401 protein-coding genes, 2 tRNA genes, 1 other RNA gene, 7 pseudogenes and 2 riboswitches (2 of these 413 cut by a window edge) are annotated in these 455,062 nt (G+C 63.1%); of the genes and pseudogenes, 219 read left to right on the top strand and 192 right to left on the bottom strand.

Annotated elements, in window-relative coordinates; genetic code table 11:
* The 12 genes from nadA to ACLGL5_RS11330 all read left to right on the top strand — a co-directional run.
* Positions 1–685, top strand: partial view of a quinolinate synthase NadA gene (nadA, locus tag ACLGL5_RS11385; RefSeq protein WP_069091028.1) — the 3' portion only. The gene continues 290 nt to the left of window position 1, outside the view; only the last 685 of its 975 coding nucleotides appear in the window; the start codon falls outside the window, past its left edge; it ends in the stop codon at positions 683–685.
* Positions 682–2,223: an L-aspartate oxidase gene (locus ACLGL5_RS11380; protein WP_069091027.1), complete on the top strand. Its 1,542-nt coding sequence runs from the start codon at positions 682–684 to the stop codon at positions 2,221–2,223. Before nadA ends, ACLGL5_RS11380 begins: the two co-directional genes overlap by 4 nt.
* 1 nt (position 2,224) lies before the next feature.
* On the top strand, positions 2,225–3,106 hold the full coding sequence (nadC, locus tag ACLGL5_RS11375; RefSeq protein WP_069091026.1) for a carboxylating nicotinate-nucleotide diphosphorylase: 882 nt from the start codon (positions 2,225–2,227) through the stop codon (positions 3,104–3,106).
* A gap of 503 nt (positions 3,107–3,609) precedes the next feature.
* Positions 3,610–4,605: a biotin synthase BioB gene (gene bioB, locus ACLGL5_RS11370; RefSeq protein ID WP_069091024.1), complete on the top strand. Its 996-nt coding sequence runs from the start codon at positions 3,610–3,612 to the stop codon at positions 4,603–4,605.
* The gene (locus ACLGL5_RS11365; protein ID WP_069091023.1) at positions 4,602–5,741 is read left to right on the top strand and encodes an 8-amino-7-oxononanoate synthase; all 1,140 of its coding nucleotides are present in this window, start codon (positions 4,602–4,604) and stop codon (positions 5,739–5,741) included. Before bioB ends, ACLGL5_RS11365 begins: the two co-directional genes overlap by 4 nt.
* Positions 5,738–6,373: a dethiobiotin synthase gene (bioD, locus tag ACLGL5_RS11360; protein WP_027033152.1), complete on the top strand. Its 636-nt coding sequence runs from the start codon at positions 5,738–5,740 to the stop codon at positions 6,371–6,373. Before ACLGL5_RS11365 ends, bioD begins: the two co-directional genes overlap by 4 nt.
* Complete coding sequence (locus tag ACLGL5_RS11355) at positions 6,373–7,638, top strand: adenosylmethionine--8-amino-7-oxononanoate transaminase (RefSeq protein WP_069091022.1); 1,266 nt, start codon at positions 6,373–6,375, stop codon at positions 7,636–7,638. The genes bioD and ACLGL5_RS11355 overlap by 1 nt, the downstream gene beginning before the upstream one ends.
* Positions 7,635–8,618: a 3-oxopimeloyl-[acyl-carrier-protein] synthase BioZ gene (gene bioZ, locus ACLGL5_RS11350; RefSeq protein WP_069091021.1), complete on the top strand. Its 984-nt coding sequence runs from the start codon at positions 7,635–7,637 to the stop codon at positions 8,616–8,618. Before ACLGL5_RS11355 ends, bioZ begins: the two co-directional genes overlap by 4 nt.
* 58 nt (positions 8,619–8,676) lie before the next feature.
* A complete protein-coding gene (gene panD, locus ACLGL5_RS11345; RefSeq protein ID WP_069091020.1) occupies positions 8,677–9,129 on the top strand; it encodes an aspartate 1-decarboxylase in 453 nt (150 codons plus the stop codon).
* Between the two features lie 1,454 nt (positions 9,130–10,583).
* The gene (groES, locus tag ACLGL5_RS11340; protein ID WP_006333965.1) at positions 10,584–10,880 is read left to right on the top strand and encodes a co-chaperone GroES; all 297 of its coding nucleotides are present in this window, start codon (positions 10,584–10,586) and stop codon (positions 10,878–10,880) included.
* Positions 10,881–10,945: 65 nt separating this feature from the next.
* Positions 10,946–12,604, top strand: coding sequence for a chaperonin GroEL (gene groL / locus ACLGL5_RS11335; protein WP_069091019.1), 1,659 nt, complete (start codon positions 10,946–10,948; stop codon positions 12,602–12,604).
* Between the two features lie 549 nt (positions 12,605–13,153).
* Complete coding sequence (locus tag ACLGL5_RS11330) at positions 13,154–14,647, top strand: NAD-dependent succinate-semialdehyde dehydrogenase (RefSeq protein WP_069091018.1); 1,494 nt, start codon at positions 13,154–13,156, stop codon at positions 14,645–14,647.
* A 304-nt stretch (positions 14,648–14,951) separates the two neighbouring features.
* Here ACLGL5_RS11330 and ACLGL5_RS11325 read toward each other — a convergent pair whose 3' ends face one another.
* Together ACLGL5_RS11325 and ACLGL5_RS11320 are read right to left on the bottom strand one after the other, a co-directional pair.
* The gene (locus ACLGL5_RS11325) at positions 14,952–15,635 is read right to left on the bottom strand and encodes a transposase (RefSeq protein ID WP_083246542.1); all 684 of its coding nucleotides are present in this window, start codon (positions 15,633–15,635) and stop codon (positions 14,952–14,954) included.
* 626 nt (positions 15,636–16,261) lie between these two features.
* On the bottom strand, positions 16,262–17,347 hold the full coding sequence (locus ACLGL5_RS11320) for a cytochrome-c peroxidase (protein WP_069091016.1): 1,086 nt from the start codon (positions 17,345–17,347) through the stop codon (positions 16,262–16,264).
* Positions 17,348–18,134: 787 nt separating this feature from the next.
* On the opposite strand from ACLGL5_RS11320, the gene ACLGL5_RS11315 reads away from it, so the two are divergent.
* A complete protein-coding gene (locus ACLGL5_RS11315) occupies positions 18,135–18,395 on the top strand; it encodes an XRE family transcriptional regulator (protein ID WP_027033144.1) in 261 nt (86 codons plus the stop codon).
* 1,020 nt (positions 18,396–19,415) lie between these two features.
* Here ACLGL5_RS11315 and ACLGL5_RS11310 read toward each other — a convergent pair.
* Positions 19,416–20,831, bottom strand: a complete 1,416-nt coding sequence (locus ACLGL5_RS11310) for a mannose-1-phosphate guanylyltransferase/mannose-6-phosphate isomerase (RefSeq protein ID WP_006334012.1) — start codon at positions 20,829–20,831, stop codon at positions 19,416–19,418.
* Complete coding sequence (locus tag ACLGL5_RS11305; RefSeq protein WP_069091014.1) at positions 20,831–22,264, bottom strand: phosphomannomutase; 1,434 nt, start codon at positions 22,262–22,264, stop codon at positions 20,831–20,833. The genes ACLGL5_RS11310 and ACLGL5_RS11305 overlap by 1 nt, the downstream gene beginning before the upstream one ends.
* Positions 22,265–22,772: 508 nt before the next feature.
* Between ACLGL5_RS11305 and ACLGL5_RS11300 the strand changes: the two are divergent.
* The 11 genes and pseudogenes from ACLGL5_RS11300 to ACLGL5_RS11250 form a co-directional block, all read left to right on the top strand.
* Positions 22,773–22,880, top strand: a pseudogene (locus ACLGL5_RS11300) (hypothetical protein); the annotation flags it as partial.
* Between the two features lie 86 nt (positions 22,881–22,966).
* Positions 22,967–23,239, top strand: coding sequence for a hypothetical protein (locus tag ACLGL5_RS11295; protein ID WP_069091012.1), 273 nt, complete (start codon positions 22,967–22,969; stop codon positions 23,237–23,239).
* A 526-nt stretch (positions 23,240–23,765) separates the two neighbouring features.
* Positions 23,766–24,464 carry a 7-cyano-7-deazaguanine synthase QueC gene (queC, locus tag ACLGL5_RS11290; protein ID WP_069091011.1) on the top strand — a complete coding sequence of 233 codons (699 nt, stop codon included), beginning with the start codon at positions 23,766–23,768 and terminating at the stop codon, positions 24,462–24,464.
* Positions 24,464–24,820: a 6-carboxytetrahydropterin synthase QueD gene (queD, locus tag ACLGL5_RS11285; protein WP_069091010.1), complete on the top strand. Its 357-nt coding sequence runs from the start codon at positions 24,464–24,466 to the stop codon at positions 24,818–24,820. The genes queC and queD overlap by 1 nt, the downstream gene beginning before the upstream one ends.
* Positions 24,817–25,554 (top strand): 7-carboxy-7-deazaguanine synthase QueE, encoded by a 738-nt coding sequence (gene queE, locus ACLGL5_RS11280; protein ID WP_069091009.1) that lies wholly within the window; start codon positions 24,817–24,819, stop codon positions 25,552–25,554. The genes queD and queE overlap by 4 nt, the downstream gene beginning before the upstream one ends.
* A 278-nt stretch (positions 25,555–25,832) precedes the next feature.
* A riboswitch (TPP riboswitch) is annotated at positions 25,833–25,944 on the top strand.
* A gap of 107 nt (positions 25,945–26,051) precedes the next feature.
* Positions 26,052–27,902 (top strand): phosphomethylpyrimidine synthase ThiC, encoded by a 1,851-nt coding sequence (thiC, locus tag ACLGL5_RS11275; protein WP_069091008.1) that lies wholly within the window; start codon positions 26,052–26,054, stop codon positions 27,900–27,902.
* Positions 27,899–28,900 (top strand): glycine oxidase ThiO, encoded by a 1,002-nt coding sequence (gene thiO, locus ACLGL5_RS11270; RefSeq protein WP_069091007.1) that lies wholly within the window; start codon positions 27,899–27,901, stop codon positions 28,898–28,900. Before thiC ends, thiO begins: the two co-directional genes overlap by 4 nt.
* Positions 28,869–29,066, top strand: coding sequence for a sulfur carrier protein ThiS (thiS, locus tag ACLGL5_RS11265; RefSeq protein WP_006334020.1), 198 nt, complete (start codon positions 28,869–28,871; stop codon positions 29,064–29,066). The genes thiO and thiS overlap by 32 nt, the downstream gene beginning before the upstream one ends.
* 1 nt (position 29,067) lies before the next feature.
* Complete coding sequence (locus ACLGL5_RS11260) at positions 29,068–29,841, top strand: thiazole synthase (RefSeq protein WP_069091006.1); 774 nt, start codon at positions 29,068–29,070, stop codon at positions 29,839–29,841.
* A complete protein-coding gene (locus ACLGL5_RS11255; protein WP_069091005.1) occupies positions 29,838–30,443 on the top strand; it encodes a thiamine phosphate synthase in 606 nt (201 codons plus the stop codon). Before ACLGL5_RS11260 ends, ACLGL5_RS11255 begins: the two co-directional genes overlap by 4 nt.
* Entirely contained in the window at positions 30,434–31,204 is a 771-nt protein-coding gene (locus tag ACLGL5_RS11250; RefSeq protein ID WP_069091004.1) for a hydroxymethylpyrimidine/phosphomethylpyrimidine kinase, read from the top strand. Before ACLGL5_RS11255 ends, ACLGL5_RS11250 begins: the two co-directional genes overlap by 10 nt.
* Positions 31,205–31,463: 259 nt before the next feature.
* Here the strand turns inward: ACLGL5_RS11250 and ACLGL5_RS11245 are convergent, their stop codons facing one another.
* From ACLGL5_RS11245 to ACLGL5_RS11225, 5 genes and pseudogenes are all read right to left on the bottom strand, one after another.
* Positions 31,464–32,492, bottom strand: a complete 1,029-nt coding sequence (locus tag ACLGL5_RS11245; protein WP_069091003.1) for an LLM class flavin-dependent oxidoreductase — start codon at positions 32,490–32,492, stop codon at positions 31,464–31,466.
* A gap of 126 nt (positions 32,493–32,618) precedes the next feature.
* On the bottom strand, positions 32,619–33,728 hold the full coding sequence (hisC, locus tag ACLGL5_RS11240) for a histidinol-phosphate transaminase (RefSeq protein WP_069091002.1): 1,110 nt from the start codon (positions 33,726–33,728) through the stop codon (positions 32,619–32,621).
* Positions 33,729–33,925: 197 nt separating this feature from the next.
* Positions 33,926–34,103: pseudogene (locus ACLGL5_RS11235) on the bottom strand (helix-turn-helix domain-containing protein); the annotation flags it as partial.
* 1,018 nt (positions 34,104–35,121) lie between these two features.
* A pseudogene (locus tag ACLGL5_RS11230) lies at positions 35,122–35,944 on the bottom strand (IS3 family transposase); the annotation flags it as partial.
* Between the two features lie 640 nt (positions 35,945–36,584).
* Entirely contained in the window at positions 36,585–37,637 is a 1,053-nt protein-coding gene (locus ACLGL5_RS11225) for a hypothetical protein (RefSeq protein ID WP_069091000.1), read from the bottom strand.
* A gap of 593 nt (positions 37,638–38,230) precedes the next feature.
* Here ACLGL5_RS11225 and ACLGL5_RS11220 point away from each other — a divergent pair.
* Entirely contained in the window at positions 38,231–38,692 is a 462-nt protein-coding gene (locus ACLGL5_RS11220; protein ID WP_348628492.1) for a toll/interleukin-1 receptor domain-containing protein, read from the top strand.
* A gap of 918 nt (positions 38,693–39,610) precedes the next feature.
* Here ACLGL5_RS11220 and ACLGL5_RS11215 read toward each other — a convergent pair.
* The 3 genes and pseudogenes from ACLGL5_RS11215 to ACLGL5_RS11205 all read right to left on the bottom strand — a co-directional run.
* Positions 39,611–40,411: pseudogene (locus ACLGL5_RS11215) on the bottom strand (transposase); the annotation flags it as partial.
* Between the two features lie 218 nt (positions 40,412–40,629).
* Positions 40,630–42,468 (bottom strand): ATP-binding protein, encoded by a 1,839-nt coding sequence (locus tag ACLGL5_RS11210; protein ID WP_069093269.1) that lies wholly within the window; start codon positions 42,466–42,468, stop codon positions 40,630–40,632.
* Complete coding sequence (locus ACLGL5_RS11205; protein WP_069090996.1) at positions 42,458–43,501, bottom strand: SIR2 family protein; 1,044 nt, start codon at positions 43,499–43,501, stop codon at positions 42,458–42,460. The genes ACLGL5_RS11210 and ACLGL5_RS11205 overlap by 11 nt, the downstream gene beginning before the upstream one ends.
* A gap of 485 nt (positions 43,502–43,986) precedes the next feature.
* Here ACLGL5_RS11205 and ACLGL5_RS11200 point away from each other — a divergent pair, with 485 nt between their 5' ends.
* The 8 genes from ACLGL5_RS11200 to ACLGL5_RS11165 all read left to right on the top strand — a co-directional run bounded on the left by ACLGL5_RS11200 (position 43,987) and on the right by ACLGL5_RS11165 (position 51,135).
* On the top strand, positions 43,987–45,636 hold the full coding sequence (locus ACLGL5_RS11200; protein WP_069090995.1) for a hypothetical protein: 1,650 nt from the start codon (positions 43,987–43,989) through the stop codon (positions 45,634–45,636).
* A 195-nt stretch (positions 45,637–45,831) separates the two neighbouring features.
* Positions 45,832–46,083, top strand: coding sequence for a hypothetical protein (locus ACLGL5_RS11195; protein ID WP_141700887.1), 252 nt, complete (start codon positions 45,832–45,834; stop codon positions 46,081–46,083).
* Between the two features lie 226 nt (positions 46,084–46,309).
* Complete coding sequence (locus tag ACLGL5_RS11190) at positions 46,310–47,071, top strand: UvrD-helicase domain-containing protein (RefSeq protein ID WP_083246540.1); 762 nt, start codon at positions 46,310–46,312, stop codon at positions 47,069–47,071.
* On the top strand, positions 47,026–47,247 hold the full coding sequence (locus tag ACLGL5_RS11185) for a hypothetical protein (RefSeq protein WP_083246539.1): 222 nt from the start codon (positions 47,026–47,028) through the stop codon (positions 47,245–47,247). The genes ACLGL5_RS11190 and ACLGL5_RS11185 overlap by 46 nt, the downstream gene beginning before the upstream one ends.
* 159 nt (positions 47,248–47,406) lie before the next feature.
* Positions 47,407–47,844 carry a UvrD-helicase domain-containing protein gene (locus ACLGL5_RS11180; RefSeq protein WP_171903240.1) on the top strand — a complete coding sequence of 146 codons (438 nt, stop codon included), beginning with the start codon at positions 47,407–47,409 and terminating at the stop codon, positions 47,842–47,844.
* Positions 47,845–47,989: 145 nt separating this feature from the next.
* Positions 47,990–48,613, top strand: coding sequence for a 3'-5' exonuclease (locus tag ACLGL5_RS11175; protein WP_245307025.1), 624 nt, complete (start codon positions 47,990–47,992; stop codon positions 48,611–48,613).
* 172 nt (positions 48,614–48,785) lie between these two features.
* The gene (locus tag ACLGL5_RS11170; protein WP_069090994.1) at positions 48,786–49,919 is read left to right on the top strand and encodes a DUF4238 domain-containing protein; all 1,134 of its coding nucleotides are present in this window, start codon (positions 48,786–48,788) and stop codon (positions 49,917–49,919) included.
* Positions 49,920–50,049: 130 nt separating this feature from the next.
* On the top strand, positions 50,050–51,135 hold the full coding sequence (locus ACLGL5_RS11165; protein WP_069090993.1) for a hypothetical protein: 1,086 nt from the start codon (positions 50,050–50,052) through the stop codon (positions 51,133–51,135).
* Between the two features lie 266 nt (positions 51,136–51,401).
* Here the strand turns inward: ACLGL5_RS11165 and ACLGL5_RS11160 are convergent, their stop codons facing one another.
* Positions 51,402–52,157 carry a DUF1889 family protein gene (locus ACLGL5_RS11160; protein WP_069090992.1) on the bottom strand — a complete coding sequence of 252 codons (756 nt, stop codon included), beginning with the start codon at positions 52,155–52,157 and terminating at the stop codon, positions 51,402–51,404.
* Positions 52,158–52,534: 377 nt separating this feature from the next.
* Between ACLGL5_RS11160 and ACLGL5_RS11155 the strand changes: the two genes are divergently transcribed.
* On the top strand, positions 52,535–54,361 hold the full coding sequence (locus tag ACLGL5_RS11155; protein ID WP_069090991.1) for an anti-phage protein Upx-like protein: 1,827 nt from the start codon (positions 52,535–52,537) through the stop codon (positions 54,359–54,361).
* Between the two features lie 254 nt (positions 54,362–54,615).
* Here the strand turns inward: ACLGL5_RS11155 and ACLGL5_RS11150 are convergent, their stop codons facing one another.
* Positions 54,616–55,404: an NYN domain-containing protein gene (locus tag ACLGL5_RS11150; protein WP_210184867.1), complete on the bottom strand. Its 789-nt coding sequence runs from the start codon at positions 55,402–55,404 to the stop codon at positions 54,616–54,618.
* A gap of 1,081 nt (positions 55,405–56,485) precedes the next feature.
* Here ACLGL5_RS11150 and ACLGL5_RS11145 point away from each other — a divergent pair.
* Both ACLGL5_RS11145 and ACLGL5_RS11140 read left to right on the top strand, forming a co-directional pair.
* Positions 56,486–57,223 (top strand): hypothetical protein, encoded by a 738-nt coding sequence (locus ACLGL5_RS11145; RefSeq protein ID WP_019863198.1) that lies wholly within the window; start codon positions 56,486–56,488, stop codon positions 57,221–57,223.
* A gap of 42 nt (positions 57,224–57,265) precedes the next feature.
* Positions 57,266–57,460 carry a hypothetical protein gene (locus ACLGL5_RS11140; RefSeq protein ID WP_167470462.1) on the top strand — a complete coding sequence of 65 codons (195 nt, stop codon included), beginning with the start codon at positions 57,266–57,268 and terminating at the stop codon, positions 57,458–57,460.
* Positions 57,461–57,886: 426 nt separating this feature from the next.
* On the opposite strand, the gene ACLGL5_RS11135 is transcribed toward ACLGL5_RS11140, so the two are convergent.
* Complete coding sequence (locus ACLGL5_RS11135; protein WP_069090988.1) at positions 57,887–58,480, bottom strand: DJ-1/PfpI family protein; 594 nt, start codon at positions 58,478–58,480, stop codon at positions 57,887–57,889.
* A gap of 201 nt (positions 58,481–58,681) precedes the next feature.
* The gene (locus tag ACLGL5_RS11130; protein WP_069090987.1) at positions 58,682–59,383 is read right to left on the bottom strand and encodes a GntR family transcriptional regulator; all 702 of its coding nucleotides are present in this window, start codon (positions 59,381–59,383) and stop codon (positions 58,682–58,684) included.
* A 203-nt stretch (positions 59,384–59,586) separates the two neighbouring features.
* Between ACLGL5_RS11130 and ACLGL5_RS11125 the strand changes: the two genes are divergently transcribed.
* From ACLGL5_RS11125 to ACLGL5_RS11100, 6 genes are all read left to right on the top strand, one after another.
* Positions 59,587–60,813, top strand: coding sequence for an iron-containing alcohol dehydrogenase (locus ACLGL5_RS11125; protein WP_069090986.1), 1,227 nt, complete (start codon positions 59,587–59,589; stop codon positions 60,811–60,813).
* Between the two features lie 16 nt (positions 60,814–60,829).
* Positions 60,830–62,317 (top strand): NAD-dependent succinate-semialdehyde dehydrogenase, encoded by a 1,488-nt coding sequence (locus tag ACLGL5_RS11120; RefSeq protein WP_069090985.1) that lies wholly within the window; start codon positions 60,830–60,832, stop codon positions 62,315–62,317.
* 10 nt (positions 62,318–62,327) lie between these two features.
* On the top strand, positions 62,328–63,152 hold the full coding sequence (locus tag ACLGL5_RS11115) for an alpha/beta hydrolase (protein ID WP_064982374.1): 825 nt from the start codon (positions 62,328–62,330) through the stop codon (positions 63,150–63,152).
* Between the two features lie 178 nt (positions 63,153–63,330).
* Positions 63,331–63,771, top strand: a complete 441-nt coding sequence (locus ACLGL5_RS11110; protein ID WP_027047749.1) for a hypothetical protein — start codon at positions 63,331–63,333, stop codon at positions 63,769–63,771.
* A 322-nt stretch (positions 63,772–64,093) separates the two neighbouring features.
* On the top strand, positions 64,094–64,513 hold the full coding sequence (locus tag ACLGL5_RS11105; protein WP_027047748.1) for a hypothetical protein: 420 nt from the start codon (positions 64,094–64,096) through the stop codon (positions 64,511–64,513).
* A 380-nt stretch (positions 64,514–64,893) separates the two neighbouring features.
* On the top strand, positions 64,894–65,238 hold the full coding sequence (locus tag ACLGL5_RS11100; protein ID WP_010913447.1) for a hypothetical protein: 345 nt from the start codon (positions 64,894–64,896) through the stop codon (positions 65,236–65,238).
* A 45-nt stretch (positions 65,239–65,283) separates the two neighbouring features.
* Here the strand turns inward: ACLGL5_RS11100 and ggt are convergent, their stop codons facing one another.
* The 3 genes from ggt to ACLGL5_RS11085 all read right to left on the bottom strand — a co-directional run bounded on the left by ggt (position 65,284) and on the right by ACLGL5_RS11085 (position 70,617).
* A complete protein-coding gene (gene ggt / locus ACLGL5_RS11095) occupies positions 65,284–67,023 on the bottom strand; it encodes a gamma-glutamyltransferase (protein WP_069090984.1) in 1,740 nt (579 codons plus the stop codon).
* A gap of 99 nt (positions 67,024–67,122) precedes the next feature.
* A complete protein-coding gene (gene rhaI, locus ACLGL5_RS11090; protein WP_069090983.1) occupies positions 67,123–68,415 on the bottom strand; it encodes an L-rhamnose catabolism isomerase in 1,293 nt (430 codons plus the stop codon).
* Between the two features lie 99 nt (positions 68,416–68,514).
* Positions 68,515–70,617 (bottom strand): bifunctional rhamnulose-1-phosphate aldolase/short-chain dehydrogenase, encoded by a 2,103-nt coding sequence (locus ACLGL5_RS11085; protein WP_069090982.1) that lies wholly within the window; start codon positions 70,615–70,617, stop codon positions 68,515–68,517.
* A gap of 184 nt (positions 70,618–70,801) precedes the next feature.
* Between ACLGL5_RS11085 and ACLGL5_RS11080 the strand changes: the two genes are divergently transcribed.
* The 7 genes from ACLGL5_RS11080 (at position 70,802) to ACLGL5_RS11050 (ending at position 77,936) form a co-directional block, all read left to right on the top strand.
* The gene (locus tag ACLGL5_RS11080) at positions 70,802–71,605 is read left to right on the top strand and encodes a DeoR/GlpR family DNA-binding transcription regulator (protein ID WP_494372905.1); all 804 of its coding nucleotides are present in this window, start codon (positions 70,802–70,804) and stop codon (positions 71,603–71,605) included.
* Between the two features lie 54 nt (positions 71,606–71,659).
* Positions 71,660–72,655: a rhamnose ABC transporter substrate-binding protein gene (gene rhaS / locus ACLGL5_RS11075; protein WP_010913442.1), complete on the top strand. Its 996-nt coding sequence runs from the start codon at positions 71,660–71,662 to the stop codon at positions 72,653–72,655.
* A gap of 83 nt (positions 72,656–72,738) precedes the next feature.
* Complete coding sequence (locus tag ACLGL5_RS11070) at positions 72,739–74,280, top strand: sugar ABC transporter ATP-binding protein (RefSeq protein WP_069090981.1); 1,542 nt, start codon at positions 72,739–72,741, stop codon at positions 74,278–74,280.
* Entirely contained in the window at positions 74,277–75,254 is a 978-nt protein-coding gene (locus ACLGL5_RS11065; RefSeq protein WP_019863182.1) for an ABC transporter permease, read from the top strand. Before ACLGL5_RS11070 ends, ACLGL5_RS11065 begins: the two co-directional genes overlap by 4 nt.
* Entirely contained in the window at positions 75,251–76,246 is a 996-nt protein-coding gene (locus tag ACLGL5_RS11060; RefSeq protein ID WP_069090980.1) for an ABC transporter permease, read from the top strand. The genes ACLGL5_RS11065 and ACLGL5_RS11060 overlap by 4 nt, the downstream gene beginning before the upstream one ends.
* The gene (gene rhaM, locus ACLGL5_RS11055; protein ID WP_069090979.1) at positions 76,246–76,563 is read left to right on the top strand and encodes an L-rhamnose mutarotase; all 318 of its coding nucleotides are present in this window, start codon (positions 76,246–76,248) and stop codon (positions 76,561–76,563) included. Before ACLGL5_RS11060 ends, rhaM begins: the two co-directional genes overlap by 1 nt.
* Positions 76,560–77,936, top strand: a complete 1,377-nt coding sequence (locus tag ACLGL5_RS11050; RefSeq protein WP_069090978.1) for an FGGY-family carbohydrate kinase — start codon at positions 76,560–76,562, stop codon at positions 77,934–77,936. Before rhaM ends, ACLGL5_RS11050 begins: the two co-directional genes overlap by 4 nt.
* Here ACLGL5_RS11050 and ACLGL5_RS11045 read toward each other — a convergent pair whose 3' ends face one another.
* From ACLGL5_RS11045 to galE, 3 genes are all read right to left on the bottom strand, one after another.
* Positions 77,937–79,763 (bottom strand): alanine racemase, encoded by a 1,827-nt coding sequence (locus tag ACLGL5_RS11045; RefSeq protein WP_069090977.1) that lies wholly within the window; start codon positions 79,761–79,763, stop codon positions 77,937–77,939.
* Between the two features lies 1 nt (position 79,764).
* Positions 79,765–81,015 carry a D-amino acid dehydrogenase gene (locus ACLGL5_RS11040; RefSeq protein WP_069090976.1) on the bottom strand — a complete coding sequence of 417 codons (1,251 nt, stop codon included), beginning with the start codon at positions 81,013–81,015 and terminating at the stop codon, positions 79,765–79,767.
* 101 nt (positions 81,016–81,116) lie between these two features.
* On the bottom strand, positions 81,117–82,112 hold the full coding sequence (gene galE, locus ACLGL5_RS11035) for a UDP-glucose 4-epimerase GalE (RefSeq protein ID WP_038644497.1): 996 nt from the start codon (positions 82,110–82,112) through the stop codon (positions 81,117–81,119).
* 278 nt (positions 82,113–82,390) lie between these two features.
* Here galE and hemA point away from each other — a divergent pair, with 278 nt between their 5' ends.
* Entirely contained in the window at positions 82,391–83,668 is a 1,278-nt protein-coding gene (hemA, locus tag ACLGL5_RS11030) for a 5-aminolevulinate synthase (protein WP_019863175.1), read from the top strand.
* Positions 83,669–83,712: 44 nt separating this feature from the next.
* On the opposite strand, the gene ACLGL5_RS11025 is transcribed toward hemA, so the two are convergent.
* Entirely contained in the window at positions 83,713–84,879 is a 1,167-nt protein-coding gene (locus ACLGL5_RS11025; RefSeq protein WP_069090975.1) for a pyridoxal phosphate-dependent aminotransferase, read from the bottom strand.
* Between the two features lie 231 nt (positions 84,880–85,110).
* Positions 85,111–85,530, bottom strand: a complete 420-nt coding sequence (mscL, locus tag ACLGL5_RS11020; RefSeq protein WP_027047745.1) for a large conductance mechanosensitive channel protein MscL — start codon at positions 85,528–85,530, stop codon at positions 85,111–85,113.
* 250 nt (positions 85,531–85,780) lie between these two features.
* Here mscL and ACLGL5_RS11015 point away from each other — a divergent pair, with 250 nt between their 5' ends.
* Positions 85,781–89,290 (top strand): PAS domain-containing hybrid sensor histidine kinase/response regulator, encoded by a 3,510-nt coding sequence (locus ACLGL5_RS11015; RefSeq protein ID WP_494372904.1) that lies wholly within the window; start codon positions 85,781–85,783, stop codon positions 89,288–89,290.
* Positions 89,291–89,323: 33 nt separating this feature from the next.
* On the opposite strand, the gene ACLGL5_RS11010 is transcribed toward ACLGL5_RS11015, so the two are convergent.
* Entirely contained in the window at positions 89,324–89,959 is a 636-nt protein-coding gene (locus ACLGL5_RS11010) for a TetR/AcrR family transcriptional regulator (RefSeq protein WP_069090973.1), read from the bottom strand.
* A 93-nt stretch (positions 89,960–90,052) separates the two neighbouring features.
* On the opposite strand from ACLGL5_RS11010, the gene ACLGL5_RS11005 reads away from it, so the two are divergent.
* Both ACLGL5_RS11005 and ACLGL5_RS11000 read left to right on the top strand, forming a co-directional pair.
* Positions 90,053–90,709, top strand: a complete 657-nt coding sequence (locus tag ACLGL5_RS11005; RefSeq protein WP_069090972.1) for an O-methyltransferase — start codon at positions 90,053–90,055, stop codon at positions 90,707–90,709.
* 142 nt (positions 90,710–90,851) lie between these two features.
* Positions 90,852–92,129, top strand: a complete 1,278-nt coding sequence (locus ACLGL5_RS11000; RefSeq protein WP_245307024.1) for an MDR family MFS transporter — start codon at positions 90,852–90,854, stop codon at positions 92,127–92,129.
* Here the strand turns inward: ACLGL5_RS11000 and ACLGL5_RS10995 are convergent.
* A complete protein-coding gene (locus tag ACLGL5_RS10995; RefSeq protein ID WP_069090971.1) occupies positions 92,120–93,079 on the bottom strand; it encodes a LysR family transcriptional regulator in 960 nt (319 codons plus the stop codon). The two genes, ACLGL5_RS11000 and ACLGL5_RS10995, sit on opposite strands and share 10 nt — an antisense overlap.
* Positions 93,080–93,213: 134 nt before the next feature.
* Here ACLGL5_RS10995 and ACLGL5_RS10990 point away from each other — a divergent pair, with 134 nt between their 5' ends.
* Positions 93,214–94,722: an MFS transporter gene (locus ACLGL5_RS10990; RefSeq protein ID WP_069090970.1), complete on the top strand. Its 1,509-nt coding sequence runs from the start codon at positions 93,214–93,216 to the stop codon at positions 94,720–94,722.
* Between the two features lie 17 nt (positions 94,723–94,739).
* Here ACLGL5_RS10990 and ACLGL5_RS10985 read toward each other — a convergent pair whose 3' ends face one another.
* Together ACLGL5_RS10985 and ACLGL5_RS10980 are read right to left on the bottom strand one after the other, a co-directional pair.
* The gene (locus ACLGL5_RS10985) at positions 94,740–95,399 is read right to left on the bottom strand and encodes a response regulator transcription factor (RefSeq protein WP_069090969.1); all 660 of its coding nucleotides are present in this window, start codon (positions 95,397–95,399) and stop codon (positions 94,740–94,742) included.
* Between the two features lie 182 nt (positions 95,400–95,581).
* On the bottom strand, positions 95,582–96,016 hold the full coding sequence (locus tag ACLGL5_RS10980) for a hypothetical protein (protein ID WP_069093267.1): 435 nt from the start codon (positions 96,014–96,016) through the stop codon (positions 95,582–95,584).
* A gap of 107 nt (positions 96,017–96,123) precedes the next feature.
* Between ACLGL5_RS10980 and ACLGL5_RS10975 the strand changes: the two genes are divergently transcribed.
* Together ACLGL5_RS10975 and ACLGL5_RS10970 are read left to right on the top strand one after the other, a co-directional pair.
* On the top strand, positions 96,124–96,474 hold the full coding sequence (locus tag ACLGL5_RS10975; protein WP_038644484.1) for a DUF952 domain-containing protein: 351 nt from the start codon (positions 96,124–96,126) through the stop codon (positions 96,472–96,474).
* Complete coding sequence (locus tag ACLGL5_RS10970) at positions 96,471–97,550, top strand: quinone-dependent dihydroorotate dehydrogenase (protein ID WP_069090968.1); 1,080 nt, start codon at positions 96,471–96,473, stop codon at positions 97,548–97,550. The genes ACLGL5_RS10975 and ACLGL5_RS10970 overlap by 4 nt, the downstream gene beginning before the upstream one ends.
* On the opposite strand, the gene ACLGL5_RS10965 is transcribed toward ACLGL5_RS10970, so the two are convergent.
* Positions 97,543–98,883: an MATE family efflux transporter gene (locus tag ACLGL5_RS10965; RefSeq protein WP_069093266.1), complete on the bottom strand. Its 1,341-nt coding sequence runs from the start codon at positions 98,881–98,883 to the stop codon at positions 97,543–97,545. The genes ACLGL5_RS10970 and ACLGL5_RS10965 overlap by 8 nt on opposite strands.
* 133 nt (positions 98,884–99,016) lie before the next feature.
* Here ACLGL5_RS10965 and ACLGL5_RS10960 point away from each other — a divergent pair, with 133 nt between their 5' ends.
* Complete coding sequence (locus ACLGL5_RS10960) at positions 99,017–99,919, top strand: histone deacetylase family protein (protein ID WP_069093265.1); 903 nt, start codon at positions 99,017–99,019, stop codon at positions 99,917–99,919.
* Positions 99,920–100,023: 104 nt separating this feature from the next.
* On the opposite strand, the gene ACLGL5_RS10955 is transcribed toward ACLGL5_RS10960, so the two are convergent.
* Positions 100,024–100,287: a DUF6460 domain-containing protein gene (locus tag ACLGL5_RS10955; protein ID WP_027047739.1), complete on the bottom strand. Its 264-nt coding sequence runs from the start codon at positions 100,285–100,287 to the stop codon at positions 100,024–100,026.
* Positions 100,288–100,721: 434 nt separating this feature from the next.
* Here ACLGL5_RS10955 and ACLGL5_RS10950 point away from each other — a divergent pair, with 434 nt between their 5' ends.
* The 9 genes from ACLGL5_RS10950 (at position 100,722) to ACLGL5_RS10910 (ending at position 109,695) form a co-directional block, all read left to right on the top strand.
* Positions 100,722–101,339, top strand: coding sequence for an outer membrane protein (locus ACLGL5_RS10950; RefSeq protein WP_069090967.1), 618 nt, complete (start codon positions 100,722–100,724; stop codon positions 101,337–101,339).
* Between the two features lie 178 nt (positions 101,340–101,517).
* The gene (locus tag ACLGL5_RS10945; protein ID WP_064984677.1) at positions 101,518–101,904 is read left to right on the top strand and encodes a hypothetical protein; all 387 of its coding nucleotides are present in this window, start codon (positions 101,518–101,520) and stop codon (positions 101,902–101,904) included.
* Between the two features lie 49 nt (positions 101,905–101,953).
* A complete protein-coding gene (locus ACLGL5_RS10940; RefSeq protein WP_038644477.1) occupies positions 101,954–102,628 on the top strand; it encodes a response regulator transcription factor in 675 nt (224 codons plus the stop codon).
* Positions 102,625–104,055, top strand: a complete 1,431-nt coding sequence (locus ACLGL5_RS10935) for a sensor histidine kinase (RefSeq protein ID WP_069090966.1) — start codon at positions 102,625–102,627, stop codon at positions 104,053–104,055. Before ACLGL5_RS10940 ends, ACLGL5_RS10935 begins: the two co-directional genes overlap by 4 nt.
* Before the next feature lie 110 nt (positions 104,056–104,165).
* On the top strand, positions 104,166–105,191 hold the full coding sequence (locus ACLGL5_RS10930; protein WP_019863154.1) for a glycosyltransferase family 2 protein: 1,026 nt from the start codon (positions 104,166–104,168) through the stop codon (positions 105,189–105,191).
* A gap of 151 nt (positions 105,192–105,342) precedes the next feature.
* The gene (locus tag ACLGL5_RS10925) at positions 105,343–106,944 is read left to right on the top strand and encodes a hypothetical protein (RefSeq protein WP_245307023.1); all 1,602 of its coding nucleotides are present in this window, start codon (positions 105,343–105,345) and stop codon (positions 106,942–106,944) included.
* Positions 106,945–107,049: 105 nt separating this feature from the next.
* Complete coding sequence (locus ACLGL5_RS10920) at positions 107,050–108,936, top strand: acyltransferase family protein (protein ID WP_069090965.1); 1,887 nt, start codon at positions 107,050–107,052, stop codon at positions 108,934–108,936.
* Positions 108,937–109,033: 97 nt separating this feature from the next.
* A tRNA-Gly gene (locus tag ACLGL5_RS10915) sits at positions 109,034–109,107 on the top strand.
* 138 nt (positions 109,108–109,245) lie between these two features.
* Positions 109,246–109,695, top strand: coding sequence for a hypothetical protein (locus ACLGL5_RS10910; protein ID WP_069090964.1), 450 nt, complete (start codon positions 109,246–109,248; stop codon positions 109,693–109,695).
* An 84-nt stretch (positions 109,696–109,779) separates the two neighbouring features.
* Here ACLGL5_RS10910 and ACLGL5_RS10905 read toward each other — a convergent pair whose 3' ends face one another.
* The gene (locus tag ACLGL5_RS10905) at positions 109,780–110,769 is read right to left on the bottom strand and encodes a LysR family transcriptional regulator (protein WP_038652073.1); all 990 of its coding nucleotides are present in this window, start codon (positions 110,767–110,769) and stop codon (positions 109,780–109,782) included.
* A 312-nt stretch (positions 110,770–111,081) separates the two neighbouring features.
* Between ACLGL5_RS10905 and chvE the strand changes: the two genes are divergently transcribed.
* The 4 genes from chvE to araD1 all read left to right on the top strand — a co-directional run bounded on the left by chvE (position 111,082) and on the right by araD1 (position 116,414).
* Positions 111,082–112,152, top strand: a complete 1,071-nt coding sequence (gene chvE / locus ACLGL5_RS10900) for a multiple monosaccharide ABC transporter substrate-binding protein (RefSeq protein ID WP_010913404.1) — start codon at positions 111,082–111,084, stop codon at positions 112,150–112,152.
* Positions 112,153–112,313: 161 nt separating this feature from the next.
* Complete coding sequence (gene mmsA / locus ACLGL5_RS10895; protein WP_038644461.1) at positions 112,314–113,846, top strand: multiple monosaccharide ABC transporter ATP-binding protein; 1,533 nt, start codon at positions 112,314–112,316, stop codon at positions 113,844–113,846.
* Complete coding sequence (mmsB, locus tag ACLGL5_RS10890; RefSeq protein WP_019863148.1) at positions 113,843–115,129, top strand: multiple monosaccharide ABC transporter permease; 1,287 nt, start codon at positions 113,843–113,845, stop codon at positions 115,127–115,129. The genes mmsA and mmsB overlap by 4 nt, the downstream gene beginning before the upstream one ends.
* 289 nt (positions 115,130–115,418) lie before the next feature.
* Positions 115,419–116,414 carry an AraD1 family protein gene (gene araD1, locus ACLGL5_RS10885; RefSeq protein WP_038652072.1) on the top strand — a complete coding sequence of 332 codons (996 nt, stop codon included), beginning with the start codon at positions 115,419–115,421 and terminating at the stop codon, positions 116,412–116,414.
* Positions 116,415–116,589: 175 nt separating this feature from the next.
* Here the strand turns inward: araD1 and ACLGL5_RS10880 are convergent, their stop codons facing one another.
* Positions 116,590–117,363 carry an ABC transporter substrate-binding protein gene (locus ACLGL5_RS10880; protein ID WP_069090963.1) on the bottom strand — a complete coding sequence of 258 codons (774 nt, stop codon included), beginning with the start codon at positions 117,361–117,363 and terminating at the stop codon, positions 116,590–116,592.
* Between the two features lie 101 nt (positions 117,364–117,464).
* Complete coding sequence (locus ACLGL5_RS10875; RefSeq protein ID WP_069090962.1) at positions 117,465–118,559, bottom strand: 2'-deoxycytidine 5'-triphosphate deaminase; 1,095 nt, start codon at positions 118,557–118,559, stop codon at positions 117,465–117,467.
* Positions 118,560–118,697: 138 nt separating this feature from the next.
* A riboswitch (SAM riboswitch) is annotated at positions 118,698–118,775 on the top strand.
* Positions 118,776–118,830: 55 nt separating this feature from the next.
* Here ACLGL5_RS10875 and ACLGL5_RS10870 point away from each other — a divergent pair.
* Positions 118,831–120,021 (top strand): O-succinylhomoserine sulfhydrylase, encoded by a 1,191-nt coding sequence (locus ACLGL5_RS10870; protein WP_019863144.1) that lies wholly within the window; start codon positions 118,831–118,833, stop codon positions 120,019–120,021.
* A 32-nt stretch (positions 120,022–120,053) separates the two neighbouring features.
* Here ACLGL5_RS10870 and ACLGL5_RS10865 read toward each other — a convergent pair whose 3' ends face one another.
* Positions 120,054–121,202: a ceramide glucosyltransferase gene (locus ACLGL5_RS10865; protein ID WP_069093264.1), complete on the bottom strand. Its 1,149-nt coding sequence runs from the start codon at positions 121,200–121,202 to the stop codon at positions 120,054–120,056.
* Between the two features lie 279 nt (positions 121,203–121,481).
* On the opposite strand from ACLGL5_RS10865, the gene apaG reads away from it, so the two are divergent.
* Positions 121,482–121,874: a Co2+/Mg2+ efflux facilitator ApaG/CorD gene (apaG, locus tag ACLGL5_RS10860; RefSeq protein WP_019863142.1), complete on the top strand. Its 393-nt coding sequence runs from the start codon at positions 121,482–121,484 to the stop codon at positions 121,872–121,874.
* Positions 121,875–121,911: 37 nt separating this feature from the next.
* Here apaG and ACLGL5_RS10855 read toward each other — a convergent pair whose 3' ends face one another.
* The 3 genes from ACLGL5_RS10855 to ACLGL5_RS10845 form a co-directional block, all read right to left on the bottom strand.
* Positions 121,912–122,943: an Hsp33 family molecular chaperone gene (locus ACLGL5_RS10855; RefSeq protein WP_081296126.1), complete on the bottom strand. Its 1,032-nt coding sequence runs from the start codon at positions 122,941–122,943 to the stop codon at positions 121,912–121,914.
* A gap of 129 nt (positions 122,944–123,072) precedes the next feature.
* The gene (argF, locus tag ACLGL5_RS10850; protein ID WP_064984661.1) at positions 123,073–123,984 is read right to left on the bottom strand and encodes an ornithine carbamoyltransferase; all 912 of its coding nucleotides are present in this window, start codon (positions 123,982–123,984) and stop codon (positions 123,073–123,075) included.
* 16 nt (positions 123,985–124,000) lie between these two features.
* Positions 124,001–125,200 carry an aspartate aminotransferase family protein gene (locus ACLGL5_RS10845; RefSeq protein WP_069090961.1) on the bottom strand — a complete coding sequence of 400 codons (1,200 nt, stop codon included), beginning with the start codon at positions 125,198–125,200 and terminating at the stop codon, positions 124,001–124,003.
* A 358-nt stretch (positions 125,201–125,558) separates the two neighbouring features.
* On the opposite strand from ACLGL5_RS10845, the gene ACLGL5_RS10840 reads away from it, so the two are divergent.
* Complete coding sequence (locus ACLGL5_RS10840) at positions 125,559–126,077, top strand: GcrA family cell cycle regulator (RefSeq protein ID WP_019863137.1); 519 nt, start codon at positions 125,559–125,561, stop codon at positions 126,075–126,077.
* Between the two features lie 116 nt (positions 126,078–126,193).
* On the opposite strand, the gene ACLGL5_RS10835 is transcribed toward ACLGL5_RS10840, so the two are convergent.
* From ACLGL5_RS10835 to ACLGL5_RS10825, 3 genes are all read right to left on the bottom strand, one after another.
* Positions 126,194–127,201, bottom strand: coding sequence for a magnesium and cobalt transport protein CorA (locus ACLGL5_RS10835; RefSeq protein WP_010913391.1), 1,008 nt, complete (start codon positions 127,199–127,201; stop codon positions 126,194–126,196).
* A gap of 96 nt (positions 127,202–127,297) precedes the next feature.
* The gene (gene phoU, locus ACLGL5_RS10830) at positions 127,298–128,023 is read right to left on the bottom strand and encodes a phosphate signaling complex protein PhoU (RefSeq protein ID WP_019863136.1); all 726 of its coding nucleotides are present in this window, start codon (positions 128,021–128,023) and stop codon (positions 127,298–127,300) included.
* Positions 128,024–128,128: 105 nt separating this feature from the next.
* Positions 128,129–129,397, bottom strand: a complete 1,269-nt coding sequence (locus ACLGL5_RS10825; RefSeq protein WP_494372903.1) for an ATP-binding protein — start codon at positions 129,395–129,397, stop codon at positions 128,129–128,131.
* A gap of 113 nt (positions 129,398–129,510) precedes the next feature.
* Here ACLGL5_RS10825 and ppk2 point away from each other — a divergent pair, with 113 nt between their 5' ends.
* A complete protein-coding gene (ppk2, locus tag ACLGL5_RS10820) occupies positions 129,511–130,419 on the top strand; it encodes a polyphosphate kinase 2 (RefSeq protein ID WP_019863134.1) in 909 nt (302 codons plus the stop codon).
* A gap of 58 nt (positions 130,420–130,477) precedes the next feature.
* On the opposite strand, the gene ACLGL5_RS10815 is transcribed toward ppk2, so the two are convergent.
* From ACLGL5_RS10815 to ACLGL5_RS10805, 3 genes are all read right to left on the bottom strand, one after another.
* Positions 130,478–131,242, bottom strand: coding sequence for an enoyl-CoA hydratase-related protein (locus tag ACLGL5_RS10815; protein WP_019863133.1), 765 nt, complete (start codon positions 131,240–131,242; stop codon positions 130,478–130,480).
* Positions 131,239–131,877, bottom strand: coding sequence for an acyl-homoserine-lactone synthase (locus tag ACLGL5_RS10810; protein WP_064984659.1), 639 nt, complete (start codon positions 131,875–131,877; stop codon positions 131,239–131,241). The genes ACLGL5_RS10815 and ACLGL5_RS10810 overlap by 4 nt, the downstream gene beginning before the upstream one ends.
* A gap of 98 nt (positions 131,878–131,975) precedes the next feature.
* Complete coding sequence (locus tag ACLGL5_RS10805) at positions 131,976–132,707, bottom strand: helix-turn-helix transcriptional regulator (protein ID WP_019863131.1); 732 nt, start codon at positions 132,705–132,707, stop codon at positions 131,976–131,978.
* 299 nt (positions 132,708–133,006) lie between these two features.
* Between ACLGL5_RS10805 and ACLGL5_RS10800 the strand changes: the two genes are divergently transcribed.
* Entirely contained in the window at positions 133,007–133,819 is an 813-nt protein-coding gene (locus ACLGL5_RS10800) for an ABC transporter substrate-binding protein (protein WP_494372951.1), read from the top strand.
* Positions 133,820–133,850: 31 nt separating this feature from the next.
* Here ACLGL5_RS10800 and ACLGL5_RS10795 read toward each other — a convergent pair whose 3' ends face one another.
* Positions 133,851–134,264, bottom strand: coding sequence for a tellurite resistance TerB family protein (locus tag ACLGL5_RS10795; protein WP_038644445.1), 414 nt, complete (start codon positions 134,262–134,264; stop codon positions 133,851–133,853).
* Between the two features lie 157 nt (positions 134,265–134,421).
* Between ACLGL5_RS10795 and ACLGL5_RS10790 the strand changes: the two genes are divergently transcribed.
* Positions 134,422–136,068, top strand: coding sequence for a lysine--tRNA ligase (locus ACLGL5_RS10790; protein ID WP_020629132.1), 1,647 nt, complete (start codon positions 134,422–134,424; stop codon positions 136,066–136,068).
* On the opposite strand, the gene ACLGL5_RS10785 is transcribed toward ACLGL5_RS10790, so the two are convergent.
* The 8 genes from ACLGL5_RS10785 to ACLGL5_RS10750 all read right to left on the bottom strand — a co-directional run bounded on the left by ACLGL5_RS10785 (position 136,034) and on the right by ACLGL5_RS10750 (position 145,528).
* Positions 136,034–136,894: a thermonuclease family protein gene (locus tag ACLGL5_RS10785; protein WP_348628491.1), complete on the bottom strand. Its 861-nt coding sequence runs from the start codon at positions 136,892–136,894 to the stop codon at positions 136,034–136,036. The genes ACLGL5_RS10790 and ACLGL5_RS10785 overlap by 35 nt on opposite strands.
* A gap of 9 nt (positions 136,895–136,903) precedes the next feature.
* Entirely contained in the window at positions 136,904–137,542 is a 639-nt protein-coding gene (locus tag ACLGL5_RS10780) for a S24 family peptidase (protein WP_019863126.1), read from the bottom strand.
* 137 nt (positions 137,543–137,679) lie between these two features.
* Positions 137,680–138,225, bottom strand: coding sequence for a thioesterase family protein (locus tag ACLGL5_RS10775; RefSeq protein WP_019863125.1), 546 nt, complete (start codon positions 138,223–138,225; stop codon positions 137,680–137,682).
* 9 nt (positions 138,226–138,234) lie between these two features.
* Entirely contained in the window at positions 138,235–140,454 is a 2,220-nt protein-coding gene (locus ACLGL5_RS10770) for a 3-hydroxyacyl-CoA dehydrogenase NAD-binding domain-containing protein (RefSeq protein ID WP_069090957.1), read from the bottom strand.
* Between the two features lie 13 nt (positions 140,455–140,467).
* Positions 140,468–141,676: an acetyl-CoA C-acetyltransferase gene (locus tag ACLGL5_RS10765; protein WP_069090956.1), complete on the bottom strand. Its 1,209-nt coding sequence runs from the start codon at positions 141,674–141,676 to the stop codon at positions 140,468–140,470.
* 33 nt (positions 141,677–141,709) lie between these two features.
* Positions 141,710–142,879, bottom strand: coding sequence for an acyl-CoA dehydrogenase family protein (locus tag ACLGL5_RS10760; RefSeq protein ID WP_027047733.1), 1,170 nt, complete (start codon positions 142,877–142,879; stop codon positions 141,710–141,712).
* A 102-nt stretch (positions 142,880–142,981) separates the two neighbouring features.
* Positions 142,982–144,772, bottom strand: coding sequence for an acyl-CoA dehydrogenase (locus ACLGL5_RS10755; protein WP_019863121.1), 1,791 nt, complete (start codon positions 144,770–144,772; stop codon positions 142,982–142,984).
* 294 nt (positions 144,773–145,066) lie between these two features.
* A complete protein-coding gene (locus ACLGL5_RS10750) occupies positions 145,067–145,528 on the bottom strand; it encodes a MerR family transcriptional regulator (protein WP_081296132.1) in 462 nt (153 codons plus the stop codon).
* Between the two features lie 453 nt (positions 145,529–145,981).
* Between ACLGL5_RS10750 and ACLGL5_RS10745 the strand changes: the two genes are divergently transcribed.
* The 4 genes from ACLGL5_RS10745 (at position 145,982) to ACLGL5_RS10730 (ending at position 153,387) form a co-directional block, all read left to right on the top strand.
* Positions 145,982–150,049 (top strand): peptidoglycan-binding protein, encoded by a 4,068-nt coding sequence (locus ACLGL5_RS10745; protein ID WP_069090955.1) that lies wholly within the window; start codon positions 145,982–145,984, stop codon positions 150,047–150,049.
* Positions 150,050–150,240: 191 nt separating this feature from the next.
* Positions 150,241–151,164 carry a sulfite exporter TauE/SafE family protein gene (locus ACLGL5_RS10740; RefSeq protein ID WP_064984650.1) on the top strand — a complete coding sequence of 308 codons (924 nt, stop codon included), beginning with the start codon at positions 150,241–150,243 and terminating at the stop codon, positions 151,162–151,164.
* On the top strand, positions 151,164–151,955 hold the full coding sequence (locus ACLGL5_RS10735) for a TIGR02186 family protein (protein WP_064984648.1): 792 nt from the start codon (positions 151,164–151,166) through the stop codon (positions 151,953–151,955). The genes ACLGL5_RS10740 and ACLGL5_RS10735 overlap by 1 nt, the downstream gene beginning before the upstream one ends.
* A 175-nt stretch (positions 151,956–152,130) precedes the next feature.
* Positions 152,131–153,387, top strand: a complete 1,257-nt coding sequence (locus ACLGL5_RS10730; protein WP_069090954.1) for an Hsp70 family protein — start codon at positions 152,131–152,133, stop codon at positions 153,385–153,387.
* On the opposite strand, the gene ACLGL5_RS10725 is transcribed toward ACLGL5_RS10730, so the two are convergent.
* Complete coding sequence (locus ACLGL5_RS10725) at positions 153,388–154,287, bottom strand: LysR family transcriptional regulator (protein ID WP_069090953.1); 900 nt, start codon at positions 154,285–154,287, stop codon at positions 153,388–153,390.
* A 278-nt stretch (positions 154,288–154,565) separates the two neighbouring features.
* Here ACLGL5_RS10725 and ACLGL5_RS10720 point away from each other — a divergent pair, with 278 nt between their 5' ends.
* The 3 genes from ACLGL5_RS10720 to ACLGL5_RS10710 are packed head-to-tail and all read left to right on the top strand — an operon-like array spanning position 154,566 to position 159,165.
* On the top strand, positions 154,566–157,496 hold the full coding sequence (locus ACLGL5_RS10720) for a molybdopterin oxidoreductase family protein (protein WP_069090952.1): 2,931 nt from the start codon (positions 154,566–154,568) through the stop codon (positions 157,494–157,496).
* Positions 157,493–158,227 carry a 4Fe-4S dicluster domain-containing protein gene (locus ACLGL5_RS10715; protein ID WP_069090951.1) on the top strand — a complete coding sequence of 245 codons (735 nt, stop codon included), beginning with the start codon at positions 157,493–157,495 and terminating at the stop codon, positions 158,225–158,227. The genes ACLGL5_RS10720 and ACLGL5_RS10715 overlap by 4 nt, the downstream gene beginning before the upstream one ends.
* Before the next feature lie 2 nt (positions 158,228–158,229).
* Entirely contained in the window at positions 158,230–159,165 is a 936-nt protein-coding gene (locus ACLGL5_RS10710; protein WP_069090950.1) for a dimethyl sulfoxide reductase anchor subunit family protein, read from the top strand.
* A 5-nt stretch (positions 159,166–159,170) separates the two neighbouring features.
* On the opposite strand, the gene pdeM is transcribed toward ACLGL5_RS10710, so the two are convergent.
* The 5 genes from pdeM to ACLGL5_RS10685 all read right to left on the bottom strand — a co-directional run bounded on the left by pdeM (position 159,171) and on the right by ACLGL5_RS10685 (position 165,205).
* Positions 159,171–159,887 carry a ligase-associated DNA damage response endonuclease PdeM gene (gene pdeM, locus ACLGL5_RS10705; RefSeq protein WP_069090949.1) on the bottom strand — a complete coding sequence of 239 codons (717 nt, stop codon included), beginning with the start codon at positions 159,885–159,887 and terminating at the stop codon, positions 159,171–159,173.
* Positions 159,884–162,418 (bottom strand): ligase-associated DNA damage response DEXH box helicase, encoded by a 2,535-nt coding sequence (locus ACLGL5_RS10700; protein ID WP_064984639.1) that lies wholly within the window; start codon positions 162,416–162,418, stop codon positions 159,884–159,886. The genes pdeM and ACLGL5_RS10700 overlap by 4 nt, the downstream gene beginning before the upstream one ends.
* A gap of 107 nt (positions 162,419–162,525) precedes the next feature.
* Complete coding sequence (locus tag ACLGL5_RS10695) at positions 162,526–163,386, bottom strand: C40 family peptidase (protein ID WP_069090948.1); 861 nt, start codon at positions 163,384–163,386, stop codon at positions 162,526–162,528.
* Positions 163,387–163,417: 31 nt separating this feature from the next.
* Positions 163,418–163,768 carry a MarR family winged helix-turn-helix transcriptional regulator gene (locus ACLGL5_RS10690; RefSeq protein WP_010913361.1) on the bottom strand — a complete coding sequence of 117 codons (351 nt, stop codon included), beginning with the start codon at positions 163,766–163,768 and terminating at the stop codon, positions 163,418–163,420.
* A 72-nt stretch (positions 163,769–163,840) separates the two neighbouring features.
* On the bottom strand, positions 163,841–165,205 hold the full coding sequence (locus ACLGL5_RS10685; protein WP_083246535.1) for a leucyl aminopeptidase family protein: 1,365 nt from the start codon (positions 165,203–165,205) through the stop codon (positions 163,841–163,843).
* Between the two features lie 131 nt (positions 165,206–165,336).
* Between ACLGL5_RS10685 and ACLGL5_RS10680 the strand changes: the two genes are divergently transcribed.
* Positions 165,337–166,158 (top strand): tetratricopeptide repeat protein, encoded by an 822-nt coding sequence (locus ACLGL5_RS10680; RefSeq protein ID WP_069090946.1) that lies wholly within the window; start codon positions 165,337–165,339, stop codon positions 166,156–166,158.
* An 88-nt stretch (positions 166,159–166,246) separates the two neighbouring features.
* Here the strand turns inward: ACLGL5_RS10680 and ACLGL5_RS10675 are convergent, their stop codons facing one another.
* The 9 genes from ACLGL5_RS10675 to ACLGL5_RS10635 all read right to left on the bottom strand — a co-directional run bounded on the left by ACLGL5_RS10675 (position 166,247) and on the right by ACLGL5_RS10635 (position 175,367).
* Positions 166,247–167,266 (bottom strand): type II secretion system F family protein, encoded by a 1,020-nt coding sequence (locus ACLGL5_RS10675; RefSeq protein ID WP_019863105.1) that lies wholly within the window; start codon positions 167,264–167,266, stop codon positions 166,247–166,249.
* 9 nt (positions 167,267–167,275) lie between these two features.
* Entirely contained in the window at positions 167,276–168,289 is a 1,014-nt protein-coding gene (locus ACLGL5_RS10670) for a type II secretion system F family protein (protein ID WP_019863104.1), read from the bottom strand.
* Positions 168,290–168,312: 23 nt separating this feature from the next.
* Positions 168,313–169,821, bottom strand: a complete 1,509-nt coding sequence (locus ACLGL5_RS10665) for a TadA family conjugal transfer-associated ATPase (RefSeq protein ID WP_019863103.1) — start codon at positions 169,819–169,821, stop codon at positions 168,313–168,315.
* 24 nt (positions 169,822–169,845) lie between these two features.
* The gene (locus ACLGL5_RS10660) at positions 169,846–171,135 is read right to left on the bottom strand and encodes a CpaE/TadZ family protein (protein WP_020629131.1); all 1,290 of its coding nucleotides are present in this window, start codon (positions 171,133–171,135) and stop codon (positions 169,846–169,848) included.
* A gap of 52 nt (positions 171,136–171,187) precedes the next feature.
* Positions 171,188–171,925, bottom strand: coding sequence for a CpaD family pilus assembly protein (locus ACLGL5_RS10655; protein WP_069090945.1), 738 nt, complete (start codon positions 171,923–171,925; stop codon positions 171,188–171,190).
* 14 nt (positions 171,926–171,939) lie between these two features.
* Entirely contained in the window at positions 171,940–173,466 is a 1,527-nt protein-coding gene (locus ACLGL5_RS10650; protein ID WP_027047728.1) for a type II and III secretion system protein family protein, read from the bottom strand.
* Entirely contained in the window at positions 173,463–174,278 is an 816-nt protein-coding gene (gene cpaB / locus ACLGL5_RS10645) for a Flp pilus assembly protein CpaB (protein WP_010913352.1), read from the bottom strand. Before cpaB ends, ACLGL5_RS10650 begins: the two co-directional genes overlap by 4 nt.
* Positions 174,279–174,493: 215 nt before the next feature.
* Positions 174,494–175,012, bottom strand: a complete 519-nt coding sequence (locus tag ACLGL5_RS10640) for an A24 family peptidase (RefSeq protein WP_027047727.1) — start codon at positions 175,010–175,012, stop codon at positions 174,494–174,496.
* 178 nt (positions 175,013–175,190) lie between these two features.
* The gene (locus tag ACLGL5_RS10635) at positions 175,191–175,367 is read right to left on the bottom strand and encodes a Flp family type IVb pilin (protein WP_019863098.1); all 177 of its coding nucleotides are present in this window, start codon (positions 175,365–175,367) and stop codon (positions 175,191–175,193) included.
* Between the two features lie 356 nt (positions 175,368–175,723).
* On the opposite strand from ACLGL5_RS10635, the gene ACLGL5_RS10630 reads away from it, so the two are divergent.
* The 3 genes from ACLGL5_RS10630 (at position 175,724) to ACLGL5_RS10620 (ending at position 177,534) form a co-directional block, all read left to right on the top strand.
* A complete protein-coding gene (locus ACLGL5_RS10630) occupies positions 175,724–176,146 on the top strand; it encodes a pilus assembly protein N-terminal domain-containing protein (RefSeq protein ID WP_019863097.1) in 423 nt (140 codons plus the stop codon).
* A 139-nt stretch (positions 176,147–176,285) separates the two neighbouring features.
* Positions 176,286–176,876 carry a TadE/TadG family type IV pilus assembly protein gene (locus ACLGL5_RS10625; protein ID WP_019863096.1) on the top strand — a complete coding sequence of 197 codons (591 nt, stop codon included), beginning with the start codon at positions 176,286–176,288 and terminating at the stop codon, positions 176,874–176,876.
* 34 nt (positions 176,877–176,910) lie between these two features.
* Positions 176,911–177,534 carry a TadE/TadG family type IV pilus assembly protein gene (locus ACLGL5_RS10620; RefSeq protein WP_069090944.1) on the top strand — a complete coding sequence of 208 codons (624 nt, stop codon included), beginning with the start codon at positions 176,911–176,913 and terminating at the stop codon, positions 177,532–177,534.
* A gap of 6 nt (positions 177,535–177,540) precedes the next feature.
* Here the strand turns inward: ACLGL5_RS10620 and ACLGL5_RS10615 are convergent, their stop codons facing one another.
* Positions 177,541–178,464: a phosphate/phosphite/phosphonate ABC transporter substrate-binding protein gene (locus ACLGL5_RS10615; protein ID WP_069090943.1), complete on the bottom strand. Its 924-nt coding sequence runs from the start codon at positions 178,462–178,464 to the stop codon at positions 177,541–177,543.
* A gap of 277 nt (positions 178,465–178,741) precedes the next feature.
* Between ACLGL5_RS10615 and ACLGL5_RS10610 the strand changes: the two genes are divergently transcribed.
* The 9 genes from ACLGL5_RS10610 (at position 178,742) to ACLGL5_RS10570 (ending at position 188,417) form a co-directional block, all read left to right on the top strand.
* Positions 178,742–179,983, top strand: coding sequence for a phosphopentomutase (locus tag ACLGL5_RS10610; RefSeq protein WP_069090942.1), 1,242 nt, complete (start codon positions 178,742–178,744; stop codon positions 179,981–179,983).
* A complete protein-coding gene (gene mutM / locus ACLGL5_RS10605) occupies positions 179,976–180,866 on the top strand; it encodes a bifunctional DNA-formamidopyrimidine glycosylase/DNA-(apurinic or apyrimidinic site) lyase (RefSeq protein WP_019863092.1) in 891 nt (296 codons plus the stop codon). Before ACLGL5_RS10610 ends, mutM begins: the two co-directional genes overlap by 8 nt.
* 31 nt (positions 180,867–180,897) lie before the next feature.
* Positions 180,898–181,671: an enoyl-CoA hydratase gene (locus ACLGL5_RS10600; RefSeq protein WP_069090941.1), complete on the top strand. Its 774-nt coding sequence runs from the start codon at positions 180,898–180,900 to the stop codon at positions 181,669–181,671.
* Positions 181,672–181,852: 181 nt separating this feature from the next.
* Positions 181,853–182,119 (top strand): 30S ribosomal protein S20, encoded by a 267-nt coding sequence (rpsT, locus tag ACLGL5_RS10595; RefSeq protein WP_019863090.1) that lies wholly within the window; start codon positions 181,853–181,855, stop codon positions 182,117–182,119.
* Between the two features lie 856 nt (positions 182,120–182,975).
* Complete coding sequence (gene dnaA / locus ACLGL5_RS10590) at positions 182,976–184,520, top strand: chromosomal replication initiator protein DnaA (protein WP_494372902.1); 1,545 nt, start codon at positions 182,976–182,978, stop codon at positions 184,518–184,520.
* A gap of 304 nt (positions 184,521–184,824) precedes the next feature.
* Positions 184,825–185,943, top strand: a complete 1,119-nt coding sequence (dnaN, locus tag ACLGL5_RS10585; RefSeq protein ID WP_010913340.1) for a DNA polymerase III subunit beta — start codon at positions 184,825–184,827, stop codon at positions 185,941–185,943.
* Between the two features lie 59 nt (positions 185,944–186,002).
* Entirely contained in the window at positions 186,003–187,142 is a 1,140-nt protein-coding gene (recF, locus tag ACLGL5_RS10580; RefSeq protein WP_038652060.1) for a DNA replication/repair protein RecF, read from the top strand.
* A 31-nt stretch (positions 187,143–187,173) separates the two neighbouring features.
* Positions 187,174–187,926: a molybdopterin-synthase adenylyltransferase MoeB gene (locus ACLGL5_RS10575; protein ID WP_019863087.1), complete on the top strand. Its 753-nt coding sequence runs from the start codon at positions 187,174–187,176 to the stop codon at positions 187,924–187,926.
* A 14-nt stretch (positions 187,927–187,940) separates the two neighbouring features.
* Positions 187,941–188,417 carry a GNAT family N-acetyltransferase gene (locus tag ACLGL5_RS10570; protein ID WP_038653806.1) on the top strand — a complete coding sequence of 159 codons (477 nt, stop codon included), beginning with the start codon at positions 187,941–187,943 and terminating at the stop codon, positions 188,415–188,417.
* 51 nt (positions 188,418–188,468) lie between these two features.
* On the opposite strand, the gene ACLGL5_RS10565 is transcribed toward ACLGL5_RS10570, so the two are convergent.
* Positions 188,469–189,470, bottom strand: a complete 1,002-nt coding sequence (locus tag ACLGL5_RS10565) for a 2-hydroxyacid dehydrogenase (RefSeq protein WP_019863085.1) — start codon at positions 189,468–189,470, stop codon at positions 188,469–188,471.
* 148 nt (positions 189,471–189,618) lie between these two features.
* Here ACLGL5_RS10565 and ACLGL5_RS10560 point away from each other — a divergent pair, with 148 nt between their 5' ends.
* Positions 189,619–190,179: an SH3 domain-containing protein gene (locus ACLGL5_RS10560; protein ID WP_038652052.1), complete on the top strand. Its 561-nt coding sequence runs from the start codon at positions 189,619–189,621 to the stop codon at positions 190,177–190,179.
* On the opposite strand, the gene ACLGL5_RS10555 is transcribed toward ACLGL5_RS10560, so the two are convergent.
* Positions 190,169–190,618 (bottom strand): DUF4260 domain-containing protein, encoded by a 450-nt coding sequence (locus tag ACLGL5_RS10555; RefSeq protein WP_141700886.1) that lies wholly within the window; start codon positions 190,616–190,618, stop codon positions 190,169–190,171. The genes ACLGL5_RS10560 and ACLGL5_RS10555 overlap by 11 nt on opposite strands.
* Positions 190,615–191,046, bottom strand: a complete 432-nt coding sequence (gene irrA / locus ACLGL5_RS10550) for an iron response transcriptional regulator IrrA (RefSeq protein WP_010913333.1) — start codon at positions 191,044–191,046, stop codon at positions 190,615–190,617. The genes ACLGL5_RS10555 and irrA overlap by 4 nt, the downstream gene beginning before the upstream one ends.
* Before the next feature lie 242 nt (positions 191,047–191,288).
* Between irrA and fabA the strand changes: the two genes are divergently transcribed.
* The 4 genes from fabA (at position 191,289) to ACLGL5_RS10530 (ending at position 195,617) form a co-directional block, all read left to right on the top strand.
* Positions 191,289–191,804: a 3-hydroxyacyl-[acyl-carrier-protein] dehydratase FabA gene (fabA, locus tag ACLGL5_RS10545; RefSeq protein ID WP_010913332.1), complete on the top strand. Its 516-nt coding sequence runs from the start codon at positions 191,289–191,291 to the stop codon at positions 191,802–191,804.
* Positions 191,805–191,853: 49 nt separating this feature from the next.
* Positions 191,854–193,074 carry a beta-ketoacyl-ACP synthase I gene (gene fabB, locus ACLGL5_RS10540; protein WP_010913331.1) on the top strand — a complete coding sequence of 407 codons (1,221 nt, stop codon included), beginning with the start codon at positions 191,854–191,856 and terminating at the stop codon, positions 193,072–193,074.
* Positions 193,075–193,105: 31 nt separating this feature from the next.
* On the top strand, positions 193,106–193,909 hold the full coding sequence (gene fabI, locus ACLGL5_RS10535; RefSeq protein WP_019863081.1) for an enoyl-ACP reductase FabI: 804 nt from the start codon (positions 193,106–193,108) through the stop codon (positions 193,907–193,909).
* 163 nt (positions 193,910–194,072) lie between these two features.
* Complete coding sequence (locus ACLGL5_RS10530; RefSeq protein WP_494372901.1) at positions 194,073–195,617, top strand: putative bifunctional diguanylate cyclase/phosphodiesterase; 1,545 nt, start codon at positions 194,073–194,075, stop codon at positions 195,615–195,617.
* Positions 195,618–195,622: 5 nt separating this feature from the next.
* Here ACLGL5_RS10530 and ACLGL5_RS10525 read toward each other — a convergent pair whose 3' ends face one another.
* From ACLGL5_RS10525 to rimP, 10 genes are all read right to left on the bottom strand, one after another.
* Complete coding sequence (locus ACLGL5_RS10525; RefSeq protein ID WP_069090939.1) at positions 195,623–196,633, bottom strand: class I SAM-dependent methyltransferase; 1,011 nt, start codon at positions 196,631–196,633, stop codon at positions 195,623–195,625.
* A gap of 123 nt (positions 196,634–196,756) precedes the next feature.
* Entirely contained in the window at positions 196,757–198,904 is a 2,148-nt protein-coding gene (gene pnp, locus ACLGL5_RS10520) for a polyribonucleotide nucleotidyltransferase (protein WP_038652046.1), read from the bottom strand.
* Between the two features lie 400 nt (positions 198,905–199,304).
* Positions 199,305–199,667, bottom strand: a complete 363-nt coding sequence (rpsO, locus tag ACLGL5_RS10515; protein WP_372951934.1) for a 30S ribosomal protein S15 — start codon at positions 199,665–199,667, stop codon at positions 199,305–199,307.
* Positions 199,668–199,757: 90 nt separating this feature from the next.
* A complete protein-coding gene (gene corA, locus ACLGL5_RS10510; RefSeq protein WP_064984625.1) occupies positions 199,758–200,852 on the bottom strand; it encodes a magnesium/cobalt transporter CorA in 1,095 nt (364 codons plus the stop codon).
* Between the two features lie 44 nt (positions 200,853–200,896).
* Complete coding sequence (gene truB / locus ACLGL5_RS10505) at positions 200,897–201,874, bottom strand: tRNA pseudouridine(55) synthase TruB (protein WP_038652041.1); 978 nt, start codon at positions 201,872–201,874, stop codon at positions 200,897–200,899.
* The gene (gene rbfA / locus ACLGL5_RS10500; protein WP_069090938.1) at positions 201,874–202,329 is read right to left on the bottom strand and encodes a 30S ribosome-binding factor RbfA; all 456 of its coding nucleotides are present in this window, start codon (positions 202,327–202,329) and stop codon (positions 201,874–201,876) included. The genes truB and rbfA overlap by 1 nt, the downstream gene beginning before the upstream one ends.
* Positions 202,330–202,503: 174 nt before the next feature.
* Complete coding sequence (gene infB, locus ACLGL5_RS10495) at positions 202,504–205,086, bottom strand: translation initiation factor IF-2 (RefSeq protein WP_069090937.1); 2,583 nt, start codon at positions 205,084–205,086, stop codon at positions 202,504–202,506.
* Positions 205,083–205,733: an RNA-binding protein gene (locus tag ACLGL5_RS10490; RefSeq protein ID WP_019863073.1), complete on the bottom strand. Its 651-nt coding sequence runs from the start codon at positions 205,731–205,733 to the stop codon at positions 205,083–205,085. Before ACLGL5_RS10490 ends, infB begins: the two co-directional genes overlap by 4 nt.
* 38 nt (positions 205,734–205,771) lie before the next feature.
* Positions 205,772–207,367, bottom strand: a complete 1,596-nt coding sequence (nusA, locus tag ACLGL5_RS10485) for a transcription termination factor NusA (protein WP_010913320.1) — start codon at positions 207,365–207,367, stop codon at positions 205,772–205,774.
* Positions 207,368–207,416: 49 nt separating this feature from the next.
* Positions 207,417–208,064 carry a ribosome maturation factor RimP gene (gene rimP / locus ACLGL5_RS10480; RefSeq protein ID WP_494372900.1) on the bottom strand — a complete coding sequence of 216 codons (648 nt, stop codon included), beginning with the start codon at positions 208,062–208,064 and terminating at the stop codon, positions 207,417–207,419.
* Between the two features lie 286 nt (positions 208,065–208,350).
* On the opposite strand from rimP, the gene ACLGL5_RS10475 reads away from it, so the two are divergent.
* Positions 208,351–208,515, top strand: a complete 165-nt coding sequence (locus tag ACLGL5_RS10475; protein ID WP_019863068.1) for a hypothetical protein — start codon at positions 208,351–208,353, stop codon at positions 208,513–208,515.
* 23 nt (positions 208,516–208,538) lie between these two features.
* Here ACLGL5_RS10475 and trmB read toward each other — a convergent pair whose 3' ends face one another.
* From trmB to ACLGL5_RS10385, 18 genes and pseudogenes are all read right to left on the bottom strand, one after another.
* The gene (gene trmB / locus ACLGL5_RS10470) at positions 208,539–209,240 is read right to left on the bottom strand and encodes a tRNA (guanine(46)-N(7))-methyltransferase TrmB (RefSeq protein WP_069090936.1); all 702 of its coding nucleotides are present in this window, start codon (positions 209,238–209,240) and stop codon (positions 208,539–208,541) included.
* Between the two features lie 26 nt (positions 209,241–209,266).
* A complete protein-coding gene (gene metK, locus ACLGL5_RS10465) occupies positions 209,267–210,532 on the bottom strand; it encodes a methionine adenosyltransferase (RefSeq protein WP_010913316.1) in 1,266 nt (421 codons plus the stop codon).
* A gap of 168 nt (positions 210,533–210,700) precedes the next feature.
* Positions 210,701–211,120 carry a helix-turn-helix domain-containing protein gene (locus ACLGL5_RS10460; protein WP_027047724.1) on the bottom strand — a complete coding sequence of 140 codons (420 nt, stop codon included), beginning with the start codon at positions 211,118–211,120 and terminating at the stop codon, positions 210,701–210,703.
* Positions 211,121–211,258: 138 nt separating this feature from the next.
* The gene (gene lnt / locus ACLGL5_RS10455; protein ID WP_069090935.1) at positions 211,259–212,851 is read right to left on the bottom strand and encodes an apolipoprotein N-acyltransferase; all 1,593 of its coding nucleotides are present in this window, start codon (positions 212,849–212,851) and stop codon (positions 211,259–211,261) included.
* 99 nt (positions 212,852–212,950) lie between these two features.
* Positions 212,951–213,420 (bottom strand): annotated as a pseudogene (locus ACLGL5_RS10450) (VOC family protein).
* A gap of 13 nt (positions 213,421–213,433) precedes the next feature.
* On the bottom strand, positions 213,434–214,528 hold the full coding sequence (locus tag ACLGL5_RS10445) for a hemolysin family protein (protein WP_069090934.1): 1,095 nt from the start codon (positions 214,526–214,528) through the stop codon (positions 213,434–213,436).
* Positions 214,529–214,555: 27 nt separating this feature from the next.
* Positions 214,556–215,056, bottom strand: a complete 501-nt coding sequence (ybeY, locus tag ACLGL5_RS10440) for an rRNA maturation RNase YbeY (RefSeq protein WP_019863064.1) — start codon at positions 215,054–215,056, stop codon at positions 214,556–214,558.
* A 19-nt stretch (positions 215,057–215,075) separates the two neighbouring features.
* A complete protein-coding gene (locus ACLGL5_RS10435; protein WP_019863063.1) occupies positions 215,076–216,068 on the bottom strand; it encodes a PhoH family protein in 993 nt (330 codons plus the stop codon).
* Positions 216,069–216,151: 83 nt separating this feature from the next.
* Complete coding sequence (gene miaB, locus ACLGL5_RS10430; RefSeq protein WP_038652024.1) at positions 216,152–217,561, bottom strand: tRNA (N6-isopentenyl adenosine(37)-C2)-methylthiotransferase MiaB; 1,410 nt, start codon at positions 217,559–217,561, stop codon at positions 216,152–216,154.
* A gap of 75 nt (positions 217,562–217,636) precedes the next feature.
* Entirely contained in the window at positions 217,637–218,437 is an 801-nt protein-coding gene (gene olsA, locus ACLGL5_RS10425; protein WP_038652022.1) for a lyso-ornithine lipid O-acyltransferase, read from the bottom strand.
* A 130-nt stretch (positions 218,438–218,567) separates the two neighbouring features.
* Entirely contained in the window at positions 218,568–219,062 is a 495-nt protein-coding gene (rimI, locus tag ACLGL5_RS10420) for a ribosomal protein S18-alanine N-acetyltransferase (RefSeq protein WP_069090933.1), read from the bottom strand.
* The gene (gene tsaB, locus ACLGL5_RS10415; protein ID WP_038652020.1) at positions 219,062–219,739 is read right to left on the bottom strand and encodes a tRNA (adenosine(37)-N6)-threonylcarbamoyltransferase complex dimerization subunit type 1 TsaB; all 678 of its coding nucleotides are present in this window, start codon (positions 219,737–219,739) and stop codon (positions 219,062–219,064) included. The genes rimI and tsaB overlap by 1 nt, the downstream gene beginning before the upstream one ends.
* 96 nt (positions 219,740–219,835) lie before the next feature.
* Positions 219,836–220,939, bottom strand: coding sequence for a DUF1513 domain-containing protein (locus ACLGL5_RS10410; RefSeq protein ID WP_069090932.1), 1,104 nt, complete (start codon positions 220,937–220,939; stop codon positions 219,836–219,838).
* 2 nt (positions 220,940–220,941) lie between these two features.
* A complete protein-coding gene (locus ACLGL5_RS10405) occupies positions 220,942–222,021 on the bottom strand; it encodes an imelysin family protein (protein WP_019863058.1) in 1,080 nt (359 codons plus the stop codon).
* Complete coding sequence (locus ACLGL5_RS10400) at positions 222,021–223,622, bottom strand: di-heme oxidoreductase family protein (RefSeq protein ID WP_069090931.1); 1,602 nt, start codon at positions 223,620–223,622, stop codon at positions 222,021–222,023. Before ACLGL5_RS10400 ends, ACLGL5_RS10405 begins: the two co-directional genes overlap by 1 nt.
* Before the next feature lie 12 nt (positions 223,623–223,634).
* Positions 223,635–224,120 (bottom strand): bacterioferritin, encoded by a 486-nt coding sequence (gene bfr / locus ACLGL5_RS10395; protein ID WP_019863056.1) that lies wholly within the window; start codon positions 224,118–224,120, stop codon positions 223,635–223,637.
* Positions 224,086–224,397: a (2Fe-2S)-binding protein gene (locus tag ACLGL5_RS10390; protein ID WP_038652007.1), complete on the bottom strand. Its 312-nt coding sequence runs from the start codon at positions 224,395–224,397 to the stop codon at positions 224,086–224,088. Before ACLGL5_RS10390 ends, bfr begins: the two co-directional genes overlap by 35 nt.
* Positions 224,398–224,509: 112 nt before the next feature.
* Entirely contained in the window at positions 224,510–225,799 is a 1,290-nt protein-coding gene (locus ACLGL5_RS10385) for an imelysin family protein (protein WP_069090930.1), read from the bottom strand.
* A 434-nt stretch (positions 225,800–226,233) separates the two neighbouring features.
* Between ACLGL5_RS10385 and ACLGL5_RS10380 the strand changes: the two genes are divergently transcribed.
* Positions 226,234–227,487 carry an NAD(P)/FAD-dependent oxidoreductase gene (locus tag ACLGL5_RS10380; protein WP_069090929.1) on the top strand — a complete coding sequence of 418 codons (1,254 nt, stop codon included), beginning with the start codon at positions 226,234–226,236 and terminating at the stop codon, positions 227,485–227,487.
* Positions 227,488–227,598: 111 nt separating this feature from the next.
* Here ACLGL5_RS10380 and ACLGL5_RS10375 read toward each other — a convergent pair whose 3' ends face one another.
* Positions 227,599–228,876, bottom strand: coding sequence for a 4-aminobutyrate--2-oxoglutarate transaminase (locus ACLGL5_RS10375; protein ID WP_027047720.1), 1,278 nt, complete (start codon positions 228,874–228,876; stop codon positions 227,599–227,601).
* Positions 228,877–229,101: 225 nt separating this feature from the next.
* On the opposite strand from ACLGL5_RS10375, the gene ACLGL5_RS10370 reads away from it, so the two are divergent.
* Genes ACLGL5_RS10370 through ACLGL5_RS10360 form a run of 3 tightly spaced genes read left to right on the top strand, consistent with a single transcriptional unit; the run spans position 229,102 to position 234,403 of the window.
* Positions 229,102–230,241 (top strand): efflux RND transporter periplasmic adaptor subunit, encoded by a 1,140-nt coding sequence (locus ACLGL5_RS10370; RefSeq protein ID WP_064984603.1) that lies wholly within the window; start codon positions 229,102–229,104, stop codon positions 230,239–230,241.
* Positions 230,238–231,308 carry an efflux RND transporter periplasmic adaptor subunit gene (locus ACLGL5_RS10365; protein WP_069090928.1) on the top strand — a complete coding sequence of 357 codons (1,071 nt, stop codon included), beginning with the start codon at positions 230,238–230,240 and terminating at the stop codon, positions 231,306–231,308. Before ACLGL5_RS10370 ends, ACLGL5_RS10365 begins: the two co-directional genes overlap by 4 nt.
* The gene (locus tag ACLGL5_RS10360) at positions 231,308–234,403 is read left to right on the top strand and encodes an efflux RND transporter permease subunit (protein WP_069090927.1); all 3,096 of its coding nucleotides are present in this window, start codon (positions 231,308–231,310) and stop codon (positions 234,401–234,403) included. Before ACLGL5_RS10365 ends, ACLGL5_RS10360 begins: the two co-directional genes overlap by 1 nt.
* Positions 234,404–234,443: 40 nt before the next feature.
* On the opposite strand, the gene ACLGL5_RS10355 is transcribed toward ACLGL5_RS10360, so the two are convergent.
* The 12 genes from ACLGL5_RS10355 to ffs all read right to left on the bottom strand — a co-directional run bounded on the left by ACLGL5_RS10355 (position 234,444) and on the right by ffs (position 246,083).
* Positions 234,444–235,190, bottom strand: a complete 747-nt coding sequence (locus ACLGL5_RS10355) for an ABC transporter ATP-binding protein (RefSeq protein ID WP_027047718.1) — start codon at positions 235,188–235,190, stop codon at positions 234,444–234,446.
* Positions 235,187–236,023, bottom strand: a complete 837-nt coding sequence (locus ACLGL5_RS10350) for an ABC transporter ATP-binding protein (protein ID WP_069090926.1) — start codon at positions 236,021–236,023, stop codon at positions 235,187–235,189. The genes ACLGL5_RS10355 and ACLGL5_RS10350 overlap by 4 nt, the downstream gene beginning before the upstream one ends.
* The gene (gene nikC / locus ACLGL5_RS10345) at positions 236,020–236,940 is read right to left on the bottom strand and encodes a nickel transporter permease (protein ID WP_019863045.1); all 921 of its coding nucleotides are present in this window, start codon (positions 236,938–236,940) and stop codon (positions 236,020–236,022) included. The genes ACLGL5_RS10350 and nikC overlap by 4 nt, the downstream gene beginning before the upstream one ends.
* Positions 236,937–237,998 carry an ABC transporter permease gene (locus ACLGL5_RS10340; RefSeq protein WP_019863044.1) on the bottom strand — a complete coding sequence of 354 codons (1,062 nt, stop codon included), beginning with the start codon at positions 237,996–237,998 and terminating at the stop codon, positions 236,937–236,939. The genes nikC and ACLGL5_RS10340 overlap by 4 nt, the downstream gene beginning before the upstream one ends.
* An 18-nt stretch (positions 237,999–238,016) precedes the next feature.
* Complete coding sequence (locus tag ACLGL5_RS10335; RefSeq protein WP_027047717.1) at positions 238,017–239,660, bottom strand: ABC transporter substrate-binding protein; 1,644 nt, start codon at positions 239,658–239,660, stop codon at positions 238,017–238,019.
* A gap of 260 nt (positions 239,661–239,920) precedes the next feature.
* Positions 239,921–241,213, bottom strand: a complete 1,293-nt coding sequence (locus ACLGL5_RS10330) for a lytic murein transglycosylase (protein WP_019863043.1) — start codon at positions 241,211–241,213, stop codon at positions 239,921–239,923.
* Between the two features lie 26 nt (positions 241,214–241,239).
* Positions 241,240–241,845 (bottom strand): recombination mediator RecR, encoded by a 606-nt coding sequence (gene recR, locus ACLGL5_RS10325; protein WP_019863042.1) that lies wholly within the window; start codon positions 241,843–241,845, stop codon positions 241,240–241,242.
* Positions 241,846–242,012: 167 nt separating this feature from the next.
* Entirely contained in the window at positions 242,013–243,005 is a 993-nt protein-coding gene (locus ACLGL5_RS10320; RefSeq protein ID WP_064984597.1) for a cell wall hydrolase, read from the bottom strand.
* Positions 243,006–243,234: 229 nt separating this feature from the next.
* A complete protein-coding gene (locus ACLGL5_RS10315; RefSeq protein ID WP_027047715.1) occupies positions 243,235–243,642 on the bottom strand; it encodes a hypothetical protein in 408 nt (135 codons plus the stop codon).
* A 76-nt stretch (positions 243,643–243,718) separates the two neighbouring features.
* Positions 243,719–244,042 carry a YbaB/EbfC family nucleoid-associated protein gene (locus ACLGL5_RS10310; protein WP_019863040.1) on the bottom strand — a complete coding sequence of 108 codons (324 nt, stop codon included), beginning with the start codon at positions 244,040–244,042 and terminating at the stop codon, positions 243,719–243,721.
* A 23-nt stretch (positions 244,043–244,065) separates the two neighbouring features.
* A complete protein-coding gene (locus tag ACLGL5_RS10305; protein ID WP_038651993.1) occupies positions 244,066–245,883 on the bottom strand; it encodes a DNA polymerase III subunit gamma/tau in 1,818 nt (605 codons plus the stop codon).
* Between the two features lie 103 nt (positions 245,884–245,986).
* Positions 245,987–246,083, bottom strand: an RNA gene (gene ffs / locus ACLGL5_RS10300) — signal recognition particle sRNA small type.
* 144 nt (positions 246,084–246,227) lie between these two features.
* On the opposite strand from ffs, the gene ACLGL5_RS10295 reads away from it, so the two are divergent.
* From ACLGL5_RS10295 to ACLGL5_RS10285, 3 genes are all read left to right on the top strand, one after another.
* Complete coding sequence (locus ACLGL5_RS10295; RefSeq protein ID WP_019863038.1) at positions 246,228–246,647, top strand: HIT domain-containing protein; 420 nt, start codon at positions 246,228–246,230, stop codon at positions 246,645–246,647.
* A 70-nt stretch (positions 246,648–246,717) separates the two neighbouring features.
* Positions 246,718–247,665 (top strand): NAD(+) diphosphatase, encoded by a 948-nt coding sequence (gene nudC / locus ACLGL5_RS10290; RefSeq protein WP_019863037.1) that lies wholly within the window; start codon positions 246,718–246,720, stop codon positions 247,663–247,665.
* A gap of 21 nt (positions 247,666–247,686) precedes the next feature.
* On the top strand, positions 247,687–247,992 hold the full coding sequence (locus tag ACLGL5_RS10285; RefSeq protein WP_069090925.1) for a Dabb family protein: 306 nt from the start codon (positions 247,687–247,689) through the stop codon (positions 247,990–247,992).
* Positions 247,993–248,066: 74 nt separating this feature from the next.
* On the opposite strand, the gene ACLGL5_RS10280 is transcribed toward ACLGL5_RS10285, so the two are convergent.
* Together ACLGL5_RS10280 and ACLGL5_RS10275 are read right to left on the bottom strand one after the other, a co-directional pair.
* On the bottom strand, positions 248,067–248,930 hold the full coding sequence (locus ACLGL5_RS10280; RefSeq protein WP_019863035.1) for a prephenate dehydratase: 864 nt from the start codon (positions 248,928–248,930) through the stop codon (positions 248,067–248,069).
* A 37-nt stretch (positions 248,931–248,967) separates the two neighbouring features.
* Complete coding sequence (locus tag ACLGL5_RS10275; RefSeq protein WP_038651988.1) at positions 248,968–249,696, bottom strand: 3-deoxy-manno-octulosonate cytidylyltransferase; 729 nt, start codon at positions 249,694–249,696, stop codon at positions 248,968–248,970.
* Between the two features lie 193 nt (positions 249,697–249,889).
* Here ACLGL5_RS10275 and ACLGL5_RS10270 point away from each other — a divergent pair, with 193 nt between their 5' ends.
* From ACLGL5_RS10270 to ACLGL5_RS10240, 7 genes are all read left to right on the top strand, one after another.
* Positions 249,890–250,564 (top strand): c-type cytochrome, encoded by a 675-nt coding sequence (locus ACLGL5_RS10270; RefSeq protein ID WP_019863032.1) that lies wholly within the window; start codon positions 249,890–249,892, stop codon positions 250,562–250,564.
* Between the two features lie 170 nt (positions 250,565–250,734).
* On the top strand, positions 250,735–252,612 hold the full coding sequence (locus tag ACLGL5_RS10265; protein WP_069090924.1) for an extracellular solute-binding protein: 1,878 nt from the start codon (positions 250,735–250,737) through the stop codon (positions 252,610–252,612).
* Positions 252,612–254,480: an extracellular solute-binding protein gene (locus tag ACLGL5_RS10260; RefSeq protein WP_069090923.1), complete on the top strand. Its 1,869-nt coding sequence runs from the start codon at positions 252,612–252,614 to the stop codon at positions 254,478–254,480. Before ACLGL5_RS10265 ends, ACLGL5_RS10260 begins: the two co-directional genes overlap by 1 nt.
* 30 nt (positions 254,481–254,510) lie before the next feature.
* Entirely contained in the window at positions 254,511–255,605 is a 1,095-nt protein-coding gene (locus ACLGL5_RS10255) for a microcin C ABC transporter permease YejB (protein WP_064984589.1), read from the top strand.
* Positions 255,605–256,750, top strand: a complete 1,146-nt coding sequence (locus ACLGL5_RS10250) for an ABC transporter permease (protein WP_064984588.1) — start codon at positions 255,605–255,607, stop codon at positions 256,748–256,750. The genes ACLGL5_RS10255 and ACLGL5_RS10250 overlap by 1 nt, the downstream gene beginning before the upstream one ends.
* Positions 256,747–258,378 carry an ABC transporter ATP-binding protein gene (locus ACLGL5_RS10245; protein ID WP_019863026.1) on the top strand — a complete coding sequence of 544 codons (1,632 nt, stop codon included), beginning with the start codon at positions 256,747–256,749 and terminating at the stop codon, positions 258,376–258,378. The genes ACLGL5_RS10250 and ACLGL5_RS10245 overlap by 4 nt, the downstream gene beginning before the upstream one ends.
* 29 nt (positions 258,379–258,407) lie before the next feature.
* Positions 258,408–259,349 (top strand): 2-hydroxyacid dehydrogenase, encoded by a 942-nt coding sequence (locus tag ACLGL5_RS10240; RefSeq protein WP_202360930.1) that lies wholly within the window; start codon positions 258,408–258,410, stop codon positions 259,347–259,349.
* Positions 259,350–259,357: 8 nt separating this feature from the next.
* Here ACLGL5_RS10240 and ACLGL5_RS10235 read toward each other — a convergent pair whose 3' ends face one another.
* From ACLGL5_RS10235 to ACLGL5_RS10225, 3 genes are all read right to left on the bottom strand, one after another.
* Positions 259,358–259,885, bottom strand: a complete 528-nt coding sequence (locus ACLGL5_RS10235) for a P-loop NTPase family protein (RefSeq protein ID WP_069090922.1) — start codon at positions 259,883–259,885, stop codon at positions 259,358–259,360.
* A 68-nt stretch (positions 259,886–259,953) separates the two neighbouring features.
* The gene (locus tag ACLGL5_RS10230) at positions 259,954–260,316 is read right to left on the bottom strand and encodes a hypothetical protein (protein ID WP_064984586.1); all 363 of its coding nucleotides are present in this window, start codon (positions 260,314–260,316) and stop codon (positions 259,954–259,956) included.
* A 108-nt stretch (positions 260,317–260,424) separates the two neighbouring features.
* A complete protein-coding gene (locus ACLGL5_RS10225; protein WP_069090921.1) occupies positions 260,425–261,342 on the bottom strand; it encodes a class I SAM-dependent DNA methyltransferase in 918 nt (305 codons plus the stop codon).
* Positions 261,343–261,492: 150 nt separating this feature from the next.
* Here ACLGL5_RS10225 and ACLGL5_RS10220 point away from each other — a divergent pair, with 150 nt between their 5' ends.
* Complete coding sequence (locus ACLGL5_RS10220) at positions 261,493–262,500, top strand: ligase-associated DNA damage response exonuclease (protein WP_069090920.1); 1,008 nt, start codon at positions 261,493–261,495, stop codon at positions 262,498–262,500.
* Between the two features lie 4 nt (positions 262,501–262,504).
* Complete coding sequence (locus ACLGL5_RS10215) at positions 262,505–264,106, top strand: cisplatin damage response ATP-dependent DNA ligase (RefSeq protein WP_069090919.1); 1,602 nt, start codon at positions 262,505–262,507, stop codon at positions 264,104–264,106.
* 3 nt (positions 264,107–264,109) lie between these two features.
* On the opposite strand, the gene ACLGL5_RS10210 is transcribed toward ACLGL5_RS10215, so the two are convergent.
* Entirely contained in the window at positions 264,110–265,255 is a 1,146-nt protein-coding gene (locus tag ACLGL5_RS10210; protein WP_064984580.1) for a hypothetical protein, read from the bottom strand.
* A 289-nt stretch (positions 265,256–265,544) separates the two neighbouring features.
* On the opposite strand from ACLGL5_RS10210, the gene ACLGL5_RS10205 reads away from it, so the two are divergent.
* From ACLGL5_RS10205 to ACLGL5_RS10165, 9 genes are all read left to right on the top strand, one after another.
* A tRNA-Thr gene (locus ACLGL5_RS10205) sits at positions 265,545–265,620 on the top strand.
* A gap of 137 nt (positions 265,621–265,757) precedes the next feature.
* On the top strand, positions 265,758–265,946 hold the full coding sequence (locus tag ACLGL5_RS10200; RefSeq protein WP_038651973.1) for a YodC family protein: 189 nt from the start codon (positions 265,758–265,760) through the stop codon (positions 265,944–265,946).
* A gap of 216 nt (positions 265,947–266,162) precedes the next feature.
* Positions 266,163–266,600: an EF-hand domain-containing protein gene (locus ACLGL5_RS10195; RefSeq protein ID WP_069090918.1), complete on the top strand. Its 438-nt coding sequence runs from the start codon at positions 266,163–266,165 to the stop codon at positions 266,598–266,600.
* 45 nt (positions 266,601–266,645) lie between these two features.
* A complete protein-coding gene (locus ACLGL5_RS10190; RefSeq protein WP_083246532.1) occupies positions 266,646–267,182 on the top strand; it encodes an RNA polymerase sigma factor in 537 nt (178 codons plus the stop codon).
* A 119-nt stretch (positions 267,183–267,301) separates the two neighbouring features.
* A complete protein-coding gene (locus ACLGL5_RS10185) occupies positions 267,302–267,748 on the top strand; it encodes a hypothetical protein (protein ID WP_245307021.1) in 447 nt (148 codons plus the stop codon).
* A complete protein-coding gene (locus ACLGL5_RS10180; protein ID WP_010913241.1) occupies positions 267,745–268,200 on the top strand; it encodes a periplasmic heavy metal sensor in 456 nt (151 codons plus the stop codon). The genes ACLGL5_RS10185 and ACLGL5_RS10180 overlap by 4 nt, the downstream gene beginning before the upstream one ends.
* Before the next feature lie 110 nt (positions 268,201–268,310).
* Complete coding sequence (locus ACLGL5_RS10175) at positions 268,311–268,586, top strand: GCG_CRPN prefix-to-repeats domain-containing protein (RefSeq protein ID WP_032921488.1); 276 nt, start codon at positions 268,311–268,313, stop codon at positions 268,584–268,586.
* A gap of 115 nt (positions 268,587–268,701) precedes the next feature.
* Positions 268,702–270,177, top strand: coding sequence for a DUF1800 domain-containing protein (locus ACLGL5_RS10170; protein ID WP_069090916.1), 1,476 nt, complete (start codon positions 268,702–268,704; stop codon positions 270,175–270,177).
* Positions 270,178–270,216: 39 nt separating this feature from the next.
* A complete protein-coding gene (locus ACLGL5_RS10165) occupies positions 270,217–271,476 on the top strand; it encodes a DUF1501 domain-containing protein (RefSeq protein ID WP_069090915.1) in 1,260 nt (419 codons plus the stop codon).
* A gap of 86 nt (positions 271,477–271,562) precedes the next feature.
* On the opposite strand, the gene ACLGL5_RS10160 is transcribed toward ACLGL5_RS10165, so the two are convergent.
* The 7 genes from ACLGL5_RS10160 to ACLGL5_RS10130 all read right to left on the bottom strand — a co-directional run bounded on the left by ACLGL5_RS10160 (position 271,563) and on the right by ACLGL5_RS10130 (position 282,315).
* Entirely contained in the window at positions 271,563–271,805 is a 243-nt protein-coding gene (locus ACLGL5_RS10160; RefSeq protein ID WP_155249154.1) for a GCG_CRPN prefix-to-repeats domain-containing protein, read from the bottom strand.
* A 157-nt stretch (positions 271,806–271,962) separates the two neighbouring features.
* The gene (locus ACLGL5_RS10155) at positions 271,963–275,370 is read right to left on the bottom strand and encodes an acyl-[ACP]--phospholipid O-acyltransferase (RefSeq protein ID WP_069093262.1); all 3,408 of its coding nucleotides are present in this window, start codon (positions 275,368–275,370) and stop codon (positions 271,963–271,965) included.
* A 268-nt stretch (positions 275,371–275,638) separates the two neighbouring features.
* On the bottom strand, positions 275,639–277,222 hold the full coding sequence (locus tag ACLGL5_RS10150) for an indolepyruvate oxidoreductase subunit beta family protein (protein WP_069090914.1): 1,584 nt from the start codon (positions 277,220–277,222) through the stop codon (positions 275,639–275,641).
* Positions 277,215–279,368, bottom strand: a complete 2,154-nt coding sequence (locus tag ACLGL5_RS10145) for a thiamine pyrophosphate-dependent enzyme (protein WP_038651967.1) — start codon at positions 279,366–279,368, stop codon at positions 277,215–277,217. The genes ACLGL5_RS10150 and ACLGL5_RS10145 overlap by 8 nt, the downstream gene beginning before the upstream one ends.
* A gap of 44 nt (positions 279,369–279,412) precedes the next feature.
* The gene (locus ACLGL5_RS10140; protein WP_069090913.1) at positions 279,413–279,895 is read right to left on the bottom strand and encodes a MarR family winged helix-turn-helix transcriptional regulator; all 483 of its coding nucleotides are present in this window, start codon (positions 279,893–279,895) and stop codon (positions 279,413–279,415) included.
* Entirely contained in the window at positions 279,895–281,466 is a 1,572-nt protein-coding gene (locus tag ACLGL5_RS10135) for a phytoene desaturase family protein (RefSeq protein WP_069090912.1), read from the bottom strand. The genes ACLGL5_RS10140 and ACLGL5_RS10135 overlap by 1 nt, the downstream gene beginning before the upstream one ends.
* Before the next feature lie 57 nt (positions 281,467–281,523).
* Complete coding sequence (locus tag ACLGL5_RS10130; RefSeq protein WP_069093261.1) at positions 281,524–282,315, bottom strand: cyclase family protein; 792 nt, start codon at positions 282,313–282,315, stop codon at positions 281,524–281,526.
* 119 nt (positions 282,316–282,434) lie between these two features.
* Here ACLGL5_RS10130 and ACLGL5_RS10125 point away from each other — a divergent pair, with 119 nt between their 5' ends.
* The 13 genes from ACLGL5_RS10125 to ACLGL5_RS10065 all read left to right on the top strand — a co-directional run bounded on the left by ACLGL5_RS10125 (position 282,435) and on the right by ACLGL5_RS10065 (position 296,283).
* Positions 282,435–284,009: a phytoene desaturase family protein gene (locus ACLGL5_RS10125; RefSeq protein WP_069090911.1), complete on the top strand. Its 1,575-nt coding sequence runs from the start codon at positions 282,435–282,437 to the stop codon at positions 284,007–284,009.
* Positions 284,010–284,120: 111 nt separating this feature from the next.
* Positions 284,121–285,650, top strand: a complete 1,530-nt coding sequence (locus ACLGL5_RS10120; RefSeq protein ID WP_019863002.1) for an ABC transporter substrate-binding protein — start codon at positions 284,121–284,123, stop codon at positions 285,648–285,650.
* Positions 285,651–285,741: 91 nt separating this feature from the next.
* Positions 285,742–286,749 carry an ABC transporter permease gene (locus tag ACLGL5_RS10115; RefSeq protein WP_019863001.1) on the top strand — a complete coding sequence of 336 codons (1,008 nt, stop codon included), beginning with the start codon at positions 285,742–285,744 and terminating at the stop codon, positions 286,747–286,749.
* Positions 286,715–287,584, top strand: coding sequence for an ABC transporter permease (locus ACLGL5_RS10110; protein ID WP_171903239.1), 870 nt, complete (start codon positions 286,715–286,717; stop codon positions 287,582–287,584). Before ACLGL5_RS10115 ends, ACLGL5_RS10110 begins: the two co-directional genes overlap by 35 nt.
* A complete protein-coding gene (locus tag ACLGL5_RS10105) occupies positions 287,581–288,459 on the top strand; it encodes an ABC transporter ATP-binding protein (RefSeq protein WP_069090910.1) in 879 nt (292 codons plus the stop codon). The genes ACLGL5_RS10110 and ACLGL5_RS10105 overlap by 4 nt, the downstream gene beginning before the upstream one ends.
* Positions 288,452–289,288 (top strand): ATP-binding cassette domain-containing protein, encoded by an 837-nt coding sequence (locus ACLGL5_RS10100; RefSeq protein ID WP_069090909.1) that lies wholly within the window; start codon positions 288,452–288,454, stop codon positions 289,286–289,288. Before ACLGL5_RS10105 ends, ACLGL5_RS10100 begins: the two co-directional genes overlap by 8 nt.
* A 77-nt stretch (positions 289,289–289,365) precedes the next feature.
* Complete coding sequence (locus tag ACLGL5_RS10095) at positions 289,366–289,965, top strand: VOC family protein (RefSeq protein ID WP_069090908.1); 600 nt, start codon at positions 289,366–289,368, stop codon at positions 289,963–289,965.
* 143 nt (positions 289,966–290,108) lie between these two features.
* Complete coding sequence (locus tag ACLGL5_RS10090) at positions 290,109–292,403, top strand: bifunctional salicylyl-CoA 5-hydroxylase/oxidoreductase (protein WP_019862996.1); 2,295 nt, start codon at positions 290,109–290,111, stop codon at positions 292,401–292,403.
* Positions 292,400–293,173, top strand: coding sequence for an SDR family NAD(P)-dependent oxidoreductase (locus ACLGL5_RS10085; RefSeq protein WP_069090907.1), 774 nt, complete (start codon positions 292,400–292,402; stop codon positions 293,171–293,173). The genes ACLGL5_RS10090 and ACLGL5_RS10085 overlap by 4 nt, the downstream gene beginning before the upstream one ends.
* Positions 293,167–293,637 carry a MarR family winged helix-turn-helix transcriptional regulator gene (locus tag ACLGL5_RS10080; protein WP_010913223.1) on the top strand — a complete coding sequence of 157 codons (471 nt, stop codon included), beginning with the start codon at positions 293,167–293,169 and terminating at the stop codon, positions 293,635–293,637. Before ACLGL5_RS10085 ends, ACLGL5_RS10080 begins: the two co-directional genes overlap by 7 nt.
* Positions 293,634–294,446: an enoyl-CoA hydratase family protein gene (locus ACLGL5_RS10075; RefSeq protein WP_064984552.1), complete on the top strand. Its 813-nt coding sequence runs from the start codon at positions 293,634–293,636 to the stop codon at positions 294,444–294,446. Before ACLGL5_RS10080 ends, ACLGL5_RS10075 begins: the two co-directional genes overlap by 4 nt.
* Positions 294,447–294,656: 210 nt before the next feature.
* Positions 294,657–295,805, top strand: a complete 1,149-nt coding sequence (locus ACLGL5_RS10070; RefSeq protein ID WP_069090905.1) for an acyl-CoA dehydrogenase family protein — start codon at positions 294,657–294,659, stop codon at positions 295,803–295,805.
* 64 nt (positions 295,806–295,869) lie between these two features.
* Positions 295,870–296,283, top strand: a complete 414-nt coding sequence (locus ACLGL5_RS10065) for a RidA family protein (RefSeq protein ID WP_019862992.1) — start codon at positions 295,870–295,872, stop codon at positions 296,281–296,283.
* Here ACLGL5_RS10065 and ACLGL5_RS10060 read toward each other — a convergent pair.
* A complete protein-coding gene (locus ACLGL5_RS10060; RefSeq protein WP_069090904.1) occupies positions 296,280–297,374 on the bottom strand; it encodes an LLM class flavin-dependent oxidoreductase in 1,095 nt (364 codons plus the stop codon). The genes ACLGL5_RS10065 and ACLGL5_RS10060 overlap by 4 nt on opposite strands.
* A 123-nt stretch (positions 297,375–297,497) precedes the next feature.
* On the opposite strand from ACLGL5_RS10060, the gene ACLGL5_RS10055 reads away from it, so the two are divergent.
* The 4 genes from ACLGL5_RS10055 to ACLGL5_RS10040 all read left to right on the top strand — a co-directional run bounded on the left by ACLGL5_RS10055 (position 297,498) and on the right by ACLGL5_RS10040 (position 301,616).
* Entirely contained in the window at positions 297,498–298,259 is a 762-nt protein-coding gene (locus ACLGL5_RS10055; RefSeq protein WP_083246918.1) for an HpcH/HpaI aldolase family protein, read from the top strand.
* Positions 298,260–298,654: 395 nt separating this feature from the next.
* Positions 298,655–299,452, top strand: coding sequence for an ABC transporter substrate-binding protein (locus tag ACLGL5_RS10050; RefSeq protein WP_019862988.1), 798 nt, complete (start codon positions 298,655–298,657; stop codon positions 299,450–299,452).
* A gap of 150 nt (positions 299,453–299,602) precedes the next feature.
* Positions 299,603–300,277 carry an amino acid ABC transporter permease gene (locus tag ACLGL5_RS10045; protein ID WP_019862987.1) on the top strand — a complete coding sequence of 225 codons (675 nt, stop codon included), beginning with the start codon at positions 299,603–299,605 and terminating at the stop codon, positions 300,275–300,277.
* Positions 300,278–300,326: 49 nt separating this feature from the next.
* On the top strand, positions 300,327–301,616 hold the full coding sequence (locus ACLGL5_RS10040) for a cysteine desulfurase-like protein (protein ID WP_069090902.1): 1,290 nt from the start codon (positions 300,327–300,329) through the stop codon (positions 301,614–301,616).
* A 36-nt stretch (positions 301,617–301,652) separates the two neighbouring features.
* Here the strand turns inward: ACLGL5_RS10040 and ACLGL5_RS10035 are convergent, their stop codons facing one another.
* The 5 genes from ACLGL5_RS10035 to ACLGL5_RS10015 are packed head-to-tail and all read right to left on the bottom strand — an operon-like array spanning position 301,653 to position 306,896.
* Positions 301,653–302,486, bottom strand: coding sequence for a dipeptide ABC transporter ATP-binding protein (locus tag ACLGL5_RS10035; RefSeq protein ID WP_019862985.1), 834 nt, complete (start codon positions 302,484–302,486; stop codon positions 301,653–301,655).
* Entirely contained in the window at positions 302,483–303,334 is an 852-nt protein-coding gene (locus tag ACLGL5_RS10030) for an ABC transporter ATP-binding protein (protein WP_019862984.1), read from the bottom strand. Before ACLGL5_RS10030 ends, ACLGL5_RS10035 begins: the two co-directional genes overlap by 4 nt.
* Positions 303,334–304,245 (bottom strand): ABC transporter permease subunit, encoded by a 912-nt coding sequence (locus ACLGL5_RS10025; protein WP_019862982.1) that lies wholly within the window; start codon positions 304,243–304,245, stop codon positions 303,334–303,336. The genes ACLGL5_RS10030 and ACLGL5_RS10025 overlap by 1 nt, the downstream gene beginning before the upstream one ends.
* Positions 304,245–305,252 carry an ABC transporter permease subunit gene (locus ACLGL5_RS10020; protein ID WP_038651941.1) on the bottom strand — a complete coding sequence of 336 codons (1,008 nt, stop codon included), beginning with the start codon at positions 305,250–305,252 and terminating at the stop codon, positions 304,245–304,247. The genes ACLGL5_RS10025 and ACLGL5_RS10020 overlap by 1 nt, the downstream gene beginning before the upstream one ends.
* A gap of 45 nt (positions 305,253–305,297) precedes the next feature.
* On the bottom strand, positions 305,298–306,896 hold the full coding sequence (locus ACLGL5_RS10015; RefSeq protein ID WP_069090901.1) for an ABC transporter substrate-binding protein: 1,599 nt from the start codon (positions 306,894–306,896) through the stop codon (positions 305,298–305,300).
* Between the two features lie 467 nt (positions 306,897–307,363).
* Between ACLGL5_RS10015 and ACLGL5_RS10010 the strand changes: the two genes are divergently transcribed.
* Positions 307,364–309,391 (top strand): long-chain fatty acid--CoA ligase, encoded by a 2,028-nt coding sequence (locus tag ACLGL5_RS10010; RefSeq protein ID WP_069090900.1) that lies wholly within the window; start codon positions 307,364–307,366, stop codon positions 309,389–309,391.
* A 16-nt stretch (positions 309,392–309,407) separates the two neighbouring features.
* The gene (locus tag ACLGL5_RS10005; protein WP_244748310.1) at positions 309,408–310,229 is read left to right on the top strand and encodes a class I SAM-dependent methyltransferase; all 822 of its coding nucleotides are present in this window, start codon (positions 309,408–309,410) and stop codon (positions 310,227–310,229) included.
* Here the strand turns inward: ACLGL5_RS10005 and ACLGL5_RS10000 are convergent.
* Positions 310,213–310,935 carry an HAD family hydrolase gene (locus ACLGL5_RS10000; RefSeq protein ID WP_038651935.1) on the bottom strand — a complete coding sequence of 241 codons (723 nt, stop codon included), beginning with the start codon at positions 310,933–310,935 and terminating at the stop codon, positions 310,213–310,215. The two genes, ACLGL5_RS10005 and ACLGL5_RS10000, sit on opposite strands and share 17 nt — an antisense overlap.
* A 5-nt stretch (positions 310,936–310,940) precedes the next feature.
* On the bottom strand, positions 310,941–312,584 hold the full coding sequence (pgi, locus tag ACLGL5_RS09995) for a glucose-6-phosphate isomerase (RefSeq protein ID WP_038651932.1): 1,644 nt from the start codon (positions 312,582–312,584) through the stop codon (positions 310,941–310,943).
* A gap of 303 nt (positions 312,585–312,887) precedes the next feature.
* Between pgi and pdxR the strand changes: the two genes are divergently transcribed.
* On the top strand, positions 312,888–314,381 hold the full coding sequence (gene pdxR / locus ACLGL5_RS09990; RefSeq protein ID WP_010913204.1) for a MocR-like pyridoxine biosynthesis transcription factor PdxR: 1,494 nt from the start codon (positions 312,888–312,890) through the stop codon (positions 314,379–314,381).
* A 193-nt stretch (positions 314,382–314,574) separates the two neighbouring features.
* Entirely contained in the window at positions 314,575–316,164 is a 1,590-nt protein-coding gene (locus ACLGL5_RS09985) for a trimethylamine methyltransferase family protein (RefSeq protein ID WP_494372899.1), read from the top strand.
* A 42-nt stretch (positions 316,165–316,206) separates the two neighbouring features.
* On the opposite strand, the gene ACLGL5_RS09980 is transcribed toward ACLGL5_RS09985, so the two are convergent.
* The 4 genes from ACLGL5_RS09980 to ACLGL5_RS09965 all read right to left on the bottom strand — a co-directional run bounded on the left by ACLGL5_RS09980 (position 316,207) and on the right by ACLGL5_RS09965 (position 320,907).
* Positions 316,207–316,605, bottom strand: a complete 399-nt coding sequence (locus ACLGL5_RS09980; RefSeq protein WP_027047704.1) for a hypothetical protein — start codon at positions 316,603–316,605, stop codon at positions 316,207–316,209.
* Positions 316,606–316,669: 64 nt separating this feature from the next.
* Complete coding sequence (chrA, locus tag ACLGL5_RS09975) at positions 316,670–318,061, bottom strand: chromate efflux transporter (RefSeq protein ID WP_019862972.1); 1,392 nt, start codon at positions 318,059–318,061, stop codon at positions 316,670–316,672.
* Positions 318,058–318,876 carry a chromate resistance protein ChrB domain-containing protein gene (locus ACLGL5_RS09970; protein ID WP_027047703.1) on the bottom strand — a complete coding sequence of 273 codons (819 nt, stop codon included), beginning with the start codon at positions 318,874–318,876 and terminating at the stop codon, positions 318,058–318,060. Before ACLGL5_RS09970 ends, chrA begins: the two co-directional genes overlap by 4 nt.
* Before the next feature lie 225 nt (positions 318,877–319,101).
* A complete protein-coding gene (locus ACLGL5_RS09965) occupies positions 319,102–320,907 on the bottom strand; it encodes an IlvD/Edd family dehydratase (RefSeq protein WP_019862970.1) in 1,806 nt (601 codons plus the stop codon).
* 149 nt (positions 320,908–321,056) lie between these two features.
* Between ACLGL5_RS09965 and ACLGL5_RS09960 the strand changes: the two genes are divergently transcribed.
* Entirely contained in the window at positions 321,057–321,506 is a 450-nt protein-coding gene (locus ACLGL5_RS09960) for an SRPBCC family protein (protein ID WP_019862969.1), read from the top strand.
* Between the two features lie 16 nt (positions 321,507–321,522).
* On the opposite strand, the gene ACLGL5_RS09955 is transcribed toward ACLGL5_RS09960, so the two are convergent.
* Positions 321,523–322,695, bottom strand: coding sequence for an Mrp/NBP35 family ATP-binding protein (locus tag ACLGL5_RS09955; RefSeq protein WP_069090898.1), 1,173 nt, complete (start codon positions 322,693–322,695; stop codon positions 321,523–321,525).
* Between the two features lie 207 nt (positions 322,696–322,902).
* Between ACLGL5_RS09955 and ACLGL5_RS09950 the strand changes: the two genes are divergently transcribed.
* Positions 322,903–323,280: a VOC family protein gene (locus ACLGL5_RS09950; protein ID WP_064984538.1), complete on the top strand. Its 378-nt coding sequence runs from the start codon at positions 322,903–322,905 to the stop codon at positions 323,278–323,280.
* A gap of 16 nt (positions 323,281–323,296) precedes the next feature.
* Here the strand turns inward: ACLGL5_RS09950 and ACLGL5_RS09945 are convergent, their stop codons facing one another.
* Both ACLGL5_RS09945 and ACLGL5_RS09940 read right to left on the bottom strand, forming a co-directional pair.
* Positions 323,297–324,301 (bottom strand): inorganic phosphate transporter, encoded by a 1,005-nt coding sequence (locus ACLGL5_RS09945; RefSeq protein ID WP_038651914.1) that lies wholly within the window; start codon positions 324,299–324,301, stop codon positions 323,297–323,299.
* 3 nt (positions 324,302–324,304) lie between these two features.
* The gene (locus ACLGL5_RS09940; RefSeq protein WP_027047702.1) at positions 324,305–324,946 is read right to left on the bottom strand and encodes a DUF47 domain-containing protein; all 642 of its coding nucleotides are present in this window, start codon (positions 324,944–324,946) and stop codon (positions 324,305–324,307) included.
* A gap of 169 nt (positions 324,947–325,115) precedes the next feature.
* On the opposite strand from ACLGL5_RS09940, the gene ACLGL5_RS09935 reads away from it, so the two are divergent.
* From ACLGL5_RS09935 to ACLGL5_RS09885, 11 genes are all read left to right on the top strand, one after another.
* Entirely contained in the window at positions 325,116–326,015 is a 900-nt protein-coding gene (locus ACLGL5_RS09935) for a LysR family transcriptional regulator (RefSeq protein WP_038653788.1), read from the top strand.
* 135 nt (positions 326,016–326,150) lie between these two features.
* Positions 326,151–326,630 carry a formate dehydrogenase subunit gamma gene (locus tag ACLGL5_RS09930; RefSeq protein WP_019862961.1) on the top strand — a complete coding sequence of 160 codons (480 nt, stop codon included), beginning with the start codon at positions 326,151–326,153 and terminating at the stop codon, positions 326,628–326,630.
* Positions 326,627–328,183, top strand: coding sequence for a formate dehydrogenase beta subunit (locus ACLGL5_RS09925; protein ID WP_069090897.1), 1,557 nt, complete (start codon positions 326,627–326,629; stop codon positions 328,181–328,183). The genes ACLGL5_RS09930 and ACLGL5_RS09925 overlap by 4 nt, the downstream gene beginning before the upstream one ends.
* Positions 328,184–328,193: 10 nt before the next feature.
* Positions 328,194–331,109, top strand: coding sequence for a formate dehydrogenase subunit alpha (fdhF, locus tag ACLGL5_RS09920; protein ID WP_019862959.1), 2,916 nt, complete (start codon positions 328,194–328,196; stop codon positions 331,107–331,109).
* 31 nt (positions 331,110–331,140) lie between these two features.
* Positions 331,141–331,365 carry a hypothetical protein gene (locus ACLGL5_RS09915; RefSeq protein WP_019862958.1) on the top strand — a complete coding sequence of 75 codons (225 nt, stop codon included), beginning with the start codon at positions 331,141–331,143 and terminating at the stop codon, positions 331,363–331,365.
* Complete coding sequence (gene fdhD, locus ACLGL5_RS09910; RefSeq protein ID WP_064984532.1) at positions 331,365–332,192, top strand: formate dehydrogenase accessory sulfurtransferase FdhD; 828 nt, start codon at positions 331,365–331,367, stop codon at positions 332,190–332,192. Before ACLGL5_RS09915 ends, fdhD begins: the two co-directional genes overlap by 1 nt.
* Positions 332,182–332,490 carry a formate dehydrogenase subunit delta gene (locus ACLGL5_RS09905; RefSeq protein WP_019862956.1) on the top strand — a complete coding sequence of 103 codons (309 nt, stop codon included), beginning with the start codon at positions 332,182–332,184 and terminating at the stop codon, positions 332,488–332,490. Before fdhD ends, ACLGL5_RS09905 begins: the two co-directional genes overlap by 11 nt.
* A gap of 114 nt (positions 332,491–332,604) precedes the next feature.
* Positions 332,605–334,158, top strand: coding sequence for an alpha/beta fold hydrolase (locus ACLGL5_RS09900; protein ID WP_069093260.1), 1,554 nt, complete (start codon positions 332,605–332,607; stop codon positions 334,156–334,158).
* A 108-nt stretch (positions 334,159–334,266) separates the two neighbouring features.
* Positions 334,267–334,746 carry a carboxymuconolactone decarboxylase family protein gene (locus tag ACLGL5_RS09895; protein WP_019862954.1) on the top strand — a complete coding sequence of 160 codons (480 nt, stop codon included), beginning with the start codon at positions 334,267–334,269 and terminating at the stop codon, positions 334,744–334,746.
* A gap of 84 nt (positions 334,747–334,830) precedes the next feature.
* Positions 334,831–335,193: a nuclear transport factor 2 family protein gene (locus ACLGL5_RS09890; protein ID WP_027047699.1), complete on the top strand. Its 363-nt coding sequence runs from the start codon at positions 334,831–334,833 to the stop codon at positions 335,191–335,193.
* A 37-nt stretch (positions 335,194–335,230) separates the two neighbouring features.
* Positions 335,231–335,545 carry a hypothetical protein gene (locus ACLGL5_RS09885; protein ID WP_010913185.1) on the top strand — a complete coding sequence of 105 codons (315 nt, stop codon included), beginning with the start codon at positions 335,231–335,233 and terminating at the stop codon, positions 335,543–335,545.
* A 209-nt stretch (positions 335,546–335,754) separates the two neighbouring features.
* Here the strand turns inward: ACLGL5_RS09885 and ACLGL5_RS09880 are convergent, their stop codons facing one another.
* The 6 genes from ACLGL5_RS09880 to ACLGL5_RS09855 form a co-directional block, all read right to left on the bottom strand.
* Positions 335,755–337,167, bottom strand: coding sequence for a gamma-aminobutyraldehyde dehydrogenase (locus ACLGL5_RS09880; RefSeq protein ID WP_069090896.1), 1,413 nt, complete (start codon positions 337,165–337,167; stop codon positions 335,755–335,757).
* 26 nt (positions 337,168–337,193) lie between these two features.
* The gene (locus ACLGL5_RS09875) at positions 337,194–338,009 is read right to left on the bottom strand and encodes an ABC transporter permease (RefSeq protein ID WP_069090895.1); all 816 of its coding nucleotides are present in this window, start codon (positions 338,007–338,009) and stop codon (positions 337,194–337,196) included.
* Positions 337,999–338,949 (bottom strand): ABC transporter permease, encoded by a 951-nt coding sequence (locus tag ACLGL5_RS09870; RefSeq protein WP_208645779.1) that lies wholly within the window; start codon positions 338,947–338,949, stop codon positions 337,999–338,001. Before ACLGL5_RS09870 ends, ACLGL5_RS09875 begins: the two co-directional genes overlap by 11 nt.
* 14 nt (positions 338,950–338,963) lie before the next feature.
* Positions 338,964–339,962: an ABC transporter ATP-binding protein gene (locus tag ACLGL5_RS09865; protein WP_069090893.1), complete on the bottom strand. Its 999-nt coding sequence runs from the start codon at positions 339,960–339,962 to the stop codon at positions 338,964–338,966.
* A gap of 193 nt (positions 339,963–340,155) precedes the next feature.
* Positions 340,156–341,310, bottom strand: coding sequence for an ABC transporter substrate-binding protein (locus tag ACLGL5_RS09860; protein ID WP_027047698.1), 1,155 nt, complete (start codon positions 341,308–341,310; stop codon positions 340,156–340,158).
* Positions 341,311–341,525: 215 nt separating this feature from the next.
* Positions 341,526–342,416: a class I SAM-dependent methyltransferase gene (locus ACLGL5_RS09855; RefSeq protein ID WP_236952169.1), complete on the bottom strand. Its 891-nt coding sequence runs from the start codon at positions 342,414–342,416 to the stop codon at positions 341,526–341,528.
* Positions 342,417–342,447: 31 nt separating this feature from the next.
* Here ACLGL5_RS09855 and ACLGL5_RS09850 point away from each other — a divergent pair, with 31 nt between their 5' ends.
* Positions 342,448–342,930: a helix-turn-helix domain-containing protein gene (locus ACLGL5_RS09850; RefSeq protein WP_069090892.1), complete on the top strand. Its 483-nt coding sequence runs from the start codon at positions 342,448–342,450 to the stop codon at positions 342,928–342,930.
* A 6-nt stretch (positions 342,931–342,936) separates the two neighbouring features.
* On the opposite strand, the gene ACLGL5_RS09845 is transcribed toward ACLGL5_RS09850, so the two are convergent.
* From ACLGL5_RS09845 to ACLGL5_RS09835, 3 genes are all read right to left on the bottom strand, one after another.
* Entirely contained in the window at positions 342,937–343,842 is a 906-nt protein-coding gene (locus tag ACLGL5_RS09845) for a LysR family transcriptional regulator (protein WP_069093259.1), read from the bottom strand.
* A 74-nt stretch (positions 343,843–343,916) separates the two neighbouring features.
* Complete coding sequence (locus ACLGL5_RS09840; RefSeq protein WP_038651885.1) at positions 343,917–344,534, bottom strand: DedA family protein; 618 nt, start codon at positions 344,532–344,534, stop codon at positions 343,917–343,919.
* The gene (locus ACLGL5_RS09835; RefSeq protein ID WP_245307019.1) at positions 344,531–345,031 is read right to left on the bottom strand and encodes a class I SAM-dependent methyltransferase; all 501 of its coding nucleotides are present in this window, start codon (positions 345,029–345,031) and stop codon (positions 344,531–344,533) included. Before ACLGL5_RS09835 ends, ACLGL5_RS09840 begins: the two co-directional genes overlap by 4 nt.
* A 390-nt stretch (positions 345,032–345,421) precedes the next feature.
* Here ACLGL5_RS09835 and ACLGL5_RS09830 point away from each other — a divergent pair, with 390 nt between their 5' ends.
* From ACLGL5_RS09830 to ACLGL5_RS09815, 4 genes are all read left to right on the top strand, one after another.
* Positions 345,422–346,096 carry a response regulator transcription factor gene (locus tag ACLGL5_RS09830; RefSeq protein WP_038651880.1) on the top strand — a complete coding sequence of 225 codons (675 nt, stop codon included), beginning with the start codon at positions 345,422–345,424 and terminating at the stop codon, positions 346,094–346,096.
* A 10-nt stretch (positions 346,097–346,106) separates the two neighbouring features.
* Complete coding sequence (locus tag ACLGL5_RS09825; protein WP_069090890.1) at positions 346,107–347,468, top strand: sensor histidine kinase; 1,362 nt, start codon at positions 346,107–346,109, stop codon at positions 347,466–347,468.
* Positions 347,469–347,535: 67 nt separating this feature from the next.
* A complete protein-coding gene (locus ACLGL5_RS09820; protein ID WP_038651875.1) occupies positions 347,536–347,985 on the top strand; it encodes an RrF2 family transcriptional regulator in 450 nt (149 codons plus the stop codon).
* Complete coding sequence (locus ACLGL5_RS09815) at positions 347,975–348,874, top strand: NAD(P)/FAD-dependent oxidoreductase (protein ID WP_069090889.1); 900 nt, start codon at positions 347,975–347,977, stop codon at positions 348,872–348,874. Before ACLGL5_RS09820 ends, ACLGL5_RS09815 begins: the two co-directional genes overlap by 11 nt.
* On the opposite strand, the gene ACLGL5_RS09810 is transcribed toward ACLGL5_RS09815, so the two are convergent.
* The gene (locus ACLGL5_RS09810; RefSeq protein WP_069090888.1) at positions 348,871–349,647 is read right to left on the bottom strand and encodes a DeoR/GlpR family DNA-binding transcription regulator; all 777 of its coding nucleotides are present in this window, start codon (positions 349,645–349,647) and stop codon (positions 348,871–348,873) included. The genes ACLGL5_RS09815 and ACLGL5_RS09810 overlap by 4 nt on opposite strands.
* A 425-nt stretch (positions 349,648–350,072) precedes the next feature.
* Between ACLGL5_RS09810 and ACLGL5_RS09805 the strand changes: the two genes are divergently transcribed.
* Positions 350,073–350,960 (top strand): phosphotransferase family protein, encoded by an 888-nt coding sequence (locus tag ACLGL5_RS09805; protein WP_019862935.1) that lies wholly within the window; start codon positions 350,073–350,075, stop codon positions 350,958–350,960.
* Positions 350,957–353,410, top strand: a complete 2,454-nt coding sequence (locus ACLGL5_RS09800) for a GcvT family protein (RefSeq protein ID WP_069090887.1) — start codon at positions 350,957–350,959, stop codon at positions 353,408–353,410. Before ACLGL5_RS09805 ends, ACLGL5_RS09800 begins: the two co-directional genes overlap by 4 nt.
* Here ACLGL5_RS09800 and ACLGL5_RS09795 read toward each other — a convergent pair.
* On the bottom strand, positions 353,407–354,039 hold the full coding sequence (locus ACLGL5_RS09795) for a class I SAM-dependent DNA methyltransferase (protein ID WP_019862933.1): 633 nt from the start codon (positions 354,037–354,039) through the stop codon (positions 353,407–353,409). The genes ACLGL5_RS09800 and ACLGL5_RS09795 overlap by 4 nt on opposite strands.
* Before the next feature lie 103 nt (positions 354,040–354,142).
* Between ACLGL5_RS09795 and ACLGL5_RS09790 the strand changes: the two genes are divergently transcribed.
* A complete protein-coding gene (locus ACLGL5_RS09790; protein WP_069090886.1) occupies positions 354,143–355,045 on the top strand; it encodes a phosphotransferase family protein in 903 nt (300 codons plus the stop codon).
* 28 nt (positions 355,046–355,073) lie between these two features.
* Here the strand turns inward: ACLGL5_RS09790 and ACLGL5_RS09785 are convergent.
* From ACLGL5_RS09785 to ACLGL5_RS09775, 3 genes and pseudogenes are all read right to left on the bottom strand, one after another.
* Positions 355,074–355,546, bottom strand: a pseudogene (locus ACLGL5_RS09785) (DUF805 domain-containing protein).
* Between the two features lie 268 nt (positions 355,547–355,814).
* Positions 355,815–356,738, bottom strand: a complete 924-nt coding sequence (locus ACLGL5_RS09780; protein WP_019862930.1) for a DMT family transporter — start codon at positions 356,736–356,738, stop codon at positions 355,815–355,817.
* Positions 356,739–356,845: 107 nt separating this feature from the next.
* The gene (locus ACLGL5_RS09775) at positions 356,846–358,126 is read right to left on the bottom strand and encodes an amidohydrolase family protein (protein WP_069090885.1); all 1,281 of its coding nucleotides are present in this window, start codon (positions 358,124–358,126) and stop codon (positions 356,846–356,848) included.
* 152 nt (positions 358,127–358,278) lie between these two features.
* On the opposite strand from ACLGL5_RS09775, the gene ACLGL5_RS09770 reads away from it, so the two are divergent.
* Positions 358,279–360,033 carry an ABC transporter ATP-binding protein gene (locus tag ACLGL5_RS09770; RefSeq protein ID WP_069090884.1) on the top strand — a complete coding sequence of 585 codons (1,755 nt, stop codon included), beginning with the start codon at positions 358,279–358,281 and terminating at the stop codon, positions 360,031–360,033.
* Between the two features lie 80 nt (positions 360,034–360,113).
* Here the strand turns inward: ACLGL5_RS09770 and ACLGL5_RS09765 are convergent, their stop codons facing one another.
* Positions 360,114–361,049, bottom strand: coding sequence for an IS110 family RNA-guided transposase (locus tag ACLGL5_RS09765; RefSeq protein ID WP_010910050.1), 936 nt, complete (start codon positions 361,047–361,049; stop codon positions 360,114–360,116).
* Between the two features lie 295 nt (positions 361,050–361,344).
* Positions 361,345–363,189 (bottom strand): dihydroxy-acid dehydratase, encoded by a 1,845-nt coding sequence (gene ilvD, locus ACLGL5_RS09760; protein ID WP_069090883.1) that lies wholly within the window; start codon positions 363,187–363,189, stop codon positions 361,345–361,347.
* A 196-nt stretch (positions 363,190–363,385) separates the two neighbouring features.
* Between ilvD and ACLGL5_RS09755 the strand changes: the two genes are divergently transcribed.
* From ACLGL5_RS09755 to ACLGL5_RS09745, 3 genes and pseudogenes are all read left to right on the top strand, one after another.
* Positions 363,386–363,730 (top strand): ArsR/SmtB family transcription factor, encoded by a 345-nt coding sequence (locus ACLGL5_RS09755; protein WP_019862926.1) that lies wholly within the window; start codon positions 363,386–363,388, stop codon positions 363,728–363,730.
* 73 nt (positions 363,731–363,803) lie between these two features.
* Positions 363,804–364,163: pseudogene (locus tag ACLGL5_RS09750) on the top strand (SRPBCC domain-containing protein); the annotation flags it as partial.
* A 216-nt stretch (positions 364,164–364,379) separates the two neighbouring features.
* Entirely contained in the window at positions 364,380–364,850 is a 471-nt protein-coding gene (locus tag ACLGL5_RS09745) for a VOC family protein (RefSeq protein ID WP_019862924.1), read from the top strand.
* A gap of 174 nt (positions 364,851–365,024) precedes the next feature.
* Here ACLGL5_RS09745 and ACLGL5_RS09740 read toward each other — a convergent pair whose 3' ends face one another.
* From ACLGL5_RS09740 to ACLGL5_RS09730, 3 genes are all read right to left on the bottom strand, one after another.
* Positions 365,025–366,617 (bottom strand): peptide chain release factor 3, encoded by a 1,593-nt coding sequence (locus tag ACLGL5_RS09740; protein WP_019862922.1) that lies wholly within the window; start codon positions 366,615–366,617, stop codon positions 365,025–365,027.
* Positions 366,618–366,717: 100 nt separating this feature from the next.
* Positions 366,718–367,647 (bottom strand): haloalkane dehalogenase, encoded by a 930-nt coding sequence (locus tag ACLGL5_RS09735; protein WP_083246529.1) that lies wholly within the window; start codon positions 367,645–367,647, stop codon positions 366,718–366,720.
* Positions 367,644–368,240, bottom strand: coding sequence for a TetR/AcrR family transcriptional regulator (locus tag ACLGL5_RS09730; RefSeq protein ID WP_019862920.1), 597 nt, complete (start codon positions 368,238–368,240; stop codon positions 367,644–367,646). The genes ACLGL5_RS09735 and ACLGL5_RS09730 overlap by 4 nt, the downstream gene beginning before the upstream one ends.
* Before the next feature lie 126 nt (positions 368,241–368,366).
* On the opposite strand from ACLGL5_RS09730, the gene ACLGL5_RS09725 reads away from it, so the two are divergent.
* Positions 368,367–369,440 (top strand): NAD(P)/FAD-dependent oxidoreductase, encoded by a 1,074-nt coding sequence (locus ACLGL5_RS09725; protein ID WP_019862919.1) that lies wholly within the window; start codon positions 368,367–368,369, stop codon positions 369,438–369,440.
* On the opposite strand, the gene ACLGL5_RS09720 is transcribed toward ACLGL5_RS09725, so the two are convergent.
* From ACLGL5_RS09720 to ACLGL5_RS09710, 3 genes are all read right to left on the bottom strand, one after another.
* Positions 369,434–370,807, bottom strand: coding sequence for an amidase (locus tag ACLGL5_RS09720; RefSeq protein ID WP_069093257.1), 1,374 nt, complete (start codon positions 370,805–370,807; stop codon positions 369,434–369,436). The genes ACLGL5_RS09725 and ACLGL5_RS09720 overlap by 7 nt on opposite strands.
* A gap of 320 nt (positions 370,808–371,127) precedes the next feature.
* A complete protein-coding gene (locus tag ACLGL5_RS09715; protein WP_019862917.1) occupies positions 371,128–371,928 on the bottom strand; it encodes a class II glutamine amidotransferase in 801 nt (266 codons plus the stop codon).
* Between the two features lie 15 nt (positions 371,929–371,943).
* Positions 371,944–372,192 (bottom strand): DUF6356 family protein, encoded by a 249-nt coding sequence (locus ACLGL5_RS09710; RefSeq protein WP_038651849.1) that lies wholly within the window; start codon positions 372,190–372,192, stop codon positions 371,944–371,946.
* A gap of 113 nt (positions 372,193–372,305) precedes the next feature.
* Between ACLGL5_RS09710 and ACLGL5_RS09705 the strand changes: the two genes are divergently transcribed.
* The 5 genes from ACLGL5_RS09705 (at position 372,306) to ACLGL5_RS09685 (ending at position 375,924) form a co-directional block, all read left to right on the top strand.
* Complete coding sequence (locus tag ACLGL5_RS09705; RefSeq protein WP_038651846.1) at positions 372,306–372,776, top strand: Lrp/AsnC family transcriptional regulator; 471 nt, start codon at positions 372,306–372,308, stop codon at positions 372,774–372,776.
* Between the two features lie 96 nt (positions 372,777–372,872).
* Positions 372,873–373,358, top strand: coding sequence for a dUTP diphosphatase (gene dut / locus ACLGL5_RS09700; protein WP_069090882.1), 486 nt, complete (start codon positions 372,873–372,875; stop codon positions 373,356–373,358).
* Positions 373,358–374,017 (top strand): HAD family hydrolase, encoded by a 660-nt coding sequence (locus ACLGL5_RS09695; RefSeq protein WP_069090881.1) that lies wholly within the window; start codon positions 373,358–373,360, stop codon positions 374,015–374,017. The genes dut and ACLGL5_RS09695 overlap by 1 nt, the downstream gene beginning before the upstream one ends.
* 172 nt (positions 374,018–374,189) lie before the next feature.
* Positions 374,190–375,044: a hypothetical protein gene (locus ACLGL5_RS09690; protein WP_069090880.1), complete on the top strand. Its 855-nt coding sequence runs from the start codon at positions 374,190–374,192 to the stop codon at positions 375,042–375,044.
* Positions 375,045–375,120: 76 nt separating this feature from the next.
* A complete protein-coding gene (locus ACLGL5_RS09685; protein WP_069090879.1) occupies positions 375,121–375,924 on the top strand; it encodes an isocitrate lyase/PEP mutase family protein in 804 nt (267 codons plus the stop codon).
* 27 nt (positions 375,925–375,951) lie between these two features.
* Here the strand turns inward: ACLGL5_RS09685 and ACLGL5_RS09680 are convergent, their stop codons facing one another.
* Entirely contained in the window at positions 375,952–376,650 is a 699-nt protein-coding gene (locus tag ACLGL5_RS09680; protein ID WP_064984513.1) for a sulfate transporter family protein, read from the bottom strand.
* A gap of 94 nt (positions 376,651–376,744) precedes the next feature.
* Positions 376,745–377,647 carry a DMT family transporter gene (locus ACLGL5_RS09675; RefSeq protein ID WP_069090878.1) on the bottom strand — a complete coding sequence of 301 codons (903 nt, stop codon included), beginning with the start codon at positions 377,645–377,647 and terminating at the stop codon, positions 376,745–376,747.
* A gap of 243 nt (positions 377,648–377,890) precedes the next feature.
* On the opposite strand from ACLGL5_RS09675, the gene ACLGL5_RS09670 reads away from it, so the two are divergent.
* Complete coding sequence (locus tag ACLGL5_RS09670; RefSeq protein ID WP_494372898.1) at positions 377,891–378,883, top strand: adenosine kinase; 993 nt, start codon at positions 377,891–377,893, stop codon at positions 378,881–378,883.
* A gap of 272 nt (positions 378,884–379,155) precedes the next feature.
* Positions 379,156–379,848 carry an antitoxin Xre/MbcA/ParS-like domain-containing protein gene (locus ACLGL5_RS09665; RefSeq protein WP_064984511.1) on the top strand — a complete coding sequence of 231 codons (693 nt, stop codon included), beginning with the start codon at positions 379,156–379,158 and terminating at the stop codon, positions 379,846–379,848.
* Between the two features lie 12 nt (positions 379,849–379,860).
* Here the strand turns inward: ACLGL5_RS09665 and ACLGL5_RS09660 are convergent, their stop codons facing one another.
* Complete coding sequence (locus ACLGL5_RS09660) at positions 379,861–380,946, bottom strand: sensor domain-containing diguanylate cyclase (RefSeq protein ID WP_069090876.1); 1,086 nt, start codon at positions 380,944–380,946, stop codon at positions 379,861–379,863.
* A 177-nt stretch (positions 380,947–381,123) separates the two neighbouring features.
* Positions 381,124–383,403 (bottom strand): NADP-dependent malic enzyme, encoded by a 2,280-nt coding sequence (locus tag ACLGL5_RS09655; RefSeq protein ID WP_019862900.1) that lies wholly within the window; start codon positions 383,401–383,403, stop codon positions 381,124–381,126.
* Between the two features lie 214 nt (positions 383,404–383,617).
* Here ACLGL5_RS09655 and mutS point away from each other — a divergent pair, with 214 nt between their 5' ends.
* Positions 383,618–386,344 carry a DNA mismatch repair protein MutS gene (gene mutS / locus ACLGL5_RS09650; RefSeq protein WP_069090875.1) on the top strand — a complete coding sequence of 909 codons (2,727 nt, stop codon included), beginning with the start codon at positions 383,618–383,620 and terminating at the stop codon, positions 386,342–386,344.
* Here mutS and ACLGL5_RS09645 read toward each other — a convergent pair whose 3' ends face one another.
* From ACLGL5_RS09645 to ACLGL5_RS09635, 3 genes are all read right to left on the bottom strand, one after another.
* Positions 386,345–387,190: an aldo/keto reductase gene (locus ACLGL5_RS09645; RefSeq protein WP_069090874.1), complete on the bottom strand. Its 846-nt coding sequence runs from the start codon at positions 387,188–387,190 to the stop codon at positions 386,345–386,347.
* An 89-nt stretch (positions 387,191–387,279) separates the two neighbouring features.
* Positions 387,280–387,669, bottom strand: a complete 390-nt coding sequence (copM, locus tag ACLGL5_RS09640) for a CopM family metallochaperone (RefSeq protein WP_019862897.1) — start codon at positions 387,667–387,669, stop codon at positions 387,280–387,282.
* Positions 387,670–387,712: 43 nt separating this feature from the next.
* Complete coding sequence (locus ACLGL5_RS09635) at positions 387,713–390,232, bottom strand: heavy metal translocating P-type ATPase (RefSeq protein WP_494372897.1); 2,520 nt, start codon at positions 390,230–390,232, stop codon at positions 387,713–387,715.
* 305 nt (positions 390,233–390,537) lie between these two features.
* Here ACLGL5_RS09635 and ACLGL5_RS09630 point away from each other — a divergent pair, with 305 nt between their 5' ends.
* From ACLGL5_RS09630 to ACLGL5_RS09595, 8 genes are all read left to right on the top strand, one after another.
* Positions 390,538–391,335, top strand: a complete 798-nt coding sequence (locus ACLGL5_RS09630; RefSeq protein WP_069090872.1) for a glycosyltransferase family 25 protein — start codon at positions 390,538–390,540, stop codon at positions 391,333–391,335.
* A gap of 90 nt (positions 391,336–391,425) precedes the next feature.
* Positions 391,426–394,227 carry a [protein-PII] uridylyltransferase gene (locus tag ACLGL5_RS09625; protein ID WP_019862894.1) on the top strand — a complete coding sequence of 934 codons (2,802 nt, stop codon included), beginning with the start codon at positions 391,426–391,428 and terminating at the stop codon, positions 394,225–394,227.
* Positions 394,228–394,273: 46 nt separating this feature from the next.
* On the top strand, positions 394,274–395,854 hold the full coding sequence (gene murJ / locus ACLGL5_RS09620; RefSeq protein WP_019862893.1) for a murein biosynthesis integral membrane protein MurJ: 1,581 nt from the start codon (positions 394,274–394,276) through the stop codon (positions 395,852–395,854).
* Positions 395,855–396,035: 181 nt separating this feature from the next.
* On the top strand, positions 396,036–396,566 hold the full coding sequence (locus ACLGL5_RS09615; RefSeq protein ID WP_019862892.1) for a dTDP-4-dehydrorhamnose 3,5-epimerase family protein: 531 nt from the start codon (positions 396,036–396,038) through the stop codon (positions 396,564–396,566).
* 1 nt (position 396,567) lies between these two features.
* A complete protein-coding gene (locus tag ACLGL5_RS09610) occupies positions 396,568–397,869 on the top strand; it encodes a glycosyltransferase family 2 protein (RefSeq protein ID WP_069090871.1) in 1,302 nt (433 codons plus the stop codon).
* A gap of 151 nt (positions 397,870–398,020) precedes the next feature.
* Entirely contained in the window at positions 398,021–399,088 is a 1,068-nt protein-coding gene (gene trpS / locus ACLGL5_RS09605) for a tryptophan--tRNA ligase (protein WP_019862890.1), read from the top strand.
* 281 nt (positions 399,089–399,369) lie between these two features.
* Positions 399,370–399,861, top strand: a complete 492-nt coding sequence (locus ACLGL5_RS09600) for a universal stress protein (RefSeq protein ID WP_010913128.1) — start codon at positions 399,370–399,372, stop codon at positions 399,859–399,861.
* Positions 399,862–400,007: 146 nt separating this feature from the next.
* Positions 400,008–400,577, top strand: a complete 570-nt coding sequence (locus ACLGL5_RS09595) for a NifU family protein (RefSeq protein WP_069090870.1) — start codon at positions 400,008–400,010, stop codon at positions 400,575–400,577.
* 152 nt (positions 400,578–400,729) lie between these two features.
* Here ACLGL5_RS09595 and ACLGL5_RS09590 read toward each other — a convergent pair whose 3' ends face one another.
* Complete coding sequence (locus tag ACLGL5_RS09590; RefSeq protein WP_019862886.1) at positions 400,730–401,347, bottom strand: L,D-transpeptidase; 618 nt, start codon at positions 401,345–401,347, stop codon at positions 400,730–400,732.
* Positions 401,348–401,573: 226 nt separating this feature from the next.
* Between ACLGL5_RS09590 and cueR the strand changes: the two genes are divergently transcribed.
* From cueR to ACLGL5_RS09575, 3 genes are all read left to right on the top strand, one after another.
* Entirely contained in the window at positions 401,574–401,996 is a 423-nt protein-coding gene (cueR, locus tag ACLGL5_RS09585; protein ID WP_027047690.1) for a Cu(I)-responsive transcriptional regulator, read from the top strand.
* Between the two features lie 119 nt (positions 401,997–402,115).
* On the top strand, positions 402,116–402,499 hold the full coding sequence (locus tag ACLGL5_RS09580) for a sunset domain-containing protein (protein ID WP_494372896.1): 384 nt from the start codon (positions 402,116–402,118) through the stop codon (positions 402,497–402,499).
* Positions 402,500–403,298: 799 nt separating this feature from the next.
* Positions 403,299–403,466: a hypothetical protein gene (locus ACLGL5_RS09575; RefSeq protein ID WP_019862884.1), complete on the top strand. Its 168-nt coding sequence runs from the start codon at positions 403,299–403,301 to the stop codon at positions 403,464–403,466.
* 73 nt (positions 403,467–403,539) lie between these two features.
* Here the strand turns inward: ACLGL5_RS09575 and ACLGL5_RS09570 are convergent, their stop codons facing one another.
* Positions 403,540–403,926: a hypothetical protein gene (locus tag ACLGL5_RS09570; protein WP_069090869.1), complete on the bottom strand. Its 387-nt coding sequence runs from the start codon at positions 403,924–403,926 to the stop codon at positions 403,540–403,542.
* Positions 403,927–404,083: 157 nt separating this feature from the next.
* Here ACLGL5_RS09570 and ACLGL5_RS09565 point away from each other — a divergent pair, with 157 nt between their 5' ends.
* A complete protein-coding gene (locus ACLGL5_RS09565) occupies positions 404,084–404,584 on the top strand; it encodes an MmcB family DNA repair protein (RefSeq protein ID WP_171903238.1) in 501 nt (166 codons plus the stop codon).
* 17 nt (positions 404,585–404,601) lie between these two features.
* Here the strand turns inward: ACLGL5_RS09565 and nhaA are convergent, their stop codons facing one another.
* From nhaA to ACLGL5_RS09540, 5 genes are all read right to left on the bottom strand, one after another.
* Complete coding sequence (gene nhaA, locus ACLGL5_RS09560; RefSeq protein WP_069090867.1) at positions 404,602–405,798, bottom strand: Na+/H+ antiporter NhaA; 1,197 nt, start codon at positions 405,796–405,798, stop codon at positions 404,602–404,604.
* 224 nt (positions 405,799–406,022) lie between these two features.
* On the bottom strand, positions 406,023–406,586 hold the full coding sequence (locus ACLGL5_RS09555) for an ActR/PrrA/RegA family redox response regulator transcription factor (RefSeq protein ID WP_019862880.1): 564 nt from the start codon (positions 406,584–406,586) through the stop codon (positions 406,023–406,025).
* A gap of 64 nt (positions 406,587–406,650) precedes the next feature.
* Positions 406,651–407,982 carry an ActS/PrrB/RegB family redox-sensitive histidine kinase gene (locus ACLGL5_RS09550; RefSeq protein ID WP_038651796.1) on the bottom strand — a complete coding sequence of 444 codons (1,332 nt, stop codon included), beginning with the start codon at positions 407,980–407,982 and terminating at the stop codon, positions 406,651–406,653.
* 26 nt (positions 407,983–408,008) lie between these two features.
* On the bottom strand, positions 408,009–410,471 hold the full coding sequence (gene hrpB / locus ACLGL5_RS09545; RefSeq protein ID WP_069090866.1) for an ATP-dependent helicase HrpB: 2,463 nt from the start codon (positions 410,469–410,471) through the stop codon (positions 408,009–408,011).
* A gap of 49 nt (positions 410,472–410,520) precedes the next feature.
* Complete coding sequence (locus ACLGL5_RS09540; RefSeq protein WP_027047686.1) at positions 410,521–411,411, bottom strand: DMT family transporter; 891 nt, start codon at positions 411,409–411,411, stop codon at positions 410,521–410,523.
* Positions 411,412–411,438: 27 nt separating this feature from the next.
* Here ACLGL5_RS09540 and ACLGL5_RS09535 point away from each other — a divergent pair, with 27 nt between their 5' ends.
* The 14 genes from ACLGL5_RS09535 to dhaK all read left to right on the top strand — a co-directional run bounded on the left by ACLGL5_RS09535 (position 411,439) and on the right by dhaK (position 424,200).
* Positions 411,439–412,137: a PIG-L deacetylase family protein gene (locus ACLGL5_RS09535; protein ID WP_069090865.1), complete on the top strand. Its 699-nt coding sequence runs from the start codon at positions 411,439–411,441 to the stop codon at positions 412,135–412,137.
* Positions 412,138–412,369: 232 nt separating this feature from the next.
* On the top strand, positions 412,370–413,701 hold the full coding sequence (locus ACLGL5_RS09530) for an ABC transporter substrate-binding protein (protein ID WP_069090864.1): 1,332 nt from the start codon (positions 412,370–412,372) through the stop codon (positions 413,699–413,701).
* Positions 413,702–413,811: 110 nt separating this feature from the next.
* Positions 413,812–414,759: a carbohydrate ABC transporter permease gene (locus ACLGL5_RS09525; protein ID WP_064984712.1), complete on the top strand. Its 948-nt coding sequence runs from the start codon at positions 413,812–413,814 to the stop codon at positions 414,757–414,759.
* Entirely contained in the window at positions 414,756–415,706 is a 951-nt protein-coding gene (locus ACLGL5_RS09520; protein ID WP_019862873.1) for a carbohydrate ABC transporter permease, read from the top strand. The genes ACLGL5_RS09525 and ACLGL5_RS09520 overlap by 4 nt, the downstream gene beginning before the upstream one ends.
* The gene (locus ACLGL5_RS09515; protein WP_083246524.1) at positions 415,703–415,909 is read left to right on the top strand and encodes a hypothetical protein; all 207 of its coding nucleotides are present in this window, start codon (positions 415,703–415,705) and stop codon (positions 415,907–415,909) included. The genes ACLGL5_RS09520 and ACLGL5_RS09515 overlap by 4 nt, the downstream gene beginning before the upstream one ends.
* A gap of 2 nt (positions 415,910–415,911) precedes the next feature.
* A complete protein-coding gene (locus tag ACLGL5_RS09510; RefSeq protein WP_069090862.1) occupies positions 415,912–417,024 on the top strand; it encodes an ABC transporter ATP-binding protein in 1,113 nt (370 codons plus the stop codon).
* Complete coding sequence (locus ACLGL5_RS09505) at positions 417,017–418,030, top strand: ABC transporter ATP-binding protein (protein WP_038651779.1); 1,014 nt, start codon at positions 417,017–417,019, stop codon at positions 418,028–418,030. The genes ACLGL5_RS09510 and ACLGL5_RS09505 overlap by 8 nt, the downstream gene beginning before the upstream one ends.
* A gap of 70 nt (positions 418,031–418,100) precedes the next feature.
* Entirely contained in the window at positions 418,101–419,744 is a 1,644-nt protein-coding gene (locus tag ACLGL5_RS09500) for a dihydroxyacetone kinase subunit DhaK (RefSeq protein ID WP_069093256.1), read from the top strand.
* Positions 419,745–419,816: 72 nt separating this feature from the next.
* A complete protein-coding gene (gene dhaL / locus ACLGL5_RS09495) occupies positions 419,817–420,419 on the top strand; it encodes a dihydroxyacetone kinase subunit DhaL (protein WP_019862867.1) in 603 nt (200 codons plus the stop codon).
* Positions 420,416–420,805 (top strand): dihydroxyacetone kinase phosphoryl donor subunit DhaM, encoded by a 390-nt coding sequence (gene dhaM, locus ACLGL5_RS09490; RefSeq protein ID WP_019862866.1) that lies wholly within the window; start codon positions 420,416–420,418, stop codon positions 420,803–420,805. Before dhaL ends, dhaM begins: the two co-directional genes overlap by 4 nt.
* A gap of 20 nt (positions 420,806–420,825) precedes the next feature.
* Positions 420,826–421,128 (top strand): HPr family phosphocarrier protein, encoded by a 303-nt coding sequence (locus ACLGL5_RS09485; protein WP_019862865.1) that lies wholly within the window; start codon positions 420,826–420,828, stop codon positions 421,126–421,128.
* Positions 421,129–421,169: 41 nt separating this feature from the next.
* Positions 421,170–422,744, top strand: a complete 1,575-nt coding sequence (gene ptsP, locus ACLGL5_RS09480; protein ID WP_069093255.1) for a phosphoenolpyruvate--protein phosphotransferase — start codon at positions 421,170–421,172, stop codon at positions 422,742–422,744.
* Between the two features lie 11 nt (positions 422,745–422,755).
* Entirely contained in the window at positions 422,756–423,181 is a 426-nt protein-coding gene (locus ACLGL5_RS09475) for a hypothetical protein (protein ID WP_019862863.1), read from the top strand.
* 32 nt (positions 423,182–423,213) lie between these two features.
* Positions 423,214–424,200, top strand: a complete 987-nt coding sequence (gene dhaK / locus ACLGL5_RS09470; protein ID WP_069090861.1) for a dihydroxyacetone kinase subunit DhaK — start codon at positions 423,214–423,216, stop codon at positions 424,198–424,200.
* Positions 424,201–424,679: 479 nt separating this feature from the next.
* Here dhaK and ACLGL5_RS09465 read toward each other — a convergent pair whose 3' ends face one another.
* Positions 424,680–424,910 carry a hypothetical protein gene (locus tag ACLGL5_RS09465; RefSeq protein WP_038651769.1) on the bottom strand — a complete coding sequence of 77 codons (231 nt, stop codon included), beginning with the start codon at positions 424,908–424,910 and terminating at the stop codon, positions 424,680–424,682.
* Positions 424,911–425,062: 152 nt separating this feature from the next.
* On the opposite strand from ACLGL5_RS09465, the gene ACLGL5_RS09460 reads away from it, so the two are divergent.
* Together ACLGL5_RS09460 and ACLGL5_RS09455 are read left to right on the top strand one after the other, a co-directional pair.
* Entirely contained in the window at positions 425,063–426,970 is a 1,908-nt protein-coding gene (locus ACLGL5_RS09460; RefSeq protein ID WP_038651768.1) for a propionyl-CoA synthetase, read from the top strand.
* A gap of 134 nt (positions 426,971–427,104) precedes the next feature.
* Positions 427,105–428,187, top strand: coding sequence for an acyltransferase family protein (locus tag ACLGL5_RS09455; protein WP_069090860.1), 1,083 nt, complete (start codon positions 427,105–427,107; stop codon positions 428,185–428,187).
* Positions 428,188–428,246: 59 nt separating this feature from the next.
* Here ACLGL5_RS09455 and ACLGL5_RS09450 read toward each other — a convergent pair whose 3' ends face one another.
* From ACLGL5_RS09450 to ACLGL5_RS09425, 6 genes are all read right to left on the bottom strand, one after another.
* On the bottom strand, positions 428,247–430,634 hold the full coding sequence (locus ACLGL5_RS09450) for a polysaccharide biosynthesis tyrosine autokinase (protein ID WP_038651763.1): 2,388 nt from the start codon (positions 430,632–430,634) through the stop codon (positions 428,247–428,249).
* A gap of 284 nt (positions 430,635–430,918) precedes the next feature.
* A complete protein-coding gene (locus tag ACLGL5_RS09445; protein WP_019862855.1) occupies positions 430,919–431,815 on the bottom strand; it encodes a UTP--glucose-1-phosphate uridylyltransferase in 897 nt (298 codons plus the stop codon).
* Between the two features lie 74 nt (positions 431,816–431,889).
* Entirely contained in the window at positions 431,890–432,873 is a 984-nt protein-coding gene (locus ACLGL5_RS09440) for a glycosyltransferase family 2 protein (RefSeq protein ID WP_069090859.1), read from the bottom strand.
* A complete protein-coding gene (locus tag ACLGL5_RS09435) occupies positions 432,863–433,813 on the bottom strand; it encodes a glycosyltransferase family 2 protein (protein WP_019862853.1) in 951 nt (316 codons plus the stop codon). Before ACLGL5_RS09435 ends, ACLGL5_RS09440 begins: the two co-directional genes overlap by 11 nt.
* On the bottom strand, positions 433,813–434,802 hold the full coding sequence (locus tag ACLGL5_RS09430) for a glycosyltransferase family 2 protein (protein WP_019862852.1): 990 nt from the start codon (positions 434,800–434,802) through the stop codon (positions 433,813–433,815). The genes ACLGL5_RS09435 and ACLGL5_RS09430 overlap by 1 nt, the downstream gene beginning before the upstream one ends.
* A 15-nt stretch (positions 434,803–434,817) precedes the next feature.
* Positions 434,818–435,990, bottom strand: coding sequence for a glycosyl transferase family 1 (locus ACLGL5_RS09425; RefSeq protein ID WP_069090858.1), 1,173 nt, complete (start codon positions 435,988–435,990; stop codon positions 434,818–434,820).
* Positions 435,991–436,177: 187 nt separating this feature from the next.
* Here ACLGL5_RS09425 and ACLGL5_RS09420 point away from each other — a divergent pair, with 187 nt between their 5' ends.
* Entirely contained in the window at positions 436,178–437,674 is a 1,497-nt protein-coding gene (locus tag ACLGL5_RS09420; protein WP_069090857.1) for a lipopolysaccharide biosynthesis protein, read from the top strand.
* Between the two features lie 53 nt (positions 437,675–437,727).
* Positions 437,728–438,750 (top strand): phosphoribosyltransferase family protein, encoded by a 1,023-nt coding sequence (locus tag ACLGL5_RS09415; RefSeq protein ID WP_069090856.1) that lies wholly within the window; start codon positions 437,728–437,730, stop codon positions 438,748–438,750.
* Between the two features lie 124 nt (positions 438,751–438,874).
* Here ACLGL5_RS09415 and ACLGL5_RS09410 read toward each other — a convergent pair whose 3' ends face one another.
* The 8 genes from ACLGL5_RS09410 to ACLGL5_RS09375 all read right to left on the bottom strand — a co-directional run bounded on the left by ACLGL5_RS09410 (position 438,875) and on the right by ACLGL5_RS09375 (position 447,308).
* Positions 438,875–439,954 carry a glycosyltransferase gene (locus tag ACLGL5_RS09410; RefSeq protein ID WP_019862848.1) on the bottom strand — a complete coding sequence of 360 codons (1,080 nt, stop codon included), beginning with the start codon at positions 439,952–439,954 and terminating at the stop codon, positions 438,875–438,877.
* Positions 439,955–440,019: 65 nt separating this feature from the next.
* Positions 440,020–440,469: a hypothetical protein gene (locus tag ACLGL5_RS09405; RefSeq protein ID WP_038651740.1), complete on the bottom strand. Its 450-nt coding sequence runs from the start codon at positions 440,467–440,469 to the stop codon at positions 440,020–440,022.
* Between the two features lie 13 nt (positions 440,470–440,482).
* Positions 440,483–441,925, bottom strand: coding sequence for a GMC oxidoreductase (locus ACLGL5_RS09400; protein ID WP_069090855.1), 1,443 nt, complete (start codon positions 441,923–441,925; stop codon positions 440,483–440,485).
* A 64-nt stretch (positions 441,926–441,989) separates the two neighbouring features.
* The gene (locus ACLGL5_RS09395; protein WP_019862845.1) at positions 441,990–443,321 is read right to left on the bottom strand and encodes a UDP-glucose dehydrogenase family protein; all 1,332 of its coding nucleotides are present in this window, start codon (positions 443,319–443,321) and stop codon (positions 441,990–441,992) included.
* Between the two features lie 49 nt (positions 443,322–443,370).
* Positions 443,371–444,252: an endo-1,3-1,4-beta-glycanase ExoK gene (gene exoK / locus ACLGL5_RS09390; RefSeq protein ID WP_019862844.1), complete on the bottom strand. Its 882-nt coding sequence runs from the start codon at positions 444,250–444,252 to the stop codon at positions 443,371–443,373.
* A 154-nt stretch (positions 444,253–444,406) separates the two neighbouring features.
* A complete protein-coding gene (locus ACLGL5_RS09385) occupies positions 444,407–444,808 on the bottom strand; it encodes a hypothetical protein (protein ID WP_019862842.1) in 402 nt (133 codons plus the stop codon).
* A gap of 288 nt (positions 444,809–445,096) precedes the next feature.
* Positions 445,097–446,119, bottom strand: coding sequence for a glycosyltransferase family 2 protein (locus ACLGL5_RS09380; protein WP_083246523.1), 1,023 nt, complete (start codon positions 446,117–446,119; stop codon positions 445,097–445,099).
* Between the two features lie 64 nt (positions 446,120–446,183).
* Entirely contained in the window at positions 446,184–447,308 is a 1,125-nt protein-coding gene (locus ACLGL5_RS09375; protein WP_069090854.1) for a nucleotidyltransferase family protein, read from the bottom strand.
* Between the two features lie 517 nt (positions 447,309–447,825).
* Between ACLGL5_RS09375 and ACLGL5_RS09370 the strand changes: the two genes are divergently transcribed.
* The 6 genes from ACLGL5_RS09370 (at position 447,826) to ACLGL5_RS09345 (ending at position 453,713) form a co-directional block, all read left to right on the top strand.
* Positions 447,826–447,978: a lasso peptide gene (locus tag ACLGL5_RS09370; protein WP_010913078.1), complete on the top strand. Its 153-nt coding sequence runs from the start codon at positions 447,826–447,828 to the stop codon at positions 447,976–447,978.
* A 136-nt stretch (positions 447,979–448,114) separates the two neighbouring features.
* Entirely contained in the window at positions 448,115–448,414 is a 300-nt protein-coding gene (locus tag ACLGL5_RS09365; protein WP_069090853.1) for a PqqD family protein, read from the top strand.
* Positions 448,415–448,511: 97 nt separating this feature from the next.
* Positions 448,512–448,913 carry a lasso peptide biosynthesis B2 protein gene (locus ACLGL5_RS09360; RefSeq protein WP_245307017.1) on the top strand — a complete coding sequence of 134 codons (402 nt, stop codon included), beginning with the start codon at positions 448,512–448,514 and terminating at the stop codon, positions 448,911–448,913.
* Positions 448,910–450,832: a lasso peptide isopeptide bond-forming cyclase gene (locus ACLGL5_RS09355; RefSeq protein WP_069090851.1), complete on the top strand. Its 1,923-nt coding sequence runs from the start codon at positions 448,910–448,912 to the stop codon at positions 450,830–450,832. Before ACLGL5_RS09360 ends, ACLGL5_RS09355 begins: the two co-directional genes overlap by 4 nt.
* Positions 450,829–451,860, top strand: coding sequence for a phosphoenolpyruvate carboxykinase (ATP) (locus tag ACLGL5_RS09350; protein WP_069090850.1), 1,032 nt, complete (start codon positions 450,829–450,831; stop codon positions 451,858–451,860). Before ACLGL5_RS09355 ends, ACLGL5_RS09350 begins: the two co-directional genes overlap by 4 nt.
* Positions 451,861–451,868: 8 nt before the next feature.
* Positions 451,869–453,713, top strand: a complete 1,845-nt coding sequence (locus ACLGL5_RS09345; RefSeq protein ID WP_069093253.1) for an ABC transporter ATP-binding protein — start codon at positions 451,869–451,871, stop codon at positions 453,711–453,713.
* Between the two features lie 24 nt (positions 453,714–453,737).
* Here ACLGL5_RS09345 and ACLGL5_RS09340 read toward each other — a convergent pair whose 3' ends face one another.
* On the bottom strand, positions 453,738–454,013 hold the full coding sequence (locus tag ACLGL5_RS09340; protein ID WP_010913072.1) for an exopolysaccharide production repressor protein: 276 nt from the start codon (positions 454,011–454,013) through the stop codon (positions 453,738–453,740).
* A 601-nt stretch (positions 454,014–454,614) separates the two neighbouring features.
* Here ACLGL5_RS09340 and ACLGL5_RS09335 point away from each other — a divergent pair.
* Positions 454,615–455,062 carry the 5' portion of a sugar transferase gene (locus ACLGL5_RS09335; RefSeq protein ID WP_027047680.1) on the top strand. 230 nt of this gene lie beyond the right edge of the window, so only the first 448 of its 678 coding nucleotides appear in the window; its start codon is at positions 454,615–454,617; its stop codon lies beyond the right edge, outside the window.

Genomic DNA, 455,062 nt, shown 5'->3' with positions numbered 1-455,062 from the left:
TCCGGACAAGACCGTGCTCATCCCGGATCTCGGCGCCGGCTGTTCGCTGGCCGAGTCGATCACCGCCGAAGACGTGCGCCTGATGCGGCAGCGTTATCCGAGCGTTCCAGTGGTGACCTACGTCAACACCTCCGCCGCGGTGAAGGCTGAATCCGACATCTGCTGCACCTCGGGCAATGCGCTCGCGGTGGTGAAATCGCTCGGCGCGCCGCGTGTGATCATGCTGCCCGATGAATATCTGGCGAAGAACATCGCGGCGCAGACCAAGGTCGAGATCATTGCCTGGAAGGGGCGCTGCGAGGTGCACGAACGCTTCACCGCGGCCGACATCCGCGAGCTGCGTGAGGCCCATCCCGGCATCAGTGTACTTGCCCATCCCGAATGTCCGCCTGAAGTGGTCGCGGAAGCCGACTTCGCCGGCTCGACGGCGGCGATGTCCGACTATGTCGCGCGGCATAGGCCGGCGCGTGTGGTGCTGATGACGGAATGTTCCATGAGCGACAACGTCGCGGTCGAGCATCCGGAAGTAGATTTCGTGCGCCCATGCAATCTGTGCCCGCATATGAAGCGCATCACACTTCGTAACATCCGGACCGCGCTCGAGGAGAACCGCCACGTCGTCACGATCGATCCTCATGTCGCTGAACGGGCCCGCTGGGCTGTGGAACGCATGCTCTTTGTATGACGGCGGACATCCATCACATTGGCGGAGCGCCGGTCATCATCGGCGCTGGTATCGCCGGGCTCATGACGGCGCTACACTTGGCGCCGCAACCAGTCGTCCTTCTGTCAAGGACCTCGCTCGGAACCGAAGCCTCGAGCATTCTAGCCCAGGGCGGGCTCGCAGCGAGTCTGGGGGAGGACGACAGCCCCGACCTGCACCTCGCCGATACGCTTGCTGCCGGCGATGGGCTTTGCGACGAACAAATGGCCAGGCGGGTGGTAGAGGCCGCACCTCAAGCCGTCGAGAATCTCATTCGTCTTGGTACTCCTTTCGACCGCTCGCTAGACGGGAGGCTGCAGCTGGGCCTGGAAGCGGCGCATTCGCGTCGCCGCATCGTGCACGCCGCCGGCGACGCAACCGGCCGCGAGTTGTTTCGGGCGCTACTCGGCGTGGCGCGGCGAACCCGTTCGATCACGATCATGGAAGGCATGACAGCGCTTCGCTTGGTTGTCGCAGAGGGCAGCATTGTTGGCTTGCTGACTGTCCTGCATGGCGCCGTGTTCGCATTGCCCACACGCCGCGTGGTGCTGGCGACCGGTGGTATAGGCGGCCTGTTTTGCGATACAACCAATCCGCTCTCCTCATTCGGGCACGGCCTGGCGCTTGCAGCCTGTGCTGGAGCGGAACTAGCCGATCTCGAATTCGTGCAATTCCACCCGACGGCCCTCGACATTGCGCGCCGGCCAATGCCGCTTGTCAGCGAAGCAGTGCGTGGCGAAGGCGCGGTGCTGATCGATGAGCACGGCCATCGCTTCCTGGCAGACACGCCCGGGGCAGAACTCGCATCGCGCGATGTGGTCGCGCGGGCGATCTCCGATCAGCTCGCAGCCGGGCATGGCGTCTATCTCGATGCCCGACATTGTCTCGGGCAGAAATTCGCAAGACGCTTTCCGGCAATCGACGCTATTTGCAAGCATGCCGGCATCGATCCGGCGGTGGAACCCATTCCCGTACGGCCCGCTGCTCACTATCACATGGGCGGCGTGGCCGTTGACGCCGAGGGGCGAACTTCCGTTAGCGGCCTGTGGGCCTGTGGCGAAGTCGCATGCACAGGACTGCATGGCGCCAACCGGCTTGCCAGCAACTCGCTGACCGAAGCGGTTGCAACCGCCGCCTGGGTGGCTGAAAGCGTCGCGGGTACCTCTGCGGGTTGGCAGTGGCCTAGGCTTCCGGCAACTGTTCCCATCCGGCCCGACCCTTCACCTATTCGCACGATTGTGTCCAATGCGCTTGGCATTGTTCGGAATGGGAAATCATTGTGCGACACGGTCGCGACACTGCTGCCGATCTCTGTTTGCGAGACGGCCGCGGCCGATCCGGCCCTGGTGGCATTGTTGATGGCGATCGCCGCCCTTCGGCGCGAGGAGAGCCGCGGCTCCCACTTTCGATCCGATTTCCCCGGGCGCGATGCCGCCGCCCTCCCCTCACGATTGACGCTCTGCACAGCTTTTGAGAATGCCGTCACGCTCAGATGGCAAGCATCCGAACGGAGCCGTTGACATGACTTCACTTGCACCACTTCCCCAGATCATCATGGAGCCCATCGTGCGTTCTGCCCTGCTTGAAGACCTGGGCAGAGCCGGCGACATCACGAGCGATGCGATCATCCCCGCCGATTGCAAAGCGACGCTGGCGTTGAATGCCCGGCAGGCAGGCGTTGTTGCCGGGCTCGACTTGGTCATGTTTGCCTTCCTGCTGGTCGATCCCGGGATCAGCATCCAGCTGCGGTGTCCTGAGGGCGGCAAGGTTTCGGCCGGCCAGACCATCGCGATCGTAAACGGGCCGGCGCGCAGCCTGCTGACGGCGGAGCGGACGGCGCTCAATTTCTTATGCAAACTCAGCGGCATCGCGACGGCAACGGCTACGCTCGTAAACGCGGTGAGGGGCCATAACGCAAAAATCGTGTGCACACGCAAAACGACGCCCGGCCTGCGTGTCCTGGAAAAGTATGCGGTACGAGCGGGCGGCGGTGCCAATCACCGCTTCGCGCTCGACGACGCCATGCTGATCAAGGACAACCACATCGCCATTGCCGGCGATATCCGCACCGCAATCGAGCGGGCGCGCAGCGCCATCGGTCACATGGTTAAGATCGAGGTCGAGGTCGACAGGCTGGACCAGTTGGAGATCGCGCTTACAGCGGGCGTCGACGCCGTGCTCCTCGACAACATGTCGGTCGAGGACCTTGCGCAGGCTGTGGCTATGGTCGGGGGCCGCGCGATCACCGAGGCTTCGGGCCGGGTAACGCGGGCGAGCGCCCCGGCAATTGCGGCGACCGGCGTCGACCTCATATCGGTCGGCTGGCTTACCCACAGCGCGCCCATTCTCGACATTGGTCTCGACATGCCGGCCGACCGAAATTGCAACAGGCATCTGAACTGATGGAGAGGACATGAACCGGGATCGCAGGAACTCCTTTGGTCGCAGGCTAACCTGCGTCAGCACGTCCCCGGTTCCACCAATAGCCGACGCAAGCCTTCTCGGCGCCAGGCGACACGCTTCAACAACGGAGGCGGGAGGGACGGACCAGCAAGGCACAGAAAGCCGCGTCGCAGTCCTTGGCGTCATCATCTGCCGACTCGACGAGATGCGCCAGTTGGCGGCCTCTCACGGGCTGGAACTTCTGAGTTATCTGCTGGACGTCGCCTTCACCGAATCCTGCGACGCGATCAGAAAGGAGCATTCCTGTGCTCACAGTAAAATAACGGAAACCGTAATCCCCACGGATGACGTGAGTTGAGCCTGTGGGCAGCAGTTGGAGAGTCCGCTCAAGAGCGCCACCAGTCGCGTTTCGATAGAAGACTTCCCGCTGGCATGCGCCTTGTCTTCAGCATCCACTGCAACGCTCCAGGTCAAGGACGGAAGATTATGGAGAACAAGACCTTATGAACGAACTCAGCCCAGACCTGACCTCGGATCCAATCGGTTGGGCGCTTCCCCCTTGGACGCGAGCGGAAGCCCAAGCGCTCCACGACGCGCCATTCAACGACCTTTTGTTTCAGGCGCAGACCGTTCACCGGCAGAACTTCGATCCCAACAAGGTCCAGCTGAGCCGGCTTCTCAGCATCAAGACCGGCGGATGCCCGGAGGATTGCGGCTATTGCAGCCAATCGGCACATCACGAAAGCGGGTTGAAGGCGTCAAAGCTGATGGAGGTCCGGCGCGTCATCGCCGAGGCGACCAAGGCACGCGATGCCGGCGCCACCCGCTATTGCATGGGCGCGGCCTGGCGAAACCCGAAGGCGCGCGACATGGACGCGGTGGTGGCGATGGTCGAGGGTGTCAAGGCACTCGGCATGGAGACCTGCATGACGCTCGGCATGCTCGATCTTGAGCAGGCCGCTCGTCTGAAACAGGCCGGTCTCGACTACTACAACCACAACATCGACACCTCCGAGCGCTATTACTCAGAGATCATCTCGACCCGCACGTTTGCCGACCGGCTGGATACGCTGGCCAATGTCCGCGACAGCGGCATTAAGGTCTGCTGCGGTGGTATTGTCGGCATGGGCGAAGAGCCGGTGGACCGGATCGACATGCTGGTGACGCTGGCCAATCTGCCGGAACATCCCGAAAGCGTTCCGATCAACATGCTGATCCCGATCGAAGGCACCCCGCTTGGCGACGCCAGGCCGATCGAGCCGATCGAATTCGTGCGCGTGATTGCGCTGGCGCGCATTATGATGCCGAAATCGCATGTCCGTCTCTCCGCCGGCCGCACCGCCATGACCGACGAGATGCAGGCGCTGTGCTTCTTTGCCGGCGCCAACTCGATCTTCGTCGGCGACACGCTGCTGACCGCGGACAATCCCGGCGAAAACAAGGATATTCTGCTGTTCCGGCGCCTCGGCATCGAGCCGATGGAACTCGAGGCGCAATGAGTGGGGCACCGCTTGCCCGCTATGACGCGACCTTGCAGGGGCTGGCGCGCAGGGACCGGCTACGGACGCTGTCACCGCGCGCCGGGCTCGACTTCTCGTCGAACGACTATCTCGGGCTTGCCGCCTCCAAGAGACTTGGCGACGCAGTTGCGGCGGCGATCGCGCTGGGCACACCGGTCGGCGCCACCGGATCGCGGCTGTTGCGCGGCAACGCGCCGGAACACGAGCAACTGGAGGCGGACGCAGCCGCGTTCTTCGGGGCCGACCGCGCGCTGTTCTTCGGCAGCGGCTATATCGCCAACTTCGCTCTGCTGACCGCGCTGCCGCAGAAGGGCGACCTATTGATCCTCGACGAACTCGCCCATGCCAGCATGCACGAGGGGGCGCGGGCAGGACGAGCCGAGTTCAAGCTGGTAGCGCACAACGACGCCGATGCTTTCGAGGATGCGATCACGCGCTGGCGCGCCGAAGGCGGCACCGGGCGCGTCTGGATCGCGGTCGAAAGCCTCTACAGCATGGATGGCGACCGCGCCCCGATGGCGCGCCTTATCGCGCTTGCCGATCGGCACGAGGCATTCCTCGTCGTCGACGAGGCGCATGCCACCGGCATCTGGGGACCGGACGGCCGCGGGCTGGCCGCCGCTTTCGAGGGCCGCGACAACATTGTCGCACTTCACACATGCGGCAAGGCGCTCGGCGCGTCCGGCGCACTCGTCACCGGGCCGGGAACGCTATGCGACTATCTCGTCAACCGCTGCCGGCCATTCATCTACGCCACCGCGCCGTCGCCTCTGATGGCGGTGGCAGTGCGCGAAGCGCTGGCCATGCTGTCCGACGAGCCCCAACGCCGTGTCCAGCTGCAGGAGCGCGTAGCCTTCGCGGGCCGCCAATTGGCCGAGCGCTGCGGCGTGAAGCCCAGCGGCTCGCAGATCCAGTCCTTTGTCATCGGCGACAACAGGCGCACCATGGCGGTGGCGGCGGCGCTGCAGGCGCGCGGCTTCGACATACGCGGCATTCGTCCGCCGACCGTACCCGAGGGCACATCGCGACTGCGCATTTCGCTGACGCTCAACGTCGACGAAGCCGACATTTCGGCCATGCTCGAGGCGCTCGTCGAGGTGCTGGCCTCGACATGACCAAGCGCATCGTCATCACCGGAACAGATACCGGAATCGGCAAGACGGTGTTTTCGGCGGGATTGGCCGGCTTCCTCAACGGCTTCTACTGGAAGCCGGTGCAGTCGGGCCTCGACGGCGAGACCGACAGCGAGGTTGTTGCGCGGCTTGCCGGCCTTCCGCCGGGGCGCGTGCTGCCGGAAGTGTATCGCCTGAAGGAGCCGCTGTCGCCGCATCGTTCGGCCGAACTCGATGGCGTCGCGATAGACGTGGCAAGGCTCTCGCTTCCGGACTTGCCGGGTCCGATCGTCATCGAAGGTGCCGGGGGACTGATGGTGCCGCTCAACCGGCGGACCAAGTTCATCGACATATTTGCTCAGTGGCGGGTGCCGGTCATCCTGTGCGCCCGTACCAAGCTCGGCACCATCAATCACACCTTGTTGTCGATCGAGGCCCTGCGGGCTCGCTCGATCCCGCTCGTCGGCATCGCCTTCATCGGCGATGAAGTGGCAGATACGCAAAGGACAATCGTGGAATTCAGCGGCATACGCCAGCTTGGCAGGCTGCCGCTGCTCGATCCGCTGACGAGTGAGACGCTGAGGGAAGCGATGGTTGCCGGCTTCGACCTCGCAGCGATCGCAGGAGGCGAGTGATGTCGCAGTCTCAAGTCTGGCATCCGTTCACCCAGCACGCGCTCGAGCCGGCTATCCCTGAAATCGTCAGGACGGAAGGCGCCTACCTCTACAAGGCTGACGGCACACGTATCCTGGACGCCATTTCGTCCTGGTGGGTCGTCACGCATGGCCACCGCCATCCCCGCATCATCAGGGCCATCGAGAAGACCGCGTCGAGCCTCGACCAGATCATCTTCGCGGGCTTCACCCACGAGCCAGCCGAACGCTTGGCCAGGGCGCTTGTCGGGCTCGCTCCCACCGGTCTCGACTGGGTGTTTTATTCCGACAGCGGCTCGACCTCAGTCGAAGTCGCGCTGAAGATGGCGCTCGGCTATTTCCGCAACATCGGCGCGCCGCGCTCGCGCATCGTCGTCATGGAGCACAGCTATCATGGCGACACCATCGGCACGATGAGCGTCGGCGCCCGAGGCGTGTTCAACGCCGCCTACGAGCCCTTGCTGTTCGAGGTCGACACAATCCCCTTCCCGGCCGCCGGGCGCGAGCAGGAAACGCTGGATCGTTTCGAGGTCGTCAGCCGTGACCGGCGCGCGGCCGCGCTGATCGTCGAGCCGCTCGTGCTTGGCGCCGGCGGCATGCTGATGTATCCGGCCTCGGTTCTCACCGAATTGAAGAAGATCGCAGAAACCTCCGGCACTCTGCTGATCGCCGACGAAGTGATGACCGGCTGGGGGCGCACCGGGACCATGTTCGCCTGCGAGCAGGCGTCCATATCTCCTGATATCCTGTGCACCTCGAAGGGCTTGACCGGCGGTGCCATCCCGCTGGCCGCCACACTTGCCACCGATGCCATCTTCCAGGCCCATTATTCCGAGGACCGCACGAAGACGTTCTTCCACTCGAGTTCCTACACCGCCAATCCGATTGCCTGCGCGGCAGCACTTGCCAATGTCGAGATCTGGCGCGACGAGCCGGTGACTGAGCGGATCGCGGCCCTAAGCGCAAAGCAGGCCGCCGGGCTTCAACGCTTCCGGGACAATCCATATTTCTCCGACAGCCGGGCGACCGGCACGATCGCGGCACTCGATCTGCGCACCGGCTCAGCCGGCTATCTGGCCGAGATCGGGCCGAAGCTCCGCGCCTTCTTCCTCGAGCGCGGCCTGCTAGTGCGCCCGCTCGGCAATGTCCTCTATCTTCTGCCGCCCTATTGCATCACCGGCGAGGAATTGGACGGGCTCCATGACGCCATCGAGGAGGCCGGCGAACGCTTCGGCACAAAGCCATGAGCCGATCGTCGCGCGTCCTCGGGTTTGGTCATCATGCGCCGTCGCGCAAGGTCGAGAACCCGGAAATCGAAAACCGTCTCGGGCTAGAACCCGGCTGGATCGAGCGGCGCACCGGGATACGCTCGCGCTTCTGGGCAACGGACCAAGACACGCTGTCTGGTCTTGCCACGCAGGCTGGCGACATGGCGCTGGCGAACGCCGGTATTGACCGCAGCGACATAGGGCTGCTGTTGCTTGCCACCTCGACGCCCGACCACCTTCTGCCGCCCAGTGCACCCTTGGTCGCGCACAAGCTCGGCCTTGGCCGCCCAGGCGCGGTCGATCTAACCGGCGCCTGCGCCGGCTTTATCTATGCGCTGATGTTCGCGGACGGGTTCACCCGCCTGCACGGCAAACCAGCGCTGGTCATCGCCGCCAACATCCTCAGCCGCCGCATCAATCCAGCCGAGCGCGCGAGCTCAGTCCTTTTCGCCGATGCCGCCGGCGCCCTGGTGATTGGTGCGTGCGAGGACCCTGATCTAGGTATTCTCGGCGCTTCGGTGGATTCGGACGGCTCGCGCTACGGGCTGATCCAGATCCCGGCCGGCGGAAGCAGCATCCCATTCCATGACGATCTGGATCTCGGGCAAACTCGGATGACGATGACCGACGGACGCGAAGTGTTCGCCAAAGCTGTTGAGATGATGACCGATTGCTCTACAAGCGCGCTTGCCGTTGCCGGAGTGCGACCACAGGACATCGATCGGTTTGTGCCGCACCAGGCCAATGCCCGCATTTTCGATGCGGTCGGGCGAAACCTCGGCATCGCCGATGAAGCGATCGTCAAGACGATCGCCGAGTATGGCAACTCTTCCGCCGCGACGATCCCGCTCTCGCTGTCGCTCGCCCATCGGGCGGCGCCGTTCCGGCCGGGGGAGAAGGTTCTTCTGGCGGCCGCGGGTGCGGGTCTTAGCGGCGGTGCGATCGTCGTTGGAATTTAGCCGCGCGAACCGAACTGCCAAGACTGACCTTGAACGATGAATACAGGGACAACGACCAATGCGAAAACTAGTCGCCGGCAAGCTGCACGGCATCCACGTCACCGAAGCGAACCTCAACTACCATGGTTCGATAACGCTCGACCCCGACCACTGCGAGGCAGCCGGGATCCTGCCGATGGAATTCGTGGAGATATGGAACAAGAATTCCGGTGCGCGGATTTCGACCTATGTCATCCTCGGCGAGCGCGGTTCACGGTGCTGCATCCTCAACGGAGCGGCGGCTCGCACCTGTCAGCCCGACGACCCAATTATCGTCTGCAACTCCATCTACCTGGACGAAGCGCATATCACCTCGCTGAAGCCGCGCATCGTCACGTTCGACCAGGATAACTGCATACTCGACCGCCTGAGCTACTCCGTCGATCTTGACACAGACGGCCGTTACAGTTTCTCGATCCTTGATGAGGCGAATGAAGCTTTGGCAATTCCAGCCTTGGTTTCCGGGGCGTGAGCCGCGCTCCGCAGATGTGCGAGCCTCGGCACTGAAGAGCGTCTGGTCTAAGACTCGACGAAGTTGCTGAAAAAGGGCCGATGCCCACTGCGCCTTGGGCACCGTGGGCCTTCGTGGGATGGCGCAATGTCTCGCAGCTGCTGATCCGCGAACAGCGGTTTGCATGTCTGACCCTTGTCTCAGGTTACTTGCGGTGGCGGCTTGCAAATTCTTTCTGCTTTCTCAAGCGCCGCGGCTGGGTCCTTGACGACCTGGCTTTTCATGATCTTTGCCGCCGTGTCGATCAAGCAGGCCACCGTCCTCCGCATCGGCAGCGGTGCCAACCATCATCGCGAATATGGCTAGCCGAACGGCCGCAAGCAGCATTGAGGTGGGCCTTCGGCAAAGTGTTTCCCGCCGGCGCCAAGGCTCGCCAGCCATCCGACGCCTGATCGCGTTACATATCAGGTTCGTCGATCGGTGGCTTGGCAGCAAGACCGAGCCTGGCTCGTTGGCCATCGGCGTAATTTTCGGCGGGAAACTGTGTCTTGAACCGAAGAACTGTCAGTTTGCCGTCCTCGACAATATGAACAACCCATCCCCCACTACAACGCTTGACCCGCACGTCATTAGGTTCGCCAGCCACCATTGCTGCCCCTCATTTTCGTTGCCTTGGGCTGAGACTGGAAGTCGTTCCCGCACATCGGAAAACATAGGACCTTACGTAACGTCAAGCCCCGATTTTGGGATAGCCGATGCCTTGTCGATTTCAGGGTGACGGCGATTCTGGTCCGCAACGTCCGTGATTGCTCAAATCGATTTAGATGCGCAGATTTTGCATGTTAATTCAGCCTTGTTATCCACAACTAACGTGAATGGGAACGCGTATTCAGTCCGAGTACCTCTGCAAAAAATCTGCCGCTCTGGTGAGGGGAGCGGGCGATCAGGGCGTGTGAGGTGCTGACGTCAAACGCGAGATTCCGGAAGATTGATAAAATCGTTTGTTTCGATGAGATGCATCCACCCTGTGGATAGAAATACAGTCCCATGAACGGGCAAGCCTCTGGTGCGGGAGATGATGCTAAAGGAGACATCCGGCATGGCCACTCCACGCAAAAGCTCGGCACGTCTCGGCGCTACCAAATGCTCAGCCCCTCACCTCGCTCTCTACGGTGCGACGAAGCGCGCTGGCAGATCGCGGAAGGCACAATGGTTACCGATCCGCAGGGTGGATTCATCCTGTGGGTCGAGCCTCCGAACACCATCGATTGGCTCGACTCTTTCAGGGCTGCATCGTCCGGAAAATCGTGATCGCCCACCCTCTTGTCTTGACTAGCCCCAGCCTAGGGCTTATCTCGTCGCATTGTTAGCGCTCGCCCTTGGTGAGTGCTAACCGCAGGCCGGCATAGCCGAGCTTTGTAAGTTATCCGGCGTCGCCGGACGCTTTTCTCACCGTTCTCATCGAGGAAGAAAAAATGGCAAAGTCGAAGTTCCGCCCGCTTCATGACCGCGTGGTCGTTCGCCGGGTCGAATCCGAATCCAAGACCGCCGGCGGGATCATCATCCCGGATACGGCAAAGGAAAAGCCGCAGGAAGGCGAGATCATTGCTGTCGGCTCCGGCGCTCGTGACGAAGCCGGCAAGCTGGTCCCGCTGGACGTCAAGGCTGGCGACCGTATCCTGTTCGGCAAGTGGTCGGGCACCGAAGTCAAGCTCAATGGCGAAGACCTTCTGATCATGAAGGAAGCCGACATCATGGGCATCATCGGCTAACACGCCGCTGCCTTTCATCCGTACCATCCAATCTGAATTTCGGGCGAAATGCCCAGGAGTACAAAATGGCTGCCAAAGACGTAAAATTCTCCCGTGACGCCCGCGAGCGCATGCTGCGCGGTGTCAACATCCTTGCCGACGCGGTGAAGGTCACGCTCGGCCCCAAGGGCCGCAACGTCGTTATCGACAAGTCGTTCGGCGCCCCGCGCATCACCAAGGACGGCGTCACCGTCGCCAAGGAAATCGAGCTTGAAGACAAGTTCGAAAACATGGGCGCACAGATGGTCCGCGAAGTTGCTTCGAAGACCAACGACATCGCCGGCGACGGCACCACGACCGCGACCGTTCTGGCGCAGTCGATCGTCCAGGAAGGCCACAAGGCGGTTGCCGCCGGCATGAACCCGATGGACCTGAAGCGCGGCATCGATCTTGCCGTGACCGACGTCGTCGCGACGCTGATCAAGAACGCCAAGAAGATCAAGACCTCGGAAGAGGTTGCCCAGGTCGGCACGATCGCCGGCAATGGCGACGAGTCGGTCGGCAAGATGATCGCGGAAGCGATGCAGAAGGTCGGCAATGAAGGCGTCATCACGGTCGAGGAAGCCAAGACTGCCGAGACGGAACTCGAAGTCGTCGAAGGCATGCAGTTCGACCGCGGCTATCTCTCGCCCTACTTCGTCACCAACGCCGACAAGATGGTTGCCGATCTCGAGGACGTCTACATCCTGCTGCACGAGAAGAAGCTCTCCAACCTGCAGGCCATGCTGCCGGTTCTCGAAGCCGTCGTGCAGACCTCGAAGCCGCTGCTCATCATCTCGGAAGACGTCGAAGGCGAGGCTCTGGCCACGCTGGTCGTCAACAAGCTGCGTGGCGGCCTGAAGATCGCCGCCGTCAAGGCGCCGGGCTTCGGTGATCGCCGCAAGGCCATGCTGGAAGACATCGCCATCCTCACCGGTGGCCAGGTCATCTCCGAAGACCTCGGCATCAAGCTCGAGAACGTCGGCCTCAACATGCTCGGCCGCGCCAAGAAGGTGTCGATCTCCAAGGAGAACACCACCATCGTCGACGGCGCCGGCAAGAAGGAAGGGATCCAGGGCCGCGTTGCCCAGATCAAGCAGCAGATCGAAGAGACCACGTCGGACTACGACAAGGAGAAGCTGCAGGAACGTCTCGCGAAGCTCGCGGGCGGCGTTGCGGTGATCCGCGTCGGCGGTGCGACGGAAGTCGAAGTCAAGGAAAAGAAGGACCGCGTTGACGATGCGCTGAACGCGACACGCGCGGCCGTGGAAGAAGGCATCGTTCCCGGCGGCGGCGTTGCCCTGCTGCGCGCTTCGCTGAGCATCAACGCTGTCGGCGCAAACTCCGACCAGACCGCTGGCATCAGCATCGTGCGTCGTGCGCTGCAGGCTCCGGCCCGCCAGATCGCGGCCAACGCCGGTGCGGAAGCTTCGATCGTTGCCGGCAAGATCCTTGAGAACAAGGGCGCGACCTTCGGTTTCAACGCCCAGACCGGCGAATATGGCGACATGATCGCCATGGGTATCGTCGATCCGGTCAAGGTCGTGCGCACGGCTCTCCAGGACGCGGCCTCGGTCGCCGGCCTGCTGGTCACCACCGAAGCCATGATCGCGGAGGCTCCGAAGAAGGAGTCGGCTGGCGGCGGCGGCATGCCTGGCGGCATGGGCGGCGGCGGCATGGGCGGCATGGGCGGCATGGATTTCTAATCTAGCCTCTATCAGCTTTCGGATACCGAGAGGGCGGCAGCGATGCCGCCCCCTTTTTTTGGGACGGAGCCGGTCGGAAAAGGTTTGGGCTCGCGTGATATTGTAGTGCGCGCGCCTACACGGCCACACTACATCGTCGCAGTGGAGCTTTCGGGTGGCGAACTGAACAAACATGGCTTTGTGCGCGACTATCAAGACTTAGCAGCGCTCAAGCCACTACATCGATGGCACGTTCGACCATGGCGGTCGGTTTTCGATATGCCTGATATGAGCGGCCGTGGAAGCCGCTCAAAGAATGATACCGCAGTGCTGTTGCCAACGTCGGCGATTTCGATGATCGACTCCGCCTATGCCAGCTCTTCACGAGCTCTATCCGCGCTTCCTGTCATGGAGCGAAAGCCTTAGCGCGACTCGTGATTGAGGCTGTCATTGCTATGGGCTAATCAGTCGGGAAGCTGCGCTTGCAATGACGGAGGGCCGGAACGATCTCGTCCGATCATCTGGCACAAGGTGTGCTTATTAGTACGTTGCGAAGCTAGTAACTTAACCATGAAGGGGGACGACGGTTTGACCGTGACACAGTCGCTGACGAGACGTCTCAAAAATCCCGAGCTATTTGACGATCTGGCCGGTGTGCCTGGTCGGAAGGCGGAGCAATCCACGAGGCGTTTTTCGGTGTTCAATCCCTCAACAGGCGAGCTGTTGGCTGAGCTTCCAGATATGGATTTCCGGGACGTTTCCAAGGCAATCGATAAGGCTGAAGCTGCGCAGGAACATTGGGCGGCGCTCACCGCGCGCGAGCGCTCCGACATCTTATGGGAATGGCACCAACTGATCCTCGACCACAGCGAGGATCTTGCAGCCATTTTGACGGCTGAAATGGGTAAGCCGCTTGCAGAGGCGAAGTCTGAAATCGCCCATGCCGCAGCCTACCTCCAATGGTATGCCGAGGAGGCCAATCGCATCTATGGCGAGACGATTTCGCCGCCTTCTAACGACAGGCGTATGCTGGTAATCAAACAGCCGATCGGTGTTGTCGGCGCCATTACTCCTTGGAATTTTCCCGCCTCGATGGTGGCTCGCAAGATTTCGCCTGCGCTTGCCGCCGGCTGCGCGATTGTTCTGAAACCCGCGGAGCAAACACCGCTTGTCGCGGGTGCTATGTTCACGCTTGCCCGGATGGCAGGTTTTCCCGATGGCGTTCTAAACTTGATCTACGCATCGGAAGGCGATGCGGTTGGGCGTGAACTTTGCTCGAACCCGAAGGTCCGCAAGATCAGCTTCACTGGGTCGACCGAGGTCGGGCGGCTGCTCATGAGGGAGTGTTCGGATCAGATCAAAAGAACCAGCTTCGAACTTGGTGGTAACGCTCCTTTCATTGTTTTTGATGATGCAGACGTCGACGCTGCCGTCGATGGTGCGCTACAGGCAAAGTTTCGGAATGCAGGCCAGACCTGCGTTTCAGCCAATCGGCTTTACGTACAGTCCAGCGTGTATAATGAATTCTGCGACAAATTCACCAACCGCGTCAGTGCATTGCGCGTCGGTGACGGTTTCGAGCCAGAAGTTGCGATCGGTCCCCTGATCGATAAGTGCGCGCTTGCAAAGATTGAAGATCATATTCGCGATGCTGTGCGGCAGGGTGGGAAGATCCGTTGCGGTGGCAACCGTATCGGCGAATCGGGAACCTTCTTCGAGCCCACGGTGATCACCGACGTCGAAAGGACAATGCGGGTCGCTCAGGAAGAAACCTTCGGACCGCTGGCTCCCATAATCCGCTTCAACGATCCCGACCAGGTGGTGCGCGAGGCGAATGACACGATTTACGGTCTTGCAGCCTACTTCTACGCTTCCAATCTAAAGCGCGTGTGGCGCGTGGCTGAAGCCCTCGAATACGGAATGGTCGGCATCAATACGGGACGCATGTCATCCGAGGCCGCACCCTTTGGCGGAATGAAGCAATCAGGGATCGGTCGTGAGGGGTCGCGCCACGGCCTCGAGGATTATCTCGAAATGAAGTACCTGTGCATGGGTGGGCTATAATCCCACAGCATCCATCCCATTGACTTCGCCCTGACAATCCACCGCGGCCATCGATGGAATGGTGGCCTTCGATCAAGGCCCAGCGTAAAACCTTGATGCTGTCATCCTTGCCTTCGGCCGCATTCACCCATCCCTGATTGACACGTGCTTGCCATGTACCGCTTCAATCCGCCGGGAGTGGTTTTTCCTGTCTCGGCCGCGACAGATCAGGGTGCTGGTGCGCAAAATCTCCGTCCATCCGACAGCCGGCGAGCCTTCGATCACAGTTCTTCCGTCTGGTCGAATGGCGGCATCTTCTGAAGCCTTATTGCAGCCCTAGCTTCCTCTTCAGTTCCGCGTTCTCTGTGCGCAGGCGTTCCGCGAGCAGGCTCTTCAATCGCTTGTTTTCTCTCTCGAGGGCGACCAGGTCCTTCAGATCGTCGCCATCGGATCTAGGCGCCGCGGCCTTCTTCCAGTGATAATAGGTCTGTTCCGATATACCCGCCTGCTTTACGGCGCTCTTGAGAGTGGTGCCGCCGCTGATCGACGTCTCGACCTGAGCGAGCATTTGGGCGCGCTCTTTTCCGGAGTAGACCTTCCGGGCGCTCCGCACGGCCGCTGCTGTTGCTGTTGCTTCCGCCGGGGACGCCGTATTGGCGCCATTCTTGCGACCAGGCTCAGTCTTGGCCTTCCGCGAAGGTTGGGTTTTCTTCTTCGTTTCAGGCGTCCTTCCTTTGGGAGCGTGTTCGGTTGCAGCTTCTACTGATTCAGCGTCTAGGGGATTTGCCATGAGATACTCCGCTTGCGGTTTGTGCGCGTGTTCAGCATCAAGGGCTATGACATTAGAGTCAATCAGCCGACGATTTGGCAGATCCATATCTTTGAGCTCCCTTGTTGTGTCGGCTATAGCCGCGGAGAGATCGACATCGCTCCAGATGGAATGGCCCCGTTTTTGATAATTGCGCTTTTGTTTGACCTCCACAGTGAACGGTCGGGTCTGCCGCCTCATAGTTTCTTCCTTGTTAGAACGAATTGCACAGGAGGTCGCGGCTGACGATGACTGAACAACTGGCGCTTCCTCTGTTGCGCCGAGCTATATGGATGAGATAGTCCGAGAGCAAGCGGCACTTGCGGTGTGCATTGACAAATGCTCGGGCCACGTCGCTGGCTGACCGCAGCTTTGTTTTCATATCGATGCGTTTGCAGAGCTGGAACAGCGGCTCGCGCGTCGCAACGCCATCGAGCACGTTTTGAAGGGGTGGATCTGAAGGCATCCGGTTTCTGCTGGGCGCACGCCAGCGGCTCGCGGAATATTATCCGCGATGGCTCGATCAGGTGGTTGCGAGCTTGTCAGCGAATCTAAAGCGGGGGTAGGGGGTACATGGAACGACACATCACGACACAGTCGGCTAGTCGGTGCGTCTGATCGACGTGGCCGGCAAGGCGGGTCATGCTGTCGTGACGCAAGTGGGCGTCGACGGGTCAGGTTTTCATTTAGCGTTTCAATTGAATTCGGAAATGAAAGTCCCCCTAGCTTTCCAGTTGGATAGGCCTCGCCGGAAGTCATGATCGTCTCGTCCCAGTGAAGGTCGCAATCATTCGTGATTGCGACCTTCACTAGCCAGCTCCGGCCAATCATTGCGGGAGGATATGCAATACAGGTCGAGGCGTTGTCGGCGTTTCGGCGGGTAAGACGGGATAGGCGACCTCCGGTACTTTTCCGGTCAGCGAATTAAGGAAGGCAACGAGCAGGTCGACTTCTTTTTCCGTCAATTCTTGGCCGAGCTGGGTGGTCCCCATAATGGCGACGGCCTGTTTCAGATCCCAAACCTTGCCCGAATGAAAGTATGGCGCGGTGAGTGCTACGTTGCGCAACGGCGCCACGCGGAAAACATAGGAATCGTCGGCTTCATGGGTCACGGCAAATCGGCCTTTGTCGTTTTCCGGCAGGACATCGGTGTTGGGCTTTTCAACGAGGCCGAATGGGGAATAGCCCTCCCCACCCACGTTGATACCGCCGTGGCAGGACGAGCAGCCTTTGTCCATGAAAAGCGTCAGGCCCTGTTTCTGTTCGGAAGTCATAGCGGCGTCATCGCCGTTGAGGAAGGCATCGAAGGGCGCCGGTGTGACCAGTGTCGCCTCAAAGGCTTCGATTGCCTTGGCGACGTTTTCGAAGGTGACGCGATCGGCTTCGCCCGGGAAAGCTGAATTGAACCAGTCGACATATTGCGGCATCGACTTGAGCGTGGCGATGAGTTGACCTGGTGTGTTGGCCATTTCGACAGCGGCTTGGATCGGTGCCTTGGCCTGAACCTTCAGGTCTTCAGCACGACCATCCCAGAACTGCGCTATGTTGAAGACAGCGTTCAGTACCGTCGGCGCGTTACGCGGTCCCTTCTGCCAACCATGGCCGATCGAGCTTTCTTGATTGTCGTCGCCCCCGGTGGCCAAGTTGTGGCACGAATTGCACGACAAGACGCCTGACGCCGAGACGCGTGGATCGAAGAACATTGCCTTGCCCAGGGCTATCTTCTCCGGTGTGATCGGGTTGTTGGCGACTGTCGGCGTGATGGATGGGAGAGGCTTGAAGGTGGCCCGTGCTGTTTCTCTGAGGTATACGGGGATCGTTTGCGCAGCAAAAGCGATGGCCGGCAACGCGACAGCCACCGCAGTGAATAGGATTTTCACAAGTGATCTCCCTGCGTTTTGCACGGAAGCCATTGTTGATATGCGGTTCGTGAACGCCTTGCGCTAAAGGCGGCAATCCTCTTTGAATAAAATCGATTCTGACGCGGACCTGACATATTGTCTTCCTTCGTTGCATTGCGCGATATCACCCACGATGAACGCCAGTCGGTATCTCCTGTCGCCTCTCGAGAAGCATCAAAAGTCGTGCCAACTGAGCAGAAGGAACCTCCGGGGATTTTCTGGTCATCATTCAATAGGTTGAAGGAATTCGCAGCAAAGCGCAGCCCTACTCCGGTGTCGCAGATCTGACAGCCAACAGTCGGGCTGAAACAGAGAGATGTTGGTCCCTCAGCGTCTTGTCCGATGGGGACCGGCCTCCTGCATGGGCGGGAGGGGACCACACGGTATTAAAGCTCAAGTTGAACGCCGCCGGCAAGCATCGCTAGACAGTCCCCGCAGATACTTTGACGCTGGTCCGCGAGCTGGTGCGCCTAGTGCCCGACCGCCAGATCGCGGCTCCTCAATCGCGCCGCAAGCCGACGGCGCGTTAAAGCGGCCGCGCAATCATCGATGTGAGCGCGATCACGGCGCTGCGCACTTTGTCGTCGAATTGTGGCTACTGGAGCAATCCTCGTAAAGCGAGCCAAGGTTCTTGATCTAAACGGCGGCGGCCGCCATATTAGCGTAGCGCCTCTCACACGTTCGAGAGTGATCGCATTTTTGGATGCCGCCGGCTCGGGCTGTTTCGGCATCCTATTTCAACATCGGCCGCCGCTTGTTTCGAGTTATCGAATGGCCGTTCTCTGCATTTGGAGGCAAAATGACCGCAACGCCTTTCGCGCTGCCCGAGGCAGTGCTTACCGCAATCTCAAACGGAAAACCCGTAATCCAGGCATGTCGGGAACATCTTGGCTATTCGACCGAGGACGTTGCCGTGACCAGCGGTCTGACAGTCGAGGAGGTCGGGCTGATCGAATCTGGCCATTGTTTCGACAAGGGCTATCGCGATCGGATCGCTCGGGCGCTTGGCTTGGCTGAGAGTATCTTCGATGAAATCTGGGGTATCCCGAACGCTGCCTGACGTCGGCCTCTGAAGATTACCCGCCGCCTGCCAGGTCGGATCAAAATCCCAAGGGTATATCAATACCCTTACGGCGGCGCGGCGGCAGAATTCTTATTTCTACGGAGTCGATTCGCTCTGCGGAAGATCGGCCTCATGCTGGGCGACACGGATGTAACCTTGGCCCGCACGAGAGGCCAGATCTGTGGAAAGAGAGAACCGGCTAGCCGGTTGATGGTACGAGGGCATGTGGACAAAATATCCCTACTCCGATGGTGGCGCCGAACTACGGCACAACGATCAGCGCTTGCGAAGTCGAGCGCTTAGACGAAAAGATTTCGGCGAAACCACCCGAGGCCATCAGGAAGGTTCGTCACGATGAAAGCGATCCCTTGCCCGTTCTGCACAAGCTGCGAGGTTAGGCCATATGAGACGGACGAGGCGCGCGTTGTGATGAAATGCGAGGACTGCGGTGCATCGGGGCCGGTCTGCATCGACGAAGTCAACGCCGTCGAAAGCTGGAATTACCGTCCATCTGCCCAGCCCGAATAGGATTGTCCACGTGGCATGGCGATAGCGATGCGCCTACGCCTAATGGCCCCGGTCCGTCACCGGCGCGCAGGAGCGTATTATCTTCGTCAGCCGGTGCCGCGTTTCTCTTCCGAGCCCCCGCCAGTCAGGCCCGGCGCATGCTGGCCTACCCCGTCAGAGTGCCAGGCCGCTCATGTCGCGCCTGCCGTACATGGCAACGAACCTTATCGCGCACCTGATCGACTGATATTGCCGATCACCTTCCGCAACTCGAGCGGCTGTAGCAGCGCATGCCGTTACATCGGATGCGCAAGTGTCGTCTGACAATCTCGCCGGAAAACTGCCGTCTCAACAATTCGGCCAGCCTGTCGTTGCGACATCGCTCACTAGCCATACTCATAAAACCTGTTCTGGTTTGCCTCGCCTTGCCTAGCCGCCGGTCGCCTGACAGCCCACATGCCGACGCAGGTTCGGTCTGCCAGCCACCGCAGGGCATGTGACGTGGGACTGTCAGGTTCGACCGTATACGTCCTCAAGCCGCACGATGTCATCTTCGCCGAGATACTCGCCGCTTTGGACCTCGATCATCACCAGTCCGATATTGCCGGGGTTTTCGAGCCGGTGTTTGTGGCCGCAAGGGATATAGGTGGATTGATTAGTGGTCAGGAGTAGCTCCTGGTCGCCGTTGACTATTTTCGCAGTGCCGCTGACCACGACCCAGTGCTCGGAGCGGTGATGGTGCATCTGCAGGCTCAAGCGTCCGCCCGGCTTCACCTCGATGCGCTTGATCTTGAAGCGCTCGCTTTCCTCCAGAACCGTGTAGGTGCCCCAGGGCCGGTGCACGGTACTGTGAAGCAAGTGCGCTTCATGTCCCGCAGCCTTGAGGCCCTCGAAGAGTTTCTTGACGTCCTGGACGCGATCGCGGGATGCAACAAGCAATGCATCGGGGGAATCCACGATCACCAGGTCGCTGATGCCGACGGTGCCGATGACGCGTTTGTCCGAGCTTATGTAACTGCCCACGGTGTCGACCACATGGACATCGCCGCGAATCCTGTTGCCGCTCCCGTCAGCGGCGACCAGTTCGGCCATTGCGTTCCAAGATCCAATGTCGTTCCACCCCATTTCGCAGGGAACGACAGCGAGATTGTGGGTTTTTTCCATCACCGCATGGTCGAGTGAAATACGCGGCGCCATGGCGAAGTGCTCAGATGAGAGTTCGACGCTGGCAACATGTTCGCCGTGGCTGACGCGAGCGTTATCATAGCTATCGAGAACGGCATCGATCACCTGCGGGCAATGCGCAGCCATTTCGTCGAGCATGACCTGCGCCTTGAAGCAGAAGATGCCGGCGTTCCAGAAGAAACGTTTGGACGCGACATAAGATTTGGCAGTCTCGGCGTTCGGTTTCTCGACGAACCGGACAACTTTCTCACCGTCGGCCTCGATGTAGCCGAATGCGGTGTCTGGCCTATCCGGGGTTATGCCCAAGGTTGCAATACGCCCCTGCTGCGCCTGTTCGATTGCCCGGTTCATGGCGGTTTGAAATGCGGGCAGATCACCAATCATATGGTCGGCGGGAAAAACACACAGAACAGCATCGGGACCCTGTGTTGCCTTGGCATGGACGGTTGCCGCAGCGACGGCGGCGGCGGTATCCCGACCCTCAGGCTCAAGCAGAAAGGTGCGTGGCAAAACAACGGAATCCAGCTCGTCGAAAACGTCTTTCGTAAGGAAGAGGTGCCCCGTGGACGTCACGGTAACAAGCTCCACGACATGCTGCATCGAAGCGGCGCGCAACACGGTGTGCTGGATGAGCGAAAGTCCATCCGCCACCTTGAGGAAAGGTTTGGGGTGCGATTGCCTTGAGGCGGGCCAGAGCCGCGAACCAGCTCCACCGCTAATGATGACCGGAACCACTTTCATCAAAGGTCCTCTATCTCGTCTGTAAGCGCGAACGCATGTGCCCCTTGCAGCGTCGAGGCGACGATCGCCATGGCCCTGCTCTCGGTCGAAGCTTCCGAGTAGCAGCGCAGTTCCGGGGCATTGCCGGAAGGCCGCAGATGTATGATCTCACCTGAAAGCATCCGCGCCCTGAGGCCATCGGTTTCGTCAATTTCGGCGACGGTCCCGAACGAGGCAAGAAAGTGCTGCAGTGCGTTCCGGCTTGCGAGATGATCCATCAATCTGCGCGAACTTTCCGCGGGGAAGTTCTGAAGCCGGTCACTGGCGCACACAGGAAGATTCCAAAGCCCGCGCAGTCGCGACAGCTTCTTTTTTGTCGACGCCATGGTACTGAGGACGGCCAAAATCGGGAGGAATGAGTCCCGCGTCGGCAGTGCAGTCAATGTCTTCCCATTCACCACACAATCCGAGCCCAGCAGAACACCACCATTGGCCTCAAAGCCGACGATGACGCCGCCGGCGCCGTTTAATGCTTCCATTGCTTCAATGACAAATGGGGACCCGACTTTCGTCCTCTGGACCGCGAAACCAAAGGCCTTCGAAATTCCCGAATTGGAGGTCACTGGCGTCACGATCGTGTCTGCCTTCAGGAAAAGAGCCGTTGCAAGCCCAACCAGGTCGCCGCGAAGAAGATCGCCATTTTCATCAGCGATGAGTGGCCGATCAGCGTCCGCATCGGTCGACACGATGGCATCGAGACCGAATTCGCGGACCCACTTCTTCAATTTTGCGATTGTTGCTGCGTCCACGGCTTCGGTATCGACAGGTACGAAGGTCCCGGTTTTCCCGACGGCGACCACGCTGGCACCGAGCGATCGAAGAACCTGTACCAACAGTTCCGCCGCGACCGAACTGTGCTGATAGACACCAAGTCTCATGCCGGAAAGTGAGCCCGGCTCCAGCATGTCATGGGCGCGCTCTCGATAAGAGGCGATCGCTTCTTCACGGTGCATAGGCCACGTCGTTCCCAGACAAGCCGTTGGTAAGCAATACGCAATTGATCTTTCGGCTACAAAGCGCGTAATCGCGGCCTCATCCGCCTTGCTGATTTCACCATTCGGGCCATAGAATTTGATGCCATTGCGATCGGCTGGAATGTGCGACCCGGTGACCATAAGAGCCGCCGCGCCGTGTTTGCATGCATATAGTGCCAGGGCAGGCGTGGGTATGGTGCCGCAATCGATCGGCTGGAAACCATTTGCGGCCAACGCCGCCATGCAATTGTTGGCTATCGCCTGACTGCTGTCACGTAGGTCGCGGCCTATGAAGACCGAACTATTCGGCTGAACCCGGCTGGAAATCAAACGCCAAGCGAAAGCTTCGGTATAAAGTCCGCTGGCCTTGCCGACCAATTCCGAAGCCAAACCTCGAACGCCGCTTGACCCGAATTTCATGATTTCGCTTTGCTAGTGGACAGGCAGGGTGGGGTAATGTTGCAATGGGCTAGTACTTTCTACTGCAAGCGCCATCGTTCTCAGGCACCTGCTGTTCAGGTATGCGGTCTCTACAACACGGTGTGGCGTAAGGACCCCTCAGAGTTCCGCCGAACAGCAGGGCATCCACTGGCACAGGGGCATCCACAGTTCTCCTTCTAATGGTATCTTTTGGCGCGCTCATCTAATGATCAAGGAAGTGGAGTGATCGATCGGTGCCTGCCGGTATTTCGCTATGCAGCATCATGACAGGTCCGTAAACTTGGTTGTTTGGATGGAACGCATCCATGGCATGGATAGGGCTAGAAAGCCGTCTCGATCAGCGCAATGGAACCCTGTGATTCTTGGGTAATGGATTAAGGTCAGCCAGAGCGCTCGCCGACCATGGCGTCGCCTAGGGCGCTGGACCCAAGCAGGAACCGATGCTTGGATCAGTTGGGGCGACGATCAGCGCCGACAATGTCTTGCCTTGCGACGCCTTCAGAAAGTTGTTTCTGGAATTGCGTTCGATCAAGGCCCAGCGCAAAACCTTGATGCAGTCGTCGCCGCCGCAATCTTCGCCTTCGGCTTTGTCTACATCCATCCGTTCGAGGACGGAAACGGCCGCATTCACCGCTACCTGATCCACCACGTCCTTGCCATGCACCGCTTCAATCGCCGGGAGTGGTGTTTCCCGTCTCGGCCGCGATCCTGGACCAGATCGACGAGTACAGGCGCGTGCTGGAGAGCAATTCGAAGCGCCTTCTGCCATTGGTCGAATGGGAACCGACGCCGCAATTCAACGTCCGGGTGCTGAATGACACCGGGGATTTCTACCGATACTTCGATGCAACCCCGCACGCCGAATTTCTTTATGCCTGCGCTCGGCGGACGATCGAACGGTACCTTCCTGGCGAAACAGCTTTTCTGCAGCGCTACGATCAATTCCGGCAATAGGTGAATGCCTTTATCGACATGCCCGAGCGGCTGATCGATCTGCTCTTCCGTTTCCTTAACCAGAATGGTGGCCCCTATCGAGCCGCGCCCTCGGAAAGGAATTCCCAGCTCTGACCAATGACGAGGCGCGGCGGCTCGAGACGATCTATGCGCAGACCAGAAAACGGCAAAGCACGAGGCAGAAGCCTTTCACTGGACTGCCGGTCGACCCTTGCGTTGTCGCCGAAACTCGGGACGTCATGTTCTGGGGCAAACCGGACAAGCCGAAGGTGTGTCGGGAATGCTGCTGGGCCACGGCAGTGATTTCTGCATCGTCTATACGCCTATATACGCAGTGCCGGCGTCAGCACCCCAGCGGTCGAAGATACGCGACAAGTCGCGTGCAAAGTCATCCTGGGGACGCTGACAACAAGGTACGTGGGCTCAATCGCGTGCACCCCATTCACAAAACCGGCTCCGTGGAGTAGTGGGAACGCAGAGAAATCTCCGGTCGCAGCCTTACCCGGTCAAAACAAGGATTCAAACCATGAATGCCCTCGTCATCTGCTCCGGCGGATTGGACTCTGTTTCGCTCGCTCACAAGGTGGCGACCGAGCAGAAACTCATTGGCCTGCTTTCGTTCGATTACGGCCAGAGGCACAAAAAGGAACTCGGCTTTGCCGCTATGTGCGCCAAGCGGCTGGGTGTTCCGCACCAGATCGTCGATATCCGCGATGTCGGCCGGAACCTGAGCGGCTCGGCGCTGACTGATAATGTGGACGTGCCCGACGGGCACTATGCCGAAGATTCCATGAGAATCACGGTGGTGCCGAACAGGAACGCCATCATGCTGGCTATCGCCTTCGGGGTTGCCGCCGCGCAGAAGGCCGATGCGGTGGCCACTGCCGTCCACGGCGGAGATCATTTCATCTATCCCGATTGCCGGCCCGCTTTTATTGACGCCTTTCAGACGATGCAGAACCATGCGCTCGCAGGCTACGCCGATATCCGCCTTTACGCTCCCTATGTGAATATGTCGAAGGCCGACATCGTCAGTGAGGGGGCAAGGTACGCCACACCGTTCGAGGCGACGTGGTCCTGCTACAAGGGCGGTGCACGTCATTGCGGTCGCTGCGGGACATGTGTCGAACGGCGCGAAGCATTCGATCTGGCCGGCATTGCCGACCCGACAGATTATGAGGACGCGGACTTCTGGCTCCACGCTATCCAGACAAGGAGCGCGTGATGTTTCGCATTACCAAAGAGTTCCACTTCTCGGCCTCGCATCAGCTCACCTCCTTGCCACCAGATCATCAGTGCGCGCGTCTACACGGCCACAACTACATCGTCGTAGTGGAGCTGTCAGGTGGCGAACTGGACGAGCATGGCTTTGTGCGCGACTACCAGGACCTGGCTTCGCTCAAGCACTACATCGATGCGACGTTCGACCATCGGCATCTTAACGACGTGCTGGGGCATGACCGTGCCACAGCGGAATGTCTGGCCAGGCACTTCTACGACTGGTGCAAGGTGCGGCTACCACAAACCTCCGCCGTGCGCGTGAGCGAGACGCCGAAAACCTGGGCGGAATACCGGCCATGACGTGCGCGTCGCATCCCGGAATCCGCGTGAGCGAGATTTTTGGGCCGACCATTCAGGGCGAAGGCATGCTGATCGGCTTGCCGACGGTGTTCGTAAGAACGGGCGGGTGCGATTATCGCTGTTCCTGGTGCGACAGCCTGCATGCGGTGGACAGTCGCTTCCGCCATGATTGGGAGATGATGTCAACCGATGCGGTCTGGCAAAAGGTCATTGCGCTTTCCAGTGGTCAGCCCGTGATGGTGTCGCTGTCGGGCGGCAATCCGGCCATCCAACCGCTTGGCGGGCTGATCGACCGCGGGCATAGTGAGGGCTACCGTTTTGCATTGGAAACCCAAGGCTCGGTGCCTAAGGAATGGTTCGCCGATCTCGACGTGCTGGTGCTCAGCCCCAAGCCACCCTCAAGCGAAATGACGACAGATTGGGCCGCGTTCGACACTTGCGTCGAGGCGGCGCAGAATAAGCCGCGGATGGCGCTCAAGCTCGTCGTCTTCGACGATGATGACTATGCCTATGCCAAGGACGCCGCGGCGCGCTACCCGCAATTACCCGTCTATCTGCAGCCCGGCAACCACACGCCGCCGCGTCCCGGTCACGAAGACGATTTCATCGACATGGCCGGTGTGATGAAACGCATGGAATGGCTGGTCGAAAAGGTGACCCGTGACAGGTGGTTCGAGGCGCGTGTACTGCCGCAACTTCATGTTCTGCTTTGGGGAAACAAACGGGGCGTCTAGCCCACGCGGAAGGATTGCCGATGACGAGCAAGACAGACATCTAAAGCAATCTCATCCAATTGGGCGATAGCAACGTCGGTCCAAGAAAGCCCGAAAATGCCGTGCTGGAAAATGTTTCGAATTCGCATGATGGCTCGGCTATCGTGGGCGCTTCGCCGCTCCTATAGGCGTGAGTTGCTCTCGAACGAGCGCGAGCTTTCTGCCCGGTTTATTTGGCCGCCGATCAACGCTGCGGACCGAATGCGCTTGACAAGATAGCGCCGGCCCGTTCAATTCCAAGCATTCACCAGGGGAGTCCCGGCAAGGGGCTGAGATACTGCTAGAGCGCGCAGTGACCCGTTGAACCTGATCCAGTTCATACTGGCGTAGGGACGGTGCAAGCGCTTTGCGGGAGTTCACGCCCGAAGTCCTGTTTCCAAGCAGGGCGACCAAAGCGTCTTTTCATCCTTCCGGCACAGAACTGGGTCTCCAATGCATGAGCAAAGGAAGCCCTCTAGATGAATGCCCTCAACCCAGCCGTCTCGACGGGACCGCTGCCCGCCTCGCGGAAAATCCACAAATCCGGCGTCCTCCACCCGCAGATCAGGGTGCCGATGCGCGAAATCTCCGTCCATCCAACGGCCGGCGAGCCGCCCGTCATCGTCTACGATCCGTCCGGCCCCTATACCGACCCGACAGTCGAAACCAGCATTGAGAACGGCCTTGCACGGCTTCGCCATGAATGGATTATCGCGCGCGGCGATGTCGAAGCTTATGATGGCCGCCATGTCCAGCCGGAAGACAACGGATTCGCGGTGGGCGAGCGCCTGACGCCGGAATTTCCCATTCGCAACCGGCCGCTCAGGGCCAAGGCCGGCAAGGCGGTGACACAGCTTGCCTATGCGCGCGCCGGCATCATCACGCCCGAAATGGAGTTCGTCGCCATCCGCGAGAACCTTGGCCGCGAGAACCTCGGCCGCGAGATCTTGCGCGGCAAGCTTCAACGCGACGGCGAAGCCTTCGGCGCGGCGATCCCCGACTTCGTCACGCCGGAATTCGTGCGCGACGAGGTGGCTCGCGGACGCGCAATCATTCCCGCCAACATCAATCATCCCGAAAGCGAACCGATGATCATCGGCCGCAATTTCCTGGTGAAGATCAACGCCAATATCGGCAACTCGGCGGTCACCTCTTCGATGGCCGAGGAAGTGGAAAAGATGGTCTGGGCGATTCGCTGGGGCGCCGACACGGTGATGGACCTGTCGACTGGCCGCAACATCCACAACATCCGCGACTGGATCGTGCGCAACGCGCCGGTGCCGATCGGCACGGTGCCTCTCTATCAGGCGCTCGAAAAGGTCAACGGCATTGCCGAGGATCTGACCTGGGAGGTGTATCGAGACACGCTGATCGAGCAGGCCGAACAGGGCGTCGACTATTTCACCATCCACGCCGGCGTGCGGCTGCACTACATCCCGCTGACCGTCGACCGGGTCACGGGCATCGTCTCGCGCGGCGGCTCGATCATGGCCAAATGGTGCCTGCATCATCACCGGGAGAGCTTCCTCTACGAGCATTTCGCCGAAATCTGCGACATCTGCCGCGCCTATGATGTGTCCTTTTCGCTCGGCGACGGCCTTCGTCCGGGCTCGATCGCCGACGCCAATGATGCGGCGCAATTCGCCGAGTTGGAAACGCTCGGCGAACTGACGAGAATCGCCTGGGCAAAGGATTGCCAGGTGATGATCGAGGGGCCCGGCCACGTACCGATGCACAAGATCAAGGAGAACATGGACAAGCAGCTCGCTGTGTGCGGCGAGGCGCCATTCTATACGCTTGGACCGCTGACGACCGACATCGCGCCGGGCTACGACCACATCACCTCAGGCATCGGCGCCGCCATGATCGGCTGGTTCGGCACCGCCATGCTCTGCTACGTCACGCCCAAGGAGCATCTCGGCCTTCCCGATCGCAACGACGTCAAGATTGGCGTGATCACCTACAAGATCGCCGCCCATGCCGCGGACTTGGCGAAGGGCCATCCGGCAGCGAAAACCAGGGATGATGCCCTTTCGCGCGCGCGCTTCGAGTTCCGCTGGGAAGACCAGTTCAACCTGTCGCTCGACCCCGAAACCGCGCGATCCTTCCACGATCAGACCTTGCCCAAGGAGGCCCACAAGCTGGCGCATTTCTGCTCGATGTGCGGGCCGAAATTCTGCTCCATGCGCATCTCCCACGACATCCGCGCCGAGGCACAGAAGGAGGGCATGGCCGCGATGGCTGCGAAATACCGCGAGGGCGGTGATCTCTACATGCCGGCTGACGAGACCGGCGTACCGCTCATGCCGGAGGCGCCCGAACCGTCATGAGGGTGCTTGTCAAAGGGGCCGGCATCGCCGGCCTCACCGCGGCCTTCGAACTCGCCGCCCGCGGCGCGACGGTCACAGTCGCCGAGATCCGGCATGGCCTTGGCGGCAATGCATCGTGGTTCGCCGGCGGCATGCTGGCGCCATGGTGCGAACGTGAAAGCGCCGAGCAGCCGGTGCTGGATCTCGGACGCGACGCCGCCGACTGGTGGGATGCGGTACTGCCGGGTCAGGTGACACGGGCCGGAACACTGGTCGTGGCCATGCCGCGTGATGCAGGTGAGCTTGACCGGTTCGCCAGTCGCACGTCGGGGCATCGGCGTGTCGAGGAGAACGAAATTGCGATCCTGGAGCCCGGCCTCGCCGGCCGCTTCCGGTGCGGATTGCTGTTTCCCGATGAGGCTCATCTCGACCCGCGCCAGGCGATGGCGGCACTTCAAGGCAGGCTCGCGGCCATGGGTGTCGAATTCCACTTTGGCGCCGACGCCGGGCATGTTTCCGGTTTCGATCGTCAGATCGACTGCACGGGATTGGCAGCAGCCGATGACAGGCTGCGCGGCGTTCGCGGCGAGATGCTGATCCTGCGCACGCCCGATATCTCGCTGTCGCGCCCGGTCAGGCTGCTGCATCCGCGCTTTCCGCTCTATGCGGTGCCGCGCGCCGAGCATCGTTTCATGATCGGCGCGACGATGATTGAAAGCCAGTCCGCTGGACCAGTGACGGCGCGTTCGATGATGGAGCTTTTGGGCGCGGCCTATGCTCTCCATCCGGCCTTCGGCGAGGCTGGCATCATTGAGACCGGCGCCGGCGTCCGTCCGGCCTTTCCCGACAACCTGCCGCGCGTCGAAGCGAGCGGCAACACGGTCGCGATCAACGGGCTTTATCGCCATGGCTTTCTTCTCGCGCCCGCCATGGCGCGCCAGGCTGCCGACCTGGTTTTCAATCATGACGGAACCAAGGAGCTAGCTCATGAAACTGTTGGTCAACGGCGAAGCGCATGAGGTTGCCGCCAACACCCTGGCCGAGCTGCTTGCCGCGCTCGACTATGAGGGCGATTGGCTGGCGACCGCAGTCAACAGCGACCTCGTGCACAAAGCCAACCGGGCGGAATTCCGGTTGAGCGACGGCGATCGGATCGAAATCCTTTCGCCGATGCAGGGAGGCTAGCATGTTCGAGCTTCTCGGGACGACGCTTCCTTCCCGCCTGCTTCTCGGCACCGCGCAATATCCTTCGCCGGCCATCCTTGCCGATGCGGTCAAGGCATCGGGCACGTCGGTGGTGACCGTCTCGCTGCGCCGTGAGATGGCAGGCGGTCGGGCCGGTGAGAAATTCTGGTCGTTGATCCGCTCGCTGGGCGTCAGAATCCTGCCCAATACTGCTGGCTGTCATTCCGTCAAGGAAGCGGTGACCACTGCGAAAATGGCGCGCGACGTCTTCGGCACGAGCTGGATCAAGCTCGAAGTGATCGGCAACCACGACACTCTGCAACCGGACGTGTTCGGCCTGGTCGAAGCCGCCCGCATCCTGTGCGAGGACGGTTTTGATGTATTCCCCTATACCACCGATGACCTTGTCGTCGCCGAGCGGCTGCTGGAGGGGGGCTGCAAGGTCTTGATGCCGTGGTGCGCACCGATCGGTTCCGCCCTCGGGCCGGTCAACGTGATGGCACTGCGTTCGATGCGCGGCCATCTCCCTGGCGTCCCGCTGATCGTGGATGCGGGGCTCGGACGGCCGTCGCACGCGGCCACCGTCATGGAACTCGGCTTTGACGCCGTGCTCCTGAATACGGCGGTCGCCAAGGCGGCCGATCCGGTCGGCATGGCCCGTGCGTTCGGCAAGGCGGTCGCCGCCGGTCGCGAAGCCTTCAGTTCGGGAATGCTTGAACCGCGTGACGTCGCCGTGCCCTCGACACCGACGATCGGCAGGGCGGTTTTCTCATGAAGCTCGATCCCTTCTACCTGATCGTCGACAGTGCCGCCTGGATTGGGCGGTTGGCACCACTCGGCGTCAAGCTGGTTCAGCTTCGCATCAAGGACATGGGCGAGGACCGACTGCGCGCCGAAATCCGCAAGGCAAAGGCCTTGTGCGACGAGCACCAAAGCCAGCTCATCGTCAACGACCACTGGCGCCTGGCAATCGAGGAAGGCTGCGACTTCGTTCATCTCGGCCAGGAGGATCTACAAACCGCCGACCTCTTGGCGATACGGGCGGCCGGCATGAGGCTCGGGCTCAGCACTCATGATCATGCAGAATTGGAAACGGCCATAACGGCCATGCCCGACTACATCGCACTCGGTCCGATCTATCCCACCATCCTGAAAAAGATGAAATGGGCGCCGCAAGGGCTCGAACGGATCAGAGAGTGGAAGCATCGGGTAGCGCCAATCCCATTGGTCGCCATTGGCGGTCTCAACCCTGACAGGCTCGACGGAGTTTTCGCGGCTGACGCCGACAGCGCGGCGGTGGTCACCGACATCACGCTGAATGCCGATCCCGAAGGGCGCACACGAGAATGGATCGAAAAGACGGAGCGATGGCGCTGAGGCGAGAACCCCATGTGCTTGTCGTTGGCGGGTCGGACTCCAGCGGTGGAGCTGGAATTGCCCGCGATATAGAAACGGTTTCCGCCTTCGGGCTGCGCAGTTGTCTTGCCATCACCGCCGTGACAGTCCAGACGCACTCGGCTGTCGAGCACGTCAAGCTTGTGCCGTCGGAGCTTGTCGCCGCTCAGATGCGCGCCGCGTTCGCTGCCAACGCTGTGGCGGCCGTCAAGATAGGCATGATTGGGACATCGGCGGCTGTTGAGGCAGTCGGCGCTGTTTTGGTCAACCGCCAAGTGCCTGTGGTACTCGACCCGGTCCTGGCCTCTACCTCGGGACGCAATCTGCTGGCGGACGATGCCATTAATATGCTGCGCCACGATCTGATGCCGATCTGCCGGCTTGTAACGCCTAACCTGGTCGAGCTGGCTGCGTTTAACGGCTCGTCACCGGCCGCGGACGAAGAAGGGGCTTGTCGTCAGGCTGAAGAGCTATCGAGGACGGTGAGGACCGCCGTACTCGTCAAGGGCGGCCATGCACAAGGAACCCGTTGCGTCGACGTGCTTTTGCAGCCGAACCAACCTGCCGTTCGGTTCGAGGCGCCCCGCTTGCCGCGTGGGATGCGCGGAACGGGTTGCATGATGGCCAGCGCAGTCGCCGCCTCGCTTGCTCTTGGAGCGTCGCTGGAAGCGAGCGTGCGCCAAGCCAAGCAACATGTTTTCGATGCGCTTGCCGGATCGAAGGACATCGGGCCGATAAGCTGATCGGGCCGAACGTATCCAACGCTCCGATCAAGTCTGGCAGGCGATCGTGGGTCTACTCCTAGGACATGAAGGCCCTATCCGAGGGGTGAAAATGCGGCATACACGGTCGCTTTCGCCCATGAACAACACGCCGCTTTGAGGAGGAGCCGTATGCCTCTGTGCCAACAGTTTGATGGGTCATCCGAACCCGCACCTAGTCGTCGCTAGCGACCGCATGCCGCTTGGCACGTTGTTGGGTGAGCGAACGTTCGAACCGGGTTTAGCCAACTCGAGCCATAATTGCGGATTGAATCGCCGTTGCGGTATATAGGGAAGCATCTAACGACAGATTCCCAAACGCCGGTTGACAAAGGAGGTAGTTTGCACCTGCCGCTTCCAGCTGATCAAGAAGAGCTTGTCCCGCAGAAGCTGCCGTTCCTACTACGCACAATTCCTTCTCGATTGCTGCATCGAAGGTCAGCGGCAGGTTTGGTGGAGTCGGCATGCCATTGAGATCATAAAGGAATTTAAAGCTCTTTAGCCACCGTTCGTAAGCAGGTGCGGCGAGTGAACGTGCATCTGTTTCAGAACGCCCAATCACGACCATTCGGAGCAATCCAAGAAATGGCGTTTGGTCGTCCGCCTCACTGGTGTGCTCTCGACCGGCGCGGAAGGCATCAGTGATTCTTCGAACGGAAGAGGAAGGTCCCACGCACGCGATGTTCACGCCATTCGCAGCGGCCCAGACTGCCGATTCCGGTCGATTGGTGGCGATCCAAGTCGGCGGATGTGGACGCTGATGAGTTCTTAGCGTCAGCGGAACGCTGTTCAACTCAAAATGGCGACCTTGATAGGATAGCGTGCCGCCCTTCAGCGCATTGATAAGAATTTCGCTGGCTTCCGCATAGTGGTTTGGCGCCGCGTCCGAGCCAATCCCGAAGTAACCCAATTCGATCGGGAGCGAGCCGCGCCCTATCCCAAGTTCGAGCCTGCCACCGCTCAATTGGTCCAGCATACAGATCTCTTCGAACGCACGTAGCGGATGATAGAGGGCAAGCAGCATTACCAACGGGCCGACACGAAGGCGCCGGGTTCGCTGGGCTACGCTCGACAAGAACAGATTCGGTGAGGGACCTCTCCCATGTGGGGTACAATGGTGCTCTGCGAGATGATATGCATAGAACCCAAGGTGATCGCACGCCTCCGCTAACATCAGGCGATCTTCGTACTGTCGGGCGATATCGGGGCCGTCCTCGTCCAGATGATCGAAGATGCCGACAGCTAGGCCTGAAGGAAAGGCCTTATCCATGATATTGTCTCCATTTTTGACGCAACAAGTCCGGTTGCTTGCGTATTGCAAGCCATTTAAAGATTTCTCGCTCGTGTAATCGCTCGGATTATTGCCTGCGAAATGCTAAAGCAGAACCTTAGCAACCTAATGCGGGGGTGTTGACATATTCAATATTCTGCTAATACGACTAGCGGCACGAAGAAACGCATCCATTTGCTCTTTTGTACCGATGCTGACGCGGATGTAATTTTCCAAACCTTTATCTGGAAAGACGGCAACAAGTATTTTTTGCCTTGCGAAGGCTGATTGCCACCATGAGCCGTCCTGTCCCGTTGGCACGCGGGCAAGCAAGAAGTTTGCGTGGGAAGGGATTACGGAAAATCCAAGTTGCGACAGCGCGAGCGTCACTCGCCGTCGTTCATGCCTGATGTGTCTGTGGTTGTCTGCATAGGCGGCGCGGTGCGCAAGGACGCTGATACCGACCGCCTGCCCGATCACATTCATGTTGAAGACGTTCTGGATGTTGCGTAGCCTGCCGATAATTTCAGGATGACCGAAACCGAAACCGACGCGAACGCCGGCGGCAGCATAGCTTTTCGAAAATGTCCTTAAGACCAGAAGGTTCGAATAGCGATTGATGAGGCGTAGACCATTCTCGGGTGCAAAGTCGACGTAGGCCTCATCCAGCACGATCAAGCGGTCCGATTTCGCCACCAGGCGTTCGATATCGGCCACCGGAACGAACGTTCCAGTCGGATTGTTCGGATTGGCTAGCAGAATGAACTTGGCGTCCTTTGCAGGACCGCAGAGCAATTGCTCCATCGGCAAGGAATGATCTTCGCTAAATTCGATTTCGACAAATTGAGCACCCTGCAACGTTGCAAGTTTGCGGTTGAACGAAAACCCTGGCGACATCATCGCCACGCTATCCCCCGGGGCAAGGAAAGCTCTGTAGACAAGTCCAAGCAGTTCAGACGATCCGTTGCCGGCGATCACCTGATCCATGGAGACGCTGTAGGCATTCGCGGCTGCTTCCCTCAAGCTGATGTTATCGTCTTCTGGATATAGATACTGCCGTTCGAGAGCTGCAATCGCGCTTTGCATTATGATTGCTGGAAGCGGGAACGGGTTCTCATTCGTGTTTAGTTTTACCCAACCTGAATCCGGCGCTGGTCTATCGGATGGCAGAGCATCTAACTGTCTCGCCACTTGCGAAAGAGACGAAAGCACACTCTGAAGTTTTGCATCGGACATGTTTTTCTCCGTTTCAGTCGCAGAGGGAAGCCGCGATGAACTGATGGTCTAGAGCACATGGCCGACCGACGGTGCGTTCACACCGCCGTTGTCAGCACATTGACCCTCGAGGTCGGGCGGGCTGTCCTCCCGGGTCGGATTGACCCGACGCTCAGGTCCGCATCCACTCGTCATCGGGCCAAGGCTCCGCCTAACCACTAACTTGATTTGTCCCTGATATTTGCCTCGGTCGGCCTTTCAAGAACGCTTGATCTGATGCCGTATTTCCTCAGCGGGTATCCAATCTGGCGCGGCGTCAGTCCAAGCAGGCGCCGCCTTTGCCTGCACCGAGCCACATCTCTCCACGGCCGCGATGACACGCTCGCGATTTGACATACTCGCACCGCGGATTTTGACCGGTCACGGGCAAGCGCGAAAAATGCCCTGGCCGTAAGTCGGGGCGCCGCGACGTGTCGAGTGCACAGCGGTGTGATGCCTGGCCATGGGTTTCCTTTCATGAATCGCGACCGTCGACTGACTTCTCCAGGCCGCAACCGCACGTTGATTCACGAGACCGGAATGGGGCGGGCGAGTCAATCGAGCTTTCTTTCATCCGCGAAAGGAAACTCTGCGCTCATGATAGAATTCCATCAGTTTCATATACCTCCGGTAGATGATATCGAACGGCAGAATGTCTGCCCCGGCGTCCCCGCGGTGCCGGTGCTGATGGCCCGGGCCATCAGTCTAATCAGCTCCTGGCAAAGCTGGCGCAGTGGCGTGGCGACCGCCATCGCGACGATGTCATCTACGAGGGCCGACCGCGACTCCGGCGTGATTTCATCAAAATCGCGACAAGGTCTTGACCTTTGCCCACCTCGCGGAGCGGCTGATGGCCCCCTGTCCCGCCGACCAGCTGCGCTGCGCCGTTTCCCAAACGTCTAGGTCACATTTTCGAAGTGCGTGTTGGAATCGGTGATTCCGTATCACATTATCGCCACGTTTTAGCCGCGACGTGGTCGCAATCTCCCACCAGAAAGCCGGCGTTGCCCTGAGACGGTTCGGTCCGGCATCGACTCAAACCAGCCCCCCGCTTAAGGGTCAGTGCCGGATCGAACGCTTCTTGCATCTCTTTTTGAAGGAAATCAGGTGCGACGCCCGAAAAGCAAACGGCGGCCATTAGAAGCAAGCTGATCCGCTCCATTGATCGATACATGGTCCGCCAAATTGCACAGCGCGCCAAGGATCTGCAAATCAACGATGGTTTGAGGCGGCGGCTGCCAGGCGAGACACATCTCGGGCCGGTAGGGCCATTGCAGCATCATGACGGATCGGTAAACTTGATTGTTTGGATATAGTGCATCCATGGAGTGGATATGCGGGCCATGCCCACTCCGTCTAGCCCGCTGTCGTTGCCTCCAGTTTTTATCCAGTTTTGAGTTCGTTTCCGGCGTGGGTTGTGCCCTACTGGGCGGGTGAAGCGACCGGCGGCTGGCGCGGAGCCTTTGGCATAGCGCAGCGCGAGCGTCCGTCGCGGAGTGAAGGTGGTGGCGAACTCGGCCGGGTGTCTGCCAGGCGATTTGGGAGTGCGGCCGCGCGGTGTTGTAGTCGGCGCGCCACAGGGCGATGGCTACGCGCGCCTGAGCCAGCGAGGTAAACAGCGTCTCGTTGAGCAGTTCATCGCGCAGTCGGCCGTCGAAGCTCTCGATGAAGCCATTCTGCATCGGCTTGCCGGGCGCAATGTAATGCCATTCGACGCGGTTCTGATCCGCCCAAGAGAGGATGGCGTTCGAGGTAAACTCGCTGCCATTGTCGCTGACGATCATCCTCGGCCGGCCGCGCTCGGTGATGAGCCGGTCCAATTCGCGGGCAACCCGCATGCCCGAGAGAGACGTATCAACGATGAGTGCCAGGCACTCTCTCGTGCAGTCGTCGACGACGGCCATGATGCGGAAGCGTCGTCGCCCGTCGGTGAGCTGGTCCGATACGAAGTCGAGCGACCAGCGCTCGTCGGGCCTCAGCGGCACCAGCATCGGCGCCCTGGTCCCGATCGCCCGTTTGCGGCCGCCACGGCGGCGAACGGCGAGCTTCTCCTCCCGATAGAGCCGGAACAGCTTCTTGTGGTTCACGACCAGGCCCTCCCGCCTCAGCATCACGAGAAGACGCCGGTAGCCGAACCGGCGACGCTCCTGCGCGATCGCCTTCATCCGCTCGCGAACCTCGCGGTCGTCCGGCCTGCTTCCAAAGGTAGTTGCTCGGTAGTGCAGTCGTTCCAGCGAACCGGTGTCGACTCTATCGGTCTTCATGTCGCTGACTTATGAAGCATTCCGGCCATCGGATTGTTTGGTCCCACGAAGCCAGAGGAGTGGGGTTTCCGATTTTCCGACAAGGGCGTGCGCCTCGACGGAAGCGGCAGCATGCACAACATCTCAGTGGAGCAAGTTGTCTCCGCCTTCAGTTCGCTTCAAATGGATGGCGCGCGTCAGAGCCTATAGCTTGTCAGAGCCTCCTCGTCGCATCAGTTAGAATCTCACACCATTGCAGAGGTTGTGCGCACGAGGCGGACACCAAGATCGCCCAATCCGCGCAGTATGCAGTCGGGCTGGTGCACGAACTGCTGGTGTCCGAGGAATTGGCCGCGGAAATCTCCCCGGGCTTCGAGGTCAAGCCTTCCGAGGCCTCCCTGGCATACCCATCAATCCGCTTCATGCGCCCGGTGGTCCGGGTGTTCACTGATTTTCTCGTCCCGGCGCTGCGCGGGCAGAGACATAGCCCCTTGACACAAGGCATCATAATCCTGGGGTCGGGGGTTCAAGTCCCTCTCCCGCTACCACTGGGGGCTGTTGATGAAACGATCCGTCATCATCAAACTCAATCCGATTACCTACCGAGAGCCATCAGAAAAGCATCCATAAGCTCGAAAAGTCTATTTTCAGGATTATCGCCTTTAGTTGCTCCTTCAAGCATCGTGCAGAGATCAGCGCGCGAGATGGTTAGGATGAACTTTCCATTTTCCCGGAGTGCCCCCTCTGCCGCAGCGGTGGCGCTCTTCGACGCGCCTTCTCGAGCGATGACGATCGCCACAGTTCTCAGGCCATTGGCCATGAGATATTTCTCGGTGATCTGGATTTGCTGCCCAATCGGCTCGTCGTGGTTCTTGGCTTCGAAGACCACATATCTGGTCGAGAAGTCGGCCGCCAAATCGGACCAGAACGATGCCCCGGCCGACTTAATCCTGCCGACAAGGTCCATACGGTTTAGATCGTCGTTGGTTCGTTGCTGACGAGAAAGGTTTGAGAGGTGGGCGCTGAACAGGAAGCGAATTGCTTCTTCGCAGGCAATTTCAAACGCCTGCCAGCCTTTTTGCCCTGGTTCGATTGAACGGAGTTTGGCCGCCAGAATGCTTCCTTGATTGGGTGAACCTGACGCCGGTCTTTCGACGACGGCGTCAATGACGGTATCAGCGATCAGGTCCTCCAGCTGTTCAGCAAGGTCGTCATCATCAGCGACAATCTTGCGTAGGTCACTGAGTCCCCAAACCTCGACCTCGCCATCCAACCCTGATGTGTCGACGCGACTGCGATCCGCGTCGCTCAAATCTTTTGTCAGGATCAGGATTCCGCGTGAGTAAGGCCCGCGGACTACCACCTGACGCAAGTGGCTGTGCGCATCTCTCACCCACGTGTGCCAGTCGTGCTGCCAACGGAGTATCTTGATTTCAACGGCGACCGGCTTGGTTTCGTCTGCCGGTGTGAATGAGAGATCAGGCTCCCATCGGAACATCTCCCATTCCTCTTCCGAATCCGGGGACTCCTCCGGCTTCATCCGACCAGCACGACCAACGTCGGTTTGCGACAATGCCCGCCTGAGAAACTCTTCCCAGTCGCGACCAAGATTCATCAACTCAATCTGCAGTTCCTTCATTTTGCCCATGACCGAATCCGCATAGTTTGACGGCAATTCATGGGGCAGACGCAGGCGTCGGTGGCACAATAGCGGGGGAAGTCACGCGATGCCAGAAATCGCCGATCAGTTGCCCAAGTGCCGACGGCAATTTCAGCAGACGCGCACAATGCCTTGCCTGCCATGTTCGTCGTGGGGTGGCAAGCGGACTCGCGGGTTTCGGGCGGCTAAGTCGAAAGAGCTAACCTTCACCGAGTGAACGAGCTTCGGCGGCAACGCGACACAAGTCGAATCGTTCGAGCGTGAATCGACAGCTGCCTATAGCGGTCGGCTGCTCACCCCTTCCAGATGTTCCCATTTTGTGCTAGCTCAGCCGCATGGCTAGATGCACAGCACCAGTAAGAGGTCATATACGCGGCGGCGGAGCGGATTGCCCAGTGTGCGGCCCCCGCTATCGCGGCTATAGGTCATCTTACACCTCGTCCTATATCCCGTCCTACACACCTTCTTACTCATCGTCGGGAAGCAGTGGGGGCGGTCGGAGTAGCGGTGGCGGATCTCGTCGTACCGCAAAGCCACGCTGGTCAGGAGCTGGCTCGAGCCAGTTCTACACGCCGGAAGAAGTGCGGGCGCTCACCCCGATCCGAGAAACCGTAGAAAGACGAGCGCCGCTACCCGATCTTCGGCACATCTTCTTGTGCCACGCATGGGACGACCGGCAGGGGCCCGCCAAGGAGCTGAATGACCTTCTCGTCGGGCAAGGGGTGTCGGTCTGGTTTAGTGAGAATGACATCGGACTTGGCGAGCCATTTCTCCGCGCCATCGACAAGGGGCTGGCGAAGTCGCGGATTGGGATCGTGCTGGTGACTCCCTCTCTGCTGAAGAGCCTTCCGTCTGGGGGCGTCGCAGACAAGGAGCTTTCCGTGCTCCTGCAGCGCGATCAACTTGTTCCCATCATCCATAACACCACCTACGATGCTCTCCGCGAAGTCAGCCCTATGCTCGCCTCGCGGAACGGGCTGGACACAGCAGAAATGCCGATGACAGATGTAGCGGCCAAGCTAGCTGAACTGGTCACCACCTAGCATCAACGCGCCGGGTGGGCGAAGCGCCGAAGGTCAGGTGTTCCGGACATGAGCACCAGCGACCTGCGGCAGTTACATGTACGATGAACCCACCGCAATACCTCGGCCCGGTGGCGTCACGCTAAGCACCGGCGCGCCCTCGTCGATCCCTGCTGACAGTCGGCCTCCCACGCCCGTGGCGACCCGAACCAGCGCTCGAAGGCGGAGGAAGGCAACATCGCTTGTCCAAGCGGCTGCTCCCACGCGAGCTCGGACGGCCAGGTGGTGTGTCCGCTATCTCGACTCTTGTGTCGGAAGCTGCAATTCCGCTGACGGCCCCGGTGCAGACGTTTGAAAGACAAGAGGCGAACCCGGTATAGCCAGCGGATGCACTTCGCACCTTGTAGATTCTCACACCAGATCAATAACTTATTATAAAATCGCACATTGCAGCAAAGGATCGCAATGTGCGGGAAATGGCGAAAACACCAGCAAAAACAACCAACCGAGCGCCGCACAATGTGCGCCCTTTTATCTTGCCGTCTTAATCGATTGTGCTTTCCGGGACTCGCTTGCCATCGTCGTCTCTCCTCCAATCTACGACAGGACACTCTTCTATACTCCATGCCACGATTCCGTATTCTAGCGTCGAGTCCCGATGCCCAGTGCAGTCTTCCGCGCTGTGCGATGGGGTCTACCGGCTGCATGAAAGCAGCACGGGAACCGTCGTGGCGCACTTTTCCATCGGACTGACGGAGCATCGTCACAGGCAATCCGGCGCGGTCCGACCGTCTCGCGATCGGCGCGGCCGCAGGCAAGATAAAGTGCGTTCCGTCGTTCCTGATCGGCATCAGTCCTCATCCGCCAGAGCGGATCTCTTGTGTCAGATGGCGCCGGTCAGTGTGCCGACGCCATGCGTTTCAACTTCCGTTGCACCGTTCATCGATGCGCTCCCGACACCCTGCGATCCTTGATATGAGCGCGCCGGGCAGCATCGCTTCGGTTCATCGTGGAATTGCCGGCACAGAACGTTCCGTCGCTCCATAGCGCGTGCATGATCACCGCCAGCTTGCGCGCCACGGCGACACAGGCTTTGCGGTGGCAGGAGCGTTTGGCGATCGCCTGTCCGCAGTTCGTGACCTTGTCCCTGCCCTTGAAGCGCGTCATCAGCCCCGACGCCTCGTAGAGCGAGCGTCGCACATCAGCATCGCCGGCCTTCGATGTACGACCCTGGATGTCGATCGAGGTGCCCGATTGCCATCGCCGCGAGGTCTAGGCCGCGAGATTGCGTGAGCGGCGGAAGCGCGACGGATCGTCGATCGCCATGAAAGTGCTGTGACCGGGCCGACGCCGGGGATCGCCATGAAGCGTCGGCACAGCTCGCTGCGTACCACCATATCGACGACGAGATCCTGCAGCCGGCAATACTGCCTCCACAGCGTCGTGCGCGCCGACAGCATGGCGTCCATCAGCTCGGACGATAGCGGGTCGTCTGCCATAGCCTGGCGCACCGCCTAGTCGAACGCTCCCCGTCCGATCTTGCTCGACCGCAGGCCGAACGACTTCAGCGTACTTTGGATGGTGTTCAGCGGGTTGAGGACTTCGCCTTCAAATTGCGTCTGCTGGTCGGCAGAACCTGTGTCAGGTAGCAACTCGCGGATCCGTGCGCATCAAATGGGCGATGCCGAGCGTAGCGGCCTTGTCGGCCTTGCTGTGCTGCGCCGACGTCGCGCGCACGTGCAGCAGCACGCCGCGCATCCTCAGCTTATGGAGTTTGGGCGTCAGTGCGCCGGCTCCGGGCCGACGCGTCGAAGCCGTCCCAGAAACTTCGAGGATCGCCGGATCGGTCGCCACGCGATCTGCAGGATGTTCGCGGATATGAGGTCGCAGAACACTGGGGCCGCCGACATAAGAGCGACACTTCCTCTGCGTTTGCTCAGCGGGGGCAACAAGGCGGTTCAAGCGGTGGGAACGATGTCTTGGAAACGAACGGTCGCGCTTCTCGGCTGAAGTTGTTCCTCAAGCGGCCGGATAGCTAGCTTCAAAGGCATCTGCCCCGCAATCCCGCTGAAAATGCATGTTCCGGTGGGCAATGTCGGGATCGATTCCTCGGTCAGCTTGTCGATATAGGACACCGCACTCGCTATCGACTGCAGATCCTTCTGGTTGATGAGCCGATGGATGAAATAGTTATGGGCCTGCGAAGTGATCGTTGACGAAATGTCATTTGGACGCTGGCTAGAGATCGTTACGAAAACGCCGAATTTCCGTCCTTCCTTGATGATCTCCTCGAACGTCTCCAGGCGATAGTCCTTCCAACTTTCCGACTCGCGAAACGACTCACGTGAGAGAATGTTGTGCGCCTCATCGATCACCAAATTGAGCGACCGGTTTGGGCCGAGCCGCTTGTGATCTTCGTAGACTTTTTTCGCGACGAGCAACGGTACCGTCTTCTTCATCTCGAGATTGGCGTCGCCAAGCGCGATGACGAGCACGTTCGACTCGAACAGATTGGCCGCCGGATCGGCACTGAAGATTTTGCGGATATCGGCCTGCTTGCTTTTAAGCTTGTTGATGGCCGGGGCGATATGCTCGTTCTGTGCCCGGTTGTGCAGCACGTCCCAGACGAGCTGCACATAGGTGAACGTGACGAGATCCGTCACAGTGTCGTTTGCAAATTCGAAGTTTTCAACGTGACCGTAGACGACTGTGTTCGGTATCTGGTCGGGTGTGGATTTCAGGAAAAAATTCGTGCCCCTTAGTTTGAACTCGTTCTGCGTGTTGTACCAATCAAGATCGGCCGCGAGCTCGACGCGCTCCCCTTCTGCATCGACCTCAGGCAAAATTTGCCGCAGGTAGTCCATCAATTGGTCTACGCGGATCTTGTCAGACATCTGGAGGATCTGAGTGACCTGCATGCGCAGAATGTTGCGCATATATGCCAATGGGTTCTCGCTATCCGCGACTTTTTGCTGAAGCGCCAGCGCTCGCTTCAGAAACGGCTTTTGCGTTTTCTCTGTCGCATCCGCGAGGATGCTGACGATCTCGATGTCAGCGAAGCCGGCCGCACCGAGCGGTATCTTGTCGCCGGTGTCGTTGCGCGTAGACAGCTGCAAAACTGTCTTGTGCGGCGTCAGACAATTCGCGCCGACATATTCATTGTTGAAATCGAACAAAAGGATGCGCGAATTCGCTTCGAACGCCGCCACATTGCGAGCGCGCATCTTGGCGATGAACTCCTGGTAGATCATTGCCAGCGTGTTCGACTTGCCGCTGCCCGTGTTGCCGAAAATCGCAATATGGCTGTTCATTAGCCCGTCGACCGGGAGTGCGATGTCATACCCTTCGTATTCCGATCGGGCGACGTCGAGCGCGACGCCGTTCTTTACAACCAGGTTGTGAACCTGATGCACCTTCGCCTTTGTCAGCAGGAACGCTTCGTTTCCAACCAGCGGCAACTCCTTGGTGCCACCGAAAAATGCGCCCTTGTGATCTAGAAAGCCAACGAGTGTAACCGTCAGAATGCGCTTGCCGTTCAGATAGGCGAGCGCACTGGGTTTGCGATCTTCGGCCTGCGCGTTCTCCCCCTCGACTTTGCCGATGAGGGATAGAAAACCCTTGCGGACTTCGACGTAGCTGCCGACCGCAATGTTGCGCAGCACGTCCCCGTCGAAAAACAGCTCGGATAGATTCTTGTCAGTATCGACAGAAATAAAGACCTTGCGGCCGGTTACGGCGGACACCTCGCCAACCCTCAGCGCGGCTTCTCTTGCAAGACGGTCGGGCTCAGATGCCATCGGCCACACCCGGCAGAATCGACGTCAGCATGCCGTTGAAGCTTTTGAAGTCGATGGTGACCCCCGCTGCAGGCGCGAGAATGCTGACGTTGCGTTGCTTCGAAAATTTCGACTCGTAGCCGGCGGCCGACGCGTGATCGAAGGAAACGATGATGAGCTGGGTCGTCGGATTGCGTAACGCACGGCGCGTTAAATCCAGGATATGCTCATCCACGAACGAGAATCCAAATGCGATGAGCACGGTGTTCTCTTTATCCATCGCCTTCGAGAACAAGCGAAGGAGGTCGTAGTAGACCCTCTCCATCAGGGTTGCATGAAATTTCCGGAAGTTGGGCAGAATGAGAAAGTGCTTCTGCAGGTAGCCGTTCACCTCATCGATGACGGCCTTTTGGTCCTCCGTCAGTTTGGGAACGGGACTTGGATCGAAGACAATAGAATCCGCCTTGCGGCGCCATGACAATGATCCATGGAGCTTTACGAGATTGATCGTCGGGATCTCGATCTGATGTCCGTAAACCGGCCCCGACCGGTACGTTCGGTCAAAATAGCGTTCAGGCGTGAAGCTGAATTCAGGGCTCAAGCTGGATGATCGCTCGAACCCGTCGTTCAGGATAACTGACGGCACGAGGCTCGACGCGTGTTCCAGGAACATGTCGTAGTTTGTCGTAAACACCGTCGCCTGCCGGGGCAGCAGGATGTTCTTACGCGCGAACAACATGCGATCGATTGTCGCGAGAAACGATTTGTAGTTTTGAGCCACGCCATGAATTGGGTTTGCTTCGTCAGCGGCAGCTATCTGGGCGTGGATGCTGTCGATCTGTTCGATAAATGCGAGGCATCTCCGGCTTGCCCCTTCCTCGTTCCCGCCGGTGAGCAACGCGTTGATTTCTTGCTCGATGTTGCCTGCGGTCGGGATGGCCGGGAACGATGCGCCCGAACCAATCAGGAAGTTCATACTTCCTGACTGGATGTAGGACTGCAGAAATTTTGCCGTACTCTCACTATCCGCCGTAACTTCTACGATGTCGACCATTTACCCCCCAAGGATATTTCGTCTTTTTGCGTAGAGGCAACGTATCTGATTTGTCCGTCTGCCGCGAAGCTATGTTTTGTTTTTCATAATGGCGGCATCAGCCGGAGGCACCGGGGCGTTCTGGCACGGGACCCGGCCCGATTTGCGAGCAATGCGGCAACTTTGCGGATGCGGGGATAGGTTCCCGTTCTGATGGCCCGCGATTTTTGTCATCCGGAACGATGTTCGCTCGCGAGTGAGGGAAAACTGGTTGCAATCACACGGGATCACGCTCTTTGATATGCACTAACGATTGAGCAAAATCAGACGCGCCGATCGCGATGTTGGACCTTCCTTTTCCCTCATCGTGACAAAATGGCTTCTGCTGCCCAAAAAAACGCACCGTAACTATATGAATTTTATGAATTTTATCAAAGGCGAAAAAACCGCGTTCTGGCTGGTAGAAGTATTGTTATAAATAGCGCTGCGTGACAGCTGAGAACACTATGTCTGGAAACCTAGTCGAGAGCATCATAAAGCGGGACGGACCCTGTCTGTCGACCGAGCTTGCGCGCAAGCTTGAATCCCAGGGTTTGACACCCGAGGCCGCACGTAAAAGGATTTCTCGTGGCACTGGCGGTGTACACCGGCTTGCTGGACTCGTGTTTCCAAGGGGCGTGCGATTTTTCTACCACGAATCTGACTACAACGGCGAACGGTATTGGACTGCATTGGCACACGCCGTCAGCGTCGCCAGCCCGGCGTATGGTCCTGCCCTGGCCGCACTGCGAGCGCGAGGCGGGATCGTTCCGCGCGAACATTTCTCGATTATCAGCGGTTCGCCGATATTGCAGCGCGGCCAAGTGGCCAGCAACACTGTGCTTGAGCGGCTGGAAGCAGTTAAGCTGATAAGCACCGTTAATGTGGAGGGAGTCGGCGAATGCGTTGCGCTCGGGGCGAAGGGATTTCTCGGGCGCGCCGACATCTCTAGATTGCCAGCACGGCTGCTAACCGAGAAAATTCTGCTGCTCGCCGTGCGAGACTGGGCACGCCGCCTCGGTATGGCCAGTTACGACAAGATCACGCTACGGAATGATGGAGCGCTGCCGCGTTTTGGCACCTTCAACTGGGATCTTTGTGGTCCGACGTATTTGTCGCCAATGGTCCGCTACGACAAGGCGCGTAAACGCCAGCCGGGCTTTCTTGTCTGTGACGCCGTAGTTGGCGAGATTGTTGATGAAGTCGCGATCGCAGCATTTGTTCGCAAATGCAGGTTGTCGGCCGCAATGCGAAACCTCCCGCCGCTGATGCCGTTGATGATCGCCGACAGATTCACGCGAGAAGCGTTCCGCCTCGGAAAGTCACGCGGGATTATCATGGCTACGCCCTACACGTTGTTTGGCAAAGACGTGGCGATTGGGCTTGCAACGCTTCTTCGGACGCTGAGCAAGGCAGCAGCAGTGGCGGTCGGAAAGCCGGAGGTCATGATCGAGCTCTTTGATCGATTGGGGCAGATCGAAGGTGCCGCAGGCAATCTGAGAGGCGCGCTCTTCGAGATGCTCGTAGGACATTCGACCCACGCAACCGACGGAGGTTCGATCGATATTGGGCGGCGCGTCGCCAGTTCTGATGGGTTCAAAGCCGAGATCGACGTGCTGCGGGTAAAATCCCATGAAAGCTGGGTCTACGAGTGCAAGGGATACCAGCCCGATCATATGATAGGCGGGGGCGAAGTGAAGGAATGGCTCGAAAAGAAGGTGCCAGGCATCTACGCCACGCTGCGTGGCCAGGAGGGGCATGCCAGCAAAGCGATCCATTTTGAATTCTGGACTACGGGCGGTTTTTCGGCCGAGGCCGTTGCGATACTCGACGAGGCCGCCAAGCGGACTCGTCGTTACACGGTTGGCTATTTGGCAGGCCCAGGCGTGAGATCATACGTTGCCAAGTTGCAGGTTCCCGGTCTAACCAAAATGCTCGATGAGCATTACTTCAACCATCCAATAAGCCGCTTCAATCGGAAATACGATGCGGTTGCGAGCTTCGATGCGATCTCGCCCAGCACAGATCTTGGCTTTGACGACATCGACGATGTGGCTTTGGAAGATCTGGATCTAGAAACTCTCGGTGACATGGAAGGCGACGACGAAGCGCTGTAGAAGTTGGTCAAAGCGTCCGGCCGCTCAGGGTCGGTGTCCGCTTCGATCTCAAGGCGCCTATGCCGACCTCGCCGCTACCCGTTCGATGTCCGCATGCAAACGTCTTGGCGTCCACGATGATTTGGAAGATTTCAATCTATTGCTGATATTCGCCCGCCAAGCACCTCATGCTTAGCGGGCGTATTGAATGTGGCCTTGACCAAATTGCTTTCTGGCCGCTCGCGGACCTACCGTCCCGGCTTCTTTGCACGGCTGTTTCCGGCGGGAAAATGGACGCTGAACCTAGACCCGAAAAAATCGGTACATTTCCGGCTGGCTCAAGATCGCGAAATTGAGATCAGCTGCCTCGACATCGTCTCTATTTCCACCAGCAAAGCCCTCTTGTGGCACACAGTCGAGATACGAACTCGCGACAGAACAGACACCCTGTCGGCACTTATCGGGTGAAGCGGCCACACAGCTGGCCGCGGACCTTTGTGCGTTCATCAATACTCATCTCTTTGGGCTGATCGCCAGCGATAGGGAACGCCTGTGCGACGTCGACGACAGGCTTCGGCAGATCACCGAAGGCAACAGACAATATCTGGCGCAAGGAGATCTCAGCAGTGCCATCGCGAACGTTCCCGGCGCTGCGGCGGCCGCCCTCTCTCACCCGCTTCTAGACGCAGACCTGATGCCGGCAGGGCTCAGCGCCTCCCTCCCGGCCTCGTTCGCCTTGATAACGGACCCGAACGTTCGCCGTGCCTACAACGAGGCTTTCGTCAGCTCGGAACTGATAAAATTCCAAACGTTCTTTGACGATCTCGACAGGCGTTCGTTTTCCGATCAGCAGCGCGAGGCCTGTATCCGGCTGGAGGACACCAACCTGCTCGTCGCCTCCGCTGGGTCCGGCAAATCCGCGACAATGGTCGGCAAGGTCGCCTACGTTTTAGAGAAGCAACTCTATCGACCTGAAGAGATCCTGCTCCTAGCCTTCAACAGAAACGCAGCCGATGAACTCAGGACGAGAATCGCTGCCCAGCTACAGGTCGCGGAGGACGCCCTCAAATGTCGTGTTACGACCTTTCATGCGCTCGGGCGCGGAATCATCGAGGAGGTCGAGGGCCGCCCACCCCAGCTCGCCAATTGGGTGGATCATCCCGCTGGCGAAACCAGGTTCATCGAGGCGATCATCCAGAACCTTGTCGAGAGTGATCCGGAATTTGCCCGGTTGTGGAGCGACCTTCTCGTCGTGCATCCCAAGGCCGACATTCCGATCGAGGCATTTGACAGGCAGGCCGACTATCAGCGCTACGTGACGGACACCCTCCGAAAGGGTAGCGCCACGATCGGTTCCCTGTCCGGCGTGATCGTAAAGTCGTTGCAGGAACAGAAGATCGCCAACTGGCTTTGGCTTATTCCGTCACCTTCGAATACGAACGGCAAACGGCGGTAGCGGAAGATGGTGGCGCGGTCCGCCATCTGCATCCCGATTTCTACTATCCACAGACCGATACGATGCACGAGCATTTCGCTCTTAACGCCGACGGAACCTCACCCTTTGCGGACTATGCCCAGCACGCCGAGAACAAGCGGCAGGCATATCGCCGCAATGAGATCGATTTCTTCTAGACCACTTCCGCTCAGGCCAGCGACGAGACGCTGCTCAGCACGCTGGAGTCCGAACTGGCGCGTCGCTCAATACCTTTCGAGCGCAAGAGCTATGCCGAAATCACCAAGGCGCTCGATCCGGTCGTTATCAAGCACTATCACCAGCTGATATCCACCTGCTTGAAGCACATACGTGCCAGCCACCTCACGCTCGACATGCTGCTCGAACGTGCCGAGACCTTGCACGACAAGGAGCGTGCGAGGCTGTTCGCGCGCGCGGTCTGGCTGATCACTCAAGGGTATTCCCGAAAGCTCGAGAAAACCAGGTGGATCGATTTCGATTCGATGATCGCGGATGCGGTGCGGCTGGTCGAGACTGGCCGATATCGAAGCCCCTATTCCCTCATTCTCGTGGACGAGTTTCAGGACATTTCCGAGCCGCGCGCTAACCTCATCAAGGCGCTCAAACAGCAGAAAGCGTTCAGCAAGGTGTTCGCGGTCGGAGACGACTGGCAGTCGATCTATCGCTTTGCCGGATCGGACATCACGATCTTTACACGGTTCGAAGCGAACTTCGGGACTAGTTGGCAGGGGCGCTTGGAGCAGACGTCGCTGTAACCAGCTTATTGCCGAGACAGCCGCTAAGTTCGTCCAGCGCAATCCTGAACAGATCAAGAAGTCCGTCCGCTCGACGCGCCCAGCCGTCTCGCGATCAATCCGCGTCATTCCCATCGATGATAAACGCGACAAGCCAGACTTTGCGGTGGCATGTCATCGCCTGCTCGAACGGCTTGATGGCGCTCTGGGGGGCATTGCCAGCCGGTGGCGCGACCAAAAACGCGACAAGCTTAAGGTTCTGGTTTTGTGGCGGTACAACGTCCTCGATCCTTTCGAAGGAAGACCGCCGTCCTTTGCCAATATTGAAGTGGCCGGGCTGTCGTTTCACCGCGCCAAGGGCCTAGAGGCCGACTATACGGTTCTGCTTGATGTCAGCGAGGGTAACTACGGCGTACCTAGCCGCATCGAGGACGATGAGCTGCTGAACCTGGTCAATCCCCGCCCCGAAACCTTTGCCTATGCGGAAGAACGACGTCTGTTCTACGTGGCGCTGACGCGCGCCAGCCGAGGCGTCTACATGATCACCAATCGCCGTCAGCCATCCCGCTATATCCAAGAGCTTTGCGAAATTGCCGGTGACGAAGTCCGCTTCGAGACGATTGAGGGAGCAGCACTAAGTCAGTGCCCAGCTTGCCTCGTCGGCCAATTGGTTGAGCGGCGCAACAAAGACGGATCGATGTTTCGTGGATGCAATCAGTTCCCCGATTGCGAACACGCTGAGCCCGCAACCGTAGTCCGTGGGCGACGCACTCCTCCACCGCGCTCGTAGCGGCACTCTAGAAATTGCTTAGCGTCGGAAAACGCCGTGACCTTGGTCGATGAATGTTCGAGCTCCCTGCAAGGGAGTGCATGGCAGACTAAGGCGCCAGCCTGGAAGCGCCAGTAGCGATGATCCTCGGAATCAGATGAAATGCGACGTCAGGAGAAGGCCGGACGTGCGGATGACGAAATCGCCTAGATATTTCGGCGCATGGGGCAATGTGCCTGCCGATGGCGACGTGCGGCCGTTCAGCATGCTCAATCCGTCGGGGGGTGACATCAACCGGACCAACCGCCGGCATCACTTCATTTCGGCCGTCTATATGGACGGCTTCGCGGATGATAGCGGCAGAGTGCAAGTCTACCTTTGCGAGGCGCCTGGTAACCCTCTGCCGCCGATGAATCCCCGGGCCATCGGATTCGAGCGAGACTACTATTCCCAGAAGCTTCCCGGAGGTGACCACGACAACCACCGTTTCGAGGATTTGTGGAACACAATCGAGACCGTATGGCCGGAGACGGTGCGGGCGCTCGCGGCACGCCGCCTGTCACCAGCCATCTCCTTCAACGTGCTTGGAATGCAAACGATCATGCGTGCGCGCGTTCCGGCGACGCGAGATCGACACGCGCTGATGATCGAGGCCAAGATTCGCTGCGAGCACAAGATCGGCGAGAAACTGGGTCTCCTTCCCCCGCAGCTCGAGCGCTATTCGGGCCAGTTCGACACCGTGCCCGTAGGCGTCAACCCACACGAGACGCTTCTGGCGATGAAGGGCGAGTTCAAAAATTTCGGCGACCTCTGTTTCCGCCTCGGCTTCGAGGTGCTTCACAACAAGACAAGCACGCCTTTCCTCACATCGGACAATCCGGTCTGCAGCTATGATCCACGTCAGCCGCTCCATGCGCGCACCTCTTACGAGCATTCCGGCGAGATCGAGCTGATCTTCCCGGTTTCGGCTCACATGCTCGTGCGCGGCTCTAGCAAACGTAGGCCGGTGAACACGATCTCGCGCCACCGCGACATCTCCGACAGCCGCAAAGTGCGGCAACTTAATCGGACGATTGCGCAGTTTTCCTATCGCATGACGATCGGCCAGGATCGCTCGAGCGATGATTTGATCCGCGCCCTTGGCGCGTTGGTGCCGACCATCACCACAAGAGTGCGCCGGCTTGGGAAAGAGGTGCAAATCATCTGCCACGATGTTTTTGGCCCCCGTCCGACGCTCTCCCAATATATCGATACGCCCGAGAAGGCCGCACGCCTCGAGGCCAGGATGGCCGCCGCATCGAGCCACGCGGACCCGGCTCCCGAATGACCGGATTAATGGAAGCGCCGTCAGGGATCAATCCGCCCGTCGCGGTATCACTGACAGGCCAAGGGCGGCATTTTGCGCCAAAGCATGCCCATGATAACCACACGTTGTATCTCTCAAACGGGATTTCCTGATGGAGATAGCAAAGCTCTCCGAGCTGAAAAAGCTGCGGCATCTCAACGTCGAAGCCTTGAACGGCCGGGCCATCAACATGATGGCGCTTTGGGAAGACGGATCCTGGCACCTCTGGATCCCGACCGCCGATGGCACGTTGATGGAGATGCATCCGGTTGACGCCGCCCATTCGGCCTATTGGGGCAAAAGCGCAGCCCGCGACGAAGACCTGTGGTTCAGCCTCTTCGAGATATTATGGCAGCGCGCGAGTTTTCCAGATGTTGTGCCGTTGATCCATGCGATCGCCGACGATTTTCATCTAATGGCTGCCAGTGCGGCCAAGCTCGAGCACTTTCACGCGCACGCAAAAGACACCGAGGGCACGCTGGTCAGTTCCTTCGTGCGGAGTGAGCTTGAGTACATCCTCATCGTTGCGAGATCGGTGTTCGACCTGACGCAAGAGGCCCTTTCGCGCTGCTGGAACAATCACATGGTTTCACTCGACCCCGAGGCCGAGGCCATAAGGCGTAGGCATCCTCTGCCAACGAGTTTTGCAAAGGTGCTCTATCGCGCGAAGGTGGCTCGCACGCCCGCAGATCTAGTTGCTGACTACGCTCTGCCACAATCCTTGGCGCAGACCTATCTGGACTATGAGCCGTTCTTCTCGAGGCTGCGCGAGTTGCGCGACGGCATCATCCACGGCATCTCGCGCACGGATGGACTCTTCGTTACGGAGAAGGGCTTTTGTGTCTTTCCCACAACGCGACCTTTTGCTGATTTCCCATGGAAGGCAGAGCACTATTTCAACGAGAACATCGTCTCGTTGAAGCCCTGGATAGCACACATCGTCTCGGGCACGATCGACGCCTGCTCAGCCCTTTTGTTCAGCCTCGCTAACTCAACGCAGTTGCCGGGGAACATTGCAGAAGGCTATCGCGTGTTTCTCCGCGATCCTGCCAATGGGGCCTTGCTCAGGTTGCTAGAAGCAGAGACTGGAGATCAAGTCTGGTGGTCCGGCCCAACGCAACAGCCACAACCGACACCTAGGACCATTTCGCCGGCGAAGGCCACGTGCCTATTCCATCGAGCAGCACCGGGCCGGTAAAGATCGGCCGCTCGTGTTTCGGCAAGCTCGAAAGCGGATATCTGACGACCGACCGGCTGATACACGCCCTTTGTGGGCGCTTCCAGCCCAGATATCGGCGTTAGAGTAGACGCACCCTCTCAAGGAATTGCAGCGCATGCTTGCTGGTTTATCTGCAGGGCCCGGAATCCATCGCTTTGGGTCTTCATTGACGGAGTCTGCTCCGTCATGCTCACGCGCCAGCATGTCGGCGGACATCGTCTTGAGACAAGCTCGGCGTCATACCTCTAGCTGCCTGCGTTCCAGCGATCATAGCGTCCGTCCGGGTCGTGGAAACCCGATAAGCTGGGTTTGGTCTTTAAAGACCAGACCTTCTTTGCGAGCGCTTCCAAATCGGACGCCGCACTCGGGCTCCAGTTGTGGCGGATAGCCCATGATTTGATGGTGCCGGAGGGATCGCCGTGCCCTTTGGCCCGCAGGATGCGCAAGATCTCGTTGGCCATCTGCTTGTCACGGGGATGTCCTAGGCCAGTCGACAGATTGATCATTTTGGTCAACGTCTCCAACGCTCGAACCACAACTGGATCGTCGATCAACACTCTAGGCGGTTGCTTCTCCTGTCCATGAACATGGGCGCTCCATCGCGCTGCCCACCCATCAGCCTCGCCAGGCACCCAGGGCACGGCCACAGCGCCAGCGACGCCGTGGAGGCCATCGACGAAATCGAGAAGCGACTCATTTGCGTAGTAAGCGATGACCACCGAACTCCGGGCTTGGTACCTCAAGGTTTTCATTGTCTCGGCGTGTATCTTGCCACCCCAGGACAAATTGACCGCCTTTCCTTTGTCCAGGGCCTTGGACGCCGCAGGGCCCAGGAAGCGAGACAGACTCGTGCCATCGAGCTGCCCCCTGGTGTGAGTGAGCAGAATGACGTCCGAAACCCCGACAGCCTTGGCGATCTGCTCCGCGTAAGCCAGTGCCAGGCCGAAAGTCTGTTCTTGCTGGCTGTCAAGTGGGATGAGAACACGAACGATATTGGTCATAATATGCCCATTACGATATTAAGTAGGGAGCCAAGAATTTCAGAAATTCACTTCTGAGTAAAGCATTTGTTGGGATTTGTCGCATCCAAGGCGTCACTCTACATTATCATCGCCGCAGCATTATTATTTCAGGTGAACGTCTCATCTCTGGAATGGCGTGGGAGTGGCTGGCGATCTGCTATGGAGAGGCGGTTAGCTGGCTTTGGGAGCGGGCAAGCTCCATGCCTCGTGAGGCGGCTCCTTGAGCCGGTGCTCCTGCAGGTCCGGTCACGCGCTCGAGCAGCCGACTATCATTGCAGTGGGTGGGAACAAACCAGTTTGCCGTTGTCGATCCATCCAGCACAACTGTAAGAGTGGCGGGTGACGGAGGGCGCATCGTGACAGACGACGTCGACCATGACGACGTGTTCTCCATCGGCAGTGTGTCCATCGAGAAGCTCCTCGCGGAGCATAAGTCGCTCGCGGCAGCCTTTGCGCCCTATGATCGACTGCGGTTGGCCGCGACATTCGGAGCCCTACTGACCCGTCCGGAGCTATTGGGCAATAGCCATCGCCTCGAGGTGCTGGTTCACCTCGCCCTGCTGACAGCCGAGGGAACAAAGAAGCCCGACGACCGGATCGTGGAACTTGCATTCAACGCGATGTCCGAGACCTTTGTGGGCCTGAGGGAAGACCCCAGTGAAGAGGTTGCGGTGCATAATATCGGTACCGCTTTCGGTAACTTTCGCATGCTGACCGGGACGTGGGAGTCTGGCGGATTCTATCTCCAGCGGCTTGTCAGCACGCTCGAGGGCCTGAGCGACGGCGGCCTGATCGGCTCTCTTCGCAGTTCGGTGCTCGCACTCCTTCGCCTTTCCGATGAGATCTGTCGCCGCGCCGGATTGGAGCGAAACCAACTGGGTCCGGAGATGCCGATCAAGGCCTTGCCGCGAGGCGTGCGGTCGGGGAGTGGCGGTGCCAGGCGACTGGTACGTCTCTCACGGGAGGAGGTCCAGGCCCTCGGTATTGACCTGGACGACCTGGTCCCCTTTGGATTTCGGTCCAGCCTGCTCGGTCGGCTGCGGGCCGAAAGAATTGGACACTCGCTGCTGGAGCGTTTCCCGCTCATCCTCGGCCAAGACGCACTCTATTTCATCCTGCCGACATCGACCGGCACCGCCATCACGCGGTTCGTCATCGAGAACATCCAGCATGACGATGCCCTGCGCCCGCTTGCGGCCGCCCTGGCCGGAAACTACGGCTCGCTCTTTTCCAGCACGCAGATTCTCGACGAGCGTTCGGTCTCAGTCGAGTTCCGCGGTGCTCCCGGCGGGCTTGCGGCCGCGGCGATGATGGAGATCGACCATGGCCTTTATCTCAACTTGATCTTTGTCGCCGACGATCTGCAGGGGTTCACCGGGGATGGTGTTCTCGGCTTCTTTCCTTCTCACGGAGACTGGGACAAACTCGTCGATCACTGGGTACAGCAGTCCTGGGAAGCGGCGAAATCAAGACCCGATTATGTCGGCGGCCTGACCCTGGTCATCCTCTGCGGCATAGGCCGTGGCGTACCTGACTTTGTTCTCGACACCCCGCGCGAAGGCTGGCGCACCGAGATGATCAGTGCTCCCGACCTGCTGACACTGTCCTGGCTACCTGATTTCAAGGCGTTGTCACTTTGGCGGATCCTCGAGGCCAGCGATCGACTTGAAGGGCTCGGTGTCGGCCTTCACAACTTCAACGGACTGGTCAATTTGGTCGGGTGGGCTCGTGAACTGGGCGGGCACCTCGTACCCCACGCATCGCTGCCGCGAGAGTTGGGCGCCGAATCGGCGCTTGTCTGGATTCGGCAGAACAGCCTCAGAGACGTTCGGCATGAGGCGTTGACACAGTGGGATGCGCACATGGCGCTGCATCCGAGTGGAGAGTGGCGCCCGGTTCGACGCGGTGAGCACTCGATGTTTGTCGAGGATCGAAGCAGGCCCTTCTACATGGTCGATGCCAGGCCCGATGGCCAGTGGCCGCAAGGCGTCTTCGAGTCCGGCTCGCGGCGTTGGTGGTGTAGGCGTCCTAACTTGCTCGATTGCGTGCCAATCGAACAAACAGCCGTCTCGATCAGATCGAGACGGTTATCGATTTATGATGGAATTGGTTGCGGGGACGCGCTTGAGATAGGGTCGCGACTAACCTCCTCATCGAGTCGCCCGCGGGAGACGCACCCCTAAGCCGCTTCGGGGCGGGCGACGAAAATCTGATACAGCGACACGTTTGTGAATAGGCACCACATTCTCGGCTTTGACCGGGTTGAGGTAGTCAGCCCATGCTCGCATCAGCTTGCGGCGCTTCTCGATGGCAACCGGCCTGCGATACCCAGAGGAGAGATGTAAGCTCCGGCCTGTCGTTGGTACGGGCGTTAGAAGGCAAGAAAAGCGCCCGCCGGCGCCTTTGCCATCAACGGCAATGATGGAATTTCTTACCCCTATCGGCTCGGCTGTGGTGAGCGGTCCTTGTTCCGCTTGTCTGCGACGTAGCTCTGCCCATTCTCCATCTTCATTATGTCGAAAAGGCCAGTCGCCGCGAAGAGTGCCGGAAAGTTCTTCACTCCATAGTTTCGTGGATCGATGGGCGCCTGTCGTTTCGCTGCGCTTCCTGCCGATGACATAGCTGCCCATCCATCATCTTGCGCCGTGGCTTCCACAGCGCCACGCAGGATCGTCACAAGGATCGTATCTTGCGACAGAGATTTGCCCGTTCGCTTGTCAGCGGACTTTTCGGCGGGCGTTTTAGATTTGGCCGCCGATTCCGCTTTGGTCTTTGGTTTCGCGCCGGGGGGTTCAGGAGTTGTCGGTTGCTCAGCATCGTCCAGGCTATCGAGGTAGAGGAAAGTCGTGCAGGCATTGATGAACGGAGTGGGCGTTTTGCGTTCCCCAAATCCGTAGACTTCGTGTCCATTGGCCTTCAACTGCATCACTAGTGGTGTGAAATCGGCGTCGCTGGAAGCCAAACAGAAAGCGTCAAGCTTTTGCGTGTAGAGAAGCTCCATTGCATCGATCACAAGCGCAATATCGGTGGCGTTTTTGCCGGCCGAATAGGTGAACTGTTGAATGGGCCGAATTGCAAAATGGTGCAGCTTGTCTTTCCAATTCCTGAGATTGGCGCTTGCCCAATCGCCATAGGCGCGGCGGATATTGGCCGTGCCGTATTTTGAAAGTTCCGCCAGTATCGCTGCGATCTTGCCGTGGGATACATTGTCCGCATCGATGAGCAAGGCGATTCGCCGATCAGATGTGGTTCGTGAGCGGTCCTCATTTTTCCATTCGATTGTTCGCCCTCACTGCGCATCTTCATTGATAGCATCTATGTGCGATGTGCGCACGATTGTGGTTCAAGCAGCGCCCTCCGGTGCGCCGTGAGGAGCAATTGGCTTATCGAGACCGTCGGGGGCCCTGCCACTTAATTTCGATCGATCTTCGGCGACGTTACGGGCTATGCAGAGCGTCGGCGATAGCAGAAGAGTGCTTCTTCGATAGTGGGTCTCGCGATGTAGCGGTCTCCCAACTCGACCCCCCGCATCATGGGATGTCATTGAGGGGGGACGAACTGGGCCACCCCAAGTAGCAACCGCTATCGGCTTGTGAGATAAGGTGCAGGTATGCCGGCGTCGTAGCGTGCAGAGCGAGGTTTGGGAACCAAACTAATCCACAGAAATATTTTGTTGGTAGTCCTGTTGGTAGGTGCCGTGGCTATGCGAACCACAAACATTTGAAAGCAAAACCAGATTTCATTTACTTGGAATCCGCCTCTGGGCACCATTTCCTTTGTAAGGTGTTGACGCAGCTGAAAAACTAGCAAAATTATATGCTTAGGCCTGCCCGAGTGCTACACACGGGTGTTACACATGGTCCTTGCTATGGGCCGTCCTGTCAAACATCGTAAGACTGGGGTGTACTGGTTCCGAAAGCGCCTACCGGCGGACATTGCCGCGCTGGCGCCGCATGTGCGAGCGATGGCATAGATGTCGCAGGGATGGTGATCGGTCCGAGCCAGCATGCCGCGCGCCCTTGCCGTGAGAACGCCGCGTAAATTGCATAAGTCTCCGCTTATAGGCAAGGCTCAACGAAGCCCGCCCCAGACAGTTTTGCCCCCGTCCGAGGCGGGCTGAGGAAGCTGATGGAGGCAGCCTCCGGCCTTGGCCCACGGGGATCAAAACCAAGGCAGATTCGAAACTTCACCCGGCGAAGAATGTTCCGGCCGTGGTGATCTCCGGCTGTAGTCACATTAGCCCCAACTAACGCTCTCTGGACTCTTTTCGCCAATGAAAGCATTCTTCCGGCGGGGAGAGTGGGACTGTGGGCCAAGTCCAGCAACAGGGGTCAGCCATCCTGATCGATGGGGGGATCGCAGGGCAGCGGCTCAATCTGCCGCTCGCGATCATCTTGACCGTCAGCCTGGTCATCGCGGCTATTGCGCCATTCGACGTTGGCTTCGTCGCCGTCACGTTCGGATCTCCAGTTCTACGCGTCATGCTTATGGCCGCCCTCGTGATGATCGGCGCTTGGTCAGCGAGCCAAGTCGGCCTACGTCTGACCGCATCGGCTCGATCAGCATTGATCGGGGCGATTGGTGCCATCCTGGTTGCCGGCTATGTAGTCTGCATCGACTGCTATCTATTTCGAAGCGTTGTCCCGGAATCCTATGCGCAATTTTTCGAGCAAATGCCGCTGGGTGAGCGCTTTGCCTATTTCATGCTCCGCGCGTTCAACGAGAATGTGATCTATCGCCTGTTCGTATTCGCGACCGCCCTTTGCCTGCTTTCGAAGCTGACGAGGGTAGGAGCAAGGGAGATGGCACCGATCGCCATCCTAGCCGTCATGGTCGCAACCCAGGCGCTCAACATTGGGATGAACGTGACGGCGTTCTTACCGGGCCCGATATCGCCGCTGGTGCTCACCTACGAGGCTTTGCGCTACGTCGTCCCAGGCGTCATTTGGGCATGGCTGTTCTGGCGCTTCGGTTTCCTGACTGCCGAGATTGCTTCGGTTGGCTGCCATCTGTTTCTTCAGCCGGCGCTGGGCATTCTGCTTTAGCCGCTAACGGTCTATTGCGTGATCCTCGTTTAGCATCCGCTGATGGATGACACGTTCGAAGACTTGATTCACGCTGTGAAAGCTGCGCCAAAAAGCGATCGGCTTGGCATTGTGCTGGCGAGCCTTGCCATCCTTGCCGCGGTGGCCGGCAGTGTATTGCTCAAAGGAACAGGGCACGATCAGCCGCGACCGCCAACTGTCGACATTGGCCAGATCCTTCACCCCGGAGTGGTCTGAAGCTACCCCCATGCAGAGAAGCCCGACGGCGGAGACTGGTTAAACGCAGTGGCGCCAAAATTGGCGGCGGAAAAGTCTGTGCTGTTATAAATGCTGATACCGGCAAAAACAGCGCCGGAATTGAGGCCACTGGGGAGCGATATCCCGCCGGCACCAGTCGCAGGATCGAGATGTCAGCGCCGTGGTTGATGTGATAGACGGCGCCGTCAATCACGAGCGCCGGGACGGACTTGACCCCCGGCTTCGTCGCTTCGGCACGCCGGCCCTTTGTCACGCCCCGTGCGGCCGTTGCCGATCCTGGCGCCATTCACGGTTTCACGGAAACGGCAACCTGCTCTAACTCTTCGTTTTGACGCCATTCCCAAGGGAAGGCGCTCTGCTCTTTCCTTGGGAATGGCCGGCACGCTGGCGTGCCGGCCATTGGCGTCAAGCGTGGCGGATTTCGGTTCCCAGCACCTTCAAGCATTCGCGGATGAACGCGGCAAGCGCCGTCCAACCCTTGGCGGACACCATCGTCCCGTCCACATAGGCATCGGTGGGAGACAGGTCGATGTAAGTGCCGCCGGCAAGCGTCACCTCCGGCTCGCAAGCCGCGAGAGCCCCGACCTTCTTGCCGCGCACGACGCCATCGACCGCGATCAGAATCTGGACGCCGTGGCAAATCGTGAAGATCGGCTTTTTGGTCTCGTGGAAATGGCGCACGATCGCCTGCACGCGCTTGTCGGTACGAATGTATTCCGGCCCTCGGCCGCCTGCGCAGTAGACCGCATGATACTGGTCGAGCTGTCTTTCGGCGTCCGAAAACGTCTTGTTGATCAGCGCATAGTGGCCAAGCTTTTCGGTGTAGGTCTGGTCGCCCTCGAAGTCGTGCAGCGAGGTCTTGATCATGTCTCCTGCGTTCTTGTCGGGGCATACCACATGAACCGTGTGGCCCACCGCCTCCATCGCCTGCTGATAGACGAAGATTTCGTATTCCTCGGTGAACTCACCGGTCAGCATCAGTATTTTCTTGCCTGGCATGGCTCTTCCTCCTGTTGGGGCTGGGCGAGGTGTGGATCGCGCCTCGCCTGTCTTCGAAATCGGATCGGATCAGAACGGCGGGGCCTGGAAATGAGCGCTCGGCGCGCAGCACCGGTTCGACGGCGCCCGGCACGCCACCAGTAGGCAGCGTGCTTCCTCCCTCTCCGGCGATATTGGCGGAAATGGACATCGGGTCCGACCTCAATCGAAGGCCGGAAGCAAGCGATCGCGCGAATGCTCGATATGGAGGCGCATCGCCTTGTGGGCGGCGTCGGGATCGGCCGCGCCGAATGCGGCGAGGATCGCCTCGTGTTCGTCGAGCGCTTCCTCGGTCACGCGGGCATGATACATCAGGCGGAAGATATGGAAGTGGGTATGCTGGTGGCTCAACGTCTGCCGAATGAGTTCGTTTTGCGAAAACTCCATGATCTTGTCGTGGAAGATCGCGTCCTGCCGGGCGAAATTCGAATAACGCAGGCGATCGTCCTTGCCTTCGCGCCGTGACATCACGCCGGCTGCTTCCAGCAAAATGCTGAGCTTGGCTTCGTCCATGGCAGCGGCGGCTTTCGCTGCGGCATGCGGCTCAAGCAGAAGGCGCATCTCGTACAGTTCGTCGAAGCGGCGCCGTGTGATTTGCGGTGCCGCACGATAGCCGATCAGGTGCGTCTTGAGCACCAGGCCTTCGCCTTCGAGGCGGCCGAGCGCCTCGCGGATCGGCGTGTGCGAGACGTTGAATTCCTTGACCAGGCTGTCGACGGTGATGCGCGAACCCGGCGCGATCTTCAGCGCCATCAGCTGCGCGAAGATCGCTTCGTAGACATCCTCGACCAGGCTGTTGGAGCGCTGGATGCGACCGCCGCCGGCGGTCGTTTCGGTCGTGTCGGCTGAGTTCGCGATCTGCATCTTTTTTGCCTCTTGACAGTGCGGACTGCTAACACGATGCTCCAGCCGATGCAATCCTATATCCTATACGATTTTAAAGCGGATATGTCTGTCGGGCCGTTGCATGGGTGCTACAGGGTGTCCTGGCGCGGTTGCGGACAGATGGCGGATCCGTAGCGAGAACCCTAGCCAGTTCAGCCGCCTTCAAAGGACAAAAGATCATCATGAGCCTCTTCGCCGCCCTCCGGCTTCCGCGTGAAATCCTTTTCGGGAAACGCCAGCGCCATGCGCTGCCGACAGTCGCCGGCAGGTTCGGCCGGCGCGCCCTGGTCTGCACCGACGAGCGTTTCGCCGGCACGGCGGTGTTCGCGGAAATCGTCAAATCGCTCCAGGCCGCCTCGATCGAGGTGCTGGTGCATGACCGCGTGCTTCCCGACGTGCCGCGCGACAGCGTCAGCATTTGCGTCGAGGAGGCGGAGAAATTCCGGCCCGAGATGGTGATCGGCATCGGCGGCGGCAGCTGCCTCGATTTCGCCAAATGCGCTGACTTGCTGCTCAGCCACGGCGGCACACTTCAGGAGTATTATGGGGAGTTCAAGGTGCCCGGCCCGACGCTGCCGCTGATCGCCGTGCCCACGACAGCGGGCACCGGTTCCGAAGTGACGCCCGTCGCGGTGATCTCCGATCCGGACCGGACGCTCAAGGTCGGCATATCGAGCCCCTATCTGATCGCCGCGGTTGCCTTGTGCGACCCCGAACTGACGATGACATGCCCCCCTGCCCTGACCGCGATAGCCGGCGCGGATGCCTTGACCCATGCGATCGAGGCCTTCACCGCGAAGCGGCGCGGCGAGGACCCCAGCCTGGCGCAACAGCATGTCTTCATCGGCAAGACCGCGCTGACCGACCATTTCGCCCTGCTGGCCATAGAGCTGCTGGGCCGCAGCCTGGAGAAAGCCTGCACCGATGGCACCGATGCCGATGCGCGCGCCGATGTGATGATGGGCGCGCTGGCGGCGGGCTGCGCATTCGGCACCGCCGGCACGGCGGCGGCGCATGCCGTGCAATATCCTGCGGGCGCCCTCACCCACACCGCGCACGGATTGGGCGTGGCGACGATGATGCCCTACGTCATGACCTACAACAGCCGCGTGGTCGCCGCCGAGATGGCCGAGATCGGCGCCGCGCTTGGCCTCGAAGCCAAGGGGCGGAGCGCCGAGGAGATGGCGGATGCCACCATCGGGGAAATCCGGCGGCTATTCGCGACGATCGGCATCACGCCGACCCTGGCCGATCTCGGCCTTCCCGCCGACAAGCTCGACTGGACCGCCGATCAGGCGCTCGGCATCGACCGTCTGATCAAGAACAACCCGCGCCCCTTCGATGTCACTGCCATGCGACGCCTGGTCCAGGCCGCCCATGACGGCGACCTCGCAGCCTGCGCCATGTAATCCACGGAACAAGACCATGAACCTTCCTCCCAATGCGCTGTGGATCGACCAGGACGACTATGATGTTCGCGGCTTTTCGCACGGACTGTACATCGACGGCAGATGGCGACCATCTTCCGACGGCCGGGTCATTGACGTCGTCGATCCTTCGTCGGGGTCTGTTATTGCAGCGGTCCCCGACGCGACGCTCGAGGATGCCCTGGCCGCGGTCGATGCGGCAGCCAAGGCGGCGACGGGATGGCGGGAGACGGCGCCGCGCAAGCGCTCGGAAATCCTCAGGCGCTGTTTCGAACTCATGGTCGAGCGGTCGGAAACGCTCGCCATGCTGATCTCGCTCGAAAACGGCAAGGCTCTGCGCGACGCGCGCGGCGAGGTTGCGTACGCCGCCGAGTTCTTCCGCTGGAACGCGGAAGAAGCGGTTCGGATCACCGGCGAGTTCGGCACCGCGCCATCCGGCACCAACCGCATCGTGGTCGACTATGAGCCGATCGGCATCTGCGTGCTGATCACGCCCTGGAATTTTCCGGCCGCGATGGCGACACGAAAGATCGCGCCGGCATTGGCGGCCGGTTGCACGGTGATCCTGAAGCCGGCCAGCGAAACGCCGCTGACGGCCTATGCGCTGGCCGCGCTCTACGGCGAGGCCGGCGTTCCGGCCGGCGTGGTCAACGTGCTCACCACGACCAGTCCCGGTCCGCTGACATCGGCCATGCTGGCCGATCCGCGCGTCAGGAAGCTCTCTTTCACCGGCTCGACGGGCGTCGGACGAACCTTGCTTTGCGAAGCCGCCAAGCATGTAGTCTCCTGCTCGATGGAACTCGGCGGCAATGCACCCTTCGTCGTCTTCGACGATGCCGACCTCGATGCCGCGCTCGATGGCGCCATGATCGCGAAGATGCGCAATGCCGGCGAAGCCTGTACAGCCGCCAACCGCATCTATGTCCAGTCGGGCATTCATGATGCGTTCGCCGACGGCCTTCGCAAGCGCATGGCAGCTCTCAAGGTCGGACCAGGCATGAGTGCGGATACCGAGTGCGGGCCGATGATCACCAGAAAGGCGGTCGCCAAGATCGACCGCCTTGTCAATGACGCCGTGGCCCGGGGAGCCAAGGTACTTTGCGGCGGCTCGATCCCGGAAGAGGAAGGCTTCTTTTATCCGCCGACGGTCCTGTCGCAGGTTTCGCCCGATGCCGACATGGCGCATGAGGAGATCTTCGGGCCGGTAGCGCCCATCACGCGATTCGAGACCGAGGCCGAAGTCATCATGCACGCCAACAACACGGAATACGGCCTTGCCGCCTATATCTATACGCGCGATGTGGGCCGAGGATTGCGGGTGGCATCGAGGATCGAGGCCGGCATGATCGGCCTCAATCGGGGGCTGATGTCGGACCCTGCGGCGCCCTTCGGTGGCGTCAAGCAGAGCGGCCTGGGTCGCGAGGGCGGCCAGCACCACGGCATCGCCGAGTTCATGGAGGCGAAGTATATCGCCGTTACCTTCTGATCGGGCATCCATGCAGAAAGACCCCTTCCGCACCCGCGATCACGTTGCCGACTTCGATGACATCGTGGCCGATATCGTGGCGCGCAGCACCGCTACCCGGGCGACGCTGCCCATGGTGGCTAATGTCGCCTATGGCAACGGCGCGGCCGAGAGGCTCGACCTGTTCTTTCCCCCGGTCGGGCGCAAGAATATTCCGGTTCATATTTTCATCCACGGCGGCTACTGGCGCATGTTTTCAAGGGGCGACTATTCCTATGTGGCGAACACAGTCACCAAAGCCGGCGCGATCGCCGTCATCGTCGATTATGCGCTAATGCCCGAGTTCAGAATGGCGGCGATCGTGGAACAGGTCCGGCGCGCCAAACAATGGGTGCTGGACAACATCGTCGACCATGGCGGCGATCCCGCCCGGATAAGCGTCAGCGGCCATTCAGCCGGAGCGCACCTGGCCACATTCCTGTTCGAGAAGACGCCAATGCCATCACGCATCCGTGCGGCGCTGCTGCTGGGCGGCCTTTACGACCTGAAGCCTCTGCGGAGATCCTTCCTCGAGCCGTTGATCGGCATCACCGACGAGGAGGCAGCTGCCTTCACGCCAATGACGCGGCGGCATGACCCGAAGACGGCAGTGACCATTCTCGTCGGGGACCAGGAAACGCAACCCTTCCACCAGCAAGCGGCCGACTTCGGAACACTCTTGCGCGCGCAGGGGCACGGTGTCCGCGACCTCCGCCTGAATGACCGGAACCATATGAACAGCGTACGGGATCTGGGCATCGTCGGCACGCAGGCTGGCGATTGCCTGATGCAGACGATTGAAACAACCCTCGTCTAGAGCAATTCCAGGAAAAGTGTGAGCGGTTTTCCGCAACCTCAGGACTTGGCCCTGTTGCGCGACCAGGCGACTCGCCGAGCGAAACAGCTTTGCTCTCATTGGCCAATCAGCGGATTCGATTTGCTTGGTGATCCCCCACCCTTAGGGCAAACTCCCTGCCGGGGCTGCAGGAGGTGAAATGAGAGCACGCGCAGCAACGCTCGGGGATCTCGAGGATGTGTTTCATGGCCTCTCCAAGCGGATGTCGGAGGAGTACGCGGCGGCCGGCAAGGACAGCAAGATCGCCTACGACAATCTGATGATGAATCTGAAGGAAGGCCGGGCGCACGCGCTGGTCGAGGGCGAGAAGGCCGTGGCGATCATCGCCTGGCATGAGAACAGCGACGCCGCCGATACGCTGTTTGCCGCGCAGGAGGACTTCTTCCGCGCCTCGACCGTGCGCTTCTGCAAGCGGCATATCAGGCACATCCAGGCGCTCGCCGGCAACCTTCCCATCCACTCGCGCAGCTGGCTGCAGGGGCCTGACGTCGCCCGATGGTTCGGCATTATCGGTTATGTCGAGCGCGGCCAGGAGAACGGCGCCAACCTGTTTGAGCTGCCGCCGGCCCGCGCCAGCTAAGGAACCCTGGCTGGCGGCATGTGTTCCTCCTTGCCGCAAACGCCGAGTATACCTCGCCATTGCCCGCGCAGATTCGTCGATGCGGGTCACCTCTTCGGCTCCAAGCGCTTTAACTCGGTGGCCGTGCGAATTGCACACCCGGCCGCCTTGGACTGCCTCAGCAAGCGGCTTGCACGGGGCGACGATTGGCGGGATGTTACTGGGGGCAACCGGGGCCAAACCGGCAGGCCGAGATCGATATGGCTGCTGGAAAATGTCGCGAGCTTGCTTCGCCCTTTTTATCCTTGTTGCCTTGCTGATGCCGGTGGAGGCCAGCGAGCGCATGTCTCATCTGCTTGACCGCTCCAACCTGCCGGTCTCCTATCTTCGCGAATCGGATGTTGTGACCGCATACACGACTGCAATGGCGCGCTTCCGTCTGCAGTTCGCAGGACGTGCCGGCGAAACCAATCTTGCGGTCTCTCTCGAACCATTGCTTTTGCGGGCGGAATTCCGTGCGCGGACCTGGCGCTCGGCGGACGGCAGCTTGTTGCAAGGCTTCGCCGGCAAGGGCGGCTTCCGATTGACGATCGGTAACTGCCTAGCGCGTATCTGCGCTGCCAGCGAATGCAGCGATGCCGGTTGGCCGGTTTACGCCTGCAGCGACGGACGCAAGCGCAAGATGTCCGTCACGGATTTTGTGACGGCAAGCTTCGACGGCGTGCCCTATCGTCGATTGAGCGCCCCCCCTTCGCAGGAATGAGGGCGCGAAGTGCCACCATCCTACCGAGGCAGGCGTTCAGCAAGGGGCGGTATTCCTTCCCGCACCGCGAACGCCTTCCCAGTCAAAAATTACTCGCCTCACGCCCAGCGCTGCGACTCCCCGCCGCAGTCGCGCAGGGCGTTGCGGCACTGAAATTGACGCTCGGCATCATCTTTTCCCCGCGAACTCGGTCCAAATAGAATAGGATGGTGGCGCGCCATCCGAACGCGGACACGTGTTGCATTCGACCCAGGCAGCCGGAAAACCGGTGACAAGCGCCGCCGGAACGTGTTGAAGGTGACGGTCGACACAGAGAGGGACGTGCGATCGGGTTGCACTCGGCAAGTGTTGATGGTTTGTTGCCGGTCTGCGGAGAACGAATGATGCGAGAATCGATCGGTCAAGACGAATATGGGTCGGCGAACCCTTTCGATCCGGACGACCTGCCCAATCTGAATGCGATCGGACCAGGGATCGGCAACAATGATTTCGAGAAATACGCGGTCGCCGTGATCATCGTGTTCGGCGCCCTGATCATCGGCGGGCTGATGGCCGCGTCGATGACCTTCGGCCATCGCAACGGGTTCCTCTTCGCGCTTGGCGGCGCCACATCGGCCTGGATCTCCGGAAACGCGCTTCTGCTTGACCGGCCGCGCATCTACGCGCTGTTCGTCGGCATCGCCGCCCTGATGCTGATCGCATCGACCATCACACTGGTTACCTGACGGTTCTTGCCGGGCCGCGACCCTGTCCGAGGGTCCACCCCGGCATCAATATCCGAGCGCCTCGCCAGAGGCCGCCCGGCTGTCGATGGCGCCATTGTAGCGCGCGCCGCCGCCTTTCCCGATTTCCGCGAGGCTTTTGCCGCCGACCAAAATGCCGGCCGCCTGGCCCCAGGTCTGGTCGCCGAGATCAAGGTGGTAGCCCATGCCGGCCAGCAGCCTTTCGGTGTCCGGCGACAGGCCGAACGGCTCGACATAGACCTTATCGGGCAGCCATTGATGGTGGATGCGCGGCGCGTCGATCGCCTCCTGGATGTTCATGCCGTGGTCGATGACGTTGACGATCGCTTCCAGCGTGATGGTGATGATGCGCGAGCCGCCGGGGCTGCCGATGACCATGAACGGCTTGCCGTCCTTGGCCACGATGGTCGGGCTCATCGATGACAGCGGCGTCTTCTTCGGCTGAATGGCATTGGCCTCGCCCTGGACCAGGCCGTAGAGGTTAGGGACGCCCGGCTTCTGGGTGAAATCGTCCATCTCGTTGTTGAGCAGGATGCCGGTGCGGTCGGCGACGACGCCGGCGCCGAAGGAGCCGTTCAGCGTGTAGGTCACGGCGACCGCGTTGCCGTCCTTGTCGATGATGGAATAGTGCGTCGTCTCCTTCGATTCGCCAAAGCCTTTCGGCATCAGGTCCTGCGACACGCCGGCGCGGAATGGGTCGATCTTGTCGCGGATGTCCTTGGCGTAGGCTTTATCCAGCAGTTTCGAGACCGGATTGTCGACGAAATCGGGGTCGCCGAGCGCGGAGTTGCGGTCGACATAGGCATGGCGCATCGCCTCGACCATGACATGCACGGTCTCGGCCGAACCGGCGCCGAGATAGGACAGCGGGTAGCCTTCCAGCACGTTGAGGATTTCGCAGATGATGACGCCACCGGAGCTTGGCGGCGGCGAGGACGTGATCTCATAGCCGCGATAGGAGCAGGTGACCGGTTTCAGTTCGCGCACCGCATATTGCTCGAAATCCTGCTTGGCCAGGATGCCGCCCTTGGCGCCACTCGCCTTGACGATGGCGTCGGCGATGGCGCCCTTGTAGAAGGCGTCGGGGCCTTTCTCGGATATCGCCGAGAGCGAGGCGGCAAGGTCTGGTTGGGTGAGCCGCTCGCCAATGCCAAAGGGCTTGCCATCGGGTTTCAGGAAGGCGGCGGCCGCCGCCGGATCCTTCGCCAACCTTTCAGCGTTGCCGGCGAACGAGGCGGCGTCGCCCTGATTGAGAATGAACCCGTCCTTGGCATAGCGAATAGCCGGCGCCATCAGCTCTTGTCTTGAGAGTGTGCCATATTTTTCGCGCGCCATTTCGAAACCGGCCACCGAGCCCGGCACGCCGACGGCGAGATAGCCGTCGAGGCTGGCGCCCTTCACCGGGTTGCCATCCTTGTCGAGATACATGGTCTTGGTCGCGGCCAACGGCGCGCGCTCGCGGAAATCGAGGAAGGTCGATTTGCCATCGGCGAAACGGATGGTCATGAAGCCACCGCCGCCAATGTTGCCGGCATTGGGGTAGACGACGGCCAGCGCATAGCCGACGGCGACCGCCGCATCGATGGCATTGCCGCCCTTCTTCAGGACCTCGACGCCGACTTCCGACGCCAGATGCTGGGCCGTCACCACCATGCCGTGCTCGCCCTTGGCCGGCACCGGCGACGCCGCAAGGACGCTGGTCAATGGTGCGAGGGCAAAGGCGATGGAAAGACTGGCGGCGATCAGTATCCGACGGGTGACGTGCATGGCGGGTTCTCCTGGCGGCGACACCTAGAAGAGCCCGTCGCTGCGGCCGAGTCCACCTTCAACAATGGGCCAGGCGGATCAATTCCGATGTCAGGCGTGTCAGACAATTCCGCCCGAGCCGCCGGCGACAGCCGGGCGTTCGGCCGCGACCTTGGCGCGGTAGCCCGCTGCCCGGTAGGCGGCGACCGGATCGATGGCGCCTCCGGTTTTCAGCCGCGCCATGGCCAGGATCGGCTCGACATCGGTGCGGTAGGCCGCCTTCAGCGTCTGCGTCGCCATCAGCGCGTCATTGCCGTCCTGAAAACCTTCTAGCGCCTTGCGGTCGACCAGCAACGCCTGCGCATAGGCGCGCTGCACCTCGACCGCCGAGAGCATCAGGCTTTCAATCGGATCGGTGACGTTGTGGCTCTGGTCGAGCATGTGGGCCGGATCGAAACCCTCGGCGCCGGACAGTTCGGCATCGACCAGTTCGTTGAAGACCAGGAACAGCCGGTAAGGATCGATCGAACCGGCGTCGAGATCGTCGTCGCCATATTTCGAATCGTTGAAGTGGAAGCCGCCGAGCTTCTTGAACTGGATCAGCCGCGACACGATCATCTCGATGTTGACGTTGGGCGCGTGGTGGCCGAGGTCGACCAGGCAGAAGGCCCTGTCGCCCAATTCCTTGGCGATCAGGTAGTTGGTGCCCCAGTCCTGCACGACCGTGGAATAGAAGGCCGGCTCGTACATCTTGTGTTCGGTGAACAGTTTCCAGTCGGCGGGCAGCCCGGCATAAACCTCCTTCATGGCATCGAGGTAGCGCTCGAAGGCTTTGGCGAAATTGACCTGGCCGGGAAAGTTCGAGCCGTCACCGATCCACACCGTCAGCGCCTTGGAGCCCAGCGTCTTGCCGATCTCGATGCATTCGAGATTGTGCTCTACCGCCTGCCGGCGGGTGCCTGCGTCGGCATGCGACAGCGAGCCGAACTTGTAAGAGAGTTTCTGGTCCCTGGCATCGGAGAATGTGTTGGAGTTCATGGCATCGAAGCCGAGGCCGAAGCGCGAGGCCGCCTGCTTCAGCCGGTTCGGATCGGCCTTGTCCCATGGAATGTGCAGGGAGACGGTCGGCGTCGCCTGCGTCAACTGGCTGATGACGGCGCAATCCTCGATCTTGTCGAAAATATCGCGCGGCTCGCCGGCGCCGGGAAAGCGGGCAAAGCGCGTGCCGCCGGTGCCGACGCCCCATGAGGGGATGGCCACGGCGAATTTCTCGACCTTGTCGCGGATGGCGTCGATGGCGATGCCGCGGCGGTCGAGACGTTCGCCGAGCGAGGCGTAGTCGCGCTTGAGGTCGGGCTTGCGCGCGGTGTTGTCTTTTTCGACGATTTCGGCGGAAATGATGGTTTCGGACAAGTACTGGTTCCTCCCAAATGCGTTCCGTCAGCGCTGCCCCTCATCCGGCCCTTCGGGCCACCTTCTCCCCGTGAACGGGGCGAAGGGAAGCGCTTCAGATCAGCGCGTAAAGCTCTGCGCGTTGCCGGCGTCGACGTTGATGATGTTGCCGGTCGATTTGGCCGACATGTCGGAGGCGAAGAAATAGATCGCCTCGGCGATGTCTTCCGGGAAGACCGAGCGCTTCAGCATCGAGCGCGAACGATAATGCTCTTCGAGGTCGTCCGTGGACATCTTGTAGGCGGCGGCGCGCTGTTCCTTCCACTCGCCGGTCCAGATTTTCGAGCCGCGCAGCACGGCGTCCGGATTGACGACATTGACCCTGATCTGGGCTTCCGCGCCTTCCAGCGCGAGACACCGGGCGAGATGGATTTCGGCGGCCTTGGCCGTGCAGTAGGCGGCGGCGTTGGGCGAGGCGGCAAGGCCGTTCTTGGAGGCGACGAAGACGACATTGCCGCCGATCTTCTGCACCCGGAACAGCCGGAACGCTTCCCGCGAGACCAGGAAATAGCCTGTCGACAGGATGTCCATGTTCTTGTTCCACAGCGCCAGCGACGTCTCCTCGATCGGCGCCGAGGAGGCGAGACCCGCGTTGGAGACCAGAATGTCGATGCCGCCGAACTCGACCGCCGTCTCGGCAAAGCCCGAGACGACCTGGTCTTCCGAGGTGACGTTGATCACAACCGGGCGGACGAAATCCTTGCCGTATGCCCTCGCCAGTTCCTCATTGGCGCTGGCCAATGCAGCCTCATCGATGTCGGCCAGCACCACGCAGGCGCCTTCGCGCATCAGCCGGTTTGCGGTCGCCCGGCCAATGCCGCCGGCGCCACCAGTGACCAGCGCGATCTGGCCGGCGAGCGATTTCGGCTTCGGCATGCGCTGCAATTTGAGATCCTCGAGCAGCCAGTATTCGATGTCGAAGGCTTCCTGGGCGGGCAGGCCGACATAGGACGAAACGGTCGAGGCGCCGCGCATGACATTGATGGCGTTGACGTAGAATTCGCCGGAAATTCGCGCCGTCGCCTTGTCGCCGGCGAAGGTGAACATGCCGACGCCGGGCATCAAATAGACCACGGCATTGGGATCGCGGATGGCGGGCGAATCCGGGTGCTTGCAGCTGTCGTAATAGGCCTGGTAGCCGACGCGGTATTCGGCGATGTCGTCGGCGAGGCGCGCAATGACGGCATCGACATCGGGTTTTGCCGGATCGAACTCGATAACCAGCGGGCGGATCTTGGTGCGCAGGAAATGGTCCGGGCAAGAGGTGCCGAGTGCCGCCAGCGGACGCAAATCCCTGGAGTTGACGAATTCGAGCACGGCGGCGGAATCGTCGAAATGGCCAAGCTTGTGGCTCTTTTCCGAGATCAGGCCGCGGATTTTCGGCATCAGTTTCGCCGCGACGGCGCGGCGCTCCTTGGCATCGAGCGACTTGACCACTTCGCCGCCGAAGATGGCGAGGCCCTCGGAGCGGCGCTCGAACCACTCGATCGCCTGGTTGATCACCGAGATCGTCGTCTCGTAGCATTCCTTGGGCGTGTCGCCCCAGGTGAACAGGCCGTGGCTTTCGAGGATGACGCCCTTGGCGGCGGGATGTTCGAGGCAGAACCTCTCCAGCCACAGGCCAAGCTCGAAGCCCGGCCGCTTCCACGGCAGCCAGCCGATGGCATCGCCGAAGATCTCCTTGGTCAGCGCTTTGGAATCCTTCGCCGCGGCAATGGCGATGATGGCGTCGGGATGCATATGGTCGACAAACGGCTTCGGCACATAGGCGTGCAGCGGCGTGTCGATCGAGGCCGCGCGTGGGTTCAGATTGAACGTGCAGTGGGGCAGATATCCCACCATCTCGTCCTCATGCTCGACGCCGCGATAAAGGCCTTTCAGCGCGCGCAATTTGTCCATGTAGAGCGTGGCGAAGCCGTCAAGCTTGATCGAGGCGCTGTCGCCGCCCGAACCCTTGACCCACAGCACTTCGACAGTCTCGCCGCTGAGCGGGTCCTTCTGCCATATCTTGGAGGAGGTGTTGCCGCCGCCATAGTTGGTGACACGCTTGTCGGAGCCCAGCGTGTTCGAACGATACACCAGAAGCTCGGGGTCGCTCATCCCTTGGGTTTTCGCATCATCCCAAAGATTGGCAAGGCGCGAGCCGGAGCGCTTATCGAGCATAGGTATCCTCCCTGGGACGCAAAAAGCCGCAGTCCATTTTGCCCGGAATGTCTACGCAAGCATCTCGCTTGTCAATCATAAACGATCAAGATCGATCATATTGCACTGCACAATGAAATTATATGATCGGAAATGATTGACACTGCTCGTTATGAGTGCCTAGATGGCCAGGCAGGGAGGAACCATGCACGAAAAAGAGCGCCACAGGATCATTCTGTCCGCCGTCCAGGAAAAGCCTGTGGTGACGGTGCAGGAAATGGTCGACCTGACGGAGTCGTCGGAGGCGACGATCCGGCGCGATATCGCGGCTCTGCATGTGCAAAAGCGCCTGCGCCGGGTGCGCGGTGGCGCCGAAGCGATTTCGCCACCGCAATTCATCGGCCTGGCCGGCCGGCCCTTTTCCGTCAACGAAACGATCAACGCTTCGCAGAAGAGGGCGATCGCCCGGGAAGCGGTCGAATTGTGCGGGGATGGCGAGCCGATCATCATCAATGGCGGCACCACCACCTTCCAGATGGTGCATTTCCTGACCGGGCGGCGCATGCCGATCTTCACCAATTCGTTCCCGATCGCCGAGCATCTGCTCAAGCACTCGAAGAACACGGTGATGCTGTCGGGCGGCACTATCTATCGCGAGCAGAACATCATCCTGTCGCCCTTCGACAATGACGTGACGCGCAATTTCTATGCACGCCGCATGTTCATGGGCGCGCAAGGGCTGGGACCGCTCGGCCTGATGGAAGGCGATCCGCTGCTGATCCAGGCGGAGCAGAAGCTGATCGACCAGGCAGACGAGCTGGTGGTGCTGGTCAACTCCTCGAAATTCCGCAAGCGCTCCAGCCTGATCCTGTGCGGGTTGTCGCGCATCGCCACCGTCATCACCGATGACGGCATCGAGGATCGCGAAGCCAAGATGTTGGAGACCGCGGGCGTGACGCTGATCGTCGCCCGCAAGACGGCAAAGGAAGAATCTTCACTGCAGGCCTGAGACACCTCACGCCCGCAGCGGCGATGGAATGCAACGCTCAAGGGAGGATATGCGATGAGCTTTTTGAAGAAACTGATGGTGACGGCCGCATTCTCGGCCGCCATGTTCGTGAATGCCGCCTATGCCGAAAACGTCAAGATCGCACTGGTGGTGAAGTCGCTCGGCAACGGCTTCTTCGACGCCGCCAACAAGGGCGCCGAAGAGGCGGCCAAGGAACTCGGCGATGTCGACATCATCTACACCGGCCCGACCAAGGCGACCGCCGAAGCGCAGATCGAAGTGGTCAACTCGCTGATCGCGCAGAAGGTCAACGCCATCGCCATTTCGGCCAATGACGCGGACGCGCTGGTGCCGGTGCTGAAGAAGGCCATGGAGCGCGGCATCACCGTCATCTCCTGGGATTCGGGCGTTGCCAAGGAAGGCCGCCAGCTTCACCTCAACCCGTCCGACACCGGCCTGATCGGCGAGACGATCATCAAGCTTGCCGCCGACTATCTGCCGGAAGGCGGCGATGTCGCCATCCTGTCGGCCTCCTCGACCGCGACCAACCAGAACGCCTGGATCGACGCGGCCAAGAAGGTGCTGCCGGAGAAGTTCCCCAAGATCAAGCTCGTCGCCACCGTCTATGGCGACGATGATTCGGCCAAGAGCACCGATGAAGCCAAGGGCCTGCTGAAGTCCTATCCGAACCTCAAGGCGATCATCGCGCCGACCACCGTCGGCGTTGTTGCCGCCGCCCAGGTCGTCACCGACGAGAAGCTGATCGGCAAGGTCAATGTCACCGGTCTGGCGCTGCCGTCCGAGTTCAAGAAGTTCATCGACAACGGCGCCAGCCAGGCGGTCGCGCTGTGGAACCCGATCGACCTCGGCTACTCCGCCGTCTACCTCGCTCACGACCTGGCGGTGAAGAAGGAAGAGGCCAAGCCCGGTGCGACGCTGTCGATCGGCCGCGTCGGCAAGGTCACGCTCGACGACTCGAACTCGGCCGCAATGGCTCCGCCCTTCCAGTTCGACAAGACCAACATCGAGAAGTTCTCCAAGATCTATTGATCTGGAGCCTTTCAAGCCGTCGCGGCGGGGCTCACATCCCGCCGCGATTTTAAACGGACCTACTTTCAGGGCTTGATACGACCATGGACACGACAGCCCAGCACGGCACGGTGAAGGAGGGGCCAGCGGCCTCCGCGCCAAGCCTGTCGCTGTCCGGCATCTCGAAAAGCTTTCCCGGCGTGCGCGCGCTGCACAATGTCAGTCTGTCGCTCTACCCCGGCCAGGTGACGGCACTGATCGGCGAGAACGGCGCCGGCAAGTCGACGCTGGTCAAGATCATGACCGGCATCTATCAGCCGGATTCGGGCACGATCAGCATCGATGGCCAGGCCGTCACCTTGCCCAGCGCGCATGCCGCCTTCGGCCATGGCGTCACCGCCATCCATCAGGAAACCGTGCTGTTCGACGATCTGAGCGTCGCCGAAAACATCTTTCTCGGCCACGCGCCGCGCACACGGCTAGGCACCATCGACTGGCGCACGATGCGCAAAAATGCCCGCGAAGTGCTCGACACCATGCATGCCAGCCATATCGACGCCGATGCGCGCCTGAAAGATCTCGGCATCGCCAACAAGCATCTCGTCGCGGTGGCGCGCGCCATGTCGATCGACGCGCAGATCGTCATCATGGACGAGCCGACAGCAGCCCTTTCGATGAAGGAGATCGAGGAGCTGTTCCTGCTCATCGAATTCCTCAAGGAGGAAGGCAAGGCGATCCTGTTCATCAGCCACAAATTCGACGAGATTTACCGCATCGCCGACCGCTACACGGTGTTCCGCGACGGCGAGATGGTTGGCGAAGGCCTGATCAAGGATGCTGGCCAGAGCCAGATCGTGCGCATGATGGTCGGCCGCTCGGTCGACCACATCTTCCCGCAGCGCAAGGCCGAGATCGGTGCGCCGGTGCTCTCCGTCTCGGGCCTGTCGCACCCGACCGAGTTCAACAATATCGGCTTCGAGCTGCACAAGGGCGAAATCCTCGGCTTCTACGGCCTCGTCGGCGCCGGGCGCAGCGAAGTCATGCAGGCTATCTCAGGCATCACGCGCACATCAGGCGGCACGATCACGCTGGAAGGCAAGGCGATAGCGCCGAAAACGGCGGCGGATTCGATCGATGCCGGCATCGTCTATGTGCCGGAGGAACGCGGCAAGCAGGGCGTGGTGATCGGCCTGCCGATCTTCCAGAACGTCTCGCTGCCCTCGCTCAAGCGTACCTCGAAGTCAGGCCTGCTGCGGCTGGCGGAAGAGTTTTCGCTCGCCCGCTCCTACACCGAGCGGCTTGACCTCAGGGCCTCGTCGCTCAGCCAGGATGTCGGCACGCTGTCGGGCGGCAACCAGCAGAAGATCGTCATCGCCAAATGGCTGGCGACCGCGCCCAAGGTGATCATCCTGGACGAGCCGACCAAGGGCATCGATATCGGCTCGAAAGCCGCCGTGCACGGCTTCATGGCCGAGCTGGTGGCGCAGGGCCTGTCGGTGATCATGGTGTCGTCGGAACTGCCGGAGATACTCGGCATGTCCGACCGGGTGGTGGTCATGCGCGAGGGCCTTGTCGCGGCGGTCTATGACAATAAGGGGCTGGACGCCGAGACGCTGGTGCGGACGGCAGCGGGGATCGCGGCATGAAGGCCTTTCTGAAATACCGCGAGATCTGGCTGGCCGCGGCGATCGTTGTTTTGATCGGGCTGATCTCAACCCGCTTCCCGGCCTTCGCCGACCCCGGCAATCTGCGCCAGGTGTTCAACGACACCTCGATCCTGATGATCCTGGCGCTCGGCCAGATGGTGGTCATCCTGACACGGTCGATCGACCTGTCGATGGCCTCCAACCTCTGCTTCACCGGCATGGTGGTGGCGATGCTGAACGCCGCGCACCCGGCGATCCCGATCCCGGCACTGATCGTCATCGCGCTGGCGGTCGGGCTGGTGCTCGGCGCCATCAACGGCCTTCTGGTGTGGCGGCTGAACATCCCCTCGATCGTGGTGACTTTGGGCACACTCACCATCTATCGCGGCGCCACCTTCGTCCTGTCCGGCGGCGCCTGGGTCAATGCCGACAAGATGAGCCCGGATTTCATCGGTTTCCAGCGCGCGGCCTTCCTCGGCATTCCGGTGCTGTCCTGGATCGCCATCCTGGTCATCGCGCTGTTCTTCGTGCTGATGACACGCACCGCGCTCGGCCGCTCGATCTATGCCATCGGCGTCAACCCGACGGCGTCGGTCTATACCGGCATCGATGTCGGCCGCACGAAATTCATCGTCTTCTGCATCTCCGGCATGATCGGCGGGCTTGCCGGCTACCTCTGGATCTCGCGCTACGTCATCGCCTCGGTCGAGGTCGCCAACGGTTATGAACTCAACATCATCGCCGCCTGCGTCATCGGCGGCATCTCGATCGCCGGCGGCATCGGCTCGGTCGGCGGCGCGGTGCTTGGCGCGCTGTTCCTCGGCATCATTTCCAACGCGCTGCCGGTCATCAACATCTCGCCCTTCTGGCAGATGGCGATTTCGGGCAGCGCCATCATCCTGGCTGTTGTGCTTAACGCGCGCGGTGAACGCCAGCAAGGCCGCATCATCCTGAGAAAGGCGGAGGTGGCATGACCGACATCCCTGCCCCGCGGCATATTCCCGACCGGCTCGATAAGCCGTTTCGCTCGGCGATCTTTTCCTGGGAGGCGCTGTTGATCGTGGTGGCCGTCGCCATCTTCGCCATCAACAGTTTTGCCTCACCCTATTTCCTCGATCCGTATTCGCTGTCCGATCTCACCTTCAATTTCACCGAGAAGGGCCTGATCGCCTTTGCCATGGCATTGCTGATCATTTCGGGCGAGATCGATCTGTCGGTGGCCGCAATAATAGCGCTCGCCTCGACCATGATGGGCATGGCGGTGCAGGCCGGCGCGGACACGCCGGTGCTGGTGCTGATCGGCATCGTCGTAGGCCTCGGCTGCGGCGCCTTCAACGGGCTGTTGGTGACAAGGCTCGGCCTGCCCTCAATCGTCGTCACAATAGGCACAATGAGCCTGTTCCGCGGCATCGCCTTCATCATCCTCGGCGACCAGGCCTATAAGGGCTATCCCGAAAGCTTCGCCTTCTTCGGCCAGGGCTATGTCTGGTGGGTGGTCTCGTTCGAGTTGGTGCTCTTCCTCATCGCCGCCGTCGTCTACTGGTTCCTGCTGCATCGCACGAGTTTCGGCCGCCGCGTCTTTGCCATCGGCAACAATCCGGTCGCGGCGCAGTTTTCCGGCGTGCGCGTCGGCCGCATCAAATTCATCCTGTTCTGCCTGACCGGACTGATGTCGGGCATCGCCTCGGTGCTGATCACCTCGCGGCTCGGCTCGACGAGGCCGTCGATCGCGCAAGGCTATGAGCTGGAAGTCATCACCATGGTGGTGCTCGGCGGCGTCAGCATTCTGGGGGGGGCCGGTAGCATTGTCGGCGTCGTACTCGCCGCCTTCATCATGGGGCTGGTGACCTTCGGGCTCGGCCTGCTCAACGTGCCCGGCATCGTCATGTCGATCTTCATCGGCGTGCTGCTGATCATCGTCATCGCCCTGCCGATTGTCTGGCGGCGACTGCGTGGTAGCAGCTGATGCCTGAGAAATACGCGTTCAAGATGAAGCTCAAACCGGGCATGAAGGCCGAGTACAGGAGACGCCATGACGAGATCTGGCCGTCGCTGGTCGCGCTCTTGAAGGAGGCCGGCGTGTCCGACTACTCGATCCATCTCGACGAAGAGACCAACATCCTGTTCGGCGTGTTGTGGCGGCGGGACGATCATGGCATGGCCGAATTGCCGAAGCACCCGGTGATGCAGCGCTGGTGGGCTCACATGGCCGACATCATGGAAACGAAGCCGGACAATGAGCCGGTGGCCGTGCCGCTGGAAACTATGTTCCATATGGCATGAGCGCGCTTCGCCACATCGCCGTCATCGACATCGGCAAGACCAACGCCAAGGTGGCGCTTGTCGACCTCGCGACATTGAGCGAGGTGGCGCTGCGCCGCATGGCAAATGCGCCGCTGCGGCAGAAGCCCTACCCACATCACGATGTCGAGGCGCTGTGGACATTCATCCTCGACAGCCTTGCCGGCCTCAACCGCGAACGGCGCATCGACGCCATATCGATCACCACGCATGGCGCGACGGGTGCGCTGGTCGACGCTTCGGGCGAACTGGTTCTGCCGGTGCTGGACTATGAGTTCGACGGCCCCGACAGGCTGGCGGCGGACTATGACGCTGTTCGACCGCCCTTCGTCGAGACCGGGACGCCGCGCCTGCCAATCGGCCTCAATCTCGGCGCGCAACTCTTTTGGCAGCAGAAGTGCTTTCCGGCCGCGTTCGCGCATGCGGCCGCGATTCTGATGTACCCGCAATACTGGGCGCTGCGCCTGACCGGCGTCGCCGCCAACGAAGTGACCTCGCTTGGTTGCCACACCGATCTGTGGAATCCATGGCATGCCGACTTTTCGTCGCTGGTCGATCGGTTGGATTGGCGCGGCCTGATGGCACCGGTGCGGCCGGCCAGGGATCGCCTTGGTCCGATCCTGCCAGCGCTTGCCGCGCGCACCGCCCTTGATGCGCAAACCCCCGTGTTCTGCGGCCTGCACGATTCCAACGCCTCGCTGCTGCCGCATCTCCTGTCCGACGTGCCACCCTTTTCGGTCGTCTCGACCGGCACCTGGGTGGTGTCGATGGCGGTGGGCGGCAGGACGGTCGATCTCGATCCGGCGCGCGATACTTTGGTCAATGTCAACGCGCTGGGCGACCCCATCCCCTCGGCCCGTTTCATGGGCGGCCGCGAATTTTCCGTGCTGACTGAGGGCCGGCCGGAGACTTGGAGCGACAATGATGTCCGGGCCGTGCTCGCGCGAAGGACATTGCTGCTGCCGTCGACGCAACAGGGATCAGGGCCGTTCCCGCATCAGGCCGCGACATGGCTCAATGCCGACGGCATGAACAATGGCCAGCGCTTTGCCTCCATCTCGTTCTACCTGGCACTGATGACGGCGACCTGCCTCGACCTGATCGGCGCCGATGGCCCGACCACCATCGAAGGACCGTTTGCCCGCAATCGCCTGTTTGTCGGCATGCTGGCCGCAAGCACAGGCCGCGCCGTCGTCGCCTCTGAAGCGGCCACGGGAACCAGCATCGGCGCGGCACTGCTGGCGTCCGATCAGGTCACGGCGCATGGCAAGGGCGCGCGACTGGAACCGCCGACCGACCCGGCCTGGGCAGCCTATGTCAGGGCGTGGCGCGCGGCGGTCGAAGCACGGGGCTGATCACAGGATCCGCTTGCCGAAGGCCGACATGACGAAGTTCACGGTGTCGGCGCCGATCCTGGGCTCCATATGCTTGGTCAGGCCCGAAATATCCATCGACAGCAGGCCGCCGGAGAGCGCGATCGCCTCCATCGCCTGATGCGTCTCTCGCACCGTTAGCCCGCCGGAGCCAGCCGCCCAGCCGGCGAATTCAGTCGCTGTCGGCGAATAGCTGAGATGAAAGCCTTGCGTGCCCGACGTGGCGATGCGGATCGCCTCATGCATCAGGTCGCGCATGCCCATGGCGTCGATATCGGTCATGGTGAAGGCCGACACTCGCGAATCCTTCAGCACCCGCGCCTCGGCCGGGTCGGCATGGCGCAGGCCGACGATGACGACATTTTCCGGCGACAGCTGCGGCTGCAGCGCGCCGGCCTTGTGATCGAGGCCGAGGGTCCGGGCCAGCACAGAACCTTCCGGCAGGTCGATGCCCTCTTCGTCTTCCGGCATCAGCGCGGCGATGGAATCGATCCAGATCAGGCCGAAGGAGTGCGTCGCGCGCGCCGTCGCCGTCAGCGCCTTGTGGGCGATGCGGCGATCGGCGCCGGCACTCAGCCGGATCAACCCGGAGGGCGGCCGCTCGACATCGGTGAGTTCCACGACGTCGAAATTCATCGCCTCCAGCCGCGCGCCGGTCCCCTCGCGGGCAAGAACGCCGGCGGCTTCCTGTTCGGCCGAGATCGACACCATCTTGCGGCCGGAAAAGTCGGCGACGTCATGCATCGGGGCCTTTTCGACATATTCTGACGTCATCGCCAGCAGCATGGCGCCGTAGCTCATGCGGAAGGCGACGCGGTCGCCGACGGCGGGCGGCGGGTCGGCGTCCTGCACGTCGAGCAGCAGATGGTCGCTGGAGGCGCCGAGAACGCGAATCCCCTTGGCGATCGGCGTCAGCCCTTCGACCAGCACATCCTCGCGGCCGATATTGGCGATGGCGCGCAGCCTGTCGCCCTCGTCGGGAAAGACCGGCTGGTTGCCGAAAGCGTCGTAGCCGGACTCGCCGATCGGCCGCGACGGCTTCAGCTTGACCTCGATGATGTCGCTGGTCAGGCGGCAGGCGTCGGTCTCGAGTTCGGCCCATGGCACATCGCGGAAGGTTTCGACGCCGCCTTGCAGGATCGCCTCGCCGACCCGGAGATTGTTGATGCCGGCGGGCAGTTTGCCTTCGAGCAGCAGTGTCAGCGACGACGAGGCGCCGCCGGAGATCCAGTCGAGGCTTTTGCCGGACAGGCGTTCGGTCTTGTAGGCATGGGCGACGAGTTGGCCGAGATTCTCCGGCGTCGGCATGATGGCGCCGAAACAGCCGAGATTGGTGCCGATGCCGGCGACGCGCACGCCCTTGAACTCGAGGATCCGCTCGACCGTGGGGATCAGGTCGCTCGGCAAGATGCCTTCGCGGAGGTCGCCGAGGTCGATCATCAGCATGATGTCGTGGACGCGGCCCATGCGCTCGGCGATGCGCGAGATCTCGCGGATGGTGGCGAGTTCCGACTGCAGGCTGATGTCGACGGTGCGCACCACCTCCTCGATGCGCGCCATGGGTGGACTGCGCAGCAGCATGATCGGCGCGTTGATGCCGCTGTCGCGCAGCCGGCGGATGTTTTCGAAACGCGATTCGGCAATGCCGGCGACGCCGCCGCGCAGCATGGCACGCGCCACTTGCGGCATGCCGCACATGCCCTTGGTGACACCGAACACCTTGATGCCGGACAGGGCGCAGCGGTCGACAATGGTGCGGGCGTTGCGCTCGATACGGCCAAGGTCGATGGCGACTTGCGGTCCCGACATCTTATCCCCCGTACACAAGCCCCTGCGGGTCGATCTCGGGCTTACGGCCGGCAACGAGGTCGGCCAGGAATTTTCCGGAGCCGCAGGCCATGGTCCAGCCGACATGGCCGTGGCCGGTGTCGAGATAGAGGTTTTGATAGCGTGCCTGGCCAATGACCGGCACGGAGCCCGGCATCATCGGCCTGAGGCCCGCCCAGAGCTCCGCCTTCTTCTCGTCGAAAGCGCCGGGAAAGAGGTCCTTTGCGGTCCTGAACATGGTGGCAAAGTCGCTGGGTTTGTGGGAGCGGTCGAAGCCGGTGAATTCAGCGGTCGAAGCCAGCCGCAACCGGTTGCCGAGCCTCGAATAGGCCATCAGCTGGTCCTCGTCGGCGCCGCCCATGGTCGGCCCCTTGCTCTCGTCTTCCAGCGGAATGGTCGCGGTATAGCCCTTCACCGGATAGACCGGCAGGTCGATGCCGTAGCGGCGGCCAAGCAGACCGCTTTCCGGCCCCATCGAGATGACGACGGCGTCACCGGTCACCGGTCCGGCCGAGGTCATCACCGCCCGCACCCGGTCGCCCTCGATGTCGAGACCCTCGACCGTCGTGCCGTAGAGGAATTTCACGCCGAGCTTTTCGGCGGCATGAGCGGCGAGCTTTTCCACGAACTTCCGGGAATCGCCGGTCTGGTCGATCGGCGAATAGACGCCGCCGGCGATCTTTTCCTTCACGCCGGCAAGGCCCGGCTCGAGCTCGACCAGCCGGTCGCGGCCGACGATCTCGATCGGCAGGCCGTGCTCGGCCAGATAGCGGTAATTGTCGGTGCCGGTGTCGAGGCTGTGCTGCGAGCGGAAGAAATAGAGGATGCCTTTCTTGCGCTCGTCATAGTGGATGCCGGTGTCGGCCGAGATGGCGTTGATGCAGTCGCGCGAATAGAGCGCGAGGCGCAGCTTGACCTGGCTGTTGGCGCGCAGGCGGGCCACCGTGCATTGGCGCAGGAAACGCAGGCTCCAGGCGAGGAAATAGGGATCGAAGCGCAGCCGCACCTTGATGCCGAGATCATGATTGTAGAGCCCGCGCAGAAACGTCTTCAGCGCCGCCGGCGAGGCCCAAGCGGTGGCGTCGCCTGGCGAAACCAGGCCGGCATTGGATTGGCTGGTGCCCCGCGCGGGCGCCGCATGGCGCTCGATCACGGTGACCTCGTGGCCGTCGGCGGCCAGGTAATAGGCCGCTGCCGTACCGACAACGCCGGCGCCGAGCACCGTTATCTTCATGCCATCCCCCAAAAGCTCTCGGCGGCGCGGCGCCTCGACGCCGCGTCGCGACTGCTTCCATAGCGCGTCGCCGTGCGCCTTGCGAGCCCTCGGGGCTTGGCTCAGCCGCGGGCGGAGTTCTTGCTGGTCAGGATGCGCTCCCAGGCGAGCGCGTCGGCAACGATCTGGTCGAGATCGTCGCGTTGCGGCGTCCAACCGAGTTCCGCCCGGGCAAGGTCCGAATTGGCGACAACCGCCGCGGCGTCGCCGGGACGCCGGTCGCCCATCTTCACCTCGAAATCGTGGCCAAAGGCGCGGCGCACGCTCTCAATGACCTCGAGCACCGAATAGCCATGGCTGTAGCCGCAATTGGCGATGAGGCTCTGTCCCCCGGCGCGCAGCCGCTGCAGCGCCAGGCGATGCGCGGCTGCCAGGTCGCTGACATGGATATAGTCACGCATGCAGGTGCCGTCGGGCGTCGGGTAATCGGTGCCGAACACCTGCATGAAAGGCCGCTTGCCGAGCGCGGTCTCGCAGGCGACCTTGATCAGATGCGTGGCGCCCGGCGTCGACTGGCCGGTGCGGCCCTTGGGATCGGCGCCGGCGACGTTGAAATAGCGCAGCGCGGTGTAGCGGATGTCGTGCGCGAGGCCGGCATCGCGCAACATCCATTCGCTCATCAGCTTGGACAGGCCATAGGGCGATTCCGGCGCCAGACGGGCATCCTCGCGCACCGGCTCCAGCCCGGCGCCGCCATAGACGGCGGCGGTCGAGGAAAAGATGAAATGCGGCACGCCCTCGCGCACCGCGGTTTCGATCAGCGTGCGCGTCTTTGAGGTGTTGTTCTCATAGTAGGCGAGCGGCTCGGCGACCGATTCGGGGACCACGATGGAACCGGCGAAATGGATGATCGCGTCGACATGATTGTCCCTGATGATCGAACCGACCAATTCCTTGTCGGCGACATCGCCGACGACCAGCTTTGCCTCCGGCGCCACCGCCCATTCGAAGCCGGTGGAAAGGCGGTCGAGCACGACCACGCTTTCGCCCGCATCCAGCAATTCCCAGACCATGTGGCTGCCGATATAGCCGGCACCGCCTGTCACCAAAACCGTCATCCGCATCCTCGCATCTCAAGATTTATCGGAAACTGTCTCAAACACCGCCTTACTGGAAAGCCTGCCGCATGGCCATTAGAACCCTTGGTAACCGGCGTTCACCAAATGTGGCATCGTGCTGAAACAAAAGTGATCCACAGTGCGTGTCGTGGAATGCGAATAGGCCACGATCCGCCATCGTTAGGAACATGTGCGGGGCGTGGCATTTTGACCAAAATGGCCCGGTGGACGACCAATAGGCCAATGATTATGATCCCGCGCAAAATTGGGAAGCCGACATGAACTACCAGCGGTTCTTCGAAGAAGCGATCGACCAGCTCCACGCGGAGCGTCGCTATCGTGTCTTCGCCGACCTCGAGCGCATCGCGGGCAAATTTCCGCGCGCCATCTGGCGCTCCAACGGCCGCGCCGAGGAAATCACCGTCTGGTGCTCCAACGACTATCTCGGCATGGGCCAGCACGCGGACGTCATCGCCGCGTTCCAGAATGCGGCCGGCAAGATGGGATCGGGCGCCGGCGGCACCCGCAACATTTCCGGCACCTCCAACCCGCTGGTCGAGCTCGAGCATGAGCTTGCCGACCTGCACGGCAAGGACGCGGCTCTGGTCTTCACCTCCGGCTTCGTCTCCAACGAAGCTTCGATCTCGACGATCGCGCGGCTTTTGCCCAATTGCCTGATCATCTCGGACGAGCTGAACCACGCCTCGATGATCGAAGGCGTGCGCCGCTCGGGCGCCGAGAAGAAGATCTTCCGCCACAATGACGTCGCGCATCTGGAAAGCCTGCTGCAGGCGGCGGGGCGCGAACGCGCCAAGCTGATCGTCTTCGAAAGCGTCTATTCGATGGACGGCGACATCGCGCCGATCCGGGAGATCGTCGAGCTCGCCGAGCGCTACAACGCCATGACCTATATCGACGAGGTCCATGCTGTCGGCATGTACGGACCGCGCGGCGGCGGCATCACCGAGCGCGAGGGCCTGGCCGACCGCATCGACATCATCCAGGGCACCTTGGCCAAGGCGTTCGGCACGCTGGGCGGCTACATTACCGGCACCAGCGCGGTGATCGACGCGGTGCGCTCCTATGCGCCCGGCTTCATCTTCACCACGGCGCTGCCGCCGGCGATCGCCGCGGCCACCACCACCTCGATCCGGCATCTCAAGCGCTCGCAGGCCGAGCGCGATGCCCAGCAGCAGCAGGCATCCCGGACCAAGCAGGTGCTTGCCGCCGCCGGCCTGCCGGTGATGGACTCGCCAACCCATATCGTGCCGGTTCTGGTCGGCGATCCCGAGCTTTGCAAAATGGCCAGCGACCGCCTGCTCGGCGTGCACGGCATCTACATCCAGCCGATCAACTACCCGACCGTGCCGCGCGGCACCGAGCGGCTGCGCATCACGCCGACGCCGTTCCATTCGGATGCGCTGATCGCTGGACTGCAGGACGCGCTGGTCGAGACATGGGACGCGCTCGGCATTCCCTACGGCTCGGCAGGACGGCCCTCGGTCGCCAAAAGCGACCGGATCGTTCCGCTGCTGGTGCCCAAGTCAGGCGGCTGAAGCCCATTTGAAACGCTGTTCGACTGCCGGCCGACGCAAGTCGACTAGACAGTCCTCATCCATTTCGCCAGCCGGTGCGCGGCGTCCTCGACCTGGTCGAGGCGGCGATGGAAGCACAGCCTGAGGAAGGCTTCGCCGCCGGGGCCGAAGGCGGTGCCGGGCGCCAGGCCGACATTGGCCTTGTCGACGATGTCGAAGGCGGCGGCGCGGGAATCGGTGATGCGGTCGACGGCGAAGAACAGATAGAAGGCGCCCTGCGGCACGGTAAACCGAGCGCTGCCGGTGGCGCCGAGAATACCGCAGACCAGGTCGCGCGCTTTTCTCGCCCGCTCCACCTGTTCGGCGACGAAGCCATCGCCCTCGTCAAGAGCTGCGACCGCGCCGCGCTGCATGAACTGGGCAACGCCGGAATTCGAATACTGGATCAGGTTCTCGAACACCTGCTGCAGGCTCGGATGCGTCTTGATCCAGCCGACGCGCCAGCCGGTCATCGCCCAGTTCTTGGAAAAGGAGTTGACGAACAGGATGCGGTCTTCCTCCGTCGCGATGTCGAGGAAGGACGGCGCACGGCCATGGCCATAGTGGAACAGCGAATAGATCTCGTCGGCGATGATCCAGACGTTCTTGGCGCGCGCCAGGTCGAGGATCGCCTGCAAGGTCTCGTGATCGGCGGTCCAGCCGGTCGGGTTCGACGGCGTGTTGATGAACAGCGCCTTGGTGCGCGGCGTGATCGCCGCGGCGATCTTCTCGACGTCGCAGGACCAGCCATTGCCGGAATGATCGAGCGTGACGGGCACCGGAACGGCTCCCGACAGGGCGGCGGCGGCGTCGAAATTCGGCCAGGCCGGCGACAGATAGATCACCTCGTCGCCGGCGCCGGCGAGAGCGGTAAGGGACATCTGGATGGCATGCATGCCGGATCCGGTGACGATGAACTGCTCCTCCGGGAACGTCTTGCCGAAATGCCTGGCGTAGTATCGTGCCAGCGCCTGCCTGAGATCGGGGATGCCCCTCTGCCAGGTGTAGAACGTCTCGCCGCCGGCCAGCGCCTTTGACGCGGCATCGGTGATGAAGGCGGGTGTCGGCAGGTCGCCCTCGCCGGCCCATAACGGGATCAGGCCCTCGCGCAGGCGGCCGTAGTTGACGACGGCGACAATGCCGCTTTCCGGTGCGGCGCGGGCTTCGGCGCGAAAGCTATCGATCAGGCTCATGGACAAATCCGTTTTCCCTTAGAGCAGTTCACTGTTTCACGGAAACGGCAAACCGTTCTAACTCTTTGTTTTAACGCAATTCCCCAGGGAAAGCGCTACGCGGTTTCCCTGGGAAACCCGTTTCACACTTTTCCTGGAATTGCTCTAGGCTTGCCGCTCTTTACCAGATACGAAAACAGAAAACCCCAGCCGCGAACGACCGGGGTTTTGGTCCAGCAATGGTCGGCTGAATTATCGTTTGGCGAGCAGATCGCGGATTTCGGTGAGGAGCGCGACATCGGCGGGGGGTGGTGCGGCCGGGGCAGCCGGCTTCTCGCGCTCGAGCCGCCGGCGCAGATTGTTCACCCCCTTGACCATCAGGAAGATGACAAAGGCGATGATCAGGAAGTTCAGCGCCACGGTGATGAAGCTGCCATAGGCAAAGACAGCGCCTTGCTTGCGCGCATCTTCAAGGTTTGTCGCAGTCACGTTGTGCGACAGGCCAATGAAGTAGTTGTTGAAATCGACCCCTCCGAGCGCGCCAATGAAAGGCATGATGACATCATCGACCAGCGAAGTGACGATCTTGCCGAAGGCCGCGCCGATGATGACGCCGACGGCCAAGTCCATCACGTTACCCTTGGAAATGAATTCCTGGAATTCTTTCAGCATTCGACCCTCCTTGTCATGACCGGCCGCGCTGCCGTTCCGTCCTTGCGGCATCGACCCGGCGACAACATAACAAAAACCTCCGGTTGCAACATGGGCAAAAAGGAGAAAGCAACCGCTTTCTCCCTCCCCTGCGTCAACCTCGAGAAATCACGCGCTTCATGCGCCCAAAGCCGCAATGGACTCCGGCGCCAAGCTGTGATTGCGTTCGGATAAGCCGGATAAAAAGACGGCAAAGGAGGAAATTCCAGGCGTGCAAGGCTTGTTCATCGTCATCATCGCGATCGCCTATGTGACGTTGCTGTTCGCCATCGCCAGCCTGGGCGACCGCCGCTCGGCCATCTCCGGACCCGGTCGTGCGCGGCCGTTCATCTATGCGCTCAGCCTGGCGATCTATTGTACCTCGTGGACCTTCTTCGGCTCGGTCGGGCTCTCCTCCGAACGCGGCCTCGAATTCCTCGGTATCTATACCGGCCCGGTGCTGGTGTTCGTGTTCGGTTTTCCGCTGCTCAACCGCATCGTGCGGCTGGCCAAGACCGAGAAGATCACCTCGATCGCCGACTTCCTCGGCGCGCGCTACGGCAAAAGCTTCACCGTCGCGGCGATCGCCACGCTGATCGCCACCATCGGGGCGGTGCCCTATATCGCGCTGCAGCTGAAGGCGATTTCCGGTTCGGTCAGCCTGATGGTCGAGCACTATACGGGGTCGCCGCCCTCCTTCGATCCGTTCGTCAGCGACATATCGCTGGTCGTCGCCATGCTGCTGGCCTTGTTTGCCGTCTTGTTCGGCACCCGCCATGCCGACGCCACCGAACACCAGGACGGGCTGGTGCTGGCGGTGGCGGTCGAAACCGTCGTCAAGCTCGCCGCCTTCCTGGCGATCGGCCTGATGGTCACCTTCCTGATCTTCGGCGGCCCGGGCGACATGTTCGCCAAGCTGGCGCAGAATGCTCAGGTGCGCCAGGCGATGGGCTACAACACCTCGCTCGCCACCTGGCTGGTGCTGACTTGTCTGAGCGGCTTTGCCATCGTCATGCTGCCGCGGCAGTTCTACGTCACCATCGTCGAGAACCGCGGCGAGGCCGAGTTGCGGACCGCGACCTGGGTGTTTCCGCTCTACCTCGTGGCGATCAACCTGTTCGTGCTGCCGATCGCCTTTGCCGGCCTGTCGCTGGTCGGCACCGGCACCAGCAGCGATCTCTATGTGCTGTCGCTGCCCCTGTTCAGCGGCCACGACGTGCTGGCCATGGCCGCCTTCATCGGCGGGCTGTCGGCGGCAACGGCCATGGTGATCGTCGAAAGCGTGGCGCTGTCGATCATGATCTCCAACGACCTCGTCATTCCGCTGTTCGTGCGCCGCCTGCTCAAGACCTCGACCTCCGAGAACGAGGACTGGTCGACGCTGATCCTCAATGTGCGGCGCGGGGCGATCTTCATCCTGTTGTTCATCGCCTTCCTCTACTATCGCGAAAGCACCAACTTAGCGCGGCTGTCGTCGATCGGCCTGATGTCCTTCGCGGCCATCGCGCAGTTCGCGCCGGCGCTGATCGGCGGGTTGATCTGGCGCGGCGCCAATGGCAGGGGTGCCGCACTCGGCATGGTCGCCGGCATCATCGTCTGGGGCTACACGCTGCTCCTGCCCTCGCTTGTCGCGCCCGACACCGACATCGTCGTGCACGGGCTCTTCGGCTTCGAGGCGCTGCGCCCGCAAGCCCTGTTCGGTACCGTGGCCGAGCCGCTGAACCACGGCGTGTTGTGGAGCCTGTCGATCAACACGCTGTTTTTTGTCCTTGGCTCGCTGTCGCGCGCGTCGGTGCCGCTGGAGCGCATCCAGGCGTCGATCTTCGTGCCACGCGACGCCGGTCCGATGCCGAGCCTGCGCCGCTTCCGCACCGCCATCACCGTCAACGACCTCAAGGACACGATCGCCCGCTACCTCGGCGTCGAGCGCACCGAGCGCTCTTTCCAGTCGTTCGAGAAGACCAACGGCACCTCGCTGCACGGCAAGGAGCAGGCGAGCATGGACGTCATCCGCTTCTCCGAGCAGCTGTTGGCCAGCGCCGTCGGCTCCTCCTCGGCGCGGTTGATCCTGTCGCTGCTGTTCCGGCGCCATGACCGTGAATCCAGGGATGCCTTCCGCCTGCTCGACGACGCCACCGAGGCGCTGCAGCACAACCGCGACCTCTTGCAGATCGCGCTCGACCAGATGGAACAGGGCATCACCGTCTTCGACCGCGATTTCCGGCTGATCTGCTGGAACCGCCAATACCGGGTGCTGTTCGACCTGCCCGACGAGATGGGCCAGGTCGGCGTCTCGCTCGATCAGATCCTGCGCCATCTCGCCGAGCGCGGCGACATCCCCGCCGACCAGCGCGTGACGACGCTCAACCGGCTGACCAGTTTCGTCAGCCCCTGGCAGATGGAACTGAAGACCAGCGGCCGCATCCTGGAACTGCGCTCCAATCCGATGCCGGATGGCGGCATCGTCGCCACCTATGCCGACATTTCCGGGCGCGTCGAACAGGATCTGGCGCTGAAGCGCGCCAATGAATTGCTGGAGCAGCGCGTGAAAACCCGTACGATCGAGCTGACTAGCGTCAACGAGGAGTTGACCCGGGTCAACGAGGAACTGGCGCAGGCGCAGATGCTGGCCGAGGAGGCCAATCTCGGCAAGACGCGCTTCCTCGCCGCCGCCGGCCACGATATCCTACAGCCGCTGAACGCCGCCCGGCTCTATTGCTCCTCGCTGATCGAGAAGGCCGGCAAGGGCACAGCAGGCAAGGCGGCGGTCAACATCGAATCCTCGCTGGAATCGGTCGAGACGATTCTCGGCGCCGTGCTCGACATCTCGCGCCTCGATGCCGGCGCGATGAAGCCGGACGATACCGCCTTCAACCTCGACGGTTTGCTGCGCCAGATCGGCAATGATTTTCGGCCAATGGCCGCCGAGAAAAAGCTCGGCCTGACGATCATGCCGTCTTCGCTAACGGTGGTGACCGATCGCAATCTGCTGCGCCGCCTGATCCAGAATCTGGTCTCGAACGCCATCAAGTACACGCGCAGGGGCCGCATCCTGGTCGGCGTGCGGCGGCGCGGCGAACTGGCGGAGATCCAGGTGATCGATACCGGCATCGGCATTGCCGGCGAGAAGCTGAACACGGTCTTCCATGAATTCACCCGGCTCGATGAAGGGGCGCGCGAAGCCGAAGGTCTCGGCCTTGGGCTCTCCATTGTCGACCGCATCGCCCGGGTGCTTCGGCTGGAAATCCGCATCTTCTCCAATCCGGGCAAGGGCACGCGCTTTTCCGTCATCCTGCCCGTCGCGGCGGTGCAGGAGCCGCGACGCGAGGTCGAAACCAAGGCTCCCGCCCGTGCCGCGGCTTCGCTCGCCGGGCTGCATGTGCTCTGTATCGACAACGACGCCCGCATCCTCGAGGGCATGCGGCTGCTGCTCGAAGGCTGGGGATGCAAGGTCGATACCGTGTCCGGCTCCCGGGATCTGGAGAAGGCCGCAATACATCGCCCGGATATCGTGCTTGCCGACTACCATCTCGACGGCGAAACCGGCCTCGACATCATCGCCCGACTGCGGGCGACCCATGGCAACGATCTGGCCGCCGTGCTGGTCACCGCCGACCGGTCCAACGAGGTGCGGGCGGCGGCAGGCGGGTTCGATATTGCGGTGATCAACAAGCCGCTGAAACCGGCGGTGCTGCGCTCGATGATGGCCAGGGTGAGGCCGCTGGCATCTGCCGCTGAGTGACGCCAACGGGCCGGCCGGCCACGGCTGGCGATCTCAAGCCCTGTGCCCCAGGCTCCTGAGGTAGGCGCAGAACATATCGGCTATCGCATCGGAATAGGTCTCGATCTCCGCCGGCATTCGCGGACTTGCGGAAAATTCCTGTCCCGCCGCACTGAGCATCGTTATGACCAGGTCGCCGGCCAAGGCTCGGGTGGCATCCGGGGCCTCTGGTAGTGTCTCCTGCATGAATATCTCGACCGTTCGCTGCGCCGAAGCCCTCGCCGCTTGCGCCTCGGGCGCGTCCCGATAAAGCGGTGCCGCGTCGTCGAGCGCGCCACGCACTGCCGCTTCTTCACATTCCGAGCGGACAAAGGCATGAACCAGGACGCGCAACCGTTCGAGGGGAGGCTTCTCGACCTCCTGGAGAATACGGCACAGCAGGTCGGTCGTTTGCTGCCATTCGTCGCTCTGCAGCCGGAACAGAAGCGCCGCCTTGTTGGGGAAATACTGATAGAGCGAGCCAACGCTGACCCCAGCCTTTTCCGCCACCCGCGTGGTGGTGAAACGCTGCGCGCCTTCCTTCTCCAAAACCTGAACAGCAGCTTGCAAAATCGCCGCGACAAGGTCCGTGGCACGAGCCTGTTTGGGCTGTTTTCGTGAGGAAATCGAAGGGCTTGGGCGTCCGGTCATGTCGCGGCTCGGCGCTACGAATTGGAAACCTGAAGGATTATTCGTATTTTTCGGCACAACACAAGCACGCAGCCATTTCGACCGGAGACTTTCATGACGACGCTGACCAATGTCCCGCTGGCCCCGCTGCTCGCCCGCCTGTTCGAAGAAGCCAATGCCGCGACCAGTCCGGCGGTGGCCGCACTCTCGCACGAGGAACGGGCGCGCCTGCTCAACAGCAAGACCGAATATCTCGATTTCTACGGACGGTTGAAGGACCTCTGGCTGGCGATCTCGCCGGAGACCGGCACGCTGCTCTACATGCTGGCGCGCAGCAGCGGGGCGCGCATCATCATCGAATTCGGCACCTCGTTCGGCATCTCGACGCTCTATCTTGCCGCGGCGCTGCGCGACAATGGCGGCGGTCGCCTGATCACCACCGAATTCGAGCCGTCCAAGGCGATGCGGGCCAAGGCCAATCTGGTCGAGGGCGGCCCCATCGACCTGGTTGAGATCCGCGAAGGCGACGCGCTTGAAACGCTGAGCGCCGACCTGCCCGAAACGATCGACCTCTTGCTGCTCGACGGCGCCAAGGCGATCTATCCGGAGATACTCAGCCTGGTCGAGAGCCGCTTGCGGCCAGGCGCGCTGGTCATCGCCGACAATGCCGATTTCTCGCCTGAATATCTGGGACGGGTGCGCTCGCCGGCATCGGGCTACATGTCCACGCCGTTCGGCGAGGACGTCGAACTGTCGGTGCGGCTCGGCTGAAGCCGACCCCATCGCCGTCTGGGATTCTACCACGCGGCTCAAACCTCCCTGTCGCTCCAGGGCGACCGTAGGCGTTCACGTCAATCAACGCGCAAACCCCTGGCCGTCGACCAAAGTCGGGCCACCATGCGCAGGTGACGTCATGATCAACATGCTTCCTTCCTCCTGGCGCGCAGCCCCACGCCCAGCCCTGTTGGGGCTTCTGCTGTTCTTCTGCGCCGGTTTCGCCGATGGCGCGCTGATGCCTTTCTTTCCGCTCTGGGCGAGCAGCGAGGCGGGCATTCCCGTCGGCGCGATCGGCCTGCTGTTCGCCTGCTATGCCGGCGGCGAGCTGCTGGCGGCGCCGCTGATCGGCGGCATAGCCGACCGCGTCGGCCGGCGGCCGGTGCTGATTGCATCCTCGCTCGGCGTCGGCGCCGGCTTCCTGGCCCTGTTCTTTGTGCACGGCGTCGCCGTTACCGCGATCGTTCTGCTTGCGACCGGCATATACGAATCGGTGCTTCATCCGACGATCTTGACCGTGATCGCCGACGTGACCCCGCCATCCGCCCATCCGCGCTGGTTCAGCCTGGCGCGCGTGAGTTCAAGCGCCGGGCAGATTCTCGGGCCGGCCTGCGGCGCCCTGCTTGCGCTCGTATCGCTACGCAGCGTTTTCCTCGCCGGCGGCACGATACTTGTGCTGGGCGGGATCGTGATGCTCTTCGCCCTGAACGAGACGAGCGGCATCGGCCGCGCCGCCGGCGACGATCGCCTCGACGGTGGGGACGATGAAGAGGAAGGGCTGTCCGCGCTGCTGCCGGCGTTCCGCGACGGCCGGCTGGCGAAGCTGCTGCTCTGGGTCATGCTGTTCGAGGTCGCCGGCAACTGGATCGAGGCGGTGATCCCGCTCTATGCGCAGGATGCCGCGACGCTGACGCCATCCGGCGTCGGCGCACTGTTCGCCTATGCCGCCGCGCTGACGGTCGGCCTGCAGATGCTGGTCAGCCGCCTGGTCGAGGCACGATCCGCTCTCTGGCTGGCGGTCGGTGCCGGCCTGGCGACGATCCTCGCCTTTGCGCTGCTCGCCGCCTCGCCGGCGATGCTGACGCTGATTGGAGCCGTCAGCCTGTGCTCGATCGCGCAGATGCTGGTCGGACCGCTGGTGCCGACCGCCGTCAATGCGTTGGCGCCGCCCGCGCGACGCGCCTCCTACATGGCGGCCTCGTCGGTGGCGGTCGACCTCAAGGACTCGCTTGGGCCATCGATCGGCACGGCGCTCTACGCGCTGGCGCCGCGCCTGCCCTGGATCGCCGGCATCCCGCTGGTGGCGATCGCATCGCTCGGCCTTGGCGCCGCGATAGGCCGTGCGCGGCGCCCTTCGCGGCCGACCGAGGATGATGCCACGCCGCAACTGGGCTCAGCCGTCGAAAACTATCGCTGAGATAGTCGTTCGACATCATCGCGCAGACACGGGTCGGAAACCTCAGACGGGTTGTCGACCATCTGCGAACTGCGGAACCGGGGCCTCGCGCCGTTGGCCGCCGCGGACGGACGATGCTCGCGAAACGCCATGGCAAGGGTGCGCAACGCATCACGCGATTGAGCGTCCGAGAGCGTGGACAAAAGCATGATCTCCGACGCCGGCAACGGCGGCAGGCCGAATTTGCGGCTGACCTCGATGGTGCCGGGCGGAACCAGGCGAGACGAGAAGGCCCCGGCTGCGAGGCCGGCGGAAACGGCCTCGGCAACGGCGAAGGATCCGCAGCCGAGGAAAACCTGCGTCCACGGTATTCCAACCGCATCGAGCGTGCCGGTGATGACGTCGCGGATGCTGCAAGATGGGGCGGAGGCGGCCAGCCGCAGTGGCTCGCCGGCGCGGTAGACGAAATCCGGCGTGGCGTACCAGCCGAAATGTTCGGGCGCCAGCACCTCGCCGTCGCGGCGGTCGTCCTCGCGCCGGACGATCGCGGCATCGAGCTCGCCGCGATCGAACGCAGCAATCAACTCGCGTGTATCGTCGAGCCGCACCTCGATGGTCAAGGCCGGATCATGCGCATTGAGGCGTGCCAGCAAGGTCGGCACTTCGGCACCGCCGACATGGGTGGCAATGCCCAGCCGAAAATGGCGGCGAACAGCAGCGAGACTGGCGACGGCACGGTCGTGCGCGGCGAGCAGCTCGCGCGCCGGTTCGAGGAACACCGCACCACGCGCTGAAAGGCGCACCAGTCGCGGCGTCCGCTCGATCAGCTTCTGCCCCACCCGATCCTCCAACCGCTTCAGCTTGACGCTGATTGCGCCTTGCGTGCTGCCAAGCGCCTCGGCCGCGCGCGTAAAACTGCGCAACTCGGCGACGGCGACGAAAGCTTTCACCGCATCTACGTCCAGCGTCATATCAGTTATCTCGCTTTGTTGTCTCTGAAATAGCCAACCATGCAATTCTAAAATGATCAAGCCTGCCCTAGTCTGGCTTGGCGTGGCGGCCGTCATAGCGGTTCGTCCTGCCCAAGAAATCGAAAGGTTTGATCATGCCCACTGCCCTGACCCGTCGAGGCATCGTCGTTCTGTCCGCCGCATGCCTGGCGTGCCTGATGTTCGGGCTGGAGATTTCGAGCATTCCCACCATCCTGCCGACATTGGAGCAAGAGCTGCATGCCGACTTCAGGCAATTGCAATGGGTGATGAACGCTTACACGATCGCGGTCACCACCGTGCTGATGGCGGTCGGCACTATCGCGGACCGCTACGGACGCAAGCGCGTCTTCCTGGTCTCCACCGCCGCCTTCGGCCTGACGTCGCTGATCTGCGGCCTGGCGGACGATGTATCGACCTTGATCGTCGCGAGGTTCCTGCAGGGTTTGAGCGGCGGCGCGATGCTGATCTGCCAGCTCGCCGTGCTGTCGCACGAATTCAGGGGAGGGCGTGAGCGCGCCGTCGCCTGGGGCTGGTGGGGCGTGATCTTCGGTGTCGGCCTCGGCTTCGGACCCATCATCGGCGGTGGCATCGTCGCGGTCTCGAGCTGGGAATGGGTGTTCCTCATCCACGTGCCGGCAACGGCCGTGGCGTTCGTGCTGGCCTGGACCGGCGTCCACGAATCGAAGGATCCGGAGGCGGGCAAGCTCGACCTTGCGGGCATCGTGACGCTGTCGCCGTCGGTCTTCTGCCTGGTCTTCTACATCACGCAGGGACCGGATCTCGGCTTCGCCAGTCCGGCCGCGCTGACGATCCTCGGCCTCTCTATCGCGAGCTTCATCGCCTTCTTCATCGCCGAGCGGATCAGCAAGCGGCCCATGTTCGACTTCTCGGTCTTCCGGATCCGGCCCTTTTCGGGCGCCATCGTCGGTTCGGCGGCGATGAACCTCTCCTATTGGCCGTTCATGATCTACCTGCCGATCTGGTTTCATGCCGGACTGGGCTATGACAGCGTCTCGACCGGTCTTGCCTTGCTTGCCTACACGCTGCCGACGCTCGTCATGCCGCCCCTGGCGGAGCGGCTTTCGCTGCGCTACCAGCCCGGCATCATCATTCCGGCCGGGCTTGCCCTCATCGGCGTCGGTTTCTTCCTGATGAAGTTCGGCAGCGCCGCCGCGCGGCCTGACTGGCTGATGATGTTGCCCGGCTGCCTGATCGCCGGAGCCGGTCTTGGCATCACCAACACGCCCGTCACCAACACCACGACGGGCTCCGTTTCGAGCGACCGGGCGGGCATGGCCTCGGGCATCGACATGAGCGCCCGCATGGTTTCGCTGGCGGTGAACATAGCGGTGATGGGCTTCATCCTGGCAAGCGGCGTGCTGGCGCATCTGAGCACAGCACTGCCCGACCTCGACCCCAGCCAGCTGCGTCACTTCGCCGACGGGATCGCTGCCGGAAATCCCAACCCCGGTCTTGCCGATTCCGTTGTCCACAATGCACTGCGCAACGGCTTTGGCTGGGTGATGCTCTATGGCGGCATCGGCGTCTGGATCATGGCCGCCATCAGCTTCGTGAGCTTCAACGCCCGACCTGTGCGGACGGAGGTTCAGTGTCCCGATTGAACGGGCGACGCAGACGCTCAGCTGCTGGTCTGCAACGGGTCGGTGCCGATCTTGGACAGAAGGATCACCGCCTGGGTGCGGCTGTCGACACCGAGCTTCTGCAGGATGGCCGAGACATGCGCCTTGATGGTCGCCTCGGAAACGCCGAGCTCATAGGCGATCTGCTTGTTGAGCAAGCCTTCGGCCAGCATGCCGAGCACACGCGTCTGCTGCGGCGTCAGCGCCTGCAGCCGCTTGATCAGGTCCGATATTTCGGGATCGCGCTCGACACCGAGATCGACGCCGACGGGCGCGGCGATGTCGCCGGCCAGCACCGATTGCACGGCGTTGCGGATCTCCTCCATGCTGGCCGATTTGGAGATGAAGCCGGATGCGCCGAGATCGAGCGCCCGCCTGATGGTCGCCGGATCGTCATGCGCCGAGACCACGATCAGCGGTACCACAGGATGAATGCCGCGCAGCGAGACCAGGCCGGAGAGGCCGCTGGCGCCCGGCATCGACAAATCGAGCAGCACCAGATCGACATCCTCATTGGCCACGACCAATGCCTTGGCGCTTTCGAAATCGCCGGCCTCGTGGATGGCGGCGACATTGCCGATGCCGGCAAGCGCCTCGCGCAGCGCGCCGCGAAACAGCGGGTGATCGTCGGCGATGACGAAAGAATAGCCTGACGGCAAATGTTCCTCCCCGAATCCCGTCGATGATTTTTAAGCTTTTCGGGACCAGTCGGACGATTATGAGGGGCAGCGCGCTGTTTTCAAGCGGCAAAACCAGCGCGCCGCGTTTTCCCTACTTCGCAAGATCAAAGTGCTACAGCGTCCTTTGCGCGTCCAAAAGGACGCGCGGCGCTGCCGGAAGCTCAGGTCTTCTGCGAGTTGAGCTGGGCGCCGCCGCCATTGTCCTTGTCCATATCCTTGACGATGCCCATGAAGCCGCGCAGGAAGCGCTCCATATAGCTCATCGTCTTGTTGAAATCCTCCTCGCTCGGCAGTTTCGATTCGAGACGGGCGGAGAGCGAATTCTCGAGCTTGGTGACGCGCTCGTCCATTGCCTTCATCGAGGTCTGCAGGCGGTCGATTTCGTCCTGGAACGCGGCGCGTTCGTCGGCCGCCACCTTGCAGACGAGCTGACCCGAGCGTTCCTCGCAGATCGACATCGCACCGGTCTGCGTGTCCATGCGGACATAGCCGTTGGCGGATTTTTCCAGCCGGTAGCGGTCGGTCTCATCCGAATAAGCAGATACCGCGACCAGTGAAACCAGCGCGGCGGGGATCAAGATGTGTTGCAGACGCATGTTGTCCTCCATGGCCAAGGCTTGAAATATCGCATGTTTGCGCCGGAAATGGCGAAGACCTTTGGCGTGGTCTTCCCCGCACGACTGGTTCGGACTATAGCGCAACCATGTCTCAGTTTATCTACAAGATAACCCCGCAAGCGCTTTGGCGCGAGGCCGAAGCCAGTGGCCGCTTCACCGGCGCGCCGATCGACGTCGCCGACGGCTTCATACATTTCTCCACGGCGGCGCAGGTCCGGGAAACCGCGGCAAGGCATTTTTCCGGCCAGACAGACCTTCTGCTGGTCGCCGTCGACGAAGTCAGCCTGGGCGACGCCCTGAAATACGAGGTTTCACGCGGCGGCGCGCTGTTTCCGCATCTTTACGGTGTGCTGGAGCTGGATACCGTCAAATGGGTGCGGCCGCTGCCGCTCGGTGCCGACGGTACGCATCAATTCCCGCCGTTGGAGGGGCAATGAGCGTGCTCGACCAGCTCGGCCAGAAACTGCTGTTCACCTTCGATCCTGAAACCGCGCACGGCCTGTCGATCGCAGCGCTGCGCTGCGGCCTGCCGGCCGGCGTGCGGACGGTGCGCGACATCAGGCTGAAGGTCAGCCTTTGCGACCTCGATTTCCCCAACCCGCTCGGCATGGCGGCCGGATACGACAAGAATGCCGAGGTGCCCGACGCACTGCTTGGCCTTGGCTTCGGCTTTGCCGAGGTCGGCACCGTCACGCCGCTGTCGCAAGCCGGCAATCCGAAGCCGCGCATCTTCCGGCTGACGGCGGATGAAGCCGTGATCAACCGGCTGGGCTTCAACAATGAAGGTCATGCGGCGGCTGAAAGACGCCTTGCCGCGCGCAAGGGACGTTCCGGCATTGTCGGCGTCAACATCGGCGCCAACAAGGACAGCGCCGATCGCATCGGCGACTATGAGCGCGGCGTCACCCGCTTTGCCCCCTATGCCAGCTACCTCACGGTCAACATCTCCTCGCCCAACACGCCCGGCCTGCGCAACATGCAAGCACGCGAGCAGCTCGGCGAACTCTTGTCGCGTGTCATGGCCGCGCGTGCGTCAGCCGCAGCCCAGCCGCCCATTTTCCTCAAGATCGCGCCGGATCTGGTCGAGGCCGAGCTGGAGGATATCGCCGCCGAGGTTATTGAAAAACGGATCGACGGCATCATCGTCTCCAACACCACCATTTCGCGGCCGCCGCTGCGCAGCGGCGACGTCGCACGCGAAACCGGCGGGCTTTCGGGAAAACCGCTGTTCGAACGCTCGACCACCGTGCTGGCGAAGATGCGCAAGCTGCTCGGGCCGGGCATCGCCATCATCGGGGTCGGCGGCGTCGATTCCGCCGAGACCACGCTGGAGAAAATCCGCGCCGGAGCCGATCTGGTGCAGCTCTACACCGGCATGATCTATGCCGGACCCGCGCTGCCGGGCCGTATCGTCGCCGGCATGGCACGCTTTTGCGAGGCGGAGCGGTTGAAGTCCATTGGCGAATTGCGCGACAGCCACCTCGATCGGTGGGCGTCCAAGCCGCTCAGCTGAACGCCGTCCGCACCCGCAGCCGCAAAATGGTCAGCAGGCTGAAACCGCGCGCCAGCAGGAAAACGTGCAGCGCCGCCCACAGGCCATGATTGCCGAAGGCAGGCGCCAGCGTCAGCAGCGCGACGGCAAAGACCAGGAACGACAGCAACATCATGTTGCGCATGTCGCGCGACCAGGTTGCGCCGATGAAGACGCCATCCATCTGGAACGCCAGCACGCCGCTCAGCGCGGTGAACGCCGCCCAGGGCAAATAGATGTCGGCCACGGAGCGCACCTCCTGCGAGGTTGTGACGATGGCGACCAGATTGGCGCCTGCCGACAGCAGCACCAGGGTCGCGGCGCCGGCCAGCCCTAACCCCCAGAACAGGGTCAGCCGCACCGCCTGCCGGAAGGGCTGTTCGGCGCGCGCGCCGACGGCGCGGCCCGCGAGCTGCTCGGCCGCGGTGGCAAATCCGTCGAGGAAATAGCCGGCGACAAGGAAGAAGTTCATCAACACCGCGTTGGCGGCCAACGTCACCGTGCCGAACTGCGCGCCCTGGCGGGTGAACAGTGCGAAGGCGGCAAGCAGCGAGAACGAGCGGATCATGATATCGCGGTTGAGCGACAGCATGCGCAGGAAGGCGGCCATGTCGAGCAGCCGATGGCGCGGCAAGGGCGAGGTCGCGCGGAAGCGGCGGACCACGATGGCGAGACCCAGCAGCATGGCCAGGAATTCGCCCGTGACGGTCGCCCAGGCGACGCCGGCAACGCCCCAGCCAAGCTCCAGGCCAAGCAGGAAGCAGAGCGCGATGTTGATGCCGTTGAGCACCAGTTGCAGCACAAGGCCGAGCCCGCCCTCGCCACGCCCCAACACATAGCCGAGAATGGCGTAGTTGATCAGCGAGAACGGTGCGGCAAGCAGCCTGATCCTGATGTAGACGCCCATCGCCTCGCTGACGCGCGGTTCGGCGCCCATGAACCATTGGCCTGCGATGGCGATCAGCGGCGAAAGCGCCGCCAGCACGATGCCGGCAACGACCGCGATCAGCACGGCGCGCCAGAACACCGCCTGTTCCTCCAGCGCGTCGCCACGCCCGAAAGCCTGGGCAACGAGGCCGGTGGTGCCAGAACGCAGGAAATTGAAGCTGGTGAAGACGACGTCGAAAACGAGCGCGCCCGCCGCAAGGCCGCCGAGAAGAGCCGCGTCGCCGAACTGGCCGACAACAGCTGTGTCGACCAGGCCGAGGATCGGCGTGGTCAAATAGGCGAGCGTCATTGGCACCGCTATGGCGAGCACGGACCGGTTGGTGACGACAAAAGATCTGGCGTCGACTGGAGTTGCGCCCTTGTCCAAGGGATTGCTGCCTTGCTGATTTGCGGCTTGATCGAAGAGCCGATGTGCCCCATTTTCCGGCCACCGCGCAATCATTCTTCCCGCGATGGCCAACCGAAATCCCGGTCTGGCGCGAAGCCGCCGGATTCCGTTCATGCCCCTGCAGATCGTCCACCACCCCGACTACGACGCCGGCTTTGCCGCCAACCATCGCTTCCCGATGAACAAGTACCCGCTGCTGATGGAGGCTTTGCGCGCACGCGGCCTGGCCAGGCCTGAAGCGCTCAACACGGCTGAGCCGGCGCCTGCATCATGGTTGAAGCTTGCCCATGCCGCCGACTATGTCGACCAGGTCATCAGCTCTTCGGTGCCGGAAAAAATCGAACGCGAGATCGGCTTTCCGGTCGGCCCCCGCGTTTCGCTGCGCGCGCAGCTTGCCACCGGCGGCACGATGCTGGCGGCGCGGCTCGCCTTGCGCCATGGCATCGCCTGCAACACCGCGGGCGGCAGCCATCATGCGCGGCGCGCGCAAGGCGCCGGCTTCTGCACCTTCAACGACGTTGCCGTCGCCTCGCTGGTGCTGCTCGGCGAGGGTGCCGCGCAAAACATCCTGGTCGTCGATCTCGACGTGCATCAGGGCGATGGCACCGCGGACATTCTGGGAGACGAGCCAGGCGTGTTCACCTTCTCCATGCATGGCGAGCGCAACTATCCCGTGCGCAAGATCGCCTCCGATCTCGACATCGCGCTTCCCGACGGCACGGGCGATGCCGGCTATCTCCGGAGGCTGGCCACGATCCTGCCGGAGCTGTCGGCCCGGGCGCGCTGGGACATCGTTTTCTACAACGCCGGCGTCGACGTCCACGCCGAGGACCGGCTTGGCAGGCTGGCGCTTTCCAATGACGGCCTGCGCGCCCGCGACGAGATGGTCATCGGCCATTTTCGTGCGCTCGGCATTCCGGTCTGCGGCGTCATCGGCGGCGGCTATTCCACTGATGTGCCGGCCCTTGCCGCACGGCACGCCATCCTGTTCGAGGTTGCCTCGGCCTGCGCCTAGAGCAGTTCACCGTTTTACGGAAACGGCGAACCGCTCTAACTCTTTGTTTTGACGCAATTCCCAAGGGAAAGCGCTACGCGCGTTTCCTGGAATTGCTCTAAAAATCACTTCCGATAGTTGGCGATCCTGAGCAGGATGAAAGCCGGCACGACGATCGCGGCACCAAGCAGGATGTAGCCGAGGAAGCGGTCAATGGCGTGGAAGCCCAGGTTCCAGAGGTCGATAAAGAACTTCTGGATGCCGTAGAAGACATCCATCGGCGACCAGCCGAAGGCATTCATGACAAGGCCGACGAGGAACGACACCACCAGCAGCTTCAGGATCACCCTGAGCGGCGAGTCGCCGAGGAAGCGCGTCAGTGCGGACAAGGTCGTCTCCCGATTGAAATGCCCAGACTCACAGGCATGGCCCAGAGATACGTGCTTGGCGGCTATCCATCAAGCGCGGTTGTGCCCGGGGAAACCTGGAACAGGTGATCGAGACGCCGAGCCTCAGACGGCTCGCAATTCTTAAATATAGGTAAACAAGATCATTTTAATTTGTTGAAAATAAAGCACAAAATCGTCATTTTTCGATTTTGCGCAATGTGCGTGCAATTTTCACTTGCGAGACAGTCGGCGTCTTTCAGGTGACTGGTTGCGCGGCGCTCTGCCCCCCTACCACAGCTGGCGAACGCCAGTCTCAGGACCGTGCAGCCACCCCTGAAAGACACCAAACCGGAGCCTGACCGCCCTCGGCCAAGCTCCTCGGGAGTTAACCTGCGTGTCGATTGCTGGATGCGCGTTTGTGTTGGAGTAATGCTGTGTCCTCTCGAGTAAAGATCGTCCTGACGGCGGCTGGCCTCGCCTTTTGCCTTCTCGGGCCGGCGATGGCCGCCGACCTTTCACCCACCTACAACGACCCGCCCGCCTTCCAGTGGAGCGGCGCCTATGTCGGCGTCCATGGCGGCACGGCGTTCACCGGGATGCCAAACCCGTTTGCAGGCCGCAATGGCTTCAGCGGCGGCGTCCAGGCCGGCTACAACCAGCAAATGGGTCCCGCCGTTCTCGGCGCCGAGATCGAAGGCTCTTATCTGGGCGGCGCCGAACACGACGTCCGGGGCGGCAAGATCAAGGAGAAATGGCGCGGTGCCGCCAAGGCCAAGGCTGGATTGAGCTTCGACCAGACGCTGCTGTTTGGCACCGGCGGTGTGGCCCTGACCAAGTTCGACAAGGGCGACAACGTCAGCAGCACCGACGGATGGAAGGTCGGCTACCTCCTGGGCGCCGGCATCGAGCAGGGCTTCGCCGGCGGGCTGTCCGCCAAGGTCGAGTACGACTATGTCCGCACCCCCGGCGTCGAGACGACATCGGCTCTTGGCGCGTCGAAGACGACGATCGGCAGCCATGAACTGAAGGCCGGCATCAACTACCGGTTCTAGTACGGGCGAACCTGGATTGCACGATGCCCGCTGGCCATCGCGCAATCCGGTGTCTCGATGTCCACCGCACAGCGGCTTTTTCCGCAATGGCGCCCTTCCCACGCGTCCTTGCAATGTCGATGCAATCTTCGCGATCTAGGTCCGTGCGTGAATTTTCACCATGGGAATCTGTTCCAATATGTCCAAGCATGGCGCCAGCCTCCTGACACAGGCCCCGAAGGTCTTCTTCATCGCAATCGCGCTCGCGGGCTGCGCCTCCGACATCATGAAGAACTATGTCGGGCAGCCGGTCGAATCGGTCGTCCTTGATTATGGTCCGCCCACGGCGATCGTCGATCTTGGCCAGGGTGAGCGCGCCTATCAGTGGCGCAAGTTGTCGACGTCAGCGGTTTCCGGAACATCGAGCGGCGAGGTTCGCGAGACAAAGCACGGAACCGTCTATGAAGAGACCGAGACGCCCGGCTATATCGAGCGTCAGGAATGCTTCTACACATTCTATGCCCGCGCTTCCGGCGGTCGCTGGTTCATCACCAATTTCCGCCAGCCAAAGCTGGAATGCGAATGAATCGCCGCGGCCGCAGACCCGGACCGGCCGCGGATAAAGGAGACTATTCATGCGCGTCCTGTTGATCGAGGACGAACCGGAAATGGCCTCCGTGCTGAAGGCCGCGCTCGAGCGTGTGGACATCATCGTCGACCATGCCGCGACATTGGCCGATGCCGAGGCGATGGCCCGCCTGGGCTATCACGACGCGGTGGTGCTGGACCGCCGGCTGCCGGATGGCGACGGTCTCAGCCTCATACCGCGCCTGCGTGCCTTGCATCTGGATGTGCCTGTCATCGCACTGACGGCGATGAGCGGGTTGGACGACCGGGTCGCCGGGCTCGATGCCGGCGCCGACGATTACATGGTCAAGCCCTTCGCCACGGTGGAACTCGTCGCGCGGCTTCATGCCTTGCACCGCCGCTCGTTCACCTCGCGCGCCAACCAGACGATGGTCGGCCGCCTCACCTATGATTTCCGCCATCGCGAAGCGCTGATCGAGGACCAGGCGCTCGATCTGCCGCGGCGCGAGAGGCTGGTGCTTGAAACGCTGCTCCGCCGGCCGGGCCGGACCATCATGCGCAGCGCGCTAGAAGAGGCCGTCTACGCGTTCGACGACGAGATCGGCTCCAATGCGCTCGATGCGCATATTTCGCGGCTGCGCCGCAAGCTCGACGATGTCGCCGCCGGCATCGAGATCCGGGCGATCCGCAACCTCGGCTATCTCCTGCGGGCGGTCTCGTGAAGAAGGTCCGTACCGGCTCGCTGCAATGGATCCTGGTCCGGCGGCTGATCCTGCTGCAGGCGGCGACGCTGCTCATCTTCATCGTGCTTTGCGCGGCAGCCCTTTGGATCGCCAACCCGCGCCTGCTGATCGACAATGAGGCCGCCGTCGCGGCCGTCAAGGATGCGGTCGACCGGGACAAGGACGGCAGGCTGATCGTGCGTGAAACGGAAGAACTCACCGCGTTTCGCGAGAGCTTCCCCAATGTCTGGTACATCGTTCGCGACGGCAGCGGCGGGAGCGTCCGTGCCGGCAACATACCCGACATCTACACCAAAGGCTTCGGCGAGCTGCTTGACGGGGCCGATCACGCCACGATCGGATTCTCCGACAAGGACATGCGGCCGGAAGCCTTTATCGAAAACGCGTCGACCAAGGCCGGCACGGTGCAGATCGTCGCCGCGACGCAGTCGTCGCGCCAACAGACAGACGGCCTCGAGATCAACATTTCGGCCACTGTCGAAGTCGCCCGCAATCCAGACGGCAGCAGGAATTGGGAGCGCGCCCTGCCGGCCCTCGCGCTCGTCATCGCGATCCTGCTTTTGCCCATAATCCTCGTCATGGGCGCGACGACGCTGGTGACGACGCCAGCCGTGGTGCGCCGTTCCTTCGCCGGCCTTGTCGAAACGGTCCGCCAGGCAGCGCGCATCGACATCGGCACCCGCGCCATGCAACTGCCGGTCAAGCAGGTGCCGCAGGAAATCGCGCCGCTCGTGCATGCCTTCAACGAGGCGCTTGCCCGCCTCGCCCACGGCTATGACCGCCACAACCGCTTCCTCACCGACGCGGCGCATGAACTGCGCACGCCGATCGCCATCCTGCGCACACGCGCTGAATTGCTGAAGCAGGAGCCACAGAGCGCCCGGCTGCTGCAAGATATCGAACGCCTGTCGCATCTTGCCCAGCAACTGCTCGACCATCAGTTGCTCGACCGCTCGTCGGACCAGCGCCAGATCGTCGATCTCGACGATCTCGTCAGCCGGGTGGCGGCCGACTTCGCACCGCTGGCCATCGAGGCTGGCTATGACCTTGCCTTCGAGCCGTCGCCAAACAAGGCCCGAGTAGAAATCAATGTCCTGCAGATCGACCGGGCGCTCGCCAACCTCGTGCGCAACGCGATCGAGCATGGCGGCGGCAGCGGCACGATCACGATCGCCATCGACGAGGCCGGTGGCATCGAGGTGCGCGACGAAGGGCCGGGCATTCCCGCGGAAGAGCGCGAGAACGTCTTCGAGCCCTTCTATCGCTTGCAGCCGCAGTCGCGCGGCGCGGGGCTGGGACTGAACCTCGCCCGGCAGATCGCGCTGCTGCATGACGGGACGATCAGCATCCTGACGGGCTCCTGGCGCGGCGCCCGCATCCGCATGGAGTTGCCGGTGCGTTCGTGACGTGCCGACCCATCGTCTCGGCCGGCCGAAGCCCCCATGTCGATCCCTGGCTTATCTGTTTTCTAACCAATTGCCGCTATTGCCATTCCAAGAGCGGGAGCCAGGCTTTGGTGGGAACGGGAAAAATCGGCGCGCGCCGCGCGGTCACGCTTTCGGTCGTCGTGCCATGCTACAATGAGCGTGACGGCGTGGCCGAGCTTCACCGACGCGTCAGCGCCGTATGCCTTGAGCAAAGCCATTCCTACGAGATCGTGCTTGTCATCGACGGGGCGACCGACGGCACCCGCGAGGCCATTTTCGAACTGGCCGAAAAGGACGACCATGTCGTCGCCATCGACCTTGCCCGCAATTACGGCCACCAGATCGCCTTGAGCGCGGGGTTGGAATTCTGCCGCGGCGAGCGCATCCTCATTCTCGACGCCGATCTCCAGGATCCGCCCGAACTGCTCGGCGCGATGATGGCGAAGATGGATGAAGGCTTCGATGTCGTCTACGGCCAGAGGGTGAAGCGCGACGGTGAAGGCTGGTTCAAGCTGGCCTCCGCCTCGATGTTCTACCGCCTGCTCGGCCGGATGGTCGATGTCGAGATCGCACCGGACTCCGGAGACTTCCGGCTGATGAGCCGCCGGGCGCTCGACCATCTGAATGCGATGCCCGAACGCTACAGGTTCATTCGCGGCATGGTGAGTTGGATCGGGCTCAGGCAGGTCGCCTTCCCCTATGAGAGGCACCGCCGCTTTGCCGGCACCACCCACTATCCGCTGAAGAAGATGATCCTGCTGGCGGTCGACGCGATGACCAGCTTTTCGATCGTGCCTTTGCGGTTTGCCTCGATGCTGGGGATGATGTTCGGCCTGCTCGGCCTGGTCGTGCTCGGCTATACACTGCTTGAATGGTCCAGGGGCAACGTGGTGCCCGGCTGGACGAGCCTTGCCGCGATCATGCTGATCCTGGGCAGCGTCCAGCTTCTGGTGCTCGGCATTTTCGGCGAGTATCTCGGCCGCATGTACATGGAGACGAAGCGGCGGCCGCTCTACTTCGTTAACGAAATCGTTTCGCGCGACCAACCGGCCAAGGACAGCGACCTGCCCGTCCATCGCCTGCAGGAGATGGCGAAAAGAGCCGCGCGTGGCTGAGGCGAAGGTCGAGCGGATGCAAGGGGAACGGCATGGGCAGGATGCGGTCGGCTCTTCCGTTTGACGTCTCGCGGATGCTGCGCTTTGGCGCCGTCATGTATGCAGGCCTCATCGCAATCGCGAAGGCGACACCGTCACCTGGAGCCGTGACATGAACCAGGCCGCTGCAATCGCGACGGCGACGCCATCGCTCGGGGACGCGCAACGCAGCAGGCTGATACTTTGCCTTCTCTGCGCGTGCCTGGTGGCCTATTGGCTTGCCACCTCTGCCAGCGCGATGCTTCAGGATCCCGACAGTTGGTGGCAAGTGAAGGTCGGGCTGGACTTTCTGGACAACCGGACGTTTCCCGTCGTCGACCCCTATTCCTATACGTTCGCCGGTCAGCCCTGGATCGCCAAGGAATGGCTGGGGCAGGTCTTTCTGGCCCTCGCCTACCGTGCCGGCGGCTGGAATGGCGTCGTCACACTGATCATCGCCACGGTCAGCTTGACGGTCTTCCTGATGGGATGGTTCCTCAGCGCATGGCTGAAGCCGACACTGGCGATAGCGCTGGCCTTCGCCGCGGCTTTGCTGATCGCCCCGATCTATACGGCTCGTCCACACGTCTTCACCTTGCCGATCATCGTCGTCTGGACGGCAATGCTGTTTCGCGCCGCGCAGGAAGAGAGAGCCCCGCCTTTGTGGCTGCTCGTGCTTGTGGTCTTGTGGGCCAACCTTCATGCCACGTTCACCCTTAGCTTCGTCATTGCTGCCTTTGCCGGGCTCGATCTCCTGGCGCGCTCGGGCTTGTCGAAACCCGCCCTCCTGGCAAAATGGGTTGCTTTCGGCCTGCTCTGTCCGCTGGTCAGCCTGATGCATCCCTATGGGATGAAAGCCATCCTGGCGACGTTCACGGTGGCCTATGGCAACGAGGCGGTGCCACTCATCCTGGAGTGGCGGGCGTTCAACGCGCAGGAGCAGGTCTTCCAGGAAGCGGTGATGCTGTTGGCGCTTTTCGGACTTTTAGTATCGAGGCTGCGGATCGGCTGGGCCAAGGCGGTGTTCATCGTCTTCGCCTTGCATGTCTATCTCGCCCATCTGCGGTTTGTATATCTGCCCTTCCTGCTGATCCCCCTGGTGATCGCGGTCGAGGTGGCCCGGCAATACCCCACAGTCTCGACCACGACCTGGCTGGCGGAAAAGCGTGACGGACTGGAAAAACTCTTCGCCAGCCAGTTTTACGCGATCTGCGGCGCAATCGCTGTCCTGCTGGTCGGTGCAGTCGTCATCCTCGGCAGTGCCTACCAGGTTGCGCCGAGCCCGAAGACGGCGGCCAGCGGCGCCCTCGCATACGCACGGGATCACCAGCTTTCCGGCAACGTGCTGAATTCCTATAATTTCGGCGGCACGCTGATTTTCCACGACATCAAGACCTATGTCGACGGCAGGACGGACCAGTTGTTCCTCGGCGGCTTCACGAAAGCCGAGGACGCGACGGGACACAGCGACGGAAAACCACTGCTCGAGGCCCAACTGAAGAAATACGCCATCGGCTGGGCACTCCTTACATCAGACGATACCCGCATCCCCTTCTTCGCGGAGTTGGGCTGGAAGCGAGCCTATGCGGACGACGACGCCGTGATCTACCTGCCCCCGGCGCCTGACTTACAGCGTCCGGACGAAACCGGTTTCGTCAGCGTTCGAAGGTCTGGCGTCCGCCTTGACATGGATGTTGCAGTGCAGCAAACTTGTGTTGCAGAGCACAGTCCGTAAAGCCCACGAGCCACGATTTTTCGAACGACGGGGACATCGCCGCATGAGGAGCATGTCAGGTTCCGCCGCACGGCTGCCAAGGACCACGGCGTACGGACCCGCCGAATGAACTACAGGCGCGATATTGATGGCCTGCGGGCCGTTGCGGTGCTGCCCGCCGTGCTCTTCCATTTCGGCGTATCGGCCATTCCCGGCGGCTTCACCGGTGTCGATATCTTCTTCGTCATATCGGGCTATCTGATCAGCGGCAGCCTGCTCGACGATCTCGAGCGCGGCCAGTTCTCGATCGGCCGCTTTTACTGGCGCCGAGCGCGGCGCATCCTGCCGGCGCTGACCTTCGTCATCCTGCTCGCCAGTATCGCCGCCTGGTTCATCCTCCTGCCGTCGGATCTCCATGAGTACAGCCTCAGCGTGATCGCGGCCTCGACCTTCTGGTCGAACATCTATTTCTGGAAAACGACCAACTATTTCTCCATCGACGCGGAACTGCGGCCGCTTTTGCACACATGGTCGCTTTCGGTCGAGGAGCAGTATTATATCTTCGCGCCGGTCCTCGTATATCTGATCTACCGATACGCCTCGAAGCGCTGGCTGACGATATTGCTGCCGATTGCCATAGGCAGTTTTGCCCTGGCGGTCATGGCAACCACGCTGGCGCCGACCGCCGGCTTCTACCTCTTGCCGACGCGCATCTGGGAACTGGCGCTGGGCGCCATGCTGATGCTGAGAAAGCCGCCGGCGCTTGCCAGTCGTCCGCTGACTGAACTGATCGGGCTGGCCGGTTTTGGCCTGATCGCCTTCGGCTTCCTGACGATTTCGGAAAGCGATCCGTTTCCGGGCTACAATGCCCTGTTTCCCTGCATCGGAACGGCGCTGCTCATCTATGCTGGCCAGCCCCATGCGGACAGGCCGGTCCCTGTCGCCACGCAGGTGCTGCGGCTCACACCGCTGGTGTGGATCGGCCTTATCTCCTATTCGCTCTACCTCGTTCACTGGCCGATCAATTCGTTCGTCCATTATCTCTCGCTCAAGGCCATCGGCGTGCCGACGATCATGGCGATGATCGTGGCCAGCGTCGCGCTGGCGACGTTCTCGTGGAAATATGTCGAGCAGCCCTTCCGCCAGAAGCGGGCCTTCACTGCCCCCCTGCCCATCTTCGCGTTCTCGGCGACGGCGATCGCCCTGTTGTGCGTCGTCGGCTTGGCTGGTGCGCTGGGCAAGGGTTTTCCGCAGCGGTTCCCCGATTTCTCGACGGAACGGGTCCTGGTGGGTGACTGGCGCAACGGCGTCTGTTTCAACGAGGGCGGGAGCCGGATCGAGAACTGGAACCTCGCCGACTGCACGCGGACGCATGGCTTTGCCACCAATGTGCTGCTGTGGGGCGATTCCTTCGCCGCGCACTACGTATCGGGGCTGGAGGCCAATGCACAGAAGATCCAGGCCAACGTCGTCCAGTACACCTATGCCGGCTGCCCGCCCAATCTGAGCTACTTCTCCTATGCTCGGCCGGCCTGCACGCGCTTCAACGAACGGGCGCTGTCGATCATCCGCGATGCCAACATCCAGGCGGTGATCCTGAGCGGCAGATGGACCGACTACCAGGCAAGGGGCTTTGACGGCCTCCAGAAGACGGTGGACCGGCTGCGCGACATGGGCGTCAAGGTCTATGTCATCGGCCAGTCTCCGGAGTTCATCGCCGACGTCCAGAAAATCGCGTTCTTCGCAAAACGGGAGCACGCCGCGAACACATCCTGGCCGATGGCCATGGATCCGGACATCAACAAGCAGGTGTTGCCATTCGTCAAAGGGGCAACTTTCATCGACCCGTTGGCCTATCTGTGCGACCCAGCAGGCTGCTCCTATGCCGACGCCGGCACCCGGCAGTTCCTCTACTTCGACTACGGTCATTTCTCGTCCGCCGGCGCGACGCTCGCCATCTCGAAATACTGGCCAAGCTTTGCCGCCAGCAACAAGGTCGCCAAGGCAAAATAGGAATTGCGGCCAGCGCCGAGGGAGGCGAAAGAGCGTTTGTTCGAGGAACCGCTTTGCGATTGCCCGAAGGCCGAACCTCATGGTAACGAGAGCACGCGCGGGTATGATGTAATGGTAGCCTGTCAGCTTCCCAAGCTGAACGCGCGGGTTCGATTCCCGCTACCCGCTCCAGTTTGCCGCCCCGGATTTTGCCGCTGATTTGATCGGTGCCGGAACCTGCCGAAATGGCTGAGCCGGCACGAATTGGTCACGCGTAACTATCCTAGCCAATGCGCGTCTGCTTCTTGAGAAAGCCGGGCGAGGTTGTCGATGTTTCGCGGCGCCACCTTACCCGCACAGCCGCGTGGCGACGACACCGGCCACGTCGCGGTGGCCGGCCTTTTCGTCAACGGTTCGTCACAGCCAGACGCGGAGCCACACCCGCTCGCGCCAGCAACGCACATGACGGCGTCCATGGCGCCAGTAACGACGGCAAACCCGTCTCCAGCCGCGGCGCCGCCGCCTCTCTCCGTAATGGCGATCTCCGTAGTAGCGATGATGCCAACGACGGTGAGAGACCTTTTCCACTTCGAGGTCGTCATCGCCTTCGAAGACAGCCGGATCCGGCTTGTCCAGTTCATCGAGAATTCCGTTGCCCTGAGGAATACCGGCAACCGCGCGGCCGGGTCCGACTACACCCGCAAACGCTACGGCCCCCGCAACGCCCAGCATTCCAGTGAGAAACAACCGACGTTCCATCAAAACCTCCCGAGTTGTTGACATCGGCACCTCGTTCCCTCGCCCAAAACGGGCTCCAGCGAGCATGCCGATTTGGCTGAACGCGCGACTGCACTTCTTGTTCCATCACCCCACTTCGCGCAGGATGAAGTCGTGAAGCATCTTGGCGGCCGGCGACAGCGCGCGATTCCTGACCGTGATCAGGCTGTAGGGCCTGACCTCGATGTCGAATTCGGTCTGGACGACATCGATGGCGCCGGCGAGCCCGTCGGGGTTCTGGATGAATTTCGCCACCTGCACCGAGACCGGCGCGATGGCGTCGGACTGCGCGACCATGACCAGCGTCAGGAGCAGCGAACTGGTGTTGAGGATCCGGTCCGGCAGCGCGATGTTGCGGTTGAGGAAATTGCTCTCCATCGCCTGACGCAAAGGCGAGCCGCCCGACTGGAAGACCCAGTCATAGGCGGCAGTGTCTTCCAGCCGCACCACGCTGCCCCTGGTCAGCGGGTGGCCCCGACGCACGATCAGGCAGGCTTTCTCGACACCGATGACACGCGATTCGAACAGCCGCGGATTGAGATCGTCGGGGATGCGCGCAATGATGAAATCATGGCGTGAGGCGATCAGTTCGCGCGCCAGCACATTCGAGGTCTCGACCTGCATCGTGATCTCGATGCGTGGATAGATGCGGCGGATTTCGCGGATCGCCGGCACCGCCAGTTCGATCGCCGGCGCCGTCACGGCACCGAGAAACACGGAACCGCCCTTGCCCGCCTTGAGTTCGGAAATCTCGCGGTCGACCTCGCGCATCTCCAGCAGGATCGAACGCGCACGCCTGGCCAAGGCCTTGCCGTAGGGCGTCAGCGTGATGCCGCGCGGCAGCCTCTCGCACAGCTTGACCTCGAGCACCGCCTCCATCTCGGCAATCATGCGCGATGCCGCCGGCTGCGAAATGTTCATGACCTGCGCAGCCGCGCTCACCCGGCCATGATCGTCGAGCGCGACGATCATGCGCATATGACGCAGGCTGAGGCCGCTGCGCAGCAGGGTTTCGCCATCGCCCGGAGTCTCGTTGTAGCTATTTGAACCCGCAGCCGGATTCCGTAACGCCGCCATGGTTTTTTCCTGCCTCCGCTCGCGGCCCGCCGGCATTTGCCAGCAACCCGTCACGCGTCATAACATATACCACTTGCGGTATAGCAACCATCAAAGATCGCATTTGACAGTTATGGCAAAAGGGCGGCAACGTCACCGTGTTCCGAGACGCAACGGTCGCCAACGATAAAATCGTATCGATTGAAATCAGCGGCTCGGGGCCATGGGAGGATACCGGAGATCGATATGACGGCAGCAGTGCCTTGGCGCTTCTGCACGATTGCGCGGCCCGCGACCCCCGGGGTGCTGCGTCCATCAACCAGGGAGAGTTACGTGAAAATCATCAAGACACTGGCCGCAGTCGCGGCGCTTGGCATTGCTGCCATGACCTATTCGGCGCACGCGGCCGACAAGGGTCTCGTCGGCGTGCTGATGCCGACCAAGACTTCGCAGCGCTGGATCAATGACGGCGACGCCGTCAAGTCCCAGCTCGAGGCACTCGGCTACACTGTCGACCTGCAGTATGCGCAGGACGACATCCCCAACCAGCTCAGCCAGCTGGAAAACGAAATCACCAAGGGCCCGAAGGCGCTGATCATCGCCTCGATCGACGGCACCACCCTGTCGGACGCGCTGCAGAAGGCCGCTGACGCGGGCGTCGTCGTCGTCGCCTATGACCGCCTGATCAAGAAGACCGCCAATGTCGACTATTACACCACCTTCGACAATTTCGGCGTCGGCGTGATCCAGGCGAATTCGCTGGTCAAGGGTCTCAAGGAGCGCTTCCCGAACACCAAGCCGTGGAACGTCGAACTGTTCGGCGGCTCGCCCGACGACAACAATGCCTTCTTCTTCTACAATGGTGCGATTTCCGTCCTGCAGCCGCTGATCGACGACGGCTCGATCAAGATCAAGTCCGGTCAGATGGGCATGGACAAGGTCGGCACGCTGCGCTGGCTCGCCGCCACCGCCCAGGCGCGCATGGACAACCTGCTGTCGGCCAACTACTCGGACGGCAGCCGCGTCGATGGCGTTCTGTCGCCCTATGACGGCCTGTCGCGCGGCATCACCGCCTCGCTGCGCGCCGTGGGCTACGGCACGGCCGCTCAGCCCTGGCCTGTTGTGACCGGTCAGGACGCCGAGACCGCCTCGGTCAAGCTGATCATCTCGGGCGAGCAGTATTCGACCGTGTTCAAGGACACCCGCGAACTGGCCAAGTCGACCGTCGAACTGGTCGACAAGGTGCTGTCGGGCGGCAAGCCTGACGGCCTCGACACCAAGACCTACAACAACGACGTCAAGGTCGTTCCCTCGATCCTGCTGACGCCGCATGAGGTCGACAAGTCGAACTACCAGAAGCTGGTCGTCGACTCCGGCTACATCAAGGCCGAAGACCTGAAGTAATCTCTGTTATAAAATCTGGGGTCCTGCGCGACGCAGGGCCCCTTTTCGTTCACAAGCGACCCCGGTATTGTTTCTGCCGGCCTAGAGCAATTCCAGGAAAAGTGCGTAGCGCCATCCCCTGGGAATTGCGTAAAAACAAGAAAGTCTGGGAGCTTGCCCTTATGACCTCGACGATTTTGGAGATGCGCGACATCACCAAGACGTTTCCCGGCGTGAAGGCGCTGTCGAATGTCAACCTCAGCGTCGAGGAAGGCGAAATCCACGCCGTGGTCGGCGAGAACGGCGCCGGCAAGTCGACGCTGATGAAAGTGCTGTCGGGCGTCTATCCCGCGGGCACATATGACGGCCAGATCATCTTTCAAGGCCAGGAATGCCAGTTCAAAGGCATCCATGACAGCGAACACAAGGGCATCGTCATCATCCACCAGGAGCTTGCGCTGGTGCCGATGCTGTCGATTGCCGAAAACATTTTCCTCGGCAACGAACACGCCAAATACGGCGTGATCGACTGGGATGCCAACGAGGCGCGCACCAGCGCGCTGTTGAAGAAGGTGGGCCTCAAGGAGGACCCCAAGACGCTGATCACCAATATCGGCGTCGGCAAGCAGCAACTGGTCGAGATCGCCAAGGCGCTGAGCAAGGAAGTCAAGCTCCTGATCCTCGACGAGCCCACCGCATCGCTCAGCGAGAAGGACAGCCAGGCGCTGCTCGACCTTTTGCTCGAGTTCAAGCGGCAAGGCATGACCTCGATCCTGATCTCGCACAAACTCAACGAAGTGAACCGGGTCGCCGACAAGGTTACCGTCATCCGCGACGGGCGCACCATCGAGACGCTGGCCAAGAAGGATATCTCGGAAGACCGTATCATCACCTCGATGGTCGGCCGCTCGCTCGACGACCGCTATCCGCCGCGCGAACCAAAGATCGGCGAGGTCGTCTTCGAAGTGAAGAACTGGTCGGTCTATCACCCGATCCATGCCGAACGGCAGGTGATCAAGGGCATCGACATCAATGTGCGCAAGGGCGAGGTGGTCGGCATAGCCGGGCTGATGGGCGCCGGTCGCACCGAATTCGCCATGAGCCTGTTCGGCCGTTCCTATGGCCGCCGCATCACGGGCGAGGTGCTGCTCAAAGGCAAGCCGATCGATGTCTCATCCGTGAGCAAGGCGGTCGAACACGGCATCGCCTACGTGACCGAGGACCGCAAGACTTACGGTCTCAACCTGATCGACCATATCAAGCACAACATCACGCTTGCCAATCTCGGCGGCGTGTCGCGTCACAGCGTGATCGACGATCTGCGCGAACTCGCCGTTGCCAACGATTATCGCAAGAAGACCAATATCCGCGCTTCGAGCGTCTATCAGATGACGGGCAATCTTTCCGGCGGCAACCAGCAGAAGGTGGTGCTGTCGAAATGGCTGTTCGCCGACCCGGAATTGCTGATCCTCGACGAGCCGACACGCGGCATCGATGTCGGCGCCAAGTATGAAATCTATACGATCATCGCGCGTCTTGCCTCGGAGGGTAAAGCGATCGTGGTCATCTCGTCGGAAATGCCGGAATTGCTCGGCATCACCGACCGCATCTACGTCATGAACGAAGGCCGCATCGTCGGCGAAATGCCCGCGGCGGACGCAAGTCAGGAAAAAATAATGCGCGCCATCGTTCGGGGAGAAGGAAAAGCAGCATGAGCACCGACAGCGCCCCCGCCCCGCAGGGCAACATCGCCGAGGACCAGCGTCCACGCATTGCCGTCTCGGCGCTGACGACGAACCTGCGCGAATACGGTCTCATCATCGCGCTGATCGTCATCATGCTGTTCTTCCAGTTCACCACGTCGGGAACGCTGTTCAAGCCGGTCAACCTCAGCAATCTGGTGCAGCAGAACTCGTTCATCATCGTGATGGCGCTGGGCATGCTGCTGGTCATCGTTTCCGGCTATATCGACCTCAGCGTCGGCTCGGTCGCCGGTTTCATCGGCGCGCTGGCGGCAAACATGATGGTCATCTGGCAGCTCGGACCGCTCAGCAATCCGCTGGTGGTTTCAATCGTCTGCCTGGTCGTGGGCGGCCTGATCGGTGCGGCGCAAGGCTATTGGATCGCCTATCACCGGATACCGAGCTTCATCGTGACGCTGGCCGGCATGCTGATCTTCCGCGGCATCTGCCAGGCGCTGCTGGGCGGCGGCTCGTCGGTAGGCCCACTTCCGGACGGCTTCAAGGCGCTGAGCTCGGGCTTCATCCCGGACGTTATCGGCCCGCTGACGCTGATCCCGCCCACGGTGAACGCCGCCGGCAAGACCATCGTGGGCAGCGGCCTGACACTGCACATGACGACGATCGTGCTCGGCCTGATCGCCGTGGTGGCCTATGCCTATTTCGGGGTGAGGACACGACGCAAGCGCGAACGCCACGGCTATGAAGCCGAGCCCTTCCCCCTGTTCGTCGTCAAGACGCTGGTCGCCAGCGCGCTGGCGCTGTTCCTGGTCTATGAGTTCGCCAGCTACAGGGGCCTGCCGGTGGTGCTGCTCGTCATGGGCGTGCTGATCTCGCTGTTCGTCTTCGTCACCAAGCGCATGACCATCGGCCGCCGCATCTACGCCATGGGCGGCAATCCCAAGGCGGCGCAGCTGTCGGGCATCAACACCGAGCGGCTGACGCTGCTGGTGTTCATCAATATGGGCGTGCTGTCGGCGCTGGGCGGCCTGATCATCGCGGCTCGCCTTGGCCAGGCAGTGCCGGCGGCCGGTCTGGGCTCAGAGCTCGACGTCATCGCCGCCGTCTTCATCGGCGGCGCCTCAGCGATGGGCGGCGTCGGCCAGGTCATCGGCGCCGTGGTCGGTGGCTTCATCATGGGCGTGATGAACAACGGCATGTCGATCATGGGTGTCAATGTCGACTGGCAGCAGGTCGTCAAAGGCCTGGTGCTGCTCGGCGCCGTGATCTTCGACGTCTACAACAAGAACAAGGCCTGACAGGGGCAGTTCAGGAAAGCGCATCGCGGTTTTCCCACAGGAATTGCGCAGAAACAAAAATACCAGGAGCGGGCCGAACCGCTCCGGCGAGGCAACGAGGAAGGCATACGGGTCACATCGCGGCGCTGCCGGCAACCAGCCGGCGCGAAGAAGTTCCCTCAAGGAACCAGGCCCCGCGAGCGCAATCCGAACGGACAATTTCACCCGTGGCATGGGCGACGTCCCAGCCGCGCTTGGGAAGGTTTGCCGCAGCGGCAGCCATGCCAAGGCACATGAGAGAGGATTGATCATGCTGATCTCGCAGATTCTCGATGACGCCGAGACCATCCGCGTCGTTGCCCGCAATGGCGGCAAGACCCGGATCATCAACGGCGCCCGCAGCGTCTATTCGCTGGCGATGGAGGCAGCCCGCACCGGCGTCGGCCTAGCCACCCTGATCGAGCGCAAGGGGCTCGGCGAGACGGTCGATCTCGATGCCGCCTACAAGAAAGGGCGGCTGTTGTCGCCGATCAATCACCCCGATCCGGCGCATCTGCATCTCACCGGCACCGGCCTGACGCATCTCGGCTCGGCGGCGACGCGCGATTCCATGCACAAGAAGCTCAGCAGCGCCGATGGCGAGGAGCAGCTCACCGATTCCATGAAGATGTTCCGCATGGGTCTGGAGGGCGGCAAGCCCGCCAAGGGCCAGGTCGGCGTGCAGCCGGAATGGTTCTACAAGGGCAACGGCACGATGGCCGTGGCGCCGGGAGCCGCACTCCTGTCGCCGGCCTTCGCCAAGGACGCCGGCGAGGAACCCGAAATCGCCGGCATCTATGTCATCGGCGATGACGGCGCGCCCTTCCGCGTCGGCTTCACGCTGTCGAACGAATTTTCCGACCACGTGACTGAGCGGGTAAACTATCTCTTTCTCGCCCATTCCAAGCTGCGCAATGCCTCGTTCGGACCTGAGATCCTGATCGGCGACCTGCCTTCCGACATCCGCGGCACCTCGCGCATCGTGCGCGATGGTAAGACGCTTTGGGAAAAGCCGTTCCTGTCGGGCGAGGCGAACATGTCGCACACCATCGCCAATCTCGAACACCATCACTTCAAATATTCGGCGTTCCGCCAGCCGGGTGACGTGCACGTGCATATGTTCGGCACCGCGACACTGTCCTTCGCCGACGGCGTCAAGACCGAGGCCGGCGATGTGTTCGAGATCGAAGCCGGTGATTTCGGCCTGCCGCTGCGCAACCCGCTTGAGATCGAAAAGCCGGTGAGGGTGGCGGTGAAGGCGCTGTAGCGCCAGCTTCCCCTTCTCCCCTGTGGGAGAAGGTGGATCAGCGCGCAGCGCCGAGACGAATGAGGGGTGTTCCAGCGGAGTGAGGCGTTGGCGTTCCCTGGAACACCCCTCATCCGACCTCGCTTCGCGAGGCCACCTTCTCCCACAAGGGGAGAAGGAAGAGGCAGCTTCAGCCTCAATAGATATCGAAGTCGAAATACTTGGCCTGGATCTTCTTGTAGGTGCCGTCGGCGACGATCGCGTCGATGGCCGTGTTGAGCTTGTCGCGCAAGGCGGTGTCGTCCAGGCGCACGGCGATGCCGGCTTGCGTTTCCGTGCCCTTGACGTCGCCGACCAGCTTGCAGCAGCCGTCGCTTGCCTTCTTCAGCCAGTCCACCAGCACGAACTTGTCCGAGATCACGGCATCAAGCCGGCCGTTGGTCAGGTCGGTGATCGCTTCTTCCTGGGTTGGGTAGAGCTTTGCCTCGGCACCTGCCTTGCCATAGGTGTTCTGGGCATAGTCGGCCTGCGTGGTCGAAGCCTGGGCGCCGACCGTCTTGCCGGCCAGGGCCGCCGGGTCGGCCGACGTCAGATCGCTGTCCTTCGGCGCCACCAGCGCGAGCGGGGTGGTGTAGTATTTGTTGGTGAAGGCGACCTGCTTCTTGCGCTCTTCGGTGATGCTCATCGAGGCGATGATGGCGTCGAACTTCTTGGCCTGCAGGGCGGGGATGATGCCGTCCCAGTCCTGGGTGACGATCTCGCACTCGACCTTCATCTGAGCACACAGCGCATTGGCGATGTCGATGTCGAAACCGACAACCTTGCCGTCCGAGGTGATGGTGTTGAACGGCGGATAGGCGCCCTCGGTGCCGATCTTCAATTTCTCGGCAGCTTGCGCCGACAGAGAGCCGGCGGCCATCGCCAACAGGGCGGCGCCTGCGGCCGACAGTATCCATTTCGAGATCTGCATTTTCTTGTCCCCTTGAGCGCCGCCATCTCGACGGCCGACAAGCCAGCCAAGCATGATGTACCGGCGCAGGCAAGTATCTTGCCTGGCGGCAACACCGGGGTTCAGCGCGCAGCGCGGAAATGCTTGGAGAGCTTCAGGCCCTGTGCCTGGTAGTTGGAGCCGAGAGCGGTGCCGTAGAGGGCCTGCGGCCGCTTCAGCATGTGCTCGTAGACCAGCCGGCCGACGATCTGGCCATGGTCGAGGATGAACGGCACCTCGTGGCTGCGCACTTCAAGCACGGCCCGGCTGCCGGTGCCACCGGCCGCCGAATGGCCGAAGCCCGGATCGAAGAAGCCGGCATAATGGACGCGAAATTCGCCGACCAGCGGGTCGAAGGGCGTCATCTCGGCGGCGTAGAGCGGCGGCACATGCACCGCCTCCTGGCTGACGAGGATGTAGAATTCGTCTGGATCGAGCACCAGTTCGCCGGCGCCGCTCTTGTGGATCGGTTCCCAGAAATCGACGACATCCTGGGCGGCGCGCTTGTCGACATCGACGAGGCCGGTGTGATGCTTGCCGCGATAGCCGACCAGCCCTTCACTGTTGCCCATGAGATCGATCGACAGCGCGATGCCACCGCCCGAAATATTCGGCGGCTCGGTGGCGACCAGCATCTGCGCGCGGTGCAATTCATGCAATTCGGTCTCCGAGAGCAGCGCGTTGCCGGTGCGGAAGCGGATTTGCGACAGGCGCGAACCGGTGCGCACGACGATCGGAAAGGTGCGCGGGCTGACTTCCAGATAGAGCGGACCGTTGTAGCCGGCGGCGATCTTGTCGAACTCGTGGCCACGGTCGGTCATGACACGGGTGAAAATGTCGAGCCGCCCGGTCGAACTCTTCGGATTGGCCGAGGCCGAAATGTCCGCCGGCAATGCCAGGCTTTCAAGCAAGGGCACGATATAGACGCAGCCGGTCTCCAGCACCGCGCCCTCGGCAAGATTGATTTCGTGCAGTTGCAGCCGGTCGAGCTTTTCCGAAACCCTGTGATTGGGACCCGGCAGGAACGAGGCCCGCACCCGCCAGGCCTTGTCGCCGAGCCGCAGATCAAGGCTCGCCGGCTGGATCTGGTCGGCGTCGAGCGCGCGCGGCGACTTCAGCGCGCCGGACTGGAACAGCGCCGAGATGTCCTGATCGGGAAGAATGCCTGTCTGCCGCAAGGCTCCGCTCCTAGGCCAGACGAATTTCCTGCCAACAGGTTCTCGCCGGAAAACATGGAACATTCTTGCGGAACCTGCCTGGTACAAACCTCTTAATGAAGCCGGCAATTGACGCAAGCGTGGTACGGGTCTAAAGGGTCGTTATCCCGTGGTGATTTGGCCGGTCGGCTTGCAGCCACGTTAAACAAGTCGCTAAAGGACCGTTGGCCGCGAGGCCGTATGGACCGGTTGCGACTTTCGCGGCCGGTTTTTTTGTGTCTGGAACAAAGCGATGAGCAACAAGAAGCGCAACTGGAAGCCTCAGACAGCCCTCGTGCATAGCGGAACCCTGCGTTCCGGCTTCGGCGAGACCTCCGAGGCAATGTACCTGACCCAGGGCTATGTCTATCAAACGGCGCAAGCCGCCGAAGCCCGTTTTAAGGGCGAGGAACCCGGTTTCATCTATTCGCGCTACGCCAATCCGACCGTCGACATGTTCGAAAAGCGCATGTGCGCGCTGGAAGGCGCGGAAGACGCACGCGCCACGGCATCGGGCATGGCGGCCGTGACAGCGGCGCTTCTGTGCAGCGTCAAGGCCGGGGACCATATCGTGGCGGCGCGCGCGCTGTTCGGCTCCTGCCGCTGGGTGGTCGAGACGCTGGCACCGCGCTACGGCATCGAGGCGACGCTGGTCGACGGCACCGATATCGCCAACTGGGAAAAGGCGGTCAGGCCCAACACCAAGCTGTTCTTCCTGGAAAGCCCGACCAACCCGACGCTGGAAGTGGTCGACATCGCCGCTGTGGCTGCGCTCGCCAACTCGATCGGCGCGCGGCTTGTCGTCGACAATGTCTTTGCCACGCCACTGCAGCAGAAGCCGTTGCAGCTCGGCGCGCATATCGTCGTCTATTCGGCAACCAAGCACATCGACGGCCAGGGCCGCTGTCTCGGCGGCGTGATCCTGTCGGACAAGAAGTGGATCGACGAGAATTTGCATGATTATTTCCGCCACACCGGCCCCAGCCTGTCGCCCTTCAACGCCTGGACGCTGCTGAAGGGCCTGGAGACGCTGCCGCTGCGCGTGCGCCAGCAGACGGAGAGCGCCGGCAAGATCGCAGATTTCCTCGCCGAGCAGCCGCAGATCGCCCGCGTCATCTATCCCGGCCGCGCCGACCATCCGCAGGCCGCGATCGTCAAGAAGCAGATGTCGGGCGGCTCGACGCTGATCTGCCTCGACGTCAAGGGCGGCAAGCAGGCGGCCTTCGCCCTGCAGAACGCGCTCGACATCGTGCTGATCTCCAACAATCTCGGCGACGCCAAGAGCCTGATCACCCATCCGGCGACGACCACGCACAAGAACTTGAGCGACGAGGCGCGCGCCGAACTCGGCATCGGGCCAGGAACGCTCAGGCTGTCGGTCGGCCTGGAGGATACCGATGACCTTCTGGAAGACATCGCGCAGGCTCTCAAGGCCGCTAAATAGAGGGTCGTCGAGGTAGGTCGTCCGCGCCGCGATCAGGCGCGCGACGACGCCTCTTCCAGTTCGGCCGCCTTGGTGCCGATGGTCATCGCATTGCCGCGCCAGTCGACGGCGCCGCCGAGCCAGCCGCGCCCCCACATGGTTGGAAGCAGCAAGTCCCGCGCAATCATCGCCGCGACCGTGCGCGGCGAAAGGTGCCAGCCCTTGGACCAGGCCAGGGCGCATTCCGGGAGATAAAAGGCCGCCAGCACGGCGATGGCCGTCAGCGGCAGGCTGAAGCCGGCGCTTGCCGCCGCAACCAGCGCAAGCGCCAGCGGCACCACCGCGCCGGTCAGGATTTCCGGCGCGAAGAACCGTGGGAAGGTGACGCGGCGCAAGCGCGCCCAGCGGGCCTGGCGCGACCAGATCGTGCCAAGCGTGCGTCGGCCAAGCGGCTGCTCGAAGGGTGCCGCGACGAGATTGACGCGCAGGCCAAGCCCACTGACCAGCTTGGTCGCGGCGGCGTCTTCGGCGATTGCGGCGGCCAGCGCGCGGATGCCGCCATTGGCATCCAGCATCGGCTTGTTCCACAACATGCTCTTGCCCTGGGCAAAGCCAAGGCCGAGCGCCTCGCCGGCATATTGCCAGCGCGCCTGCAGCGTGTTGAGGAAGGCGCATTCGACCTCGGCCCAGAAGCCCTCCGGCCGCGAACCGATCGGTGTCGAGCAGACAAGGCCGGTGTCCGGCCGCCACGCCGCCATCAGATGCTGGACGTAGTCTCTCGGCATCAGCACGTTGGAGTCGGCCAGGACAACCCAATTGTGCCGCGCGGCTTCCCAGCCCTTGACGCAATTGTTGAGCTTGGGATTGGCGCTGACGCGGTCGTCGCCGATCAACAGCCGGGCCGGCACTTTTGGAAAGCGGCCAATGGCGGCACGGATCAGCCTGACCACTGGGTCGTCTCCATGAGCGACGCAGAAGATCAGCTCGTAGCGGGGCCAGTCTAGCGAGAAGGCGCGCTCCAGCGTCTCCTGCGTGAACGGCTCGACGCCGCGCGAGGGTATGACAATCGATACCGGCGGTTTGCCGGCCGGCGGTGCGATCGTCGTGCGCCGTCTCAGCTGTGAGGCGGCGAGAAGGATACTTGCAGTGTTTGAAAGGATAAGAGCAGTCGAAAGCGAGGCGGCTATGAGAGCGAGTTCCATCGAGATCTGGTCACTCCAGAAGAGACGGCCCGCATCGTGGCCGTTTTCAACAGTTCGACAGAGCGCCGAGTCGCCCGGTTCGTGCACACCACCATTGTCATGTGTCACTTAAATGACATTCTTTGCCGGCACCTGCGTTTCAAGACGAGGCGCGACAAGACGCGCACGTTGACCTGCTCGCCGGGAGCGCCGAAAGGTTCTGTTGGTTTGAGCATGATCTTTTCCGAAAACCGGTTCCCACTTTTCGGGATCATGCTCTAGATTGTTTTGGAGCCGCTTATGTACCGCGCCGTCACGCGCAAAATCGAAGTGCAGGTCAGGCCGTTCTATCTCGAGGACCGCTCCGATCCTTCCGAGAACCGCTATGTCTGGGGCTATCAGATAACGATCGACAACCAGTCGGACGAATTCGTGCAGCTTCTGTCGCGCTATTGGCACATCACCGACGGTGCCGGCCGAGTCGAGGAAGTGCGCGGCCCGGGCGTCGTCGGCGACCAGCCCGAACTCAATCCCGGCGACAGCTATCAATACACGTCCGGCTGCCCGCTCTCGACGCCCTCAGGCATCATGGTCGGGCACTATACGATGCGCAACAAGCGCGGCGAGACCTTCGACATCGCCATCCCGGCGTTCTCGCTGGATCTGCCGGGGACGCGGCGGACGGTGAATTAGCGTCCTTCTCCCCGTTCCACGGGGAGAAGGAATGGCTTTACTGTGCGGCAAATTCCGCCGGATCGAAGTCGTACTGTGTCGAGCAGAATTCGCAGGCGACGTGGATGCCGCCATCCTCGGTGCTGTCCTCGATCTCCTGCGCGGAGAAGCCCTCGAGGATGCCGCGGATCTTGTCGCGCGAGCATGAGCACTGGTCGGCCACGGGAACGCCGCCGAAGACGCGTACGCCATGCTCGTGGAACAGGCGATAAAGCAGCCGTTCGGCACCGATCGTCGGGTCGATCAACTCGGTCGGCTCGATCGTGCCGAGCAGCGCCAGCAATTCCTGCCAGGAATTGTCCGTGGGATCATGGATCTCCTCGCGTGGATCGCCGTCGCCGCCGTGCAGGTCCGGAACGCGCATGCGCTCGGGCGATTGCGGCAGGAACTGCGCCAGGATGCCGCCGGCGCGCCACTGCTCGCGCGCCCCGCCGACGCCTGGCGTCAACAGCTTGGCGACCGAGAGCCTGATATCCGTCGGGATCTGCTCCGACTGGCGGAAATAGGTGCGCGCCGCGTCTTCCAGGGTTTCGCCATCGAGCTGGACGATGCCCTGATAGCGCTGCGTATGGGCGCCCTGGTCGATGGTCAGTGCCAGCACGCCGCCGCCGAGCAGCGTCTGCTGGGACGTTTCGCCTGCGGCGACCAGCGCCTCGAGCCTATCGGCATCGAAGCGCGCATAGGCGCGCAGCGCCGACGGCGTGGTGAAATCCGCCACCAGCATGTCGACCGGCCCATCGGTGCGGGTCTGCAGGATGAACTTGCCCTCGAATTTGAGCGAGGTGCCGAGCAGCACCGTCAGTACACAGGCTTCCGCCAGCAGGCGGGCGACCGGCTCGGGATAATCGTGGCGGCTGAGAATGGCGTCGAGCATCGGCCCGAGCTGCACGGTACGGCCGCGCACGTCGAGCGGGCCGACCTCAAAGGGCACGACATGATCGTCGCCGGCATAGCCGAACTCGCCGAGTTTGGGGTGATGTTCAGTCACTTGATGCGTTTCCAACATGACAAAGCTCCAGGGCGCGGCCATGCCGCCCCCTGGGGTGCATGCGTCCAAACGCGCTTGATTTGCGTGATGCGGCGCAGATAGGCATCGCGCCCCCGCAGATCAAGCGCCCGGACCTTTCAAACTCCAAGCCACCTCAAGCCCCAAGACACTTCAAGCCCCAAGACACCAGGCAAGCACCGCCTTCTGGGCGTGGAGCCGGTTCTCGGCCTCGTCGAAGACCACCGAATGGGGTCCGTCGATAACCTCGTCGGTCACTTCCTCACCGCGATGCGCCGGCAGACAGTGCATGAACAGCGCATCCGGCTTGGCATGCGCCATCAGCTTGGCATTGACCTGGTAGGGCGAGAACACGTTATGGCCGCGGGCGCGATGCTCCTGGCCCATCGACACCCAGCAATCGGTGACGACACAGTCGGCCTGCTCGACGGCTTCCTCGGGCGAGCGGGTGAAGTGGAGCTTCCCGCCATGGGCCTTGGACCAGTCGATATGCTTCTGCGCCGGCTCGCTGCCTTCCGGCACGGCGACGTTGAGGTTGAAGCGGAACCGCGCCGAGGCTTCGAGCAGCGAATGCAGCACATTGTTGCCGTCGCCGGTCCAGGCGATGGTCTTGCCGGCCACCGGACCGCGATGCTCCTCGAAGGTCATGATGTCGGCCATCAGCTGGCACGGATGGGTGTCATCCGTCAGCCCGTTGATCACCGGAACCGTGGCGTTCTCGGTCAGCTCCAGCAGCCGCTCATGCGAGGTGGTGCGGATCATGATCGCGTCGACATAGCGCGACAACACCTTGGCGGTGTCGGCGATGGTCTCGGAGCGGCCAAGCTGCATTTCGGTGCCGGTCAGCATGATGGTCTCGCCGCCGAGCTGGCGCATGCCGACATCGAAGGAGACGCGCGTGCGCGTCGACGGCTTGTCGAAGATCATCGCCAGCACCTTGCCTTCGAGCGGCCGGGTGCGCTCGCCGGCCTTGAGGCGCGCCTTTCGCACCACCGCGTCGTCGAGCATGACGCGCAGGTCGCCCTCGGAAACGGTGGAAAGATCGGTGAAATGGCGAACTGACATCAGCAATTTTCCGGAATTACTTCGCGGCGGCCACGGCGATGGCATCCGCCAGGCCTTTGGCACCGGCGCGGATGCGGTTGAGCGCTTCGTGGATCTCGGCGTCCGTGACGGTGAGCGGCGGCAGCAGGCGAATGACGTTGTCGCCGGCCGGAACCGCCAGCAAATGCTGGTCGCGCAGTGCCATGTTCACCTTGTTGTTGGGCATGGCGCATTTGAGGCCAAGCATGAGGCCGGTGCCGCGGATGTCTTCGATGACATCGGGAAACTCGTCGGCGATCGCCGCCAGACCTTGCTTCATCAGCAATGCCTTGCGCTGGACGTCTTCGAGGAAGCCGTCTTCGAGCACCACGTCGAGCACGGCATTGCCGACGGCCATGGCCAACGGATTGCCGCCAAATGTGGTGCCGTGCACGCCAGCCGTCATGCCGACAGCTGCTTCGTCGGTTGCAAGGCAAGCGCCCATCGGGAAGCCGCCGCCAATGCCTTTGGCGATCGCCATGATGTCGGGCGCAACACCTGACCATTCATGCGCGAACAGCTTTCCGGTGCGGCCAATGCCGCACTGGACCTCGTCATAGATCAACAACCGGCCGTGCTGGTCGCAAAGCTGCCGCAGCCGCTTCAGGGACTGCGTCGGGACCGGGCGGATGCCGCCCTCGCCCTGCACCGGTTCGATCAGGATCGCGGCGGTTTCCGGCGTGATCGCCTTCTCGGCGGCATCGATGTCGTCGAAGCCGACCTGGTCGAAGCCTTCGACCTTGGGGCCGAAGCCTTCAAGGTATTTGTACTGGCCGCCGGCCGCGATGGTCGCCAGCGTGCGGCCATGGAAGGCGCCTTCGAAGGTGATGACGCGGAAGCGCTCGGGATGCCCCTTGACGAAATGGTAGCGCCGCGCCGTCTTGATCGCGCATTCCAGCGCCTCGGCGCCGGAGTTGGTGAAGAACACCTTGTCGGCGAATGTGGCATCGGCCAGGCGCTCGCCAAGCCGGCTCTGCCCGGGAATCTCGTAGAGATTGGAGACGTGCCACAGCTTCGCCGCCTGCTCGGTCAGCGCCGCGACCAGATGCGGATGGCTGTGGCCGAGCGAATTGACCGCGATGCCGCCGGCGAAATCGAGATATCGCTCGCCCTTGTCGGTAACCAGCCAGGTGCCTTCCCCGTGGTCGAAAGCCAGGGGAGCGCGAGCAAAGGTCTCGTAAAGCGCCGAACCGCTCATTATATGCGTCTCCGGTACCGGAAAATCAAAAAAGCCGCCAAAGCGGCGGCCTTGTGCGGCTTATCGTGTTTTTCGGCCATGAAGTCAACGAAAACGTCGCGTAGTGGCACGCGGCAAGCCCCCTGACGAGACGCCGGCTCACAAGCGACCGGGCAAGTTGGGGAAAACCGAAAAAACCGATTCGTGTTGCACTTGGGACTCTTGTCACCGAGTTTGCGCATAAGGTAATTGTAGTCGAGAAATAACTAGATTTCGTGCGGCGGACCTAATCACCAGGTATATGTGGTGTCTGCCCCAGCAGTGGTGCTGGGTCGGGAAAGGATTCTGATTGCCGCACGCTTAGCAGGAGCGCGGTCTCATGAACTGGACTGACGAGCGGGTCGAACTTCTCAGAAAATTGTGGTCGGAGGGTCTGAGCGCAAGCCAGATTGCTGCCCAGCTTGGAGGGGTGAGCCGAAATGCCGTCATCGGCAAGGTGCACCGTCTGAAGCTGTCGGGCCGCGGCCGCGCAACGGCGACGCCGGCACGCCAGAAGAAGACGACACAGGGCTCGACCGTTCAGAAATCGGTGGCGCGCGCCGCGAGCACGGCTCGCCACGTCACGACATCGATCGGCGCGACCGCCCTTCAGACGCAATTCGACGCCGAGCCGGTGGCGCGGCACTATATCCGCCCGGTCGAGAATGTCGTGGTACCGATCTCACGGCATCTGCAGCTCGTCGAGCTGACCGAGCGGACCTGCAAATGGCCGAACGGCGATCCGCTGTCGGAGGACTTCAACTTCTGCGGCAACGAGGCCGCCGAAACGGGGCCCTACTGCAAATATCATGCTCGCGTGGCGTTCCAGCCGGCGGCGGAGCGGCGGCGGAATCGATAGGTAGGGAATAGGCAGTGGGGATTGGGCAGTAGGACAATACTGCCTGTATGCCTTGGGCGGCGCTCGCGAGGCGCTTCTTAGCCTACTGCCTACTGCCTACTGCCTACTGCCTACCCTCACAGCCAGCCATTCTTGCGAAACCGCCAGTAAAGAAACGCGCAGATCGTCGCGATGGTGGCCAGCACGATCGGGTAGCCATACTCCATCTTCAGTTCCGGCATGTCGGTGAAGTTCATGCCATAGATGCCGGCGAATGCCGTCGGCACCGCCAGTATGGCCGCCCATGAGGCGAGTTTCTTGGAAATCGCGGTTTCCTGGCTCTGACCGACCAGCAGGCTCGCCTCGAAGGCGAAGGCCAGCACCTCGCGCAGGCTGTCGATCTTTTCCTGGACGGTGCGGATGTGGTCGGTCACGTCGCGAAACAGCGGGTGCATGGCTGAATGGATCTGCGGCAGGTCGGCGCTGGTCAGGCGGCGGCAGACCTCCACCAGCGGAAGTGCCGCATTGCGCAGGCGCAGCAGATCGCGGCGCAGCATGTAGAGTCGCTCGATATCAGGACCGGTCATCGGCTTCAAAAGCACCCGGTCCTCGATCACCTCGACCTCGTCCTCTATCTGCTCGAGCACCGGCATGTAGTTGTCGACGATGAAATCGAGAATGGCGTAGAGGACGAAATCCTCGCCCTTGGCCAGCGAATGCGGACAGCTTTCCCAGTGCTGACGCACGGCGGCGTAGGAGGTCGACGGGCCGTGCCTGACGCTGACGATGTAGCCCGAGCCGACGAACAGATGCGTCTCGCCGAAAGTCACCCGTCCTTCGATCAATTGCGCGGTGCGGGCGACGATGAACAGCGCATCGCCATATTGCTCGATCTTCGGCCGCTGGTGCGGATGCTCGGCATCCTCGATCGCCAGCTCGTGCAGATGGAACTGCGCCTGGACACGCAACAAAAGCTCGCGATCCGGTTCGAGCAGCCCGATCCAGACGACATGTCCCGATTTCTTGGCCCATTCGCCGGCTTCCTCGATCGGAATGTCGGCGATGCGCCGCCCGGCCGTGTAGACACTGGAGGCGATGATGCCTGATGTCGGCGCCGCGGGCTTGAACTCTCGGACATATTCCATCGCGGCCTCCTGAAGCAGGCCCCTTATAAAGGCCTGAGAAGCTTAACGCCGGGATAGTTTAGCGCAATATGATCTGGCGTTCGAGAGGATGAACGTTCATTTCGCCGGAAGCGGCGCCGAAAGGCTGATCTTGTCGGTCTTGTCGCCTTTCGGCCGCTCGGCCGGCATCTGGTCGCCGGTGACGATGTAATAGATGGTCTCGGCGATGTTGGTGGCATGATCGCCGATGCGCTCGATGTTCTTGGCGCAGAACAGAAGATGCGTGCAGGGCGTGATGTTGCGCGGATCTTCCATCATGTAGGTCAGCAATTCGCGAAACAGCGACGTGTACATGGCATCGATCTGATCGTCACGGTCGCGCACGAAGCTGATCTTGTCGACTGAGCGCGATGCGTAGACGTCGAGAACTTCCTTGAGCTGGGTCAGCGCCAAATTGGCCAGGGCCTCCAGGCCGCGAAACAGGCTGGTCGGCTGGCGGCCGTCGGTGACGGCGACCACCCGCTTGGCCACGTTCTTGCCGAGGTCGCCGACCCGTTCGAGGTCGGCCGAAATGCGGATGGCGCCGACGATCTCGCGCAGGTCCGTCGCCATCGGCTGGCGCTTGGCGATGATGATGATCGCCTTGTCGTCGATCTCGCGCTGCCCCTCATCCAGGACTGCATCGTCGTTGATGACCTTCTGGGCCAGCCCCGGATCGGCATTGACGAGAGCGGCGACCGCCTGTTCGACCATGCGCTCGGCATGACCGCCCATCGCCGCAATGCGCTTCGACAGATATTTCAGCTCCTCGTCAAAGGCGCTCATTATGTGCACGGACTGCATGGATGAAATGCCTTCCCACGGGTTCTTGAGTCGTTTCCTCGAATCCCCGCTGATACGCTAGCCGGATGACAGAAAAAAGAAACGGTTCCAGGGGAAACTAGGGCACTATCCGTGCGTCGGCAAATGAACCGAGAAGGCGGCGCCCTTACCGACCTCGGATTTGATCGTCAGCCTGGCATTGTGGCGCGTCAGGATGTGCTTGACGATGGACAGGCCAAGGCCGGTGCCTTTCTGGGTCCGGCTGGTCTCGACATCGATGCGATAGAAGCGCTCGGTGATGCGCGGAATGTGCTCCTCGGGAATGCCGGGACCGAAATCCCGGATGGTGACGTCGATGCCGGGTTCGGAACCGTCATCAGCGTGCGCGATCGACACCACCACACGGCCGCCGGACTGGCCGTATTTGCAGGCGTTTTCCAGAAGATTCTCGAAAACCTGGAACAACTCGTCGCGATCGCCCGGCACATTGAGGGGTCCCTTGGCGAAATCGCGCTCGATGACGACGCTGTTTTCGTGGGCAAGCGGGGCCAGCGAATTGATGACACTGTCGACGGTCTGGCGCAGGTCGACCTCTGTTCCGGGCTTCAGATAGGGCTTCATCTCCAGCCGGGACAGCGACAGCAGGTCATCGATCAGGCGTGCCATGCGGCCGGTCTGGTTCTGCATGATCTGCAGGAACTGCTCGCGCGCCGCCGGGTCGTTGCGGGCCGGTCCGCGCAATGTTTCGATGAAACCAGCGATCGAGGCGAGCGGGGTGCGCAATTCGTGGCTGGCATTGGCGATGAAATCGGCGCGCATGCGGTCGATCCTGCGCGTTTCGCTCTGGTCCTTGAACACCAGCACATAGAGGTCGGTGCCGTGCCCGACCGACGACGCGCTGACCCGGTAGGCCCGTTCGACCGGCAGCTTTTCGGTATAGTCGACGACATCGGAGGCGATCGTGCCCGACAGCACGCTGTCGAGCAGGGTCTGCATTTCCGGCGCCCGGAATTTCAGCGGCAGCGACAGGCCCGGTGCGATGCCGCCGAAAGCGGCAAAGGCGGCAGCGTTGGCATGGACGATGGTGGCCGAGCGGTCGAAGATGATCAGCGGATCGGCGACGGCGGCCGCCAGATATTCGCCCGACAGGCGCTGCAGGCCGATCGCCTCGATCGCGGCGGCATTCTCACCGGACTGGCGCAGGCCGGTGGCCGGCAACAGCGCGGCAGCCAGCAGCAGAAGCAGGGCCGGCACCAGCACGTAGGCAGAGATCCCCGCGAAGGCAAAAGCGATTAGGATACCGATAACGCCAGCGACGAGCAGCCAGCGACTGTTCCACAGCCGGATGGCCATGGCTTGCGCCACACTTGCCTGCTCTGCGCTTTGCTCAGCCATCCCCGCGTCCTATAGCCCTCTCGGGCGCTGTCCGGCCGTATGGCAACTTCCTGCTAGACCGGCATGGAGGCTCCCAATAGCATGAGTCCGTAAGCTGGAAAGGGTTCGTCTCGATGAAAAAGGCCAAGGAAAATCCCGCAACGCCGACGTCAGGTCCGCTGAAGATCAGGATCGGGGGCAAGGAGCGGGAGTTCGACATCGAGAATCCCGAGCTCCCGGACTGGGTCGAGGACCACAAGCTGACCGCGGGCGGCTACCCCTACGACAAGAAGATGAACAGCGACGACTATAACGAGACGCTCGAGAAATTGCAGATCGAGCTGGTGAAGGCGCAGGCATGGCTGCAGGCGACCGGCAAGCGGGTGATGGCGCTGTTCGAGGGCCGCGACGCCGCCGGCAAGGGCGGCACGATCTTCGTGGTGCACCAGTATCTCAACCCGCGCACGGCGCGCAACGTGGCGCTGACCAAGCCGACCCCGCCCGAGCTGGGACAATGGTACTACCAGCGTTATGTCGACCATTTCCCGACGTCGGGCGAATTCGTCACCTTCGACCGCTCCTGGTACAACCGCGCCGGCGTCGAGCCGGTGATGGGCTTCTGCACGCCCGAACAGCACGAGAAGTTTCTCGACGAGACGCCACATTTCGAACGGATGATCGTCAACGACGACATCCATTTCTTCAAATTCTGGCTGAACATCGGTCGGGAAACGCAGCTGGAGCGTTTTCACGATCGCCGCTACAGCCCGCTGAAGAGCTGGAAGTTCTCGCCGATCGATGTCGCCGGCATCACCAAATGGGACGATTACACCAAGGCGCGCGACACCATGTTCGAGCGCACCCACAAGGCGTTCGCGCCATGGATCATCGTGCGGGCCAATGACAAGCGCCGCGCGCGGCTGGCGGTGATGCGGCGCATCCTGTTGTCGGTACCCTATGAGGGGCGTGATCTCGATATCATCGGCAAGGAAGACAAGAAGATCATCGGCGAAGGGCCGTCATTCCTAGGCAAGGAAGGCTAGGCCTTCTCGCGCCGCGCGGCCACCAGGCAGCGCGGCGCGTGGTTCTTGACGTCGTTGCTCAGGCCGCGAGCCGGGCGATCCGCTGCAGGCGCCGCAGCGTGGTGTCGTCCTGCAACGCCTGCTGGAACAGCGATATCTCCTGGTCGATGCGGTCGCACAGCGCGCCGGTATTGCCCTTGAGCAGGCCGCGGGTCTGCAGCAGGGCGGCAACCGGCTTCTTGGCGAGCTGCCTGGCGCGGCCGAGTGTCGCCTCCTCCACGCCGTCATGCACGATCTCGGCGACGAGGCCGAGTGCCCTGGCGTCCTCGGCGTGGAGCGTGTCGCCGAGGCAGAAGAAGCGGAAGGCGCCGGCATAGCCGAGCTTCTGCGGCGCCAGGATGCTGGTCGCCGCATCCGGCACAAGGCCGAAATCGACGAACGGCACCCTGAACGTGCTTTCATTCGAGGCGATCACCATGTCGCAGTGGAACAGGATGGTGCAGCCGACACCGACGGCATCGCCGTCGACGCAAGCGAGGATGGGCTTGGGGAATGTCGCCAGCGTGCGGAACATGTCGGTGACGGCGGCGATCAGCTTCTGGTGCTTGGTGGCGTCGAGGAATTCTGAAAAGTCGCCGCCGAGGCAGAAGCAGCCTGCCAGGCCACGCAGCACGACAACACGGACCTCGTCATTGTCGGCGGCTTCATGGAACGTCCTGGCAAGGCTTTCATAGGCCCTCCTGTCCAGCACCGGCCGGCCATCATTCGACGACACGGTGACGATCAGCGTGTGGTTGCGCAGTTCCGGTTGCGGGTGCGGGTTCATGGCGGTCTCCGACCTCATGACGCCCTCCTTTGGCCGAACATGTCGGGATATCCCCGGGCCAGGACGGGAGCGTGGTGGTTGCGGCGCGAACGCACAACGTCCAGCGTGTGCTCATTGAAGGAGAGCAGGGTCGCCACGACCTGCTGATTGCCGTAGGTGCGCTGATAGCCCAGCGGCGTCGCCAGGAAATGCAGCTGCAAGGCGCGCAGCACCCACATCGGCTCGAACTCGATGATCACCTTGTCGACACCGCGCTTCAGCCCCCACTCGACGAAGCCGGCGATCAATTCGGTACCAACGGTCGAGACGCCGCGACGGCCATCGCGAAAGCCGGGAGCCACCGCATAGCGGGTCAATTCCCAGATGTCGGGGCCCGATGGCGGCGTTCCTTCGGAAAGGTCGGTCAAGACCTCGGTCAGCAGATGGGGCCGCGTGGTCGGCAACATCCGCTGATAGCCCGCGACTTCGTTGCCTCTGATGACGATCTGATGCACCGCCTCGTCATGGTCGAACTGGTCGACCTCGAATCCGTCCGGGCGCCGCAGGTCCTCCCACCCCATTTCCTCGACAAATATCTGGTAGCGCAGGCGATGGACGGACTCCCAAAGGTCGGGACGTTCCATCAATTCTTGAGTTGTAAGACAAAAAAGCATGCCGTCGTCTCCTGGGTTTAAGAGGAAGATACGGCCGTGCTTCAACGAGAAAATTGCGTGATCACGTAGGCAAGAAATTCCAGGTCGGCACGGCCGACCTAGCTAATGTAGCCGCGCCTTATCGCTTCGGCGACCGCCTGGACCCGGTTGACGGCACCGAGTTTGCTTTTGGCGTTAAGAAGATGTTTCTCCGACGTGTGTTCGGAGATGCCGAGGATTTGCGAAATCTCCCATTCCGACTTGCCGACGGCGGCCCATTGCAGGCATTCGCGCTCGCGCGGGGTCAGTTCGATATGGTCGATGGTACTGGTCGCCATGGTGTGGATTTGCATGGCGCGGCCGACGGCATAGGTCGAGACCAGCGACACAAGGCCGAACTCGGCACCCGACAGCTGCACGGCCTCGCCACCCAGCGACACCATGACGATCTGGCCATCGAGTGTGATCAGCGGGAAGGCCAGCCCGTCGCGCAACTTGAAGGCGCCGGCATCGCCCATCACCTCATCGCTGCTCTTGTCGAAGCTAATGCCCTGGGCGGCTTCGCGCCACTGGAACGGCGCCTGCAGCTGCTTCATGTGGCTGACCACGGGATCGTGGTCGACATAGTTGCGCGCCACGTAGCGCTCCAGCCATTCGACGGGCCAGTCGCAAAGCAGGACATGTTGCTTCTGCTGCCCGCTCGGCGTGCCTGGCTGCGGAACGGTTCCCGCCATCAGCGCGGTCAGACCGAAATCCGATGTAATGCCCAGCAATTTCTCGCAAACCGCCGCCGCCGTTCCGGCGTGTTGCAGTTGGTCTATGTATTCCAGCGTACGATCAAATTGACCCATCGCAACATCAACCCCATGTTGCCTCATGCATTGAGATCAATGGTCCATGCGTTGTCTGCATTTCGCCACCGACCACGGATTGCAACACGCACATTCTCGGTTGTGGTTCTCGACCCTAATTCCCCAACCAGGGCAGCCACCGCTGTTTGCAAACGTGCTAAAGCATAGCCTGAAATTGGCGCGTTGAAATCAAAAACCATTGTGCCTGTACCATTTTCGTACCAAAACCGGTGCGAACACGAGTGCGGCGGAGTTCTATCGTGGCGTTCCAATGGAGGTTCCTGGTCCTGGCGTCGCTGCTGATCGCCGCCCTGCCACTGGCTCCTGGGGCGCGCGCGGCCGAACCGCAGGTACCAGTGTTGTGGGACGCCAAGGAACGGTTGCCGAAGCCCGACCTTTCGGCACTGCCACGGCTGCGATTCCTGACGACCACGGATTTTCCGCCCTTCAATTTCCTCGATGGCGCGGGAAAGCTGTCCGGTTTCCATATCGACCTGGCGCGCGCCATCTGCGCCGAACTCGGCATTGCCGACAAATGCCAGATCCAGGCATTGCCCTGGGGTGAGCTTGAAGGGGCGCTCGAGAAAGGCGAAGGCGAAGCGATCATCGCCGGCATCGCCGCGACGCCGCAATCGCGCCAGACATACGCCTTCTCGCGCTCCTATCTGCAGTTTCCGGCGCGCTTCATCACGCCGAAGAACAAGGCGTTTGCCGAACCGGTCTTCGACAAGCTGCGCAGCAAGCGCGTCGGCGTTCTCGCCGGCTCGGCGCATGAGCGCATGCTGCGCGACTATTTCAACACGATCCAAATCGTCTCCTTCGACGGACCGGAAGCCCTCTACGGCGATCTCAAGGCGGGCAAGATCGATGCCGCCTTCGGTGACGGCATGCGTTTCGCATTCTGGCTGGGCGGCTCGGATGCAGGCGGGTGCTGCCGTTTTGCCGGCGGTCCCTATCTGGCGCCCGAATATCTGGGCACGGGCATGGCTATCGCCACAAGGGCGGACAATCCGGCGCTGGCCGCCGCGATCGATTACGCGCTGCAGGAGATCTCGATGAAAGGCACCTTCGCCGAATTCTACCTGCGCTATTTTCCGGTCAGTTTTTTCTGATCCGGTCCCGGTCAGCTTTTTCTAGTGATGCTCAGGTCAGCGTGCGCAGCCGCGCCTTAGCCGCGCGGCCGATGGCGGCGACGGTCAGCGTGTCGAGATCGAGCTTGCGGCGGATCAACTGCAGCACGCGCACTTCCTCCATGCGCATTTCGAGATCGACGGCGGCCACTTCGAAGGCGGCGGCATACGCGGTGTCGCGCAGGCGCTCTGGCAGGGCTTCGGCAATTTGGGCCAGGACACCCTCGAGGCCATCCTTTTCATGCAGCAGCTTCTGGCAAGCCTGGGCGACGGGAACCAGGCGGTCCTGCTTGAAATCCTCGAACACCGGCCATGAGCGGACAACGTCGCCGATCCGGGCCAGTTCGACATCGGTCATGTCGCGGTCGGAGGCCGAGGTGATGACCATCAGGTAGATCAGGGCTTCATGCGGGGTCGGCGACGGCATTCTTTACTCCTTGAACGGGTTTCGAAGGTAGGAACGGGGGTCGAAGGTCGCAAGGAAAAAGCGCCCAACGCGTTGACGCTCCGGCCATGCGCGCCTAGAGGACCGGTTGAAAATCGACACTGCGACCATACCGGCGAACAATTTGGAAAACACGACCATGGCGGGATCAAACATAATCGATCTCAACCCCGAACTGCTGGCGGCGGCGGCCGAGAGCAAGGCATGGCCGTTCGAGGAAGCCAAAAAGATCATCGAGCGTTACAAAGCCAGCGACTTTCCCGAAACGATCCTGTTCGAGACCGGCTATGGCCCATCTGGCCTGCCGCATATCGGTACGTTCGGAGAGGTGGCGCGCACCTCGATGGTGCGCCATGCGTTCCGCGTGCTCACACAGGACAAGGTCGCCACCAAGCTGCTGTGCTTCTCCGACGATATGGATGGGATGCGCAAGATACCCGACAACGTGCCGGATCGCGCGGCACTCGAGCCGCATCTGCACAAGCCGCTGTCTTCGGTCCCCAATCCGTTCGGCGGCGACTATGCGAGCTTCGCCGACCACAACAATGCGATGCTCTGCCGCTTCCTCGATACGTTCGGCTTCGACTACGAATTCGCCAGCGCGACGCAGTACTACAAGTCAGGCCGTTTCGACGCGATGCTGCTGCGCGCCGCCGAACGCTACGACAAGATCATGGCGGTGATGCTGCCGACGCTCGGGCCGGAGCGGCAGGCGACCTACAGCCCGTTCCTGCCGATTTCCCCAAAGAGCGGCCGCGTGCTTTACGTGCCGATGAAGCATGTCGACGCCAAGGCCGGCACCATCACCTTCGACGACGAAGGCACCGAGACCACGCTTTCGATCACCGGCGGCCGGGTGAAGCTGCAGTGGAAGCCGGATTTCGGCATGCGCTGGGCAGCGCTTGGCGTCGATTTCGAGATGTTCGGCAAGGACCACCAGACCAACGCGGTGGTCTATGACCGCATCTGCAACATTCTGGGCGGGCGCGCGCCGGAGCATTTCGTCTACGAGCTGTTCCTCGACGAAAACGGCCAGAAGATCTCGAAGTCGAAGGGCAACGGCCTGACGATCGACGAGTGGCTGACCTATGCGCCGACCGAAAGTCTCGGGCTCTACATGTACCAGCGGCCGCGGCAGGCCAAGAAGCTCTATTTCGACGTCATTCCGAGGGCGGTGGACGAGTATTACACCTTCCTGGGCGCCTACCCCAGGCAGGACTGGAAGGAGCGGCTGGGCAATCCTGTCTGGCACATGCATGACGGCAACCCGCCAGCAATCGACATGCCGGTGCCGTTCTCGCTGCTGCTCAACCTGGTCAGCGCCTCCAATGCGCAGAACAAGGACGTGCTGTGGGGCTTCATCTCGCGCCATACGCAGGGCGTGACGCCAAAGACGCATCCCGAGCTCGACCAATTGGTCGGCCACGCGATCCGCTATTTCGACGATTTCGTGCGGCCGACGAAGACCTTCCGTGCGGCCGACGAGGTTGAGCGCGAGGCGCTTGAGGCCCTGGACGCGGCACTTGGTGCATTGCCGGCGGATGCCGGCGGCGAAGCGATCCAGAACGCTTCGCTCAACGTGGCGCGCAAGATCGAGCGCTATCAGGATCATTCCAAGCAGAGCCCGGAGGGTGGCCCGGGCGTTTCGGGCGCCTTCTTCCAGATGATCTATCAGGTGCTTATCGGCCAGGAACGCGGCCCGCGCTTCGGCTCGTTCGCCGCGCTCTACGGCGTCGCCGAGACCCGCGCGCTCATTCAGCAGGCGCTGGCTGGTCAGCTGGCTTGAGGGCGCCGTCGACCTCTTCCAGGATCGAACCCGGCGCCTGAGGCGCCGGGGCTGGCGCCGGCGGCACCGCCGAGATGCCGGCCAGGTTCGGCGCCGATCCGAAAATGCCCTTCTTTGCGCTTTGCGCCTTTTCACCGGCCTCGACATAGGGTCCGCCCTTGGCGGCACGCGCCCAGCCATTGTCGACCAGCCATTGGCCGACGTCCTGCTTGCCGATCCGGCATTCCGCCGCGATGCGGTCGCGTCCGCCTTCGGGCGGCACCGTGCAGACCACGGCGCGGCCGCGCAGGAAGGAGCGGAACGCCGTGCGCGCACGGATACCGCACGGCCATGACTTGCCGTCGGTGGTGCAGGTCTCGTCCTGCCCGACGACATCGATGCCGGAGATCGCGACCGAATAGCCTTTCGCCTCGATCAGGCCGGCGGCGGTCGCGACCGGCTGGAACAGCTTCGTGCCATTCCAGTCATCGGGCATCTTCGGCTTGGGCGGCATGGCCAGCGCCAGCTTGCTCAGAGGCTGGCGCGGCTCGACCCGCTCGAGTTCCCCGGTGGGCAGTTCCGGCGGCGCGACGACATCCGGATCGATCGCCCGCGAATGCGCCGCCGGCTTTGGCGGCGGCGGAGCGGCGGGCGCGGGAATAGCTGAGGTGGCTGGTTCGTCAGACCCGGCATCGGTGCCGGCCTGAGAGATCGTGTCCACGCCGGGATCGATCTGATCCACCGCGACGGTGCTTTGGCTTCCTTTCAGCGTGCGGCCGCCGGCGACAACCAGGGCCGCCATCACCGGGACCATCAGAACCGCCACAATGAGATGAGGAAACCGCACCAGCCCGACCTACTGGCTTGCCCAGACAATCCGCGCCACCCATTCGACCTCGCGCATGGGAATGTCGCGGTCGGGATGATCGGGATTGAGTGAGACCAGCGCGATCGACTTGACGGTCTGGCGCTCGAGTACCTTGGCCATCACCTCGCCCGATGTGGTCTTGACGACGACCCGATCGCCCTTGCGGGTGATAGCGCCCGGCTCGACGATGAGGACGTCGCCATTGCGATAGAGCGGCAGCATGGAATCGCCCTGCACCTGCAGCGCATAGGAGCTCTCGGTCGATTGCGCCGGCAGTTCGACCAGATCCCAGCCCTGCCCGGCCGGAAAGCCGGCATCGTCGAAGAAGCCGCCGGCGCCGGCCTGGGCAAAGCCGAGCAACGGCACGGAACGCCTGTGGGCGGGCGCGGCGGCCATGCGGCCTTCGATCAGCCCGGTGAATTCGTCGAGCGAGGCACCCGTCGCCTCGATGATCTTGGCCAGTGATTCGGTCGAGGGCCAGCGCGGCCGGCCATCCGAGGACAGACGTTTCGACTTGTTGAAGGCGGTCGAATCGAGGCCCGCGCGCCTTGCCAGACCTGACGCCGAAAGCGAATAGCGCTCGGCAAGAGCATCGATGGCGGCCCAAACGCGGTCGTGCGAGAGCATGTCGTGCTCTCCTTCCAGACAGGAAAAAATGCCTCTCCTGTCTAACCCGCAACCGCCGGCATGTCCACCGCGCAGGCGACGGAGCACGAACAAAACTGTGCCGCAACGACAGTGCCGCACACTGTCCGGACGCGGCTTCAGGCGGGTCCTTTGGCCTGGCGGCGCAGGGCTTGGTGAGATTCCATGAACAGCCGCTCCGCCTCGGTCGGCGGACGCGGGTTCACCGAGCGACCAAGCGCGGCGACGACCTCGTCGATATCGAGAAAGCGGCGCGCCTTGCGATCGTAGACGCCTGCGGTCGTCAGGATCAAGGCAGCAGTCTCGCCATTGTCGAAGACGAAACGGTGCTTGCCGATGACCTGTCTGCCTTCCCAGGTTTCGATGGAAGACACCACTTCGAAGCGGCGCCACAGCCTGATCTCGCGTGCGTAGACCGCCTGCAGCCCGCCCATCATAGGCGCCCAGCCATTCTTGCGCGCCAGCGTGATCAGGCCGGCACGGACGAACAGGTCGATCCGGCCGAGATCGGCCAGCATCATGTAGCGCGCATTGTTGAGGTGGACGTTGAAATCGATGTCGGTCGGCAGGCAGCGAAAGGCCAGGCGGCTTTCACCGCCCATCATATAGGGGCCACGGCTTCGCGCCGTGGCCAGCATGCGCGCCATGCGCGCCCAGACATACATGACCCGGCGTCAGGCGGCCTGTTTCACGTCGCCCTTGGCGTAGGGATCGAAGCGCTGGTAGAAGGTTTCGCCCTTTTCGGCCATGTCGAGTAGCAGCTTGGGCGCCTTGAACTCGGCGCCGTATTTCTTCTGCAATCCCTTGGCGATCTTGACGAATTCCTTGGCGCCGATGCCGTCGATATAGGACAGCGCGCCACCAGTGTAGGGCGCGAAGCCGAAGGCCAGGATCGAGCCGACATCGGCCTCGCGCGGATCGGTGACGATGCCTTCCTCCATCACCCGCGCCGCTTCCAGCGCGATGGTGACCAGCAGCCGCTGCTGCAGTTCCTCGTAATCGACCTTCTCGGGCGCAAGCTGCGTATAGAGGTCCTTCAGTCCCGGCCACAGCTTCTTCTTGGCGGGCTTGGCGGGATAGTCATAAAAACCCTTGCCGTTCTTGCGGCCGAAGCGGCCATGGTCGTCGACCATGGTGTTGATCAGCGCCATCTGCTTGGGATCGACGGCCTTGTCGCCGAGATCCCTGATGGTCTGCTTCATGATCTTCTGGGCGAGGTCGATCGCCGTCTCGTCGGTCAGCGCCAGGGGACCGACGGGCATGCCGGCGGCCTTCGCCGCATTCTCGATCATCGGCGCGGGCACGCCCTCGATCAGCATCTTGTAGGCTTCCGACATGTAGCGCAGCACGCAGCGGTTGACGTAGAAGCCGCGCGTGTCGTTGACGACGATCGGCGTCTTCTTGATGGCGCGGACGAAATCGATCGCGGTCGCCAGCGCCTTGTCGCCGGTCTTCTTGCCCAAAATGATCTCGACCAGCATCATCTTGTCGACCGGCGAGAAGAAGTGGATGCCGACGAAATTCTTCGGCCGGGCCGAATTCTTCGCCAGCGACGTGATCGGAATGGTCGAGGTGTTCGACGCGAAGATCGCGGACGACTTCAGCGCGGCTTCCGCCTGTTCGGTGGCTGCCTTCTTGACGGCCGAATCCTCGAACACCGCCTCGACCACCAAGTCGCAGCCGGCAAGATCGGCATAGTCGGCTGTCGGCGTGATCAGCGACAGGAGCTTGTCCTTCTCCTCCGGCTTGGCGCGGCCCTTCTTGACCTGATCCGAGACCAGGCTGTCTGAATGCGCCTTGCCCTTTTCGGCCGACTCCATGTCGCGGTCGAGCAGCACCACCGGGATGCCGGCCTTGGCCGTGACATAGGCGATACCGGCGCCCATGAAGCCGGCGCCGAGAATGCCGATCTTCTTGAATTTGGTTTCCGGCACGCCGGCCGGGCGGCGGGCGCCCTTGTTCAGTTCCTGCAGCGAGACGAACAGCGAGCGGATCATCGCCGCCGCTTCCCTGGTCTGCATGATCTCGGTGAAATAGCGCTGTTCGATCCTGAGCGCGGTGTCGAACGGCACCAGCAGGCCCTCATAGACGCATTTCAGGATGGCGGCGGCGGCCGGATAATTGCCATAGGTCTCGCGACGCAGGATGGCGATAGCCGGCGGCCAGAGATTGAAGCCGGCCGGCGAATAGATCTGACCGCCAGGCAGCTTGAAACCCTTCTCGTCCCAGGGCTGGACGGCTTTCAGTCCGTTCCTGATCATGGCCTTTGCCGTCTCGACCAGCTTGGCCGGCTCGGCGATCTCATGGATCAGGCCCATGGCCTTCGCCTTCTGCGGCGACAGATTCTGGCCGGAGGTCAGCATCTGCAACGCCTGCTGCTGATCGGTCAGCCGCGGCACGCGCTGGGTGCCGCCGGCGCCGGGGAAGATGCCGACCTTGACCTCCGGCAAGGCCATCTTGACCTTGTCTGAATCAGCGGCGACGCGACCGTGGCAGGCCAGCGACAATTCGAAGGCGCCACCCATGCAGGTGCCGTTGATCGCCGATACCCAGGGTTTGCCTGATGTTTCGAGCTTGCGCCACAGGCCGCCCATACGGCCGGCATTGTCGAACAGCAGCTTTGCCGCCTTCTGCGGGTCCTTGGTCTTTTCCCTGGCGAACACGGCAAGCATCTTCTGCAACATGGTGAGATCAGCGCCGCCGGAGAAGCTGTCCTTGCCCGAGGTGATCACCGCACCCTTGATGCCGGCGTCGGCCACCACCTGGTCGATGATCTTGTCGAGTTCGCCCATCACCTCCTCGGTGAACACGTTCATCGAGCGATCCGGCATGTTCCAGGTGACGAGCGCAATGCCGTCGGCGTCGGTGTCGAGGGTGAAATTGATGTAGCTCATTGTTCTCTCCCCGTCAGACGCGTTCGATGATCGTAGCGGTGCCCATGCCGGCGCCGATGCACAGCGTGACCAGCGCGGTGTTCAGATCGCGGCGCTCGAGTTCGTCCAGCACCGTGCCGAAGATCATCGCGCCGGTGGCGCCGAGCGGATGGCCCATGGCGATGGCGCCGCCATTGACGTTGATCTTGTCGTGCGGGATGTCGAAGGCCTGCATGTAGCGCAGCACGACCGAGGCGAAGGCCTCGTTGAGCTCGAACAGGTCGATGTCCGACAGCTTCATCTTGGCGCGCTTCAGGAGCTTATCGGTAACGTCGACCGGGCCGGTGAGCATCAGCACCGGCTCGGAGCCGATATTGGCGAAGGTGCGGATGCGGGCGCGGGGCTTGAGGCCCATGGCCTTGCCGGCCTTCTTCGAGCCGAGCAGCACGGCCGCCGCGCCATCGACGATGCCGGACGAATTGCCGGCGTGATGGACGTGGTTGACCTCTTCCACCTCGGGGTGCTTCTGCACCGCGACCGCGTCGAAGCCGCCCATTTCGCCGGGCATGACGAAGGATGGGTTGAGCGATGCCAGCGACTGCATGTCGGTCGAAGGCCGCATGTGCTCGTCATGGTCGAGTATGGTCAGGCCGTTCTGATCCCTGATCGGAATGACCGAATTCTTGAAGCGGCCGTCGGCCCAGGATTTGGCGGCGCGCTTCTGGCTCTCGACCGCATAGGCGTCGACGTCGTCGCGTGAGAAACCGTATTTGGTGGCGATCAGGTCGGCCGAAATGCCTTGCGGCACGAACCAGCCAGGCAGGCCGACCGAAGGATCCATGAACCAGGCACCGCCGGAGGCACCCATGCCGACGCGCGACATTGATTCGACGCCACCGGCGATGACGATCTCGTCGGCGCCCTGCGCGATCTTGGCGGCGCCGAAATTGATGGCGTCGAGACCCGAGGCGCAGAAGCGCGAGATCTGCATTCCGGGCGCCTTGGTGTCGTAGCCGGCCTCGAAGGCGGCGGCGCGTGGAATGACCGAACCCGCCTCGCCGACCGGATCGACGCAGCCGAAGATGATGTCGTCGACGGTGCCGGTGTCCAGCCCGTTGCGGTCGCGCAGCGCTTCCAGCGTCTTTGCGGCAAGCCGCACCGCCGGCACTTCATGCAGCGATCCATCCTTCTTGCCCTTGCCGCGCGGCGTGCGCACGGCGTCATAGACGTAAGCCTCAGCCATTTTCGTGCTCCTTGGGTTTGCCGGTCGCCGCTCTCAGAGCGAGCGGCCGATCAGCAATTTCATGATCTCGTTGGTGCCGCCGTAGATGCGCTGGACGCGAGCGTCGCGGAACATGCGGGCGATCGGGTATTCATTCATGTAGCCATAGCCGCCGTGCAGTTGAAGGCATTCGTCGACGACTTTTCCCTGCAGGTCGGAGAGCCAGTATTTCGCCATCGAGGCCGTCACCGGGTCGAGGCCGCCATTGATGTGGCGCGTGACGCAGTCATTGTAGAAGACGCGGCCGATGGTCGCCTCGGTCTTGAGCTCGGCCAGTTTGAACTGGGTGTTCTGGAAGTCGATGATCGCCTTGCCGAAAGCCTTGCGCTCCTTGACGTAGTCGATGGTCAGCGCCAGCGCGCGCTCGATCATGGCGATGGCGCCGGTGCCGATCTGCAGCCGCTCCTGCGGCAATTGCTGCATCAGCTGGATGAAGCCCTGCCCTTCCTCGTGGCCGAGCAAATTCGAGGTCGGGACGCGCACGTCGTTGAAGAACAGTTCCGACGTATCGTTGGCCTTCAGGCCAATCTTGTCGAGGTTGCGGCCGCGCTCAAAACCTTCGACCTCGTCGGTCTCGACGATAATCAGCGAGGTGCCCTTGGCGCCCTTTTCCGGATCGGTCTTGGTGACGACGATGATGAAGTTGGCCAGCTGGCCGTTGGTGATGAAGGTCTTGGACCCATTGATCCTGTACTGGTTGCCGTCCTTCTCGGCCCGCGTCTTGACGCCTTGCAGGTCGGAACCGGCGCCCGGTTCGGTCATGGCGATGGCGCCGATGAGCTCGCCGGTGGCGAGCTTCGGCAGCCACTTCTTCTTCTGCTCTTGCGAACCGTAGTGAAGGATGTAAGGCGCGACGATCGAATTGTGCAGGCCGATGCCAAAACCGTCGACACCGACATGGCCGATGGCCTCGATGATGGCGCTCTCATGCGCGAAGGTGCCGCCGGAGCCGCCATATTCCTCCGGCATCGAGGCGCAGAGCAGCCCAGCGGCGCCGGCCTTCAGCCAGCTTTCGCGGTCGACCATCTCGTTCTTCTCGAACTCGTCGTAGCGCGGCGCGATCTCCTCCGACATGAAGCGGGTTGCCATGTCGTAGAGCATGCCGACCTCGTCCGCCGCCCAGGCGGGCTTGGGAAGGCCAAGTATTTCGGCGGGGCTGGTCATTTGGATATGGTACTCCTCCCAGAGCGCATCGTCAGCGTTAAGGCCGGCGCACGTCACGCTCGCCTCAACCGACCCTCCCCCGAGGGAGGAGGGCAACCATCTTTAGAACGCTTCCGCGGGCAGGGCCATCAGCGTGTCCGCACCACTCGAAATACGGGCGAGATGGGCCGACGTCTCCGGCATGATCCGCTCCATGAAGAAGCGCGCCGTCACCACCTTGTTGTCATAGAAGGACTGGGTGCCGTTGGCGCCGGTCTTGCCCTGAGCTGCCTTGGCCATCTGCGCCCACATGTAGCCCAGCGCCACAAGGCCGAAGAGATGCATGTAGTCGGTCGAGGCCGCGCCGGCATTGTCGGGCTTGGCCATGCCGTTCTGCACCAGCCACATAGTCGCCGCCTGCAGATCATTGAGGCCCTTCTTCAACCCCTTGGTGAAGGGCGCCATCTTCTCGTCGGCGCGGTTTTCCTCGCAGAATTCGCCGACCTCCTTGAAGAAGGCCTGGATGGCGCGGCCGCCATTCAGGCCGAGCTTGCGGCCGACGAGGTCGAGCGCCTGGATGCCGTTGGCGCCCTCATAGATCATGGCGATGCGGGCATCGCGCACGAACTGGCTCATGCCGTGCTCTTCGATATAGCCGTGACCGCCGAATACCTGCTGGGCCATGACGGCGTGGTCAAAACCCTTGTCGGTGAGCACGCCCTTGACCACCGGCGTCATCAGGCCGGTGTAGTCGTCGGCCGCTTGGCGGTCCTTGTCGTCTGCGGAGCGATGCGCGATGTCGGACTTGATCGCCGTCCACAGCGCCAGCGCGCGACCGGCCTCGTTGAAGGCCTTCATGGTCATCAAAGAGCGACGGATGTCGGGATGGACGATGATCGGGTCGGCCTTCTTGTCCGGCGCCTTGGCGCCCGACAGCGAACGGCCCTGCAAGCGGTCCTTGGCGTAGGCGACGGCGTTCTGGTAGGCGATCTCCGACAGCGAAAGCCCTTGCAGGCCGACGCCGAGGCGGGCCTCGTTCATCATCGTGAACATCGCCTTGAGGCCGCCATTCTCCTCACCGAGCAGCGTGCCTTCGGCCTCGTCATAGTTCATGACGCAGGTCGAATTGCCGTGGATGCCCATCTTCTCCTCGATCGAGCCACAGGAGAGCGTGTTGCGTTCGCCCGGATTGCCCGAAGCATCGAGCTTGAGCTTCGGCACGATGAACAGCGAAATGCCCTTGACGCCTTCCGGCGCGCCCTCGATGCGGGCCAGCACGAGATGGACGATGTTGTCCGACATGTCGTGTTCGCCGGCCGAGATGAAAATCTTCTGGCCCGAGATCTTGTAGGTGCCGTCGCCGTTCGGCACCGCCTTGGTGCGCAGCAGGCCGAGATCGGTGCCGCAATGCGGTTCGGTCAGGTTCATGGTGCCGGTCCAAGAGCCCTCGACCATCTTCGGCAGCCATTTGGCCTTCTGCTCGTCGGTGCCGTGGGTGATGATCGCCGCGATGGCGCCCTGGGTCAGGCCCGGATACATCATCAGCGACATGTTGGCCGAGACCATATATTCAGCGACGGCGGTGTGCACGGCATAGGGCAGGCCCTGGCCGCCGAACTCGACCGGCGCCGCCAGCCCCATCCAGCCGCCTTCGCGATACTGGTCGAAGGCCTCCTTGAAGCCTTTGGGCGTGGTCACCGAGCCGTCGTCGTGACGCACACAGCCTTCCATGTCGCCGACACGGTTGAGCGGATGCATGACGTTTTCGGCGAGCTTGGCGCCTTCAGCCAGAATCGCTTCCAGCACGTCCGGCGTCGCGTCGGCAAATCCGGGAAGGTTCGAATAGCGCTGATAGCCCAGCACATCATTGAGTACGAACAGCGTATCCTGGACCGGAGCCCTGTATGTCGGCATGCTTTTTCTCCACCCTGCGGACCTGGTCCGAAAGCCCCCGAATTCATGTCAGGGCAGCATGCGGACCCGTGTTGAAGCCGGGATAGCAAAAATTGACGTTTGCGTAAACGTCAATTTTTTCGATGCGACAAGATTTCCCCCCCAGCCCAGCTTGGTTAAGCTGGCGGCGCGACGCCATGCAGGCCAGCGCCGAGGGAACCAGTTGGGCAGACGCAGGCAACGAAAAAGCCGCGCGGCAGAGCCACGCGGCTTTGATGGTCGAGACTCCGACGGGGTCGGAACCGGTAGATTGCTTTAGCTCGCGACGCTCGCCTGCGGCGCCGTGCGCTCGGCCAACATTTGGCGCACCGCCGACATCGAGCCCGAGAGCTCGTTGATGGCGTCGTCGATCAGCGCCCGCTGCTTCTGCAGGCGGGCGAGCTGCTTCTCCGATTTGTCCAGCGCCAGCCGCAGCTGCTTGGTGTTGGAACCGGTCGGATCATAGAGATCCATCATCTGCTTGACGTCGCGCAGCGAGAAACCGACCTTGCGGCCGAGCAGGATCAGCTTCAGCCGGGCCTTGTCGCGGCGCGTGTAGAGACGGGTGGAGCCGTCGCGCTGCGGGTTGAGCAGGCCCTTGTCTTCGTAGAAACGCAGCGTGCGCAGCGTCACGCCGTATTTCTTGGCCATTTCGCCGATGCGGGCGAGGTCCTCACCGGCTTCGACAGATACATTATTGGTATTGGCCGCGGTCTCGCCGGCCGAGATAAGCTTCATGGTCACTGGCTTTCCCCGTCTGGTGGCGTCGCGGTCCTGGACCATGCGTCGCCTGACTGGAAGCGGGGGCGTGCTTCCGGCCGTGGTTTCGACAAACAAAATCGCAAACAGCACACTCAAATGCGCCTTTTACGTTTACGTCAATTCTATACCGATAGCCGCCTCATGACGCAAGGGGCGTTCTGTGAAGGTGCTTTATGCCGCACCGTGAAAGCGAGAGCTAACTTCCTTCCAACTTCTTAAGCTTGGTTAACGCGTTGTTTACCACGTTGGGGGAAATGTGGGCGCGTCGGCTACCCGTGTTTATCCTGTATCGAATTTTTCACGGTTTTTCGGAGCGCGGGTGAAACCCCGGGAAGCTTGTCTTCCACCGTGGAAGCGCGGTCGCCTTCGTTCCGGCAGGGACTTGGGGAGCTGGTCGAAAGCCGGCCAATCTGAAAGACGGACGCACCGATGAACAGCAAGCGGTCCTATCTCGATACACTCAACGCCGGCAGGCAGCGCAAGCCGCAGACCACGCTCGAGCAACTGAACCGCTCGCTGGAGACGCTGGAACAGCGGCTGGGTCAGACCCGCGAGGAGGTGACGGCCCGGCCCGCTCCGCACCAATACGGCGCCGACCCGCGCTATCCAGCCACCGAGCCGCGCTATCCCGCGGTCGACCCGCGTTATCCCGCCGCCCAGCCAACCGCTCAGCAGCGCTGGTATGAGGATCCGCGGCCAGCGGCGCGCCCGCAGACCCCGGCACCGGCCCCCAGCTTCGACCAGAACTACCAGGCCATCGCCCGTGACATCGACCGCGTGCGCGGCCAGGAAGACAGCGTCGCCATGGTCGGCAAGATCGCCGGTGAGTTGCGCGGCATGCGAGAGGAACTGCGCCACCAGATGACGGCGGGTCTGCAACGCGAATTCGATGCGCTGCGCAAGGATATCGACCGCGCCTTCCAGGCCAGCGCCAGGCCCGGCATTGCTGGCAAGGGCAGCGCCGAACTCGGCGTCGAATTCGAACGGCTTTCCGGCGCCATCAAGTCGCTGTCGGAGAAGAGCGACGACAGAAGCGTCAACATGCTGCGCCTGGAGCTCGAGCAGGTGAAGGCTGCGCTCGACACGCTGGCGCGCGAGGAGAGCGTGCAGAAGGTCGACCGCCGCTGGGACGATTTCGACCGCCGCTGGACGGCTTTCGAGGACCGTGTCGACGCCGATCAGCGCAAACGTTCCGACGATCCCGCCCTTGCGGCGCTGACCGACCGGCTGGAGCAGATCAGCAACGCCGTCAACAATCTGCCGGAATCGCTGTCGCTGCGTTCGCTCGAGGAAAAGGTGCGCACGCTGGCCGGCGCCGTCGAACACTTCGCGGGCCAGCAGGACAATCGCGGCAGCGACACGCTTGCCATGATCGACGAGCGGCTGGACGAGATTTCCCGCGCCATCGTTGCCTCGACCGTCGCGGCACAGGCCAATTCGGTCGATCACGAAGCCTTCGATCGTATCGAGAAGCGCATTGACTCGCTCGCCCGGCAGATCGAGGAAGTGGCGCAGGATCGCCCCGGCAACGCGGTCATGGATCGCCTGAGCACGCTGTCGAGCCGCGTTGACGAACTCGCCGGCCGCGCCAATTTGCCCGAGCAGGCGATGGAGCGGCTGGCCAAGCAGATCACCCTCATTGCCGACAAGATCGACCAGGCGCCGGCCATGCCCGACGCCGACTACATCTTCCACGGGCTCGAGCAGCGCTTCGATGTTCTGTCCGGCATGATGGAACGCCGCCAGGGCGATGCCATCGAACAGGGCAACATGCTGTTTCGCGATCTCGAGCGCCGTCTCGATGAGGTCGCCGACCGGCTCGACCAGCGCATCGCGCCGCAGATCGACAGTGCCGGCATCATGGAGGCCATCGACGCCCGCTTCACCGCACTCGCCACGCGCATGGAGACACGTGCCGCCGATCCCGCCGGCGAAGCGGCGATCCGTGGACTGGAAAGCCGGCTTGAGGACATTTCCAGCCGGCTCGACGCCTCGGCGGCCCAGGTCGCCGGCATCGATCCGGCGCTGATCCGCAGCCTGGAGGCGCAAGTCGCCGGCCTGTCCGCGCATCTGTCCAGGCCCAGCACGCCGCTGCCGGAATTCGAGGACATCAGCCCGCGCCTCGACGAAATCGAGAAGGCGCTGGCGGGAACCCGCGATTCCATCCTAGGCGCGGCACGCGAAGCGGCCGAGAACGCGGTGCGTTCGCTGGCCGGGTCGGACGCCAATGCGTCGGCGGTTTCCGGACTCGCCCAGGATCTGAAGACGCTGGAAACGCTGACGCGGCGCTCCGACGAGCGCAATTCGCGAACGTTCGAGGCCATCCACGACACGCTGCTCAAGATCGTCGACCGGCTGGGTTCGCTGGAAACCGACGAGCCGTCCGAAGCGGTGAGCGAGCTTCTGGCCACGCGCCAGGACGAGGCGGCCGGCAAACGCCGCACACGGACCACCAAGATGGCTGTCGAAGCGCCGTCGATGGATATCGACGAGCCGATGCCGCTGACCGGCGACATGGCCGATCTCGATGGCCGCGCCGCCGCCATAATGCGCAACGAGGGTGCGCGTGGCGACATGGGTGCGCGTGGCGACCTGGGCACGCGCACGCCGGCGGAAGCAGCAGCAGCCGCCGCCATGGCCGCACTCGGTTCCGATACCATCGCCGAAAAGGACCAGCCGGCAGGCCGCAAATCTATGTTCGGCGGGCTGGCCCGCGCCTTCAAGGGTAAGAAGGCGGCGGCGGACGTCCCGCCGCTGGCCGGTTCGCCGCCGAGCAGCGATATTCCGACTGTCGATCTTGACGAGCCGCTCGACCCGAAAGTGGCCAACCGCCCGCTGGAACCAGGCTCCGGCGCGCCCGACCTCAATGCCATCATGAAGCGGGTTCGCGACGAGCGTGGCCAGCCGGCAAAGCTTGGCGAAAGCGACGCCGCGAAATCGGATTTCATCGCGGCCGCGCGGCGCGCGGCGCAGGCCGCCGCTGCGGAGGCCGACGCCCTGAAGCGACAGTCGACGGTGAAAGGCCCGGTGAAAGCGCTCAGGATCGGCGACCTGCTCAAGGCCCGACGCAAGCCGATCCTGATGGCGGCGGCGGCGATCATGCTGGCGCTTGCCGGCCTGCAGCTCGGCAAGGCGTTCCTCTCGGATCCGGTTCAGGTGGCAAACAACGACGCCGTACCGATCGTTGCCGCGCAGCCAGCGCAGACGGCATCCGTCGACACGGCGAGCCAGCCGAAGGCGCAAGCCCAGCCGGCGGCAACGGACAACGCGCCGGCCCGTGCCGTCAGGCAGGCCGAACAATCCGCGCCCATGACCAAGGACGACATGGTGGCGCAGACCGCCATGGCGATGCCGTCGGACACGGACGCAATGGCGAATACGGCGCCGGTCGCAGAGCCCGCCGCGCCTGCTGCTTCCACCGCCTCTTCCGGCCCCACGGCTTCGGCCGCCCCAGCACCAGTTGCGCCTATTGCCACGACCCCGATGGATACGACGGCTTCAGAGCCGGCAACTGCTACCGGCGGTGCGCAAGCGACGGATACCGATACCCAGCCGGTCGCAGCCCCAACGGCGGCCAACGACGCCATCGCCAAGGACACGACCGGCGCCGTCGCGCCGGCAGGTGCAGCAGTCGCGAACAAGTACGACATTCCGGCCGATGCCGGCCCGGCCGCGCTACGCGATGCCGCCGCGGGTGGCGACGCCAAGGCGCTGTTCGAGATCGGCTCGCGCTACGCGGAATCGCGCGGCGTCAAGGAAGACATGGCCGCGGCCGCCAAATGGTACGAGAAATCGGCGGAACTCGGTTTCGCGCCGGCCGAATACCGCATCGGCAATTTCTATGAGAAGGGCATCGGCGTCGCCCGCGACATCAAGAAGTCGAAGACCTGGTACCAGATGGCCGCCGAGCAGGGCAATGCCAGCGCCATGCACAATCTGGCCGTGCTGTTCGCCATGGCCGCCGATGGCGTGACCGACAATGAATCGGCCGCGCACTGGTTCCAGGAGGCCGCCGATCTCGGGGTCAAGGACAGCCAGTTCAATCTCGGCATCCTCGCCGCCAAGGGCGTCGGCATGAAGCAGAACCTCGAGGAATCCTACAAATGGTTCGCGCTCGTCGCCAAGACCGGCGACAAGGACGCTGCCGCCAAGCGCGACGAGATCGCCAATGCGCTGCGGCCCGAGCAGCTCGAGCGGGCGCGCGCCGCGACCGAATTGTGGAAGGCCAAGCCGCTCAATGCGGCGACCAATTCTGCCGACATTCCCGAATCCTGGCAGGAAGGCACGCCGCAGACGACCGCCGGCATCGACATGAAGAAGGCGGTCAAGAACATCCAGCTTATCCTCAACAAGAACGGCTATGATGCCGGCGGCGCCGACGGCGTCATGGGCGAGAAGACCAAGAACGCGATCATCGCCTTCCAGACCGATAGCAAGCTGCCGGCGACCGGCGCCGTCGATGAAAAACTGGTCCGGGCGCTGCTGGCGCGCAAATAACAGCGAAGCGTCGTTTCCACGACGCTCTTGCCACACATTTGCCTGTTAACTGATTGAGATATTTTTTGTTTCGGCGCGGCGACGGGGTTTGACCCCGCCGCCGCGTCGGCGCAAGGAAAAATTGGCTTTTCGGTGCGAGACTGCCCAGAACGGCTGTATTCGCCGACAGGCAAACTGATCGAGACTGACGGGTGGGCATCTATCTCCCGATTGCGGAAATTTCCGTCAACGTCTTCGTGCTGCTGGCCATGGGCGCTGCGGTGGGCTTCCTGTCGGGCATGTTCGGCGTCGGCGGCGGGTTCCTCATCACGCCGCTCCTGATCTTCTACAACATCCCCCCGGCGATCGCGGTCGCCACCGGCGCCAACCAGGTCATCGCCTCTTCCGTCTCCGGCGTGCTTTCGCACATGAAGCGGGGCACGCTCGACTTCAAGCTCGGCGGCGTGCTCCTGGCCGGCGGCATCATCGGCTCCACCGCCGGTATCTACGTGTTTGCCTTCCTGCGCCGGCTCGGCCAGCTCGACCTGTTCATCTCGCTGCTTTATGTCGTGCTGCTCGGCACGGTCGGTGGGCTGATGCTGGTCGAAAGCATCAATGCGCTGCGCGCCACACGCAGCGGTGCGGCGCCGGTGCTGAAGAAATCCGGCCAGCACAACTGGATCCACCGGCTGCCGCTGAAGATGCGCTTCAGGGCGTCGAAACTGTTCGTCAGCGTCATCCCGGTGCTCGGCCTTGGCGCCGGCATCGGCTTCCTGTCGTCGATCATGGGTGTCGGCGGCGGCTTCATCATGGTGCCAGCGCTGATCTATTTGCTCAAAGTGCCGACCAATGTCGTTATCGGCACCTCGCTGTTCCAGATCATCTTCACGTCCGCCTACACCACGCTGGTCCACGCCACCACGAACCAGACGGTCGATGTCGTGCTGGCCTTCCTGTTGATGGCGGGCGGCGTCGCCGGCGCGCAATATGGCGCCAAGGCCGGCCAGAGGCTGCGTGGCGAGCAGCTCAGGGCGCTGCTGGCCTTGCTGGTGCTGGCTGTAGCGATCAGGCTCGCCATCGATCTTTTCGTCACCCCGCCCAATCTCTATTCGCTGTCCAGCGCGGGCCTCAACTGATGGCAGGCCCGAAAGCATTCGCAGCCGCCATCCTCCTGCCACTGCTTGCCACCGGCGCACCGGCGAAGGCACAGACGCCGCTGACGGAAGGCATCCAGATCGGTCTCTCCACCGACAATGTCTCGATCACCGCCGGTTTTTCCGGCGCCGACCTGACCATCTTCGGCTCGCTGGAAAATCCCGATCCGCTGGTCGCCCGCCAGGGTCGCTACGACGTCATCGTCGTACTCGAAGGGCCACCCAAGCCGGTCGTGGTGCGCCGCAAGGACCGGGTGCTCGGCGTCTGGGTCAATCTGGACTCCGAAACCTTCGAGAACGTGCCGGTCTCCTATTCGGTGGCGACGACGCGGCCGCTGCAGGACATCACAGAACCGAACAGCTACAAGCAGCTGTCGCTCGGCGCCTCCAATCTCTACATGCAGCCCGCCGACGCCGGCGACAGCCCGGCGACGATCGAGGAATTCACCGCGGCGTTGCGCGAGCGCAAGGGAGCGGCAGGCCTCTACAGCGAGAATGTCGGCGGCGTGCAGTTCCTGTCGCAGAACCTGTTCCGCGCCACCGTCAGGCTGGCACCGAATGTTCCGGTCGGCACCCACAAAGCCCGCGCGTTCCTGTTCAAGAGCGGCCTGTTCATCAAGGAGAGCTCTGCCCAGCTCGAAATCCGCAAGTCCGGCTTCGAGCAGTCTATCTTCCGGGTCGCCCATGACTACTCCTTCCTCTATGGCGTCTTCGCCATATCACTGGCCATGCTGACGGGCTGGCTCGGCAGGCTGATCTTCCGCAAGGACTGAGACGTCCAAAAGGGGGTTTCCCTTTCCCGCGCCATGCTATAGACCGCACCTCCCCGCCCAACGGGCAAGCACGCACAATTCAATTCGGCAGAGCGGTCCGGTCGCCCGGAACCACAGCGCACGCTTCTCCCGCGAGCGCCGATCCGCTGTCTGCCGCCAATGACAGGAGGCTGCTTTGCGACCAGCATTCGCCGGTATCGATTTCGGCACTTCGAACTCCACGGTCGGCGTGGTCCGCAACGGGCAACCGCACCTCGTCGCGCTTGAAGGCGGCCAGGTCACGCTGCCCAGCGCGGTGTTCTTCAATTTCGAGGACGGCCGCATCTGTTTTGGCCGCCAGGCCATCGCCAACTACACCGACAGCGTGGAAGGCCGGCTGATGCGCTCGCTGAAGAGTGTGCTGGGCAGCTCGCTAGCGCATGAGAAGACGCGCATCAAGGCGCGCTCGATCGGCTTCATGGAGATCATCGGCCTGTTCCTCGGCCATCTGAGGAAGAAGCTTGAAGAAGATGGCGGCGATCTGGTCGAGACCGTGGTGCTCGGCCGTCCGGTACAATTCGTCGATGACGACCCACAGGCCGACGCGAACGCCCAGAGCGACCTGGAAAAGGCCGCGCATGCGCAAGGCTTCAAGCACATCGCCTTCCAGTTCGAGCCGATCGCCGCCGCACTCGATTACGAGCAGAGGGTGACGCGCGAAGAGCTGGCGCTGATCATCGACATGGGCGGCGGCACGTCTGACTTTTCAGTCGTGCGCGTCTCGCCGGAGCGTGCCCGATTGCCGGACCGCAAGGACGATATCCTGGCCAGCCGGGGTGTCCATATCGGCGGTACGGATTTCGACCGGCTGCTCAGCATTGCCCATGTCATGCCGCAGTTCGGCTATTTGACCCCGACCAAGGACGGCAAGCGCAATCTGCCGGCCAGCTACTTCATCGATCTGGCGACATGGCAGCGCATCAACCTGGTCTACACCGCCAAGGCGATGACGCATCTGCGCCAGATCCGCTACGAGGCCGCGCGCGCCGACCTGGTCGACCGCTTCATCCGCATCGTCGAGCACCGCTATGGGCACGCTTTGGCGGCATTGGTGGAAAAGGCCAAGATAGAGTTGACCGACCTGTCATCGGCCGAAGTCGCGGTGAGGCTATCCGACGTGGAGTTCGCCGCCGAAATCACGCGTGATGGACTGGACGCCACCATCGCCCGGGACATCGAGCGGGTCACCGCGACGGTGGCTGAGACCATGCGCGATGCTGCGGTCAAGCCGTCCGACATCACCGCGGTGTTCCTGACCGGCGGCTCGACCGCGATTCCGCTGGCAAGACGGGAAATCCTGTCGCTGGTGCCGCAGGCTTCGGTCATCGACGGCGACATGTTCGGCTCGGTCGGGCTTGGCCTGGCTTTGGATGCCCAGCGCAAGTTCGGCTGACTAAAGGTCGCTCCCCTTAGTGTCTGCGCCGAGATGCGCCTTCAGCGCCATTTGGGCCAGGCTTGCCTGGCGGTCGCGGTGGGTGATCATGGCGAAGTCGCGTTTCGGCAGTTCGAGCGGCACGGACCGCAGGCTGCCTTCGGCAACGGCGCGTCCGACGACGAGCTCCGAAATGATGGTGGCGCCGGCACCCGCCTCGACCGCCTGGCGAACCGCCTCGTTGCTTGGCAGCACCAGGAACACCTGCAAATCGGCTAGCGAAATTCCCTCGCGCCTCGCCAGATCCTCCAGCACCTCGCGCGTGCCCGACCCACCCTCGCGGATGATCCAGCGCAGGCCCTTGATGTCGGGACGGCCCGGCGCGGTTTCGACGATTTCGGGATGTGACGCGGCAACCACCAGCATCAACCGGTCGGTGTCGACCTTGGCGCGGCGCAATATGTCGGATTCGGTGCGCCCCTCGACCAGGCCGAGATCGGCTGTTCCATCCAGCACGCTGGCCTCGACCTGTCTCGTGTTGCCGATGCTGACGCTCAGCCGCACCGCGGGGTAGGCCTCGTGGAAGGAGGCCAGCCTTCGTGGCAGCCAGTAGCTGGCGATGGTCAGGCTGGCGGCGATAGAGAGGCTGCCGGCGACCGTCTGCGAGACATGTTCCAGCACATTGCGGGCGGCGGCGGCCCGCTCCAGCACGGCCTTGGCTTCCGGCAGGAACCGGTGGCCGGTCTGGGCAAGCTCTATGTTGCGGCCGACGCGGTTGAACAGATGGACGCCGTGCTGCTCTTCAAGCGCGCGGATGGCGGCCGACGCCGCCGACTGGGAGATACCCAAAAGCTCCGCCGCCTTGGTCATGTGGCCGCGCTCGGCGACGGCGACGAAAATGCGCAACTGATCCAGGGTCATGTCAGCATTAAGAACCAATATCGATCGAATTTACAAGAACAACTGATTAGACGGATCGATAGCTTCATTCTACATTTTCACGCGAAGTTAGAAAAAATTCGCCAGCGGATGGCAGAGACTAAAATGATCGGGCGGTTCAAGTCCCTTCTCGCACATTGGACCCGCGGCATCCGCAGACGGCTGACCGGCGATCGCTACCATCCGGAAGAGCATTACATGCGCGGCCCCGGGCCGAAGACTCGAGCCAAATCCGCCGGCCGCGCGGGCACATCCGGATCATGAGGCATTCACCGCCGCGCGGCGCGAATTCGGCACCATCGCAACGCCCGCTTGCCGACACGCGCGCGCCCGATGAAGGCGACGGCGTCGACACCTCGCCTGGCATTTCCGACAGCGTTGCCAAGACCACCTGCTACATGTGCGCCTGCCGCTGCGGCATCGACGTCCATATCAAGGACGGCAAGGTCCGCTACATCAACGGCAACAAGGACCATCCGGTCAATCGCGGCGTGATCTGCGGTAAGGGCAGTTCCGGCATCATGCAGCATTACAGCCCGGCCCGGCTGAAGAAGCCGCTGCTGCGTTCCGGGCCGCGCGGCTCGGGCGTGTTCCGCGAGATCGAGTGGGAAGAAGCGTTCTCGATCGCGACGGAGCGTCTCTCGGCAGTTCGTCGTACCGATCCGAAAAAACTCGCTTTCTTCACCGGCCGCGACCAGTCGCAATCCTTGACCGGTTGGTGGGCGAGTCAGTTCGGCACACCGAATTTCGCCGCCCATGGCGGCTTCTGCTCGGTCAACATGGCGGCCGGCGGGCTCTATTCGATCGGCGGCTCGTTCTGGGAGTTCGGCGAGCCTGACTGGGATAACACACGATATTTCATGCTGTTCGGCGTCGCCGAAGACCATGATTCCAACCCGATCAAGATCGGGCTGGGCAAGCTCAAGGCGCGCGGCGCCAAGGTGGTGTCGATTAATCCGTGCCGCACCGGCTACAATGCGATTGCCGACGACTGGATCGGCATCCGGCCCGGAACGGACGGCCTGTTCGTCTTCGCCCTCATCCACGAATTGCTGAAGGCCGGCCGCGTCGATCTCGACTATCTGCTCCGCTACACCAACGCCCATGTCCTCGTCGTGCAGGAGCCTGGCGCCTCCGACGACGGGCTGTTCGTCCGCGACGCCGACGGCAATCCGCTGGCCTGGGACAGGGTGGCGAAGACCGCCGTCAAGGCAACCGACACGGAAGCGAAGCCGGCGCTGACCGGCAGCTTCGAAGTCGGCGGCCGCCGCTGTACGCCGGTGTTCCAGTTGATCGCCGACCGCTATCTCGATGACAGCTACGCGCCGGATGCGGTCGCCGAGCGCTGCGGCATTGCCGCCGATAGGATCCGCCGGATCGCCGCCGAACTCGCCCATGTCGCCTTCGAACAGGCAATCGAACTGCCGGTGGCTTGGACCGACTGGGCCGGGCGCCGGCACGAGACGATCAAGGGCCGACCGGTTTCGATGCATGCCATGCGCGGTATATCAGCCCATTCGAACGGTTTTCACTCTTGCCGCGCCATCCATCTGCTGCAGGTGCTGCTCGGCACAGTGGATGTTCCCGGCGGCTTCCGCTTCAAGCCGCCCTACCCCAGATCGGCGCCGCCGGGCCCGAAACCCGCGGGCAAGACGGTCAAGCCGATGACGCCGCTGGACGGCATGCCGCTTGGCTTCGTCTGCGGACCGGACGACCTGCTGGTCGACGAAGACGGCACGCCGACCCGCATCGACAAGGCCTATTCCTGGGACGCGCCGCTGGCTGCGCACGGGCTGATGCACACCGTCATCCGCAATGCCTGGGCGGGCGATCCCTACAAGATCGACACGCTGATGATGTACATGTCGAACATGGCCTGGAATTCCTCGATGAACACCGTCGAGACGATTGCCATGCTGACCGACCATGACGAGGCGGGCAACTACAAGATCCCCTTCATCATCTATTCCGACGCCTATTATTCCGAGACGGTGCCGTTCGCCGACCTCGTGCTGCCGGATACGACCTATCTCGAGCGGCATGACTGCATCAGCCTGCTCGACCGGCCGATCAGCCATGCCGACGGGCCGGGCGATGCCATCCGCCATCCCGTCGTCGAGCCGGACCGCGACGTCAGGCCGTTCCAGTCGGTGCTGATCGAACTGGGCGCCCGGCTGCGCCTGCCCGGTTTCGTCGACGAGGACGGATCGGCGAAGTATGCCGACTATGCCGACTATATCGTCAGTCATGAACGCACACCGGGCATCGGCCCGCTGGCCGGCTGGCGCGGCAAGGATGGAACGTCGATCGGCAAGGGCGAGGCCAATCCGGACCAGTTGCAGCGCTACATCGACAATGGGGGCTTCTGGCATCACGACTTCGCTCAGGACCAGCGCTACTACAAGATGGCCAACCGCTCCTATCTCGATTTCGCGGTGCAGATGGGTTTCATCCCGAAGGCGGAGCCGATCATCTTCCAGCTCTATTCCGAGCCGTTGCAGCGGTTTCGGCTCGCCGCACGCGGCCATGGCCGTGTTCAGCCGCCGGAGGCCGAGCGCCAGCGCATCGAGACCTACATGGATCCGCTGCCGTTCTGGTACATGCCGTTCGAGGAAGCGGTGGTCGACCTCGAAAAATACCCACTGCACGCGCTGACGCAGCGGCCGATGCACATGTATCATTCCTGGGGCTCGCAGAATGCGTGGCTGCGGCAGATCACCAGCCAGAACCGGCTGTTCGTGCACCACCGCACTGGTGCCGGTCTAGGCCTCGTCGACGACGACTGGGTGTGGATAGAAAGCATCAACGGCAGAGTGAAGGGGCAAATCAAGCTGGTCGACGGGGTGAACGAAAGCACGGTCTGGACCTGGAACGCGATCGGCAAAAGGCGCGGCAGTTGGGGACTGAAAGATGATGCCGCCGAGAGCAATCGCGGCTTCCTGCTCAACCATATCATCGGCGACCAGACCTCGGCCGACGCACAGGGCAAACGCTATTCGAACTCCGATCCTGTCACCGGCCAGGCCGCGTGGTTCGATCTGCGCGTGCGCATCGTCAAATGCGCTGATGAGGAAGCCGGCTTCACCGAGCCGCAATTCGAGCGTTTCAGCCAACCGCCGCATTTCGAGCCGTCGCTCGACAGATTGAGCTTCGGCGCCGAATTCCGCCGGGCAAGAGAGGCAGCCGAATGACCTGTCTTCCCGTCCACAGCGACAAGAAACTTGGTCTCGTCATCGACCTCGACACGTGCGTCGGCTGCCAGGCTTGCGTCACCGCCTGCAAGGAATGGAACACCGGCGGCCACATGGCGCCGTTGACCGACACCGACCCCTATGGCGGCCATGTCGACGGCGTCTGGTTCAACCGCGTGCACAGCTATGAACACACGACAGAGATGGGCGGGCGCACGGTCAACTTCCCGCGCTCCTGCCTGCATTGCGAGACGCCGGCCTGCGTCACCGTCTGCCCGACCGGCGCCTCTTACAAGCGAGCCTCGGACGGCATCGTGCTGATCGACGAGGACAAGTGCATAGGCTGCAAATTGTGCAGTTGGGCATGCCCCTATGGGGCGCGCGAATTCGACACCGATGTCGGCGTAATGAAGAAATGCACGCTATGCATCGACCGCATCTACAACGACAATCTGGCCGAAGAAGACCGCGTGCCGGCCTGCGTCGCCGCCTGCCCGACCAGCGCCCGGCATTTCGGCGATCTCGGCGATCCTCAGTCGGCTGTCTCGCAACTGGTCGCGGAGCGCGGCGGCGTCGACCTGATGCCGGAACTCGGCTACCACCCGACCAACAAATATTTGCCGCCGCGCGCCCATACGCAGCGCGCCGCATCGGTGCCCGCGAAGGCGCTGGAGCCGGTGCGGGCCGAAGGCGGCTTCCTCGGCTGGGTCGACCGCATGCTTTCGAACTGACCATGCATCCAGCCTTTTCCGTCGTCTTCTTCACCACCGCCACCGGTGCAGGCTACGGCCTGCTGGCGCTGCTTGGCGTGCTGGGCGGGTTGCAGATCATCCCCGCCGACTTCTGGCTCGGCCTCGTCGGCCTGGGGCTGGCGCTTGGCCTGATCGCGGCGGGACTGTTGTCGTCGACCGGCCATCTCGGCAGACCCGAGCGCGGATGGCGGGCGTTCTCGCAATGGCGCAGTTCCTGGCTGTCGCGCGAAGGCGTGGCCTCGGTCATCACCTTCATCCCGGCGGGACTGTTCGGCCTCGGCTGGGTGTTCTTTGGCCGCACTGAGGGCTGGGTGGCCATTGCCGGATTGCTGGCTGCCATCGGTTCGGTCATCACCGTCTGCACAACAGGGATGATCTACGCGTCGCTGAAACCGATCGCCCAATGGCACAGCCGCTATACTTTGCCGGCCTACCTGATCTTCGCCGCCATGACCGGCAGCGTTCTGTTGAACGCGCTGCTGCAGGGCTTCGGCATCGGTTCCACGGGCGTGCTGGTATTGTCGCTGCTTGCCACTCTTGCCGGCTGGGGCTGGAAGCTCGCGACCTGGCGGCACAATGACCGTCTCGAGATCCCGACCACCGCCAACACCGCGACCGGTTTGGCTGGCGGCACGGTGCGCTCGCTGGAATGGCCGCATACCGAGGAAAACTACCTGCTCAAGGAAATGGGTTTTCGCATCGCACGCAAGCACAGTGCGAAGCTGCGCATGCTCGCACAGGCATTGGCCTTCGCCCTGCCCGTCCTGCTGATCGCCGCCACCTTCGCCTTGCCCTGGCCCTATGCGGCGGTGCCGTCGGTGCTCGCCGCGATCGTCCAGTTCGCCGGCATGCTGGTCGAGCGCTGGCTGTTCTTCGCCGAGGCAAAGCACACCGTCACTCTGTATTACGGCAGATAGGCTGCTCAGCCCGGCCGCAGCATCGAGCGGGAGATGGCGAAGATGCGGTCGGCGCCAAGCATATAGGCCATCAGCGATTCCAGCCGGAACAGCCCGGCATAAGCGCGATCGAGCACGTTAAGCGAGCCGGTATAGGCGCCGAAGGCCGGCATGATCATGCGGCCGCCATCGCCGGCAAAGCAGCGCCGACGCACCGAACGGCCGCGCTGGACGATGCGCGCGCAGGGATGCAGATGGCCCGCGATCTCGCCCTCGACGCGCACTTTCGACGGCTCATGCCGGAACAGCAGCGAGCCTATGGCCAGTTCCCGGACCGTTTCACCGGGCAGATCGGCCGGCGCTTCCGGATCATGGTTGCCGGCGACCCAGAACCAGTCGCGGCCTGCCATCAGCGCTTCCAGCCGCTCGCGAAAACTCGCATGCATGCGCTCGGCGCCGCCGCCATCGTGAAAGGAATCGCCCAGGCTGATGACGATCGACGGCTGGTAGTCGGATATGACGGCCTGCAGTCTGAGCAAGGTCGCTCCGGTGTCATAGGGCGGGATCAGCGCGCCGCGCCTTGCCAGCGACGAGCCTTTTTCCAGATGCAGGTCGGAGACCGTCATCAGCCTAAGCTCGGGAAAATAGAGCACGCCGCGCGGATCGCAGACCGCACGCTCGCCGGCGATGCCTATCATGTCGGCCTCGGCAATCAGCGACGTGCGCGCCAGCGAAAAATTCATCCCTCACTCATTTCCGGCCCCATGGCCTCTTCGACCAAAGTCGCCGCATCCATCAGCAGTGTTTCATCGGCTTCGCCGTTCACCGGCATCTTGCCGATCTCGAGCATGATCGGCACGGCTAGTGGCGAAATCTGCTCGAGATTCTTATGCATGATTCTACCCTGGACGCGCGAGAGCATGTCGGCAAGTCTGCTGACATCGAGCAGACCGGCCGCCGCATCGGAGCGTGTCGCCTGCAGCAGGATATGGTCCGGCTCATGGCTGCGCAGCACATCGTAGATCAGGTCGGTCGACACGGTGACCTGACGGCCGCTCTTCTCCTGGCCCGGATGGCGTTTCTCGATCAGTCCCGAAATCAGCGCGCAATTGCGGAAGGTGCGCTTGAGAAGCCAGCTGTCGGCCAGCCAGGCTTCGAGGTCGTCGCCCAGCATGTCCTCGTCGAACAATGCGCCGAGAGACGGTTTCCTGGCTTTGAACATCGCGCCCATATCGCCCAGCGACCATATGGCAAGGGCGTAATCGGTGGCGACAAAGCCAAGCGGCCTGGCGCCTGCCCTGTCGAGGCGCCGGGTAAGCAACATGCCGAGCGTCTGGTGGGCCAGCCTGCCCTCAAAGGGATAAGCGACCAGATAGTAGCGGTTGCCGCGTGGAAAGGTCTCGATCAGCAGGTCATCGCGTTTGGGCAGAACCGATTTGTCGGCCTGGAATCGCAGCCAGTCGGCCACCTGCTCCGGCAGCTTCTTCCAGCGCTGCGGATCGTCCAGCATCATGCGGACCTGCTCGGCAAGGTAGGTCGAAAGCGGGAACTTGCCGCCGCCATAGTAGGGCACCTTGGCGTCGCTGCCGGGCGCGTTCGACACGAAGCATTCATTCTCGCGAATGCCTTCGAAGCGCAGCACCTTGCCGGCGAACATGAAGGTGTCGCCATGCGTCAGCGTTTCGAGGAAGGCCTCCTCGATCTTGCCGAGAACGGCCCCGCCGCGTGTAGCCGAGCCTTTGCTGCCTGCTTTGACGTAACGCACGTTGAGCGCCGGCACTTCGATGATGGTGCCGACATTCAGCCGATATTGCTGAGCCACGCGCGGGTTGGAGACGCGCCACAACCCGTCCTTGTTCAGGCGGATACGAGCATAGCGCTCGTAATTCTTCAGCGCATAGCCGCCGGTGGCGACAAAATCGATGACGCGGTCGAAGGTAATCCTATCGAGGCTGGTGTAGGGTGCCGCCGCTCGCACTTCCTCGTAAAGATCGTCGGCACGGAACGGTGCGCCGCAGGCGCAGCCGAGTACGTGTTGCGCCAGCACATCGAGGCCGCCATCGACCAGCGGCGGCGTGTCCTGCGCGCCAAGATAGTTGGCATCGAGGGCAGCCCGGCATTCGAGCACCTCGAAACGGTTGGCAGGGATCAAGATCGCCTTGGACGGTTCGTCCATCCGGTGGTTGGCACGGCCGATGCGCTGCGCCAGCCGGCTCGCCCCCTTCGGCGCGCCGACATGCACGACCAGATCGACATCGCCCCAGTCGATGCCGAGATCGAGCGTCGATGTCGCGACAATGGCACGCAGCGCGTTCTCGCCCATCGCCTTCTCGACACGCCGCCGCTGGCCGACATCGAGAGAGCCGTGATGAAGCGCGATCGGCAAGGTGTCCTCGTTGACCCGCCACAATTCCTGGAAAAGCAGTTCCGCCTGGCTGCGGGTGTTGACGAACAGCAGGGTCGTCTTGTGGCGCTTGATCTCGCGGTAGATCTCCGGCGTGGCATAGCGCGCCGAATGCCCCGCCCACGGTACACGCTCTTCGGAATCGAGAATGGAGATTTCGGGTTTAGCTCCCCCTGTGACCACAATCAGTTCGGACATGTCTCCTGGTGGATTCTGGCTGACCAGCCAGCGCCGCAACTCGTCCGGCTCGGCCACCGTCGCCGACAGGCCGATGGTCTGCAGGCCGGGCACGTAGTTGCGCAGCCGCGCCAGGCCGAGCGCCAAGAGATGGCCGCGTTTCGAGGTTACAAGCGAATGCAACTCGTCGAGCACGACATAGCGCAGATCCTCGAAGAAGCGTCGGGCGTCGCCTGCAGCAATCAGAAGCGCAAGTTGCTCGGGCGTGGTCAGCAATATATCCGGCGGCACCAGCTTCTGGCGCTGGCGCTTGTGGGAAGGCGTGTCGCCGGTGCGCGTCTCGATGCTGATCGGCAGACCGATCTCCTCGACCGGCTTGCCGAGATTGCGCTCGATGTCGACGGCCAGCGCCTTGAGCGGCGAGATGTAGAGCGTGTGGATGCCGCGCTGTCCCTGCCCCGGCTTTCGCCTCGGCCTGACCGCCAGTTCCGTCAGCGAAGGCAGGAAGCCGGCCAGCGTCTTGCCGGCTCCGGTCGGCGCGATCAGCAGCACCGATTGGCCGCTTTGAGCCTTCGCCAGCAATTCGACCTGATGGGCGCGCGGCGACCAGCCTTTCTCGCCGAACCATCTGAGGAATGGCTCGGGCAGGGCAATGGCGGCATTCTGCTCGGCAAGGCGCGGCTCAACTGTCACGCGCCAGAGGTAGCGCGGCTACAGGCGATCGCCAAGGAAAATCGGAACAAAAGGGGATCGTGAAAGCTCTTCCCTTCTCCCCCTGTGGAGAAGGACAGGCGCTTGTGCTACGGCCTGCGAAACCCGGTCGGGCCGCCATAGAGGTAGCCGATGCGGGCGATGGCGTCCTTCAACCCTTCGCGCGAGACCAGCATGGTGTGGCCGTTGGCGTGGATCATGGTCTCAGCGTCGGTCATGGCAGCGACATGGCCTTTCCAGAAGACGAGATCGCCCCTGCGCAACCCGGCATAGTTCGGACCCGGCTCGAGCGGCTCGCCGATGCTTGCCGCCTGCATGTCGGAATCGCGCAGCACGTTTTTGCCCGCCATGCGCATCGCCAGCTGCACCAGGCCGGAACAATCGATGCCGAAGCCGGATGCGCCGCCCCACAGATAGGGTGTGCCAAGAAACGTCTCGGCAACCGCGACATAGTCGGCGGCAATTTCGCCGATTGGCCTGAGGTGACCCGCGATGATCGCTTCGCGTGACGGCAGGACGGCATAATGTGTGCCACGCGTCTCGAAGGCGCCCGTCACCGTCACCGTCGACCCCATCGACAGCTGTCCCGCGATCGGAAAGCGCAGATCCGGACCGGGATAGAGAAAGGTGCGGGGCACCGAGACGATATGGGTGGGCGCATGGTCGCGCCCGCCCAGCATGGTGTTGGCGACATAGCCGACATAGCCGTCGCGTTCGGCCTGGATCCAGGCCCAGCCTTCGGCATCCTCGAAAACCAGCACATCGTCGCCGAACAGAGCTTGCGTGTTGACGCCGGCATCCGCACGCGGCGCCTTGCGGATGTCTGCCACCGAGGCCGAAATCCGCGCCGGCCGGCCGGCGACAAAACGGTCGGCAGAAACCTCGCCTTTCAGCCTTGCGTCGGCAAGGTCGGAACGGAAGGCGTGGAGACGGGCATCGTGAGCAGTCAAAATCGGTAACCCTGCTGTATGGGCAAAACGGTCAGATGGGCAGTTCGTGGGCCCTGGCGATGATACCATCGCCGAAGCGCTCGACAAAGAGCGCGCCCTCGACCGTGCGCTTGATCAGCACGTTGCGCTTGTCGAGTTCGTCGCGATGGCGCGACACCAGCTTCAGCGCGCCCATGGTGTCGAGCGCGCGGGTGATCACCGGCTTGGTGACGTTGAGGCGGGCGGCCAGCCCGCGCACCGTGTGCGGCGGCGGATCGAGATAGATGGTGAACAGGATCGCCGTCTGGCGCATGGTCAGGTCGGGCGCATCGTCGCGCACCTGCGACAGCATGACTTGCTGCCACAGTCGCAAGGCCTGGCTCGGGCGCATCGCAATCGACATCGCGCCAGCATGACGGCAAATTGTTTCGGTTCCGTTTCAGTTTCAGCGATTTGCCGGCTCTGCTTGCCGCCTTCAGCCAAAGCGTGTCGAGATGATCCGCTCCAAAGCGCGAATGCCTTGTGCCTCGCCGCCGGCAGGCCCATGCGCACGGTCTGCGGGGTTCCAGGCAAAGATGTCGAAATGCGCCCAGCTCGCCGTCTTCTCGACAAAGCGCTTGAGGAACAGTGCCGCCGTAATCGAACCGGCGAAACCGTCCGTGGTGACATTGTTGATGTCGGCGATCTTCGACGACAGTTTCGCATCGTAGGGCCGCCACAGCGGCAAGCGCCACAGCGGATCCTCGACCGCCAGCGATGCCTCGGCGAGGTCCGAGGCCAGCGCCTCGTCGCCGGTATAGAAAGGCGGCAGATCGGGCCCAAGCGCGACACGGGCCGCTCCGGTCAGCGTCGCCATGTCGACCAGCAGCTGCGGTTCCTCGTCATCGGCCAGCGCCAGCGCGTCGCCGAGCACGAGCCTGCCTTCGGCGTCGGTGTTGCCGATCTCGACAGTGATGCCCTTGCGGCTCGCCAGCACGTCGCCGGGTCGAAAAGCGTTGCCAGCGATCGAGTTCTCGACCGCGGGTATCAGCACGCGCAGCCGCACGTTCAACCCGGCGGCCATGATCATCGAGGCCAGGCCAAGCACATTGGCGGCGCCGCCCATGTCCTTCTTCATCAAGAGCATGCCGGATGACGGCTTGATGTCGAGACCGCCTGTGTCGAAGCAGACGCCCTTGCCGACCAGCGTAACCTTCGGCGCGCCCGGTTGCCCCCAGATCATGTCGATCAGACGCGGCGCGCCGGTCGAAGCACGGCCGACGGCGTGGATCATCGGGAAGTTCTGAGTCAGCAGCTCGTCGCCCTTGATGACGGAGACTTCGGCCTTGTGAGCCGCGGCCAGGGTGCGCACCGCCTTCTCCAGATCATCCGGTCCCATGTCGCTGGTCGGTGTGTTGACCAGATCGCGGGCCAGGAAGACGCCATCGGCGATGCGGCGAACGCGCGCCGCGTCGACGCCGGCCGGCACGTCGAAACGCAGCGCCTTGCCCGGCTTCTTGCCGTAACGGGTAAAGACATAGCCGCCGAGCGCCAGCGCGATTGCCGCGAGTTCCGGCTCGGCAGGAATGGAGGCGAAATGCCAGTCGCCTTCCGGCAGGGTTTTCGACAGTGCACCGAGCGCAAGTGCGCCTTCCCCGTCGCCTGTGCCGAACAGGGCGCCGGCAAGTGCGCCGTTTTCGCCGGGCACGGCGAGCGTCCTGCCTGCCTCACCGGAAAAGCCGTTGGCCTTGGCCCAGGCGACAGCAAATGGCGCAAGGCCCGCGGCCTCCAAGCCGTCACGGGCCACCAGATGCACCGGCAGCGCACCTTGCAATTTCGTCTCGACGAGTTCGACAGGCATTCGATGTTCTCTCCTGCCGACCCTTCGCGAGTCGGCGTTTCTTAACTCTCCGTTAGGGTTAACAGAATATTTCTGCGGGAGGGAAGATGGCCACGCTATGGCCGCGCGCATGAATGGAGGCTTAGGTGTCGATGCCGACCAACCGCACAGTGAATGCCAGAGGAAAACGGCTCGCCACCACCGCCCTCATGTTGGCGCTCGCGGCGGGCGTCGCCGGATGCGGAACCAGCAGGATGACTACCGGCTCGATCGAACGTACCAGCGGCAAGCCGCTGGAGAGCATGTCGGCGGGAGAAGTACACAATGCCACGGCCGCTCTCGGCCAATCCTACTCAAAGAATCCCAACGACAAGCGAATCGCAACCAACTTCGCGGCCGCGCTGCAGATGGACGGCGATGCCGACCAGTCGCTGGCCGTGATGCGCAAACTGGCGATCGCCTATCCCAAGGACCGCGACGTGCTCGCCGCCTATGGCAAGGCGCTGGCCGCCAATGGCCAGTTCGAGGCAGCGATCGACGCCGTGCGTCGCGCACAGACGCCGGAATATCCCGACTGGAAGCTGGTGTCGGCGGAAGCGGCCATCCTTGACCAGCTCGGCCAGAAGGACGATGCACGCCAGCTCTACCGCAAGGCGCTCGAACTCAAGCCGAACGACCCCTCGGTTCTCTCCAATCTGGGCATGTCCTATGTGCTGGAAGGGGATCTGCGCACCGCGGAAACCTATATGCGTTCGGCCGCCCAGCAGCCCAACGCCGACAGCCGCGTGCGCCAGAACCTGGCGCTGGTCGTCGGCCTGCAGGGCCGCTTCGACGAAGCCGAGAAGATCGCCTCGCAGGAGCTCTCGCCCGAGCAGGCACAGGCCAATGTCGCCTATCTCAGGCAGATGCTTGCGCAACAGAATGCCTGGAGACAGCTCAAGGATCAGGACAAGGCGAAGCCTGCAACCAACTGAGGGCGACGATCTGCAAAGGTCCCAATTGAACGAAGAAGCCGCGCTGAGCTCAGCGCGGCTTCTTCGTTTATCTCCGCGTGCCCCGCGGCTACTTGGCCGATGATGACGGATGATCGGTGCCGAAGATGCCGCGCTGGCTGACCTGGATGCCGGCAGGGCCCAGGATGATGGCGAAAAGCACAGGCAGGAAGAACAGGATCATCGGCACGGTGAGCTTGGGCGGCAGGGCGGCGGCCTTCTTTTCGGCGGCGTTCATGCGCTGGTCCCTGCTTTCGGCGGCAAGCACGCGTAATGCGTGCGCCACCGGCGTGCCGTAGCGTTCGGCCTGAACGAGCGCCTGCGACACCGATTTGACCGATTCCAGACCGGTACGGTTCGCAAGATTCTCATAGGCCTGCTTGCGTTCCTGCAGATAGGAGAGCTCGGCGTTGGTCAGGATGAATTCTTCCGCCAGAGCCACCGACTGCGCGCCGATCTCGTCGGCGACTTTGCGGAGCGCGGCTTCCACCGACATGCCCGACTCCACGCAGATCAGCATCAGGTCCAGCGCATCCGGCCACGCCATCTGGATCGACTGCTTGCGCTTGGTGGCGCGATTGTTGACATAGACGACCGGCGCGTAGAAGCCGCCATAGGCGACCAGGATGCAGACGAACAGCCGGATGACCAGGGGTTTGTCGGGCAATCCTCCGAGCACGAATATGTAGACCAGTCCCAGCGCGAAGCCGACAAAAGGCAGAACGAGGCGGAAGAAGAGAAACCGCGTCAGCGGGTTCTGCCCGCGAAAGCCGGCGACCTTGAGCTTCTGCAAGGTGCTCTCGTCGGCCAGCGCGCGCCGCAGGTCGAGCCGATCGACAATGTTGCGCATACCGACCGACTGTTGCTCGCGCAGGCCCTTGCGGCGGCGATCGGCCTCGCTCGCAAGCCGCGCGCGCTGCTTGGCGCGAAGCTCGTCGCGCTCCAGCGCGACCGACTTCATGCGCGACTTGAGCTGGTTTCCGCCGAATGCCGGCAGCAATGTAAAGACCGTCGCGAACACGGCGATGGCGACCAGCAGCGCGATCAGCAGGCTGGGGTCCGTCAGTGATTTGATGACTTGTTCGGTCATGCCGCGGCCCTAGACTTCAAAGTTCATCATCTTGCGCATGACCAGGATGCCGATCGACATCCAGACAGCGGCACAACCCAGTATCAGATTGCCAACGCTGGTGTTGAACAGCGGCATCAGATAGTCGGGGCTGGAAAGATAGACGAGAAAAGCAACGATGAAGGGCAGCGCGCCGATGATGGCGGCGGACGCCTTCGCCTCCATGGACAGCGCCTGAACCTTCGCTTTCATCTTCTTGCGATCACGAAGCACGCGTGAAAGGTTTCCCAGCGCCTCGGACAGATTGCCGCCGGCCTGCGACTGGATCTGGATGACGATGCCGAAGAAACTCGCCTCTGTGCACGGCATGGTTTCGGGCATACGCAAGGTCGCATCGGGGATCGAAATGCCCATCTGCTGCGAATCAACGATGCGGCGAAACTCCGCCTTCACCGGCTCGGGGGATTCGTTGGCGATGAGGCGCACGGCATCGTTCAGCGGCAGGCCGGACTTGACCGCGCGCACGATGATGTCGAGTGCGTTTGGAAATTCGTTGAGGAATGCCTTGACCCGGCGCGCGCGGCGAAACGATACGAACCAGCGCGGCAGGCCGAGCGCGCCGGCCAACAGCACGCCGGGCAAGACAAGCATCGGCGCGCCGGCCACGAATGCGACCACCGTCAGCGCGAGACCGCATATGGCCGAATAAATGTAGAAACGCTCGATTGGGACCTTCATCCCGGCCTGCCGGAGTTGCGCCTTCAGCGGCGGCTTCTTGATGGCGCTGTCCTTGGTCTTCTGCTTCTCGTCGAGTTCCTTCAGCGAATCCTGCACGGATTTCCGACGCTTGGCCGCATCCGTCGCGCGGTCGCGAGAGGCCTTGACAACCGACCGGTCCGTCTCCGCGGCCTTGATCGTCTCCAGCCGCTTGCCAGCCTGCTTCTCGTTGCTGATCTGGTTGAACAGGAATGCGTAGGCGACCGCGCCGGCGCTGAAGCCGGCGAGCACGACAAACGCCAATACGGTGCCGTCAATTCCAAACATCGACCAGAACCCTCAACGCCGCGTCAGTCAGCGCGTTTCTCCATTGCCTCGAGCGCAACGGCGAGGCGCTGCTCCTCGCCGTAGTAGCGAGCCCTGTCCCAGAAATGCGGGCGGCCGATGCCGGTCGAGACATGCTCGCCCAGCAGCCTGCCGTTGGCGTCCTCGCCCTTGATGTTGTAGAGGACGATGTCCTGCGTGATGATGACGTCGCCTTCCATCCCGATCACCTCGGTGATGTGAGTGATGCGGCGCGATCCGTCGCGCAGACGCGCCGCCTGGATGATCACGTCGATGGAGCCGACGACGATTTCACGCACGGTTTTCTGCGGCAGCGAATAACCGCCCATGGCGATCATGGATTCGATACGATTCAGGCATTCGCGCGGGCTGTTCGAATGGATCGTTCCCATCGAGCCGTCATGGCCGGTGTTCATCGCCTGCAGAAGATCGAACACTTCGGGTCCGCGCACCTCGCCGACGATGATGCGCTCGGGCCGCATACGCAGGCAGTTCTTGACCAGGTCGCGCATCGTTACCTCGCCTTCACCTTCGAGGTTGGGCGGGCGGGTTTCCAGACGTACGACATGCGGCTGCTGCAGTTGCAGTTCGGCCGAGTCCTCGCAGGTGATGACGCGCTCGTCGCGGTCGATGTAGTTGGTGAGGCAGTTGAGCAGAGTCGTCTTGCCGGAGCCGGTGCCGCCCGAGATGACGATGTTGCAGCGAACACGACCGATGATCTTGAGGACTTCGGCGCCCTGCGGCGAGATGGCACCGAACTTGACCAGCTGATCGAGCGTCAGCTTGTCCTTCTTGAATTTGCGGATGGTGAGTGCGGTGCCGTCGATGGCGAGCGGCGGAGCGATGACGTTGACGCGAGAGCCGTCGGGAAGGCGGGCGTCGCAGATGGGGCTGGATTCATCGACGCGGCGACCGACCTGACTGACAATGCGCTGGCAGATGTTGAGAAGCTGCTGGTTGTCACGAAAGCGAATGCCGGTCTGCTCGACCTTGCCATTGACTTCGATGTAGACGTTCTTGGAGCCGTTGACCATGATGTCGGCGATGTCGTCGCGGGCGAGCAATGGCTCGAGCGGCCCGTAACCAAGCACGTCGTTACAGATGTCCTCGAGCAATTCCTCCTGCTCGGCGATCGACATTGCGAAATTCTTGATCGCGATGATGTCGTTGACGATGTCGCGGATTTCCTCGCGCGCTGTCTCCGGGTCGAGCTTGGCCAGCTGCGACAGGTCGATCGTGTCGATGAGCGCCGAGAAAACCTGGCTCTTGGTGTCGTAATAGGTTTCGCTCTTTTCGCGCTGGGGCCGCTTCGCCTCCGGCGCGATCGGCGGCGCCTCGACGGCGCGGCGAGCCGGCGGCGCCACAGGCGCGCTTGGCTGCAGCGGTGCCGCGGGCCGGGCAAGAACCGCCGTATCCGTCGAACCCGCGGGCGGCGGCGCGGCCGGCGCCGGTGCCGGCTGGCGGAATTCCGGCGTGAACCGGTTGCCGTCGTCGTTGCCTCTTTTACCGAACATGATCGACTACCGGTTCCAAAAACGTCACTTCTTGTTGCGCGAGAGCTTGCCGAGCAGACTGCCCAGGCCAGCCTTCTTTTTCGTGCGGATTTCGCTTCGCCCGGTCAGCACGTGCGCAATCTCGTTGATGATCGCGACAACCGGGTTCTTGGCGTCCATCTCGCCGAGCATCCGCCCGTTGTTGGCGGCATTGCCGAACAGCAATGGATCGAAGCCGATGACCGACATCGGCGTCAGGCCGAGCGGCTCGGCGAAATCGGACGGCGAAATTTCCGGCCGCTTGGGAACGCCGGCCTGGTTGATGATCAGCTTCGGCGGCGGGTCGTTGGGGCGAAGCCGCTTGAGCATGTCGACCATGTTCTTGGTGTTGCGCAGATTGGCCAGTTCCGGGGTCGCCGTAATGACGATCTCGTCGGCCTTGACCAGCGTGTTCTTGGCCCAGCCCGTCCAGACATGGGGGACGTCCAGGACCAGAAGCGGCACGCTGCGCTGCGCGGTATCGACAAGCTGCGCAAAGGCATCGGGATCGAAGTCGTAGACGCGTTCCAGCGTCGAGGGCGCGGCGAGCAACGACAAATGCTCGGCGCACTGCGTCAGCAGCCGGTCGAGATAGACTTCGTCGACGCGTTCGGGTGAGAACACCGCTTCGGCGATGCCCTGGGCCGGATCCTGGTCGAAATTGATGTTGGCCGTGCCGAAGGCGAGATCGAGGTCGGCGACGACGACCTCGGATTTGAACAGGGAGGACATTGCCCAGGCGACATTGTGGGCGATGGTCGAAGAGCCGACGCCGCCCTTGGCGCCGACAAAGGCGATCGAACGGCCGATCGGTTCAGCCTCCGGATCGACGAAAATCGACGACACGACACTGACGATGTCGGCCATCGAAACGGGCGCGATGACATATTCGGAGATGCCGGAGCGGATGAGTTCGCGATAGAGACCGACATCATTGTAATGGCCGATCACCACCACTTTCGAGGATGGATCGCAGTATTCAGAGAGCTGGGCCAGTTGCTCCAGCAATTGCTTGGGTTCGCTGCGTGACTCCAGCAGGATCAGGTTCGGGGTCGGCGCCGACTGGTAGAACTCGATCGCCGTGGGAATGCCGCCCATATGGACCTTGAGATGGGCCTTGGTCATACGGCGGTCCTCGCCGGCGCGCTCGACCGGATTGGCAACGCCCTCGGTCTCGCAGAATGCCTGGATCGAGATGCGCGGAACCGGCCGCAACGCCTGCATCGCGGCGATGTCCTGCGGCGATGTATCACCGCCGTCCACGGTGGCGTCATAGGCAAGATTGCTCATGGTCATGCTCTTTTCCGTGGCCTTTTTCTTTCCGTGGCGTCTCTTTCCCGAAGGTGGCTTAGTAGGTCACTTCTGAATTGCCCAGGAATTCACCCGAAATGCCCCTGGCGCGGTAGACATCGATCACCGCGCCGCGATTTTCCGCGTCGATGGTGCTCTGCTTGCGCGGCCCGAGCAGATCACCCGGGTTGGCCATCTGGGCAGCGAGATTGTTCTGATAGGAGCAGCCGAAGTCCGCATAGTGCTTGTTTTCCGATGTCTCGAGCAGATCATCGGGCCAGCGCCCGCATTTGTCGGTCTGCGCCCTCACTGCGATATAGGAGACGCGAACCGGAGCCGATGCCTCGCTCGATCCGGCCTGATAGGAGGTGACGACGATGCGGTTGCGTTTGATACCGCTGGCGACCGCGAGCCTGGCGAAATCACGGCCGGCCGCCGTCGCGGCAACCTCGTTGGCCGATCCGCTTGGTATCTGGATGGTCAATGACGGAGCGGCACTCTTGTCATAGCCGTCAAGGAAACCCAGCAGCGTGTCGCGCTGCGAACCGGTCATGCCGCGGTCGCCGGCGCCGACAGGCAGGTCGATCTTCTGGTTCTTCTCCGCGATGACGATCGGATGGTTGGTGCGATAGTCGTCCGGAATGGCGCCGACGGTGATGCTGTCGCGCTGGGCGCACCCGGCCAGCAGGGCGGTCATCGCTGCCGCCAGAACCGGCAGCACCCGCAGGCTGCTCCGCGAATGGCTGGCGCGCATCGTCGCGGCGATGGTCCTTGTCTTCAACGCTGACTGAGACATGTCGGCTTCCCCATTCACTTGTAGATGTAGCCGACAACGCCGTGGTAACGGCCGTTGGGCTTATCGGTCTGCATGGTGCCGTAGACGCGATTGACCTTGCCAAGGAAGTTGGCGGCGCCGTCGCTGGCAGGGTTGAAGTTGTCGTCTGGCTTGGCGAGATCGTTGCGTGCCACCGGCTTCGCCAGATAGGGCGTGATGAAAATCACCAGCTCGCTTTCGTTGCGCACGAAGTCCCGGCTGCGGAACAAGGTGCCAAGGACCGGTATCTTGGCCAGACCTGGCAGTCCGGAGACCGCTTGTCGCACGTCGTCTCGGACCAGACCCGCAATCATCATGGAGCCGCCGGAAGGCAACTCGACCGTTGTGTCAGCCAGGCGCTTGCGGATCGACAACAATGTGGTTCCAGGCAAGTTGCCCGCGCCTTCGACGGTGGTGGCGCCTTCCGTCGTTGGCTCCGACACCGAGGTCCTGACCTTGAGGCTGATCCGGCCGGCCGACAGCACGACTGGCTGGAACTCGAGGCCAATGCCGTATTCGATCTGCTGGTTGGTGTACGTAATCTGACCTGTCTGGTTCTGCTGTGAAACGTTCTGTGAGCGCTGGGTAATGATGTTGAACTCACCGCCGACCTTGAATGTCGCCTTCTCACCCGAGACCGCCGTCAGCGTCGGTTCAGCCAGGGTTTTCATGACTCCCGACTGTTCCATCGCATTTATGTAGGCCTGAAAGGGCGAGCCTGGGTTGCCGAGGCCAAAGCCTGAGTACTGCGATAGCGGTTTGCCCAAGCCGTAATTCTGCGAGCCCAGCGCATTCCAGCTGATACCGTTGCTGTTGCCGCTGGCGATCATGTTGACGCCGAGCTGCTTCATCACGGAGCGGCTGACTTCAGCGACGGTCACCTTGAGCGTGACCTGGTCGTCGCCGATGATCTGCAGAAGATTGACGATCTTCGAGACGCGTCGTTCCTGGTCGGGGTTGTTGATGTCGACGCCGCCCTGGGCCGAGCCGCCGGCCGCGGTCTGCGAATACTGTCCGGTCGTTGCTTCACCGCCGGAGACGAAGATCGTCGCCAGGTCGACCGCCCGCTTCGCGTCCAACGGTGTATCGACCATTCCGGTCAAGACGACGTTGTCGTTCAGCAGTTCCACCTTGACGTCCGAGGTCGGAAGGAAACGCTTGATATAGTCCTCCAGGCCGGCGACGTCGCGTTCGACTGCCAGGTCCAGGCTGGCGATCTGTTCGCCGTTCGGACCGAAGACGAAAATGTTGGTCTCGCCGACCGATTTGCCGAACAGATAGATACGCCTTGCGGTGCGGGTCACCGCATCGGCAACGGTCGGGTTGGCGACGAGAATGTCGTAGGCATCGCTCGGCAGGTCGATGACCACCGATTTGTTGAGGCCGAGCTTGACGCGCTGCGTGGCTGTCGTGGCCGATACCTGCGTGCTCTTCGCCTCGACGACGCCCTGCACATTCGTTCCGACGAGCAGCAGGCCCAATGCCGCGGCTGCGATTGCCGGCAGTTTACCGCTTAGCCTCATTTCCTTGCCCCTACTTCGGAGACTTCGCCCGACTTGATCAGTCTCACCGTTCCCTTGCGGCCATTGCCGGAAACGAGATAGTCGGCCTCGCCCACATTCTTTTCCTGGGTGTCCGCGACCGCGCGCAAGGCCAGCGTAAGGCGATCCGCCATCTGCTGGGCGACGGTGATGATCTCCGCCTGCTTGGGCGTCAGCTCCAGCGTGGCGGTCTGGCCCACCCTGGTCTTCTTGCCCTCCTCGTCTTCCTGGATCGTCTGGTCGATTGCCAGGACGCGGATGTTCTTGAGGATGGTTTCGGTGTTGAAGCCGGTGCTGCCGCTGTTGGCATCCGCCCTGCGGGTCATGATGACGTCGACGAAATCGTTGGGAAGGATGAAGCCGCCGGCCGAAGTGTCAGCCGAGATGGTCGTGGCGACCGCCCGCATCCCGGAGGGCAGGATGGACGACATGAAGCTCTGCCCCTCGCCGATCAGCTTGGAACGCCGCACCGGCTCACCGGCATACATCGGCACACGGGCGATCGATCCCTTCAATTTCTCCAGGGCGTCGGGAGCATTGGCCTTGGTGATGAAATTCGCGTTGACGCCGTCGGCCGGCCAGGATTGCCAGGAAATGTTGTTCTGAAGCGCGTTGCCCATCGCGACATCGCCCGAGAGCACAAGCACGTCCTGCAGGGGCACGGCGGGAGCTTGGGGGCCGGAATCGACCACGATCTGCGGCGGCGGCGCTGCGACCATGTTCTTCGCGACATAGCCAGCGCCACCCGCCGCGGCCACCGCCACGCTCAGAATAATAAGTCGGGATGCTGGCATCTGTCCGAACCTCGCCCTTGGCAAACCACGTAGCCAAGCCGGACTTTGCAGCGGCAATCGTCAAAACAAGGTTAATGTAATGCTTACGATCGTGATTAATTTAAGGTTTACATAAATTAGCTGGATCGTGCCGCCACGGATTCAAGGGGCCTGGCCAAGGCTCATTTCAAAGCCGGCCTGGCAATGCGGTCGGGGAAATGGAAAACAGATCGCGTTCAGCTCGCAAGCCTGGCCAGCGCCCACACCATCAAAGGCGAATCCGGATAGGTCAGCAGCCCGCCAAGGCCGAGCGCGATCCCGTAGGGAATCCCGACCGACTCTTCCGCGAAATGGCGCAGGAACGGATTGCGGCCCGTCATAACCGCCAGCGGCGACTTCCGGTACAGCAGGATGGCGATCGTCAGCAGGCCGCCGATGAGTGTCGAGACCACAAGGTATTGGACGAGCTGGATGTTCAACCCCATCCACACGGCCGTTGCGGCCAGCAGCTTGGCGTCGCCGCCTCCCATGCCACCCATCGCGAACAGGCCGAACGTCACGGCAAGGACCAGGGCGCCGGCGGCGAAATGCCAGCCATAGGCTGCCCATTCCATACCCGTCAGCGGCGCGACCAGCGCGAACACGACGACAAGCAGCACCGACACGCGATTGGCAATTGTCATCGACAGCATGTCGGAAATCGCTGCAAACAGCATGCAGAACGGAAAGACGACGAAGATCAGGGCTTCAAGCATCGGCGCCATGCCTATTGTTCACGGGCTCAATCTAGAATGGATCGATTAACGATTGATGAGGTCTGGGATGAACACGCGGCTCTGTCGGCCGCGACTTCGACAAGCAACAATAAACAGGGGCCGCCCATATGGGCGGCCCCTGTCAGAAAGACAATCTGAACGTTCAGCAATAAGCGGATTAGCTGCCGCTGGAGTTCAGGGTGTTGCCGATGTTGGAGAACTTGGCATTGATTGCATTGCCGAGGGCGCCGGCGCCGGTGATGATGGCGAGCGCGATGAGGGCGGCGATCAGACCATATTCGATAGCGGTCGCGCCGGATTCGTCCTTCACGAAACGTGCAAAAAGGTTAGACATTCGAGAGCTCCTACTCCACGTGTTACAGCACTTCCGTCAACTTCTGTGATGGTTGATCGGATGCTGCCAATCTAGGGAGAAGCTCTTTCGATCGGCTTAATAAACAGCCTTACCGATTCCTTTCCCGGCTCGAACGGAGCGCGTGGTTAACCCGACGCTAAGCGCTGGCTAATGTACTGTTTCCCAAGCCAATGCCGCAAAAGGCAAGGGCTTTGGCAAAGCTTGCGACCGGCACGGATCCGGCCATGTGAACAGCCACGCCGATCGTCACATCCGGCGTCGGCAAGCGGACTTAACCGTTGGTTCACCAATCTCGTTCATGTTCCGTTGAACAGTTTGCTTGCGGGAGCGCATCGATGGCCGTGCAGAGATCCTCAATCCTGATTGCCGTGCTTCTTGCCGCCACGAGCTTGATCACGCCAGCCATGGCCGCCGCCGATATCGAAGTGACGATGAATCAGGCCAAGATCGTGAAGTTGTCGCGTCCCGCCGACACGATCGTCGTCGGCAACCCGGCCATCGCCGATGCCTCCGTCCAGGACGCCTCCACGATCGTGCTCACCGGCAAGGGTTTCGGTGTCACCAATCTCGTCGTTCTCGACCAGGAGGGCAGCCCGATCGTCGACGCGCAGGTTACCGTCGTGCGGCAGGCGGCCTCGTCGGTTCGCATTTACCGGCGTGCCGAGGTCCAGACCATGTCTTGCACGCCCTATTGCGAAAGCTCCTACAAGAGCGAGGCTGAAAAATCCTCCGAGGCCGAGATGAGCGCAAGCAAGTAGGCTGCGCGCCCCACCAGCCTGTCCAGGTTACCGGCCGGTTAAGGCGCCCGCGCCGACTTTAACGATCATTCAAACCGGGCCTCAATTGGTTTGCGCTAATACACCTGTCGGAACCGTCCAGGGGTGGCAGGAACAGGACATGGGCAACGAATTCAGCTCGACAGATCAGCACAAGGCGGAGCGCGCCGGGTTTCTGACGCGCTTCGTTCGCAATCGCCGTGGCAGCACGGCCATCGAATTCTCGATACTTGCATTGCCGTTCGCCCTCCTCGTATTCGCCATCCTTGAAAGCTGCATCTCGTTCGCCGGCCAGGAAGTGATGGCCAACATCACCGACGATGTCGCGCGTCAGTTGCGCACGGGCCAGCTGCGGCCGGCCGATGTCGCCGGGAGCAAATTGACGACCCTGATCTGCGGCAGGCTGCAGATCATCGTCTCCACGGATTGCCCGCAACAGCTGCTGGTGGACCTTCGCGAGTATCCGACCTTCGCGGACGCGGCCACCGCGACCTTCAAGATCCAGAACGGCGATGTCGTGCTGATGCAAGGCACGAACTCACAGACTTTCGCAAACACGCCTGGCCTGGCGGAATCGAAGAACATGCTGCGGGTCTTCTATAAATGGCCTGTCATGACCGATCTGATGGCCAAGTCGATGGCCAATCTGAGTGGTGGCAGGACGCTGCATTTTGCGTCGGTGACCTGGCAGAACGAGCCGTTCGACAATTGAGTTCGGAACTACCAACAAGAAAAAGGCAAATGCCATGATGCGTGCGGGGGCACATCTGAAAATTGCGGAGTCCTGGAGCAGGGCGATCGGATTCTGGTCTAACCGCGAGGGCATCGCGGCGGTCGAGTTCGCTCTTATCGTTCCGATTCTGCTGGTCATGTATTTCATGACCATGGAGGCTTCGCAGGCCATCGAGACCAGCAAGAAGGTCAGCCGCATCGGCAGCATGGTTGCCGATCTCGTCACGCAGCAGCCGACCATCGTCAAGGCGGATCTCGACGCCATCATGAAAATCGGCACCTCGACCATTCAGCCCTACAACCGCTCGACGCCGAACATCACCATCACGGCAATACAGGTCACCACCGATACACCGCCCAAGGTCCTGGTCGTGTGGTCGCGCAAGGTTGACACTGGCGTCTATAGTGCCGCGGCTGCCGCGGGCACGGCCACAACGGTTCCGGCAACGCTCAAGGTGGCCGGCACCTTTCTCGTCCGCGTCGACAGCAATCTGAGCTATACGCCGATCATCGGCTGGACGACCGACACCCAACAAAAGCTTGGGCTGACCAAATCCCTCACCACCACGATTCCGATGGGCGAGACCTACTATCTGCGTCCGCGCAGAAGCCTGACCATCCCCTGCGGCGATTGCTGAAGCCTTTTACTGCCGGCCACCATCGGCCGACACCAGGCGCACGATGGCCTCGGCCGTCGCATAATCCTTTCGGGCCACGGTCAGAAAGCCGCCGGAGTGCTTCGATTCCAGGAGATCGTAGACATCCGGCGTCGTCGATTTGAGGTTGGTGAGGAACACGGTCAGCCGGCGCCTGGCTTCCGGGTCGAGATCGCTGCGCACGGCATGGGGACCGTATCTCAGCAGGCTCGACATCCACACGACCTGGAGGGCCGATGGCGAAAGGCCGGCCGCTTCGAGCCTGGCCTGCGTGCCACCGGATAGCAGCGGCTGGCCGTCGGCCGCGGCCCTCACCCAGCCGAACGTGGCGTCGGCCCGGCCGTCGACAAGCATGGTTTCCGCCGCGGACGCCGTATCGGCATGGATGAGAAACGGGGCATCCTCGGCAATCTCAGCGTGTTCGGCGGCCAGCTCCGTCAGCGGCAAAAGCGAGCCCCCGACACTGTCCGGCGGCGGCATGGCGATCCGGTGCGTCTCCATCGCCGCCAGGCCGGACAGCTTGCCGTCCCGGGTCAACAGCACGGAGCGGATGCCGGCCGCACCATCGGAATCGACCGGAGCCACAAGCGGTTCGACACATCCGCAACGCTGCAGCGCCGTCGCGTAGGCCGTCGCCGAATAGATGGCATACTCGATCCGGGCGTTGGCCTGCGCCTCGATCAGTGCCGCGTAATCGCGCGCAACGACGAACTCCACCTTCATGCCAAGGGCGTTGGTAAAGGATTGCGTCAGCAGCGCCAGTCCCGGAACGGTGTTGCCGGCGCCGGGCTCGGCGACGATGCCAATGCGGAATGTGCCGATATCGTCGCGCCAGTCGGCCCACGCCGGACCACAGCAGAGCGCGCCGTGCATAACCACAAGGGCAGCACATGTCTTCAGCGCGGCGTTCATGACAAGACCGTCCTGCATTTCCTTCGATCCATGCCCAAGCCCGTGCGTCGTGACGCTTTACATGTCGGATTGGGCCTGCCGTCGTTGCCCCAAACCTGCGCGCACTTATGGGCGACATGCTCTCTTGGTTTGTCCATGTCGTTGACCCAAAACCGCTGCGCACTTTCGGGCGACATGGACAGGACTATCGCGCCAAGCCGTTGCCGTTTGGTTTCCGAATTGCCAATGCCGCCTTGGAACCCTATGTCTGGGCGTCCAAACTGGCAACAATGACCCGATGGCGCGCGCTTTCCTCTTCGTCCTGGACTCTTTCGGCATCGGCGGTGCGGCCGACGCCGAACGCTATGGCGACGCCGGCGCCAACACGCTTGCGCATATCGCCGAAGCTTGCGCCGAAGGGCGCGCGGATCGCGAGCGGCTTCGGCAAGGGCCGCTGTTCGTCCCGCATATGGCGTCGCTCGGGCTTGGCAAGGCAGCGGAGACGGCGACAGGGTTGGGTTTTGCCCATTTCGGGACGGATCTGGTCGCCAACGCCTTCCATGGCGCGGCACAGGAAGTTTCGAGCGGCAAGGACACGCCCTCCGGCCACTGGGAGATCGCCGGGCTGCCGGTGCGTTTCGACTGGGGTTACTTCCCGGATACGGTTCCCGCCTTTCCGGCAGATCTGACCGCGGCGATGATCCGCGAGGGCGAGGTGCCAGGCATTCTCGGCAACTGCCATGCGCCGGGCACCGAGATCATCGAACGGTTCGGCGAGGAACACATCCGTACCGGCAAGCCGATCTGCTACACCTCCGTCGACTCGGTCCTGCAAGTCGCCGCGCATGAAGTTCATTTCGGGTTGGATCGGCTTTATGAATTCTGTCAGGTGGTGCGCCGGCTGGTTGATCCGCTCAGAATCGGGCGCGTGATCGCACGGCCGTTCGTCGGCGAGACCGCCGCCACCTTCCAGCGGACCTACAACCGCCATGACTATGCCGTGCCACCGCCGGAGCCGACCTTGCTTGACCGGCTGACGGCGCGGGGAAGCCGCGTCATCGCCGTCGGCAAGATCGGCGACATCTTCGCCCATCGCGGGATTTCGGAAGTGCGCAAGGCCGCCGGCAACATGGCCATGTTCGATAAGGCGCTCGGTGCGATGGACGATGCCGGCGACGGCGATCTCGTTTTCGCCAATTTCGTCGATTTCGACACCGAATTCGGCCATCGCCGCGACGTCGCCGGCTATGCCGCCGCGCTCGAGGCCTTCGACCGACGGCTGCCGGAAGCATTCGCCAAACTGCGGCAGGGCGACCTGCTCATCCTGACGGCCGACCACGGCAATGATCCGACGTGGCGAGGGACCGATCACACGCGTGAACGCATCCCGGTGATCGGCATGGGACCGGGTCTGGCAGGTGGCGACATCGGACTGAGAACGACCTTCGCCGATATCGGCGAAACCGTCGCCGAACACCTCGGGCTGGCGCCTGGCCGCCACGGCACTTCTTTCCATGCGATGATTGGCGGCCATGCCTGAATTGCCCGAAGTCGAAACGGTCCGGCGTGGCCTGCAGCCGGTCCTGGAAGGTGCCCGTCTGACCAGGGTCGAGGCGCGTCGGCCAGACCTGCGGTTTCCCTTTCCCGAACGGTTTTCGGAAAGGCTGACCGGCAGGACCATCACTGCACTCGGCCGCCGGGCCAAATATCTGACCATGCATGTGCAGGACGGCCCGGTGCTGATCTGCCATCTCGGCATGTCGGGCTCCTTTCGCATCGAGACCGGCGACGACGGCGAGACACCCGGCGTGTTCCACCACGAGCGCTCGAAAAGCACGGCACACGACCATGTCGTGTTCGATGTGGTCGGTGCCGACGGCGCCCGGTCACGCGTGATCTTCAACGACCCGCGCCGCTTCGGTTTCATGCTGTTTGCGGAAGGATCGCCGGAGACTCACCCAATGCTGGCCGGACTGGGCGTCGAGCCAACGGGCAATACGCTGGACGGCGCGCTGCTCGCCTCGTTGCTGCAAGGTCGCGGATCGCCGCTGAAGGCAGCACTTCTTGACCAGAAGCTGATCGCGGGACTTGGCAATATTTATGTCTCGGAGGCGCTTTGGCGCGCCGGCCTGTCGCCCTTGCGCGAGGCCGGCACCATCGCCAAGCCGGGCAAGAAGGCCAGACAACAAAGCGAACGCCTGGCCGAGGCGATCCGCTCTGTCATATCGGACGCCATCGCCGCCGGCGGGTCTTCGCTGCGCGACTACATGCACACCGATGGATCGCTGGGCTATTTCCAGCATTCCTTCGCCGTCTACGACCGTGAGGGCGAGCCCTGCCCGAAGCCCGGCTGCGGCGGCCATATCGAGCGTGTCGTGCAGAGCGGACGCTCGACCTTCTATTGCCGGACGTGTCAGAGCTAGTTAGACCGGGGTCGAGCGAGGAGAAGCAGCCATGGCCTATGAAACGATCATCACCGAGACGCGCGGCAAGGTCGGACTGGTCACTCTGAACCGGCCAAAGGCGCTCAATGCGCTGAACCTTCAGCTTCTCGCCGAACTGGTCGCAGCCGTGAAAGACTTCGATGCCGACGCCGGCATCGGCGCCGTGGTCATTACAGGTTCCGACAAGGCCTTTGCCGCCGGCGCCGACATCAAGGAAATGCAGGCAATCTCCTTTGCAGATGCGTATCTGCAGGACCTGTTCGTCGGCTGGGAAGAGCTGACGCGGGTGCGGAAACCCGTTATCGCCGCGGTGGCCGGCTACGCGCTCGGCGGCGGATGCGAGTTGGCAATGATGTGCGACTTCATCATTGCCGCCGACACGGCCAAATTCGGCCAGCCCGAAATCACCCTCGGCGTCATTCCCGGCATGGGCGGGTCGCAACGCCTGACCCGGTTTGTCGGCAAGTCGAAGGCGATGGACATGTGCCTGACCGGACGGATGATGGATGCGGCGGAAGCCGAGCGCTCAGGCCTGGTGTCGCGGGTCGTGCCCGCCGCCGAGCTTGTCGAGGAGGCGGTCAAGGCGGCGGCCAAGATCGCCGACTTCTCGCTTCCGTCGGTGATGATGGCGAAGGAAGCCGTCAACCGTTCCTATGAGACGACGCTGGCCGAGGGATTGCGGTTCGAACGTCGTCTGTTCCACTCGCTTTTCGCGCTCGAAGACCAGAAGGAAGGCATGGCGGCCTTCGCCGAAAAGCGGAAGCCGAATTTCGCCAATCGGTAGAGCCTTGCCCGCCCGCGATCGAAACCCTGTGGCGTCGGCCAAAAAGAACGCCAGGCAGCGTTGACGCGCCGGAAAAGCTGAACTATAAGCCGCACCAACCGAGGCGGCCCTGTGGCTGCCCGTTTGTTTTTTGCGCCCTGCGGCATACCGCGTGCGCCGACCAGATCAGAAGAGAGGCATCATGGCCAACACATCCTCGGCCAAAAAGGCAACGCGCAAGATCGCCCGCCGCGCAGCGATCAACAAGAACCGCCGCTCGCGCGTGCGCACCTATGTCCGCCAGGTCGAGGAGGCGCTCGCCTCCGGTGACAAGACTGCCGCGCAGGCCGCCTTCAAGGCCGCCGAGCCGGAATTGATGCGTGCCGCAACCAAAGGCGTCATCCACAAGAACACAGCGTCCCGCAAGGTCTCGCGTCTGGCTGCACGACTCAAGGTGCTGTCGGCCTAACATCGCCTATACAGACTAGCTTGTCTAAAACCCGGCCGATTGTGCCGGGTTTTTTTCGTTTGCCGGCAAGTACTTAAAAAGTACGCTCGGAAACGGCGCCCAAGGCGGATTCCAAGCTTCCAAATGCTTTGCCGGCACATACATGCCCGCTGATGGTTGATATGCTTAAAAAGTGTCGCCCAGGAAATCCTAGACTATCATAAATAAGCAATATTTTTCAGATAGTTACCCACGGTCATCCACAGCCTGTCCACAGCGCCCCAAAGGGACGGGAGGACAACTGCCTGTCAAGCGAATTATTTCAGAATATTTCGTATCGCCCCGGCTTTTTCATATTCGCCGGAAAAGGGTTTGAATCACAATGGCTTTGTCAAAATACGCAGCTGCGGTATGGCGCCCGAAGGCGCCGGAGGTAACCAGATTCCTTAAAAATCCGTTAGACGTGGCCTTGCCCTATCCACAGCGATTTCGGTAATGTCCATCCATCGAAGGGGACGGGCCTCTGGTCCTTAACCCAGCCTGACGCGGCCAGCTTAAATTGGCGGGATTTGCGACGCGGATCAAGTCCGCGGACGGCTTTGGTTTGCTCTTTTCGATACGGTAGGGGACTGGCGTAACGAGACATGGCAGGTTGACAGCGCGCCGGCGTTTTTCGCCGGACGATGTTGTATTGCCCGGACATACCCAACGCGGACTGGCTTCCATGGGCCGGCACCGGTTCCCTTCGATACTGGGCGACGTTCATTGCCGGCGGCGGCAACGGGCATCGTAGCGAAGACACAGTCGCTGGAAACAAGGATGCAGGAGGCGCATCCCCGGCGAAAAAACAGGTACTAGAAAGACAAGGAACTCGATCATGCAGAGCGGCATCGAAAGGGAGCTTACGGGCGACCTCCCATTTCCTGGAACTTTGATCGGAGCAAACGAGATGGCGGTCTCCAGCGACGCGGAACAGAAGTTCGACCGGGTCAAGGCCCAGTTGAAGGCGCGTCTGGGAGCTGAAGTCTATTCGAGCTGGTTCGGCCGCATGAAGGTCGCGGAAGCGTCCAAGGGCATTGTCCGCATCTCGGTCCCCACCGCGTTCCTGCGCTCGTGGATCAATGGCCATTATCTCGACCTGATCTCCGACCTGTGGAAGCAGGAGGATGCCGATCTCCTCAAGATCGAGATCGTGGTGCGCACGGCCACCCGTCAGGGGCGCAGCCATGTCGAACCGGAATTGGCGCCGGCGCGCAAGATGACACGACAGACGCAGACGGCGCTGGCCGCCGGCACCGTAAGCCCCGGCAGGGTGGAACGCCCCCCCGTGCCGCGCCCGGGTGCGGCGGTCGAGAGCGAGTTCCGCCACAATGTGCTGGGGTCGCCGCTTGATCCGCGCTACACGTTCGGCTCCTTCATCGAGGGGCCGTCGAACCGGGTGGCCTTCGCCGCCGCCAAGGCCGTGGCGGAATCGCAGTCGAGCGCCGTGCGCTTCAATCCGCTTTTCCTGCATGCGACCGTCGGGCTCGGCAAGACCCACCTGCTGCAGGCCATCGCGGCGGAATTGCTGAAGCAGAACCCGAAGTCCCGCGTCGTCTATCTCACCGCGGAATATTTCATGTGGCGTTTCGCCACGGCGATCCGCGACAACAACGCGCTGACGCTCAAGGAGCAGCTGCGCGACATCGACCTCCTGATCATCGACGACATGCAGTTCCTGCAGGGCAAGTCGATCCAGCATGAATTCTGCCATTTGATCAACATGCTGCTCGACAGCGCCAAGCAGGTCGTTGTCGCTGCCGACCGGCCGCCGTCGGAGCTGGAATCGCTGGAGCCGCGCGTCCGCTCGCGCCTGAATGGCGGCGTCGCGCTTGAAATGTCGGCGCCCGATTTCGCCATGCGCCTCGGCATGCTTAAACTGCGCCTGGCCACGGCCAGGATCGACGACTCATCGCTCGACATTTCCGAAGAGATCCTCAATCACGTCGCCCGCACCGTGACCGGCAGCGGACGCGAACTGGAGGGCGCGTTCAATCAACTGCTGTTCCGGCAGTCGTTCGAGCCGCAGATCACCATCGACCGCATCGATGAGATCCTCGGCCACATCTATCGCACCGGCGAGCCGAAGCGGGTTCGCATCGAGGATATCCAGCGCATCGTGGCGCGCCACTACAATGTGTCGAAGACCGAATTGCTGTCCAATAGGCGCACGCGCACCATCGTCAAGCCGCGGCAGGTCGCGATGTACCTGTCGAAGGTGATGACACCGCGTTCCCTGCCCGAGATCGGACGGCGCTTCGGCGGCCGCGACCACACCACGGTGCTGCACGCCGTGCGCAAGATCGAGGACCTTTCCGGCAACGACAACACGCTGGCACAGGAACTCGAGCTGCTGCGACGGCTGATCAACGACCAGGCCTGACCGTTCAGGACAGGCAAGCCGGAACTGCGCTGGAATTCAACAGCTTACCTGCCCGGCGGTGAGCCCGGAATGGGCTCGCGGCATCGGCTGGCGACGATCCGGATTCCGGATTCAGCACACCGACTGACGGTCTTCGCGGCGTTTATCCCCAGAAAGCCCGCGCAGCCGGCCCGAACCGGTGTCGCGGGCTTGCGTTTGCTGGCTTTTTCCTGTCAGTTTACGCAGATTCTGAGCCTGTTCAGACCTTTCGCGGGGCGCCGCCAGCCGGAGACCCGCTCATCCTTTCAAGCGAGCCTGTTTCGTCATGCGTGTTATCCTGGAACGGTCAAATCTCCTGAAGTCGCTCAACCACGTCCACCGTGTGGTCGAACGGCGCAACACGATACCGATCCTGTCCAATGTGCTGCTCAGCGCCGAAGGCGCCAGCCTGGAAATGAAGGCCACCGACCTCGACCTGGAGGTGACGGAAGCAACCCCAGCCAAGGTGGAGCGTGGCGGGGCGACGACGGTTCCCGCGCATCTGCTCTACGACATCGTGCGCAAGCTCTCGGACGGCGCCGAGGTGATGCTGAAGACGGACGAGGACGGCAACGCCATGACGGTGACGTCAGGCCGCTCGAGCTTCCGCCTGCAGTGCCTGCCGCAATCCGATTTCCCCGAACTTTCGGCCGGATCCTTCTCGCATATCTTCCGGCTCGACTCGGTTGCCCTCAAGGGGCTGATCGAGAAGACGCAGTTCGCCATTTCCACCGAGGAGACGCGCTATTATCTCAACGGCATCTACCTGCACACGCATGAAGTCGGCGGCAAGCTGAAGCTGCGCTCGGTGGCGACCGACGGCCACCGCCTGGCGCGCGCCGAAATCGATGCGCCGGCGGGTTCCGAAGGCATGCCGGGCATCATCATTCCGCGCAAGACGGTGAGCGAGCTGCAGAAACTGGTCGACGATCCGGATGTCGCCGTGACCACCGAACTGTCCGATACCAAGATCCGCTTCACCATCGGCAGCGTGGTCCTGACCTCGAAGCTGATCGACGGCACCTTCCCCGATTATCAGCGGGTCATTCCGACGGGCAACGACAAGAAGCTGATCCTCGACCGCCAGAGCTTTGCCGCCGCGGTCGATCGCGTCTCGACCATTTCCTCCGAACGCGGCCGCGCGGTGAAGCTTTCGATCAGCGAAGGCCAGGTGACGCTTGCGGTCAACAACCCGGATTCCGGCAGCGCCACCGAGGAACTGGCGGCCGATTACTCGTCCGACCCGATCGAGATCGGCTTCAACGCCAAATATCTGCTCGATGTCGCCGCGCAGTTGACCGGCACGGAAGCCAAATTCATGCTGGCCGATGCCGGTTCGCCGACCCTGATCCACGACATGGCCGACGAGACCGCGCTTTACGTGCTGATGCCGATGCGGGTGTAGCCTGCGGGTCATCGATCCGACTCAGCAATGGTTGCGGCACTTCTATAGGCGGATAGCGGTTGCCGGCACAGACGCATATAAGTAAGCTTACACTTACTAATTTCCGCAACTATGCGGCGCTGGCGATCGATCTCGCCCCGGGCGCCGTCGTGTTTTCCGGCGACAATGGTGCCGGCAAAACCAACCTGCTCGAAGCGATTTCCTTTCTGACGCCCGGGCGTGGCCTGCGCCGTGCCCCTTACGCCGATGTCGCGCGCGAAGGCGGCGACGGCGGCTTTGCGCTGCATGCCCGGCTCGACGGGCCCGACGGCCAGGTCGAGATCGGCACGGGCATTTCGGTTGGCGAAGGCGAGGGTGGCAGGCGGGTTCGCATCAACGGCGCGACCGCCCGATCGGCCGAAGACATGCTGGAATGGCTGCGCGTGGTGTGGCTGACGCCGGCCATGGATGCGCTGTTCACCGGCCCGGCCGCGGATCGCCGGCGCTTTCTCGACCGGCTGGTGCTGGCGATCGATCCCGGCCACGGCCAGCGTGCGCTCGACTACGAAAAGGCGATGCGGAGCCGTAATCGCCTACTTACGGACGGATCTCGGGATGATCGCTGGTTCGAGGCGATCGAGACGCAGATGGCCGAAACGGGCGTCGCTATTGCGGCGGCGCGCGCCGAACTGGTGCGCTTGCTCGCCGCCATGATCGACAGGCTGCCCGACACAGGGCCTTTCCCTCAGGCCGACATCAGCCTTTCAGGCGATCTGGAAGCCGAGGTTTCCAGCGCGCCGGCGGTCGATGTCGAGGAGCGGTTCCGCCGGGCGCTCGCCGGCGGACGTGATCGCGATCGTGCCGCGGGACGAACGCTGGAAGGCCCGCACCGTTCCGATCTTCTGGTGCGGCACCGGCCCAAGGCGATGCCGGCCGAGCTCTGTTCGACCGGCGAGCAGAAGGCCTTGCTGGTCGGCATCGTGCTCTCGCACGCACGGCTAACCGGCGAGATGTCCGGCATGACGCCGATTCTGCTGCTGGATGAGATCGCAGCACACCTCGACGGCGGGCGGCGGGCGGCACTGTTCTCGATCCTCGAGGAGTTGAACTGCCAGGCCTTCATGACGGGAACCGATGCCGCGCTGTTTTCCAGCCTCAAGGGGCGCGCACAGTTCCTGACGGTCGACCATGGCACGGTTGGGCCAACCGAAGACGCCTGACAAGGTTTTTCGGCCGCTGTATTGTCCTGACATGACCACCACGCTCACCGCCGACGAGATCGAACGCTATGCCCGCCACATCGTGCTGCCGGAGGTCGGCGGTGCGGGCCAACAGAAGCTCAAGCAGGCGCGCGTATTGGTGATAGGCGCCGGCGGGCTGGGCGCGCCGGTGCTCGAATACCTTGCGGCGGCCGGCGTCGGCACGCTCGGCATTGTCGACGACGACACCGTGTCGCTCTCCAATTTGCAGCGTCAGGTCATCCACGACACCGATACGGTCGGCAAGCTGAAAACCGACAGCGCCAGGGCGGCAATCGCCCGCATCAATCCCAACACCGCGGTCGAGACGCACACGTTCAGGCTGAGCGCGGACAACGCCCCTGCCCTCGTTGCCCGATATGACATAGTGGTCGACGGTTCCGACAATTTCGAGACCCGTTATACGGTGGCCGACGCCTGTGCGAGCGCGCGTAAACCCCTGGTGCATGCCGCCGTTGGCCGCTTCGACGGCTCGGTGACGGTGCTGAAGCCTTTCGGGGTCGGCAAGGATGGCAAGCCTAACCCGGGCTATCGCGATCTCTTTCCCGAAGCGCCACCGCCAGGCCTGGTGCCCTCCTGCGCCGAGGCCGGGGTGCTTGGTGCGCTGACCGGCGTCGTCGGCACGCTGCAGGCGATGGAGGCCATCAAGCTGATCACCGGCATTGGCGAGCCGCTGGTCGGCCGGCTGCTGCTCTACGATGCGCTCGCCGCGCGCTTTGAGACGATCCGCTACGGCAGACGCTGATCTTGGAGCGGACCATGCCCCTGACAATCGACCGCATTCCGGCCGATTTCGGCCGCTGGGACGAGGTGCTTGCCTTGATCATGCATGCCTTCGCCTTCATGGACGGCGTCATCGACCCGCCGTCCTCGGCTCACCTGCTCACCGTCGATACACTGCGCGACAAGGCCTTGCGCGAGACCGGTTTCGTGGCTCTCGATGACGACAGGATCGTCGGCTGCGTCTTTGCCCAGGAAAGGGCTGACGATCTTTATGTCGGCAAGCTCGCCGTCGCCCCGGACTGCCAGAGGCGAGGCATTGGCCGGCGGCTGATGCAGGCGGTCGAACGTCTCGCGCTCGACCGCGGCAAGGCGGCGCTGGAGTTGCAGACGCGTATCGAACTCACCGCCAATCACGCCGCCTTTGCCCGCCTCGGCTTTCACGAGACCGGGCGGACGGCGCATGAGGGCTACGCCAGGCCGACCTCTATCACCATGCGCAAGGCTCTTTCGTAAGCCTTGGCTTGCATTTGAAGAACGAACCAGGAGCGCGCCGCCGCGATACCGTCAGGTTCTGAGCGGCAGCACACGGTCCGGCGGGCGGTGACCGTCAACGAAGGCGCGGATGTTGATGATGACCTTCTCGCCCATGTCGATGCGGCCCTCGAGCGTCGCCGAACCCATATGCGGCAAAAGCACGACCTTGTGCCGGGCGGCGAGCTTGAGCAGCTTGGCATTGAGCGCCGGCTCATGCTCGTAGACGTCGAGGCCGGCGCCGGCGATCTTGCCGTCCTGAATCAGCTTGACCAGCGCTTCCTCGTCGATGATGTCGCCACGCGCGGTGTTGACGACATAGGCCGTGGGCTGCAGCAGCGCCAGGCGCCGTGCCGACAAAAGATGGAAGGTCGCGGGCGTCGACGGACAATTGACGGAGATGATGTCCATGCGGGCCAGCATCTGGTCGAGGCTCTCCCAATAGGTCGCCTCCAGCCCGTCCTCGACCGCCGGCAAGACGCGATGGCGGTTGTGATAGTGGATGGAAAGGCCGAAAGCCTTGGCCCGGCGCGCGACGGCCGTGCCGATGCGGCCCATGCCGACAATGCCCAGCCGCTTGCCCCAGATGCGCCGGCCAAGCATCCAGGTCGGCGACCAGCCGGCCCATTTCTTGTCGCCGGTGAGCACATTGGCGCCCTCCGCGAGCCGGCGCGGCACCGCCAGCATCAGCGCCATGGTCATGTCGGCGGTATCTTCGGTCAGCACATTGGGCGTGTTGGTGACGGTGATGCCCCTCTTGGCGGCCGCAGCCACGTCGATCTTGTCGACGCCGTTGCCGAAATTGGCGATCAGCTTGAGGTTGTCGCCGGCCTGGGCGATCAGCGCCGCGTCAATCTGGTCGGTCACCGTCGGCACCAGCACGTCGGCTTCCTTGACCGCGGCGACCAGCTCCGGCTGCGTCATCGGCCTGTCCTCGACATTCAGCCTGGCGTCGAACAGCTCGCGCATGCGGGTCTCGACCGGGTCGGGCAGCTTTCGCGTGATGACCACGAGAGGCTTCTTTTTGCCTACCATTGTTTCCCTCGTTGAGACCTCTTTAACCAAGACCGGCGAAACTGAAAGCCGGTCGCGGTAGCCGATTTACCCATGTAACAAGCGGTGCCGCCGAAGACAAAGAAAAAGGGGCGCCAAGGCCACCAGGCCGGCGCCGAAAGGAACGAAAGTGTCTGGTTTCGCGTCGCTTCGCCTGGCCCTCAGCGCAGCATTTCTCGGCGCTCTCCTCTATCCCCCACTTGCCGCGGGGCAGAGCGCGGCCGCGCCCGCCCAGAGCGCCGTCACGCTCGGGCCGAGCGGCCTGCCGCTGCCGCGATTCGTCAGCCTGAAGTCCGGCCGCGTCAATTCGCGCGTCGGCCCCGGCGCCAACTACTCGGTCGACTGGATGTATATGAAGGCCGGCCTGCCGATGGAGGTCGTCCAGGAATTCGACACGTGGCGCCGCGTGCGCGATGCGGATGGCTCGGAGGGCTGGATCAATCAGTCGCTGCTGTCAGGCCGGCGCACGGCGATCATCGCGCCCTGGCAGCGCGGCAAGGGCGCCCAGATCAACCTTATGAAAAGCCCCGACAAGGATGCCCGTGTGGTGGCGATCGTCGAGCCGGGCGTCATGGGCACGATTAAGTCCTGCGACGGCCAGTGGTGCGAAATGACGCTCGACGGCCACACCGGCTGGCTCGCCCAGGCGGCGGTCTGGGGCGCCTATCCCGGCGAGCGGGTCAAGGACTGAGGCCGTCCCGCTTGCGCCCGATGGGGCCAAGGTGGGTGTCCTGAAAACCGGTTGACAGTTTCAGGCCGTAGCCCAGTGCACGGTCGATGGCGATGTGGGCGATCCAGATCAGTGCGACCGCGCTCGCGACCGCATGACCGGACAGGGACCCGACGAGCAGCAGCAGCACCGGTACGATGAGGATGTGCAAGGCGTTGTAGGCGATGGCGCCGATGCGCGGCCCGCCGAGATAGCCGAACATTGACAGGTCCGGCGCCAGGATGAGCAATCCGAAGAGCCACCAGGAAACGCCTGACCAAGCGTAGAAGACGATCGCAACGGCCGCCACGACAGCCCATTCGAGCCGGATTATCAGCTCGAGGGGTCTCATCCCGGACAGATTATTCTGGCCGGACAGATCATTCCCGGCCGGGCCGATCGTTCTGGCCTCACCGGTCATTCCTGGCGCTTGGGGCGCAGCCTCACCACGATGTCGACATTGGCGATTTCCATGCCCTCGGGCGGATCCGGCAGGTTGGTGACCGTCACCGGACCATTGGCGATGTCGAAAATCCGGTTTTCGCCTTCGATGTAGAAATGATGGTGGTCGGAGGTGTTGGTGTCGAAATAGGTCTTGGCGCCCTCGACGGCGAGGATGCGCAGCAGACCCGCCTGGGTGAACTGGTGGAGCGCGTTGTAGACCGTGGCCAGCGACACCGGCACGCCGGCGGCCAGCGCCTCCTCGTGCAGTTCCTCGGCCGAGAGATGGCGATCGCCCTTGGCGAAAAGCAGGTCGGCCAGCGCAATGCGCTGCCGCGTCGGCCTCAGGCCGGCTTCACGTACCCGCTTGTCCACAGCGACATTTTCCTTCCGGCAGCCCCGGTCCATCTGGTCTTCCAAGCCAACAGTCCCGCTTCAAGACACGCCCAGAATGGCAAAAAAATGAATGTCTGCCGAAACCGGACCCCTGTTGACATATATTCTGTCGTCCGAATGCGATCAATAGCGCGCATTGACCCGAGCAGACTGGCGGGTTAAGCGCAAACGCCGGTTTCCGGCCTGAAACAGATTGTGTTAGGACACCAACGACAAGGGCGCGCTACCGCCCGGACGATATGGGGACGAGATTGATGGCGGGTAAATCCAGCTACGACTACGAAGAATTGCTGGCCTGCGCCCGCGGCGAGCTGTTCGGAGAGGGCAATGCCCAGCTGCCCTACCCGCCGATGCTGATGTTCGATCGTATCACCGAGATCAGCGAGACCGGCGGTGCCTTCGACAAGGGCTTCATCCGTGCGGAGTTCGACATCAAACCGGACCTGTGGTTCTTCGCCTGCCATTTCATCGGCAATCCGATCATGCCAGGATGCCTCGGCCTGGACGCCTTGTGGCAGTTGACCGGCTTCTATCTTGGCTGGCTCGGCGAACCCGGCAAGGGAATGGCGCTGTCGACCGGTGAGGTCAAGTTCAAGGGCATGGTCACGCCATCGGTCAAGAAGGTCGAGTATGGCGTGGATTTCAAGCGTGTCATGCGCGGCCGGTTGGTGCTGGGCATCGCCGATGGCTGGATGAAGGCGGATGGCGAGCCCATATATGCGGCGACGGACCTGAAGGTCGGTCTGTCCAAGCAGTCGGCGGTCGCTTGACCGCACCCTTGGCCGACCCACTGGCCAGCATCCCTGGAAGGAGTTGCGAATGAGACGTGTCGTAGTCACAGGCCTCGGCATCGTGTCGTCGATCGGCAACAATGCCAACGAGGTGCAGACCTCGCTGCATGACGCCAGATCCGGCATCAGCTTTTCCGATTCCTTTGCCGAGCACGGCTTCCGCTGCCAGGTCTGGGGCGCACCGACACTCGACCCCTCGGCCATGATCGATCGCCGCGCGATGCGCTTCCTGAGCCAAGGTGCTGCCTGGAACCACGTCGCCATGGACCAGGCGATCGCTGATGCGGGCCTCGGCGAAAGCGACATCACCAATGAGCGCACCGGCATCGTCATGGGCTCGGGCGGCCCCTCCACCCGCACCATCGTCGAGGCGGCCGAAACCACGCTGAAGAACGGCAGCCCCAAGCGCATCGGCCCCTTCGCGGTGCCGAAGGCGATGTCGTCGACCGCGTCGGCAACGCTGGCCACCTGGTTCAAAATCCACGGCGTCAACTATTCGATCTCGTCGGCCTGCTCGACCTCGGCGCATTGCATCGGCAATGGCTACGAGCTAATCCAATGGGGCAAGCAGGACATGGTCTTTGCCGGCGGCCACGAGGATCTCGACTGGACGATGTCGGACCTGTTCGACGCCATGGGCGCCATGTCGTCCAAGTTCAATGACAGGGCCTCGGCCGCGTCCCGCGCCTATGACGTCAATCGCGACGGCTTCGTCATCGCCGGCGGCGCCGGCGTGCTGGTGCTTGAGGAGCTTGAGCATGCCAAGGCGCGCGGCGCCAAGATCTACGCCGAGATCGTCGGCTACGGCGCGACCTCGGACGGCTACGACATGGTGGCACCCTCTGGCGAAGGCGCGGTCCGCTGCATGCGCCAGGCGCTGGCGACGGTCTCCACGCCCGTCGACTACATCAACACCCACGGCACCTCGACGCCGGTGGGAGATTCCAAGGAAATGGGCGCGATCCGCGAAGTCTTCGGCGAAAAGATGCCGTTCATCACCTCGACGAAGTCGCTGACCGGCCATTCGCTGGGCGCGGCCGGCGTTCAGGAGTCCATCTATTCGATCCTGATGATGCAAGGCGGCTTCATCGGCGAAAGCGCCCATATCGAAACCCTCGACCCCGAATTCGAGGGCATGCCGATCGTGCGCAAGCGCATCGACAACGCCAAGATCGACACCGTCCTGTCAAATTCCTTCGGTTTCGGTGGCACCAACGCAACGCTCGTTTTCCAGCGCTATTCCGCATAAGGCCAGCGGTTTTCTAAGGGGATTGCCTGCCATGGACGGATTGATGAAGGGCAAGCGCGGGCTTGTCATGGGTGTTGCCAACGATCATTCGATCGCCTGGGGCATCGCCAAGAAATTGTCCGAACATGGGGCGGAGCTCGCCTTCACCTACCAGGGCGAGGCCTTCGGCCGCCGGGTCAAGCCGCTCGCCGACAAGCTCGGCGCCTCACTGGTCGTTCCCTGCGATGTCGAGGACAGCGCTTCGGTCGCCGCCACGTTCGAAACGCTCGGCAAGGAATGGGGCGGACTGGACTTCGTCGTCCACGCCATCGGCTTTTCCGACAAGAATGAGTTGAAGGGGCTCTACGCCGACACCAGCCGGGACAATTTCGTCCGCACCATGGTGATTTCCTGCTACTCCTTCACCGAAGTGGCCCGCAACGCGGCGGCACTGATGACCGAAGGCGGCTCGATGATCACGCTGACCTATGCCGGTTCGGTCCGCGTCATGCCGAACTACAATGTCATGGGCGTCGCCAAGGCCGGCCTCGAGGCCAGCGTGCGCTACCTTGCCAACGACTACGGTCCGCGTGGCATCCGGGTGAACGGCATCTCGGCGGGCCCGGTGCGCACGCTCGCTGGCGCCGGCATTTCGGACGCCCGTCACATGTTCTCCTACCAGCAGCGCAACTCGCCGTTGCGCCGCACGGTGACCATAGATGAGGTCGGCGGCTCCGCGCTTTATTTGCTGTCCGACCTCGCATCGGGCGTCACCGGCGAAATCCACTATGTCGATTCCGGCTATCACATCGTCTCGATGCCGACGCTCGACGAGTTGAAGCAGACGGATGGCTAACTGGCCGTTAAGAATCAAGGCGCCAAGCTATGGGCAACCGTTTTGGAAAAATGGCTCTTTTCCAGTAAAGAAAATAATCTTCTCCAGTAAAATTGGATACATTCGCGGAAACTCATTTTAAGTAGATTTCCGCTATAGAGTCCCGCAATCTGGGGACCTTTGAATGACTGCCGTCAGCAACCCGAAGCGAACACCGGTGTTCCGACTGCTCACGATAGCGAGTTCGGGCATTGGCAGTTTTGTCCTCGGCATCTGGGGCTTGAAGCACGGCCTCGGCGACGGGTTTGCCGGCATATCGATGGACATGATGGTCGCGATCATGGCTGCGCTCTGCGCGCTGGCGGCGTCGGTGGCGGCCATGTCGTTCTTCGCCGGCGTCGATGAATTGGCCGATTTCGTCTTCAACGAAACCCATTTCGACAAGCTGACCGGACTGCTGGCGCGCCCGGCGATGGTCGGCAAGATCGCCGAGGCGGCATGCGCGACAAGCCGGACCGGAGAACCGGTGTTCCTGATCGACATCGACATCGACCGGTTCAAGCAGATCAACGACGCGATCGGCTATACGCAGGGCGACGAGTTGATCCGCGCCTTCACCAAGCGGCTGCAGGCCTGCGTGCCCGCACGCGCCCTGGTCGGGCGTATCGGCGCCGGCGAGTTCGCGGTGCTGCTTGCGGATCATCAGATCCAGGGAACGATGGAAAGCATGGTCGAAAGGCTCATCGACGAAATGATGGAGCCCTATGAGCTGAGCACCCATCAGCAGTCGGTGAGCCTGTCAGTGGGTATCGTGGCCATGCCCAAGGATGGCGTCGATCCGGTCCTTATCCTGCGCCGCTCCAACCTGGCGCTGCAGAATGCGCGCGCTGGCGGGGTCGGCAACTGGTCGGTGTTCGACAGCGAGATGGGGCGTGTCGCCGATCATCGTCAATGGGTCGAATCCGAACTGCACACCGCTTTCGAGCGCGGAGACTTCGACCTCCACTATCAGCCGCAGCTCGACCTGCCGACCGGCCGCATCATCGGCTACGAGGCGCTGATCCGCTGGAACCATCCCGAACGTGGCATGATCCCGCCCATGGAGTTCATCCAAATCGCCGAGGAAACCGGGATGATCAACCCGATCGGCGAATGGGTTCTGCGCAAGGCCTGCAGCGACGCCCGCCATCTGCCGGACGACTGTTTCGTCGCCGTCAACATCTCGCCGGTTCAGTTCATGACCAAGGACTTCGTCGGCATCGTGCGCGACACCATGCGGGCCACCGGCATCAAGCCGTCGCGGCTTGAGCTGGAAGTCACCGAGACGGCGATGATGCAGGACCGCGACCGCGCGGCCGCCATCCTGAAAGAGCTTGCCGAAATGGGCATCTCGGTTGCCGTCGACGATTTCGGCACCGGCTATTCCAACCTCAGCTACCTCATCGACTTCTCATTCGGCAAGCTAAAGATCGACCGTTCCTTCGTCAGCCGCATCGATACCGATTCCAGCTCCGGCGCTGTCGTCTCGACCATCGTCGGGCTTTCGCGCGCGCTCGGCGTCAGCATCATCGCCGAAGGCGTCGAGACCGAGAGCCAGGCGACGCTGTTGCGGGCCGCCGGCTGCGAGGTGGTGCAGGGTTACCTGTTCGGCCGTCCGGCGCCACTCAAGTTCAGGCTTGGCGACGAGCACGCCACCGACGAGGTCCGGCGCGTCGCCAACCTGCACTAGGCAAGTCAGCGCCGGGCGGAAAACACCTTGAACATGCCATCGCGGGCAAGCTCCGCGTGACTGGCAAAGGCAGCCGACAGCACGGGCTCGTAGGGAAGCTGGCGGTTGGCGACCATGAACAGCCTGCCACCGGGCTTCAACGCCTTGGCCGCCGCGCGGATCATGCCGGCACCGATCTCCGGCTCGGCCGCACGGCTGCGGTGGAAGGGCGGGTTCATGGCGATGACGTCATACCGGCGCTCGACAGGCTCGGCGAGCAGATCCGTCCACAAGAAGCCCTGCGCCACTGTGTTGGCGAGGTTGCCCTTGGCCGCCTCCAGCGCATCGAAATCGGCCTCATAGAGATCGAGGCCCGACAGGCCTGACGAGCGGGCAGCCATCTCAGCCGCGACATACCCCCAGCCGGCGCAGAAATCGGCCGCATTGCCGCGCAGGTCACCGGGCAAATTGTCGACCAGCAGTTTCGAACCCGCATCGACGCGATCGAAAGAGAACATACCGGGTGCGGTGTGGAACCGCTCCTCGATCAGCAAAGCGCGATTGGCGGCGCGTAGCGTGGCTGCGGCCTGCATATCCACCGGGCGGCGCAGCCAGAAGGCGATGCCGTGATATTTCGGCATATGGCCGTCGAGCGGCACGAGCTCGTCGACGCGCTTGCGCAGGCTGGCAATGCCGTCGTCCTTGCCGCCGGCGACGACGACAAGTCCGCCTGGCGCCACGCGCTCGAGGGCCTCGGCGACACGCAGTTCGTTCTGGCCGCGGTGACGGCCCGCGAGCACCAGCGCGGCATTAAACCCGTCCCCCTCGGTTTGCGGCGTGACGGCAAAGCCGGCCGCCTGCAATGCACGGAAATATGGCCGGAAGCCCTGCACGAGATGCAGCGTGGCCTCGAAACCCGACGGCACGCGCAGGCCGGGCTCGGCGCCGAGGAAGAGGATGCGTTCGCCCTTTCGCGGCAAGGAGAGAGCCTCGGCCTCGAACGGATGGAAAAGCGTCTTCAGCGCTTCAGCGACCATAGAAGTGCTCCCAGAGTCTTACGCAATTCCCAAGGGAAAGCGCCTCATACTTTCCTGAAACTGCTCCAAACGAAAACGGGCGCGACATAAGCCGCGCCCGCTTCGATTTTTCTGTCAGAGCACTCAGGCGGCGTCTTCTTCGCCTTCGGCCTTCTTGTCGCGCACGATTTCCTTGCCTGTGGCCTGGTCGACGACCTTCATGGACAGGCGGACCTTGCCGCGTTCGTCGAAGCCCATCAGCTTGACCCAGACCTTGTCGCCTTCCTTGACGACGTCCGAGGTCTTGGCGACCCGCTCATTGGCGAGCTGCGAGATGTGGACGAGGCCGTCACGCGGACCGAAGAAGTTGACGAAGGCGCCGAAGTCGGCGGTCTTGACGACCGTGCCTTCGTAGATCTCGCCGACTTCCGGCTCGGCGACGATGGTGTGGATCCACTTCTTCGCCGCCTCGATCTCCTTGGCGTTCGAGGAAGCGATCTTCACCGTGCCGTCGTCCTCGATGTTGATCTTAGCGCCGGTCTTCTCGACGATCTCGCGGATGACCTTGCCGCCCGAACCGATGACGTCGCGGATCTTGTCGGTCGGGATATGCATGACCTCGATGCGCGGCGCGAACTCGCCGAGTTCGGGGCGGGCGCCGGTCAGGGCATGCGCCATTTCGCCGAGGATATGCTGGCGGCCGTCCTTGGCCTGATCCAGCGCGATCTTCATGATCTCCTCGGTGATGCCCTCGATCTTGATGTCCATCTGCAGCGAGGTGATGCCGTTGGCGGTGCCGGCGACCTTGAAGTCCATGTCGCCGAGGTGATCCTCGTCGCCCAGGATGTCGGAGAGCACGGCAAAGCGCTCGCCTTCCTTGATCAGGCCCATGGCGATGCCGGCAACCGGCTTCGCCAGCGGCACGCCGGCATCCATCAGCGCCAGCGAGGTGCCGCAGACGGTGGCCATCGAGGACGAGCCGTTGGACTCGGTGATCTCCGAGACGACGCGCAGCGTGTAGGGGAACTGGTCAGCGCTCGGCAGCATCGGCCGGATGGCGCGCCAGGCGAGCTTGCCGTGGCCGATTTCGCGGCGGCCCGGCGAACCCATGCGGCCGGTCTCACCGACGGAATAGGGAGGGAAGTTGTAATGAAGGAGGAACTTCTCCTTGTACATGCCGGTCAGCGAATCGACATACTGCTCGTCTTCGCCGGTACCGAGCGTGGCAACGACCAGCGCCTGGGTCTCGCCGCGGGTAAACAATGCCGAACCATGGGTGCGCGGCAGGACGCCGACTTCCGAAACGATCTTGCGGACCGTCTTCAGGTCGCGGCCATCGATGCGCGAGCCGGTGTCGAGGATGTTCCAGCGCACGACCTTGGCCTGCAGTTCCTTGAACACCGAGCCGATCTGCTCGGAGGTGTACTTGGCCTCTTCGCCTTCGGCCGGAGCAAAGGCTGCCTTGACCTTCGCCTTGACGGCGTCGACGGCGGCATAGCGCTGCTGCTTGTCGGTGATCTTGTAGGCATTGCTGAGCTCGTCGCCGACGATCTTCAGCATCTCGCCTTCGAGCGCGGAATAGTCCGGCGCGGTGAAGTCGCGCGGCTCCTTGGCGGCGACTTCGGCCAGCTTGATGATGGCGTCGATGACCGGCTGGAAGCCTTTGTGGCCGAACATGACAGCGCCGAGCATCAGCTCTTCGCCAAGTTCCTTGGCTTCCGACTCAACCATCAGCACGGCGTCGGCGGTGCCGGCGACGACGAGGTCGAGCTTGGATTCCTGCATTTCGTCGATGTGCGGGTTCAGGACGTATTCGCCGTTGATGTAGCCGACGCGCGCGCCGCCGACCGGGCCCATAAAGGGAACGCCCGACAGGGTCAGGGCGGCCGAGGTGGCGACGATCGACAGGATGTCCGGATCATTTTCGAGGTCGTGCTGGACGACGGTGACGACGATCTGCGTGTCGTTCTTGTAGCCGTCGGCGAAGAGCGGACGGATCGGGCGGTCGATGAGGCGCGAAACCAGCGTTTCCTTTTCGCTCGGACGGCCTTCCCGCTTGAAATAGCCGCCCGGGATCTTGCCGGCGGCATAGGTCTTTTCCTGGTAGTTGACGGTCAGCGGAAAGAAATCGAGGCCGGGCTTGGGCTCCTTCATCGAAACGACGGTGGCCAGAACCTTGGTCTCGCCGTAGGTGGCGAGCACGGCGCCGTCAGCCTGACGGGCGATCTTGCCGGTTTCGAGGATGAGCGGGCGACCGCCCCATTCGATTTCCACTTTGTGCTGATTGAACATGTCTTGTCCTTTGTATGAGGAAGGGCCGCGCCGTTTCAGCGTGCGCGGGTGCCCTTTCCCCTGGCTTCCTTTCTCGGGCAGCCACGGGCAAGACAACGGGAGGCTCGGGTCTGTCGGCACGGTGGCCATACGAGCGTCCTGCAATCCTGCCCCATGACCGTCCATGGGTGGCTCCGAGTGGCCCTCTGCGCGCTCGAAGCCGGATATGGCCAATCGATCGACCGGCCCGCGCACGACCCCGGTTTACGGAACACGTCATGCGCAATTCAGCTTTTCGGAGCGTCCGTCCGGCATCCCGATGGGGTGCGCGGCGCTCCAGTCCTGCATTCGAGATCGGATTGGCCCCGGTGCTCGAATGCGCGACCGGCGGACTCCTTGAGGGAGCCCGCCGGTCAATTCGTCAACGGCGCAGACCGAGCTTCTCGATCAGTGTCTGATAGCGCGCGTCGTCCTTGCGCTTGAGGTAATCAAGCAGGCTGCGGCGCTGGGACACGAGAGCGAGCAGACCACGGCGGGAATGGTTATCCTTCTTGTGGTCCTTGAAATGGTCGGTCAAGTTCTTGATGCGCTCGGAAAGGATGGCCACCTGGACTTCCGGAGAACCGGTATCGCCCTTGGCGGTCGCGAATTCACCCATCAATTCCTTCTTGCGCTCGGCAGTAATCGACATCGTGTTTTTCCTTATCTGTTTGAGGAAACGGGTCGCCCTCAGCCGGGATGTCGTCCAGCAGGGGCCGGTGCAGGCAAAGCGTCGTGGCGCTATGCTGCGGCGCGTATAGTGCAATTCCCGGCAAAACACCAGCCCAATTCACCAAGCCGGCTTTTCAGCCCCAAATGCCAAGTTTTATCGCCGTCAGAGCCATTTCTTCCATTTGAAGAAGGCAATCAAGCCGACCGCGACAAGCAGCATGAAGACGAGTGCCGCCGGATAACCATAGTAAGACCGCAGCTCCGGCATGTTCCATGGCGAGGTATCGGGACTGAAATTCATGCCCCAGACGCCGACCAGGAAGGTGAGCGGCATAAAGATGACCGAGACGATGGTGAGATAGCTGATGACGTCGTTGGTGCGCGCCTGGCTCAGCGACAGGTGCATCTCGATCAGCCCGGTCAGCATGTCGCGCTGGGTCTCGACCAGTTCGATCAGCCTGAGTGAGTGGTCGAGCGTGTCATTGAGGAAGACCTTGGTCTCGGCTCTGACATAGGGCACGTCGTTGCGGATCAGCGTCGCCAGCGCATCGCGCATCGGCCACAGCACGCCCTTCAGCACATTGGCGTCGCGCCGCAATTCGTGCAGCTGCCGCATCTGATGCTTGTGCGTGGAATGCAGCATCTCATCCTCGATGCCGTCGACCAGGTCGCCGGCCGCCTCGATCGGCGGGAAATAGCTGTCGACGATGGCGTCGATCAGCGCGTAGGCCAGATAGTCGGCGCCGCGTGTGCGCAAGCGGTTGGGCGCCGAACTCTCGATGCGCTTGCGCACCGGGTCGAACGGATCGCCCTCACGCTCTTGGAAAGTGACGACGAAGTTCTCGCCGACGAAGAGGGCGATCTGTTCGTAGCGATGGGCTGTGACATCGTCGATCATGCGCACGACGACGAAGGCATGGTCCTCGAAGAAGTCGACCTTGGGCCGCTGGCCGGTGTTGACGACATCCTCCAGCGCCAGCGGATGCAGGCTGAAGATGCGGCCGATCTCCTCGATCAGCGGGATGTTGGCGAGGCCGGTGCAGTCGAGCCAGATCACCGGCCATTTGTGGCAATTGGCCTCGACATCGTCGATGCTGGCATTGTCGATAGTCTTGAACTTCTGCGGCGAGATCAGGGTCAGCCGCAATTCGGAGCGTCGCGCCGCCGGATCGGCGATCAGCGTGCCCGGCGAAGCGCCGACGGGCGGCCGCCGCGTCTTCACCGGCGCCCGCTTCTTCACCGCATCGGCCTTTGCCATCTGCCCCTCGATCGTAGAATCGACGTGAAGTTAGACGAGAGCCGTCACCCGGCAAAGACCCGCTTGGGCTTGAACATGCCTTGTTCGATCGCGCCGATGGCCACCAGCTTGCCGCGAGCCGTCGCACAGGCTTCCTCGGCCTCGACAGGCGCATCGCGGCCGCGAATGATGACCGGATTGCCGAGGCGGATCTTGGTCGCCGCATCGTCGCTGATGGCGATCTGCGGCAGGCAGTCGAGAGCCGCCGACGTGTCGACCAGAAGCGCGTCGATCGCGCTGAAGTCTACCGGCACGTCAATCGCATCGGCGTCGTCGGCAGGCTCCGGCTTGTCCTCGCCTTGCGCACCGAAACGGGCCGCTTCCAGTTCGGCGATGGTGACGAAATCCTCGGATGTGAACGGCTCGACCTCGACTCGGCGCAAATCGCTGATATGGCCGAAGCAGCCAAGGTCGCGGCCCATGTCACGGGCCAGCGAGCGCACATAGGTGCCCTTGCCGCATTCGACCTCGAAAACGGTGTGGTCCGCGTGGTGTTCGATGACGTCGAGGCGGCCGATCTCGATCTCGCGCGCGGGGATGTCGACAGTCTCGCCTTCGCGGGCGAGGTCGTAGGCGCGTTCGCCTGCGATCTTGATGGCCGAGAATTGCGGCGGCGTCTGCATGATGACGCCGGTGTATTTCGGCAGCAGCGCCTTGACCTCTACTTCCGCCGGACGGAGGTCTGAACTCTTCGTCACCGGCCCTTCAAGATCATCGGTCGAGCGCTCCTGCCCCCAGGCGACGGTGAAGCGGTAAATCTTGGCGCCGTCCTGCACGTAGGGAACGGTCTTGGTGGCCTCACCGAGCGCGATCGGCAGCATGCCGGAAGCCAGCGGATCGAGCGTGCCGGCATGGCCGGCCTTTTCCGCCTGGAACAGCCATTTGATCTTCGACACGGCCTCGGTCGAGCCCATGCCTACCGGCTTGTCCAGCACCACCCAGCCGGAGACCGGCCGGCCCTTCTTCTTGCCGCGGCGCCCCATTATTCGCTGTCCCTGTCGTCTTTAGCCCTGTCGTCTTTGGCCCTGTCGTCTTTGGTCTTGTCGTCGTCCGCATCGAGATCGCGTGCCACTTCAGGCGACTTCAGCAGATCATTGATCCTGGCGAAATTGTCGAAGGAAGTGTCGAGCTTGAAGCGGAACTCCGGCATGAACTTCATCTGCCGCAGAGCGCCGGAGACACGGCCACGGACGAATTTCGCATGCTTGTTCAACGCCTCGACAACAGCGTCGGTGTCCTTGGCGCCAAGCGGCGAAACGAAGGCGGTGGCAACCCTCAGGTCAGGCGACATGCGCACTTCCGAGACCGACACAACGGTATTTTCGATCAGCGGATCGATGATCTCGCCGCGCTGCAACGTTTCGGAGAGCGCGTGGCGCACCTGTTCGGCAACGCGCAGCATACGCTGGGACGGGCTGGATGTGGTTGGACGGGGCATTTTTTCTCAATCCTGAAAGCGTGAGGCACGGGATGGGACCGTGCCGCATGTCTCACATGTCAACGCATCAGCCCGAAATCGAATTCGGTTTCGAAAAGCACGATGCGCAATTTCACAATAAACTCCGGGCGGCGGTCTTTCGACCACCGCCCGGCATGGACAAGTCACGCGAACTCAGAGCGTCCGGGTCACCATCTCGACGCGGAAGCACTCGATGACGTCGCCGACGCGCATGTCCTCGTAGTTCTGGAAGGCCATGCCGCACTCCTGGCCGCCGGGGACTTCCGAAACCTCGTCCTTGAAGCGCTTGAGCGTCTTCAGCGTGCCTTCGTGGATGACGACGTTGTCGCGGATCAGGCGCACGCCCGCGCCACGCTCGACCTTGCCTTCGGTGACACGGCAGCCGGCGATCTTGCCGACCTTGGTGATGTCGAAGATCTCGAGGATCTCGGCATTGCCGATGAAGGTCTCGCGACGCTCCGGCGACAGCAGGCCCGACAAAGCCGCTTTCACATCATCCACGAGGTTGTAGATGATCGAGTAGTAGCGGATTTCGATGCCCGCGGCGGCTGCCGCGGCACGTGCCTGTACGTTGGCACGGACGTTGAAGCCGATGATTGCCGCACCAGACGTTTCCGCCAGCGAGACGTCGCTTTCGGTGATGGCGCCGGCTCCGGCATGGACGATGCGCGCACGCACCTCGTCGGTGCCGAGCTTGTCCAACGCGGCGTTGATCGCCTCGATCGAGCCCTGCACGTCGCCCTTGATGACCAACGGGAATTCCTTCAACCCGCTCGTCTGCAACTGCGACATCATCTGTTCGAGCGAGCCGCGCTGGCCGGCATGCTTGGCCACCGCCTTCTCACGCGCCAGGCGCTGGCGATACTCGGTGATCTCGCGGGCGCGGGCCTCATTGTTGACCACGGCGAAGCGGTCGCCGGCCAACGGAGTACCCTGAAGGCCGAGCACCTCGACCGGCATCGCCGGCGGCGCTTCCTTGATCTGCTCGCCGCGATCGTTGACCAAAGCGCGTACGCGGCCCCATTCGTTGCCGGCGACGAGGATGTCGCCCGGCATCAAGGTGCCGGTCTGCACCAGCACGGTGGCGACGGGGCCACGGCCCTTGTCGAGCTGCGCTTCGATGACGACACCCTCGGCGGTACGGTCCGGATTGGCCTTCAGGTCGAGGATTTCGGCTTGCAGCAGGATCGCCTCGAGCAGCTTGTCGAGATTGGTGCCCTTGGTCGCCGACACTTCGACGTCAAGCACTTCACCGCCCATCGATTCGACGAAGACCTCATGGCGCAGCAGTTCGGAGCGCACCTTCTGCGGATCGGCGTCATGCTTATCGATCTTGTTGATGGCCACGATGATCGGAACGCCGGCCGCCTTGGCATGACTGATCGATTCGATCGTCTGCGGCATCACGCTGTCGTCGGCCGCCACCACCAGGATAGCGATGTCGGTGGCCTGGGCGCCGCGAGCACGCATCGCCGTGAAGGCGGCGTGGCCGGGCGTATCGATGAAGGTGATCTTCTGACCGTTCTTCTCGACCTGATAGGCCCCGATATGCTGGGTGATGCCGCCGGCCTCGCCGGAGACGACATTGGCGTTGCGGATGGCATCGAGCAGCGAGGTCTTGCCGTGGTCGACGTGGCCCATGATGGTCACGACCGGCGGACGCGGCACCAGATCCTCGGCGTTGTCGGCGATGTTGAACAGGCCTTCCTCGATGTCGGATTCGGCAACGCGGCGGACCGTGTGGCCGAATTCGGTGGCGACCAACTCGGCCGTGTCGGCGTCGATGACGTCGCCCGGCTTCAGGATCTGGCCCTGCTTCATGAAGAACTTGACGACATCGACCGCACGTTCGGACATGCGCTGCGCCAGTTCCTGGATGGTGATGGTCTCGGGCAGGATCACTTCGCGCATGACTTTCTCGCGCGGCTCATTGTGCATCGCGCGCTTGAACTTCTCCTGGCGGCGACGCATCGACGACAGCGAACGGGCCCGCGCATCCTCATCGGAAAGCGCGGAATTCAGAGTCAGCTTGCCACGGCGACGGTCTTCCTCGCCCTTGGTCGGCTTGGCCGGACGCGCCACTTCGGGCGTGACCAGGCGACGCACCGGGGCGCCGACGCCAGCCCGCTTCGGCTTGACCTCTTCCTCTTCGTCGGCCGTTGCCAGCTCCGCGGCCAGCGGCGCGCGGCGGCGGGCCTCTTCCTCGGCGCGGCGGCGCGATTCGGCCTCGGCCTGCAGCCGTGCCTCTTCCTCGGCCTGGCGGCGCGCGGATTCCTCGCGCTCGCGCTTGCGGCGCTCTTCGTCCTCGGCCCGGCGCTTGGCTTCCTCGGCGGCGCGCTGACGGTCTTCGACCTCGCGGACCTTGGACCCTTCCAGCGCTCTGCGGCGGGCTTCCATTTCGCTGCGCGACAGTTCGTTCAGCACCATGCCGCTGCGCTCGACCGGAGCCGGCGGGGGAGGCGGAGGCGCAGCCTTCGGCGCTTCCTGCACGACAGCGGCCGCGGCGACGGGCGGCTTCGGCGTGAAGACGGGCACAGGGGCAGCGGCAACCGGCTCCGGCTTGTCGCCGGGCAGGGAGAATTTGCGCTTCTTGGTCTCGACCACGACCGACTTGGTACGGCCATGCGAGAAGTTCTGGCGCACGGTGCCCTGTTCCATGCCGGGGCGCTTCAGCGTCAAGGTCTTCTTAGGTGTAACACTCAACGTCTTGTCGTCGCCCGATTTCGTATCGCTCATTCCATATCCTCTGCGGCCTCATCTTCGTCAGCAACGGCCGCAAGCATTGCCAGATCGTCCGGGGTACCGCCCCGATACCGGTCGAGCGCAACCATGCGCTTCTGGACCGCCTTACCCGCGTCTCCCGCGAGAACGGCAGCATGTATCACATTTGTACCCCCCAATGCCAAGCTCAACTCGGCCTCGGAGAAAAGTTTGTAGGCAAGTATGGAAGGGCCGCCAATATGGACGGTCGCCCGCCGCGCCTGGCTGATCTTGCGTACGCCATCGTCCGATGCTTCGGTCGCGTGGAGCACGAAAAGCGCCAGCCCGCCGCGCACGGCACTCTCAACCTTGGTGGCGCCAAGAGAAATCGCGCCTGCCTTGCGGGCGAGACCCAGCATGCCCAGAGCGGATCTGGAAAGCAGCCCATCGACCATGCCGCCAAGATCCGGCGGCACAACCACCTGTGCCTTGAAGGCGCGGGCAAAAAGGTTCTTGGCCGCCGCCTTCTCGATATGTAGGCGGTCGGCGCTCACCCAGCAACCGCGGCCGGGCAGATTTCTCTTGAGATCGGGAACGACGGCCGAATCCGGACCGACGACGAACCGGATCAGTTCATCCGGTTCGGCCTGCTTGCGGGTAACGATGCAGGTGCGATCGTTCATCTCGTCCAAGGGCGGGTTGTGTGCGATGCGGTTTCACCTCACGCACCAACGGCTTCGTCAGCCGATGCTTCTTCGGCCGCAAGCTCGTCTTCGGAAATCCAGCCGGCCTTGAGACGGGCATTGAGCACCATCTGTTCGGCATCGGCGCGCGAAACACCGTGATTGGCCAGCACGCCCGGATAGACCTTGGTCTCGCCGTCCTTGCGTTCCTTCCAACCGGTCAGGTCGTCGGCGGCATAGCCGGCGAAATCCTCGATCGTCTTCACGCCATCCTCGCCGAGCGTCACCATCATGGCGGTGGTGATGCCGGGAATTTCGCGCAGTTCGTCCTTGACGCCCAGCGCCTTGCGCTTCTCGTCATGCTCGGCCTCGATCTTTTCGAGGTACTCGCGGGCACGGGTCTGGATTTCGGAAGCGGTGTCGTCGTCGAAGCCGTCGATCGAGGCGATTTCGCCGGCGTCGACATAGGCGACTTCCTCGACGCTGGTGAAGCCTTCGGAGGCCAGCACCTGGCCGACCATCTCGTCGACATCGAGGGCTTCCATGAACAGCGCCGAGCGCTCGACGAATTCCTTCTGGCGGCGCTCGGATTCCTCGGCTTCCGTCAGGATGTCGATATCCCAGCCGGTGAGCTGCGAGGCGAGACGCACGTTCTGGCCGCGACGGCCGATGGCCAGCGACAGCTGATCGTCGGGAACCACCACCTCGATGCGCTCGGCGTCCTCGTCGAGCACGACCTTGGCGACTTCCGCCGGCTGCAGCGCGTTGACGATGAAGGAGGCGGCCGAGGGCGACCACGGAATGATGTCGATCTTCTCGCCCTGCAATTCGCCGACGACGGCCTGGACGCGGCTGCCGCGCATACCGACGCAGGCGCCGACCGGATCGATCGAACTGTCACGCGAGATGACGGCGATCTTGGCGCGCGAGCCCGGGTCACGGGCGACCGACTTGATCTCGATGATGCCGTCATAGATTTCCGGCACTTCCATGGTGAACAGCTTGGCCATGAACTGCGGATGCGTACGCGACAGGAAGATCTGCGGGCCGCGCTGCTCGCGGCGCACGTCGTAGACATAGGCGCGGACGCGGTCGCCATATTTGTAGTTTTCGCGCGGAATCAGCTCATCGCGGCGGATGATCGCCTCGCCACGGCCGAGATCGACGATGACATTGCCATATTCGACACGCTTGACGGTGCCGTTGACGATCTCGCCGATGCGGTCCTTGTATTCGTCATACTGGCGGTCGCGCTCGGCCTCGCGCACTTTCTGGACGATGACCTGCTTGGCCGACTGCGCGGCGATGCGGCCGAAATCCATTGGCGGCAGCTGTTCGGCGATGAAGTCGCCGAGCTGCGCGTCGGGATTGCGCTCGCGAGCCGAGGAAATGGCGATCTGGGTGGCGTAGTCGTCGACCTTTTCGACCACTTCCATCAGCCGCTGCAGCTTCATCTCGCCGGTGTTCGGGTTGATGTCGGCGCGGATGTTGGTCTCCTGGCCGTAACGCGAACGCGCCGCCTTCTGGATCGCATCGGCCATGGCGGCGATGACGATCGACTTGTCGATCGACTTTTCACGCGCGACCGCATCGGCAATCTGCAGCAGTTCAAGTCTGTTGGCGCTTACTACCATGTTTTTTCTCCCGAGCCTGTTTGCCGGACCTTTGGGGCCGGCAGCTCAATCAACTTTCCTGTTCGTGTTCTTCCGTGGCGTCCGTCTCAGCACCCTCGGGCACGTCGTCATCCGGTTCGCCGCGGCGTTTCTTGGCTTCCTTGCGCGCCCTGTTGTCCTTCGACAACGCATCGCGAATGAGGTCGTCGGTCAGGATCAGCCGGGTTTCGGCAATGGCGTCGTAAGGCACGCGCACTGTCGGTTCCTCGCCATAGGCCGCCTTGTCGCGCTCGATCAGCACGTCGTTCTCACCGGCCTCGGCGATCTTGCCCTTGAATTGCTTGCGATCCGCGACGATGACCGATGTTTCCATCTTTACCAGATGACCGGTCCAGGTCACGAAATCCGATTTGCGCACCAACGGCCGGTCGATGCCGGGCGAAGAGACTTCGAGATGATAGGCCTTTTCGATCGGATCATCGACATCGAGCGCCGGTGACACCGCGCGGCTGACCTCTTCGCAATCCTCGACGGTCATGGTGCCGTCCTCGCGTTCGGCCATGATCTGCAGCGTCAGCCCGTTCTGGCCGGACAGATGCACCCGCACGAGGCGAAAGCCGATGCCGCGCAGCACCGGCTGGACGATCAGCGCAATGCGCGCATCAATGCCGCTTTCGCGGATGATGCGGTCGTCACCTTCGCTTGCCGTTGCAGTCATCAAGTACCTGTCGTTTCGAACCTATCGGCAGGTAATAAAAAAGAGCGGGACCGGGTGGACCCACTCTTCGTCATACCGACCAAGAATTTGACGCTGATATAAACGAACATGGCCGGTGTTTCAAGCCCGCCGTGCCGAACCGGCAAAAGGGTCGACAGCGTCAGCATTGCTCCAGGCGCATGGCCACCATGCGCCAATCCCCCTGTGACATCCGGAGGGGCGCTCTTATTTATTAGCCACGACACGAACAGAAGCGGCGCGCGGTGGCGCGCGAAAGGACAAGATCATGAGCAATCGCAGACTATTTTCCGCCCTGGGCGACCTCTTCACCGCATTTGGCGGCGCGGTTGCCGCGTCGCGCGCCGTGGAAGCCGGCCGCAAGCCGCGCGCCGACGACTTGCGCAAGCTCGGCATGGATCCGGCCATCTTCAACAGAATCGGCCGTTTCTGAAAATCTGGCGAGGGGGCGCGCGCCTATTTCCTGACAAAGGTCAGATAGGCAGGCCGCCGGCCTTCGCGAACGGCCTTCGCCTCGTAACGCGTGCCAGGCCAGCCCTCATAGGGACGATGCCAGTCGGCGGCTTCGGCCGCCTGCCATGCGAAGGCGCCATGCGCCCGGCAATGCAGCAAGGTCCAGTTTACATAGGTATCGATATCGGACGCGAAGCGGAATTTTGAGCCCGGTTTCAAGACGCGCGCGAAACGCTCGAGATTGACCGGACTGACGAAACGCCGCTTCCAGTGCTTCTTCTTCGGCCATGGATCGGGATAGAGAAGATCGATGCCGTCGAGCGAGGCCGGCGGCAGCCAGTCGAGCAGCCGGGTGGCGTCATCGTCATGGACCCGCAAATTGGCCAGCGGCCTTGCCCGCACCGCCATCATCATCTTGGCCATGCCGTTGACGAAGGGCTCGACGCCGATGAAGCCCGTTGTCGGCGCCTCGATGGCGCGGTGCAGAAGATGCTCGCCGCCGCCAAAGCCGATCTCGAGCCGGACGGCCGAAACTTCAGTTTCAAACAGAGTGCGCAGATCCGACGGCGCATCAGCCGTCAGATCGAGCCGATAGGCATCAAGCCCGCTTTCCAGGGCCGCCGCCTGCTGCGGACGGACGGGCTTGCCGCGTCGACGACCGAAAAAGGCTTCGGTCGTACGGCTTGGCCTGTCTTGCGGGCTCATCTGGCGGTGCTGGGTCTGTCGCAGCTTCAGGCCGCGACAGCATCCTTGAGCGCCTTGGCGAGATCGGTCTTTTCCCAGGAAAAAGATCCGTCGCGGCCGGCCTTGCGGCCGAAATGGCCGTAGGACGACGTCTTGGCATAGATCGGCTTGTTAAGGTCGAGGTGACGGCGGATGCCCGACGGCGACAGGTCCATCACGGTGCGCAGCGCGTCCTCGAGCTTTGCCTCGTCGACCTTGCCGGTGCCGTGCAGGTCGACATAGACCGACAGAGGCTGGGCGACGCCGATGGCGTAGGAAAGCTGGATGGTGCAACGGTCGGCAAGCTTCGCCGCCACGACATTCTTGGCCAGATAGCGCGCCGCATAGGCTGCCGACCGGTCGACCTTGGTGGTGTCCTTGCCCGAGAAGGCGCCGCCGCCATGTGGTGCCGCGCCGCCATAAGTGTCGACGATGATCTTGCGGCCGGTGAGGCCAGCGTCACCGTCCGGGCCGCCGATGACGAACTTGCCGGTCGGATTGATATACCACATGCAATCGTCGGCGATCTTGAGATCACCAAGCGCCTCGCGGATGTAGGGTTCGACAACCTTGCGGACCTTCTTGGAGTCCCATGTCGCGTCGAGATGCTGGGTCGACAGCACGATCTGGGTTGCCTCGGCGGCCTTGCCGTCGACGTAGCGGACGGTGACCTGACTCTTGGCGTCCGGGCCGAGCTTGCCGGCCTCGCCGTTGTTTTGGTGGCGGGCGGCGGCCAGCAGTTCGAGGATCTTGTGGCTGTAGTAGATCGGCGCCGGCATCAGGTCCGGCGTCTCGCGGCAGGCATAGCCGAACATGATGCCCTGATCGCCCGCACCTTCCTCGCCCTGGCGGTCGGCGGCGTTGTCGACGCCCTGGCCGATGTCTGGCGACTGGCCATGCAGGAGAACCTCGATCTTGGCCGTCTTCCAGTGGAAGCCGGCCTGCTCGTAGCCGATCTCGCGGATCGCCTTGCGGGCGACTGATTTGAATTTTGCCGGATTCACCACCGGGTGGCCCGCGGCGTCCTTGAGGATGTTGCCAGCCTTGTCCTTTTTCAGCAGCGTCTCGGGGACGCGCACTTCGCCGGCGATGACGACGCGGTTGGTGGTGGCGAGCGTCTCGCAGGCGACACGGACCTTCCATGGGTCCATGCCGGTCTTCTTGGCCTCACGGTAGACCAGATCGACAATCTCGTCGGAGATCCGGTCGCAGACTTTGTCGGGATGGCCCTCGGCAACGGATTCCGAGGTAAAGAAGTAGTTCTGCCGCGTCACGGGTGTCCCCTCTTGAAAAACGATCGGCAGGCTGCCGATTTTGGCGCGCCACGTGTTAGCGGGGCAAAGCGCCGCTCGTCAAGCGTTGCCGCCATTCTGGCACGACTGTCGATGTCGATATCTTGTGCCACCGGCGGCGAATGCCGCCGGTTCGAGGCGTATCGAGGGTCAGTCGAGATCGTCGGCGGCGAGTGACTTCACCAGGTCGATGATCCTGCGGCGCACCTTGACGTCGGCGATCTTGACGAAGGCCCGGTTGAGCTGAAGGCCTTCGGGACTGCCGCAGAATTCGACGGCGAAAGCCATCGACGCATCCTCGGAAAAGCCGCGGCCGGCCACCGCTTCCTGGCCCGGCGCATCCTCGAAGAAGAAGGCGACGGGCACGCCGAGTATCGAGGCTATCGCCTGTAGCCGGCTGGCGCCGACGCGGTTGGTGCCCTTTTCATATTTCTGGATCTGTTGAAATGTGATGCCGAGATTCTCGCCCAGCTTTTCCTGGCTCATTCCGAGCATGTTGCGGCGAAGCCGGATGCGGCTTCCAACGTGAATGTCTATGGGATTGGGTTTCTTCTTGTTTTCTTCTGTCATTTTTTCCTCGCCGAATTTTTTCGGCTTTGTGATTTTTTCCCGCCCAAAAAAAGCCGGGGGCGACTGCCCCAACAGACCGATCCACCGACTTCGAGAAATTTTCAGGCGATACAGTATGAGTTTCTAATGTGTCGACTGTCAATTCACCCGTAGCCTTTGCCTTACGCTCAATAGCGCTCCTCCGAGCGCAAACAGCAACATGATCAGGATTCCGTTAATGCGCCGCTGGCCCGAGGAAATGACCGTCTGTCCGGAAATCGGCACCTTCACATCGATGGCTCCGCGAGCGTCGATGGCCAGTGCATCGACGATGCGTCCGTGTGGGTCGACGACGGCCGAGATGCCGTTGTTGGCAGCACGCAGCAAGGGCAATCCGTTCTCCACCGCGCGAATCTGGGCCTGCCTGAAATGCTGATACGGTCCCGGTGTGTCCCCGAACCAGGCATCATTGGTAACGTTCACAATAAGCTGCGCTGACGTAGCGTCAACTGCCACCAGATCGGGAAAGATCACCTCGTAACAGATAAAAGGCAGGGCACGGATGCCGCCCGGCAGTGTGATGGCGTGGCGCTCGTTGCCGGCGGTGAACGTCACCGGTCCGGCGACAAGCTGCGCGATGCCGAAACGGTTGAGCAGGTCGGCAAAAGGCAGGTACTCGCCGAACGGCACCAGATGGACCTTGTCGACGGCATCGACGATCTCGCCTCTGTCGTTGATCGCCACCACGGAATTGTAATAGCGGCTGTCGGTGCTGGCCGCCGAGCCGCCTTCCTCGCGAACGACGCCGGCGATCAGCATCTGGCCATCGGCCAGCATGTCGCCCAGCGCCGTCAACGCGTCGGGGCGCTCGGTGAAGAGGAACGGAACCGAGGTTTCCGGCCAAAGAATGAGTTGCGGCTTGCCGTGACCAGGGTCCGGCGCCTTGGCGGACAGGCCGAGCAAGGTGGCGAAGATGCGGTCGCGCACCGAGGCGTCCCATTTTTCACTGAGGTCGACGGAAGGCTGAACGATGCGGACATCGAGACTGCGCTCCGCCGGTTTTTCAGGAGCGGTAAGCCTGATGTAGCCGAAACCGACATGGGCTGACGCAAGCAGGATGAACAGTACCGCACCCAGGCGCAGATGCCGGCGCGCCGCCAGCAGCGCCGGTAATGAAAAGAGGAACACGGCAAGCACGTTCATGCCGATCATGCCGGTCACCGACACGCTCTGCATGAGGAGAGGCACCGGCATTGCCGCGTAGCCTATGGCATTCCAGGGAAAACCGGTGAACAGGAAGCCGCGCAGCCACTCCGTCAGCCCGAAGCCGAAGGCAAGGGCGGCGATGCGACCGATATCGCTGCTCCACAGAAGCCGGGCGACCATCGTCGCGAAGCCGTAGAAAAAGGCGAGTGCGAAGGGAATGCCGACCACGGCGAAGGGAAGCGCCCAGGCAAACTCATCGGCCTCGACCAGCAGCGCCGAGCCGATCCACCAGAGACCGGCGAGGAAATAGCCGAAGCCGAACCACCAGCCGACGGCGAAGGCCGGCCGCAAGCGTCTGAAAAGGCTGCCTGAAGCTTCGCCGGTCGCGCCGTCGAGCAGCCAGACCAGCAGCGGAAACGAGATGAAGCAGGCGGCGAAGAAATCGTAGGGCGCCTGGCCGAGCACAGCCAGCGCCCCGGCAAGAAAGGCCACGAGCGCACGCCGCCAACCCCAAAGCAGAATTATCCGGCCGGCCAGGCGCTCCATGCATACTTCCGAGTCGCGCGAATCAGGACGCAAGATTTATCAGGCCGCGGCCCGCGCTCCAAACGCCGGCTGATCAGCCGCAATGACCCAGCCACAGCTCTACCGGTGCCAGCCGTCGATGCTGAGACCGCTCAGCCGCTCGGCCTCTTCGCGGGAAACGCAACGGATGGGCTGGGTGAAGGTCCAGACATGGCCCTCGGGATCGCGAGCCCGATACTGGCGTTCGCCGTAGAATTGGTCCATCGGCTCCTGGATTATGTCGGCGCCGGCTGCCCGCGCCTGCTCGCAATGCGCATCCAGGCCATCCTTCAGCCTGCCATAGACCGACTGCGTGTTCTTGCCCGAGACCGAAGCCGGGCTCGCGACATAATCGCTCCATTCGGAATCGACGATGATAGTGCAGTCGCCGAACCGCATCTCGGCGTGGACGAGGTTCCATCGGCATCGCTCACCACCATTCTGCGCTCGAAGCCGAAAGCCGCTTCGAGCCACGCCAGCGCGGCACGCGGATCCCTGTAGAAGACACCGGAACCCAGACTTGAATGCTTGAACGGGTCGTCAACCGTCATCGGCAGCGGAAACTCAGGCCTGTTCGGTGCGGGCCGTGGCGCGGCGACGGCGCTCGCCCTTCTGGCTTTGCACGATTCGCACGCGCTTGACGCGGCGCGGATCGGCATCGAGGACATGGAACTCGAAGCCCGGAATGGCCTGCACCACCTCGCCGCGCGCCGGCACGCGGCCAAGCGTGTTGAAGATCATGCCGCCGATCGTGTCGACGTACTCGCCATGTTCGCCGGCGGCAAAATCCTCGCCGATCATCTTGGCGACCTCGTCGATCTCGGCCTTGCCGTCGACGATGAAGACGCCGTCGCCGGCCTGGGTGATCATCGGCTCGTCGTCGTCATGCTCGTCCTCGATGTCGCCGACGACCATTTCGACAATGTCCTCGAGCGAGACAAGGCCATCCGTGCCGCCATACTCGTCGATGACCAGCGCCATCTGCGTGCGCGTCGTCTGCATGCGGCCCATCAGGTCGGAAGCAAGCATCGAGGGCGGCACGAACAGGACCTGGCGGATCAGATTGAGCTCGCCGATGGTGCGCGCGAGGTCGACCTGGGCGAGATCGAGCTGCGTGGCGACGGGCGTCTTCCTGGTCGTGCGCCCCTTCTTGACGCGCGCGAGCTTGGTGATGTGGGCCAGCACGTCGCGGATATGGACCATGCCACGTGGATCGTCGAGCGTCTCGGAATAGACCGGCATGCGGGAATGGCCGGATTGTTCAAAGGTGCCCAGGAGATCGCCGAGCGTAGTGGTGATCTCGACCGCCTCGATATCGGCGCGCGGCACCATGACATCCTCGACGCGCACTTCGCGCAGCCGCAGGATGTTGTTGAGCATGGCGCGCTCGCCAGGCGAGAAGGATTCGGCATCGCTCGCCGTCTCGGCCAGAGCGTCAGCGATTTCCTCGCGCAGGCTGGTGCCGCTGCGCTGCCGAAACAGGCCCAAAACACGATCGAACAGGGAGGGTCCGGCAGGCGAAGGCTCGCTGGCTGCGCCGCCGGTGTTGGCAACACCAGTGGTAACGGTACTCGGACTTGATCCCTCTTCCGACGTATCGGAAGCCTTGGGCGCACTGCCGGCGTCGGGGCGGGCGGCAGTCTCTGGTTTGTCGTTCATCGTCGTCCGGTCAATTGTCAGATGTAGTTACGCGTAGGGATCGGGAATGGCAAGCCTTGCGAGCGCTGCGCGTTCGATGGCCTCCATCTCCTCGGCCTCGGCGTCGGTCTCGTGATCATGGCCCAGCAAATGCAGCAGGCCGTGGATCACAAGATGGGTGATATGGTTCTGCACTGGCTTGTCTTCCAGTGCCGCCTCGCGAGAAACCGTCTCGGCGGCGAGCACGATATCGCCCAGCATCGGCGGCAGTGGGCCGCCTTGCACAAACGGAAAAGCCGGGAAAGACAAGACGTTGGTGGGTTTGTCCTTACCCCGCCATTCGGCATTGAGCATACGTATATGGGCGTCGTCGGAAAAAACGACGCTGAGTTCGGAACGGCCCATCACACCGGTCTCGGTGAAAGCAGCACCAACCGCCCGATCGACTAGCCGTGTCAGGCTTGCCTCATCGGGCCAATCACCCGCTTCGACCGATATATCGATGTCGACGGGAGGCTCCCCGTCGCCGGATGAATTGTCCTCAGGCATGAAGCCGCATCGTCAAAAATCAATTCTCGGCGCCGAGGCCGCGCGCCAGCTTGGCGTCGCGGTCATAGGCCCTGACGATTTCCGCCACCAGCGGATGGCGAACGACGTCGACATCGTTGAAACGCACAGTGACCGCGCCGGCCACGCCATCGAGGACACGCAAGGCTTCGACCAGGCCCGATTTGGTGCTCGGGGGAAGGTCGATCTGCGTCGGATCGCCGGTGACGATCATGCGCGAATTCTCGCCGAGACGGGTCAGGAACATCTTCATCTGCATCGGCGTGGTGTTCTGCGCCTCGTCGAGGATGACCGCGGCATGCGCCAACGTACGGCCGCGCATGAAGGCGAGCGGCGCGATTTCAATGACTTCGGCGGCAATAGCGCGCTCGACCTTGTCGGCCGGCATCATGTCGTAGAGCGCATCGTAGAGCGGCCGCAGATAGGGATCGACCTTTTCCTTCATGTCGCCGGGCAGGAAGCCCAGCCGTTCGCCGGCTTCGACGGCCGGCCGCGACAGGATGATGCGCTCGACCATGCCGCGCTCGAGCAGCATCGCCGCGTGCGCCACCGCCAGATAGGTCTTGCCGGTGCCCGCCGGACCGATGCCGAACACGAGTTCCGACCGTTCCAGCGCCCGCATATAGGCGTCCTGGTTCAGCGAACGGGCATAGATGGTCTTCTTGCGGGTGGCGATCTGGGCCGCGGAGACCTTGCCCTTGCGCTCCAGCGTCGGCAGCGTCAGCTGATCGTCGGCGGCGACCGCCATGCGCACGGCGCCGTCAACGTCGGACTGGCCGATATCGACGCCCTTCTGCAGAATGCCGTAGAGATTGTCCAAGGCGCGGCGCGCCTGTTCGGCGGCCGAAGCCGACCCCTTGATGGTCAGCTGGTTGCCGCGCGAGCGGATGTCGACGCCGAGCTTCTGCTCGAGCCGGGCGAGGTTCTCGTCGAACTGACCGTAAAGGGCGCTGGCAAGCTTGTTGTTGTCGAAAGTCAGAACGATGTGCGCCATGTCAGAAGCCCCAGATGCCGGTACCGGGGGCAGGTTCTTCAGCTCTGCTGCGCTCAACCGTCTCTCCTCATCTGCCGAGACCATCAGGCCAATTCGGCGAACAGGCTATTGTAGCCCGTCTTCGTGATTCGCACCTGGATAATGTCACCGATTTCGCCGGCCTTTTCATCAACAATAACCGGCTGCAGCCAAGGTGAGCGGCCGACCTTCTGGCCGGCCTGCCGGCCGGGCTTCTCGATCAGCGTGTCGATGGTGCTGCCGACCAGGCTCGAACCGAAGTCCTGCTGCTGCTTCAACAGCAATGCCTGCAGGCGCTGCAGTCTCTCGTCCTTGACCGTTTCCGGGACATGATCGGCCATTTCGGCGCCCGGCGTGCCGGGACGCGGCGAATATTTGAACGAAAAGGCCGAGGCGTATTTCACCTGGCGCACCAGTTCCATCGTCGCCTCGAAATCGGCCTCCGTCTCGCCGGGGAAGCCGACGATGAAATCGCCGGACAAAGCGATATCGGGCCGGGCAGCGCGGATGCGGTCGAGCAGCGCCAGATAATCCCTGGCCGTATGCCTGCGGTTCATCGCCTTGAGGATGCGGTCGGAGCCCGATTGCACCGGCAGATGCAGATAGGGCATCAGCGACGGCAGGTCGCGGTGGGCTGATATCAGTTCGTCATCCATGTCGCGCGGGTGGCTGGTGGTGTAGCGCAGCCGCGCCAGGCCGGGAATTTCGGCCAGCCGGAACAGCAGGCGGCCAAGGCCCCATTCCTCGCCGTTCTCGCCCTGGCCGTGCCAGGCATTGACGTTCTGGCCAAGCAGCGTCACCTCGCGCACGCCGGCCTCGGCCAGGCGCTCGGCCTCGGCGACGATCTGCGCCACCGGCCGCGACACTTCCGAGCCCCTTGTATAAGGCACGACGCAGAAGGTGCAGAACTTGTCGCAGCCTTCCTGCACGGTGAGGAAGGCGGTTACTCCGCGCTTGATGACCTCGGCGCGCTTGGGTTGCGGCAGATGGTCGAACTTGTCTTCGATGGCGTAGTCGGTCTCGACGATCTTCTCGCCGCCGCGCACCCGCGCCAACACGTCGGGCAGACGGTGATAGGTCTGCGGTCCGATGACCAGGTCGACGGCCGGCGAGCGCCGGATGATCTCGGCACCCTCGGCCTGCGCCACGCAGCCGGCGACGCCGATTAGCAGTTCGCGGCCGGCAAGGGCGCGCTCCGCCTTCATGTCACGGATGCGGCCGAGCTCGGAATAGACCTTTTCGGCCGCCTTCTCCCTGATATGGCAGGTGTTGAGCAGCACCAGATCAGCCTCGTCGATGGCATCGGTCGCGGTGTAGCCGTCGGCGGCCAGCGCATCGCCCATGCGCTGTGAATCATAGACGTTCATCTGGCAGCCATAGGTCTTGATGAAGACCTTTTTCGCTGCCGTGGCGCGCTTTGCCGACTGTCCGGCCACCGTGCCAATGTCGTCGCTTTCAATCGTGTTCAAGTCCATCCGGCGGCTTCTAACGCCTTTCCGTGACAAAAAACAGACGATTCTCGGTGTGCATGCGCAGGCGCAGGGTCCGGGCTAGCGGCTCGGGCGCGGATCGGCGAGTGCCGCCTGCATCATCTCGCGCACCTGGCTTTCCATCAGCCTGGCCGTTTCCTTGCGATTCGAGCCCTTGGCAAAGGCGACCGGCTGGCCGAAATGCACTTCGACGTCGAGCGCGCCCTCCGCCATCAGCACCTTGAGATGCGGCATCAGGTCCTCGTCGCCGATCCAGGCCGAGATCGGCCGGTGGCGACGGCCGAGCGGCACGCCGTGCAGGCGCGTATAGGCGATCGCCACGGGCTGGATGAACACCTGCTCGGCCGCGCCCTCCGAAAGCGCCATCGAGGCGGCGCCGAAGAGCGTGCTCTTGAACGGCAGGACGGCATTGCCGTCACCGGTCGATCCCTCCGCGAACAGCACCATGGCATCGCCCTTGGCCATGCGATTGGCGATCTCGCTTGCCTGGTCGCCGGAAGAACGCTTGCGTTCGCGCTCGATGAAGACAGTGCGCTGCAGTTTCGACAGCATGCCGATCAGCGGCCAACCTTCCATATCGGCCCTGGCGATGAACTTCACATCGGCAAAGGACCCAAGCACCATGATGTCGGTCCAGGAGATGTGGTTGGAGGCAACCAGCAAGGGGCGCTTGTCGGATAGCGTTCCCTTGACATGGACGCGCATGCCGAGCGCCCTGAGGATCAGCCTGTGCCAGATCTTGAGAATGACGGTTTCCGGCCACCAGCCGGTCTTCATCGACAGGATCTGCAAAGGCACCAGGACCAGCGAACCGGCGACGACAAGGCCCAGGGCCAGGAAAATCCTGATTTTTCCGATCATACTGTCCTGGCCCTGCCATTACAGCGCCGCGCGTCCTCTTGGATGCGCAAAGGACGCTGTAACACCCTAATTGTGGCGCATGATCCTTTCCGAAAATCGGAACCGATTGTCGGGGCCATGCGGCGTCTCGCTAGCGAAGATCGCGGCGCATGACAAGCGCGCCGGTCGGTCCGCGATCGGGCGACTTGTAGTAGTCCGGGCGCTTGCCGACTTCGCGGAAGCCCAAGCGACGGTAGAGGGCGATCGCGGCGACATTGGTCTCGTCGACCTCGAGGAACAGCGCTTCGGCGCGCTGGGCGTGCAGTTCGCGCAGCACCGCATCCATCAGCTGCCAGCCCAGTCCCTGGCGGCGGTGCGAGCGCGCCACCGCGACCGTCAGGATCTCGCCCTCGCCAGCGGCCAGACGGGCCAGCACGAAGCCGACAGGCGGCTTGCCGCCCTGTCCGGTCTCGCGTGCGGCGTAACCGAACACGGTGTCCTGTTCGAGCAGGGCGGCGAACTCGCCATCGGTCCAGGGACGGGCAAAATCCTCACGATGCAGCACCGAGACCGCGGGGCTGTCGGTGATCCTGAGCGGCTCGAGCGCATAGTCCCGGCGGCGTGGTTGGAGAAAAGGTATGCGCATTAATTTTGTTGCCTCGAAAGAATAAATCCGGCTTGCGGCTTTGCATCCGCGCCGCGCAGGTAAAGTGGTTTCGGCCTTTCGCCCTCGCCCTTGGCGGCGGCCAGACGGGCGTAGGTGAGAATATCAGCGGTCGCCGTCTGTGGCCCGATATCGAAACCACGGCCGTCCAAGCCCGCGACCTGTGCCGCTGCGGTACCTGCCAGCACAGCAGAGTTGTCCATCGCCAAGGCAGTGGCTTCAGGCAGCGTGGTCACTGCTGGACCGTAAGTTAAAACTAACGCTTTGTCATACAACGCTGCGTGGATCTCCTCGCGGCCGGCATCGAGCGCCGCCAGCACCACGCGGCCGGGAAACGCAGTTGCGGCCTCGGCGGCGAGCGCTTCGAGCGTCGTCACGCCGATCGCCGGAATCTTTAATGCCAGTGCCAGGCCACGCGCGGTCGACACGCCGACGCGCAGACCGGTGAAGGAGCCGGGGCCGACGGAAACGGCAATGGCGCCAAGGCCGGGATAGTCGGTTGCGGCGGCGTTCAGCGCCTCGGCGATGACGGCCATCAGGTGCTCGGCATGGCCCTTGCCGAGATCGAGCACCGCGCGGCCAAGCTCCCGCCCGGCCGCCGCGTCGTAGACGCAGGCGGCGCAGAGGCTGGCGGCACAGTCGATGGCAAGCACTTTCATGAAACGACCGGTTCCGAGAAACACTTCCCTGTGCCCGCCAGGGCGCGCCACCGCAAGCATAATTTGTTAAGCGGCTTCGGTTCCGCCGGCGCGCTGTCAGACCGGTTCGATGCGCAGCACGTGGTTGTCCCAGACATAGTCCGGCTCTGACCGTGTCGCGCCGCTGCCCTCGATAATCTCGCCGGCGCCCGTGGTGGCCATGAAGCCCGATCCGTCCGGCGCCAGGCCGCAGACCTCGACCAGCGCGCTGGACGATACGATCCGGCCGCTGGCCGCATCGATCACGACAAGCGAATTGCCTTCCGGCGACGAGACGGCAATGGTGCCGGCAGCCGAATTTGCGGCAACCGAGCCGATATAGTTGCGAAAGCCGGACAGCACGTCCCGCGGCATGTCGAGAAGCCGCAACTCCTTGCCGCGCACGGCGCGGCCGACCAGCAGCGGACGATCCGTACCCGGCCCCCGGTACTGGCAGCCAAACCAGACGGTGCCAGATGGGTCGGTGTCCATGTGGCGGATCGACAGCTGGTGCAGGGAAGCCGGCAATTCATGCTTTTCGATCAGGTCACCGGTGAGGCGGTCGATGAGCACATAGGACGGCTTCATGGTGGCGATGTTGAGCTCGGCACGGCCATAATCGGGATGGGTCTCGATGCCGCCATTGGCGACCGCGATCGTCCGGCCGTCGCCGATGAGCAGGAGTTCGTGCGGGCCTACGCCATAGGTCGGGAATTCGCCGATGCGAGTGAATTTCGCCCGCGCATCGTAGACGCCGACGACGCCGGCCGCATTGTCGAAATCGTTCTCGGTAGCATAGAGCAGCGCGCCGTCGGGCGAGAACACGCCATGGCCGAAGAAATGCCGGCCGGCGATGCTGGCGATGGTCTGCGGCGCGTCACGGCCCGAATGATCGAAAACGACGGCGAAGGTGCCGGGCTGGCGGGCGAAGACCACCGAACGCTTCGATACGGGATCAAAGGTGACGTCATGGCCGCGATCGGGCAGGTCGATCGCATGCAGCACCTTGCCGGCCTCGGACAGCACGGCGGCACCAAAACTGCCGTCGCGCTTGACGAAAGCGGTGGCGAAAACGGCGTCGGCGGCAAGCGTCTTCGCCCAGGCCGACGGCGCCATCGCGGCAACGAAGCCGACACCCCCGGCCTTGAGGAAATCCCGGCGATCGATAAGCGGCGTACGCATGCTCAGTCCCCATCCAGCGAGGAAAACCCGGCCGTCAGGCCGAATTCTGCGGTCAGCCGGGTCCCGATCAGGGTCGACAGGCTGGAGGTGATCAGCGCGAAATGCTCGAGTTTTTCGCGCAGCGCCGGATCGGCGAGCGTCTTGTCGATCGGACCCTGAATGGATTTTGCGGTGGCGACGCCGTTGACCAGCTGGATATGGACGGACTCCGCCATCCAGCGTGCATCGGGCGGCAGAGCATCGCCAAGTTTCGAGGCCTGGAACAGCGCGTCCACGCCGGCGAGATTCCCGGCCAGCGCATTGGCGGTGTTTTGCGACCGCCAGTAGATCGCCTGTTTCGGTTTGTCGGCATCCGGCTTGCCGCCAAGGAACCCCTTCAGGCGGACATCCCTCATCATTTCCAGCTCGTTGATGAAAACACCGACCAGTTCGGTGACCGCTTCGTTGCCGTCGCGGTAGAGCGCGTTCTGCGGTCCCGGATTGGCCCAAAGCGCCGCAAAGCCGTCCGGCTTGTTCCAGGCCGCGCTGACGTCACCGGCCATGGTTTCGATATTGCCGGCAACCGCCGCGCCATAGGCGCAGCGATAGGGATCGTCCTTGCCCGCCAGCGCATCGGCACCGTCGCCGAAAAGCACGAATTCCAGCGCGCCCAGCCCCTGCATGGCGACGCTCTTGCCGGCCAGTTGTTTCGGATCGGTGGCGGTCGGATCCTTGTCCGCCAGCGCCGCCTGCACCTGTTTGAGGCCAATGCTCTTGCGATCCGGCCAGTAGAGCGTGCGCTCCAGCCGGTTGTTCTCCTTGATCGGTCCGAAGCCGATGATTTCGGCCGACGACCAGGCATAGACCGTGGCGGAAAATTCGGCCCGCACCGCATCGAGTTCCCCTTGCGAGGGCGCTTCGCAGAGCCTGTGCATCGCTTGCGTCAACGCTTCGGCATGCTGGTGCAAGCCGGCATAGGCCGGACGGACAAAGCCGTCGATCGCCCGCTGGATGATGTCGGAGGCTTTTACCGCCGCCGAAGCGGGGAAAATACCGAGCAGAGCCAGCGGAAGGACGAGAACCAGTGTAGAGCGCTTCAACATCACAGTGACTCCAGGAATTTGACCAGCGCATCGCGCTCGGCCGCGTTGGCGGAGGCAAAGCGGTCGCGCGCCTTCTGCGCCTCGCCACCATGCCACAGGATCGCCTCGGTCAGGCTGCGCGCGCGGCCATCATGCAGAAAGAAGGAATTGCCGTTGACGGTTTCGGTGAGGCCGACGCCCCACAGCGGCGGGGTGCGCCATTCGCTGCCCGTCGCATCGCCCACCGCCTGGCCGTCGGCCAGGTCAGGCCCCATGTCGTGCAGCAGGAAGTCAGAATAAGGCCAGATCAACTGGAAGGCCTGCGCCTTTTTGGGCGCGTCGCGGCGGGTGACGAATTTCGGCGTGTGGCAGGAAACGCAGCCGATCTCGTAAAAGAGCTTCTTGCCGGCGAGCACATCAGGCGCAGCGAGGTCGCGGCGTGCAGGCACGGCCAGGTTCTGCGAATAGAAGGTGACGAGATCCATCACCGGCGGCGGCGCCTCGACCGGACCGAGGCGGGCCTGCACGCCATTCGGCATGGCCAGGCATTTTGCCTCAGCGGCGGTGCAATCGCCCCAGTGCTTTGGTTCTTCCGGCGTCGAGATGCCGATGTCGCCGGCGAAGGCGTCCGCCGCCTGCTGGCGGATCGTCGCGGTCTGTGCTTTCCAGCCGAAACGGCCAAGCGTCAGGTTGCCACTCAGCCCGTCACGCACAATGTTCGGCTTGCCGGAGATGCCGTCATTATTGCGGTCTTCCGGATCGGCGTGAGCAAGAATATCGGCCGGTGCGATCTGCTCGATCAGGCCAAGGCCGATCATCGGCGGCGTCAGACGCGGCGACAGCGTGGTGCGCGGATCAAGCGGCCCATAGGCGAGATCGGGGACGGAATAGCTGGGCTTGCGCAGGGAAACCGCCGTGCCGTCCGCCAGCGTCACCTGCCGTTCCTGATAATCGACGCGCATCCGGCCTTCGCCGCGCAAGCCGGGCACAGCCAGCTCCTGCAATTGCGTTCCATAGACCGGGTCGGGGAAATTGGTCAGCTCGCGGTCGGCAAGGGCTGCCTTTTCCTCGGCGTTGCTGGCATCGCGCGCCAGCCGCAGGAACATCGAGGTGGTGCCGGTATCGCCTTGCGGCGGGCGACCGCGGCCGTCCTTCAGATGGCAGTTCTGGCAGGCGCGTTCGTTGAAAAGCGGACCCAGCCCGTCCGACGCCTGCGTCGAAGATGGCGACGACACCCAGTTCTTGCGGAAGAGGGCGTTGCCGAGCTTGAAAGTGCCCTCTTCCTCGAAGGTGATGTTGGCTGAGGATTGGGAGAAGGAATCGCGGCTGACGTCCTTCCGTGATGTGCCGGCGCCACCTTGCATCAGTTCGAACGGCTCGGGCTTGGAGAAATCCGTGGTCGGCCTGGTGACGGCGGCGACGCGCGCCTGATCCTTGGCATTGAGGTCGCTGCGCGTGGTGGCGAGCCCGGCCGACTGAAGCTCACCGGCAAGCGCGGACGATGTCAGCGCCAACACGAGAATGGCGCAACGTCGACGAGCCAATCCGGCAGGTCTGTTCAGGCGGAACGGCGAGCCGTCGGCCCGCCGCAAGCGGCGCGGGAATTCTAGCAGGCGCCGCATTCCCGCATGCCTTTACTCCGCCTCGTTGGCCGAGTCGGCGTTGAGCTGGCCATATTTCTCCTCACCGATCGAGGCGAGCAGGTCGAGCTGCGTCTCGAGGAAGTCGATGTGACCTTCCTCGTCAGCCAGCAGATCCTCAAACAGTTTCATCGTCACGTAGTCGCCCACCTCATGGCAGATTTCGCGCGAACGCTTGTAGGCCGTGCGCGCGTCATATTCGCCGGCAAGGTCGGATTCGAGCACTTCCTTGACGTTCTGCCCGATGCGCAGCGGCGCCACGGACTGCAGGTTCGGATGGCCTTCAAGGAAGATGATCCGGGCGATGAGCCTGTCGGCGTGGTGCATCTCCTCAATCGATTCCGCCCGCTCCTTCTTGGCCAGCTTCGTGTACCCCCAATCCTCCAGCAGACGGAAATGCACCCAATATTGATTGACAGCTCCAAGCTCCAGGAAAAGAGCCTCGTTAAGCCGCTCGATGATCAGACTTTCGCCTTTCATGGGTTCTGCTCCCGTATTGGACGCGCAGGCCTCTGACGCGATCCAGGTGTGAAACGACATCGACGCCGCTCGCCTCGGAGCGGGCGTGGTAACTTTCGGTAACCCGAATGATCGTTTCGACCACATTTGGGAAACAGCCGCAACAGCGGCCACGCTTTTGCATCGCGTGATAGACCTTGGCCGGCACGATGAGTTGCCAGGGGTCCAGGTCCAGCAGCCCGATGATCGTCTGTTCGATCTCCTTCTCGGTGATGATGTTGCAATGGCAGATCAGCATTTACAGTGCTCGGATGGCTGACGGCGCCTCCCGCGCCGTGTGGCTTGTTCAGGTCCCGGAGCCCATTCCGAAGCCGATTATCAGCTTCCGGCCAGGCTCCAGGTTTCGGCGCTTACTTGAACACCTTGTCGGGTGCGTCGAGGCTGTCGGATCCTTCGAAGGCGATGGCGTTGAGTTTCAGCGAGCCGACCGCACGTTCGATCGATTTGGTCTGGTCGATCAGCGCGTCGATCGCCGCCTGCACGGTGGCGTTGCCCGCCGCGTTACCCTCGGCGATCTGCTGGTCATAGGCCTCGCCGGCCTCGGCCCGCGCCTTGATCGCCTCCATCTTGGCGACGGTGACGTCGAGCTTGTCGGACAGTTCCTTGTCGATCGCCGGATCGGCCGCCTTGACCATGTCATGCACCGAAGGTCCGGAAACGACAGTGCCGTCGAGGCGCGTGTAGCTGGCCAGGTAGGCGGCGCGGATACCGATCGCATCATAGAGGTGCGAATTGTAGGTGTTGTCGGAGAAGCAGTCTTGCTCCTCCTCCGGATCATGCAGCATCAAGCCGAGTTTCATGCGTTCACCGGCCAGTTCACCGTAGGACAGCGAGCCCATGCCGGTGAAGATGACCGAGATCGCCGTGTTCGGTTCGCCATCGACCAGGTTCTTGCGTGCGGCCCCGTCTGCCTTCCAGTCGTTAACCATCTTCTGCAGGTCCGAAACCAGAAGGGTGGTGACGGACTTCAGATATTCGGCACGGCGGTCGCAATTGCCGCCGGTGCAGTTCTTGAGGTCGTAGTCGGTGTAAGGGCGCTCGCCGGCGCCCGGGCCGGTGCCGTGCAGATCCTGGCCCCAGAGCAGGAATTCGATGGCGTGATAGCCGGTGGCGACATTGGCCTCGACGCCGCCGGCTTGCTGCAACGTGCCGGAGAGGAATTCCGGCGAAAGCTTCGAGGCATCGACCTTCTTGCCGTTGATCTCGATTTCCTTGTTGGCGATCACATTGGCCGTATAGAGCGAATTCGTGTCCGATTCCGTGCCGTAGCTCTTGGCGACATAGTCGATCAGGCCTTCGTCCAGCGGCCAGGAATTCACCTCGCCTTCCCAGTCGTCGACGATCTTGTTGCCGAAGCGGTAGACCTCGGTCTGCTGGTAGGGCACGCGCGATGCCTTCCAGGCATCGCGGGCGGCATTGAGCGTTTCCACCGAGGGGTTGGCCAGCAGCGCATCGACGGCCTTGTCGAGAGCCTGCGCCGTGGTCAGTGAATCCTCATATTTGGCAAGCGCGATATCGGAATAAGTCTTGATGACCGCTTTCGCGTCGGTTTCCGCCTTGGCAGGCAGCACGAACACCGCCGCCGTCAGCAGCGCCGTGGCACCAATCGCCGCCAGCCTGCCGCCATACCGTGCTGTCATTATCACTCTCCAGTTTCTCGGAAATTCCGTAAGCGGCGCGCGCGGCGACCGGCGCGGGGCCACGTCGTTGCCAAAGGCGCCAAGACTTGCCGCGCCATTGCGCGGTTCGGGGAAAAAAGACACCAAAATGCCTCCAATCGAACGGGTTCAAGGCCCAGACATCAAAGGGATGCGCCAATACGCAGGCTCCCATAAAGCTTCGGCGCCGATGGAAGTCAACGAAAATCTACGGGAAAAGCCAATTGAAACAATAGTTTAGAATTATTCTAAACTACAGAAGTCAACTTTACACCTCGGCTGTGCCGGCTTCGCTGTCGAACTGTACGATTGACAGCCGCCGTTCCGGGTGCGACCCGCAAACGCTCTCTTGCGGCGGCGCCAGACAATTGCCACCTGCCGAGAGATCCTAGGATCGAAACAGGATTTGGAACGCGATGAAGAACGGCGTGGTCATTGTCGGTGCGGGTCATGCGGGCGTGCAAGCGGCCGCCAGTTTGCGCGAGGACGGCTATGACGGGCCGGCGATCCTCATCAGTGACGAGAACGAACTGCCCTACCATAAGCCACCGCTGTCGAAGACCTTCATCAAGGATGCCGAGGCCAAACCGCAACCGCTTCGGGGTGAGGCGTTCTATACCGGCAACGCCATCGACTACCGACCGGGCGTGCGGATCGAACGCATCGATGCCGGCGGCCGCAGCCTGGAGATATCAGGCGGCGGCGTGCTTGCCTTCGACCATCTGATCCTGGCGACCGGGTCGCGCCCGCGCCTCCTGCCGCTGCCTGGCTCGGATCTGTCCGGCGTCCTGTCGCTGCGTTCGCTGGCCGATGCCCGGCGGATCCGCGACTTGAGCGCACGGAGCGAAGATGTCGTCATCCTCGGTGGCGGCTTTATCGGGCTGGAGATCGCCGCGACGCTGCGTGCGGCCGGCCGCACGGTGACGGTGGTGGAAGCGGTCGACCGGCTACTCGGCCGCGCCGTGGCGCCGGTGGTGGCAAGCCATGTCCGCCAAAGGCTGGAAGCGGCCGGCGTGCGCATCCTCACCGGCACCTCGATTTCAAGGCTCGAAGGCGAAAACGGTCATGTCGTCGCCGCCATGACCTCGTCGGGTGAAAAATTGCCGGCGCGCATGGTTATCGTCGGCATCGGCGCCGTGGCCAATGTCGAACTGGCGCAGGACGCCGGCCTTGCCATCGCCAACGGCATCCGTGTCGATCACCAGATGCGCAGTTCGGTGCCGGAAATCCTGGCCATCGGCGACGTTGCCTCCTACCGACACTGGTTCACCGGCGGCGATGTGCGGCTGGAATCGGTACAGAACGCCACCGACCAGGCCCGCCTCGCGGCGCGCACGATCACCGGTCACGCGGATGCCTATTCGGCGGTGCCATGGTTCTGGTCCGATATTGGCGACATGAAGCTGCAGATGGTCGGGCTGACCGCCGGCGGCGACAGCCATGTCGTGCTGGGCGACCTGCCCGACAACAAGTTCTCGATCTACCACTATGCCGGCGACCGGTTGCTCGGCATCGAGTCCGTCAACCGCCCCGGCGACCACATGCTTGGCCGCAAGATGCTGGGCGCCGGCTTCTCGCCGACGCCGGAGACGGTGGCAATGGGTCCCGAGGGGTTGAAGGCGGCTCTGGCTGCCTTTCAGCAGGATGAGCCGGCAAGAGCTGCGGGATAGCCGCCTTACCCTCCCCCTTGTGGGGAGGGTCGCTGCGAAGCAGCGGGGTGGGCGCCAAGCCCCCCACACGGACCTCAGTCCGACCTCCCCACGAGGGGGAGGTAAAGCGGTTCAGGCGGCGCAGACTTCGCGGATCGAGCTTTCCAGAATGTCGAGCGCCTCGTTCATGACCTCGTCCTGGATGGTGATTGGCGCAAGGAAGCGGATGACGTTGCCGTAGACGCCGCAGGTCAGCAGGATCAGGCCCTTGTCGAGCGCTTTCAGCCGGATGGCGTTGGCGATCTCGGCCGACGGCAGGCCCTTCTTGACGTCGTTGAACTCGACCGCGTTCATGAAGCCGAGGCCCCTGATATCGACGATCTCGGGCACGTCGTCGCGGATCGACTGCAGGCGCTGCTTCAGCCGCGCGCCCAGGGTGTTGGCGCGGTCGCAAAGCTTTTCGTCCTCGATCACGTCGAGAACCGCGTGTGCCGCGGCAACCCCGATCGGGCTGCCGCCATAGGTGCCGCCGAGGCCGCCGGGGCCGGGCGCATCCATGATTTCGGCGCGGCCGGTGACGGCCGACAGCGGGAAGCCGCCGGCCAGGCTCTTGGCCATGGTGGTGATGTCGGCCGCGACTTCATGGTGATCCATCGCGAACATCTTGCCGGTGCGGGCAAAGCCGGTCTGCACCTCGTCGGCGATCAAAAGCATGCCGTGCTGGTCGCAGAGCTTGCGCAGCGCGGTCAAGAATTCGCGCGGCGCCTCGTAGAAGCCGCCCTCGCCCTGAACCGGCTCGACAATGATGGCGGCGACGCGGGCCGGATCGACATCGGCCTTGAACAACCGGTCGAGTGCGGCCAGCGAATCGGCAACCGACACACCATGCAGCGGCACCGGGAACGGCGCGTGATAGACGTCGCCCGGCATGGCGCCGAAGCCGACCTTGTAGGGCACGACCTTGCCGGTCAGCGCCATGCCCATGAAGGTGCGGCCATGGAAGCCGCCGGCGAAGGCGATGACGGCCGGGCGTCCGGTGGCATTGCGGGCGATCTTGATGGCGTTCTCGACCGCCTCGGCGCCGGTGGTGACGAAGATCGTCTTCTTCTCGAACTTGCCGGGCAGCATGGCATTCAGCCGTTCGGCCAGCCTGACGTAGCTCTCATAGGGCACGACCTGGTGGCAGGTGTGGGTGAAACGGTCGAGCTGCGCCTTGACCGCTTCGATCACCCTGGGGTGGCGGTGGCCGGTGTTGACGACGGCGATGCCCGAGGAAAAGTCGATGTAGCGACGGCCTTCGACATCCCAGATTTCCGAATTTTCGGCCCGGTCGGCATAGATTTGCGTGGTCATGCCGACGCCGCGCGAGATCGACTGGTTTTTGCGTTCGGAAATGGCTGAATTCTTCATGATATCCCTCATCGGGCCGGCGCCCGTCCTCGTTGATCAGATGTCTTCTGACCTTATTTCATGTTTTCCTCAAGTCGGCACCACCGGCGGGCGATTGGGCCTGCGACGAGAAGGTCCGGGCCTTAACCAGTCGGGCGATACCCGTACGAGGCCGGTTTCCTTTTTCCGGGGATCGATTATCCTCCTGACATCCGCGAGGATCAGCAACCCGCGGCTGGGGAGCCCATGAGCAGGAACGCGACATCGTTCGTCTCGCCGCCATCCGTCAGAACCTCCAGTCTTTTGTCATTTCCAATCGCCTCGGCAATGTGCGTCTGCGCAGCCGCATTGCTTCTGGCCGGCTGCCAGAAGCAGGAAGCGGCGGACAAGAAACTGCCGATCATGGTGCGCACCGAAACAGTGGCGATGGCCGACTATGCGCCGAGAACCTCGCTGACCGGGGTCATAGCGGCGCGCACGCTGAACAATCTGTCGTTCCGCGTCGGCGGCCGCATTGCCGAGCGGCTTGTTGATGTCGGCCAGCATGTCGACCAGGGCGCGGTGCTTGCCCGCATCGATCCGCAGGAGCAGCAATCCGATCTGCGCTCCGCACAGGCCGATCTTGACGCAGCACAAGCGCAGCTGACCCAGTCCGCCGCCGCCTTCGAGCGGCAGAAGACGCTGCTTGCCCAGGGCTTCACCACAAGGCGCGACTATGATGCCGCCGACCAGGCGCTGAAGGTGGCGCAAGGCAGCGTCGATGCCGCGCAGAGCGCATTCGCCAACGCCCAGCAGAACCTGTCCTTCACCGAGCTCAAGGCGGGTGCCGCCGGTGTGATCACCGCCCGCCAGGTCGAAACCGGCCAGGTGGTGCAGGCGGCACAAACCGTCTTCACGGTCGCCGAGGACGGTGACCGCGATGCGGTGTTCAACGTGCAGGAGACGCTGGTCGCCAAGACGCCGGCCTCGCCGGCGGTGACGATCACATTGTTGTCCGACCCGCAGGTCCGGGCGACAGGCAAGGTGCGCGAGATCTCGCCGGCGGTCGACCAGGCTTCCGGTTCGATCCGGGTCAAGGTCGGTATTGCCGACACGCCCGCCGGCATGCCGCTCGGGGCGGCCGTCATCGGGTCGGTCAGCGCCAAGCCGGCGAAGGCGATCCTGCTGCCCTGGCAGGCGCTGACATCCAGCGCGGGCAAACCGGCGGTCTGGATCGTCGACCCCTCGACCAAGGCGGTGGCGCCGACGCCGGTCGAGGTGCTGGCTTTCGATTCGGGCACGGTCGTCATCGCCAGCGGACTGAACGAGGGCCAAAGCGTCGTGACCGCAGGCGGGCAGTTGCTCAGTCCTGGCCAGACGGTCGAGATATCGGGGGCGGGCCAATGAACCGGTCCATCATGCTTGGCCTGTTCGCGCTTGGCGCGCTCGCCGCCTGCTCGAAATCGGAGGAAAAGCCACCGGAGGTCATCCGGCCGGTGCTGTCGATGGTGGTCGAGCCGCGCACGACGCAGACCTTCGGCTTTGCCGGCTCGGTCGAGCCGCAGATCAGCGCCGACCTTGCCTTCCGCCTGCTTGGCCGGGTCGTCTCGCGCGACGTCAAGGTCGGCGACATCGTCAGCAAGGGCACGACGATCGCCACGCTCGATCCGACCGCGCTGGAGCTGGCGGTGCAAGCAGCCAAGGCCGAGCTCTCCAATGCCGAGGCACAGTTCGCCAATGCTGCCGCCAGCGAGGAGCGCCAGCGCCAGCTGCTTGCCGCGGCCAACGCCTCGCAGGCCGTCTTCGATGCCGCGCAGCAGGCACGCAAGGCCGCGGAGGCCAATGTCGAGCGGGCCAAGGCTTCGCTGGCCAAATCGCAGGAGCAGCTCGGCTACGCCAGGTTGTTCTCGGATTTCGACGGCGTCGTCACCGCCGTCGGCGCCGAGGTCGGACAGACCGTCTCGGCCGGCCAGACGGTCGTCACCGTGGCGCGCTCGGATCTGCGCGAAGCCGTGGTCGATATCCCCGATCAGTTGACCGGCGATCTCACCACCGGCACGCCGTTCCAGGTGATCCTGCAATCGCTGCCGACGATCGAGACCCAGGCCAAGCTGCGCGAGATCGCGCCGCAGGCCGAAGGCTCGACCCGCACCCGGCGCGTCAAGCTGACACTCACCGATCCGCCACAGGCCTTTCGGCTCGGCTCGACGGTGACGGCGACCCGCGTGACCAAGGTGGCGCCGACGATCGAACTGCCCATCTCGGCGCTGCTGGAAAAGAACGGCGCCGACGAGGTGTGGATCGTCGACCCGCAGACATCGAGCGTGAGCACGCGCGACATCAAGGTCGCGTCGAAGAATGGCGGCGCCTTCACAGTGGCTGAAGGGCTCAACGCCGGCATGCGCGTCGTCACCGCGGGCGTCCACAGCCTGAGCGAAGGCCAGAAGGTCAAAGTGCTGGAGGGCGGCGTCTGATGAAGGGCTTCAATCTCTCCGACTGGGCGCTCAGCCACCGCTCCATGGTGTGGTATTTCATGCTGGTCTTCGTCGTGGCCGGCATCTTCTCCTACCTCAATCTCGGTCGTGAGGAAGACCCCAACTTCACCATCAAGACGATGATCATCCAGGCCAACTGGCCGGGCGCATCGGTCAAGGAGACCGTGCAGCAGGTAACCGATCGCATCGAGAAGAAGCTCGAGGAACTCGACAGCCTCGACTATACCAAGTCCGTCACCACCGCCGGCCAGACCGTCATCTTCGTCAACCTGAAGGACACCACCAAGGCGCGCGATGTCGTGCCGAACTGGCTTCAGGTGCGCAACATGGTCAACGACATCAAGGCGCAGTTTCCGCAAGGCGTGCAGGGACCGTTCTTCAACGACCGCTTCGGCGATGTCTACGGCAACATCTACGCCTTCACTTCTGACGGGCTGACGCCGCGCCAATTGCGCGACTATGTCGAGGATGTCCGCACCAAGATCCTGACCGTGCCCAATGCCGGCAAGGTCGATCTCGTCGGCGCGCAGGACGAAGCGATCTATCTCGAATTCTCGACCCGCCAGATCGCCGCCCTCGGCCTCAACCAGCAGGCGATCGTGGCAAGCCTGCAGGCGCAGAACGCGATCACGCCGTCCGGCGTCATCCAGTCCGGACCGGAGCGCATCAGCGTACGCGTCGGCGGCCAGTTCACCTCCGAGGACAGCCTTCGCGCCATCAACCTACGCGTCAACGACCGCTTCTTCCGGCTGAGCGACGTGGCGACGATCACGCGCGGCTATGCCGATCCGCCAACGGCGCTTTTCCGCTTCAACGGCCAGGACGCGATCGGGCTCGCCATCGGCATGAAGCCCAATGCCAATCTGCTGCAGTTCGGCGAGGCGCTGCACGAGGAGATGAACAAGGTGCTGGCCGACCTGCCGGTCGGTGTCGGCGTGCACCTGGTCGCCGACCAGCCGGTCATCGTCGAGGAGGCCGTCTCGGGCTTCACCCGCGCCCTGTTCGAGGCGGTGGCCATCGTGCTTGCAGTATCGTTCATCAGCCTCGGCATGCGCGCCGGCTTCGTCGTGGCGCTGTCGATCCCGCTGGTGCTGGCCATCACCTTCACGGTCATGGCCTATCTCGGCATTTCGCTGCAGCGCATTTCACTCGGCGCGCTGATCATCGCGCTCGGCCTTTTGGTCGACGACGCCATGATCGCCGTCGAGATGATGGTGGCGCGGCTGGAGGTCGGCGACAATCTGCGCAAGGCGGCGACCTATGTCTACACATCGACCGCCTTCCCGATGCTGACCGGCACGCTGGTGACGGTCGCCGGCTTCATCCCGATCGGGCTCAATTCGAGTGCAGCCGGCGAATACACTTTCACGCTGTTCGTCGTCATCGCCGTGTCGCTGCTGGTGTCGTGGATCGTGGCGGTGCTGTTCGCGCCGCTGCTCGGCGTCACTATCCTGCCGGCGACGATGAAGACGAAACACCACGACCAGCCGGGACGCTTCACCTCGCTGTTCCGGCGCGTGCTTGTCGGCTCGGTGCGCCACCACTGGCTGACCATCATCGCCACAGTGCTGTTGTTTGCCGCCTCGATCGCCGGCTTCGGTCTCGTCCAGCAGCAGTTCTTCCCGCCCTCCGACCGGCCCGAGCTGATCGTCGACTGGAACCTGCCGCAGAATTCCTCTATCGCCGAGACGCGCGACCAGATGGAGCGCTTCGAGCAGCGGGCGCTGGTCGGCAATCCCGACATCGACCATTTCTCGTCCTATATCGGCCAGGGCGCGGTGCGCTTCGTGCTGGCCTACGACGTGCAGCCGGCCAACCCCTATTTCGGCCAGACCGTGATCGTCACCAAGAGCATCGAGGCCCGCAACCGGGTCAAGCCGGCGCTGGAAAAGCTGCTCCGCGAGGAATTTGTCGGCACCGACGCCTTCGTCAAGCTGCTCGAGCTCGGCCCGCCTGTCGGCCGTCCGGTGCAATACCGCGTCGGCGGTCCCGACATCCAGGCGGTGCGCGAGCTGGCGCAACAATTCGCCGGTGTGATCTCGGCCAATTCGAAACTGGCGGCCCCCACCTTCGACTGGAACGAGCCGCAACGCGTGCTGAGGGTCGACGTGCTGCAGGACAAGGCGCGCCAGCTCGGCATCACCTCTTCCGATATCGCCAGCGCGCTCAACAGCACGGTCGGCGGCGCCACCATCACGCAGGTGCGCGACGCCACCTATCTCATCAATGTCGTGGCGCGCTCACGCGATGCCGAACGCGGCTCGATCGGTACGCTGCAGAACATGCAGTTGCCGACCAGCACCGGCGAGGCGATCCCGCTCGCGGCGGTGGCCAATTTCCGCTACGAGCTCGAGCAGCCAACGGTGTGGCGGCGCGACCGCATTCCGACGATCACCGTGCGCGCCGGACTGGTCGGCGACGTGCTGCCTGCCACCGTGGTCAACGAGCTGAAGGCATCGGTCGATGCCTTCATCGCCAAGCTGCCGCCGGGCTATTCGGTCGAGACCGCCGGCTCGGTCGAGGAAAGCGCCAAGAGCCAGGGGCCGATCGCGGCCGTGGTGCCGCTGATGCTTTTCGTCATGGCCACGATCCTGATGATCCAGTTGCAGAGCTTCCAGCGCCTGTTCCTGGTGGTGGCGGTGGCGCCGCTCGGGCTGATCGGCGTGGTCGCGGCCCTGGTGCCGAGCGGAGCACCACTCGGCTTCGTCGCCATCCTGGGCGTGCTGGCGCTGATTGGCATCCTGATCCGCAACTCGGTCATCCTGATCGTGCAGATCGAGGACCTCGTCGCCGAAGGGAAGGACCGCTGGGCGGCCGTCATCGAGGCGACGGAACACCGGATGCGGCCGATCGCGCTGACCGCGGCCGCCGCCAGCCTGGCGCTGATCCCAATCGCGCGCGAAGTGTTCTGGGGACCGATGGCCTACGCGATGATGGGCGGCATCATCGCGGGTACGGCGATCACGCTGCTGTTCCTGCCGGCGCTTTATGTGACGTGGTTCCGGATCAAGGAGCCGAAGCAATCGAGCCAAGCTGGACACAGCGGAGCCTTGCCTGAGGGCGGAGCCGCCTGACGCTCGCGTGGCGCCAAGGAAGTCGATTTAAAAAGCTTGGCTACGCCCTCACAAACCCCTCGCTGGCCCTGAGCAGATTGCGCGTATAATCCTCTGTCACGCGGTGCGCGACAAGTTGGGCCGCCGTGAGATTCTCGACCGCCTCGCCGCTTTGCATCACCATCAGCCGCTCGCACATATGGGTGATGATGGCGAGGTCGTGGCTGACCATCAGGAAAGTCAGCTTGCGCCGTCGGCGGACCTCTTCCAAAAGGTTGAGCACTTCCGCCTGCACCGAGGCATCCAGCGCCGAGGTCGGCTCGTCGAGCAGCAGGATCGAGGGTTCGAGGATGAGCGCACGTGCGATCGCCACGCGCTGGCGCTGGCCGCCCGACAACTGATGCGCGTAGCGGAAGCGAAAGCCGTTGCCGAGGCCGACCTCGTCGAGCGCGCGTTCGATGCGCTTCTCGCCATCGGCAAAGCCGTGGATGGCAAGCGGTTCCTGCAGCAGGCGGTCGACGGTCTGGCGCGGGTGCAGCGAGCCATAGGGATCCTGGAAGACCATCTGCACTTCGCGATAAAAGGCCTTGTCGCGGCGCGTGCCGAGCGTCTTGCCGTTGACGGTGATGCTGCCCGATGCGACCGGCGCGAGGCCGGCGATCGCCCTGAGCAGCGTCGACTTGCCGGAACCACTCTCGCCGACCAGGCCGAAGGATTCGCCTGACCTGACTTCGAGGCTGACGCCTTTCAGCGCGCGAAACCGGTCGAAGATCACTTCCAGCCCGTCGACGGTGATCGCAGCTGTCATGCCGCCCACTCCGGCTTGCGGTCGAGCACCGGCAGCGGGTGGCGCTCGAAGCCGATCCTGGGCATGCAGTTGAGCAGGCCGCGCGTGTAGGGATGCTGGGCCTGGCCGAGTTCGGAGGCCTTGAGCTGCTCGACCACCTTGCCGGCATACATGACGATGACGCGATCGCAGAAGGACGAAACCAGGCGCAGATCATGCGAAATGAAGATCAGCCCCATGCCACGATCGCTGACCAATTTATCGAGGATGCCGAGCACGTCGAGTTGCACGGTGACGTCGAGCGCCGAGGTCGGCTCGTCGGCAATCATCATTTCCGGCCCGGCGATCAGCATCATGGCGATCATGGCGCGCTGGCCCATGCCGCCGGACACTTCGTGCGGATGCAGGTCGAAGACGCGTTTGGGATCGCGGATCTGGACCGCTTCCAGCATGGCCAGCGCGCGCTCGCGCGCTTCGGCCTTGCTGACTTTTTCGTGGGTGCGCAGCGTCTCGACGATCTGGCGGCCGATGCTCATCACCGGGTCGAGCGAGTATTTCGGATCCTGCAGGATCATGGCGATGCGGTTTCCCCGCAATGCCCGGCGCTGGCGCGGCGAGATGCCGAGCAGGTCAATGCCGTCGAAGGCCAGTTTCCTGGCCGATATCCTGGCCTGTGGCGGCGTCAGGCCCATAATGGCGCGGCCGGTCTGCGATTTTCCGGATCCGCTTTCGCCGACGATGCCGAGCCGCTCACGGCCAAGCACGAAGGAAACGCCGCGCACGGCCTGGACCAGGCCGGTGCGGGTCGGAAAATCGACCCGAAGATCGTCGACTTCAAGCAGCGTGCCGCTCATTGGTCACCACTCCGGGGATCGAGCGCATCGCGCAAGCCGTCGCCAAGCAGGTTGAAGCCGAGGCTGACGATGAGGATGGCGAAGCCCGGCGCGCCGGCCACCCACCATTGATCGAGGATGAAGCGGCGGCCCGACGCGATCATCGTGCCCCACTCAGGCAGCGGCGGCTGCGCGCCGAGGCCGAGGAAGCCGAGGCCGGCGGCGGTGAGGATGATGCCGGCCATGTCGAGCGTCACCCGGACGATCAGCGAGGAGATGCAGAGCGGCATGATGTGGCGCAGCACGATGCGGAAGGGCGACGCGCCCATCAGCTGCACAGCCTTGATGTAATCGGAATTGCGCACCGTCAGCGTTTCCGCGCGAGCAATTCGAGCGTAAGGCGGCCATGAGGTGATGGCTATCGCCAGCACCGCGTTTTCGATGCCGGGGCCGAGGGCAGCGACAAAGGCCAGCGCCAGAACCAGCTTGGGGAAGGCGAGGAAGATGTCGGTGATGCGCATCAGGATGGCATCGGTCCAGCCGCCGGCGTAACCGGCGACGGTGCCCACCAGCAGGCCGATGGGGGCGGCGATGATGGCGACCAGGATGACGACATAGAGCGTCCAGCGCGAACCGTAGAGGATGCGCGAAAGGATATCGCGGCCGAGGTCGTCCGTGCCGAACCAGTGCTCGGCGCTGGGCGCCAGCAGCCGGGAATTCTTGAGATCACCGAAGGTCGGCGAATAGGGCGCCAGCACGCCGGCAAGGGCTGCGATGACCAGCAAGGCGATGATGATCAGCAGGCCGACAAAAGCCAGCCGGTTGGCCGAGAAACGCCGCCACGCGACATAGGCGCGTCCGAGCCTAGCCTGCATGCGCGAGGCCGGCCGCTCGCTGAGCAGCCAGTCGCGACGGCTCTGGATGGTGTCTGCGCTCATCCTGTCTTCGTCCTCGGGTCCAGCACGCGGTAGAGAAGATCCGACAGAAGGTTGATGGCGATGAACACCGAACCGATGACGATGGTGCCGCCAAGGACGGCATTCATATCGGCGTTCTGCAGCGAGTTGGTAATGTAGAGGCCGATGCCCGGCCAGGAGAAGACAGTCTCGGTCAGCACCGAGCCTTCGAGCAACCCAGCATAGGAGAGCGCGATCACCGTCACCATCGGCACCGCGGCATTGCGTAGCGCGTGGCCCCAGATGATGCGGGTTTCCGACAGGCCCTTGGCGCGGGCGGCGACGATGTATTCCTGCGCAAGTTCGTTGAGCATGAACGAGCGCGTCATGCGGCTGATATAGGCGAGCGAGAAATAGCCGAGCAGCGAGGCCGGCAAGATGATGTGGCGGAAGGCATCCCAGAAGACATCCCACTGACCCTGCATCGCCGAATCGAGAAGGTAGAAACCGGTGATCGGCGTGAAGGTGTATTCGTAGACGACATCGAGCCGAGCCGGAAAAGCCACCCATTGCAATTTGGCGTAGAACAGGACGAGGCCAAGCAGGCCGAGCCAGAAGATCGGCACGGAATAGCCGATCAGGCCAATGACGCGCACGATCTGGTCGATGATGCTGCCGCGCCTGACCGCGGCCAGCACGCCGAGCGGCACGCCGAACAGCGCACCGATCAGTGTCCCCAGCGTCGCCAGTTCCGTCGTTGCTGGAAGGGCGCGGCGAATGTCAGTCATGACCGGGTTGGTGGTCAGCACCGATGTGCCGAAATCACCGTTCAGGGCATTTTTCACATAGATGTAGAACTGTTCGATCAGCGGCAGGTCGAGGCCCATCTCGCGGCGCGTGCGCTCCACGACATTGAGAGGCGCCCGATCGCCGAGCACCGCCAGCACCGGATCGATCGGGATGACACGGCCGATGAAGAAGGTCACCGCGAGAAGACCAAGATAGGTCGTGACCGCGATGACCAGGAAACGGCCGATCGCCGAGGCAATGGCGACCGCGCGGGCGCTGCCGCGCCCGCTCTCGTTTTCAATCGCGCTCATGCGGCGCGTCCGTCGGCTTTATTCTTTCGAGACCGGGCCGACGAAGTTGCTGTCGAAGCTCGGACCAAGCGCGAAGCCCTTGAGGTTCTTGCGCAGCCCGGCCACTTCCAATTGCTGATGGATGATGACGAAGGGGCTGGTGTCGAGGATCTTCTGCTGCAAATCCTTGTACATATCAGCCCGCTTGCCTGCATCCTTCTCCAGCAGTGCCGCTTCGGTTTCCTTGGTCAGGTCCGGAATGTCCCAGGAATTGCGCCAGGCGAGCGTGTGCGACTTGCCGGCATCCGAATTGTCGGGGTTGGAGGCGAAGGTCTGGGCGTTGGAGTTCGGATCGAAATAATCCTGGCCCCAATTGCCGATATAGATGTCATGGTTGCGGGCGCGGTACTTGGTCAGCGTCTGCTTGCCGTCACCTGGAATGATCTCCAGCTTGATGCCGGCCTGGCCGAGCGTCTGCTGGATCGATTCGGCCATTCCGGTCGTCGGCTGGCCGGTGCGTACGTCCATGGTGACGCTGAAGCCGTCGGCCAGGCCGGCCTTGGCCAGCAATTCCTTGGCTTTGGCAACGTCGAGCTTGAAGGGATTGGTGTCGATGGCCCCGAGATCGCCCTTGGGCAGGAATGACTGGTGGATTTCGCCGATACCCTTGAGGATGGTCGAGCTCAGCGCATCGTAGTCGACCAGGTATTTGAAGGCCTGGCGAACCTCGGGCTTGGCGAGGTTCGGGTTCTTCTGGTTCAGGCTGATGTAATAGACCGTGCCCTTCGGCGCGCTGGTGGTGGTGAGATCGGCGTTCTTGGCGATGGCGTCGAGGTCGTTCGGCTCGAGGTTGCGGGCAACGTCGATGTCGCCGGCTTCGAGCGCCAGGCGCTGGGCCGAGCTTTCCTTCATGTTGCGGTAGATGACGCGGGCGAGCTTGGCCTTTTCACCGTGATAATTGTCGTTGCGCTCCATGACGACGGCTTCGTTGGCGCGCCATTCGCGCAGCTTGTAGGCGCCGGAGCCGGCATAGCCGGTCTTCAGCCAGGCATTGCCGAAGTCATTGTCCCATTTGTAGTCGGCGCTCGGCGTCACCGCGGCGACATGCTCCTTGACCAGCTTGGCGTCGACAACAGAAGCGACCGTGGCCGACAGGCAGTTCAGCACGAAGCTCGGCGCATAGGCCTTGTCGACGGTGAACTGGAAGGTGGTGTCGTCGATTGCCTTGGCCTTTTCGGTGACGTTGTCGCCGCTGATGCCGAACTGGTCGATGATGAAGGCCGGGCTCTTGTCCAGCTTGACGGCGCGCTCGAACGAATAGGCGACGTCGGCCGCGGTGATCGGATTGCCCGAGGCGAATTTGAGGCCTGGCTTGAGCTTGAACGTATAGGTCAGGCCGTCGTCGGAGACGGTCCAGCTCTCTGCGAGATCCGGCTTGACCTTGGAGGTGTCGCTGAGGTCGAGACGGACCAGCAGGTCATAGGTGTTGCCGGTGACTTCGGCGGTCGACAGTTCGAACGCTTCGCCCGGATCCATGGAGATGATGTCGTCGATGGCGAAGCCCTCGACCAGCGTGTCGGCGGGTGTGACGGCGAAGGCGGGTGCTGCGCCAATGAGCAGCGCGGACACCGCCGCGCCCGCAAGCAAGGCACGCGAGCGAAGAGCAAACTTTTCCATCATCATGGTGATTGTTCCCTGTTTTGTTGGTTGTTGACCTGAGTTCCCGGCTCAGGATTGTAGAATTCTTGTCGGGGCCAAGGGACGGCCTCTAACCCCTTACCGTCGTGGTTTTTGTCCAATTGGTCAACAGCATATCCGGCCACTTTGTGACGGGCAACGAGCATTTGCAGAACGGCCTATTGAAGCCGAATGGCGGATGGCGCGTCGACGCATACGCCGACCGATCGAGGCAGCCGAACGAGAAAGATCTGCCAATTTTTGAGTTATTTCAGCGCGGTGACCAGGCCCGCATCGGGAAAGCAGGTCGCGGCCTGGCCATTCTTGGCCTGCCACTTGCCGATCGAACGGCGGGTCTTGAAGCCCGGCAGGCCGTCGGCGCTGCCGACATCATAGCCCTTGGCCTCCAGCGCCCGCTGCAGGGCGGCGATGTCGGAGCGATGGAGATCGCCGACCGGACCCCAGCTGCCGGAAAAATTCTGGTCGCCATGCGCAATGCGGTCGGCGCCGTGGCCGATGAACAGCGCATAGAGGTCGCTGGTGTTGTATTCCTTCAGCACATAGAAATTGGGGGTGGCGATGAAAGCCGGCCCGCTGCGGCCGGCCGGCATGAGCAGGAAGCCCTGCGCCTTCAACTCGCTCGCCGCAAACGGCTTGCCGCCGACTCGCTTGATGCCCATACCAGCCCACTCAGAGATCTTCTTGCCCTGATCGGGACCTTCCAGCGAGCAGGAGACGCTCTCGGGTACGGTCACCTCGAAACCCCAGCCGCGTCCCCTCACCCAGCCATAATGGACGAGATAATTGGCGATCGAGGCGAGCACGTCGGGCGTCGAATTCCAGATGTCGACACGTCCATCGCCGTCGAAATCCACGGCATGCTTGAGAAAGGAGGTCGGCATGAATTGCGGCTGGCCAAGCGCACCGGCCCAGGACGATTTCATCGCGCCGACCGGGGCCAGTCCGCGTTGGACGATTTCCAGCGCGGCCAAAAGCTCGGTGCGGAAGAAATCCTGCTTCGTCGACATGAATGCCTTGGTGCCGAGAACCTCGAAGGCGTCGTAAGGCATCTTTGCCGCGCCGAAGCCGGTCTCACGGCCCCAGATCGCCAGGAGGATCTCGCCGGGCACGCCATAGCGCTTTTCAATCGCGGCAAGCGTCCTGGCGTTGGCGGCTTCGCGCGCGCGGCCGCCTGACGTCACCGCACGAACCGTCTTCTCGGCGAAATAGGCGCCGGGCGAGCCGAACTCGGCCTGATGCTGCTTCTGCGGCGTCTTCGGCTTCTCGCCGGGCATGACAAGGTCGGGAAGCTTCAGATTGGGCTTTATGCCATCGAAGGCGGCATCGAATGTCTGCTTGGAAATGCCTTTGGCCTTGGCCTCGGGCCAGAGGTCGTTCTGCAGCCAGGCGCGGAATTGGTCGTCGATCTTGGCGGCCGAGGCGGGGGCAGAAAAGACGAGGAAGGCAAGCGCAGCCAGGAAAAATGCCAGACAGAGCTGGCGAAGTCCGCGTTCAGTATCGGTGCTTGGCACCAGCCTCGAAGGGCGCGCAACAATCATGATCCGCACCCTTCCCGCTAATTGCGTCAAAACGCCGTCCGTGAGCGCAGCGCGGCGGCGAGCGTGCCCTCGTCGAGATAGTCGAGTTCACCGCCGACCGGTACGCCATGCGCCAGCCTCGTCACCTTGATGTCGAAGCCGGACAGCTGGTCGGTGAGGTAGTGCGCGGTGGTCTGGCCCTCGACCGTTGCGTTGACGGCGAGGATGATCTCCTTGACCTCGCCGCCGGCGACGCGGTCGATCAACGAGCGGATGTTGAGCTGGTCGGGGCCGATGCCGTCGAGCGGCGACAGCGTGCCGCCGAGCACATGGTAGCGCACGTTCATGGCGGCTGCCCGCTCCAACGCCCAGAGATCCGAGACGTCCTCGACGACGATGAGGGTGGCGGCGTCGCGGCGCGGATCAGTGCAGATCATGCAAGGGTCCGATGTGTCGACATTGCCGCAAGTTGAACAGATGCGCACCTTGTCGGCCGCCTCGCCCATGGCGGCGGCGAGCGGCGACAGCAGCTGTTCCTTCTTCTTGATCAGATGCAGGGCAGCGCGCCTGGCCGAACGGGGCCCGAGCCCCGGCACCTTGGCCAGGAGCTGGATCAGGCGTTCGATCTCGGGACCGGCGATTCGCTTGGACATTGCTCTGATCTAGAGCAATTTCAGGAAAAGTGCGAAGCGGTTTTCCCGGGAAAAGCGCAAAGCGCTTTCCCATGGGAATTGCGTAAAAACAAATATTGGAGCGCTTTGGAACATCCCGCGTTCGCGCATGGTCGCCATGCTGCCACGCGAAGCCGTGGCGGTACGAATCAGTTGACCTCGAGCGGTCGAGACTGGCTGACGATCATCGCACCGATGGCGTCGGTGTTCTCAGGCGTCGACTGGAATCCCATCGCCGCCTCTTGCGGCGCACCCTGAACCGAGGAAATGACGCGGGTGTTCAAGGTTCCGCCGAAACGGGCGGCATCCGGTTCTTCCATCGGCTCCTGCATCGCGACCATTGTCGGCTTCACGGCCACGCGCGCCGACTTCGCCGCGGGCGCCGCAGCCGCGGTCATAAAGGTCTCTTGAGCCGGGGCGGTCTTGGTCTTGAGCTGGCGAGCCGGTTCCGCGGCGGCGGTCATGAAGACCTGCTGCGCCGGAGCGGTCCGGGACGTTTTGGCGGGGCGCGCCGGCTCGGCCGAGGCAACCATCGTCACCGGCGCGGCCGGTTTCACGATCTCGGACCCGGCCGAGGCAACCGCCACCATTGGTTCATCCGGCAGCGGCTGCCAGTTGCGACCGCGCTTCTCGTAGAAGGCATTGCCGCCGGCAACCATGGTGTAGTGCATGTTCTTGTAGGGGAAGCGCAGACCCGCCGTGTGGAAATACATCGTGTTCTTCAGCTTGGCCTTGCGCTCGCCCTTGAGCACTGCATCGGCCGCTTCCTCGACATCGGGCATGGCGCGCGAATTCATCGGCCTGGTCATGACGCCCGGCGCGAATTGCCCCGGCTCGCCGACCACCTGGCAGATGGTGCTGCCGTGGTTGCCGGAGCGCAGCCGGTTCATGACCACGGTGCCGACAGCGATCATGCCATCGCGGCTCGAGCGGTTGGATTCGAAGAACATCGCCCTTTCCAGGCACTCCCTGTCCTTCGGCGAGTGGCTGGAGGCGCGCGACGTCAGGAAGCTCGGCGTGATGGCATCAGTCAGGCCTGCAACAGACATGCCGTGCGAAGTGGTCTGGCTGCAGGCAGCCAAAAACAGGGGAGACGTGATGACGCCGAGCAACAGCGGCGTCTTCCATCGCGTAACGATCAACAGGTTACCCTCTCACTTCGATGCCCGCCCCCAGGCCGCGGCAAGAATGAGACACTTTCGGGCAAAATGATGGCCAAAACGTTATTAACAACGTACTGTTGCCGAAAAGGCACAATTTTGAGCCTTTCCAGATAGATCGAGCCGTCATTTCACGAAAGCGATGACCGCTCTCTCTTGGTTTCGCCGCAATTGCCGAGGGCAAACTGCGTCCCGTTTGTCCGGGGAATCGCTACCGCCCGGCCGCAATCGCAGCCGGCTGACCAGGCTCGAGCTCCTCGAATTTCTCTGAAAACAGGCCGCGCCTGAGAAACAGCGCCCGGGCGTCCCTGGCCGCCGGCGCGATCTTTCCCGGCCAGTCGCTGTCGATGAATTCGGCTTTGGTGAAATCGGGATTTGTTTCGGAGGCCGCCTCCAGGAATTCGGCGATCTCCAGCACGACAGCGCGCTCGTCCTTCGAAAGCGCCGACGTGCCGGCCTCGATCGACGGCCGGTGCACGAAATCCTCGAACAGGTAGAAGTAGCCCTTGATGCCGACAATATCGACGCCGGCATCGCAATCGGCCAGAATTTCCAGAATCTCGTAGATCCTGTTGCGGATACGTTGCTCGATCAGTCTTTCGGACGGCTCTTCGGTCATGGGCGCATCGCCGCTGAGTTAAACTTTCATGCATGCCGTTGCCCCAAAACCGCTGCACGGTCTTGGGCGAGACGCATCAGAACGGAAGTTTCATTCCCGGCGGGATCGGCAGGCCAGCAGTCAGCGCCTTGGTCTTTTCCTGCATGATCTGCTCGACCTTGGCCTTGGCGTCGTTGTGGGCGGCCAGAATCAGATCCTCGAGGATCTCGACCTCGTCCTCCTTGAACAGGGACGGGTCGATCTTCAGCGACTTCATCTCGAACTTACCACTCAAGGTGACGCTGACCAGGCCACCGCCGGCCTGGCCGACGGATTCGACCGTAGCGATCTCATCCTGCATGGCCTGGAACTTGGCCTGCATTTCCTTCGCCTTACCCATCAGGCCGAGAAGATCTTTCATGGTCCGATCCTTGTCTTGGTTTATCAGGTCTCGTCATCATCCGCCGGCGGCTCGACCGGCACTTCGGCTTCGGTCGCGTCTGCCTCCGGCGCATCGGGAATGCGCACGTCGATGATCTTGGCGCCGGGAAAGCGCGCCAGGATGGCGGCGACAGTCGGATCGCTCTTGGCATCGAGGAAGGCATTTTCGCGCTTGGTCGATTCCATTTCGGCTAGTGTCTGGCCGCCCTCTTCCTTCGACAGCGACACCAGCCAGTTGCGGCCGGTCCAGGCGCGCAGTTTCGTCGTCAGGTCGTTGAGCAGCAGCTTGGGCGCATCGTCGGTCAGGCTGACGTCGATGCGGCCAGGCTCGAAGCGGACGGGACGGATGCAACGCTTGACCAGCACCTTGAAGGCTATGTCCCGCTGCGCGTCGGCAAGCGCAACGATGTCGGCCAGCGACCTGACCGGCACCTGCTGTGGCTCGGAAACCGGCGCGGGCGGTGCGACGAAGGCGGCCGGCGCCGGCGAGGCCTCGACCAGCCGCATGGTCTGCGCGCCACCGGAACCGGATGGCATGCGCGCCTGCGCCACCGCGCTGGCCGCGCCGCCATTGCCAGGACCGGCAGGGGCGCCATTCGGGCGCGGTGCGCCATTCTGAGCTGTTGCTGCCCCGTCCAGTGATCGCAACGCCTCGTCCAGAGTCGGCAGGTCGGCGGCGTGCGCCAGCCGGATCAACACCATTTCGGCGGCACTGACCGGCCGGTTGGAGGACTGCACCTCGGGAATGCCCTTGAGCAACATCTGCCAGGTCCGCGACAGCACGCGGACCGACAGCGCCCTGGCGAAATCGGCGCCGCGCTGGCGCTCGTCCTGCGACAGCGACGCATCGTCCATGGCGGTCGGCACGAAACGCAACCGGGTGACGAGATGGTTGAATTCGGCAAGATCGGTCAGCACGGCAGCCGGATCGGCGCCGGTGTCGTATTGCGTGCGGAATTCGGCGAGTGCCGCCGCCACGTCGCCCTTCATCACATGTTCGAACAAGTCGACGATGCGGGCGCGGTCGGCCAGGCCCAGCATGGCCCGCACCGCTTCGGCGCTGACGGCGCCGGCGCCGTGCGCGATCGCCTGGTCGAGGATGGAGAGCGAATCGCGAGCCGAGCCTTCGGCCGCGCGCGCGATCATCGCCAGCGCGTCGTCGTCGACCGAAATGCCTTCCTTGTCGGCGATCGAGGAGAGATGCGCGACCAGCGCGCCGGCGTCGATGCGCCTGAGGTCAAAGCGCTGGCAGCGCGACAGGACGGTGATCGGAACCTTGCGGATTTCGGTGGTGGCGAAAATGAATTTGACGTGCGGCGGCGGCTCTTCCAGCGTTTTCAGCAGGCCGTTGAAGGCCTGCGTCGACAGCATGTGCACTTCGTCGATGATGTAGACCTTGTAGCGGGCCGCGACCGGCGCATAGCGCACGCGCTCGATGATGTCCCTGATGTCGTCGATGCCGGTGTGCGAGGCGGCGTCCATCTCGATGACGTCGACATGGCGGCCTTCCATGATCGCCTGGCAATGCTCGCCGAGCACGGCGAGGTCGACGGAAGGCTGGTCGACGGTCGCGGTCTTGTAGTTCAGCGCCCGTGCCAGGATACGCGCCGTGGTGGTCTTGCCAACACCGCGCACGCCGGTCAGCATCCAGGCCTGGGCTATGCGGCCCGTGGCAAAGGCGTTGGTGAGGGTGCGAACCATCGGCTCTTGGCCGACCAGCTCGGAAAAATTCGAAGGACGGTATTTGCGCGCCAGCACGCGGTAGGCGGCGGCCTTTCCATTCTCCGGGCTTTTTGGCCCCGAATTTCCGGCTTCGCTCATTCGCCCGTTAAGCTCCAAAAGGCCGCGCCCCAAGGCGCCGTTCCTGCGCATAGTCTCGCCCGCGCTGCAATGCGTCGTCAATGTCGCGAGGAGGGCCGATGAGGTGGGAGGCTGGAACAATGACCCGTTCCGGGCTCGTTAGGGCTGCTTCCTTCCGGACCTGACCCGGTTGGCGAGTGGATCGTCCACCACCAACCTCCCGCTGTCCATATCGGCAATTGCGCGACGAAATGCAAGTGCGCAGGCAAATCGGCGCGATCACACAAGAGATTTGCTTGCAGCCCCGATGCAGCCGCTCTAGCGTTCATGGTTTGAAGAAACCAAGAAAAGCAAGGGAAACGCCGATGTTGCCGGGCCTGAAGGCCGGATTCACGCTGGATGCCCGGCTGGAGGCGGACAGCGAGCAGTTGATGTGGCTTGGGCTGTGCGAATTGCGGGTGATGAACGATCGCCGCTGGCCATGGCTGGTCTTGGTGCCGCAGCGGCCGGGCGCGGAAGAAATCCACGACATGACGCCGCTCGACCAGGCGATGCTGACCTTCGAGACCAATATGGTGGCGCAGGCGCTGAAGAAAGTCAGCGGCTGCACCAAGATCAACACCGGCGCGCTCGGCAATATAGTGCGCCAACTGCATATCCATATCGTCGCTCGGTCAGAAGGCGATCCCGGCTGGCCCGGCCCGGTGTGGGGGTATGGCCTGCGCGAGCCCTATCAGCGTTCCGACCTGCGCCGGTTTGCCGAAACCATAAGGGCGGCGCTATAAGCCTTCCCCAGTGTTTGTTCCAAGACACGTTCATTCCCAGACATGTCCATCCCAAAGCATCAGAGACCGCATGAGCTTCCGCCTGTTTGACGCGCCTTTGCGCGAGCCGAGCCAGTTCGTCGGCTTTGCCGGCAATACGATCGACCGGCAATCCGAGAATCGAGCCGACGATTCGGTCGACAAGGCGCTGGCGGATCCAACGACGCGGCTTTTGCTGATGAATGGCGGCCGGCTCCACCTGAAGCTTGGTAATAGCGGCAGTCTCGATCCCTGGTTCGACGCCGCAGGGAGCGAACCCTTCAAGCCGTCCTTCGCCGGGGCTGTGCTGCTCGGCTTTTCCGAACAGGGGCCGGTGCTGGCGATGCCTGTCGCAATCGAGGCCGAACAGCTGCCCGAGACCGTCAAGGCGATCGACTATCGGTCGGTCTACATGCAAGGGCTGATCGACGAAGCGGCGGCGGGGGCGATGGCGCAAGGGGCGGCCCTGCTCGCCTGGCATGCCAGCCATCGTTTCTGCAGCAAATGTGGCACGCAATCGCAAATGCGGGCCGGCGGCTACAAACGCCATTGCCCGAATTGCGGCACCGAGCATTTTCCGCGCACCGACCCGGTGGCGATCATGCTGACGGCGACGCGGGAAAAATGCCTGCTCGGGCGCGGCCGGCATTTCGCGCCGGGCATGTATTCGGCGCTTGCCGGCTTCATCGAACCGGGCGAGACGATCGAGGCCGCGGTGCGCCGCGAAACGCTGGAGGAAGCCGGCATCCGGCTCGGCCGCGTCGTCTACCATGCCAGCCAGCCCTGGCCGTTTCCCTATTCGCTGATGATCGGCTGCTTCGGCGAGCCGCTCAACGAGGACATCCAGGCCGACCTCAACGAGTTGGAAGACTGCCGCTGGTTCGGCCGCGACGAGGTGCGTCTGATGCTGGCCCGGGAGCATGCCGACAATCTGGTCACGCCGCCGAAAGGGGCGATCGCGCATCACCTCATCCGCGCCTGGGTCGACAGCGAATACTGAACGTCATTGCAGGAGAGACAAATGATCCGTCACACCGTCGTCTTCACGTTGAAGCACCCACCGCACTCGCTCGAGGAAAAGCGGTTCCTCGTCGACGCCAAGAAAATCCTGACGGCGATCCGGGGCGTCACGCATTTCGAGCAATTGCGGCAGATCAGCCCCAAGAACGACTATCGATTCGGCTTCTCGATGGAGTTCGCCAACCAGGCAGCCTACACCAGATACAACGACCATCCCGACCATGTCGCCTTCGTGCGCGACCGCTGGGTGCCTGAGGTCGAGAAATTTCTCGAGATCGACTATGTGCCGCTGGGCGCTGTGATTTAGATGATCTTGTAAAGTGGGAACCGGTTTTCTCGGACAAACGGTTTCCGTTTGTCCAGCGATCACGCTCAAGGCAATCAGTCAGCCACTTTCCACTGTTCACGCGACTTGCTGGCCGGGTAGACGCCCAGGATCCGCACTTCGCGGGAGAAGAAGCGAAGCTCGTCCAGCGCCAGCTTGACCAGCGGATCGTCGGGATGGCCCTCGATGTCGGCGTAGAACAGCGTCGCGGTGAAGGCGCCGAGCTGGTAGCTCTCCAGCTTGGTCATGTTGATGCCGTTGGTGGCGAAACCGCCCATGGCCTTATAGAGGGCCGCCGGCACGTTGCGGACGCGGAAGATGAAAGTCGTCATCATCTTGGTGTCGGCTGACGGCCGCTCGGCCCATTGCTTGCTCTTGGTCAGGACGACAAAACGGGTGACGTTGGAGTCCGTGTCCTCGACATTTTTCTCGATGATATCGAGCCCGTAGAGCGTCGCGGCCAGCGCCGGCGACAGCGCGGCCATGGTGCGGTCCTTGACCTCGGAGATCATCTTGGCGGCACCGGCCGTATCGCCGGCGACGACCGCCTTCCAGCCGTTCTTGCGGATGTATTTGCGGCACTGACCAAGCGCGTGGATGTGGCTGTGCACGGTCTTGATCTCGTCGCGTTTGACGCCGGGCAGCACCATCAGCTGGAAATGGATCGGCAGGAAATATTCGCCGACGATGTGCATCCGCGATTCCGGCAGCAGATGGTGGATGTCGGCGACGCGTCCGGCGATGGTGTTCTCGATCGGGATCATGGCGAGGTCGGCCTTGCCGGTCTCGACCGCGTTGAACGCATCCTCGAAGGTCGGGCACGGCAACGGCTCCATCGAGGGATAGACGTTGCGGCAGGCGGTGTCGGAATTGGCGCCCGGCTCGCCCTGGAAGGATATTCTGTTGGTCTTTTCAGGCATGGGCCAGGTCTCGATTCACGGGTGTCGAAGGGATTTCTCAGTTTGAAAGGATGGTTCGGGCGCGCTCAAGGTCTTGCGGTGTGTCGACGCCGAGCGGCAGCGACCGGACGATCTCGGCGTCGATGCGCATGCCGGCTTCCAGCGCCCGCAACTGCTCCAGCCGCTCGCGGCGCTCCAGCGGCGACGGTTTCAGCGCGACGAAGCGTTCGAGCGCGGCACGCCGATAGGCGTAGAGGCCGACATGGTGATAGAGCGGCCCCTCGCCCCAAGGTGCTGTGGCGCGGGTGAAATAGAGCGCCCTCAGCCGTGTGCCGGAGAGCGGCGAACCGACGATCTTGACGACGTTCGGGTTGGTCTTTTCCTCGTCGCGGACAATCTCGACGCCAAGCGTGGCAATATCCACCGCCGCGTTCTCGAACGGCCTGAGCGAGGCGGCGATGATGCCGGGATCGATGGTCGGCAGGTCGCCCTGCACATTGACGATCGTTTCGACCTTGCGTCCGGGATCGAGCGCGGCCAGCGCCTCGTGGATGCGGTCGGAGCCGGATTCATGGTCGATGCGCGTCATCACCGCCTCGAAACCATGCGCGCGCACCGCTTCGGCGACGCTTTGCGTGTCGGTCGCCACCACCACCCGGCCGAGGCCGGCTTCGGCCGCGCGGCGGGCGACATGGACGATCATGGGCGCGCCGGATATGTCGGCCAGCGGCTTGCCCGGCAGGCGGGTGGAGGCCATGCGGGCCGGTATCAGGATCAAGGTGGACATCGCTGTGGCAAGGCGTTCGAAAAGAGGAGGGGAAAAGTGGCAAAAGGTCTCACTGGCAGCGCCCTTATAGGTGTTGCAACGCCGGAGCAAAAGACCTAGTTTCCGCCCGATTTGACCGGCTCTGGAGGGCAGGTCTCGATACCGACGGACGGAGTGGACGGTTCGGTCCGCCGGAAAAGGGAGCAAGGGGCGTATGGATTCCAACGAAGTCAACAAACTGCTCGCCGGATTGCTCGGAACCGTTTTCGTCGTTTTCTCGGTCGGCCTGGTATCTGACGCGCTGTTTGCCTCGCCGGCTCCTGAAAAGCCCGGTTTCGCCATCGAGGCAGCCGAGCCCGCCGAAGGCGGCGCAGCAGCGCCGGCCGCCGCAGCCAAGCCGATCGCTGATCTGCTGCAGACTGCCAATGTCGAGGCGGGTGCTGCCGTCTTCAAGAAATGCCAAGCTTGCCATTCCGGTGAAAAGGGCGGACCCAACAAGGTCGGCCCCGATCTGTGGGACCTCGTCGACCGTCCTGTCGCCGAACATGAAGGCTTCGCCTATTCGGCCGGCATGAAGGAATTTTCCAAGGGCGGCACCGAGAAGTGGACCTACGACAACATCAACCACTTCATCACCTCGCCGAAGAAATTCGTGAAGGGCACGGCCATGGGCTTCGCCGGCCTGCCCAAGGACGAGGACCGCGCCAACGTCATTGCCTATCTGCGCACGCTGTCGGACAATCCCAAGCCGCTGCCGGCACCGGGTGCCGCCGCCGACGCCAGCGCGCCCGCCAAGCCGGCCGATGGCGCCGCTCCGGCGAAGCCGGCTGATGGCGCTGCACCGGCCAAACCTGCCGCTCCCGCGGCTCCGGCAGCACCGGCCAAATAACCGAATTGTCATCAAAGCGTTCATAGAAAAGCCGGGTTCTGCCCGGCTTTTTGTTAGGAAAAACGCATATGCGGCGACAAAGCCGCGCATGGCGGTTTTCACGAGCGCCAAATCATCTAGATTGCCCTTTCTGGATGGTCCGGAGAAACGCATCGCGAAGAGGATAGTGCATGACGGTTGGCCGAACGCTTCTCAGGTCGTTGCTGGCAGCGGCCCTTCTGGCGGCGGGACTGCAGGCGACCCTGGCCGACGAGTGGCGGACCACCTCATCGCTGATCGGCGATTCCAAGTACGGTGACAATTTTCAGCACTACGACTACGTGAACCCGAACGCGCCCAAGGGCGGCACGTTGAATTCGGTGCTGCTCGGCACTTATGACAGCTTCAACCCCTACATTGTTCAGGGATCGCCGGCGGCGGGGCTCGTCGGCTTCGGCGGCGGCCTGCTCTACGACACGCTGATGGAGCAAGCGACCGACGAGGGCAGCACCAGCCACCCGCTGATCGCCGACGCTTACAAATATCCGGCTGACTATTCCTCGGCGACCTACCGGCTCGACCCGCGCGCGAAATGGCATGACGGCCAGCCGATCACCGTCGACGACGTGATCTGGTCGTTCCAGGTGTTGAAAGCGAACAGCCCACAATACAGCCGCTATTTCGAGAACGTCACCGACGCGGTGGCGATCTCCGACCGCGAGGTCGAGTTCCATTTCAACCAGAAGGGTAACCGAGAACTGCCGAAGATCATCGGCGACCTCGCCGTGCTGCCGAAGCACTGGTGGGAAGGCACCGACGCCAATGGCAAGAAGCGCGACGTCACCAAGCCAACGCTGGAGATTCCGCTGGGATCGGCGGCCTACAAGATCGCCAGCTTCAAGCCGGGCTCGGAAATCGTCTGGCAGCGCGTGCCGGACTATTGGGCCGCCAAGCTGCCGGTGAAGATCGGCCGCGAGAATTTCGACACGCGCCGATATACCTACATCCTCGACGACAATGCCGCCTGGCTGGCTTTCACCAAGGGCGGATTGGAAGACATCAATCGCGAGTACAGCTCCCGCAAATGGGCGACCGCCTATAATTTCCCAGCCATCCAGGCCGGTGACGTCATCAAGAAGGACTTCCAAACCCAATCGCCGCAGCCGATGCAGGGCTTTGTCCTCAACCAGCGACGGCCGCTGTTCCAGGACCGGCTTGTCCGCGAGGCACTGACCATCCCGTTCGATTTCGAGAGCATGAATCGCACACTGTTCTTCGGCTTCAACACCCGCATGTCGAGCTATTTCCAGGGTACCGAATTGGCGTCGAGCGGGCTGCCACAAGGCAAGGAATTGGATATCCTCGAGAAATATCGTGACAAGCTGCCACCCGAACTCTTCACGCAGCAATTCAAGCTGCCGGTCTACGATTCGCCGCAGGCAGAACGGAAGTACCTGAAGCAGGCGGTCGATCTCTTCGCCAAGGCAGGCTGGGTGATCAAGGGCGGCAAGATGGTCAACGCCAAGACAGGCGCTCCGTTCAAGTTCGAGATCCTCGGCTGGAACGACACCGACCAGGTGATCGCCAGTCCCTATATCGCCAACCTGCGCAAGATCGGCGTAGACGCTTCCCTGCGCATCATCGATCAGACGCAGTACATCAACCGGGTCAACCATTTCGATTTCGACGTCGTCACGGGTCTGTTCGGCCAATCGGATTCACCAGGGAATGAACAGCGGGACTTCTGGAGCTCGAAGGCCGCCGACACGCCAGGCTCGCGCAATCTGATGGGAATCAAGGATCCGACCGTCGACGCCCTGGTCGACCGCATCATCTTCGCCACGGACCGCGAGGATCTTGTCGCCGCCACACATGCGCTCGACAGGGTGCTGCTGTGGAACTTCTACGTCGTGCCGCAATATTATCGATCGGCGGTCTGGCTGGCCTATTGGAACAAGTTCAAATTCCCCGACAAGCAGCCTGCCTATGTCGGTGCCGATATCGACTCCTGGTGGATCGACCTCGACAAGGAGAAGGCGCTGGCCGCCAAATACAAGGGCGGCAATTGATGACGATGCTGCCGCGCCGCGATTTCCTGGCATTGAGCGGGGCCGCCGCTGCCGGGGCCCTGTTGCCGGGCAGAGCCTTCGCCGATATCGCGACCGGCGTGAAATTGCATGGGCTCTCCGCCTTCGGCGACCTCAAATACAGACCGGATTTTGCGCATTTCGACTATGTCAATCCGGACGCGCCGGCTGGGGGGATCTTCAATTTCTCGCCGCCGAACTGGGGCTACAACCAGGATACTCAGACCTTCAACACGCTGAACTCCTTCACCGACAAGGGCGATGCGCCGCCGCGCATGGAGATGTGTTTCGACGGGCTGATGGTGCGCGCGCTCGACGAGCCCGACGCCGTATACGGCCAGATCGCCGACGGCGTAACGCTGTCGGACGACCAGAACTCCTTCACCTTCTCGCTTCGTCCCGAAGCGCGCTTCCATGACGGGTCACCGCTGACGGCACAGGATGCCGCCTTCACCTTCTCGCTCTACAAGGACAAGGGCCACCCAGACCTGTCGCTGTCGCTGACACACATGGTCGAGGCAGTTGCCGTTGACGACCACACATTGCGGCTTACCTTTTCCGGCAAGCAATCGGCTCGCACCGTGCTCAACGTCGTGGAATTCCCCATCCTGTCGAAGGCTTTCTACACGGCCAATCCGTTCGACTCCTCGCAGTTGAACCCGCCGCTCGGCTCCGGCGCTTACAAGGTCGGCCGCTTCTCGGCCGGCGCCTGGATCGAATACGATCGGGTCGCGGATTATTGGGGCCGCCAACTCCCGGTCAATCGGGGACAAAACAATTTCGATCGTATCCGCATCGAATTCTACCAGAACCGCACCGCCGCCTTCGAGGCATTCAAGAAGGGCGAGATCACCTACCGCGAGGAATTCACCTCACGCGTCTGGGCGACCGCCTACGACTTTCCCGCACTGACCGCAGGCAAGGTGGTCAAGCACGAATTCCCGGCCGAGAAGCGACCGACGATGCAGGGAACGGCGGTCAATCAGCGGCGCGAACAGTTTCGCGATGCGCGGGTGCGCCAGGCAATTGCGCTTTGCTTCGATTTCGAGTGGACACGACGGAACTTCTTCTATGGCTCTTACGAGCGCTCGCAGTCCTGCTTCGAGAAATCGGATTTTCGCGCCGAGGGTGTACCATCCCTGCAAGAGCTGGCGCTGCTGGAGCCGCTGCGCGGCCAGCTCCCGGCAGAAGCGTTCGGCACGGCGGTAAGCCAGCCCGCATCGGACGGCACCGGCCGTGATCGCAAGCTGCTTGGCCAGGCGGCAAAACTTCTGGCCGCGGCGGGTTGGAAACGGTCCGGCGATTTCGTCGTCAACGACAAGGGCGGCCGGCTTTCGGCCGAGTTCATGGTCGACGACGATACCTTCGTTCAGGTCTATTCGCCCTGGGTCGCCAATATGAAGGCGATCGGTATCGACGCCACGATCCGGCTGGTGGACTCGGCCCAATACCAGGCCAGACAGGCCACATTCGATTTCGATCTGCTGTCTGCCGCCTTCTCCTTCAGCGCGACACCGACGCGCGACGATCTCGAAGGTTTCTTCCATTCCAGATCTGCAAATCTCTCCGGCTCGCGCAACCTGCCGGGTGTCGCAAACTCGGCTATCGACACGCTGATCGACGCGGTGGGGGCCGCAAAGGACCGCGAAAGCCTGACCGTGGCAATGCGGGCGCTCGACCGGGTCTTGCGCGCGCGGTGCGATTGGATTCCTAGTTGGTTCCTGGCGAATCACCGAAGCGCCTATTGGGACATGTTCGGCTTTCCCGAGCAAAAACCCGATTTCGGCTTTCCGGTCGAGGCGCTGTGGTGGGGCGATAAGGGCAAGGCGGCAAAAATTGGCAAAGGCTGAGATCTCAGTCCAAAAAGGGCAGGAAGCCTGATGGGCGCCTATATACTGCGCCGCATCCTTTTGATGATCCCGACCCTGTTCGGCATCATGGCGATCTCCTTCGCCGTCATCCAGTTCGCGCCGGGCGGCCCGGTCGAGCAGGTCATCGCCAAGCTGACCAATCAGGGCGGCAGCGACCGCCTCGGCGGTGGCGGCGGCGATGCGGGCGGTTCCAATTTCGACGTCGCCGGCGACGTCAGCTCGAAATATCGCGGCGCGCAGGGGCTCGATCCGGAATTCATCAAGAAGCTGGAGAAGCAGTTCGGCTTCGACAAGCCGCCGCTTGAGCGCTTCGGCATGATGCTGTGGAACTACATCCGGTTCGATTTCGGCAACAGCTATTTCCGCGATATCTCGGTGCTTGACCTGATCCTCGAGAAGATGCCGGTTTCGATCTCGATCGGCCTTTGGATCACGCTCTTGTCCTATCTGATCTCCATTCCGCTCGGCATCCGCAAGGCGGTCAAGGACGGCACGCCCTTCGACGTCTGGACCAGCGGCGTCGTCATCGTCGGCTATGCCATTCCCGGCTTCCTGTTCGGCATCATGCTGATGGTGCTGTTCGCCGGCGGCTCGTTCTGGGACTGGTTCCCGTTGCGCGGCATCGTCTCGGACAATTGGGACCAGTTGTCCTGGCCGGCCAAGATCGCCGACTATGCCTGGCACATGACCCTGCCGCTGACGGCGCTGGTGCTCTCGGCCTTCGCAACGACGACGCTTTTGACCAAGAACTCGTTCCTGGAGGAAATCCGCAAGCAATATGTGGTGACGGCGCGGGCCAAGGGCCTGTCGGAGCGGCAGGTGCTCTATGGCCATGTCTTCCGCAATGCCATGCTGATCGTCATTGCCGGCTTTCCCGGCGCCTTCATCTCGGCCTTCTTCACCGGTTCGCTGCTGATCGAGAACATCTTCTCGCTCGATGGCCTCGGTCTGCTCGGCTTCCGATCGGTGGTCGAGCGCGACTATCCCGTGGTGTTCGCAAACCTCTACATCTTCTCGCTTCTCGGCCTGTTCGTCGGATTGCTGTCCGACCTGATGTACACCTGGGTCGATCCGCGCATCGATTTCGAGCGGAGAGACGTCTGATGTCGGAGGCGAGCGTCACCGCCGGCGTGGTGCCGGAGCGGATGCCACGGCCGTTCCTGTCGCCGCTCAACAAGCGCCGCCTGCAGAATTTCAAGGCGAACAGGCGCGGCTACTGGTCGTTGTGGATTTTCCTTGTCCTGTTCGTGCTGTCGCTGTTTGCCGAATTCATCGCCAACGACAAGCCGATCATCGCTTCCTACAAGGGCGAGATCCTGTTTCCGGTGCTGGTCGCCTACCCGGAGGAAAAGTTCGGCGGCTTCTATGCCGTCACCGACTATCGCGATCCGGTGATCCAGGACGAGATCAACGCCAATGGCTGGATGATCTGGCCGCCGATCCGCTATTCCTACCAGACCGTCAACAATGCCATTCCGGAAGCCGCACCGGCCAAGCCGTCCTGGCAGTATGACGCCGCCAAGCGCTGCAACCAGTATCCGCAAGGGGCTGCCGACCCCGCCTGCATCGTCGGCAACTGGAACTGGCTCGGCACCGACGACCAGGCACGCGACGTCTTGGCGCGCGTCATCTACGGTTTCCGTATCTCGGTGCTGTTCGGGCTGATCCTGACCGCCGGCTCTGCCCTGATCGGCGTCGGCGCCGGCGCCCTGCAGGGCTATTTCGGCGGCTGGACGGACCTGCTGTTCCAGCGCTTCATCGAAATCTGGTCGGCAATTCCGGTGCTCTATCTCTTGCTCATCGTCGCCGCCATCCTGCCGCCGGGCTTCTTCATCCTGCTCGGGCTGATGCTGTTGTTCTCCTGGGTGGCGCTGGTCGGCGTCGTGCGGGCCGAGTTCCTGCGCGCCCGCAACTTCGAGTACGTCAACGCCGCCCGCGCGCTCGGCGTGCCCAACCGCACCATCATGTTCCGGCATCTGTTGCCCAACGCCATGGTGGCGACATTGACCTTCATGCCCTTCCTGCTCTCGGGCTCGATCTCGACACTGACCTCGCTCGACTATCTCGGCTTCGGCCTGCCGCCGGGGTCCGCCTCGCTCGGTGAGTTGCTGAAGCAGGCGCAGCGCAACCTCAATGCGCCGTGGCTCGGCATTTCCGGCTTCGTCGTCATCTCGCTGATGCTGTCGCTGCTGGTCTTTGTCGGCGAGGCGACTCGCGACGCCTTCGATCCGCGCAAGACGTTCAAATGAGCGAAGCGCCTCTGCTCAGCGTACAGGACCTCAGCGTCGCCTTCAGCCAGGGCGGCGGCCAGTCTGTCGCCGTCGACCATATCTCCTTCGACATCGCCAAGGGCGAGACGATCGCGCTGGTGGGCGAGTCCGGCTCCGGCAAGTCGGTCTCTGCGCTGTCGGTGCTGAAACTGCTGCCCTACCCCAGCGCCAGCCATCCCTCGGGGAAAATCCTGTTCGAGGGCGCCGACCTTTTGGCGATGAGCGAGAAGCAATTGCGGCAAGTGCGCGGCAACAAGATCACCATGATCTTCCAGGAGCCGATGACCTCGCTCAATCCGCTGCACACGATCGAGCATCAGATCGTCGAGATCCTGAAACTGCATCAGGGCATGGCCGACCGCCCAGCCAAGGCGCGCACGCTGGAACTGCTCAACGAGGTCGGCATCCGCGATCCGCAGAAGCGGCTCGACGCCTATCCGCATCAGCTGTCCGGCGGCCAGCGCCAGCGCGTCATGATCGCCATGGCACTGGCCAACGAACCGGAACTGCTGATCGCCGACGAGCCGACAACGGCGCTCGACGTCACGGTGCAGGCGCAGATCCTCGAACTGCTCGCGGGCCTCAAAAGCCGCAAAGGCATGTCGATGCTGTTCATCACCCACGATCTCGGCATCGTGCGCAAGATCGCCGACCGGGTCTGCGTGATGACCAAGGGCAAGATCGTCGAGACCGGACCGACCAAGGAGATCTTCGCCAACCCGCAGCACCCCTATACGCGCCACCTGCTGGCAGCCGAGCCGAAGGGCAAGCCACCGGCCGCCAACGCCGACGCCAAGCCGGTGATGGCCGGCAAGGACATAAAAGTCTGGTTTCCGATCAAGCAGGGCTTCTTCCGCCGCACGGTCGACCATGTGAAGGCTGTCGACGGCATCGATGTCACCGTGCGCGCCGGCCAGACGCTGGGCGTGGTCGGCGAGTCCGGCTCCGGCAAGACGACGCTCGGCCTGGCCCTGGCACGCATGATCTCGTCGACGGGAACCATCCGGTTCAACGGCCGCGACATCAACCAGCTCACCTTCAACGCCATGCGGCCGCTCAGGCGCGAATTGCAGATCGTGTTCCAGGATCCGTTCGGCTCGCTCAGCCCGCGCATGTCGATCGCCGAGATCATCGAGGAGGGCCTGAAGATCCACGAGCCGAAACTGTCGCCCGATGAACGCGACGACAAGGTTGCGGACGTGCTGAAGGAGGTCGGGCTCGATCCGGCGACCCGCAACCGCTATCCGCACGAGTTTTCCGGCGGCCAGCGCCAGCGTGTCGCGATCGCGCGCGCCATGGTGCTCAACCCGCGCTTCGTCATGCTGGACGAGCCCACATCGGCGCTCGACATGAGCGTGCAGGCGCAGGTCGTCGACCTCCTGCGCAATCTGCAGGCCAAGCACGACCTCGCCTATCTCTTCATCAGCCACGATCTCAAAGTCATCCGGGCGCTTGCCAACGACGTCATCGTCATGCGCAATGGCCAGATCGTCGAAGCCGGCCCTTCCCAGCAGATTTTTGAAAATCCGCAAACCGACTATACTCGGGCACTGATCTCGGCCGCCTTCAAGATAGAGACGGCGCCGGTCGGCATCGTCAGCGAGTAATTTGCGTAAAGAGGACTAGACGAATCGCGATGGAAAAAGGCCGCATTCTGCTTGCCGTCACCGGCTTTCACCCGCAGCGCTGGCGCGAGCTTCTGTCGGCCGAGCGCGAGGTGGTGCTGGAGCCGGACGGCGCCAAGGATCCGTCGATCACCTATGCGGTGGTGTGGAAGCAGAAGCCCAATTTGTTGTCTTCGCTGCCCAATCTGCGCGCCATCTTCTCCATCGGCGCCGGCGTCGACCACATCTTCGCCGATCCCGGCCTGCCCGACGTGCCGATCGTCAAGGTCGTCGCCGACAACCTCACGCAATACATGACCGAATATGTCGTCTGGCGGGTGCTCGATCATCATCGCCAGGGCCTGCTCTACCGGCAGCAGCAGCAAAAGAAGATCTGGCACGAGCCGCCGCAGCGGCCGGCCGGCGACATATCCGTCGGCATTATGGGGCTCGGCAATCTCGGCCGCGCCGCGGCCTCGGTGCTGCTGTCGCTCGGCTTCGCGGTCAATGGCTGGTCGCGCACCGAGCGGCCGATGCAAGGGGTGGCGACCTATTCCGGCGAGGCCGGGTTGATCCCCTTCCTCAACGCGACCGATATCCTTGTCGTGCTTTTGCCGCTGACGCCGGACACGCAAGGCATCATCAATTACGGCGTGCTCAAGGAATTGCGCAAACGCAACGGCCTCGGCGGTTCGGTCCTGATCAATGCCGGACGCGGCCGCCTGCAAAAGGATGCCGACATCGGGCGGGCACTGGATGACGGCACGCTGAAGGAGGCAAGCCTGGACGTGTTCGAGGTCGAACCGCTGCCGAAGACCAGCCCGTTGTGGAACCATCCGAAAGTGTTCGTGACGCCGCACGCCGCGGCGACCTCCGATCCGATGCACCTGGCGCCGACCATGCTGCGCCAGATGGACGCCTTCGAGCGCGGCGAAAAGCTCGAGAATCTGGTGGATCGCAAGGCGGGATATTAGCCAGGGTCTTACATCGCCAGATCCCAGTCCCTGAAGCACTGCTTGATTGCTCTCACGGAGGACAGCTGCAGCTTCGGCAGGTCGAGATCCTCGAACATCGCCTGGTATCTCTGGCGGTTTTTCGGCGTGGTCACGGCAATATGGTGGATCATGTCCCATTTGACGCTGTCGCGTCCGCCTTCCAGGGCACCGCGCCTGTTCTTCTCAAACCAGCTTCGCCTGAAATAACGCAGCAGGCTTGCCGGCGTGGAGATATCCAGCAGGATCACTCCCGTCGCCCGCCGGAAACGTTGCGGCATGCAGATCGAGTAATTTCCGTCCATCACCCAACGCTCGCTGGCGATCGCGCCGTCATGCAAGGCAATGAATTCGGCCTTTGGACGCGGCTCCCAGTCGGTGTTGGGCAGATGATGAAGCAGATCGAGGTGAACGGGCTCCGGGCCACGCTTGCGGGCAATCGCATCGGCCAGGGTCGACTTGCCGCTGTTGGACGGCCCCAGAATGCAGATGCGGTCGCCAAGGTCCGAGAGTTTCATCGATCGTCCCCTACGCGGACGCGAGCATGCTGCCGGCGATCACTCTCGTCGGACAGCTGCTGCTATTTTCAGCTCGGCAGGGCGAACTTCTTCTTCTGATTGTCCGGCTTGCCGCAGTCGCGGCGCTCGATCGACCGGTTCATGGCATCGATCTCGCCTGACGCCTTGTCGCTGTCGCGCTTGGCCTTGGAGCGCATGTCGGGCGTGAACGGACCGAAACCCATCGCGGGATTGGAGAAGGTCGGCTTCGCGGTCACAGGCAGGTTGTATTGCTGCGCCAGGCCATTGCGTTGCGCCAGCAATTGATCGCACGGCACGGTGTCGTACTGCAGGGAGGATTCTACGTCGGCGTCCTGCCGCTCGGACATCGAATTGCCGACGCAGCCGGCCGTTGCCAGGCAAGATGCCAAGATCATCATGTTCCAGCGCATCCGATATGCTCCTCCTGATATCCCGCCCTGACGCGACCAGATCGCAAATATCAGTCGCGCACGCAAATCGGACTTTTTCGCAGCAGCGGGATGGTGTTCATGCACGCTTCAAACGGCGTGAGGCTTCCACGCCACAACGCCCAGCCCTTTGACGGGCTCGCGGCGATCCTGCCGGATGGTGGTTGGCTCCAGCGCCAGGATCGCAAGCCCGTTGGCCTCCAGTGTCCGCCTGACATAGGGCTGCGAATGGGCGTAGCGCCGCGAGGGCTGCAGCGCGAAATCGCCGTCGTCCGCCAGTGTCTCGACGGAGAAGGCAAACAGGCCGCCTTCGGCGAGCAGACCGGCAACGGTGCCCACCAGACCATCGAGCGCGCCGATGTAGATCAGGACATCGGCCGATGTCACCAGATCGGGCCTTTCGCCTGAATGGGAAAATCCCTGCAGATCCGCTTTTGTCAGCGTGTGGTAGATGCCTTTCGCCCGCGCCTTCTTCAGCATCCTGGCCGATATATCGACCCCTTCCAGCCGGTCGACGATCGGCCTCAGCCTCTCGCCCATCAGTCCCGTTCCGCAACCAAGGTCGAGCGCCACGCGGAAGCGATCCGGCCTTGCCTTGCGAATCATCTGCTCGAGAAATTCGGGCAAGCGGTAGTCGAGCTTGCCGACCAGCATCTCCTCGAATGTCTCGGCATAGTGGTCGAACAGCGCCTCGACAAAAGCACTGGGCGGCGCGGCGGCGAGCGGAGCCTTGCCGATCAGCTGCAGTTTGAGGGCCGCGCCCTGGCGGTCGGCCGGGTCCAGTTTCAGCGACATCGTCCAGCCCTGCGCCGCCAGGTCGAGCCTGCCCGATGTCTCCTGCATCTCGCCGAGGCGGAACCAGCCCATTGCCCATTGCGGCGCCAGCTCCAATGCGCCGAGCAGCAGCTCGACCGCCGCCGTGCGATCGCCGGAGGCAAATAGCATCTCGGCATAGTCGGCACGGCGATCGGCGTTCAAATCGCCGGAGGATGTCTGAAGCGGTTTCATGATGATGGTTCCGCCGGCGGAGGCCGGCCGCCACCTCTTTAGAGCAAAGGATGCGGAAGCTGAACCGAATTGAGCGCCCTTTGCCCAGGAGAGTCAGCAGTCTCCGACATCAGGCTTCCCGCAGCGGAATTATATCCTATCTTGGGGACCATGCGCGCCAGCGACCTGCTTCATCCCCGGCCCGAAGGCCTTTACTGCCCCCCGGGCGATTTTTTTATCGACCCGGTGCGGCCGGTGGACCGGGCGCTGATCACGCACGGCCATTCCGACCACGCACGCTCCGGCCACCGCTCGGTGCTGGCGACGCAGCAGACGCTCGACATTATGGCCCTGCGCTACGGCGAGGACTTTGCTGGAACGACCCAAGCCGCACGGCTCGGCGAGACGATCGCTCTGAACGATGTCAGCGTCAGCTTCCATCCGGCCGGCCATGTGCTGGGTTCGGCACAGATATCGGTCGAGCATCAGGGCACGCGCATCGTCGCCTCTGGCGACTACAAGCGGCAAAAGGATGCAACCTGCGCGCCGTTCGAGCCGATCCGTTGCGACATCTTCATCACCGAGGCGACTTTCGGCCTGCCGGTCTTTCGCCATCCACCGGACACGGAAGAGATCGCCCGCCTGCTGAAATCGGCGGCGCAGTTTCCCGAACGCTCGCATCTGGTCGGCGCCTATGCGCTGGGCAAGGCGCAGCGGGTGATGCGGCTGTTGCGCGACGCCGGCTATGACAGGCCGCTTTACATCCATGGCGCACTTGCCAGGCTCAGCGAATACTATCAGAGCCAGGGCATCGACCTGGGTGTCCTCGAGCCGGCAACGGTCGAGGGCGGCAAGGATGACTTTGCCGGCGCCATCGTCGTCGGCCCGCCATCGGCCTTCGCCGATCGTTGGGCGCGGCGCTTTCCCGATCCGATCTCGTGCTTTGCGTCGGGCTGGATGCGCATCCGCCAGCGCGCCAAGCAAGGCGGCGTCGAACTGCCGCTGATCATCTCGGACCATGCCGATTGGGACGAACTCACCGCCACCATCAAGGAGACCGGCGCCGAGGAGATCTGGGTGACGCATGGCCGCGAGGAAGCGCTGGTTCGCTGGTGCGAGCTCGAAGGCATCGCCGCCCGGCCGCTGCATCTGGTGGGCTATGAGGACGAGGGCGATTGAAGCCATGAACCGCTTCGCCGAACTTCTCGACCGCCTTGTGCTGACGCCGTCGCGCAACGGCAAGCTGACGCTGCTGGTCGACTATTTCCGAACCGTCGAGGATCCGGATCGCGGGCTGGCGCTGGCGGCCATCACCGGTGACCTCACAATAGCCGCGGTCAAGCCGGCCATGCTGCGCATGCTGGTCACAGAACGGATGGATCCCGTGCTGTTCGGCTACTCCTACGATTATGTCGGCGATCTCGCCGAGACGGTGTCGCTGGTCTGGACGCGGACGCCGGGCAAGATCCCCAACCGCGAGCCGACGCTCGGCGAGGTCGTGGCCAAACTGCAGGCGGCAAGCCGCTCGGACGGACCGAAAGTGCTGGCCAGCCTGCTCGACAGCGCCGGCATTTCGGCGCGCTTCGCCATCATCAAGCTGGTCACCGGCGGCCTGCGCATCGGCGTCTCGGCGCGGCTCGCCAAACAGGCGCTGGCGGATTTCGGCAAGGTCGACGTCGCCGAGATCGAGGAGCTCTGGCACGGTCTGTCGCCGCCCTATACGGCGCTGTTCGCCTGGCTGGAAGGCAAGGCCGAAAAACCCCGCAACACGGCGATGGCGCTGTTCCGCCCGGTGATGCTGTCGAACCCGGTCGGCGACGGCGATCTCGAAAAGCTCGACCCGGCGGATTACGCCGCCGAATGGAAATGGGACGGCATCCGCGTCCAGGCGGTGGCGGAAGGCGGCATCCGCCGGCTCTATTCGCGCACCGGCGACGATGTCTCCGGCGCCTTTCCCGACCTCGCAGACGCCATGCACTTTTCCGCGACGCTGGACGGCGAGTTGCTGGTCGGCGATCCGCGTGAGGCGACGGGGACCTTCTCGGATTTGCAGCAGCGGCTGAACCGCAAGACGGTGACGCCGAAGATGCAGCAGCAATTTCCGGCCTTCATGCGTTGCTACGACCTGCTTCAGCTCGGCGACGAAGACCTTCGCGCATTGCCGTTCCGGGAACGGCGTGGCCGCCTCGAAACCTTCGTGAAGACGCTCGACCCCGGCCGTTTCGACCTGTCGCCCTTCGTCGCCTTCACGGACTGGGAGGCGCTGGAGAACCTGCGCCGCGCGCCGCCGCACCCGATCATCGAAGGCGTGATGCTGAAGCGCTGGGATTCGCCCTATGTCGCCGGCCGGCCGAAAGGCCCGTGGTTCAAGTGGAAGCGCGATCCGCACACGGTGGACGCGGTGCTGATGTATGCCCAGCGCGGCCATGGCAAGCGCTCGAGTTTCTACTCCGACTACACGTTCGGCGTCTGGTCCGGAGCCGAGGGCGAGGAGGAACTGGTGCCGGTCGGCAAAGCCTATTTCGGCTTCACCGACGAAGAACTGAAGCAGATCGACAAATATGTTCGGGACAACACGGTCGAGCGCTTCGGACCGGTGCGTTCGGTGCGGGCGGACCGTGACAACGGCCTGGTGCTGGAAGTCGCCTTCGAGGGGCTCAACCGCTCCACCCGGCACAAATCCGGCGTCGCCATGCGCTTTCCCCGCATTTCACGGCTGCGCTGGGACAAGCCGGCCAACGAAGCCGACCGCATCGAGACGCTGCAGGCGCTGCTCGACCGCTGAGCCCTACGGCTCGATGGAGACCCGGATCTCGTAGATGTCGACCGCCTTGCCCTGCTTGTCGAAATCGGAATTGACGGCGATGGTTCCGGCCGAGCCGGGATGCTTGTTGGGGAACTGCACGTCGAACAGATATTCGTTGCGCTGCTGGCCGACCGCGTAGCGCTTGCGGCCGCAATCGCCGAGCTCGCCGAAATTGCAGTCGACGGAGATCTGCGTGTCCTTGCCGTCCTCGGCACGCGCGATGATGTCGAATACGGCGTGCTTGCCGGCGAGCTTCTCCAGCACGCCCTGCCCGACATCGAAGGCGATCGCCGAACCTGAGGGGCCGGACTGGATGCGCAGGAACGGACCGGTGTCGTCCTTCATCACCGAGGCCTTGGCGTCCGACGGGGCGGCGACATGCGTCGGATCGGTCGGCGAGAACACATTGATCCAGTTGCGCGACTGGTCCGCGGCGCCAGGCTTGGCCGGCGCGTTGGCGCCGTCGGCCGGGGTGAAATCGTCGTCCTCGACGGTTGGTGGCGCCTCGGGCGGCGCCGTATCGAGCTGCGCCGCCGTCTTGAACACGCCGGTCTGCATGGCAAAGAACACGCCGATGCCGATCGCCGCAAGCAGGGTCACGCTGAAGAAGATGGCGGTCAGCGGCAGGCGGCGTCCGCGAATGCGCCGTTCATCGCGATCGGGCGCCACTTCCGTCGCGGTACCCGAAGCGCTAGGAGCGGACATGTCGATGGCCGGCACGCCGGGAAGCGTCGCGTCCGGCATGATGTCGGGAACGACCGGCAGCACGCGCGAAAGCGGCGCATCGGATGCCGGCTGCGCGGGGCTGTCGACGGTGACGGCGGGCGATGGCGCCTTGTCTCCGATCTCGATGGCGGGCGCCGCGGCGGCCGCGGGCTCGGCCGCCGGGGCGTCGACCTCCAGGCCCACATCCGGCACCGCCGGCAGGAACTCGGATTCGATTTCGGTGATCGTCGCCTGGATCGCCTTGCGGCGCTTGATGGCAACCTCCACGGTCACGCCGGGATTGGCCTGGAGCGCACGGTCAAGCGCGGCAAAGGCCGACCGATAGACCTTCTCGCGGAACGCGCGGTCCTCGGCATTGCCCTTCTCCAAGGCGTTCCGGATCGCTTTTTCGATCGCGTCCAAGCGGGATCCCTCTGCAAATTGCCCCAATCTTCCCTGATGGTTAGCCGTAGGCGACCAATCAATCAACGGGCGGGCGGCCGCATTCTGCCTCGACGGGCCGTCCAAAGTCCATCTTGGCGATATTCCGGCAAACAAAATCGGAACATGTCGGCGATTCTCATGCGCGGCGAGGTGCGAACCCCTGGTTTCGACCGGGCGGGCGCTCTTGCATGATTTGCCACGTGGCATCTTGAATTCGCGGCCGGTTGAGTTTATCACCCAGCCCATCTTGGAGGCTTTGGCCTCCCGGGCCGCTTTAGCTCAGTTGGTAGAGCACATCATTCGTAATGATGGGGTCAGGTGTTCGAGTCACCTAAGCGGCACCAGTTCCTTGTCCCCCCTGTGCCGAAATCGGTACTCTACCGCTGCCTGTGCGGTGGATCGCGCAATGGCTCCCATATCCGCCATTGTCGCGACTCAGCTTTGGTGGGAAACTCACGGACCTCAGCATGGGAGGTCCAAAATGGCCAACACTTTCAAGACCGGAGACGTCGTCAAGCTGAAGTCGGGAGGGCCGAAGATGACGGTCAGCGACGGTGCCGCTTCCGGCATGTATCTGTGCCACTGGTTCAACCGCGAGGGCGATGTCTGGATCCCGCAACATGCGGGTTTCAAACCGGACCAGCTGGTGGCCGCCGACCCATCGGCGTAGCCCGTTCGCCACGGGCGGTGGCTAACCCGGCGTGAATTTCGATGACGCCGGATGCGGTGTCGCGTCGTTCTCGATACCAATACCCGAGTCGGCATCCCCGACAATCGAAGGTATCGGCGCAGGCGACCGACGGATTTCGCCAGTCGCGGCGTTTAACGGTTGAAGCGAGACCACGGCATGGGCCGTGGCCGACGCGCCAACCGGAGACGCCGAAGCATGATAAGCCGTTCGATCCTTGCCGCTGCCTTGAGCCTGCTGACCGTTGCGGCCCTCGCCCAGACGGTGACGCAGCCCCCTGCTTCTCCTGGCGCCACGCCGCCAGCCGCAGCCCCAGCCGCACCAAGAGCCAAGTCGGACATCACCCTGGCCAAATTCCAGAAGCGGCGGGAGAAGGCGATCATGGCCGCAGACACGGATGGCGACGGCAAGATCAGCCTGCTGGAGTGGGAGGCCTTCCAGGCCAAGCGCAACATCAAGGGCGATGCCGCCAAATCCTTCGCGCGCATCGATTCGAACCATGACGGCTTCATCGACCGCGCCGAACTCGATGCGTTCTTTGCCAAGCGCTTTGCCAAGCTGGACAAGAATGGCGACGGCGTTCTGACGGCCGACGAGATGCCAGGCCACAAATCCGCTCCCAAGCCGGAGCAATGACCAAGAGGCCATGACGCGTGATGGATATCGGGAGTGCGCCAGCCGATGAGCGCCGATCCGGACGAGGAGTTGGTTCGCCGGGTCGGCGCCGGCGACCCGGCGGCCGTGCAGACGCTCGTCGCGCGCAAATTGCCGCGCATCCTTTCGCTCGCCGTGCGCATTCTGGGCGATGCGGCGGAGGCCGAGGATGTCGCACAGGAGACCTTCGTGCGCATCTGGCGCCACGCCTCGAGCTGGCGGCGCGGAAATGCACGCTTCGACAGCTGGATCCACCGGGTGACGCTCAACCTCTGCTACGACCGGCTGCGCCGGCGCCGCGAACTGGTGACCGACGATTTGCCGGACATGGCCGACCCTGCCCCGCTTCCCGACGCCCGCGAAGAGCCGCATCGGGTCGAGCAGGCCTTGCAGGCCATCGCGCCACGCCAGCGCGAGGCGATCATCCTGGTCTACTATCAGGAGATGTCCAACATAGAGGCAGCCGCGACCCTGGAGATCAGCGTCGATGCGCTGGAGAGCCTGCTCTCGCGCGGCCGGCGGGCCTTGCAGATGATCCTGGCCAGGGATGGCGTCCATGACTGAGAAGAGCGCGACCATGAATGGCAGACATTTACCGCGCTTTATGGGCGTCCGGCGGGGGCCGGTCGGCCTCGTTTCCAACCCGCATGGGCATGCGGCAACAAGTGGCAAGGGGAAGACAGATGGCTGAAGACATCGAGGACGGCCCGGCAATGGACGCCAGGCGTTTCGCGGCGCTCGCCGAAGCCTATGGCGGCGATCTGCGGCGCTGGCCGCAAGCGGAGCGCGACGCGGCAGCAGCCTTTGCTTCAAGCGAGACAGGCCAGGCCATTTCGCGACGGGCCCACACGCTTGACGCCCTGCTTGACAGTTATCGCGTCCGGCACCCCGGCAAGGCGTTGCACGACACGATCCTGCGGACCGCCGACCGGTACATCGTCCGGCGCCGGCGCCAGCGCTTCTGGTGGCTGGGGCTGGGGCTTGCCGGAATAGGGCTGGCCGGCGCCATTGCCGGACTGTCCCTGGTGACCGTCGTCACGCCCGAAGTTCAGCCTGACCATTATGTGCTCGACGCCAATGCGACGGCGTTCGGCGATGCCGGACCCGACATGATCGAGGAAGACCTATGAGCACAGGCCGCAACCTCCTCATCGCATCGGTGGTGCTGAATGTCTTCCTGGCGGGCGCGCTTGCCGGCGGGGCCGTCTGGATAAAACGCGGCAAGCCGGCCCAGGGCTATTCGCTGGAGGCGGCAGGCGGCCGGCTTCCCGATCAGCAGCGCACGCTGTTTCGCAAGGCGCTGCGCGAAGTCCGCCAAGAGTCTCGCGAAATCATTCGCGACGGCCAGCAGGCCAGGCGCGAGGCGGCAGATCTGCTGCGGCAGCCCGTCCTCGACACGGCGGCCCTGGCGGCCGCCCTGGAGCGGGCTCGCAATGCCGACGTCACCGTGCGCACGCGGCTGGAGCAGCGCATCATCGCGTTCGCGGCGGCAGGTTCCGCCGAGGATCGCAGCCTGCTGGCAGAAGGACTCTCAAGGCGCGCCGGGCCGCAGCCGTCGACACCGCCAAAAAAATCGCCGTGACGACCGACGGAAAATGCCGATGGCGCCCGTTTAACGAAATGAAGGGCAGGACCTGCCGGGCCATCTGGCGCCGACAGGTTTTCAACCTCGGACAACTTCGGAGTATGGTCATGAACTATCTGACAAAATACGCGGCCACCGCCGCTCTCGCGGTGACCGGAACGGTGGCTACTGTCGCGGCATCCTCGGCGATGCCGCTGGCGCCGCTTGCCGCCCCGGCGCTGGTCGAGCACGTCGCCTGGGGTTGCGGACCTGGCTGGCATCCCAATCCCTGGGGGCGCTGCGTCCCCAATCGCGTGGTCGTCTACCCCGGTTACTATTGGCATCGCCCGGCCTTCTATGGGTGGCATCCGCACCGTCACTGGCACCGCTGGCATCGCTGGTAGGGGGCTCGGGGGCCGACGACTTCGCCGGCCCCACGACCTCAATTGAACAGGCACGAAACGGCTCGAACGGGCTTCCGGCGCCGTGCGCGGGGAGCCAAAGCAATGGAGAGCTGACTTGGCTATCCCCGCCGCAAATTCCCCGCCAGATCCAGTGCTCGTTGCTTTCAACCGCTTCGGGCTCGGGGCAAGGCCCGGCGACCGCGACAGGGCGGCCCACGACCCGCGCGGCTATCTGAAGGCGGAACTGCGGCAGCCCGACATCGCCCTGATCTCGCTCGACGATCCGACCTATGCGAGCCTGCCGGGCAGCACACCGGCCATCCAGGCCAGCATGGCGGCAAACTTCCAACGCAAGCTTGAGCGCATGGCCGCAGCCACGGCGCAGCCCGCAATGGCGAGCGCCCAGGCCACGCCGGAACGGGTCGCGCCTGCCCAACCTGTTCCGCCGCCCACGGCCCCGGCCAAACCCGCGCCGCCAATCGAGGCCACGCTGTTTCGCGCCGAAGCCCAGGCGCGCCTCGACAAGGCTTTTCGCGCCGAGGCAGGCTTTGTCGAACGCCTGGTGTATTTCTGGTCGAACCATTTCTGCGTCTCCGTGGCGAAGGACAACATCGTGCGGGCGAGCGCCGGCGCCTTCGAGCGGGAAGCCATCCGCCCCTTCGTGCTCGGCCGTTTCGCCGACATGCTGATGACGGTGGAGCGGCATCCGGCGATGCTGTTCTATCTCGACAACCAGCAGTCGATCGGCCCTGACTCCCGCGCCGGCAAGAACCGCCGGCGCGGCCTCAACGAGAACCTCGCCCGCGAGATCATGGAACTGCACACGCTGGGCGTCGGCAGCGGCTATACCCAGGCCGATGTCACCAGCTTCGCGCGCATCCTGACCGGCTGGACGATGGCGGGGCGCGAAGGTCGACTTGGCGAGCCCGGCAGTTCCGTCTTCAACGCCAATGCACATGAGCCGGGCGATGCGGTGCTGCTCGGCAAGACCTATCCGGCCGCCGGCATGGGCCAGGCCGAGGCGGCACTCAACGACATCGCCAGCCATCCGGCGACGGCGCAGCACATCGCCACGGAACTTGCTCGTCATTTCATAGCCGACGACCCGCCGCCGGCGGCAGTCGCGCGCCTGGCCAAGGTTTTCGCCAAGAGCGACGGCAATCTCAGGGCTTTGGCGGCGACCCTCATCGACATGCCGGAGGCATGGTCGACGCCGCTTGCCAAGATGCGCTCGCCCTTCGACTACATCGCCGCCATCCGCCGGGCGGCCGGTCCGGGTCCGGCGAACGATCCCGGCCAGTCGCTCAACTGGCTCAATGCGCTGGGCGAGCCGCTCTGGCAGCCGCCAGGGCCGAACGGCTTTTCCGACCACGCGGACAGCTGGGCCTCGGCCGAAGGCATGAAGATCCGCCTCGACATCGCCTGGCAGGCGGCCCGCCAGGTCAAGGACGTCGGCAATCCCAACGATATGCTCGACGCCGTCATCGGTCCTTCCGCCTCGCCGGAAACACGGCAAGCGGTCGCCCGCGCCGAGTCCAAGCAGCAGGGCCTGGCGCTGCTGCTGATGGCGCCCGAATTCCAGAGACGATAGCGCGAGCGACAGGTCCGGCGCCGACATGGAGACCAAGTCATGAGCCTGCTGTGTGAAACCCCTCACCCTTCCCGCCGCGCCGTGCTGATGACCGGCGGCGCGCTGTTTGCCTGGGCCTATCTGCCGCGCTTCGCCCGCGCCGCCGACAATCGCGATCCGCGGCTGATCGTCATCGTGCTGCGCGGTGCGCTCGACGGCCTGTCGGCGGTCGGTCCGGTCAGCGACCCCGACTATGCCGGCCTGCATGGCGACATCGCTTTGTCGCTCGCCGGCCCGCACGCGGCGCTGCCGCTCGATGGCTTCTTCGCGGTCAATCCGGCGATGCCGGTCTTCGCGCGGCTGTTCAAAGACAAGCAGGCCGCGGTGGTGCACGCGGCCGCGACCGGCTATCGCGAGCGCTCGCATTTCGACGGCCAGGACGTGCTGGAAAGCGGTTTCGCCGGGCCGGGCCACGTCGCCACCGGATGGCTCAACCGGGCGCTGGAGAGCCTGCCGGCGGGCGACCGCGTGGCGACGCTTGGCGGCTTGGCCGTCGGACCATCGACGCCGCTTGTGATCCGAGGTGCCGCCCCCGTGCTCGGCTGGGCGCCGCAATCGCTGCCGGCGCCGGCCGGCGACCTCGCGGCGCGGGTTCTCGACCTCTACCAGCATCGCGACCCAGTGCTGGCGGCGGCCCTGCAGAAGGGCCTCGATGCCGAGCGCATGGCGCTCGACGACCAGATCGGCGGCAATGTGATGAAGCCGAACGTCGGGGCGATGAAGCCGAAGGGCGGCCTCGGCAGCGCCGCCGGCATGCGGCAGGCCGCGCAAGGTGCGGCCAGGCTTGTCGCGGCCGATGACGGGCCGCGTGTTGCCGCGCTTGCCTTCGACGGCTGGGACACGCATGCCAACGAAGGCGGCGCCACGGGCCGGCTCGCCACCTTGCTCGGCGGCCTCGACGGCGCCTTCGAGGAATTCGAGAAGGGTCTCGGCGAGCGCTGGAAGGACACGGCGATCGTCGCCATCACCGAATTCGGGCGCACGGCGCAGATCAATGGCTCGGTCGGCACCGATCACGGCACCGGCACGGTGGTGTTGCTCGCCGGCGGCGCGATCAAGGGCGGTCGTGTCATCGCCGACTGGCCGGGCTTGAAGCCGGCCCAACTCTACGAGCAACGCGACCTGGCGCCGACCAGCGATGTCAGGGCGGTGCTGAAGGGCCTGCTCGCCGACCAGTTCGGCCTGTCCGCCGCCGTGCTCGCCGACAAGGTGTTTCCGGAGTCGGCGGCGGTGAAGCCGATGCCGAATCTCATCGCTTGAAGAAGCCCGGTGGCGTCACGGGGCGCCATCTTTGGGGGAGCGCCCACGTTACTTCGCAGCCGCCGCCATGTCGATCCGCCCCGTGATCACCAGCGATGGTGCCAGCGGTGGTGCCAATGATGTATCGGCCGGATTATCACGCGACGATGATTGGGCACGCAATTTCCCCATCGGTTCAGGTGCCAGCCAGGGCCGCATCTCCAGCCGACGCTTTCCATCGGCAGCGGAGCGGCATTGGGCTTGGCCATGGGCAGGGCCTGCGAGCCGACGCTCGACAGCATCAATGCGCCTGCGGCGGCGGCAATCGGCAGAATGTATCTGGTGAGCATGATCGTGTCCTCCATGGTTGACATTCCCGAGGACAACATACCACTCACCCGGCCGAATGCCGGGTGAGTGGTCCGATCACATATCCGTTAGCGGGCAGAGTGCTTGCCAAGCGACGCCGCGACTTTCAGCGCGGCGTCGTCGTGCATATCGCCTCGATCAGGCGGCCTCGACCTTGGCGGCCGGCGCATCCTGCCCCCGCACCAGTTTGGTCACGCCGGCGAAGTCGAGCTTGCCGGAGCCGAGCACCGGTACTTTCGGGACGACGCGCACTTCGGCGGGCACCATCAGGTCCATGGCGCCATTGGCCTTGGCGAAGGCCAGGAACTCTGCACGTGTGGCGCCGGGAGCCTCGGTAATGAGGATGAGCTTCTCGCCCTTGCGCGCATCCGGCACGGAAGCGACGGCCGACAACGAGCCTCTCCACACTTCACCCGCCAGCGCCTCGACGGCGGCAAGCGAAATCATCTCGCCGCCGATCTTGGCGAAACGCTTGGCGCGGCCGCGAATGGTGATGAAGCCGCCCTCGTCGACCGAGACGACATCGCCGGTGTCATGCCAGCCGTCCTCCAGCGGTTCCAGCACACCCGGCTTCTCGGCGCGCAGATAGCCCGACATGACATTTGGGCCGCGCACGTAGAGACGCCCGCCTTCATCGACGCCGGGTACCGGATCCAGGCGGTATTCCATGCCGGGCATGATTTTACCGACGCTGCCGGACTTGTTGTACATCGGCGTGTTGATGGCGATCACCGGCGCCGCTTCGGTCACGCCGTAGCCCTCGAGGATACGCACCCCGAACTTCTCCATGTAGGTCATGCGCGTGGCTGCCTTGACCGGTTCGGCGCCGGCAAAGCAATAGCGTATCGAACGGAAGTCGTAGGGATGCGCGGTGCGGGCATAGCCGCTGAGGAACGTATCGGTGCCGAAGATGATCGTCGCGTTGGATGCGTAGATCAGTTCCGGCACGATGCGGTAGTGCAGCGGCGACGGGTAGAAATAGACCGGCACGCCCGAGATCAGCGGCAGCACCGTGCCAGCCGTCATGCCGAAGGAATGGAAGATCGGCAAAACGTTGAACACCTTGTCGCCCGAGTGGAAGTCGATGCGCGAGGCCGCCTGCGCGGCATTGGCCAGGATGTTGCGATGGGTGAGCACGACGCCCTTCGGCGTGCCTTCCGAGCCGGAGGTGAACAGGATCACCGCCGGGTCGTCAGGCTTGCGCGGCGCGCGCGGCGTCGACTTGCGCAACAGGCCAAGCAGTTTGTCCTTGAGACCGATGGTTGCACGCAGATCGTCGAGCCAGACGATGTCGACCGACCGGCCGATCTCCTCGACCACCGCGCCAAGCTTGGCCTGTTCGACAAACGCGCGGGACGTGAGCACGGTCTTCACTTCAGCGGCCTTGCAGGCGGAAAGGATGTTGGCGGCACCTGCAGTGAAGTTGATCATCGCCGGCACCTTGCCGGACGACATCACGCCAAGCAGCGTGGCACATGAGCCGTTGGCGTTGGGCAGCATGATACCGAGCGTCTGCTGATCGGCATAAAGGTTCTGGAATTTCTCGCCCAGCACGGCGGCCGCCGTCAGCAGCTTGCCATAGCTCAGCGAGCCGGTGACCGGATCCTGCACGGCGAGCCGTTTCATGCCGCGTTCATTCGCCGTCAGGATGATCTTCTCCAGCACCGTCCTGTCGATGTCCTGGGTGCGGAAGACGAGATCCGACATGACCTGATAGAGGGCCGAACCCGCCGCGGCGCGGCGCTTGCGGCCCTTCAGTTCCGGCGGCACTTGCAGCTTGACCGGCTCCAGAATGGTCACCTTGACCTTCGGGAACAGGCGGCGGCGCACATGCTGCGACGTCAGCCGGGAAAACGGGCTTTTCTCCAGCCCGTCGATGCGGATCGGCACGACCATCGAGCCGGTCTTGTCCGCCACCATGGCGGCGCCGTCATAGACCTTCATCAGCCCGCCGGTGACGGTGATGCGGCCTTCGGGGAAGATGACCAGCGGATCGCCGGCCTGCACGATCTTGATCAGCGTGCGGGTCGACATCGGCTTGGCCGGATTGAGCGGCAAAGCACGGGCGAGCTTCATGAACGGCTTCATCCACCAGGCCTGCGCGATGGCGTAGTCGATGGCGAAGACCGGCTCCTCGTCGGTCAGCGTCAGCGCCAGCGGGCCGTCGAGGAAGCTGACATGGTTGAGCGCCAGGATCGGTGCCTTGCCGGCTGCCTTGAGGTTCTCCATGCCCTCGACTTCCAGGCGCAGGAAGGCGCGGAACAGGATGGAGACGAAATCGCGGAAGGCGTTGGTCGGCAGGAATTTCAGCATCAGCCAGGCGGCGACGGCATTGGCCGCGGCCAGGCCGAACAGGATACCGCCGGTGGAGACTTTCGTCTGGATCGCGGCGACAAGGATGCCGCCGACCGTCATGAAGCCGGCATTGACGATGCTGACCGCGGCGACGACGCGGGCGCGGCGCGCCTCGGGCGACCAGGCCTGCACGGCGGCGAAGGTCGGCACCACGAGGAAGGCGCTGGCGATGGCCATGCCGGCGAGGTCGATCGCGACACGGATCGTGTTTTGGCCGGCGAAGAACAGGGCGAGGCTTTCCGCCTTCGGCGAAGGCTGCATGCTCCAGATGGTCCAGGCCAAATGCAGGCCGAACAGCGCCAGCAGCGCCGTGCCGACCGGTGCGGGCAGAAGCACGATGCGCCCCTGCGACATCCATGCGGCAATCGCCGAGCCGATGGCGATCGAGACGGCGAACACGGCGAGATAGACGGTGACGGCGATCTCGTCGCCGCCGAGCGAATCCTTGATCAAGGTCGGCAGGATCGAAAGCACGATGGCGCCGATCAGCCAGAACCACGACGTCATCAGGCCGGCGCGCCAGATCCGCGTGTCGGTCCGCAACTCGCTGACCTGGCGCCAGGTCGAGCGGAAGATGTTCCTGTCGATGACGAGGTCAGGTGCCGCCGAACCCGTTGGCGGGATGTAGCGGCTGACGAACCAGCAACCGACGGCCAAGGCCATCATGATCGGCCCGAAGACCGTGACGCCTATGCCGTCGGCCGAGACGACGCCGCCGGCGATGGTGCCGCCGAGGATGGCGGCGAAGGTCGCCGACTCGATCCAGGCGTTGGCCTTGGGCAGTTCCTTGCGCTCGAGGTGATCGGGCAGGATGCCGTATTTGATCGGCCCGAACAGCGCCGAGATGATGCCGAACATCAGCAGCGCCGTCATCAGCACCGGGATCGACGACAGCGCTATGCCTGCGACAGACACACCCGCGGCGGCAATCTCGGCAAATTTCAGCCGCCGGGCGATGAGGGCCTTGTCGAAGCGGTCGGCGATCTCACCGCCAAGCGCGGACAAGAGCAGAAAGGGGGCCATGAAGACGGCCCCGGCGAGCGTGACCAGCGAAGCCGCCTGACCGGCGGCCAGCGTAAAGAGGATCAGGAACACCAGCGTGTTCTTGAGGAAATTGTCGTTGAAGGCGGACAGGAACTGCGTCCAGAACAGAGGCGCAAAGCGCCGGGACAACATCAGATGCGTGTTCATGGCGGTTTCCATTTGGCGGAACCCTGCGGCTATTCGCCGGAGGCCCTGCGGGTTGCAGGCGCTGTTTCAAGCTCAGTGATAGTCATGAGCTGGTTAAACTTCCTTACAGTGCCCGATGTCCATATCGTGGCTTCCGGTCTGCCAGAAATGAACATCGTTCATAAGTGCACTCTATCACGTCTTGAACATTGTTCAAGCGAAAAATGAACGACGTTCATCGTATCTGGAAACGGAGCCCGGGACCGGTGACGTCTCTGGTATCTCGAAGTTAGGGCGCCAAGGTTGCCGGACCTAGCCCGAGCGTCGCCACTGTCTTCAGCGCGCCGTCGAGCATGTCGCCCTTTTCGTCCTTCAAGGCCGCCTCGCGCAGGCGGCGGATCCAGTCGGCGGCATCGTCGCGGCCCTTGAGCATGGCAAGCGCGGAGAGCACGCGATCGAATTTCGACTGCGCCCGGACATGGGTGTCGCTGTAGCCCTTGATCAGCCGGCGGCAGTTGAGGATTTCGACGGCGAGCGCATAGTCCTCCGGCACATGGGCGAGCGCCAGCGCGTACCAGCGATCGAGATGGGTCATCTCGACCTTGTGGCGCAGCAGGCTGCGGCGCCAGCGGCGCAGGCCGCCGATGAACCAGAGCGCGGCGAAGCCGGCGAAGCTGTCCGTGCGGATGCGGCGGCCATGGTTGATGCGGCGGTCGAGGAAGGCGGCGAGCTTCGGCCGGGTCTCGATATAGCTGCCCAGCCCCGCCGGCATCGTGCCGCAGAACTCCTCGATGCGGGGATGGAAATATTCGGTGACCTGCATGATCGAACCGTCCTTGACGCCGACTTCCTTGCGCACGCGCCGGTCGCGCGTCGAACGTGTTTTCAGATCGGCGACGCGGATCATGTCGTCATAGCAAAGGGCGTTGGCGATATGCTTGGCGGCGGCGATGGACAGCGCATAGGAATGGTCGGCGCCATCCAGCGCGAGAGCCCGGTCGAGCCGGTCAAGATACTCGCCGCCATAGGCGATGTCCTGATAGTCGACGACCTTTCTCAGGCCCCGCAGCGCCATATCGCGGATGGCGACGGGCATCAGGTCGACGCGGGTGGCGAGCGCCTGCCAGCCCTGCAGGAGGCCTTGCGGGCCGCTGACGCGCCCCAGGGCGGATTCGACAATCGCCGGCTCTGCCAGCTTTGACGCAGGTGCGGCCGTGCCGCGCGCGCGGTCATACGCGGCGCCAAAGGCGGCGAGGCTGGCCTTGACGCCCCGGCCACCGGCACCGATCGCCTGCTCATAGCTCTCGCGGGTGAATGGCAGTGCGTCCGAGCCCGCCAGCGCGCCAAGCAGGCTGGCCGAGATCATCGAACCATTGTCGGCGGCGATCTTTTCCATGTCGAAAGCGATGAAGCGCTTCGACGCGGCTTCGGCCATCGCATGCACCTTGGAAGACGAGGCCCGGCCGTCGCCCGGCTCGATCTTTTCCGACACGGCGGCGATGCGGTGCGACGAAGCGATCAGCGTGGTGCGTTCGGGCGTGACGAAACCGCGGATGATGGCGCGGCCGGCCTCCATCAGCTCCGCGGCGATCAGTATGTCGACATCGCCTTGCGAGGGCGACAGCGCGAAGACCGGCAGCCGGCCGGTGTCGCGGGCCATTTCGACATAGTAGATGGTGGCGCCGGTGCGTTGCGCCACGCCGGCGACCGAGGTCGATTGCGCGACATAGCCATTGCGCTCGGCGACATCGGTGATCCAGTCGGCCAGCACGCCGCCGCCCTGGCCGCCGACCGCCAGCACGGCGAGCTTGATGACGCGCTCGTCGTCCTGGGCGCCGGCCTTGGCGCGGAATGGCGGGACAGCGTCAAGCATCGGCGAAGGTCAGGCGCCGGCTTTCGCGGCGGCGCTGCAGCAGGCTGATCACCGCGCGACGCGCGCTTTCCAGGAAGCGGTCCCAGCGGCTCGGATTGTGCACGACATCGGCGCGGTAGAAGGACGGGCAGAGCACAGCGGCATCGGCGACCTCACCGCAATTGCCGCAGCCGACGCAGTTCTGGTCGATCGATGCCACCGGATCGTCGCGCAGCGGATCGTCAAGCGATTTCACCGACAGCGACGGGCAGCCCGACAACCGCATGCAGGCGTGGTCGCCGGTGCAGATGTCCTCGTCGACACCGAATTTCGGTTTGACGACACGCGCCCCCCCCTTGATCGCCTTGTCGACCAGCGGCTTTTCGCGGCGCTGCCGGTTGAGCATGCATTCGGACGAGGCGACGATGACCTTCGGCCCCTTCTCCTCCGTCGTCAGCGCCTCGCGCAACGTGTCCTGCATTTTGCCGACATCGTAGGTGCGGTCGACATGGCGCAGCCATTTGACGCCCATGCCTTTCACCGCTTCGGTGATCGGATGTTTTGTCGACTTGGTCTTGTTGCCCGCGCGCGACGACAGGATGTCCTGCCCGCCGGTGGCGGCCGAATAGAAATTGTCGACGATGACGATGACGCCGTCATTCTTGTTGAACACGGCATTGCCGATCGAGGAGGTCAGGCCGTTGTGCCAGAAGCCGCCATCGCCGACGAAGGAGATCGAGCGGCGCTTGGCGTCGGGCGAATTGAACGCCGAGGCAGAGGCCGGCCCCAGCCCATAGCCCATGGTTGTCGCGCCGAGCTCGAAGGGCGGCATGATCGAGAACAGGTGGCAGCCAATGTCGGACGCGATGTGGTGCTTGCCGAGTTCCTGCTCGACCAGCTTTGTCGCGGCGAAGATCGGCCGCTCCGGACAGCCGATGCAGAAGCCCGGCGGCCTGCCCGGCACGACATTGATCAGGTCCGCGGTGTCGACGCCGTCGCCGACCTTGTTGGGCGCGCGCACTTCACCCGGAAGCAGATGCGGCGCCTCGGCGCGCAGGAAGGCACCGATGCCGTCGAGCATGACTTGGCCGGTATATTCTCCGGCCATCGGCAGATATTCCTTGCCGACCAGCCTGGAGCCACGCCCGGCCTTGTGCAGCATCGCCGCGAAGGCCTGCTCGATGTAATTGGGCTGGCCCTCCTCGACGACCAGCACCGCCTGCTTGCCCTCGCAGAAGGACAGGAACTCGTCGTCGATCAAGGGATAGACGGCGTTGAGCACGTAGAGCGGCACGTCCGTCTCGCCATAGGTGTCGGCAAGGCCGAGACGCTGCAAGGCGCGGATGACGGAATTGTACATGCCGCCCTGCATGACGATACCGACCGAGCCGTGATCCGAACCGAAGAATTCGTTGATCTTGTTCTTGGCGATGAAATCGACGGCGGCCGGCCAGCGCTTCGCCACCTTCTCCTTCTCATGCAGGAAGGAGGCCGGCGGCAGCACGATGCGGCCGGTGTCGCGGCGCGGCGCTTCCAGCGCATCGGCGACCGTCATGGGCGGGCGCTTGTTGTCCTTGGCAATGAAATGGCCGTGGACGTGGCAGCAGCGGATGCGCACCTGCAGCATGACCGGCGTGTTGGAGATTTCGGACAGTTCGAAGCCGTCCTCCACCGCCTTGACGATCGACGGCAGATTCGGGCGCGGGTCGAGCAGCCAGACCTGGCTCTTCATGGCGAAGGCATGGCTACGCTCCTGCATGATCGAGGAGCCTTCGCCGTAATCCTCGCCGACGATGATCAGCGCGCCGCCGGTGACGCCGCCGGAGGCAAGATTGGCGAGTGCGTCGGAAGCGACATTGGTACCGACGGTCGATTTGAAGGTCGCGGCACCACGGATCGGGTAATGCACCGAGGCGGCCAGCATGGCGGTGGCGGTGGCTTCCGAGGCGCTCGCCTCGAAATGCACGCCCAGTTCGCCCAGAATGTCCTGCGCGTCGGCCAGCACATCCATCAGATGGCTGATCGGCGCGCCCTGATAGCCGCCGACATAGCCGACGCCGCATTGCAGCAACGCCTTGGTGATGGCGAGGATGCCCTCGCCGGCAAATTCCTCGCCGGCGCCAAGCCTGAGTTTTTCAACTTCCTTGGCAAAAGACCGTTCGGCCATCTCCGCCTCCTTCCGTTGCCGCAGCGAGCCGGCGGCGCGTACGTCTAGATGTCGTGCTTGCGAATGTTCTTGAGCATCTTCAAAAGCGTGGCGATGAGTGCCGCATATTCAGCATCGTCGATATCGTCGAACATCGCCTCGAACGCGTCATGCATGGCCGGCCAAGCGCGCGCGAACTCGGCGCGGCCATCGTCGGTCAGGAACACATGGCGGATGCGGCTGTCGGTGATGCCCTGCTCGCGCCGCACGAAGCCTTGCCCCTCCAGCGTGTCCAGCGTGCGGCTCAAGGTTGACTGCTCGATCACCGTATAGACCGAGAGGTCGTTGACGGTGACGCCATCGGTGACCGACAGCACGGCCAGCGTGCGCACCTGCGGAATGGTCAGGCCCTGCTTGCGGAAATCGTCGCGCAAGGTAGCGTTGTAGCGGCCCATGATGCGGTTCATCAGATAGGGCGCGAATTGCTGCAGGCCGATCTGGCCGAGCGTCGAAATGCGCTGGCGCTTTTCCGCTACCTTCTGCTCCATCACAGCCTCCCCGCCAGGAGAAAGCCGGAACCGCCGCCGAGACCCGCGCCCGGGTGGGTCGAGGCGCCGATATGATAAAGCCCCTTTATGCCGGTCTGGTGGTTGCGGCTGGTCTTGAACGGCCGCCACAGGAAGGACTGGTCTATGGTCGAGGAACCGCCATAGGGATCGCCGCCCACCAGATTGATGTTCATCGCTTCGAGATCGGCCGGCGAATAGGCACGGCGGACAATGACATTGTCCTTGAAGCCGTCGATATGGCTGGCGAGGATCGCTTCAGCGCGGTCGGCATAGGCCTCGCGCAGCGCGTCGGTCCATTGCCCGTCAGCCGGGGCCTGCAGCTTACCGGCGGCATCGCCTTTGATGTGGCGAGGCGCCTCTGGCAGTTGCAGCCACAGGATTGCCTTGCCCTCCGGACAGCGCGACGGGTCGAGCGCATGCGGCTGGCCGACGCAGATGGTCGGCACTTCCGGCAGCAAGCCGCGCACCGCCTCGTTGCAGGCTTTCGACACGCCATCCAGGCCCGGCGTCAGATGCAGCAGCGCCACCTTGTCCAGTCCTTCGCCGCGCCATGCCGGCGGCTTGTCCAGGGCGTAGTGGATCTGGAAGTTGCCTTTGCCATAGCGGTATTTCCGCGTTGCCTCGACGTCGGCTTTGGGAGCCTCATTGCCGAGCAGCCGGCCATAAAGCTGCGTCGGCGTCACCGAGCAGATGACGCTCTTCTTCGCATGGACCGTTTCGCCCGAGGCCAGCCGCACACCGGTGGCGCGACCACCAGCCAGGATGATGGAGGCGACGTCGGCTTCGGTGGAGATGACACCGCCGCGCTCGATGATCAATGCCTCGAAGGCCGACAGCAGGTTCTTTGCCCCGCCCTTGACGATCGGGGCGCCCGCGGCTTCGAGCGCGAAAGCGATCACCTTGGCGATCTGGCCGGAGAAGGCATCTTCCGGTCCCAGCCCGGCATGCAGCACCCAGGGCGCCCACAGCGCCTTTACGGTCTCGGACTGGTAGGTGCTTTCCAGCCAGCCGCGCGCCGGCGCCAGCGCCTCGCCGAGAAAGCCGGCAAGGCCGCGCGGGCCGCGCCGCCAGGCATCGCCGGCCAAAAGCTTGGCCGTCGGATAGGACCACAGGCTGCCGCCGAGCAGGCCGAACAGCAGGCCGGCATTGCGTTCGATGCCGCCGACATCGTCCGCGTGCCGGTCGCCATCACCCGCCGCGATCGCATTGAGGGCGGCGACATTGGCGGCGCGGTCGGTGCTGAGCACGGCATGGCTGCCGTCCGGCCGCAGCACGCCGGTCGGCCTGCCGGTGTGGCAGAACTCCAACCCATGCCGGGCGAGGTCGCCGCCCAATGCCGCAAAGGCCGGCGAGGTGATGAACAGCACGAAGGTCGTCGCCATCACGTCGTGGATGAAGCCGGGCGCGGTGATCTCCTCGGTGCGCATGCAGCCGCCGATGCGGTCGTTGCGTTCGAGGACGAGCACCTTGGCACCCTTGCCGCCAAGCATCGCCGCGCAGACCAGCGCGTTGATGCCGCTGCCGACGACGATGTGATCGGGCGCTTTCATTGACAGTTGCTCTCGACCGTCGGGCGCATGATCTTCTCCCGAAGACCCCACCTCGCTCTATTTTCCCGACACCAGCGCCAGCGCGCGGATCGGGCTGCCGGTGCCGTGCTCGATCTTGAGCGGTGCGGCGATCAGGATGGCGCCCTTCGGCGGCAGTTGGTCGAGGTTGCACAGGCTGGCCAGGCCGTAGCGGTTGGCCTTGTGCATCAGCGTGTGTGCAGGGAATGGCGGCTCCATGCCGCCCGCCTTGCCGGCATCGGTGCCGATCGTCTCCGAGCCCCAGCCCTTGATGTCCTTGGCTATCAGATACTGGATGGCCTCGGCCGTCGGGCCGGGCGTGTGCGGGCCGGTCTCGTTGGCGTTGAGGAACTCGGCTTCCGAGCCGTTGCGCTTGTACCAATCGGTGCGCATCACCACCCACTCACCGGCGTTGATGGCGCCGTGCTTGGCTTCCCACGCCTTGATGTGGTCGACGGTGAGCAGGAAATCGTGATCGGCTGCGGCTTCCTTGGAGCAGTCGATGACATTGACCGGGCCGACGAAGTTCTGCACCGGAATGGTGTCGGTGGCGCCGTCAGGATAGTCCTTGCCGGTGATCCAGTGCTGCGGCGCATCGAAATGCGTGCCCGAATGTTCGCCGAGCTTCAGCCAGTTCCACGCCCACCACGGACCGTTCTTGTCATAGCGGGAGATCGAATGGATCTCGACCTTCGGCGTGTCGACGGCGAGTTCCGGCGGCAGCTTGATCAGCGGCGTGTCAGGCCCGAGCTGCGCCGAGAGGTCTACCACCTTGATGGCGCCTGACAGCAACTGGCCGGCGACTTCGCCGAGGAGTTTTTGGGTGTCCATGGTCTTCTGTTCCCTCTTTTCGATGATGATCAAGGCTCGTCTCGGCCCTTAATATCCTACTAGACGAAAACATATGCATCTGCAATTATCTTTAAGCATAAAGGAAATGGGAACGGGGCGTGAGCGAGTTCGACGCCATCTTTGTCGGGGCGGGCCACAACAGTCTGGCATGCGCCGCGCATCTGGCGCTCAAAGGCTGGAAAATCGGGATTTTCGAGCGCAGCGCAACAATCGGCGGCGCCGTCCAGACCCGCGAATTCACCCTTCCCGGCTTCCGCCATGATTTCGGCGCGATGAATCTGAGCCTCTTTGCCGGCTCCGCCTTTCACCGGAAATATGCAAATGAATTGAAAGCGCAGGGCCTGGAATTCGCCCCGGTCGCCGACTGTTTCGCCAGCGCCTTTCCAGACGGACGCTGGTTCGGCGTCAGCAACGACCTGGAAAAGACAGCCACGCGCATGGCTGCTTTCTCCGCCGCCGATGCCGCGACATGGCGCGGACTGGTTGCCGCCTTCCCGGCCGAGGCCGAACATCTGTTCCGGCTGCTGGGCTCACCGATGAGCGCCCGCGCGCTGGCCGGCTCGGCGTGGAACCTGTGGCGGAAGAAAGGCATGTCCGGCGCGCTCGACACCGGCCGACTGCTGCTGTCCTCGCCACGAGCCTGGCTGGAGGAGACGTTCGAGTCGCCGCATGTACGGGCAACCCTCGCCACCTGGGGCATGCATCTCGACTTCGCCCCCGATATCGCCGGCGGCGCGGTGTTCCCCTATCTGGAATCGATGGCCAACCAGAGCTTCGGCATGGTGCTGGGCAAGGGCGGCGCCGACACCATCATCCGGGCGCTGGCCGGCATGGTGACGTCCGCCGGCGGCAAGATCGTCACCGGCGCCGAAGTGGCGGAGATCACGGTTTCCAACGGCAAGGCGACCGGGGTGCGGCTGGCTTCAGGAGAAACGCATACCGCGACCAAAGCGGTTATCGCCGGCGTCGCGCCCAAGGCGCTGACCGGCAAGCTGCTGCCCGGCGGTTCCGGCAATGCCGGGTTCGACACGGCGCTGAAGAAATTTCGGTACGCGCCGGGTACGATGATGATCCACCTGGCGCTGGACGAGCTGCCGGACTGGCGCGCCGGCGCCGAGTTGCGGCGGTTCGCCTATGTGCATCTGTCGCCCTCGCTCGACGCAATGTCGCGCACCTATCAGCAGGCAATGGCCGGCATGCTGCCGGACGAACCGGTGCTGGTCGTCGGCCAGCCGACCGCGATCGATCCGTCACGCGCGCCGAAGGGCAAGCATGTGTTGTGGGCACAGGTGCGCATGCTGCCTGCCGAGATAACAGGCGACGCGGGAGGGCAGATCGCGCCCGCGCATTGGGATCAGGTCAAGGACGCCTACGCCGAGCGCGTGCTCGACATCATCGAGACTTATGCGCCCGGCCTGCGGAGCAAAATCCTTGGCCGTTCGGTCTTTTCGCCCGTCGATCTCGAGCGCGAGAACCCGAACCTTGTCGGTGGCGACCAGGTCTGCGGCAGCCACCATCTGGCGCAGAACTTTCTGTTCCGCCCGGCGCGCGGCTATGCCGGCTGGAACACGCCGGTCGGCAATCTGCATCTGACGGGAGCCGCGACATGGCCGGGCGCCGGCACCGGTGCGGCCTCGGGCTTCATGCTCGCGCAACAGCTTGGCGGGAGGTAGGCTCCGACGATTTTATCGAGGTGACGAGAGGCAAGGCGCTGCTGCCCACGAAGCCTGAACCCATGAACGGATAGTGCCGCGCAAAGACAATAACCAAGAAGGGGAACGACCATGAAAATCAACAGACGCGAATTGCTGGGATACAGTGCCGCGGCACTCGGCGTGGCCGCGGTTGGCCTGCCGAAAATAGCCAAGGCGGCGGCCGGCGAACTGACCATCGCATACAATGTCAACCTGCCGTCCTGGGATCCGACAACCGGACCTTCGGCTGTCAATCCGACGATCCAGGGCCTCTACCAGTCGGTGTTCGACCAGATCATCCCGCAAAAGCCCGACCTGTCCTTCGCGCCCGGCCTGCTCACCGAGTGGGGCTGGAACGACGACCGCACCAAGGTGATGATGACAGTGCGCGAAGGCGTGAAATGGCATGACGGCTCGCCCTTCACGCCCGAGGACGTCGTCTGGTCGCTGCAGCGCGCGGGCGACGAAAAGACCGGCAACCCGATCCAGTTCGTCTGGAAGAACGTCAACAATTTCAAGATCGACGGCAACAAGATCACAGGCGACGTGGTGCAGTTCGACCCGGTCTATTTCAAATGGATGTCGTTCCTGACCGGCTACATCCTGCCGAAGGCCTATTACGAGAAGGTCGGCGCTGAAGGTTTCGAGAAGGCGCCGATCGGCACCGGCCCGTACATGGTGGAAAAATTCGAGCGCAACGCCTTCCTGCGGCTGAAGGCCAATCCGAACTATTGGGGCGGTAAGCCGGCTTTCGAGAATGTGACGATCAAGTTCGTCACCGATGCGGCGAGCCGCGTCGCCGAGATCGAATCCGGCTCCTCGCAGGTGACGCTCGAAATCCCTTACGAAGAATACGACCGGCTGATCGCCAAGGACGGACTCGCCGGCTCGATCAAGAATGTCTCCGACATCGGCATGATCTTCTTCAACAACAAGGACGCCATGCTCGACAAGAATGTCCGCCAGGCAGCCGTCATGGCGGTGGACAAGGAGCTTCTGGTCAAGCGGCTGCTGCGCGGCTACGGCCAGCCGATCGACACGCTGGAGACGCCGGAATACGCCGCCTACGATCCGTCGATCAAGGTCGAGCACAATCCGGAAAAGGCCAAGGAATTGCTCGCCGCCTCCGGCTATTCGACCAAGAAGCCGGCGAAGTTCACTATACAGACCACCAAGGGCTTCAAGCCCAAGGACTACGAAATGGTGCAGGCGATCGTCGGCATGTGGCGCAAGGTGGGCATCGAGGCCGAGATCGAAGTCTACGAGATCGCCAAGCACTATGAACTGCGCGCCGCGCACAAGCTTGCGCCGGCGGCCTTCTACAACTGGGGCAATTCCATCGGCGATCCGACCACCTCGACCGGTTTCGCCATGTTCGGACCCTCGCCGCACTCGTCCTGGAAGACCGACGACCTCGACGCCAAGATCGGCCCGCTCTGGGGCGAGAAGGACGAGGCCAAGCGCATCGCCGGCTGGAAAGCGGTCGACAAGTACATTGCCGAAGAGGCCTATGTGCTGCCGCTCATCCAGTACGCGCAGCCGATCGTGCACTCGAAGAAGGTCAATGTCGTGCAGCACATTTCCGGTGCGCTGCTGCCGGCCCTGATGACCCCGGCCTGATATCGGCCTGGAATTGCCGCGCGCCGTCCATAGCGACGGCGCGCATTTTTCTATCAGGCATACGAGCCATCGGGCTCCTGCAAAGATTTACATGCTCCTGCAACGATTCCTGATTCGTCTTCTGACGATGCTGATCACGCTGTTCGGCGTGGCCGTCGTCGTCTTCGTCGTGATCCGCGTCGCGCCCGGCGATCCGATCGCCATGATGCTGCCGCCCGGCGCGACGGATGACGACATCGCCCGGCTGCGGGCACTCTACGGGCTCGACAAGACCATCGTGCAGCAATTCTTCATCTGGCTGTCAGGCGTTATCCGCGGCGATTTCGGCACCTCGATTTCGCTGCGGCAGGATGTGCTCGGCCTCGTCTTCAACCGGCTGCCGGCCACGCTGGAGCTGGCCATCGTCGCGCTGATCATGGCAGTGGCGCTCGGCGGTACGACGGCCGTTCTCGGCGCGCGCGAACGCGGCACGGCGGTGGAAGCCGGTATCGACATCGCCAGCGGGGCGGCACTCTCCATTCCCGATTTCCTCTGGGGCCTGGTGCTGATCCTGTTGTTCGGCGTGCTGGTGCCGATCTTCGACATTTCCGGCCGGGTGTCGCCGCAGCTCGACCTGCCCTTCGCCACCCAGTTCTATTTCTTCGAAAGCCTGCTGCGGCTGCGCTTCGACCTGACCTGGGACCTTTTGAAACACATGCTGATGCCGGCGGTGGCGCTGGCGCTGCCGCTGGCGGCGATCATCTCGCAACTGCTGAAACAGTCGCTGAAGGAAGTGCTCGACCTCGACTATGTCGTGCTGGCGCGGGTGAAGGGGTTTTCGGAAACGCAGGTCATCCTGCGCGAGGCCCTGAAGAACGCGGCTTTGCCGACGCTGACCCTTGTCGGCGTACAGTTCACCTTCCTCATCGGCGGCACCGTCATCGTCGAGCGGCTGTTTTCCTACGAAGGCCTCGGCAACATGGCGATCGATGCCGTCATCAACCGCGACCTGCCGCTGATCCAGGGCATCGTGCTGGTCTTCGCGCTGCTGTTCGTGCTGATCAATCTCGTGGTCGACATGATGTATGCGCTGCTCAATCCGAGGCTGCGTCATGGATAGGGCCTCAAGACGCGGACTGAGCCCCAGGCTGTGGCTCGCCGGCGGCTGGCTGCTGCTGGCGCTGCTGGCGGCGATCTTCGCGCCGCTGGTCGCGCCGCAAGACCCGCTGGCGCAGGATCTGATGCTGGAGCGGCTGCCGCCCTTCTGGCTCGATGGCGCCGAGCCCGGCTATTGGCTGGGCACCGACAGCCTCGGCCGCGATCTATTGTCCAGGTTGATCTTCGGCGGCCGTATCGCCTTCATCGTCGCTTTTGCCGCGGCGATCGCCGCCTGCCTCGTCGGCTCGACGCTCGGGCTGATCGCAGGCTATTTCGGCGGCTGGGCGGACCGCATCATCTCGCGCATCGTCGATATCTGGATGGCGTTTCCGCCGGTGCTGTTCGCCATCCTGCTGGTGGCGGTGCTGGGCACGGGCCTCAGCTCCGTCATCCTGGCGATTGCGATCATCGACTGGACGCGCTTCTGCCGGGTGATCCGCGCCGAGGCGATGGGCCAGTCGCGCATGGATTATGTCGAGAATGCCCGCATCGCCGGCTATGGCCGCATCGGCATCATGCTGCGCGAAGTGCTGCCCAATGTGGTGCCGTCGATCGTGGCGCTGCTGTCCTTGGAGATGGGCATCGCCGTCATCGTCGAGGCGATCCTGTCCTTCGTCAATCTGTCGATCTCGACCGACGATCCGACCTGGGGCGGCATCATTGCGGAAGGCCGTCTATCGATCCACCAGGCCTGGTGGGTGCTGGTGTTTCCTTTGATCACGCTGATCCTCACCGTGCTGTCGTTCAGCCAGTTCGGCGAAGCGCTGAAGGCGCGTTTCGACCCGGTGCTGCGATGAGCGCCTGTCTCGACATCGCCAATCTCAGCGCCGTGCTGCCGAACGGCCAGCGCGTGCTGCGCTCGGTGTCGCTCGCCGTGCAGCCCGGCGAGGTCCGCGCGCTGGTCGGCGAGAGCGGCGCCGGCAAAACGATGATCGGCAAGGCGGTGCTCGGCGTGTTGCCGTCGAGCGTGCGCATCGTCGAGGGCGACATGCTGCTCGAAGGCGAAGACCTCGGCAAGCTTCAGCCCAAGGCAAGGCGCACGCTGGTTGGCGCCCGCACGGCGCTGATCCCGCAGGATCCGCTAACCGCGCTCAACCCGTCGCGCCGCATCGGCCCGCAGATGACTGACCGGCTGGTGCGCATCCTCGGCTGGAGCGGCGAGAAGGCCGACACGCGCATCCGGCAGTTGCTGGACGAGGTGCAGATCCGCGACCCCGAGCGCGTGCTGAAGTGCTATCCGCATGAGCTTTCCGGCGGCATGCGCCAGCGCGTGCTGATCGCGGCCGCCTTCGCCGCCGAACCCCGGCTGATCGTCGCCGATGAGCCGACCACGGCGCTCGACGTCACCGTGCAGAAGCAGATCCTGCGCCTGATCGCCGCGTTGCAGCGCGAGCACGGCACCGCGATCCTGTTCGTCACCCATGATCTCGGCGTCGTCGCCAAGATCAGCCAGAAAGTGTCAGTGCTTTATGCAGGCAAGGTGGTTGAAGAGGCCGACACGGCAGCGCTCTTCGCCGCCCCGCAGCACCCCTATACGCGAGCGCTGATGGCGGCGACGCCGCGCTACACCGACCCTTTCGCCTCGCTGAGACCCGTGGACGAAGCGGTGCTGGCCGGGCTTGCCGCCGAGATCGCAGCAGCGGACCAGGCTTGGAGGTGGCCGCATGGTTGAGCCGCTGTTTTCCGTGCGCGGGCTGAAGGTCGCCTTGCCCGACATGACGCGCAAGCCGCTGATCGGCCGTGCGCCTTTGGCCGAAATCCTGAAAGGGCTCGACTTCGACTTGCCGAGGGGCTCGGTGACCGGCATCGTCGGCGAGTCCGGGTCCGGCAAGTCGACGCTTGGCCGCGCGCTGGTCAGGCTGCTGGAGCCGAGCGCCGGCAGCGTCAGCTTCGAGGGCCGCGACATCACCCATCTGCCGGAGGCAGAGCTGCGGCCGTTACGCCGCGATCTGCAGATGATCTTCCAGGATCCGATGTCGTCGCTCAATCCGCGCCGCACCATCGCCAGCATCATCGCCGCGCCGCTCAAGCAGAACGGGCTTGGCGACAGGCTCAAGGAACGCGTCGCCGAGGCGCTGCAGCGGGTCGGCCTGCCGCAGAGCTTTGCCAGCCGCTACCGCCACGAACTGTCGGGCGGCCAGCGCCAGCGTGTCGGCATTGCCCGTGCGCTGGCGCTGTCGCCGAAATTCGTGCTGGCCGACGAGATCGTCTCCGGTCTCGACGTCTCGACGCAGGCGCAGATCTTGACCCTGCTGGAGAAGCTGGCAGCGGAGATGGGCCTGACCGTCGCCTTCATCAGCCACGACCTGTCGGTCATCCGGCGGCTGTGCCGGCAAGTCATCGTCATGCGCGAAGGCGTGATCGTCGAGGCCAGCGCCACCGACGCTTTGTTCGACAACCCCAGCCAGGCTTACACGCGCGACCTCATCGCAGCCATTCCGCTGCCCGAGATCGACGCCGGCTGGCTGGACATTCCGGCCGCCGCCAAAGCCCCGACATGAATGCATACGCATGCCGAAAAGCGGGTTTCGGACACGCGACCGCAAAGACCCAGGTCCCGCCAATGGAGAGGACTGACATGAAGACGATACTTCGAAATGCAACGCTTGCCGCCGCTGTCCTTGGCGGCGCCGGCATGGCCTCGGCGGGTTCGATCCCCGGCATGCGCGGCCACGATCACACCGGCATCACCGTCCCCGACATGAAGCAGGCGGTCGACTTCTTCACCGAGGTGGTCGGCTGCAAGAAGGCGATGTCGTTCGGCCCGTTCGCCGACGACAAGGGCACCTTCATGCAGGACCTTCTGGGCGTCGATCCCAAGGCCGTCATCGAGCGGGTCACCATGGTGCGTTGCGGCTATGGCTCGAACATCGAGCTGTTCAAATACACCGCGCCCGACCAGAAGGATCTGACGCCGAAGAACAGCGACATTGGCGGCTTCCACATCGCCCTCTATGTCGACGACGTCGCCGCCGCCAAAGCCTATCTCGACGGCAAGGGCGTCAAGACGCGCATGGGACCTCTGCCGGTCAAGGAAGGCCCCGCCGCCGGCCAGACCATTCTCTATTTCCAGGCGCCCTGGGGATTGCAGCTGGAAGCGATCAGCTACCCCGACGGCATGGCCTATGAGAAAGGTGCCGAGACGGTGCTGTGGAGCCCGAAGAACCCGGAAAAGTGATCCTTCGGCGCGCGCTTGCGGGACGACACGCAAGCGCGCCGCCCGGTATCAGGACAATGATTTCGACATAAAACTTTAAGCTTGAAATATTTTGCCGCTGGCGCGATACTCACAAGGCAGCAAGCGAAGAGGAGATCGCACAGATGAAGGTTGCGGTTCTCGGCGGCGGTCCAGCCGGCCTCTACTTTGCCATATCGATGAAGCTCAGGGATGCCGCGCACGATGTGACGGTGTTCGAGCGCAACCGCGCCGACGACACGTTCGGCTGGGGCGTGGTGCTGTCGGCCGAAACGCTTGAGAACCTCGCCAAAAACGATCCGGTCAGCGCCGTCTGGATCAAGAAGCATTTTGCCTATTGGGACGACATTGCCGTCATCCATGACGGCGTGCGCACGGTCTCGTCAGGCCATGGTTTTTGCGGCATCGGCCGCAAGCGGCTGCTGATCCTCTTGCAGCGCCGCGCCCGCGAGCTCGGCGTCAAGCTGATGTTCGAGACCGATATCGCCGATCCCAAGCCTTACATGGAGACTCATGACCTGGTCGTCGCCGCCGACGGGCTGAATTCCAGGGCGCGCAACACTTTCGTCGATATCTTCAAGCCCGACATCGACACCCGCAAATGCAAATTCGTCTGGCTCGGCACCAACCAGAAATTCGACGACGCCTTCACCTTCATCTTCGAGAAGACCGAGCATGGCTGGGTGTGGGCGCACGCCTACCAGTTCGACAGCGAGACGGCGACCTTCATCGTCGAATGCAGCGAACAGACCTGGGCTGCCTTCGGCTTCGGCGCGATGACGCAGCAGGAATCGATCGCGGTGTGCGAGCGCATCTTCGCCAAGCATCTCGGCGGCCATGCGCTGATGACCAATGCCAACCACATCAGGGGCTCGGCCTGGATCAATTTCCCGCGCGTGCTGTGCGAACGCTGGTCGTACAAGAACCTGGCGCTGATGGGCGACGCGGCGGCCTCGGCGCATTTCTCGATCGGCTCCGGCACCAAACTCGCCTTGGAAAGCGCGGTGGCGCTGGCCGAGTATGTGGAAACCGAGCCGGACCTCGATGCCGCCTTCCGCAAATATGAGGATGCGCGCCGCACCGAAGTGCTGAAGCTGCAATCGGCGGCGCGTAATTCGCTCGAATGGTTCGAGGAGGTCGAACGCTATCTCGGCCTCGATCCGGTGCAGTTCAACTATTCGCTGCTGACCCGCTCGCAGCGCATAAGCCACGAGAATTTGCGGCTGCGCGATGCCGAATGGCTGGGCGGCGCGGAAGAATGGTTCCAGCGCCAGGCGGGTGCCGGCGGCAACAGGCTGCGCCGCGCGCCGATGTTTGCGCCGTTCAAGCTGCGCGACATGAAGCTGCAGAACCGCGTCGTCGTCTCGCCGATGGCGCAGTACAAGGCCGTCGACGGCTGCCCGACCGACTGGCATTTCACCCACTATGCCGAGCGTGCCAAGGGCGGCGCCGGGCTCGTCTATATCGAGATGACCTGCGTGAGCCCGGAAGGCCGCATCACGCCCGGCTGTCCCGGCTTCTACGCGCCCGAACACGAAGTGGCGTGGAAGCGGCTGGTCGATTTCGTCCATTCCGAGACCGAGGCCAAGATTTGCGCCCAGATCGGCCATTCCGGCGCCAAGGGTTCGACCCGACTCGGCTGGGAAGGCACCGACGTGCCGTTGGCGTCGGGCAACTGGCCTGTCATGGCGGCATCGGCTGTCGCATGGTCGCCTGAGAACCAGGTGCCGAAGGCGATGGACAGCGCCGACATGGACCTGGTGCGCAACCAATTCGTGGCTTCGGCCGAGATGGCTGACCGTTGCGGCTTCGACATGCTGGAGATCCATGCCGCGCATGGTTATCTCCTGTCGTCCTTCATCACGCCTGTCACCAACCGGCGCACGGATGAATATGGCGGCTCACTGGAAAACCGCATGCGCTATCCCCTCGAAATCTTCCACGCGGTGCGCGCCGCCTGGCCGACGGAGAAGCCGATCTCGATGCGCATTTCGGCCAATGACTGGGTCGGCATCGAAGGCGTGACGCCGGCCGACGCGGTCGAGATCGCGCGGCTGCTGCACGAAGCCGGCGTCGACATATGCGACGTCTCGGCCGGGCAGACATCGGCACTGGCCAAGCCGGTCTACGGCCGCATGTTCCAGACGCCGTTTTCCGACCGAATCCGCAACGAGGTCGGCATGGCGACGATGGCGGTCGGCAACATCTACGAGCCGGACCATGTCAATTCGATTCTGATGGCCGGCCGCGCCGATCTGGTCGCGCTGGCAAGGCCGCATCTGGCCGATCCCTACTGGACGCTGCATGCGGCGGTGACGCTCGGCGACCGCGGCGTCAAATGGCCGGATCCCTACCTGCCCGGCCGTGACCAGATCTACCGGCTGGCCGAGCGCGATGCGGCCGCGGGGCTGAAAGTATGACGGCGGCACCAGCGATCTCCGCCAAGCATGCGCTGGTCACTGGTGGTGGCTCCGGTGTCGGCCGGGCCATAGCGCTGGCGCTGGCGGAAGCGGGCATCAATGTGACCATCTGTGGCCGCCGCGAAGCGGAGCTTACCAAGGTGGCCGGCGAAAGCGGCCGTATCTTCGGTATTGCCGCCGATGTCACCAATGAGGCGTCGATGGCCTCGCTCTACCACGCGGCGGAAGCCGCGCGCGGGCCGTTCGACATCGTCATTGCCAATGCCGGCATGGCCGGCAGCACACCAGCGAACAAGACCACGCTGGCCGATTGGCAGAAGACGCTCGACGTCAATTTGACTGGCGCCTTCCTGACGGTGAAACCTGCGCTGGCCGGGATGGCTGCGCGCAAGACAGGACGGATCATCTTCATTGCCTCAACGGCAGGGTTGAAGGGCTACGCTTACGTGGCACCTTACGTGGCGGCCAAGCATGGCGTCGTTGGGCTGATGCGGGCACTGGCGGCGGAAACCGCGAAATCCGGCGTCACCGTCAACGCGGTTTGCCCGGGTTTCGTCGAGACCGACATGCTGGAAGAGTCCATCCAGCGCATCATCGAAAAGACCGGCCGCTCTGCCGGCGAGGCGCGGGCGAGCCTTGTCTCGACCAATCCGCAAGGCCGCTTCATCCAGCCGCAGGAAGTCGCCGCCGCCGTGCTGTGGCTGTGTGGCGATGCGGCGTCATCGATCACCGGACAGGCAATTTCCATCTCAGGAGGCGAAACATGGTAGCCGGCCCCCTGCCCGCACCGTCGGGACCCGGCAAGGACCGTCTGCGTCTGTGGATCAGGCTGCTGCGCGCCTCGCGCACGATCGAGGCCGAGTTGCGCGAGCGCCTGAAGAAGGAATTCGACACGACGCTGCCGCGCTTCGACGTGATGGCGGCGCTGTACCGCGTGCCGGAAGGCATGCTGATGAGCGACCTGTCGCGCTTCCTGCTGGTCTCCAACGGCAATGTCACCGGCATTGTCGACCGGCTGGTTTCGGAAGGGCTGGTCGCTCGCGCCCGCCGCAATGGCGACCGCCGCACCTCCATGGTGCGGCTGACCGAGGAAGGCACCAAATCCTTTGCCACGATCGCTGCCGCCCATGAGGGCTGGATCGGCGAATTGCTGGGCAAGGTCAGCGAGGAGGACGCCCGCCGGCTGACCGGCATGCTGACCTCGTTCCGCAGCAACTGGGAGGGACGCGAATGACCGGGATGGCCGGGCTGAAGCCGAAGCATTTCCTCTGGGAGGTCGAGGGCAGGATCGCCAAGGTCCGGCTCGACCGGCCGGAGCGCAAGAACCCGCTGACCTTCGACAGCTATGCCGAGTTGCGCGATGCGTTCCGCGACCTCGTTTATGCCGACGATGTCGACGCCGTGGTGTTCCTCTCCAATGGCGGCAATTTCTGCTCCGGCGGCGATGTCCACGACATTATCGGTCCGCTGGTCAAGATGGATATGAAGCAGCTCCTCGCCTTCACCCGCATGACCGGCGATTTCGTCAAGGCGATGCTGAATTGCGGCAAGCCGATCATCGCCGCCGTCGACGGCGTGGCGGTCGGCGCCGGCGCCATCATCGCCATGAGCTCCGACATCCGCATCGCCACGCCGGAGGCCAAGACCGCGTTCCTGTTCACTCGCGTCGGCCTTGCCGGCTGCGACATGGGCGCCTGCGCGATCCTGCCGCGCATCATCGGCCAGGGCCGTGCCGCGGAACTGCTCTATACGGGCCGCACCATGACGGCCGCCGAGGGTGAGCGCTGGGGGTTTTATAACAGGCTGGTCGATGCGGCCTCCCTCGAGGCGGATGCACTCGACATGGCAGCGCGCATCGTCTCAGGCCCGACCTTCGCCCACGGCATCACCAAGACGCAGCTCAACCAGGAATGGTCGATGGGTCTCGACCAGGCGATCGAGGCCGAAGCGCAGGCACAAGCGATCTGCATGCAGACGCGCGATTTCGAGCGCGCCTACAAGGCGTTCGTGGCCAAGGAAAAGCCAGTGTTCGAGGGGAATTGAGGATGATCGGTTTTCGCCCAGGCCCCCCCCTCTGGCCTGCCGGCCATCTCCCCCGCAAGGGGGGAGATCAGCTGTACGTTCTGTTTTCGCCAATCTCCAACCTCGCCAGGTCGAAGCCGTCGGCAAAGCTGCCAATCTCCCCCCTTGCGGGGGAGATGTCCGGCAGGACAGAGAGGGGTGCCTCGCAACGACACGCGGAAGGTTACCTCCATGCCTGACCGATCCTTTCTCAACTGGCCGTTCTTCGAGAACCGCCATCGCGAACTTGCCGAAAGCCTGGAAGCATGGTGCGCGAAAAACCTTCCCGTCGATCATCACGACGTCGATGCCGCCTGTCGCGCGTTGGTGGCGAAGCTTGGCCGTGACGGCTGGCTGAAGCCGACAGCTGTCGACACCGACAATTCCGGCCCGCTCGACGTGCGGACACTATGCATCACGCGCGAGACGCTCGCGCGCCATGACGGGCTCGCCGATTTCGCCTTTGCCATGCAAGGGCTGGGCACCGGCGCGCTCAGCCTGTTCGGCACGGCGGACCAACAGCAATGGCTGGCGAAGACGCGGGCCGGCAAGGCAATCTCGGCCTTCGCCCTGTCGGAGCCGCGCTCGGGATCGGATGTCGCCAACACCGAGATGACGGCGACCCGCGACGGCGACAGCTATGTTCTGTCAGGCGAAAAGACCTGGATCTCCAATGGCGGCATTGCCGATCTCTACATCGTCTTTGCCCGCACCGGCGAGGCGCCGGGTGCCAAGGGGCTTTCGGCCTTTATCGTACCGGGCAACGCCAAGGGCCTTGGCATCGCTGAGCGCCTCGAAGTGATCGCGCCACATCCGCTGGCGCGGCTGTCCTTCGACAAAGTCCGCCTGCCGGCCTCGGCGCTGATCGGCAAGTCCGGCGATGGCTTCCGCATCGCCATGTCGGTGCTCGACGTGTTCCGCTCGACCGTCGGCGCTGCGGCGCTCGGCTTTGCCCGCCGGGCGCTGGACGAAAGTATCAGCAGAGTGGCCGAACGCAACCTGTTCGGCGCCCCGATGGCCGAATTGCAGATGGTGCAAGGCCACATCGCCGACATGGCGCTCGACGTCGACGCGGCGGCACTTCTCGTCTATCGCGCCGCCTGGACCAAGGACATGGGCGCCGCGCGGGTAACTCGCGAGGCGGCGATGGCAAAACTGTTCGCCACCGACAAGGCGCAAGAGGTAATCGACAGAGCGGTACAGTTGCATGGCGGCGATGGCGTGCGCAAAGGCCACATCGTCGAAAGCCTGTATCGCGAGATCCGCGCGCTTCGCATCTATGAGGGTGCCTCCGACGTGCAGAAAGTGGTCATCGCGCGGCAAGTGATGGGCGCGGCCTGACGGCATGAAATTGACGGGCATTCGATTTTGAGACTTGGTTTTCAGGAATACCGGGAGGCTTCAAATGCATGAGATTCTGCAGCCGGAAGGCTGGGCCAAACCGGTCGGCTACGCCAACGGCGTCGCGGCGCGTGGACGGCTCATCTTCGTCGGAGGACAGGTCGGCTGGAACGGGCAGTGCCAGTTCGAAACCGACGACTTCGTCGGCCAGGTGCGGCAGACGCTGCAAAACATCGTCGCTGTGCTGGCCGAGGCCGGCGCTGAACCACAGCACATCACCTCGATGACCTGGTATTTCACCGACAAGGCCGAGTATCTCGCCAATCTCAGGGGGCTCGGCGAAGCCTATCGCGAGGTCATCGGCCGGCATTTCCCGGCGATGGCCGCCATGCAGGTGATGGCGCTGGTCGAGGATCGCGCCAAGGTGGAGATCCAGGCCACTGCTGTGATTCCGGACGAACTCGTTCGTCTGGACTAAGTTACCCGCAGGCCTGCCTTCCTCAAAATCGGCAACACGTGGTCGCAGAAATAGGGCAGTTCCTGCGTGTAATTGACGAATGACAGCGCGATGCCCTGGTAACCCTGCCCGGCAATGGCGGCCATGTCGGCGGCGATCGTTTCGGGCGTGCCAATCAGCGGATAGGTGCCGGCGCCGCCGGCGAAACGCTGCCGGTAGCGGTCATAGGCATGCGGGTCGTGCGATTGCGAGAATTCCTTCTTGCCGGCCATGTGGGCATCGACCGCGTCGTGGTCGGCCATATCAACGGCATAGCGCGTGTAATAGGCCTGCGCCTCTTCCATCGTCGGGCGGCAGACGACATGCGCCACCGTGTAGACGCCGACATCGCGGCCCACCTTGTCGGCGCGTTCGCGAATGTCGGCGACATGCTTGCCGGCATCGCTCATCTCGGAAAAGGTCGTGAACAGGTAGTCGCACCGGGCGGCGGCGAAATCGCGGCCCGGCCCGCCGAACGCGGCGTTCATCGTCACCGGTCGCGGAACTTGCAGGCTGGCCGGCCGGCTCACCGCTTCCTTCAGGTGATAGTAAGTGCCTTCATAGTCGAGCGGCTCGGACGACGCATAGAGCTTCTCGAGGATTTCGATCCATTCGGCCGCCTGGTCGTAGCCCTTCTCGACCAGTGGCGTACCGAACATGCCGAATTCCTTCGGGTTCCAGCCGCAGACGATGTTGAGGCCGGCGCGGCCCTGGCTGATATGGTCGACCGTCGCCAGAGCTTTGGCGGCATAGAGCGGATGCACGAGCGGCACATGCACGGTCATGAACAGGCCGATCTGTTCGGTGGCCATGCTGAGGGCCGCCGCCCAGGTGAAGGTCTCGAACGACCACTCGCGCACCTTGTTGCGGCCGCCGAAACCACGCCACCGGGCGATCGGCAGCATGAACTCCAAGCCGGCACGGTCGGCGATCTGCGCCGCCGTCAGATTGTCCTGCCAGTTCGCCGTCCAGCGTTCCGGAACATCTGATATGGCAAGGCCGCCATCGGCATTGGTCGAAAAGACGCCAAGCTTCAGTTTGTTCGGGCCGTGCAACGGATGCGTTTTCATCATGTCTCGAACTCGCGGCGGGAGATCACACGCTACGGTGGCGGCAAAATATTTCAAGCCTGAAATAGCTTCGCCTCGCCGCCGTTTGCGGATATGAGTTTGGGCCAGACGACAAAGGGGATCGGCATGAGCGAATTCCGCCAGAAATGCATCGGCAAGGCAAACCTCGTCGGTTCGTTTGCCGCCATTCCCCATCCGGTCGCTGTCGAGGTGATGGCACTGTCCGGTCTCGACTTCCTTTGCATCGACTGGGAGCATGCGCAGATCTCGCGCGACATGATCGAGACCATGGTCCGCGCGGCCGACGTGCATCGCGTGCCGGTGTTGGTGCGCGTTCCCGGCCATGCACCGGAAGCCATCCTGGCGGCGCTGGACAGCGGCGCGCAAGGCGTTCTGGTGCCTCGCGTCTCGACCACTGCCCAGGCCGAAGCAGCCGTGAAGGCCTCGCGCTATCCGCCGCTGGGCGAGCGTGGCGTCGGGCCTGGCCGGGCCGCCGGCTATGGCTATCGCATTCCCGAATATCTTGCCGGCGCCAACGACAGGACCGTCGTCGCGGTCCAGGTCGAGACCGCGGAGGGGTTGGCCAACATCGATGCGATCGCGGCCGTCGACGGCGTCGACGTGATCTTCGTCGGCCCCGGCGACCTTTCGGTGTCGATCGACGCGATCGGACCGCAAGGCGCCGACAAGCTCAATGTAGCGATCCGGACGATCATTGCTGCCACGATCGCCTATGGAAAGACATCAGGCATATTTTGCGCCAGCCCACAGACCATCGGCCGGTGGGCAGGCATCGGCGCGAGTTTCTTCGTGCTGGCCAGCGACACGATGTTTCTGGGCGCCGGCGCCGCGGCCAACGCTGCCGCGGCGCGCGACGAATTGGCATAGACAGGCGCGGCCAGACAAAAGGCGTATCGCTGGAGCAACACGCAAGCCAAGCTTTTTAAGCTTAAAACTTTCGCCTTGAAATGCGCCCCACTTTGGATAAGCATTCAAGATCGATGACGACGGCCGTGCCACAGGGGTTACCGGCCAATCCATCGTGGTGCTTCGGGGGGTTCAGTCCTTGTCGTTCATGCTGCCCCAGTCATCATCCAGCGCACGCTATGCTTCAGACGGCGGGCGCCGCCAGATCCGTGATCCGCAAACAGAGACCATCGCCAACCGCGCGCGCAGGTCGCTGCCATGAATTGACGCCCCGCTGGGAGGCGGGACGGCAAGAAACCGTGCGGGGCGAGCCCCGCCCGATCAACAACCAGAGGGGATACCCCAGAGGGAACACCATGAACCTGACACGTCGCAATCTCATCCTGCTCGCCGCTGCCATCGGCATTGCCGCCGGCCCCGCCACGGCTTATGCCGCCGATGTGCTCAATGTCGGCGCCTACCCGACCAATCCGCCCTTCGAGTACAAGAACGAGAGCGGCACTTTCGAGGGTTTTGAAGTCGACATCGTCAACGAAGCGGCCAAGCGCATCGGCATGACCACCGATATCGCCGATCTCGGCTTCCAGGCGCTGTTCGCGGCCACCACGTCGAAGCGCATCGACGTCGCCATCTCGTCGATCACCATCACGGCCGAGCGGCTGAAGTCGCAGTCTTTCACCCAGCCCTATTATGATTCCGACATGGGCATTGCCACCAAGACCGACAGCGCTGTTAACACCGAAGCCGACCTCAAGGGCAAGATCGTCGGCGTGCTGTCCGGCTCGACCGGCGAGACCTGGGTCAAGGCGCATCAGGAAGCCGACGGCTTCAGCGATGTGAAGGGCTATGACACACAGCAGAACCTGCTGCTCGACCTCAGCGCCGGCCGCGTCGACGCCGCCGTCAGCGACATTCCGGGCATGGAATACTCCTTCACCAAGATGAAGGATCTGAAGGTCAAGCAGCGCATCAAGACCGGCGAACAGTACGGCCTGATGATGACCAAGGACCATCCGCTGCTCGGCAAGCTCAACGACGCGCTGACCGCGATGAAGAAGGACGGCACGCTGGCCGCGATCCACAAGAAATGGTTCGGCAGCGACGCGCCGGCCGATTCCTCGACCGTCAAGGAAATGCCGCTACCGAAGGCCTGAGCGGAGATGCACTGAAATCGTGCCGGCTTTCCAGGCCGGCACGACTCATTTCCTGCTCCGGCGCCGCTGCCGCGCGGACCGTCTCGCCATGGCGAGGTCGATTGGTCTTAACTTTGAGCACCCCTGGCTTTGGGGTTCGGGAACGCTCCCATGTCGCTGATCGACACCTTCTTCAATCCCGATGTCATCATGTCCAGCCTGCCGGCGCTGCTGCGCGGCTTCCTGAACACGCTGCTGCTTGGCATTTTGAGCATCGGCATCGGCATCCCCATCGGCCTGGTGATCAGCCTGCTTCGGCTCTATGCGCCGAAGCCGGTGCGCTGGCTGGCGGTCGGCTACACCGACATTTTTCGCGCGCTGCCGGTGCTGGTGGTGCTGATCCTGATCTATTACGCGCTGCCCTTCCTCGGCATCCGCCTGTCGTCCTGGGCGTCCGCCGTGACGGCCTTCGCCTTCATCATGTCGGCCTATTCGGCCGAAGTGTTCCGCTCCGGTATCGAAAGCATTCCGAAAGGCCAGTTTGAGGCGTCGCAGGCGCTTGGACTGCCGTTCCTCTTGACCTTGCGCAAGGTCGTGCTGCCGCAGGCGATCCGCGTGGTCATCCCGCCGATGACCAGCAATTGCGTCTCGATGTTCAAGGACACCTCGCTCGCCTCGACCGTGGCGTTGCCGGAACTCCTGAAGGAAGCGACCAACGCCCAGTCGCTCTACGCCAACCCCTCGCCGCTGATCGGCGCCGCACTGGTCTATCTCATTTTCCTTTGGCCGATGGTGCGCCTCGTCAGCCTGCTTGAAGACCGCTTCAAGACCGAGAAGGCGCGCTGACCTCGCCAACCGATCTCCACCCGCCAAATTCTTCGCAGGAGCGTAACCCGTGAACAAGCACCAGACCGACAATGCGAACGCCTCAGCGTTCCCCGTCGACACTATCCGCGCCATGTTTCCCGCCCTGCAGCGGGCCGGCGATTTCATCTTCATGGACAATGCCGCCGGCGCGCAGATCCCGCAAAGCGTGCTCGACGCGGTGACCAACCATCTGGTTTCGCACAATGTGCAGCGTGGCGGCCGCTATGGCCGCAGCGTCACCGTCGATCAGTCCGTCGCCGACGCCCGGACAAGCGTGGCGCTGCTGATCAATGCCTATAGCCCGGCGGAAATCTGCTTCGGCATGAACGCCACCTCGTTCATCCGGCTCGTCAGCCTCGGCATCGGCCAGATGCTCGCCAAAGACATGGATGGGGGGCGAGACGAGATCATCATCACCGACATGGACCATGACGCCAACATCGCCACCTGGCTGGCGCTGGAATCCGTCGGCGCCAAGTTCAAATGGTGGCGCATGCGCGAGGACGGCAATCTGCATGTCGATGATCTGCGCCCACTGGTTTCCGAGCGCACCCGCCTCGTCGCCTGCACGGTGACGGCGCATTCGATCGGCTCGATCGTCGATGTCGCCTCGGTGGCCGAGATCGCGCATGCAGCCGGCGCGGAAGTGTTCCTCGACTGCGTGCATTACGGTCCGCACGGGCTGATCGACGTGCAGGCCTGGGATTGCGACTATCTCGTCTGCTCCGGCTACAAGAATTTCTCGCCGCATATGGGTTTTCTCTGGGGCCGCTTCGAAACGCTCAAGCGGCTGCCGACCTTCCGCGAGGATTTCATCCCCGACGAACCGCCCTACAAGGTCGAGGCGGGCACCTTCATCTACGAGAATGTCTCGGGCATGGATGCCGCCGTGCAGTATCTGGAACTGATCGGCCGCAATCTGGCTCCATCCAACAACCGCTCGCGGCGCGAAAACATCGTCGCCGGCATGGGCGCCATCCGCGACTATGAGCTGCTTCTGGCGCGCGAGATGCTTGCCGTGCTGAAAGGTTGCGGCGCGACCATCTACGGTGTTGCTGACGAAGCCCGCATCAACGAGCGCGTGCCGACCTTCTGCTTCAACATCGACAGACTGTCACCGCAGCGGATCGTCGAGGAAATGGCCGAGATGCAGATCGGCATCCGCGACGGCCACATGTATGCGCCGCGGCTGATGAAGCGCCTCAATTTGTCGATGGACAGCGGCGCCATCCGCGCCTCGCTGGTGCACTACAACACGGTCGAGGAAGTGCACAAATTCGGCGAGGCGTTGCGTGCGATTATCGCCAGGCTGTCCTGATCGATGAAGGTGGCCTGATGGCTGCGGCCAGCAGTCTCAGGCCGCCGCCTTCTTCTTCGCCAATCTCGCCTTGATCGAGGCGACGTCGGCGCGCGGCGTCGCGGCAAACAGCGTCTTGGTGTAGCTGTGCTTGGGGTCGGAAAAGACCTCTTCACGCGAGCCATATTCGACCGCTTCGCCGAAATACATCACCATCACGTCGTCGGCGATGTAGCGCACCACGGAGAGATCGTGGCTGATGAAGACATAGGTCAGCTGGAACTCATCCTGCAGGTCGGCGAGCAGGTTGAGCACCTGCGCCTGCACAGACAGATCAAGCGCGGAGACCGGCTCGTCCAGCACCAGCAGGCTGGGGTTCAGCATCAGCGCACGGGCGATGGCGATACGCTGGCGCTGGCCGCCCGAAAACATGTGCGGGTAGCGGTTGTAGTGCTCGGGTCCGAGGCCGACCTTCTTCAGCATCTTCATGGCGAGGTCGCGCCGTTCCTCGGCCGGCTTGTTGGTGTTGATGAGCAGCGGTTCTCCCAGCACGTCGCCGATCTTCTGGCGTGGGTTGAGCGAGCCGTACGGGTTCTGGAAGACGATCTGCACCTTGCGGCGCATCTCCTTGGTCAATCCGCCCCTGGCGATGTCGACCTTGTTGCCGTCGATGAACAGTTCGCCCGAAGTCGCGGGATCGATCAGCGTGATGATGCGGGCAAGCGTCGACTTGCCGCAGCCGCTTTCACCGACGATGGCCAGCGTCTTGCCCTTGTCGACACTGAAGGAAACGCCCTTGACCGCATGCACGGTGCGCTGCGCGCGAAACAGCCCGCCGCCGACATGGTAGTCGCGCACGATATTCTTGCCTTCGACGACCTTAATGCTCATGCGGCGGCTCCCGAGGGCGCCGGCTCGAACAGCATGTCGGAGACGGTCGGCAGCCGGTCGCCCACGGCATTCTCCGGCAGCGCCGACAAAAGCGCGCGGGTGTAATTGCTCATCGGCGATTCAAACAGCGACAGCACGTCGGCCTCTTCCATCTTGCGGCCCTTGTACTGGACGATGACGCGATCGGCGGTCTCGGCCACCACGCCCATATTGTGGGTGATCATGATCAGGCCCATGCCGTATTTGGCCTGCAGCGACACCAGGAGATCGAGGATCTGCTTCTGGATGGTGACGTCGAGCGCGGTGGTCGGCTCGTCAGCGATCAAAAGCTTTGGATTGCAGGCAATGGCAATGGCGATCATGACGCGCTGGCATTGGCCGCCCGACATTTGGTGCGGGAACGAGTTCAGCCGTTCCGCCGGCTCGGCAATGCCGACCTGCGTGAGGAGTTCGATGGCGCGCTCCCGGCGCTGCGCACCGTCCATGCCCATATGGAAACGCAGCACCTCCTCGATCTGGAAGCCGACGGTGAAGCAGGGATTGAGGCTGGCCATCGGCTCCTGGAAGATCATAGACATGTCCTTGCCGACGATCTTGCGCCGCTCGGCAGGGCTCAGCTTCAGCAGATCGCGGCCATTGAAGCTCATGCGGTCGGCGGTGACCTTGGCGGTCCATGGCAAAAGGCCCATCACCGCCAGCATCGAGACCGACTTGCCGGAACCGGATTCGCCGACGATCGCCAGCACTTCGCGCTCGTCGACATGCAAGGAAACGCCATCGACCGCCCGGAACATACCTGATGCGGTCTGGAATTCGACGACGAGGTTCTGGATGTCCAGCAGCGCCATCACGACCTCCTCAATTTCGGATCGAGCGCATCGCGCAGACCGTCGCCGATCAGATTGATGGCAAGCACGGTGATCAGGATCGCCAGGCCTGGGAAGGTCACCACCCACCAGGCGCGCAGGATGAATTCACGCGCCGAGGCGAGCATCGTGCCCCATTCGGGCGTCGGCGGCTGGGCACCGAGGCCGAGGAAGCCGAGGGCGGCCGCTTCGAGGATGGCGTTGGAGAAAGACAAGGTGCCCTGGACGATCAGCGGTCCCAGGCAATTGGGCAGGATAGTGCGAAGCATCAGCCTGAGATGCCCGGCGCCGGCGACCTTCGCCGCCACGACATATTCGCGGCTCTTCTCCGCCATCACCGCGGCGCGCACAAGGCGCGCGAAATGCGGCTGCAGCACGAGCGCGATGGCCAGCATCGCATTGAACAGGCCGGGACCGAGGATGGTGACCATCACCAGCGCCAGCAACAGCGACGGGAAGGCCAGGATGAGGTCCATGACGCGCATGATCGCCACGTCGACCCAGCCGCGGAAATAGCCGGCCAGCAGGCCGAGCGTGATGCCGCCGATGAGCGCCAGCGAGACCACGACCGCGCCGATCAGCAGCGAGAAGCGCGCGCCATAGAGCAGGCGCGAAAGGATGTCGCGCCCGACCGGATCGGTGCCGAGCAGATATTGCGAGCTGCCGCCTGCCTGCCATGCAGGCGGCCGCAAGAATGCGGTCTTGTCCTGGATGTCTGGCGCGTAGGGGGCCAGCAGCGGCGCAAAGAGCGCCGCCAGCACCAAAAGGACGAAGACGAACAGGCCTATAACGGCGCCCCGGTTCACCGAGAAATAATACCAGAAGGTCCTGAGACCGGTGAGGCGATCCGGGTTGCCGGCGGCCATCGGCGCGATTTCGGTCGACTGGCTCATCACGCCGCCCTTATGCGTGGGTTGATAACGGCATAGAGCACGTCAACGATCAGATTCACGGCCATGACGATAAGCGCAATCAACAGCAGGCCAGACTGCACGACAACATAATCGCGCTTGGATATGGATTCGACCATCCACCTGCCGATGCCCGGCCACGAGAAGATCGTTTCGGTAAGGATGGCGCCGGCGAGCAGCGTGCTAACCTGCAGGCCGATGGTGGTGACCACCGGGATGAGTGCGTTGCGCAGAGCATGCACACCGATGACTCGGGCCGACGAGAGGCCTTTGGCTCGGGCAGTCCGTACATAATCCTCGCCCAGCACTTCAAGCATGGCGGAGCGCGTCTGGCGCGCTATCACCGCCAGCGGAATGGTACCGAGCACAATTGTCGGCAGCACCAGATGGCGCAATACCGAGCGGAATGCATCCCATTTGCCGTAGAGCAAGGTGTCGATGGTCATGAAACCGGTGATCGGCTTGAAGAAGTACTGCAGGTCGATGCGGCCATTGACCGGCGTCCAGCCGAGGTAACCGGAGAAGAAGATGATCAGCAGCAGGCCCCACCAGAAGATCGGCATGGAATAGCCGACGAGCGCGGTGCCCATCAGCGACTGATCGAACCAGGAGCCGCGCTTGACCGCCGCGAAGATGCCGGCCGGAATGCCCAGTACCATGGCGAAGATCATGGCAAAGAACGACAGTTCCAGCGTCGCAGGGAAGAGCGTCTTGAACTCTTCGAGCACCGGGCGCTTGGACGAAATCGAGACGCCGAAATCGCCGGTCACGACCTCACCGACATAGCGTGTGTATTGCTGCCAGATCGGCAGATTGTAGCCGAACTGCTCCTTCAGCTCTTCATAACGCGCCGGCGCCACACCGTGTTCACCGGCCATGGCAAGAATAGGATCGCCGGGCAGCAGCCTGACGAACGCAAAGGCGCAGATCGTGATGCCGACAAGCGTCGGGATCAAAAGTGCAATTCGGTGGAGGATATATTTTAGCATGATGTAGGGGGGCGGCGCTTCATTGCGCCGCCCCGCTCTATAGTCTTATTCGGCCTTGTCAACGCCGTCGAAGCGGTGAATGCCGAGCGGATCCATCTTGAAACCGCTGACATTGTTGCGCACGACCGCGTAGACTTGGCTGTGGACCAGCAGGAAGGCGGGCGCTTCCTTGGCGAAGATCACCTGCGCCTGTTCGTAGAGCTTGGTGCGCTCGGCCTGGTCGCTGGTCTTCTTGGCTTTCTGGATCAGATCCTCGAAGTCCTTGTCGCACCAGCTGGAGTAGTTCGAGACGCCGATGGCGGAGCAGGCGAACAGGGTGGCGAAGAAGTTGTCCGGATCGCCATTGTCGCCGGTCCAGCCGATCTGGAACGCACCGGGACGGTCCTTCTTCTTGCCCTCCGAGCGATACTTGGTCCACTCGTAGTTGACGATCTCCGCCTTGACACCGACCTTGGCCCAGTCGGCCTGGATCAGTTCGGCGGCGCGCTGGAAGTTCGGGTTGTACGGGCGAACGCGGTCGGATGCCCAGAGCTGGATTTCCTTCAGGCCGGCGTCGGCCAGCACCTTCTTGGCCGCTTCCAGATTGTAGGCGTCGGTCTTCACATCCTTGTTCCACGACCACATGGTCGGCGGGATCAGGTTTTCGGCAGGCGTGGCGCCTGCATCCTGGAACAGCGACTTGATCAGCGATTCCCGATCGATCGCCTGGTTGAGCGCATGGCGCACCTCAGGCTTATCGAGCGGCGGGATGGTGGTGTTGTAGCTCATATAGCCGATGTTCAGGCCGGCCTGATCCATCAGGGTCACGTCCTTGTTGGCCTTGATGGTGGCGATGTCGGCCGGGTTCGGATAGGGCGCGATGTCGCATTCCCCGGCGAGCACCTTCTGGGTGCGGGCGGTGGCGTCAGGCGTGATGGCGAAGACGAGATCGTCGATCTTTTCCTTGCCCTTGAAATAATCCGGGTGAGCCGCGTAGCGGATGACCGAATCCAGCTGGTAGTCGACGAACTGGAACGGACCAGTGCCGATCGGCTTGGTCGAGAAATCGGCCATCTTGCCGGACTTCTCCAGCTGGTCGGCATATTCCTTCGACACGATCGAGGCGAAGTCCATGCCAAGGTTGGCCAGCATCGGCGCGTTCGGCTCGGTCAGCGTCAGCTTGACGGTAAGGTCATCGACCTTTTCCCACTTGGCGACGTATTTCGGCATGTCCATGCCGGTGTAGTAGTCCCAGGTCAGGTTCGGCAGATACTTGTCGCCGTTCCAGGGGTTCGCCTTGTTGAACTGGCGATCAAAGGAGAAAACGACGTCGTCGGCGTTGAGGTCACGCGTCGGCTTGAAATAGTCGGTGGTCTGGAACTTGACGCCCGGATGCAGGTGGAAAGTGTAGACCAAGCCGTCGTCGGAAATCTCCCACTTGTCGGCAAGGCCGGGCTCGACTTCGGTGCCGCCATGCTTGAATTCGACCAGACGCGAATAGACGGTACGCGACGAGGCATCGAAGTCGTTGCCGCCGGTCGTGGTACCCGGATCAAAATTGGCAGGCGACGCTTCCGAGCAATAGACGAGCGTCTTTGCATTGGCCATGCCGCTCAGTACGCTTGCGGCCAGCAAAGCGGCCGCAAAAGCGAGTTTCTTTTTCATTGAGCACTCCCTGATGTTCTTCCAAGCCCCTCTATCAGGCTCGCGAAGCGCGCATATAAGCACCGTTTTTCCGGCTTTGGAACACCCCGTTTGCTTACCCCTCGGGAAGCAGGAAAAAAATCTGCCATTTTGCTAAATGGCAGAAAAAATTAGCAGTTTTTTCCACTCACGAGATTATTAACGACCGCATTTTTTTATTGATCTGGCATATGGCGACATGGCCGCCGCGTCCGCCCTCATCCGATCATCGATGCGGAAAGATGCCGGTTCCAAGTGTCGCCGGCGGGAAAGATTTTCGACGGCAAATCTTTCGGCGCCCTGCCGCAAGGGCAAGACTTGCACCGCCGCCGATAGAGGCAATACATAGATGGATATGCTGGCGGCACGGAGGACGCCTCTGTCAATTCGGAGGCGGGCGCGGCATAGGCGACCGAAACGGGCGAACAGGAATTGTCGAGGAGGAACGGGTGGCAAAAGCATCAAAGGCGCCGGTAAAAGCGTCGGCAAAGGCAGTCTCGAAACCAGCCGCCGCCGACGATCAAGGTAAAGCTGGTGCCAAGGCCTCGACCGCCAGCACAGGCGCAAGACCTGCCAAGGCGGCACAGGCAGCCACCGCCAAGGCCGTTGCGAAGCCGGCGGCAAAAGCCGCCCCGGCAAAGACCTCAGCGACGAAGACTTCTCCGGCGAAGACCCCTGCAAAGGCTTCTCCCACAAAGACCGGGGCAGCGAAGGCCGCATCGCCAGCAAAGGCAGCGCCGACATCGAAACCGGCGGCAGCTGACACCAAGCGGTTGCCGAAGGCGCTCACGGAACTTGCCGCAGGCCTGCCCGAAAAGCCTTGGCTCAAGAGCTATCCGAAAAATGTTCCGGCCGAGATCGGTGCGTTGCCCTACAGTTCGATCGGCGATTTCCTGGTCGCCGCCTGCAAGCAGTTTTCCGCCCAGCCGGCCTTCACCTGCATGGACAAATCCATCAGCTATGCCGATGTCGAGCAGTTGTCGGCGGCCTTCGGTGCCTATCTGCAATCGAAGGGGCTGCAAAAGGGTGCGCGCGTCGCCATCATGATGCCTAACGTTCTGCAATATCCGGTGGCGATGATGGGCATCCTGCGCGCCGGCTATGTCGTGGTAAACATCAATCCGCTTTACACGCCGCGCGAGCTGGAGCACCAGCTCAAGGATTCCGGCGCGCAAGCCATCGTCATCCTGGAAAACTTCGCCAACACCTTGCAGGCGGTAGTCTCCAGGACCGCGGTCAAGCATGTCGTGGTGGCGGCCATGGGCGACATGCTTGGCGGCCTCAAGGGCACGATCGTCAACTTCGTCGTGCGCCGCGTGAAGAAAATGGTGCCGGCATGGTCGCTGCCCGGGCATGTCAAGTTCAACGCGGCGATGAAGGCCGGCGCCGGCCTTGGCTTCAAGCCGGCCAAGGTTGCGGCCGACGATGTCGCCTTCCTGCAATATACGGGCGGCACCACGGGCGTGTCGAAAGGCGCCACGCTGCTGCACAGCAATGTGCTCTCCAATGTCGTGCAGAACGCGCAGTGGATGGAAGACGCCTATACGATCAAGCCGAAGCCCGCACACCCGAACTTCATCTGCGCGCTGCCGCTCTATCATATCTTCGCGCTGACGGTGAACGCGCTGATGGGCATGCAGCAAGGCGCTCGCAACGTGCTCATTCCAAATCCGCGCGATATCCCGGGCTTCGTCAAGGAACTCCAGAAGTATCCGGTCCACATCTTTCCCGGCCTCAACACGCTGTTCAACGCGCTGCTCAACAATGAGGACTTCCGCAAACTCGACTTCAAGCCGCTGGTGCTGACGCTTGGCGGCGGCATGGCGGTGCAGAAGGGCGTCGCCGAGCGCTGGAAGGCTTTGACCGGTTGCCCTGTCACTGAGGGCTACGGCCTCTCGGAAACGTCACCGGTGGCGACGGCCAACAAGTTCAGTTCCGGTGACTTCACCGGCACGATCGGCCTGCCGCTGCCCTCGACGGAAATCGCCATCCGCGACGATGACGGCAACAATTTGCCGCTCGGCGAGGTCGGCGAAATCTGCATCAGGGGACCGCAGGTGATGGCGGGCTACTGGAACCGGCCTGACGAGACCGCCAAGGTGATGACCAAGGACGGCTACTTCAAGTCCGGCGACATGGGCTTCATGGACGAGCGCGGCTACACCAAGATCGTCGACCGCAAGAAGGATATGATCCTGGTCTCGGGCTTCAACGTCTATCCGAACGAACTCGAGGAGGTCGTGGCCATGCATCCAGGCGTGCTCGAAGTCGCGGCGATCGGCGTGCCGGACGAGCATTCGGGCGAAGTGCCGAAGCTGTTCATCGTCAAGAAGGATCCGGCCCTGACCGTGGAAGCCATCACCGCTTTTTGCCGCGAGAACCTGACCGGCTACAAGCGGCCCAAATATATCGAGTTCAGGACCGAATTGCCGAAGACGCCGGTCGGCAAGATCCTGCGGCGGGCATTGCGCGCCTGATGCACATCGCCCAAAAGTGACCTCGGTTTTGGGAGAACGACATGCACCAAAACAAAGAGCTGAAGCGCAGCGCGCTTTAGCGAGGGGCCACCCCTTCGGCGACGAGGGACCAAGCAAGGACTTGCCAAACCGCCCGCGCCTCGACCCGGCGGAATTCATCAAGGCGAACATGCGCCTTGTTCCTGTACCGGCGCTTCCCGAAATCCGGTTCTACACCGCCCATCCGGGCAGCGGATTGAGACGCCTCGTCGATCCTGAAGACGATATTGATGCGGACGACGATGCGCCAGAACCGCAGCCGCCCTACTGGGCCTATGCGTGGGCCGGCGGCGCGGTGCTGGCGCGCCACATCCTCGACAATCCGATGACCGTGGCGGGCCGTCGCGTGCTGGACCTGGGGGCGGGTTCGGGCATTGTCGGCATTGCCGCCGCCAAGGCCGGCGCAAGCGAGGTGATCGCCGCCGAGATCGACCGCAACGGCGTTGCCGCTATCGGCCTCAACGCGGCGGCCAACGGCGTCGAGATCACGATCGTCCACCAGGATATCACCACGGGGCCGCCGCCGGCCGTCGACCTCGTGCTTGCAGGCGACGTGTTCTACGGCCACGAGGTTGCTCTACGGGTTACCCCGTTCCTCGATCGCTGTTTGGCAGCCGGCATCGAGGTGCTGGTCGGCGATCCGCGTCGCCATGACCTGCCGCTGGCCCGGCTGCGACTGCTCGCCGAACATCAGGTGCCGGATTTCGGTGACGCGAAAGATGCCACGCTGAAGCCGAGCGGCGTCTTTCGTTTCGAGGCCGAGACCGCGCTGGCGGGAGCGATCAAACCGTCTCCTTGACCCGCGTCGACAGGAAATCCGGCAGGTCGGCGACGGAATCGAGAACGACGTCGGCAATGCCGGCCAGCGATTCGCGCGTGCCGGTGCCGGAGAGCACGCCCACCGCCAGGCCGCAGCCGCCGGCGCGCGCCATTTCGAGATCGTGGCGGTTGTCGCCCACCATGGCGATCTCCGCTGGCTTCAGGCCGGTGAGGTCGCAAAAGGCCTGGATGGTGTCGGGCGCGGGTTTGGGATTGGCCACCGCGTCATAGCCATAGGCGGCGTCGAACAGCTGGGCGACGCCCAGCGTGACCAAGGTCTTTTCCGCGCCGCTGGTGGAATCGTTGGTGGCGACGCCAAGCCGGTAGGATCTTTTGTGCAGCACCGCCAAGGTATCGACGATGCCCGGCAGCGCCACCGCCATCGCCGAGCCCTGCACCGAGGTGATCTCGTTGAAGCGGGCTACGGCCAGCATCTGGTCTTCGTCGGACAGACGCGGGAACCACAGCTCGACGACATCCATGTTGGTGCCCGAGGCAAAGATCGAATCGGGCTTGAAGCGCCGGCTGGCGAAATCGAAGCCGGCGGCCGCAAGCAGCCTGTCGGCCTTCCAGCGGTCGCCATCAGCGGCATCCATGGCCATGAAATCGGCGACGCCGAGCCAGGTCGCGTTGAAGTCGACAAGTGTCCCGTCCTTGTCGAACAATATACCCTTGATGTCTGCCAAATCAGTCACTCCGAACCGCGCAATTGGTGGATGCGTTCCACAAGGCCCCTGGTCGAGGCGTCCCGGTTTGCGGCGCTTTCCTTGCCTTCCACGACAGGCAGCAGGCCGGTCGCCAGCTCCTTGCCGAGCTCGACGCCCCACTGGTCGAAGGAATTGATGTTGAACAGCGTGCCCTCGACGAAGACGCGGTGCTCATAGAGCGCGATCAGCCGCCCGAAAGTGCGCGGGTCGAGCTTGCGATAGAGGATGGTCACCGAAGGCCGGTTGCCGGAGAAGACACGATGCGGCGCAATCTTGTCGACGTCGGCCGGCTTCATGCCCTTGGCCAGCATCTGCGCGCGCGCCTCGTCCAGCGTGCGGCCCTTCATCAGCGCTTCGGACTGCGCCAGGCAATTGGCGAGCAGCAAATCATGCTGGTGCTTGAGCTCCGGCTCATGGCCGACAGCCGCGGCGAGGAACTCGACCGGGATGAAGTCGGTGCCCTGGTGCAAAAGCTGGAAGAAGGCGTGCTGGCCATTGGTGCCCGGCTCGCCCCAGACCAGCGGCCCGGTCGGTGTCGCCACGGGCGTGCCGTCAAGGGTGACGCCCTTGCCGTTCGATTCCATGTCGAGCTGCTGCAGATAGGCCGGCAGCCGGGACAGGCGCTGGTCATAGGGGATGACCGCGCGGGCCGGATAGCCGCAGATCACGCGATGCCACCAGCCGACCAGCCCGAGAAGCGCCGGCAGGTTCCCGGCGAGCGGGGTGGTGCGGAAATGCTCGTCCATCTCGTGCGCGCCGTCGAGGAAGGCGCGAAAATTTCGCGGGCCGACGGCGATCATGACGGGCAGGCCGATCGCGCCCCAGACCGAATAACGGCCGCCGACCCAGTCCCAGAAACCGAAGACGCGATTCTGCTCGATGCCGAACTTGGCCACCAGGTCGAGTGCCGTCGAAACAGCGGCGAAATGCTTGCCGACCGCCTGCTTGCCGAGTGCCTTCTGCACCCAGTCGCGTGCCGTCTGCGCGTTGGTCATCGTCTCGACCGTGGTGAAGGTCTTGGAGGCGATGATGAACAGCGTGGTTTCGGCCGACAGGCCCTTCAGCGTGTCGTGGATGTGGGCGCCGTCTATGTTGGAGACATAATGCGCGCGTGGCCCGTCATGATATGGCGCCAGCGCCAGCGTCGCCATAGCCGGGCCGAGGTCGGAGCCGCCAATGCCGATGTTGACGATGTCGGTGATCTTCTTGCCGGTGGCGCCAAGAGCCTTGCCTGAACGGATGGCATCAGCGAAGGCGCCCATCGCGTCGAGCACGGAAATGACGTCGGCCTTGACGTCCTGGCCGTCGACCGTGACGCCCTTGCCGCTGAGATTGCGCAGCGCCGTGTGCAGCACGGCGCGGTCCTCGGTGATGTTGATCTTCTTGCCGGCGAACATGGCGGCGCGGCGACCCTCGAGATCGGCGGCGCCGGCGAGCTTCTCCAGCAAGTCCATGGTGACGGCATCGACGGCGCATTTCGACCAGTCGAGCAAAAGGTCACCATCGGTGGCGGAGAATGTCTGGAAACGCTGTGGATCGGCGGCGAAGGCCTGGCGCATGCTCGCAGGTGCCGCGGTGCGATGATCGCGCAAGGCGGCGAGCTGTTTCTGGAAGGCTGACTTATCCAATGGCGGGGAGCTCCTGGCGTTTTTCGACATACTTTATCAGACCGGATGTTTCCGGCGCGTGTCGTCGCGACAAACCTATTGAGCCGAATTCCGTGCGGTCAATACGCGGCGATGCCGCATCGCATCACGATGCGATGACACTATGTGTCACTTCGGCCGGCCGCAGAGCCCAATTTTGGCTGAAGGATCACTGGCATAAATCCCAAAGATCAGAAAAATTGATTGGCGCAACCCCTTGTGCCACCCATACACTCGACTGGTCCAGCCAAATGAAAATGGCTGGCCATCCGAGGAAGATTTCCCATGCCACAGCGCAACGACACGGCCATATGGTCCGGCCTGTTCCGGATTTCGGCCGAATCCGGCCAAACCCTGCAGGCGCAGATCCGCCAGGCCATCGTGGCCGCCATTCTCGACCGGCAGATCGCCGCTTCGATGCCGCTTCCCTCCTGCCGGATCCTGGCCGAGAAGCTGGGCGTCGCACGCGGGACGGTGGTGCTGGCCTTCCAGCAGCTCGTCGACCAGGGGTTCCTGGTGGCGCGCGAGCGGCGCGGCCATTTCGTCAACCCCGACGTGCTGGCAACACCGGCCAAGCCGCACCAGAAGGCGCCCGACCAGGCCAATGAGATCGACTGGAAGGCACGCCGGCAGATCGCCGCCAGCGACATGCCGCCGCCGGCCAAGCACGAGAACTGGATCAAGTCGTCCTACCCCTTCGTCTACGGCCAGTTCGACCCGGCGCTGTTCCCGACCGCCGAATGGCGCGAGTGCAACCGCATGGCGCTGGCCGTGCTCGAAATCCGCAACTGGGCGTCCGACATGGTCGATCGCGACGATCCGCTGCTGATCGAGCAGATCCAGGCGCGGCTCTTGCCCCGGCGCGGCATCTTCGCCAATCCCGACGAGATCATCGTCACGCTTGGCGCCCAGAACGCGCTCTACATGCTGGCTTCGCTGCTGATGACCAAGGGCTCGAAGGTGGCGATGGAGGACCCGGGCTACCCCGACGCACGCTCGATCTTCCGGCTTGCGGGCGCCGACATCCAGCCGGTGCCGGTCGACCAGTCCGGCATCGTAACCTCTTCTATCCCCAATGATTCCGGCTTCGTCTTCGTCACGCCCAGCCATCATTGCCCGACCATGGTGCCGTTGTCGGCCGAGCGGCGGCAGGACCTTCTGGCGCGTGCCAACCGGCACAACCAGATCATCATCGAGGACGGCTATGACAGCCAGCTTCTCGACGAGGCGCCGCAGCAGGCGCTGAAGAGCCTCGATCGTTCCGGCCGCGTCGTCTATGTCGGCTCGATGTCGAAGACGCTGGCCCCGGGCCTGCGGCTTGGCTACATCGTGGCCTCTGCTGGACTAATCTCGGAACTGAGGGCGCTGCGCCGCTTCATGCTGCGCCATCCGCCGGCCAACAACCAGCGTGCCGTGGCGCTCTTCCTGTCGCTCGGCCATCACGAGGCCTTGGTGCGGCGCCTGTCGAGCGCCTTCGACGAGCGGCGCAAGCGTCTGGTCCATGCGATTTCCGCTTTCCTGCCGGAATGGCGCTCGACCGACTCGGCCGGCGGCACGTCGCTCTGGCTCGAAGGCCCGCGCGGCACCGATTCCCGCGGTTTGGCCGAGGCCGCGGCCTCGCGCAGCGTCATCATCGAGCCGGGAGACCGCTTCTTCGACCGCACCGAAAAGCCTTCGCGTTTCATGCGTTTGGGCATTTCCTCGATCGCGCTGCAGCACATCGAGCCAGGCATCCGGGAACTGGCCACCGCCGCCGGGCGCAGGCCCGCCGCCGCCTGATCCACTTATCCGATCCTTTTGACCGGGGCCGACCGATCGCGGCCCCGTTTCCTTTAGCGCTGGCATATGCAACCAGACCGGCTGGCTCATGGTCTGGGCCAATGCCGGCGGCATAGTCGTGGCACAAAGGGGAAGAAGCAGCCGATGGTGGACCAACCGCCGCCCTGTTTCCGAGAAAAGGTGGAGTGCCTCCATGTCTGTGGTTCTTGAAAAGCAGGAAGCGGCGGCGGATCAGCGCTCGCGCCGCTCCGGTGGACGCGAAGCGCGCCGTGCCATGCGGGCAGCGCCGCTCGCCGACGACATCAGGCCGGTGCGCGCCGGCCTCGAGGGCGGCAGCTACGGACCGCTGCGCGGCAACGACCAGGAGCGCATCCACGAGGCGGTGCTGACGCTGCTGGAGACGGTCGGCTTCGCCAATGCCATCCCCTCTTGCATCGAGGCGCTGACCAAGGCCGGCGCCACCTATGGCGACGATGGCCGCATCAGTTTCCCGCGCGCCCTGGTGCTCGATACGATCAAAAAAGCGGCACGCAATTTCACCTTGCACGGCCAGGATCCGAAACACGATATGGTGATCCAGGGCAAGCGCGTGCACTACGGCACGGCTGGCGCCGCCGTGCATCTGGTCGATGTCGAGAAGCGCGAATACCGCGAATCGCTGCTGCAGGACATCTATGACGCCGCCCGCATCGTCGACGGGCTCGACAACATCCATTTCTTCCAGCGGCCCATGGTGCCGCGCGACATTCCCGATCCGCTCGAAATGGACTTCAACACGCTCTATGCCTGCGTGATGGGTACGTCCAAGCATGTCGGCACCTCGTTCACGGTGCGCGAGAATGTGCAGCCGGCGCTGGAAATGCTCTATGCCATTGCCGGCGGGGAGGAGAATTTCCGCGCCCGGCCGTTCGTGTCGAACTCCAACTGCTTCGTCGTGCCGCCGATGAAATTCGCCGAGGATGCCTGCGGCGTGCTCGAGGCCTGCGTCGAAGGCGGCATCCCGATCCTGCTTTTGTCGGCCGGCCAGGCCGGCGCGACCGCGCCGGCGGCGATTGCCGGCGCCGTGGTGCAGGCAGTGGCCGAAGTGCTGGCCGGTCTGGTCTATGTCAACGCCATCAAGCCGGGGCATCCGGCAATCTTCGGCACATGGCCGTTCGTGTCGGACCTACGGACCGGCGCCATGTCGGGCGGCTCGGCCGAACAGGCGGTGCTGACCGCGGCCTGCGCGCAGATGGCGCAGTTCTACGATCTGCCGGGTGGCTCGGCCGCCGGCATGACGGATTCGAAACTGCCCGACATCCAGTCCGGCTACGAAAAAGGCATCACCGACGTGATGGCCGGCTTGGCCGGGCTCAACCTCGTCTATGAATTGGCCGGCATGCATGCCTCGCTGCTCGGCTTCTGCCTGGAAAGCCTGATCATCGACAATGACATGCTCGGCCATTGCCTGCGCTGCGTGCGCGGCATCGAGGTGACAGACGAAGCGCTGTCGATCGACACCATCGCCGAAGTCTGCCTGAATGGGCCTGGCCACTATCTCGGCAACGAGCAGACGCTGCGGCTGATGCAGACGGAGTATTTCTACCCGGCCGTCGGCGACCGATTTTCGCCGAAGGAATGGAACGAGAAGGGCCGTCCCGACATATTGCAGCGCGCGATCATCGAGAAGAAGCGCATCCTTGCCGAACGCTTCCCGCGCCATGTGCCAAAACTGCTCGACGAAAAACTGCGCGCCCGCTTCGGCGACATGATCAAGCTGCCGCGCGCCAATATGGGCGGGTAGCCGGTTTGCGGACCGGCACCATCGCCTGAAAATCAACATGCCCTAGTCGGCGCCCAGACCGTAGCGCTCGACGACCTCGGCATTGATCAGCTTGGCGTGCAGAGCCATCAGCACGATCTGTGCGTCGAAACTGTCGCCGGCTTCCACCGCGGCCTCGATCCGGCGTTCGACGTCCTGCCGCTGCTGCAAACCTTGCGAGCTTTCGAAGGTTTCCGGACCGGCGATGCAATAGCTGAACAGCAGCGCCACGTCCGGATAGGCCTGTGGCGGCGGCTCGTCCGGCCAGCGATCCTTCATCAGATTGACGATTGTGAGCTTCACGCCCTCCGGCACGAGGGCGGGGTGCAGGTCGGCGCCGCGCAAGGCGGAATCGAGCTGCCTCAGATCACCCGAGCGGCCGAACATGCCGAGAAAGCCGAGGGAAGAGCGTCGTTGCGCCATGATGTTCCAATCCGTTTCCAACCACTTAAGTGGTCGGGAAGCGGAATACAAAGCGGGCTGGCATCTAGCCACTTACCGCCAGCAGCAAGACACCGGCAAGGGCCGATCCAGCGAGCGTCGGCAGCATGCCGATCTTCAGCTTCAGGATGGCGATCATCGCGGCCAAGGACAGCAGCGCCGCGCGCCAGTCGATCGACGCAAGCACCGGCACATTCATGCCGAGGCTCATTGCGTGCACCTCACGGAAGACGACGTGCAAGGCAAACCACAAAGCGAGATTCATGATGACGCCGACAACAGCGGCGGTGATCGCGCCGAGCGCCGCCGACAAGGCCCTGTTGCCGCGCAAGGCCTCGATATAGGGCGCGCCAAGGAATATCCAGAAGAAGCACGGCGTGAAGGTCACCCACAGGGTCAGCAGCGCTCCGAGCGATCCGCCAAGCAATGGGTTCAGTGACCCGGAGTGACGGAACGCGGCGATGAAGCCGACAAACTGCAGCACCAGGATGAGCGGGCCGGGCGTGGTCTCGGCAAGTCCGAGACCATCAACCATTTCACCGGGAGCCAGCCAGCCGAATGACTGGACGGCGGCCTGCGCGACATAGGCCAGCACCGCATAGGCGCCGCCGAAGGTGACGACCGCCATCAGGCTGAAGAACCGGCCTATCTCGGTCCACACACTGGCAGAGCCGGTGAACCACCAGATCAGGAGGACCGGTCCGAGCCAAATCGGCAGCCAGATCGCGACAGTGCGCGGCGCATGCCATCTGGTCGGTTTGACATGGGACAGTTCGCCGCGCTCGAACATCAGGTCGACGGCGCCCTTGATATCGGGACCATCATCCTTGCCGTGCGCCGAACCGGAGAAGAGACCCGGAGCGAGGCGGTCTCCCAGCCATCCTGTCAGGCCGGCGAGCAGGATGATCAGCGGGAACGGCACATTCAACGCGTAGATTGCGATGAAGGCCGCGACCGCGATCGACACCATGGCCGGGTTTTTCAGGGCGCGCCGTCCGATGCGGATCACCGCCTCGATGACGATGGCAAGCACCGCCGCCTTCACCCCGAGGAAAAGCGCCTCGACGAGCGGAATGTCGCCATAGAGCACGTAGAGGCTGCTCAGGATCAGCATGACGAGCGCGCCGGGCACGACGAACAGGATGCCGGCGACAAGACCGCCGATCGTCCTGTGCAGCAGCCAGCCGATATAGATGGCAAGTTGCTGGGCTTCCGGGCCAGGCAAAAGCATGCAGTAGTTCAGCGCATGCAGGAAACGCTGTTCACCGATCCAGCGCCGTTCCTCGACCAGTTCCCTGTGCATCAGGGCGATCTGCCCGGCCGGCCCGCCGAAGCTGAGCAGTCCGATCTTCGCCCAGACCTTGACGGCTTCGGCAAAGGTCGGCACAGCCGGCGCCTCGACGTTCCCCGACCCATGTGCAGGCACAACGGCGCTCATGACGGTTTACCCGCGCTGGGCCAATTGTGCGTTTCCTCGGTGGCATCGCGGCACCAGCGGAAGAACGCATCGTAGAGCAGCATGCCTGCTTCCAGTTGTTCCAGATCGTCGCGAAACATCCGCGACAGGCCAAGCGAAGCAGCCAGAAAGCCGGCGGCCTGGGGCGCCAGATCGAGCCTTGCGGTGTCGGCCGCGCGCACGATCGCGGCGAGGCGGTCGAGTGCGGTGGATTCCAGCCCGAATTCCTCGATCATCGTATCGAAGGTGCAGCGTTCACCGCGATGGCTCCAGAACACATTGTCGATGTCGAACGGCACGGCCTGAAAGCGGTCAGCGACAGCCGGCACTTCGGCTGCCTCGACGAACAGGAAGACCGCATGAGGATCGACGAAACGCCGGATCAGCCAGGGGCAAGCGATGCGGTCGACCTTCGGGCGTGCCCGTGTCACCCATACGGTATGGCCCTTTTCGTCGCGCGGTGGCAATTTGTCGGTGCTGACCAAAAGCCCGTCTGCCTCGCGCCAGGCTTCGAAACCCCCTTCAAGGGATTCGGCGGGAATCCCCTCATGACGCAGCCATGCGGCGACACCTTGCGAGAGCTTCAGGCCCTTCTGGCAGACGACCGCCACAGGCTGGCCGGCGAAATCGGGCGCCCAGGTCGGAACGGTTTTGAAATCGCGCCGGATCGAGGCCGGCAGCAGGCGTGGATCGGCGTCGAAATCCTCATCGATGCGAACATCGACGATTACCGGGGCTCCCGGCAGGCCGACCAGACGAGACAGTTGCGATACGGTGATAGCGGTTGTTGACGGCATGGCGTCCACCTCCTGATAGAGAAGCTTGGACGCGAACGTTGGGCTGACGCCTCACGGGGTCGTCGCGATGCACCCCTTGGCCACAATGGTGGATTTGTTGCGAGCGCTTGTCAAGGATCGTGACCGGCCTCGACCGGGACAAACCACACAGAACTGAAAACGGCGGCGGCGGCCCGATTGACCAGGCCGCCGCCGATTTAGCGTCAGTGATTGTCCCCGGAGCAATCAGTGATTGTCCCTGGGCACGCCCCTGGTGTGCGCGACATCCTGGTACTTCACCGCCGGCTTCAACACCATGCCCTGGTCGAACTGGTCGACCATGCCGCGCTGGATTTCCTGCCACGGCGTCTGGTGCTGCGGATAGTGGTAGCCGCCATTGCCCTGCAGCGCCGCGCGCCGCTTGGCGATCTCTTCGTCGCTGACCAGGATGTTGGCGGTGCCCTTGTTCAGGTCGATGCGGACGCGATCACCTGTCTTGAGCAACGCCAGTCCGCCGCCAATGGCAGCTTCCGGCGAGGCGTTGAGAATCGACGGCGAGCCCGACGTGCCCGACTGGCGGCCGTCGCCGATGCAGGCCAGCGCATGGATGCCCTTCTTGATAAGGTATGCCGGCGGCTGCATGTTGACGACCTCGGCGCCACCGGGATAGCCGACCGGGCCGGCGCCGCGCATGAACAGGATCGTGTGTTCGTCGATGCCTTGCGCCGGATCGTCGATGCGTGCGTGGTAATCCTCCGGCCCGTCAAAGACCATGGCGTTGCCTTCGAAAGCTTCCGGGTCCTTCGGATTGGAGAGGTAGCGCTCGCGGAATTCCGGCGAGATGCCGCTGGTTTTCATGATCGCCGAATCGAACAGGTTGCCGCTGAGGTTGATGAAGCCGGCATTGACCTTCAGCGGCTTGTCGACGCTGCGGATGACATCGGCGTTTTCGACCACCGCCGCCTTGCAATTGTCGCCGATCGACTTGCCATTGGCCGTCAGGGCATCGGGATGCGGCAACAGCCCGCCCTTCATCAGCTCGGCCACTACGGCCGGCACGCCGCCGGCGTGATGATAATCCTCGCCGAGATACTCGCCCGTCGGCTGCAGATTGACGAGGAGCGGCACCTTGAGGCCGATCTCCTGCCAGTCATCATTGTCGAGCTGCACGCCGAGATGGCGGGCAATGGCGTTGAGATGGATCGGCGCGTTGGTCGAGCCGCCGATCGCCGAATTGACGACGATGGCATTCTCGAAGGCCTTGCGCGTCATGATGTCCGACGGTTTCAAATCCTCATGCACCATGTCGACGATGCGCTTGCCCGTCTCGTAGGCGATCTGCCCGCGCTCGCGGTAAGGGGCCGGGATGGCGGCCGAGCCCGGCAGCTGCATGCCGAGCGCTTCTGCCAGCGAATTCATCGTGGTGGCGGTGCCCATCGTGTTGCAGTAGCCGGTGGAGGGCGCCGAGGAGGCGACGATATCCATGAACTCGTCATAGTCGATCTCGCCGGCCGACAGGCGCTGGCGCGATTCCCAGACGATGGTGCCGGAGCCGGTGCGCTTGCCCTTGTGCCAGCCGTTGAGCATCGGGCCGACCGACAGGGCGATGGCCGGGATGTTGACGGTGGCCGCCGCCATGAGCAGCGCCGGCGTCGTCTTGTCGCAACCGATGGTCAGCACGACGCCGTCGAGCGGGTAGCCGTAGAGCACCTCGACGAGGCCTAGATAGGCAAGGTTGCGGTCAAGGGCCGCGGTCGGGCGCTTGCCGGTCTCCTGGATCGGATGGCATGGGAATTCGAAGGGAATGCCGCCCATCGAGACGATGCCTTCGCGCACGCGCTTGGCGAGCTCGATATGGTGTCGGTTGCAGGGCGACAGATCCGAGCCGGTCTGGGCGATGCCGATCAGCGGCTTGCCCGACATCAGTTCGGCGCGCGTCAGCCCGTAATTCAGGTATCGCTCAAGATAGAGCGCCGTCATGCCGGGGTTGTCAGGGTTGTCGAACCACTCCTGCGAGCGGAATTTTTTCTTCTTGGTGGGGGCGCCGGCCATCACGGTCTCCGTATTTGTATGACAAATCGATATGACAACGCGTCAATGCAAGCAAGGGGCACACGCGTTCCCAACCCGCACTTTGGTGCGATAGACACAACAGCACCTCTGCGCTAGGGCTTCAAACCATTGTTTCCGGGAGGTTCTTGATGGCTTTGGTGATCGAAGGCGAGGAACGCATTGCCGCACCCCTGCAAAAAGTCTGGGAAGCGCTGAACGATCCCGAGGTTTTGAAGGCGACCATTCCCGGTTGCCAGAGCCTCGACATGAAGTCGCCGACCGAGATGGCCGCGACGGTGGTGCTGAAGATCGGGCCTATCAAGGCCACCTTCAACGGCGAAGTGACGCTGAAAAATCTCAAGCCGCCGCATTCCTACACCATCCAGGGCGAAGGCAAGGGCGGCATTGCCGGCTTCGCCAAGGGCGGCGCCGACGTGACGCTGACCGAGGATGGGCCGGATGCCACGGTGCTCAAATACGCGGCCAAGGCCGATGTCGGCGGCAAGATTGCCCAGCTCGGCAGCCGGCTGATCGAGTCGACGTCGAAAAAACTGGCCGGGCAGTTCTTTTCGAGTTTCGGCGAGAAGGTCGGCGGCTGACCGTTTCGCTGCGAGGTCACTCGAAGACGATGCTCGGCACTGCCGCTTCGGCCGCGCCTCGTTCCTCATTGACCCTGTCCCAGACCTTGGCGGCGATGTCGCGATAGGCTTTGGCCTCCGCGCTATCGGGCTTCGAGACAACCACCGGCTGCCCGGCATCCGAGCTTTCGCGGATGCCCATTTCCAGCGGCACTTCGCCGAGGAAGGTGACGCCGAGGCGTTCGGCCTCGCGGCGCGCGCCGCCATGGCCGAAAATGTCGTAGCGCTTGCCGGTATCGGGCGCGATGAAATAGCTCATGTTCTCGACGATGCCGAGCAGCGGTACGTCGACCTTCTTGAACATGTTCAGCCCCTTGCGGGCATCGATCAGCGCCAGGTCCTGCGGCGTCGAGACGATGACGGCGCCGGCCAGCGGCACCTGCTGCGCCATCGTCAGCTGCGCGTCGCCGGTGCCGGGCGGCATATCGACGACAAGCACGTCGAGCCGGCCCCATTCGACCTCGCGAAGCATCTGCGTCAGCGCCGACATCACCATCGGCCCGCGCCAGATCATCGGCGTCTCCTCATCGACGAGGAAGCCCATCGACATCACCTTGAGGCCGTAATTCTCCATCGGCTTCAGGATCTTGCCGTCAACCGTCTGCGGCCGGCCATGGATGTTGAGCAGCTTCGGCATGGACGGGCCGTAAATGTCGGCATCGAGCACGCCGACCCGCAAGCCGTTGGCGGCAAGGCCAAGCGCCAGATTGACGGCGGTGGTCGACTTGCCGACACCGCCCTTTCCGGAAGCAACGGCGATGATCGCCTCGATACCGGGCACGCCGCGCTTGCCTGAACTTTGCGACGCTGGAGCATGCGGCGCGAGGCGCGGGGCGGCAGCGGCGGGTGGTGCCGGTCTGGCCGCAGGGCGCGTTGGCACCGGGGCCTCCATGCCGCCGCCCTTCTTTTCCGCCGTCAATGCCACCACGGCGCCGGCGACGCCGGGAATTGCTTTCACCACGCGCTCCGCGGCGGAGCGCAGCGGTTCCATTTCCTGCGCCCTGGCGGCGGGAACGGTGATCGAGAAGAAGACTTTCGAATCGGCGATGAAAATCTCGGAAACCATACCGAGATCGACGATGTTGCCGGTGAAGTCCGGTCCGTTGACCGTCTTCAGGCGCTCGGTGACGATTTCCTTGGTGACGGACATGATCTTTCCTCGGCGTTTGGCAATGCAGATAGTGCAGTTTCCGGCGAGAACCAAGCCGTGACGCAAAGGCTTGCCCGGCGTGCCACGGAAAACGACCGATGCTGTCGGATTCTTGCCGGATGACGCTTCCGGCCGATGGCCAAACGGGCCGCGTGCCCTATTTCGTTTGCCTGAACGAGGACACGACAATGCGGGAAGGAGACGGTCATGCTCGAGAAAAGCAACGCAACGGCCAATCTCGCCGTCAAGGACCTGGCAAAGGCAAAGGCCTTCTATGAAGGCACGCTAGGCCTCAAGCAGATCGACGACATGGGCGGCGAGCTTGTCGTCTACAAAAGCGGCGACACGCTCATCAATGTCTATCATTCCCAATTCGCAGGTACCAACAAGGCGACGGCGGTGACGTGGACGGTAGGCGATCAGATCGAGACTGTCGTCAAATCATTGAAATCGAAAGGCGTTGTCTTCGAGCATTACGAAATGCCCGGCCTGACGATCAAGGGCGACATCCATGTCGGCCAAGGCATGAAAGTCGCCTGGTTCAAGGACCCGGACGGCAACATCCTGAACCTCGTCGACAAATAGGCTTCGGCGCTCCGCGTCAGCCTGCCAGGCTTGTGACGAAATAAGTGAGAGCCGAAATCGCCGCCGTCGCCGGCAAGGTGACGATCCAGGCGATGACGATGTTGCCGGCGATGCCCCAGCGCACCGCCGAGACGCGGCGGGCTGCGCCGACGCCGATGATGGCGCCGGTAATCGTATGCGTGGTCGATACGGGAACGCCGAGCCAGGTGGCGGCGAACAGCGTGATGGCGCCGCCGGTTTCGGCGCAGAAGCCCTGCATCGGATTGAGCCGGGTGATCTTCGAACCCATTGTGTGGACGATCCGCCAGCCGCCGAGCAGCGTGCCAAGCGCCAGCGCCGACTGGCAGGTCAGGACGACCCAGAGCGGCACGTAGAATTTCTCGCCGAGCATGCCTTGCGAATAGAGCAGCACGGCGATGATGCCCATGGTCTTCTGCGCATCGTTGCCGCCATGGCCGAGCGAATAGAGCGAGGCGGAAAAGAACTGCAGGACGCGAAAGGTGTTGTCGACGGCGAACGGCGTCTGACGCACGAACAGCCAGGAAACCACCAGGATCAGGACGAGCGCCAGCGCAAAACCGGTCGCCGGCGAGAGCACGATCGCGGCGACCGTCTTGCCAAGTCCCGACCAGACGATGGCACCGATGCCGCCCTTCGCAACACCGGCACCGACCAGCCCGCCGATCAGCGCGTGCGAACTGCTCGAGGGGATGCCAGCGATCCAGGTTACGATGTTCCAGACGATGGCGCCGACGAGGGCCGAGAAGATTACCGCCGGCGTGACGATGCTGACGTCGACGATGCCCTTTCCCACGGTCTCGGCGACATGAAGGCCGAAGAACATGAAGGCGATGAAGTTGAAGAAGGCCGCCCAGAGCACTGCATATTGCGGCCTGAGCACGCGTGTCGAGACGATGGTGGCGATGGAATTGGCGGCGTCGTGCAAACCATTGAGAAAATCGAAGAACAGGGCGACGGCGACGAGGCCGGCCAGCAGGGGAAAGGCGATCGCGGCATCCATCGTCTAGACGTTCTCGATGACGATGCCGCTGATCTCGTTGGCAACGTCCTCGAAACGGTCGACCACCTTTTCCAGCTGGCCATAGATCTCGCTGCCGATCAGATAGGCCATCGCATCACCGCGGCCATGGCGCCTGAACAGATCCTTCAAACCCTGCTCATGCAAGTCGTCGGCCCGGCCTTCGGCGCGCATCACCTCCTCGGCAAGGGCGTTGAGGCGTGCGCTGTTGGCACCGACCTTGGCGAGCAGCGGGATTGCTTCCGCGACCAGCCGGGCGGCGTCGACGATGACGGCGCCCATTTCCTGCATCAGCGGATCGAACTCCCTCTTCTCGAACAGCCTCACCGTCTTGACGGTCTTGTGCATCATGTCGATGGCGTCATCCATCGACTGGATCAGATCCTTGATGTCGCCGCGATCGAAAGGCGTGATGAAAGAGCGCCGCACGGCAAGCAGGACCTCCGCCGTGATATGATCGGCCTCGTCCTCGAGATCGACGATCGTCTGGCACCAGCGATCGATGTCCTTGCCCTGAAGCAGTTGCTGCAGCGCTTCCGCGCCGCCGACCACCGTGCGGGAATGCCGCTCGAACAGCTCGAAGAAACGATCTTCGCGCGGCAGCAGCTTGCGGAACCAGCCCAGCATGTCAGTCTCCCATCGCGCCCGGTTCACGACCGTTTCATTGACATAGCGCCGCATGACGCCGCGGGAAACAGTAAGCCGGCTGAAAGATGTGGATGCGGAACGATTACGCATGGCGCTTGCGGCAAAGGCGAATTTCCCCGAGCCTGCGCATGACGACCGGAAGGATGGCATGATCGACAAACTCGAATTCTTTATCTCATTGGCCAAGGAAGAGCATTTCGGCCGGGCGGCGGAAGCCTGTGGGGTCACCCAACCGACCTTGTCGGCTGGGATCAAGCAGCTGGAGGGACAACTCGGCGTCATGCTGGTCAATCGCGGGTCGCGGTTCCAGGGCCTGACGCCGGAAGGCAAGCAGGTGCTGGTCTGGGCGCGCCGCATCGTCGGCGATTCAAGGGCCATGCGAGAGGAGATGCGCGCGGCGCGCCACGGCCTTTCCGGACGCATCCGCATTGCCGCCATCCCGACCGCGCTCGCCATGGTGGCGCGGCTGACGACGCCGTTTCGCGAAAAGCACCCCGGCGTCACCTTCTCGGTGCTGTCGCGCACCTCGATCGAAGTCTTGTCGCTGCTCGGCAATTTCGACATCGATGCCGGTATCACCTATCTCGACAACGAGCCGCTCGGGCGGGTGACCAGCGTGCCGCTCTATGACGAGCGCTATCAGCTGATCACTGCGGTCGGAAACCCCTATTCCGACCGCGACAAAGTGACATGGGCCGAGATCAGCCGGTTGCCGCTGTGCCTGCTGACGCCGGACATGCAGAACCGCCGCATCATCGACCAGCATCTGGCCGAGGCCGGAGTGCAAGTGCGGCCGACGCTCGAATCCAATTCGATGATCGTGCTGTTCTCGCACATCCACACCGGCAAATGGTCGTCGATCATGCCGCTCAACCTCGCGGAAACATTCGGCTTTTCAGAGCCGATCCGGGCCATTCCGATCGTCGAGCCCGACGCCAGCCACACGGTCGGCCTGGTAGCCGCGCCGCGTGAGCCGCACACGCCGCTGGTGCAGGCGCTGCTGGACGAGGCAATGGCGCTGGCAGACGATTTCCGCGCCCATCGCTAGGGTAGAGAATGGCGGCTGAGCGGGCTTGATAGAAAATTTCTATCAAGCGACGGATCAGCTTTATTGATTTCGCTGGTTTCCTCTGTTTTTGTAACGACTTAGCGCTGGAGCGCTACCGACCAGGGAGGGCGCTGCATGACGATGCAGCCTGCAAGTACCGAGATCGCATCGCGCACGGCGGCGATTATCCAAGAACTGAAAGGCCTAGAAGGCCCGCTGCTGCCGATCCTGCACGAGATCCAGGAAGAATTCGGCCATGTGCCGCAGGCGGCACTGCCGGTCATCGCCGATGGGCTGAACCTCTCCAGGGCCGAGGTGCACGGCGTCGTCACCTTCTACCATGATTTCCGTGCCCGGCCGGCCGGGCGGCATGTTCTCAAGCTGTGCCAGGCGGAAGCCTGCCAGTCGATGGGCTCGGATGCCGTCGCCGCCAAGATCAAACAGTTGCTGGGCATCGGTTTCCACGAGACCACCCGCGACGGATCGGTTACACTCGAGCCGGTCTATTGCCTCGGGCTTTGCGCCTGTTCGCCGTCGGCGATGCTCGACGGCGAGGTGATCGGGCGGCTCGATGACGAGAAGATCGACGAGATCCTTGCCGAGGTGCGCTCATGATCCCCCGCATCTACATTCCCGGCGATTCCGGCGCGTTGGCGCTCGGCGCTGAAAAGGTCGCCAAGGCGGTTCGCACGGAACTCGCAGAGCGCGGCATCGAGGCCAAGATCGTGCGCAACGGATCGCGCGGCGCTTATTTCCTCGAACCGATGGTCGAAGTGGCGACCGCCAACGGCCGCGTCGCCTACGGGCCGGTCAAGCCTTCCGACGTCAAGAGCCTGTTCGACAGCGGCTTCCTCACCGGTGGCCACCACAAGCGCTGGCTCGGCGCGCCCGACAAGATCCCGTTCCTGGCCAAGCAGACCCGGCTGACCTTCGCCCGCTGCGGCATCAACGATCCGCTGTCGCTCGACGCCTACAAGTCGCTTGGCGGGCTTAAGGGGCTGCAGAACGCCGTCGCCATGACGGCGGCCGACATCGTCAAGCAGGTTACGGACTCGGGCCTGCGCGGCCGCGGCGGCGCCGGCTTCCCGACCGGCATCAAGTGGAAGACGGTGCTGGATACGACATCGGAGCGCAAATACATCGTCTGCAACGCCGATGAGGGCGACAGCGCGACTTTCGCCGACCGCATGATCATGGAGGGCGACCCCTTCGTGCTGATCGAGGGCATGACGATCGCCGGCATCGCCACAGGAGCGACCAAGGGCTTCGTCTATATCCGCTCGGAATATCCGCATGCGGTGGCGACAATGAACAAAGCCGTCGAAATCGCCCGCAAGGCCGGTGTCCTCGGCGTCAATGTGCTGGGTTCGCCCAACGCCTTCGACATGGAAATCCGCGTCGGCGCCGGCGCCTATGTCTGCGGCGAGGAAACCTCGCTGTTGAACAGCCTCGAAGGCAAGCGCGGCGTGGTGCGCGCCAAGCCGCCGCTGCCGGCCATCCAGGGCCTGTTCGGCAAGCCGACGGTGATCAACAACGTCATCAGCCTCGCCTCGGTGCCGATCATCATGGACAAGGGCGCCGCCTTCTACAAGGATTTCGGCATGGGCCGCTCGCGCGGCACCATCCCGATCCAGATCGCCGGCAACGTCAGGAATGGCGGCCTGTTCGAAACCGCCTTCGGCCTGACGCTCGGCGAGATCGTCGATGACATCGGTGGCGGCACGGCCACCGGCCGTCCGGTGAAGGCAGTACAGGTCGGCGGCCCGCTTGGCGCTTATTTCCCGCGCGCCCTGTTCGACACGCCGTTCGACTACGAGGAATTCGCCAAGCGCGACGGGCTGATCGGCCATGCCGGTATCACCGTGTTCGACGACACGGCCGATATGCTGAAGCAGGCGCGCTTCGCCATGGAGTTCTGCGCCATCGAAAGCTGCGGCAAGTGCACGCCCTGCCGCATCGGCTCGACGCGCGGCATCGAGACCATCGACAGGCTTGCCGCCGGGATCGAGCCGGAAAAGAACCTCGCGCTGGTCACCGACCTCTGCAACACGATGAAGTTCGGTTCGCTGTGCGCACTGGGCGGCTTCACGCCCTATCCGGTGATGAGTTCGATCACGCATTTCCCCGAAGATTTCAAGCCCGCGCCGGCGCGCGTGGCTGCTGAGTAGGAGCTGGCAGATGAACATCAAGGCCGACTTCCCATCGCTCGTTGAAGAGATCGACTACGGAACCCCGGAATCGCGGGCGCAAAAACAGGTCACGCTAAGCGTCGACGGCCGCAGCATCACGGTGCCGGAAGGCACCTCGATCATGCGCGCCGCGATGGAAGGCGGGGTCGAGATCCCGAAACTCTGCGCCACCGACATGCTGGACTCGTTCGGCTCGTGCCGCGTCTGCCTGGTCGAGATCGAAGGGCGCGGCGGCACGCCGGCCTCCTGCACGACGCCGGTCGGTGAAGGCATGGTGGTGCGGACGCAGTCCGACCGGCTCGACGCGATCCGCCGCGGAGTCATGGAGCTTTACGTCTCCGACCATCCGACCGGCTGGAACGAGAAGGCCGGCACCGGCGCCAGCGAATTCGACACGGTGGCGAAGTCGGTCGGCCTGACCGAAAACCGCTACGGCGTCGAGGGCCGCAACCACGTCAAGCAGGAAGAAGACGGCGTGGCGCCCGGCCATGGCTCGCTGGCGGTCGACTACATCGCCCGCGACGAATCCAATCCTTATTTCACCTATGATCCGGCGCAGTGCATCGTCTGCTCGCGCTGCGTGCGGGCGTGCGAGGAGGTGCAGGGCACCTTCGCGCTGACCATCGAGGGCCGCGGTTTCGAATCGCGCATGGTCGCCGGCATGCATGAGGATTTCATCGCTTCCGAATGCGTGTCCTGCGGCGCCTGCGTGCAGGCCTGCCCAACCGACGCGCTGCGCGAGAAGACGGTGCTCGAGAAGGGCATGCCGGAACGCTCGGCCGTCACCACCTGCGCCTATTGCGGCGTCGGCTGCTCGTTCAAGGCCGAGGTGAAGGACGACGAAGTCATCCGCATGATGCCTTACAAGGACGGCAAGGCGAACCACGGCCATTCCTGCGTCAAAGGCCGTTTCGCCTATGGCTACGCCACGCACAAGGACCGCATCCTGTCGCCGATGATCCGCGAGAAGATCTCCGATCCGTGGCGCGAAGTGAGCTGGGAAGAGGCGATCGCCCACACGGCCAAGGAATTCCGCCGGATCCAGTATCAGTACGGCCGCACCTCGATCGGCGGCATCACCTCCTCGCGCTGCACGAATGAGGAGACCTATCTCGTCCAGAAGCTGGTGCGGCAGGGTTTCCGCAACAATAATGTCGACACCTGCGCCCGCGTCTGCCATTCGCCGACCGGCTACGGGCTCGGCCAGACCTACGGCACCTCGGCCGGCACGCAGGATTTCGATTCCGTCGAATTCACCGACGTCGCCGTCGTCATCGGCGCCAATCCGGTTTCCGCCCATCCGGTGTTCGCCTCGCGTCTGAAGAAGCGGCTGCGCCAGGGCGCGAAGCTGATCGTGCTCGATCCGCGCCGCACCGAGATGGTCAAGTCGGCGCATGTCGAGGCCGACTATCACCTGCCGCTGAAGCCCGGCACCAACGTGGCGGTGCTGACGTCACTGGCGCATGTCATCGTCACCGAAGGGCTTTTCGACGAAGCCTTCATCCGCGAACGCTGCGACTGGACGGAGTTCCAGGACTGGGCCTCCTTCGTCGCCTTGCCGGAGAACAGCCCCGAGATCGTCGGCAAGCTTTCCGGCGTCGACCCGGAACTGATCCGGGGGGCCGCGCGGCTCTACGCCAAGGGCGGCAATGGCGCGATCTATTACGGCCTCGGCGTCACCGAGCACAGCCAGGGCTCGACCACGGTGATGGCCATCGCCAACCTCGCAATGGCTACCGGCAATATCGGCCGGCCGGGCGTCGGCGTGAACCCGCTGCGCGGCCAGAACAATGTGCAGGGCTCGTGCGACATGGGCTCCTTCCCGCACGAACTGCCCGGCTATCGCCACATCTCCGGCGAAGCCGTGCGCGACATCTATGAGAGCCTGTGGGGCGTGAAGCTGGACGACGAACCCGGCCTGCGCATTCCCAACATGCTGGACGCCGCCGTCGACGGCTCCTTCAAGGGCATCTACATCCAGGGCGAGGACATCCTGCAGTCCGATCCCGACACCAAGCATGTCGCGGGCGGTCTCGCGGCCATGGAATGCGTCGTCGTGCACGATCTCTTCCTCAACGAGACCGCGAACTACGCGCATGTCTTCCTGCCGGGTTCGACCTTCCTGGAAAAGGACGGCACCTTCACCAATGCCGAGCGCCGCATCAACATGGTGCGCAAGGTGCTGGAACCGAAGGCGCGCTATGCCGATTGGCAAGCGACGCAGGAGCTAGCCCGCGCGATCGGGCTCGACTGGAACTACACGCATCCCTCGCAGATCATGGACGAGATCGCCCAGACGACGCCGAGCTTCGCCAATGTCTCCTTCGAGTTGCTCGACCGCGTCGGATCGGTGCAATGGCCCTGCAACGAGAAGGCCCCGCTCGGAACGCCGATCATGCACATTGACGGTTTCGTGCGCGGCAAGGGCAAGTTCATCCGCACCGAATATGTCGCGACGGACGAGAGGACCGGGCCGCGCTTCCCGCTGCTTTTGACCACCGGCCGCATCCTCAGCCAGTACAATGTCGGCGCGCAGACGCGGCGCACCGACAACGTCATGTGGCACGCGGAAGACCGGCTGGAGATCCATCCGCACGATGCCGAAAACCGCGGCCTGCGCGATGGCGACTGGGTGCGGCTGACCAGCCGCTCGGGCGAGACGACGCTGCGGGCGCTGATCACCGACCGGGTGTCTCCCGGCGTGGTCTACACCACCTTCCACCATCCCGACACGCAAGCCAACGTCATCACCACCGACTTCTCGGACTGGGCGACCAACTGTCCGGAGTACAAGGTGACGGCAGTGCAGGTCGGCGCCTCCAATGGCCCGTCGGACTGGCAGCGCGAGTACGATGAGCAGGCCAGGAACAGCCGCCGCATCGCCTCGCTGCAGGCGGCCGAGTAGTCTGGCGGCCTCGCGGTCGGAGGAAACAGGGGTGACCCAAAAGGAAGCCTACGAAAAGCTTATGCGCCTGTGTGAAAAGCAAGGCGCCGACCTGAATCAGTTTTTGTTCGATATTCAGGAGCATGCGGCCAAGGAAGACTTCGACAAGCTTCGCCGCATTGTCGGAAACATAATGGGCCTTGGACACTACAAGGCGTTCGAGATGATCGCGCACGACGTTCCAGAGTTGACGCCAAAGTGGATGAAGCAGGACTAATGCGCTCCCGCCAGCCGATCAGCCAGACTTCCCGCCTCGCGCACCGCGCCAGCGGTACGGCTGTTGCCAACCGCATGGTGCCGGAGGAGACGCCGGTGGCGTTTTCCTTTGCCGGAACCACGCATGCGGTGATGATGGCGAGCCCCGCCGACTTCGAGGATTTCGCGCTCGGCTTCTCGCTGACGGAAGGCATCATTGCCGACCCGCAAGAAATCGAGGCGATCGAGGTCGAGGATCATGGCGCCGGCATCGATATCCAGATCCGGCTCAAGGATAAGGCCAATACACGCTTCGAGGCGCGGCGGCGCAGGCTTGCCGGGCCGGTTGGCTGCGGGCTGTGCGGCATTGAATCCATCGAGGAAGCCATGCGCTCCGTCGACGCTGTTGGTGCGTCAAAACTTACGCTTGATACCGACGACATCGTCCGCTCCGTCAAGCTGTTGTCGAAGGTGCAGCCGCTGCATCAGGAAACCGGAGCCGTGCATGCCGCCGGCTTCTATATTCCCGGCAAGGGCGTCGTCATGGCGCGCGAGGATGTCGGCCGCCACAATGCGCTGGACAAGCTGGCCGGGGCGTTGGCCAAAGCCGGCATCGACGGTGCGTCGGGCGCTGTCGTGGTGACGTCGCGCGTGTCGGTCGAGATGGTGCAGAAGACGGCGGCGATCGGCTCCGCCTTCATCATCGCTGTCTCGGCGCCGACCGCGCTTGCCATCCGCACGGCCGATGAGGCCGGCATGACGCTGGTCGCCCTGGTGCGCGGCGAGGATTTCGATGTTTTCACCCACCCCGACCGGGTGGTTTTGGGAGTTGCCCAGCATGTCGCATGACGAAGACCACATCACGAGCACCAGCGAAAAGCTGGTGCGCATGGCCAACCAGATCGCGGCCTTCTTCCATTCCAAGTCACGCGAGGAAGGGGTTGCCGGCGTCGCCGAGCACATCAACAAATTCTGGGAACCGAGGATGCGGCGACAGTTCTTCGAACTGCTGGATAGCGGCGAAGGGTTCGATGAACTCGTCGTGGCTGCATCGGCCAGGATCAAGCGGCCGATCACGCCAGCCGAGGCCGATCTGAAGCTCGGACTCACCCCCTCCCCGGCAGACGTCGCCGCGTCACAAAAGTAGCCGCAGCGGGCGGTCCCGGTATACATTCACTTTCGCTAAAGTTTGAGCTGCCGCTATCGAAGCGGCTCTGCTATGGTTGACGATCAGAAATCGTCAGGCCGGCGGAAGAAACTCGTGAGGCCGATCGAGACCCGATATGCCCTCAGCGGCGAGGCGCGGATCGCCTATCAGGTGGTCGGCCAGGGTTCGCTTGATCTCGTCTTCGTCCCGGGCTTCATTTCCAATCTCGACCTGCATTGGGAAGACGAGGGCTATACAAGGCTCTTGAGGCGGCTTTCGGCGTTCTCGCGGCTGATCCTGTTCGACAAGCGCGGCACCGGCCTTTCCGACCGTGTCGATGCGCACAACCTGCCCAGTCTTGAAACGCGCATGGACGATGTGCGCGCGGTGATGGACGCCGCCGGCAGCGGTCGTGCTGCCCTGCTTGGCGCTTCAGAAGGCGCGCCGATGGCAATGCTGTTCGCCGCCACCTATCCCGAGCGGACGCGCGCGCTGGCGCTCTATGGCGGCTATGCGCATTTCCACAAATGGGTGATGCCGCCCGAACGCCTCAACGCCTTCATCGCCACCGCCGAGACGGCCTGGGGCACCGGTGCCACCTTGCCGAATTTCGCGCCGGGCCGGGTCGACGACGCGCATTTTACCCAGTGGTGGGCGCGTTTCGAGCGGCTGTCGGCGAGCCCGACGGCAGCGGCGGCACTGGCGCGAATGAATGCGGAAATCGATGTACGTGGTGTGCTGGCGGCGATCAGCGCGCCGACGCTGCTGATCCATCGCCGCAACGATGCGCGGGTCGATCCCGACGCCAGCCGTTTCCTGGCCAAGAAAATCCCGAATGCGCGGCTGGTCGAGATTCCCGGGCGCGACCATCCGATCTGGACCGGCGATGTCGACCGGGTCGCCGACCTGATCGAGGAATTCCTGACCGGCGAGCGCGCCGTCGCCGGAGCCGACCGCGTGCTGGCGGCACTTCTGGTGACGCGCATCTACGATACGACGCGGATGGGCGACCGCGTGTGGAGCGAACGCAGCGAGCGCTTCCAGGAAACCTGGCGGTTGCTGGTCGGGCGCCATGGCGGCCGAGCGCTGGGCACCCAGGGCGAGATGATGATTTCGCGCTTCGATGGACCGGCGCGCGCCATACGCTGTGCAGCGGCGCTGCGCGAGGCAGCGCAAGGGATCGGCGTGGCCAGCGCGCAGGGCGCACATGTCGGGGAGATCGAACTGCGCGGGCCGCCGGTGGGGCTGACGGCCCGCGTGACGATGCAGATCGCCGCGCGCGCCAGCCGGGGCGATATCCTGGCGTCGCGGCTGGTCGCTGATCTGGCAACCGGCTCAGGCCTGCATTTCGAAGACGCCAGCCGGGTCACGCTGGACGATCTGGACGAGCCCATGGCGCTGGTGCGGGCAATGTCGGAACAGCATCTGGAGCCTGACTGCCGCGCCAGGACCAAAACGACCGAACCGTCCGTGCTGACGGCGAGGGAAAGCGAGGTGGTGAGCCTGATTGCCGACGGCAAGAGCAATGCCGCGATCGCAGCCGAGCTCAGGCTGAGCGAACACACGGTCAAGCGCCACGTCGCCAACATATTGCTCAAGCTCGACCTGCCGTCGCGAGCGGCGGCGGCGGTATTCTCGGTCCGGCACACTGGCCCGGACGGGCCATGAGAGCCATGGCGCTTTCGGGCGAAGCGGCCAGGCGGATGTAAGCGCTATCAATTCCCCCATGCAGGCCAGGCGGATATCGCCGGAAGGGCACTGCGAACGGAGGATGAAATGCTCAAGTCAAAACTGAATGTCAGATCACTTGTGATCGCGGCAGGGATTGGCGCGCTGCTCACGATCTCTCCCGCGAAGGCCGAGGATGCGTCGGCGACAGCCGCCTACAAGGACATCCAGGCGACGCTCGGCTCCGTGCCGGACATGTTCAAGACACTGCCTGACGTCGCCATCGCCGGTGCCTGGGCCGAGATCAAGGGCGTCCAGCTCAACCCGAAAACCGCTCTGGACGGCAAGACCAAGGAACTGATGGGCCTCGCGGTGGCCTCGCAGATACCTTGCCAGTACTGCATCTATTTCCATACCGAGGCCGCCAAGCTCAACGGCGCGAGCGACGAGGAGATCAAGGAGACGATCGCGATGGCGGCGATCGTGCGCCACTGGTCGACAATGCTCAATGGCAGCCAGGTCGATCTCGCCACGTTCAAGAAGCAGACCGACGATGTCTTCGCCGCCGTCAAGGCGAAGTCGCAGTGAAAATCCCTGCCTGGCGGCGAGCGTCGGGCAGTCCCTACTGAATATCAACCGCCCGATCGTGAAGACGGGCACATGGAGGATAAGATGCTGACCAAGACTCAAGTCGTGGATGGCGCGGCGATCAAGAAGGCGATCGAGAGCCGCGATGGTAAGATGCTGTCGAGCTTCTATGCCGACGACGCGTTGGTGCGGGTGATCGACCGCAACAACCCGCCGAGCAAGCCGCGCGAAGTCCGCGGGCGCGCGGCGATCGCCACCTTCTGGGACGACATCTGCAGCCGGGCGATGACCCACAAGGTCGACACCACGATCGCCGACGGCGACAGCCTCGCCTTCACCCAGGCCTGCGCCTATCCGGACGGCACGAAAGTGTTCGCCGCCGCGATGCTGGAGCTGAAGAACGGGCGGATCGCGCGGCAGACCGTCGTGCAAGCCTGGGACGAATAGGCAAACAGCCGCCAACTCAACCTTGGGAGGAACCAACATGTTCAGCGCCAGATGGCAGATCGACGCGAAGTTCGGGCATAAACAGACCGTGCTCGACCTGTTGAAGAAATGGGAACGCGAGATCGGCTCGCAGGTCGGCCTCGCCGAGCTGAAGTTCCAGATCATGACCGGATCGATCGGCGCACGCGAAGCGACGGTCGAGTCGCATCATCAGGTGGAAAGCCTGGCCCAGCTGGAGGCGATGTTCGCCAAGATCAGCAAGATCGACGCACACGCCAAATGGGGCAAGGAGATGGAGCCCTATGTCGTGTCAGGCACCAGCCTGTGGAACATCTATCGCATCGTCGAGTAGCGATGCGCGACGGTCTTACCTCCCCCTGTGGGAGAGGTCGGATTGCCCCCATTTGTCCTTCACAAATCGGTTGGCAATCCGGGTGAGGGGTAAGCCGGCGCCAAGCTGGAACACCCCTCAACTCGACGCTGCGCGCCGATCCACCGCCCGAGGCGAGTCACGGGCCTCGCCCGTCCTTCGGACCCCACAAGGGGGGAAGGACGGGCGTGCTATGCGTGCGCAACCATGACATGCCGCACGGCGGTATAGTCTTCCAGCGCGTAGAGCGACATATCCTTGCCGTAGCCGGACTGTGGCATCTCGTTGGTCAGCATGAAATGGGTGTTGATCCACGTGCAGCCATATTGCAGACGTGCCGCCGTCGCCATGGCGCGCGAGACGTCCTTGGTCCACACCGATGACGCCAGGCCGTAGTCGCTGTCATTGGCCCAGTTAACCGCTTCGTCGACTTCCGTGAAACGGGTGATCGAGACGACCGGGCCGAACACCTCGCGGCGTACGATTTCGTCCTCCTGCAGCGCGCCGGCGACGACGGTCGGCTGATAGTAGAAGCCGGTGCCCTCGCCCGGCTTGCCGCCGGTGGTGATCTCGATGTGCTTCAATTCCGAGGCGCGTTCGACGAAGCTCGACACGCGGTCGCGCTGGCGGCGCGAGATCAGCGGGCCAATCTCGTTTTCGGTGTCGTCCGGCTGGTTGTACTTGATGGTCGAGACCGCCGAGGACAGATCGGCGACGAGCTTGTCGTAGATCTTCTTGCCGGCATAGATGCGGCAGGCCGCGGTGCAGTCCTGGCCGGCATTGTAGTAACCGAAGGCGCGCAGGCCGTTGACGACGGAACCTAGATCGGCGTCGTCGAAGACGACGACGGGCGCCTTGCCGCCGAGTTCGAGATGCGTGCGCTTGACCGATTTGGCGGCCGCCTGCAGCACCTTCTTGCCGGTGGCGACATCGCCGGTGATCGAGATCATGTTGACCTTGGGATGGTTGATCAGCGCGTTGCCGACGCTATCGCCGCGGCCGAGCACGACATTGACCACGCCTGCGGGGAGGATTTCGGCCAGGATCCTGGCCAGCTTCAGCGCCGTCAGCGGCGTCTGCTCCGACGGCTTGAAGACGACGGTGTTGCCGCCGCCGATCGCCGGCGCCAGCTTCCAGGCCATCATCATCAGCGGGTAGTTCCAGGGCGCGATCGAGGCGACGATGCCGATCGGATCGCGCCGCACCATCGAGGTGTGGCCGGGAAGATATTCGCCGGCGACGACGCCCGGCATCGAACGGACCGCGCCCGCGAAGAAGCGGTAGCAGTCGACGATGCCCGGAATCTCGTCATTGAGCACGGAATTGATCGGCTTGCCGCAGTTCAGCGCCTCGAGAGCGGCGAAGTCCTTGGCCTCGGCCTCGATGCGGTCGGCGATCTTGAGGAGATAACCAGAGCGCTGCGCCGGCGTTGTGCGCGACCACAAGACGAACGCCTGTTCGGCGGCCGCCACCGCCGCCTCGATCTGCGCCTGGCTGGCCTCGGGCAGGTTGAGAATGGTCGCCCCGGTCTTCGGATTGAGGATCGGCTCCTCAGTCTCGGCGCCGTTCTCGAATTTCGAGCCGATCAGCATCTGGGTGTCCATGGACGTCTCTCCCTTACGAACTGACGTTATTTGCCCGAACCGGCGATCTGGTCGCCGTCGCGGGTGAGGTAATAGGCAAACAGGATGGGCAGCAGCGTCACCAGCACGACGACCATGGCCACGACATTGGTGACCGGGCGCTGGCGCGGGCGGATCAGCTCCTCCAGCATCCAGATCGGCACGGTCTGCTGCTGGCCGGCGGTGAAGGTGGTGACGATGACCTCGTCGAAGGACAGCGCGAAGGCGAGCATGCCGCCGGCAAGCAGCGCGGTGGCGATGTTGGGCAGCACGACATGGCGGAAGGTCTGAAAACCGTCGGCGCCGAGATCCATAGACGCCTCGATCATCGAACCGGATGTGCGGCGGAAACGGGCGACCGCATTGTTGTAGACGACGACCACGCAGAAAGTGGCGTGGCCGAGCACGATGGTCCAGAACGAGAAAGGAATGTCGGCGAGCGAAAAGGCCGAGCGGAGCGCGATACCGGTGATGATGCCGGGCAGCGCGATCGGCAGGATGACCAGCAGCGAGATGGTCTCGCGGCCGAAGAATTTCGTCCGTGACACAGCGGCGGCGCACAGCGTGCCGAGCACCAGTGCGATCGCCGTCGAGATGGTGGCGACGCGCACCGACAGCGACAGCGCTTCCCAGACGTCAGGCCGGTTCCATGTGACGGCGAACCACTGCGTGGTCAGCCCCGGCGGCGGCCAGACGAAGCTCTTCTCCTCGGTGGTGAAGGCGTAGACGAAGATCAGCAGGATCGGCAAATGCAGGAAAAGCAGGCCGCAAGCGGCGGCGATCTTCAAGCCGAGCGGAGCCGGTTGACCACGGTCAGAGCGCATCGAAAGCCCCCATGCGCTTGGCGCCCCAGAGGTAGAAACCCATGATGACGATGGGCACCACGGTGAAGGCGGCGGCGAGCGGGATGTTGCCGGCGGTCCCTTGCTGCGAATAGACGGCCTGGCCGATGAACAGGCGCGACGTGCCGATGATCTGTGGGATGATGTAATCGCCCAATGTCAGCGAGAAGGTGAAGATCGAGCCGGCGACAATGCCGGGCAGCGCCAACGGGAACAGCACGTTGCGGAAGGTCTGGCCGGGCGAAGCGCCGAGATCGGAGGAGGCTTCGACCAGATTGCCGGGCACGCGCTCGAGGGCCGCCTGTACCGGGAGGATCATGAAGGGCAGCCAGACATAGACGAAGACGATGAAGGTGCCGGTGAACGACACCGACAGCGAGTTGCCGCCGACGACCGGCAACGCCAGCCAGGCCTCGAGCAGCCACAGCACATGCAACTTGGCGAAGAGCCAGGTGAGGATGCCTTCCTTGGCCAGGATCAGCTTCCAGGCATAGATCTTGACCAGATAGCTCGACCACAGCGGCAGCATGACGCCGAGATAGAACAGCGCCTTCCAGCGACCACGGGCATAGCGCGCGGCATAGTAGGCGATCGGAAAGGCGACGATGGCCGAGGCCACGGTGACGAGAGCCGCCATCGTCACCGTGCGCAGGATGATGTCGAGATTGGCGGCCTGCAACAGGTCGCCATAGGTCTTCAGCGTGAACTGGCGGTTGATGAGGCCGGAGAACTCGTCGATGGAGAAAAAGCTCTGTGCCAGCAGCGCGAAGAGCGAGCCGATATAGACGATGCCGAGCCACAGCACCGGCGGCAAAAGCATGAGCAGCAGAAGCAGTTGCGGCCGGCGCCAGAACAGGTCCGACAGCGCGCCGCGCATGCCGCCGCTGCCTGGCAGGATGGCAGGAGCCGTGGCGCGCGGCATGGTGACATCGACGCTCATGCCGGCTCATCCATCAGATGCAGGTGCTCGCGGTTGAAGGTGAGCACCACCGCTTCGCCCTCGGCAGGCAGCACCGTGCCGGCTGGCACCACGGCGTGCAGCTTCAACCCATCGGCATCGAGCGCCAGCCTGGTGGTGGCGCCGAGATAGTTGGTCGAGATCAGGCGGGCGGCGACGCCTTCGCCGCTTGCAGCGCGGCTGACGCGAATGGATTCGGGGCGGAGGCTGCCCCAGCGGTGCTGGCCGGAATAACGCTGGACGAAATCCGGCGGCAGCACGTTGGAGGAGCCTACGAAATCGGCGACGAAGCGGGTTCTCGGCCGCTGATAAATATCCTCCGGCGTGCCGATCTGCATGATCCTGCCGTCGTTGAAGACGGCGACGCGGTCGGCCATCGACAGCGCCTCACCCTGGTCATGGGTGACGAAGACGAAGGTGATGCCGAGCGCCTTCTGCAGCGATTTCAGTTCCTCCTGCATGTTCTCGCGCAGCTTGAGGTCAAGCGCGCCGAGCGGCTCGTCGAGCAACAGCACCTTGGGCTGGTTGACCAGAGCGCGGGCGAGCGCGACGCGCTGGCGCTGGCCGCCGGAAAGCTGGCCGGGGCGGCGGGCGCCGTAGCCTGGCAGCCGCACCAGCGACAGGGCCTCCTCGGCCGCCTTGTGCCGCTCGGCCTTGCCCACGCCCTTGACCATCAGCCCATAGGCGACGTTATCAAGCACATTGAGATGCGGGAACAGCGCGTAGTCCTGGAAGACGGTGTTGACGTTGCGGCGATAGGGCGGCACGCCCTCGGCGCGCTCACCGAAGATCGAGATCGAGCCCGAAGTCGGCTGCTCGAAGCCGGCGATGAGGCGCAGGCATGTCGTCTTGCCGGACCCGGAAGGCCCGAGCATGGCGAAGAACTCGCCCGGCGCGATGTCGAGATCGACCGCGTCGACGGCGCGAACGCTGCCGAAATGGCGCGAGACTTTCTGGAAGGAGACGGCTGATGTCATGGGCTGTCCTGATCTGTCAGGCTCATCAAATTCAGGCGGCGGTGCTGCCCCTCTTCCGCCTACCGGCACCTTCTCCCCGTATAGTGACGGGGAGAAGGGACTTGGCGGAAACGCTGGCGCGACACCCCTCTCCCGTTCTTCACGGGGAGAGGGAAAGGATGAGGGGCAGCGCTATGCTCTCAGCGACGCGGAATCACCGTCCGCCGATGACGCCGATATAGTCCGACACCCAGCGGTAGTAAGGCACGCACTTGTCGTTCTGGGTGACGCATTTCGAGACCGGCGTCTTCCAGAACTTGATCTTGTCGAAATTGTCGTAGCCGTTGGTCTTGCAGCCTTCGTCGGTCAGGAGCTCGTTGCCCTTGCAGGCGGCGGGAACGACAGGGAGCGATCCGAACCAGGCCGAGACATCGCCCTGCACCTTCGGCGACAGCGAATGTTCGAGCCACATATAGGCGCAGTTTGGATGCGCCGCGTCGGCTTCCATCATGGTGGTGTCGGCCCAGCCGGTGACGCCTTCTTCCGGCACGGTCGAGGCAACCGGCTTCTTGGCGGCGACCAGCGTGTTGACCTGATACGGCCATGACCCGGAGGCGACGACGCCTTCATTCTGGAAATCGTCGACCTGGATGGCGGCGTCATGCCAGTAGCGGCCGACCAGCGTGCGCTGGACGCGCAGCAGTTCGAGCGCTGCCTTGTACTGGTCCTCGTTGAGTTCGTAGGGATCCTTGATGCCGAGTTCCGGCTTATGGAACATCAGATAGTTGGCGGCATCGGCGATGTGGATCGGCCCGTCATAGGCCTGGACGCGGCCCTTGTTAGACTTGCCGTCCGGCAGCTTCATCTCCTCGAAGACGACGTTCCAGCTCTTCGGCGCTTCCTTGAACACCTCGGTGTTGTACATCAGGATGTTCGGCCCCCACTGGTAAGGAACGCCGTAATGCACCTTGTCGACGGTGAACCAGGGGGCGTCCTTCAGCCGGTCGTCAACCGTCTTCCAGCTCGGGATGAGATCGGTGTTGATCGGCTGTACGCGCTTGCCGGCGACGAGGCGCAACGAGGCATCGCCCGAAGCCGTGACGAGGTCGAAGCCACCCTCGTTCATCAGCGAGACCATCTCGTCGGAGGTGTTGGCGGTCTTGACGTTGACCTTGCAGCCGCTCTCCTTTTCGAAGGCGGTGACCCAGTCATAGCCCTTGTCGGTCTCGCCGCGCTCGATATAGCCCGGCCAGGCAACGATGTTGACCTGGCCCTCGCCCTTGCCGAGTTCCTTGACCTGGGCGATGGCCTGACCGGAGAAGGTCAGCGCGACCGTCAGCGCCGTGCACGACTTCAGGAATGAATTCATCATCGATCTCCCATTTTGGCGCATGGCCCCGAAACCGCTCCGGTTTTCGCCAGATCACGCGCGGACTGAAAAACATATCAGTTCGTCCTGTGGACTTGATGCCACTCTGCTGGCGGCTTTGGTCCCCTGAAACCGAACGTGCTTGGAAAATTCCGGTTTCGCAAATTCATTTATCAGAACGACGATATCGGTTTTTCCGATAGACAGCCACCGCCTCAAGCATGCGCGGTCACCAGCCAGCAAGCGGCGTTAAAGCGAGCCTCACCGTCCTTAACGAAAGGCGCGAACGCAGCCGGTAACACCGTGGTGATTTTTTCGGCCGTTGCCCGGTCAACCTCGCGCAGCGCGGCGCCGAGCGGCCCTAGCCGGGTGGCATACGCCATCAGATCGCGTTGGGCGATCCGACACGGGACGTCCGCCTGTTCGACTTCGATCGAAGCCCAGCCGCTCGCTTCCAGGATCCGCTTCACCTTGGCGCCGTCGGCAAAGGCAAACTGACCCGGCGCATCGGGGTCTGGCGCCGGTGCAGGCGGCAGGAAAGGCGCAGCCGCTCGCACGGCGGTCGTCATGAAATCATTCTCGAGCGGACTGCGCCAGGCAACAAAGGCGAGTTTGCCACGGCGCCTCACGGCCTTTCTTATGTTGGTGAACGCGGCTATGGGATCATCGAAGAACATGACACCGAAGCGGGAGATTACAGCGTCGAAATGCCCGGATTCGAACGCATATGTCTGGGCATCGCCCACTTCAAAACTTGCGTTTGCTACCTCTCCCAGCTTCGTGCGCTCCGTCGCCAGGGCGACAAGCGGCTGCGAGATGTCTAGCCCCACACAATTTCCGTCGTTGCCCACGCGGCGCGCCATCGCCAGAGTCGTGGCGCCGGCACCGCAGCCGATGTCCAGGACATTGCTCCCTTCCCTGGGATAGCCGGCATCGACCACCAGCCGCTCGAACGGCGCCAGTATCTCGTCGAGGATCGGCTGCATCTCGACCCAGGCCTTTCCGCTGACATCGTTCCAGAGCGCGGCTTGGCGTGTGTTTGGCGGCGCGGATTGCGGCATAACGGACCTCGCTTTCATGTTGCTCTCACCGATCGTCGCGAGCACTCTACGAGTTCAAGCCGACTTGAGGTCAAGCATGAAAGACATGGACATTGCCGAGGTGTCGCGCCGCACCGGCGTGCCCGCCTCCACACTTCGCTACTACGAGGAGAAGGGCCTCGTCGCCTCGATCGGCCGTCGCGGCCAACGCCGCCTGTTCGACCCTGCCGTCCTGGACCGGCTCGCCTTGATCGCGCTCGGACGCGCCGGTGGATTCACACTGGACGAGATTTCCTCGATGCTGACGCCCGACGGCCTGCCGAAAATGGATCGAGGGCGCCTCGATGCCAAGGCGAACGAACTGGACCAAATCATCCAGCGCCTGAGGGCGATCCGAGACGCTTTGCGTCACGCCGCTATATGTCCGGCCGCCCGGCCGATGGAGTGTCCGACTTTCCGCCGCGCCGTCAGGCTTGCGGGCGCCGGCCGCTTCGAGGTTGCTCCGCTCGCGCCGTTCAGGGCGGAGGCGGTTTCCGTCACAAGGCGCAAGCGCGAGACTGGCGACGTTCGCCTGGAGTAGGCCATGCTAGCGGCGGACCGTGCGCTGCGACTGGGCAAGTCCGATGAAATCGCGCGCCGCCTGCGGCAGGCTGGAGCCCCGCCGCCAGACCATGCCGACCTGCACCACCGGCAAGGAGCCGGAAATATCGCGTGATTCGATGCGGTCGCCTTCGAGCGACCATGGCCGGTAGACAAGGTCGGGCAGCAGCGCCACGCCGGCACCGGTGGCGACCAGGCTGCGCACCGCTTCCACCGAACGGGTGCGGAAGGCGACATGCGGCTTGGCGCCGATCGCCGCCAGCAGCTTTCCCGTGTTTTCCTCGATCTCGTCGACGGTGAGCATGATCAGCGTCTCGCCGGCTATGTCGCCAATGCCGATGATGTCGGCGCCGGCGAGCGGGTGGCCGAGCGGCAGCCACAGCCGATAGGCCGAGACTTCGAGGATTTCCGACTGCAGCGCCGTGCGGTCGCGCAAGTTGGACGTCACCATCACGGCGATATCCAGCTTCCCGCCGATCAAGAGATGTTCGAGGTAGTCGCCATTGTCCTCGATGGCCGAGACCTCGACGCCCGGATAGGCGCGGCGGTAGCGGGCAAGCAGATCCGACAGCACATAGCCGGCGACCAGCGAGGTGACGCCAAGCTGCAGCCGCCCTCCCGCCACCGCCTGTTCGCCGGAAAAAGAGCGGCGGGCGTCGGATACGTCAGCAAGGATCTTGGTCGCGTGACGCAGGAACTGGTGGCCCTTATGGGTGATGTTGAGGCCGCGCGAATGGCGCTCGAACAATTCGACGCCGAGATCGCTTTCGAGCTCCTTGATCGCTTCGGTGACCGACGATTGCGAGATGGAGAGGTTTTGTGCGGCGCCCGACACCGTGCCTTGTTCGGCGACGGCGATGAAGAACTGCAGCTGGCGGATGGTGAAGGCCATGGCCGGACTAAACACCGGCGGCCGGGCGAAGGAAAGCCGATGGCGGAACTTATCCCATGACCGGAGACTGGTGCTCAGCCGAGCGCCAGCCTGATGCGCCGCCGCCATGCGGGGCCATAGCGCAATGCAAGCATGCAGACCGTCTCCAGCGCCACGACAATGACGATGATGCGCAAGCCCACCGTGAAGGAATCCTGGCCGCTGCCGCGCAAGAGGTAGCCGGTCAGGAGGAAGCCAGCATTCCAGATTGTGGCGCCCAGCAGCGTCGCCATCGCGAAGGGCAGTGCCGGCAGACAAAGCGCGCCCGCCGCGATCGGCAGATAGTTGCGCACCGTCGGGATGAACTGCGCCAGCAGGGACACCCGGACATGATTGCGGCGATAGGCCTGGCCGAGCTTGCGGTAGGTTGCCGGGCGCAGGAAGACATATCTGCCGACCCGTTCGATCAGCCGGTCGGCACGGTCGAATCCGATCCGGCGGCCAACCCCATACCAGACAAGGCAGCCGGCGAAGGAGGCAACCGTCGTCACCGCCAGCAGGATCGCCAGCATCGAACTGTCCGGCGCCGCCGTCATGCCGAGGAACAGCAGCAGCACATGCGAGGGCGGGATCGGGAGGATCTTCTCGGTGAAGGCGAGGCAGAAGACGCCGAACAGGCCGAAGCCGAGAATGGCCGACAACGGACCCGTCATGCGAAGCGCCAGTCATAGGTCCCGAGCGTCTTGATCCTGGCGACGCGGTAGACCGTCGCCGGCGGGAAATTGCGAAAGGTATGGCCGACCCGCGTGACTTCGAGATCTAGCCGGTCGAGCAGCGACTGATCGAACGGGCAGCGCCGGCCGAGCGTGAACTGGTAGAGCGCCCCGCCCGGGCGAAGGTTTGCGAAAACACCTTCGAGAATGGCAAGCGTCTTGTGCGGCGAAATCAGGCGGAAGGGCAGGCCGCTGATGGCGGCACCTGCCACCGGCCTAGGAAATAGCGACAGATGGCGCAGGCCGACGGCATCCATCTCGAAAATCCGGGCGGCGGGAAAGCGACGCATGAGAAGTGCCACAAAATCCGGATCGGACTCGATCAGCGTCAGATCCTCTTCCCGCACCCCGCGTGACAGCAGCGCCCGTGTGAACGGGCCGGTTCCCGGGCCAAGTTCCAACACGGGGCCGGTCTCGGGACCGATATCGCTTGTCATCAAGGCCGCCAGGCTGGAACTGGACGGTGTGACGGAGCCGATCCTGAACGGCGCCACGGTCCACGCCATGAGAAAAGACAGGGCATCATGTGCAGGCATAAGCAACCTCAATCCCGGACAAAAGTACGCCAACCAATTTGGCGCGGCGGCTTGATTTCGTTTCGGCGTCGGACCCGAACCTGTTGCATCGTCGAGCCCGACGCCTTGACGCCGGCATGGGCGGTTCCTGCCGACCGGCGCTGTTTGCCGTGGCTGGATTGCATAGACATTGCGCAATAGCTTGGACGCAAAGAAAGAACTTGCCGGCCGCCGGCCATTCGGCTTTGCCATGTCCACGCAATGTTGGCGCGGTAGCGCCCGATGCGGTGTGCACGTTGCCGGGGAGTGTGGATGCGTATCTTGCTGGTCGAAGACGAGCCCGAAATGGTCTCGGCACTGCGTGCCGCGCTGAAGCGCCACGACATGGTGGTCGATCACGCCGGCACGTTGCTTGAGGCGGAAGGCTTCGTTGCCGTCGACAGCTACGACGCCATCCTGCTCGACCGCCAGTTGCCGGACGGTGACGGGCTGTCGCTGGTGCCGAGATTGCGCTCGGCGGCGAACACCACGCCCGTGCTGGTGCTGACGGCCAAGGGCGACACGTCCGACAAGGTCGATGGGCTGGACATGGGCGCGGACGACTATCTGGCAAAGCCGTTCGCCTTCGAGGAATTGCTGGCCCGCTTGCGCGCATTGCTCAGGCGGCCGGCGCCGCTGCAGTCGCAGTTCATCCGCGCCGGCCATCTGGTGCTCGATGTCGGACATCGCGAGGCTGCGATCCGCCGCGAGCCGCTCAGCCTGCCGCGCCGCGAACTGCTGGTCTTGGAGGCGCTGATGCGGCGCACCGGGCGCATGGTGCAGCGCGAGGCGCTGATGGAAGCGGTGTTCGGCCTCGACGACGAGATCCAGTCCAATGCACTCGACACCCATGTCTCACGCCTGCGCCGCAAGCTCGCCGACGCCGATGCCGGGGTGACGATCAACGGCATTCGCGGCGTCGGCTATCTCCTGCGCGAAACGACGTGACCCTCAAGCGATGAGTATCAAGCGGCCGCGTTCGCTCAAATGGAGCCTGGTGCTGCGCATCGCCTTGCTGCAATGCGCGATGCTGACGCTGATCATCGTCGGTATTCTCGGCGCGTTGCTCGCCACCGGCCTCATTCCGCACGACTATGAGGACGGCACGATGGACGTGCTGGCGGATGCCGTGGCGCGCGACGCGGGCGGCAAGCTTGTGCTGCACGAGACCTCGGATCTGACGACGCTGCGATCCGAAGTCCCCGACCTCTGGTTCATCATCCGCGACAAGCAGGGGCAGCGGTTGCAGGAAGGCACGGTGCCGGCCATTTTCCAGCCTTTCGCCGGACTGCTGGACACGATCAGCGACGCGCGTATCGACCATTCCATCGGCGAGAGCGCGCCACCGGATGCAAAGATCCGCTGGACCGAAACGGCCGCGGGCAACCTCCAGATCTTCACCGGCACCAAGGGCGGGCTCTCGCTGCTGCGCCTGCTCGGACAGGCGCCGCAATTCTTCCTGCAAGGCATATTGCCGCTCGCCGGCCTCATGGCGCTGGCCACGCTGTTCGCGACGCCGTGGGTGGTGCGCGGCGCGCTATCGGGCCTTGGCCATGCCGCCGCCGAGGCCGAACGCATCGACATCGACCAGCGCGGCGCACAGCTGCCGCTGGAGGATGTGCCAAAGGAAGTCACGCCGCTGGTCAAGGCGGTGAACGCCGCCCTTGCACGCCTGGACAAGGGCTACGAGCGCCACAAGCGCTTCCTGACCGACGCCGCCCATGAACTCCGAACGCCGGTCGCCATCCTCAACACGCGCCTGGCCTCGCTGCCGGCGACACCGGAGCGAGCCCGGCTGCTGCAGGACGCAGCGCGGCTTTCGACGCTGACCGACCAGTTGCTCGACCTGCAACGCCTCGACCGGCAGACATCACCGCTCGATAAAGTCGATCTCGTGGCGATCGCGCGCGGCGTCATCGTCGACCTCGCGCCGATGGCGTTTTCGGCCGGATACGAGATGTCGTTCGAGCCGGAACCGGAAGCGGTTTTCGCCACCGGCGACCGCACCGCGATCGAGCGCGCCGTGACCAACATCGTCCAGAACGCCATCGAGCACGGCGGGCGCGCCGGCAAGATCACCGTCAGTGTCACAGCTCCGGCCGTCATCGAGGTGCGGGACGAAGGCGACGGCGTACCGCCAGCCGAGCGCGAACGCATTTTCGAGCCCTTCTACCGGCTGCGCCCGCAGGATCACGGCGCCGGGCTCGGGCTCAACCTGGTGCAGGAAATCATGCAGTTGCATGGCGGGCGCATCGAGATTCTCGACGGCAAGCCGAGCGGCGCCCGCTTCCGGATGAGTTTTCGCGCCTTGCCGGCATAGCACTGCCTAAACGACAAAATTGCGTTGGCGTGTTTGACATCTTTGAAATCGTAACTAAATAAGTTACATGAAACGCAACAGCCGACTGTCCTCCACCTTGCATATTCTCGTCCACATGGCCGAGAAGCCAGAGCACGCGCTTACCTCCGAGCAGCTTGCCACCTTCATCCACACCAATCCGGTGGTGGTGCGTCGCACCATCGCCGGCTTGCGAGACGCCGGCATCGTCACCTCGTCGCGCGGGCATGGTGGCGGCTGGCTGCTCGGGCGCGCGCCCGAAAACATCTCGCTGGCCGAGATCAGCACCGCGCTTGGCGAGACGCTGCTGCCGTTCAGCACCGCGCCGGAAAGCCCGGGCTGCCTTGTCGAACAAGCGGTGATCGCCGTGCTCGACGATTTTCGCGTTGCGGCCGAAAAGCTGCTGGCGGAGAAGCTCAGCCGCATCACGCTGGCCGACCTGACCGCCGATTTCCGCCGCCGTTATGACCTCATCGGAGTCTCCAGCCATGCAGTATGATCTCGCCGTCATCGGCGGCAGCTTTGCCGGCCTGTCCGCCGCCACCCAGGCGGCGCGGGCGCGGCGCAACGTGCTGGTGATCGACGCCGGCCAGCCGCGCAACCGTTTCGCCGCGCATTCGCATGGCTTTCTCGGCCAGGACGGGCGCACGCCAGGCGCCATCCTCGACGATGCAAGGCGGCAATTGCTGGCCTATCCCACAGCCAGACTTGTCGATGCCCGTGCGGACAGAGCCGTCGCCAACAGCAGCAGCGATTTCGAGATCACCACCGATGACGGCGAGATATTCGGCGCGGCGCGGCTGGTGCTGGCCACCGGCGTGCGCGACATCCTGCCGGGGGTTCACGGGCTTGCCGAGCAATGGGGCAAGACCGTGTTGCACTGCCCCTATTGCCACGGCTACGAGGTCTCCGGCGGGCAGCTTGGCGTGCTCGCGACCGGCCCGATGTCCATGCATCAGGCGCAGCTGATCGCCGATTGGGGCGACGTCACGCTGTTCGGAAACGGCCAGATCGAGCCTGACGCCGAGCAGATGCTCGCTTTGGATGGCAAAAAAGTCAGGTTCGAACCCGCGATCGTCAGCGAACTCAGGGAAGACAGCTCCGGCGGTTTGATCGTCCACCTCGACGGCGGCCGGACGGCCGGCGTCAGGGCGATGTTCACCGCGCCGCGCAACACGATGACGAGCCCGCTGGCCGAGCAACTCGGCTGCGGCCTCAAGGACGGCCTGCTCGGCCCGATGATATCTGTCGATGACCGGCAGCAGACGACAATTCCCGGCGTCTATGCCGCCGGAGACGCAGCACGCGCGATGCACAACATCGCCTTCGCTGTATCGGGCGGGACTTTTGCCGGCGTATGCGCCCACCAGTCGCTGGTGTTCGGCTAAAATCCGGCTTCGCCGCCGGCGATGCTGAGCCGCGCGCCGGCCTGCGCCAGCGCCGCGGCTATGTCGTGCGGCGGCGAACGGTCGGTGGCGAGTTCGGAAAAGCCGTCGAAGCCACAGACCTGGACCAGGCCCTGGCGGCCGAACTTGGTGTGGTCGGTGATGACGAGCGAACGCTGGCCACGCGACAGCACCATGCGGGCGAATGCGGCCTCTTCCAGATCGTAGTCCATGACCCCCGTCACCGCATCGACGGCGCCGGTGGAGATGATGGCATGGCTGACGGAGAAGCGGCTGACGAACTCGATGGCCGAAGTGCCGAACGCGGCACCTGAATCGCTGCGCAATTCGCCGCCGGCCATGTAGACCTTGTTGCCGTTGATGGTGGCTAGCGTGCGGGCGATATCGGAAGAGTTGGTGACGACCGTCAGGCGCCGGTGGCCGAGCAGTTCCCGGGCCAGGAACGAGGTCGTGGTGCCGGTGTCCAGCATGACCGATTCCCCGTCGCGGATGGTGGCGGCGACCATGCGGGCAATGATGCGCTTGGCATCGGCATTCTCGCGCATGCGCCGTTCGAACGGCGCCTCGCCGACCATGGATGGCAGGCCGATGGCGCCATGCATCTTCAGAACCGACCCGTCGCTGGTGAGTGGCTTGACGTCGCGACGCACGGTTTCCAATGAAACACCCAGCCGATCGGCCAGGCTGGCGATGGTGACGGTTCCTTCTTCCTGCAGCAGACGCAGGATCTCGCCATGGCGTTTTGAATGGACCATTGGGTTTCCCAAGCTTCGCCTTTTGACCGATTTTAAGGTAATTCAAGCACTTTTAAAGATATCGCCCCTTGGTTTCGGGCAAAATACCCAAAAAAAGTCACATCTTTTTATTGACAACCGAGCAACCCTGGCGTGAAATCCAGGGCATCAGCAGAGGTTCGGAGCTGCAACGGGAGGGCGATGGCAGAGCCGCAACTCACTGGCCAGGCGGTCTTGAACGCGTCTGGCGCAAGGAATTTTCAGATCCGCGGGGGCGGATGCCGGGATCAGAATCCTGGCCAAGGGGCTCGTCGGTGCGGTGCGGGATACCGATCCTGGCGTCCCGCACCGACGAGATTATTTGCGTTTCTCCCCGCTCTCGTCGCGCTGTCCATGGCGCCTTGTCGAAGCCCAGCAAACCAGGCCAGCAAACCAGGGATAATCCCGTGATTGCCGAAGATCGCATCCGCGCCCTGCCGTGCTGGACCGGCGCCATCGAGATCGCCCCCCTGCCCGGCGGCCTGAGCAATGCCAATTATGTGGTCAGTGACGCTGCCGGCAAACATGTCGTGCGCTTCGGCCAGGACTATCCCTTCCACCATGTCTTCCGCGAGCGCGAGGTGATGACCGCGCGGGCGGCCCATGCCGCCGGCTTCGCGCCGGCCGTGCACTATTCCGAACCCGGCATCCTGGTGACGCAGTTTCTCGGCGCCAGGACTTTCCTCGCCGAAGACGTGCGCGCCAATCTCGGCCGTGTGGCGGCTCTGCTGCGATCCTTCCATCGCGAGATGCCGAACCATGTCTCCGGAGCCGGCTTCATGTTCTGGGTGTTCCACGTCATCCGCGACTATGCGCGCACACTCGAGGAAGGCAACAGCCGCAAGCGCAGCGACTTGCCGCGCCTGCTGACGCTGGCCGACGAGCTTGAGCGGGCGCAGAAGCTGCTGCCGATCGTCTTCGGTCACAACGATCTTTTGCCGGCCAACATTCTCGACGACGGCAACAGGTTGTGGCTGATCGATTTCGAATATGCCGGCTTCAACACGGCAATGTTCGACCTTGCCGGCGTCGCCTCGAACGCCGGGATGAGCGACGAGGAATCCTTCGCCTTCCTGACCGCCTATTTCATGAAGGAACCGGACGCCGCGATCCGCCGCTCGCACGCTGCCATGCAATGCGCCTCGCTGCTGCGCGAGGCGATGTGGAGCATGGTGTCGGAACTCTATCTGGACGCGCCCGGCATCGACTACGTCGCCTACACCGAGGAAAATCTGGTGCGGCTCGACGCGGCGCTGGAAAACTACCGGACAAAATACGGGATCCTGAAATCATGACCTTGCCCAGCCAGGCCGCCATCGTCGTCATCGGCGGCGGCATCATCGGCTGCTCGACGGCCTATCATCTGGCGCGCGACCATAAGGCCGACGTCGTTCTGCTCGAACAAGGCAAGCTGACCTCGGGCTCGACCTGGCACGCCGCCGGCCTGGTCGGGCAATTGCGCTCGTCCGCCTCGATCACCCGGGTGCTCAAATACTCGGTCGACCTCTATAAGGGGCTGGAGGCCGAAACCGGCCTTGCCACCGGCTGGAAAATGACCGGCTGCCTGCGGCTCGCCACCAATGCCGACCGCTGGACCGAGTACAAAAGGCTGGCGACGACGGCGAAGAGTTTCGGCATGGACATGCATCTTTTGTCCCCGGCCGAGGTCAAGGCGATGTGGCCGCTGATGGAAACCGGCGATCTGGTCGGTGCTTCCTGGCTGCCGACCGACGGCCAGGCCAGCCCCTCCGACATCACCCAATCGCTGGCCAAGGGCGCGCGCATGCATGGCGCGAAGCTGTTCGAGAATGTCCGCGTCATTGGCTTCGAGATGAAGGGCGGCCGCATCACGGCGGTGAAGACCGATCAAGGCGACATCGCCTGCGACAAGGTGGTGAACTGCGGGGGACAATGGGCGCGGCAGGTTGGCGCCATGGCCGGCATCAACGTGCCGCTGCAGCCGGTGAAGCACCAATACATCATCACCGAGAAGATCGATGGACTGGCGACGGACGCGCCGACGCTGCGCGACCCCGACCGGCGTACCTATTTCAAGGAGGAGGTCGGCGGACTGGTGATGGGTGGCTATGAGCCGAACCCGCAGGCATGGGCGACCGATCTCCCAGGGGGCGACGTGCCCAATGACTGGGAGTTCCGGCTGTTCGACGACGACTACGACCATTTCGAGCAGCATATGACACAGGCGATCGCGCGTGTGCCGGCGCTGGAAACCGTCGGCGTCAAGCAGATGATCAACGGGCCGGAAAGCTTCACGCCGGACGGCAATTTCATCCTCGGCACGGCGCCCGAATGCGCCAACATGTTCGTCGGCGCCGGCTTCAACGCCTTCGGCATCGCCTCTGGCGGCGGCGCCGGCTGGGTGCTGGCACAATGGGTGGTCGACGGCGAGGCGCCGCTCGACCTGTGGGTGGTCGACATCAGGCGCTTTTCCAACCTGCATCGCGACCGCCAATGGGTGCGCGAGCGCACGCTGGAGGCTTATGGCAAGCATTACACGATCGGCTTCCCGCATGAGGAATATGCCAGCGGCCGGCCGCGCATCGTCTCGCCGCTTTACGGCAGGCTGAAGCAGCAGCGCGCCGTGTTCGGCTCGAAGCTCGGCTGGGAGCGGCCGAACTGGTTCGCGCCGCAAGGCGTCGAGCCGCGGGACCTCTATTCCATGGGCCGGCAGAACTGGTTTTCGGCGGTCGGCGACGAGCACAGGCATGTGCGCGAGAAGGTCGGCGTCTTCGACCAGTCGTCCTTCGCCAAATACGAATTGAGCGGACCCGACGCGGCCAAGGCGCTCGACTGGATCTGTGCCAACGACGTCAGCAAGCCGGTCGGAAGGCTGACCTACACGCAGCTTCTCAACACGCGCGGCGGCATCGAGGCCGACCTGACCGTGGCGCGGCTGGCCGAGGAGAAATTCTACATCGTCACAGGCACCGGCTTCCGCACGCATGATGCCTCGTGGATCAGCGACCATATCGGTGAGGGTCACGATGCGGAGTTGACCGATGTCACCGAGGATTTCGGCACGCTGTCGCTGATGGGTCCGCGGGCGCGCGACGTGCTCGCCGCGGTGACCGATGCCGATGTGTCGAATGCTTCGTTCCCGTTCGGCCATGTGCGCGAGATCGCCATCGCCGGCCACACGATTCGGGCGCTGCGTGTCACCTATGTCGGCGAACTCGGCTGGGAACTGCATGTGCCGATCGCCGCGACAGGCGAAGTCTTCGACGCGCTGATGGCGGCCGGCAAGACGCACGGCATCCGCCCGGTCGGCTACCGGGCGCTGGAATCGCTGCGGCTGGAAAAGGGCTACCGCGCCTGGGGATCCGACATCACACCCAACGACACGCCGCAGGAAGCCGGGCTCGGCTGGGCGGTCAAACTCAGGAAGAACACCGATTTCGTCGGACGACGCGCACTGGAGAAGGTTGTCGGCGCGCCGTTGAAGAAGCGCTTTGCCGGCTTCACGGTCGACAATCCGGAGATCGTGCTGCTCGGCCGGGAGACCATCCTGCGCAATGGCGAGCCGGTCGGCTATCTGACCAGCGGCGGCTATGGCTACACGCTGGGCAAGAACATCGGCTACGGCTATGTGCGCAACGGCGACGGGGTGAGCGACGATTTCCTCGCCGCGGGCGACTACGAGCTGGTTGTCGCAATGGAGCGGACGCCCGCCAGAATCCATCTCGAGCCGATGTTCGACCCGACAGCGGGGAGGGTAAAAGCCTAGTTCACCCGCAAGGCGAGGCCGCGGCTGGGCACGGTGTCGGCTTCGCCCGGCATCGAGACGTAAGGGCGCGTTTCCTCGGCACGGGTGACGACGCCTTGTGCTTCGAGTTCGGCGATGCGTGCGGCAAAACCCTGATCCCACAGCGTGTTCTTGACCGTCAGCACGATGATCCCGCCGGGGCGGCAGATACGGATCAGCTCATCCAGCCCTTCGACGCCGACATGGCCTGAAGTGAAGACACCGGCCGAGACGATCCCGGCATAAGCATCGTCGGCAAAGGGAAGCGTGCCGCCGAGCGCGAGGCAATGCAGCGCGGAATAGACACCCTTGCGGGCGGCCTGATCCAGCATGCCTTGCGAGATGTCCAGCGCCTCGACTTCAGGATAGCCTGATATATCGAGCCATTCGCCGATGAGCCCGGTGCCCGCGCCTGCATCGAGCAACGGCGTCGCGCCGCGCGGCAGATGGCGGGTCAGCAGAGCCAGACAGATCGTCGGATGACGATAACCGGCGGCCGACATGTCGGTGTCATAGGTCTGCGACCAGCGGTCATAGAGTGCGGCCACCTCCTCCGGGCGTTTGGCTGCGTAGGCCGCGCTGAGCGCGTCCAAATGTTTACCGTCCGTCATCGCTGCTGTGTCGCCTGATCGAGTTGCCTTTGATCGGATGATAGCCAAACGACGAAAATTGTGGAACCGTTGCAGAGAGAAATAACGGCGTGGGGGCGCGGGCATGGTGACAGACGAAGCGCGGGCAAAGCTGGCCGCCATTCCCATGCTTGCCGACTATACCGGGCCGCTGGAGCGACTTGGCGGCCTCACCAATCTCGTCTTCAGGGCCGGCGATCTCTGCCTGCGCATTCCAGGCAAAGGTACTGAGGAATACATCAACCGCGCCAACGAAGCGGTGGCCGCGCGCGAGGCGGCTAAAGCCGGCGTCAGCCCGCAAGTGCTGCATGCCGACGCCGATACCGGCGTGATGGTGACGCGCTTCATCGCGGGCGCGCAGACCATGTCGCCGGAGAAATTCAGGGAGAGGGCGGGCAGCCCCGCCCGGGCCGGCGAAGCCTTCCGCAAGCTGCACGCGTCCGGTGCGATGTTCCCCTTCCGCTTCGAACTGTTTTCGATGATCGACGACTATCTCAAGGTGCTGTCGACCAAGGACGTCACCCTGCCAGCCGGCTATCACGACGTGGTGCGCGAGGCTGGCAGCGTGCGCTCGGCGCTTGCCGCTCATCCGCTCCCCCTCGTCGCTTGCCACTGCGATCCGCTGTGCGAAAACTTCCTCGATACGGGCGAGCGGATGTGGATCGTCGACTGGGAATATTCGGGGATGAACGACCCGCTCTGGGATCTCGGCGACCTCAGCGTGGAAGGCAAGTTCGATGCGGACCAGGACGAAGAGCTGATGCGCGCCTATTTCGGCGGCGAGGCGCGGCCGGCGGAGTGCGGCCGCGTCGTCATCTACAAGGCCATGTGCGATCTGCTCTGGACGCTGTGGGGGCTGATCCAGCTTGCCAACGAAAATCCCGTCGACGATTTCCGGGCCTATGCCGACGGCCGCTTCGCCCGCTGCAAGGCGTTGATGGAGACGCCGGAGTTTTCACGGCACCTGGCGGCTGTGCGTACGGGTTAAAGCAATTCCATGCGGCAAGGGCTCCAGCCTACCTGAAAACCCTCTCTATTTCAGTCAAAGTCACCGTGTCGTCAGACCTTTTGCAATACCAAATGATCAGCGCGATGGGACCGATGGGGAACAATCCAGCAAGGAGTTGATGCCAACCGCTTCTGTTGATGTCATGCAGCCGGCGAGCGGTCATGGCAAGCGTCGGCAGAAGGATGGCAAGATTCCAGATCGATGAGATGATTTCATTCTTCACGATGGCATCGACTATGACAGAACGACGCCGCCAATGAAAATGAAGAGGTAGGAATACCAGAACTCCGAGCGGCTGGCCCTGCCGGAAAAATTCACATAATTTCGAAAGAAGCTTGAAACTGCTTCACCGAAATTCATCGAAGGCGGCATTTCTCCGAATCGGTTCGCACCGGCTGGCGCTGCTCTTAGAACAAACACCAGCGGCAAGCCGATCAGGATCAAAACGATCAGCCAATGCCATATGGAAAAACTTCCCATCATCACCCCGTCTGTCGCAGTTTTCTTGAGATGTTGATCCAGCCTCTCCCAGGCAAGAATCAATCCCGTATTGCGCCCGAAAGGCAAGGTACACGGCAAAGTATCGATGTAAATATCGGATTTTCTGACCGGAAACTCCAACAATTCCGGATGATAGCCTTCGGCCGCTAGATGCGGAGCTTTGAAAAGGCTGCGTGTGATGTGCCGTATGCTTTGCTTGGCCGCAATCGCGGACGGAAAGCCTTCTCACACTTTCCTGGAACCCGCTTTAATTCACGCCCTTCGGTACGTTTTCGGGCGGCACCGTGGTGTCGACCACCTTCTGGCGGTGGAAAATGAACAGGCCGGCCAGAACGATGATGCCGGAGCCGATCAGGATGCGCGGACCGGGGACGTCGCCGAAGAACACCAGCCCGAACACCACGGCCCACAGGAGCAGCGTGTAGTGCAGCGGCGCCAGCGTCGAGGCCGGGGCCAGCTTGAGCGCCCGCGTGATCATCAGATGGGCGCTGCAGGAAACGATGCCGAGCAGCAGCATGGCGCCGAAATCGAGCGCCGACGGCGTTTGCCAGGCGCCGATGGTCAGCACGCCGCCGACCAGCAGCGTGCCGATGGTCTGCCATGTCACCAGATTGGTGTCGCTGGTGCCGCGCAGGCGCCGGTTGAGGATGATGGCGAAGGCAAAGGCGATGCTGCCGGCGAGCGCGAAGCTCGACGACAGCGAGAACGCCGCAGAGGACGGCTTCAGCATGATCACCACGCCGCAGAAGCCGAGCAGGATCGCCACCCAGCGGCGCCAGCCGACCTTTTCGCCGAGCAACAGGTGCGAGAGCGCCGCGACATAGATCGGTCCCGCCATGTAGAAACTCATGACGTCGGCAAGCGGCAGATAGACGACCGCGGCATAGAAAAGTGCGGTGTCGAGCGTGGTCATGACGACACGCAAGATCTGCAGTTCAGGGCGTTCCATGCGAAACAGCTTGGCCGCACCCTGATGCGCAATCATCGGCCCGAGAACGAAGAAGGCGCCTATGGAGCGGATCAGCACCACCTGGCCGACGGAAAAGCTGGCGACCAGCCACTTGCCCATCGCATCGTTCAGCGCAAACAGGAAGTCGCCGGCCAGCATCAGCAGAATGCCGGCCAGAAGCACGTTCCTGATCGTGGAATTCTGCGCAACGGGTTGCGTCATGCCGATCCCAATTCCTCCCTCGCCTAAGTCGCGTCGTAGACGGAAGCGGCGGCTTTGACGAGAAGAATCCGGGAAATCGCGAGACCAGGACCGGGAATCGGCTGGGCCTACGTGGCTCTGTGCCTGCGGTTGACCAGCGCCGGCCGGCCCGAAATGGAAAGCCTTGTATCCTGCCGCGTCCGTTCCGCCACCACCTTGCCCCTGGCTATGACGCAGATGCGCTCGGCGCGCAGGCGCAGGGCCTCGATCGGATTGCCGGCGTCGAGGATGACAAGGCTGGCGCGCTTGCCGACGGCGAGGCCGAGGTGGTCGAGACCCATGATGGCGGCGTTGACGTTGGTGACCATGTCGAAGCAGCGCGCCATGTCGGCCGGGCTCGACATCTGCGCGACGTGCAGGCCCATGAAGGCGACGTCGAGCATGTCGGCGGTGCCCAGCGAATACCAGGGATCGAGCACGCAATCCTGACCCCAGCCGACACGGATGCCGATCGCCTGCATCTCCTTGACCCGGGTCAGGCCGCGGCGCTTCGGGAATGTATCGTGGCGGCCCTGCAGCATGATGTTGATCAGCGGATTGGGGATAGCCGAAACGCCGGCCTCGGCGATCAGCGGCAGCAGCTTCGAGACATAGTAATTGTCCATCGAATGCATCGAGGTGAGGTGCGAGCCGGCCACCTTGCCCTGCAGGCCAAGGCGCTGCGTTTCATAGGCCAGTTGCTCGATGTGGCGCGACAGCGGGTCGTCGGTCTCGTCGCAATGCAGGTCGACCATCAGGCCACGTTTGGCCGCGATCTCGCACAGTTCTGTCACCGAGCGCGTGCCGTCGGCCATGGTACGCTCGAAATGCGGAATGCCGCCGACGATATCGACGCCCATGTCCAGCGCACGGATTGTGTTTTCACGCGCCTTCGGCGAGCGGTAGAAACCGTCCTGCGGAAAGGCCACGAGCTGGAGGTCGATATAGGGCGCGATCGTTTTCTTGACGTCGAGCAGGGCCTCGACCGCCAGCAGCCTGTCGTCGCAGACGTCGACATGAGTGCGGATGGCCAGCAGGCCCATCGACACCGCCCAGTCGCAATAGGCGAGCGCCCGGTCGCGCACCGCCTCATGCGTCAAAAGCGGCTTCAGCTCACCCCATAGCGCAATGCCTTCCAGCAGCGTGCCCGAGGCGTTGATGCGCGGAATACCATAGGACAGCGTGGCATCCATGTGGAAATGCGGATCGACAAAGGGGGGCGAGACCAGATTCCCGCTGGCATCGACCTCGGTCCGGGCGGAACCCTGCAATTCGGGCTCGATCGCCGCGATCGTCTCGTCGCTAATGCCGATATCGGCAATCCTGCCATCCGGCAGCGTGCCACCACGAACGATAAGGTCGAAATCCATCTGTCGTCATCTCGCCTGAAGAATCACTTTGCCATGGTGTCCCAAAAGACCGCATGACGCAGCGGTTTCTTTCCAGAAGCCTCCAATGGTTCCATCCGGGGACAACTCCCTCTATAAGCCGCCTTCGTCATTCCGCCACCAAGGATCGGCCTTTGTTTCGTTTCTTCCGCTCGTCGGAAAACCAGCGCCTCGTCGCAAGGCTGGTCAGGGAATCGTTCCGGGAGCATATGTTCGGATATGGCGCGGCCATTCTTTCGATGCTGGTGGTGGCCGGCATGACCGCCGCCAGCGCCTGGATCCTGCGCGAAATCACCAATGAATTCGTGATCGACAAACGGGTCGACCGCGTCAACATGATTGCCGCGGCGGTCGCCGGGATCTTCATCCTCAAGGGCCTCGCCAATTTCGTCCAGGCCTATTTCATGAGCCGCGTCGGCAATGCCATCATCGCCGACCGGCAGCGCAAGATCTACGACCGCATCCTGGCGCAAGGCATCGAATTCTACCATTCGACCTCGTCATCCGATCTGATCACCCGCATGACCAACAATGCCCAGGCGGCACGCAACGTGCTCGACCTGATCGTGACCTCCTATGTGCGCGATCTGGTGACCCTGCTTGCCTTGATTGGTGTCATGGTCTGGCAGCAGCCGGTGCTGTCGCTGATCTGCTTCGTCGCCGGGCCTGTGGCCATCTATGGCGTCAACCGCATCCTGAAGCGTGTGCGCAAGTTCGCCGCCATGGAGTTCCGCTCGGTTGGCCAGATCATTCAGGTGATGCAGGAAACCGCTATCGGCGTGCGCGTAGTCAAATCCTTCAACCTCGAAAGCTTGATGCGCAAGCGCATGTACAAGGCGGTGGCAGACGTCGAGGATCGGGCCAACAACATTGCCGCGCTGGAAGCGGTGACCAGCCCGGTGATGGAGACGCTGGCCGGGCTGGCGATCGCCGGCGCCGTCATGGTCAGCGGCTTGCTGGTTCTGCAGGGCGGCCAGATGCCTGGCAACATCATGGCGTTCATCGCGGCGCTGCTGCTCGCCTATGAACCGGCAAAGCGCCTGGCGCGCGTGCGCATCTCACTGGAAAGCGGCATTGTCGGCGTGCGCATGATGTTCCAGCTCGCCGACGAGCCGCTGACACTGGCCGAGAAGCCCGATGCAAAGCCGCTTCGGACTGGACCGGGCGAGATCCGGTTCGATGCCGTCAGCTTCGCCTATCAGAACGGTCCGCCGGTGCTCGACCGGTTCGACCTGACCCTTGAAGCGGGCAAGATGACGGCGCTGGTCGGGCCTTCCGGCGGCGGCAAGTCGACGATCCTGAACCTGATCATGCGCATGTATGACCCGAACAGCGGCAAGGTCTTGCTCGACGGCCAGGACATTTCCCATGCCACGCTCGCTTCACTGCGGGAAAAGATCGCCTATGTCAGCCAGGACACGTTCCTGTTTGCCGGCACCATCATGCACAACATCCGGCTTGGGCGGCAGGACGCGACTGATGATGAGGTGATCGCCGCGGCCAAGGCCGCCAACGCGCATGACTTCATCATGGCGCAGGCGAAGGGCTACGAGACCGATGTCGGCGAGAATGGCGGCCTCTTGTCGGGCGGTCAGCGCCAACGCATCTCGATCGCGCGCGCCATGCTGCGCAATGCCGAAATACTGCTGCTGGACGAGGCGACCAGCGCGCTCGACGCCGAATCCGAAGCGCTGTTCCGCGACGCGCTGCAGCAGCTGACCCAAGGCCGCACGACGATCGTCATCGCCCACCGCCTGTCGACCGTGCACCAGGCCGACACGATCGTCGTGCTGGAGGGCGGCAAGGTGGTGGAGAGCGGGCCGCATCGTGCTCTGCTCACGCAGGGCGGGCTTTACCAGAAGCTTTATGAATATCAGCTGATGCCATAGTGCCGCCTCTTCCTTCCCCCCTTGTGGGGGAAGGTGGATCGGCGCGCAGCGCCGAGACGGATGAGCGACTATCTGAGGTGTCAAGTTGCATTTGCGAATTCGTTACGCGCGTCGCGTGCTTTTGCATTGAGAATGACGAGCAGCTTGCGGGCGAGCGCAATGCGGATGACCATTTTCTCCTTTCCGGCAGTCTGCAACCGTTGCTTGAAAGCTGCCAGATGCGGATCATATTTGGCAACGATGCTGGCAACGAGAAAGAGGACGCCGCGCGGCCCTGCCCGACCGCCGCGCACTGGTCTTCGACCGCTGCGCTTGCCACTGTCATTGGCGATCGGCGCCAGGCCGGCCAACTTGGCGATGGCCTTGTTGGAGAGGATGCCGATCTCCGGCAACTGCGCCATCAGCCGCGCCACGGTGCGAGAGGCAACACCCTTGAGCGAGCGGAAGGCTCGGTCGAGGCATGCCCACAGCGGATCGTCATCGATGAGCGTGGCGATCTCACCTTCGAGCCTGCGGCTCTGGCGCGCAAGCAGCGCGATCACTTCATCGAGGCTGGCGATAGTTTCGGCGTCGGCGGTGCTCTTGCGCTGCTTTTGAATGGTGAGATCTCCTCCCACCTGGGAAAGCCGCGCAACCAGCGCCTTGAGCCGCTGCTGGGCCGCGCTCGGCGGCGGCGTCGGCTTGAGCCGCTTGACGGCACCATAACGGGCAATCACGGCGGCATCGATTCTGTCGGTCTTCTCCAGGAAACCCATTGCCTCGGCGAAGTAGCGAACGCTCCTCGCGTTGGCCATGCCGCAGGGTTGGCCCATCTCCCACAAGAGCAGGAAGGCCAGCCGTTCGTAGCCGCCACTGGCCTCCATGATGACGAGTTCGACATCATGGTTCTGACACCAGGCGGCCAGATCGGCGATGCCTGCCGCATCGTTGGCGAAGCGGTTTGCCGCTCCCATCGGCTCGATATGGGCGTCGAGCCAGTCTTTCGAAATATCTATTCCACAGAGGGTCGTGTTCACGGTAACCTGCCTTGTGCGTGCGATTGGAGCCAAGCGACTATTCGGTCGTGCGTGACGAAGACGAAGATCCCAGGCTCATCCACGGTTGTAGCCGCAGGGGTGTCGGGCGACTTCGCCAAGCCTCGAATCGGATGGCCGTCCGGTTCGAGGCTCAGTCGCTTCCATCGCACAAAGTCTCCTCCGTGCAGATACAAGGGGTGTTCCAGCGGAGTGAGGCGTTAGCGTTCCCTGGAACACCCCTCATCCGTCGCCTTCGGCGACACCTTCTCCCACAAGGGGAGAAGGAAGAACCGCGCTACTCCGGCACGTGCCGCACCGCGCCCTTGTCGGCGCTGGTGGCGAAGGCGGCGTAGGCGCGCAATGCGGTCGTCACCTTGCGCTTGCGCTTTTCCTCGGGCTTCCATGCCAGGACGCCCTTGGCTTCCATCGCCGCCCGGCGGCTGTCGAGTTCGGCGTCGCTGACGGCGAGGCGGATGGTGCGGTTGGGGATGTCGATCTCGATCGTGTCGCCCTCCTGCACCAGTCCGATCGTGCCGCCTTCGGCGGCTTCCGGCGACGCATGGCCGATCGACAGGCCCGACGTGCCGCCGGAGAAACGGCCGTCGGTGACCAGTGCGCAGGCCTTGCCGAGGCCCTTCGACTTCAGATAGCTGGTCGGGTAGAGCATCTCCTGCATGCCGGGGCCGCCACGCGGGCCCTCATAGCGGATGACGACGACGTCGCCTGCCTTGATCTCGTTGGAAAGGATTGCCTTGACCGAAGCGTCCTGGCTTTCGAACACCCGCGCCGGGCCGGTGAATTTCAGGATCGACTCATCGACGCCGGCCGTCTTCACGATGCAGCCGTCGAGCGCCAGATTGCCTTTCAGCACGGCAAGGCCGCCATCCCTAGAGAACGGCGTTTCCGCCGAACGGATGACACCCTTTTCACGATCGAGATCGAGATCGTCCCAGCGGCGGTCCTGGCTGAAGGCGACCTGTGTCGGCACGCCGCCGGGCGCGGCAAGGAAGAAGTCGCGGACATTCTGGCTGGAGGTGCGGGAAATATCCCAATGGTCGAGCGCCTCGCCGAGGCTTGATGTGTGCACGGTCGGCAGGTCGCGGTTGATCAGCCCGGCATTGTCGAGCTGGCCGAGGATGGCCATGATGCCGCCGGCGCGATGAACGTCTTCCATGTGGACGTCGGACTTGGCCGGCGCGACCTTGCAGAGCACCGGAACCCGCCGCGACAGCCGGTCGATGTCCTCCATCGTGAAATCGACCTCGCCCTCATGGGCGGCCGCCAAAATGTGCAGCACGGTGTTGGTCGAGCCGCCCATGGCGATGTCGAGCGTCATGGCGTTTTCGAAGGCGCCCTTCGACGCGATGCTGCGCGGCAGTGCCGTCTCGTCATCCTGCTCGTAATAGCGCTGGGCGAGATCGACGACGAGATGGCCAGCCTCGACGAACAGCCGCTTGCGGTCGGCATGCGTGGCCAATGTCGAGCCGTTGCCCGGCAGCGACAGTCCGAGCGCCTCGGTCAGGCAGTTCATGGAATTGGCGGTGAACATGCCCGAGCAGGAGCCGCAAGTCGGACAGGCCGAGCGCTCGATGACCTTGACGTCCTCGTCGGAGATCTTGTCGTCGGCGGCCGCGACCATGGCGTCGACCAGGTCGAGCGCCTGCGTCTTGCCGGCCAGCACCACCTTGCCGGCTTCCATCGGCCCGCCGGAGACGAAGACGGTCGGAATGTTGAGGCGCAGCGACGCCATCAGCATGCCGGGGGTGATCTTGTCGCAATTGGAGATGCAGACCATGGCGTCGGCGCAGTGCGCATTGACCATGTATTCGACGGAATCGGCGATCAGCTCGCGCGACGGCAGAGAATAGAGCATGCCGTCATGGCCCATGGCGATGCCGTCATCGACCGCGATGGTGTTGAATTCCTTGGCAACGCCGCCGGCCTTCTCGATCTCGCGTGCCACCAGTTGGCCGAGGTCCTTCAAATGCACATGGCCCGGCACGAACTGGGTGAAGGAATTGACCACGGCGATAATCGGCTTGCCGAAATCGGAATCCTTCATGCCGGTGGCGCGCCAAAGGCCGCGTGCGCCGGCCATGTTGCGGCCATGGGTGGTGGTGCGGGAGCGATAGGCAGGCATGTTTTTTCCTTGGTGGCTGGCCTCGGCCCGGGAATGGCGCGGCGGAGCTGAATTCGGATCGCTGGCTTTATAGACGCGCAAGTATGGTCTGGCCACATTTTTGCAATGCGCCACGAAATCCGAATGTGCGGTTGACGAGCGGAGCTCGCCTGTATATATCCAATCGGGTATATACCCTTTTGGCTATGGACATCCGATGGACCAGCTGGACGCCACTTTTGCCGCACTCGCCGATCCGACGCGCCGCGCCATTCTTGCCCGGCTCATCCAGGGCGAAGCATCCGTGATGGAACTCGCCGAGCCCTTCGCGATGAGCCAGCCCTCGATTTCCAAGCATCTAAAGGTGCTGGAAAACGCCGGGCTGATTTCACGCGGCCGCGACGCGCAGCGCCGGCCGTGCCGGTTGGAAGCAAAACCGTTGGCAGAGGCCAATGACTGGCTGGAGCGGTATCGCAAGATCTGGGAAGGCAACTTCCAGCGCCTCGACGCGTTGCTCGGCGCGATGAAGGCCGAGAAAGCCCCCGACAGTACCGACCAATAGCCAGAAAGAATCGCGGCCTGTGTCGGGTCACCGGCCTGCCGCACGTCCTTTGGCAAATAGGAGGAGGACCATCATGAGCACCACAACCTTGCCGGGTTCGACCGTCGCCACGCTGACGGTGACAACGCCTAGCGACCGCGAGGTCCAGATCACCCGCATCTTCGACGCGTCGCGGCCGATGGTCTTCGACTGCTGGACGGTACCCGAGTTGCTGAAGGGCTGGCTGCACGGCCCCGATGGCTGGAGGCTGGCGATCTGTGAAATCGACCTCAGGGTTGGCGGCGCCACGCGCTACGTCTGGCAGCACCGCGATGGCCGCAGCATGGGCATGAGCGGCGCCTATCGCGAAATCGTGCGGCCAGCCAGGATCGTCGCCACCGAACTGTTCGACGAGGACTGGACGGGTGGCGAAACCATAGGGACCGTGGTCTTCACCGAACAGGCCGGAAAAACGCTGCTGACGCAGACGGTGCTTTACGCCTCGCAAGCGGCCCGCGACGGCGCGCTCGGCACCGGCATGAACTCGCGGCATGGGCGAGAGCTATGCCCAGCTCGACGCCTACCTTGCTTCCCTGCAGGACGCGGCCAAGGGCGCCGCCTGACGCTTCCTTCACCCCAAGTACCCCGAAAAGAAAACGAGGAGAAACGCATGCAGAAGATCACCACCTTCCTGTGGTTCGACGGACAGGCCGAGGAGGCGATGAACCATTACATGTCCATCTTCAAGAATTCGAAGGAGCTGAGCGTGACGCGTTGGCCCAAGGGTCACGCTGATGAGGGCAAGGTGCTGGTGGCCTCGTTCGAACTCGACGGTGTCCCGTTCCTGGCGCTCAATGGCGGACCACAATACAAGTTCACCGAGGCGATCTCACTGTCGATCGACTGCAAGACGCAGGAAGAAGTCGATCATTTCTGGACCAGGCTCACGGAGGGTGGCGGCGAACCAGGACCCTGTGGCTGGCTGAAGGACAAATTCGGCGTTTCCTGGCAGGTCGTGCCGGAGCAGCTGCCGCGCCTGCTCGGGGATGCGGACCGCGCCAAGGCCGGCCGGGCGATGAATGCGATGATGCAGATGGGCAAGATCGACATCGCCAAACTCGAAGAGGCGGCGAAGGGGTGAGAAGCGCGCGATCTTTCCTTCTCCCCCTGAGGGAGAAGGTGGATCGGCGCGCAGCGCCGAGACGGATGAGGGGTGTTCCAGCGGAGTGAGACGTTGGCGTTCCCTGGAACACCCCTCATCCGTTCGCCTTCGGCGACACCTTCTCCCACAAGGGGAGAAGGAAAGAAACACAGCTCATGCCGCCTTGTCGCGGACCTGGTAGTCCTTGATGGTGGCGAAGCGGATCGCTTTCCAGCGCTCGGCTTCGTAGTTCAGCGAGAAAGCGTGCTGGGCCAGGAACACCGGGTCGTTATCGAGGTCCCTGGCGATGTCGCCGCGATGCGCCTCGATAAAGCGAAGCGTCTCGGCCTTGTCGTCGGCCGAGATCCAGCGGCAGACGGAAAAGCGCGACATTTCGAACTCGACCGGCAGCGTGTATTCGAAGTTCAGCCGCTCCTTCAACACGTCGAGCTGCAGGGCGCCGACGACGCCGACGATGGCCGGTGAGCCGTCCTCGGGCGAGAACAACTGCACGACGCCTTCCTCGGCCATCTGGTGCAGCGCTTCCTTGAGTTTCTTCGCCTTCATGGCGTCGCCGAGGCGCACGCGGCGCAGGATTTCCGGGGCGAAGTTCGGCACGCCCCTGAAAAGAATTTCCTCGCCCTCGGTCAGCGTGTCGCCGATGCGCAGCGTGCCGTGGTTGGGAATGCCGACGACGTCGCCGGCAAAGGCTTCATCCGCCGTGACGCGGGTGCGGGCGAAGAAGAATTGCGGCGCCGACAGGCTCATCGGCTTGCCGGTGCGCACCAGCTTGGCCTTCATGCCGCGCTCGAGCTTGCCCGAGCAGACGCGCACGAAAGCGATACGGTCGCGGTGGTTGGGGTCCATGTTGGCCTGGATCTTGAAGACGAAGGAGGTCATCTTGTCCTCGGTGGCCTCGACCTTGCGGGTGTCGGCCTCCTGCGCGCGCGGCGGCGGGCCGAAGGCGCCGAGCGCCTCGATCAGGTCGCGCACGCCGTAATTGCGCAGCGCCGAGCCAAAATAGACCGGCGTCAGATGGCCCTCGCGGAAGGCATCGATGTCGAGGGGGCGGCACGCTTCCCGCGCGAGTTCCAGTTCCTCGATGAAGGCCTCGCGCTCGTTTTCCGGCAGCAGCCCGGCGACGCGGTTGGAATCGGGGCCGTTGACCGGCGTACGTTCCTTCTCGTCGTCGCCCTTGCGCACTGCGTTCAACGCCAGGTGATAGGTTCCGGAAAACGTCCTGCCGCGGCCGATCGGCCAGGTGATGGGTGCGGTGTCCAGCGCCAGCTTCTGCTCGATCTCGTCCAGAATCTCGAACGGGTCGCGGCTTTCGCGGTCCATCTTGTTGACGAAGGTGATGATCGGAATATCGCGCAGCCGGCAGACTTCGAACAGTTTCAGCGTGCGCGGCTCGATGCCCTTGGCGGCGTCGATGACCATGACGGCCGAGTCGACCGCCGACAGCGTGCGGTAGGTGTCGTCGGCGAAATCCTCGTGGCCGGGCGTGTCGAGCAGGTTGAAGACATTGTCCTCATACTCGAAGGTCATCACCGAGGTGACGACCGAAATGCCGCGCTCGCGCTCGATCTTCATCCAGTCGGACCGGGTCTGGATCTTGTCCTTCTTGGCCTTGACCTCGCCGGCAAGCTGAATGGCACCGCCGAACAGCAGCAGCTTTTCGGTGAGCGTCGTCTTGCCGGCGTCGGGGTGCGCGATGATCGCGAAGGTGCGGCGGCGCGCCACTTCCTCTGGTATTGTTTCGGGCATTCTCTGGGATTTCCGTGTGACAGGCCGGGCTTCTAGCAGCGTAGTGCCGGGCTGTCGACCGGTCCGGCGGCGCGGACGCCCCCGGATGCCATGGCTTGCCTCAGGCCAGCTCGCCCATCCGGTTCGCCAAAACGACCTCCGGAAGCCAGCTGGCGATGGCGCCGCCTATCGCGTCGGCATGATCCTCCTGCAGATAGTGCGCACCAGGCCCGAGATTGATGAAACCGCAGTTCTTCAAACCGGCCGCGAATTCGCGCGCGGCCTGCGGCCCGATCAGCGCGCCCGGATCGCCCGCGAACAGCAGTTTCGGATAGGTGGACAGCCGCAGCGCGCGATGGTCGTGCTGGCTGATGGCGGCAACGTCGGCGGGCCGGCCTTCGATGGGCATTTCCCGGGGCAGGCGCAGCACCGGCTTGCGCGATTGCAGCGTCGGGAACGGTGCCCGGTAAGCGTCCATCTCGTCGTCACTCATCGTGCGCAGCACCGAGGCCGGCAGCACTTTCTCGACGAAGACATTGTCTTCCAGGACCAGCTTTTCGCCGACGCCGGGCGTGCGGAGCGCCTTGAACATTTCGCGGGCTTGCGGGCGCTGGTGAAAATCCTCCCAGCGCTCGAAGGGCCGGATGAATTCCATGAAGGCGAGGCCGAGGATGCGCTGCGGCCGCCTTGCCGCGAGATGGAAGGCAAGGGCCGTGCCCCAATCCTGCGCGACCAGCACAACATCCCTGATGTCGAGCGCGTCGAGGAAAGCATCGAGATAGCGGACATGGTCGAAGAAGCGATAGTCGATATCGGGCTTGCCGGACTGGCCATAGCCGATCAGGTCAGGCGCGATGCAGCGGCCGAACGGGGCGACATGCGGGATGATGTTGCGCCAGATATGGGACGAGGTCGGGTTGCCGTGCAGGAACAGCAAGGTCGGGCCGGACGCTCCCGCCTCGACATAGGACATGGTCGAATCGAGTGCGGGAATCTGCAAGCGTCTCGGCGCGGTGGCGACCGGCTGAGGCGGGTTGGCTTTCGAACTCATGGGGTCGGCTCCTTTGCAAACACCGTGCTGAAGATGACTTTCTTGAACCGCTCGAGCGGTTCGGGGCTGCGCTCAACCTTCATGCGCAGCATGGCGCCCTGCCAGGACGACAGCAGGAAGTCGGCGAGGTCCTCGGCCTCGAAGGTCTTGGCGATGTCGCCGGCCGCCTGGCCTTCGGCGATGCAGACGGCGAATGGCTGGCGCCAGCGCTCGAAGATGGCGACGAGCTGCAAACGCAACGGCTCGCTGTGCACGGCTGTCTCAAGGCTGAGATTGCCGATCATGCAGCCGCGCGCCCAGTCATGCGCCTCGAGCTTCGAGGTGATGACGTCGAGGTAGCGGCGCAGCCTGCCTATGGGCGGCGTGCCGTCCTGCGCCAGCGCAGCCTCGACCAGCCCGCTGACATAGGTGAAGTAGCGGTCCAGCACTTCGCCGACGAACGCCTCCTTGGAGGCGAAATGGTTGGTGAAGGATCCCGGCCGGGCGTCGGCGGCGGCAACGATGTCGCGCACGCCAGCGGCGGCATAACCTGAATTCCAGATGGTCCGGAAACCGGCGTCGAGAAGTTTTTCGCGGAGTGATTGTCTAGCCATGTTCAAACAATACGTACGTACGTATTGATGTCAAGCGCATATTTTTACCGTGTCCGATGTTGGCAAGCGACGAATGGGGTGGCACTGCAAGAGCGTCCTCGGCGGACAACAGGTAAAGGAGTGAACATGGCTGCGGTGAAACAAGTGATCGTCATAGGCGCCGGCATTATCGGCGCCTCGATCGCCTGGCATCTGACCAGGGCAGGAGCGCAGGTCACGGTCATTTCCGAAAGCGGCGCGGGTGGTGTCGCGACGCCCAATTCGTTTGCCTGGATCAACGCCAGCTGGGGTAACCCCGAAATCTATTTCCGGCTGCGCACCCGCGCCATGGCCGAGTGGAGGCGACTGGCGAACGAGTTGCCTGGGCTGCCGCTCGCCTGGTGCGGCGGGCTATGCTGGGACCTGCCGGCCGACCGGCTCGAAGCCTACGCGGCCGAACATTCTTCATGGGGCTACGGCATCGAACGCGTTGGCCGCGAGCGGGCGGCGCAAATCGAACCCAACCTCGTCGAGCCTCCTGAATTCGCTGTTTATGTCGCGGAGGAAGGCGTGGCCGAGCCGGTTGCGACGGCCAGGGCCTTGCTGGCGGATGCCGAACGGCATGGCGCGGGGGTCATTGCCAGCACGGTCTCGGCGCTGGCCCAGGCCAACGGCAGGACGACCGGCGTGGACACATCTCACGGGCTGATTGCCGCCGACGAGGTGGTGATCGCCGCTGGCGTCGGCTCTCCGGACATCGCCGCGACGGCCGGCATCAAGCTGCCGATCGAAACGCCGCCCGGCCTGATCGTCCATTCGCGACCCCACAAGAAGCTGCTCAACGGCCTGGTGCACGCCGAGAGGCTGCATGTGCGCCAGACGGCCGAGGGCCGCATCATCGCCGGCTCGGATTTCGCCGGCGGCGATCCCGGCCAGAACCCCGAAGCGACGGCGCGCGACCTGTTCGCGGTGACGAAGGCGGCGTTGCGCGGCGCCGAGGGGCTGGAACTCGATTTCCACACCATCGGCTACCGCCCCCATCCGATCGACGGCTTTCCGATCATCGGCCGCGCCGAGGGCATGGACGGGCTCTATGTCGCGGTGATGCATTCGGGCATCACGCTGGCGCCGGCCGTCGGCCTGTTTGCGGCCCGGGAAATCCTCGACGGCGAGCGCGACCCGCTGCTGGCGCCCTATGGGCTGTCGCGCTTTGCTCAATAGGCCGGCGGGCGGCGAAAGCCCCCGGTAAGCGGCTCAATGGCCGCCGCGACACCAAGAAGCCGCGCCTCCGACCAGCGTTTGCCGACCAGTTGCAGGCCGATCGGCAGGCCGTCGCGGTCTTCTCCGCATGGCATCGAAAGTGCCGGATGGCCGCCGTAGTTGAAGACGGCGCCATAGGCCGGCAGCATCCAGTAGTCCTGATCCTCGCCGTCGACCTTGAGCGGCGTGCCCGGCTCGCAATGTGGAAAGGCCGTGGTCATCGCCACCGGGCAGAGCAGCGCGTCCCAGTCGTCGAAAAACCGATCCCAGGCGAGAATGGATGTGTCGCGGCGGGCGAGCGCTTTGAACCAGCGCGAGATCGGTGTCGGTCGCTCCGGCGGCTCCGGCTGTGCGGCCTCCATCATCATGCCGATCAGCGCGCCGCCCTGTGCGAGATCGTCGTGCAGGTCGAGCCTGGGCAGTTTCGCTTCCGCGACGAGGGCGCCGGCCGATTGCAACTGACTTGCGAGTTTTTCGACCGCGACGCCGATAGCGCCGGCCACCGGCAAGCCGGGGAAGGACGGCGCGAAGGCAATGCGCAATGTCTTCAGGTCGAGCTTCGGCGTGGTCTCGACCGGCACCGGCGCCAGATCGGCGTCACGCCCATCCGGCCCGGCGATGATTTGATAGATCAGCGACAGGTCATCCACGCCGCGCGCCAGCGGGCCGAGGCAGGACATCAGCCGCACGCTGCGCGCGGCATTGCCAGGATTTGGGAAGGCGCCGGCCAGCGAGACGCGGTGTTCGGTCGGCTTCAGGCCGTAGACGCCGCAGAAGGCGGCCGGCAGCCGGATTGAATCCTGCATGTCGGTGCCGACATCGAACGGCGTCATGCCGGCCGCCACCGCCGCCGCGGCGCCGCCGCTGGAGCCGCCCGCCGTACGCTCAAGGTTCCATGGATTGCTGGTGCGCCCGAACAGCGGATTGTCCGACTGCCAGTCCGACAGCATGGTGGCGACATTGGTCTTGGCCATCAGCACACCGCCGGCCGCCTTCAGTCTCGCAACGACCGGGCTGTCGTGGCTCGCGACATAGTCGGCGAAGGGCGGGAAGCCGACCGTGGTTTTCATGCCGACGGTTTCGTGCATGTCCTTCAGCGTGAAGGGAACGCCATGCAGCGGCCCGGGCGTGGCGCCGCGCGCGAGTGCCGCGTCGGCCTTCTTTGCGCGTTCGCACGCGCCCTCCCTGCCGAGCGAGATGACTGCGTTGACGCCTTCATTGTGCCGGTCGATCTGCGCCAGATGGGCATCGAGTGCTTCGACGGCGGAGATTTTGCGCCGAGCGATGGCGGCGGCGAGTTCGACGGTTGAGGAGAAGACGGGATTCATGATCAAGGCTCCGGCTTGGCCGCTTGGTTGGAAAATGGCGGACAGCGGCACGACTTCAAGCGGAGTTGAGCATTCGGAGCTTGGCTGCGTTTGATCGGAATTGCGCCGGCCGTCTGTTGAGGTCGGTACTCTACGGCGCCCCCCCTCTGTCCTGCCGGACATCTACCCCACAAGTGGGAGATTAGCAGCTTCGGCGCTTCGCTCAGTCTTGCAATGTTGGAGATTGGCGAAAGCCGTCGCGACATCCGATCTCCCCCCGTGGGGAAGATGTCCGGGAGGACAGAGGGGGGCGCTGGCTCCCGGCGTAGCTGCAAGTGCGACTAGACGGCCACAGCCAGCCTGGCCGATGCGGGCGCGAAAGGACGGATGGCCATGCCATCCCCAGTCATGGTGACGAAGCTCGACGGCGGGATCGCCTGCCAGTCTCCACCCTCGCGATCGAAAGGTTCGGAGACGATGCAGCGGCCGCCGCCTTTGCGCAAGGAGGAGGTGTAGAGCGTCGGTGCATGGGCGTCGGTGGCATAGCGCACCGCGTGCAGCGCCTGCCCGTCCGAGAAGGCGGCGGTGAGTTTCAGTGCCGGTTCGAGGCCGGCGCGGCGCGAGGCGTCGAGCACACGGGCAGTGGCGCGCGAGACCGCGCCTTGCGGGTCGCCAGCCAATCCCTCGTCGATCATCAGCAGGAAGAACAGTTCGGAATCGGTGGTGCCTTCGCGCTGGTCGAAGACGGCGTCGGACAGCGAATTCTCCAGCGCGCGGCGGATCTTTTCAAAGCCGCCGATCTGGCCGTTGTGCATGAACGACCAGGGACCGGAGATGAAGGGATGGCAGTTCATGCGGCTGGTGGCGCCGCCGGTCGAGGCCCGCACATGGGCGAGGAACAGGCCGGATTTGATCTGCCGGCACAGGCTCTTCAGATTGGGATCGGACCAGGCCGGCAGGATGTCGCGGTAGAGGCCGGGCTGCGGCCGGTCGCCATACCAGGCGAGGCCGAAACCGTCGCCATTGGTCGGCGACTTGGCTTCCTGGGCGCAATGGCTCTGGGCGATCAGCGAGTGGCAGGGCGCCGTGAGAATGTCTTCAAGAAAGACCGCTTCACCGAGATAGGCCGCCCACCGGCACATCGCTTCTGTCGTCCTCTAGGCGCGATCCATGAGACCCGCCGGCTCCTTGGTCGCGTGTGTGCCTCTGTTGTGCGTCCGTTCGTAGAGCTCGCGGACGATTCGGCTGGCGGTAGTCTCGAAGAGAAATGGCAAGAAAGCGTGAACGAGCGCGGCGCCCGCCGCCAGCAGCAGGCGCGAGGAGAACCAGGCGGCAAAGGCCATATGGCCGAAATAGGTTTCGCCGACCTTGGCGGGGTGAGAAGTGAACATGCTTGCGACCGACATTGAGATCCCCTTCAGCACTTGCGTTCCGATATAAGTATCCTGACACGCTTCGTCGGTTCATCGGTCCCAAAATGTCCTTGTGTTTTGTCATTCCGCGGGACAAACATCCCAATATGGCGCTGGATATCGATGAAATAGACCGAAAACTGCTTGCCGAATTGCAACGCGACGGCACGTTGTCGGTCGACCAGCTGTCGGAACGGGTGGCGTTGTCGCGCAATGCCTGTTGGCGGCGCGTCAAGCGGCTGGAGGAGGATGGCGTCATCACCGGCCGCGTGGCGCTGGTCGATGCCGACAAGCTCGGGCTTGGCCTTTCGGTGTTCATCCTGGTCCGTACGTCCAACCATGATCCCGACTGGTTGCAGAAGTTTCGGGCGGCGGTGACCAGCCTTCCCGAGATCACCGGCGTCTACCGCATGTCCGGCGACCTCGACTATGTCCTGCGTGCCCGTGTTGCCGACGTGAAGGCTTATGACCGGCTCTACCAGCGGCTGATCGCCAAGGTGGCGCTGTCCGATGTGTCCGCCTCCTTCGTCATGGAGGAGATCAAAGAGACGACAATTGTTCCAATGGAAGTGCGCTAAAGCGTGCTCAGGTCATAGTGATGCCTGAAAGAAAGCCGTTGATAGTGGCGCGGGCGAATTGACCGAATCGGCAATCGCGCCGATAGGATCGATTTTATGCGCGCAGCCCTCCAAAACTCCTCCGTCATCGGTCCGACCGTCGGCTTCGTCAGATTGCCGCATGCTGAAGGACTTCCCCTCCCCGCCTATGAAAGCGCCGGCGCGGCCGGCATGGATCTTCGCGCGGCGGTACCCGACGACCGGCCGCTGCTGATCCTGCCGGGAAAACGGGCTTTGGTGCCGACCGGGCTGATCCTGGAGATCCCCGAAGGCATGGAAGGCCAGGTGCGGCCGCGCTCCGGCCTTGCCTTCAAGCATGGCCTCACCGTGCTCAACTCCCCCGGCACGGTCGACAGCGACTATCGTGGCGAGGTGAAGGTGCTTTTGATCAATCTCGGCGACGAGGATTTTGCCGTGACGCGCGGCATGCGCATCGCCCAGATCGTTTTCGCCACGGTGACGCAGGTGGCCGTCGAAGAGCGTTCGCTGGCTGGCGGCACGGCGCGTGGTGCGGGCGGGTTCGGATCGACCGGCACCGCCTGATGCAAATACCAAAGCTGGTTATCTTCGACTGCGACGGCATCCTCGTCGATACGGAGAATCTCGCCAATCGCCGCCTCGCCGAATGGTTGGCGGCTGCCGGCTATCCGACAAGCTTCGAATATTGCCGCAAGAATTTCTCCGGCCGCAGCATGGCTTCGGTGCAGAAAGAGATCGAGGCGGCGACCGAGGTCCGGCTTGGCGCCGATTTCGTCGAGCGCTGGAATGCCGGCCTGCCGGACCTGTTTTCCCATGGCGTCGAGGCGATCCCCTATGTCCGGGAATTCATTGAGACGGTCCGCGCGGCCGGCATCCCCTATTGCGTGGCCACCTCGGCCAGGATTTCGAAGATGCACATCACGCTCGGCCAGACCGGGCTGTTGCCATTGTTCGAACATGCGATGTTTTCCTCGACCATGGTCGGGCGCGGCAAGCCGTTCCCCGACCTGTTCCTGCATGCGGCCAAGACCATGGGCTTCACGCCCGTCGACTGCATCGTCATCGAGGACAGCGTCGCCGGGACGCAGGCCGGTATCGCCGCCGGCATGCGGGTGTTTTCCTATCATGGCGACCCCTATTCCGACCGAGATGGCCTGATCGAGGCCGGCGGCATCCTGTTCGACGACATGCGCGAGCTGGCCGGGATGGTGCCGATCCACTGATCTGGTTCCGGCACGGCTGCACGATGCTGGAACCCGTGCTAGAGCGTTTCACCGTTTCATGGAAACGGCGAAACGCTCTAACTCTTTGTTTTGACGCAATTCCAGGCGGAAAACCGCTCACACTTTTCCTGGAACTGCTCTAGCGTGAGTGGCCTGATCTTGGGGGGCGCTCATGCCAACGAACCTTTTCCGCTTCATCCTCGCCGTGATGCTGCTGCCGCTCTTGTGGACCGCGGCCGGCGCGCAAACCGTCAGCTTCCCGGATCTCGGCAGCGCCCTGCCCGGCCGCAGCGATGTCACCTATCTCGACCTGGCCAAATTGGTCATCCCGAGCCTCGCCTCGGACGGGAATGGTTTCTACAAGGGCGGATTGCCGATCGAGATGCGCCATGTCGAGGGACCGGATAGCGGCGGCTCGCCGCCAGAGACATCCAGCTTCCCCAATGCCGCCGTGCTTGCCATCAGGGCCGGCGGCCAGGACCGACTGGCGATGCTGTTCGACCTTGGCGACTCTCCCGACAGTGCAGAGGGCTATGCTGTGCTGGCGCTCTACGACGTCACGGCCAAGCCGAAACTGCTCGATGCGGCCAATGTCGCGGTCGACCGCAGCACCTATTTTCGCGAGCCGAACAAGCTCTCGATCGGCGCCGGCGACGACATGCTGATCACCATGAGCACGCATTTCAATTCGAGCCAGGGCTATGTGATCACGCCGCTGATCATGGTCCGCGACGACAAATTCGAGCTGGTCGACATGATCTACACGTTCGACGAAAGGCTCTGCGCCTACAGCCGCAAGCAGGATGTGACCTTCCAGACCATCGCCGACGGCCAGCCCTATGCCGCCGTCAAGGTGACGGTCACCGACAGCACCGTGCCAAGCGATGAAAGCTGCGATGACGCGCCGCCCGAAGCGTCGTCGCACGACATTTCCGTCACCTATCATTGGGACAAGAAGACATCGCGCTACGTCAAGGATTCCGACGCGTTCGAGAAATTGGCAGCAGAGAACGAGAAACGCTTCTGAACCAAGCGCATTTATTTGCCCGGCCGAAGACGGCGCGATAGCATCCGCCCCCAAACACTTGTGATGGGGAGCATTCATGGACAAGGGCAAGATCTTTCGTGACCTGCATGCCTCGACTTTCGTCATGCCCAATCCCTGGGATCCGGGCACGACCAAGCTGCTCGGATCCTTCGGTTTCAGGGCGCTGGCGACGACAAGCGCCGGCTTTGCCTTTTCGCGCGGCCTGCCGGACGGCGCGGTGACCTTCGAGCAGATGATCCATCACTGCCGCGAGGTGACGGCGGCCACCGACCTGCCGGTCTCCGCCGATCTCGAGAAAGGCAAGGGCGACAGCGCCGAGCGGGCCGCCGAAACCATCTTCGCGGCGGAAGCCGCCGGCCTTGCCGGCTGCTCGATCGAGGACCACACCGGCGATCCCGACAGGCCGATCTATGATTTCTCCCACGCGGTCGAGCGCGTCGCGGCGGCGGCGGAGGCGGCGCGGGCCTTAAGACACGATTTCGTCTTCACGGCGCGGGCCGAGAATTTTCTGTGGGGCAAGTCCGATCTCGACGACACCATCAAGCGGCTGCAGGCCTTCGAGAAGGCCGGCGCCGACGTGCTCTATGCGCCTGGGATCGGCGACGTCGAGATGGTACGAACGTTGTGTTCGGCGCTCAGCAAGCCGGTCAACGTCATGGCGAAACCGGGCTTCACCATCGCCGATCTCTCAAAAGCCGGAGTGAAGCGCATTTCGCTCGGGCCGTGGCTGACCAATTTCGCCTATGGCATGCTGGAGACGGCGACGCGCGAAATCCAGCAGGACGGCACGTTCGGCTTCACCCGCGCCGCCATGCCGTTCGGCAAATTGCAGGCGCTGTTCGGCAAATCCCCGGATTAAACGGCGGCCGTCATAAGGCGACCGTGGTCAGCGACGGCTTTCCCGCGCCGAAACCGCCTTGTGCAGATGCACCATCATGGCGGCGGCGAAGAGCGGCGTCAGCAAATTGAGCAGCGGCACGGCAAGGAAGGCCGCTATGACCAGCCCGGCGAGAAACACCGTGCCGGCATACTGCCGGCGCAAGGCCCTGGCTTCATCCTCAGGGCGAAAGCGCATCGCGGCGAATTCGAAGAATTCGCGGCCGAGCAGATAGCCGTTGACGATGAAGAAGGCGGCGATGTTGATACCCGGCACCAGCAGGAGCATGAGCGCTACGATGTTGCCGAGAATGACGACGCCGAAGAACTTTATCGCCAGCACCAGCGACCGCAGCGCCGGCATGGCGCGCCCGACCGGGTCGCGGGGATAATCGGTGCGCTCGACCACTTCGGCGACATCGTCGAGGAACAAGCCGGCGATCACCGCCGTGACCGGCGCGACGAGCAGTGCCATGCCGAAGGCAAGGGCGATGGCCGCGATGATGCCGCCAAGCCAGCCGGCCCAGGACGGTATGCCCGGCAACAAGGTCTGGAGCCATGGTAAAGCCAGCCACTCGACAAGGCTGGTCAGGCCGAACCACAAGGCGACCAGCGCCAGCACGGTCAGGCCGAGCGTCTTGATGAACACGGCACGAAACGGCGGCGAGAGCAGCTCGAAGACCGCGATGCGGGCAGCGTCGAAAATCACCGTGTTTCACCCCCCGGGTCGCAGGACACCGCCGGAAGGCGGGACGCTTCCGAGATAGGCAGCGCGGGCCGCGAGCACAAGTAAATCGGGGCGTCTAACGGGCGAAGGCCGGCTTACGGACCGGAATGGTCATGGCCGCGACGCCGGCCACGACAAAAGCCATGCCGAGCCACGCCGTCGGCCCCAGGCTTTCGCCGAGGAAGACGGCGCCGATGCCGACGCCGATCGGCACGCGCAGATAGGCCTGCGACGTGGTGCCGACGGAACCCAGCGTGTGGATGAGGCGGAAATAGATGACGAAGGCAAGTGCGGTCGAAAACACCGACAGGCCGAGCAAGGCCAGGATCGACGCCGTCGATGGCGCGAGCGCCCAGGGCTGGTCGACCACCAGGCTGAGCGGCACCAGCATGACCGCGCCGCACAGCATCGAGCCTGCCGCCGGCAGCATCGGATCGAGACCCTTGAAGCCGCGGCCGAAAATGGCGGCGCCGGCATAGCAGATCGTCGCCACGACGATGGCGACCTGCGCCCATAGCTCGTGGCCGAGACCACCCAGCGCCTCGGTGCCGACAATAAGGCAGATGCCGGCTATGCCGGCACCGACACCGATCAGCTTGCGCACCGTGACCGGCTCGTGGCGGGTGATGATCGCCGTCAGCAGGAAGGTGAAGATCGGCGAGGTCGCGTTGAGGATGGTGGCGAGGCCGGCATCGACCGAGCGCTCGGCCGCGGCGATCAGCGTGAACGGTATGACGCTGTTGAGGCAGGCCTGGAAGGCGAAGCGGCGCCAGATGGCCAGGTCGTGCGGCATCGCAAGTCCGCGCCAACGGATGACGGCGAACAGGATGCCGCCGGCGATCAAGGTGCGGGCGGCGATGAAAGTCACCGGAGGGATGGTTTCGACGCCGATCTTGATGAAAGTGTAGGAAGCACCCCACAGCACAGCCAGCACACCGAGCAATGCCAGGTCGGTTGTCGTGTCGTTCTTTGCGGACATGGGCCTGCCGTATTCCGATGTGATCGATCGGGCTGACTTGTAGGCAACGCCGCGAAGAAATGCTTCGTCCACGGTCGAATTGTCGTAGCGCCTGGCGTGTCGCGCTCCAGGGTTCGTTGCAATTCAGGTCAGGCCGGCATCACCTGAATAGCAACATGCCCTAGGCAAAGCCGCCGCGAATCGCTAAACCCGCGCCCGGCCAGCGTGGCAAGAAGCCGGCTCGGGTTTTTGGCGGAGACATTGATGCCGGATTATGACGTGCTTTGCATCGGCAATGCCATTGTCGACATCATCGCCCAGTGCGATGAGGCATTCCTCGAAACCAACGGCATCATCAAGGGCGCGATGAACCTCATCGACACCCACCGCGCCGAACTGCTCTACAGCCGCATGGGTCCGGCGATCGAAGCCTCGGGCGGCAGCGCCGGCAACACGGCGGCCGGCGTTGCCTCTTTCGGCGGCCGCGCCGCCTTCTTCGGCAAGGTCTCCAACGATGGGCTGGGCGAAATCTACGCCCACGACATCCGCGCGCAGGGCGTCGCCTTCGACACCAAGCCGCTCACGGGCGAGCCGCCGACGGCGCGCTCGATGATCTTCGTCACACCCGACGGCGAACGCTCGATGAACACCTATCTCGGCGCCTGCGTCGAGCTTGGGCCGGAGGATGTCGAGGCCGACAAGGCATCGGGCGCCAAGGTCACCTATTTCGAAGGCTATCTGTGGGACCCGCCGCGCGCCAAGGAGGCGATCCGGCAGACGGCCAGGCTGGCGCATGCGGCAGGCCGCGAAGTCTCCATGACGCTGTCGGATTCGTTCTGCGTCGACCGCTACCGCGACGAATTCCTCGAGCTGATGCGCTCGGGCACGGTCGACATCGTCTTTGCCAACAGCCACGAGATCAAGTCGCTCTACCAGACATCGTCCTTCGACGAGGCGCTGGCCAAGATCCGCAAGGATTGTAGAATAGCCGCCGTCACCCGCTCGGAAAAAGGCTCGGTCATCGTGCGCGGCGACGAGACCGTGGTGATCCAGGCGACGGCGATCCGGGAACTGGTCGACACGACGGGCGCCGGCGATCTCTACGCCGCCGGCTTCCTGCATGGCTATACGCAAGGCCGCGACCTCAAGACCTGCGGCGACCTTGGCTCACTGGCCGCCGGCCTGGTGATCCAGCAGATCGGCCCAAGGCCAAGGCAGAACCTGCGCCGCGAGGCGGAACAGGCTGGGTTGCTGTAGAGCTCCTTTCCCTTCTCCCCCTGTGGGAGAAGGAAAAGCGGACCGCTTCTCACCGTCGCGCAGTTGTCACATATCGCTCCTACACGAAATCGAGAGCGTCCCGTGACTGACATTTCGGGGCGCCCGCAGTCAGATGGGATGTTGAAAAGATGCAAGACAGCAAGCTGTCGGGCGGCGCGATCCGTTGCCGCCATGATTTCCGTTTTCCGCAGTAGATATTCAGCAATCGGCCGCGGCTGAGGGAGGAGCGCACGCGGCCGGAAGACATGTGCATGAGCAGATTTCAGACAACCGGTCTTGGACAGGACGACTTCGCGGAGATGGTCGCGGAGGACGTCGAACGTGCGCTTGCCCATTATGACGAAGCGATAAACCAGTCCACCGTGGTCTCGGTCGGCAAGATCGCCGGCAGCATAGCATCCGCCGTCACCTTGCTGTCGCCAAAGCACCAGCGCGCCATCGACGCCATCCATGCCGACCTTCCCGGCCTTGCCTCGAAATTCGTGCGCGCGCTGGCGGCCGAAGCCGCGCGCCGCAGCGAAGCCGGCGTCACCGATATGCCGAGGGCGTTGCCGGCCGATGAAACGCTTGCCCCGCCGCCACGGTCCGACGACCTCGAATCGATGCTGATCGAGGACTGGGCCGGCCGCGTCGCCGGCTCGACCTATCTGGAGGAAAACCTGCGCATCGCCCGCTCGACCCTGCACCGCTGGCAGAGGCGCGGCGACGTCATCGCCTTGCGCAAGGGCGGCCGCAAGCACGTTTTCCCGCTGGCGCAGTTCGTCGACGGCAGGCCGGTCGCCGGCATAAGCAACGTGCAGTCGCTGATAGGCAATCCGAGACTTGCCTGGCTGTGGCTGACGCGCCCGGCGGCACAGCTCGACGGCCGCGTTCCGATCGACCTGCTGCGGCAGGACCAGATCGAGGAGGTCGTCGAAGCGGCACGGGCGTTCGCGCCGGGCTGAAGCCGGCGATAGCTACGCCGTCTTGCGAAGACGAGGCCTGGGCGATGGCTGTTGTGGCACCATTTCGCTCGCGGTGACGAGCCGGTTTCGGCCGCTCTTTTTGCCGATGTACATCAGCCGGTCGGCGAGCGCGATCAGCGCTTCGGAGTCGCCGGCTTCCGCCGGATACATCGCCACGCCAACAGTGCAACCGACCTGGATGGCGCCATTGGGCGCGGGGACCTTGATTCGCAACCTTTCCAGGATGCGTTCGGCGACGCGCACGGCCTTCTGCCGTGCCAGCTCGGTGTCGGCCGAGAACAGGAAGGCGAACTCGTCGCCGCCGAGCCGGGCGACGAAATCTGCGCTGCGCAGGATCGAGCGAAGCTGGCTCGACACACGCTGCAGCAGCGCATCGCCGGCCTCGTGGCCGAGCGTGTCATTGACTTCCTTGAACCGGTCGAGGTCGATGAACAGCAGCCCGGCCGCCTCGCCGGTGGCGCCGCAGCGGGCGACCACCGATTTGAGCTCGTTGTGGAACGCACGCCGGTTGGGCAGGTCGGTCAAGGCATCGTGGTTGGCCGAATGGTCGCTCTGCTGCTTCGCCACCTCGATCTCGCGCTTTTGCGCGGAGAGTTCCTCGTTGGCGGTCTTCAGATCCAGGACCAGCTGGGCGTTGAGGTCCTCGACGACCTTGCGGTCGCTGATGTCGACGACGAAGCCCTCCAGGAATTCGAGTTCGCCGGCTTTGTCCCAGACACCGCCGCCGATCTCGCGGACCCAGAGGGGTTCGCCGGCCCTGGGCACGATACGGTAGTCGACGTTCCAGTTGCAGCGCGCCTCGAGCGCGGCGTCGACGGCGGCATAGACCGATGGCAGGTCATCCGGATGGATGGCCGAGACATAGTCGCGCACCGCATTGTGGATGAAATCGCTCGGCCGATAACCGCTGACGGTGAAGATGCCGTCGCTGATATAGAGCATGGTGTAGGACGCGTCGTTGCGGCAGCGGTAGAGATAACCGTCCATGCGGCCGGTAATGCTGAGCAAGGCGTCCAGCCGCTCGTCGTGGTAGACCCCCGGGCCGGCCGTGGGTACGGAAACTCCGTCATGCTTCATGGCCGCACCCCCATTTAGCGGTCTGAGCGCGCCGTGGATGCCGTTACGGCATGCGGCAAGAGTTTCCGTATATCAGGTGAATCTTATCAATCTGTTATGGGGAGCCGACGGCGTTTCGAGCGCCGCCGGGTTCGAAGAGCCGGATCGTTGGCTTCCGCCTTCGACGCGGACCGGCCCTCAAGTCCCCGCCGTGTACGCCGCGATCGCCGCCATGTTGACGATGTCCGAGTCCTTGGCGTTCAGCGAGACGATCTGCACCGGCTTGTTCAGGCCGACCAGCAACGGGCCGATGACCGTCGAGCCGCCGAGTTCCTGCAGCATCTTGGTCGAGATCGAGGCCGAGTGGAAGGCCGGCATGATCAGCACATTGGCCGGGCCGGTGAGGCGGATGAATGGGTATTGCGCCATGGCGCGGGCATTCAGCGCGACGTCGGCGGCCATTTCGCCGTCATATTCGAAATCGACGCGGCGCTTGTCGAGGATGCGCACGGCTTCCTGGACGCGTTCGGAGCGCTCACCCTGGGGGTGGCCGAAGGTGGAATAGGCGAGCATGGCGAGCCTCGGCTCGTAGCCCATGCGGCGGGCAAAGCCAGCCGCTTCCTCGGCGATATCGGCGATCTGCTCGGCATTCGGCATGTCGTGCACGGCGGTGTCGGCGACCAGCACGGTCTTGCCCCGCGCAAGCACGATCGAGACGCCGATGACGCGGTGGCCGGGCTTGGCGTCGATGACGCGGCGGATGTCGTCGAGCGCGGTGGAATAGTTACGGGTCACGCCGGTGACGATGCCGTCGGCGTCGCCCAGCGCCACCATGCAGGCGGCGAAGTGGTTGCGATCGTTGTTGATCAGGCGCTGGCAGTCGCGGAACAGGAAGCCTTTGCGCTGCATGCGCTCGTAGAGATAGTCGGTGTAGATGCCGTTGCGGCGCGACAGCCTTGCATTGATGATCTCGATGCCTTGCTTGTTGAGGTCGATGCCGGCGTGCTTGGCGTTTTCCTTGATGACGTCGTCGCGGCCGAGCAGGATGGCGGTGCCGAGGCGCTGGTTCACATAGGAGACGGCGGCGCGCATCACCTGCTCCTCCTCGCCCTCGGCGAAGACGATGCGCTTGGGCTGGCGGCGGACGCGGTCGTAGATGCGCTGCAGGGTCGAGGCGATCGGGTCGCGGCGAGCCGACAGTTCCTGCGCATAGCGGTCGAGGTCGAGGATCGGCTTGCGGGCGACGCCCGACTCCATAGCTGCCTTGGCAACCGCCAGCGGAATGGCGGAGATCAGCCGCGGGTCGAACGGTACCGGGATGATGTAGTTGGGCCCGAATTTCGGCCGGTTGCCCTGATAGGCGGCGGCGACGTCGTCGGGCACGTCCTGGCGCGCCAGTTCGGCCAGCGCGCGGGCCGCGGCGATCTTCATGTCGTCATTGATGGTGGTCGCCCGTACATCCAGCGCGCCGCGGAAGATGTAGGGGAAGCCGAGCACGTTGTTGACCTGGTTCGGATAGTCCGAACGGCCCGTCGCCATGATGGCGTCGGTGCGGATCTCGGCCACTTCCTCCGGCGTGATTTCCGGATCGGGATTGGCCATGGCGAAGATGATCGGGTTCTTGGCCATCGATTGCACCATGGCGGTGGTCAGCGCGCCCTTGGCCGAGAGGCCGAGGAAGACGTCTGCGCCGTCGAGCGCCTCGGCAAGGCTGCGTGCCTCGGTTTTCACCGCATGCGCCGACTTCCACTGGTTCATGCCTTCGGTGCGGCCCTGGAAGACCACGCCCTTGGTGTCGCACAGGATGATGTTTTCGGGTGCGAAGCCCATCGCCTTCATCAGCTCGATGCAGGCGATGCCGGCGGCACCCGCGCCGTTGCAGACCAGCCTGGTGGTCTTCATGTCGCGGCCGGTGATCTCCAGCGCGTTGATCAGCCCGGCGGCCGAGATGATGGCGGTGCCGTGCTGGTCGTCGTGGAAGACCGGGATGTCCATCAGTTCGCGCAGGCGCTGCTCGATGATGAAGCACTCCGGCGCCTTGATGTCTTCCAGGTTGATGCCGCCGAAGGACGGCCCGAGGAAGCGCACGCAGTTGATGAATTCGTCGGCATCCTCGGTATCGACCTCGAGGTCGATGGAATCGACATCGGCGAAGCGCTTGAACAGCACCGCCTTGCCTTCCATCACCGGCTTGGAGGCCAGTGCGCCGAGATTGCCGAGGCCAAGGATGGCGGTGCCGTTGGAGATGACGGCGACCATGTTGCCACGCGTCGTATAGTCGAAGGCGCGGCTGGGGTCTTCGGCGATGGCGCGCACCGGCACGGCGACGCCTGGCGAATAGGCGAGGCTCAGATCGCGCTGCGTCGTCATCGGCTTGGTGGCGACGATCTCCAGCTTGCCGGGCCGGCCCATCGCATGAAATTCGAGCGCTTCCTGCGCGCTGACGGACGGACCGTTGTTCTCGGTTTTCCTGGCCATGATGCTTTTGATTTCCTCGCCGGTGCAGCACCTCCTTGAAGCGGGTGCTTTGTTTCGGTCCGAATTAAGACCACGCGCCGCCGCGTGTAAACCGCCAGCGCGCGGGAATCGCAGGCCGAAGGACAATTGCGTGCAAACGATCGCCTCGGTCTTCCCCTGCTTTTCGAAGCCCCGGCATTAAACCCGGCCAACACATCTGCTAGCGTGCCGCGCCATGAACATGCACCTAGCGAATGAGCCCGACGCCCCCGAGGTGATGACGCCGCCGCCCGGCACGGCCGCCGTCACGCCGATGATGGAGCAGTTCATCGAGATCAAGGCGGCGAACCCGGATTCGCTCTTGTTCTACCGCATGGGCGATTTCTACGAGCTGTTCTTCGACGACGCCGAAAAGGCGAGCCGGGCGCTGGGCATCGTCCTGACCAAGCGCGGCAAGCACCAGGGCCACGATATCCCGATGTGCGGCGTGCCGGTGCATGCGGCCGACGACTATCTGCAGAAGCTGATCGGCCAGGGATTCCGCGTCGCCGTCTGCGAGCAGATCGAGGATCCGGCTGCGGCCAAGAAACGCGGTTCCAAATCGGTGGTGCGCCGCGACGTGGTGCGGCTGGTGACGCCGGGCACCATCACCGAGGACAAATTGCTGGCGCCGTCGGAATCGAGCTTCCTGATGGCGCTGGGCCGGGTGAAGGGCGGCAGCGACCATTCCTTCGCAATTGCCTGGATCGACATCTCGACCGGCGCCTTCCGCGTTGCCGAGACCACCGCCGACCGGCTGCTGGCCGACATTTTCCGTGTCGATCCGCGCGAGCTGATCGTCGCCGAGCCGGTGTTCCATGATCCCGAACTGAAGCCGGTGTTCGACGTGCTCGGCCGCGTCGCAAATCCACAGCCGCCGTCGCTGTTCGATTCTGCCTCGGCCACCGGGCGCATCGCCCGCTTCTTCGACGTGGCGACGCCGGACAGTTTCGGCACGTTCTCGCGCGCCGAACTGTCGGCCATCTCGGGCGCCATCGCCTATGTCGAGAAGACGCAGAAGGCCGAGCGGCCGCCTTTGTCGCGGCCGGAGCGCGAGGAGCAGGGCTCGACCCTGTTCATCGATCCGGCGACGCGCGGCAATCTCGAACTCTTACGCACGCTGTCCGGCAGCCGCGAGGGCTCGCTGTTCAAGGCGATCGACCGCACGGTGACCGGCGGCGGCGCAAGGCTGCTCGCCGACCGGTTGATGGCGCCGCTGACCGACCCGGCGGCGATTGGCGCACGCCTGGATTCGGTATCGTTCTTCCGCTCCGAAACCCGGCTTTGCCAGGCGGTGCGGACGAGCCTGAAAAGCGTCGCCGACATGCCGCGCGCTCTGTCCCGGCTGGCGCTCAACCGCGGCGGCCCGCGCGACCTCGGCGCACTACGCGCCGGTTTCGAGGCGGCCGGCGCTATCGTCGAAATCTTCGCCGCAACCGCCCTGCCCCAGGAACTGGCGGTTGCAATGGCCGCCATCCAGGCGCTGCCGCAGGCGTTTGCCCAGCATCTGACGCAGGCGCTCGGCGAGGAACTGCCGCTGCTCAAGCGCGACGGCGGCTTCCTGCGCGGCGGCTACCACCCGGAACTCGACGAGATGCGGGCGTTGCGCGACGAATCGCGAAAAGTGATCGCCGGGCTGGAGCGCTCGCTGATCGAGGAGACCGGCATCCGTTCCCTGAAGATCCGGCACAACAATGTGCTGGGTTACTACATCGAGGTGACCGCCAACCATCATGCGATCATGACCGGCAGCGATGGCGCCAAGGCGCGCTTCATCCACCGCCAGACCATGGCCAATGCCATGCGCTTCACCACGACGGAGCTTGCCGAACTCGAGACCAAGATCGCCAACGCGGCAGACCGGGCGCTCAGCATCGAACTGGCGGCGTTCGATGCGCTGACGGCGCAAGCCGTCGGCGAGGCGGAAAAGATCCGTGCCGGCGCCGATGCGCTGGCAGCGATCGATGTCTCGGCGGCACTGGCGCTGCTTTCGGAAAGCGAAGCCTGGTGCCGGCCGGTGGTGGATTCCAGCCTTGCCTTCGAAATCTCCGGCGGCCGGCATCCGGTTGTCGAGCAGGCCTTGCGCCGTTCCGGCGACGGGCCGTTCGTCGCCAATGATTGCGACCTGTCGCCGGAGGGGAACGCCAAGAACGGCGCGATCTGGCTGCTGACCGGCCCGAACATGGGCGGTAAATCGACGTTCCTGCGGCAGAACGCGCTGATCGCTATCCTGGCCCAGACCGGCTCCTTCGTGCCGGCAACATCGGCCCATATCGGCGTCGTCGACCGGCTGTTCTCGCGAGTCGGCGCCTCGGACGATCTGGCGCGCGGCCGTTCGACCTTCATGGTCGAGATGGTCGAGACGGCGGCGATCCTCAACCAGGCCGGCGAACGGGCGCTGGTGATCCTCGACGAGATCGGCCGCGGCACCGCCACCTTCGACGGCCTGTCGATCGCCTGGGCGGCGGTGGAGTACCTGCATGAGAAGAACCGCTGCCGGGCGATCTTCGCCACCCATTTCCACGAAATGACCTCGCTCGCCGGCAAGCTGGCGCGGCTCCACAACGTCACCATGCGGGTCAAGGAATGGGAAGGCGACGTCGTCTTCCTGCACGAGGTCGGCAAGGGTGCCGCCGACCGCTCCTATGGCGTGCAGGTGGCGCGGCTCGCCGGCCTGCCGGAAGCGGTGGTCGACCGGGCCAAGCAGGTGCTGCACCAGCTGGAGGAAGGCGAGGTTTCCGGCAAGACCAACCGGCTGGTCGACGACCTGCCGCTGTTTTCCGTGGCCATGAAGCGGGAGGCGTCGAAGCCGGTGAAGAGCGACGCGCTCGGCGCCGCGCTGGGCGAGATCAACCCCGACGAGATGACGCCGAGGGAAGCGCTGGAAGCGCTTTACCGGCTGAAGGGACTGGCGGGGAAGTAATTAGATCATCTCCAACCCACGCTTGCGCGTCGGTGGCGGGAACGCACGGTCGAGATCGGCGAGATCCCCAGCTGTGAGCTTTATGTCGAGCGCCGCAAAATTCTGGCGGACGTGCTCCTGGCTGCTGGCTTTCGGAATGGCGATGACGCCTTCCTGCTGCATCACCCAGGCCAGGGCGATTTGTGCCGCGGTCGCATTGTGACGGGCGGCGACGGCGTCAAGCCCAGTATTGCGTGCCAGCGCGCCCTGCTCGACCGGCGAATAGGCCATCAGAGGGATGCCGCGCTTGCGGCTCCAGGGCGCCAGATCGAATTCGGGGCCACGTCGGACCAGATTGTAAAGCACCTGGTTGGTCTGGACGTTGCCACCGTCGGGCAAACCGGCCAGGTCCTCCATGTCCTCGGTGTCGAAATTGCTGACGCCCCAATGGCGGATCTTGCCGGCCCTCCTCAAGGCCTCGAAGGCTTCGACCGTCTCCGCCAAAGGCACGCTGCCCGGCCAATGCAGGAGATAGAGATCGATGCGGTCGGTGCGCAGGCGCTTCAGGCTGTTCTCGCAGGCGCGCTGGACGCCAGCGCGCGACGCGTTCGATGGCAAAACTTTCGAGACCACGAAGACCTCGGCGCGGCGCCCGGCAATGGCTTGCGCCACCACTTCCTCGGCGCCGCCGCTGGCATACATTTCGGCGGTGTCGATCAGCGTGAGGCCAAGATCGAGGCCGAGTTTGAGAGCGTTGGCCTCATCGGCACGGCGACGCGAATCCTCACCCATCTTCCACGTGCCCTGGCCGAGCACTTGAATGGCTTCGCCAGAAGGCAGCGTGGTGGTTCTGATGGTGGATGGCATGGCAGGCTCCGTTTGAGGCCGAATCGCATCATAGGGCGGGCGAGAGAATCCAGAGGCGTTCTCGCCCAAATCTCCCCGTCGCGAAAGGCTCACTTCACTGGATGCGCGGCGAGCCAATCCTGCATCTGCTTGATCTCGGCTTCCTGCGCGGCGATGACGCCTTCGGCGAGCTTGCGGATTTCCGGGTCCTTACCGTTGGCAAGCTCGACCTTGGCCATGTCGATGGCGCCCTGGTGGTGCGGGATCATGCCCCTGATAAAATCGACATCGGCATTGCCGGTGTATTTGACCATCATGTCCTTGTGCATCTTGTCCATCGCCTTCTTGTAGCCAACGGTGGCAGGGCTTTGCGCACCCATCGCCATGCCCGCCATGTCGTGTTTCATCTCTTCGCTCTGCGCCGGAACGCTTTCGAGGAAGACGGCGAGCAGCATTCCCGCCGCCATCAGCAAAAGCACGAGTTTCTTGGCCAAGGTCATTCATGGTCTCCTGTTGGTTGAGTTTCGTATTTGGGGGTTTGGATCAGAGTTTCAACGTTCGCAGCCGCAATGCGTTGGCGATGACCGAGACGGAAGATAGGCTCATCGCCGCTGCCGCCAGCATCGGCGACAAAAGCATGCCGGTGAGCGGATAGAGCACGCCTGCGGCGACGGGCACGCCAAGGACATTGTAGAGGAAGGCGAAGAACAGGTTCTGGCGGATGTTGCCGATCGTCGCCTGGGCCAGCGTGCGGGCGCGCACGATGCCGTTGAGGTCGCCCTTGACCAAAGTGATGCCGGCGCTTTCGACCGCGACATCGGCGCCGGTGCCCATGGCGATGCCGACATCGGCGCTGGCCAAGGCCGGCGCATCGTTGACGCCGTCGCCGGCCATGGCGACGCCGGCGCCCCTGCCGCGCAGTTCCTCGACCAGGGCTGCCTTCTGTTCCGGCAACAGGCCGGCGCGAACCTCGTCGATGCCGAGGCTTTTGGCGATTGCGTTGGCCGTGCGCTCATTGTCGCCGGTCGCCATGATGATCCTGAGTCCGCTGTCATGCAGCGCCTTGATCGCCTCGGCGGTGGTCGCCTTGATGGGATCGGCGACGGCGACGATGCCGGCCAGTCTGCCGCCGACAGCGACGAACATCGCCGTCTTGCCATCGCCCTGCAGCGCTTCTGCGCCGGCCGAAACGGCGGAAACGTCAACGCCGAGATCGCCCATCATCGCGGCATTGCCGAGCGCGACGGCCTTACCCGACACCGTGCCGGAAACACCCTTGCCGGTAACCGCCTCGAAATCGCCGGCGTCGGTGACGGTCGCACCGCGCGCCGCGGCGCCCTCGACGATGGCCTCGGCCAGCGGATGTTCCGAGCCCTTCTCCAGGCTCGCGGCGAGCCCCAGCAATTCGTCTTCGGAAAAGCCGGTTGCCACGACGACATCCGTCAGTTTCGGTCTGCCCTCGGTCAGCGTGCCGGTCTTGTCGACGATCAGCGTGTCGACGGAGGCGAAGCGTTCGAGCGCGGCGGCTTCCTTGATCAGCACGCCAGCATGCGCCCCGCGTCCGGTGGCGGTCATGATCGACATCGGCGTGGCGAGGCCAAGCGCACAGGGACAGGCGATGATCAGCACCGAGACCGCCGAGACGATGGCGAAGATCAGGCTGGGCTCGGGGCCGAAGACGGCCCAGGCGATGAAGGCCACAACGGCGACAAGGACGACGGCCGGGACAAAGTAGAAGGAAACGCGGTCTGCCAGCCCCTGGATCGGCGCGCGCGAGCGCTGTGCCTTGGCGACGAGTTCGACGATGCGCGCCAGCGTGGTCTCTGCGCCGATCCGTTCGGCACGCATGATCAGCGAACCTTGTTTGTTGAGCGTGCCACCGGTGAGAGCGTCGCCCTCGGCCTTTTCGACCGGCAGCGGCTCGCCCGTGATCATCGATTCGTCGATGGAGGAGCGGCCTTCGAGCACCGTGCCGTCGACCGGCACGGCATCACCGGGCCGGATACGCAGGCGATCGCCAGCCTTGACGCTGTCCAGCGGCACATCGGCATCGGAACCGTCTTCGGCCATACGGCGCGCGGTCTTCGGCGCCAGATCGAGCAAGGCGCGGATTGCCGACCCGGTCTTTTCGCGGGCACGCAATTCCAGCACCTGGCCGAGGAAAACCAGCGCGACAATAACGGCGGCGGCCTCGAAATAGACCGGCACCGCGCCGCCATGGCCGCGGAACTGATGCGGGAAGATGTCCGGAAACAGGGTGGCGACAACGCTGTAGATGTAGGCCGCGCCGACGCCTAGCGAAATCAGCGTCCACATGTTGGGGCTGCGGTTGAGGACAAACTCCCAGCCACGGTGGAAGAAGGGAAAAGCGGCCCAGAGCACCACCGGGCTTGCCAGGAGCAATTCTATCCAGACTTTTGTGCGATCATCGACCCAGCTTTCGAACGACACTCCAATCATTGGCGCCATCGCGACGATCAGAAGCGGGATCGACAGGACTGCGCTGACCCAGAACCGCCTGGTGAAATCGACCAGTTCGGGATTTGGCCCTTCATCGCCCGATGGCACGCCCATCGGCTCAAGCGCCATGCCACAGATCGGGCAGGAGCCGGGCTTGTCGCGGACGATTTCGGGATGCATCGGGCAGGTGTACTGCGTGCCCTTGGGCGCGGGCGGCGGTGCCGGCCTGTCGCCGAGATAAGTCTGCGGTGCCGCCTCGAATTTCGCCTTGCAGCCGGCGGAACAGAAATAGAAGCCCTGGCCTTCATGGCGCACGAAGTGCCTGGCTGTGGCACGGTCGACGCTCATGCCACAGACGGGGTCGGTGGCCGTGAGGTATTGTTCCGGCTCGGCCTGGAATTTCGAACGGCAGCGCTCGCTGCAGAAATGGTAGAGGCGACCGCCATGCTCCGATGTCGGCTTGCCGACGGCTGGATCCACGGTCATGCCGCAGACCGGATCGCGCAGAACGGCTGCAGTATCGGCGCCTTTCGGCGCGCAACAGCTGCCGTGCGCGCCTTGTGCGTGGTGATCGCCGCGATGGTCATGGTCTGGGTGCGTCATTCCAAAATGCCTCTATGCCTCTGCCTGATCGCGGAGGTAGTGCTTCCAGTAACTGGAAGGTCAAGGGCTGTTCCGATTTTTTCGTTTCTGGCCCGGCATTGGCCGCTCACCCTGTACCAGGTGGCCACATCGTGTCGAAGCAAATGGCACGCGACGTCCTCTGTTGGCTCTGCCATTGCGGCATGATATCCACCCGAGAAAGATCAACAAACCATAGCATCACCTGTGCTTGAAGGCTCCCGCAGTGCTTGGCGGTTCCCGCCGGTTCGCTGGAAGCAAGGGTTTTGAAAAAATAGCTCGTGAAAATGAAGCGTCTGGTCATCAACCTCGATCGATCTCCCGAGCGGCTTGCCCACATGTCGAGGGAATTCGCCCGCATCGGCGTTGGGTTCGAACGGGTCGCGGGGGTCGATGGCAAGGAACATCCCGACCTGATTCTGCAGCCGCAGCACGCAATACACGCCACCCGGCCGCTCTCCGGCAGCGAAATCGCCTGCCTGCACAGTCATCGAGCCTGCTGGACGATCATTGCCCAGGATGAGGCCCCATACGGCGCCGTGTTCGAGGACGACATGGTCTTCTCCAGTAGGGCCGGGGCGTTGCTGGGCGATACGAGTTGGGTGCCGGTGGACGCCGATGTCGTGAAGCTCGAGACATTCTTCTCCACAACCGTGATCCAGAGGAGAAGGACCTCTGCCGGACATGGTTTTTCCATGGCCCGGCTCCGCAAGGGCCATCCGGGGGCCGGCGGTTATCTGCTCTCGCGGCGGACGGCGCGCGACTTTCTGGAGGCAACGGCGCAGGTCAGCATTGCTACCGATGATCTCATCTTCAACCCCGTCATGTCGGCCGGCAAGACCATCTACCAACTTGTTCCGGCGCTCTGCGCACAGGATCAATTCGTCGACGGAAGGCTGCCAAGCCTGCTTGACCAGGAACGCGATGCCGCGCGGACCGCTAGCGGGCTTATGACAAGGCAGAGGAAGCCGATGACCGTGAGAATCAGCAGAGAGGCCAGGCGAACCGCACGGTGGATCGCCGATTTCTGCAGATTCCGGCAACGGATCGTCGTTCCCATCGATCCGATCGAGGCAACGGACTAGCCCGCTTGCCGGGCCACCAGAAGGCCCCATACCCAGCGCCGCGAAAACACGCTATAGACGCCGCCCAAATGGCAAGGCCGACTGATACCTATGGCGAAAATCTCCCTGAAGCTCGATGAACTGATCGACGGCGAAGCCTTGCGCCGCGAGATGACCGCGCTGACGACGGCCACGGCGGGTGACGGTTCGGGAGCCGCCGCCCGCGCCGGTGTGCTGCAGCTTCTCAAGGCCCGGCTCGCCGAAGGCCGGAGGATTGCCGAGGCCATGCTGAAGGAGGATGGCGGCGGCAATGCCTGCGCCGAGCGATTGTCGCATCTGATGGATGAGCTGATCCGGGCGCTTTACGATTTCGCGGCGACGCATGTGTACCGCGTGAAGAACCGTTCGTCGGCCGAACGCATGGCCGTCGTGGCGGTCGGCGGCTATGGCCGCGGCACGCTGGCGCCGGGATCCGACATCGATCTTCTGTTCCTCTTGCCCTACAAGCAGACACCGTGGGGCGAGCAGACCGTCGAATACATGCTCTACATGCTGTGGGATCTCGGCCTAAAGGTCGGCCACGCCACCCGCAACATCGACGAGTGCCTGCGGCTGTCGCGCACCGACATCACCATCCGCACCTCGATCCTGGAAGCGCGCTTCCTGTGGGGCGAACGCAAGCTCTATGACGAGTTGATGCTGCGCTTCGACCACGAGGTGGTGCGCACGACCGGCCCGGAATATGTCCAGGCCAAGCTCGCCGAGCGCGACGAGCGCCATGCCAAGGCCGGCGAAAGCCGCTACCTGGTCGAACCCAACGTCAAGGACGGCAAGGGCGGCCTGCGCGACCTGCAGACGCTGTTCTGGATCGGCAAATACTTCTACCGGGTGCGCACCGGCGAGGAACTGGTCGAAAAGGGCGTCTTCACCGAGGCCGAGTACCGCGAGTTCCAGAAGGCCGAGGACTTCCTGTGGGCGGTGCGCTGCCACATGCATTTCCTCACCGGCAAGGCCGAAGAGCGGCTGCATTTCGACATCCAGCGCGAGATCGCCGAGCGGCTCGGCTACACCACCCATCCCGGCCTGTCGGCGGTCGAGCGCTTCATGAAACACTATTTCCTTGTCGCCAAGGATGTCGGCGACCTGACCCGCATCTTTTGCGCGGCGCTCGAGGAGGAACAGGCCAAGCACGTTCCCGGCTTCAACCGCATCTTCCTCACCTTCCAGCGCCGCAAGCGCAAGCTTGCCGGCACGTCCGATTTCATTGTCGACAACCACCGCATCAACATCGCCGACGACCAGGTGTTCGAGCGCGATCCGGTCAATCTGCTCAGGCTGTTCTGGTTCGCGGACAAGCACGGGCTGGAATTCCACCCCGATGCGCTGAAGCTGCTCACCCGCTCGCTCGGCCTGGTCAACAAATCGCTGCGGCGCGACGAAGAGGCCAACCGGCTGTTCCTCGACATATTGACCTCCGACCGCAATGCCGAACTCAATCTGCGGCGCATGAACGAGGCGGGGCTGCTGGGCAGGCTGATCCCCGATTTCGGCAAGATCGTCGCCATGATGCAGTTCTCGATGTACCACCACTACACGGTCGACGAGCACCTGATCCGCTGCATCGGCGTGTTGGCCGAGATCGAGCGCGGCGATGGCGAAAAGGTGCATCCGCTGTCGCATTCGCTGATGCCCGGCCTGAAGAAGAGCCGCGAGGCGCTTTATGTCGCCGTCTTGCTGCACGACATCGCCAAGGGCAGGCCGGAGGACCATTCCGAGGCCGGCGCCCGCATCGCACGGCGCATCTGCCCGCATATGGGGATGTCGGCGGCGGACACGGAAACCGTCGCCTGGCTGGTCGAGAACCATCTCGTCATGTCGATGACGGCGCAGACCCGCGACCTCAACGACCGTAAGACCATCGAGGATTTCGCCTCGATCGTGCAGTCGGTCGAGCGGCTGAAGCTCTTGTTGATCCTCACTGTCTGCGACATCAGGGGCGTCGGGCCGGGTGTGTGGAACGGCTGGAAGGGCCAGTTGCTGCGCACGCTCTACTACGAGACCGAACTGCTCCTGACCGGCGGTTTCTCGGAAGTGTCGCGCGCCCAGCGCACGGCGGCGGCGCGCGAACGCCTGGCCGAGGCACTCGCGGACTGGTCCGACAAGGACCGCAAGCGCTATGTCGGGCTGCATTACGAGAATTATCTGCTCACGGTCGACCTGCCGGATCAGCTGCGCCACGCCGAATTCGTCCGCGAGGCCGACGCGGCCGGCAAGAAGCTCGCCACCATGGTCAAGACCCACCAGTTCGAGGCGGTGACCGAAATCACCGTGCTGGCGCAGGACCACCCCCGCCTTCTGTCGGTCATTGCCGGGGCATGCGTCGGCGCCGGCGGCAACATCGTCGACGCGCAGATCTTCACCACCGCCGACGGCCGCGCGCTCGACACCATCCTGATTTCGAGGGAATTCGACCGTGACGAGGACGAACGCCGTCGTGCCGAGCGTGTCGGCCGGCTGATCGAGGACGTGCTGTCGGGCAAGAGCTGGCTGCCGGAGATGATCGAGAAGCGCACCAAGCCAAAGCGCGGCGCCAAGGTGTTCAAGATCCCGCCACGCGCCGAAATCCGCAACGCGCTGTCGAACCGGTTTTCGGTCATCGAGGTCGAGGGGCTCGACCGCCCGGGCCTGCTGTCTGAGATCACCGGCACGCTGTCCGACCTGTCGCTCGACATCGCCTCGGCGCACATCACCACTTTCGGCGAAAAGGTCATCGACACCTTCTATGTGACAGACCTCACCGGCCAGAAGATCGACAACCCGACCCGCATCGCCACCATCCGCAACCGGCTCATGGCAGCGCTCGAAGGCATCGCGCCCGAACGCGGCGGCAAGGCCAAGGCGGCGGCCGAGTGACAACCTCCATCACTTTGTCCCAATTCCGCAGGCAGTTCCCAAAAGCATGAGCCTCGTCAAGAAATTCGCAACGGTCGCTTCCGGCACGCTGATGAGCCGCGCGCTTGGTTTCGGCCGCGAGATGCTGATGGCGGCAGCGCTCGGCACCGGACCGGTGGCCGACGCCTTCAACGCCGCCTTCCAGTTCCCCAACACCTTTCGCCGGCTGTTTGCCGAAGGCGCGTTCAACGCCGCCTTCGTGCCGCTGTTTGCCAAGGAGATCGAAACGCACGGCACCGACGGCGCCAAGCGTTTTTCCGAGGAAGTGTTCGGCGTGCTGTTCTCGGCGCTGCTGGCGCTGACCATCGCCATGGAACTGGCGATGCCGCTGATCGTGCGCTACCTGGTGGCGCCGGGCTTTGCCGACACGCCGGGCAAATTCGAGACGACCGTCCTGCTGGCGACGATCATGTTCCCGTATCTCATCTGCATGTCGCTCGCGGCCATGATGGCCGGCATGCTGAATTCGCTGCGCCGCTATTTCGCGGCGGCGATCGCGCCCGCTTTCCTCAACATCATCCTGATCAGCGTGCTTGGCTATGCCTGGTATCACGGGCTGGATGCGCATGCCGTGGGCTTCAGCCTGTCCTGGGGCGTGTTGGCGGCGGGGCTGGTGCAGCTCGCCATCGTCTGGGTGGCGGTGCGCAATGCCGGCATCTCGATCGGCTTCCGCCGGCCGAAGATGACGCCGAACGTCAAGCGCCTGCTGATCCTGGCCCTGCCGGCGGCGATCACCGGCGGCATCACCCAGATCAACCAGTTGATCGGCACGGCGATCGCGTCGGCGCAGGACAGTGCGGTGTCCTCGCTCGCCTATGCCGACCGCGTCTATCAGCTGCCGCTCGGTGTCGTCGGCGTGGCGGTGGCGATCGTGCTGTTGCCCGAACTGTCGCGGGCGCTAAAATCGGGCAATCTCATCGAGGCCGCCAATCTGCAGAACCGCTCCGTCGAGTTCACTCTGTTCATGACCTTGCCGGCGGCGGCGGCGCTCTGGGTGATGTCGGAGCCGATCGTGCGGCTGGTCTATGAGCGCGGCGCGTTTGCCGCCAACCATTCGACCCCGACCGTGGCGGCGATCCTGGCGATCTTCGGCCTTGGCCTGCCGGCCTTCGTGCTGATCAAGGCCTTCACCCCGGGCTATTTCGCCCGCGAGGACACGCGCACGCCGATGATCTTCGCCGCCATCTCGGTGGCGGTGAACGTCGCCACCGCGCTGACGCTGTTTCCCAGGATGGGCGCACCCGGCATTGCGGTGGCCTCGGCCGTGGCCGGCTGGGTCAACGCGCTGATGCTGCTTGCGGTCTTGATCCGGCGCGGCCATTGGGGCCGCGACGTGCCCCTCCTGAAGCGCATTCCCCGGCTGGTGCTGTCGGCGGCGGTGATGGCGGTGGCGCTGTATTTCGCCGAGCACTGGCTGGCCGTCAGGCTCGGTCCCGGCTCGCCGCTGGTCGTCAAGGCGACGACGCTGCTGGCACTGGTGGCCGGCGGGGCGTTGCTCTACTTCGTCACCGCCTTTGCCACCGGCGGCGCCGATTTCGGCATGATCCGAAGAAACATCGGGCGTAAGGGATCGCCGCCTGTCGGCTGACGATCCCCGGACTCTTGATACTACCGGATGCCGTTCGACCGCCTTAATCCCTGTTGATATGCGAGAATCCCTGTGGATATGCGAGCGCTGAGGCGCCATCGCCTCCTCGTGTATTGCCTTTGGCGCCGACTGACAGCAGGACAAGCCTAGATTGCATTTGCCGCTAACGTTGGAGGGCTCGATGGACAGGCTGTCACTCGAAGATTTTGTTGATGACCAGCCTTGGGGAGACGACGTTCCGCTTCTGGAAGACATTTCCAGTGAAAATCCGATAGCGGGCGTGCGAATGCAGCGGCTGGTTACAAGGGGCGACAAGCGTGGCGAGCTTACGGTCCTCATGTCGGCACTGGTGGAGCCCATAAGCCCCCCGCCACATGTCTATCTGGTATCGGCCGAGGCGGGATCGATCAGGGCGTGGGTCTATCACAAGCGACAGTTCGACCGGCTCGCCTATACAAATGGCGACCTGAGGGTCGTGCTCTACGATCTGCGCGAGGATAGTCCGACCTACGAAAAACTGAAGGTCCTCGACGTCGGCGCGGCAAACAAGATCCTGCTGACGATTCCGCCCTATGTCGTTCACGGGATTCAGAATCGGGGCAGGAGCACCGCGACATTCATCAACATGCCGACAACCGTCTACGATCCTAAGCATCCGGACAAATCACGAATCCCCTTCGATCATCCGGGCATCCCCTACAAATTCGGATAACATGACCACGTTTTCCGTCATCATGGCCACCTACAATCGCGGCAGGCATATTCTTCCGTCGATCCAATCGGTGCTGAGCCAGACCTGTCGGGACTTCGAGCTGTTGGTGGTAGGCGATTGCTGCACTGACGATACCGCGGATGTGGTTCGGGCGCTCGCGTCTCCGCAAATCCGCTGGTTGAACCTGCCCGAGCACGGCGGCAGCCAAGCCTTCCCCAACAATGCGGGCATAGAGATGTCGTGCGGGCGATATATTGCCTATCTCGGTCATGACGATATCTGGGCTCCGGACCATCTCCAGGCACTGGCAGATCTTTTCGGGCACAGCCCGCAGCCGGACTTTGTCGTGAGCGGCGCGATATTTCATGGCCCCAGGGCAAGCAATTTCCGGTGGGTGACCGGCATCTTCGACGAATCGGACACCGCTCTCAGGCACTTCTTCCCGCCTTCCAGTTTCGGTCACCGACGCGACGTCGCCGATCGAATTGGGAAATGGCGCCATCCCAAAGAGATCACAGCGCCCGTTGACGCGGATTTCCTTTTGCGGGCGGCAGGGTCCGGGATGAATTTTGTCTCGACACAGCGGATCACCGTCCACAAATTCGCGGCCGGCCACCGCTACCTGAGTTATACGAGCCACACTTCGGACGAGCAGGAGCGAATGGTCCGGCGAATGGCCCGGCCGGGATATAACGGCTTTCTGGCGTCCGAGCTGGCCAAGGCGAAGGCCGCCGGCGCCTACATGGTGGTCGTGCATCCGGATTACGGGCGCTATGAAAATGGTCAGGTTTCGAGTCAGAATGCGATGGCCAAGGGCGTCGTCCGCCCGGATCTGCGCAAGCTCAGACAGCGTGAGGTCATCAAGCAGGACAACTCGCCCAAAGCGCTCGATTGGTTTCCACTCCAAGCGGGCGGCGACTGGGTATTGTGGGTCGGCTGCAATCCGCGCCCAAAGCTGCTTGTGCCGTTCAAATATGCCGGCAAGGCGCGGATTCGCCTGGACATCCGGCACCCTCTACGCGAGGCGCTGACCAAGCTCAAATTGTCCGTAAACGGCCAGCTGGCTGTGGCAAGCCTTTGCAACGTGCGCCAAGAAGGCAACCTCTGGAACGCACAAGCGACGTTTGAAACGGCGCTGCGAAGGGACGATCATACGATCCTGGAGCTTCATCTCACCAGATTGCAAAGACCCGCGGCACGCAACGGCATCGGCGTTGGCGACATAGAGGTGACCCCGTTGGGGTGGCGAAGCATTGTTGCAAAAGGCGCGCGGCTGCTGGCAAAGTTCCGTCCAACCCGCTGATAGCTCTTGCCGGTTTTTCACCCTTCGTCCATAAGCGCGCCGTCGCAAGACTTTCGCCGCGTGCGGTTTCCAGCCGCATGATCGGCTCCAAAAAGTCTGCAACTTTTTGGAATCACGCTTTTACGGCCCTCCACAAGCCATGAGGAAACCTATGTCCGCCTTCAAGCCACTCGTCTTCTCCGGCGTCCAGCCGACCGGCAATCTGCATCTCGGCAACTATCTCGGCGCCATCAAAAAATTCGTCGCCCTGCAAGAAACGTCCGATTGCATCTACTGCGTCGTCGACCTGCATTCGCTGACCGCGCAGCTCGTTTATGACGACCTCGCAGACCAGACGCGCTCGATCACCGCCGCCTTCCTTGCCTCGGGCATCGACCCGAAGAAGCACATCGTCTTCAACCAGTCGCGGGTGATGCAGCATGCCGAGCTCGCCTGGATCTTCAATTGCGTCGCGCGCATCGGCTGGATGAACAAGATGACGCAGTTCAAGGACAAGGCCGGCAAGGACCGCGAAAATGCCTCGCTGGGCCTGCTCGCCTATCCCTCGCTGATGGCTGCCGACATCCTGCTCTACCGCGCCACGCATGTGCCGGTGGGCGAGGACCAGAAGCAGCATCTCGAGCTGACCCGCGACATCGCCCAGAAATTCAACAATGATTTTTCCGACCGCATCGCCAGGCTTGGCGTCGGCGTCGAGATGCAGGTCGGCGAGGAGACGGTGAACGGCTTCTTCCCGATCACCGAGCCGGTGATCGGCGGCCCGGCGGCGCGCATCATGAGCCTGCGCGACGGTTCGAAGAAGATGTCGAAGTCGGATCCGTCGGACCTGTCGCGCATCAACCTGACCGACGATGCCGACACCATCTCGAAAAAGATCCGCAAGGCCAAGACCGATCCAGAGGCTTTGCCGAGCGAAGTCGACGGGCTGGAAAGCCGGCCGGAAGCGGAAAACCTTGTCGGCATCTATGCCGGGCTGGCCGAGATGTCGAAGGCCGACGTGCTGAAGGAATTCGGCGGCCAGCAGTTTTCCGTGTTCAAGCCGGCACTGGCCGACCTTGCGGTGGAGAAGCTGGCGCCGATCGCCGGCGAGATGCGCCGCATCGAAGGCGACCGCGCCTATGTCGACGCGGTGCTCAGGGACGGCGGCGAACGCGCCGGCGTGCTCGCCGAAACGACGATGAAGACGGTGCGCGACATCATCGGGCTGCTTCAGAGCTGATCCGAATCGTCAGTGCAGCGCACCATTCCTGCACAAGACATACTGGCCTAAGGTCGGCGGCTTGCCGCCGGTCGGCGGCGGTGGCAGATTGCGGCCGAAAACGCACTCGCGTCACTGATTTTGAAATCAGCCAGAGTTGGATATCAAGGGCAATGCGAATTTCAAAATCAGGGACACGAGCAAACGATTGATTTCTAGTGTCGTTTTTGATTTCGAAGTTCGCTCGGAGCGCGATATCGAAAGCAGGCGAACTTCGAAATCACGACACTAGGTAGATAGACATGGTCTCCAAACGCCTCAGCCGCGAAGCCGGTCATCGCAGGAAATTCCTGACGATCATCGACGATACGCCCGAGTGCGAGCGCGCCGTCGCCTACGCCTCGAAGCGGGCGCAGAGCACCAGCGGCACGCTGGTGCTGCTCTATGTCATAGTACCGGACGATTTCCAGCATTGGCTGGGCGTCGAGAAGATCATGCGGGAGGAGGCGAACGCCACGGCGCGCGCGGCTCTCGATGGCTATGCCAACAAGGTACGCCAGAAGCTCGGCATCGAGCCGGAGATGGTGGTGCGTGAAGGCAAGCCGACGGAAGAGATCCACAAACTGATCGAGGAAGACCAGGACATCGCCATCCTGGTGCTGGCGGCCGGCGCCGGCAAGGAAGGCCCCGGGCCGCTGGTCGGTGCCGTGGCCGGCAAGGGCGCCGCCTTCCCCATTCCGGTCACGGTGGTGCCGCAGAATCTGTCCGACGAGGAGATCGACAGCCTCGCTTGAAGCCCGCCCGGGATTCTGTCCCCCAGCCAGCAAAAACATTCCGCCAGCCAGCCGTTCGGGCGATGCGTTTCGCTTGAATGTCCAGCCGATAAGGCCTATTTAGAACTATTCCAAACTATCTGCCCGTAACGGGCACGGAGACGGCCATGTTCATCCAGACCGAATCGACGCCCAATCCGGCGACGTTGAAATTCCTGCCCGGCAAGGAAGTGCTGATGGAAGGTACCGCCGATTTCCGCGATGCCGACAGTGCGACAACGGCCTCGCCGCTGGCCGGCCGGCTGTTCGAAATCCCCGGTGTCACCGGCGTCTTCTTCGGCTACGATTTCATCACGGTGACCAAGGACGGCCCCGACTGGCAGCACCTGAAGCCGGCGATCCTCGGCGCCATCATGGAGCATTTCATGTCCGGCGCGCCTGTCATGGCGAAAAGCGGCCCGGCCGCAGAGACCAGCCAGACCGGCGAGTTCTACGACAAGGCGGACGAGGAACTCGTCATCACCATCAAGGAACTGCTCGACACCAGGGTGCGCCCGGCGGTGGCCCAGGATGGCGGCGACATCACCTTCCGCGGCTTCGAGAACGGCACGGTGTTCCTGCATATGAAGGGCGCCTGCGCCGGCTGCCCGTCATCGACGGCGACGCTGAAGCACGGCATCCAGAACCTGCTTCGGCATTTCGTGCCGGAAGTGCAGCAGGTCGAACAGGTCGCCTGACCACCCCCGTTGCCAGCACGATTTCGGTCGTAAAAAACAAAAAACCGGGCCGAATTGCCCGGTTTTCTGTTTGGGACGTCCGTTGTTGCCTAGACGGTCCGCGTACGAACTTGCCTTCTCGTTGGCCATGATCCCGCGAGGGATCCTGGTCCTTACATCACGATGACCTTGGCGCCGACCGAGGCGCGGTCATAGAGATCGATGATGTCCTGGTTCATCAGCCTGATGCAGCCGGACGACATCGCCTTGCCGATCGAATTCCATTCCGGGCTGCCGTGCAGGCGGTAGCCCATGTCGCCGCCCTTGTTGAAGAGATACATGGCGCGCGCGCCAAGTGGGTTCTTCAGGCCCGGCTCCATGCCATTGGCGAACTTCGCCAGTTCCGGCTGGCGCCTGATCATTTCGCGGGGCGGCGTCCAGGTCGGCCATTCGCGCTTCAGCGCGATATGGGCGGTGCCGTGCCATTCGAAGCCTTCGCGACCAACGCCGATGCCGTAGCGGATCGCGAGCCCGTCACCCTCGACGAAGTAGAGATACTTGTTCTGCGTATCGACGATGATGGTGCCTGGCTTTTCCTTGGTGTCGTAGTTCACTTCCTGCCGGTGATACTGCCTCGGCACCTTTTCGATCGGGATGCGCGGCAGTTGGTAGCCAGCATCGGTCACTGCGCCGTAGTCGTTGGAGAAGATCTGCCCGCCGATGGTGCTGCAGCCGGCGATGGCCGTGGACAGCGCCAATGCGGCAATTATTGCAAGCGACTTCATGCGCATGAGATGATCCGGTGCCCTGCCCAAATGTCAGCGGCACGAGTTGGCCGCTTTCTTGCGATCATTCATGCTGGCATTTGCTTTGCTTGCCAAGCGCACGATGCCTATATGCTGGGACTTACGTGCTGGTATGCGTATCAGTATGGCATTTCAGCAACAGCCTTCACCGGATTGTGAAGGAAATTCAATGGGCCTGACTCGCAGGCCCGGCAAAATCGAGGACCACGCCATGAATGTCGGCGATGCCGCCCATCGTTCAGGCCTGCCGGCCAAGACCATTCGCTACTATGAGGAGATCGGTCTGATCGCGCCGGCGCGCGCCGCCAACGGCTACCGCGACTATTCCGGTGACGACATCCATCGGCTGACCTTCCTGCGCCGCGCGCGCAACCTCGGTTTTTCGATCGACGATTGCCGCCAGCTGATGGCGCTGTACCAGGATCGCGGCCGCGCCAGCGCCGACGTGCGCGAGATCGCCGCCGCTCATGTCACGGCCATCGAGGAGAAGGTGCGCGAGCTGCAGTCGATGCGCTCGACCCTGCAGAAACTGATCCACGCCTGCCATGGCGACGAGCGGCCGGATTGCCCGATCCTGGATGACATGGCAGGGGCTGCGGCGCCTGGCGACAAGGCCGTCTCAGCGAGACCATAGCAGACCCTAGCAAGGGATTTTGGGCAGACCACCCAGCGAGATGGCTTCCGGTCATGCGCCGCATTGGGCGCCATTGTTCGCCCTCTACCGGCCAAGACGGCGCGCCATTAAGTTAGGCAATGCTTATAGACTCCTCGCCAGAGCGGCGGCATTCTCCTCTCGGGAGGGGGAGTGGACAAGTCTCGCTACGACAATCGTTCCGACCGCTGGCGAAGGCGTGCCAGGGGTCGCCGGCATTGGCGTCCCTCGCGCAACACCATCTGGTGGACATTGATTGCCGCGGCGATCGCCATCCTGGCCAGCCTGATCGCCGTCAAGGCCGGGCCGCCTCTCGTGGGTGCAATATCAAGGGAAATATCAGCTACAATACGGGCGAGCGCATCTATCACGTTCCCGGACAGCAATATTACAACGAGACCCGGATCAGCCTGTGGAAGGGCGAACGCTGGTTCTGTTCGGAACAAGACGCTCGAAAGGCTGGCTGGCGAAAATCAAGATTATGAGAACGTCCGGCCAGGTCCGGCCGAACCAGGGACTTCAGTCTTATTTGCGCGATCGCTAATATACATATAAGTTAATCAGCGCGGGGACAATCACACCCAAAGCCCAAACCCGCAATGGCCGGTGCAGCCCCCTTTAGACCCAAAGCCAAACTGCGCCGGCCATTACGCCAGGCATATTCCTTACGTCAGTCCTTATATGTCGGCTAACTAAAGTAACGGAACGTCCAATGGACATTTGAGGAACTTAAAAGGTCCCCTCAGACCTTTGTACACCGGCACGCAAGACTTTAGTCTTGCCGCCCTCTAGTGAAGAGCGCAAGTTGATCGCCACGACATAGGGCTCCAGAGAGATGAATACCAGACTGCCCCCAGCCGGATATTGCGCGATCACGGAAGGCCCCTAGGGCTGGGGTTCGCCAACCCAATCGGCCGGCAGAGAGCGATTGCGTAATCGACCATTGTTCCACGAGCGATCGTGCCTTGCATGCGCCGCTTGCAACGCACCCCGTAGGAACGACCCGGCACGCTCGCAGTCGGGGGGACATGGGGTCGTGCCGGGTCGTTGCGGGTCAGGCTTTTGGGATCGTCTCCGCACTGCCTAAGCTATACATATATTAGCTTCAGCTCAATTAAGACTGAAGTCCCGCCCACGGACTGCCCAACTCCAGAGAGCAGAACCTGTTCCGCACCTTTTCACGGGATGAATATTTAGGGCCGATACACCCAAAAGAAGTCAGGATCGGTTCTTGAAGGCTTGATTTGAAGGGCATACCGTCAGCCCAATGGGCTTGGTGAGACAATGTTGAACGACGAAAAAGACAAGCAGTTTTGGGCTTTGGACCTGGACGCTCTGCGCAAGGCTTTCGACACGTACGTTCAAGAGCACAAAACCACGGCAGCGGAGTGGGGGGAACACGCCAAGCGGTTCCTCGAAAAACAACGCGTTCGTCAGCGCGAATCGAACTGATTCCCGGCGCAGGAGCCGCACCGGTCCTACAGTGGTAGCCATCTCCCTACGGCTGGGTAGCGCTAGATCGAATTTAACTCGTGCCCTTAGGCACGAAGAAACACGTCCATCTGAATCTGTAGTAGGCCTCGAACTTCGTATGGGGAATGATCGTTCGATAGAACGTCATTAAACGCTCACAGAGATGGTAGCGGTCATCAATGGAAACTTGGGCGCGTTCCCTGGGGATAAACCACTCCGGCTCTTGTGGCTCACTGAGATAGGCAGGGCGGGGCAAGCGGACGTAATAGCCGTCTTTGGTCTCTCTCACAGCGCGAGAGTCTATCGGATGGCAATCTTTGTTGCCGCAGCAATCATAGCGCAGAACCGGGTCTTTTTTGCCGGTATACCAATCGTGGGCATCTGCGTCGCCGGCCAAGAGAAGCCATGCCAGCGCGATCCATCCCCGTGGCTGTTTCATGATACCCCTCGCTTTTGAGGGCCAGCATATATTAGCTAAGCCTAATTGTCAGCGGGGATACGCCGGCCCGTCGAGGACCCGGCCAGGTTTGTCAAATATATAATCGCCATCACAAGGCGGGTTCAAACCGTGAACAAAATCTGGCATGGTGCCTGCCATGCCGATCATTTCCCCCATCGCAATCAACCCCCTCCTCGACGGTCGCCAGTCGGAACGCGCCATGCTGGTGCGGCGCGGCGTGCAGCGGCTGCTCATGGCGATGGGCGCGCATGTGCTGCCTGAACTGTCGCTGGCCACCGGCCGTCGCGCCGACCTCGTGGCGCTGACCCGCCAGGGCGACATCTGGATCATCGAAATCAAATCCTCGATCGAGGATTTCCGGGTCGACCGCAAATGGCCCGACTACCGGCTGCACTCCGACCGCTTCTTCTTCGCCACCCACCCCGGCGTGCCGGCGGAGATCTTTCCGGAGGAGTGCGGCTTCATCCTCTCCGACGGCTATGGCGCCGAAATCCTGCGCGAGGCGCCGGAGCACCGCATGGCGGCGGCAACACGCAAGGCACTGATGCTGCGGATCGCGCGCGCCGGCGCGGCGCGGCTGCTGGCGGCGGAGCTGGCCGGCGTCTCGGTGCCGGCACTCGAGGGGGAGAGCGAGTAGTTCGCGGAACCGCGCCCCTACTCCGTCTCTTCTTCCGCTCCACCCGCGGCCGGCGCCATCAGCAGCACGGCAGCGCCGATGATGGCGGCGATGAAGGAGCCGGCAAGGATGCCGACCTTGACCGCGTCCTGCAGAGCCACATCGCTTGCGAAGGCGAGCAGGCCGATGAACAGGCTCATGGTGAAGCCGATGCCGCAGAGCAGCGAGATGCCGATCATATGCGACCAGCCGGCATGGGCCGGCAGGTCGGCCAGGCCGAGCCTTATGGCAAGTGCCGAGGAGCCGAACACGCCGACCAGCTTGCCGACCACCAGGCCGGCGGCGACGCCCAGCGTCAGCGGCTCTATCAGCGCGCCAAAACTCAGGCCGGCGAGCGAAACGCCGGCATTGGCGAAGCCGAAGATCGGGATGACGAAAAAGGGGACGATTTTGTGCAGGCCGTGCTCGAGCCTGTGCAGCGGCGAATGGTCGAGATCGTGACCGATCCCGGCGGAACGCTCGAGCGGAATGGTCAGCGCGAGCGCAACGCCGGCAAGCGTGGCGTGGACGCCCGATTTCAGCACCAATACCCACAGGATTGCGCCGAGCACGAGATAGGGCACCAGCGTCATCACCCGCATGCGGTTGAGCACGACAAGCACCGCAATGACGGCGAAGGCGGCGCCGAGATAGATGAGCGACAGGCCGCTCGTATAGAAGATGGCGATGATGATGACGGCGCCGAGGTCGTCGATGATGGCGAGCGCGGTCAGGAAGACCTTCAGCGAAGCCGGCACGCGGCTGCCGAGCAGCGACAGCACGCCAAGCGCGAAGGCGATGTCGGTGGCGGTCGGAATCGCCCAGCCGGAGAGTGCCGCCGAATTGTTGCGATTGATGGCGACATAGACCAGCGCCGGAACCACCATGCCGCCGGCCGCCGCGATGCCGGGCAGGACGCGGCGTGGCCAGGTCGACAGCTGGCCGTCCAGCATCTCGCGCTTGATCTCCAGCCCGACGAGCAGGAAGAACACCGCCATCAGCCCGTCATTGACCCAATGCGACACGCTGAGCGGGCCGAGATAGGCATGGAGAACGGAGAAATAGGTTTCGGCAAGCGGTGAGTTGGCGACGATCAAGGCCAGTGCCGCCGCCACCATCAGGATGATGCCGCCGGCCGCCTCGCTGTCGAGGAATTCGCGGAAGACGGAAATCGGCCGCTGCTTCAAATCCTGCATGTCGCCTCCGTTAAACCGCGTCACTTGCGATGATGCTCAAACTCCGGCCTCCGGACAGTATCCGACCGTGCTTGGGCGTCTCAGAGACTGTTTCGAAATTCGCTCTGGCGAGTCATATGGTGGTGGTTTCGAGAACCGGAGCGGAGCGGACGTTCGGGTCCGTGAGCACCGGAAGCGCAGAAAACGCCATCAGATGGCCGCCAGAGTAGAATTTCCAAACAGTCTCATCGCGGGGCGCGCTTGGCCAGTATCCGCTGCAGCGTGCGGCGGTGCATGTTGAGCCGGCGCGCTGTTTCGGAAACGTTGCGCTCGCACATTTCGTAGACGCGCTGGATATGCTCCCAGCGCACGCGGTCGGCCGACATCGGGTTTTCCGGCGGTGCGGCGCGCTCGCCCGAGGTGCGGGTGAGGGCGGCGAAGATGTCGTCGGCGTCGGCAGGCTTCGACAGATAATCGACGGCGCCGAGCTTCACCGCCGTCACCGCGGTGGCGATGTTGCCGTAGCCGGTCAGGATGATGGTGCGGGAATCCTCGCGCTTCTCGCGGATGGCGGCGACGACATCGAGGCCGTTGCCGTCGCCGAGCCGCATGTCGACCACGGCGTAGGCCGGCGGATTGGCGCGGGCCTTGCCCACCGCCTCCTCGACGCTCTCGGCGGTCTCGACCATAAAACCCCTGGTTTCCATGGCGCGGGCGAGACGCGTGAGGAACGGCTTGTCGTCATCGACGATCAGAAGCGAGGTGTCCTCGCCTTCAACCATTGCGCCAATATTTTCATCGCCTGTCATCGTCGTAAGAATTCCTGCTGCCTTAATTTTACGCAGATATAGTTTTGCGCCGCTATTGTCCAATTTACGCAGTGTCAAACATGGTGGCCGGGGCCGTTTCCGGGTTCAGGAAGACCGATCTCGGCCACGAAATCTGCACCACGGCGCCCTCGCCCAGGCCGCTCGAATTGCGGAAATCGAGCGTGGCGCCCGAGCGTTCGAGCAGCGTCTTGGCGATGAACAGGCCGAGTCCCAGGCCTCCGCCGGCCTCGGTGCCTTGACGCGTCGACATATAGGGCTCGCCGATGCGGTCGATGATTTCAGGTGGGAAACCAGGCCCGTCATCGATGATCGAGAAGGTGACGGCCGCCTCGTCCCAGCTCCAGCGCACGGTGACGCTCTTGCGGGCGAAATCGACGGCGTTCTCGACCAGATTGCCGAGGCCGTAGATGACGCCCGGATTGCGCCGCCCGACCGGCTCCGGCCCGCTGCGTTCGCCCGGGCGGAGCTTGATCGAGATGCCGAAGTCGCGATGCGGCGCGGTGACCTCCTCGACCAGCGAGGTCAGCGGCAAGCGGGACAGATGCGCCTCGCCCTCCGACGACAGGCTGGTCAGGCGCTTGAGGATTTCGCGGCAGCGTTCGCTTTGCGAGCGCAGCAGCTTCACGTCCTCCCCATATTTCGGGTCGCTGCCGAGCGCCTTTTCCATCTCCTTGGCGACGAGCGTGATGGTGGCGAGCGGCGTGCCGAGCTCATGCGCGGCGGCCGCCGCCAGGCCGTCGAGCGCCGAAAGGTGCTGTTCGCGCTGCAGCACCAGTTCGGTGGCGGCAAGCGCATTGGCCAAAAGCCGCGCTTCGGCGGCCACCCGGAAGGCATACATGGCGGTGAAGGCGATCGAGGACAGCACCGCCATCCACATGCCGGCGACATAGATGAAAGGCATGGCCAGCGGCGCGCCTTCATACCAGGGCAACGGCAGATGGAAGAACACCAGCAAGGTCGCCGCCAGCATCACCAACCCGCCGAGGATGGCGGTGAGGCGCAGGGGCAGCGACGTCGCCGAAATGACGACAGGCACGGTCATCAGCAGCGAGAACGGATTGGTCAGGCCGCCGGTCATATAGAGCAGGCCGGCAAGCTGCAGGCTATCGAAGATCAGGATGCCGAAGGCGGCGAACGGCGTGAGCCTGTGCGCCGCCGGAAACCTGAAGGCCAGGAACAGGTTCATCCAGGCCGAACAGGCGATCAGCGCAAAACACAGGCTGACCGGGAGCGGAAATTTCAACCCATAGGCGACGACGAGCACCGCAACGCTCTGGCCGACAATGGCCAGCCAGCGCAGCCGGATCAGCGTGTTGAGGCGCAACCGCTGGCTCTGCTGGAAATCGGGCGCGTTCAGGATGTTGATCATGGCCATGGATTACAGCCGCTTGAGGGCAAGCGCTAGGTGCCGCGCGGTTTCGCGCGGGCGGTAGCCGCCGCCAGCAGCGGATTCTCCGGCCAGACATGTTTGGGATAGCGCCCGCGCATGTCGGCGCGCACGTCGGCCCAGGAGCCACGCCAGAAGCCGGGCAGGTCGCGCGTCGTCTGGATTGGCCGGTGCGCCGGCGACAAGAGTTCGAGCGTCAGCGGCACGGTGCCGTTGGCAATCGAGGGGTGGCGGTCCAGGCCGAACAGTTCCTGCACGCGCACCGCAAGCACAGGCCATTCGCCGTCATAGCGGATCGGCACATGGCTGCCGGACGGGGCGTCGAAATGCGTCGGCGCCAGCGCATCGACCTTGCGCTGCAGTTCGTGCGGCACGAGCGAGGCGAGGCCAGCCGAGACGACACCGGGATCGATGGCGGCCAGGGAAGCCGCCCCAGACAGGAAGGGCAGCAGCCAGTCGTCGAGGCGCTCGATCAGCGCTTCGTCCGACATATCGGGCCAGGGGGACCCAAGGCCACGATGCAGCCAGGACAGCCGCTGGCGCAGCGTCTCGGCCTCCTTGCTCCAGCTCAGCAGTGACAGGCCGTGCTCGCGCAACGCATCTGTTATGGCGCGGTCGGCATCGGCGCCTGAAGGAGCCGGCAGCATGCGTTCGGCGAGCGTGATGGCGCCGAGGCGCACCGTCTCACGCACACGCACGGCGCGGCGCTCTCGGTCGAAGCTGGTTTGCCGACGCGTTTCGATCCGGTCGGCCAGCGTGGCGCGGATGTCGTCCTCGCTTATTGCCGCAGCGGCCGCGATGCGGGCGTTCTGCGCCTTGCCCTGCAGGTCGGCGACGACCAGAAACGGCTCGCCCGCCAGCGGGTCGGCGGCATCGAGCATGGCGCCAGAGCCATTGGCCAACACGAAACGGCCGCGCTCGCCGCGCGCCTTGGCGACGCGGTCCGGCCAGGCGTTGATGAGAAGAGAACCGGCCGGTGCTGCTTCACTGTCTTTCGCCGCGCCCACCTGCCTGGCCAGCCTCTCCGCGAGTTGCCGCGCGGCGGTGGCGCGGGGCGATCTTTCCCCCCGAAAGCGCATCAGCCGCCGCTCCAGATCGGCGCCGTCGCCACCAAGGCCGCGTTCGGTGAGCAGCACCGCCAGCATGGCCGCCTCGCCCGCATGGCCGCTTCGCGCAGCCTCGGCAACCATATGTGCAAGCCGCACCGGCAGAGCGAGCTTGCGCATCGAAGCGCCCGCTTCCGTCAGGCGCCCCGCCTCGTCGATGGCATGGAGCGCGCGCAGCAGCACCCTTGCCTCGTTGAGCGCCGGCGCCGGCGGCGGATCGAGGAAAGCGAGGCCGGTCGGATCGGCCACACCGAAGGCGGCACAGTCGAGCAGCAGGCCTGAAAGGTCCGCTTCGAGGATTTCGGGCGGCGTGAAGGCGGGCAGTGCCGCCGTCTGTTCGGCGCGCCATAGCCGGATGGCGACGCCGGCTTGCGTGCGCCCGGCGCGGCCGGCGCGCTGGTCGGCGGATGCCTTGCTGACGCGCACCGTCTCCAGCCGCGTCAGGCCGCTTGCCGGCTCATAGCGCGGCAGCCGCGACAGGCCGGAATCGATGACGACGCGCACGCCATCGATGGTGATGGAGGTCTCGGCAATCGACGTCGCCAGCACCACCTTGCGGCGGCCCGCCGGCGCCGGCTTGATCGCGGCGTCCTGCGCCTTGCCGTCGAGCTGGCCATAGAGCGGCACGATGTCGGTGTCGGCGCCGACCTTGCCGGCCAGCCGTTCGGCGGTGCGCTCGATCTCGCGCTGGCCGGGCAGGAAGGCAAGCACGCTGCCGCTCTCATCGGCAAGGGCGGCGCGGATCGCCTTGGCCATCGCATCCTCGATCGGGACGCCGGCCGGCCGTTCGTCGTAACTTATGTCGACGGGGAAGGCGCGGCCTTCGCTTTCGATCACTGGCGCGCCCGACAGGAGCTTTGCCACGCGCGCGCCATCCAGTGTCGCCGACATCACCAGCAGCCTGAGATCCGGCCGCAACGCACCTTGCACGTCGAGCGCCAGCGCGAGGCCAAAATCGCCGTCGAGCGAACGCTCGTGGAATTCGTCGAAGATCACCGCCGAGACGCCGGGCAGTTCGGGATCGTCGAGGATCATGCGCGCCAGCACGCCCTCGGTGACGACCAGTATCCTGGTCCTGGCCGAGGTGCGGTTTTCCATGCGCATGGCATAGCCGACGGTCGCGCCCGGCTCCTCGTCAAGCAATTGCGCCATGCGGCGCGCGGCGGCGCGGGCGGCGAGCCGGCGCGGTTCGAGCAGGATGATCTTGCCTGTGCCCATCCACGGCGCATCGAGCAGCGCCAGCGGCACCAGCGTCGTCTTGCCGGCGCCGGGCGGCGCCACCAGCACGGCGCTGTTGCCGGCACCGAGCGCTTCGCTGAGCGCCGGGAGCACGGCGGATACCGGAAGCTCCGGCAGGGATCTTGTCGTCATCGCGTCCGCATATCAGCGGTCACGGTCACCGTGCAACCGGGGCGCCGGCTCAAAGCCGGGTGCGCGCAAACGGGTTCCAGCGCACGGTGCCGAGCCGCACCTCCTCGCGCACCATGGTCAGCAGGCCGGAGCCGCCGACGATCGCGAGGCCGACCAGCGTCAGCCAGTCCGGGTATTCCTGGAAGAACAGCGCGCCAAGGATCACCGCCCAGACGATCTGCGAATAATGCGTCGGCGCGATCCGGTTGGCGGGGGCGTATTTGGCGGCGAGCAGCTGCATGAATTGCCCGCCCGCGGTGAAGGCGCCGGCCATCGCCAGCCAGACGAGTTGTACGGCATTCGGCAAGGCAAATGAGGTGGCGGCGGCGCCGGCCCCGTTGAACAGCAGGCCGTAGCCGACAAGTACACCGAGCATCGAGGTGCGCTTTTCCTGCTGCGCGAGCGAGCGCAGCAGGATGACGCTGGTCGCGGCGAGGAAGGCGTTCACGAAAGCGGCAAGGTGGCCGAGGTTCAATTCACGAAAACCCGGCCGCACCACCAGCATCACCCCGGCAAAGCCGGCGACCACGGCCAGCCATCGCCAGGGGCCGACCTTTTCCTTCAGGATGACGGTGGACAGGATGGTGACCAGCAAAGGCGCCAGGAAGATCAGCGCGTAGACTTCGGCAAGCGGAATGTGCGTGAAGGCATAGACGCTGAGCACGCCCGACGCGATGCCGGCCCAGGCGCGCGCCTGCACCGCCCATGGCCGCTTCATGCGCCAGAAATCGAGCCAGCGCTCGCCCGCCGGGCGGGTGAAGAACAGGAAAAAGCCGGCAAACAAAGTGACGAAGAAGCCGATCTCGAAGACGGTAAACTGTCCTCCCAGGCTCTTGATAACGGCATCGCTGCCCGAATAGCTTGCATAGGCGATCAGGGCGAGCAGGATTCCGTTCGGCACGTTTTTTCATTTCCGGGAGAGAGTAGCTTGAAAATATTGGCGCTCGGTGCGCATCCGGACGACATCGAGATCTTCATGTTCGGTACGCTGGCCGCCTATGCGGCGCAAGGCGCAGAATTGACTTTTGCCGTGGCCACGGATGGGGCCAAGGGCGGCAAGAGTGATCCCGCCGTTCTCGCCCGCGTCCGTCGCGAGGAAGCCACGGCGGCGGCAGCGCTGCTTGGTGCTGCGCCACGCTTTCTCGACTTTCCCGACGGCGAGCTGGTGGCCGATGCCGCGCTGATCGGCGTGCTGAAAACGCTGATCCGCGAGACCGGGCCGGAGCTGGTGATCACGCATGCGCCCAACGACTATCACGCCGACCACCGCGCGCTGTCGGACGGCGTGCGCATAGCGGCTTCCTTCGCGGTTCCTGTGCTGCATGCCGACACGATGGGCGGTACCGGATTTGCGCCGACGCACTATGTCGATATATCGGCCTACCGGGATATCAAGTCACATGGGATCCGCATGCACCGGTCACAGCGGCCGGAGCAATATGTCGAGAGGGCGCGCATCCAGAATGAATTTCGCGCCGGCCAATGCAACGCTGTCCCCGGTTCCCTGGCCGAGGCTTTTCGCTTCGAGCCTACATTTCCCTTCGCCGACATACGCGCCTTACTGCCGCCCGCGCCGCCGGTTCGGCCGGTGACGCCACAGACGAACCTCATCGGCGAGGCCGGCTGAGCGGCTGCCGGAGAAACATCCGGCGATCATTTCCTAACGATTTCAATCATCCGTTTCGTCATGTTGCGACGCAGCAACGAATTCGCTTGCGTTGTTTAGTAAAAATTGCATCACTAAACAAATTACTAAACATCTGCCGCGCTCCGGCGCCGCCATGTTTAGGCCTCTGAGGAGAGAGGTTGAGGGCTCTTGAAACCGTCATCCGGGCGCGTTTCGTAAATGGGAGGAAGGCATGAAATCGAGCTTGAAACTGGCGTTGGGACTGGCCTCGGCGATTGCAACGTCGACATCCGTCTCGAATGCCGCACACGCTGAAGACCTGACGCTCTGCTGGGCCGCCTGGGACCCGGCCAACGCACTTGTCGAATTGTCCAAGGACTTTACCAAGGAAACCGGCATCGGCATGAAATTCGAGTTCGTGCCGTGGACCAACTATGCCGACCGTTTCCTCAACGAACTGAACTCGCACGGCAAACTGTGCGACCTGATCATCGGCGACAGCCAGTGGATCGGCGGCGCGGCCGAGAACGGCCATTACGTCAAGCTGAACGACTTCTTCGACAAGGAGAAGATCAGCATGGACGATTTCGTGCCGGCGACCGTCGTCGGTTACTCCGAATGGCCGAAGAACACGCCGAACTACTGGGCGCTGCCGGCCATGGGCGACGTCGTCGGCTGGACCTATCGCAAGGACTGGTTCTCCAAGCCGGAGCTGCAGAAGGAATTCAAGGAAAAGTATGGCTGGGATCTCGGCCCGCCGGCGACCTTCGACCAGTTGAAGCAGATCGCCGAATTCTTCCAGAAGCGGCAGATCGACGGCAAGACCGTCTATGGCGCCTCGATCTACACCGAGCGTGGCTCGGAAGGCATCACCATGGGCGCCATGGACGTGCTCTACAGCTACGGCTTCCAGTATGAGAACCCGAAGAAGCCCTACGAGATGGAAGGCTTCGTCAATTCAGCCGACTCGGTCAAGGGACTGGAATTCTACAAGGCTCTCTATGATTGCTGCACCCCTCCGGGCGCATCGAACAGCTACATGGGCGAAGGCGTCGATGCCTTCAAATCCGGTCAGGTGGCGATGCACATGAACTTCGCCTTCACCTGGCCCGGCCTGCAGAAGGACGAGAATGTCGGTGGCGACAAGATCGGCTACTTCGTCAATCCCAAGGGTCCTGGCGGCGCCCAGTTCGCGCAGCTCGGCGGCCAGGGCATTTCGGTGGTTTCCTACTCCGACAAGCAGGAATCGGCGCTGAAATACATCAAGTGGTTCGCCAACAAGGACGTGCAGGCCAAGTGGTGGTCGCTCGGCGGCTATTCCTGCCTGAACTCCGTGGTCAAGGACCCGAAGTTCCCGTCCAGCCAGCCCTACGCCCAGGCCTTCCTCGACTCGATGGCGATCGTGAAGGACTTCTGGGCCGAGCCGAGCTACGCACCGCTGTTGCAGGCCTCGCAGAAGCGCTTCCATGACTATGTCGTGGCCGGCCAGGGCTCAGCCAAGGACGCGCTCGACGGCCTGGTCAAGGACTGGACCCAGGTGTTCCAGGACGATGGCAAGATGTAACCGGCTCCTCCCGAGCTAGGCCCAGGCGTCCCGTGCCACCCTTGGCACGGGACGCAGTTCAGATAAATTCCATCACAGAGACGACCCAAGTGACCGAAGCAGGACTGACCATGCTCAATCGGACCGTGGAGAACGTTGCCCGGGCGACCCCGGAACCGTTGGCCCGCAAGGTCCGGGGCATCAGCGACAAGGGCCTCGCCTGGCTGTTCATCTCGCCGACGATCCTGTTGCTGCTCGCCATCAACATCTTCCCGCTGTTCTGGGCGATCTATCTGTCCTTCACCAACTACCGGGCCAACCGGCCGAACGAAGTGGTGAAGAATCTCGGCTTTGCCAACTACCAGCGCATCCTCGGCGACCAGGACATCTGGATCGCCATGCAGACGACGGCGCATTTCGTGTTCTGGACCATCCTGTTGCAAACGCTGATCGGCTTCACGCTGGCCTGGCTGATCGACCGGAAATTCCGCGGCCATGCCTTCTGGACGACGCTGATCCTGGTGCCGATGATGCTGTCGCCGGCGGTTGTCGGCAATTTCTGGCGCTTCCTCTACGAGCCGCAGATCGGCCTGTTCTCCTATGTGATCTCGTTCGTCAGCGGCATTCCGCCGACAAGCATCCAGATGCTCTCCAACGTGTCGCTGGCGCCATGGTCGATCATCATCGTCGATACCTGGATGTGGACGCCCTACGTCATGCTGATCTGCCTCGCCGGACTGCGCTCCATCCCGGAATACATCTATGAGGCGGCCGAGGTCGACCGCGCCTCCAACTGGCGGCAATTCTGGTCGATCACGCTGCCGATGGCGCTGCCCTTCATCATGCTGGCGGTGCTGTTTCGCGGCATCGAGAACTTCAAGATGTTCGACATGGTCAATTTGCTGACTGGCGGCGGGCCGGGCTCGACCACCGAGGTGGCCTCGATCACGCTGAAGCGGCAGGCTTTCGAGAGCTGGCGCACCGGCTATTCCTCGGCCTTCGCCATCATCCTGTTCGTGGCGGTGTTCGGGCTGGCCAACATCTACGTCAAGGCGCTCAACAAGGTGAAGCAGAGATGAGCCTGACCACTGCCCATTCGGTCGTCGCACCGTCAGCGAATTCGAAGCGCGTCGCCGGCGCGATCATCATCGCCTACGCGCTGATCTCGATCGTGCCGCTCCTGTGGATCTTCGCCACCAGCTTCAAGACGCCGCCGGATTCGATCGCATATCCGCCGAAAATCGTGTTCCAGCCGAGCATCGAGGGCTATTGCAACCTGTTCACGACGCGGACGCGGCAGACGCCGGAATACATCAACTCGCTGGGTCCGGCGACCGGCTTCTGCGACGAGACCGTGCGCAAGCGCAACATGGTGATCGCCGGCCCGTCCAACTTCCTGCCGCGTTTCCTCAACTCGCTGATTATCGCCTTCGGTTCGACCTTCTGCGCGGTCTTCCTCGGCACGCTGTCGGCCTACGGTTTCTCGCGCTTCAAGGTGCCACTCGCCGACGACCTCCTGTTCTTCATCCTGTCGACGCGCTTCATGCCGCCGATCGCGGTCGCCATTCCGATCTACCTGATGTACCGCGAGCTTGGCCTGTCGGACACCGCGCTCGGCATGATCCTGCTCTACACGGCGGTCAACGTGTCGCTGGCGGTGTGGCTCTTGAAAGGCTTCATTGACGAGATCCCGCGCGAATATGAAGAAGCGGCGATGATCGACGGCTATACGCGGCTGCAGGCATTCTGGCGCACCGTGCTGCCGCAAGCGACCACCGGCATCGCCGCGACCGCGATCTTCTGCCTGATCTTCGCCTGGAACGAATATGCCTTCGCGGCCCTTTTGACCTCGGGCACGGCGCAGACCGCGCCACCCTTCATCCCGACCATCATCGGCGAAGGCGGCCAGGACTGGCCGGCGGTCGCGGCCGGCACGACGATCTTCCTGGTGCCAATCCTGGTTTTCACCATCCTGCTTCGCAAGCAATTGCTGCGCGGCATCACCTTCGGCGCGGTGCGCAAATGAGCATGATCAAATCAGTCAAAAGCAAATCGCGCTGGCCGGCCTGGGCCAGGCGCGGCCTGATGGAAAATATCGCAACGGCGCTGATCGCCATCGGCTTCCTGATGCTGTTCCAGCCTTTCGCGCTGTCGCTCTACACCTATTCCTTCATCACCATGCTTGCCGGCACCGTGATGTTCATCATCGTCTCGAAGTTCCCGGAATAATCATGGCCGAGATCCGTGTTCAGCACCTGAGAAAGGCCTTCGGCGATTTCGTCGCCGTGCAGGATTCCAACTTCGTCGTCGAGAATGGCGAGTTCTTCGTCATGCTCGGCCCGTCGGGCTGCGGCAAGACGACGACACTGCGCATGATCGCCGGGCTCGAACTGCCGACCGGCGGCCAGATCCTGCTCGGCGGCGATGACGTCACCATGCTGCGGGCACGCGAGCGCGACATCGCTTTCGTCTTCCAGCTGTTCGCACTCTATCCGCACATGAATGTGCGCAAGAACATCGGCTTTCCGCTGCTGGCGCAAGGCATGCCGTCGGCCGAAATCCGTGCGCGCGTCGAGGAGACGGCAAAACTCCTGCGTATCGACCATCTGCTCAACAAATCCGTCTCTGGCCTTGCCGGCGGCGATCGCCAGCGCGTGGCGCTCGGCCGCGCCATCGTGCGGCGGCCGAAATGCTTCCTGATGGACGAGCCGCTCGGCACGCTGGACACCGAGTTCCGCGACCTCATGGTCCACGAGCTGCGCGAGCTGCACAACCGCGTCCACGCCACCACAGTCTATGTCACCCACGACCAGATGGAGGCGATGTCGATGGCCGACAAGATCGCTGTGATGAACCACGGCGTCATCGAACAGTTCGGCACGCCGCGCGAAATCTACGACCGCCCGGCGACCATGTTCGTCGCCGACTTCATCGGCTCGCCGCCGATGAATTTTCTGGGCTTCGGCGGCGGGCTTACCAAGGGCGCCAAGGAGATCGTCGTCCAGGGCGCGAAGGTCGCGGTGCCGGAGGTGCGCGAGGATATCGCGCCGGCCGACATGGCGCTCGGCATCCGCCCGGAACACATTCGTTTCGACGATGCCTCGAAGCTGCGCGGCGCCATCTACGGCACCGAATATCTCGGCACCACGCAGATCGTCGCGGTGGAAACGGCCGACGGCATCATCAAGGCGCGGGTTCCGGCCGAAATCCGGCTCAACGCCGGCGACCATGTCGGCCTGGCCCTGAACAGCGCCCGGCTGTCGCTGTTCGACAAGGGATCGGGCCGCGCGGTGAGAACCGCGGTCCACGATACCGCCTCTCAGGGGAGAGCGCAGCATGGCTGACGTGCATATCAAGAACGTGACCAAGAGCTTTGGCGAGCATGTCGCCGTCAACGGTCTCGACCTGCACATAGCAGACGGAGAGTTCGTCGTGCTGCTCGGGCCGACCGGGGCCGGCAAGACGACAACGCTGCGGCTGATCGCCGGGCTGGAACGGCCCGATGCCGGCACGATCGAAATCGGCGGCCATAATGCGACGACGCTGTCGCCGGCCGAGCGCGACACGGCCTTCGTGTTCCAGCAGTACTCGCTCTATCCGCATCTGTCGGTCTACGACAATCTCGCCTTCCCGCTACGCTCGCCGGCGCGGAAGATCCCGGAGGACCAGATCCGCCGGCGGGTCGAGGAGGTGGCGAAGATGGTGCGCATCCACCACAAGCTCGCCAACCGCTCGACCAAGCTGTCGGGCGGCGAAATGCAACGCGTCGCCATCGGCCGCGCCTTGGTGCGCAAACCCGCCATCTATCTGATGGACGAGCCGCTGTCATCGCTCGACGCCAAGCTGCGCGCGGATCTGCGGCTGGAGCTGAAGCGCATCCAATCCGAACTCGGCGCCACCATGCTCTATGTCACGCATGACCAGATCGAGGCGATGACCATGGCCGACCGCATCGGCATCCTCGCCGATGGTGTGCTGGTGCAGATCGGCTCGCCACGAACCATCTATTCGGAGCCGGCAAACCTGCATGTCGCGGCAAGGCTCGGCCAACCGGCGATCAATCTCCTGCCGACCGGCCTGCTGCCCGATGGCAGCGCGCCGGTGGGCACCAGGACGATCGGCGCGCGCACCGAACATCTGACGATCGAAAAGGCCAGGAATGGCCATGCCGACGGCGTCGTCGACTGGGTCGAGCATCTCGGCGACCAGAACCACCTGCATGTGACGGTGGGGCCGAAGAAACTGGTGACGCTGACCGACCCCGACACCGATCTGGCGCAAGGCGACAAAGTGGTGATCCGCTACCGCTCGCCGCTCTATTTCGGCGCCGATGGACAAAGATTGATGTGAACGGCTTTCGGTGTTCCCAGCCGGGGCAACGCCGCTTCTGATTGACGATCGCGAATACGGGACGAATTCGATGAAGCACTTTTTCAACCGCAGGGAAACGATCGTCACCGAGGCGCTGGACGGCCTGTTGCGCACCAGCGGCTCGGACGACCTCGCGCGCCTCGACGGCTATCCCGAGATCAAGGTCGTGCTGCGCGCCGACTGGGACAAGTCGAAGGTCAGCGTCGTCTCCGGCGGCGGCGCCGGGCATGAGCCTTCGCATGCCGGCTTTGTCGGCAAGGGCATGCTGACGGCGGCGGTCTCTGGCGAGATATTCGCCTCGCCGAGTGTCGAAGCGGTACTGGCGGCCATCCGCGCGGTCACCGGGCCGGCCGGCTGCCTGCTGATCGTCAAGAACTACACCGGCGACCGGCTCAATTTCGGCCTGGCCGCCGAGAAGGCGCGCGCCGAGGGCTTTCGCGTCGAGATGGTGATCGTTGCCGACGACATCGCTTTGCCTGACATCAACCAGCCGCGTGGCGTCGCCGGCACCTTGTTCGTGCACAAGATTTCGGGCCATTTGTCGGAGGCCGGCCATCATCTTGCCGACATCGCGGCAGCGGCGCGGGCGGCAGCAAAGGATATCGTTTCGCTCGGCATGTCGCTGTCGTCCTGCTCGATCCCCGGGCAGCCGCATGAAGACAGGTTTGGCGCGGACGACGGCGAACTTGGCCTGGGCATTCATGGCGAGCCGGGCGTCGAGCGGATTGCCTTGCAAAGCGTCGACAGGCTGGTCGCGATCATGGCGGAGCGCCTCGCGGCAGGGCTCGACCCGAAGGCAAGCCATGCCTTGCTGATCAACAATCTCGGCGCGGTGCCGCCGCTCGAAATGTCGCTGGTTGCCAATGCGGTTCTGGCCTCGCCGCTGGCCAAGACCGTCAAGCTGGCGATCGGCCCCGGCCCGCTGATGACGGCGCTCAACATGAACGGCTTCTCGCTGTCGCTGATCCGGCTCGATGCGGCGCGCGGGGCCGCCCTGCTGGCGCCGGTCGGCCCGCATGCCTGGATGCCGGCCAAGCCGGTCGCGTCGCCTGTCATCTTGCCGATGGCGAAAGCAGCCGGGCAAAGTGCCGCGCACAAGGCCAGCCAGGATGCCGGCACCAGGCGGCTGATCGTCACGGTCTGCGAAAAACTGATTTCACTTGAAGCGTCATTGAACGGGCTCGACGCCAGGGCGGGCGACGGCGACACCGGCTCGACGGTGGCGACCGGCGCGCGCAGCATTCTCGAGCGGCTCGACATGCTGCCTCTGGCGAACCCGGCGGCGACGCTCGGCGCGATTGGCGACATATTGAGCGCGTCGATGGGCGGCTCGAGCGGCGTGCTGCTGTCGATCTTCTTCACGGCGGCGGCACAGGCCCTCGGCGGCGGCGCCAGCTTGTCCAAGGCACTGCTTGCCGGCCTCGAGCGGATGACTTTCTACGGCGGCGCCAAACCGGGTGATCGCACCATGGTCGATGCGCTGGAGCCCGCGCTGAAAGCGCTCGACGCCAACGGGCTGGAAGAGGCGGCAGCCGCCGCCCGGCGCGGCGCCGAGGAGACGGCCGCCATGGAGAAGGCGAAGGCCGGACGGTCCGCCTATGTCGGCACCAAATTGCAAGGCGTGGTCGACCCCGGCGCCCATGCGGTGGCCGAGGTGTTTTCGGCCGCCGCCGCGCTGCTCGTCACGGCCTGACGCATGCAGCAGTTGTCGAATGACCGTTCTTTCGTTACTGCCGGCACAGTGGAAACCGGGATTTTGGGCGACATGGCGGCATTGAACCTTGCCAGGCTGATCGCGGTGGCCGCCGAGACGATTGCCGCTCACGCCGAGGAATTGACGGCGCTCGACCAGGCGATCGGCGACGGCGACCATGGGCTGAACATGAAGCGCGGCTTCGAGGCCGTGCGGGCCGAGGCTGATGCGTTCGCTGCCAAACCCTTGCCCGACGCGCTGAAGGCGATCGGCACCAAGCTGGTGATGACGGTGGGCGGCGCTTCGGGTCCCTTGTTCGGTACGCTGTTCATGGCGCTGGGCAAGGAGATTGCGGCGGATCCCGATCGCAACAATCTGGCCGCCGCCTTCGGCAAGGCGGTCGACGCGGTGGCCGCGCGCGGCAAGTCGCAGATCGGACAAAAAACCATGCTCGATGTGCTACAGCCGGTGCATGATGCCTTGGCCGGGGGAAAGACGGCGGCGGAAATCGCCGACATCGCCGACGCCGCCGCCGAAGCGACGGTGCCGATGAAGGCGCTGCGCGGCCGCGCCTCGTTCCTCGGCGAGCGCTCGATCGGCCATATGGATGCCGGCGCGCGCTCGACCGCGCTGCTGGTGCGCTCGGTGGGGCAAGCGATCGGGGAAAGCGCATGAGCAATGTCGGGATCGTGATCGTGTCGCATTCGCCGCTGGTCGCGGAGGGCACGGCCGACATGGTACGCCAGATGGTGGGCGAAGAAGTGCCGCTTGCATGGTGCGGCGGAAACGGCCATGGCGGGCTTGGCACCAACGTCGAGGCGATCATGGGCGCCATCGACAAGGCCTGGTCGGAAGCCGGTGTCGCCATCCTCGTCGATCTCGGCGGCGCCGAGACCAACTCGGAAATGGCGGTGGAGATGATCGGCGAGCCGCGTGCGCAGAAGATCATCGTGTGCAACGCGCCGATCGTGGAGGGCGCGGTGATGGCCGCGACCGAATCCTCCGGCGGCGCCTCGCTGAAGGAAGTGGTGGCGACGGCGCACGAATTGTCGCCGTCGTGAGTGAACGGGATTCCTGAAAAATGTCCGCAGCAGCCGAAGCGACCGTCCTGATCACCCACGATGTGGGGCTGCACGCGCGTCCGTCGGTGAAGTTCACCAAGCTGGCCAAGACTTTTGCCGCCGACGTGGAAATCGCGCTTGCCGCCAACGGGCCGTGGTTCGATGCCAAGAGCATCGTCAAGGTGATGGCGGCCAAGGCGCCGAAGGGCACGGTGCTGCACATCAGGGCCAGCGGCAGCGGCGCCGATGATGCGGTGCGCGCGCTGATCGACCTGGTGCAGCGCGATTTCGACGAGGACGCCGGTCATGTCCGCTCGGCGTGAGGCTGGCGCACTTCTTCGCCAGCCCGCAGGGAATGCGGGCCATGCGGATTGAGGGCGTTCCGGCCTCGGCCGGCTATGCCGAGGGGCCGCTGTTCGACCTGGACCGGCCGCCCGCCGTCTACGCAGGCAAAGCCACCGCTACGGAAGAGAAGACGTCGCTGGAAGCCGCGATCGGCACGGTAGTGAGCCGGCTTGCCGCCATGGCGGAGGCCGCCGACAGCGACGCCGCCGGCATACTCGAATTCCACATTGCCATGCTGGAAGACGACGCCTTGAGCGGGCCGGCCTTCGCATCGATCGCTTCCGGACAGACCGCCGACGTGGCATGGCGAGAGGCGCTTGATGCCGAGATCGGCGGTTACGAGGCCTCCGACCAGGACTATTTCCGTGCCCGCGCCACGGATTTGCGCGATATCAGGGACCAGGTGCTGCGCGCCCTGACCGAGGACGGCGACAGCACAGCGCCTACCGGTGCCATCCTCTGCGGCGAGGACATCGCGCCGACGCGCTTTCTCGAAACCGACTGGAGCCATGGCGGCGGCATCGCGCTGAAGGCGGGCAGCACGGCCAGCCATGTCGCCATGCTGGCGCGCTCGCGGGGCGTGCCGATGGTGGTGGGGCTGCGCGAACCGCTTGCCGATCTTGCCGGCATGGCACTGCTCGACGCCGAGCATGGCAGCATCGTGCTGGCGCCCTCGCCGGCTGAGATCGGCGCGTTCCGGCAGTCGTCCGCTTCCTTCGTCGCCCGCCAGGGCGTGGTCCGGCGTTTTCTGGCGCGGCCGGCGGTGACCAAGACCGGCACAGCGGTGCGCGTGCAGGTCAACATCGCCGATCCGTCCGATGTCGACGGCATCGACATCGCGACCTGCGACGGTGTCGGGCTGATGCGAACAGAGTTCCTGTTCGGCAAGAATTTGCCGGATGAGGAGACGCAATACCGCGCCTATCGCAAGGTGCTGGAATGGGCAGGCGAAAAACCGGTGACGATCCGCACCGTCGACGCCGGCGGCGACAAGCCGGTGCCGGGCTTCACCGTCGAGGAAGGCAATCCGTTCCTTGGCTTGCGCGGCATCAGGCTGTCGCTGGCACGGCTCGACATTTTTCGCGTACAGATCAGGGCATTGCTGCGCGCCTCGCCGCACGGCAATCTCAGGGTGATGTTTCCGATGATCGCCATGGCCGATGAATATGAACGCGCAGCCGCTCTGTTCGGCGAAGAGCAGGCAGTCCTTGCCGCGCGTGGCGTCGCCCATAAGATGCCGCCGCTGGGCATCATGGTCGAGGTGCCGTCGGTGGCCATCGCGCCGGAGGCGTTCGCCGGCGTCGCCTTCTTCTCGATCGGCTCCAACGATTTGACACAATATGTGATGGCGGCCGCGCGGGATAACGCTGCTGTGGCCCATCTCAATTCGGTCCGTCATCCCGCTGTGCTGCGGTTGATCGGCTCGGTCACGGCCTTCGGACGGGAAAACGGCATTCCCGTCAGCCTGTGCGGCGATGCCGGCGGCGATCCGGCCGCGATCCCGTCGCTGCTCGAAGCCGGCCTGCGCGATCTGTCCGTCGCGCCGGCGCAACTCGCCATGGCCAAGGCGGCCATCGCGGATGTATCGGTCTAGGCGCGGCCGGCATGGTTGACATCAAACCCGAACCCGGTTCCGAAGAGGCGATCCGCGCCTACAAGACGATCCTGTCGCAGGTCATAGACCAGCGCCCGTCCGGCATGCGCCAGCGCCTTGCCGACGCGCTCGGCAAGCACCGCAGCTTCGTGACGCAGATTTCAAGCCCGGCCTATACGGTGCCGATTCCGTCGAAGCATTTGCCGGCTATTTTCTCCGTCTGCCATTTCAGTCCGGCCGAGCGGGATCAGTTTCTCGCCGCCTACCATCAGGCGCATCCGGGAAAAATGTCGATCGCCGCGGGCATGCGCAAGACGCGGCATGTGTCGCTCGTCGTGCCGGATTTCGGCGACGACAAGCAGAATGCGGCGCTCGACCGGGCGATCAACGAATTTATCCAGAAGATCACCAGCATCGCCGGCAAGGGTGGCAGCTGACCGTTTCTTGCCGGGCTGTTTGGGAGGACGCCATGAAGAAATTTATGAACGCGGTGGACACGGTTTTGACCGAGAGCCTCGACGGTTTCGTGGCCGCCCACGCCGATATCCTCGTGCTTGGCGAGGACCATAAATTCGTCCGCCGCAGGGCCTTGCGACCGGGCAAGGTGGCGCTGATCTCCGGCGGGGGCTCGGGCCACGAGCCGCTGCATGGCGGCTTTGTCGGCCATGGCATGCTGGATGCCGCCTGCCCCGGCCAGGTGTTCACCTCGCCGACGCCGGACCAGATGCTGGCAGCGGCGCAGGCCGTCGACAGCGGCGCCGGCTGCCTGTTCATCGTCAAGAACTACGAGGGCGACGTGATGAATTTCGACATGGCGGCCGAAATGTCTGATGGCGTCCTGCAGGTGGTGACCAATGACGATGTCGCCGTCGAGAATTCGTCCTACACGACCGGCAGGCGCGGCGTCGCCGGCACGCTGGTGGTGGAAAAGATCGTCGGCGCGGCTGCCGAGCATGGCCTGGCACTGCCGGTGCTGAAGACGCTGGGCGAGCGCGTCAATGCCGCGACCCGCTCGATGGGCGTGGCGCTGACCAGCGGCACCGTGCCGGCGGCGGGCAAGCCGACCTTCGACATCGGCGACGGCGAGATGGAATTCGGCGTCGGCATCCATGGCGAGCCCGGCCGCCGGCGCGACACCTTGAAGAGCGCCGACGCGATCGCCGAGGAGATCTGTACCGCGATCCTGGGCGATCTCGGCGACAAAGCGAAAGGACCGGCGCTGCTGTTCGTCAACGGCTTCGGCGGCACGCCGCTGATGGAGCTCTATTTGATGTACAACAGCGCGCGCAAAATTTTCGAGAAGCGCGGCGTGACGATAATCCGTTCGCTGGTCGGCAGCTACGTCACCTCGCTCGACATGGCCGGCTGCTCGATCACGCTCACCATGCTCGATGACGAGATGACCGGCTGGTGGGACGCGCCTGTCCACACGGCGGCGCTGCGTTGGGGCATGTAGAAATTCGAATGCGCGGCGATTCTCCCGGGAAAGAGCCATAGCGCTTCCGTTGGGAATGGCGATCTATACGCCATCACCTGCCCTCAGCGGGAATCACCCCAGAAATAGTCGTCACCACGAAGCCTGCGTCGACTCGCCGGACCGTTGCTTTTCTTCCCCTAAGTAAGGTAAGGACTCCCCGGGGTTTTGGGGAGATAGCGTATGCGTTACAACTGGGAGCGGGCTCCGACGACTTTCGAACGTCATCGGAAAGCGCTGGCGGCAGCCATTTTGATCTTCGGCGGCGTAGGCCTCATGCTTGTGGCCCTGCCGATCTAGTGCGGCCGGCATTTCGTCCCCTGAATACCGTTTGTTAGAGCAATTCCAGGAAAAGTGGGAACCGGTTTTCCGCACGGAATTGCGTAAAAAAACAAAGAGTTAGAAAGTGTCGCCGTTTCCGTGAAACGGTGAACCTCTCTAGACGGCTATCGGCCGGCTTCTCAACGAGGCTGCCCGGTCACGGCGATGAAGCGGTGGTCGCGCCCTTCGAAGCCCTGGCTGAAGCGTTGCAGCAGCACGACGATCACCGCCGGTTTGCCGGAAGGCGAAAAGCCGATGATGCGCCTAGCCGCGGCATCTCCGGCCAGGGCAGTTGCGGTGGAGATCGCGAGCACCGCGCCGATCGTCAGCGCAAACACCGGTTTTGCCACGATCGATGCTGGATGGCGCATCGCTCAGATCCCTCTCCCGAGAAGACTTCACTTCACGATACGGCGCGCAACCAAGCCGGGATCGGTTCATACGAAAATCAGGGAAGACAGCGCCGGAAAAAACAGCATAGGCTGTTGGCAAAGACGGCAAATGGTTTCCTGGGGAGGTACGGATGGCTTCACGCTATCATGAGGTCTATGACGGATGGAAACGCGACCCGGAACAATTCTGGGCGGACGCGGCCGGCGCCATCGACTGGTATTCGCCCTGGGACAAGGTGTTCGACGCCACCGCCGGCGTCTATGGCCGCTGGTTCACCGGCGCAACCTGCAACACCTGCTACAACGCCATCGACCGGCATGTCGCCGGCGGACGCGCCGACCAGATCGCACTGATCCATGACAGCGCCATCACCGGAACGGTGAAAAAATTCACCTACGCCGAACTCAAGCGCGAGGTGGTGGCGCTGACCTCGGTGCTGAAGAACCGGGGCATCGGCAGGGGCGACCGCGTCATCATCTACATGCCGATGGTGGCGGAGGCGGCCATCGCCATGCTCGCCTGCGCCCGCATCGGCGCCGTGCATTCGGTCGTGTTCGGCGGCTTTGCCTCGCATGAACTGGCCACGCGCATCGACGATGCCAAGCCGAAGGTAATCATCTCGGCCTCCTGCGGCCTGGAACCGGGCCGGATCGTCGCCTACAAGCCGCTGCTCGACAAGGCGATCGAGATGTCCCGCCACAAGCCGGACGCCTGCCTGATCCTGCAGCGCGACCAGCTGCGCTGCGAGCTGAAGGAGCATTTCGACATCGACTATGCCGACGCCGTCGCGCGCGAACGGGCGGCCGGCGCCAATGTCGACTGCGTGCCGGTGCTGGCCACCGACCCGCTCTACATCATCTACACATCAGGCACGACCGGCCAGCCCAAGGGCATCGTGCGCGACAATGGCGGCCACATGGTCGCGCTGAAATGGACGATGGAAAACGAGTTCGGCGTCAAGCCGGGCGAAGTGTTCTGGGCAGCGTCCGATGTCGGCTGGGTCGTCGGCCATTCCTACATCGTCTACGGACCGCTGCTGCATGGCAGCACCAGCGTCCTGTTCGAAGGCAAGCCGATCGGCACACCTGATGCCGGCACCTACTGGCGGGTCATCTCGGACCATGGCGTGGTCGCGCTGTTCACCGCGCCGACGGCGTTCCGGGCGATCAAGGGCCAGGATCCCAGGGGTGAGTTCGTTGCCAGATACGATCTGTCGAAATTCCGCACGCTGTTCCTCGCCGGCGAACGCGCCGATCCCGAAACCATCAAATGGGCGGAGCAGAAGCTCAACGTGCCGGTGATCGACCATTGGTGGCAGACCGAGACCGGTTCGCCGATGACCATCAACCCTGCGGGGCTCGGCCTGCTGCCGGTGAAATACGGTTCGCCCGGCGTGCCGATGCCGGGCTACGACATCTGCGTGCTCGACGATGCCGGCCATGAAGTGCCGCGCGGCACGCTCGGCAATGTCGTGGTCAAGCTGCCGCTGCCGGCCGGCTGCCTGCCGACGCTATGGAACGCCGACGCCCGCTTCCGCCAGGCCTATCTCGATGAGTTTCCCGGCTACTACAAGACCGCCGATGCCGGCATGATCGACGAGGACGGCTATCTCTACGTGATGGCCCGCACCGACGACATCATCAATGTTGCCGGCCACCGGCTGTCGACCGGCGCCATGGAAGAGGTGCTGGCCGCCCATCCCGATGTCGCCGAATGCGCCGTCGTCGGCATCGCCGATGCGATGAAGGGGCAAATTCCGCTCGGCTTCGTGGTGCTGAACGCCGGTGTCGCTCGCGACGGCGGCACCATCGAGAAGGAGGTCGTGGCGCTGGTGCGCGAGCGAATCGGGCCGGTCGCCGCTTTCAAGACCGTGGTGACGATCAAACGCCTGCCCAAGACGCGGTCGGGAAAGATCCTGCGCGGCACCATGCAGAAGATCGCCGACAAGGAAGAATGGACGATGCCGGCGACCATCGACGACCCGACCATCCTCGACGAGATCACCGCTGCGATGAAGGCGCGCGGGATCGGGATTTGAGGCTGATGCGGCGAGTGGTTTCGCACAGTCTGTCCTTGCCGGTTGGTCAATCCTGATCGGAAAGCAATACTTTTGTTGTGCAATGTAGCAAGCCACCCTACAGTGTCTCGCGGGGGGCCATCCGACGGTGCGGTATGGCTCAGCAAAAAATCACGTTTGGCGGCGTCGACATCCTGCGGTTTCTCGCCGCCGTTCTGGTCATGGTCTACCACTATGGCTTCTGGGTGTGGGCTTATCCCGATGGCATTTCGGCACAAGCCACGGGCGGCATGCCGGCACAGCCTGGCATAGGCGCCTGGGTCGGATCCGGATGGGTCGGCGTCGAGATCTTCTTCGTCATCAGCGGTTTCGTCATCGCCTTCAGCGCCGAGAAGTCGACGCCGCTGCGGTTCTTCGAGGCCAGGGTGAAGCGACTGGCGCCGGCGGTCTGGATCTGCGCACCGGTCACCGCCGTGCTGCTTCTCGCCATCGGCCTGAGCTGGCCGACCGATGCGGTGGTCAGGCTGGCCCGCACCGGCCTGTTCGCCCCCTATGGTCCCTGGGTGGACAGCGTCTACTGGACACTCGGCATCGAGATCGCCTTCTACGCCATCGTCTGGATCCTGCTGCGGCTTGGTCGCTTCGATCTGATGGAGCCGGTCGCCATCGTCATCGGCCTGGTCAGCACGCTGTTCTGGTGCCTCTATTATCCGCTCGGCTGGGCCGACTTCGCCGAGACGCGGCTGCTGCAGCTCACTTTGGTGCATCACGGCTGCTTCTTCGCCGTCGGCGTGCTGCTGTGGCTGATCCGGTTCAAGGCGCCGACGGTGCCTCGCCTTGGCTTCTGCCTGCTGTTCCTCGGCGGGGGCGTGCTGCAGATCGCCAGTTCAGTCGACGTCCACAGCATCAAGGTCAATGCCGTGATGCCCTATGCACCGCCGATCCTGATCTTCCTCGTCGCGATCGCGCTGATGGCGTGGTCGCTGCGGCTCGACCTCAGCTGGAGCGGCTGGCGCCGGATCGGCCTGATGACCTATCCGCTCTACCTGATCCACGACGTCGTCGGCGCGGCGATGCTCGGGGCGATGGTCCGTGCCGGAGTGCCTTATCTCCTGTCGATGGCAGTGGTCGGTGCGACGATGATCGCGGCAAGCTGGCTTGTGGCAACGGAAGCCGAACCGCGCATAAGGCTGCTGCTCGACCACACCGTCTTCCGTTACCGGCTCAAGGCCGCGTAGCCAAGGCCGTCACCAGCCGTGATGACACGGCTGGCCTCACCAGAGACGGTGGACCGATATCAGACCGTCGCCTTGCTGCGCACTTCGGACTTGTCGAGATAGTAGCTCGAATATTTATCGAAGAATTTTTCCGAAGCGCCGAACGATCCGTATTTGGCGAGCTTCTTCAGGTCGACCTTGTTCAGCACCGCGCCGACGATCTTGTTGGCGACATAGGGTTCGGATTCCAGCATCGACCTGACCATGGCGCGCGGCGTGCGGCCCCATTCGGTGACCAGCACGAAGCCGTCGACCAGCGGCGCGAAGGCCTTGGCATCGACCACCGGCCCGAGCGGCGGCAGGTCGACGACGATGTATTCGAACGTCTCCTTGGCGTTCTCGATGAAGCGCCGCATTCCGGCCGAGGACAACAGCTCGCTGGTGTGCGAGAAGTTGCCGCGCAGCACGGCGGGGATGATGGCGAGCTTGGTCTGCCGGTCGATCTTGCCGACCGATTGCCAGGTCTGGCCGTTGACCACGGCTTCCATGAGACCCTGCTCGGCCTCCATGCCGAGGCTGCGGCTGAGGCCCGGATTGCGCAGGTCACCGTCGATGAGCAGCGTCCTGGCGCCGTTGGCGGCGAGCAGCCCGGCGAGATTGGCCGCGACCGTCGACTTTCCTTCACCGGGAAGCACCGAGATGACGCCGACGACTCGGCTGCCCTGTCCTTCCATCACGACATCGAAGGCGATCTTGGCGCTGCGCAGGGTTTCGGAGAACATCGATGCCGGCGCGTCGATGCTCACCCGCATGCGCGCCCGCCTTTCGATGGCCGCCGGCGACCTCGCTGTCTTGGCATCCGGTAGAGCGTCGGTCTGCTTGTCGTCCTTGGCGGGCCTGCTGCCTATGGTCGGCAGATAGCCGAGGAATTTGAGGCCGACACGGTCGCGCACTTCTTCGCCGGTCCGGAAGAACCGCTCGTTGAACTCGTTGAGGCCGCCGAAGCCGGCGCCCATCAGCACGCCGAGCACGAGCGAAAGGCCGAGCACGATGACGGTGCGCGGGCTCGAGGCCGAGAGCGGCGTCGAGGCGTCCGAGATGATGCGGATCTTGCCGACCGGGAAGGATTGCTGCTGCGCGGCTTCCTCATAGCGGCCGAGGAACGTCTGATAGAGCGTGGTGAGCGCCGTCGCCTTCTGGTCGAGGTCGCGCAACTGGACCTGCGACTGGTTGTCGATGGAGCTCTTGCCTTGAGCGGCGGCAACATTGGCCCTGAGCGCGGTCTCGCGCGCCAGCGCCACCTCATACTCGTTGCGATAGCTTTCGGTGAGCTGCTTGAGCTCGCCGAAAATCTGCTTCGATATGTCGGCCTTTTCCTTGGCTAGCGCCACGGCCTGCGGATGGTCGGGACCAAAATTCGCCTCGACATCCTGCTGGCGCTTGGCGACGGTGAGGTAGCGGGTCTTGAGCGCTGAAATGACCGAGCTGCTCGGCTGATCGCTCGAAATGGCGGCATCCTTGAAGGCATTGTCCGAGCCGCTGTCGACGATCGACTTGTACTGCTGGTAGCGGGCGCTGGCGCGCGCCGTGTCGGCCTGCGCCACGATGAGCTGGGCGTTGAGGTCGGCAAGCTGCTTGTCGCTCATCAGCTGACCATCGCTGTTGGCGGACAAGCCGTGTTCTGCCCTGAACTTCTCGACAGCCAGCGATGCCTGCTGCGAGCTTTCGCGCAGTTCCGTCAGCCGGCCCTGCAGCCAGACCGCCGCGCGCTCGGTGGCGTCGAAGCTGGCATCGAGCTGATCGGCAAGATAGGCGTCGGCATAGGCCTTGGTGATCGCTTTCGCCAGGCCCGGATCGGTCGCCTGATAGCCAAGCGCGATGACGTAGCTTCGTCCGACACGATCCGCCTGGATCTCGTTCTGCAACTTGAGGATCGCATAGTCGCGGCTCGACGTGGCGATCAGCGCATCGCGGGTGGCGGGGTCGAGCTTGCTGATGTCACCCATGCCCGGGATAGGCGGGCTAGGGCGGACATACTGGATCAGGCCGCGGATCAGGCCGACGCCCTGGGCAAGCGCGGACTGCGGCGGGTTCATGAACGCATCGTTCTGGGCGAGCTTGAGCTTGTCGACGACCACCGCCGCGAGCCGCGTCGAGGTCAGGATCTCGATCTGGCTCAGAATGGCGGAATCGGTCTGCATGGTCGTCGACGCCGCCGAAATATCGTCGACGATCTTGTTCAGGCCCTCGTCGATCAAGACGCTCGAAACCGACACATATTTAGGCGGCGTTGTCTGCAGATAGAGCATGCCCAGGAAAAGACCGATGGCGGCGCACACGGCAACCACCTTGGCCTGCCGCGCAGCCATGCCAAGCAGCCGCTCGATATCGATGAAGTCTTCGCCGTTTCCTGCGTCCGAATTCGGCAATGGCATCCTCTTGTCGAGAGGAAAATTGGCATAATTCATCGTCGGTCCAATCCCAGAGCCTGTTGCGTTCCCGACCATCGGGTTGAGGCTCTATCTCTTTGTTTGGGCATGATCTTTTCCGAAAACTTCCGGGATCACGACCTGTCTCAGTTCTAAGCATGACCTTTCCGGAAACCGGGAGCCACTTTCCGGGATCATGCTTGGGCTTGCAGCGCCTCAACGATCGGGAGCATTGCCAAAAGCAACGCAAGCTTCATGCCAGACGACGGGGCCTGTCGGCCTCTCGCCGCCGGCCATCCGGCAATACTCCCGAAAGATGGGCATTATGCGGCTTCTTCCTGGCGTTCATGCGACCGGACGAACTCCTGAAGCATCTCGAAAACCGGGCCCTTCATGTCGTTGCGCGCCAGCGCGAAGGCGATGTTGGCCTGGATGAAGCCTTCCTTGGATCCGCAGTCGAACATGCGGCCCAGGAAAGGCTGAGCAAAGAACGGCTGATCCTTCGACAGCCGGACCATGGCGTCCGTCAGCTGGATCTCGTTGCCGGCGCCACGCTGCTGATTGCCCAGCAGCGCAAAGATCTCGGGCTGCAGGATGTAGCGGCCGTTGATGTAGAAGTTCGACGGCGCGTTGGCCGGGGCAGGCTTCTCGACCATGGCCGTGACCTCGAAACCGCCGCCGATTTCGGCGCCGCGGCCGACAATGCCGTATTTGTTGGTCTCGCTCGGATCGCAGCGTTCGACGGCGATGACGTTGCCGCCGGTGCGCTCATAGAGGTCGACGGTTTCGGCCAGACAGCCGCGCCCGCCGAAGGAGACCATGTCTGGCAAAAGCAAAGCGAAGGGCTCATTGCCGATCACCTCGCGGGCGCACCAGACGGCGTGGCCGAGGCCCTGCGGGGATTGCTGGCGGATGAAGGAGGTGGCGCCGGCCACCGGCAGCATGCTTTCGAGCGCCTCCAGTTGGGTCTTCTTGCCGGTCTGCTCCAGGGTTCCGATCAATTCCGGATGCAGGTCGAAATAGTCCTCGATGACCGCCTTGTTGCGGCCGGTCACGAACACGATGTGCTCGATGCCGGCTTCGAAGGCCTCGTCCACCGCATATTGCACGACAGGCCTGTCGACCACCGGAAGCATTTCCTTCGGCATCGACTTGGTCGCCGGCAGGAACCGTGTTCCAAGCCCCGCCACCGGTATCACGGCCTTCCTGATTTTCTTCATCGCAAATTCCTTCTGAGGAGATCGACTTCAGTCCATTCACAGGCCACGAAAAATCCCTCCATGTGCCTGCATCTTCACCTCCCCGCCCCCACGGCAAATTGTGCCGCTACTCGTCGCAACCGCACGGCGATCGGCATGCCCATATGCCTGACCGCCGCCGGGTCGCTGAGCGCCGTCCGGATCGCCTTGAGCGGGGACCGCGCCTTGATGTGCTGGACCATCGCCAGGAAGGAGGCTGCCTTGCGCAGGCTGCGGCCGCGCCGGGCAAAGGCCGCCAGGACCGCCTCGTCCATCCGATGGGTTTGAGCGAATACGGCATCCGCCTTGCGCATCGCTTCTACATGGTGAAGCTCGAGCACACGGGAGATGGAACCGCTGCGAATATGGTAGGCGTAGCCGATCTCCGGCTCGACCACGCATCTGCCGCCCTTGGCGAGCGCCTCGGCAAACAGGATGTAATCCTCGCCGATCCTCAGTTTCTCGTCATAGCGAAGCCGGTTTTCGTCCAGGAACCGGCGCTGGAAGATCGGCTTGAGGTAGCCGAGGTTGAACTTCGATTCGAAGACCACGTTGCCGGCGATGTAAGTGGCCAGCGAAATCTCGCTCAGGCCTTCCAGATACCGCCTTGGGAACATCGCATCCTCGACGACACCGTCCTCGCGGATGACCTGGAGATTGTCGACGGCGATCTGGGCACCCGCTTTTTCGGCGCGGCCGATCATGGCGGCGATGCGACCGGGGAAGACGGCATCGTCGGAATCGAGAACCGCGACCCATCTGCCGCGGGCGACGTCGAGCCCGGCATTCCGGGCGCCGCCGGGACCGCGATTCCTGGCGAGCGCGACGACGCGCACAATGTCCTGCGGGTAGGCCCGCGCCACATCGAGCGTGGCGTCGCGCGACTGGTCGTCGACGACGATGATCTCGACGCTGACGCCCTTCTGCGCGATGGCGCTGGCAATCGCGCGGTCGAGCGTCGCCTCGGCATTGTAGGCGGCGATGACAAAGGAAACATCGGGGACTGAAACATCGGAGGTTGGGGAAACGTCAGGCTGCACGCTTGCCTCCTTCCCCAGGTGACGACTGACCGTAGAGGCGGAGTTCGCGGACGCCGACAAGGCCGCTGACGACGCCGACATGCATGATGCCGCGCAGCACGCTGCGGTTCCTGCGCACCGGGCTGGCGACCACGGGAAGGGCCGCGGCGAAACAATAGGCCGCCTTTGCCGCGGCAAGGCCGACATGCTTGATCAACCCGATGCCGCGCGCATTGCTGCCCAACAGGTGACCATGCGTCTGACCGACACGGAAGCGACGGCGGCCGAGCCAGTCGAACGCGGCCCTTGAGCGCGGCACCACCTCGTCCACCCAGGCCTCTTGAGCGAAGGCGATGCGGCCGCCGGCCTTGACCATCTGATCGAAGAGTTCGGTGTCCTCGCCTCCGGTCTGGCCGCGCGCCAGGCTGAAGCGACGGCCGCGCAGGCTGTCCGACCGCATGCGCAGCAGGACGTTGCAGGTGTAGCCGGTGCGGATCTCGCCGCGTACCCAGACCGGCAAGGTCGAGTGGAAATCGCCGCGGCGCATCCATTCGGGTGCATCAGGGCGGTAGAGCGCCCGCACCGGGCCGAGCACCGCCGTTGCACCGCTGTCCTCGGCCGTCGCCACCAACTCGGCCAGCCAACGGGTGGAGGCAGTCTCATCGTCGTCGATGAAGGCGAGGAAATCCGCCTCGCTGGCATCGAGGCAAGCGTTGCGGGCGACCGAGATGTTGCGCGCCGGCGCATGCCGGTAGCGGACCGGCAGGGCCAATTCGTGCGACAGCGCCGTCACCAATGCCTGCGCGCTCGGCGTGTCGTCATTGTCGGCGACAATGACGCCGATATCGAAGCCCTCAGGCATGTCCATGGCGGCGAGCGAGCGCAGCGTGTCGGCCAGTTCCGGCCGGCGGAACGTGCACACGCCGATGTCGATGCTGCGGTTCTTGGCCTGAGCCACCATCACGCCACCCCGCGTCGCGCGCCGAGGCCGAGAAGCTGCAGCCAGAAGCCGACGGACCAGCCGAAATGCATGACCATGGCCGAGACGCCGGTCAGCGCGATATCGGCATTGCGCTGGCGAATGGCCGTCGCCAGCCCATAGCCGAGGCAGACCGAAGCCCAGATCAGCAGCGGCACAGCCGCGATCCAGTGCACGAAGGAGAAGGCCGCCAGAAGAACCACCGGGAAGACCGCCAGCGGCACCATCTGCCGGACCTTCGGGATGACGCGGTGCTTCAGCACATTCTTGGCGCGGCCGCGGCCATAGCCGAGATACTGGAAATAGAGGCCTTTGAGCGAGGCGCGCGGATAGTAGACCATCTGCGTCTTGCCGCTCATCCAGATCCTGTAGCCGGCCTGCCGCAGCCGGTAGTCGAGCTCGGCATCCTCATTGTGGCTGAAGGTCTCGTCATAGCCGCCGACAGCACCGAAGGCCGATATCCGCATCAGCGCGTGATGGCCGTGGTCGACCCATTCTCCAGCGGAGAGGTGACGATGCTTGGAACCACCGGTGCCGAGTTTCGAATTCTGCGCCGCCGCGACCGATTTCTGCACGGCGCCGCTGCCACTGGTCAGCATCGAAACCACGACCGAATCGGCTGATGTGGCCAGCGCTTCCTCGAGCAGCCGGTCGCAATAATCGTCGGGATAGCCGCCATGCGCGTCGATGCGGATGAGATATTCCGCACCTTCGCCAAAAGTGCCGACGGCGAGATTGATCGCCGCGCTCTGGATGCGCCGCTTGTTGTGAAGCAGGACAACGCGCGGGTCCTTGGCGGCGATCTGCTCGACAATGGCCAGCGTGCCGTCCGTGCTGCCGCCATCGGCAACGACGATCCGGGCGCCAAGCCTTGCCGCCGCCGGGCAAAGCTGGCCGAGAAGCGCACTGATATGGGCTGCCTCGTTCAGGCAAGGGATCACGATCAGGCTAGAGGGAAGCGCTTGCGTCATCGGGCGATGTTCATCCTATGCCAGGGCTTCAGTCGCGAGGGGCTCGCGCACGGTGGTCAGGCGGCGCAGCTTTTCGACCAGCGCGCTGCAGTCGCTGCGATCGTAGCTCCACGTCCTCGGATTGCGGGCAAGCACGCGCGCCTTCAGTCTGCCGAAGCGCTGCTCCTCCATCGTGCCGAGCGCAGTTTCGAGCGCCTCGGGCGTCGCCTTGGGCAACAGGATGCCGATGTCCTGCTGGCTGAGGAACCGTCCGGTTTCCGTATGGCCCATAGCGATCGGCACCGCCCCGAAACGGCAGCCTTCATAGAGACGGTTGGGCAGCAGCCACTCCGAATTCTGCCCCTCCTCGAAGAAATCGATCGCCCAGGAGAAATGCACGTCCTGGTAGATCGCCGCCATGTCCTCCGGATTGCGGTAAGGTCCACGAAACGACAGATAAGGCTCGGCATCGACGAAGGCGTGGAAATCCGGGAATTCGGAGAGCGCCGGACGGCCGCGCAGCACGATTTCGAAACGTCCGTCCATGCGGTGGGTGAAATCAGCCAGAAGCTTGAGCGAGCGCCGGCAGCGCAGTGCTCCGAACCAGCCGATTCGCCAGGGCGGGGCGGCAGGCGCTTCGACTGTTTCACGCTCGCCGGGCAGGATCGCCGCTGCCTCGAAATATTTGTTCTCGATCAGCTCGACGGGGGCGGCAACCTGGCGGAAGGGCTTGAAATAATTGGCGATGAAGGCGGGCGAACTGGTCACCAGCAACTTCACGTCGCGCGCCAGATGGCGCTCGGTGGCGCGCAGCGCCTTGCCGAAGATGTCGTCGCGAAGCACCAGGCGGTGGATGTCGAGGCATTCATAGACAATCGGCACCGTGGCGCCGAAGGCCGATTTGGCGCGGCGCGCCAGCGCCAGCATTTCCAGATTGCGCGCGATGATGAGATCGGGCCGCGGCGCGCCCTTCAGCTTCGCGCCTATCGAAACCGTCGCTTTCGCGACCGCCGCCAGGCGCTGGGCGAATCGGCCGTCGCGCGTCGCCCCAAGGTCGACCGGCTGCAATCCTTCGATATCGGCAATCGGGGTTGCGGTGCGGCGAAAGCCCGCCAGAGTGACCCGGGCGCCGCCTGTCCTGAGCATTGTGATCCGTCGGCGAACCGCCGGATCGGAAACATCGTGCACCAGGTACAAGACATGCAGCATGAAAACTCGACCGCTGTTTGACCCCACCCAAAGGGATGCTAGTACAGCTCTTGCTGCATCGCAACATTTTTGGCGCGGCAATGGACATTTTCTGTTGCACTGCAAAATTATTGCCGTAGTTTGGGGATGGCGGCGGTCGTGGATTTTCAGGGTTCGGAAATCCGCGCAAAAATCAGGAATCCTGAATTTGGAAGCCAACCCATTCGATCCGCCGGAAGGCTCGCTGCGTAAATCGGTCGGGCGCGGCGCGGTGGTGACCGCCATGTCGCAATCGGTGCGGGTCGCGACACAGATCATATCCGTCATCGTGCTGTCGCGGCTCTTGTCGCCGCAGGATTTCGGCGTCGTGGCGATGTGCGCGCCGGTGCTGGCCTTCATCGCGCTGTTCCAGGATTTCGGCCTGACCCAGGCGACGATCCAGAAAACGGGCATCCGCCATGAGGAGGTGAACTACCTCTTCTGGATCAATGTCGCGGTCAGCGCCATCCTGGCCTGCGTGCTCGCGGGTGCGGCACCGTTGGTCGCGGCCTTCTATGGCGAGCCGCGCGTGGCCGGGCTGGTCGCCGCGTTCGGGCTGCAAATCATGGCTTATGGGCTCGGCGCCCAGCATCTGGCGCTTTTGACACGACGCATGCAGTTCGGGCGCCTGGCGATCATCGACGTCGCCAGCGCGGTTGCCGGGCTGGTGGTGTCGATTGCCTGGACCTTCATCGACCGCTCCTACTGGGCGCTGTTTGCCGGCACGCTGACCGGCGCGGTGCTGCCGACGCTGTGCTACTGGGCAAGCTCGCGCTGGCGGCCCGGCCTGCCGCGCAAGGTCGCCGGCATCGGCGAGCTGATCCATTTCGGCGCCGGCATCACCGGCTTCAACTTCGCCAATTTCTTTGCCCGCAACCTCGACAATGTGCTGATCGGCAAATACTGGGGCGAGCAGCAACTCGGCCTCTACGACCGCGCCTACAAGCTGCTTCTGTTCCCGCTCAGCCAGATCACCAATCCGCTGTCGAAGGTCATGGTGCCGGCGCTGTCAAGGCTGAAGGACGAGCCGGACCGCTACCGCAGCGCCTATCTGCGCGTCATGCCGCTGATCCTTTTGGTGGCGCTGCCCGGCGTCGCCTTCGCCACCGCCATGTCGGATGTGCTGATCCCCTTCGTGCTCGGCGAACAGTGGCGCGCAAGCGCCTCGATCTTCCTGGCGCTCGGCTTTGCCGGGCTGCTGCAGCCGCTCAACAACCCGGCGGGCTGGCTTTTCGTCAGCCAGGGCCGCTCCGGCGACTTCATGCGCTGGGGCATCATCACCGCCGTGACCTCGGTGCTCGCCTTCGCGCTCGGCCTGCCCTATGGCGCGCTCGGCGTGGCGATCGCCTATGCGGTCAGCGAATATCTGCGCACGCCGTTCCTGTGGCTCTATGTCGGCAAGAGCGGACCGCTGCGGGCCAGCCATGTGCTGCGCGCGGCAACGCCGTTCGTGCTCGGCGCGCATCTGGCACTGGCGGCGGTCTGGCTGATCAAGCCGATGCTGCCGCAGCAGCATGTCGTCGCCCTGGCCAGCGGTGCCATGCTTGCCTACCTCATCACCGTTGTCGTCGCGCTGGCCTTCGCATCCGGCCGCGAGGCCTTGCGCGAGGCCCTGAAAATGCTGCCGGCAAGACGGCCGGCGGCAATGCCGCGCGAGGCGCAATAATTTCGGCGCCTTTGCCGGCTACCCAATATCCACACGAACATCAGGTCTGATCCATGCACTACCGATCGATCTCCGACATGAACGACACGATTGTCGGCAACCTTCACCGGCTGCCGCGCGACATCGACCTTGTGGTCGGCGTGCCCAGAAGCGGCGTGCTGGCGGCGACGCTGGTCAGCCTTGCGGCGAACATTCCGATGACCGATCTGGATTCCTTCCTGGAAGGCCGGGTCTATACGTCAGGCATCACCAAGCGGCGTGCCGCACTCGACCGCAAGGTCTCGGACATGCGCAAGGTGCTTGTGATCGACGACAGCATCGCCGGCGGCAACGCCATGCGCGATGCCCGTGCCCGTATCGAGGCTGCCGGCATCGAGGGTGATTTCATCTATGCCGCGGTATTCGGCCTGGAGCCGAAGCATCGGGAAACCGACGTCGTCTTCGAAGTGGTGCCGCATCCGCGCATGTTCCAGTGGAATTTCATGCATCACAAATTCCTGGCGCAATGCTGCGTCGACATAGACGGCGTGCTGTGCCTCGATCCGACCGAGGCGGAAAACGACGATGGTCCGGCCTATGAGAAATTCCTCAGCGAAGCGCGGCCGCTGCATGCCCCGACCCACAGGATCGGCTGGCTGGTCACCAGCCGGCTGGAGAAATACCGCGCGCTGACCGAGGCGTGGCTGGCCAAGAACGGGATCCTGTACGACCAGCTGATCATGCTCGACCTGCCGAGCAAGGCGGAGCGTCAGCGGCTCGGCGCGCATGGCAGTTTCAAGGCCGATTTCTACCGCAAATCCAACGCCATCCTGTTCATCGAAAGCGAACATGCGCAGGCGCTGAAGATCACGGAGCTGTCAGGCAAGCCGGTGCTGTGTGTCGAAACCCATATGGTGAGCTTTCCCGACGCACTGTCGCTGCCGGCGCTCGGCCAGGCGGCGCGCAACCTGCCGGCCAGGCTGCGGCAGATCAACTCGCAGCAAGGCCGCAAGGGCGCCGCCAAGGCCCTGGCCCGCGCCCTGCTTGGCGCCCGCGGCTATGAAACGCTGAAAAGCCGGGTCAAGCGCCCGGCCTGATCGGCTGGCTTGCTGAGTGCTGGCTAGAGCGTTTAACCGTTTCACAGAAACGGCGAACCGCTCTATCCTATTGTTTTAACGCAATTCCGGACGGAAAACCGCTCACACTTTTCCTGGAATTGCTCTAAGCGGCCTGCAGCGCGCGCTGCCGCACCGCCCTGTCCAGTATCGAGAAGAAGGTGACGAACTGCCGATCGGGATCGAGCTCCGGACGCGCCGCGAAGCCGCGCGCGAGGTTTGAAACCCGCTCATATTCCTTGTTGTCGTTCCACAGCTGCCTGACGGCCGCGACCCAGTCGATGAGCGGAGCGTCATAGTCGAGCACCGTGCCGCCGGGGCCGATGGCTTCGGGCAGACCGCCGCGCCGGGAACCGACGACGGGGATGCCGCTGCAATGGGCTTCGGACGCGACTCGGCCCCAGGCCTCCTCCCATTTCGAGGGCGCGAGCAGGATCCTGGTGCGGCCATAGATCGTCTTCATGTCGTTGGTGCGGCTCTCCAGCGTGACATTGCCGAGCGGCGCGATCGTCTCCTCGATGCGCGCGCGATGGTCGTCCTCCAGCTTCCAGCTTTCAACGAACAGGAACGGGATTTCCGGGCAGGCGCCGGCAATGCGCACCGCCAGCTCGAAGCCCTTCTCCTCATAGGGATTGATCAGGGTGACGAACTGGCCCGTGGTCGGCGTGCTGTACTGCGTCGGGTTGATGGTCGGCGGAATGACCGTCGCCTCGATGCCGAATTCCCTCTTGTAGCTGCGCGCGGTGAACTCCGAATTGGCGATGTAGAGCGCGGAACCCAACTCGCGCAAATCGCCGCCCAGCTCATGGAACTCGACATTTCTGAGATAGACCACCAGCGGCACGCCCTCGGCCTGCAGGGCTTTGCCGAGCGGAACCGATTTGTGGCACTGGACCACCGTCACATCCGGCTTCAGTTTCTTGACGGCAAACCCTGCCGCCTCCCAGGGAAACCATGTCCTTATCACCGGGTAACCGGGAAAGCTGTCGACGACCGCCGGTTGCCGCATGAGCTTCATCTTGGCGCGCGCCTTGAAGCCGAACATGCCGTCGCCGAACAGGGCGCAGAGCACCGACGCTTCATGGCCATGTTCGATCAACTGCTGCACCAGATGATGCGTGCTGGATTGGACGCCGCCACCGAACTCGGGCGGATAGCCGTTGCCGCTGGCAAAGAGGACTTTCATGATCCTGGCTCCTGGTCTTTCGCGTTTCAGTCATGCGGCCGATCAACGGCCGCGTCGAAGGCGCCTCAAGCGCTCTGTGGCGGATCAAGCGTCGCGAACGGATTGGTGCATGAGTTCCATCCGGTGAACCGGATCGGATCGTCAGGCGAACTGCGCCAGGCGTAGTCCGTCAGCATATGGAATTCGGCGATGACCCAGCGGTCGAAATGTATCAGATCTTCCCGCTTCTCCTGGGGCAGCAGACGGCGGGCGGCGCCCAGTTTGAGCTCCTCGACCAGAGTGACTGCGTCGCTAAGTTTCTCGCTCGGAAAGATCCAGGGGTTGCGGTTGCGGAACTCCAGCACGAACTGCTGCAGATGCTCGATGCGCATATTCAGCCTGCCGAGGTATTTTTCCAGCGTGACGCGAACCAGATCCTCGTCCGAAAACGAGGAGACGGCGGCATAGGCAACGCCCGTCGAGGCAACGCCACCCGCCAGGATGGCCAGTGCGGAGCGCCGTGTGACTTCGATCATCGGCCCGCTCCTCTCACGCGATCCGGCTCGCCGCCCGCAGGGACAAAGCCGCCGCGGTCAGGCTTGGATTGGCGCAGGAGCAGCTCGGATAGGTGCTGGTGCCGACGACAACCAGGTTTCTCAACCGGTGATGGATCATGTTGCTGTCGATCACCGAATCAGCGGGGCCGGTACCCATCCTCAGTGTGCCCTGGACATGCGATTCCGTTGGCCGGATGCCGCGGTCGAAGAGCCGTTCGACCGGCAGCGGGGCAAGCAGTGCCGGTAATTTGTCCAGCGCCCGGGCCATGCCCTTGACCGCATAGTCCGACGGCGCCTTGAAGGAGACGAAGGCATTGTCGTCCTCGTCGAGGGTGACGAAATTCTCGTGATCGAGCAGGTTTTCCGTGACCACGACCAACGGCAGCGCCTGCCGCAGACGTCCCTTCTCGGCGCGCATCCCGTGCTGCCAGCGGTTCTCGAAATAGACCAGCGCCGCCGCGTGCTCGGACCGGTGCGGACCGTCATAGAGGCCGAAATTCAGTCCGGTGGTGATGGTGCTGCCGTCGAAATTGTCGACGCCGTCGAGATAGACCTCGAAATTCCAGCCATAGGATTCATGCAGGCCGCGCCCGACGAATTCGTCTCCCAGCCCCGAGCGCAGCATGATCGCCGCGCTCTGGATGGCGTTGGCGCCGAGAATGAAGAGGTCGCCGCTGACCTGATACTCCTTGCCGTCATGAACGAAGGTGACCGAACGGACCGTGCCGCCGACCTGATCAAGCCGCCGCACTTCCGCGCCGAGGCAGACCGAAACGTCAGGATGCTCGAAGACATGCATCAGGCCATTGTTGGCGGTGAATTTCGCGTCGACCGGGCACAGCCAGCAGCGCAGATTGGCGCAGCACGAGGTGCGCTGCGCGGTCGGCACTCGGGCGCGGGCGGTCGGCATGACGAAATGCTGGTCGGGCTGGGCCGCCTTCATCATCTTGTCCGGCGTCGACATGCGATGCGGCGGTTGCGGAAACGGTTTCGATCGCGGCAGCATCGCCGCCATGTCGGGATCGCCGGAGATCGACATGATCTCTTCGGCATCGCAGTAGAACGGCTCGACATCGTCATAGCTGATCGGCCAGTCATTGCCGATGCCATAGGTGCTTTTCAGCCTGAAGTCATTGGGATGGAACCTCGGCGTCTGGGCGAACCAGCAGTTGGTCCCGCCACCCAGTCCGATCGTGTAATTCCACGGCTTGTCGGAGTTGGTCTTGTAGGTCGTCTCGTCGTCGATGTCGGTGTTGGCGTTCTGGCCGAGCTGCCATTCATGCGTGTTGTGCCGACCCCATTCCAGGATCAGGATGCGCGCCTTACGCCGCTTGGCGAATTCGTGCAGGAAGAAGGCCGAACCGAAACCGGAACCGATCGCGATGAGATCGAAATGATCCTTGGTGATTTGCTCTGGCTTTACGTCCAGCACCATCAGCCGCAACTCCTTTCCGCGCCGTGCGCGTGTGCCAAATTCCGCTTGCTTCCCGCGCTCGCCCTCATGCCGCCATTCTGCCGATCGAGTGATATTCGATGCCGTGGCGCGCCACGACCTTGGGGTCATAGAGGTTGCGGCCGTCGAAGATGACCGGCGTGGTCAGCGCGTCCTTCAACGCATCGAAGGACGGGGCGCGAAAGCTCTTCCATTCAGTGGCGATGAGCAGCGCATCGGCGCCGCGCAGGGCCGCTTCCTTGGTGCCGCAGAGCAGCAGGTCGTCGCGCAGGCCGTAAATGGCCTGGCATTCCTGCATCGCCTCGGGATCGTAAGCCTGTACGGTCGCGCCGGCCTTCCACAGCGCTTCCATCAGGACTCGCGCCGGCGCCTCGCGCATATCGTCGGTGTTGGGTTTGAAAGCCAGGCCCCACAGCGCAAAGGTCTTGCCCTTGAGATTGCCCTTGAAATAGCGGTTCACCTTGTCGAACAGCACGGATTTCTGGTCATTGTTGCGCTCCTCGACGGCGCGCAGCAGCTTGGCATCGAACTTGACGCCCTCGGCGGTCTTGATCAGGGCGCGGACGTCCTTGGGAAAGCATGAGCCGCCATAGCCGAGACCGGGATAGATGAAGTGGTAGCCGATGCGCGGATCGCTGCCGATGCCCTTGCGCACCTCCTCGATGTCGGCGCCGAGCTGCTCGGCCAGATTGGCCATCTCGTTCATGAAGCTGATCTTGGTGGCCAGCATGCAGTTGGCGGCGTATTTCGTGAATTCGGCGCTGCGCACATCCATCACGATCATCTTTTCGTGGTTGCGGTTGAAGGGCGCGTAGAGCTCGCGCATCACCGCCTCGGTCCCCTCGCTCGAGGTGCCGACGATGATGCGGTCGGGCTTCATGCAGTCGGCGACGGCCGAGCCTTCCTTGAGGAACTCGGGATTGGAGGCGACGTCGAAGGCAAGATCCTCACGCCCTCTCTTCTTCAGCGTTTCGGCGATCCTGGCTTTCACCTTTTCACAGGTGCCGACCGGCACGGTCGACTTGCCGACGACGATCTTGGCGCTATCCATCTCGCGGCCGATGGTCTCGGCGACGGCCAGAACATATTTGAGGTCGGCCGAGCCGTCCTCGCCGGGCGGCGTGCCGACCGCGATCATCTGGATTTCACCGTGCCGGACGGCGGCGGCGGCATCGGTGGTGAATTTGATACGGCCGGCGGCATGATTCTCCCTGACGATGGTTTCGAGGCCTGGCTCGAAGATCGGCACGAAGCCCTGGTTGAGGCGCTCCACCTTGCCTTCGTCGATGTCGACGCAAACCACCTGGTGGCCAACCTCGGCAAGCACCGCCGCCTGCACGAGGCCGACATAGCCAATTCCAAACACCGTCAAGTTCATTCGGTTTCATTCCCATCCATGGCCGCGACCCGTTCTCGGTCCGGCCGGTTCAATTCGTCTTTCCCAACTCTTTTACGCTGCATACGAGCGATTCCGGAAACTGGCATGGCTGGCCGAGCGCGGTGAAGGCAACGCGTTCGACCTGCAGCGAAAGCTTGCGGCCCGGATCCGCGAAGGCGCCCATCCAACCCTTCATGGTGTCGCTGCCCCAAAGGCTGAAGAAGATCTTCTGCGCATGGCTGGGCAGCTTCGCCGGGTCGGTGATGGTGTTCACCAGCTGGCCGTTGACGTACCAGCGCAAACTGTCCTTCTCCCAGACGAAGGCGTAGTCGTTGAAGCCCTTGTCCGTGCCGCCCGGCACCTCGACCAGCTTCTCGTTCTTGCCCTTGCCGTCGATATAGGCGTTGACCTGCACCTTGGAGGTGTCCTTGGTCAGGATCTCGAAGTCGATCTCGTCCCAGGGCTGCTTGTCCGACGGGCCGATATAGGTGAAGAAGGCCGCGTTGAGGCCGGAGCCGGTGTCGGTCTTCAGCCGTGCCTCATAGGTGCCATAGCCGAAGCGCTGCTTGGTCTGGATCTCGCCGCAGGCGAACTCGCGATCCTTCAGCTTCTGTTTTTCGAAGCCAAGCGACAGCACACCGTCTGAAAGCTCCACCAGCCCCTTCGACCAGGTGCAATTCTGGTGACTGCCATTGCTCCAGCCATCGGACACATACCAGCGCGACTTGTCGAAGCTCTTGAAATCATCGACGAAAGAGGGAGCGGACTGGATATCCTGCGCATGGGAGGGAGCCGCAAAGAGGCTGCCGAGAGCAGCCAGCAGCAACCCGCCGATCAAGCCCAACCGCCGCAGGTCGGCTTGCCGGGTCTGATGCGCGACGGAGGTTGCGTCAATTGCTGTCGTGGACGTGGTTTTCGGATCCAAATTCATACCAAACTCACCTTTGTGCTGTGCGTCCCCAACCCAAAGTCGACGTTTGAACCGCTTCCAAACGGGCCAACCTTGGCCTCCTCTTCGGCCCTCCCGAAATCCTCTCCTGTCTGCATCATACCTTCGAAGCTTGCATCATGCCTTTGAAGTAGTCTCACGCCCGGCCGGCGCCCGCGGGCCTGGCGAAATCGGCCGCGTCGGCCGAATCGGACTCCCCAGCCGCGTCGAAGACCATATTCAGCGAATGACGCAGCTCTTTCATCAGGCCGTCCTGGCGCGACAAGGCGGCGATGCGGCGCTCGCAATTCAGGATCGATTGCGTCAGCGCGCTGACTTCGGATGAGCGCCTCTGCGAAGCGGAGCCGTTTTCCATGGCTTCGACAAGAAAGGCCGCATTGGTCGCCGTCTTGCGGTAGCGGCTCTCCAGGCCGGTTTTCTCGGCCTCTATCTCGGCGGCGATCTGCTCGAACAGTTTCGCCAGCCGGTCGTGGCGCGCTATGTCGGCCTGCCGGTCGCGGGCAGGATCCCTTGATCTGAAGCCAAATATCGAGGCCATGGGCTTAAATTCCTGTTATCGCCGGCTTGCCTGCCGACCACTGGCCGATCCCCGCAGGCGGGGCTGAAAAGCTCGTACCGCATTGTCCAGCTCCTTTTGACGGGAGAGACGTCGGACCAATCCGATCGGGGGCCAGTTCGGTTGGTCATTCAATTTGCTGCACCGCAACATAGACTGCCATCGTCGGAGCCGTGAGGCAACCACCCAATTCGTAAACTCTTAAATCCATTGGAAATGGTTTGCACCGTGCGAATGCTGTTTGACGGATGAAGCGAGCATTCCCGCCCCTTACCGCTCCTTGCCCGCACTGGTCCCGGCCATCAGGAAACGCAGCGGCGGCACGCGCTTTTGCCCGGACACAAGGCCAACGCGCCGAAACAGTGCCTCCAGCTTGTCGGAGGCCACGCCCTGGACGATGGGGACCAGGTTGGATTGACTTGCAAAGGCGTAGGCCGCGGCCGAAGCCAGCCCGCGCTCGGCCTTCACGTCGAGGAAATTGCGCAGCCGGTATTTGTCGCGCACATGCCGCTCGTGCCGCCGCAGCACCGCCTTGGAGCCTTCCGGCAGGCTGTCTATCGTCAACAGCGCCAGATCGGCGTCGGCCAGCCGCTTCAGGTCCTGCGTCTTGTGGCGGCCGCTGAGCGAATCAGCGCGTACGATGGCGCCGTAGCCGCAGGAACGGATGACCTTGAACCGCGCGCCATGGGCGACCGCGCGGGCGTAGAGCTCGTAATCCTCGCCCAGCCGCAGGCTTTCATCGTAGCGCAATCGGTGCCGGTCGAGGAAGGCGCGGCTGATCACCGGCTTCAAGAAGCCAAGCTCGCCTCTCTGCACGCGGCGCCTGGAGATGTTGCCTTCGACGAAGCGCTCGAAGTCGAGGAATTCCGGATCGGCGGCAAAATCCGGGGCGACGATCTTGGTCGCGTCGCTCGTCGCATCATCCCTGATGAGCATGATGTTGTCGGCCGCGAAATCCCAGTCGGCGGCGGCAAACAGGTTGCGGAACCGGCCCTCGAGGAAGAAGTCGTCGGCATCCAGAATGCTGATGAACGGCGCTTTCGAGCCGGCGATCGCGGCATTGCGAGCGAAGGAGGGGCCACGATTGACGTCGAGGCGCATGACCCTGAGCCGGCCGCTGCCGTCGTCGGCGGCGCGGGCGACCTCGGTCGTGTTGTCGGTGGAGCCGTCGTCAACGACGACGACCTCCGCCACCTCGGGTTCGCGCAATGCGGACGCGATGGCGACCGCGATCGTGCGTGCCGCATTTTTGGCCGCGATGATCACGCAGACCTCTGATTTCGTCATCGACATGGGTTAGCCTCTTGCACAGGTTCCGATTTGCCCTCGCCCTGTACGTATTGCGACGCCACCGCCATCACGGGCTGGCCGGCCGCTCGAAGATGCGGCGACTGAGATCCGCCGACGCTGCCCAGCCGGCCTCGGCCAGGTAGCGCACGGGAGCCCTGCCGCACAATTCCCACAACACGGTTCGCCGCTGCGGCCACCGCAAGGACGACAGCCATGGCGCGATGACCATGTTGAGCAGGTCATCATTGCCGATGCGCGACAAGATCGGCTTGGCCCGCTCCGACAGAAGCGTGCCGGTGGCGCCCAGCAGTACATCGGCGGCGCGCAGGCCGAGCAGCAACGTGTCGTCCAGCCCCTGGCTTACCGCTGCATCCAGCACACGCTGCTGATCGGCCTCGCCAAGACGGTTGGCGCTGGCCCTGATATCGCAGACATAGCCGGCACAGGGTTCGTGGTTGAACAGGGCCTTGGCGACGCTGATGCAGGACAGCATCAGCGTGTCGGCGGCCGACGTGAATGGCACTTCGGTGCCGATGATCTCGACCAGCCGCTTGCGCCGCAGGAAGCCGTCGGCATCGCGCGGGCTGGGCGAACCGGGCTGCTGGAGGCGATAATGAAGGTCGACCGTGGACGGCCCGTTGCCACGGATCATGTGCTGTTCGCCAAGGAAGCGAACCCACCAGACGGAGCGTGACTTGCCTGAGACCTCATAGCCGATCGAGCGCAGCGCATCGCGTGCTTTCGAGAATCCGGCCGGGGAAACCAGGATGTCGACATCGCCCGAAGGCTTCATGAAATGGTCGTCATAGAGCAGATGCTGCTGGAAGGGACCTTTGAGAAAGACGAAATCGATCTGCCTGTCGCGCAGCGCCTTATGGATCGCCATCGAATCCATGAGACAGGCGGCGTTCATCGAAACCGTCCGCCGACGATAGGCGTCGAGCCATTGGAAAAGCTCGGCGGGCCTTTCGCTGGCCGGGGCGCGCGACAGCGCTTTCAAAACGAAGGTGGCGACCTTGTTCAGCCTGGCGATATCGGCGACGGCGGTGGCGGAAAGGCTCGGCGTCGACACATCGCCGGCCGCAGCCGCCGCGCCTGAGAAATACAACCGCAGGCAGGCCTGCACATAGGCAATCTCGTCGGCACAGTCGGCTGCGCGCAGTCGTTCGTAGGAACTTTCCGGCAAGGCCATTGAGCGCATAGTCTCCAAAATGCGGTTTGCACGACGTTTATGCTGCAGGTGCGAAACAAAGCATCCTCAAAAAGCTCGACGCCGTAAAGTCTTTCCTTTCACAGCGCGAAATTTTGCAACCAGAGCGTTTGCCGCCGTTTCTCGAGCAGCGCAACATACGGCTGAAATCCCGACCCAATCGAGGCGGCTTCAGCTGATCATCGACACCGGCTGGCTAACAAGAATTCATCTTTTTAGCCATGCCTAAAAAAGCGCCACCACCATGAACTTTTTATGCAAGCAAATTCAATTGCTTAAAGAATAGCCCGTGCTGAAGGCAGACTGCACCGAGCTTCAGCTCGACAGCGGCCGAATCTTGAGCATTCCGCACACGCATGGTGACGCCCGCAACCCGTAATTGATTAACCAGAAGTAAATCAGGCTTGACTCATAAATGTTGCTATGCAGCTATTGCATCGCAGCATGAAAGTGCTGACGGCACTCGACAGGCCGTTTCCAGTCCTCATTGGAGAGTAAAATGGAACAGAATGTTGAAAAGCATGAGTACGAAACGCCAAGCCTGACGGTACATGGTTCGATCGAAACCATTACCCAGGGCGGTGGCGGCAGCACGGCAATCGACGCGTCGTTTCCGGCGCACACCCCGATTGGCGATCTGACGTTCTCCTGAGACCAGCTTGGTTCTGGAGGAGTGACGTTGGGCCTCCAGGATTGAAGACCGTAAATGGAGCCGGGGATGAAAATCCCCGACTTTCCGCTTTTGAACTGACGACGCGTAGGCCGTGTGTTGCTAACGAGGTTTTGGCATGAACTGGTACCCATCCGAGCACGATTGCGTAAGTGCCACCGGGGATGCGGTGGCCTGTGAATTCGGCGATGGCCTCGCGCTTCTCAACCTGAAATCCAATATCTATTACAGCCTCAACAGCGTCGGCGCGTTCATCTGGGAGCAAATCCAGGAGCCGAAGTCGATCGCCGATATCCGCAGCGCTGTGCTTGCGCGCTACAATGTCGACGCCGAGCGCTGCAAGGCTGACGTCGACGCCTTGCTTAGGGGCTTCGCCGAAAACGGACTTGCGAGGCGGCACAATGAGGCACTTGTCTAGGCAGGTTCCGCAAAAGGCCATGATCTCGCGGCGGAGACCTGCGACGGACCAGAGACCGAGGCCTGCCAACCGCCGGCCCGGCCGGGGATTGGCCAGGGTGCTGTCCCTGAGTGGCCCGGAAGCACTTTTCCTCTGCCATTGCCTGCTGGTGGTCGCGACCGTCCGGCTGGGGCTGACCTTGTTCTCCTACAACCGTGTTCGCGGCATGGTGACCCGACTCGACGCGCGCCAGTGCGCCAGCATGGGCGAGCTGCGGCTCGTCGCCTGGGGGGTTGCCGCTGCCGCACGGTTCGTTCCGCGCGCTACCTGCCTTACCCAGGCGCTTTCGGGCCAATACATTCTCGCTCGCCAGGGCAATGCCTCCAACATCCGCATCGGCATCGAACGCGGCACGGGCGAGCAGTTGAAGGCGCATGCCTGGCTGGTCAGCGACAACCATGTCGTGCTTGGCGGCTCCGTCGATGGTTTCGCGCATCTGGTCGACCACGGCAGCCGATGAGCGGCGTCGCCGGAATCCTGCTGCGACAGGACCCCGCGCCGGTTGACGCGGCAAGCGACATCCAGCGGATGCTGGCCCGCATGCGCCATCGCGGGCCCGACGGAAACTCCTGGTGGCTGGACAGCGGCATCGCGCTTGGCCACGCCTGGCTCAACACCACGGATGAAGCCGGTCCCGGCCCGCTGACGATGGCAGGCGGCAAGCTCGCCATCACCGCCGATTGCCGGCTGGACAATCGCGACGAGCTGATGGCGAGGCTTGGCATACGCGACAGGTCGGTTGCGGACGCCGTATTGCTGATGCGGGCCTATCTGCGCTGGGGCGAAGCCAGCCCCGCGCACCTGCAGGGCGATTTCGCCTTTGCCATCTGGGATGCCGAGCGGCAGCTTTTGTTCTGCGCGCGCGACCATTTCGGGGTCAAGCCATTCTACTATCACGCCGCGGACCGGCGCTTTGCCTTTGCCTCGGAGATCGGGCCTATGCTTGGGCTTGACGGGGTCGGCGCGCGCATCAGCGAGCACCGCATTTCGGGATTTCTGGCCGGGCTTCCGGACGACCCGCAATCCACCCCCTACAGCGATATCTTCAGCCTGCCGGCGCGCCACAGCCTAACTGTCACCGCGCAGCAGGTGGTGCTGCGCCGATACTGGCAGATCGAGCCGTCGGCACGACCGCCGCGGTCGGATGCGGCGGAGGAATTCGCACATCTATTTTCGCAATCGGTGCGCAACCGCATGCGCGGAAGCCAGTCGGTCGGCGCGATGCTGAGCGGCGGTCTCGATTCCTCCTCGATCGCCTGTGTCGCCGGCCTGCAGAACGCCGCCGAGCGGAAACCCAGGCTGCCGACCTTTTCGCTGGTTTTCGAGAAGGGCTCTTCGATGGACGAACGGGTCTTCATCGATGCCGTGCTCGATCAGCAGAAGACCGATCCGACACTGATCCCTGTCGGCAATTATGCGCCCTTCGCCGAGTTCGAGCGGGTGCTGGAGGAACAGGAGGGCACCTTCCTGGCGCCGGGCCTGACGCTGACCCGCGGCATTTACCGGACGGCGGGCGCAAAAGGCATCAAGGTGCTGCTCGACGGCCATGGCGGCGACGAGGTCGTCTCACAGGGACACGGCCATCTGCACGAGCTTGCCAATGGCGGAAGGTGGCTGGACCTTTGGCGCGAGGTTCGCAGCGCCTCCGACACCTATGGCGACAGCACGCTCGGCCTCTATTTCCAGTTCCTGACCCTTTACGGACCGGCCTGGCGCATCGCCAAGGCGAGACAGCTGGCGAACCGTGCCCTGAACAGGATATGCAAGCCCACGCGAATGCAGCGCGGCCGCAGCTGGCGCGACCTGATCAATCCGGACCTGGCCAGGCGGACCGAACTCATCGACCGCTTCCATCGGGCCGGCTACATGCCGCCCGGCGTCCAGGCCAGCGACGCGCTCAGCCATCGCTGGATCCTGTCCAACGGCTATGTGCCGCACTCTTTCGAAGTGCTCGACAAGGCCGCGGCCAATTTCGGCGTCGAGCCGCGCTATCCGTTCTGGGACAAGCCGCTGGTCGAATTCTGCCTGGCGCTGCCAGGCGAGGAGAAACTCAGCCACGGCTTTGGCCGCTACGTGTTGCGACGGGCCATGGAGGGCATCCTGCCGGCGGCGGTGCAGTGGCGGCGCGACAAGATCGATTTCACCGCCAATCTCGTCAACGGCATGGTGCGCAACCACCGCGACCTCCTGGAACAGCTGCTGGTTTCGGATGCCGGCCGTATCGCGCCGTATGTCAACCTGCCGCAGGTGAGCGCCGCCTATGCGCGGCTGCTGCGCCAGCCCGATCAGGCAGCGCCGCTGGATGTCCAGTATGTCTGGCGTTCGGCCTCGCTGTCGCTGTGGCTGCGGCAGGTCCAGCACAGCGGGAGACACGCATGACGCCTCCCAACCAGCCGCTCGCCACATATCTTGACGATCCTCCTTCCGATGGCCAGACGATGCGGGAGCGGCGCTACTACCGGGCCTATGGCCTGACCGTGGCGTCCGACGTGGCGCTGCCCGAGCTGGAGCCGGCCGAGCCGGCTGCGGCGGATATACTGATCGCCATCGGCACGATCGACATGCCGAAGCCTTCGTCCGAGGCCGCGACGATCTTCCGCTTCGAGCCGGACCGGCAATATCTGGCTTGGCATCCCGTCGGCTCCTTCCTGATCAGCAATGCCAGCCGCATTGATATCGAGCCGGCGCCCGGCGTCGATGACGCCCTGCTTGCCTTTCCACTGCTCGGGCCGGTGATGGCGCTGCTGCTGCACCAGCGTGGCCTGCTCGTCCTGCATGCCAGCGCCATCGCGGTGGCCGGCAGGGGCGCCATCTTCATGGGCGACAAGGGTGCCGGCAAATCGACCACGGCAAGCGCGCTGATCCGGGCCGGTCATCATTTGCTTACCGACGATGTCGTGGCGCTGCATCTCGCCAGACCGGACGCGCCGATGATCGTTCCGGGCTTTCCCCAGATCAAGCTTGCCGCCGACGCGGCGGCCGCGATCTCGCTTGGCCAGGCGGAGGTGCGGCCGCAAGTGCATCCGGCGATCGAGAAGATGCAGCATCGCCTGCATGGCGCCTTCTCCGGCGGCATGGCGCCGGCGACCAGGATTTATGTCCTCGAGCGCGGCGCGAAGGCCGCGGTCTCGGCCTTGCCCGGGATTGCCGCCCTGCCGGCGATCATCAAGTTCTCCTATGTGACGCGCTTCGGCCGCGCGGCGCTCTCCGGCGATTTCGCGGCGCTGCACCTTCGCCAATGTTCAGCAATCGCTAACCATGTCGGCGTGTTCCGGCTGGAAGTTCCGACCGGCCTCGACAGGATTGGCGAGGCCGTGGCGCTGATCGAAAGCGACCTGGCGGCCGGGGATCTGGCGGCCCAAGACCTCATGACCGGAGATCTGGCGGCCGGCCGTCGGCAGCGGTGAGCGCAATCATGTCCAAATCCTCGATCCTTCGCCTGTCGCTGTTTCGCGATGTCGCCGCGTTCGGCGCCGTCATCGCCCAGATCGGCGGGCGGCGGACCTGGACGGCGCTGCTGTTCCTGATCCTCGGCAGCCTGACGGAGGGTATCTCGATCCTGCTGCTTGTGCCGCTGCTGCACCTTGTCGGGCGCGCCGACCAGGATTTCGCGGTGCGGCTGCCGAACAATGATTTCGTGCGCTGGCTGGTGCCGGAGGGAACGCTGCAGCTGACGACGGTGCTGTGCGCGCTGGTCGGGCTCGTTGCCGTGCAGGCCGCGTTCAACCGCTTCAAGTCGGTCTACATGGCTAGGCTTCTCTTCGATTTCATCAACCGTTTGCGCATGAACCTGTTCGAGAGCATCGGCAAGGCGCGCTGGGGCGTGTTCTCGCGCATGCGCAGCTCCGATCTCGATCATGCCCTGACCGGCGATATCGATCGCGTCCAGGGCGCCGCCTTCTCGCTGCTGATGCTGGTGCAGATATCAGTGCTTTTGGTGGGCTATCTCGTGATCTCGATGTTCATTTCACCGGTGATGACGGCGTTTGCGATCGTCATCGGCATCGTGATGTTCATAGCACTGCAGCCGTTTCGCGCGCGCGCCACCGCTTTCGGGCGTGTCCTGACCAGCAATCGCCAGGATCAGTACCGCACGGTCTCGGAGTTCCTCGGCGGTATCAAGGTGGCCAAGAGCCTGAATGTCGAGGCCAGCTATTTCGCGCAGTTGCAGTCGACGCTGGAAAAGATGAAGGCCGACAACATCGACTATGTGCGCAACAGCTCGATCGGCACCGCGGTGTTCCAGGTGGCGAGCGTCGTGGGCCTCAGCCTGTTCATCTATGTGGCGCTGGTCCGCTTCAACCTGTCGCTGGCCGAGATTGTCGTGCTGCTTCTCGTCTTCATGCGCATCGCGCCGCGCTTCATGGACATGCAGACCCAGGCCCAGCAGGTGCTGATCAACCTGCCCGCCTATACGGCCATGCGCAGCCTGCAGGCCCGTTTCGACGCCGAGCGCGAGCCTGGCCATGCCGAATCCGAGAATGCGCAAAAGCTGTCGCTCGATACCGGGCTGAATATTCGCGGCGTCTCCTTCGGCTACGATGACGGCTCCGGCAAGGCAGTGGTGAGCGACATCACCTTCGGCCTGCCGGCCGGCAAGGTCACGGCCCTGATCGGCCCCTCGGGATCGGGCAAAAGCACGATCGCCGACATGCTGCTCGGCCTGCTCGAGCCGACCGCCGGCAAGATCCTAGTCGACGGCGTCGAGATCGATGCCGGCAATCGCCGGCGCTGGCGCGATCAGGTGGCCTATGTGCCGCAGGACGTGTTCCTGCTGCATGACACGATCGCGGCCAACCTGCGCCTTGCAGCGCCGCAGGCCAGCGACGACGATCTGTGGATCGCGCTGCGCGCCGCGCATGCCGGTGACTTCGTCGAACGGCTCGACCAGCGGCTCGAGACCGTGGTCGGCGACCGCGGCGTGCGGCTCTCCGGTGGCGAGCGTCAACGCATTGCGCTGGCGCGTGCGCTGCTGCGCAAGCCGTCGCTGCTCATCCTCGATGAGGCGACCAGCGCGCTCGACTGGCAGAACCAGTCGCTGATCGCCCGGTCGATCGACGGCTTGCGCGGCGCGATGACCATCCTGACCATCGCGCACCGGCCGTCGATGATCGCCTTCGCCGACTGGGTGGTGGCGATGGAAGACGGCCGCGTCGTGGAGGTCGGCCAGTATCAGCGGCTGAAGGCGAAGCCGGCGAGCCGGCTGTCGAGGATGCTGTCGGGGGAGCAGTCGGAAACCGAACCCGCCAATGTGGCCTGAGGTCGCGGATATCCTTTGCAGGAACTAGTGCAGGCTGCGCCGGGCGTTGCCCAGCTTCTCGCCTTCGGTCACGTCTGGCGAACTCAGCTTTCTCTCGGCTTCACGCAGCCTGTCGGCAGGCGTCGGCGCGCTCCGGGCGATCATGGCATAGACGAGGACGAAATAGCCGGCCTGGATGATCACGGCGCAGATGATGACGCGTAGCAGCGTCATGCCTAGCGACGCGCCACCAAGCCATGACCAGGCGACGACGATTGCAAGAGCGAAAATCATCCCAACGATGAATTTTGGAAGCGACATACCCAACAGCCCATAAACCGGCCCGGGTTTTATCAAACGATAGCCCCACCCGAGCGCCGTCCCTTTGTCATGCGGGCTTGTAAAGGTGCCCGCTATCGACCGGTTGCTTCCGGCCTTTCAACCTGTCGCCACTCTGACAGGTATAATTTGCAATTCTATTAAGGCGAGCAGGAGGCGGCAAGGGCAACCGCACATATTTTTGATTGAGCTCGCGGGATCGACTCTGGCATGCTGCAACGCACACCACCGCAATTCACTCAACCTGCAGGAGCCGACCCGTTTCAGTACAATTCCCAATATTATGTAGTATTTTATGTTAATAGTTGGGAACTTTGCGCCTTCCTAAAGCTCTAATATGTACCATTCAGGGCCTGCGAGAACGCCTTGCCCCAGATTCGCCCCAAAAAGGTCCGCATTTTTTTAAGCTTGCCCATTTATTGTCACAAATGTGCTAAACATCCCGAAAAATGTGCATCGCTAGCTTATTATTTAGTCAATTCATGACGTGACTATTTCAATGGGCCAGGAAATTGTGTGTTGCGCTGCAACATTTTTTTGGTATCGTGTGGTGAACCATTCGTTCAACGCATGGAGTTTCCGCATGAGGGATATTGCCAAGTCGGCCACGGCGGACTTTTCGCAGGCTGACACCGATTTTCCGCCGCCGATCGGCGGCCTCATCAAGCGCAGCTTCGACATTTTCGGTTCACTGGTTGGTCTGATCGCTCTCAGCCCGCTGTTCATCATGGTAGCGCTGCTGGTCAAATTTTCCGACGGTGGATCGATTTTCTACGGCCATCGGCGAATCGGGCGCGGCGGACGGATTTTTCCGTGCCTGAAATTCCGCACCATGGTTCCGGACGGCGACAAGGTGCTGGCCGCCTATCTAGCCACCAATCCAGAGGCCAATGCGGAGTGGATAGCGACCCGCAAGCTGAAGAACGACCCGCGCGTCACCCGCGTCGGCGCGGTGCTGCGCAAGCTCAGCCTCGACGAATTGCCGCAGATCATCAATATTCTGCAGGGCGATATGAGCCTTGTCGGTCCTC

The organism is Mesorhizobium sp. U510 (genome assembly GCF_059180695.1).
Note: the sequence above shows the minus strand (reverse complement) of the source record. Positions and strands in the feature narration are given on the sequence as shown.

What these genes read in the sequence shown, in the direction of transcription:
- ACLGL5_RS09945 (WP_038651914.1), bottom strand. Translation starts at nt 324,301, where the DNA reads ATGGATGCCGCGATCGCCTTTCCCCTGCTGGCCGGCCTCGTCGCCGTC.
- ACLGL5_RS10355 (WP_027047718.1), bottom strand. Translation starts at nt 235,190, where the DNA reads ATGACAGCTGCGATCACCGTCGACGGGCTGGAAGTGATCTTCGACCGG.
- ACLGL5_RS10185 (WP_245307021.1), top strand. Translation starts at nt 267,302, where the DNA reads ATGGCTGAAGACATCGAGGACGGCCCGGCAATGGACGCCAGGCGTTTC.
- ACLGL5_RS10940 (WP_038644477.1), top strand. Translation starts at nt 101,954, where the DNA reads ATGCGCGTCCTGTTGATCGAGGACGAACCGGAAATGGCCTCCGTGCTG.
- pdeM (WP_069090949.1), bottom strand. Translation starts at nt 159,887, where the DNA reads ATGAATTTTTCGCTGGCGCGCACGTCGCTGATTGCCGAGGCCGACATG.
- ACLGL5_RS09615 (WP_019862892.1), top strand. Translation starts at nt 396,036, where the DNA reads ATGGACAGGCTGTCACTCGAAGATTTTGTTGATGACCAGCCTTGGGGA.
- ACLGL5_RS09435 (WP_019862853.1), bottom strand. Translation starts at nt 433,813, where the DNA reads ATGGTGGCTCAGGCCAAGAACCGCAGCATCGACATCGGCGTGTGCACG.
- ACLGL5_RS10995 (WP_069090971.1), bottom strand. Translation starts at nt 93,079, where the DNA reads ATGACGCTGGACGTAGATGCGGTGAAAGCTTTCGTCGCCGTCGCCGAG.
- ACLGL5_RS11305 (WP_069091014.1), bottom strand. Translation starts at nt 22,264, where the DNA reads ATGAAATTCGGGTCAAGCGGCGTTCGAGGTTTGGCTTCGGAATTGGTC.
- bfr (WP_019863056.1), bottom strand. Translation starts at nt 224,120, where the DNA reads ATGAAAGGCGAAAGTCTGATCATCGAGCGGCTTAACGAGGCTCTTTTC.
- ACLGL5_RS09600 (WP_010913128.1), top strand. Translation starts at nt 399,370, where the DNA reads ATGGTCTCCAAACGCCTCAGCCGCGAAGCCGGTCATCGCAGGAAATTC.
- ACLGL5_RS09530 (WP_069090864.1), top strand. Translation starts at nt 412,370, where the DNA reads ATGAAATCGAGCTTGAAACTGGCGTTGGGACTGGCCTCGGCGATTGCA.
- ACLGL5_RS09410 (WP_019862848.1), bottom strand. Translation starts at nt 439,954, where the DNA reads ATGAAAGTCCTCTTTGCCAGCGGCAACGGCTATCCGCCCGAGTTCGGT.
- ACLGL5_RS09775 (WP_069090885.1), bottom strand. Translation starts at nt 358,126, where the DNA reads ATGGATTTCGACCTTATCGTTCGTGGTGGCACGCTGCCGGATGGCAGG.
- ACLGL5_RS10825 (WP_494372903.1), bottom strand. Translation starts at nt 129,397, where the DNA reads ATGGCTGAGCAAAGCGCAGAGCAGGCAAGTGTGGCGCAAGCCATGGCC.
- ACLGL5_RS10570 (WP_038653806.1), top strand. Translation starts at nt 187,941, where the DNA reads ATGCCCCTGACAATCGACCGCATTCCGGCCGATTTCGGCCGCTGGGAC.
- ACLGL5_RS09590 (WP_019862886.1), bottom strand. Translation starts at nt 401,347, where the DNA reads ATGCGCATGAAGTCGCTTGCAATAATTGCCGCATTGGCGCTGTCCACG.
- ACLGL5_RS10155 (WP_069093262.1), bottom strand. Translation starts at nt 275,370, where the DNA reads ATGAACACGCATCTGATGTTGTCCCGGCGCTTTGCGCCTCTGTTCTGG.
- ACLGL5_RS11050 (WP_069090978.1), top strand. Translation starts at nt 76,560, where the DNA reads ATGAGCGCGCTTCGCCACATCGCCGTCATCGACATCGGCAAGACCAAC.
- ACLGL5_RS09810 (WP_069090888.1), bottom strand. Translation starts at nt 349,647, where the DNA reads ATGGTCCATTCAAAACGCCATGGCGAGATCCTGCGTCTGCTGCAGGAA.
- ACLGL5_RS10375 (WP_027047720.1), bottom strand. Translation starts at nt 228,876, where the DNA reads ATGAAGAATTCAGCCATTTCCGAACGCAAAAACCAGTCGATCTCGCGC.
- ACLGL5_RS09655 (WP_019862900.1), bottom strand. Translation starts at nt 383,403, where the DNA reads ATGGCCAGGAAAACCGAGAACAACGGTCCGTCCGTCAGCGCGCAGGAA.
- ACLGL5_RS10720 (WP_069090952.1), top strand. Translation starts at nt 154,566, where the DNA reads ATGAGGCATTCACCGCCGCGCGGCGCGAATTCGGCACCATCGCAACGC.
- ACLGL5_RS09635 (WP_494372897.1), bottom strand. Translation starts at nt 390,232, where the DNA reads ATGACGCACCCAGACCATGACCATCGCGGCGATCACCACGCACAAGGC.
- ACLGL5_RS10840 (WP_019863137.1), top strand. Translation starts at nt 125,559, where the DNA reads ATGAACTGGACTGACGAGCGGGTCGAACTTCTCAGAAAATTGTGGTCG.
- ACLGL5_RS09725 (WP_019862919.1), top strand. Translation starts at nt 368,367, where the DNA reads ATGGCTGCGGTGAAACAAGTGATCGTCATAGGCGCCGGCATTATCGGC.
- ACLGL5_RS09690 (WP_069090880.1), top strand. Translation starts at nt 374,190, where the DNA reads ATGCCAACGAACCTTTTCCGCTTCATCCTCGCCGTGATGCTGCTGCCG.
- tsaB (WP_038652020.1), bottom strand. Translation starts at nt 219,739, where the DNA reads ATGAAAGTGCTTGCCATCGACTGTGCCGCCAGCCTCTGCGCCGCCTGC.
- ACLGL5_RS11140 (WP_167470462.1), top strand. Translation starts at nt 57,266, where the DNA reads ATGGATGACACGTTCGAAGACTTGATTCACGCTGTGAAAGCTGCGCCA.
- ACLGL5_RS10370 (WP_064984603.1), top strand. Translation starts at nt 229,102, where the DNA reads ATGAGCAGGAACGCGACATCGTTCGTCTCGCCGCCATCCGTCAGAACC.
- ACLGL5_RS11330 (WP_069091018.1), top strand. Translation starts at nt 13,154, where the DNA reads ATGAAGGGGGACGACGGTTTGACCGTGACACAGTCGCTGACGAGACGT.
- ACLGL5_RS09665 (WP_064984511.1), top strand. Translation starts at nt 379,156, where the DNA reads ATGAGCAGATTTCAGACAACCGGTCTTGGACAGGACGACTTCGCGGAG.
- ACLGL5_RS09355 (WP_069090851.1), top strand. Translation starts at nt 448,910, where the DNA reads ATGAGCGGCGTCGCCGGAATCCTGCTGCGACAGGACCCCGCGCCGGTT.
- ACLGL5_RS11100 (WP_010913447.1), top strand. Translation starts at nt 64,894, where the DNA reads ATGATGCGAGAATCGATCGGTCAAGACGAATATGGGTCGGCGAACCCT.
- ACLGL5_RS11115 (WP_064982374.1), top strand. Translation starts at nt 62,328, where the DNA reads ATGCAGAAAGACCCCTTCCGCACCCGCGATCACGTTGCCGACTTCGAT.
- ACLGL5_RS09860 (WP_027047698.1), bottom strand. Translation starts at nt 341,310, where the DNA reads ATGAATTCATTCCTGAAGTCGTGCACGGCGCTGACGGTCGCGCTGACC.
- ACLGL5_RS11065 (WP_019863182.1), top strand. Translation starts at nt 74,277, where the DNA reads ATGAAGGCCTTTCTGAAATACCGCGAGATCTGGCTGGCCGCGGCGATC.
- ACLGL5_RS11040 (WP_069090976.1), bottom strand. Translation starts at nt 81,015, where the DNA reads ATGAAGATAACGGTGCTCGGCGCCGGCGTTGTCGGTACGGCAGCGGCC.
- ACLGL5_RS09955 (WP_069090898.1), bottom strand. Translation starts at nt 322,695, where the DNA reads ATGTCCGTCACCAAGGAAATCGTCACCGAGCGCCTGAAGACGGTCAAC.
- ACLGL5_RS09580 (WP_494372896.1), top strand. Translation starts at nt 402,116, where the DNA reads ATGCTTATAGACTCCTCGCCAGAGCGGCGGCATTCTCCTCTCGGGAGG.
- ACLGL5_RS09415 (WP_069090856.1), top strand. Translation starts at nt 437,728, where the DNA reads ATGCACTACCGATCGATCTCCGACATGAACGACACGATTGTCGGCAAC.
- ACLGL5_RS11320 (WP_069091016.1), bottom strand. Translation starts at nt 17,347, where the DNA reads ATGGCTTCCGTGCAAAACGCAGGGAGATCACTTGTGAAAATCCTATTC.
- ACLGL5_RS09340 (WP_010913072.1), bottom strand. Translation starts at nt 454,013, where the DNA reads ATGTCGCTTCCAAAATTCATCGTTGGGATGATTTTCGCTCTTGCAATC.
- ACLGL5_RS10880 (WP_069090963.1), bottom strand. Translation starts at nt 117,363, where the DNA reads ATGCAGATCTCGAAATGGATACTGTCGGCCGCAGGCGCCGCCCTGTTG.
- ACLGL5_RS10525 (WP_069090939.1), bottom strand. Translation starts at nt 196,633, where the DNA reads ATGGTCGCTGAAGCGCTGAAGACGCTTTTCCATCCGTTCGAGGCCGAG.
- ACLGL5_RS09970 (WP_027047703.1), bottom strand. Translation starts at nt 318,876, where the DNA reads ATGCCGTCAACAACCGCTATCACCGTATCGCAACTGTCTCGTCTGGTC.
- ACLGL5_RS10760 (WP_027047733.1), bottom strand. Translation starts at nt 142,879, where the DNA reads ATGACCAGCCCCGCCGAAATACTTGGCCTTCCCAAGCCCGCCTGGGCG.
- rbfA (WP_069090938.1), bottom strand. Translation starts at nt 202,329, where the DNA reads ATGCCCCGTCCAACCACATCCAGCCCGTCCCAGCGTATGCTGCGCGTT.
- ACLGL5_RS09365 (WP_069090853.1), top strand. Translation starts at nt 448,115, where the DNA reads ATGAACTGGTACCCATCCGAGCACGATTGCGTAAGTGCCACCGGGGAT.
- ACLGL5_RS10145 (WP_038651967.1), bottom strand. Translation starts at nt 279,368, where the DNA reads ATGGCCGAACGGTCTTTTGCCAAGGAAGTTGAAAAACTCAGGCTTGGC.
- ACLGL5_RS11225 (WP_069091000.1), bottom strand. Translation starts at nt 37,637, where the DNA reads ATGGGCAAAATGAAGGAACTGCAGATTGAGTTGATGAATCTTGGTCGC.
- ACLGL5_RS11205 (WP_069090996.1), bottom strand. Translation starts at nt 43,501, where the DNA reads ATGGTCGACATCGTAGAAGTTACGGCGGATAGTGAGAGTACGGCAAAA.
- ACLGL5_RS09865 (WP_069090893.1), bottom strand. Translation starts at nt 339,962, where the DNA reads ATGACATCAGCCGTCTCCTTCCAGAAAGTCTCGCGCCATTTCGGCAGC.
- ACLGL5_RS09715 (WP_019862917.1), bottom strand. Translation starts at nt 371,928, where the DNA reads ATGTGCCGGTGGGCGGCCTATCTCGGTGAAGCGGTCTTTCTTGAAGAC.
- ACLGL5_RS09825 (WP_069090890.1), top strand. Translation starts at nt 346,107, where the DNA reads ATGAGTATCAAGCGGCCGCGTTCGCTCAAATGGAGCCTGGTGCTGCGC.
- ACLGL5_RS09610 (WP_069090871.1), top strand. Translation starts at nt 396,568, where the DNA reads ATGACCACGTTTTCCGTCATCATGGCCACCTACAATCGCGGCAGGCAT.
- ACLGL5_RS11130 (WP_069090987.1), bottom strand. Translation starts at nt 59,383, where the DNA reads ATGCAGATCGCGAACTCAGCCGACACGACCGAAACGACCGCCGGCGGC.
- ACLGL5_RS10015 (WP_069090901.1), bottom strand. Translation starts at nt 306,896, where the DNA reads ATGAAAAAGAAACTCGCTTTTGCGGCCGCTTTGCTGGCCGCAAGCGTA.
- ACLGL5_RS10215 (WP_069090919.1), top strand. Translation starts at nt 262,505, where the DNA reads ATGAACCGCTTCGCCGAACTTCTCGACCGCCTTGTGCTGACGCCGTCG.
- ACLGL5_RS09520 (WP_019862873.1), top strand. Translation starts at nt 414,756, where the DNA reads ATGAGCCTGACCACTGCCCATTCGGTCGTCGCACCGTCAGCGAATTCG.
- ACLGL5_RS11380 (WP_069091027.1), top strand. Translation starts at nt 682, where the DNA reads ATGACGGCGGACATCCATCACATTGGCGGAGCGCCGGTCATCATCGGC.
- ACLGL5_RS10175 (WP_032921488.1), top strand. Translation starts at nt 268,311, where the DNA reads ATGAACTATCTGACAAAATACGCGGCCACCGCCGCTCTCGCGGTGACC.
- thiC (WP_069091008.1), top strand. Translation starts at nt 26,052, where the DNA reads ATGAATGCCCTCAACCCAGCCGTCTCGACGGGACCGCTGCCCGCCTCG.
- ACLGL5_RS10230 (WP_064984586.1), bottom strand. Translation starts at nt 260,316, where the DNA reads ATGCGCTGGAACATGATGATCTTGGCATCTTGCCTGGCAACGGCCGGC.
- ACLGL5_RS09885 (WP_010913185.1), top strand. Translation starts at nt 335,231, where the DNA reads ATGTTCAGCGCCAGATGGCAGATCGACGCGAAGTTCGGGCATAAACAG.
- ACLGL5_RS10945 (WP_064984677.1), top strand. Translation starts at nt 101,518, where the DNA reads ATGTCCAAGCATGGCGCCAGCCTCCTGACACAGGCCCCGAAGGTCTTC.
- ACLGL5_RS09940 (WP_027047702.1), bottom strand. Translation starts at nt 324,946, where the DNA reads ATGCTGGGCTGGTTCCGCAAGCTGCTGCCGCGCGAAGATCGTTTCTTC.
- ACLGL5_RS10490 (WP_019863073.1), bottom strand. Translation starts at nt 205,733, where the DNA reads ATGAACGATCGCACCTGCATCGTTACCCGCAAGCAGGCCGAACCGGAT.
- ACLGL5_RS09380 (WP_083246523.1), bottom strand. Translation starts at nt 446,119, where the DNA reads ATGTCGATGACGAAATCAGAGGTCTGCGTGATCATCGCGGCCAAAAAT.
- ACLGL5_RS09570 (WP_069090869.1), bottom strand. Translation starts at nt 403,926, where the DNA reads ATGAAACAGCCACGGGGATGGATCGCGCTGGCATGGCTTCTCTTGGCC.
- ACLGL5_RS10360 (WP_069090927.1), top strand. Translation starts at nt 231,308, where the DNA reads ATGAAGGGCTTCAATCTCTCCGACTGGGCGCTCAGCCACCGCTCCATG.
- ACLGL5_RS10810 (WP_064984659.1), bottom strand. Translation starts at nt 131,877, where the DNA reads ATGCTTTTTTGTCTTACAACTCAAGAATTGATGGAACGTCCCGACCTT.
- ACLGL5_RS10870 (WP_019863144.1), top strand. Translation starts at nt 118,831, where the DNA reads ATGAGCAACAAGAAGCGCAACTGGAAGCCTCAGACAGCCCTCGTGCAT.
- ACLGL5_RS11245 (WP_069091003.1), bottom strand. Translation starts at nt 32,492, where the DNA reads ATGGATAAGGCCTTTCCTTCAGGCCTAGCTGTCGGCATCTTCGATCAT.
- ACLGL5_RS10845 (WP_069090961.1), bottom strand. Translation starts at nt 125,200, where the DNA reads ATGAGCGGTTCGGCGCTTTACGAGACCTTTGCTCGCGCTCCCCTGGCT.
- ACLGL5_RS11255 (WP_069091005.1), top strand. Translation starts at nt 29,838, where the DNA reads ATGAAGCTCGATCCCTTCTACCTGATCGTCGACAGTGCCGCCTGGATT.
- ACLGL5_RS10235 (WP_069090922.1), bottom strand. Translation starts at nt 259,885, where the DNA reads ATGAAACTCTCGGACCTTGGCGACCGCATCTGCATTCTGGGGCCGTCC.
- ACLGL5_RS10240 (WP_202360930.1), top strand. Translation starts at nt 258,408, where the DNA reads ATGGAAAAAGGCCGCATTCTGCTTGCCGTCACCGGCTTTCACCCGCAG.
- nadC (WP_069091026.1), top strand. Translation starts at nt 2,225, where the DNA reads ATGACTTCACTTGCACCACTTCCCCAGATCATCATGGAGCCCATCGTG.
- dhaL (WP_019862867.1), top strand. Translation starts at nt 419,817, where the DNA reads ATGGCGGCATTGAACCTTGCCAGGCTGATCGCGGTGGCCGCCGAGACG.
- ACLGL5_RS10555 (WP_141700886.1), bottom strand. Translation starts at nt 190,618, where the DNA reads ATGACCGGTGAGGCCAGAACGATCGGCCCGGCCGGGAATGATCTGTCC.
- ACLGL5_RS09675 (WP_069090878.1), bottom strand. Translation starts at nt 377,647, where the DNA reads ATGTCCGCAAAGAACGACACGACAACCGACCTGGCATTGCTCGGTGTG.
- thiS (WP_006334020.1), top strand. Translation starts at nt 28,869, where the DNA reads ATGAAACTGTTGGTCAACGGCGAAGCGCATGAGGTTGCCGCCAACACC.
- olsA (WP_038652022.1), bottom strand. Translation starts at nt 218,437, where the DNA reads ATGATCGGAAAAATCAGGATTTTCCTGGCCCTGGGCCTTGTCGTCGCC.
- ACLGL5_RS11045 (WP_069090977.1), bottom strand. Translation starts at nt 79,763, where the DNA reads ATGTCGGGACCGCAAGTCGCCATCGACCTTGGCCGTATCGAGCGCAAC.
- ACLGL5_RS09450 (WP_038651763.1), bottom strand. Translation starts at nt 430,634, where the DNA reads ATGAATTATGCCAATTTTCCTCTCGACAAGAGGATGCCATTGCCGAAT.
- ACLGL5_RS10275 (WP_038651988.1), bottom strand. Translation starts at nt 249,696, where the DNA reads ATGTCCACCTTGATCCTGATACCGGCCCGCATGGCCTCCACCCGCCTG.
- ACLGL5_RS09430 (WP_019862852.1), bottom strand. Translation starts at nt 434,802, where the DNA reads ATGACGCAAGCGCTTCCCTCTAGCCTGATCGTGATCCCTTGCCTGAAC.
- trmB (WP_069090936.1), bottom strand. Translation starts at nt 209,240, where the DNA reads ATGAGCCCGCAAGACAGGCCAAGCCGTACGACCGAAGCCTTTTTCGGT.
- dnaN (WP_010913340.1), top strand. Translation starts at nt 184,825, where the DNA reads ATGCGTGTTATCCTGGAACGGTCAAATCTCCTGAAGTCGCTCAACCAC.
- dut (WP_069090882.1), top strand. Translation starts at nt 372,873, where the DNA reads ATGCGCGCAGCCCTCCAAAACTCCTCCGTCATCGGTCCGACCGTCGGC.
- ACLGL5_RS09795 (WP_019862933.1), bottom strand. Translation starts at nt 354,039, where the DNA reads ATGACGGACGGTAAACATTTGGACGCGCTCAGCGCGGCCTACGCAGCC.
- irrA (WP_010913333.1), bottom strand. Translation starts at nt 191,046, where the DNA reads ATGGACCGGGGCTGCCGGAAGGAAAATGTCGCTGTGGACAAGCGGGTA.
- ACLGL5_RS10220 (WP_069090920.1), top strand. Translation starts at nt 261,493, where the DNA reads ATGCGCGCCAGCGACCTGCTTCATCCCCGGCCCGAAGGCCTTTACTGC.
- ACLGL5_RS11165 (WP_069090993.1), top strand. Translation starts at nt 50,050, where the DNA reads ATGGAGATAGCAAAGCTCTCCGAGCTGAAAAAGCTGCGGCATCTCAAC.
- ACLGL5_RS11310 (WP_006334012.1), bottom strand. Translation starts at nt 20,831, where the DNA reads ATGAAAGTGGTTCCGGTCATCATTAGCGGTGGAGCTGGTTCGCGGCTC.
- copM (WP_019862897.1), bottom strand. Translation starts at nt 387,669, where the DNA reads ATGACCTTGGCCAAGAAACTCGTGCTTTTGCTGATGGCGGCGGGAATG.
- argF (WP_064984661.1), bottom strand. Translation starts at nt 123,984, where the DNA reads ATGTCAGTTCGCCATTTCACCGATCTTTCCACCGTTTCCGAGGGCGAC.
- mmsB (WP_019863148.1), top strand. Translation starts at nt 113,843, where the DNA reads ATGAGCACCGACAGCGCCCCCGCCCCGCAGGGCAACATCGCCGAGGAC.
- ACLGL5_RS11160 (WP_069090992.1), bottom strand. Translation starts at nt 52,157, where the DNA reads ATGACCAATATCGTTCGTGTTCTCATCCCACTTGACAGCCAGCAAGAA.
- galE (WP_038644497.1), bottom strand. Translation starts at nt 82,112, where the DNA reads ATGACGGTTTTGGTGACAGGCGGTGCCGGCTATATCGGCAGCCACATG.
- ACLGL5_RS10460 (WP_027047724.1), bottom strand. Translation starts at nt 211,120, where the DNA reads ATGACAGAAGAAAACAAGAAGAAACCCAATCCCATAGACATTCACGTT.
- ACLGL5_RS10115 (WP_019863001.1), top strand. Translation starts at nt 285,742, where the DNA reads ATGCTCCTGCAACGATTCCTGATTCGTCTTCTGACGATGCTGATCACG.
- ACLGL5_RS10190 (WP_083246532.1), top strand. Translation starts at nt 266,646, where the DNA reads ATGAGCGCCGATCCGGACGAGGAGTTGGTTCGCCGGGTCGGCGCCGGC.
- ACLGL5_RS10065 (WP_019862992.1), top strand. Translation starts at nt 295,870, where the DNA reads ATGCATGAGATTCTGCAGCCGGAAGGCTGGGCCAAACCGGTCGGCTAC.
- ACLGL5_RS10685 (WP_083246535.1), bottom strand. Translation starts at nt 165,205, where the DNA reads ATGCCTGTCGAACTCGTCGAGACGAAATTGCAAGGTGCGCTGCCGGTG.
- hisC (WP_069091002.1), bottom strand. Translation starts at nt 33,728, where the DNA reads ATGTCCGATGCAAAACTTCAGAGTGTGCTTTCGTCTCTTTCGCAAGTG.
- ACLGL5_RS09375 (WP_069090854.1), bottom strand. Translation starts at nt 447,308, where the DNA reads ATGGCCTTGCCGGAAAGTTCCTACGAACGACTGCGCGCAGCCGACTGT.
- mmsA (WP_038644461.1), top strand. Translation starts at nt 112,314, where the DNA reads ATGACCTCGACGATTTTGGAGATGCGCGACATCACCAAGACGTTTCCC.
- ACLGL5_RS09595 (WP_069090870.1), top strand. Translation starts at nt 400,008, where the DNA reads ATGTTCATCCAGACCGAATCGACGCCCAATCCGGCGACGTTGAAATTC.
- ACLGL5_RS09345 (WP_069093253.1), top strand. Translation starts at nt 451,869, where the DNA reads ATGTCCAAATCCTCGATCCTTCGCCTGTCGCTGTTTCGCGATGTCGCC.
- ACLGL5_RS11190 (WP_083246540.1), top strand. Translation starts at nt 46,310, where the DNA reads ATGCCGGCAGGGCTCAGCGCCTCCCTCCCGGCCTCGTTCGCCTTGATA.
- ACLGL5_RS10815 (WP_019863133.1), bottom strand. Translation starts at nt 131,242, where the DNA reads ATGAGGTCGGAGACCGCCATGAACCCGCACCCGCAACCGGAACTGCGC.
- ppk2 (WP_019863134.1), top strand. Translation starts at nt 129,511, where the DNA reads ATGAAAAAGGCCAAGGAAAATCCCGCAACGCCGACGTCAGGTCCGCTG.
- ACLGL5_RS10295 (WP_019863038.1), top strand. Translation starts at nt 246,228, where the DNA reads ATGTTGCCGGGCCTGAAGGCCGGATTCACGCTGGATGCCCGGCTGGAG.
- ACLGL5_RS10910 (WP_069090964.1), top strand. Translation starts at nt 109,246, where the DNA reads ATGTTTCGCGGCGCCACCTTACCCGCACAGCCGCGTGGCGACGACACC.
- fabI (WP_019863081.1), top strand. Translation starts at nt 193,106, where the DNA reads ATGGACGGATTGATGAAGGGCAAGCGCGGGCTTGTCATGGGTGTTGCC.
- hemA (WP_019863175.1), top strand. Translation starts at nt 82,391, where the DNA reads ATGAACTACCAGCGGTTCTTCGAAGAAGCGATCGACCAGCTCCACGCG.
- ACLGL5_RS09815 (WP_069090889.1), top strand. Translation starts at nt 347,975, where the DNA reads ATGCAGTATGATCTCGCCGTCATCGGCGGCAGCTTTGCCGGCCTGTCC.
- ACLGL5_RS09840 (WP_038651885.1), bottom strand. Translation starts at nt 344,534, where the DNA reads ATGACGGGTCCGTTGTCGGCCATTCTCGGCTTCGGCCTGTTCGGCGTC.
- infB (WP_069090937.1), bottom strand. Translation starts at nt 205,086, where the DNA reads ATGAGCGATACGAAATCGGGCGACGACAAGACGTTGAGTGTTACACCT.
- ACLGL5_RS09515 (WP_083246524.1), top strand. Translation starts at nt 415,703, where the DNA reads ATGAGCATGATCAAATCAGTCAAAAGCAAATCGCGCTGGCCGGCCTGG.
- ACLGL5_RS10350 (WP_069090926.1), bottom strand. Translation starts at nt 236,023, where the DNA reads ATGAGCGGCACGCTGCTTGAAGTCGACGATCTTCGGGTCGATTTTCCG.
- nudC (WP_019863037.1), top strand. Translation starts at nt 246,718, where the DNA reads ATGAGCTTCCGCCTGTTTGACGCGCCTTTGCGCGAGCCGAGCCAGTTC.
- ACLGL5_RS11170 (WP_069090994.1), top strand. Translation starts at nt 48,786, where the DNA reads ATGACGAAATCGCCTAGATATTTCGGCGCATGGGGCAATGTGCCTGCC.
- dhaM (WP_019862866.1), top strand. Translation starts at nt 420,416, where the DNA reads ATGAGCAATGTCGGGATCGTGATCGTGTCGCATTCGCCGCTGGTCGCG.
- ACLGL5_RS10070 (WP_069090905.1), top strand. Translation starts at nt 294,657, where the DNA reads ATGCCTGACCGATCCTTTCTCAACTGGCCGTTCTTCGAGAACCGCCAT.
- ACLGL5_RS09555 (WP_019862880.1), bottom strand. Translation starts at nt 406,586, where the DNA reads ATGACAGGCGATGAAAATATTGGCGCAATGGTTGAAGGCGAGGACACC.
- ptsP (WP_069093255.1), top strand. Translation starts at nt 421,170, where the DNA reads ATGCGGATTGAGGGCGTTCCGGCCTCGGCCGGCTATGCCGAGGGGCCG.
- ACLGL5_RS10245 (WP_019863026.1), top strand. Translation starts at nt 256,747, where the DNA reads ATGAGCGAAGCGCCTCTGCTCAGCGTACAGGACCTCAGCGTCGCCTTC.
- phoU (WP_019863136.1), bottom strand. Translation starts at nt 128,023, where the DNA reads ATGCAGTCCGTGCACATAATGAGCGCCTTTGACGAGGAGCTGAAATAT.
- ACLGL5_RS09880 (WP_069090896.1), bottom strand. Translation starts at nt 337,167, where the DNA reads ATGGACACCCAGATGCTGATCGGCTCGAAATTCGAGAACGGCGCCGAG.
- truB (WP_038652041.1), bottom strand. Translation starts at nt 201,874, where the DNA reads ATGGGGCGCCGCGGCAAGAAGAAGGGCCGGCCGGTCTCCGGCTGGGTG.
- ACLGL5_RS10725 (WP_069090953.1), bottom strand. Translation starts at nt 154,287, where the DNA reads ATGACCCTGGATCAGTTGCGCATTTTCGTCGCCGTCGCCGAGCGCGGC.
- ACLGL5_RS10575 (WP_019863087.1), top strand. Translation starts at nt 187,174, where the DNA reads ATGACCACCACGCTCACCGCCGACGAGATCGAACGCTATGCCCGCCAC.
- ACLGL5_RS09870 (WP_208645779.1), bottom strand. Translation starts at nt 338,949, where the DNA reads ATGCCGCGCGCCACGGCTCCTGCCATCCTGCCAGGCAGCGGCGGCATG.
- ACLGL5_RS11070 (WP_069090981.1), top strand. Translation starts at nt 72,739, where the DNA reads ATGGACACGACAGCCCAGCACGGCACGGTGAAGGAGGGGCCAGCGGCC.
- ACLGL5_RS10400 (WP_069090931.1), bottom strand. Translation starts at nt 223,622, where the DNA reads ATGCGGCGCCTGCTAGAATTCCCGCGCCGCTTGCGGCGGGCCGACGGC.
- ACLGL5_RS11080 (WP_494372905.1), top strand. Translation starts at nt 70,802, where the DNA reads ATGCACGAAAAAGAGCGCCACAGGATCATTCTGTCCGCCGTCCAGGAA.
- ACLGL5_RS10960 (WP_069093265.1), top strand. Translation starts at nt 99,017, where the DNA reads ATGCCCCTGCAGATCGTCCACCACCCCGACTACGACGCCGGCTTTGCC.
- ACLGL5_RS09350 (WP_069090850.1), top strand. Translation starts at nt 450,829, where the DNA reads ATGACGCCTCCCAACCAGCCGCTCGCCACATATCTTGACGATCCTCCT.
- ACLGL5_RS10045 (WP_019862987.1), top strand. Translation starts at nt 299,603, where the DNA reads ATGTCGCTGATCGACACCTTCTTCAATCCCGATGTCATCATGTCCAGC.
- ACLGL5_RS10690 (WP_010913361.1), bottom strand. Translation starts at nt 163,768, where the DNA reads ATGTCGATTGCGATGCGCCCGAGCCAGGCCTTGCGACTGTGGCAGCAA.
- ACLGL5_RS10905 (WP_038652073.1), bottom strand. Translation starts at nt 110,769, where the DNA reads ATGGCGGCGTTACGGAATCCGGCTGCGGGTTCAAATAGCTACAACGAG.
- ACLGL5_RS09475 (WP_019862863.1), top strand. Translation starts at nt 422,756, where the DNA reads ATGGTTGACATCAAACCCGAACCCGGTTCCGAAGAGGCGATCCGCGCC.
- ACLGL5_RS10990 (WP_069090970.1), top strand. Translation starts at nt 93,214, where the DNA reads ATGCCCACTGCCCTGACCCGTCGAGGCATCGTCGTTCTGTCCGCCGCA.
- ACLGL5_RS10765 (WP_069090956.1), bottom strand. Translation starts at nt 141,676, where the DNA reads ATGGCTGAGGCTTACGTCTATGACGCCGTGCGCACGCCGCGCGGCAAG.
- ACLGL5_RS10105 (WP_069090910.1), top strand. Translation starts at nt 287,581, where the DNA reads ATGAGCGCCTGTCTCGACATCGCCAATCTCAGCGCCGTGCTGCCGAAC.
- ACLGL5_RS10410 (WP_069090932.1), bottom strand. Translation starts at nt 220,939, where the DNA reads ATGCGTACGCCGCTTATCGATCGCCGGGATTTCCTCAAGGCCGGGGGT.
- ACLGL5_RS09820 (WP_038651875.1), top strand. Translation starts at nt 347,536, where the DNA reads ATGAAACGCAACAGCCGACTGTCCTCCACCTTGCATATTCTCGTCCAC.
- ACLGL5_RS10640 (WP_027047727.1), bottom strand. Translation starts at nt 175,012, where the DNA reads ATGCTTGAAGCCCTGATCTTCGTCGTCTTTCCGTTCTGCATGCTGTTT.
- ACLGL5_RS11010 (WP_069090973.1), bottom strand. Translation starts at nt 89,959, where the DNA reads ATGACCGGACGCCCAAGCCCTTCGATTTCCTCACGAAAACAGCCCAAA.
- ACLGL5_RS10805 (WP_019863131.1), bottom strand. Translation starts at nt 132,707, where the DNA reads ATGGGTCAATTTGATCGTACGCTGGAATACATAGACCAACTGCAACAC.
- ACLGL5_RS11135 (WP_069090988.1), bottom strand. Translation starts at nt 58,480, where the DNA reads ATGCCAGGCAAGAAAATACTGATGCTGACCGGTGAGTTCACCGAGGAA.
- groES (WP_006333965.1), top strand. Translation starts at nt 10,584, where the DNA reads ATGGCAAAGTCGAAGTTCCGCCCGCTTCATGACCGCGTGGTCGTTCGC.
- panD (WP_069091020.1), top strand. Translation starts at nt 8,677, where the DNA reads ATGCGAAAACTAGTCGCCGGCAAGCTGCACGGCATCCACGTCACCGAA.
- ACLGL5_RS10655 (WP_069090945.1), bottom strand. Translation starts at nt 171,925, where the DNA reads ATGTCTCAGTCAGCGTTGAAGACAAGGACCATCGCCGCGACGATGCGC.
- ACLGL5_RS10775 (WP_019863125.1), bottom strand. Translation starts at nt 138,225, where the DNA reads ATGTATGTCTGGGCGCGCATGGCGCGCATGCTGGCCACGGCGCGAAGC.
- fdhF (WP_019862959.1), top strand. Translation starts at nt 328,194, where the DNA reads ATGAACATCAAGGCCGACTTCCCATCGCTCGTTGAAGAGATCGACTAC.
- fabB (WP_010913331.1), top strand. Translation starts at nt 191,854, where the DNA reads ATGAGACGTGTCGTAGTCACAGGCCTCGGCATCGTGTCGTCGATCGGC.
- ACLGL5_RS09965 (WP_019862970.1), bottom strand. Translation starts at nt 320,907, where the DNA reads ATGGCCGGCGCCCCCACCAAGAAGAAAAAATTCCGCTCGCAGGAGTGG.
- ACLGL5_RS10165 (WP_069090915.1), top strand. Translation starts at nt 270,217, where the DNA reads ATGAGCCTGCTGTGTGAAACCCCTCACCCTTCCCGCCGCGCCGTGCTG.
- ACLGL5_RS10340 (WP_019863044.1), bottom strand. Translation starts at nt 237,998, where the DNA reads ATGAGCGCGATTGAAAACGAGAGCGGGCGCGGCAGCGCCCGCGCGGTC.
- ACLGL5_RS09550 (WP_038651796.1), bottom strand. Translation starts at nt 407,982, where the DNA reads ATGGCCATGATCAACATCCTGAACGCGCCCGATTTCCAGCAGAGCCAG.
- ACLGL5_RS09835 (WP_245307019.1), bottom strand. Translation starts at nt 345,031, where the DNA reads ATGACAAGCGATATCGGTCCCGAGACCGGCCCCGTGTTGGAACTTGGC.
- ACLGL5_RS10530 (WP_494372901.1), top strand. Translation starts at nt 194,073, where the DNA reads ATGACTGCCGTCAGCAACCCGAAGCGAACACCGGTGTTCCGACTGCTC.
- ACLGL5_RS10035 (WP_019862985.1), bottom strand. Translation starts at nt 302,486, where the DNA reads ATGAGCATTAAGGTCGTCGAAGGCAAGAATATCGTGCGCGACTACCAT.
- ACLGL5_RS10315 (WP_027047715.1), bottom strand. Translation starts at nt 243,642, where the DNA reads ATGACCGAAGAGCCGTCCGAAAGACTGATCGAGCAACGTATCCGCAAC.
- ACLGL5_RS11200 (WP_069090995.1), top strand. Translation starts at nt 43,987, where the DNA reads ATGTCTGGAAACCTAGTCGAGAGCATCATAAAGCGGGACGGACCCTGT.
- ACLGL5_RS10305 (WP_038651993.1), bottom strand. Translation starts at nt 245,883, where the DNA reads ATGAGCGAAGCCGGAAATTCGGGGCCAAAAAGCCCGGAGAATGGAAAG.
- ACLGL5_RS10625 (WP_019863096.1), top strand. Translation starts at nt 176,286, where the DNA reads ATGGGCAACGAATTCAGCTCGACAGATCAGCACAAGGCGGAGCGCGCC.
- ACLGL5_RS10835 (WP_010913391.1), bottom strand. Translation starts at nt 127,201, where the DNA reads ATGGAATATGTCCGAGAGTTCAAGCCCGCGGCGCCGACATCAGGCATC.
- ACLGL5_RS10390 (WP_038652007.1), bottom strand. Translation starts at nt 224,397, where the DNA reads ATGCTGATCTGCCATTGCAACATCATCACCGAGAAGGAGATCGAACAG.
- mutM (WP_019863092.1), top strand. Translation starts at nt 179,976, where the DNA reads ATGCCTGAATTGCCCGAAGTCGAAACGGTCCGGCGTGGCCTGCAGCCG.
- ACLGL5_RS09830 (WP_038651880.1), top strand. Translation starts at nt 345,422, where the DNA reads ATGCGTATCTTGCTGGTCGAAGACGAGCCCGAAATGGTCTCGGCACTG.
- rhaS (WP_010913442.1), top strand. Translation starts at nt 71,660, where the DNA reads ATGAGCTTTTTGAAGAAACTGATGGTGACGGCCGCATTCTCGGCCGCC.
- ACLGL5_RS10270 (WP_019863032.1), top strand. Translation starts at nt 249,890, where the DNA reads ATGGATTCCAACGAAGTCAACAAACTGCTCGCCGGATTGCTCGGAACC.
- rhaM (WP_069090979.1), top strand. Translation starts at nt 76,246, where the DNA reads ATGCCTGAGAAATACGCGTTCAAGATGAAGCTCAAACCGGGCATGAAG.
- ACLGL5_RS09445 (WP_019862855.1), bottom strand. Translation starts at nt 431,815, where the DNA reads ATGAAGAAAATCAGGAAGGCCGTGATACCGGTGGCGGGGCTTGGAACA.
- ACLGL5_RS10060 (WP_069090904.1), bottom strand. Translation starts at nt 297,374, where the DNA reads ATGATGAAAACGCATCCGTTGCACGGCCCGAACAAACTGAAGCTTGGC.
- ACLGL5_RS09890 (WP_027047699.1), top strand. Translation starts at nt 334,831, where the DNA reads ATGCTGACCAAGACTCAAGTCGTGGATGGCGCGGCGATCAAGAAGGCG.
- ACLGL5_RS09905 (WP_019862956.1), top strand. Translation starts at nt 332,182, where the DNA reads ATGTCGCATGACGAAGACCACATCACGAGCACCAGCGAAAAGCTGGTG.
- nhaA (WP_069090867.1), bottom strand. Translation starts at nt 405,798, where the DNA reads ATGCAGGATTTGAAGCAGCGGCCGATTTCCGTCTTCCGCGAATTCCTC.
- araD1 (WP_038652072.1), top strand. Translation starts at nt 115,419, where the DNA reads ATGCTGATCTCGCAGATTCTCGATGACGCCGAGACCATCCGCGTCGTT.
- ACLGL5_RS10615 (WP_069090943.1), bottom strand. Translation starts at nt 178,464, where the DNA reads ATGAACGCCGCGCTGAAGACATGTGCTGCCCTTGTGGTTATGCACGGC.
- ACLGL5_RS10225 (WP_069090921.1), bottom strand. Translation starts at nt 261,342, where the DNA reads ATGAAACCGCTTCAGACATCCTCCGGCGATTTGAACGCCGATCGCCGT.
- ACLGL5_RS10680 (WP_069090946.1), top strand. Translation starts at nt 165,337, where the DNA reads ATGCCGACCAACCGCACAGTGAATGCCAGAGGAAAACGGCTCGCCACC.
- ACLGL5_RS10475 (WP_019863068.1), top strand. Translation starts at nt 208,351, where the DNA reads ATGAGCAATCGCAGACTATTTTCCGCCCTGGGCGACCTCTTCACCGCA.
- ACLGL5_RS10020 (WP_038651941.1), bottom strand. Translation starts at nt 305,252, where the DNA reads ATGCTAAAATATATCCTCCACCGAATTGCACTTTTGATCCCGACGCTT.
- ACLGL5_RS11105 (WP_027047748.1), top strand. Translation starts at nt 64,094, where the DNA reads ATGTCTCATCTGCTTGACCGCTCCAACCTGCCGGTCTCCTATCTTCGC.
- rimP (WP_494372900.1), bottom strand. Translation starts at nt 208,064, where the DNA reads ATGACTGCAACGGCAAGCGAAGGTGACGACCGCATCATCCGCGAAAGC.
- ACLGL5_RS09740 (WP_019862922.1), bottom strand. Translation starts at nt 366,617, where the DNA reads ATGCCCGAAACAATACCAGAGGAAGTGGCGCGCCGCCGCACCTTCGCG.
- ACLGL5_RS11365 (WP_069091023.1), top strand. Translation starts at nt 4,602, where the DNA reads ATGAGTGGGGCACCGCTTGCCCGCTATGACGCGACCTTGCAGGGGCTG.
- pnp (WP_038652046.1), bottom strand. Translation starts at nt 198,904, where the DNA reads ATGTTCAATCAGCACAAAGTGGAAATCGAATGGGGCGGTCGCCCGCTC.
- ybeY (WP_019863064.1), bottom strand. Translation starts at nt 215,056, where the DNA reads ATGCCTGAGGACAATTCATCCGGCGACGGGGAGCCTCCCGTCGACATC.
- mutS (WP_069090875.1), top strand. Translation starts at nt 383,618, where the DNA reads ATGAACATGCACCTAGCGAATGAGCCCGACGCCCCCGAGGTGATGACG.
- ACLGL5_RS10025 (WP_019862982.1), bottom strand. Translation starts at nt 304,245, where the DNA reads ATGAGCCAGTCGACCGAAATCGCGCCGATGGCCGCCGGCAACCCGGAT.
- ACLGL5_RS11315 (WP_027033144.1), top strand. Translation starts at nt 18,135, where the DNA reads ATGACCGCAACGCCTTTCGCGCTGCCCGAGGCAGTGCTTACCGCAATC.
- queE (WP_069091009.1), top strand. Translation starts at nt 24,817, where the DNA reads ATGACGTGCGCGTCGCATCCCGGAATCCGCGTGAGCGAGATTTTTGGG.
- ACLGL5_RS10030 (WP_019862984.1), bottom strand. Translation starts at nt 303,334, where the DNA reads ATGGCGCTGCTGGACATCCAGAACCTCGTCGTCGAATTCCAGACCGCA.
- ACLGL5_RS09695 (WP_069090881.1), top strand. Translation starts at nt 373,358, where the DNA reads ATGCAAATACCAAAGCTGGTTATCTTCGACTGCGACGGCATCCTCGTC.
- ACLGL5_RS09730 (WP_019862920.1), bottom strand. Translation starts at nt 368,240, where the DNA reads ATGGCTAGACAATCACTCCGCGAAAAACTTCTCGACGCCGGTTTCCGG.
- ACLGL5_RS10050 (WP_019862988.1), top strand. Translation starts at nt 298,655, where the DNA reads ATGAACCTGACACGTCGCAATCTCATCCTGCTCGCCGCTGCCATCGGC.
- ACLGL5_RS10670 (WP_019863104.1), bottom strand. Translation starts at nt 168,289, where the DNA reads ATGTTTGGAATTGACGGCACCGTATTGGCGTTTGTCGTGCTCGCCGGC.
- ACLGL5_RS10795 (WP_038644445.1), bottom strand. Translation starts at nt 134,264, where the DNA reads ATGCCGTCGCCGACCCCGCATGAAGCCCTGATCTACCTGATGGTCATC.
- ACLGL5_RS10600 (WP_069090941.1), top strand. Translation starts at nt 180,898, where the DNA reads ATGGCCTATGAAACGATCATCACCGAGACGCGCGGCAAGGTCGGACTG.
- ACLGL5_RS10160 (WP_155249154.1), bottom strand. Translation starts at nt 271,805, where the DNA reads ATGCTCACCAGATACATTCTGCCGATTGCCGCCGCCGCAGGCGCATTG.
- ACLGL5_RS09510 (WP_069090862.1), top strand. Translation starts at nt 415,912, where the DNA reads ATGGCCGAGATCCGTGTTCAGCACCTGAGAAAGGCCTTCGGCGATTTC.
- ACLGL5_RS10265 (WP_069090924.1), top strand. Translation starts at nt 250,735, where the DNA reads ATGACGGTTGGCCGAACGCTTCTCAGGTCGTTGCTGGCAGCGGCCCTT.
- ACLGL5_RS09710 (WP_038651849.1), bottom strand. Translation starts at nt 372,192, where the DNA reads ATGTCGGTCGCAAGCATGTTCACTTCTCACCCCGCCAAGGTCGGCGAA.
- ACLGL5_RS09875 (WP_069090895.1), bottom strand. Translation starts at nt 338,009, where the DNA reads ATGCGCTCTGACCGTGGTCAACCGGCTCCGCTCGGCTTGAAGATCGCC.
- dhaK (WP_069090861.1), top strand. Translation starts at nt 423,214, where the DNA reads ATGAAGAAATTTATGAACGCGGTGGACACGGTTTTGACCGAGAGCCTC.
- ACLGL5_RS10200 (WP_038651973.1), top strand. Translation starts at nt 265,758, where the DNA reads ATGGCCAACACTTTCAAGACCGGAGACGTCGTCAAGCTGAAGTCGGGA.
- ACLGL5_RS10055 (WP_083246918.1), top strand. Translation starts at nt 297,498, where the DNA reads ATGAGCGAATTCCGCCAGAAATGCATCGGCAAGGCAAACCTCGTCGGT.
- nikC (WP_019863045.1), bottom strand. Translation starts at nt 236,940, where the DNA reads ATGAGCGCAGACACCATCCAGAGCCGTCGCGACTGGCTGCTCAGCGAG.
- ACLGL5_RS10620 (WP_069090944.1), top strand. Translation starts at nt 176,911, where the DNA reads ATGATGCGTGCGGGGGCACATCTGAAAATTGCGGAGTCCTGGAGCAGG.
- ACLGL5_RS10095 (WP_069090908.1), top strand. Translation starts at nt 289,366, where the DNA reads ATGAAGACGATACTTCGAAATGCAACGCTTGCCGCCGCTGTCCTTGGC.
- ACLGL5_RS11125 (WP_069090986.1), top strand. Translation starts at nt 59,587, where the DNA reads ATGAGCCTCTTCGCCGCCCTCCGGCTTCCGCGTGAAATCCTTTTCGGG.
- ACLGL5_RS10310 (WP_019863040.1), bottom strand. Translation starts at nt 244,042, where the DNA reads ATGAAAGATCTTCTCGGCCTGATGGGTAAGGCGAAGGAAATGCAGGCC.
- ACLGL5_RS09525 (WP_064984712.1), top strand. Translation starts at nt 413,812, where the DNA reads ATGCTCAATCGGACCGTGGAGAACGTTGCCCGGGCGACCCCGGAACCG.
- pdxR (WP_010913204.1), top strand. Translation starts at nt 312,888, where the DNA reads ATGCCACAGCGCAACGACACGGCCATATGGTCCGGCCTGTTCCGGATT.
- ACLGL5_RS10380 (WP_069090929.1), top strand. Translation starts at nt 226,234, where the DNA reads ATGAAGAACGGCGTGGTCATTGTCGGTGCGGGTCATGCGGGCGTGCAA.
- ACLGL5_RS09465 (WP_038651769.1), bottom strand. Translation starts at nt 424,910, where the DNA reads ATGCGCCATCCAGCATCGATCGTGGCAAAACCGGTGTTTGCGCTGACG.
- ACLGL5_RS10405 (WP_019863058.1), bottom strand. Translation starts at nt 222,021, where the DNA reads ATGTTGAAGCGCTCTACACTGGTTCTCGTCCTTCCGCTGGCTCTGCTC.
- miaB (WP_038652024.1), bottom strand. Translation starts at nt 217,561, where the DNA reads ATGGACTTGAACACGATTGAAAGCGACGACATTGGCACGGTGGCCGGA.
- ACLGL5_RS11060 (WP_069090980.1), top strand. Translation starts at nt 75,251, where the DNA reads ATGACCGACATCCCTGCCCCGCGGCATATTCCCGACCGGCTCGATAAG.
- ACLGL5_RS09630 (WP_069090872.1), top strand. Translation starts at nt 390,538, where the DNA reads ATGAAGCGTCTGGTCATCAACCTCGATCGATCTCCCGAGCGGCTTGCC.
- ACLGL5_RS09385 (WP_019862842.1), bottom strand. Translation starts at nt 444,808, where the DNA reads ATGGCCTCGATATTTGGCTTCAGATCAAGGGATCCTGCCCGCGACCGG.
- ACLGL5_RS09460 (WP_038651768.1), top strand. Translation starts at nt 425,063, where the DNA reads ATGGCTTCACGCTATCATGAGGTCTATGACGGATGGAAACGCGACCCG.
- ACLGL5_RS10970 (WP_069090968.1), top strand. Translation starts at nt 96,471, where the DNA reads ATGAGCGTGCTCGACCAGCTCGGCCAGAAACTGCTGTTCACCTTCGAT.
- ACLGL5_RS10750 (WP_081296132.1), bottom strand. Translation starts at nt 145,528, where the DNA reads ATGAAGCTTATCTCGGCCGGCGAGACCGCGGCCAATACCAATAATGTA.
- ACLGL5_RS09850 (WP_069090892.1), top strand. Translation starts at nt 342,448, where the DNA reads ATGAAAGACATGGACATTGCCGAGGTGTCGCGCCGCACCGGCGTGCCC.
- ACLGL5_RS09685 (WP_069090879.1), top strand. Translation starts at nt 375,121, where the DNA reads ATGGACAAGGGCAAGATCTTTCGTGACCTGCATGCCTCGACTTTCGTC.
- ACLGL5_RS09670 (WP_494372898.1), top strand. Translation starts at nt 377,891, where the DNA reads ATGCCGGATTATGACGTGCTTTGCATCGGCAATGCCATTGTCGACATC.
- ACLGL5_RS10710 (WP_069090950.1), top strand. Translation starts at nt 158,230, where the DNA reads ATGCATCCAGCCTTTTCCGTCGTCTTCTTCACCACCGCCACCGGTGCA.
- ACLGL5_RS10630 (WP_019863097.1), top strand. Translation starts at nt 175,724, where the DNA reads ATGGCCGTGCAGAGATCCTCAATCCTGATTGCCGTGCTTCTTGCCGCC.
- ACLGL5_RS09485 (WP_019862865.1), top strand. Translation starts at nt 420,826, where the DNA reads ATGTCCGCAGCAGCCGAAGCGACCGTCCTGATCACCCACGATGTGGGG.
- ACLGL5_RS10925 (WP_245307023.1), top strand. Translation starts at nt 105,343, where the DNA reads ATGAACCAGGCCGCTGCAATCGCGACGGCGACGCCATCGCTCGGGGAC.
- ACLGL5_RS10635 (WP_019863098.1), bottom strand. Translation starts at nt 175,367, where the DNA reads ATGTCTAACCTTTTTGCACGTTTCGTGAAGGACGAATCCGGCGCGACC.
- ACLGL5_RS09735 (WP_083246529.1), bottom strand. Translation starts at nt 367,647, where the DNA reads ATGAGTTCGAAAGCCAACCCGCCTCAGCCGGTCGCCACCGCGCCGAGA.
- ACLGL5_RS09660 (WP_069090876.1), bottom strand. Translation starts at nt 380,946, where the DNA reads ATGAAGCATGACGGAGTTTCCGTACCCACGGCCGGCCCGGGGGTCTAC.
- ACLGL5_RS10565 (WP_019863085.1), bottom strand. Translation starts at nt 189,470, where the DNA reads ATGGTAGGCAAAAAGAAGCCTCTCGTGGTCATCACGCGAAAGCTGCCC.
- dnaA (WP_494372902.1), top strand. Translation starts at nt 182,976, where the DNA reads ATGCAGAGCGGCATCGAAAGGGAGCTTACGGGCGACCTCCCATTTCCT.
- ACLGL5_RS10790 (WP_020629132.1), top strand. Translation starts at nt 134,422, where the DNA reads ATGGCGGGATCAAACATAATCGATCTCAACCCCGAACTGCTGGCGGCG.
- hrpB (WP_069090866.1), bottom strand. Translation starts at nt 410,471, where the DNA reads ATGACGACAAGATCCCTGCCGGAGCTTCCGGTATCCGCCGTGCTCCCG.
- bioB (WP_069091024.1), top strand. Translation starts at nt 3,610, where the DNA reads ATGAACGAACTCAGCCCAGACCTGACCTCGGATCCAATCGGTTGGGCG.
- ACLGL5_RS09935 (WP_038653788.1), top strand. Translation starts at nt 325,116, where the DNA reads ATGATCGACAAACTCGAATTCTTTATCTCATTGGCCAAGGAAGAGCAT.
- ACLGL5_RS09895 (WP_019862954.1), top strand. Translation starts at nt 334,267, where the DNA reads ATGCTCAAGTCAAAACTGAATGTCAGATCACTTGTGATCGCGGCAGGG.
- ACLGL5_RS09625 (WP_019862894.1), top strand. Translation starts at nt 391,426, where the DNA reads ATGGCGAAAATCTCCCTGAAGCTCGATGAACTGATCGACGGCGAAGCC.
- ACLGL5_RS10090 (WP_019862996.1), top strand. Translation starts at nt 290,109, where the DNA reads ATGAAGGTTGCGGTTCTCGGCGGCGGTCCAGCCGGCCTCTACTTTGCC.
- ACLGL5_RS11005 (WP_069090972.1), top strand. Translation starts at nt 90,053, where the DNA reads ATGACGACGCTGACCAATGTCCCGCTGGCCCCGCTGCTCGCCCGCCTG.
- ACLGL5_RS10435 (WP_019863063.1), bottom strand. Translation starts at nt 216,068, where the DNA reads ATGGCGCACATCGTTCTGACTTTCGACAACAACAAGCTTGCCAGCGCC.
- ACLGL5_RS10195 (WP_069090918.1), top strand. Translation starts at nt 266,163, where the DNA reads ATGATAAGCCGTTCGATCCTTGCCGCTGCCTTGAGCCTGCTGACCGTT.
- fabA (WP_010913332.1), top strand. Translation starts at nt 191,289, where the DNA reads ATGGCGGGTAAATCCAGCTACGACTACGAAGAATTGCTGGCCTGCGCC.
- ACLGL5_RS10920 (WP_069090965.1), top strand. Translation starts at nt 107,050, where the DNA reads ATGAACTACAGGCGCGATATTGATGGCCTGCGGGCCGTTGCGGTGCTG.
- ACLGL5_RS10865 (WP_069093264.1), bottom strand. Translation starts at nt 121,202, where the DNA reads ATGGAACTCGCTCTCATAGCCGCCTCGCTTTCGACTGCTCTTATCCTT.
- ACLGL5_RS10285 (WP_069090925.1), top strand. Translation starts at nt 247,687, where the DNA reads ATGATCCGTCACACCGTCGTCTTCACGTTGAAGCACCCACCGCACTCG.
- ACLGL5_RS09505 (WP_038651779.1), top strand. Translation starts at nt 417,017, where the DNA reads ATGGCTGACGTGCATATCAAGAACGTGACCAAGAGCTTTGGCGAGCAT.
- ACLGL5_RS10665 (WP_019863103.1), bottom strand. Translation starts at nt 169,821, where the DNA reads ATGTTCGGTAAAAGAGGCAACGACGACGGCAACCGGTTCACGCCGGAA.
- ACLGL5_RS10085 (WP_069090907.1), top strand. Translation starts at nt 292,400, where the DNA reads ATGACGGCGGCACCAGCGATCTCCGCCAAGCATGCGCTGGTCACTGGT.
- ACLGL5_RS09455 (WP_069090860.1), top strand. Translation starts at nt 427,105, where the DNA reads ATGGCTCAGCAAAAAATCACGTTTGGCGGCGTCGACATCCTGCGGTTT.
- ACLGL5_RS10975 (WP_038644484.1), top strand. Translation starts at nt 96,124, where the DNA reads ATGTCTCAGTTTATCTACAAGATAACCCCGCAAGCGCTTTGGCGCGAG.
- recR (WP_019863042.1), bottom strand. Translation starts at nt 241,845, where the DNA reads ATGTCCAAGCGAATCGCCGGTCCCGAGATCGAACGCCTGATCCAGCTC.
- ACLGL5_RS09565 (WP_171903238.1), top strand. Translation starts at nt 404,084, where the DNA reads ATGCCGATCATTTCCCCCATCGCAATCAACCCCCTCCTCGACGGTCGC.
- queC (WP_069091011.1), top strand. Translation starts at nt 23,766, where the DNA reads ATGAATGCCCTCGTCATCTGCTCCGGCGGATTGGACTCTGTTTCGCTC.
- ACLGL5_RS11000 (WP_245307024.1), top strand. Translation starts at nt 90,852, where the DNA reads ATGATCAACATGCTTCCTTCCTCCTGGCGCGCAGCCCCACGCCCAGCC.
- ACLGL5_RS09755 (WP_019862926.1), top strand. Translation starts at nt 363,386, where the DNA reads ATGGACCAGCTGGACGCCACTTTTGCCGCACTCGCCGATCCGACGCGC.
- cueR (WP_027047690.1), top strand. Translation starts at nt 401,574, where the DNA reads ATGAATGTCGGCGATGCCGCCCATCGTTCAGGCCTGCCGGCCAAGACC.
- ACLGL5_RS10260 (WP_069090923.1), top strand. Translation starts at nt 252,612, where the DNA reads ATGACGATGCTGCCGCGCCGCGATTTCCTGGCATTGAGCGGGGCCGCC.
- ACLGL5_RS10365 (WP_069090928.1), top strand. Translation starts at nt 230,238, where the DNA reads ATGAACCGGTCCATCATGCTTGGCCTGTTCGCGCTTGGCGCGCTCGCC.
- trpS (WP_019862890.1), top strand. Translation starts at nt 398,021, where the DNA reads ATGTCCGCCTTCAAGCCACTCGTCTTCTCCGGCGTCCAGCCGACCGGC.
- groL (WP_069091019.1), top strand. Translation starts at nt 10,946, where the DNA reads ATGGCTGCCAAAGACGTAAAATTCTCCCGTGACGCCCGCGAGCGCATG.
- ACLGL5_RS09925 (WP_069090897.1), top strand. Translation starts at nt 326,627, where the DNA reads ATGATCCCCCGCATCTACATTCCCGGCGATTCCGGCGCGTTGGCGCTC.
- ACLGL5_RS09405 (WP_038651740.1), bottom strand. Translation starts at nt 440,469, where the DNA reads ATGATCGAAGTCACACGGCGCTCCGCACTGGCCATCCTGGCGGGTGGC.
- ACLGL5_RS10250 (WP_064984588.1), top strand. Translation starts at nt 255,605, where the DNA reads ATGTCGGAGGCGAGCGTCACCGCCGGCGTGGTGCCGGAGCGGATGCCA.
- fdhD (WP_064984532.1), top strand. Translation starts at nt 331,365, where the DNA reads ATGCGCTCCCGCCAGCCGATCAGCCAGACTTCCCGCCTCGCGCACCGC.
- ACLGL5_RS10980 (WP_069093267.1), bottom strand. Translation starts at nt 96,016, where the DNA reads ATGCGTCTGCAACACATCTTGATCCCCGCCGCGCTGGTTTCACTGGTC.
- ACLGL5_RS10770 (WP_069090957.1), bottom strand. Translation starts at nt 140,454, where the DNA reads ATGAGCTACATCAATTTCACCCTCGACACCGACGCCGACGGCATTGCG.
- ACLGL5_RS10650 (WP_027047728.1), bottom strand. Translation starts at nt 173,466, where the DNA reads ATGAGGCTAAGCGGTAAACTGCCGGCAATCGCAGCCGCGGCATTGGGC.
- lnt (WP_069090935.1), bottom strand. Translation starts at nt 212,851, where the DNA reads ATGGAGCGCCTGGCCGGCCGGATAATTCTGCTTTGGGGTTGGCGGCGT.
- ACLGL5_RS11210 (WP_069093269.1), bottom strand. Translation starts at nt 42,468, where the DNA reads ATGGCATCTGAGCCCGACCGTCTTGCAAGAGAAGCCGCGCTGAGGGTT.
- rpsT (WP_019863090.1), top strand. Translation starts at nt 181,853, where the DNA reads ATGGCCAACACATCCTCGGCCAAAAAGGCAACGCGCAAGATCGCCCGC.
- ACLGL5_RS10120 (WP_019863002.1), top strand. Translation starts at nt 284,121, where the DNA reads ATGAAAATCAACAGACGCGAATTGCTGGGATACAGTGCCGCGGCACTC.
- ACLGL5_RS09930 (WP_019862961.1), top strand. Translation starts at nt 326,151, where the DNA reads ATGACGATGCAGCCTGCAAGTACCGAGATCGCATCGCGCACGGCGGCG.
- ACLGL5_RS09500 (WP_069093256.1), top strand. Translation starts at nt 418,101, where the DNA reads ATGAAGCACTTTTTCAACCGCAGGGAAACGATCGTCACCGAGGCGCTG.
- ACLGL5_RS10855 (WP_081296126.1), bottom strand. Translation starts at nt 122,943, where the DNA reads ATGGCCGCGCCCTGGAGCTTTGTCATGTTGGAAACGCATCAAGTGACT.
- ggt (WP_069090984.1), bottom strand. Translation starts at nt 67,023, where the DNA reads ATGCACGTCACCCGTCGGATACTGATCGCCGCCAGTCTTTCCATCGCC.
- corA (WP_064984625.1), bottom strand. Translation starts at nt 200,852, where the DNA reads ATGGCAAAGGCCGATGCGGTGAAGAAGCGGGCGCCGGTGAAGACGCGG.
- ACLGL5_RS09425 (WP_069090858.1), bottom strand. Translation starts at nt 435,990, where the DNA reads ATGCTGCATGTCTTGTACCTGGTGCACGATGTTTCCGATCCGGCGGTT.
- ACLGL5_RS10755 (WP_019863121.1), bottom strand. Translation starts at nt 144,772, where the DNA reads ATGCCGACATACAGGGCTCCGGTCCAGGATACGCTGTTCGTACTCAAT.
- ACLGL5_RS10180 (WP_010913241.1), top strand. Translation starts at nt 267,745, where the DNA reads ATGAGCACAGGCCGCAACCTCCTCATCGCATCGGTGGTGCTGAATGTC.
- ACLGL5_RS11260 (WP_069091006.1), top strand. Translation starts at nt 29,068, where the DNA reads ATGTTCGAGCTTCTCGGGACGACGCTTCCTTCCCGCCTGCTTCTCGGC.
- ACLGL5_RS10130 (WP_069093261.1), bottom strand. Translation starts at nt 282,315, where the DNA reads ATGGACACCCAAAAACTCCTCGGCGAAGTCGCCGGCCAGTTGCTGTCA.
- ACLGL5_RS11025 (WP_069090975.1), bottom strand. Translation starts at nt 84,879, where the DNA reads ATGAGCCTGATCGATAGCTTTCGCGCCGAAGCCCGCGCCGCACCGGAA.
- chrA (WP_019862972.1), bottom strand. Translation starts at nt 318,061, where the DNA reads ATGAGCGCCGTTGTGCCTGCACATGGGTCGGGGAACGTCGAGGCGCCG.
- ACLGL5_RS09845 (WP_069093259.1), bottom strand. Translation starts at nt 343,842, where the DNA reads ATGGCCTTCACCATCCGCCAGCTGCAGTTCTTCATCGCCGTCGCCGAA.
- ACLGL5_RS09370 (WP_010913078.1), top strand. Translation starts at nt 447,826, where the DNA reads ATGGAACAGAATGTTGAAAAGCATGAGTACGAAACGCCAAGCCTGACG.
- ACLGL5_RS09780 (WP_019862930.1), bottom strand. Translation starts at nt 356,738, where the DNA reads ATGACGCAACCCGTTGCGCAGAATTCCACGATCAGGAACGTGCTTCTG.
- ACLGL5_RS10715 (WP_069090951.1), top strand. Translation starts at nt 157,493, where the DNA reads ATGACCTGTCTTCCCGTCCACAGCGACAAGAAACTTGGTCTCGTCATC.
- queD (WP_069091010.1), top strand. Translation starts at nt 24,464, where the DNA reads ATGTTTCGCATTACCAAAGAGTTCCACTTCTCGGCCTCGCATCAGCTC.
- ACLGL5_RS09575 (WP_019862884.1), top strand. Translation starts at nt 403,299, where the DNA reads ATGTTGAACGACGAAAAAGACAAGCAGTTTTGGGCTTTGGACCTGGAC.
- bioD (WP_027033152.1), top strand. Translation starts at nt 5,738, where the DNA reads ATGACCAAGCGCATCGTCATCACCGGAACAGATACCGGAATCGGCAAG.
- ACLGL5_RS10445 (WP_069090934.1), bottom strand. Translation starts at nt 214,528, where the DNA reads ATGAACGACAAACCAGAGACTGCCGCCCGCCCCGACGCCGGCAGTGCG.
- ACLGL5_RS10675 (WP_019863105.1), bottom strand. Translation starts at nt 167,266, where the DNA reads ATGACCGAACAAGTCATCAAATCACTGACGGACCCCAGCCTGCTGATC.
- ACLGL5_RS10735 (WP_064984648.1), top strand. Translation starts at nt 151,164, where the DNA reads ATGGCAGGCCCGAAAGCATTCGCAGCCGCCATCCTCCTGCCACTGCTT.
- ACLGL5_RS09950 (WP_064984538.1), top strand. Translation starts at nt 322,903, where the DNA reads ATGCTCGAGAAAAGCAACGCAACGGCCAATCTCGCCGTCAAGGACCTG.
- mscL (WP_027047745.1), bottom strand. Translation starts at nt 85,530, where the DNA reads ATGCTGAAAGAATTCCAGGAATTCATTTCCAAGGGTAACGTGATGGAC.
- murJ (WP_019862893.1), top strand. Translation starts at nt 394,274, where the DNA reads ATGAGCCTCGTCAAGAAATTCGCAACGGTCGCTTCCGGCACGCTGATG.
- ACLGL5_RS10140 (WP_069090913.1), bottom strand. Translation starts at nt 279,895, where the DNA reads ATGGAGCAGAAGGTAGCGGAAAAGCGCCAGCGCATTTCGACGCTCGGC.
- ACLGL5_RS10075 (WP_064984552.1), top strand. Translation starts at nt 293,634, where the DNA reads ATGACCGGGATGGCCGGGCTGAAGCCGAAGCATTTCCTCTGGGAGGTC.
- ACLGL5_RS10610 (WP_069090942.1), top strand. Translation starts at nt 178,742, where the DNA reads ATGGCGCGCGCTTTCCTCTTCGTCCTGGACTCTTTCGGCATCGGCGGT.
- bioZ (WP_069091021.1), top strand. Translation starts at nt 7,635, where the DNA reads ATGAGCCGATCGTCGCGCGTCCTCGGGTTTGGTCATCATGCGCCGTCG.
- ACLGL5_RS09960 (WP_019862969.1), top strand. Translation starts at nt 321,057, where the DNA reads ATGGCTTTGGTGATCGAAGGCGAGGAACGCATTGCCGCACCCCTGCAA.
- ACLGL5_RS11325 (WP_083246542.1), bottom strand. Translation starts at nt 15,635, where the DNA reads ATGAGGCGGCAGACCCGACCGTTCACTGTGGAGGTCAAACAAAAGCGC.
- ACLGL5_RS10110 (WP_171903239.1), top strand. Translation starts at nt 286,715, where the DNA reads ATGCGCTGCTCAATCCGAGGCTGCGTCATGGATAGGGCCTCAAGACGC.
- ACLGL5_RS09980 (WP_027047704.1), bottom strand. Translation starts at nt 316,605, where the DNA reads ATGGCGCAACGACGCTCTTCCCTCGGCTTTCTCGGCATGTTCGGCCGC.
- ACLGL5_RS10100 (WP_069090909.1), top strand. Translation starts at nt 288,452, where the DNA reads ATGGTTGAGCCGCTGTTTTCCGTGCGCGGGCTGAAGGTCGCCTTGCCC.
- exoK (WP_019862844.1), bottom strand. Translation starts at nt 444,252, where the DNA reads ATGAATTTGGATCCGAAAACCACGTCCACGACAGCAATTGACGCAACC.
- ACLGL5_RS10135 (WP_069090912.1), bottom strand. Translation starts at nt 281,466, where the DNA reads ATGAAAGCGCCCGATCACATCGTCGTCGGCAGCGGCATCAACGCGCTG.
- thiO (WP_069091007.1), top strand. Translation starts at nt 27,899, where the DNA reads ATGAGGGTGCTTGTCAAAGGGGCCGGCATCGCCGGCCTCACCGCGGCC.
- ACLGL5_RS10745 (WP_069090955.1), top strand. Translation starts at nt 145,982, where the DNA reads ATGAACAGCAAGCGGTCCTATCTCGATACACTCAACGCCGGCAGGCAG.
- ACLGL5_RS10330 (WP_019863043.1), bottom strand. Translation starts at nt 241,213, where the DNA reads ATGATTGTTGCGCGCCCTTCGAGGCTGGTGCCAAGCACCGATACTGAA.
- ACLGL5_RS09790 (WP_069090886.1), top strand. Translation starts at nt 354,143, where the DNA reads ATGGTGACAGACGAAGCGCGGGCAAAGCTGGCCGCCATTCCCATGCTT.
- ACLGL5_RS11355 (WP_069091022.1), top strand. Translation starts at nt 6,373, where the DNA reads ATGTCGCAGTCTCAAGTCTGGCATCCGTTCACCCAGCACGCGCTCGAG.
- ACLGL5_RS09395 (WP_019862845.1), bottom strand. Translation starts at nt 443,321, where the DNA reads ATGAACTTGACGGTGTTTGGAATTGGCTATGTCGGCCTCGTGCAGGCG.
- ACLGL5_RS09400 (WP_069090855.1), bottom strand. Translation starts at nt 441,925, where the DNA reads ATGGTGCTGGACGTAAAGCCAGAGCAAATCACCAAGGATCATTTCGAT.
- ACLGL5_RS10660 (WP_020629131.1), bottom strand. Translation starts at nt 171,135, where the DNA reads ATGACCATGAGCAATCTTGCCTATGACGCCACCGTGGACGGCGGTGAT.
- apaG (WP_019863142.1), top strand. Translation starts at nt 121,482, where the DNA reads ATGTACCGCGCCGTCACGCGCAAAATCGAAGTGCAGGTCAGGCCGTTC.
- ACLGL5_RS09720 (WP_069093257.1), bottom strand. Translation starts at nt 370,807, where the DNA reads ATGAATCCCGTCTTCTCCTCAACCGTCGAACTCGCCGCCGCCATCGCT.
- nusA (WP_010913320.1), bottom strand. Translation starts at nt 207,367, where the DNA reads ATGGTAGTAAGCGCCAACAGACTTGAACTGCTGCAGATTGCCGATGCG.
- ACLGL5_RS11120 (WP_069090985.1), top strand. Translation starts at nt 60,830, where the DNA reads ATGAACCTTCCTCCCAATGCGCTGTGGATCGACCAGGACGACTATGAT.
- ilvD (WP_069090883.1), bottom strand. Translation starts at nt 363,189, where the DNA reads ATGCCTGCCTATCGCTCCCGCACCACCACCCATGGCCGCAACATGGCC.
- ACLGL5_RS10280 (WP_019863035.1), bottom strand. Translation starts at nt 248,930, where the DNA reads ATGCCTGAAAAGACCAACAGAATATCCTTCCAGGGCGAGCCGGGCGCC.
- ACLGL5_RS10150 (WP_069090914.1), bottom strand. Translation starts at nt 277,222, where the DNA reads ATGCTTGACGCTGTCCCGCCATTCCGCGCCAAGGCCGGCGCCCAGGAC.
- ACLGL5_RS09705 (WP_038651846.1), top strand. Translation starts at nt 372,306, where the DNA reads ATGGCGCTGGATATCGATGAAATAGACCGAAAACTGCTTGCCGAATTG.
- ACLGL5_RS09800 (WP_069090887.1), top strand. Translation starts at nt 350,957, where the DNA reads ATGACCTTGCCCAGCCAGGCCGCCATCGTCGTCATCGGCGGCGGCATC.
- ACLGL5_RS11250 (WP_069091004.1), top strand. Translation starts at nt 30,434, where the DNA reads ATGGCGCTGAGGCGAGAACCCCATGTGCTTGTCGTTGGCGGGTCGGAC.
- ACLGL5_RS10385 (WP_069090930.1), bottom strand. Translation starts at nt 225,799, where the DNA reads ATGACAGCACGGTATGGCGGCAGGCTGGCGGCGATTGGTGCCACGGCG.
- ACLGL5_RS10335 (WP_027047717.1), bottom strand. Translation starts at nt 239,660, where the DNA reads ATGATGATGGAAAAGTTTGCTCTTCGCTCGCGTGCCTTGCTTGCGGGC.
- ACLGL5_RS11110 (WP_027047749.1), top strand. Translation starts at nt 63,331, where the DNA reads ATGAGAGCACGCGCAGCAACGCTCGGGGATCTCGAGGATGTGTTTCAT.
- cpaB (WP_010913352.1), bottom strand. Translation starts at nt 174,278, where the DNA reads ATGCCAGCATCCCGACTTATTATTCTGAGCGTGGCGGTGGCCGCGGCG.
- ACLGL5_RS10255 (WP_064984589.1), top strand. Translation starts at nt 254,511, where the DNA reads ATGGGCGCCTATATACTGCGCCGCATCCTTTTGATGATCCCGACCCTG.
- rimI (WP_069090933.1), bottom strand. Translation starts at nt 219,062, where the DNA reads ATGCGCATACCTTTTCTCCAACCACGCCGCCGGGACTATGCGCTCGAG.
- ACLGL5_RS10780 (WP_019863126.1), bottom strand. Translation starts at nt 137,542, where the DNA reads ATGCTCTCGCACGACCGCGTTTGGGCCGCCATCGATGCTCTTGCCGAG.
- ACLGL5_RS11085 (WP_069090982.1), bottom strand. Translation starts at nt 70,617, where the DNA reads ATGCTCGATAAGCGCTCCGGCTCGCGCCTTGCCAATCTTTGGGATGAT.
- ACLGL5_RS10080 (WP_010913223.1), top strand. Translation starts at nt 293,167, where the DNA reads ATGGTAGCCGGCCCCCTGCCCGCACCGTCGGGACCCGGCAAGGACCGT.
- ACLGL5_RS09745 (WP_019862924.1), top strand. Translation starts at nt 364,380, where the DNA reads ATGCAGAAGATCACCACCTTCCTGTGGTTCGACGGACAGGCCGAGGAG.
- ACLGL5_RS09985 (WP_494372899.1), top strand. Translation starts at nt 314,575, where the DNA reads ATGTCTGTGGTTCTTGAAAAGCAGGAAGCGGCGGCGGATCAGCGCTCG.
- ACLGL5_RS09645 (WP_069090874.1), bottom strand. Translation starts at nt 387,190, where the DNA reads ATGCCATCCACCATCAGAACCACCACGCTGCCTTCTGGCGAAGCCATT.